Source organism: Lacrimispora sp. BS-2 (assembly GCF_040207125.1).
Taxonomy (GTDB): Bacteria; Bacillota; Clostridia; order Lachnospirales; family Lachnospiraceae; genus Lacrimispora.
The window spans coordinates 1,957,014-2,418,386 of record NZ_CP157940.1; the positions used below are offsets into that span (position 1 = coordinate 1,957,014).

The following is a 461,373-nucleotide window of genomic DNA, read 5'->3' on the forward strand; positions in this document are numbered from 1 at the left end:
CGAAATGAATCTCATTGTCAAGCACTAGTATACCAGTACATGGTTCTCTGGAACCCACGGCCTTCCGACAATTCTAATACCTCATGGGAATGATTTCCAGATATTCCTTGACCGTGGCACCTGCCAGAAACATATCTATGATCTGCTTTCCTAAGGGATTTAAATCATCGGTATAATATTTCATCAGCTCCTGTTTAAAGAAGTCTGTCAGGATCTTTGCTCCGTCGTCATAGCCCTGAATACCTACCTCCTGCTGGGTTTCCGGTCTTAAAAATGCTCTTCTGATGTACTGGCCGTCAATTTTCAAGGAATCAAGGCCAAAGCCAAGAAGCGGACAGCGCGCTTCCACAAGATGCTCCGGTTTAAACTTGGCACTGCCTCGGCGGGCAATGTATTCCCTGGCAACCCACTGGGGCATAAAGCTTACCTCATATGCGCCGATATGCTGGTTGGGGATCAGGACATACCGGGTATTGGTTGAACTTAAAATCTGGTCAAGCAAAAGATTTGCCTGAGTTACCATTTTACCGGTTGCAAAAGGCCAGTAAGAGCCGACTCCTTCACTGGTCATTTCAAGAGAATCGATAATGCTTGGATTGTTGAATCCTCTCGGGGCCACAAGACGCCATAACCAGGCCAGTGCCGGAGGCAGTATGTGGAGAATGCCAAGAATTCCATATGTCGGGTTTTCCTTTGTACATGCCGGAGTCCGTACGCCAAAGCTTCTCACGTCCACTTCCACGGGAGTATCAATGGCTTTGGGAACCAGTCTTCTTGGTAAAACAACGCGGGGGTTGGGACAGGGCTTTCCGTTTTCATCCAGGGTATGTTCCCAAACCAGACAGGTGGCACCAGGTACTGCCTGCATGTTTAAGAAAATAAGAGGCTCTTCCGGCTGGATCAGTATTTTTTCATATTGGGGAGAGGAACCATAGCATTTGATGTTGTCCAGGCGTAAAAACCACGCGGATTCTGCATCCTTTACCACCAGCTTTTTGCTGTCATTCTGCATCTTGGGATGGCATAATGCCATGTCATCTGTCACCGGTATCAATTCACAGGTTTCACTTAATACCAGATAATTCTTTTCACCTGTAACCGTATTTCTTCCTAATATGGCTCTGCCATCCATTTCCTTGTGAATGTCTTCGATCATTTCACTTTTTCCGCCTCCGGAGGCGCCTTCGTGCATGATGACGATCTCATTGTCATAAGGAGTGATTACTTTTACCGTTGATGCGTGTGCTGTAACCCAGCCTTCCTCTTCTCCTATATTAAGAAGAACTCCGTAAATGCCCTTTTTGGCACTTGGACCGGGATATAAATTATAGGAATAAACTTCATGAATTCCATCCAGACGGTTATGAACCACGATCTGCTTTCTGTCAAAATGAGTATGTCTGAATGGAGGAGCCAGAAATACAACTGCTCTTGGCTTAAAGTCGGAAGAAATCTGGTCAATATTTAAAAATCCCTGTAAATCTGCAAGTCCGGCAGCGAAAAATCCGGCGTTTAAGGGAGCGATCAGGATTGAATCATATCCATATTCAAGTCCGCCTGACTTAAATGGAAAGAAAATCAGCTCCTGCTGTTTCAGCCAGTCTAAGGTTTCCGTTCTCAGGGTCTTAAAATCGGAATGATAAATCTCCTCATATCTGGGTTTATCCGTTGGTTTATGATCTGCAATTAACAGACAGTCAGGATCACGCCTTCTCATGTAATCGTCCGTATAATTGACTACAACTCCATTTTTACACTTTACAGCGGTGGCCTCCAATACCTTGCCTTTGCCTTCCACTTCATATTCAATATCAAACTCGGTATTCTCAGAATTTCCCATTGCAAGCGTCAGCAAATCTTCCCTTGTCTTAGGAATAACAACACCTTTTGACTGAACCAATATATCCATTACATACTCGGGTAAATTCATATCACGTAAACATTCCAGCATATTTTCCTCCGTTCCTGCGCACGCCATGATGCACATCTGATGTTTGCACCAAATATGGGTCCGGCGCAAACCATGTAGTTAAAATGGTTTTCTTCAACCTTCATTTCCCAATTTTATTAAGTATTACATAGTTTCTATTTTAATATTCCATGCATGAGATCCTTCTGCTATTTTCCCCAAAGCCTTTTCAGACTCATGCCGAATACCTTCTGCACATAACTGAAAAACTCTTATGATTTCCATTGTTTCGGTGTTTTCCTGTTCACCTATCGCCTCCTTCCTTATATATATAAAGCCGATATCCATAAAATGGATATCGGCTTACTTACAACTTAGAATGATAATTCTACTTTGCGACGTCTTCCGGTGTTATTTAACTGTGTAAAACTCCTCTAAATTCCTATCAACAGTTATGACAATGATCTTTTCACCTGTTTTGGTGCTGATATCGGAATGAGTGCTGATAACGGTCACATCCATGACTTCTGTTAATAATTTCTCAAGGTATTCTCTTCCGCCCTCAAACAGGGAAGTCCGGACTTTTTTAAGCAATTCAATACCCTGGGCACTTTCCGTAAGCTTTTTCTCAGAAGGGCTTAAAAATCCTAATAACCTGACAATGATCATGTCATTTAATACATAGGTACGGACCATCTTTGGACCCCTGCCCATATATTCAACTTCAAATTTACTGACGACTTCACTGATTTTAGCTTCCAATTGACCTTTTGTCATATTGCATCACCTGTGAGATACAATATCATGAAAACCGGGCCATGTCAATATTTTTTTAATCGAATCAAACAGCTTCACCATAATCATCAATCTGCCAGGAAAGGCCACGGCCTGCTCCACGTTCCTAAAGGTTTTATGGTACAGCTCCTCGGAATCTGCATATTTGCTGTGGTTTTCCGGTTTTATTTATGGTAAGATAGAATAAACTGGTCTTTCAGTAACTTTAACTTTAAACGAAAACCAGGGTTATAAAAGGAGAATAGAAATGCAGCTCTGCATTGGCATTGCTCCGTGCAGGGACATGTCTATTCAGCAAGAAATACGCTGCAATTTTTCACCATTCCCTTAGGATATCTATGGGGCGGTATTTTGGCTGACCGGGTGTTTGAACCATTCATGGCAGAGCCGCCGGCGGGCAGAAATATCTGGAGACTGGAAAAATAAATTGTCCTTTTATCCAATTGGCTCAGTAATGTGCTCTTACAGCTTCTATGTACCTGTTAAGCTGGTGCGGGCAGCAAATGAAAACAGGAGGTGTTTTGTAAATGAATAAACCCAAAATAGCGTTTGTATGCGTCCATAATTCCTGCCGAAGCCAGATAGCTGAAGCACTTGGCAAGCACCTTGCCTCAGATACCTTTGAAAGCTATTCTGCCGGGACAGAAGCCACGCCACAGATCAACCAGGATGCAGTACGGCTTATGAAACGGCTTTACGGAATTGATATGGAGCAGACCCAGCATAGCAAGTTCCTGTCTGAGATTCCTTCGGCAGATATTGTTATAACGATGGGCTGCAATGAGAAGTGTCCGTCCCTGCCCTGCAAATATCGGGAAGATTGGGGACTTAACGATCCCAGCGGTATGGATGATACCGTTTTTTTAGAAACCATAACTCTCATCCGGGATAAAATTTTAGGCCTCAGAGATCGTATCCAAAACGGAACTTTATAAAAAGGGCTGGCAGGTGTTATGCACTTGCCAGCTATTTTGTTGCATTACCGGAATCAAACAGTTCATGCTTGGAGGAAGTTTTCTGCAATGCATGGTATGATGACCAGCCAATCGGTTATTCGCAATCCGCGCCCCTACTTGATTCGGTAAAAATGCTTACTCACTATTTATAACAGGAACTTAAGCAGAAATTCTAAGGCGGTGAAATCATGACCAATGATAAAGTAGATCGTAAATATGATAATTTAATAACAAAGTTGAAAATTGATTGCAAGAAATGCAGCGGATTATGCTGTGTTGCTTTATACTGCGCAAAAATAGATGGTTTTCCTGGAAATAAAGAGGCTGGAACACCATGTAAATATCTGGATTCAGATTTTCGCTGCAAAATTCACTCCAAACTGGCCGACAAAAATTACAAAGGCTGTTTAGCCTATGACTGTTTCGGAGCGGGACAAAGAACAACCCAGCTTTATCTGCCAGATGGAACATGGAACATGAATCCGGAACAAGAGGATAAACTTTTTAATATATTTATGATTGTATATCAGTTACATCAGATGCTATGGTATCTGGTTGAGGCATTTGCTTTGACATCAGACCAACTTCTAAAATCAACAATTGATTTGCTTATCACAGAGAATGAACAAATGGTACAGCAGCCCATGGATAATCTTTCTACGCTGGATCTCTCAAAATACAGATCAAAAGTGAATAAAGTATTAAAACAAATAAGCGTCGTGATTTCGGAAAATGCTTCGTCAAATCAAATTCACGGTGCAAATTATTTGGGGAAAGATTTTAAGAAAGCAAATCTTGACAGAAAAAATTTCAGTATGTCATTAATGATCGCGGCAAGTTTTTCAGGATGCAGTTTAAGAAAGACTAATTTTTTAGGTGCTGACCTCCGTGACGCGAACTTCAAAAATACTGATTTGAGTGAGAGCATCTTTTTAACACAAATGCAGATTAATTCCGCAAAAGGAAATTCGGATACAAAAATCCCCATAAACTTATCCCGTCCAGCCACATGGGAAAAATGAGCTGGATTCCGGAATGATTACGCGGTAAACTTATACCAGATTAGCAAAAATAATCGAGAAATTTCTCCTACTGGAGATGTAAGATAAGAAACGTAAGGAGGTGATAAGATGGAAGAAAAAATCGAAGCTGTCCAGCGGATGCAGGATTATATTGCAGAACACCTGTCTGAGAATATCACATTGACTGCTTTATCAAGCGTTTCATATTTTTCACCGTGGTACTCCTATCGTCTGTTTTTGCAGCACACCAGCATGACGCCAGCCGATTATATTCGGCGCTTTCGGCTCTCTAAGTCAGCAATCAAACTGCGGGATGAATCCTGCAAAATTATAGATGCAGCTTTGGAACTTGGATTTGGCAGTGTAGACGGCTATCAGCGGGCATTCTTCCGTGAGTTCGGGTGCAATCCCAAGGAGTATGCGAAAAGCCCTGTTCCGCTCTATCTTTTCACACCTTATGGAGTCAAATATCGAATACCCGGAAAGGAGAAACAGATGGAAACTGTAAAAAGTGTATTTGTGCAGGTTATGGAAAAGCCGGAACGAAAGGTACTGATCAAGAGAGGGGTAAAAGCTGCCGACTATTTCGCTTATTGCCAGGAGGTTGGCTGTGATGTGTGGGGGCTTTTGCAAAGCATCAAATCCATTGGCGGTGAACCGGTCTGCCTGTGGCTGCCCGCAAAGCATATTGCCCCCGGCACCTCGGAGTATGTGCAGGGCGTTGAAGTGCCGGTGACTTATGATGGGATTGTTCCCGATGGATTTGATGTTATTGAGCTTCCTGCCGCAAAATACCTGATGTTTCAGGGAGAACCCTTTGCTGAAGAGGATTACTGTAAGGCCATCGAAGATGTGCAGACAGCTATCGGGAAGTACGATCCTGCTGTCATTGATGCACAGTGGGATTCATCAAACCCCCGAATCCAGCTTGAGCCTATAGGCTCAAGAGGCTACATCGAACTTCTGCCAATCAAATAATTCAAAAGCACAAGGTGGCTTTAATAAGCCGTCTTGTGCTTTTTTGTTTTATAAGCCGGGAATCATCCGGATATACAGGAGAGCTGTTAGCGCTCAGACACGCTTATCTCCCCGCCTCTTCTTCAGACTACTCAATCCCTTTGCCAATATCCTGCCTCATATACTTATTCTCAAAAGAAACCCATTCCGCCGCCTGATAGGCATTTGCTCTGGCTTCCTTTAAATCTCTTCCGATTGCCGTCACTCCCAGCACTCTTCCGCCATTGGTCACCACTGTTCCGCTGCCGTCCAGTTTACTTCCTGCATGAAAGGCAAAATATCTGTCCTGCCCCTGAAATGCTTCCAGCCCTGTAATGGGATACCCCTTTTCATACTTTTCCGGATAACCATCCGATGCCAGTACCACACAGACCGCCGCATTATCTTCAAACTGCAGGTCTACCTGATCCAGCGTCCCGTCAATGCAGGCCTCAAAAACCTCTACAATGTCATTTTTCATCCTGGGAAGCACCACCTGTGTTTCAGGGTCGCCGAACCTGGCATTATATTCCAATACTCTGGGGCCCTTTTCCGTCAGCATCAGACCAAAGAATATAATCCCCTTAAATTCCCGGCCCTCTGCTTTCATGGCATCCACAGTGGCCTGATAAATATATTGCTTACAAAACCTGTCCACTTCTTCCGTATAAAAGGGGCTTGGAGAAAAGGTCCCCATTCCTCCCGTATTAAGGCCCTGGTCTCCATCCTTTGCCCGCTTATGATCCTGGGCGGATGTCATAATTTTAACAGTCTTTCCATCTACAAAGGAAAGCACCGATACCTCCCGGCCAGTCATAAACTCTTCCACCACGATCCGGTCCCCTGCGGAGCCAAACCGCTTATCAAGCATCAAGTCCTTTACCCCGTTTTCAGCTTCTTCCTTTGTGCTGCATATTAAAACGCCCTTTCCCAAAGCCAGGCCGTCAGCCTTTAATACAATGGGCATTGGGGCTGTTTTCACATAGCTTAATGCCTCCCCCGGAGAATCGAAGATTTCATATGCCGCTGTGGGAATTTCATACTTTTTCATCAAATCCTTGGAAAATGACTTGGAGCCTTCCAGCAATGCAGCACGTTTTCGGGGGCCGAACACCCTTAGCCCTGCTGCTTCAAATGCATCCACCGCTCCGGCCACCAGGGGATCATCCGGTCCTATGATGGTTAAATCGATCTCCTTTTCCCTGGCAAATGCCACCTGCCTGTCAAAATCCATTACCCCCAAATCCACGCATTCCGCAAGCTCTGCGATTCCTGCGTTTCCGGGAGCACAATATATTTTATCAACCTTAGGGCTTTTGGAGATTTTCCATACAATGGCATGCTCCCGCCCGCCTCCGCCTATGACCAAAATCTTCATTACGATTCCTCCTGTCCGTTTGCAATCAGCTGTATGGCTTTGGGAAGGATCTGCCATTCCGCCTCTTCCATGACACGCCGCTGTAAAATCTCCGGCGTATCTCCTTCCCGGACCTCTACTGCCTTCTGCAAAAGAATTGGTCCCGTATCCATCCCCTCATCTACATAGTGGACCGTGGCTCCCGTAACCTGCACTCCCCGTGCCAGGGCAGCCTCATGAACCTTAAGCCCATAATACCCTTTTCCGCAAAAAGACGGGATAAGGGACGGGTGAACGTTAATGATCCGGTTTCTGTACTTTTGTATCATGGTTGCCGGAACAGCAACCAGATATCCGGCCAGAACGATCAGATCAAGGCAGTACTGGTCTATCTTCGAAAGAAGCGCTTCATAAAACTCTTCTCTTTCCTGAAAATCCCCGGGAGAAACGCAGAAAGCCTCAATTCCATGGTTTCTGGCTCTTTCCAGGGCATAAGCGTTCCGGTTATTGCTGATGACCACCTTTACCTCTGCATTTGTGATCCTTCCACAGTCTATGGCGTCCAAAACTGCCTGAAGATTGGTTCCCCCGCCGGAAACCAATATACCGATTTTCAGCATAAAGTCACGCCCTTCTCTCCTCTTTCCGTATGACCGATTACATAGGGAACCTCTCCCGCCTTATGAATCGCTTCCATAGCCTTATCCACATCTGCCGGCTTCACTGCTAAAATCATTCCGATTCCCATGTTATAGGTATTGTACATGATTTCTTCTTCAATACCGCCCTTATCCGCCAGCAGGCCAAAAATGGCAGGCACCTGATAGCTGTTCTTTTCGACCACCGCCCGAATGCCCTCGGGAAGCATACGGGGGATATTTTCATAAAAACCGCCTCCGGTGATATGGCTGCAGGCTTTGATCACTGCCCCGCTGTCTTTTACGCTTTTTAGTGTATTTACATAAATTTTGGTAGGAGTGATCAGCGCTTCGCCAAGAGTCTTACCCAGCTCCTCATAATAGGTATCCAGGCTTTCTTTTGTCATGTCAAAGACTTTGCGCACCAGTGAGAAGCCATTGCTGTGAATGCCGGAAGAGGCAATTCCTATGAGAACATCTCCCTCTGCCACATCAGCCCCGGTAATAAGATTCTTCTCATCCACCACGCCAACTGCAAAACCGGCAAGATCGTATTCGTCCTCAGGATAAAACCCCGGCATCTCCGCTGTTTCACCGCCGATCAAAGCAGCATTGGCCTGCTTGCAGCCGTTTGCAACCCCTTTGACGATCTCCGCGATCTTTTCCGGGTAATTCCTGCCGCAGGCAATATAATCCAGAAAAAACAAAGGTTCTCCGCCTGCGCAGGCAATATCATTGACACACATTGCCACACAGTCGATTCCAACGGTATCGTGCCTGTCCATTAAAAATGCAAGCTTCAGCTTTGTGCCCACCCCATCGGTTCCTGATACCAGCGTCGGCTTTTCCATGTTTTTAAAAGCTGACATGGAAAATGCTCCTGAAAATCCCCCGATTCCTCCAAGAACCTCGGGTCTCATGGTTTCCTGCACATGCTTTTTCATTAATTCAACCGACTTATACCCGGCCTCAATGTCAACTCCTGCATTCTTATAATCCATTTTTCTCCTCGCCTCCGATTTTCTCACTTCTTCATCTGGGATAAATATTCCTGATAGCCGATCTGATCCAGTTTCTCCGCTTTTTCTGCTACCTCATTTTTTAAGTTTTCCGAGTATTCCTTCAGCCTTCCTAAAAGCTCCCCGTCATTGACTGCTAAAATCCTGGCTGCAAGGATTCCTGCATTGGTTCCTCCGCCTATAGCAACGGTTGCAACCGGAACTCCGGAAGGCATCTGTACGATAGAATAAAGAGAATCCACTCCGCCAAGGTCCGAAGTCTTCATAGGAATGCCGATTACGGGCATTGGGAACAGAGCCGCGCACATTCCAGGAAGATGGGCTGCCTTGCCTGCACCGGCAATGATGACCTTTATGCCTCTTGCTTCCCCCGTTTTGGCATATTCAAAAAATATATCCGGTTCCCTGTGGGCGGAGATCACCGTCATCTCAAACTCCACTCCCAGTTTTTTCAAAACATCTGCTGCCTGAGCCATAACAGGCATATCAGAATCACTTCCCATAACAATCGATACATTTGCCATAGTAAATTCTCCTTTTTTTGTTTGATGTGAAGATTCATTATTTGCAGTAATACATTTTATTAGTTTAATTAATAATTATCGCTTATTAATTAACTTTTACTTATTAATTATAATACAAGTTTTTTTCTGCTTCGTCAATGGTTTTCTTAAAAATTTGGCCACACCCCCATGAGGGATACAAAAAAGCGGGAGAACCGGAAAGATATCTTACTCTCTCCGGCCTCCCGCCTGACTATGTATGGTTAATACTTTCCGCCTCCAAATGAGGATGGCTCCTCAAAATAAATTGGATCAATGGTAAGAGCCGGGACCTCCTGGTCTTCTGCATAAACCGGCGTTTCCGATGGGGATTCCATGGACCTGGATTCCGTCTCTTCCTTCTTGCCACCCTCATAAAGGTCAAAGCCCTCAACAAGTCCCTTCATGATCTGGGCCTGACCTGACAGTTCTTCGCTTGCCGCAGCACTTTGCTCCGCTGTAGCCGAATTAGTCTGAACTACGCAGGATATCTGATCAATTCCCTGTGCAACCTGATCAACTGCCACCGCCTGCTTGTCAGAAGCCAATGCAATCTCTTCAATAATCGTATTAATGCGTCTGCTTCCTTCCACAACCGCCTGCATAGCCTTCGCTGTCTCAGCAGTAATTCTGGTTCCATTATCCACGGCGTGCATGCTTTCCTCAATAAGCAGCGTGGTGTTCTTTGCTGCTTCTCCGGACTTGCTTGCAAGGTTACGCACTTCATCCGCCACAACTGCAAAGCCTTTTCCGGCTTCTCCTGCACGGGCGGCTTCAACGGCCGCATTAAGCGCCAGGATATTCGTCTGGAATGCAATATCCTCAATGGCCTTTATGATCTTTCCAATTTCATTGGACTTATCACTGATCTCCATCATGGCCTGGTTCATTTCTGACATTTTTTCACTGCTCTTTGCCACATTCCTGGTTGATTCCTCTGATGTGGAACGTGCCTCTTTTGCATTCTGGGCATTGACGTTTATCTGGTTTGATATATCACTTATGGCAGCTGCAAGCTCCTGAATGGAAGAAGCCTGCTCCGTAGCTCCCTGGGACAATGCCTGGGCGCCGGAGGATACCTGTTCCGAACCATTGGCTACCAGATCCGCTGACTGGTTAATGCGGAAAAGGGCTTCGCTTAAATTATTTCTGATTCCGCACATGGCCATAAGAATCGGCTCATAATCCTGAACATACTGTTCCTGATGCTGGGATTCAATCCGAAAATCACCCATTGCCAATGATGTCAGCAAGTTGCTGATATCGTCAATCATGTTTCCAATATTGGAAATGGTGGTCCGCATGCTGTCAGCCAGAACTCCCAGCTCATCCTTTGACTGGTAGTTTAACTGGATATGAAGGCTTCCCTTTGACATTTCCACTGCCGCCTTCTCGATTTCTTTAATAGGCGCCACGATGCTCTTGGTCGTGAAAATCGAAAAGCCCAATGTAGCTAATACAGCAAGGAACTGCAAAGCGACCACTGCTATCTGGGTTATTCCTGCCGCCTTCTGAGCGTTTATATAATTGTCATTGGCTCCTTTACTGGCATCGTCACTGATTTTCACCAGATCATCCTGAACCTTGGTGAAATAAGGATCTAATGATTCAAAGAATATATCTGCTGCCTGTCTGGTCTTATTTTCCCTTGCCAGTTTAAACACCTGATCCTTAAAAGGCTGAGCCTCATTTAAGGTATTCTCGATGCTGTCCACCATGGATTGGTCTCCCTGATAGTTTTCCCTTAAAAACTGTATCTTGTTACGGAATTCTTCAAGGTCCGCCTCTGCAGCATCAATATATTCACCGGTAGTCTGTAAGTCCAGGCTCATGGTTGCATATCCTACATTTTTAGCCGCGGACTGAATATCACGTCTCATCTCAAGAGTCTGCATATCGATCTGGTGTCCGTTGTTAAAGAAATCTACAAATTTACCGTTGTTTTGCCTTAAGCTTACCATGGAAATTGTGGAAACTATTAAAAACAGCACAAGGATAGCCCCAAAAGCAAGTCCAATTCTATTACCAATCTTTAAATTCTTCACCTTTGTCCTCCAATCACTTTATCTATCCTATTTTTGTATAACTACTAAATCCATATATATCTTATCGGCAAGTCTTGCTTTTTTATAAGCATTTTAATATAATTTGTTAAATTTTTGGATATTTCTCGTTTTTTTAATTATTTTTTGCAATTAAAGTCCTGCTAAGGGAATATTTAATTCCTCCGTGCCCTCTAATACAAATCTGCCGTCATCAATAATTAAAACCCTTTCTCCGGAAACCGTGACAGCCTCTATCTTATCCAACTCCGCATAAGGTATAGTTATATCCGTATGACAGCTGAAATACGCCTTAGATACATCTTCTTTTCTGAGAATGGAAACTTCATTATCCCTGGCAATGATCTCCTTGCCATTGGGATTGTAAACAGGGCTTTCCTCCGCCCAGCTGTAACAGGTGTCGCCCACTGCAAAATGGGGTCCCATCTTTTCCACAATGAGGATTGGCAGTTTATCGATAATTCCGAACTTACGGGCCATAGCATAAGCCGTGGTATTGGTACCTATGGCAAACTCTCCCATGGGAAGGGTATCGTGGTTCTTTAAGATCACCTGTTTCACAAGGGCCTTTCCTTCCGACGGATCCTCAAAATTGCTGCAGGAATAGTCCTTTATCATACCATTTTCAAAGGTCATAACAAGATCTTTAAACTGGAAATCCGTAATATACACCGAACTGACTGCCAAAGTTCCTTCCGTTCCCGCAAGCCTTGGGGACGTAAACACTTCTCCAAGAGGAATGTTCACATCAGCCACACAGTTTTCAAACTTTGTTTCCTTATTCTTGTCTGTCAGCGGACGAAGGGCCACTTTAAGGCGGGTCCTGTTATTTCCTTTTCCCGTTACCTCCACATAATCTGCCTCATCCAGAACATCGATAACCGCCTGCTGGATTGCCTTATATTTCTCATAATCAAGGGTGTTGATTGCAATGGTCTCTTCAAATATCTTTTCAAAATCCTCCCCGATTTCCGGTACCGGAAAAGCAATGATGGTGAAGCTGGTCTCATCTCCTGGTACGTATTGATTGAGAATTCTTGAGGTTTCATTGGACATTTCCGCTGAAAGCTTTTCCTGTTTGGCATCCAGACGGTTGGCTTCCGGCTTATTCACCGGATCAAAGCCTTCTTTTCCAAAGGTTTCAAGCACTGCAGGCCCGGCAAAGGCTGCCGCCTGTTCCTTGTAGGTTTCATAAGCCACCTTTAAAACTGCCGCCTTCCGGTCTTTAAAGGCTTTATTCAGATAAAGTGCATCGTCGTAACGATGATCGTAATCATACTGTCTGTTAGGAGATGTACTGTAGTAACCGGACTTCCGGCCGGCATTGGTATTGACTGTCCAGACAGCCGCACGGCAAAGGATCACCTTAAGACCAAGCTTTTCGAAGTTCTCCATGGCATATTTCACCATGCGCTCAAAGCCCAGCTCATAACGGATCTGTACTGCTCCCTTTTTCTTTAAATCCCTTCCCATTACCTCAAATCCTTTGCGGTATCCTTCGGTATAGGTATCCGCCATAAGGCGTACCCTTTCCTCTGGCAGGGAATTTAAGAATTCTGCGGTTTTTAATTCTGAATCGGAAATATATTCGCCAAAATAATATAAATACCGAAGATCCCCTAAGTCATTCTCCCGGATGATATCCGCTGCAAAGGAAAGCGTCGGATCAAGCCCTTCCCTGACCCGGAAGGTAACCGTATGATCCGTATAATCGCTGACAAACCAGTAGATTACTTCCTTAATTTTGGAAACCTCAGGGATTTCCTCCTCAAATATGTTGTAAATTTCAATCAGCGTTTCATTTAAAATGGTAAGATCCGTAAGTCTCCACTCATGGACAAAAACAATATCCCCGCGGATCTCCTTATACAGATACGAAAGAAGCTGGCCATAGCCCTCTCCCAGCTTTGATACCGCATATGCCGGGTTCGCATAGCTCTCCTCATAATGGCCGGGTAAAATATCCTGATAAAGCTTCTGGTTCCATTCCCTTAAAGCCTCCACAGAAGCCTTTTTCTGGTCCCCGGACTGAGTAAACCGGAGATATTCCCCCATCATGGTGATGAAGGACGCTGTCCTGGCAAAATAATCACGGTAAGGTTCCGGCACCGTTTGTTCCGTTGCCATCTGCCCGATCCGCTCCATTGACAGCTCAAAGCGCTCCTTAATATCCTCATTTTCCTGTTTGAACAATACTTGATAATCCATAATCTTTACCCCTTTATTCCTATAATGATAAGCACTGTCCAAAGAATGATAAGGCCCAGACTGATCCCCATTCCTATTTTAGACAGTATGTATTTTTTTTCCTTTTCAAAGAAAGAAAGAACACCATAAACCAGTGAAAAAAGTGAAATCAACAGGCTGCAGAAGCAGACAGCTGCCACATTAAGCTGCGCCTGCCCTTCAGCCATTACGGAGCTGACGATTCCAATGATTCCAAGTATAAGTGCCCCGATCGCAAGTCCCAGGGACAGAAAGCTTCTTTTTGCAAAGGGCTTTCTAATGTAGGACACTCTTTTCTGCTTTTGCACGCCTTTTCCTCCTCATTCTCACTCTTGTATGCTGAATGATTTTATACAGGATGTATCCAAGGATACCTCCCAGTGTATTCAATAACATGTCATCTACATCAAAGCATCCCACCTTGAAAATAAGCTGGGTGGTTTCAATGCTTAAGCTGAACAGAAAGCTTAAAAGCATTGTATTAAACCAGTGGCGGCTCCTGCGGCTGATGACCGGAAGAAAGAAGCCGCAGGGCATAAAGCCAACAATATTTCCCACAATATTCAGCAGAAAGGATTCCAGGCCGACCACATGGCGGTATATAATAAAACGCCGTATTTCCTTAAACGGGGTTAAGTTGTATGCATATTCCTGCTGGACCCGGCTCCCCCTGCCGAAATAATCGGAAAAAAATAAAAAGTATGCCAAAAAGATCAGGTAAACTATAAAGATTACCCAACCCATCTTCTGCCGTTTTGTCGCATTTCTAATCATAACAGCTCCATCTATATGCGGTGCTATGGAAAACAGGTTTTCCTTAGCTGCCGCGGTATTCGCCCAATGAATATGCAAGCATATTCATTCCGCTCATTACTCGCGCCAAAAAGAGAGAGGCTGCTTATAAGCCACACCTTTCCACCAGCATCCTCTCCTATAATATCAGTTAAAATGTAATTTCAGATTTTCTCTTCAGCAAAAACGCTCCATTTATAATTGATATGGTCCCGGCGGCAATTCCTATAACGGTCATTACAATTCCAACACCAATACTTAAAGCGCCTATATTTCTCATAGTTTTATAAACTCTCTCCATACCAAGCTCTCCTTTCCTCTTTCAGCCCATGCTTCTTGGACATTAAGGTATACCCGCAGGGTGTTTCCTTATTCCTGCCCATGCTTCTTGGGCATAAAGGGATACCCGCAGGGTATTTCCTTATTCCCGCCCACGCGTTTCGGGCATAAAGGTGTCCCTGAAAGGGATTATTTTACGCCATAGATTTCGTAATAAGCGTCAATGGCCTCTTTTATACCATCATCAATAATAACTTTTCCATTATACTCCCTGTTATGCAGATATTCAATGACTTCTGCCATGGAAACGATGGCTGCTGCTTTAAATCCATACTTCTCCTGGATTTCATCCAAAGCTCCCTTGTCCCCTTTTCCCTTTTCCATGCGGTTTAAGGAAACCATAAGGCCTAAAATCTCCACATCTCCCTGGGCCTTGATAATGGGGAAAGTCTCTTCAATGGATTTTCCGGAGGTCGTTACATCCTCTATAATCACCACCCGGTCTCCATCCTTTATGGGGCTTCCGAGGAGGATACCTGCATCACCGCCATGATCCTTCTCCTCTTTTCTGTTTGAACAGTACTTGATTTCCTTTCCGTACAGCTCATGAAAAGCGATGGCAGTTGCTACGCTTAAGGGGATACCCTTATAAGCCGGCCCAAACAGAACATCAAAATCATCCCCAAAATTATCGTGGATGGCCTTTGCATAGTATTCTCCCAGTTTTTTTAGCTGCGCTCCTGTCACATAGGAACCTGCATTCATAAAAAATGGGGACTTTCTTCCACTTTTCAGTGTGAAGTCGCCAAATTTAAGGACATTGCTGTCTACCATAAATTCAATAAATTCCTGCTTATACTGTTCCATTTTTTTATCCTCTCTATCCAAAATAGTGCCTCTTACCGTACAGCTCCAATCAGTTCCCTGATATCCTCTACATGATATTTCTTCATATAATCCTCTATGCCCTTAACTACCTCTTCCGCAGCATAAGGATTCCGGAAATTGGCTGTTCCCACGGAAACAGCCGTAGCCCCTGCAAGAATAAATTCCATGGCATCCTCAGCATTCATGATTCCGCCCATGCCGATTATAGGAAGCTTCACCGCATTGGCAGCCTGATATACCATGCGCACTGCAATGGGCTTAATAGCAGGGCCTGACAATCCTCCCGTTTTATTGGCGACAGCAAAGGTGCGGCGGTTAATATCGATTTTCATACCGGTCAAGGTGTTAATGAGGGAGAGCACATCTGCGCCTCCGGCCTCAGCCGCCTTTGCCATTACCCCAATATCCGTCACGTTGGGGCTCAGCTTCATGATGACCGGCTGCTTTGCATACCTTTTAACTTCCCTTGTTATGGCTTCAACCGCTTTGGGATCCTGCCCAAAGGCGATTCCTCCCTCTTTTACATTGGGGCAGGAAATGTTGATCTCCAGCATATCCACCGGCTCATCTGCCAGCCGCTCCACAACTTCAATATAATCTTCTGTGGTCTTTCCGCACACATTGACAATGATTTTCGTATCATACTTCTTTAAAAACGGAATATCTCTCTTAATAAAAACTTCCATTCCAGGATTCTGAAGGCCGATGGCATTGATCATGCCTCCGTAGGTTTCCGCGATTCTGGGTGTCGGGTTACCGGGCCACGGCACATTAGCCACACCTTTTGTAACCACCGCGCCCAAATGATTTAAATCAATCATCTCGCTGTATTCCTCACCGGAACCAAAGGTGCCGGAAGCAGTCATAACCGGATTCTTAAGCTCCACTCCGGCCAGATTTACTTTCGTATTCATCTAAAATTCTACCTCCTCAGCCTTAAATACCGGACCATCCTTGCAGATACGCTTATTGTGAACCATGGAATGCTCGTCCACTGACTTGCTTTTGCATACGCAGGCAAGACAGGCTCCAATGCCGCAGGCCATCTTTTCCTCCAGGGAAAGATAACATTCCATTTCATTTTCAAAGGCATAGGCCTTAAGAGCCTTTAGCATGGGAGTAGGACCGCAGGCAAAAATCACATCGCCCTTTAAGCCGTTTTCCCGGATGGCATCTAAAACATTACCCTTAGTTCCGGTGCTTCCGTCCTCTGTGGCAATATAAGTATCTCCATATGGGTGAAATTCTTCATTTAAAAACAGGGCATCCCGGTATCCAAGCACCACCTGTTTCTCGCAGGGCAAATGCTTTGCCAGCTCCAGCATGGGAGGAATTCCAATTCCGCCGCCGATCAAAAATGCCTTTTTCCCTTTTCCGCCGGCTTCAAGGGGAAATCCATTGCCAAGAGGTCCCATGACCTCAACGGAATCACCTTCCCTGTAATGGGAGAACTCTTCCGTTCCTTCCCCCACAACCCGGTACACCAGCCGTAAAAGCCCCTTCTTCTTATCAGTCTCACAAATACTGATGGGGCGGGGCAAAAGCTTTGCCCCATCCTTTGTATATAGGTCAACAAACTGTCCCGGTTCTGCCTGGGCAGCGATTTCCTCTGTCTTAATCCACATGCTGTATACATCATCTCCGAGCCGTGTCTGGCTGGCAACCACTGCAATTTCCTTTACCTTTGCCATGCGATCCCCCTATAATACCCTGTTGATATCGGAAACCATATCAATAACCGCCTGTCTGGAGGCTTCACCGAAATGCTCTCCGCCAAACCGGGCGTAGCTTTCAGATTTATAGGCTGCAATAATTCCCCTGGAGGAATTTACAATAGCTCCCAGGCCGTCCTCGTTAAAGCAGGGCTTTAAATCCTCTGCCGTTCCTCCCTGGGCGCCGTATCCTGGCACCAGGAAATAGGTGTTTGGCATCAGCCTGCGGAGAATCCTGCTCATCTCCGGGTAGGTGGCCCCCACAACAGCTCCCACATTGCTGTAAGTGCCATCCATGCATTCTGCTCCCCATTCCACGACCTTTTCTGCAACCAGTTCATACAGCGGCCTTCCGTCAATCAGCTGATCCTGGAATTCACCGCTGGAAGGATTGGAGGTTTTCACAAGAACGAAAAGGCCCTTGTCTTCTTCCCTGCATACATCCACAAAGGGCTTCACGCCATCGGTCCCCAAATATGGATTGACCGTAAGGAAATCTGTACCGAAAGCAGAAAAGCTTTGGTTTCCAATCTTCACCTTACCGATGTGCGCAGTAGCATAAGCGGCTGATGTGGAACCAATATCTCCTCTCTTAGCATCTCCAATGACGAAAAGCCCCTTTTCCTGGCAATAGTTCACAGTCTTTGTATACGCTTTCAGGCCTTCGATGCCAAACTGTTCGTACATGGCAATCTGAGGCTTAACGGATGGAATCAGATCATATACATGATCAATAATTTCTTTATTGAACTGCCAAATAGCTTCCGCAGCACCTTCTAAGGTTTCACCGAATTCTTCAAATGCCTTCTTTGTAACATGCTCTGGTATATAGTTTAACATGGGGTCCAAACCTACACAGATTGGGGCCTTTGTTTTTTGAATTTTGTTTATTAACTGCCTGATCATAGCTTCCTCCTTGGATCTCTTCGCCCTTATTTTTCTCTATTCTTACCAATTCTATCATAAGAAAGAACTGGCTTCAAGCCTTTTGCCAAACTGATCGAAAAAATCCTGGTCCCTGTCATAGGGCGTAAGATAAAACTGCTTTAAAACATACATGCTGATCTTATTTGCCAACGCCTGATCCCCATCTTCTTCCATTTTCCTTTCCAGCCGTTTTAAAAAGAAATGCCAGTCTGACACGTATTTCTCATACCGCTTTGCATCAGGGGTATCAATCCATTTACGCACCTTGACCTTTGCCCTGTTTTCCCTTCTGCACTCATGCACCTGGAGAAAATATTGAAACCCCTGTTCATCATAGATCCGCCCCAATGGGAACAGACGGCAGATTCCAGGGCGGAAGCTATGAATCCCGCATCGCCCTTCCTGGTTTAAAAAACCGCACCTTTCCTCTTTTCCTCCCATTTTTAAGTTAGGCAGTACGATTCCATCCACCACATTTAGTTCCAGCTTATCTGCAAGCAGTGCCTCCAGGGTACAACGGAGATTTTCCGTCAGCCGGAAACAGTCAAGGGGATCCAGGATAACCGACTGCCCCATCCCCTGACAGCAGGCAAAACAGCCCTTGCAATCGCCGCAATCAGCCTTTACCATATCGTTTAAGCCGTATAATTTTCCATCTGAGATCTCTTTCCAATCGATTTCCCGTTTCATGAATAATATTCCTCAACTTTCTTTTTAACAAACATGGATATTCTACCATTTCCGGCCAATACATTCAATGACAGATTAATTTGTTTGTAAAAGTCAACACTTGTTTATGTGAAACCGTAAATTCAGGACTTCACAGAATTTTTACAAACTAATTAGCACTCACCTCTTGACAGTGCTGATAACGTGTGTTATATTACATGTATAACAAATAGAAATGCACCGGGTAGCCGGTGACAAATATATTACCAAAAAGGAGGAATCTTTTATGTTATTAACCAAAAGAAATAACTTATTTGATGAATTTTTCAATGATCCATTTTTTACGGATGCATATCATGACAGGCAGTCCCTGATGAAAACCGACATTGAAGACAAGGGAAACGACTATGTCATTGAAATCGAGCTTCCTGGCTATAAAAAAGAAGAAGTGCGAGCCGAATTAAAAGAAGGATATCTGACTATTTACGCGGAAACTGTTTCCGAAAATGAAGTAAAAAATCAGAAAAACTTTATCCGCAGAGAGCGTTACAGCGGTGCTGTAAAAAGAAGCTTTTATGTGGGTTCCGGCCTGAAACAGGAAGATGTCAGGGCATCCTTTGAAAACGGCATCCTGAAGCTGGTTGTTCCAAAAGAAACTCCTAAGCAGATCGAGGAAAATCACTATATTACCATTGAGTAAAATACCTTGAAAAATACGGAATAAATAAAAAGGGAAGACCCCCATTTTCAGGGTCTTCCCTTTCTTTCTGTACCAGCAGATCGATCTTATCAGCCTTTATACTCTTTCAAAAATGCCGTAGTTACATATGCCCCACTTTTATAAGACTTTTTCTCCATGGTTTCCTCTGCTTCCAGCTTAACATTCATCCACATTTCTTCTGCAGCAATAGTCAAATGAGCAAGCATGATCCCCATGCAGATTCCCCGCATGGACACAAAAGAAGATGACGGCAGGAATTCCCTGCAGGAAAATACATAGATTTTATCACGATAAACAATAAAACGCCAGGGCTGGGTATTCATGGCCGACGGAGCAAGGCGGACAGCCTTTAATATATTCTTTAAGGATTCTCCTGCTTCTTCCTTAAACACGCATAATTCCTTTAAAGGAAGCCGTTTCGCCGTTGCAGGATCACGGTAAAGCAGGGTTTTGGGATATCCAAAGGCAACTACGATTACCTGCTTTAACCCTGGCGGAGCGGACTCCGGAACCTTGGTGTTCCCCAGATAACAGGTACCAAGCCCTTTTCCTGTCATATATAAAAGAACATGCTCCAGCACATATCCTGCGTTTGCCAGATATCCCTCCTTCTCCTCGGAGTAAAACACCAGATAATAAGGAGCCTCCACCTTCCACAGTCCCTTAACAGGCAAATGCTCTTCCATATTTTCACTTATTCCCAGCTTAATCTGAATATCCCCGTACAGCCTTGGTATATTTTCCCCAAAATAAAGAATGTCCTTTAACAGCTGTTCCGGGACTTCTTCTTTCTTAAATTTTCTGATCGATCTTCTTTTAAATATCATCTGATACAGATTCATACCTGCTCCCCTCTCCTCTATCCGGCAACCGGACTTAAATAAGCCGGCTCATTTCTTCCAAAAGCCCGGCAAATACCTGGAGTGCGTCCTTTACCGGTTCAGCCGTCCCCATGTCAACGCCGCACAGCTTTAATAAGCCTATGGGAGTCATGGAATTTCCGCCGCTTAAAAATTCATAATATCCCTTGAGCGCATTCTCATCCCCCTCAAGAATCCTGCTGCTGATGGCGATGGCAGCCGAAAACCCTGTGGCATACTGGTATACGTAAAACGGTGTATAAAAATGCGGGATTCTGGACCATTCGTAATCGATTTCCTGATCAACCACCATGTCCGGGCCAAAATACTCCTCATTCAGCCTGTGATATATTTTACAAAGGACCGACCCAGTGAGCACCTCTCCTTCCCCTGCCAGACGATGAGTCTCTGCTTCAAACTCCGCAAACATTGCCTGCCGGAAAAGCGTCCCACGGAAACTGTCCATAAAATGATTCACAAGGTAAGCCCGTTCCTTTTTATCTGACGTGGTTTCCAATAGATGACGGATAAGCAGCGCTTCATTGCAGGTAGAAGCTACCTCCGCCACAAAAATCTTATATCCTGCGTCAACATAGGTCTGGTTTTTATCGGAAAACCAGCTATGGAGGGCATGCCCCATCTCATGGGCCAGAGTAAATACGCTGTCAAGAGTTCCATTAAAGTTTAAGAGCACATAGGGATGGCTTCCGTAAACTCCCCAGGAATAAGCGCCGCTCCGCTTTCCTTCATTTTCATACACATCAATCCACCGGTTGCTGAAGCCTTCTCTTAAAAGAGACAAGTATTCCTCTCCCAGGGGCTTAAGGCCCTCCAGCACCATGACCTTGGCTTCCTCAAAGGTGATTTTACGTTCTTCCCTTGAAACCATTGGTACATAAAGGTCATACATATGCAGTTCATCTACCCCAAGAGCCTTCTTTCTGATGGATACATATCCATGAAGGTTTGGCAGCCCCTCATGAACCGCTTTTATAAGATTATCATACACTTCCTCCGGAATCTCATTCTCCCCAAGAGAATGGGCTCTGGCAGAGGAATAATTTCTTGCCTTGGCGTAAAAGGCCGCCTGCTTCACATTGGAAGAAAAAGTAGCAGCCAGGGTATTGTTAAACTGGCCATAGACGCTGTACAAAGCCTCAAACGCGGACTTTCTCACCCTTCTGTCCTGTTTTTCCATAAGGGCAACATAATTTCCATGGGTTATCCTGACCGGCTGATTTTTTTCATCCATTATTTCAGGAAATTTTACATCCGCATTGTTAAACATATTAAAGATCTCGGAAGGGGCGGATGTGGCTTCCATGGATTTTGCCAGCAGGGCTTCCATAGGGGCTGATAACGTATGGGCCTTCTTCTTTAAAATAATCTCAAAGGTCCTGTCATAACGTTTAAGCTCCGGCGTGTATTTCCGGTAGCTGTCAAGGGTTTCCTCCGGTATTTCCAGGATTTCCGGTATCAAAAATGATGACAGCTCAGCCGCCTCATAGGAAAGGGACCTTGCCCTGGAGGCAAATTCCTGATATCTGGCATTGCCCGTATCTTCGTCGGATTTCTGCTTTCCGTATACGAATAATGTTTCTATCTTCAGGGATACCTCTTCATCAAACTTCAGACAGGAAAAAAGCACCTCGCCAGAATCTGCCAGATGTCCTTCATAACTTTTATAACCTGAAAGCGAGCGTTCTGTTTCACGGAACAGATCCTCCCATGCACTCTCAGACGGCAGGATGTCCGCCAGGTTCCAGGTATCGCAAACCGGTATTTCTTCTCTCTTTTTCAAATAAATCCCTCCAACTCCTTCACTTGTGTTTATTCTATCACCCAAATTTCAAAGAGACAATCAGCAATATGGAAAATATTTTATTGAATTTTGACATTTTTTTATTGTATTATATTATCGGAAGCCAAAAACGCTTCCGATAATCGGATGGGCGGTCTAAAAGACAGCCCTTTATCTTCACTTGCCTTGCAGGCTCAGATAACCTATATTATGAAAACAAAAAGATGTTTTCATAATCGGATGGACGGGGCACAGAACGCCCCTTTTATCTTCACTTGCGCTGCAGGTTCAGATAACCTATACTATACGAAAACGAACCAGGAGTCCAGCCATGAATATAATACGAACGAAAACCCCCAGCAAAACGCAAATCAGCGACTTACACCGCCTGCAGGAAACCTGCAGAAAACATGACCATATTTCTCTCACCTTTCCGATGGATGAGGACTGTATCTTTTACTTATTATACGACGAAGCCAGCCTCTTATCCGCCCTTTCCACTTTTTTTAATGATAACGGGGACTATGAATGCTGCGCTTTTACCCTTCCGCCAAACAGGCAGAAAGGTTATTTCATGATGCTTCTGGAAGAACTGCTGAAGAAAACGGACGACAGTGATCTGGTCTTCCCTGTGGAGGAGATCTGTGAGGATACTGTCCAAACCCTTCATGCCATAGGAGCCTCCCTTTGGTATCAGGAGCATTTAATGGCACTTTCTGCTTCCTCTTCTTTGAAAACCGGTCTGGTTAAAGACAACCGTTTTTCTCCGTCTCTTACGCTATCTATGGCTTCTGATGAAGAAGGACCTTCCCTGTGTACGTTTCTGATAAAGGACAACCCCGTGGGCTCCTGTTATCTGGATTTCAGGGGACAGAGCGTCTATTTTTACGGGTTTGAAATTACGGAAAATTTACGGAACCAGGGGCTTGGCAGCGCCTGCCTTTATCTGCTTTTGGAAACCTGCTTTTCCCGGCCTGGCTCTGAAAAACTGAAAAAGCTTTCTCTTCAGGTATCCGGCCAAAATGCCCCAGCCATGGCATTATACAAAAAAGCAGGCTTTCAAATTACGGAAAGCCTGTCCTATTATATATACTAAGCATTATTTTATTTCCCGGACCATGCAGTATTGTTTTAAATGAAAACGCTTTTCCACAATACTGAAGACCTTGAAGCCGAAATGTTCATAAAACTGTACATTACTTTCATTGTGTGTTTCCAGGGAAATCATGAGCTTATTCTTGTCTGCGTAGTCAATGGCTTCCCTTAACAGGAGAGAGGATATTCCATGATGCTGCACAGCAGGACGCACAGCCAGATAAATGATGTGCAGCCGTTTCTCCTGGTCAAGCCGTTCCGTCCAGCTTGAATTCAAATAATCCCTTCCCTGGAGAAAATTCCAGAATGTTTTTAAAGAAGGATTTTCCTTGATCAGATAGCCGTCCGTCTTTAAAAGGGCGGCTGCTTCTGCCAGATAGTAATGAAAGGCATTGTAAGGCTGGGATTCATCATCCACCACAAGGATCCCGTTAATTTCCGGGCTGTCGGCATATATTTCACAAGTTTCTAAAAATTCCTCAATATCACATTCAAATAATTCCGGGAGCAGACGGCTCCTTGTGTTTCCGTCAGGGATCAGGCTGCAATAAAGCGGATCTCCGGCAAAGCATTCTGTCAGCAGTTCCTTTAATTTTTCCACATCTTCTTTTTTTACCCGGTACAATCGGTCGCTATCCATAATCTTAATCCTCTTCCATTTCCTTTTAACACCGTACCACTTTTATGGCGTACATTCATTTCTTTTCATCTTTTGCTCCATTACTTGCTTGTAATTCCCTCTCCAATATTATATAATATTATATATAAAAGTTGTATAGCACTTTACTACAGAAAGGGCGGCAAAAAGAGTATGATTGACATCAAAAAATTCATTGATCTAAATGCTTTGCAAAAAATTCAGAATCAATTTTCCGACTCCACCGGCCTGGCAGCCATTGTGATAGACGCAGAAGGCAATTACATAACAAAGGGGAGTAATTATTCTGATTTTTGTATGAAGTACACCAGAGGGAGCCAGGAAGGTCTCCAACGGTGCCAAAAGTGCGATGCGGAAGGAAGCGGGGCCTATTTCTGCCATGCAGGGCTTATGGACTTTTCCACCGACATCATCATTAACGGTGAAAAAGTAGGCGCTGTCATAGGTGGACAAGTACTCCCCAAAGAACCTGAGGAAGAAAAATTCCGAAGCATTGCAAGAGAGATCGGCGTAAACGAAGATTCTTACGTGAATGCGCTTAAAAAGATTCCGGTCCGGTCCGAGCACATGATCCAGGCTTCCGCCCAAATGCTGGGAAACATTGTAAACCAGCTGGTCAATCTTGAATATATTAAAGCCCTTACACAAAAAAGAAACAACGTTCTTGATTCCGAAATAGGAAATATCCAAAGATCCTTAAGCGAAGTGACAAATAAAACCCGTGATCTCCAAAATGTTGCCTCCATGGAAAATATCCTCTCCATCAACGCCTCCATTGAAGCCGCCAGGGCTGGAGAAGCAGGGGTAGGCTTTGCCGTGGTTGCCAGAGAGTTTGGAGATATATCAAAAAGCTCCGGAGCTGTCTATCATAGGATCCATGAGCTTGTTGGAGAAATCGAAAAATCCGTAAGGAATTTAACGGAAATCGACTAAAATATAAAAAGTGAGGAAAGCCTGCTAAAAGCTTTTCCTCACTTTTTTATTATTGTGTATAAACTTTATTCTTCCCAGTTATGGTAAGTGGCCTGTACGTCATCTTCCACATCCAGAAGATCCAAAATCCGGTTCATCTTCTTAATGGACTCTTCATCCGTCAGTTCCACCCATGTCTGAGGAATCATGGTAACATCTGCTTCCACCATGGGAACGCCTGCCGCCTCCAATGCCTCACGCACTCCGCTGAATTCCTCTGGTCCGGTAATTACTTCAAAACTGTCCTCTTCCTCAGAAAAATCTTCGGCACCTGCTTCCAGGGAAATCAGCATCAGCTCATCAGGATCCATTTCACATTCTTCTTTATCAATGATGATCTGGCCTTTTCTATCAAACATAAAGGACACACAGCCGGGAGTTCCCACATTGCCGCCGCCTTTGGTAAATGCGTTTCTTACGTTTGCTGCAGTCCGGTTCTTATTGTCTGTCAGCGTATCTACGATGATTGCAACCCCGTTAGGGCCGTATCCTTCGTATGTAATGGTTTCATAATTAACAGAACCTGCATCGCCGGCTGCTTTTTTAATACCGCGGTCAATGGTATCGTTGGGCATATTATTGGCCTTCGCCTTTGCGATAATATCACGGAGCTTGCTATTGTTTGCAGGGTCTGGTCCGCCTTCTTTCACCGCTACCGCCAATTCTCTTCCAATGACAGTGAAAACCTTGCCTTTTGCAGCATCGTTTTTCTCTTTTTTGTGTTTAATATTCGCGAACTTTGAATGTCCTGACATTGTTTCCAACACTCCTTTTCTTTCTCTATTTCGTCCTTATAATTTGTCAAGCGGATATTCGCAATCCGCTTCGCTACTTGCTCATAACCGAATAGCAGCTGTCGCTGCTTGTCAGTTAAAAAGTCAACATCTTTTTTATTTTAGCACTATTTTTATTATCTTGCAAGAAAATAATGCACAGCCGCCGATTCCCCTTTTTACCTGGGAACAAATAGCAGCTGTGCAGGTTTTACATTTTTTACTCCGGAGCTTCCTCATAGACCTCCATTTTCTTAAGGCCCGTATCCTCCTGCTTCTCTTCCGGTTCCTCTTTCCGGACCCGGATGGTATGAATGATCTTATTTTCCACACGAAGGATTTTGAAACAATATCCCAGAATGGATACCTCCGTCTCTTCCCCTTCCTGGGGAATCCGGTCCAGCCTGGAAATCAGCAGACCGTTTATGGTATCATAGGAGTCATAATCCTCCTCGTCAAATTCAATGTTCAAGGCCCTTTCCACTTCTTCCAGGGGAGTCATGCCGCTCACTACATAGGAACCGTCGTCCGAGGGAACAATGTATTCTTCATCCACATCATATTCATCCATGATATTGCCCACGATTTCTTCCAGAATATCTTCCATTGTCACAATACCCGCCGTCTGCCCATATTCATCCACTACGATTACCATATGGATCTTTCTGGACTGCATTTCCTTAAACAGGGTATCAATGTTCCTGGTTTCCGGAATGAAATGAGCCTCTCTGAGAAGTCCCTCGATCTCCCACAACTGACGGGACGCATTCCTTTTATTTTCTACGGCTATAAGAGCATCCTTCATATGAAGGATCCCGATAATATCATCCACATCCTTTTTATAAATCGGATAACGGGAATTAAATCCCTCTTTCAATATAAAATTCACAGCCTCCCGAAGAGTGATCTCGCCATCCAAAGCGACAAGATTCTTTCGGTGGGTCATAATATCCCCGGCTTCCTTATCATTCAGTTCAAAGATGTTTGTAATCATCTCTGCTTCTCTGGCCTCTAAAACGCCTTGTTCATGGCCTTCATTCACCATGGACATGATGTCCTCTTCCGTAACGTTTTCATTATCTGATGCCATATCAATACCCAGCAGCTTTAAGACAAAGTAAGCCACCACATTTGCCAGCCAGGTAAAAGGGATAACAGGTATCATAATGATGGATACTGCAGGCAGCATCCGATACCCCCATTTTTCAGGGTTTTTTGCCGCACATCGTTTTGGAATAATGATGCCAAAGCTGATCAAAAGTACGACCAGCAGGACGGAAACCAGCAGCAGGCTGATAAGGGATATCCATTGGCTGGCATAAGCCCCGTCTCTTGTCAGGACAGTCTCTAACCTTGCTCCCAGCTGCTCCAAAACAAAAGCCCCGGTTACCATACCGATTAAATTTGTGGTGATCTGGATAGTATTTACAAACCTTGTCGGCCTGTTTACAATATGTAACAGCTGACCGGCCTTTTTACTACCCTCCTCCATCTGATGCTCCAGTTCGCCTGTATTCACGTTTTGGATTGCTGCTCCAAATCCATAGAATATTGCGTCCAGCACGATAAAAGCAATAAAAATAATCACGCGTATAAGCGGATTGCCATCGTCCATTCTAAAAATCTACTCCTTTTGTCCATTATCATTCGTATTTTTTCTTGTAACTAATTAGAAATATATCATTTTCTCAGTAATCCGTCAAGGAAGTTCGATTCCGGTGAACTATGTATCCAGTTCCAGGCTCACCCTTAATGCACAGTCCACTTCCTGCTGTAGCTCTTCGTCAATATGACAGATTTTTTCCTTCAGTCTCTGTTTATCAATGGTGCGAAGCTGTTCTAAAAGAATTACCGAATCCTTAATCATATCGCACTTTTTGGTATCCAGCTCCACATGGGTGGGAAGCTTCGCCTTATTCATTCTTGATGTAATTGCTGCACAGATTACGGTAGGGCTGTGCTTATTGCCTATGTCGTTCTGTATAATAAGAACCGGACGGATCCCGCCCTGCTCAGAGCCGACCACCGGTCTTAGGTCTGCATAATAAATGTCTCCACGTCTGATTATCACACTCTCACACTCCGTCAATTATTTAGGAATCTTACCTAAGTCTAGTATTGACCTTCTTTGACTCGAGTATTCACTTAAGTTTTTCCGCCGCATACCTTATCATATGTTTTGGACATGGAGTATGTTATCAGCCCTTGCAAAACCCTTCGTAACAATCACCAAAATAATCTTTCATACCAATGACCCGGCCGTTTTCCATATAGACCCGGGGGACCCGTTTGCCCATATGGCAGACAATTTCATAATGAAAGCCCCCACCGGCCCTGGCAAGGTCTTCTACCGTAATCTCTTCCGTTCCCTGCCTGCCGATCAAAACCACCTCATCCTCTTCTTCTGCGGCCTTTATTCCAGTCACATCCACCATGAACTGGTCCATGCACACACGCCCTAATATCCTGGCACGCTGTCCCCTTATAAGCACTTCCCCTTTTCCGGAAAGATTCCTTGGATAGCCGTCCCCATATCCTACGGGAATCGTGGCGATTGTCATCTCCCGGTCAGAGGTAAAGGTCCCCCCATAGCTTACGGAAGTTCCAGGCTCAATTTTTTTCACGTAAGAAATAAAGCTTTTCAATTCCATTGCCGGTTTAAGTCTTACCGTGTCCCTGTCAACCTCTCCTGACGGATAAATGCCGTAAATGGATATCCCGGCCCGCACCGCATGAAAGTTGGCATGCTGTATATCCAGGATTCCGGCACTGTTAGAGCAGTGAAGGACAGGGATCTCCACCCCCCGGTCAGAAAGCATGGTCACGAATTTCTGATACCTTTCCATCTGTTTATCTGTGGCTGTCTTATCCCTTTCATCTGCCTTTGCAAAATGAGTGAACAGCCCTTCCACTTCAATTCCAGGAAGGCCGCAGATTTTTACTGCTTCCTCTGCAGCTTCCTCTGTGACAGGATATCCGATCCTGCTCATACCCGTATCCAGCGCCAGATGTACCACTGCCTTTTTCCCCGCTTTTTCCGCCAAAGCAGAAAGACGCTCTGCCCGTTTAAGCTGAAATATGGAGGAGCTGATTCCATATTCCACTAAAAGGCCGTATCCATCATATGGCACAACTCCCAGAACCAGAATAGGCTTTCTGATCCCGTGTTTTCTTAAAATCACACCTTCTTCCACGGTGGCCACCGCATATCCCCACACATAGGAATCTATGGCCCAGGCTACCGGAACCGCTCCGTGGCCGTATCCGTCAGATTTTACTACGCCGATCATCCTGGTCCCTTCCTTAAGATTCGCCTTCATGGCCTCCATATTGTGCCGGATAGCATCTAAATCAATTGTTTCATAAACTCTGCTGTATAATTTCATCATTTTGACCTCTACCGTATCGAATGTATTTCTTCCGCCAGTTCCCTGGCAAGAAGGCTGTGATCTCCCTGTTTCTCTTTTACCGTATCTCCTGCACGGCCATGAAGCCATACGCCGTAAGCCGCTGCATCCGACTCTTCCAGACCCAGAGCTAAAAGCCCGGCTATGATCCCGGTCAGCACATCTCCTGCCCCGGCTTTTGCCATGGCGCTGTTGCCGCTTCCATTGATATAGGTCCTCTGGTCTTTTAATGCCCCAATGGTCACCGCATCCTTTAACACGCAGGTGATGCCGAACCGGTCCGCGTATTCCCTGGCCGCAGCAATCAGTTGTTTTTGTATTGTTTTTAAGTCGCTTCCCGTAAGCCTTGCCATCTCTCCCAAATGAGGAGTTACAATAATATTTTCCGTAAAATAGCTTGTCAGCTCCGGGTTTGAAGCTATCGTATTCAGCCCGTCTGCATCCAGAACAATTGGAACATAGGCATTGGCAAGGACTTCTTCCACCAGATTCCTTACATAGCCTTCCTGCCCAAGCCCCGGTCCCAGAACAATGGCGGTAGCCCACTCACACTGTTTTACCAGCAGCTTTTTAAATTCATCTGTCCCTGCTTCTGCTTCCCCTACATCATAGGTGGTAATGATTGCTTCCGGAAGTCCTGCTTGAAGGATGGTCCGGTTTTCCTCCACAGTAAAAATTTTCACCAGGCCGGCCCCTGTCCTGTAAGCGGCCAGAGCGCTTAAATAAGCCGCCCCGCTCATGTTTTTAGCCCCTGCCACCACAAGAACTTTTCCAAAGCTGCCTTTATTGGAATAGGCCGGGCGCTTTGGAAGCTGTTCCTCATCTCCCGGATCCAGAGTGAAATATTCTGTATTAAGGCGTTCTAAGCTCTCCCCCGGAAAACCGATGTCAGCAACAAGCACCCTTCCGCCGTATTCCTTTCCCGGATACAGCATGGTCCCCAGCTTTTCATAGCCAAATGTAACGGTTACGTCCGCCTTTAAAGCAATCCCCATGATCTGTCCCGTATCGGAATGAATACCCGAAGGAATATCCACTGCCACCGTAAACTTCGGCCTGCATTGGAGTACTGTCTCCATGATTTCCCGATACCTGCCAAGAATCTCCCGGTCCAGCCCCACGCCGAAAAATGCGTCAATGAGAATATCGCAGGTACCTGGTATGAGATCAGATATTTCTGCCAGATTGACGCCTGTATGGTTTGCTATAGAAACCTGGGTCAAATATTCGCTGCTTCCCTTTTCCCCTCCGGCCGCCAATAGAGCAGATACCGTATATCCTTTTAAATGCAGCATTCTGGCCGCCGCGACTCCATCCGCTCCGTTATTCCCGTTTCCGCATAAGACCAATATCCGGTCCGTCTTCTGTCCAAGCTTTATCACTTCTTCTGTAACCGCCAGGGCAGCCCGTTCCATAAGCACCAGAGAGGGAATCCCTATATTCTCTATGGTGTAGCGGTCCACCTGCTTCATCTGTCCTCCTGTTACCAGATATCTCATATATTCCCTCCTTGAACTCTGTCTATAGAAAAACTACCGGCAGCGAAGAGATTTCCCTTCGCCTGCCGGCAGGTATGTTACTCCAGTTCTTCAGATTGTCTGTTTCTTTCTTCCTCGGTTTTATCCTGCATATTGCAGACCCGGTAGGATAACCGCATCAGGCTTTCCGATAGGTGGACATTTTCTACAACCACATCCTCCGGTACGCTTAAATCCGTATGGGCAAAATTCCAGATCGCTTTGATCCCTGCCTTCACAAGGCGGTCTGCTATCTCCGGCGCCTTTGTCTTTGGAATGGTCAGCGCCGCAATCTGGACATCATTATCTTTCACGAACTGCTCCAGATCATCTACGCTGCGGATTTCTATCCCACGGACCACAAGGCCGATCAGGCGTGGATTGATATCAAACATACCTTTGATGAGAAAACCCCGTTTTTCAAAATTCGCATAATTAGCAATTGCCTGTCCTAAATTTCCAGCGCCTATGATAACGATATTATGCTGCCTGTCTATTCCCAGTATCTTCCCGATCTCTGCATATAAGTATTTTACATTATAGCCATAGCCCTGCTGGCCGAATCCGCCGAAATTATTCAAATCCTGACGGATTTGAGAAGCGGTCACTTTCATTCGTACACTTAGGTCATTAGAGGAAATACGTTCCACTCCATCCTCCATTAATTCACCCAGATACCGATAATATCTCGGAAGCCTGGTAATCACTGCTTTGGAAATTTCTTTCTCTGACACTTCTTCACCTTCTTTAACTTAGAATCAAACTAACATTATTATAACTGCATGACAAAATAATGTCAAACGGGTTTTATCATTGTATCCTTGAAAAAAGAAAGGACCTATATTATACTATTTCTATTGCCCTACATTCATATAGTAGGATAATACCCTACGGGTATATTTATACACGCTGAAAAACAAGCAGGAAAGAGGAAACACCCTATGGGTATCCCTTTATGCCATAAAACAAGCAGGAAAGAGGAAATGAAACATGATTCTGTCATGCAATAACATAAGCAAAGCATTTGGAAGCAACCAGGTGATCAAACATGCTTCCTTTCACATAGAAGACCATGAAAAAGCCGCCATTGTGGGGATCAACGGAGCCGGGAAATCCACTCTTTTAAAGATCATCATCGGAGAGCTTCCTACCGACGAAGGAGATGTGATCGTTTCCAAGGGTAAATCCATCGGCTACCTGGCACAGCACCAGGATTTATCCGGAGACCGTACCGTTTATGAGGAAGTCCTGGAAACCAAGCGTCCTGTCATGGAAATGGAAGCAAGGATCCGACAGCTGGAAGTGGATATGAAGCACGCCACAGGAGAAGAACTGGAAGCCATGCTCACCGCCTACAGCCGCCTCAACCACGAATTTGAGCTGTTAAATGGCTACGCCTATCAAAGTGAAGTAACAGGAGTACTAAAAGGACTTGGTTTTACGGAAGAGGAGTTTCATAAGCCTGTCATGGCATTATCCGGCGGCCAGAAAACCAGGGTATCCTTAGGCCGGCTCCTTCTCACCAGGCCGGACATCATTCTCCTTGACGAGCCTACCAACCACCTGGATATGGAATCCATTGCATGGCTGGAAGGATATCTGATCAATTACGACGGCAGCGTTATCATCGTTGCCCATGACCGCTATTTTCTTGACCGTGTGGTCACAAAGATCATGGAACTGGATAACGGCCTTATGACCGTATATCAGGGAAATTACACCGATTACAGCGGAAAGCGGGCCATGATCCGGGATGCCCAGATGAAAGCGTATTTAAACCAGCAGCAGGAAATCAGACATCAGGAAGAAGTCATTGCCAAATTAAAGTCTTTTAACCGGGAAAAATCCATTAAACGGGCGGAAAGCCGGGAAAAGATGCTGGATAAAATCGAAGTTCTGGAAAGACCATCAGAAATAAACGACGAGATGAAGATCCGTCTGGAACCCAATATCATCAGCGGAAACGACGTTCTCACCGTTCGCGGCCTAGGAAAAGCCTTCCCTCAGAACCAGCTTTTTGATAACGTCAGCTTTGAAATCAAACGAGGGGAACGGGTAGCAATCATCGGCGGCAACGGAACCGGAAAAACTACCATTCTTAAAATATTAAACGGTATTTTAGAACCGGATGAAGGGGAGATTTCCTTAGGCTCCAAGGTACATATCGGCTATTATGACCAGGAACATCAGGTGCTGAATATGGAAAAGACCTTATTCGATGAACTGCAGGATACTTACCCTTCCATGAACAATACCCAGATCCGGAACATCCTGGCTGCTTTTCTGTTTACCGGAGACGATGTGTTCAAGCGGGTAAAAGACTTAAGCGGCGGCGAACGGGGCCGGGTATCCCTGGCAAAGCTGATGCTTTCCGAAGCCAACTTTCTCATTCTGGACGAGCCTACCAACCATTTGGATATTACCTCAAAAGAAATTTTAGAGGATGCCCTGGTAGGTTATACGGGAACCATTCTGTACGTGTCTCACGACCGTTATTTCATCAATAAAACCGCTACCAGGATCCTGGATTTAACCAATCAGACCCTGGTCAATTACATCGGCAATTATGACTACTATCTGGAAAAGAAAGAAATCATGACCAGCCTCTATGCTGCCCCTCTTTCTGCAAAGGCTGTTCCCCAGGAAGAGGTCTCCGAGACCAAGCTGGACTGGAAGGCGCAAAAGGAAGAACAGGCCCGCCTTCGCAAACGCCAGAATGATTTAAAGAAAACCGAGGATGAGATCCATCAATTAGAAACCAGAGACGGAGAAATTGACGAGCTGCTTGGTAAGGAAGAAATTTTTACCGATGTATCAAAGCTGATGGAGCTTAATAACGAGAAGGAAACCATCCGGCAGCGGCTGGAAGAGCTGTATGAGCTGTGGGAAGAACTGGCAGAATAAATAACATTTAATAAAACCGATCTACAAGGCCTCCAATAAAGGTATTTACAAAAATCATAGTTGTTTCGCACGAAGCCAAACGATGATTGATAAATGTATGTAATCTTTATTGGAGGCCATATTATATGCTCATCTTAAAATACAAGCTGTACCATCAGCATATAGACAATGGTTCCTCCGGCAATGGAAAGCAGCATTTTCCTTTTCCAAAAGTGAAGTCCTGTTACGATTGCTATGGCGATCAGTTCAGGGATCCCGTTATCTCCGGAAAGGATATTTATATCCTTTAAGCAATAGATGACCAGCATCCCGAGAACTGCCGGTGGAAGTACCTTTCCAAGATACTGAATAAATTCTGGTGCCGGCTTATCCGATGGAAAAAGAAGAAATGGTAAAAATCTCGTGATAACTGTTCCCAATACCACAATAGCGATGGTAATAATCTGTTGACCCAGTGTCATAGTCATTGAAATCCACCTGCTTTCTCCAAAGGCCTTCTCAGTAAAGTAAGAGCGCCAAATATAGTACACATTGACGGAATGATAAAATTTGTGCCTCTAATTAAGAGCAGGCAAAGAAGTGATAAACCTAATCCTAAAAGTGAACTGTAATGAGTTTTTTCCTTCATCCATTGTTCAAGAAAAATCACCACAAACAGTGCGGTCATCACAAAATTAAGTCCTGTGGTATCGAAATGAATCAATGAGCCGAACAAGCCGCCGATTGTTGCACCTACGACCCAATATATATGATTTAACAGCGTAACAAAGATCATAAACCAGCCTCTGTCTACATCCGCAGGAATGTCCGCCGTGCAGTTAATGGAAAAGGATTCGTCACACAATCCAAAAATCAGATATATCTTTTTCAGCCCCGGCAAGTTGTAATTATCCAGCATGGACAATCCGTAAAACAGATGTCTGGCATTTATCATCAGTGTAAGCGCAAGTGCCTTAAAAGGTGAAAAACCACCCAGGAGCCATCCCACTGTCAAAAATTCTACGGAGCCGGCGTAAATGGTCAGGCTCATGATCATCGGGTATATAAAATTAAACCCCGAAACATTCATATAAATTCCATAAGCAAGTCCTAAAAACAAAAAACCTGCCATAATCGGTATTGTCATGGGAAAAGCTGTTTTAAAAGCCTTTCCTATGACTTTTTCTTTTGCATTCATGTTGATCCTCCACTATTGATGTCTAATTGTTTTATATTTATAACATTTTAGCCTATACAATCCATACATTCAATTGTATAATTGTATGCATTACAATATTATGAAAACCAAACGATGTTTACAAGTTCGGATAACTATATGATTGGAGGTGACAGGGCTATGCCTGTCAATTCTTTTTTGGATTACCACATGAGTTGGAAGCCGGAAAAACACCAGCTAAAACGTCCAATTTATCTTTCTCTTGCGGAGAAGCTGGAACAGGATATTAAAAGCGGCTTGCTTGCCCCAGGCACAAAACTGCCCCCACAGAGAGAATTAGCAGACTTTCTGGACATTAATTTTACCACGATCACAAGGGCCTACAGTCTATGTGAGCGGAAAGGCCTGATCTATGCAATAACCGGCAGCGGTACCTTTGTATCACCTAATGCCAAGCTGCCTATCACGATCTCAATGGACAACACGCCAAAAAATTTAATTGAGCTTGGATTCATCGCATCCTTTGAGCAATGTAACAGCATGGTCGTGGAAACCGTTCAGGAGGTATCCAGAAAAAAGTATGTTGAACAGCTATTTGGCTACGATGATCCTACTGGAATGCAGCATCAGAAAATGGCGGGAATTAACTGGATGAAGCCATTTGGCATTGAAGCCGGACCGGAGAACATGGCCATTGTTTCCGGGGCACTAAACGCTTTGGCAATCACCTTATATGCCTTATTTGAACCAGGAGATAAAATCGCAGTGGACACGTTCACTTATTCAAACTTTATAGAACTGGCAAGAACGTTCCAAATACAGCTTATTCCAATATCCGGTGATGAGGAAGGAATGCTGCCGGCAGAGCTTTATAACCAGTGTATTTTAAGTGGAATTGACGGAGTGTTCTTAATGCCTTCCTGCAGTAACCCTACTACCGTTATGATTTCGCAGCAGCGTAAAAAAGAGCTTGCCAAAGTTATACAGAAACAAAACCTGATCCTGATTGAAGATGATGTATATGCATTCCTCTCTGCCGGGCTTATAAAGGATTATGAAGGGTCTATGTACCAGTTTATTCCCGATCAGACCATTTACATCTGCGGCACTTCCAAATCCATTTGTTCCGGCCTGCGAATCGCTTATATGGTATTTGGTGAACAATTCCGTGAAAAGATTTTAAAGGGTATTTTTAATATTAATGTGAAAACCTCTTCCTTTGACGCTGAAATCATAACAGAATTGATTTTAAACGGTACAGCTCACCAGATCGTAAATGAAAAAAAGCGGTTAGCTGAATGCGCAGACAAATTGTACCAGGATCGCTTTTCCAGCCATGGATTAAATGAGCATCCATATAGCTTTCATCGCTGGCTGCCTATCAGCTCAAAGCTGAGCAGCGAGCATCTGGAAGACCGCTTTAAAGAACATGGAATACAGGTCTTTCACTCCGACCGCTTTTTATGCAACACAAGCGAACATAAAACCTTTCTGCGGGTAGCATTATCATCATGCAGCACTCTGGAAGAATTGGAAAATGGTCTGCATATACTAAAAAATGCATTAGAATTTCTATAAATAACCCAAGAAAAAAGAGGGTATCCCAAAAGTCATGAAATGACTTGAGGGATGCCCTCTTTTTCTCTAAGCACATTGTAAGAGAACCCTATTAAGCTGATTTCCTTTTTCTTACACCGGCTTTTATGTATACAATATCCTTTTTAATATTTCCGTCACCCGGGGCGCCTCCTCTTCCATCTCTCCTTTTGTATAGGAGCTACTCACATAAGCCGCAACCAGCTTTCCAAAATAAAACCTCATATCATCAGAAAAATAGTCCGGGATGTACACGAATTCCTCCACCGAATCCCTGCTCATGAGCAGATCCATCCCATCCTGGCTGGCACTGCCATAGCAGCCGGAAGCATAACCGATGTACTCCCCAAAAGCTGCCGTTAAGTCTTCCGGCTGGCATATTTTGATTTTTTTATAATTAGTATCAAGTTTATGGCAAACATAATAAAGGCCGCTTTCTGTCATAGGCGCAGAAAAATACCTTTTTCCGGGATAGTAGATAATCTCCCAGCCCTGAGCATTAAACTTCCTGATCCAATCTCTGGGAATGTTCTTTGTGGCCTCTGTAAAAGCATCCTTCACCTCAGAAGAAACCGATGAGGAGGTTTTCTTTCCATCTATGCTGATATCAAATTCCTTGTTTCTCTGGCCGTTTTCGTCCATGTAGAAAAGGCCTACATACTGGTTGGCGGCCAACTGTCCATTATCAAAGAAATAATACCGCTTTCCCCCCACGTTTTTATAGCCGGAGGAAGCCATCTCCCCCCTTGCGGAAAACCAGTACCAGCTTCCGTCTGCCTCCTGATACCAGCCCTTCTGAGCTATGCCGTCTTCATTAAAATAATGCCATTTCTCTTCCTCGTCGTTGTAACACCAGCCAAGCTGCAGCTCCCCTGTCTCGGAAAAATAGTAGTTCATTCCGCCGATCCTTGTCCAGTCAGAAACCATATATCCTTCATTGTCAAAGTAATACCAATATCCGTTTATCTCTTCCCAACGGGTTTTTCTGAATTCTCCCGCTGCATTGACATATTTCCAGCCGCCCGAATCCTCCTGCCATTGCCAGTCCGATACTGCCGCCTGCTGGCTTTCGGCCTCTCCCTGTACCATCTCTCCCTGTACCATCTCTTCCGCTGCCGCGGAAGTCATCATGCTTCCCAGGGCGAGGATGATACTTGCCGCCGCTATCCATCGTTTCCTCAAGAGTTTTACACTCCTTCCAGGGTCTTCCATATTATAAATAAAATATTACTATATTTCCAGAAAAAAGTACAGGTTTCAAAATTAAAGTTTTTATTAACAATGAAAAGCCCTTCTTTCTATTTTCTCTTTTATAGGCTATAATAATAAAAAACAATGGTTCAGAAAGGGAGGTGATACTTGTGAAATGGAAACGTCCTTTGGCTATGGCCGGAGTGGTGCTCATTCTCTCCATATATGTCATAGCTATAATATCCGCCTTTTCCCATAATCCGGAAGCAAAAAACTGGCTGACGGCCGCTATTTTTTCTTCTGTCGTCCTCCCCATCTTTCTCTATGCCGCCCAACTGGCCGCCCGGGTGATCAGACAGAATAAAAAGGAACCGGACTCGTCCGAAAAAAGCAGAGAACATTAAAATAATAAGAATAGAAAACGCATGCACTCTTTCAGTAATTCTCCAATATGGATGTTTACAAAAATCAGGATTGTTCATCATGGCAGCCAAATGATTCCAGGTAATTTGTAAATAATCTTTATTGGAGATTTTTTTCATAATAATTTCATTCTTCCGTGATATCAAACGTGGAGAATTGCTTCAAAGAATAAAATCGGTAGCCTTTATCATTTACATATTCTGGTTTTAAAATGCCAATGTTATCATAATGAAACAGCGTATATTTGGAGACTCCGCAGGCTTTTGCAAATTCACTGGTTGTAAGATACGGATTATCTGACACTTTTTATTCCTCCTCTTGACTATCGGGTTACCCTATACCTTATAATGTCATGATGCAGGGAAATTGTCAATTATATTCATATCACTGAAATCACTTATATGAACGCACTGTATGCCGTGGGTTTGTGACCGGAAATATTATAATTAACAGAAATGGAACAACAGCCGGTTCACCGGCCGGAATGTTCGGGCCCAGGTAAACTGACAGAGTGCCATGCTACGTTTTATGCAAAATAGAAATTATCATGAAAGGAAACGGTTTTATATGGAAACGAACAAAATAAAAGTAAAAAATGAATTTGCTCCTTTAAAAAAAGTTGTTTTAACGCAATCAGAGTTCATCTATCCCTCCCGGACGGAAGGCTTTCACGATGATGCATTTCTTTCAAAGGAAAGCTTAAGTTTGCTTGAGGGCGTTGATTATGCAGGAAAAAACTACAAAGAGGTCTTCCCGGAGCGTCAGAGAAAATGGGAAAAAGAACGGGAAACTTTAAAAGAAGTCCTAGAAAAGTATGGTGTTGAGGTTGTGCGTCCACGGCTGCTCACTGACTATGAGAAGACAGCCGGCAGAGAGTTTGGTTCCAGTAACTTCTTTGCACGCGATCCTTTCTTTACTGTTGGTCCTTCCATTATTGAAGGATCATTACGTTTCTTCCATCGGAGAAATGAAATTCTGCCAATCAGGAATATCCTTGTTAAAGAAGCCTACAACACAGGGGCTTTCTATGTCTCTGTACCCAGACCAGATATTTCAGAAGGCATTGATGCCCAACAGGGTCCCTTTTTAGAAGGCGGAGATGTTCTGGTTTTAGACAAAACGGTTTTTGTGGGTAATTCCGGATTAGCTTCCAATCATAACGGTTACTTGTGGCTTCAATCATTTTTATCCCATTTTGGCTATGAAGTAGTTGAGGTTCCGCTAAAACAGGATGTACTGCATTTGGATTGCGCATTAAGTCTTGTAAGAGACGGGCTGATGATTGTTTGTGAAGAAGCCTTCCTAAATGGGATTCCAGAATCATTAAAGAATTGGGATAAAATTTCTGTTCCTTATAAAGATATAGCCTATTTGGCGGTAAATGGACTTCCAATCAATGAGTCTACGTATATTTTAGATCCCCAATTTGAATATATTGCAGAAGATCTGAAGAAAAGAGGTATAACAGTGGAGTACATTGATTTCCAGATCTCAAGGAGTTTAGGAGGTTCCTTCCGGTGCAGCACCCAGCCGCTGATAAGAGCATAGCTGCGATTTGCCCATTGCACTAAATTGCAGGGAAGGCGCAAATAAAAGGCCGCAGGATTTTAAAATTTCAAAATCCTGCGGCTTTTCTCAAAAATCCCAAATTCCAATATAGGAAAATCCCATTCATTGTTCTCTGTATTTTCTATTTATTCCTGCCTGCTCATTTACGGAAGATAATTTCGTCTCTACCCGGTCCATTGGAAACCATGGTAATGGGCGTTTCAAGTTCTTTCTCAATGAATTCAATATATTTCCTGCAGTTTTCCGGCAGGTCTTCGTAATTCTTAATTCCCCGTATCTCACATTTCCATCCCGGAAGTGTGGTGTATATTGGTTTTGCCTTGTTCAGCTCTACCGTTGTTGGAAAATCCTTTGTAACCTTTCCGTCGATTTCATAACCAACACAGATGTGAAGTTCATCAAGATATCCAAGCACATCAAGAACCGTAAGGGCAACCTCTGTAGTACCCTGGATCCGGCATCCATATCTGGATGCAACGGCATCAAACCAGCCCATACGTCTTGGCCTTCCTGTGGTTGCGCCGAATTCTCCGCCGTCGCCACCGCGCCGTCTCAGCTCATCAGCCTCATCTCCGAATATCTCGCTGACAAACGCACCCGCTCCTACTGCACTGGAATAAGCTTTTACCACAGTGGTAATATTCTTAATCTCATAAGGCGGAATGCCTGCGCCAATGGCGCCATAAGCTGCAAGAGTTGAGGAAGATGTAACCATAGGATAAATTCCATGGTCAGGATCCTTTAAAGATCCCAGCTGACCTTCCAAAAGGATGTTCTTGCCTGCTTTGATGGCCTCATGAAGGTATTTGGATACATCACATACATAAGGCTTCACCATCTCCCGGTATTCCAGAAGAGTATTAAAAAGCTCCTGAGGGTCCATGGCCGGCTTGTGATATAGATGCTCCATTAAAACATTCTTTGTCTCACAAACCCGGTCAACCTTTTCCTTTAAGGATTCTTCGTCAAAAAGCTCGCTGACCTGGAATCCGATCTTTGCATATTTATCTGAATAAAATGGAGCAATCCCTGATTTTGTGGAACCAAAGGACTTTTTGCCAAGACGTTCCTCCTCATACTGGTCAAACAGAATGTGGTATGGCATCAGGATCTGGGCACGGTCTGAAACCAGGATATCAGGCTTTGGAACGCCCTTGCTTACCAGCTCCTCAATTTCCTTTACCAGGAACGGGATATTTAACGCCACACCATTGCCGATGACGCTGGTAGTATGATTATAAAATACGCCTGAGGGCAGAAGGTGCAGGGCGAATTTACCATAGTTGTTGATGATCGTGTGTCCGGCATTGCTGCCGCCCTGATACCGGATGATGATATCTGATTCCTTTGCCAGCATATCCGTGATCTTGCCTTTTCCTTCGTCGCCCCAGTTGGCGCCTACGATTGCTCTTACCATTCGATTGTTCCTCCTTCGAGTGAAAAATACCTTTTACTTACTTATGATAACGCAAGGTTGCGCATAAGTAAAATTAATATTATTTATGTTCAACATAATTCTAAATTATGTCTCCTGTCATCAGTTGTAAAAGGCGCTTTCCTGCCGGAGATACGGGGGTTTTGCTGTCAGTGACAATGGTAAAATGACGTTTTGGCATTTCATCACGGAACTTCAGCTCCACAAGATTTCCCTTTTCCAGCTCCATCTGTGCAAATCCTGACATCACGCAGCCTATCCCAAGATTCCGCATGGCAAACTGTACGATCATATCACTGGTGGAAAGCTCAAACTCCGGTTCTACCACTATCCCATGGCCTGCCAGATATTCATCCATAAACGTTCTTGTGCTTGTATTTTTTTCGAGAAAAATACAGGGCAGCTCCTTCAGAATATTATAATCCAGTTCCTGGTCCTTTAAATAACGGAACTTATCCCCTGCCACAAACACATTCCTGATTTCCTTTACATCGGTCCGCATAACCTCGTTCTTTGCTTCAAAGGGAGTGCTGACCACCCCGAAATCAATCTTGCCATCGTATAAATGCCGGAGCGTCTCAGGCGTAGGCCCATTGGAAACACTTACCTTGATACCAGGATACAGCTCATGAAATTTCTCAAGATAGGGCAATAAATAAAACTGAAGCGTCATATCACTGGCTCCGATCCGCACTTCGCCCGTATCCAGATCTTTTAGCCTGTTTAACATACTTTCTCCATGCCAGATGGTTTCTAAACCGGTTTTTACATATCCGTAAAAAAATTCTCCCTCCCGGGTCAGACGAACACCTTTGGAAGTCCGCAGAAAAAGCTGGCTGTCCAGGGCTTTTTCCAGCTGCCGTACCGCCTGGCTCACGGCAGGCTGGGATATACACAGCTTTTCCGCCGCCAGGGTAATGCTATTTAGCTGGGCCACATAATAAAACACCTTGTAATATTCCAAATTGCTGCTCATGACTTCCTCCTGATATGAAAATCCAGAAAAACAGGCAGACTTCCCATAATACCTGTCGTCTGCCTGCAAGCTTCTATACGTTAATCTCTGCTTTCATCCCCAGAAATCCCCTGTTTTCTTCAAGAAGGGGCTTAACCACCTCTTCCAGATAAGCAGTCACCTGAGCCGGAGCGCAGCCTACATATCTTTTGGGATCCATGCTTTTCTTTAAATCCTCCAAAGAAAGATTGAAGGAAGGATCTGCTGCAATCAGCTCCAGCAAATTGTTATCAAGTCCATTGACCTTCACATTCCGGCCTGCTTCCATAGACAGTTCCCTGATCCGCTCGTGAAGCTCCTGTCTGTCCCCGCCGGCCTTTACCGCCTCCATCATGATGTTTTCCGTAGCCATAAAGGGAAGCTCTGCCATCATGTGCTTTTCGATTACTTTGGGATATACCACCAGCCCATCCACAACATTTAAGTAAAGATCCAGAATTCCGTCAACCGCCAAAAATCCTTCCGGAATGCTTAATCTTTTATTTGCGGAATCATCAAGAGTTCTCTCAAACCACTGGGTAGAAGAAACCAGCATCGGGTTCATCACATCTGCCATTACATAATTGGACAGAGAGGCCATCCGCTCGCTTCTCATGGGATTGCGCTTATAGGCCATGGCGGAAGAACCGATCTGACTCTTTTCAAAAGGCTCTTCCACTTCCTTTAAATGCTGCAAAAGGCGGATATCATTGGAAAATTTATGGGCGCTCTGGGCAATGCCCCCTAAAACATTGACCACGCGGCTGTCCACCTTTCTGGAATAGGTTTGGCCGGAAACAGGATAGCAGCCTGCAAATCCCAGCTTCTCTGCGATCATGGAATCCGCCCTTCTCACCTTGTCCATATTGCCGTCAAACAGCTCTAAAAAGCTGGCCTGCGTCCCTGTGGTGCCCTTAGAGCCAAGAAGCCGTATAGAACCGATGATATAGTCCAGATCTTCTAAGTCCATGGTCAGGTCGTGAAGCCAGAGTGTGGCTCTTTTGCCTACGGTCGTAGGCTGAGCCGGCTGGAAATGAGTGAAAGCCAGGGTAGGCAGGTCCTTATATGAGTCGGCAAAACGGGCCAGTTCATCAATAACATTGATCAGTTTCCTGCGGACCAGCTTTAACGCTTCTGTCATAATTATTAAATCAGTATTGTCCCCCACATAACAGGAGGTGGCTCCCAGATGAATGATTCCTTTTGCCTTTGGGCACTGGACGCCATATGCATACACATGAGACATTACATCATGACGGACCTCTTTTTCCCTCTGTATTGCCACATCGTAATTGATATCACCCTGATGGGCCTTTAATTCTTCTATCTGCTCTGAACTGATGGGAAGTCCCAGTTCCTTTTCTACCTCTGCCAGGGCAACCCACAGCTTTCTCCATGTCTTAAATTTCCTGTCCGGCGAAAAGATATACTGCATCTCCTTACTTGCATAGCGCTCAGACAACGGGCTTTGGTATCTGTCTGTCATGGTTCTTATATTCCTCCTTGGGCTTCATTTACATTCATAGTAACATATTTTTTATTTGATGTGAAGAGGAACCGGGGACCCTCCGGCTAGATAAACACGATCAGCCCGGCGGTCCCCGTCTCTAATAATATCCATTTTTACTCCGTGTATTCTCCCCGAATGTCCTCTTTGGGCGGTTCCATGGGATAATCTCCGCTAAAGCATGCGGTACAGATCGGAAGTCCCTCTGCCATTTCATTTAACCGGTCAGTATTTAAGTAAGACAGGGAATCCGCTCCCAGAAGATCCCGGATTTCATCAATGGTCCTGTTATGTGCGATCAGCTGCTCTTCATTGGGTATATCGGTTCCAAAATAACAGGGATGGAGAAATGGCGGGGAACTGATCCGGACATGGACCTCCTTTGCCCCTGACTCCCGAAGCATGTTGACAATGAGGGCACTGGTGGTTCCACGGACAATGGAATCGTCGATCATGATGACCCGTTTCCCCATCACCGCTTCCTTTAACACGTTCAGCTTGATCCTGACCGCGGATTCCCGGTTGCTCTGCTTTGGCTTTATAAATGTCCTTCCAACATAAGAATTCTTTACAAAAGCGGTTCCATAAGGGATTCCGGACTGAAGGGAATATCCCAGGGCAGCGGCGTTGCCTGATTCCGGAACTCCGACCACAATATCCGCTTCCACCGGAGAATCCATGGCTAAAGCACGGCCGGCGCACATCCTGGAATGATAGACGCTGACACCGTCAAACACGCTGTCAGGCCTTGCAAAATAAATATATTCAAAAATACATCTGGCTTCCTTTGACTTATCCACAAGGCAGAGGCTTGTATCAGAAGTGATGCCTTCCTTTGTAATGGTCACCACTTCCCCGGGGCAGACGTCCCGGACAAACTCTGCACCAAGGGTATCAAGGGCGCAGCTTTCCGATACCAGAATATAGGAGTTATCGCGTTTTCCAATACACAAAGGCTTAAATCCATAAGGATCTCTGGCTCCGATCATTTTACGGGGACTCATGATGACAAGGGAATAAGCGCCTTTAAGCTTTTTCATGGCATTTGCTACCGCAGCCTCGACAGTAGCGGCTTTTACCCTCTCCCTGGCAATGTGGTAAGCGATTACCTCTGAATCAATCGTCGTCTGGAAAATGGCCCCGTTATACTCAAGCTCACGTCTCAGCTCCGGTGCATTGACCAAGTTGCCGTTATGAGCCATTGCCAGAGTTCCTTTCAGATAATTGAGCACAAGCGGCTGGGCATTCTCCCGTGTGCTGCTGCCTGCAGTCGAATAACGAACATGACCCACGCCGATATCGCCGCGAAGACCTTCTAAAATTTCCGGTGTGAAGACCTCATTGCATAATCCCATCCCCTTATGGGCGCTTACCTTTACCTTAAAGCCACAGGTATCGCTGACCGCAATTCCGCAGCTCTCCTGGCCTCTGTGCTGCAATGCAAGCAATCCATAATAAATGGTGGAAGCAACGTCGCCGCCGTCAAAATCGTAAATTCCGAATACGCCGCATTCCTCATGCAGCTCATCCTCAAAATTGAAATTCAATTCGTTATTCATTTGATGCCTTTCCTCTCTGTGCTGTTTAACGGATGCCAAGACGGCGGAACACTTCCTCGTATGCGTCCTCCACGCCTCCTAAATCCCTGCGGAAACGATCCTTATCCAGTTTTTCATGGGTATCCTTATCCCACAGCCTGCATGTGTCAGGAGAAATCTCGTCAGCCAGAATGACCTGTCCATGATAACGGCCGAACTCAATCTTAAAGTCGATCAAATCAATATTTAAACTGTCAAAATATTCTTTCAGCACTTCATTTACCTTAAAGGCATATTCCGTAATCTTATCGATCTCTTCCTGAGTGGCCAGATTAAGGGCCAATGCATAGTAGCTGTTGATGAACGGGTCGCCCAGATCATCATTTTTATAACTGAATTCAAAAGTCGGACAGGAAAACTTCACGCCTTCTTCCATCCCCATCTTCTTGGCGAAGCTTCCTGCGGAATAGTTCCTGATGATCACTTCAAGGGGAATGATCTCCACTTTTTTCACTGCAGTCTCACGGTCACTCAGTTCTTCCACCAGATGAGTGGGAACACCTTTGGCCTCCAGCTTTTTAAAAATAAAGTTGGTCATTCGGTTGTTGACCGCACCTTTTCCAACAATGGTGCCTTTTTTAAGACCATTAAATGCTGTGGCATCGTCTTTGTATGAAACAACCAATACATCCGGATCTCCCGTTGTATAAACCTTTTTCGCTTTTCCCTCATACAGCAATTCTCTCTTTTCCACGGTATCCACCTGTCCTTTTCTGAATTAATTTATAAGTTTTTCAAATAAAACCACGGTGTTTCAGTAGAAATTATAATACAGTAAAAATAGGATTGCAACTGGTTTTGTTATTATAAATACTAATGACCTTTCTACGATTTTGTTTCTCAATCAGGCCCCTGAAGAATTACACGCTCTATCTTTTGCCAGAATTTGACCCTGCCTTCCTTCCAGTCAACAGAAAGCCCCTGTTCTTTGGTTTCCCCGGTTTTCCGGCCCCAAAAGGCATCAGCCAGCCATTCCTTTTCTGCTTCCGCTTCTCTGCTGACAGGCAGGAATTCACCAGTACTTCCTGCAATTGTTTCTCCATAGGTCAGGAAAAATACTGCCGCCTCCAAAAGAATAAGAAGCTGCAAGCCTTTTCTCAGACGGAATCCGGAGCATTTCTTAAGAGGAATCACTTTCTTAAGACTTCTCCATGGCTTTTTCCTTTTATCATTATACCGCTGATATTTAAAATAATCAATTTTCCTTTTCATGAACACTTTGCCTCTCTGCCGGGAAGACTCTTGTTATTATGACATTGCCTCTGGATATTTGGCCTGAACCTGGTCTTTTGATAAATAAAATAGAACCGTTTACATAATACGGTAAGATATATGTCGATACCATTATATCTTATAATAAAAAAAGCTTCAAGCATAGATTCCATGCCTGAAGCTTTTTTATTACAAATCGCTTTCTATTATGGTGCTTTTGTCGCTCCTGAAGTTGGCTCGCCATTGCTTTCCCCTGTAATTTTGTCAACCCCTTTTTCTACATCATTAACAACACCATCAACCACACCGGTGCTCTCATTGGCGCCTGTTGTGTCAGTCACAGCAGTGGTTTCATTAGTTTTGGTCGTTGACGCCGCAGTCGTCTGGGTTGTTGCACCTGTGGTACCTGCTGTGGTTCCATTGTTTCCTTTTGTGGTCCCGCAAGCAGTCAGACACATTACTGTCATAATGACAATAAGGGTAATTGCATAAGGTTTTATCCTTTTCATAATACATTCTCCTTTCATTTTCTACGATTAGTATGTGTAAAGGAAGAACGAATTATGGTGGAAGATATTGGAAAATTTATGATTTTATTACATCTTTCATGGTATATAATCCCGGAGCTTTTCCCGCCAGGAATTTTGCCGCAGAAACCGCGCCTTTTGCAAAAATCGCCTTTGAATATGCGGTGTGATGAAAGGTGACGATCTCATCCTTTCCGGCAAAAATCACATCATGTTCTCCGACAATCGTTCCCCCACGGACAGACTGGATCCCGATCTCTTTTTTATCTCTGGCTTTTCTGACCTGGCTTCTGTCATAAACATAATGATATTCCTGCTCCATGGCCTCATTGATAGAATCCGCCAGGGCAAGAGCCGTTCCGCTTGGGGAATCCAGCTTCTTATTGTGATGCTTTTCCAGTATTTCAATATCAAATCCTGCTCCTGCCAGTACCTGCGCCGCCTCCTTTACCAGCTTCATGAGCAGGTTGACACCAAGAGACATATTGGCGGACTTAAGGACCGCAACGTGATTGGAGGCCTCCTCAAGCTTTTTCATCTGCTCGTCTGAAAGTCCGGTAGTACATACTACCACAGGTATTTTTTTCTTTACGCTGTAATCAAGAAGTCCATCCACTGCTTTAGAGGAGGTAAAATCCACGATCACATCCGCCTCTTCACTACAGGCTTCCAGTGACGGAAATACGGGATACGGATTCTGTCCGGTATCATGGGGATCGATTCCCGCAACAATGGTTATATTTGTTTCCTCTGCAGCAATTTGGGATACCACCTGGCCCATGGCCCCGTTACAGCCGTGCATTATCATCCTAATCATGTTTTCCTCTTTCCCGCCCATGCTTTTTGGGCATAAAGGTATACCCGCAGGGTGTTTCCTCATAGGCATATCGTTTACTGATTATAAAATTCCATACTCTTTCATGGCTTGTTTTAAACGTTCCTGATTCTTAGGTTCCATCTCAGTAAGAGGCAGACGCATAGGGCCTGCAGCCTTTCCCATAAGATTTAATGCAGCCTTAACCGGAATCGGATTGACCTCACAGAACAAGGCATTGATAAGAGGAATGGCAGCCAGCTGAAGTGCGGCGCTCCGTTTTACATCTCCCTTAAAATAAGCCTCACAGATTTCGTGAGTCTGGGCGGGCGCAATGTTGGAAAGAACGGAAATAACACCTTTTCCTCCCAGGGACAGCATGGGGACGATCTGATCGTCATTGCCGGAATATAGATCAACACGGCCATCCGTAAGGTTCATTAAGTCCGCAATGGCTGAAAAATTGCCGCTGGCTTCCTTTACCCCTACAATGTTGGAGGTATGTAAACATAAATCCGCTATGGTCTCAGCTGCAATGTTTACTCCGGTTCTTGACGGAATATTATACAGAAGAATAGGAATCCTCACCGCATCAGCAACTGTCTTAAAGTGAGCCTTCAGCCCATTCTGAGTTGCCTTGTTATAGTAGGGAGATACAAGAAGAAGCCCGTCCGCGCCGTGCTTTTGCGCCTCTTTAGACAGGTAAACCGCCGTATCCGTACAATTAGAACCGGTTCCTGCAATAACCGGGATCCGCTTTTTCGTTATCTGGCATACGTATTTGATCACGTCCAAATGCTCCTCATGGGTCATGGTGGACGCCTCGCCCGTTGTACCGCATACAATGATAGAGTCCGTTCCAAAAGCGATCTGTTCTTCTACCAGTTCCTCCAGCTTTTCATAGTTTACATCTCTGCTTTCCTTAAATGGTGTGACAAGCGCCACACCTGCTCCCTCAAAAATTGCCATGATATCATCCTCCTGATTCTTTTTCGTCATACACAGTAAACTTTCATCCGGCCCGCAGTTTTCATGCATTCGTGGGTCATGTACATCCATATTGGAGTATTTTTTAATTCATAAGCCATAATCTCCTATAAATTAAAAAGAGAGCTGACAACAGGGTCAGCTCTTAAAGTTCAGAATCTGGTAATCTCATCTTTCTTTAAGTAGCTCCCCATCCAAAAGGATGACAGTCATATGGCTCTTAACCATATGCCCAGAACAAGTATGCTCAGGCCATACCCTTCTTCGGCGTCTCTTCCTTCCCCCTGCCCTCATCTGTACCTGATACATCGGACAGAGTACTTATAAGCAACGCAACCTCTACTCTAATATGTATGTTACCATACTATCATTATTATTTTATATTGTCAACTTTAACATGATTGATTTCCAGAATACTATCTACATAAGGTTCTATTTCCTTTTGAAATACCTTACCGGTTAATATGACCTCCATATCATCAACTTTGGACTGAAGCAGCTTTGCAAGTTCCTCTGCCTCTATGATGTTCTGGTCCAGAAGTCCAAGGATTTCATCCAGGATCAGCATATCGCATTCCCCTGTTGATACGACCTTTCTGGCAAAATTCAGGCCGTTTCTGATGTTCATCCGCTCCTCTTCCTGCTGTTCTTTGGAAAGACTTTCAAAAAAAACATCAGATTTTTCAAACCGGAATATTTTCATCTCAGGCTCCATGCGTTTCATAATATCAAAAGAATCCCGGCCGGAGCAGCCCTTTAAGAACTGTATCATGATCACAGTTCTGTTCTTGGCCAAAGCTCCGATTCCCATACCCATGGCGGCCGCAGTTTTTCCTTTTCCTTCCCCGCATATAACCTGTATCGCACCTCTATTCATCCTTCAGCACCTCATAACAGCTAAAAAGCAATTATTTACATATTATGTTAGAACCTGATTATAGTATCATAATTTTAATTTTTTTGCAAGTTTTCTTACCTTTTCCTTAATTATTGCCCATAGTTTCCGGGCGTTCTTTACATTTATAAATAACAGCTTTTATTCCGCACACTCCAGTTTGCTGACTGATACCTCATAAGCCACTCTTTTTTCACACTCTGTTTCACTTAATTTTTTGGTGTATTCCCTGCTCTGAACCCTTCCCCATACTTTTACTCTTGTTCCTACTGTGAATCCTGAAGCATATCTGGCATTTCTCCCCCATGCGATGCAGGGTATGTAATCCGATTTTCCATATGGGCGGTTAACCGCAAGGAGCAGGTCCGCAATTTCCCTTCCTAAAGGCGTTTTTCTGTAAATGGGAGCTTTGCATATGTATCCATCCAGAAAAATTTGATTGGTCTTCGTATAATCCGTAAACTCTTCTATAAAATGAACTTCTCTCACAAATACAGAAAGTACCAGCCGGTTTTTTGTTCCTTCATGACGGTTATAGGAACGGAACTGGCCAATGGCTTCTACCGTTAAGCCTGAGTAATCTCCTTCCACATCAATAAGACGTTCTGAAATCATGAGCGGTATGATATCTGCCTGTTCGCTAAGACGATTTACCGCAACATCCACCATATAGAATCCTTCTCCAAATACTTCATGGCTGAAGGTGAAGCCGGAGACGATCTCTCCGATGACGCTCACTTTGTTGTTTTCAATCATTTTTTCTGACATTGTATTTCCCCTCTTCTTTCACTTATTTGCTAATATGCTTCACAGCTAATATTAAATTTATGTGATAGAATCCTGTAAAATGATAGAAAACAATCCAAAAATATCGACAGTTCCAGGCAGAATACGCCGGAAAACAAAAGAGAATGCCGCCTCTTTGCCGAATTTTCGGTTTATGAAGGCAGCATCCTCCTTTATATTACAAATTATGCCAATGATTTTTTATTAAGAGAAGACCTTTTTCTCATGGTAGGGTCTAAAATTTTCTTTCTGATCCGAAGATTTGAAGGGGTGATTTCCAGCAATTCATCGGTATCAATAAAGTCAAGGCACTGCTCTAAGCTCATCTCTCTTGGAGGAGTCAGCTTAAGAGACTCATCCGCACTGGAGGAACGGGTGTTGGTCAGCTTTTTCGTCTTGCACACATTGATTTCGATATCCTCTGCCTTTGGATTCTGTCCTATAACCATGCCGGAATAAACCTTTACTCCAGGTCCAATGAACAGGCTTCCTCTTTCCTGGGCGCCAAACAAGCCGTAGGTAATGGATTCTCCTGACTCATAAGCAATCAGGGATCCTGTCTTACGGTATGATAACTCTCCCTTAAAGGTCGCATAGCCGTCAAATGACGTATTCATGATTCCGTTTCCTTTTGTATCCGTCATAAACTCTCCGCGATAACCGATCAGGCCTCTGGAAGGAATGGCAAATTCCAGCCTTGTATAGCCTCCATTGGCAGGACTCATGCCCTGAAGTTCTCCCTTACGGCTTGTAAGCTTCTGGATAACTGCACCGGTAAATTCTTCCGGTACGTCAACATAGGCGATCTCCATAGGCTCAAGCTTGTGGTTTCTCTCATCAAATTGGTACAAAACCTCTGCCTTGCTGACTGCGAATTCAAAGCCTTCTCTTCTCATGTTCTCGATCAAAACAGACAGATGAAGCTCCCCGCGGCCGGAAACCTTAAAACAGTCCGGAGAATCGGTCTCCTCTACCCGAAGGCTCACATCCGTATTCAATTCCTTGAATAAACGTTCCCTGATATGGCGGGAGGTAATGTATTTTCCTTCCTGTCCGGCAAGAGGGCTGTCATTTACCATGAAATTCATGGCAATCGTAGGCTCTGAAATCTTCTGGAACGGAATTGCCTCCGGACTGTCCGGAGAGCAAAGGGTGTCACCAATGTGGATATCCGCAATTCCGGAAATAGCAACAATGGCGCCGATGGTGGCTTCCTGCACCTCTACCTTGTTAAGACCTTCGTATTCATACAGTTTCCCCACCTTTACCTTACGGAATTTATCCGGTTCATGGTGGTTTACGATCACACATTCCTGGTTCACTCTGATACGTCCGTTATCCACCTTGCCTACGCCGATACGTCCAACGTACTCATTGTAGTCAATGGTACTGATAAGGAGCTGGGTAGATGCATCCGGGTCTCCTTCCGGAGCCGGTATATGATCGATGATGGTCGTAAACAAGGGGGCCATGTCAGTTTCCGGATCATCAAGCCCTTTTTTGGCAAATCCGGTTTTTGCAGACGCATAGACAAAGGGACAGTCAAGCTGCTCTTCACTGGCATCAAGGTCCATGAGAAGCTCCAATACTTCTTCCTCTACCTCTTCTGGTCTTGCCTCAGGACGGTCAATCTTATTGATACAGGTTACCACAGACAGCCCCAGTTCAAGTGCCTTACGAAGCACGAACTTTGTCTGAGGCATAACTCCTTCATAAGCATCCACAACCAGGATTACGCCGTTTACCATCTTTAAAACACGCTCCACCTCGCCGCCAAAATCCGCATGGCCAGGGGTGTCAATGATGTTGATCTTGGTTTCGTTGTAATGGACGGCTGTATTCTTGGATAAAATGGTAATTCCACGCTCTCTCTCAATATCATTGGAATCCATTACCCGTTCCATGACTTCCTGATTTTCACGGAAAATACCGCTTTGCTTAAGCAAAGCGTCCACCAGCGTTGTTTTACCGTGATCGACGTGGGCAATAATCGCCACATTTCTTACGTCTTCTCTTTTCATTTTCATAAACTGTACTCTTCTTTCTCTTCTTTAAACAAAGCATAAAAAACTAAGGACCAGATCGCCCTTAGTCTCATTTACATTATCACAATTATTCAGTATATCATCCTATATTTCATATTGCAAGATTTTTTCCTATATTTCGACAGTTTCCAGATCTGCACAGGATCGCCATCCAGTTATCAGCCCGGAAACAGGACTACTTCTTTATTAAAAATGCCGTAATAGACCTCTCCCGACGGAAGGAGGCCTGCTCTCCCGCCTGTCACCTCTGTGATGTCAGCCCGAAGCTTATCCATGGCCTCATCAGGAACCAGGGCAGTAAGCTCCACCCGGTCCGTATATTCGACGCCAAGAGTCGTGATTTCCCGCTGTCCCAGAAGATACTGGATCTTCCCAATGCCGTTATAATCCGTAGTAACGGAAAGCTTTACTGCCGGTTCCACGGTTAATGCCGTACAGGACTTCAGCCCTTCCTGCACTGCCTTTGAATAAGCTCGTACAAGGCCTCCTGTCCCAAGAAGAGTCCCTCCAAAGTACCGGGTCACCACTGCACAGAGGTTCACAAGCTTTTCTCCTTCCAGAACATCCATCATGGGTTTTCCTGCAGTCTGGCTGGGCTCCCCGTCATCACTTAAGCGCTTCTCTTCTCCGCCTCTCCCCAGAATCCAGGCATAGCAGTTATGTCTTGCATCCCAATATTTTTTTCTTGTTTCCTCTATAAATGCCAGAGCCTCAGCCTCTGTTTCCACCGGCTTTAAATTAGCAATGAACCGGGACTTTTTCTCTGTAATTTCCCCTGTGCCGCCCTGATACAAAATTCTATAAGCCTTTCTCATAAACTTCCTCATTTCTTATTTTTAACCGACCACCCCCATTATAACCAAAAGTACAGACCCAGGCAAGCTTTCATGTATATTTTGCCTGATTATCTCCAAAAATGGTAGGTGTTGAATTGTACGACAATTTTTGGTATAATGTACCGGTAATGCCTTACAGGCATTCCTTTACGCCCAAAAAGCGGGGCAGGCTCTGCCCAAAAAGCATGGGCAATAAAGTGGAAAGGAGGCTTCCTATGAATTACGGCAAACAAGCGACAGAGAAAAAGATCAGATCTGCCAATTCAAAGACAAGAAAATATACCACAAAGGTATTTCTTGCCTTTTTAAAGAGTCTATTTGTGCTATGCTTGTTTGGCAGCATTGTTGCTGCCAGCATCTGTTTTGGCATGGTAAAAGGAATCATAGACAATGCTCCTGACGTAGATATCGCAACCATTGTTCCAAACGAATATGCAACAACGGTCTATGACAGCGCCGGAAACGTCACTGAAACCCTGGTAACCGCAGGTTCCAACCGGGAGGAAGCCAGTTATGAGGAACTTCCGAAGAATCTGGTCAATGCTTTTGTTTCCTATGAGGATTCCCGGTTCTGGGAGCACAATGGAATCGATTTGCGATCCATTCTCCGTGCCGTTAAGGGCGTTCTGACAGGGGATTCCACCGCAGGCGGAGGAAGTACCATTACCCAGCAGTTAATTAAAAACAGCGTCTTTGGAGGCGGCATGGAAAAGAGCTTCGGAGAACGGCTGGAACGAAAGCTGCAGGAATGGTTTTTAGCCGTCAAGCTGGATAAGGCTATGGCCAAGGAGCAGATCATAACCAACTATTTAAATACCATTAACCTGGGCAACAATTCCCTGGGAGTCAAGGTGGCTGCCAGAAGATATTTCAATAAGGACGTTTCGGACTTGACATTATCAGAATGTGCAGTCCTTGCGGGAATCACCCAGAACCCCTCAAAGTTTAACCCGATCACAGGAGAAAAAGCCAATTCGGACAAGCAAAAGGTAATTCTTCAATATATGAATGACCAGGGATATATCACAAAGCAGGAAGAAGATCAGGCCCTGTCCGATGACGTCTATTCCAGGATCCAGAACGTAGATACCGCTACCAAGGAGACCTCCACCCCATACAGCTATTTTACGGATGAGCTGGTGGAGCAGGTAAAAAAAGCCATGAAGGACCAGTTAGGATACACGGACACTCAGGCCCACAACATGCTTTACAGCGGCGGACTGTCGATTTATACCACCCAGGATCCTAAGATCCAGTCCATTGTAGACGAGGAAATCAACAATCCTGAAAACTATTCCGCCGCCAGATATTCCATCGAATACAGGCTGTCCGTCACCCATGAGGATGGAACCACAACCCATTACTCTGAGGAAAATATAAAACGTTATCACAAGGAAAATGGAGATACGGGATTTGACGGCTTATATAATACCGAAGAGGCGATCCAGAACGATATAAACGGATACAAGGCTTATCTTTTAAAAGAAGGGGATACCATTCTTGGAGAAAGCCTTCATAAAATGCTGCAGCCCCAGGCTTCCTTTGTCCTTATGGACCAGAAGACCGGGGAAGTAAAAGCCATAAGCGGCGGACGGGGGCAAAAAACAGCCAGTTTAACCTTGAACCGGGCCAGCAACACATACCGTCAGCCAGGATCCACCGCTAAGATCTTAACAGCCTTTGCGCCTGCCCTTGATACCTGTGGGGCCACCCTGGGATCTGTTTATTATGATTCTGTTTACACGGTGGGCACTAAGACCTTTTCCAACTGGTACAGCTCCGGCTATCAAGGCTATTCCAGCATACGTGACGGAATTATCTACTCCATGAACATCGTGGCTGTCCGCTGCCTGATGGAAACCGTAACGCCTCAGCTTGGTGTGGAATACGCCAAGAATTTCGGAATTTCCTCCTTAACCGATACCGATTATAATGCGGCCCTGGCCCTTGGAGGAATCACCACCGGCGTTTCCAACTTAGAGCTGACCGGCGCCTTTGCTACCATCGCAAACGGAGGCGTTTACAAAAAGCCTATATTCTTTACCAGAATTCTGGATCATGACGGCAAGGTGCTGATTGACAATACACCGGAAACCCACCGGGTATTAAAGGATTCCACCGCATTTCTTTTAACCGATGCCATGGCCGATTCCATGGAAAGCAGCAGAAAGTTCTCAAGCTCGGGGCCAAGCTCCACCAGCGCCTCTGCTCACATTCCCGGTATGTCAGGGGCAGGAAAAAGCGGTACCACCTCCGCAAACAATGATATCTGGTTCGTAGGTTATACCCCCTATTATACTGCCGGTATCTGGGCCGGCTGCGACGACAACCAGAAACTTACGAAGCAAAATGGGGGAGCCTCCTTCCACAAGCCCATCTGGCGGAAGATCATGACCAGAGTCCATGAAGGAATGCCCGATCCTGGTTTTCCAGTGCCTGACAGCATAGAAACCGCTCAGATCTGCCGCAAATCCGGCAAACTGGCAGTCTCCGGTGTCTGCAACAACGACCCCAGAGGCAATGCGGTATACACTGAGTATTTTGCAAAGGGCACAGTTCCAACCGACGTATGCAACAATCATGTACGCGCAACGGTCTGCTCTGTATCCCACCGTCTGCCTACGCCTTACTGTCCGGAACGGACCACCGCCATATTTATGGCAATTCCTTCGGGAGAAGAAGGGGCAACAGATGACTCCAAATACGCAATGCCAGGGTATTGCACCATCCATTCTGCCAATTCCATCATCCTTCCTCCGGGAGATAATTCAGATTCACCCGGCGGAATTCCACAGCAGTACGGACCTGGGCATGGACCCCAGAATCCTGGCGGGGCAACACAGATTCCTCCCTGGGGAGGTTATTAAAAAACACCTGCGGTTGTGATGCTGCTCCGGTAAGCGGGGCGGGGCTATGATATAGGTAAATGGAAACAATAATAAAGAGAAACATAAGTGTGCCTCAAAAACCAGACTGGTTTTTGAGGCACACTTTTTGCATTATATTTTCTTATATTTTCGTTTCTTGCGAATCGTATCAGTTCTTCATCTTAGGCTTAAATAGAATGGATCCCAGATATCCGAAGATCAATGCTCCGGAGATTCCTACTGCACTTGCAGTAAATCCTCCTTTAAAAATCCCTAAAAATCCATCCTCTCCCATGCTCTTTGATACGCCTTTCCATAAGGTGTTTCCAAAGCCCAGAAGCGGAACCGTTGCCCCGGCTCCGGCCCAGTCGGCAAAGGGCTGGTAAATACCAATAGCGCCCAGAATGCTTCCGGTTACTACCAGAAGAACCATGATGCGGCCGGGCATCAGTTTTGTATTGTCCATTAATATCTGCACCAGGGCACAGATCACTCCTCCGACTAAAAATGCTTTCACGTAATCCATGGCTGTCTCCTTTCTTTTTACTGGCTATGTGTCCGCCATGCCATTCATAATTTGGCGAAATACGTCGCCAAATTATGAATGCGGGCTGCGCCCTATAGAAATATTTGTACCGTTTGTGCTTAGTGAGCAAGCTCCCACGCACAAACAATACAAATATTTCTGCATGGCTATAGGTTTCCCATATTTTCAATGACAACTCCATGGGCAATTCCTGGAATCGTCTCACCTTCGTTAAAGCTCACAGTGGAAAGGAGGGCGCCGGTGGGCACGAACAAGACCCTTTTCCATGTGCCGTCTTGTACTTTAGGAAGTATATAGGAGCAAAGGGTGGAAGCCGCACATCCGCAGCCGCTGCCTCCTGCATGAGTATCCTGATTATCACTGTTAAATATCTCCAGCCCGCAATCCGTATGCACCTTTTCCAGGTCATGTCCTTTATTCTTCATAAAATCAAGCAGGATCGTCCGGCCGACCTGGCCAAGATCTCCTGTAATGATTTTGTCATAATAGGATTCATCCACCTGAAAATCGTCAAAATTCTGCTGAATGGTGTGGAAAGCAGCTGGCGCCATGGCTGCCCCCATGTTCATGGAATCCTTGATGCCCATGTCCACCATGCGTCCTGTGGTGATTCCGGTGATGGCCGCGATTCCTTCTTTCCTGTTTTTGGTGAGTATCACTGCACCGCAGCCGGTAACAGTCCATGAGGAAGAAAACGGCCTCTGGCTTCCATATGCCAGGGGATAACGGAATTGCTTTTCAGCCGTTGCAAAATGGCTGGAAGCCATGGCCATTACCTTATCCGCATAGCCCCCTGCCACAGTCATGGCTCCTAAATTAAGAGCTTCTCCCATGGTGGAGCATGCTCCGAACAGGCCGAATAAGGGAATTTCTAAATCTACCGTTCCAAAGGATGTGGCGATCAGCTGTCCCAGTAAATCTCCTGCAAACAAATAACGGATGTCCTTTTTCCGGATATCCCCCTTTTCAATGGCCAGATCAGCCGTCTGCTTCTGAAGGGCGCTTTCCGCCTTTTCCCATGTGTCCGCTCCAAACATATCGTCCTGCTCTACCACATCGAACAAATTTCCCAGGGGACCCTGGCCTTCTTTTTTACCGACTATGGAAGCCATGCTTTCAATAATCGGAGGTTCATCAAATCTAACACTTGCTTTTCCTATCTGCATTTTTTCTCTCCATTTCTCTGACCGGTTCATTCCTACAGTATTTGAAAGGCCTTTAATACATAGGCGATGATTCCCAGGAGCCAGGAGCTTAATATCCCATATAATATGACAGGACCGGCAATGGTAAAGATTTTACAGCCGATTCCGAACACCTGGCCTTCCGCCTTAAATTCCACAGCCGGAGCGACAACGGAATTGGCAAATCCCGTGATCGGCACCAGGGCTCCTGCTCCGCCAAATTTTGTGATCTTGGGGTAAATGTTGAATCCGGTCAGGATGACAGTGGCTGCAATCAGAACCAGAGTAGTCCAGGCAGAGGCTGCTTCCTTTTCCATGCCTGCATTCATAAATAAAGTTGTAGTAAGCTGTCCAAGGGTACATATGATTCCCCCTACTAAAAAAGCCTTTACAAGCCCCGGCCACCTTTTGTGCACCGGTGTCACCTGTTTTACATAAGCCTCATATGCTTTTTTGTTTATTTCCATTATTTTCCTCCTTTGCTCCCATTCTTTTCAGGCATATAACATGCCCTTTGGGCGTTCCTACATTCTATAAATCCTTTTCCTGATGCTACTGCCCAAAATTCCCTGTAAAATAGATCAGGGACCCGATCAATTTGCCAAGACCCAGGGAAAGGATCAAATATTGCAGGCCAACGGCCAGATGAATTCTACGGCTGATTACGGGCAGGGCTTTTAAAGTCTCTGCAAGGGACATGACAAGGATGCCTACAAATATTCCTACGGAAAGCCCGTATATTCCAAGAACCAGATTTCCGCCGAACCCTATGGGAATTTTATAAATATCACATATATTCCCAAGAACACCGCCAAGAATGATAACCGACTCAAAAAGCAGAATATGCTTCTTTGTATGGGTTGCTCCGATCAGTCTTGGAAACACACCAATAATTGCCAAAAAAGCAAAAACGCCGGCTGCTATAATGCCGCCAGCGCTGAGCCCAATAAAAACAAGAAATACTTCTTTAAGAAACATCAATATCCGACTCCTTTCTTCCATCGTTCTGGATCAGAGTCTTACTGATACTGTCTTCGTAAAGCCGCATTTCCACCTCCAGCGGAGTTGGATCGGTATTGATCTTGTATTTTGCGAAATGATTAAAGAATCCCACAATTCCAAGAGCCAGTCCAACAGAATAACTGACCTCCAAAATCGTGAATCCGCTGGACTCCTGCTTCATGATGATCCGGTAAATTTCCTTGAAAACATCCGTAACGTTGGCATCATTATTAAAGGTCATAATGGCAAAGGATGCACCGCAGAAACATACGATACAGACAAAAATGGTTTTGGCCCACTGCCAGGCCCATACGGGAGGTTTGGGCTTATGGTAGTCTATGATAAAATCTACCTCTCCCACATTATTGATCTGAAGATTCGGATCCATTTCTATCAGTTTCTTGATTACATCCAGAGTTTTTTCTATATACCGCTTGTTGCGGTCCAAATGGATGGTTTTGATCCGAAGGGCTTTACACTTATTCATGATGGCCGTATCGTCGCAATAAACATCCGCCACATCCTTTAACTGGATTTCCTTGTGCCGCACCTCAGTAATCTGACTGATATTCAAATAAACAGTCTTGCTCACGAGACCATCATCTCCCATCCCGGAATGGCTTCAACAAGCGTCCCTTCTTTCTGTGTCCCGTCCGGCATAGCAGCAATCATATACCAGATAGCAGCGGCAACTGCAATTAGGCATAATACAAGAAGCGCCATGACAAACTTATGTTTTACGGATTCCATACGTGCTCACATCCTTTTTTCTGGTTTTCAAAGCTAGTATGAGCCGTATAAAATTATTTTATTCTACAATTTTTCCCGCATCTGTTTTAAAATCTTTTTTTCCAGTCGGGAAACCTGGACCTGGGATATTCCAAGCTTTGCCGCAATTTGACTTTGAGTCTCATTATAATAATAACGTCTGATAATGATTTCCCTATCCTTGTCGGAAAGCGCCGTTAAAAGTTCCCGAAGCACCATGCGGTTTAAAAGATCTTCCTGGGCGGAACTTTCCTCTTCAATTTTATCAATGAGTAAAATGCTGTTTTCGTCATTTTTGTTGACAGACCTGTATAAGGATTCCACTTCCGCTCCCGCTTCAATGGAAGCTGCCACTTCTTCTTTGCTGGCCCCTATTTCTCCGGCGATTTCTTCCACCGTAGGCTCTCTCCCAAGACGATATACCAATTCTTCCCTGACGTTTTTCACCTTAAGCCCCATTTCCTTTATGGAGCGGCTGACCTTGATCATTCCATCGTCTCTTAAAAAACGTTTGATCTCTCCTGTTATCATGGGCACCGCATAAGTGGAAAATTTCACCTCATAGGATAAGTCGAATTTATCAATGGCTTTCATTAAGCCAATGCTGCCGATTTGAAACAAATCCTCAGGTTCATAACCACGCCCTGTAAATCTGCGTACAATGCTCCAAACCAGCCCGAAATTGTCGGTCACAAGCTGGTCTCTTGCCGCTTTATCTCCTTCGTGAGCCATTTCTATCAATCTCATGGTCTCATCCATAAGGCTCACCTGTTAATCTTCTTTTTCATGGTTACGGCAGTTCCCGCTCCGGCCGCCGACTCTACTTCCACCTGATCCATAAACGCTTCCATAAAGGAAAATCCCATGCCTGACCGTTCTCCATCCGGATCTGTGGTATACATAGGCTCCATGGCCAGCTTGATATCGGGGATTCCGATACCCGTATCCCGTACGGTTACTGAAATTTCCTGGCCATCTATCCCCACTTCCAGGTAAATGATTCCTCCTTTCCCCTGATATCCATGGATGACCGCATTTGTGACAGCCTCCGACACGGCTGTTTTCACATCATCCACCTCTTCCAGGGTGGGATTCAATCTTGCCATAAAAACTGCCACTGCCACTCTGGCAAATTCCTCATTCTTTGACAGGGCTTCCAATTCCATTTTCAGAATTTCTGGTTTATTCTGTTCTGACATACGTTCCTCCTCAACCTGTGACTGCTGCTTCCTTAGAGTCATATAATTTCATTAATTTTAAAATCCCCCCTATTTTAAGAATGCGGAGAGCCTGGGGTCCTGCACCGTAGATGGCTATGGTACCCCCGCTTAAAGCCATCTGCTTATACCTGTTCAGCAAGATACCGATTCCCGAGGAATCCATGAACCTGGTCTTTGAAAAATCGAAAACAATGCGCCTGATATAGTTCTCGGAAAGGATTAAATCGGTTTCGCATTTAAGCCCTGAACAGTTATGATGATCCAACTCCTCCGGCAGATGGACAATCAGCGTCTGCCCCTCTGCTTCATATGTAAAGTGTGGTTGATTCATATGCAATACTCCTCCATTCCTTATTGTCTGTCCGTAATGCCAAAAAGAGCGTCACCCGGCCGCCGGAAACGGCCCGGGAAAATGAAAAAAGACACCACAAAAAAATTAGTCTTCTGTAGTGTCTTTTATTAGCTAAAATTAAGGAAATCATGTCAAAAACCACGTTCTGATTTTGCCTTAGCAGATAGCTCTTCATCTTTGCTGTTATTTATGATGTCAGAGAACAGCCCGTTGGCCTGCTCTTTCTGGTCCATTCCCTTATAAATGACTGCTGTCTTGTATTTTGCCTGCCAGCTGTCCGGCTTTAAATCAAGGCATTTTAAGTAGTAAGCAAGTGCAGTCTGGGCATCCCCTGCCTCCATGGCCTTGTCCCCAAGCCCTTCCAGAATCGGACAGCCATTCTCCACCATATCTTTTCTTATCTCACCTACGATTGCCTGGACATCGGAGGAAGTGATAAGATCCGGATTCAGCCCGGCATAAATTTTCACCGAGGACGGAAAGTCATCTTTTTTGTAGGCCTGAAGGATTCCAATCACGGCCTGATACTGGGCCAGAACACTGTCTGAATCACTGGTAATGGAGGCTAGAGAGGCCTCTGCAGTCTTTTTTTCTGTTTCCAGGGATTCCAGCTGTGCCGTCAGGCTGTCAGATTTTTGATTGGCCTGGCTTAACTGTTCGCTGTATTTTATTATTTCCCGATTATGTAGTTCATTAATTGATTTTGTCTTGGCAGGCATTACCAGAAAAAAGATTACCGCCGCTCCCAGCAAAAGCCCGGCAAGAATGTTCCCCACCGCCTGATCCTTGGTATTTTCCCGATAGCTTGGGGGTATGATCACATCATCATCTTCCATCTGCCTATGGGAAAGCACATTTTTCAGTTTCCGTTTTTCCGGCTCCCGCTCACTTTTTCCATTTCCGGCCGTATCTTTGACCAGGGACTTGTAATAGAGTGCTTTTGGATGGTTGCGGTCGATCTGTAACACCTTATAAACGGCTTTACCAGCCTTCTGATAATCTTCTCTGGCTATGCAAAGGAGCGCCAGCAAAAGCTGAGCCTTCACATAGTTGGGCTTGCTTTCCACCACTTTAATAAGCTGCAGGATCGCCAGATCCTCACTGCCGCTCTGAGCGTAGATCAGGGCCTGGTTGAATCTTCTCACTGCCCGCCGCTCCGTCTCCATGGTGCCTGATTTTCTCTGTATCTCACCGAGGTATTCATCTGCGCGGTTTCCTTCTGGTTGTAAGTTCATGCTGATTACCCATTGCACAAGAGCTTCGCCCACTTCTCCGACCTCATAATAAATCAGCCCCAAAAGGTTCCTTGCATCTGTCATATACTTGTTAAAATGGAGGCTTTTTTTCAGACATTCGGAAGCTCCTGATAAGTCCCTGAGCTTTGCCCGTTCCAGCCCCATGTTGTAATAGCTGTTTGCGATTACCCGGGTTTTTCTTTCATAATCCATATTTTAACCGCCTATTCCTTGTTGATTTCTTTTATAAGATCCATCATCAGGTCATTCATATCCGTCAAATCACTTCTTACAATGGCATCTTCAATGGCATCAACCTCCAGGCTTGGCCTGTAACTGTCAATCTCAGCTTCAAAATCAATCATATCCGTTCCTCCTTAATACCGCCTTTATCTCCCCCATCAGGTAAAGAGAACCCACACAAAACAGCAGATGCCCTTCTTCCTTTTTATGAAGCATGTATAAAACAGCCTCTTCCACTGTCTGAAATCCTTCCACACCGCAGCCGCAGGCATTTTGAAACTCTTTTAGCAGAACCTCAGTTTCAAGCCCTCTTTCCGAATGAATATGAGCCACCGCCACTTGATCAAGTGGCAGTACACCTGCAATTTCCTTTATCATTTTATGGTGATCCTTATCAGATACTGACGAAAACAAAAGCTTGGCCCGTTTCTTCCTTGCTTTGCACAAACCGGCTGCTGCCCGGACAAAAGCCTGGATGCCGTCCGGATTATGGGCTCCGTCCAGATATACGCCAGGAAGCACCTCTTCCATTCTTCCCGGCCAGTACATGCTGGCAATTCCTTCTTTTACCTGCTCTTCAGATATCTCTAAGTCCATGACTTCCTTAAGCCCTGCTGCCTCAAGAGCCTTAAACGAAAGAAAGGCATTCATCACCTGATACTCCGCAACGGTGGGAACGGTAACTTCAACGAAACCTCCTCCTGCTTTAAAAAATCTGGCCTTACAGCCCTTTTCTTCACATCCGGTTATCTCATATCCCAGCCTGTCCACTTGACAGAAAGGGGAGTCAAGCTCCTTTGCCCTGCAGCGGATAACCCGGGAAGCCTGTCCGTCGTTTCCGTCAAAGACTACGGGCACCCCTTTTTTTATAATTCCAGCCTTTTCCCATGCGATTTTTTCAATGGTATCTCCCAGATATTCCGTATGATCCAGGCTGATGGAGGTAATCACCGACACCAGAGGGGACTTAATGACATTAGTCGTGTCCAACCTTCCTCCAAGACCTGTCTCCAGAATTACAATATCCACTTCTGCCTTACGGAACATGTCCATTGCCATATAAAACAGAAACTCAAAATAAGACGGATGGCAATATCCTTTCTCCATCATATTCTCAGAAAGCATTCGGACGGTCTGATAGCTTTCTTCAAAAATCTTTGACCGTATCATCTCTCCATTTATACAGAAACGTTCTCTGGTTTCACTCAGATGAGGGGAGGTAAAAGTTCCCACCCTGCAGCCTGCTTTCCTTAAAACAGACTGTAAAAATGCGCATACCGACCCTTTTCCGTTGGTACCTGCCACATGAAAAATTTTCATCCCTTCATCCGGTTCCCCCATCTTACAAAGGAATTCCCGGATATCTTCCAGAGAGTTTTTCTTTCTGGTCCACATAGGAATCCGGCCCAGATATTCTTCTGCCGTTTCGTTAATCTTCATCGTTAGAGTACCAGCTTTCCTATGTAATTTCAAGCCTGATTTCCCATGAGCCAAAAAAAATCGGACTTTCTAATTTATTATAATATAAGTCCGTCAATATGCAACCCATTTCTTTCGCAAAAAGCCCTTTATTTCTACAACTGCCCTTGAAATACGCCTTGTTTTTACAGAAACACAAAAAGAGAGCAAAGCCCTCTGAAACACTGTCAAGCATCTCAAAGTGCTGTACTCCCTGCTTTCGTTTCCTTAAATCAAACTCTCTGAAACTGATCTGACGATTATTCACGCGGAGACAACGAGCCAGGCGGATATGCTTGCATATCCATTTGGCGACTGCCCACGGGGTAAAATACCTGCAGCTTGTTGTAGGTGTTTTACTTACCGCAATATGCGATGGCCTCGATTTCAACCAGAGCGTTCTTTGGAAGAGCTGCCACTTCAAATGCGGCTCTTGCCGGGCATTCTCCTACAAAGAAGGATGCATAAACTTCGTTCATTGCTCCAAACTCACTGATATTCTTTAATAAAACGGTTGTCTTAACCACGTTAGCCATGGATAAGCCTTCGCTTTCCAGAATGGCTTTGATGTTTGTCAACGACTGCTTTGTCTGGGATACGATATCCTCACCTGCAAATTCACCAGTAGCAGGGTCAATGGGAAGCTGTCCTGATATAAATACGTAATCGCCTCCACGAACGCCCTGAGAATATGGGCCGATTGCTGCAGGCGCTTTTTCTGTTGCTAATACTTTTTTCATAATGATGTGTCTCCTTTCGCTCATTTCTCTGATAATTCTAGATTAGCACACATTCCGCAAAAGTCAAGAATCTTTTTTAGGTGTTCTTAAAAAAATTCAGTCCATTATACCTTTTTACCCCTTGTCATCTGGTATTGAATACTATATAATATGATATAATAAAGGGGATCAACCCTTATGTACAGCAGCCGCCATGCAGAAGGCCGGCGCCCCGCGGGCATACTTTTACGTCCAAAAGGCATGGGCAGGAAAGAGGAAAACATATGAAGACCAACGACGAAAGAATGCAGGACATCCTGAAGCATCTGGAATCCTTAGACCATATCACGCCGGAAACCATTCCAAATATTGATCTGTACATGGATCAGGTCACTACCTTCATGGATGAACACTTAAAGGACACCAAACGCTATCCTGAGGACAAGGTCCTGACAAAGACCATGATCAATAATTATGCCAAGAACAATCTTCTTCCGGCTCCTAATAAAAAGAAATACTCCAGAGAACACATTCTGCTGCTGATATTTATATATTATTTTAAAAATCTGCTCTCTTTTCATGATATTGAGCAGCTTTTCCGCCCCATTACGGAAAAGCATTTTAATTCTTCGGATGGGATTCCTTTGGAGGACATCTACCGGGAAGTTTTCTCCCAGGTAGAAGGCGGAATCGACCGTATCAAGGAGGATATCCTGCAAAAATACGAGCACGCCAGCAAGACCTTTGAGGATAAGGGGCTGCCAAAAGATGATCTGGAATATCTCCGTCTCTTTTCCTGGATCTGTGAGCTTTCCTTTGATGTATATTTAAAGAAGCAGATCATTGAGCAGATTATTGATGATTTAAGAGAAACCGAACCAATAAACATAAAAAAGAAAAAATGATACATGAAAAACAGGGACAAGTACCGGCTCCCGGCTTGTCCCCTGTTTTAATCAGTCTTCTCTTTTTTCTTCCTCTAAACGCTTGAACACCATATCATATCCATCGTTTCCATAATTTAAGGAGCGGTTCACACGGCTGATGGTCGCAGTGGACGCCCCCGTTTTTTCTGCAATCTCCAGATAAGTACGGCCCTCTCGCAGCATCTTTGCCACCTCATACCTTTGGGATAAGCTTAACAGTTCATTGACTGTGCATACATCCTCAAAAAAAGTATAGCACTCCTCTGAAGATTTTAAGGTCAAAATGGCTTCAAACAGATGGTCTACCGCATCTGTTTTAATCTTTTTATTCATAGTATCGATCAATCCCCTTTTTCTTGTTTTTACCCTTAGGTGCATTTTAACATACTAAAGTTGTAAAGTCCACCCTTCGGAGACATCATGAAAGCATAAATTTTTCTATAACATGAGCCACTCCGTCATCGTTATTGGAAAGGGTCACATAATCAGCGGCCAGCCTCACTGGGAGAACTGCATTTTCCATAGCAACGCCAAGGCCTGCATACTGGATCATGGACAAATCGTTGTAGCCGTCTCCGCAGGCAATCATCTCCTCCCTGCTCATGCCAAGCTTCATAAGCAGACGCTCCAGACTTGCCGCCTTGTCAACTCCTTTAGGAAGTATCTCCAGAAAATAGGGTTCTGAACGGTAAACGCTGTAATCACGCCCCAAGGCCGCCTTTACCTTTGGTTCCACCATGGCAAGGTAGTCACCTTCATCAAGCATCAGGAATTTTACAACCGGAAACTGTACATAAGCCTCCATATCCTGGATTTCTTTTACTTCCAGTTTGTTGATGGTTGATTCCTTTTCCACATATTCATCCCCGGCATTGGGAGTGATGATCAGATCATCCTCGTAGGTAAGGATGTTCACTCCATGTTCCTTTGCCATGCGGATGATTCTGGAATTTGAGGACACAGGCAATTCTCTTGCAAAAACCGTTTCACTGGTTCTGCAGTCAATGATGCGCCCTCCGTTAAAGGACAGGATGTATCCTCCTGACTCATGAAGCTCCAATTCTCTGGCAAGGGGCATCACCCCGTAAGTCGGCCGTCCGGAAGCCAGTACAATGATTCCGCCCTGTCGTTTTAATTCAAAAAGTGCCTCTTTGGTCCTGGGTGTGATCTTCTTATTCCTGTCGGTCAGCGTCCCATCCAAATCCAGCACAATCATCCGATAGTCCATTGAATTTCTCCTGTTTTGTAAATTTTACTATAGCAGTATAACACAGTTTCTCTTCTTATTCCATCCTAAAATACAGAAATATATAAATGGACGGAACTGCAGCCTGACCCCTCTCATACAATGCCACTAGGAGAGAATAGGAAAGGGAGAATCATATGAAAAAGACAATCGCCTTATTCCTGGTTGCATTCATGCTGGCTGTCTCCCTGACAAGCTGCAGAACCACGGCCAGGAAGCATATAAGACCTCTTTTTTATCATGTATCTGTCAGAGCTACAGTATTATGACTCAAGCGTCTATTATCGTGTCGGATTCGCCAAATGCTGCTTTGCGCCCGGCTCATTGCTTTCATGGTATTATAAAATTTTGTAAGACAAAGTACCTTCCCATATTCTCATAATAAAATGTAGTATTAAGATTTCTCAAAGGAGGATTTTATGAGAAAAGCCTATCACTTACTTCTGGCGGCCATACTCACCGGAGCATCTATACTTAGCCTGACTGCCTGCGGCCCAAAAGCAAAGGCATCTGAATTAACTCCGGTCACACTAAATGAAGTTGCCCATTCCATCTTCTACGCTCCCCAGTATTCAGCCATTGAACTGGGATATTTTGAAGATGAAGGCATTAACTTAACCTTGGTCAACGGAGCCGGCGCCGACAAGGTCATGACTGCTCTGATATCAGGCGATGCTGATATCGGATTTATGGGTTCTGAGGCCAGCATCTATACTTACGCAAACGGTTCTAAAGACTACGCCGTCAATTTCGCCCAGCTGACCCAGAGAGCCGGAAACTTTCTTGTAGGAAGAGACTCTCAGCCTGGCTTTAAATGGACAGATCTAAAAGGCAAAAAGGTACTGGGCGGAAGAGCCGGAGGAATGCCCCAGATGGTATTTGAGTATATCCTGAAAAAAAATGGCATTGACCCTGTCACAGACTTATCCATTGACCAGAGCATAAACTTTGGCCTGACTGCTGCGGCATTTACCAGCAATGACGCAGACTATACCGTGGAGTTCGAACCATTTGCCACAGGGCTTGAAAAAGAAGGCAACGGCCACGTAGTGGCTTCTCTTGGCGTTGATTCCGGTTATGTTCCTTACACTGCTTACAGCGCAAAGAAGAGCTATCTGGAGAAAAATCCGGAAACCATTCAGAAATTCACCAATGCCATTCAAAAAGGTCTGGAATACGTGAATTCCCATTCATCGGAAGAAATCGCAAAAGTGATCCAGCCTCAATTTAAGGAAACCGACGTAGCCACCATTGCAGCCATTGTTGAACGCTACAAGGCACAGGATACCTGGAAAAAGGATACCGTGTTTGAAAAAGAGAGTTTTGAGCTTCTGGAAAATATTCTGGAGGAATCCGGACAACTAAAGGAACGGGTTCCCTATGAAACCCTTGTGACCACAGTTTATTCCGAAAAGGCCGCAAAATAAATCCCATCTTTTTTATTCAACAATCAATATATAATATAAATAAATTGTACCCTGATAGTAAGACACAGAAAAAGAGGCTGTGTCTAACCGTCAGGGTACAATTTACTTCTTTTCCTCCACAACCAGGTTCTTTCCTATCATGAAGAGAACCTGATTCTGCTCATCAATGGCACAATACATCAAATAAGGAAGACAATATGCTCGCGCAACATAGGAAGATATGATATATTTTTACGTAGAAGCAAAATCAAAATAGGAAGATGGAAAGGACTTGATAGAATGGACTTAATGGAAACAATCCTCACAAGAAAAAGTTATCGTAAAACATTCAAACCGGATCATGTACCTGATGCCGATTTAAAAGAGATTCTGGAAGCTGGCGTAGCTGCTCCTTCCGGCTGTAATCAGCAGACAACCTGCTTTATTGCAGTAAACGATCAGAAAACGGCGCATAATCTGGCTGCTATTTATGGTGCTTCATGGGCACTTACCGCTCCTGCAGCAATCATTTTGTTGTCAAAAGAGACGATTTCCTATAAGGGTAATTCCTACCACATACATGATTACTCCGCCGCAACCGAGAATATTCTTTTGGCTATAAATGCAAAGGGATATGCAACTACCTGGGTCGAGGGACAAATCGAGGGAGAAAAGGCAAAAAAAATGGGGGATCTTCTTGGCGTACCGGAAGATTTAACGGTAGTTATCTATATGCCTTTGGGAATTCCAGATGAAGTAAATCCTGGTGTAACAAAAAAACCATTTGAAGATAGAGCATGGTTAAACGGATACGGAAAAGAATTTTAGTTTACATAGGATATAAAAAGAACCAAACCTGACAAAGTAAATCTTGTTAGATTTGGTCCTTTTTCTTATAGTAATCATTGTCAGGAAACGCTCCTGGCATGGTTCTGGTTATCTACCTGATAATAGGCAGTATTCCAGATGGGAAGGTCCCTCCATTATTATAACCCATTCCAGGAACCATCCGCTCCCACTCTGTATCCATCAGGAGTCACGGTATCCGTAAGCAGGGCACCTCTGACTCCATCTGAAACCGCATTAAAATAGTACCATTTTCCGTCCAGCAGTTTCCAGCCTTCGGCCATCTGTCCCTGAACAGCCGCTCCCGGCCGGTCAAGATAATATTTTCTTCCATTATCTTCTATCCAGCCGATCAGCATATAACCTTCTTTGTTAAAATAATACCAACCAGAAACACCATTCCAGGTAACATATTCCCAACCCAAGGCACTGGTCCGGTCGGCTGTATAGTTAAACTTCCAACCCTTCCCATCCATTGCCCAGGAACCTGCCGCCGGAGATTTTCCATCAGAACGTGTGGTGCTAGGTCCGCCGGTCACGTTAACAGGGAGGCTTGCATTTGCTCCTGTTCTTGAAATTATGTCTTCAGAAGATGACTTTTCAGAGGATGTATTTTTAGAAGGCATATTTCCAGAAGGCGTATCACCAGGATTCGTCCCGTTTTCATTATCTTTAGGATTGGAAGGATTTTGGTTATCATCTTTACCGCCCGAATCCTGACCCTGGGTAACAACATAGTTGAATTTAGGGCTTATGGTCGCTGTATACTTGAAAATACCGCCTCCTCCTGCACACCCACAGTTCGCCGTAGCAGCAGATGCACTTCTGGTCTTTGTGCCGTCGGATTCATTTGTGTAACTCATGACCTCATTGTAGAGATCCTCCGTTTTATCTGCCTCTGGAGTTGTAATGGTTGTAATATCTGTATTAACTGTAAATCCGTTTTTCGTAGAAATGGTAGTGTCTGCCGGAATGTATAAGCCATAGTTTGTGCCTTCATCCCACTCTCCATATCCAAAATAACTGTTTAAATTAATTGCAAAGCAATCAAAAACGGACCTTTGTAAATTTTTATTTTTATACTCCACTTTTTTCAGACTTTCACAGTATGACAGGGAGCAAGGCTCCGTCCTGGCAATGCTGGCCGGTAAGGTAAGGCCGGCAAGATTTGTACAGTAGAAAAATGTGTCAGAAGGAAGATTTTTTAACTTCATATTATCCGGGAAGATTACTTTTTCCAGATCCCGGCACCATTCAAAAGTGCAGGTACCCATGGTCTCCAGCGATGCCGGCAGTTTTATATACTCTAAGAAACTGTTGCGGAAAACACCGGTTCCCATATACCGGATGCTATCTGTCAATTCCATGGTTCGGATGCCGCTTCCTGAAAAAGCAAAATCTCCCAGTGTGGTTACCGTAGATGGAATTCCCACATATTCCAGAGAATCGCAGCTGCTGAAACAGCCGTTATCTATGACTTCTACCCCGTAAGGCAGCGTTATGGTTTCCAGCTCTGAACAGGAGTTGAACGTAAATGCCCCTGTATTCTTTAAAGCAGAACCCTCTTCAAATACCACATCTTTAAGGTTTTTATTCAGATAAAATGCACGGTCTCCAATGGTCTTTACGGTTTTTGGAATCTTTATGCCGGTCAGTTTGCTGCATTCAAATGCCTCCACTCCAATTTCTTCCAGGCCAGCCGGCAGTTCAATGCTCTCCAACGGGAACCTGTCAAAGGCTCTGTTTCCAATCCGCTTTAAAGATGCGGGAAGGGTAAGCTCCTGAAATCCGGTTGCACCATAGAAAAAGTTATCTGGGATTTCTGTTACGCCTTCAGCAATTTCAATGGTCTTTACCTTACAGTTGTCAAGCACATAGGTTCCCCATTCTATATTTGGCGTAATAGTCATGCTGTCTAATGTCCTCTGGGCAAATGCTCCGTTTCCAACCTTCTTAAGGGTGGCAGGAAATACGATCGTATTCAGATTGTCGCCTTTGGTGGAATCCCAGTTGTCAGGTCTCTGTCCTGCTGGAACCTTAAATGCGTATCCGCTGATTTCCTCTGCGCCCTCCAGGATTTTATATATAGTATCTTCCCTTCCATTGGGATAATAAAGCAATGTTTTCTTATCCTTGGTGTAAAGCACGCCATCTACATCCGCATAGGACGGATTATCTTCACTTACATTTATTTCTTTAAGTCCATCACACCAGAATGCCTCGGCAGCAAATTCTTTATCCCCAATCAACCCTACACCTGCCGGGATCTCCACCTTTGTCAAATGGGCATACTGGAATGCTCCCTGGCCAATTCTCTTAAGGCTCTGGGGCAGAGTGATCTCTGTAATAGCATTACATTTGAAGAAAGCGTACTGTTCAATTGTCTCCAGACCTTCCGGCAGTACCACCTCCGATAAAACTTGGCAGCTTTCAAATGTATTTTGAGCTATGACCATTATTTCCGTCTGACTTAAGTCGGCACGTTCAAGAGCAAGACACTGATAGAAAGCATTACTTCCGATCGCTTTCAGACTTCCAGGGAAAGTTACACCGGTTAGATTCTGACAGTTATAAAAAGCCTTACTGCCGATACCGGATAGCGTGTCGGGGAATGTTACATCTTTTAGTTTCTTACAGTTATAAAATGCTTCATTACCGATACTTGTCAGCGTGTCAGGGAATGTGATTGTCTCCAGACTGCTGCAGCCGTTAAACGTCCCATCTCCAATGGAGGTTATTCCTGCTTCTATGGTTACCGTTTTAATTTTTGTATTATTCTTAAATGCTCCGGCTTTAATCTGCGTAACATTTTTTCCATTGAGGGTTTCTGGAATCGTGATAGAAGTTTCCTTGCTTCCGGATTTTAACCCTTTGATAATCACTCCGCCGGATGATGAATCTTCCACTGCATCCAGATAATCCTCTGGTTGTGGAACGGAAGGTGTATCGCCTTCATATAGGTCAAGGTCACCTTCAAGTGCATTATTACCGTTCTCGTCATATAGCCACTCTGCTAATGCCTCAAAATATTCACTCTCTAAGTTGCTTGGACAATGGAACGTTAGGCCGTCGGTTCCCTCACCACATTGATAAAACGCGTTATTACCAATGGAAGGTACATTGCCATAAAAAGAAACCGATTCCAGAGAAAAACTGCATGAAAAAGCATCATCTCCTATTGTTTTAATCGTATCAGGTATGGATACTCTTTCAATGTCAGAATATTCAAAAACACCATCTCCAATCCCTATCACGATTACGTCATTAATTTCTGACGGTATATCCACAACCATATCATTTCCATTGTACTCGGTGATCACACCTTTTCCGTTGATCACAAAATCATCGCTTGATACAGCAACCCGTACCATTTTAGTCGATACAGCCTGGTCCAACGGCTTATTCTGCTCTCCATCCACATTTCCTGTCAGAGCGTCATCTGTCACTGGGCTTTCATTTTCCGGCTTTGTTTCATTCTCATTTTGCTGATTTTCGTCCGCTTTCTCTTTTTCTGTCTGGTTTTCTTCCGTCTGACTTTCTTCCGGCTGACCTTTATCCGTCTGGCCCTCTTCCGGCTGATTTTCTTCCGCCCGACTTTCTTCCGGCTTGTCATCCTCCGGCTCGCTATGGTCTTTCTCGTCCGTTTCCTTACTCTCTTCCGTGCTGTCGTTCTCTGAATCAGCAACCGTTTCTTCGGATTCTTGAGTTTCCTTTTCCTCTACCAGCTCCCCTTCATTACTTTCGTCACCTGTATCAGTAACCCCTTCGTCAGGCTCCTGACTTTCCTGTTCCTTTACCAGTTCCTCCCCATAAACAGGCAGATTTAAAGGGATCGCTGTTGTAAGGACTACTGCCGCCATTATGGAGGCTGCTGCTCTCCATACTCCCTTGCCTCTCACATGTTTTCTTTTCATTTTTCTCTACCTCTCCTTTACTTATAATATTTGGATCCAAACATAACATCCGGTTATGTTTTTCCATTTGTACCTGGGCTGCAATAAGAGGATTATCAGCCTTCCTTCTTATTTCAGCGTTCGTTTTAGCAGGTTAGACCACTAATTGCCAGAGCGTTCACATTACCAGACAAATTAAATCAGCAATGAGCAAACGATAACTCCCCACTACCTGTCATCACTGATTAGAGGATTACTTATAAACACCTCTGGTATTGATGTCTCCAAAAGCAAACCCATAATCGCCATCATGGGACTTCTGGGTAAAGTCGTGGAAAAACCTTTTTTAATCCGCCGCACCGCAAGAGAACTAAAAGAGCTGGCCTGCTCTTTCAAAAGCTTATACGATAAGACTTGAATCATTGTGGAGTACACCGGCAAATACTATCCCCCTTAGCACGGTATCTCCCGCTGATTCCGGTTCTTATGTCAGCGCAGTCCATGGGATTATCCATGGCTGCGATAACAACTCTGTCCGTAAGGTTAAGACCGGCAAAGTGGATGCGGTCAGAATTGCTGACTACGGACTTTCTAATTGGGTACATTTAAAGCCTTATGCCCCGCAGGAGGATACCCGGCTCCTTTTAAAAGCTAAATAGACGCCAGTACACCCAGTACTCGAACCTCATATCAGCTTTCAAAAAACAATTCCTATTCTTAATCAGGCCTTAGCAGGCGCCGATACCTATTTCCTTGAACTACGCCCCCATATAATAAAGTAAGGGTAACGCCATCAGCGAAGGCGGAGGCTTCCATGATTTTCTCTCTCCCATAGAACCAGGAAAAAAACACTTCTCGCCTTCACAGCAGGCTCTTCACCCTTTGTAAATTTTAAGTTTAGAAATATCTAAATTTATGTAGATAAAAATGTTTTAAAAATGGCAATTCGCTATTCTCAAACGAGAATAACGATGGTATAATAAAAGTTAGGTACAATTTTTTTTAGGTCACCTAACTTTTTTTGTTTATTTTCACTATAACAGCATTATATTTAAAAATCAACCCTATTTTTTTAATAAGGAGCACTTTGCATGAATTTTCAATTTTTATCTTTCCTGCCCATTTTAGCTTCCCTGATTATAATGGCCCCAATCGCCGAATCCCCAGCCGTAACCCAGGAAATTCCCAGCCTGATTTCCCAATGGGAAGATACTTTCCCTTCTCCGGTTGCTGTGATACAGCTGCCCAAAGGATTGTCTGATGATTCCATTTTTGATCTCATTGACAACTACGAGATAAACTGCGCTTCCTTTCCCTGTGAAGCCTCTGACCTAAGTTTTACCTCCCTGTCGGAGAAGGGGGATTTCGGCACCTATGAAATCCGGTTATCCATGCAGGCCTCTGAAGATTCGCTTAATACAGCGGCAGACAGCCTTTCTTTTGCAATGATCCAAATGGCGGAAGACGTACGCCGTACTGCCCCATCGAGCCTGCCTCAGGATCTTCTTAACACAGCTTTCCAGAAGGTATCCGGCAATGCTTCCTACGATTACGCCCTTGCCTCCCTTTCCGGTACCGGCCGCATGGCGGAATTTATGCACTTTGACCGTACTGCTTATGGCGCCCTGGTTACCAAAAATACTGTCTGCACCGGCTACTCCAGAGCGCTGAAAGGAATATGTGACCAGCTGGGAATCCCCTGTTGGGTCATAATCGGTACAAAAAAAGGAATCGCACACAGTTGGAATGCCGTTAAACTGGGCGACCAGACTTCCTATATAGACTGTACCGCTGCCGCCGTGGGAGAACTGGAATTCGATCCTTTCCTGTTTGACAAGGCACTGGCTGACCGATATCAATACTCTCCCGCCTTATATTCCATCCCGCCGTGGGAGTCGGGGAGCCGATGAAACGTACTCTTATCATAATGCTGCCCTGTTTCAAGGTAACCGACGCTGCCACCATTGCAGCCATTATTGAACGCTGCAAGGCACAGGATACCCAGAAAAAAGGATACCGTGTTTGAAAAAGAGGGCTTTGAGCTTCTGGAAAATATTCTGAAAGAATTCGGACAATTGAGGGAACTGGTTCTCTATGAAAACTTTGTGGCCACAGTTTACTCTTGAATGAAAGACATGCCTTATAGGATTTACATATATTTCCCGGTGTAACGAAGCGTCTGGTAGTAATCTCCACTAATTCTATCTATTATCTCCTCAGAAAAGTTACGCCACAGAAAGAAGACGGATATTTCGTAGAGGAGGATGGCGAACCCGGAGTACAGCGGGCATCTGTGCCATCGGATTTATGATCTGTCCGCCCTGCGGGAGGCGGGAGTACGTCTGCCGGATACTCCCCTTGAGACGGGATTGAAAGTACACTTAAAATCACTGGGATATCTTTAAGATCATTTTGAACCCATAATTAAATCTCATCTTTTTTAATCTTTCAATCAGTGCTATAATAAGAATTGCAGGGTCGTGCTTGCTGCGGTCCTGTAATTTTATGCAATGATTGGAGTGAAACTTATGAACATCGTACTATTAGAATCCCTGGGCATCCCGGACTGCCTTTTAAATGAATACGCAAAGCCTCTGACGGATGCCGGTCACTGCTTCACCTCCTATCCGAAGGATACGGATCCAGAAGTCCAGATTCAACGGGCCAAACAGGCAGATGTCATCATGATTGCCAACATGCCTCTGCCCGGGCAGGTAATATCCGCCTGTGAGCATTTAAAATTCATAGATGTTGCATTTACAGGTGTTGACCACGTAGACCTGGAAGCAGCAAGAAAAAGAGGAATCAAGGTCAGCAATGCAGCCGGATACTCCACCGAAGCCGTGGCAGAGCTTACGATCTGCATGATGCTCTCTCTTCTTCGCAATGTGCCCCAGGTGGAAGCCCGGTGCAGGGAAGGGAAAACAAAGGACGGCCTGATAGGCTGCGAGATTATGGGAAAAACAGTGGGCATCATAGGCGCCGGCGCGATTGGTACAAGGACTGCCGAACTCTGTTCCGCCTTTGGCTGTAAGGTTCTTGGATACAAACGGCGTCTGACCGGGAGCGAGCCTTCATTTATTGAATTCGTATCCCTTGACGAGCTGTTATCCCGTTCTGACATTGTAAGCCTTCATTGTCCTTTAAACGATGATTCCCGCCATTTAATAAACCGGGACACCATTGCCAAAATGAAAAAGGGCGCATACTTAATCAACGCTGCAAGAGGGCCTGTTGTGGATTCCAATGCCTTGGCTGAAGCGTTAAATAACGGCTATCTTTCCGGTGCCGGAATCGATGTCTTTGAGACAGAACCTCCCCTTGATCCGGAACATCCCCTTCTTAAAAGCAAGAATACCATCGTTACCCCTCACGTGGCCTTTGCCTCGGTGCAATCCATGGAGGCCCGGGCAAAAATCGTTTTTGACAACATTAAAAATTGGATGGAAGGCTGTCAGTCAAACATCATTCTTTAAAATATTTGCCGGGTAAAAAGCAAGAGATTTTTTGTCTCATTTGCATAAAAAATACTTGTAATTCAGAATCTTCGTGCTATAATTTAGACATGGGGATATAGCTCAGATGGGAGAGCGATGCGTTCGCAACGCATAGGTCACGAGTTCGAGTCTCGCTATCTCCATGTAATGGAAGTATAGCTCAGCTGGGATGAGCGTTCGCCTCACACGCGAAAGGTCATGGGTTCGAGCCCCATTACTTCCAGTATCCCATAAACTAAGAAAACACCGGAATTCCTGCAATATAAGGAATCCCGGTGTTTTTGTTTTTCATAGAATATGGTTATTTTTCAGATTTTGATACCCAAGCGACACTTATCCACAATAATGTGGAAATAATTGTGGATTGATTGTTAATGTCTGAACATTCGACACAAAGCCGCAAATTATTACAGGTTTACTGTCATTAATTATACACAATCACAAAGTAAGGCAAGCTTGAAGGCATGTTACCAGCATCATGCTGATAGTTAGAAATTGTTTCATTTACAAAATAAAAAATCTCCTAATATGCATCGATCATTTTTACCTTTTCGTCCCGCCCCATCAGCTCATAATAATTACGCCATTCTTCAAGGGAATGTAAAGGAATTCCAATACCATTTACTTCTGTATAATCATTGATTTCTTTCTTTTTCAAAGGAAAATAATATTCCTTATCATTATTAACAATAGTAAAACCTGCCATTACATCAATATCAACTCCGTCAACGATGAACTCCATAAAACTTTTGGATTTGTATTTAGCATTTGGATTCGGCTTCTGAAGATTTCCAAGAGATAACAAAACATCTTTAATTATTTCCGCATCTTCTTCAACCGCTATAATATCTATATCATGAAATTCAGATGTGATTCCTTTGAAGTATAACAACAAAGAGGCTCCAATGGCCCATGTAACATTTTTCTGATTTAATTCTTTCGCAATTTGTGATAATACTGTCAGCTTATTTTCTATACTTTCCATATCAACACCCCCTGAATTACTATTTATATATGACTTTATCCCAAAAACAACCAGCTATCAATATTTAGTTTCCAATGTACTATTCTTACTTTCACAAACTCTTCACAGTTTTATCAAATTCCCGTCACAAATTTCCGGTATATTAAAGACTGTAAAGAGGCCAATAACCTTAAAAGTAGTACTTTTTTTCATAACAGCCGGCAGGATCGCCCCGATCTCGCCGGCTCCCTCCCTTTTTATCACACAAATCTTTAATCACTTTACTTATTACTTATTGCACTAAAAAACTGTCAACTAAATATTGATCGTTGGCTGCTTTCTCCGTAATATCTGTCTGCTGTCTGAATAGTACCTCAAAAAACTTCCGTTATCCCTCCATTATCATCGCTGTTTCAATTTTCCCTATGCACTCCACCAGCTTTAGCCAAACAACCTGATGCACTCTTTTACCCATGTACAGCAAAAACACCGGGAATCCCTGCTTCCGCCAGGATTCCGGTGTTTCTATTTTTTGAAAGATATGGAACTATTTTTTACCCTGGTACTCTTTTCTGCAATTAATATTTTCCCAGTTTCATATGTCCTGCAAGTTCTGTTTTTGATCTTTGTTTAATTACCCATGCTTCATCCTTTGCCTGGGTAAAAGCGGATACACATTTAGGATCTAAATTATCCTCAATACCTTCCTTACTTAATGCAATGATTTTTTCTGCCAATGTGATGATTTCCATATGAATGGCATTGGTCCGGTCAGAGCGATAGATTCTCTCAGCATCTTCGTCACTGAGCTCCTCAAATTTCTCTGCACCCATTTTACATTTTGGACATTTTTCCGGTGGGGTCTCTCCTTCATAAACATAGCCACATACTGTACATCGAAACAGCTTCATAACAATACGCCTCCTTGGTTAAAGAATATTTTTTAACTCCTGATAATTATTATATTACCTGCTATGCCGTATTTGTCAATCCATTAAAGGCATATTAACCTATTCCCTTAAGATTTTAGGGAATTAAGGGGCTTTGGCAAACAAGCTCCTCTTCCAGCTCCGTCCCATGTACCTGCAGGGATTCCGGTGTTTTTGTCACAGCGGAATGCCGTGCAAATTCCTGCCATCAGCAATCAGCAGTATCAGACAGCCGCAGTGTCAAAATCTTTTACAGATCTAAATTAAAACAAACCTCTATGCTGCTCATAATAGTACTCCTGCTGCATAATATAAAACAAATGCTCCTTTTGAATCAGACCTGGAGGCTGAAATTTGGAAAAAATTCTGGACAATAACTACTATGACCTTATTATTAATAACGTTTCAATCCCAATGTATGCTTCCGAGGATAACATTACTACGCTGAATTTCAGGCACTCTCTGCTTCATGTCCTTAAGGAAAGCTCGGATCCCTGCAACCTGGGCCTGTATCCTTATCACAGTTTTCCGACTCTCTATGTGATAACCTCTACTGTCAGCATTGAAAAATCAGGGATCGGCACCGTACAGAGAAATCCTTTTTTAGGCCTGTTTGGGCGGGGAATCATCGTTGGAGTTATAGATACCGGAATTGATTACCAGCACCAGGCCTTTCTTTATAATGACAACACCACCAGAATTCTCTCTATCTGGGACCAAACTATCCAGACCGGCCCCATTCCCGAGGGATTCACATTTGGTACAGAATATAAAAGAGAGGTTATCAATCTGGCCTTGAGATCAGATAACCCCTTATCCATTGTACCTTCCGTTGACACCAACGGCCATGGCACATCGATCGCAAGCGTAATCGCCGGTAAGCCAAATGCGGATGGCACCTTTTCCGGCATTGTTCCGGAATCCGAACTGGTGGTTGTAAAGCTGAAAGAGGCAAAGCAGAATCTAAAGGAGATCTTTTTTGTACCGGAAGACGCTCTTTGTTTTCAGGAATCTGATATTATCCTTGGAATACGCTATTTAAATTCTTATGCGCAAAGCATCAGCCGCCCCGTGGTCATATGCATTGCTTTGGGAAGCAGCCAGGAAGGGCATGACGGCAGCGGCGCCCTCAGCAATTACCTGAACTATCTGGGAAGGCTTCCCGGAATCGGCCTTTCCGTTTCAGCAGGAAATGAAGGAAATAATCGGAGGCATTACTTTAATAACACCACGGAGCCTCCATTTTACAATGACTTTGAATTAAGAGTCGGGGAACAGGATAAATTATTTTCTATGGAAATATGGCCTTATGCCCTTGGACGGTTCGCCGTTGATATTTCAACTCCAAACAGGGAATCCACCCAGTTAATCTATCCCACCATTGGCTCCTGCAGAATGTTCAACTTTATTTTTACCCCAAGCGTGCTCTGGGTGAATAACTTTATCTTTGAGGAAGAAACCGGGGACCAGCTCATATTGCTTCGTTTTAGGGATGCCCTGCCGGGAGTCTGGAGCATCCGGGTCCAAAGTGTTGAAAATGAGCCGATATCCTTTCACTCCTGGCTTCCTTCCGGTAATCTTATTTCAAATGATACCTTTTTTCTTAACCCAAATCCAGATACCACCATAACCTCTCCCGGCAACGGCCTTCACCAGCTGACAGTGACTGCCTATAACCAGTTTAATGACAGCATACTCATAGAATCAAGCAGAGGTTATACAAGGACCGGACTGGTCAAACCAGATATTGCAGCTCCAGGCTACCAGCTGCCCTGTGCCGTCCTGAGGAATCAGTACGGCACAATTACCGGAACAGGGGCAGCCGCCGCTCATACGACCGGCGCTATTGCCATGATCTTAGAATGGGGAATTGCAAGAGGGAATTATACATCCATGACAGGATACGATGTGAACCGCCTTCTTATAAGGGGCGCCAGGAGGGAAGGGGCCAATGTTTTCCCAAACAACATATGGGGATATGGCCAATTGGATGTAAACAATCTGTTCCGAAGGCTTACCAATGTATAATCTGTCTGCCGGGACCGGCGTAGATCCCTGGATCCAGGGTCACAGAATGAATGGGCAGACAAGGCTTGGCAGCCGGGTACGCGTAAGGGTGTCCCCCTCTATGAATATCATAGTTCGGGGACGCCCTTTAAAATTTGGATTTTTACGTCGTTTAATTCATTAAGGAAATGTGATATTTAAACTTCCGATAAATCTTCCATATAATAACTGCCGGCATACTGAAAAACAGATACAGAGTGGACACTCCACCTATGATTGCATAAACAACAATCAATAAAATAATAATGGCATTCATATATCACGCCTCCTTTTCTGCCTTTATTTTAGTAAAAATTACCATAAAAAGGAATAGAAAAAAGGCGATCTTAACACCATCTTAACAAAGCGCTGCCGTGACAATCCACATGGATCTCCTTTATAATGGAATTCGCTTGTATTTCCAATATAAGCGAACTGTTGATGAGTTACTATACAAAGGGAATGATAAATATGGCAGAAGTGACAATGTGCCAAAGCTGTGGTTTACCTTTTAACAAAGAACACTCTCATTTCATTACAATAGAGCCTGACGGAAGCTTGTGCCCATTATTTTTTCCTGAGTCTTGAATAGTAGGTATCTTCCATGGGAAGCTTTGGCCTTAATACATGGTCACGGGCATAGTAAGCTCCCTGGACAGCAGGTGCTGTGGGTATGGTAGTGATCTCCCCAATTCCCTTTGCACCATATGCCACTCCAAGCAAATCTTTCTTTTCCACGTAAATGGCATGAATATCGGGAATCTGGTCAGCTCTCATCAAGCCAAGGGTTCCGTATTTTACCTGGGGAACACAATCCTTTAAGGGCCAGTCTTCTGTCAGTGCATAGCCAAGGCCCATCAGAACTCCCCCTTCGATCTGCCCCTGTATTGCAATGGGATTGACCACCTTTCCAGAATCATGGGCAGCGTAAACTTCCTTTACACGTCCTTCATCATCTATAATGACCACATGGGTCGCGAACCCGTAGGCAACATGGCTTTTCGGATTAGGCTTATCCGCCCCCAGCTTATCTGTAGGCTCAAAATATTCTGAGAAAAATACCTTTCCTTCAAGGGCGGCTAAATCTCCGTCTGCCTCCTGCAATGCCTGACTTAAGTCTAAAGCAGCCATGCGGACCGCTTCTCCTGTAATCAGGGTTTGGCGGGAACCTGATGTTGTTCCTGAATCAGGAGCCACTTCCGAATTAGAGCCCATGTTTTTAATACACTTTCTTGGCAGCCCCGTTGTCTCTGCAACCATCTGTACAAATACCGTGGCGCAGCCCTGGCCGATATCGGAAGCCGCCGCATAAATTTCCACGATTCCGTTTTGAACCGCCAGCTTTGCCCGCCCTTTATCAGGCAGGCCAACGCCTACACCTGCATTTTTCATAGCACAGGCAATGCCCGCCCGTCCTGGATTTTGTTCATAGGCTTCCCGTACCGCCTCCAGGGTCTCTTTCAAAGCTGTAGAGCAGTCCGCAATCTGACCGTTTGGTAAAACCTTGCCCGGCTCAATGGCATTGCGGTAACGGATCTCCCAGGGGGATATCCCCACCATCTCTGCCAGTATATTGATATTGGATTCCAGGGCAAATTCACTTTGACATACACCGAAGCCTCTGAATGCTCCTGCCGGCGGATTATTGGTATAATATCCAAAGCCCCGTATATCCGTATTCTGATAGCAGTACGGTCCCACCGAATGGGTGCAGGCGCGCTCTAATACCGGCCCGCATAAAGACGCATAGGCACCTGTATCAAAGTAAATCTCACAGTCCAATCCGGTGAAAATACCATTTTCATCACAGCCAAGTGTAAAGGTTCCCTCCATGGGGTGGCGTTTTGGATGGAAATTCAACGATTCCTGGCGGGAAAATTTCACCTTTACCGGACGTTTTACCTTCAGGGCAGCCAATGCAGCAATATGCTGGACCGACACATCTTCCTTTCCGCCGAATCCGCCGCCTACCAGCTTATTTTCAACCACAATGCGGTCCTGCTGGTCTTCCCAGTTTAACATCATGGATATTTCATGTCTGGTATCATACACCCCTTGATCTGTAGAATACACTTTTACTCCATCTTTATAAGGAAATGCAACGGCGCATTCCGGTTCCAGAAACGCATGCTCTGTAAAAGGCGTTTTATAGCTTCTTGTTACTACGTATTTGGAATTTTCCAGAGCTGTTTTTGCATCCCCACGGGTCACATGGCGTGACTGGCATAGATTTCCATTTGGATGAATGGCCGGGGCTCCTTCCGCCTTGGCTTCATGAACATTTCTGACCGGCTCCAGTTCTTCATAGTCAATCTGGACCAGCTTTTTGGCTTTTTCCAGTATCTCTTCTGTTTCAGCAACAACCAGACAGATTGCATCGCCCACACAGCGGGTGATATCTCCTTTTGTGATCATTACATCCCAATCATGCTGGATATGTCCGACCTTGTTGTTTGGAACATCCGCAGCAGTTAAAACTGCCAGCACTCCCTGCAGAGCCAGAGCCTTTTCCATATGAATATCAAGTACCCTTGCCCTGGGATATTTGGAGCGCACCGCCGAGGCATATACCATTCCATCAAGAACCACATCATCCGGATATTCGCCATACCCCAGGACCTTTTCCCTGACATCGATACGAAACGCCCGCTTTCCTACGCCAAAATCGTCACCTGTTTCCAAATCCTTTTCTATGGTCTGTTCCCCACGGAAAATTGCAGCCGCAAGCTGGATTCCTTCAATGATTTTTTTGTATCCTGTACACCGGCAGATATTCCCCTTGATTGCCACCTTGATTTCCTCTTCCGACGGATCAGGATTTTTATCGATCAGGGCTTTTCCCGCCATAACCATACCGGGAATACAAAATCCGCATTGAACCGCACCTTTGGATCCAAATGCATAAACAAATGTCTCTTTTTCTTCACTGCTCATCCCTTCTATTGTTATAATATTGCGTCCCACTGCCCTTTTAGTGGTCAGAACACAGGCCTTTACCGCCTTGCCGTCTACAATGATGGTGCAAGTCCCGCAGGCTCCCTCGCTGCAACCATCTTTCACTGAAAAAAGCCGGAGATCATCACGCAGATACCGGAGCAGTGATTTATCCTGTGATGTTTCACATGTTCTTCCATTTACAGTAAAACTATATATTTTATCTTCCATTTCCTCACAAATCCTTCTCTACCGCATATTTATTGTTTTTCTCACTGTCCATGCTGTTTAAAGCACCGTAAAAATCCCATCCCTGTCAACGATGGTGCCCCGTGGACATTTTACCGCGCACATTCCACAGCTGATGCATAGATCTTCGTCAATGACCGCGCAATGACCCGTCACATGGATTGCCCCCACCGGACAGTTTTTCTCACAGAGCCGGCAGGAAATACAGCTCACCTCACATACTCCTTTTGCATCTGCTCCCCTGTCATGGTTGGAACAGCGGGGCATGATTGCCAAATCCGGCGGGATCAGGCGAATCAGATTTTTCGGACAGGCCTTCACACATAGACCGCAGCCCACACATGCTTTCGGATCTACCTCTGCCGTTCCATGGGAATTAATATGAATGGCCTTCAGCCGGCAGGCAGAAACGCAGCTGCCAAATCCAAGGCATCCGGAGGAACATTTAAGGATTCCCTCCGGATATTTCTCCATAACACTGACACAATTACCTTCTATCGCAGTTCTATCTGTTATTTCCGCTGCCCGCCTGCCCCCGCTGCAATAGACCAAAGCAACCTTTTTCTTCTTTTTCTGTTTCACAAGAAACTCATCCTTTCCATCCTTTTTCATAAAGACACGTAAATCGTCTTTTTACAGAATTCTAAATACAGAATCCTATTTTCAATATCATATAATTTTTTTACTTCCCTCCTATCCTCTCTCACAAGCTTTCCATGCTTTTTTCATCCTTGTCTTTTTGTAATTAACAAAATTTTTTAGATAAAAATAGAACAAATCTTGAAAAACTTGTTCAAACTGTCTAAAAAGCAGGAGGAATTTTCTCTTTTTTACCGATATAATTATATTAATATATCGGATTTAAAAAATCAAGCTAACAAAAATTTTGATTTTTTTATTTACGTTCCCCTTGCCACACACCTAAAAACTTTGTATAGTAAATTTGAGGTGATGAACGATGCGCGTAATTGCAAGAGTAAGGATCGGAAAAGATAAAATTTTCATGGGTAAAGGCGTAAAAGAAATGTTAGATGCCATTGAAATGTATAAATCCATTAAAAAAGCAACGGAACACACGGGGATTTCCTATCCAAAGGCCATCCGGATGATCCGGACCCTGGAAGAAGAACTGGGTTTTCCTGTTGTTATTTCTGAAAAGGGCGGAAATGAACGGGGAGGAACCCGTTTAACAGATAAAGGAAAAGAAGTCCTTGAAACCTATCGCAGGATTGAGAAATCCGTGGACGAATATGCAAAAAAGCTTGTTGAGGAAGAATTTCATTTTTAATATCCCAATGAGCAGGAAAGGATTTTCCATATTTTACAGAGCACTTTTCAAAAACGCATATTTTTTCCAGCCACTGTGCATACTCAACTCGTGAGGTGATGATATGAAGCTTTTGAGTCTCTGCGAGATCATATTTCAGTGTGCTTTATTTGCGTTAATAATTTTTCATGTTTTCAAACGGGAATTTAAGTTAATGAAGTCCGTTATCTTAGTATTTGTATTGTCATTCTTACCGGAATTATTAAATGCCTTATTTCGAATAAGAGTTGATGCTTTCAGCATCTTCGTGTATTTTATCATCATATTTATGGCATTGTACCTTGGAAGCTCTTTCCTTTTTTATGATAAATATAAATGGTGGGACCGGGCAATACATTTTCTGTCCGGCATCGGGTTTGCGGGCTTTGGAATTGCAATTGCAGGCACAAACTCCGGCATTATGAAACTGGTAGTTCTGTTATTGGGCTTTACCTTTCCCATAACTCTTCATGTAATTTGGGAAGTACTTGAATATTTAAGCGATTGCATCACTCATGGAAATGCACAGCGGTGGCAGAAAATCAATGCTTCTAATAACCATGTATCTGAAAAAGCAATTCAGCCCGCAGGTCTTGTGGATACAATGAATGATGCGATCTGCTGCATTGCCGGCTCCGGGCTTGCAGTTCTTATCTGGTGGTTTGTTATATAGCCACGAACCGATAACTCATGAATATATTCCTATATGCTTCTGAATATTTTTTCTTAAAAACTTTATAATATCTTATAAAACGAATTGAGGTGATTCTATATGCCAAAAGGAAATATTATTCCGGAAGCAAAGGCGGCCCTTGACCGGTTTAAGTATGAAATTGCAGAAGAGACTGGCTTCCCTATAAATAGCAATGATTATGGTAAGATGACATCTTATCAATATGGTTATATGGTTAAAAGAATGATTGAAGAGCAGGAAAAGCAGATAATGGATCAATCTTTATGACCATTTTAAGCGTTGACAGTCAAATAGCATTACCATATAAAAATCATATGATCAGAGAGGTCTAACCATGGGAAAATATAACAGCGGTGCGGAATTACCGGTGGGTTTTGGTTTGGCACTTGAAGAATATAAAGCAATGGATTACTTTTTCTCCTTACCCACTCAGACACAGCAGCAAATTATCGATCAAACTCTTATGATACAGTCGAGAGAAGAAATGCTTGCTTATGTTCAGTCTTTAGTGGCACCGAAATAAATAACAATCTCCAATTAAAAAACAGCCACACTTGCAAAAAGGCAGATACCTTTCACAAGTGTGACTGTTTTTTAATGAATCTCAATGATAAAAATAATCAGCTCTGGCAAAAGCCGTGTGCTACCGGAGTTCGTCCCTCCAGAACGCCACCCTCTTCTCATTTATCTCCTTTATCTTCTCCGGATCCACCTTGAAATTTCTCCTGATATCCATTAATCCATTGATTTCCTGCTGCACATCCGTGACCTGGGTATAGCAATAGCCGAGACATAGGGAATCCAAACATTATCTCCTGTTATGCTGTCAATCCCGGCTGCCGGTCTTTTACGTCTTAAAACATTCCATGGATTACCGAATTGCTGCTGTTAGGAAATTGTTATAATTTCCAGGATTATTTCCAAAACAGAAAAATCTTGCTGAATTATGTCTAATCTTATGATAAAATGAAAAAAGTTTTTTCATTAATAAATATGGCCATAATAATATAAAATCCTGCTATATGGCACTTATTTTCATTCGTGATGAAAGAATAATAAAAAAGGAATCTTATGGAAGAATAGGACTGGTTAAATTATGGAACCGAAATTAGAAAAGAAATATGGTCTTTTTACAGCCATTGCAATGGTTGTAGGTATCGTCATCGGAAGCGGTGTGTTTTTTAAGGCGGAAAAGATTCTTACGGCAACCGGAGGCAATTTAAAAGACGGCATCCTGGCATGGGTGATCGGAGGCATCATTATGATTTCCTGTGCTTACACCTTTTCTGTCATGGCTACCAAATATCAGTATATCAATGGTGTGGTGGATTACGCGGAAGCAACAATGGGAAAAAAATATGCCTATTATGTCGGCTGGTTTATGGCTGCAATTTATTATCCCACAATCACCTCGGTGCTTGCATGGGTCTCCGCCCGTTACACCTGTGTAATCTTTGGCTTTTCCATTACAGGCGGAGAATGTATGACCATCGCCTGCCTTTACCTTGTTTCAAGCTTTACAATGAATGCTTTGTCTCCTGTTCTGGCAGGGAAATTTCAGGTAAGCACCACGGTCATTAAGCTGATCCCACTCTTTTTAATGGCAGTTGTCGGAACGTTCACAGGGCTTCGAAATGGTATGACCATGTATAATTTCACCCATTACGTATCCCAAAGCACTTCCAACGGTTTGTTTACGGCTGTTGTGGCCGCCAGTTTTGCCTACGAAGGCTGGATCATTGCAACCTGCATCAATGCAGAATTAAACAATGCAAAGAGAAATCTTCCCCTGGCTTTGATAGCAGGTACATTTATTACCATGTCTGTTTATATCCTGTATTATATTGGTTTGGCCGGAACGATTAAAAATGAAGTGATGATGGCTGGCGGCGAAACCGGCGCCAAGCTGGCATTCCAGACGGTTTTCACCTCTGCAGGCGGTTCCCTTTTGTTTGTGTTCGTCATCATATCATGCCTTGGAACCTTAAACGGGCTGATGCTTGGCTGCACACGTGGGATCTATTCCATTGCTGCAAGAGGTCTTGGCCCAAAACCCCGGGTTTTCAGCCAGGTTGACCCGGCAACTAATATGCCTGTTAATTCCGCAATTATGGGGTTGTTTCTTTGCGGCATCTGGTTATTTTATTTTTACGGGGCAAACCTGACCGCCAGTTGGTTCGGGTTTTTCAGCTTTGATTCTTCGGAATTGCCCATTATCACAATTTATGCCCTGTACATCCCTATTTTTATTATGTTCATGGCAAAAGGGAAAGGGCTTAATTTTTTCAACCGGATACTTATGCCCTCCATTTCCCTTGCTGGCTGTGTATTTATGATTGCTGCCGCCTGGTTTGCCCACGGAATTGCTGCGGTTGCTTATCTGATTGTATTTTTTGCTATCATGGCATTTGGCGCTGTGCTTTTGCAGAAAGCAAAACTGCCGTTAAATGAGGTACCACATAAATAAAGAATGAATGTGAAATTTAAAAGTACTGCAAATCCGGATCTTTATACGGCAGGCATGGACAGGAATGGAACAAAGTATAAAAATATTGTGCCGCTTCATAGCTAAGCCTTAGCTATGAAGCGGCACCTCTTTATTAAACACCGTCATGTTTATTTCCCATTTTGTAATCATCTCTAGCCCAGTTTGGAGCATTGACTGTGCCAGCTTTCTCATGCCCATTTTTCGCAGCGCCCTGGATTTCCGGCACCTTGGCCTGCTCATTCTTCGGACGATGCATTTTCTCATGATTTTCCGTTCCATGATTGTTTGAATCATAAGGACTCGGTCTTCTCATACCTGCTTTTGCCATAATGATACCTCCTATCTGTCAATAGTTTTTGTATTTCTACAGAAACTATACAGAGAAAATCAGGAGATGGACGGCAAATATTTTTTATTATAATTATTGCAGCCTGTCAATATCTTCTAACAGCCTGTATCCCACTCCCATCTCTGTTATAATGTATTGAGGATTTGACGTATCTTTTTCAATTTTCCTCCGCAGGTTTGCAACATTAACCCGAAGGGCTTTGCTTTTGTTTACATAAGGCCCCCAAAGTTCACGGCATAAAAATTCATGGGTCAATACAGTACCTGCATTAATAGAGAGCAGGACGATAATCCGGTATTCAATAGGGGTTAAATGTACGGTTTCTCCGGCCACCGTTACTATTCTCCTATCATAATCAATATATAAATCCCCAAAACGAAAAGGATGATTCACTTTGCTGTTCTTTATTTTCGATATATGTCCTCTCCGCAAGGCAGTTCTGATTCTTGCTACCAGAATCGCATTGTTAAAAGGTTTTGTAATATAGTCATCTGCACCACTGTCAAGAGCCGTTACAATGAACTTGTCTTCATGCCTGGCCGAAATAATAATAACAGGAACCATACTCCAGCTCCTAATAGACTTCAGTACTTCCATGCCATCCATATCCGGCAGCCCCAAATCCAGTAAAATTAAATCCGGGCAATGAGAAGAGGCAAAGGAAATGGCTTCTTTTCCATTGACGGCTTTCAGTATCCTATAGCCTTGCAATTCTAATTTTACAGAAATGAATTCGATGATTGCGTCCTCATCCTCTACTATCATAATAACGTGTTTATTTTCCATAGCAACACCTTTCTGGTAAACTGTATCCCCTGAACCGCAGGCGCAAATAATCTTTAAAAATTATTTCTCACTGCCAAGCGGTATTGTAAACATGAATTGTGCCCCGCCTTCTGGACGATTAGCTGCATATATTTCTCCTCCATGAGCTCTGATTATGGTTTTACAAATGGAAAGCCCTATCCCCAGATTTCTCGTTGAATCTTTATATGGGTTCTCCTGCGTAACCGTAAAATCAAATAGCTTGGGAAGAATCTTTGGATCTATTCCCGGACCGGTATCTGTTATTAAAAAACTTACAAAATCATCCTCTTCTTTTACTTCTATTACCACATCCGACCTCTGGCCTCCAGCATGTCTTTGAGTATTTTCCAAAATATTAATAATGACCTGAGAAATCAACATAATATCTATGGGAATTAAAATCACATATTCAGGCTGATTTATGGTGATTCTGGTATTAGGAAAGCGCTTGCGAAAAGTTGAGACAGCCTCTTCTATAACCTCTTCAACGATTTCTTCTGATTTATCAATCACCATGCCATTGTTCTGAACCTTTGTAATGGACAAAATGTTTTCAATCATATTCAAAAGCCATTGGGCATCATTTTGTATCCCCTCTGTCAGTCTGGCCTGTACCTCATAAGGAATCTTATTCCCTTCTTCCAGTAAAGTAGAACTTGCACCTATAATACCAGTAAGCGGAGTTCTCAAATCGTGAGATATACTTCTTAAAAAGCTGTTCTTTACTTTTTCCGTTTCCATCATCACCTTAATTTCCTGCTGTTCCGCCATAAGACGGTACATCCTAAGTGCCTGAGCCGTTTGCTCCGCTATTAATTCTAAAAACATCTTTTGCTTTTTGTCCAAATCCTTTTCATTAAAAGAAAAAGCAAATACTCCATATGTTATGTTCTGAGTCATTATGGGCAAAAAGTAGCCATAGTCTTTATCATCCAAAGCTTCCTGCTTATCCGCAGCAAGCCTTACTAAATGAAATATTTCCTCTTTCGTAAAATATTCAATACCCACATCATCTTTTACATATGTAAAATAAGGATTCAACTTTCCCTCTGGTTTGATATCTTCAAAAAAAGCTACAGAATGAATTAGTTCATCCTTTAAGTAATCCATTGAATATCTTACAATCGTATGCAGATCCCTGGTAGAAAGAAGCTTCCGGTTAATACTGTATAGCAATTCAGCCTGCTGGCATTTCTGCCTGGCATGTTCCGCCTGTGCCTTAATGCTGGTAGTAATAATGCTGCTGGTGAAAACTACAAGCAGAAGGATAATAAGAGTTAATGGAAAATTCACAGTAAAACTAAAACCAAATCTTGGTGAAGTTATTAAAAAATCATAAGTAAATACTCCTATAACTGCTGATAACAATCCATATATATACTCTTCTGTAACAGCTGTAATAATAAATATTGCCATAGCCATTACAATGTTTATATTCTGGTATCCAAAATTATTACGGTAAAGAACTTCGCAGATAAGTAATGTACCGCAAAGAATACAGAAAGAGAAAATAATATTTTTAGCCTTTTTCTTATTCAAATCAACTCACCCTACACTTTTTCATATATTATTGACTAGATGTCCGGAATCATCTTTCATCTCCATACATTTACTATTATACATTATATCATTGTTTAACTGTACCAGCTATAAATAATTTATTATCCGAACATGGAAATAAAAATTCCTGCTATTATTGCTGAACCTATGGTGCTTGCAACAATCGGCCCCATTGCATGCATTAAAAGATGGTTTGAAGGATTGTATTTATGGCCTAGCTTTTGTGATATTCTTGCAGCCATTGGCATCGCAGATACTCCTGCATTTCCAATGAGGGGATTTACTTTTCCTCCTGTTAATTTGCATAAAACTTTTGCTACCAGTACTCCTCCGGCTGTTCCCATTATAAATGCAAAAAGGCCTAAGATAATAATAAAAAGTGTTTTAATATTTAATACCCTCTCAGCCGTTGCACTTCCTCCAATGGATAAACCAATTAACAGGGTAAGCAGATTCAGCAAATCCCCCTGCAGCATTCTGACTAACCTTTCTGCCACGCCGCTCTCTCTGATAAGATTACCAAGCATCAGCATTGCTATTAACGTTGCAGCAGAAGGAACGAAGATTAAAACCAGCAAAGTAGTTACAATAGGAAAAAGAATTTTCTTTCTCCTGGACACCTTTTTAGGAATAGGCATAATTATCATTCTTTCCTCTTGGGTGGTAAGTGCTCTCATGATAGGCGGCTGAATAAGAGGAACTAAAGCCATATAGGAATACGCTGCAATAGTAATCGTCGGAAGCAGATGACCTGCCAGCTGCTTTGTGATATAAATGGAAGTCGGACCGTCTGAACTTCCTATTATTCCGATAGCTGCCGCTTCCTGTATGGTAAAGTTTTCAAAGCCGGGGATAAAATGAGAAATTACAGACCCTATGCCTAATGCTCCAAACATCGCCGCAAATATACCAACCTGACCTCCAAGACCAATTAACGCTGTTTTTGGCGATGATATTAATGGACTAAAATCTGTCATTGCACCAATACAGATAAAAATCATGGGAGGATAAATTCCAAGCTCAATGCCCTTATACAAATAATAAATCAATCCGCCTTCATCATAAGAGGACAGACCCGCAATTGATATATTGGCAATAATCATTCCAAATGCCAATGGAAGAAGCAGCAGGGGCTCATACCTTTTTTCTATAGCCATATATGCAAGGGCAAGGGCCAAAATTATCATTATTATTTCCGGCAGTGTTAAATTATTAATTATATTTGTTATATAATTAATCACAATCATCTCCTGGTTATTTGTGTAGTTACGTTATTGTGGTTAACAATTATATCTAGCATTGGGTTTTCTTTCCATATTTTATATTCAATAGTTTTGATATGTCAAAAATGGTCATTTTTCTTTGAGAATTGATTGCAAAGGTGTAGTTTCCCAACCTATTTTCCTCCTTTTTTATTAATAATTTATTCATTTGTATTAATTATAAAAGAAATATGCATAAAGAAGCTGTTAAGAAAATCGGAAGACTTTAAAAAATTCCCCCTGTTTCCCACAGCACCTATGTGAATTTTGACAAACAATTACAAAAAAAGTCAGTACAGTGCCATAGGCAAAATACTGACTTTTAGGATCATTGAATATGAAGTTGTATTGGTGTAAAGGATATGTACGGCAGAATCGTAAGCTTTGTATTAGAAGCTTAAAAGGAATTTAAACGAACCGGACAATTTCCTCCAGTGGTTTGCGGGATTTCTTTCGTACCGTCTGATCTGCCGGATATCCGGCTGCAATTAATCCGCATATATGCTTTTCCTTTGGAGTGTTCAGCAGTGAAGCAATTTTCTCTCTATCATACATTCCAAAAATGCAAGTACCGATTCCCTGTGATTCAGCTTCCAGGCAAAGATAGGCAATTGCCGCTCCAATATCGCCGGGAGCGAAATACTGGCTGTCTACAAGGCTCCTAACATGGGGCATTAAATTTGCATGTTCTTCAACCACAACAAAAAATGCCCGTGCTTTGGAAGCAAACCCATTTGATCCCAACTGCTGTGCAGCTTCCGCTACCTTTTCTATAAGTTCTGGATTTTCGACTACCACAAAACTCCAGGGCTGACCATTACAGCCGGAAGGTGCCAGGCGGGCCGCCTCAACACATTTGACCAGCTTTTCATGTTCTACCGGTTGATCTTTAAAATTTCTGCTGCTTTGCCTGCGAAGGCATAAATCCATAAAATCATTCATTTTAATTGCTCCTTTATGTGTGAAACTTGCAAATAAACGTGTTCCAATTGATCTTCCCACCGCTTTCGGATGATGCTTTACTGTTGGTACTGCCTCAGTTAGAAAGATTGACTCTAAGTTTTTCTATTTCATCATCAGTTAAACCGATTGACTTGATATAACCCTCTGCTGCTTTGGTCAAATCTACCCCTTTAAGACTGCTTCCTTTGGAAATACCAGCCATCTGTCTCATACTCTCCAGGATGTTGTTGTTCCCAATCCGGTCATATTGACCAGGTGCGACAGGCACATGGTAGAAATTAACGAAACTGTCCATATAGTCAGTCTTAATCTCCCAATATTTCGCGCCCATCAGGGATTCAAGCAATGCGACAACAAAACCAGTCCTGTCTTTTCCCTCTACGCAATGGATAAGGTATGGACCTTTCTTTTCGCCCATTTCCCGTAAAACAACAGCAAGCTTCTGCTTGAAATCTTCCGATTGTAAGTCAAGTCCCATGCCCAGTGCATACACATTACCGATATCATTCAGTCCCTTATAATATGCAAGTTCGCCGTTAGCATCGGTTCTTAAATGACCCGCAACCTCCTCGGCTGTTTCGGAAAGATTAAATATAACATTAACTCCCGCATCCTTTGTAAGCCTCATAGCGTATTTGTTTCTTCCGATTTCCGGATTGATCGGGTTGGAAGACCTGTATAGCCTGCCCGGAGCTATACTGCCAAAAGCCGCTTCACGGAAATTGGCAAACACCTCATCACTGCTATAATCATCTCTGTTGTTAGTACGTTTCAGTTGGCGTACTTCGTATTCATCCAGGTATCCTCCCTTTTTTGAAAGGGTGATGGTTACCTGATCATTAACAGCCGTCCCGTATGTATCGGCAAAGCTGCCGAGATTTATTGCCAATATAATGTCCTCATTGGATTTTTCCTCGGCTGACGATGCAACTATAACGACCTTCTTACTGTCCACATCACTATATGAGGAACATACCGGAACCTCTAATAACTGCCCGCCAATTGCCACATTCACGATGTCGCCATATTGGAATAACTTTAGAAAATCAGGGTTTTTAATATTAATATATACATTGCCATATTTTTCATGCACTTTTGAAACACTAACGGATAACTGGTTCTGCGACTCTTGAATTACACTTGCATTTTCATAAGCCATGGTGTAAACAGGCTTAGCACCACTTAAGAACACAGCAATAAATAAGCCAATCGAAATACATTTTCTCCTTTTCATTAAAACGCCTCCAAATATAATATTTTGTAAACCTCACATATCAAGAATACCACAAAATAAGCAGGATGTTAAGATTAATTACGCATCAGTTTTCCCCTTTTTACAGGCATTTTTTTAAGTCTTTTATTTCTTACATCAAATGAGCTCTATTTCTTTTTCCCCTTCTATTAAAGCCTTTTATAAGGCTGATTGGCTGACCAAACATTTTCATTAACTTACTTTATAGACTAACTATGTCAAGTAGTTATTTTATATTAGTTTTCCTGTTATATAATTGTACTTTGAAAATCGCATGACAAATAAAGCACCCTTAAAGCTGCCTTGTAAAATTGATATGAGAGATAAGAACTACTTTATGTAAGCTTCATGTTTCATTTCCATACAGTAAAGAACTCTGACCAGTTTTTTCGCAACGTGGGAAACTGCAACATTATAAGGTTTTCCTTCTGCCTGTTTTTTCTGCAAGAATAAACTGAAATTAGTGTCCCAGTTACCAACATTTTTAGCAGCTGTATAAAGTGCGAAACGCAGGTATTTTGAGCCTCGCTTAACCATTTTGGCATGGGTAAACGTATACTTCCCAGATTGATAGATAGATGGCTCCATTCCAGCAAATGCAAGTATTTTTTCGGCATTAGAAAAATCAGAAAAGTCACCTATCTCAGCATGGATGATAGCTGCAGTTATATAAGAAATACCGGGAATTGTTATAAAAGGAGAATCTATATTTTTAACAATCTCTTTTATTCTTTTTTCAATCACTTCGGTTTGTTCCTGTAGCAGAAAAATGCGAGCTAAGGTTTGCTGTAGTTCAATGGTCTGTATGCCATCGCAGGTTCCGATCGATTGTTTGGCGGCTTTTTTGATGTCAATTGCTTTTTGGCGACCATAGTGACCTTTTGAATGTTTTGATAAAAGGTTAGTCAAACGAGTCAGATGAGCCTTTGAAATGGCGTTAGTATCTGTGTATTCACTCATAAGGTGATAAACCGAATTAACCTGTAGCTCATGAACTATTTTCTCTAATTCGGGGAAAATGATATTCATCAACCTGGCAAACGATACTTTGAGCCTGGAGCAATCTTTTACAAGGTTAAAACGATATCTTGTTAGTGACTTTAGTTCTTTTTCATGGTATGATGCAGGTGCATAGGGCGTTAGCTTCTGTGTCATCAGCATTGATACGATTGATTGGGCGTCAGCCTTGTCCGTTTTAGTCTTTCTAAAGCTTAGACTTTTTTTGTATAGACTAGTGTGAAGCGGATTGATAATAAAAATGTGGTAGTTTTTATTAACGAGGAAATCAGCGATATTGTTGCTATAATGACCAGTTGCTTCCAGCCCTAATTTTATTGTTTCCGGGTTATTGGTACAGGATTGCATACGCTGAAGTAAAAGAGAAAATCCAATAAGATCATTAGAAATGGTGAAGACAGGGAAAAGAATTTCACCGTCCGAATTGGTGATAAGACAATCGTGCTTATCTTTTGCGACATCAATACCTACGTAGATCATAATAAAAGCTCCTTATGGTAAATTGACACTGTTATCAGTTCCACAGAACTGCCTGCTATGTAGCCTCGTGCTAATTAAAACGTCATGCGTTATCTAACTGATCAACATTTAAGCAGGCAGCTGTGGTTATAGCCTATAAACAAACGTCTAAGCGTTAGGAAAGTTCGACTAATTCACAGTGCCTATAAACAGTATACACTTACTCAAGAAAGAGTAAGGAACTAATATTAATTTAACATACGAGGAAAATAAATATCAATTTCAGAATCAGGATTATCAGGACCTGAAAAATTTTCTGTATAACATTCAAAATCATCATGTCCGGCGATTTCATATCCGCTATTCGGAAACCATACCCCCATATATACCGGTATGTTTTAAGTAAAGATCCAGCAGTTCCAGTATGAGTAAATTTTGCATATTTATTAGAGACTAACCTTTTTATCAGCATTTCCTCCGGTATATTATTATTTTGGTGTACTTCAATGCCTATAAAGACAGTTGCTTCACTGTCTGCATTAAATTTATCTACCGAACATGACTCTGTTGATTCAAATATGCTATATCGTTTGCATGCACATACATCATAGTCCAGCCTGGACACCAACTCATTGAAAATACTCCACATTTCAACAATATTGCTTGTATCAATATCCGTTTTAAATCTTATACCCATAATATATTTTGGAATAGTATTTACTATCCGAGCTTCCAAACTACATTGATTTTCCAGTTTAAACATCTTATTATCAGTATGTACTAAACTCCATGCTGCCTGTGTCAGCCGTCTGCCTCTGATATAACTTCTAATAGTTTCTCCCATAATAACATAAAAATAACGATGAAAATGATAATAGGAGTAGCCTGCCGCCTTGGCAACATCACAAGCTGAAATAGAATTATACAAATTGTTTTCAATAAATATAATTGCCTTCCCAATAACTTCTTCCTTACCCAGGATAGCCCCTCCTTTCATATATTTCAGTATGTTATTTTATAAAAGTCCTTCCCTGCTTTTTCTTGAGGAAGCATTACTTTAATCTCTTTTTCATTTAACGCTCCAACCAGAAATGTATTCCACTTATTTATTTTAGGAGAACCAAACGTTATTTCTATGTTTTTTTCAGTTACATCAAATATCATAGAACGCAGTGTTCCAAAAAACTCATCATAATAATGACAACAGAGACCGTCTGGATAAGGTGTGGATAAACCGATTGGAGCTTCCATTGTCCAATCTATTGCTTCTTTAACTGTACGGCAATTTTCCAAGATACTGCGAACAACAATCCAAAACCCGTTACACCTGCTTTTTGCCCTCCTTCAAAATTACCGACCGGTAAGCCATTACTGGCTTTACAAACAGCTAAACCATATTCATTCATACCATCACATCTGCCAAATAGATTTAGAGTTGAACCAATATACTTATATTTGCCTGTAATATTTGTATAAGCAAAACACATTTCTTCCATTTCATCATTAATACCACTGCAATATTTGTCCAGTAAATCTGTGATTTGGATTAATTTATTCTCCGGATATACTTTTGGCGGCAACAATACTTTCTGCAGTAAATCCGGTTGTAATAAAACCCATTCACCAATTTTCTTTCCAACCTCGTAATTCGTTCCTTCAAAATTTTTAAGATGTGCTTTAATCTCTTTCATATCTACTCTCCTTTTCTGTAAAGTATAAAATGAAATGGAACAGGAAACTTGATATTTTTTGCTGCTTATTGTTATGTCTATAGACCTCACTATTGCTACAATGATACACCAGATATTTTTGCCCCGCTGCCAGCCGGTTCAATCCGGAGGGCGGCGGGGCTTTTTTCGTTCACCGCTCGTTCATAACGCTCACCTTGACTTTTACCACCTACGGGGGTAATATACGAATATTACAAATGTAAGATTAGTTTGGGGCAAGACGGATCAGGATATAGGAGGTGGTTCGATGAAAAGAGGAATAAAGTTTTCGCTATGTACATTGGGAAGCGGAATCGGTCTTGCTGTTGTGGGATGGGGTTTGGTCTGTATTCTACAGCATTACGGTTTGATGCTTCGAGCATGGGTCGGAATCACGTTCTTTGTTATCATAGCGCTTCTCGGGTTTGCTTTATCAGGCGGCATTATATACACGCTGACTAAGGTATATTCAAGACCGAAAGAAGGCATTTTGCGAAAAATTGTGTCCGCAACCGGAATTGTCATTATCCTGTTAGGAACCGGTGCGTTTGTAATCCTCGCATTATTCGGGGCGGCTTTTGGATATAACCCTGAGCATGTGGTGGAAAAATACGGTCAAAAGATGGTCTCTTATGATAGGAGCTATTTGGATACGAATATCGAGTATTACGAATACATAAATTTCCTTGTTTGCGGAAATAAAGTTATTGGAAATGAAGGGCCTAAGCAAAACTACTGGTTTCAGGATTTTCAAGGTAATCTGATTGCGAGTTATGAAGAAGACTTTGCTCTGTTGGAGATCACAGATAAAATAGCAATCTCTTTCCCGCCCGAAGAAATGAAATGCACATTTGATGGCTCGGATACGAGATCACGGAGCGTGATGTCATATTCAGTAGACGGAGAAAATTGGGAGGAAAGAGACACCGGCTACCATTATCAATTTTTCTTTGGAGATATAGGTTATTTGGTTGTTTCATACGACTGGGCAATGCAGCACGAAGCGGCCGCTGTTTATAGATCCGTAGACAGAGGCGAACACTGGTCATTCATATCAGCTACCCCATCGGACACGTTGCTGCAAAACGTGATGTTCTTCGATGAAGACACAGGTGTTTTTGAATATGGCGAAGTCGGAACTGACAGCTATGCCTTGTATACCACAATGGATGGGGGAAGCACATTTATGAAAGTGAATTTACCAGCAGAAACGCAGGTCTTTGTATGGTGGAGAAAACGGGAATCGAACCCGTAACCTCTTAAATATCATTTAAGCGCACACCCGGCAAATCAGGTGTGCGCCCTCATAAATCTCTTTGTAATATCAGTTTCTTCAGCAATAAGAACCGATATATCATGTTTTCCATATCTGGATTTTTATAATCAATTACCTGCGTGGCAGTACATGAATCGCCCCGCCAATACAGTCCTCAAGCGCCTCCGCCACAGATTCATTATAGGTAGGATGAGCCCGCATAGCCTTTAAAAGCTGCTCTGCAGTAAGTTTATTGGAAATGGCGGTTCCCATTTCACCAATCATGTCCGTAGCTCTGGCGCACATCATCTGTACTCCCAGCAGTACGCCTGTTTCCTTATCTGTTACAACTTTAACAAAGCCTCTCTCTTCCTTAGTTATAAATGATTTACTGTTGGCATGAGTTAAGAATTTCCCGGTAACGGTCTCGATTCCTTTTTCTTTTGCTTCCTCTTCCGTTATTCCCACACATGCAATCTCAGGATCCGTATAAACACATGACGGAACTACCGATAAATCAATGGACGGCTCTTTCCCATTCATTCCTTCCACCGCACAGATGCCCTGGGAGCTTGCGGCATGGGCAAGCTGAATACCTCCGATGACATCTCCGATAGCAAACACGCCCGGCATACTTGTCTCAAAGTTTTCCTTCACCACAATCCTGCCACGGTCCATTTTAAGTATTGTCCCTTCCTCCAGCAGTCCATCCGTATTAGGGATACGTCCGGTGGCTGAAAGCAGGTATGGCGTCTTTAAGACCTCAATCTTTTCTTTATCTTTTACTTTCTCTCCATAGGTACAGATAAAATCCAGGCCCTCCTTTTCTATCTTCCGGACAAATGCCTTGGTATGAATGTCAACGCCTCTCTTTTTCAAAAGCAGCTTTACACTCTGGGAAATCTCTTTATCCAGACCTGGCAGAAGCCTTTCTTCCGCCTCCAGCAATGTGACCTTGGAACCAAAGGAAGAGAATACGGTGGCAAACTCCACCCCTATGACCCCGCCCCCTATAATAATCAGGTTTTCCGGTACATGATCAAGCTGAAACATCTCATCGCTGGTCATAATTCCGGGAAGGCGGATTCCTTCAATAGGCAAAAGAGCCGGCTTGGATCCTGTTGCCAGCAGGATATGTTTTGCCTGAAGGATTTCTTCTCCTTCCGTTGTCTTGACCCTGACCCTTCCATCCATGGTCAGCGACCCTGTCCCACTGATCCGTTCCACTTTATTTCCTTTAAGGAGCTGTTCCACACCAAGTCTGAGACTTTCGGAAGTTTCATTTTTATAGGACATTACTTTTCCGTAATCATAGCTCACCTCTTTTGAGATGATTCCAAATCGCTCTCCGGAAAGAACCTCCTGATATAATTTGGCAGCATGAAGCATGGCCTTTGCCGGAACGCAGCCCCTGTTTAAGCAGGTGCCGCCGACTTCCCGGTTTTCTATCACCGCTGTCTTCATTCCCAGCTTTGCAGCCTTGATCGCTGCTACATATCCTCCGGGTCCTGCACCAATAACAATCAGATCATATTGTTCCTCCATCCTATCCCTCCCTGGTCTTTATAATTCTGCAGCAGCAAAAAATTCTTTTAAGTCTTTTATCATGGCCGACTGGGCCTGGGTTTCTGCAGGCACCTGATCCAGCTTATTATAAATATCCTCATTTTCATATTTGCTTCCCTTTATATATCCGGGGATTCGGTCCATAAGATCCGGCTCCATGGAATCGGAAAACAATTGGAGATCCTTTATGATCCCGCTGTTCACCTGAAACTGCCAGATTACATTTCCCCATACAAACCGTTTTGACAATTCGTACTGAAAATCCATGTTACGTCCATACAGCCAATCCCAGGAAGAAAATTTCTTTCTTCCCTCAGCCAATGCTTCCTGGTCTAAATCCTCCTGCCTGCAGAAAACCGCCTTACATCCATAAGTTTCCTCAAATGCCTCCAGAAGCTTTTCTTTTAACATATCGATAGTCAGGTCATCCCGATATTCAGAAAGATTGGTCACCCTGGATTTAACGGAGTCCACTCCTTTTAATGCCAGCTTATCCTTTGAGACCTGGAGATATTTGGACAGCTTCTCCATATCTGCACGAACCAGCAGGGTCCCATGATGATAGCATTTCTCCCCTCTTGTATAAAAGGCATTACCGGAAAACTTCCTGTCTGACACGGTAATATCGTTCCGTCCGGATTTCTCTGCATAAATTCCCAGCTTTTTGACCCCGCTTAAAATGACCTCAAGCTGTTTATCCAGATCATAATGTTTCTTGTTTACAAGGAACGTAAAATTCAAATTGCCCAGGTCATGGAATACGGCGCCTCCTCCTGAAAGCCGTCTCACCAGGTGCCCGCCATCCTGCTCTAACTCCCGGATTCTGCATTCCTTCCATGGATTCTGGTTTTTACCGATTACAACGGTATTTTCATTCTGCCAAAGATATAGGATACAGGTATCCCGCCCTGCTGTTTCTAATAAATACTCCTCAATGGCAAGATTCAGATATGGGTCATGACTGCTTCCATTTATATATTTAATTTGCTGTATCATCTTTATCTGTTTCCTTATCTAAGAAGTCATACTTTAACTTTGGATTTCTGGCTGCCCTTACTTCATCAAGTCTGGTGACCGGCGTATGGATGGGGGCCTGATGCAGGGTTTCCGGCTGAGACCTTGCAGTTTCATAGAGGCTGCGCAATACAGAAATCACTTCATCCAGGGTTTCTTTTGACTCCGTTTCCGTAGGCTCCGCCATTAAAGCTTCCGGTACGATCAGTGGAAAATACATGGTCGGCGGATGGATTCCGTGGTCCAAAAGCCCTTTTGCTATGTCCATAGCTGATACACCGGTTTCTTTTTTAAGTCTTGCCAGGCTCATGACAAATTCGTGCATACAGGGTCCCTGGTATGCCATATCATATACATCCTTTAATTGGGCCATCATATAATTGGCGTTTAAAACGGCATGCTTTGAGGCCTCCGGGATTCCTTCCTTTCCAAGCATGAATAAATACGTCATGGCCCTGACCACGATCAAAAAGTTGCCATAAAAGCTTTTCACCTGTCCCATGGTCTGGGCAGGACGATGAAACATATATCCCTTATCTTCCTCCACCATGTTACCCGGTAAAAATTCAGCCAGGAGATTCTTGCAGCCTACTGGTCCGCTGCCCGGGCCTCCTCCTCCGTGGGGAGTAGAAAAGGTTTTGTGAAGATTTAAATGAACCACATCAAACCCCATATCCCCAGGTCTTATCATACCCATAACAGCATTTAAATTTGCTCCGTCATAGTAATTCAGGCCACCCCCATCATGAACGATTTTTGTAATTTCCAGTATGTTTTTATCAAAAAGCCCTAATGTATTGGGATTGGTCAGCATCAGTCCGGCCGTATCTTCCCCGACTGCTTTTTTTAATTCCTCCAAATCCACTCCGCCGTCATCAGCAGATGGGATACTGATTACTGAAAAGCCTACCATTGCCGCACTTGCAGGATTGGTTCCATGTGCGGAATCCGGTACAATGATCTTAGTTCTTTTTTTGTCACCGCGGCTTTCATGGTATGCTTTTATCAGCAAAAGCCCGGTAAATTCACCATGAGCTCCTGCTGCCGGCTGGAAGGTCATGCGATCCATTCCGGTGATCTCACATAAGTATTGCTCTGCTGTTTTCAGTACCTCCATGCAGCCCTGCACCGTATGCTCCGGCTGCAGCGGATGAATCTGCTTAAATCCAGGAAGGGCCGCCACGTCTTCATTGATCTTGGGATTATATTTCATGGTACAGGAACCCAGAGGATAAAAGCCGTCATTGACACCATATGCCTTTTTCGCTGCTTCTGTATAATGCCTGCTTATATCATTTTCAGACACATGCGGAAGGTGCAGGCTCTTTTTTCTTAAGCTGCCTTCTTCCGGCAGACTTACCGGCACATCACATTCCGGCAGGATGCTCATCTTTCTTCCTTGCTGTCCCTTTTCAAATATCAGCATAACATTACACCTCCTTCAGAATGCCAATGACACGGTCAATGTCATCCTTTGCATTCATTTCCGTACAGCACCATAAGATCTGTCCGGCTCTTTCACCGGTCAAAGGATAACCGCCAAGAATTCCATGTTCTTCCAGTACACTCATCACCTGTTCTGCCGGAAGCTTTGAAATGGTCACAAATTCGTGGAAGAATTCCCCGCGGTTTACAACCGGATATCCGATTGCTTCCAACTGGTCTGCCATATAATGGGCCTTTGACATACATTGTATGGCTGCCTGCCTCAGTCCTTCTGCTCCCATCGCCGCTAAATAGACTGACACTGCCAATGCGCAAAGCGCCTGATTTGAGCAGATGTTGCTTAACGCTTTTTCTCTGCGGATATGCTGTTCCCTTGCCTGAAGGGTCAGGACATATCCTGTTTTTCCGTTGGAATCAACAGTTTCTCCCACGATCCTTCCCGGAAGCTTTCTGGTCAGTTCTTTCGTACATGCCATGAAGCCGATATATGGTCCGCCAAATGACAGAGGCAGTCCAAGGGGCTGTCCCTCCCCCACTGCAATATCAGCACCGTATTCTGCCGGCGTCTTTATTACCCCTAAGGAAATGGGATTCACACCCATGATATACCGCGCACCGGCTTCCTTTGCTATGGTTCCAATTTCAGCCGCCGGTTCCAGGCTGCCGTAATAATTGGGATTCTGAATATAGACACATGCGGCCTGACTATCCAGATGCTCTTTCAGAAAATCCAGATCCGTAACACCGTCTTTCTCAGGAATAACAGTCAGTTCTATCCCGTTTCCAAAACAATAAGTCTTTATAGTCTCCATTACCTGAGGATGAACTGCCGCGGAAACAAAGGCCCTGTTTTTCTTTCTGTCCCTGCACATTGCAACTGCTTCTGCAGCTGCAGCCGCACCGTCATACACGGAAGCATTGGCTGTATCCATTCCTGTAAGCTCACAGATCATTGTCTGGTATTCATATATGGATTGTAAGATTCCCTGGCTGATTTCCGCCTGATACGGGGTATAAGCAGTGTACAGGGTTTCCTTTGATAATACGCTTTTCACAATGGACGGAATGTAGTGGCTGTAAGCGCCTGCCCCTCTGAATATGACCGGAAATACCTTATTTTTTGCCGCAATACCTTCCATCCTCTTACATACTTCCATTTCAGACATTCCACTGGGAAGATTCAATCCATCCTTTAACAGAACTTCCTGGGGGAGCTGCCCGAAAAGGTCTTCTATGCTCTCAATTCCGATCGCTGACATCATTTCTTTTCTGTCATGATCGGTTACCGGTACAAATGAACCCATATGCAGATCTCCTTTATTCCATTTCTTTTTTTACAAATTCTCCATATTCCTCGGGACTTAAGAATTCTTCTTTATCCGTAATATCAGTTATCTTTACAAACCAGGCTTCATAAGGAGCCTCATTGATCTTTTCCGGTGCTTCCAGAAGTTCTTCATTGACTTCTGATACGACTCCGGTCACCGGACAATACACATCCGAAACGGCTTTTACGGATTCCACATCGGCAAATGATTCACCGGCTGTGGTCTCATCACCTTCTTCCGGAAGATTGACGAAAACAAGCTCTCCCAATGACTGCTGGGCGTGATCCGTAAGTCCGACCAAAGCTGTTGTTTCATCTTCAAACCTCACCCATTCATGTGTTTTTGTGTAAACCAGATTTTCTAATACCTTCATGTTTCCTTCTCCTTTTCCTTGTTATTGCCCACATTTTCCAGGCATGTAAGTACACCCGCAGGGTGTTTCCTTGATGGATTATTTTGATTTTTTATAAAATGGCAGGGCTACTACTTCTGCTTCTACTTCTCTTCCCCGCACGATTACCGTTACTTTTGTTCCTGTTTTCGCATATTCCTTATCCAAAATAGCCATGGCTGCCGGGTAACCCAGATAGGGACAATGGGTTCCCGATGTTGTAAAGCCCACTTTTTCCCCGTTTACAAGTACATCTTCCTGTTCCCTTATGATTCCCCGTCCTGTGACTCTTAAGCCTGCACGTTTTCTAATGAGGGAATCCTTATCCGGCAAATGGCTTTTTCCGATAAAATCCTCCTTCTGCATCTTGACAGCAAACCCAAGACCGGTTTCTACAGGATTGATATTATCGTTCATTTCATGTCCGTACAGCGGCATGCCGGCCTCCAGCCTCAGAGTGTCTCTGGCTCCCAGCCCGCATGGGATCAGTCCGTATTCCCTGCCTGCCTCCATGAGGGTTTCCCACATTGTCTCCGCATATGCATTGTCTAAATAAAGCTCAAAACCATCTTCCCCTGTATAACCGGTTCTGGATACCATGCATGTGATTCCTGCCACTTTTCCATCAAAAACTGCATGATAGTATTTTTCAGGAATATTTGCGGTCAGTTTCATAAGTATTTCCTGTGATCTGGGACCCTGCAGGGCGATTTGTGTGATTTTATCAGAAATGTCTTCAAACACCACTTCTCCTAATTTATGTTCCAGCATCCATTGGTAATCCTTTTCTTTATTGGAAGCATTTACAACGATAAAGTACTCCTCATCTTTTTTCTTATAAACAATCAGATCATCCACCGTTCCACCGTGCTCATTGCACATGGGGCTGTATCTTGCCTGTCCGACCTCCATATCGGTAAAATCATTGGTCAGCAGCCGCTGCAGATTATTAAGTGCGTCTTTTCCCTTACAGATTATTTCTCCCATATGGGAAACATCAAAAAGCCCTGCCCTTGTTCTTACTGCCATATGCTCCTTTATGATCCCCTCTTCATATTGGATGGGAAGCAGATACCCGGCAAATGGTACCATTTTGCCGTGATGCTTTAAATGCATCTCATAAAGCGGTGTTTTTAGTTCCATGTCTTAATCCTCCTTAGATAATTTATATGATAATATAGGAACATCATCCGTTTATATGCACAAAAAAAGGCAGAAAGAAATATTCGTATCAAATATTCCTGTCTGCCTCTGTCCTTTTACCTGAAAGATTGACTTCGTCGGTACATAAATGTTCTCCAGAGTTACGTCCGAATCCGATCCTTTTGCCTGAGAGTTTCTGCCTTCCCCTTCGGCGGCACAGATATGTGCTCTCTCTCCGATCCATCATCCGTCATTTATTATTTATAATTGATATTATCAGACTACTTAAGCACTGTCAATCATTTTTTCCTTAACTTTTTATAGAGAATCTTTTATCTGTCAATAGGTTTCTGACCGCAGTCCTAATGATTACTGGATAAGGAAGACGGCACGTTCCGGCGTCTGCCGGACATTCTCCTGCTTCCTGTCAAATTAATGGTGGTTGCCTTTGGACTTTTCTAATTCTTCACCAAATTTTCTGCAATTATGATATTGTTAAATACATCCATTATTTATAACCTATTAATTTTATCCCCTATTAGTATCACGGAACAGATGATTAAAGATAACCATGATGAAAGCCGCAAGCAGCGAATTGAGAAAGCCGCCCATGCTTATATCTGTTACAAAATGATCTGCAATCATAATCGTCCAGGCATTCACAATAAAACTGAATAATCCTAGGGTCAGCAGGCTGACCGGTAATGTAACCAACAGCAGAATCGGCTTTAATATAAAGTTTACTAAAAGCAGCACCAATCCCATGATAAGAAGTGCCGGGATACTGCCAATATAAACCGTTTGTGATACAAATGACAGCAGATATATGGTCAATATGATAGATATATATTTTATGAACAGTTTCGACATTTTACCTCCAATAAACATGCTTTACCTGATTTTAATTAGTACTTTGACTTTGTCAGTTGTAACATCAACAAGATCATAGGGTGCATCCACCGCTAAAGAATCCAGAAGTTTCATGGCCATGATAACGAGCTCTTTCACTGAATCAATGGTGATTCGGGAGGATAACCCCGGATCAGGCACTTTCGGTACGAAAAAACATGCAGCAGTCACTAAGTCCTGAAAACAGTCCAATAATTCCCGAAAAATATACAAAGGAATTGGAAAGGGAATATTCATGAACCTTCTGTTATCAATCCATAGCCTGATCCACAAAAAACGACAACTCCTAATCCACATATACTCTCACCTTTACCATCGCATTATGGCTTTCATCCCATGCTTCCACATCAACGATATTCGGTTCATCCAAGGTGCCGTTTATGATCTCCCCGATTATTTTTGCAAAATCAATGCTGGAAATATCAATACCTTTCGCTTCCATCTCCCTTCTGGCATCCACAGGAACCATAGTAGTCATCTTATCCGCGATCTCACTGATCGTGGTCAGCAGGCGTATCGGTATATTTACGTTAACGTTAACGGAATTGTTATCCGACGTAACCTTAACTTTAAGGAATTTATAGTTTCGCCTTGCAGTCGTTACGGATTCGACCTTCTGAATCGTTCCTGCTTCCTTAGTCATATTCAGGGCTTCCAAAAGCTCCATACCTTCGGCAGCGGTAATCTGACCTTTTTCTATCATTTCTAATATTTTTTGTTGTTCACTCACAAACTGACCCTCCTATTTATTATAGATTTTTTATCCGTTCTGTTGCTTCTTTCGATGAGATTTCACCCTTTGATAATTGGTCAAGAATTTCATTCCTGGCGGTTGCTTTGTCTTCATTTTCCTTAATCGATTCTTTTGATGACACTTCATATCCAAGACTTCTTATGACTGAATCCAGTTTACCGCGGACCGTAGGATAAGAAATACCCAGTTCTTTCTCAACATCCTTGATATTACCGCGGCATCTTATGAATACCTTGACAAACTCAAGATCTTCTGCTGGAAGACGGCAGAATTCACAAGGCTGGAAATCTCCTTCAATAACTGTTGAACACTTGGGACAGCCTAGCTTGGTTATGGAAAGTTTTTCACCGCATACGGGGCATTTACCCGGAGCTTTGTATTTCATTGATTTCACCTTCCTAATGTATTATTTGATTATAGTATATGACCACCAATTAAATATGTCAATATTAAAATCAATAATATTAATTATAGTATTAAAATAATTAATATTTAATTCAAATATATGAAAACAACCTTTTAATAATATTAATCTTGCATTTATCTGTTTTGCTCCAGCGCCGTCATAGGGCTTGTTCTCCGTTTCATGATTTTTGCAATCGGAAAATAAAGAATAAGCAAAGGGAACGACAGCCTGCGTCGTGTTTCTTGGACAAACAAAAAGGCCGTAAACTGCCACAGACAATTTACAGACCTCTTTGCTTTAATATTCTTGTTTTTTATATGCCAAAAAATGCACTGCCCATGTGGGACATCTTTATTTCCTCTTTATTGATTATTTTTATGTCTTGCCAGAACCAGACTGGCTAATAAGCTAAGTACAGATACCAAAGCACAGGTCAGCCAACCGGCAGTCCAATGTCCATTGCTTCCAAGTAATACGCCTACGACCATAGGCGCGATTGGATTTGGAATATTAGCCGCCCCGGAGCAGAATGCCGTTCCCGGAATATTATCGTCTTCAGTATACACTTCAACGGGAAGGGCCCAGAAAACTCCGGCAGCCCAGGATACTCCGAACATCATTGTGCAGGAGACCAGAGCCAATGGCAGAAAACCCATGGCAGATGCATTGGGAAGCAAAACAGCAGCCATAGCACTTAATGCATAGCCAGCCGCCATGATCATGCTTCTGCTTCGTACTTTGTTCTTTGCTCTCATTGCAAACCAGTCTGAAACCCCGCCGGCCATAATTGATGAGACTACGGTCACAAAGCTGATTGCCAGCATTAGATTACCGGTTTGACCATAGCTGTATCCTATTATATTTGCATAGACAGACATATCTACGGTGACAGATTGGCATACCCATGTATTGGCGATTAAGGCCAATATCAAAAGCCAGGTAACAGGCTGCCTGATGACGTTTCCATATACGTTTTTTGAGAGTACGTTAAGCTGGCTTTTCTGAGGAACCTCCATAATTTTTTCTTTCGTCAGCAGCCATGCCGGAATTGCAAAAAACAGGCAGATTCCCCCCACGGCATAGAACGAAGCCTGCCAGCCCAGTACCGGTACAATTCTTCCTGAAATCCATGCTCCAACTCCGCTTCCGGCTACAAAGCTGCCGTTAAATAAAGCTGTTGCCAATGCAGTATAGCGTTTGTCCATCCATAAAGTTATGGTTGAAATATAAAGCGGAAAAGCCATTGCATTAAAGCCCTGCATTCCTTTAAAAAGAAATAATAACAGTATGTATTTTCCGTTTACAGCCATAGGTATAAGAAACTGGGGCAGTATTTGAAACATCAGTCCCAAAGCCATTGTTTTTTTCAGTCCAAAACGTTTGTAGACATAACTGGATAAAAACATGGCCGTGACAAGGCATACGGCCCGGGTAGTATCAGCCAGCAAAATCACCTGGCTGTCAACAGCAAGTGCTTCCGACAGGCTGTTGACTACCATACTGAACTGAGTGACCGATGCCGGAAAAAATATTCCCAGTAATGAATAACATGCTACCAGCAGCCACGGGTAACTTTTATATTTTGTAATTTTCACATTTTACTCCTGTTTTGAGAAGAACCGTTCAAAATATTCCTCATAAGAATTTAAAAGGTACATCATATGCTCCTTCATATAAAAATAAGCAAATTCCGAATCATGGTTCTCTATTGCCTTAAATATTTTTTTATGCTGACTATTGAGTTCAGCGGAAATCCTTTTTTGATGCTCAGGAGTAACAAGGCTCAGGACAGCGTGATTGCGGCTTTCATTCTGGCTTTCAAGTTCTAAAAGCTCTTTCATAAAATCTATAAGTACTGCATTGCCCGCAGTTTTGGCAATCGCATAATGAAAATTGTCAAACTGGTTCTCAGCCGCCGGTACAGACTGTTTTACAAAAAGTGTATTCTTGATTTCCTGAATATCTGCTTCTGTTGCCCTTGCAGCAGCAACACGGGCAAGTTCTGGCTCTAATATCAGCCTTGCCCTGCTGGAATTCAAGAAATTTTTTTGATAATCTGCCTGCTGCTCTACCGCAGTCTCATCAGGAGTCAGAGTTTTTGCATCCACCAGGACAAAGCTGCCTTTTCCTTTTTTTGTTTCAATAATTCCAACCTCTGCCAGAGATTTCAAAGCCTCTCGGACGGTAATCCGGCTGACTCCAGTCATCTGTATCAGATCTTTTTCACTTGGAAGCATATCCCCTTTCTGATATACCCCCTGAGCTATCATAATTTTTATCTGTTCTACCACCTGCTCGTATAACGTGGTTGTGCTTTGTACTTTTTTCAGCATACTATTTCTCCTGTCATGCAATATTGGTTTATCTTATTATATCACATAACATGTAAAAAGTAACTTTTATTCTCCTGACCTGGCGGAAGAATAATGAATAACTTTCTTTTCTCTTATAAATGCATATATGATGACAATGATGCTGTATATTGCCATTATCTTCCATGCACTTTCAATATCGCTGAAATTTAATACAGCAGCTAATGCATATCCAGCCAATGCAACGGTTGTCAGTATGGCAAGGACCGGTTTGCTGATTCTAAATGAAGTTTTTTTCATTGCATCCGGATTTTTCTTATAAATCAGATATCCGGTAAAAATTGGAAACATAACATAAATGAGAGATACTCCATTGCCCAGCATTGCGATTGTCGCAATATCAATTCCGGTTAATACCGGTACGGTACCGACAATATAGAATACCGTGAGCAATACCCATGGGGTTCCTCTTTTTGTAAGAGATGCTGCCTGCTTTGGAAGCCAGCCTTCTTCTGCCGCGATCAATAACCCTTTTGTACACCAGGTAAAGGTTGCATTTAATGTGGAAGCAACTGCAAACATACCTCCGCCAATGATAAAGAACACATACAATGGTTTTGGCAGAACTGCACTTGCTACGAGCACCAGGCTTTGTCCTGCCACCTGATCAACTGGTAAAACACCAACAGCTACAATTCCGATCAGCGCATAAATAACAGCTACAAATATGGTGCTTCCGATCATAGCCCGCGGTAAGTCGTGCCCCGGATTTTTCATTTCTCCGCCTAATTCGCTTAAAAATTCGGCTCCGCCGGTGGCAAAGGTCAGGAGACTTGATGCGGTTAAAAAATTAATCAATCCATTTGGCATAAATGCTTTCTCAGCCCGAAATACAGACCAATCTACCTTTGGAAGACCTAATAGGATAAACAATGCCAAAGCTGCAATCAGTACGGCTACAAGGATGTTCTGCAGCTTTGCAGCCATATCAACTCCCACCAGATTCATAACATAGCATAAGGTCAGGATCCCGAATGCAACAAAGGTCTGATTCATGCCGGGCATCAGGCTGCAGGCATAAGTTGCAAAGGTAATCGCAAACATAGAAAGAACCAGTTGTCCTGCAACCAATAATGCAAGATAAAAGAAACTTGTTTTTTTACCAATGTAGTCTCTGACATAGGTATACATGCCGCCAGTTGCCGGCACCGCACTCCCCAAAACAGCGAGTACCAAATTGGGGCATATAACCAGAACTGCAGCCATTAAAAACGCCAGCGGAGTACCTGCTCCCGTCAGTGCAATGCAAATCCCTGTCAATGCCATAATACCGGATCCAATAATCTGTCCGACCCCAATTCCCAATAAATCACCGAATCCAAGAACCTTTTTTAAGCCATCCTGTTTATTTTCTTCTGACATAACGCTACCTCCTCATTGTAAAATCACCCAATATCATTCAGTGCCAGCTTGATACACTCAAGTCCCGCCATTAACTGCTTTCTTGGACAAGCAATGTTCATGCGGACAAATCCATCGTATTTTTCCCCATAATGATGGCCGTTGTTCAAGCCGGCTCCAGCTTTTGCAATCCGTTTTACCAGTTCCTCACTGCTAAGCTGGTATGCCCGCATATCAAACCACAATAAATAGGTTCCTTCCGGTTTTGTAACCCTTACCTTTGGAAGAAAATCTTTCATGAATTTACAGACAGCCTCCGCATTTTGAGTCAGGTATTCCCGTTCTTCATCTACCCACTCATCGCCGTCTGCATAAGCAGCTCTGGTTGCTTCAAGACCTAAGGTATTAGGGCAGAAAAGATATCTCGCATATAACCAGTGCTGATATTTTTCCCTTAATTCCTTACCGGGAATAATGAGGTTTGAAGTCTCAAGCCCTGCTATGTTGAAGGTTTTACTGCAGCTGGTACATACAATAAGCCTGTCTTGGATTTCTTCGAATTTTCCCATGGTCGTATGTACATGATCACCTAAAATCAGGTCCCAGTGAATTTCGTCGCTAATGATAATAACCCCGTACTTTTTACTGATGTCCACAAGGCGCTTAAGCTCTTCTTTCTTCCAGACCCTGCAAACCGGATTATGAGGACTGCATAAGATTATGACCTTACCGCCAGCCTTACAGGCGGCTTCCAAACCATCATAATCCATACGATAACCATTTTCATCCAGGATTAAATCATTCTTTATTAACTGCCTTCCGGATGCCTGAATGATGGAATAAAACGGATCGTAAATCGGTGGTTGTATTATGACTTTCGCATCTTTTTCCGTCAAAGCTTCCAATGCATTACAGATTGCCGGAACAATTCCGCCAGTGGGTACGATCCAGCTGTGTTTTATCTTCCAGTCATGACGCCGCTGGCACCACCCTGAAACGGCAGAATAATATTCTTCATTCAAATCCGTATAGCCAATTACCCCATTGTCTATGCGCTTTTTTAATGCATAAAGTATCGGTGTATAGGTTGGATAATCTCCATCGGCAATGGAAAACGGCAGTAAACCGCTCATGCCATAATCAGTTTCCTGAAAGTCCCATTTAATGCAGGCCGTTCCATGACGATCCACTCCTTCATCAAATGAATTTCTCATAGTCTTCTCCTTTTATCATGTTATGAAATAGTATATATTACACAAGTCAACTTGTTATATTATATAATAAGGTGGTATTCGACAAATTTCAACAATTAAATTTGATTTTTATAAATTTCAACCTTTTCAACAAAAAAACGTTTAATTTTTGTGTATTATTACAAAATAAAAGCAAGCTGAAAAACGCGAAAAAAACGCCCTGGGCCAGACCTGGCCGCAGGGCGTTGAAACAATAACTGGATCAATTATATTTTGTTTATTTGCAAATGCTGTTTATGCGCTCCGAAGTTATTTCATCATAATATTTTTCTATAATCTGGCATTCCTTGATCCAGACCATACAGGGAGCTTTCTCAACATGAAGCCGTTTTGCAATTCCATCTGACTTATAAATATCGATACAGGATACCCGGATGCCGCAATGATTCTGTTCAAACTCTTTGAAAACCGGCAGCAGTTCTCTTGCATGGGGATCGATTGCATTATAGATATACACCAGGGAAGGCTTTCCTTCGTTCATGATCTGCTTTTCAAATATTTCGCTTTCCGAAACATACTTTTCTGCACCATATCCGGCAACAGCCCCATCTCCTACCGCTGTTGCAACCTGCTTTAAGTATTTGTCCCGCACATCTCCCACTGCAAATACTCCGGGTATGTTTGTTTCCATGCGTTCATTTGTTATCAGATAACCTCCCCGGTTCATCTCCAGAATATCACGGAATAATTCTGTATTTGGCAGGTAACCGATAAACAGGAAACAGCTGTCCACAGGAACAGGGATCTTTTCTTCTGTTTTCACATTTTTTAATACAACTGTGTGCAGTCTTTCCTCTCCTTCAAAACTGTCAACGACCGTATTCCAGATAAATTCCATTTTCGGATTAGCAAGAGCCTGTGCTTTGGCAATCTCGTTGCAGTCCATTTTACCATCTTCATGCATAACAGATACCATAACCTTGTCTGCAAATTTGGTTAAAAATATCCCCTCTTCAATGGCTGCATCTCCGCTTCCGATTACCATAACGGTCTTTCCCGTATTTGCCGCTGCATCACAGGTAGCACAGAAAGAAATCCCTTTGTCATAAAGGTATAAATCCTCATTTTGGGCTCCTGTCAAACGGGGTTTGCCGCCGCTTCCGATTATCACAACCTTTGCCTGGTAAATGGTACGGAAGGTCTCTACCTGCTTCATATCCCCTTCCAGGGATACGGATTTTACATCAGTTAATTTAAATTCCACACCGAATTTTTTAGCCTGTTTATGGAATAATTCCATCAGTCCAAGCCCTGTTGCTCCATCTGGAAAACCAGGATAGTTTTCTATTTCATTGGTATATGTAGCAAGCCCGCCTACCAGAGTTTTTTCTATGATCAATGTTTTAAGCTTGGCTCTGCCGCAATATATTCCCGCAGTTAAGCCGGCTGCTCCGCCGCCTATAATTACAACGTCATATGATTCTGTCTTTTTAGTCATTACATGTTCCTTTCTGAATACTCTTATTCAGCCTCCACAGCCGTTTTTTCTTTTCTCATGACCGGGTATTGATATTTTTTAGGGGCAATCAAATATGATCGCCCCATGATTACAAATCACATAAAATATTTGGCTAATAATTTGCTTCCCAGGAAAGCACCTACAAGCAAAAATGCCCCGAATACCCAGCCGGATAAGGAAAAAGCTGAAATTGCTGTAAATAACGCTCCTATATTACAGCCATTTGCAAGTCTTGCTCCATAGCCCATTAACAAACCGCCAAGAATTGCCGCCACTACCTGCCGTAATGACTTGATCTTCTTGATCTTAAACTGTGATGCAAATAACGTTGCCGCTAAGGCTCCCAATACAATGCCCAGATTGCGGATGGAAGCGCCGTCTGCCAGAAAGCTGGTATTCAGCTCCTTTTGCATCTTTTCAGAAGCATAATACACCCAGCCGCTTGCGTCACCGCCAAGAGCTTTATAAATCCAGGTGCCCCAGTTGGCAAATGCGCTTGTAACTCCCCAGCCGCTGCCCAGGACTGTGAAATGGGCAATTTGAAAAACTGCAAGCAAAACTGCACCAGCCACGTATGTTAAGGGCTCTTTTAACAGTTTTTTGTAAATCGGATGATCGCCAAGCTTAATAAAAAATTGCTTCAAATTTATTCACCTGCTTTCACAGAAGTTATCTACTTCGTCTTTTCAATGACAATTTCCCACTCACCATCATCCACTTCTTCAATTTCTACGTTATGTCCCTGTTTTCTTGCCCACTCAGGAATATTCTTCATTGCACAGCTATGATCGATGGATACGGCTAAAACGTCTCCTACGGATAACTCATTTATTTTCTTCTCAGTTTTCATAAGCGGGACCGGACAAGCCTCTCCCAGACAATCTAATGTAAATTCAGCCATTTTTATATCTCCTTTATTTTAAAATTTTATTCTGCACTTCCCATTTTCTTTTCCTGCCATTTGACGGCTGCTATGTATAAAAGGACAATGATAAGTCCCTGTACAACGATTGCTCCAAACCAGCCAAACACATTCGGTAAAAAGATTTTCGGAGCATTTTCATTAAATCTGCTCCAGAAGTTCATGTCGTGTGCACCCCAGAAAGAACCTGCAATGAAAAATACCAAAGACAGCATTTGCATGGTAAAGCCCTCTCCAACGCGCATCAAGGTTCCGGATGCACAGCCACCGGCAATTACCATTCCGATACCAAACAGAACCGCGCCGACCATCAAGGGCAAACCGATGGGCGCTACGCCGGTCATGCTGAAATTGGATTCTGCACTTGCCATTACACTGGCATACTTGATTGCCCAGAAACCAACGCTTGCAACTGCAACTGCCACCAATACGGCTCTTGTTACGGATGTGCTTCCGGTAATACATGGATCACGGAATGCCGCCGTAAAGCAAAAACGAGAACGCTGCAGGATATACCCGAATGCAATTCCGAATCCCCAATAAACGGGCAGCTTATTGTTCCCTCCTGCCAAATAAAATCCAAATGCAATAATCAGGATTGTAAGCAAAATTGCATATGGAATCTGGCTCTTTTTTGGTTTTCTTGGTTTACGCACTCTTCCCCCACTTATGCTTGTGTTTACCTCTGACACGTAAATCCCCCTTTCTTAAAATAGTATTTGTTAATATTATAACAAAATCACAATTCAAATTATACCACACTTATGAATATTCAGTTAATCAAGAATCCGATATGTCATAAGATTTACTTATGACCCATTATTTTATCACACTAGCCACACCCAATTATATTTGCTATAATAAAAGAACAAAAAAGAACTGTTAAGTTTTTAACAGTTCAGTCAACTGGTTTGGAATTAAATGTCAGAAAGGCGGGGTAACATGAACATTCATAACCTGAAAATGTTTATAAAGATAGTGGAATCCGGCAGCATCTCAAAAACTGCGGAACTGATGAATATCAGCCAGTCCGCACTAAGCCAGCAGCTGCGGGTCATGGAGCAGGAATTAAATACACGGCTTTTTGAACGGAACTATCAGGGCGTGATTCCGACTAATATTGGTATGATTGTTTATAACCGTGCTCTTGAAATATTATCGTCCTATGACAGAATGCTGGTTGATATATCCAATGCACAGAACCAAAATAAAACCATACATATCCTTGCTTCTCCCTGTGTATATTCTTATGCCCTGCCATGCACCTTTTACCATGTAAAAAACAAGTACCCGGAATTTACACTTAATATGGAGATGATGTCCAGCAAAATCATAGAAGAAAAAGTATCAAAAGGCTTTGCTGATATGGGAATTATCATAGGCAGACCCAAGGATAAAAATCTAAGGGCCAAAAAAGTATTTTCCGACCGTGTTTTTCTGGTTGCAGGAGAAAAAATGAAGGTTCCTTCCCAGTTAGACTGCCAGGATCTTTATCATTATCCTCTGCTGATGCTGATGAAAGCCCAAAAGACAAGACAGGTGCTGGATAAAATGCTGAACAAAAACGGAATCCTCATCAATCAGCTTCATATTCCTTATACTCTTGAATCCACGGAATCCATTAAATTATCTGCTATTAATGGCTTCGGACTTGCTTTTCTTCCTTATATGGCAATTAAGAAGGAAATCTACAATAAACAGCTCCGCATTATTGAATGTCCATGGCTGGAATTTGATAATGAATATTATTCCATAAAAAATGCTGTCAGTGTTCCTCTCAATCATGAATCGTCAAAACTCATTAAGTACATTGAAGCAATATTAAAGGAGACTATTTGTTAGCAAAAACAGTAACTTCCCATACACCGTTAATGACTTCTTCTGTAGTATAACTTAAATTATTTGCCTTACAAAAAGCTTCAATATTAGAACTTGTACAGCTGTGATCCGTAACCAGCATACATTCCTCGCCTTTTTTTATGGAATCAATGACAGTTTTTAATCTCATAACAGGCACAGGGCACATATCGCCCAGACAATCGATTTTAACCATAAATACTCCTTACGCACATTCCTATGCTTTCGCAAGCTGCTGCGCTTTATTTTGAACAAAAAACATAGTTTTCCGTTTCATTTTATATCTTCCAGCTTATACCCCATGGGTCATCCGGTCATCCTCGTCACTGGATAATACATACGATATATTATCGCTCTTTATTACACTGATTGCAATATGCTGGGGAACTTCTTCTGTATTATACGGATCTTAAAAAGCTCAAACAACGGTTCTCCTGTATGGCACTGTATTTACCTGGATAATGCCTTTGTGGCTCTTCGTGCCTTTAATACTTAATGATACACCTTCAAATTAACGCTGTAATTATTCTCCAGGATCCGGAACATGGAAAAATCCTCTGTCATTCGAGCAGCGATACCAGGGAAAGGCTTAACGGAAGGTAGCACATATTCACCATCATAGGAATATCAACTGCATCACCGGTTTTAGCTTCTTTCACAGATAGTTGATTTTTCTACCAGGAAAGGATTAGGCCTTTTCAAAACTATCGTACATGTGATAGCAGCTTCTCCTTCTGCTCGAACCGGATCCTCCGCCAAAACAGAAGGTCTGATGAAATCAGAATTTATTGTTATATATTAAGCAATTTACGCTTAAGAAGAAAAACGCTACGCAAATTGCAAAAACATTATATTAGGGTGATATTATGGTAAATTTATAATAGCAACAATAATAAAGTAGACACGGAAACTTATTTACTTTTGCTTTCAAAGTGAAGATTTCCAATCTACAAGTGTAAGCATGCAGTAAGTAATAAAAGTAATTGAAGGCGGAGTGGTGCCAATAATTTCTTGAAAGCGGTTTAGCAATATGTAATATTAGCAATGTAACTATCTTTAGTTAGAAGGAGGTATTTGTATGGTAAAAAAAGTAGTTCGGGTTTTAGCCAGCATTATGGTGTTTACAATGATGTCAAGTGTTGTTGCTTTTGCAGCAGAAAGTAAGAACGTTGCATCTGAGGCAGTGATTTTAGATGGCGATATGTCGATTGAAGAAGGTGCAGAACCTGGAATTCCAGCCGCAGATGAAGCAGCAAATGCTAAAAAATTGGCTGAAATGCAAACCAGGCTTTCAATGCGACTGAGTGGACCGACCTATATGAGCTTGAATGTACCTACGTGTGAGCAAATTAATGGTTATTATTGTGGGCCTGCAACTGTTCAACAAACAATTAAATTTTACAAAGGATCGGCTCCAAGCCAGGATACCTTAGCTTCTCAGTTGGGAACAACAACTGATGGAACAGATATGACAAGAATCGCTGGTGTAGTCAATAACAATTTAGGATATAGTCAGTATTCCATGATTGCGATCGGAACTCAAACGGATTGGGCTAACAAAGTTACATACGCACTGTCAATAAATAAACCAGTTATTATTGACATTAAGGCTGCATCAGGAAGTGGTTGGCCATATACAACAAATGGACATTTTATGAATGTATCCGGACATGACCGTTCTTCCTCTGTTTCCAAAGCAAAAGTTACTGATCCTTGGAAATTAGGTTTAGGTAGCCATTGGTATAATGAATCGCTTGTCTATAAAGTAAATAATGCACATTTCCGCCAAGCAATGATATGGTAATTGAACATTCTTTTAGATAAATGTCTGGAGCTGTCGTAGGGATAAATATACGTAATGTAGCTATATATTAGATCTACGGCAGCTCCTCAATATTAATGGAGAACCATTTATTATGCAAAAAAAAATAAGTAAAGCTGTTGTAATAGGCATATGTATGGCAGCATTTGTATTAATCGCATTGAGCTACATTAGGAAAAGTGAGGTTAAGCACTTGCGACCAGGTACTGTTAAGTACAACATAAATAATATGGCAGTAAACAAAACTTTAAAAAATAATTTTGATGATTTTGCACTTGTTGGATATGATAATGAGTTAATTTATACATTTCAATCCAAGGATGATGGAATTGAATATTATGTTAACAATGGAAATTTTTCCAATATGGTTTATAAATCGAATGCTTCTGCCGTTTTTTGTAATCAGTTGTATAGCAGAGATATGATTATTGGAGAGTTTTACGCGGAAGAACCAATGTCATATGCAATTCGGCGTGTTAATAAAGATACTGAAGAAATATTAATGCAGGGAGAGTGTAAAGGAATTCCGATTGTGAATGTAATAGGTGAAAATTTAGTGGTTAATTCACACGCTTACAAAGGCGGAAAAGTAGAACAAACTCTTCAATTATATAACTTCATAAATAATGAGATAATGACGATAGGAAACTATGTTTATGAAATAGATATGGAAGGAAAGTGCACGGGGGAACTTCTTCAAGCAGTGGATGGTTTTGATAATAGTATTGTTTTTGAATTGATTTATTTTGATAATGAAAATATGGATCTTGATGAAACAGGGAAGCCAACTTTATTTCGTTATGATTTAAAAGAGAATAATCTAATAAAATTACCAATAACTCCTCCAAGAAAACTTTTATATGTTGCAGGGGATGAGCAATGTATAATTACTTCTGACTATGCCTCTGCAAGACCATTAAGCGATGTGGGAACTATATATGTGCTTAGAAATGGTGAGTATATCAGTATGGGAATTCCTGAAATCGAATCGGGTAATGATATAGTGGATGCGGGACGAATTACCGAATCAACAATTATAATTCAAACGTTAAATAATGTTTACATGATAGATTATGAAAAAGGAATATACGAAAAAATTAATAATAGCAATCCAATAAAAATAAATGAAGAATCGTTTGGATTTATTGATAAAAACAACTCTTTGAATATCTATGAATTTAACAATTAGAAACAGTGGAAAAGCTGGGGATGACGTATAATTAATGCCGCCCACTAGGGCGGCTGCTAAATTTATTTCTTCAGTTTTCTACAGCATTCCGGGATCTTGTCTGACCATGGTACCGGATCTCCGATATAACCCATCGGTTCATCATCAAGATAAATTAACATTTATTCCAATAGAAGAAAAATAATAATTAAAAAACAACTAATTATTATTGTCGTCACTATCCCCCAGATTGTTATCATTTCTTTCCTCCTTGGAAGCTCGTTGCAACTCAGCTTTTCTAGCTGCGATCATTCCTTCTAATTTATTAATTGTTTCCAATTCATTCTCTTCCTTTTCAAGTTTAAGTAAAGTGGATACCAGACGGAGAAATTGCGGCTTTTCATTTTGGGGAAAACTATGCGAAAATTGTATAGTTGCATAAGCATTAGCTGTTATTAAAGGACTATAATTTCTGGCTGTTGTTTTTAACACACGAGAATACGATGATACCTCAATTGCACCCTTCGATAATAAAGATTCTAAAATAACACCCTCAAAGATTTCGACTTCCGCACTTATGTTCCAAATTGATGCAGGCAGCACGAAACCTTCCTCTTCATTGCCGTAAGAATAAGCTTTTACCTGTTTCGTCGGTGACACCACCCGTTTAAAGTCAAATTTCAATTCTATTCTTTTCGGAATGAAATATCTGGTTTCCATTTCCCTGAAGCTGTTTTTATTGATAAATTCAAGGACGATGCCTTTACCGGAAAATATCAGTGTACCCTGGGCGCACCGCAAAAAGCCGCTTGCTCTTAATGAAAGAACAAACGGCTTCAATCTCTATATATTCTCCTATGTTATAATTGTCCCAGACGATACAGGGCCAGTGCATAGATCTTTGCATTGGCTATTAAGTCTTCCACGCTCATCCACTCATTGGGATTATGGCTGATGCCTTTCTGGCCCGGGAAACTTGGACCAAAGGGAACAATTCCCGGCATGGCCTTGGCATAAGTGCCGCCAGTGGTGGTCACAGGGGCACCATCCAGCCCTGTGACCAGTTCATAGCTCTCCTGCATGGCCTTAACCATGGGTGTGTCCTTTGGAAATACCACCGGATCAAAATTCTGCATAAGCCCTGCAGTAAGCCCCTCTGCCCCGGCCTTACTGCAGATGCGCTTCATGATTTTATCGATAGTGACGCCTCCCGGATAGCTTAACGTCACATCAAAGGCCGCCTGCCTTTTTCCACAGAGACTGTCCGGATCCACACTCAGCTTATATCCACGCATCTCCATCATCCCGTATTCCTCGTGGCTAAAATCAATCTCCAGCCGGTCGCCTGTATTCCTGGCTCCGATAAAATATTTATTTACAAAGTCAAAAAATATCTCCAACTGGTCGATACTGCCTGTGATCCGCACCACAGCCCTGCCCCGTTCGCTGTACACCACCGGATACTTGCAGTCCGGTGTGAAACCATAGAGAGGCGGTCTCTCCTTTGAAAGATAATACTTCAGATCCTCAAATCCTGATTCTTCATCACATCCAAAGATAATTCGTACCGGATTCTTAAGGCTAAGTCCGGCCTCCTTAATGGCTGCCAGGCCATAGAGACATGCCATGACTGGCCCTTTGTTGTCCAGCACTCCCCTGCTGTAGATGATTCCGTTCTCCATATAGCCGCTGAAAGGCTGCTGCCTCCAGCCTTCTCCTGCCGGAACTACATCCACATGACCGATGGCACAGACATAGCCCTCTTCTTTGCCATACTGGGCATATCCGATATAATTATCCAGGTTCACGGTGTCAAATCCCAGTTGCCTGCTGATACCCAGGGCATATTCCAGTGCATTCTTTACTCCAGTGCCAAAGGGAGCACCTTCGCAGGCCTCCCTTTCCACACTGTCAATGCGCACCAGCTCCAGGACACTGTTTATAAACTGGTCCTTTAACCGGTCCACACAGTCCAGTATCTTCTTATCTGATTCATTTTCGATCTGTCTATATCCCATATTCTATTCCTCTATGGGCGCCATGCGCGTCTTCATGTAATTTTCCATCCATTCTTCAGATGCTTTCTCGTAAGTGCAGCGGCCGTCCTCCCTGCGGGTCACCAGGTAAACCGTGGGGTCCTGCTCCTCAGTAACCACTGCGAAAGAGAACCCTTCTATATTTGTGGCAGCCCCCCACTCTCCCTTAGGGTTCATGGCAATGAGGGATATGTCACCGGCTTCGCCCCGACGTTCCCGAAGCTCCCCATCAAGCCGGTTCACCGCTGCCTCACAGGCTTCCTGAGGATGTATCCCCTCTCCCATAAGGCGGACGATCTCATAAGAAATACAGCCTTTCATCAGGTCCTCTCCCAGGCCGGTGGCGCTGGCAGCCCCTTTTTTGCTGTCAGCGTAAAAGCCGGAACCGGATATAGGGGAATCACCTACTCTGCCCTTTTTCTTCATGAACAGGCCGCTGGTTGAAGTAGCTGCCGTCATCTTGCCCTTTCCATCCAGACAGGCCATGCCCACGGTATCATGACCGGAATAGGGCTTAAGCTCCTTAGAGGCCGCCTGGGCGGCCATCTCCTTTACCCGCTTCCTGTAATGTGCCTTAGCCCGGTCTGTCAGCATGTTCTTGCGTTCAAAGCCTTCCTTGTGGGCAAATTTCTCAGCGCCCTCAGCCACCAGCATGCTATTGACTTTCTCCGCACTCAGACGCCTGGCAATAGACACCGGATTGGCAAAGTCCCTGATGGCAGCCACAGCTCCTATATCCAGAGTATTGCCGTCCATATAGGCCGCGTCCATTTCCACTTCCATTTCCTCATTAGGCAGTCCGCCATAGCCCACGGATTTATAATAAGGGAAGTCCTCCACCTGTCGGATGGCTGCCTCGATGGCATCCCCTGCGTCTCCGCTTTCCTTAAGCATCTCAGCTCCCTTTGTAATCCCTTCTACGGCCATACGCCATGTTGCTATCATTCCCCACATTGCAAAGGCCTCCTTTTATTTAAAACAGAATTCATGGATCAGCTCGGAAGTGTCCGCATCGTCAGCCAGCGCTCTGGCCAGGGCACACATGTTCTTAAGGGCGTCATTAAGGCCCAGACCACCCTTTTTCGGCGTTTCCACAATCGCTACTTTATCCTTATAGGCCGCAATGGTATCTGCATTCTCCACAGACATGGCTGCAAATGCCTTGGCCCCGGTGGTGGCGTTGATATCACAAGCCACTTTGGCGCACATCTGCGCGTAATCCGCGTAATTAAAGGCTGGCCCGCACATTACCACATCCGGTTGTAACTTGTTCATCATGGCACAAAGCTTGCGGCTGACCTCCTCGGGATCAGCGAGGTATGTGCCGTTTCCGCAGCACAGGCAGGCCATTACGTGTCCATCCACCTGCTTTAAGAAAGGTTCCATCATGATTGCCGGTCCGATGGGCTCCTTTTTCCCTGTAAGGGGAACCATGGTGTCATCCTTGGTTCCAAGTCCTGATTGAATCTGATCGTATATCATAATAAGCTTCATCACTGTTTACCTCATTTTATAAGTCATCAAAGGAAAGGTCGTTAAGATCAATATCGTCGTCATCGGATTTCTCAACCGTCCTGGACTCCTCTTCCAGGTACTGTTTATCCATCATCTTGATGAACGGCATATAGATGAATACGCCCAGTACAAGAAGAAGCATTTGAAGAACAGCTCCCTGCCAGCCGGTTGCCAGGAACCCGGAAAGGATAACAGGCATGGTCCATGGAATTGCTACACCGGAGCACAGCGGAACCAGGCCGATGCTCATACAGAAGTAGGAAATCACAATGTTGATGGTTGGCACCAGCATGAAGGGAATAAGCATCATTGGGTTCAGCAAAATGGGCAGGCCAAACACGATGGGCTCATTGATACCGAACAAACCAGGAATAAATGCCAGCTTTCCTAACTCCTTGATACGCTTGGAACGGCAGAAAAAGAGCATTGCTATTAACAGGGACAGGGTGGAGCCGCATCCGCCGAAGGTGGCGAACAGATCCTGGAACTGCTGGGATATAATATTGGGCAGCGGCTGGCCTGCCTGGAATGCAGCCAGGTTTTCGGCAGACAAAGTCTGAAGAATGGGATTGAACACCGCACCCACCACGGAACCGCCGTTTACTCCAAAGAACCAGAAGATATGGAGAAAGATATAAGCGATTACCATAGCCGGAAGGGTATTGCCCAGCTTAAGAAGCGGAGTCTGCAGGATGGTGAATATAAAGTTGAAGGCGTTCTCATATGGTGTCATGGCAAAGACAATGTTCAGAATAAAGAACACCAGCACGGAAATTCCAGCAGGAATCAGGGCTGAGAAAGACTTTGCAACCGTTGGAGGAACACCGTCGGGCATCTTGATGATCCAGCCCTTTTTATTGACCCACGCATAGATATGCACGGATAAGAAAGCCACAAGGATTCCTACAAAGATACCCCTGGAACCGACCCAGCCCAGCGGAATGCCGGACACGGCAGTATCATTTACCAGGATCTCATAAGGCATGATTAAGAACCAGCATACCAGTGATACGGCAGCTCCGAACAGCTTATCTACCTTCATCTGCTCTGAAAAGGAATAGCCGATTCCAATCACTGCCAGCACTGCCATGATTGAGAAAGTGGCGTCAGTGGGCTTGGAGAAATAGGAGTCCCAGTGTTCCCCGAAGAACCTTGCCCAGAAATCAGTCCACCCCGGAATCGGGAAGTTGGCAATGAGCAGGAAAAAGGAACCCACGATTAACAGCGGCATGGACAGCAGGAAGCCGTCACGAATTGCAATGAGATACTTGTTCTTTCCAATTTTCTCTGCCAAAGGCATGAGCATTGACTCTAATTTACTTAACATATTGTTGTTCCCCCGTTTTAATTTATTTTTGCTATTAATAGAAGTTCTGTTTTTGCCTTATTTGGCTGCTTTCAAAAGCTTGATCGCAGATTTAAGGACCTTCTCACCATTCATCATACCGTAATCAGTCTGGTCAATGACCTGAATCGGGATGCCTTTACTTCCGAACTTTTCCACAATCTCACCGTAACGGTATTTGACCTGGGGCCCTAAAAGTATCACATCCGGATGCTTCTCATCGATGATCTGGCCGATCTTTCCATCAGGGAAAGCTTCCACTTCAATGGGAAGGTTATGCTCGTTGGCTACCGTCTGCATCTTGCTTGCCAGCATGCTGGTTGACATTCCTGCGCTGCAAAATAAATACACTCGCTTCATTGTAAAATCCTCCTTGCTATTTGCATTTTTTTATTTCCATTATTTACTGCTCAACTTCTCCTCCAGCTTAACTATTCTCTCATAGCTGGCGATCATCTCCTCTGCAATGATCTTGAATGCTTCCGCGCTCATAAGCTGGTCTTCCGCATGAATCAGAATCAGGGAACCGCCCACCATCTCACCCTGAGCTTCTTTCTGAATTAGTTCAAAGTGGGCCTCATGTCCTGTGAGGAACATTTCCTGACCGGCTTTCATACATTCCCCGGCACCGTCAAAATCCCCATGCTTTGCTTTCTGGATCGCCTCAATGTAGCTGGACCGTGCACCGCCTACATTGGATATGATTTTAAAACAAATCGTCTCTAAGCCCTCTAACATATTACTGCCTCCTGTATGTGTTAATGAAAACAAGATGCAGCAAAACCGTTCTGTTTGCTGCATCTTAAATTAAGCTGCCTTAATTAATTATAATTATAAGGCACTTATTCAATTTTTTCCTTAAAGGTATTTCCTAGCTCTTAGGAAATTCACTCCATGATCCGGTCGATAAATTCATCATATTCGCAGGGAGCCGCCAATTTTGCCAGCTCCTCAGGCTGATTCACTATGTTGGATATCCAGTCAAAGAAGATTTTAATCATCCTGGCATCTCCTTTATTGATAGCGAACAGCATTACCAGCCGTACCTCAAAGACGCCCCATTTCACAGGATTTTTAAGCTGGGCCACCGCAATGGTGGAATTCCTGGCAAAGGCCCCAAAGGCATGGGGAATAGCAAATGTATTCACAAAGGAGGTTGGGGACATCTGCTCTCTCTTTAATACCACATCTGTAAATTCCGGGTCCACAACGCCCGCCTTTATGAGACTTAAGCACAGCAGGGTGATAATTTCCTCCGGACTGGTACAGTTCACCTCAGTATGGTAGTGCTCCCGGGGGATTAAGTTGCCGATATGGGAGGAAAACTCCAGCCGGAATCCTTTCTTATCCAGCCGGTTGATGGCCTGGAGAATCCTGGACTCTGTTTCAGAATCCACAAATAAGTTAATGGGGACTGTTTCCACATTAAGCCCGTGCTCCAGGGGAAATGTACTGAGCAGCAGGTCCGGATCCAGGGAAGATACTGCCTCCTCTTCAAAATAACCAAAGACCTTTACCACTTCCATCCTCTCACGAAACATATCGGAGATTTTCTTCACACACATATCGGAAAAGGACTGGTTGTGAGGCAGGATCATTACGGCACAGTACTTCCTTTCCGCTTTCATGCGCTCACTGGCAGCTCCCAGATGAAGGGCGATATAACAGCTCTCCGCATCGGATATAGGAGTCTTAAGCCTTTCTTCCAGAAATTGCAGCACGTAGATGCCCATCTCAAAGACCAGAGGGTATTTGCGCTTGATCTCTTCCACAAATATATCCTCCATCCGAACCTGGTTCCTGACGCGCTCGACCAGTCCGTGGATATGCATCTTAAGACCGGCGATAAGGTCCCCATCCTGTCGGAAATCCAGCCCGAACAGAGTGTATATCTGCTCCAGGGCCTCACCTACCAGCTTTCTGGTACTCAGCCACCTGCCGGCGAAATTCACGTAATCATCAGTATAATTGGAAGACTTTCTCCCCATGACCACCAGGGCGAACATACTGACTTCGCCGTCCTGGATCTTTATGTGCAGGCGTTTGGAAATTCGGTCATAGAAGTCCCGTGAAATCTGGTACTCAATGGTATCCTCAAGTTCCGGCATCTCCTCATCCATGCTGATGTAGTTGGCGCAGTTCATCCTCTCAATGCTGGTACCGGCGTGCAGGATAAGCATGGGAAACATGGATTCATGAATGGAATAATCGTATTCCTTCAGCACAGCCACGAATATGTCCTTTACTTCGATCAAATTAAAGCTTTTGTACAAATTAGCCAGCAGGTTTAAGTTGAGAAAATTCTCCTGCACTTCGGCCATCAGAAGATCCTTGTAAAACCGCCGTTTTCCAGCCTCATCCCCCTTTAAGGAAATGCATTCCCTATTGCGGACCAGCTTTAAGCCGGGATAGGGCTCCAGCATCTTCCGTATACGCTTTAAGTCATTGTCAATGGAGGCTCCGCTGACATAGATCTGGCTCTGGAGAAGGGTGAGGTTCAGTTCCTTCACCTCGAATAACAGCTTCTGTATAATGTATGCACAGCGGGCACCTGGAGTCTGGGGAATATCCCCTCCCCTGGATTCTTTCAGCGGCAGAGGAGATATTCTGGCCTTTTCGCAGATCCGGTAGCCCTTCCGAACATTAGATTCTATGGGAGGCGGGATCATTTGTCTGTTGATGGATTCCACATCGGAGCGTATGGTACGGTCCGACACCTGCAGAAGTACAGCCAGGCGCCGGCTGGTTATCCAGTCTCTCCGCTCAGATAATATGGTAAGCAGCTGCTCCTGTCTTTCATTCTGCATGTCTAAATACTCCTTTTTTTGCTGTATTCTTCTGCAATAGCCTCTGTTCAGAGAATGCTGAATGCAAACACCGTCCATGGCTTTGCATAATCCAGCAGAACGTGCTCATACTCAGGTAGATGACCGATAACATTTTTGCGGCCGTCATTTGGCATGTCTTTGGTGACGATTTGCAGTTCCCCCTTATATTTGGGATAACCATCATTTAAGATGACCACATCACCAGGTTTTAATTCCCTGGTATTGGCAGCAGGAATGGAGTGGTCTGCAAATGTGACTCTGGGACCGGAGGAACGGATCATATAGTCGCTTACATCACCTCTTACCACATGATGGGACTTATAATCCAGGATCTGGTGCTCGGTCTGAGTCAGTTCTTTCTCCAGCTGGATACGAAAGGTCAGAATGCTGGAATTAAGACCGGCACAAGCCTTAAGTTCCTCATCAGTGGCATAGGCATTAGCAATGAGCACATCATCTACCATGCCGGTGGCAAACAGATGACGCACCTGAAAATCAATGGGAAGACCGCGGTGCATCTCCAGAGTACACAGTCCTTCATTTACGGGCCACGGGCCATATGCAAAAGGCGCGTTGCTGGACACAAAGGCCGCCACCTTAAGCCCCAGTGATTTTATCTTTTCATTACAGGTATTAAAATGTTTAAGGCTCAATCCCGTGTACTTCTGCGGATAAAAATTGTGGCAGGTAATTAGCTTTTCACGATCCGGATGATGATCTATGATATTCTCCACATATGCCAGCTTGGCGCTGGAATTGAGCTCTATTTTAAGCCCCTGGGGATTGTAAGTCATAAGGCTTTCTTTCATGCCGTCAAAGCCTTCATCCAGACGGATGCCATCCACATGCATTTCCTGAAATATGGATAAGTCTTCGTAGGAGATTCCCAGCCGGGAGAATACGGCAGGGCTTACATCCGGTATGATCTCCATACCGCAGGCGTGGGCTTCATCCGCCAGTCTCCGAAAACGGCCGATTACCTCTTCCCTGCTCTCCTCCACGCTTAAGAGACAGGTAAAGATTCTCTTATACCCCAATCTCCCTGCCTTTCTGATATATTCCATGTCCTTTTCTTCAGTAGAATGTTCCGGATAAACGGAAATGCCCAATCTTGCCATATAAATTACCCCTCTCTTATATTTAACCAGCCGGTCCTGATCTGCCGGATGGTCCTTTGACATTAACTATAATCCGTCAAGAAAGAGTTTGGAGATAAATCTGTTTCCTAATTACTAGGAAATAATCTTGTTTCTGCTATAAATTGGCCGGAAGAAATTCCTTAAGGAAACTCAATGCCTTGTTCTCATCCGTCCCCTCCACTATAAACTCCAGTAATTCTCCCTGGCGTGCTCCCAGACCTATGAGCGAAAGCACATTCTTGCAATCCGCTGTACCTTTCCTGCTCTTAAGGGTTATACGGCTCTCATATTCCGATGCCGTCCTGCTCAGCCTCATAGCATTGATAGCGTGGAGCCCCTGTTTGTCCGATACTATGTATTCATAACTTATCATCTCATCATCACCTTTTTACGATTCATGGGAAAACGACAAGCCAATGTCAGAAGAGCCTGACACCAGCAGCTGGGCACACAAAAAGGCACATCCTCTTAGGAAAATGTGCCTTTCATACTCTGTCTCTGATTTTTATCAATTGTCCCGCCCCCCCTAAAAATCATAATCGAAGCCACAAGCTGTCATGCCTGCGGCTTATCACCAGAATAGAGATAGCAGGATTCGAACCCATGACCCTGCTTAACTCCTTTTGTCTCACTATTTGCAAGTTTAACAGCTTTGCCGTTGGTTGTCAAGACCAGACAAAAGTACTCTCAAAGCCCTAAATTCAGGACTTTGATGGTTTCAAAATTGAAGTTCATTGTTTACAAACAGATGAAAATCTTCTTTCTATTTATTGAATTTGCAAATTCAACAAAATAGAAAAGGAGATATTATTATGGCAGATTATGATAACTCAAGATATACCTATGCCCAGGTGCTTGCAGGCACTGGCTATTACATGAAGGATGACAAGCTTCGTTACAGTGCAGGTGTAAAAACCATGCAGACGAAATTAAATACAGCAGGGCACAAATGCGGCACTCCTGATGGAAAATTCGGCAATAATAGTGATACCGCAGTAAGAAGCTTTCAGAGAGCCAAAGGTCTTACTGTAGATGGTAAAGCCGGAAAAAACACCCTTATTGCACTTGATAAGGCAGCAGCCGGCGGCGATTCTGGCGGTGGCTCCGGCGCCAGTACGGCAGCTAAAAACTTAAAGAAGAAATTCGGATCTATTATTTCTTCATTTGCATCGAAATATTCCATTGATGAGGACGTTTTAGGCGGATTTATCCTGACAGAATCGTCTGGATCAGGCTTTACCGACGGAAAGTTATTAATCCGGTTTGAAAACCATATTTTCTTAAAAAATGTTTCCAACGCTTCCTCAACCTTTAAGGTGGAAAATAAGGTACATTATTACTACAAAAACGGCAAATGGAATCAGACTCATACCGGAAAGCAGGCCAGTGAATATGAAGCCTTTAACCTGGCAAAAAACATCAGTGAGTATTATGCATATTATTCTATCAGTATGGGACTCCCCCAGATTATGGGCTTTAACTATAAAGTTACCGGTTATGACTCTCCAGCAGCCATGTTTAAGGATTTCAGCATCAGTGAGGACAAGCAGATGACAGGATTTTGCACCTTTGTTGCAAAATACGACAATGGCTCATTATTAAAAGCTTGCCAGTCACGTGATTTTACTAACATGGGGAAAATTTACAATGGAGACGGTGACACCTATGGTCCTAAGTTAAAGAAAAATGCAGCCGATTACGCAAAAGCATAATCATCTTAAAGTATAACAAAAGCGGCCCCAGGTGATTTTAACATGCACCTGGAGCCGTTTTTACAAATTAATCAAAAGTAATGAATGATTATTTATTTTCCAGATATTTACATATGTTATCAATGTTTATATCTTTTTCATCCATATTTTCGGTTATGTCATCTATTAAATCCTTTGCCAGATGAAATTCCTTTTTATCCGCCAGGAAAATTCTGGCTCTGGGGCGAGGAACCATGCCTTGAGGACCAGCACCTGTAATATAGTTAATAATGACGATTATATCCTTTAAATTGTCATGATTCACATCGCGGAATCCTACAGACTCCACACCATCAAAAAGACCTGCATAAGTATCAGTTCTGTTATTTTCGCCATAATAAGGGAATGAATATACAACCTTATTGTCTTTCATCAGATAAAATGAAACATCTTCAAAATCAGCACCAGCTTCCGGAGCATATGAAATAAACCTTACATTTCCCCATTCATTCAATTCAACATCAAAGGATTGATCTGGTATGATTCGTTTTTCATCCAGGGATATCTCTGATTGAGAAACTCCGGTATCAGAGGCAGAAGATGAATTTATCTTCACGCTTTTTGTCTCACTTTCTTTTTCCTCATTATTTTCATTGGATGATTCAACTTTTATCTGTCCTTCTTCTGAAGTTACAGTGTTCGGATTCAACTGGTCACCTTTTGTTTTCTGGCAGCCTGCCAATAAGCATCCACACAGCAATGCCGCCGCTAATAAAATCACCTTTTTTTTCATGTTACAACCCCCTAATATTTTTTTATATGTTTGCATTCATTGGGTAATACAAATTCACTATTTTCTTTTTAAATTCTTCCATATATCGGATACCGTTTTAGGACATTGTTTAACACATGCCTTTCATATCCGCTTCTCCAAATTCCCCGGCATTCGGTTTTGTCTTGTGCCGAAAAAGCGTTTCTTCAAAAGGGATATCAAAATAATAAGCATGGATCTGATTGGCGAATTCATCTTTTATGACTTCAAATAGTCTTTGATACCAATCTGCATATAAGATACCCTCTAATATTACAGTTGCACAATTTTCCTTTCCATATCTAACAAGATTAATCATTAAATCAATCGCTTGTGTTTCTCAACCATCATTTACGTACAACATTTCCCGCCGAACTACATCTTGTGAAATAAGTAACGTACCTCTTCCATAATGTCTTTGTAGTTTTCTTGCAATGGTTGTTTTTCCACTTCCAGAATTACCCCTTAATATGATAATCTTTGGATTTATATTCATATGACTTTCACCTCTGGATTCCGATTTCTTAATTATACCAAAAATTGGAATAAAAATATATCATAATTTCTGTAAGAAGTTCTGCCATGTGACGATCTTGCACATTGCCCGCTCTTTTTTACCTGATGCCTAAATAACACTCACTCCTGTTTTAATTTATATTATTTTTTTATTCATAAATACAAGGTTTGGATCCGTTTCATATCCATTTTTATTGTAGAATCCTTCAGTCCTTGGATCTTTCAAAGTGAGTAAGTTAATACTTTCTACCCCTCTTCTTTTCACATCCTGTTGAACCAAAGACAGCATTTGAGTCCCCAGTCCCATTCTGCTAAAATCTACAGAAATCACAAAATCCTGTATATGAAATTCTTTAACGCCTAAATAGGAGGTTATGTATCCCATTAAAAACCCAACTATATTTCCATCTTGACGGGCTTCATATCCCAGGGCCATGGGATTTTGAAGATAATCATTGATCCTCATACCAGCCATGCCAAGTGTCCACGTTTCATTCCAGGGGTTCATACGAAAAGACTTTACATATAGTTCCAAGATTTCTTCTGAAACATTTCCTTGAATAATTTTTAATTCCATAATCAATCTCCTCTCATTGTAAAATCAATATAAATTATAACCGAAAGGTATGAAGAACACCTTCCAACTTCTTAATCCGGCAATTAACAGCTTTTTAGCCGTTTGACTATCTTGCTTTTAAAATCACAAATATTTTTTTCCTATACTAAATCCTCTGCCTCTTACCTCATTAACATGGCTGATAATCACAAAGGCCTCGTCGTCTATTTCATGAATCAGCTTTTCAAATTTAGATAAATCATTATTAGAAATAACCGTTAGTAAGACATCCATCTCTCGTTCCAGATATCCTGATTTACTATGTAAAAGTGTGACTCCTCTGTCAAATCTCGAAATTATTGCATCTTTTATCTCCGAAGATTTGACACTTATTACTTTTATCTGTATTTTATTTGTACCAAGTAATAGAAGTTTATCTAAGACGATGGAATAAATCATAACTAAAATGATGCCATAAAGGATTTTATTTTTATCACTAAACGTTACCTGCAGTGCAAGTATGATACAGTCTCCTACGTATAAACTGACAGATACCGGAATATGCGTATACTTATGTAAAATTAAAGGTGGTATACTCATGCCTCCAGTACTTGCCCCAACTCTGATAACAAGAGCAATCGCACTTCCTATACAAACACCTCCGAATATTGTACATAAAAAAATATCATCTGTAATTACAAAATTTACGAACAATGTCTGCAATACTTCCAAAGATAATGGAAAGAATAATGTACTAATCAGTGTAGTTAATGCGAACTTTTTTCCCAAAACGAACAATCCAATTAAAAACATAATTACATTAAAAACTAATACAATACTTGAAATAGGTAGTTTTGTATAGTGATTAACAGCAATTGCAATCCCCGTTGTTCCTCCGGTAATTAAGCCAGAAGGCATAATAAAAAACACAATTCCTACTGCATAAATAAAATTCCCTAACATGATCGTTAAAATTTCCAGTGCTAATCTTCCTTTTTTCATATCATAACCTCCAAAAAAAACACGTTTGCTAAGATTTTCCCTAGCAAACGTGGATCAAGGCTTACGCCTAATATCTAAAAATATATTTTTTATTATGATAACATATGCACTTTAAAAACTCAATACCAATCGTATATAAACTGGAGTAATTTTGTCTTCACTTATACTCCCTCGCTCTCTTCTATGCAAATTGGATCATTTACCAGCCAAACTTTTCCGCCATATCATTAAATATTTTTTCACCTCTCATCATCCCATAGTCTTTCATATTAATAACCTCAACAGGAACATCCGGATATTTTTTTACTATGGTATCCTTCATATATCCTACCTGAGGTCCAAGCAAAATCACGTCACTACCCGGAGCTGCCGACTGCAAGCTATGAACAGAATAGGCATCGCACTCTGTTCCTTCATAGCCTTTCTTTTCTGATGCTGCGATAATTTTCCTGCACAACATACTGCTTGACATACCGCCAGCACAGGCAAGTGTTATTTTAAGCTTTTTCATATTTCTTCTCCCTTAAATTTACTCTGCCAAAGCCTTAATCTCCTGATACTTCTTATGATCCGTATATAATTCTCCGGTATATGGATTTCTCTTTGTCTTATACATTCTGTGAATCATATAGACAAATACTCCGATATTTACAAGAAGAGCCAGTAAACTCATAACGAATAATAAAGTAGTATCCGGTGATACACCTGCCACCGGCTGGATTCCTGTTCCGGTCAATACCGTATACCCGTCAGGGGAAAGGATTCTTTCCCGTATTGCTGCTTCTGCAATTGCCTTACTGGATCCGGAATGCACCAGAAAACGACTGGCATCCTGAAATGCAGGAAACGTCTGGGCAAACATACACCACAGAGCCAGTGTCTGGGCACGATGCTGCAGCCATGCTCCCTTACCAATTGTAAATGCACAGATCGTAGGAGCCAGTAAAAGTGCAAATCCGCAATACCATGCGTGAGTGGGAAGGCAGTTATAGGTATAAGCAAAATTCCACAAATCATAGGCAATAATCCAGAACCACATCATATCAGGCCAAAGCATATCCTGGCTTTTATCCTTACTGGTCTTCTTTCGAATACAAATTCCAAACCAGCCTGTAATGGTCACAATATTTAAAAGACCTGCAATCCCATTCATGACATTCCATGGACCGCCGATATAGTACTGAACCTGATTGTTCATATACTCCATAACCGGTGTCACATACCGGCTTACTTCAAAATCCCGGAAACAGGCTTCCAGGATATTTACAGCCAGAATTAACGGCGGGAAACACAACGCAATTTTATTATGCTGCAGCTTTTTGATATGACGGATACACCAAAAACCAATACAGCCCGCCGTAGAAGAATAAACCTTTGCCAGATGAAACCAGTCCATATAAGAAGTATCCTTTAACCTTGTCATCCATAAAACTGTTAAAACTACCGGAAGCACAACAAAGCAGCCAAACCCCACCCATTTAAAACGGCGGCTCAATTCATTTGCAGCAAACAACGATAAGAACACCCCAAGCCATACCAGTAACACCAATATTGTTGGAACACTTTCTGAAAATACAAACATACCCATTCCTCCTATTTAACACGGTTCCATTTTCTTGATATTAATTCAGCCCCCGCTGCCAGATAAGTGGATTCTCTCCCGCAATGGGGGCAAATCTTTTTATATTCCAGTGTGAAATAAATCTCCGCGTGCTGCAGCAACGGCCACATTTCCTCCGCCTATAACCACCGTACGTCCAGATAATGTTATAACTTCATCGTTAGATTACTTTAGTTGCACACGATTTCTTTAATTATCATGTCATCCCCCTCCAGGATTTCCATATCCTTGCTGCCGCAGTCAGGGCAGTTTAAATCACTGTAAACAGCATTAAATACCCTGCCGCAGCCTTTACATTTAACAATACCGGGAATAACGATAAGCTCCAGCTCTGTTTTTTCCATAAAAGTCTTATAGGAGGCAGCGGGCCAGCTTTGCTCCAAGTATCTGGGCACGATACCGGAAAGCTCGCCAACTTCGATGACAAGCTTGTAGACCTCTGTTACGTTCTGCTCCTTTACGATACGCTCAATGGTGTGGACCATAGAGTTTAATACACCAAGCTCATGCATTGTTCCCTCTCCTTTTTTCGTTAGCTTCTTTTGCCAACGCTTTCTTTGAGAGCAGTTACGGCAATCTTTCCGGTACGCACAACTGCGTTGGTGGCAATCTTGACAGGAAGTTTTTCATAGGTATTGGGAACCGTGTCATAGGTGCGCTCCAGATGAATTGCATCAAATTTACATTTGGTCGTACACATGCCGCAGCCAATACACATATAACTGTCGATTTCTACCGCACCGCAGCCAAGGCAGCGTTCCGTCTCTTTCTTTAACTGTTCCTCGGTGAAGGTCAACCGTTCATCATAGAAGCTGCCTTTTTTCTCAGGAGAGTGTCCTGCTCTCTGGCGGGGAGTCGTATCAAAATCCTGTACACCGAAAGCAACGTTATTCTTATCTAAAGCATGGTATTCACGGCGGTCACGGCCAAATACAAGGGACTGTCCCGGCTGTACATAACGGTGAATAGAGATTGCACCTTCTTTTCCGGCTGCAATGGCATGGATGGCAAATTGGGGTCCGGTAAAACAGTCACCGCCCACAAAAATGTCCGGTTCCGAAGTCTGTAAGGTCAGACTGTCCGCTTTGGCAGTACCGCCGCGTCCAAGCTCAACCTTGCTTTCTGAGAGAAGTCCGCCCCACTCGATGGACTGGCCAATGGAAAGCAGTACGGTATCGGCTTCCACAATGATCGTATCATTTTCTTCATACTTTGGAGCAAAACGTTGGTTCTCATCGAATACACTGATGCAGCGCTTAAATTCTACACCGGTCACCTTTCCGTCTTCTGTCAGAATGCGCTTAGGACCCCAGCCATTATGAAAGGAAACTTTATCTTCCTCAGCCTCTGTAATTTCATCCGGTAATGCCGGCATTTCACCGGGACTTTCCAGACAGTAAAGATTAACAGCAGCAGCCCCCTGTCTTACCCCTGTACGGGCTACATCAATTGCTACATTTCCGCCGCCGATCACAACTACATTACCGGAAAGTTCCGCCTTTCTTCCAAGGTTTACGTTGCGAAGGAAATCAACGCCCGAGACAACACCCTTAGCTTCTTCCCCCTCAATTCCAAGACTTCTTCCACCCTGTGCGCCTATTGCCAGATAGAAGGCTTCGTAACCTTCTTTCCGAAGTTCATTAAGAGTAATATCTTTTCCGACTTCAATTCCGGTTTTAAAGGCAACACCCATTTCACGCAAAACGTCTATTTCAGCATTAAGAACCTCCTTTTCCAGGCGGAAGGAGGGAATGCCAAGGGTAAGCATACCACCAAGTTTTTCTTCCTTTTCAAATACTGTTACCTGATAACCATCAATTGCCAGGTAATATGCACAGGAAAGACCGGAAGGACCGGAACCGATCACTGCGATTTTATTTCCAAGGTGGTAACGCATGGGCGGGATATAACGGATAGAACCATCCAGCTCTTTATCCGCAATAAATTTTTTGATTTCGTCAATGGAAACCGGTTCATCAATATCTCCGCGGGTACATTCGCTTTCACAGCCGTGAGGACAGATCCGTCCGCAGACAGCAGGGAAAGGATTTTCTTTCTTTATGAGCTCTAATGCTTCATGGTAGCGGCCGGAAGCAGCAAGCTTTATGTAACCCTGTACGGAAATATGAGCCGGACAGGCAGTTTTACAAGGAGATGTGCCTTCTTCTGTAACATCTTTTCGGTTCTCACGGTAATCCACATTCCAGTTGCTTTCTTTCCAGACATGGTCACGTGCGGTAGGTTCTGCCTTTATGGTAACAGGTGTTTTGGAACAGAGTTTTTGACCAAGCTTTAAAGCATTAACAGGACAATTTTCCACACACTGTCCGCAGGCTACACAGTTTTCCTTATTTACCTTGGCAGTGAAGTTGGAACGTATGGAATCAGGAGTATTAAAAAGTGTCGCAAGGCGCAGGGAGAAGCAGGAGCAGCCACAGCAGTTGCAGATTGCCGCTGATTCACCAAGTCCGTCGGTATGGGGCATTTCATGCATCAGGCCGTTATTTTCTGCAAATTTAATAATTTCTTTTGCTTCTTCCCGGGATATCTGGCGGCCTCTGCCTGTTCTTATATAATATTCGGCACCTTCACCCATCTGGATACAGATATCTTTTTCCAAATGGCCGCAGCCCTCATCCAGTACACGGCGTGACTGGCGGCAGGAGCAGTCAGATACCGTGAACGTATCATATTTATCCAGATAATAGGAGAGACGTTCCCAGGGTTTTGTACCGGGAATATCTTTGATGGACTCTTCTACAGGAATGACACGCATCATTGCCATGCCCTGAGGGAATTTTGCTGCCATTGGCGCAAGACGCAGTCTGGTATATTCTTCAAAGGCTTTACCGATTTCAGGATGTGCGTTAAGCTGTTCACGGTTATTTACCATCATTTCTAACATACCAGGGGCAAATATATTCACAAAAAACCGTTCTTTATGATCCTCCTTATCCTCCCATACTTTAGCGACACCTGTGTAGGTCAGCTGATCTAAGAGGGCCCTTGTCTCTTCTTCACTCTTTCCGGAGCGCTTAGCGACATACTCGAAGGTACGGGGTTTACGCAGCCCCATAATCATAGCAATATCAGCCATGTCATCTGTTACAACACAGTTTAGAGCGTAGTATTCGGGAGAATTTTCATCGATTTTGTTCATGGCTCCGGCAATACCGCCTACCATTTTTGCCAGTTTTACAATTTTAGGTCTTAATTCACTCATAATTTCCTTTCCTGCGCCTGTTTGCGCATTTGAAGTTTATGAATACCTTTTTATGATAGTTATACGTTTATTATTCACACCAGGATTTTACTGCATTGCTTAACCAGTCGGTCCATTCCCTAATTCCTTCATCTTTTAAAGCACTGATGGGAATGATAATAGCGTTGGGATTACGAAGTCTGATATTAGCTTTGCATTTTTCCATATCAAAATCAAAATACGGCATTACATCCATCTTGTTTATCAGTATTACATCGCAAATAGAGAACATCAGCGGATATTTAAGAGGTTTATCGTCTCCTTCCGGTACGGAGAGGATCATAGCATTTTTTACTGCGCCGGTATCAAATTCTGCAGGACAGACCAGGTTGCCCACATTTTCTAATATTACAAGGTCAAGACCGTCTGTATCAAGACCCTCTAATCCCTGGCGGGTCATTTCCGCATCCAGATGGCACATACCACCGGTATGCAGCTGGATAGCCTTTGCACCAGTCTGCTGAATGGTACGGGCATCCACGTCAGAATCAATATCCGCTTCCATAACACCAATATTAAGGTCGTTCTTTAGTGCATGAATCGTACGGATCAGGGTAGTGGTCTTACCTGCACCGGGACTGGACATTAGATTAAGAAGAAAGACCTTCTTATCCTTTAATTCCTCCCGAAGCTTTCCGGCTTGTATGTTGTTGTCAGCAAAAACACTTGTTTTTATCTCAAGAACTTTAAAATCTTCCATGTGTCGCGCTCCTTTCTTTCCATTCGCCTTTTTTGTCATCCGTTGGCTTGAAACTCACTTTTTGGCATTTTCCTTTTCTTCAACAGTCTTTTAACCGTCAAGATCCAGGTATATTTTTCATAAGTGTTCTGGTTCAGCCAGATGAACAGTTTGGTTTATTTTTTAACAATATCATTATAAGATATTCTATGAAAACTGGCAATATTGCAAAAAATAATTGTCATTATCACATATTTATTTGTTGATTTTTTGTAAGAATGTGTGATAAAATAGTATTGATTTCTGGTATGGCCAGAGCCAGAACAAGGGGGAAAAAATGGAATTTCAGAAACTTAACGCTTTGAGCTTAAAAGAAATGTTTATTTGTCAGATTCGTGACATGATTTTATCAGGGCATATCCCGGTTGGAAGCAAATTACCTCCTGAAAGGGAAATTGCGAGACAGATGCAGGTCAGCCGTGCAGTGGTTAACAGTGGGTTTGCAGAACTTGAAAAACAGGGTTTTTTGGAAGTACATCCAAGGCAGGGGGTGTTTGTAGCAGATTACGGCAGAAACGGAAATATCAACACCTTAAATGCCATTATGGAATATCACGGAGATACACTTGGACAAACAGAAATTTACTCAATACTTGAAGTCCGCCGGGCATTGGAACATCTGGCAACGGATTCGATTATAAAGAATTCATCCAATGAGGATATTCTTGCATTGGAAGGCTTATTAGAGGAAGTTGCAGATGCAACTTCGATTGAAGAGACGGTCTCAGCCACCTTTTCTTTTCATCACAGACTTTCCGTTATTAGTGGAAACAGCATTATACCTTTAATTTACATATCTTTTAAACCTGTTGTAACACAGCTTTGGAAGCGTTTTTGCCTGCGTTACGGGAAAGAGGCACTATACGACAGCGTACTTAGTTTATATAAATGCCTCAAAGCGCGTGATGCAGAGGCGGCAAGAAGATGTACCGATAAACAGCTGGATGAGGCTTTGGAAGGTGGGCGGCAGATTTTTTAAGTGATGATAAAATAAAGGGGCCGGCTGTATCCTTCCCACAGCCGGACGGATTGGAGATTTGCACTCGTTAGAACGTGTGCCCACTGGACACACCAAAAAGATGGACAATCACATAATTCTCCACCTTCCTATCTAGTTATTTTAATCCGTTTTTCCAATGGTTTGTTTCACCTGATTTTTTTACGATGTTTTTCTGCTATCTCTAATAATTCCTTCTCGTTTACATAACGTGTTAAACATCTAATCCTTTCTATACATAATCCGCCGATAATGTTGCCAAACAATATGGCATTTTTAATGTCATAGTCATGATATAAACCATAATCGCATTTCCTCGCCATTATGCTTCAGGGTGGCTCTCTGCCAGCTTCACCGAGCTTATAACTCTCTGTATTATGCATTTACATAACGTCATTCAGAGTATCAAAGGGGGCGTTCCCCTGTTATTCCACCTCTCGGAAAATAAGTAAATACTCTTTTATGTGGAAATGTATTTATTCTATATAATTGTCTAATTTCATAGAGCCTCCTCGTATTATAGAGCTCTTCTCTTTCTGGAGTAATTGTTATTTACAAAGAATAGCGGAAAGCATCTATATTTCTTGTTCATGCTATGACTTGGTAGTTTTCGTCATATGGACAACGGTAGACTTCAGGGATACCTCTAAAACAAAAGACGCATTACACTGTAGTGGAATGCACAGGATAATTCATTAATCCTCAATTGAATTTCCATAATAAAACGGATATAATAAGAGAAGAAATGATGCCCAAAATAAGTATGTTTATGGTGAATTTTATAGAGAGAAAAGGAGGATTCTACATGGCACAATTATTGACTAAGAAAATGATACGTGAAGTGTTTGTTCAGATGTTGAGCGAACGCCCATTACATAAAATCACAGTGACAGATGTTGTTACTGCTTGTAAAATCAATCGTAATACATTTTATTACTATTATGCGGATCTTTATGGTATTATCTCTGAAATATTTCAAACAGAATTACAAAAAGTAATCGATGATTATTATGATACAAATTCTTGGGAAGAGAGCTTGCTTCAAGCATTGAAATTTGCCATAGAGAATAAAAAGGCTGTTTACCATATCTATAATTCCATACAGAAAGAGAAATTGGAAAAATACTTGTTTGATGTTTCAGGTAATGCCATGAAACGCTATGTGGAAAAGATAATGATTAACCTTGATATTCGTGCTTCCCATACAGATATAAATATTATCATTTTGTTTTATCAATATGCCCTCACAGAAATGTTGATTAATTGGGTTTCTTCCGGGATGAGCATGGAACAAGAAAACATTATTCGAAGATGCGGGCAACTGTTTAACGGAAATATAGAACGTTCTTTACGAAAAAGTGTTGAGCTAAATAATAATTGGTAAATTTGCCTCTGTAAGGTAAATTTGTATATATTCAGAAATTCAGCAAATGATCGAGATTGTTCGAATATCGAACAATTTCGATCATTTGACTGTATTAACTATAACCTCTTGTTGATAGAATTAATTCAGAAGTTCAAGGGCACCTATAAAGACAAAATACATTTAAAAATCTTGAACTTACTATTTATATAGGAGGATTAATGATATGTATTACAGCAGTGGTAATTATGAAGCTTTTGCCCGTCCTTTGAAGCCGGAAGGTGTGGATAATAAATCCGCTTACCTGATTGGATCCGGCCTTGCAGCTTTATCAGCTGCTTGTTTTCTTGTCCGTGATGGACATATGAAGGGAGAACGAATCCATATTTTGGAGAAAGACAGACTCCCGGGTGGTGCCTGCGATGGCTATAAATACAATGAACTTGGATATGTAATACGCGGCGGACGCGAGATGGAAAGTAATTTTGAGTGTATGTGGGATTTGATGCGGTCCATCCCATCCATTGAAACAGAAGGTGTCAGTGTTTTAGATGAATATTATTGGCTCAACAAACGTGATCCTAACTATTCTCTTATGCGTGCGACGATCAATCAGGGAGAAGATGCCCATACCGATGGAAAATTTGGGCTGTCCGATAAGGGATCTATGCAGATTATGAAGCTGTTTTTTATGCAGGATGAAGACCTGTATGATAAACGGATCGATGAAATATTTGACAATGAAGTGCTGAATTCTAATTTCTGGTTATATTGGCGTACTATGTTTGCCTTTGAGAATTGGCATAGCGCTTTAGAAATGAAACGCTACCTTCACCGCTTTATTCACCTCATCGGGGGAATGCCCGATTTCAAAGCACTTAAATTTACTAAGTATAATCAATATGAATCTTTAATTCTTCCAATGGTAAAATATCTGGAGAATCATAACGTTCAATTCCACTACGAAACGAGAGTGGTAAATATCGAGTTTGATATCCAAACGGATAAGAAACAGGCAAAGAGCATTTTGTATGTTCATGGCGATGTTGAAGATACTATCAGCCTGACAGAAAACGACCTTGTTTTCATTACAAATGGAGGTTGCGTTGAAAACTCATCATTGGGTGACCAAAATCATCCGGCAGAGTTCCGCTATAATATCAGTGCTGGCGGAGGTTGGGATATGTGGCGAAAAATCGCAGAGCAGGATAAATCGTTTGGAAATCCCGACAAATTCTGTAGCAATCCTGAGCTGAGTAATTGGATGTCCGCTACTGTTACCACTTTAGATGAGCGCATTCCGCCGTATATTCAAAATATTTGTAAACGTGATCCATTTGACGGCAAAGTCGTAACAGGAGGAATAGTAACAGCGAAAGACTCTAACTGGCTTCTTAGCTGGACATTCAATCGTCAGCCGCATTTCAGCAGTCAGCCAAAGAATCAACTGGTTGGTTGGATTTATGGACTGTTTAGCGACAAACCAGGTAACTTCGTAAAGAAATCTATGCGAGAGTGCACAGGTAAGGAAATCTGTATGGAATGGCTGTATCATATGGGTGTACCTACAGATAAAATTGATGACTTAGCAGAACATAGTGCAAATACTGTACCTTGTATGATGCCCTATGTTACTGCATTTTTCCTGCCTCGCCGTTTAGGTGATCGTCCCAATATTGTACCTGATGGCAGTGTCAATTTTGCTTTCATTGGACAGTTTGCTGAGACCAAGCGTGATACGATCTTTACTTCAGAATATTCTGTAAGAACCGGAATGGAGTCCGTTTATACATTACTGAACATTGATCGTGGTGTGCCTGAGGTTTGGGGAAGTACATACGATATTCGTAGTCTTCTAAATGCTACTGTACAATTACAGGATGGAAAAAGCTTAATGGGGCTTGATTTAGAACCTGGCCGGAAAAAGGAACTTGTTGAGGTAATTAAGAAAGTACAGAACACAGAAATTGAAAAGCTACTGATGGAATACCATTTAATAGGTTAAAAAGGGAGGTATCTTACTGGAAAGATAGTAAGTGGTAAACCACTGGTAGTGTAATAAATTTTGTGTCTCTGGAAATAAATGGCTCCTTTCTGGGTATGAATTAGATAAATAATTCATTTTTAGAAGGGAGCTTTTTCTATGGCAATCGCTAAAGAACAGTTACAGCAAATCATTGCAGACAATGACATAAAAAGTGTCGGTGATATTTACTCCTTATTTAAGGACAGCTTTAAAGACATGTTGCAGGAATTATTGGAAGCAGAAATAAATGCAACACTTGGTTATGAAAAAAATAAAAAAGAGGTTACTGATACTGATAACAAGCGTAATGGATACTCCCCCAAACGGGGAAGAGTCAGTTTGGGCAATTAGCCCTGGATATTCCCAGAGATAGAAATGGAGAGTTTGAACCCCAAATCGTCCCCAAATATCAACGAGATATTTCTGGCATTGAAGAACAGGTCATTTCTCTTTATGCAAGAGGAATGTCTACCAGAGATATTCATGACCAGCTTCATGATTTGTACGGAATTGAACTGTCTGCGGATATGGTCAGTAAAATTACAGACAAGATTTTACCGGAAATAAAGGAATGGCAATCTCGTCCTCTTGAACCAGTTTACCCCTTTGTTTTTATGGATGCGATTCATTACAAGATTCGTGAAGATGGCCGGATCCTTAACCGCGCCGCCTATGTGGTTCTTGGCGTATCACTTGATGGGAACAAAGATATTCTAAGCATTAACATAGGTGCAAATGAATCCTCAAAGTTCTGGCTTGGCATGCTTAATGATTTAAAGAATCGCGGGGTGCAGGAAGTTCTGTTTTTTTGTGTAGATGGGCTTGCTGGTTTTAAAGAGGCAATTCATGCCGTTTATCCCCAGGCAGAAGTACAACGGTGTATTATTCATATGCTGCGTAATTCTTTTAAATATGTATCCTATAAAGATATCAAAAAATTCGCAGCGGATTTCAAGGCAGTTTATAAGGCACCAACAGAAGAATTGGCCCTTTCTGAACTGGACAGCGTGAAAGAAATCTGGGGCAAGAAATATCCTTATGCAATATCCAACTGGGAACAAAACTGGGAAGTGGTACGCCCGTTTTTCGAATTCAGTGATGATATCCGAAGGATTATGTATACCACAAATATTATTGAAGGAGTCAACCGCCAATTCCGTAAAGTCACAAAAACCAAGAATAGCTTTCCCAGTGACAATTCTTTGGAGAAGATGCTGTATTTGGCAAGTCAGAATGTTAAAAAGAAATGGACGCAGCGTTACCGGAATTGGGATTTGGTACTCAGCCAGTTGATGCTGTTGTATCCGGAACGATTGAATGAATATCTATAAAGGAAAACCGGTCAGACAGTTTGCTACAACTGTCTGACCAGCCCATTAATTTCCTTATTCCGTCGGTACTTATAGTATGCCCGATTTTTTCCTAATAATTCCAGAGGTCGGGTGTGGGCAGAGCCCACAAAAAGAAAGCTACAGGTAACGACTATTTTTGATGTCCGAAAGTATATAAATATAGAATGAGGGGAAACTACTAACAGAAACTTGTGTTCGACATAGCAAAACAGTTGCGAATCAGAGGAATCTACTACATATCTAATTCAATTTCAGAAAGTTGTTGGATTTCTGGACACAAGAAAATTTACACTCTCCCTCCATTTGGTGAATACTATTGTCAAAATCTTTTATTTCAATTATTCTTCCGCTGTCATTGTACTGATATCTACGTTTGTTACCAGCTGCATTCATTATTTCTTCCAGCTTACCAGCTTTATTATAAGAATACAAAGTCTGATTCCCGTTCCATCAATGTATTTTTCCTGCTGACCTAATTCATTGTAAAAAAACCTTCTGCAATTTTAATTTAACGTTGCACCCTATTCCTCTATTTCTATATCAAATTCCGAACTTGGTTTATCACTAATTAAATTTTCATAATACCAAAAATATCTCTTCTCCCCATAAAGTGTATATTCAATAATTTCAGTTGGACTCTGACCTTCTATTTTCAGCCTTTTTACATATTCTCCATCAAGGCCTCCAAATACAAATCGGTTCCCTTCGACGATACTCAAATCTCTTAAATTTGATATGTCAGACACTTGAATCGCCTGGCAGAATAGGCTAAATTCTCTTTCTGGGGTTATCTTAGTTTTTCCTGGATCTCCATGTCCTTGAATGATTGCAGTAAGCAGTGCATATTGCTTTTTATTCTCTACTGTTCTTATTTTAAATTTAGCAAAAACAAGTGCCCCTTCTTTTGGATCCATTTTGGAAAAGTAAACCATTGTTGCATATTCATCATTTTCGAAGATTTTCATGATATCACTTACTTTACTTGCATATAAATAATCTTCTGCAAAATAAATCTTCTGATTTACAGCAACAAGAGCTTCTTCTTTCGTAACTGCATAAACTAGTTGCGGCTCTTCAAAAGTCGGCATTTCCCTCGCACCAAACTCAAATATTATATGTTGAGAATTATGTGCTGTACTTCTCTCACTTTTTGATTTTAATGCAAGAAATACTATCAAAACAGCCAACACCATGAATAATACAATTATTGCAAGTATAAAAAGTCCTATGTATTTTAATATTCTTTTCATTATCATCTCGCTCTGGCTATTATGCAATGCTATACTCCACATAATAGACCTAAGGATGCTACAGCCGTTAATGGAACTAATGCTACAGCAATGGAAACTAACGCCAACACACTCTACCACAATATCCCATGACGCCATTCTTTTATCTTTTGAAACTGACCATTCGGAAGTTTTAAGTATAACAATAAATACTCTTCATTATAGATCCTATATGCTTTCTGCCCCAAAGAATTGAGTATTTACATTAAATCCGCACAGTTATAGTAAAAACACCTTATTAAATTTCTTCTTTTATCTGTGTAACAATCCTTAAATTATCGTCATTTTACTATTCTTCCATTTCTATGTGAAGTTCTGTACTAGGTTTATCACTGATTAAGTTTTCGTAATACCAGAAATACTCTTTTTTACCATTGCTAATATATTCAATTACCTCTGTGGGCATTTGTCCTTCGATTTTCAATGTTTTTACCTTATCTGATTGAATGCTTCCAAATATGAAACGACTTTCATTGCTAATTCCAAACTCTCCAAAATAATCAAAGAATACAGCCATATCACGAATTGCTTCTAATTCGTTTGACACCTGTTTTCCTCCACTTTCAACAGGTAACACCAAAATCACTGCATATTGTTTTTTTCCGTCAAATACTCTTATTTTAAACTTACTGGCCACAAATCCATCTGTTTTAGAGTTTTTAACAGAATGATAAAACAATGCTGCATATTCATCACTCTCAAAAGTTTTTATGATATCATTCACTTTACTCATGTATGGATATTCTTTAAAGTAATAATTCTCTACAGCAATAAGCGCCTCTTCCATGGTATCCTTAAAAATTGGTTCCTGTTCCTCAAAGGTAGGAATTTTTCCTTTCCCCTCATACTCCAGTATTATGCTTCCTGAATTATTTCCGATGCTTCCCTTATTCTCCGAACTTAATCCAGAAAATATAATCAGAACAACCAACACCATGAATAATCCAAGTATTGCAAGTATAAAAAGTCCTATGTGTTTTATTATTCTCTTCACTAATATTCTCTCTTTCTGGCTAATTATCTAATACTATATCGTAAGCGCCTAAATGGTTCTTTCCAGAGTTGGTTGTATTTACATTGTTAAAGGTGTATAATTACTCCATAGGACGGTGATTACATGGAGACTAAAATTATAAAACTATTAGATTCTTCTTTAGAATGTATTGATTGTAAAATTAAAGATGATAAGATAATTCTACATATTTATTCCACAAAGCAAAAACTGATCTGCCCTTATTGTGGTAATGCATCTTCAAAAATACATTCTGTTTATCAAAGGGAACTTCAGGATATCCCTTTACATGAGAAACAAACAATTCTACTATTGGATACAAGAAAAGTATACTGTGATAATCCGGAGTGCAGTCACAAAACTTTTTCGGAACGCTTTGATTTTGTTGTACCTAACGGAAAGAAAACGAAACGTCTTGTTGAAAAGATATTAGTGACATCTGTTAAATTAAGTTCAGTAAGTGCATCATCTTTACTTAAAGCGGATTATGTCAAAACCAGTAAAAGCAGCATCTGTGACCTGATTAAAAAAAATGCCTTCCCTTGTGGATAAATCTGCTGTTACAAAAGTTTGTGTGGACGATTTTGCTTTTCGAAAAAGATATACTTATGGCACAGTTATGGTCGATTTAGAAACACACAGAATTATTGATATTATCGACTCAAGAGAAACGAAACAGGTTGAGGAGTGGCTAAAATCCTATCCTAACTTAGTGGTTATTTCGCGTGATGGAGCCCAAACATATTCATCTGCTTCAACGAATTCTCATCCAGATGCACTTCAAATCAGTGACAGATTTCATCTGTTGAAAAATCTATCGGATGCAGTACAAAAATATATGTACCGTCTATTTCCTTCCAGATTGGTGATATCTGCTACTTCACAGAATGCAGAAATGCAGGCGCTATATGATACAAAAAACCGTACAGAAAGAATCCATTTTGCACATAAAAAGCGTCAGGAAGGATATATGACGGATGATATTGCTTTGCTTTTGCACTCATCATCCTCTACAATAAGAAAATATCTTGCTATTCCAAAAGATAAAATCCCTGAAGCGAAGGAAAATGCCCGGAAACGTCAGCATATCAGGCAAATGCAAAATAAACAGCAAGCAATTGAAGAGGTCAGAACTTTATATGCACAGGGGAATGCAATTGACAAAATCACATATTTAACTGGTCATACTACCTTAACGGTAAAAAACTATCTGAAAAAAGACTGCCCACTGAGTAATGGACACTACGATTGCAGGAGGCCAGGCAAATTGGCATCTTACGAGCAAACAGTCATTGAAATGCGTTCAAATGGAATAACTTATGACAAAATTCATGAGCATATTTGTAAAAATGGGTACACAGGCACGGTTGCTTCTTTAAGAATGTTTATGCAGAAAGAAAGAACACATTTAAAGAACGTATCAAAAAATGAAAACGAGCCTGTTGAATATATTCCACGCAAGTTCTTTTGTCAGCTTATTTATAGGGAATTAGAACGTGTAAAAGGGTTAACACTTAAACAATATGAAGCTGCAATTAAAAGATATCCTGTCTTAGGAAAAATCTATTCGCTGCTTAGGGAATTTCATCGTATTATATTTTCCCGTCAAAGTAAGGAATTGGATTCATGGATTACAAAAGCAAAACAATTAGAAATTGATGAGGTGGATACATATATTAATGGTTTGAAACATGATATTACAGCAGTAAAAAATGGTATAGATTTTGAATATAATAATGGGTTGGCTGAAGGAAGTGTGAATAAAATCAAGCTGATCAAACGAATTATGTATGGGAGAAACAGCTTTTTACTATTAAAAGCAAAGCTGCTTCTCAATGAATATTATTATCAAATCAACTAACTCTGGAAAGAACCATTTAGGCGCTTACTTTTCAACTAATCTTAGTATGCCGCCTGACAACTACCAAATACCTGCGAGAATAATTGTGCTGCTTTTGCAAAAAGTGCCACAGCAACGCCATTATCGAATCCTCCAACACCAGTAATATCATCTGCAATCAAAACACCCCTGCTATCACCGCTACGACTCCTACCACCACTAGACCTGCATTCTTCGCCCATTCCAATGCATCTTTTGGTACTGCTACCATTTCCTCCTGCGGCTGTTTTTTCCTATTCTCATATGACCAGAAGATCATTCCGGGATATTCTGCATCAGTATGGTAATGAATGACTTTATTTGGATATCTTTGGCTTGGGATATCGCAGTTAAATATAGCATTTAAGGAGTCCCCCGGTATTGCAGTCCTTCCCTTATACCTTTTATCAGTTTCATTCTCCCTTATCGCTTTTACATAAGCATTTAACTGTACTTGTCCTCTGGCTTTACTATAAGCAGTATCATGCTTTAATTCATACAAGCCTGGATTTACATTTGCTTCCCTGAGGAATAACTCTGTTACACTTATATTTTCTACTATTGAATATCTAATATTCGAAAAATCACAGTTAACTGCTATTTACTAAAGAATTACATGCATTTTTATTACATTGGCGGTACTTTCCATTTCGCATAACCGGATGTTGGTTGCCAATCTTCCCCATGCGATTTTCTACACGCTCTTACCCATTTAATAATTTTATTACAATTATTATAATAATCATTTATTATTAATTCAGCGTCTTCCCTTTGCCATATCCGTACCAAATCCTTTAATATATCACACTGACGTAATAAAGTTATATCCACACTAGTAATTCCATTTAAAACACGATGATCCCATCGTCCACCCACCTTTTTTATAAACATATTTCCATATACAGAAGCAAGCTCTATTAATTTATCCTGCACTGCTTTATACGGCTCTCCTTTGACCTTCTCTAACTCTTTTTTTATTAGCAGAAGCATGTTCTCTTCTGACAATTTATATGCATTATGTTGTTCTATAAACTTTTTTGTCAATACGGTATTCTCTTCATATAACTTTTTATACATTTCAGAAGTTGGATAAAGCCATTCTTCCATCTCTTTTTTCGTCTCTTTTGCCTCTTCTGCTTTTTCTTCCAGTTTATTCAACCCATATTGTTCAACCAAATCTAACAATCGATTCAGAACAGCAATTTGTTCTTCCTCGTTATGAAAGGGCAGAAAGTCTAACCTACAGTTTGGATCATCGGTTATTTCCCTTGATCTACCAAACCAATAACCATTGTCCATTTCCAAAGTATAATCATTTCCATGATAACTTTTCTGAATCACTACGCTTTGAATCAATCCATCTACCTCTCTGCTAAATCTCCACCGATATCCTTCATAATCCGCATATTGAAAACCGTAGGGAGCCAACCTCTTTTTCATCACTTCAATTACGATACTCTTCTTTCCCATATTCGTTCCTTTCTCAAACACTGTGCTTGATTCATCTGTTTACTCTGATATATTAATTTACTGCCGGGCAGCTGCCAAATACTTGTGTAAATATTTGTACTGCTTTGGCTAAAAGTACCGCAGCAACGCCATCATCTGCAAATCCAATACCAGATAAATTATCTATAAGCAAAACACCCCCTACTACCGTCAAACCTGCACCTGCTACTACCAGACCCGCATTCTTCGCCCATTCCAATGCATCTTTTGGTACTGCTACCATTTCCTCTTGCGGCTGCTTTTTCCTATTCTCATATGACCAGAAGATCATTCCGGGATATTCTGCATCAGTATGGTAATGAATGACTTTATTTGGATATCTTTGGCTTGGGACATCGCAGTTAAATATAGCATTTAAGGATTCCCCCGGTATTGCAGTCCTTCCCTTATACCTTTTATCAGTTTCATTCTCCCTTATCGCTTTTACATAAGCATTTAACTGTACTTGTCCTCTGGCTTTACTATAAGCCGTATCATGCTTTAATTCATACACTTCTATCTGTCCAGCCGCATTATAATACAAGTAATCCACTCTCCCTTTTCCTGTCGGTGTAGAATACCCTGATCCATTCCCTCTTTCTAACCCACTCGGTATAGTCTGCTCTGGTAATAACCCAGGACACCCAAATACATGAGCCCTTAACGTCGTATGCGCATCATTCCCCTTCTCAATCAGATCGCGCCACCATTCTATTGCCTCCCCCAGTAAATCCACAAAGTTTAATGGGGAATTTAAGCAGTATATATAACTGTTTAAAGAGAAAGGACTATCCAGATATCCCTTTTGAATATCCTCTCCCGCAAATCTTCCAAGCTCCGGGACATACTCTCTGGCCTGAGCATAATAAGTTCCAATTACTTCATCTGCTAAGTATCCGGTATAAGAGAAGGGCTGTCTCTTCCCCGCATTTCCATATTCGTCACAGCCAAATTCATCATACCCATAACGTTCCAATTCTTTTCCGGTATACCAAAGAAAACGAACCGGACTTCCCATTTCATCTAAAAGGGCAAAGCTGTCTACCCCGTTTTCTCTCATGCCTTCCAGAGAATTCCCCCACAAATAGGTTTGACGTTTTCCTCCCCTTTCTAACGCCAGAAGGTCATGATGATCCTTTGTCATGTCAAGAAGATATTCTGTGTCAACAGGATTTGCTCCGCCTTTTTTTTCTGACGTTCTGACTCTTTGTCCCAGACCATTATATTCATGCCTGCTGCTTTTCCCGTCTCTGGTTTCTGCTCTTTCAAGCCTTCCCATGGCATTATAACTGTATTTCTGCCAAAGGACATCATTCTCCCAGACCTCTGTCAGATTCCCTCTTAAGTCATACCGATATGCGTACTTGGACGTTCCGTTTTTTTGAACTATCTGATCTGCGGCATTATAGATATAATCGGTTCGGTCTTCTCCTTCCACCATAACTGTACGATTATAAAACCTATCATACCCATATTCACGCAGCACTTGTCCATTCTGTTCCACAGCGGTTAGCCGTCCACTCCGGTCATAGTGATACCGGTAGTCTCCGCTTTCCTTAGGGATTCCTCTGCGGTATTTCTGGATTTGTGTTTTATTCTCCATGAGATCATACGCATATTGGTAGTCTTCCAATACCGTTTCACCGCTTTTATGAATCAGCTTCTTAAGCCTTCCCACATGATCATAAGTCCAACACGTAGTAAGATTGTCATTGCAGATTCTTTCTGCCAGCCTTCCAGCCGAATCATACCGGTAATTCACACGGGATTTACCATTTTTCACCTGGGTAAGGCGCAAAAGTTGGTCATAGGTATATTCGGTACGGTTCCCCTCTGGATCGATCACAGCTTTTCTTTCATCCATATCTCCGAATTCATACGCTATGCTCTGGCCCCGGTGGTTGGTTACCTTTTGGATTCTTCCATAACTGTCATACTCAGCGGCTGTGGTTCCCAACCAGTCTTCTATCTCCTTTAACTGCCGAAGATGATCGTAGGTATATTTTACCACGTCCCCATTATCATATGCAATGCTCTCAAGCAGTCCATCTATGGTGTACGAAAAGGAAGTGCTCCGTCCATCACGGTCTGTTCTTCGCAATACGTTTCCGGCTGCATCGTGTTCATACTGTTCTTTATTTCCAAGCGGATTTATTACAGACACTACCCTGCCATCCAAATCCCTCTCATATAGCGTTAAGTGCAGGTTATGTTTGTCCTGATTAATCCGCATGGCCTCTTCTAACTCCAGATTCCTCTCGGTGATATTTCCCGTGCGGAATACTGCCGTTACATTTCCCAATGGGTCATAACCATACTTTGTTACATTCCCTTCTCCATCCTCTACGCTTACGAGTTTTCCCGACGGGGAATATCGGTACGTCATTTTATTTTTGTTGGCATCAATCACAGCAGTTATGTGGCCAACTGCGTCATAATCATATGTTTTTTCCTGCCCATCACTGCTTTTTATAAATATCATGCGGTTTTCATTATCATAAGTGTAATGAATACGGTATCCCCCAGCATCCCACTTTTCTATTATGTTCCGATTTGCATCATAAGTATAATTCTCACTTTTACCATCTGGAAAAATAACCTTTTTTAAAAGCCCCCCCGGAAAATATTCATAAGAAGTTGTCCTTCCAATTGCGTCCTTAACAGATATCGGTTTTCCCATTGAATTGTAACAAAAGGTAGTTATGTTTCCACGAATATCAGTTTCTTTAATTTTTCTCCCGCATGCATCATACTCCATCTGTTTCCAGTTTCCGGCCGGATCTGTGATCCTTGCTAAGTTTCCAGCAGCATCATATTCATATTGAGTTACCATGCCAAGAGAATCCGTTTCTTCTATTACTCTGTTTAATACATCGTAATGGTAACTGGTAGTTTTACCTCTTACATCTTTTATCTCCACCTGGTTTCCACAGGCATCATAAGCAAATTTCGTTTGCCCCCCTACTGCATCCTCATGTTGAATCAGTCGGTTGGATTTATCATAGGCAAGGTGTATTTCTCCTCCATTTGGCAGTTTTACACTAATCGGATTTCCCATTTCATCATACTGGAATTCCGTTGTATTCCCTTCCTGATCCTCGTATCTTTCCGGACGGTTGCAGGAATTGTACCACATCTTTTGTGTTGACCCATCATAATCCATGATGGCAATTACTTTTCCACTTGGATTATATTTGTACTCTTTTTCATATCCCATAGAATTAATGGTTTTAACGATATCATTCTTCTCGTTATAAAAAAATCTGGTTACATTACCATTTCCATCTGTGGTCGAAGAAACCCTGTTTAATATGTCATATTCGTACCGGATCATATTTCCCATTGGATCGATCATACAGGTTACGTTGCCAGAGGAATCATAGTGTAGCTTTGTCTTCGAACTGTCCGAATATAAAATACTTTCCAATTGTTTTTTATCGTCGTAGTTGAAGTATGTAATATTTCCATTTGGATTCTCTACTTCCATAAGATTCCCTGATTTATCGTAACGTCTTTTAGAACAGGCACCATCCTGTTGCTTTATACAAATCAATTTTCCGTTAATGTCATAGGTCATATTCGTCTTCTGCCCCAAAGCATTGACTACTTGTGTTAAATTTCCCTGGTTATCATATGCATACCGGGTCGTATTCCCGTTTTTATCCGTATAACGAATCTTCTGATTCCTGTCATTATATTCAAATATCTCTTCCCCATCCTCATAAATGGTACGGACATTGCGCATTAGTTTATCACATTCATAAATAACCAGATTCCCATTCTGCTCCAGCATGTAGGTGCGGTTATTTTCATCATCATACCGGAACTCTGTCACACCCCCATCGGGCATGATCTGCTTTCTTACCCGGTCCACTCCGTCATATTCATTCTTCACTCCCAGTATATCCCGAGGAGTAATAATTCCATTTACCTTTCCATTCTCATTGTATTCATAGGTATAGGTGTATCCCATGGAATTGGTAAACCAATGCAACTTCCCATACTGGTATCTCAGACTGATCTTTCTCCCGGTATGATCCTCTACATAGATCAGTTTCCTTTCCTTGTTATAGGTATAATTCAGCCTTCCTCCGGTTCCATTATCCACACATTCTAAAAGTCCATCACTGTTGTAAGTGAATTTCCGGTTATTTCCATTCCTGTCTTTCTGTCCGTACAGCTTTCCCTCCTGGTCAAACTCATAAACAGTACCATCTTCCCGCTCAAACTGGTAGCCGTTTTCTGATTTGCGGAGTATTCCTCCGTCTCCCATAACCGGAGCATAACTATCCCCCAGCTTCCGGCAGTAAGGCAGTTCCCGGCCGTCTTCCAGGACGATTCCTAACAGTTCTTCCTCTTTAATTTTTATCAAACGGACTCCGTAATTATGGTTCCAGCCCTCTCCAAGTACTTGCTGGTCGCCGCAATCCATGGCATTATAGAACAGTTGAAAACTTAAAGGCAGATTCCCATTTATCACTAGGTCCTCTTTTTCATAAATATAATTCCCTGTGTTCATATTGATGGGATCTTTGCCATAGACCTGGCAGAGCATGTTCTTTCCTGCTACCCAGCGGAATACATTTTGGTAACGCTTTAAAAATGCAGCCCAGTTTATCTTCCCGTCATACCCTTGGCCTGATGTCACGGGAATAATGACTCCTCCCTTTTTGCAGAGCAGGACAGAGCTCATGCTGATAGCCTCTTCTCCTCCTACGGTTTCCGCCTTTCCGGTTCCTACTGCCGTGTTTTCCCATTTATCAACCAGATCCATGAAACCTTCGCACTTGTGGTCCTTTTCATTCTTTCGGCACTCTCCAAAGTATGGGATATTCTCACAAGCCTTGCAATCCTTACAGTTCACCTTTTTCTTTCCACCGCTGGTATATCCATGACCAGTTGGAAGTTTAAGCTGTGTAATATTGCTTCCGTTGACACAGAATAGCTTTGCTCCCTCCACCAGATACTCCTTACTGTCTGCTGCTTTCTGTGCCTGATTAAGCAGCATTCCAGGTCCCTGACCTAAATTCATTTTACCTGCCTCACTCATTGCTTCTTCTCCTCTCTTTCCCCTATTTCAACCGTTTATTTCAAGATGCTGCTGCCAGATAAACTTACCTCCTTAAGTTCCAGACCGGTGGCCTCCCGTTCCAGCAGACTTTCCGCTAAATCCATACGAATTACTACTGCACTTTCTGTTCCTGTCCTGACACGGAATAGAGGAACTCCACTTATTTTTTCTCTGTCAAGGATTACCTCTCTCTGTCCGGGGACGGGCTGCGTTGCCAGACACTCCTCTTCTTCCAGCACAGGACAATAATAGGAGGCACATTCCCCTTTTTCCGTGTCAAATAATACAAAGAACAAAAATGGAATATCTGAATCATATAAAGCCGTCACCTCCATGGCTGGCCTGGAAAGCAAAAGAAATGGCTTAACAATGACATCCGGAAATATCCCGTCCATTCCAAGTTTTGCATTAAGCTGAATGAAAGGCGGCATCTTCTGGTACTCGTCCCGTGTCAGCTTCCTCACATCAATGGTCTCGCTCCAGTTTATGATCTGTGGAAAAGGATTTTTATCTCCATTGGTCAATATAAAATATTTCATCTTTCCTTCATACGCCAAAGGATCTCCCCCTCTCCCTGATATCTTCCGAAAAAGGCAGTAAAACTTTCTGCCTTTACTGCCTTTTGAAAAGCTTCCGTTTCCATGATCTCTCCTGCCAGGTCAAAGCACAGCTGACTGACAGCCGCATAGTAATATTCCACACATATCCTGCGGACAGCCTCTTCCTCATACCTCCAGATCCTGGGGTACTTTCTCCGTAAGCCTGTCATCACGGATTCCATGTCTTCCTCAAAGCATTCAAAAAAGCAGGGAGGACGCCAGTAAAGTTCTTCCGGAGCCGGATCAAAATAGAATTCTTCGTCATACAGGGATAATAGGAGTTCATGGCTTCCGGTCTGAAGGCTGGTGTGGAGATAGCAGATTCCCAGCCATGATACTTCTTTCTGCTCATCTAATGCCTGACTGAATAACCGTACAAAGGCATCCACTGCTTCATTTCTGCATTCCGTTTTCCGGTAATCCCTCTCCAGCCTGCGGCACTGGGAAGCAAATAACTCTTCCTCTGCATTTTGGGCGTCTCTCTCCAATTCTTTTATCCTGTCCATCATGACCCCTCCTGCTTATTGTACTTTCAGTTCTCCTCCGGTAAATGAGATTCCCTGATCAAGGTCGATGCTGGTTGTCTTTTGTTTCAGATTTACAGAGGCCGTCCCGGCTGCTATGAGAGAGCCGGTCTCGCTGGAAATAGTCAAGTCATCCTTTGCCTTTATCACGATGTCATGCTGGCTGACAATCTGCACCCCTTTTGCATCATTTAATTCGATTTTTGTCCCCTGGTTATTGGTAATTACAATGGACTCCGGGGTAAAACGGACTTCCTTCTGGTATTTATTCTTCATGATCTTGTACTCCGGATTTTTCCGGTCCGGGCTTTCCGTATCCAAATGAACGGAGCTGACCACATAAGCCTCTTCTTCCCTTTGTTCCGGTATATGCAGCCGGACCACATCGCCGATTTCCGGCATACAGTACCAGCCGGTCCCGTCAGGAGTAGAATAAACCGTAGAGTATGGATACCACAGATTGATATTCTGCTCCTGGTTTTCATCCTTTAAGACCTTTACCATCACTTTATCCTCTTTCACTTGCAGGACCTCTGCCTGGAAGGAACAACCGGATCTGTCTTCCTGGAATGTTTCTGGAAAGTCCATGCCGGACCTGGATTTTAAATGGCATGTATGAAGCATTTCTCCTCTTTCATACCTGCTGTCCATTTTCCAGACAAAGAGCTGTAGTCCATTTACTATCATCTGATCCCCGATCTGATAATCCTCCCGGCTCTGTAAGATGTATTCCAGACAGGCCCCTTCCTGCATTTCCTGAAGCCCCTGGTTCCGTTTTCTGCGGTAACCTCCCAGATCTTTTTTCACTGTATATTTGATGGAATCTGGAAATTCATAACGTTCACCCTCCGGTAGATCATAAAAATATTTAACACCGCATGTCCTGGTACTTGGCACCAGGAAGCTGTGAAATCTTGCTGCTATCCGCTTTAAAAATTCCCAATCGGATTCTCTGTGCTGCAGCACCAGTTTTCCTGTTGTGTCCGTGAGTGGCCGGGTTTTGATGAGCCCTGGGTTCTCATAAGTACCGGTGATCTGTTCAAAGATCTTTTCATATGTGACTGTACTGTCCTGAAAGGTCCTGAAATGCGGTTTTAAATCCATAAAGCACGTACCCGTAGTTATCTCCAGGGTCATCCTTTTCTGGTCTTTCATGCTTTCAACCGAGAAACCGGTAACAATTCCCCAGAAAAGGATCTGTGCTTCGCCATCTTTTCCTACTTCTTCTATTTTTTCCCATACGTCTCCGGTCAGCTGCTTTATATAAATTTCTTCATCCTTATCTGCTATGTATCCGCTTATTACAGCTGTACCATGTTCATTAATTTCTCTGCTGACTTTAAGTTCTCTGATCTCTATAAACTGTAACGGTTCTGTTTTAAGATTGTATTCTTTCATGCTCTTCCTCCTCTGTCTGTATCGTCCCAAGCATGGTAAGGATTTTCGGCTTCCATCTGTCGTAGTCCTTAAATATGCAGTAAAAAGTTCCTATGATTAATTTTCCCTCCGCAAGGAACAGGAACATCATGTTATAGACCCGTTCATCGGCGGCAAAGCTTTTGTAGTCAAACCACAGGGCAGGGATAGTTCCAGATACATTTCCCTGATCATAGAAAACGTTTTTTCCGTCTGCCTGTTTTAGTATCCGGCGGATTCGTTCCCTCTCAGCTTCCAGATCGATAATGGTTTTCCCATTTTCCAGCCTTGCAGTCTGGAAAGTGAGTCCTGCGTGTTCATGAGAATTGACAAGAATCATTTCCGGCCTGTTTTTGGAAAAGAAGACAGACGCTGCCTTTTCCTTTCCGATCTCTTCAAAACCACCAGGAATCTTCAGCGCAAAACCCGGACCATAAAACTCAGACCAGCCAGACGGTTCTTCTCCCCGCCTCTTCACTTCCGGTTTTATCCTCTGCAGCTCCTTCTGTATTTGAAGGAATACTTTATCAATATCATCATCATGAACCTCTTCCATCCAGTTCACCTCCCAACATATCCTGGTACACTAAGTTGTTTCATGCAGCGTATGAAAGAACTGCTTCAACAGAACCTCCCATTTCATGCGATCCTGCTCTGGATAGGTAGCTGTAGCAAGGAACATTTGGTTACGAACTGACAGGACCGCCTTTGTATGTTGCTGCTTTTCTCCGAATTCTTCCAGTTCCATGGTAAACCAGCCGGCCGGATACTGCCCGGCCACATACAAATGGACCGGTGACAGTTCACTCCTTGGATGTCTGCTGCTGATATATTCTCTGACCGCCTCTGCTGCTTTTCTCGTTTCTTCCGGCCTTAGCTTTTTATCAATCCGTTGGAATGTCATCTGATTTTTTCCATCCGCATCTGCCAAGATCATTTCCGGGCGTTTATCATATGGGTAAAACATCTCTTTCATGATCTCCGGCATCTGCTTAAGCTCTGCCGGAATCTCTGCCGATAATATGCCATCGGCCAACACAATCCATTCCAGGGCTACCCGTTCCTGGAGACACCCTTCCGTATCCTGATCATACAATATGTTCATCCTACATACACCTTACTCATTCTTTTCCTGAAAGCTGATGGCAAAGTCATTTATGATCTGCTTCCTATTCTTCAAGCGTTGCTGTGCCTTGTCCTGCTCCGAGCGGAATACCTTTTGTTCAAGCATGGCTGCGGCATCCAACTGACTGCTGATTGCATTCAACCGGTTGATTTTTTCAATTGCGGGACTTTTCCCCACGCCGCCGCTTTTTATGGTTTTACTCATCTTTCAGCTCCACCTCCCTTGGTTTTTCCCTATCTGGTCTTCACCATATCCACCTTTGTACCTGTTATCTGCTGTTCCAGCCCGGCAGAGCCGGCTGCACATGGAGTAGAAGCCAGCAACGCATTCTCCGCTCCGCTGATATCATATTTTTCAGAATCTGAAGAATCGAACACGGGAAATCCAGCCGCTTTGCTTCCTTCCATTTTTACTTTTCCGAATTTTCCAATGGAATCAAATCCATTGCACATATTGATAACTGTTGGTGACAGAATATTCCTTCTTACAATCGAAATCTCCTGAGGAGCCTGAAAAGATACCCTGCTCCCTTTCAGCCATACTCCCTTCTTGGCTAAGATTGTCACTTCCCCACTGCTCTCGATGTTCGCTCCAACCCTGTCATGAATTTCTACTTTTAACGGGACTTTCTGTTTCATATCTACAAATCCCAGGCTGTCCGGCAATAGATACATACGTTTATCCTTTGCCGTTGTAAAATACCGCTTTGAAGGATCTGCCATCTCTTCATTGCCGGTTCCATTTTTTCTGATACAGCTGTTGGCCCTGGCATTTCCTTCACTGCCTTCAAAGGTTATCGTGATACGCTCTCCGATTTCCGGCATACAATACATTAGATTACCGGTTTCCGGCATCCAAGGATACCAATACCCTTCACCGGAAGACTTCTCCCCGTCAATATCCAGTTTAACCCGTACAGCTTCCTGTTTCGTTTCCAGTACCGTGCCGCCCAGGGCAACCCCGGCTATTTTGGGATTGTCGTATCCGGCCGTTCCGAATGCTTCGGGAGAACCTGCTATATAATGGTAAACCAGCAGACCATTTTCAAGACTGCACCTTTTTGATAAAACCACTGTCTCCCTGCCATCAAACATAGATATGTGGTCTCCTGCCTTCCAGCTTTCATAACTGCTTATCTCATAACAGATAAACTGACGTTTTTCAAAATGGTACTGATCCCGGTCATAGGTATAGTAAGTCTTATCAAACCAGATTCTCTCCGGCCGAATTCCTTTCCCTCCTGCCGAGTCCCCAAGGGGCAGGCCAAAATACAGTTTCGGTTTTAAGGAACCCCCTCCCGGAAGCAGGGAAGTTCCTAATTGCCCTGCAATCCGTTTTAAAAATTCCCAGTCCGTTTCTCTGTATTGATAAATCGGTTTTTCGATCTTCCGGTCTTCGATATGAAAGACTACATCAGCATTTTCTGTATCGGATAACACACCTCTCACCAGTTCCTTATAAGTCATATCAATCTTTTGAAATGATCTGCTTTTCTCTTCTAAGTCTAGCAATTCCGTAGGCGATATCGCCTCAATCCTTGCTTTATACTCATTCCCTTCCTGCCATATCTCAACATTTTTTATGTAACCGCAAAATATAGGCGGAACAGTTTCATTTCCATTCTCATCTGCCGCTGAAACCGTCACACTACTTCCCTCCAGTTTCTGAAAAACAGGAGACTCTCCTGTTTCAGCCGGTACAAATCCTGTTATCCTGGCGACGGTATGGCAGTTTTTTTTAATATCCATATCAAATTCTTTAATTTCATTGATGTTTAACTGGCTGCTGATTATTAGACTTCCTGATGTAACTGCATTCATAAAATAACACCTCCCCATCTGGTTGAATTCCCTTTATAACGTCCAATAAATTCCTGCTATTATAAAATTACATTATACACCAAGAAACGCCAAAGATACCTTGCATGTAATAAATAACCAGTTAGATGTAATTTTAGGTAACACTTTATTTTTTCATTGTTATTTAACACTAATTTAAAACATAATTAATTTTAAATAGGTGGTGTTAGTATATAAGTGTGGACACGAAAAGTATAATATATATGTATTAATTCACATTTTCGGCATACATTTGTTATAACAATATATAAGGGCATAATTATGGATCAAATAAAAAAATATAGAAGTATTCTAAAAAATATAATATTGGTCATTACTTTCTGCCTATTATCTATTTCCATCATTAAAAGTATATATAAAATCCATACAGTCACTTCCGCACAACCGACTGATGGGATTTTAGTTCCGATCATAATGTATCATCAAGTAAAAAATAGTGGTTTTGGCAATGATGTCATTAGTCCTGATGAATTTGAAAGTGATTTAAAGTATTTAAAAGAAAATAATTACAATACAATAACAATGACACAATTAATAGATTATGTTCATGATAAAAAGGAATTACCCCAGAATCCAGTCATTCTTACTTTTGATGATGGGTATCTTAGTACCTATCTAAATGTTTATCCTCTGGTAAAAGAGTATAATATGAAAATAGTTTTATCTGTAATTGGAAAAAGCGTCGATGAATTTTCGAAAGTATGCGATGAAAATATTAATTACTCTCACGTAACATGGGATGAAATAAAAGAAATGCAGCAATCTGGACTGGTTGAAATACAAAGCCATTCCTATAATTTGCATAAAATTTCTAAAGGACGCTATGGATGCTGCCAAATGTCTAATGAATCCCTGGAGCACTATGAAGAACTTTTATCGAATGATATAAATAAGCTGCAGGAGAAAATTATGTCTGTGACAGGTAATAGTCCAAATACGTTTACCTATCCATACGGAAAATATAACGATGAAATAGAAACTATCGTTAAAAAACTAGGTTTTAAAGCGACCTTAACTTGCAAATTCGGGGTAAATGTGATCAATAATGATCCCGATACTTTATATAGTCTAAAGAGAATACGCAGAGCCCATAATCAGAGCATTAAAAAAATGATAAAAGAAGGGATGGACACTGTGAAATAATTCACAGTGTCCATCCCAAAGATTGTGCAAACCTCCAAACTAATGTAAGATGGAATTATCAGTTTGGAGGTATTTTATTTCACCTGACTTTTTTACGATGTTTTTCTGCTATCTCTAATAATTCCTTCTCATTTACATAACGTGTTAAACATCCAATCCCTTCAACACATAATCCACCGGTAATGTTACCAAACAATATGGCATTTTTAATGTCATAGTCATGATATAAACCATAAATAAAACCGCTTAAAAATGCACTTCTGCTCCTGTAGCATCTACCGCTTTAATATTCTCTAAGGGCGGAATGATATGTGTAGTATCACCTTCTACAAGCATACAACCGTTCTTGTCAAGTTTGATGATAACCTGATCAAAATATTCTTTCAGTTTATCCGCGGCATCCTGCAAATTCTTAGTTTTCGTAATCTCTAAGGCTTCTTTCTGATTTGGCGTAAAATAATCTGCAAGCTTAAGATACTCTGAATATTTTTCTAAAGACAGCCCGTCTTCCCAGCCCACATCAAAAACCAGTATTGTTCCATCTTCTTTTAACCGCTTATATCAAAAACCACATCATCATACTGTAACTTGCTGATAGTTATCTCCTTTTCAACACCACTTTTATTTGGTGCAACCATCATTTCTTCAGATATATCTTCCTCTTTCAACATTCTCCTCAATTCTCTTCGTTTAGTTTTCTGAACCAAATAAGAAAATCGTAGAGCCAACACTTCACTAAAATGGCTTACTTCTTTTATCATAATACAACTAAAGCGCATTCTATCAATACCATTTTGACATAGTTGTTTTCTTTTCATAGCCTTGTGCTTTTCTTTTTTCCTGCCCTTTCATTACTGCCGAGAATTAATCCAGTCCACAACAAATTAACACAATTTATTTGAAATAATAATTCACCTAATGGTATAATAATGCTTGGGAAAATGTGGAATCACATAAAGGAATTGGTTAGAGGAAATGAATGCGGTGGTTCTATGCGAGGAGATTATGTTCAATTATATCTTGAAAAGAAAACAGGAAAAATTATTCCAGGCACTCAGGGATTTTATGGCGGATTTGGTGGTTATTCATCTGTTTATAAGATTTACCAGAATTATGATAAAGATTCCTATATATATTTGCAATGGATTGGACAGGGCAGTGGAAATTTCACATACAATGACGACTTTTTATTGAAAAGCGCTCACCTGTTCTACGATGGAAACGATGTCTTGGCAAAAGATCATATTTTAGAAACCGAATATATGGCTGCATATTATATAAACGATGTGTTAGCTTCTGCAGAAGATTTTAACAAGGAGTTAGAAAAATATACGTTTGTTCCAATGAAACTAAAATAATAGGGAGAGGCAAAGGTGTTTATGAAAAAATCTATAATTATATTTTTGCTTTTATTGATATTGACTTCTTATCAGAATTTACATGAGCAAGGTGATAAGAAAAAAGAATTAATTCAACAAAGTGACATAATTGATACGAAAGAAATAATTGACGTGTCTCAAAATTCTACATTCGAATTTCATGATGAAGCTATAAAAAACACCATTGAGAATTACTTTGAAAAAGATATTACATCATTAACGGCTGAAGATTATGAAGAATTATCAAAGTTTGATTATTTAGTCGTTGAAGACATTGTAAACTCGATTGATGATATTGAAAGATTGTTTCCAAATATTAAGTATCTATATATAAATGTAGACATATTATCGGCAGAGTTGTACGATGATATAAAAAAATTAAGTCACTTAAAGGCCCTAACATTATATTGCAATTCCATAACAATTACAGATTTCAAAAACGATTATCAATACTTTGAAGTCGCTTACACTGACGACAAAAAACCATCTTCAAACAATATTTTATCACGATTCTCTATTAACCATGAAACCCTTTTAAACAAACATCTGGAAGGGAATATCCAAAAAATAGTTCGGCTTAATGATAATGGTAATATTTATGAATTAATCAGTACTGATCATTACACAGAAGGGGAGCTGTGGGAAAAGCAAGAACGTTTTGTATTTGTCTATGAAAATGGCAGCCAAAATTTAAAAACTATTTTAGATGCTGGTTCAGAAATAGGTTCATATACTCGAAACAGCTTACAACTCATTGATATTAACTTTGATGGCATCCCAGATATTTTAATAGATAACGGACATTTTGGCACACAGGGCGCGGTTACATACACATGTTTTTTTAATAACAAAGATAATTATATCAGGTGCGATAGCTTTTCAAGTATAGCCAACCCGGCAATTGATATAAAAAACAAAAAAATATTAAGTACATGGCGTAATTGGGCAGCATCTCATAGTTTTGCAATGTTTACGCTTCAAAATAATGAATTTATAATGACAGATTGTTTGACAGAAGAGGCTGATAGATCAGGTGATGACGTCTGGATATTCACAATTGAAAAACTTGTAGATGGCGATTTACAAAAAACCGAAACCTTTACAAGCAACGATTATTCTGATGAAGAAATTTATGATATGATTTATCATGAAGATAGTTACTGGGGGCTTTTATCAGACAAATGGAACACTTTGTACAACCAAGGAAAGATGGTTGGTTTTAGTATTTATGGAGATAGTAAAATTAATTCGACAATTCAGCGTATTATATCAACTTCAGAAGAATTGACACAATGACAGGAGTAAATTCTTTCAAAATAAGTGATCCTGAGAACCATAAAGATCTTTTGACGAAAAATCATATGATACATTACATTTTGATGAAAGCTGCTCCAGAAAAGCGGAACATTTCAGAACGACGGATACAAAAATTGTGCGAGGAAAGTTGCATGGATGGCACTTTGAAATTCGGGCGTGCATGGATGATCCCCAAATCTGCAGAAAAGCTCATTGATGGACGGTATACTCGTAGAAAAATAAAGGACGGCGAAAAAAATGAAGCATATTTTCTTTGTTGAAGATGATTTGAGTTTAATTAGTGGCTTATCTTTTGCCATAAAAAAACAAGGATATGAAATAGATATTGCCCGAACATGCCTTGAAGCAGAAACATTATGGATAAATGGAAAATACGATTTGGTAATTTTGGACGTGTCGCTTCCCGACGGCTCCGGCTACGATATATGCAAAAAAATTCGTAAAACATCAAAGATACCCATTATGTTTCTTACTGCGGCTGATGAAGAAACAGAAATTATAATGGGCTTGGATATAGGCGGCGACGACTACATTACAAAACCTTTCAAACTGGCAGTGCTTCTTTCAAGAATAAATGCACTGCTTCGCAGAAGTGATAATTTTAATCAACCTGACGCAGAATTAAATTCCAATGGAATAAAAGTTCAACGGTTAAAAAGAGAAGTCCATAAAAATGAAGAGCAGCTCGACTTAACCGCAAGTGAGTATAAACTGTTATGCCTGTTTATGGAGAATCCCGATTTAGTCCTTTCGCCGGAACAGATTTTAAGCAAACTATGGGATTGCAACGAAAACTATATAGATCACAACACTCTTACCGTTTATATACGCAGGCTGCGTACAAAAATTGAGGACAATCCCAGCCAACCTCAAAAAATCATAACGGTTCGACGCATGGGCTATAAGTGGAATACTGTTGATTGAGGTGCTTGATGAAAATACTGACAAACAGAAAAATTAAAATGCTTTTTTGTTGGGCACTGATGTTCATAATGATATTTTCGTTGCTTTCCGTTGCTATTGTAGCCTTAAAGCTTGAAAATGCAATTCTATATACACTGATATGTTCATTTGGCATGGGGGCTTCAATATTGGCTGTCGGATACTGGTACTTCAAGGAACAGAATAAAATTATGGAAAATGCCGTAATGCAAATCAAAGATTATATTTCTGGAAATCAAGGCGCTCGTATCGAATGTGATGATGAGGGCGAGCTATACAGGCTATTCCATGAAGTAAATGCCTTGGTTTCTATTTTGAACGCCCACGCCGAAAATGAGGGAAAAGCGAAAAGGTTCTTGAAAGATACCATATCGGATATTTCCCATCAGTTAAAAACTCCTCTTGCTGCTCTTAATGTTTATAACGGTATCATGCAGGAGGAAGCAAAGAATTTACCGACAATTATGGAGTTTACTGTTCTTTCAGAGCAGGAACTTGACAGAATAGAAATGCTTGTACAAAACCTCTTGAAAATCACAAAGCTTGATGCAGGAACAATTATAATAGAAAAATCTATAGAAAACATATCTGAAATGATGAATTGTATTGAAAAACACTTTTACTATCGTGCCGAGCAGGAGGAAAAGAAATTACATTTGTCTGGAGATGATACCATTTCGTTATTATGTGACCGTAGTTGGCTGATTGAAGCAATGAGTAATATCGTTAAAAACGCTTTTGACCATACCAAACAAGGAAATGCTATCTATATTGAATGGAAACAATTTGGGTCAGTTGTTCAAATCCTCATAAAAGATAGCGGAAGCGGTATCCACTCGGAAGATTTACACCACATTTTCAAAAGATTTTATCGCAGTCGTTTTTCAAAAGATACGCAAGGTATTGGACTTGGCTTGCCTCTTGCAAAATCTATTATTGAAGCACATAGTGGTACGATTGAAGTTGACAGCGATTTAGGTATCGGCACAACTTTTACAATCAATTTCTTAATTCCTACAAAATTGTAGGCTGCGTGTCATCTGACAGTAAGATCGACGTGATAATCTATGAATATCCACAGAAAAAGAGGTGTTTCATCTATGAACTTATTAGAAGTTAAATCAATTTCTAAAACTTATGGCTGCGGTGAAGCCGCAGTACACGCATTAAAAGACGCCAGCTTTTCCGTTCCGAAAGGCGAGTTTGTCGCAATCGTTGGTGAATCCGGCTCTGGTAAAAGTACACTTCTTAATATGATAGGTGCACTTGATACGCCCACTTCCGGCAATGTATTTATTGACGGTAAAGATATTTTTGCAATGAAAGACAGTAGCTTAACAATCTTTCGGCGCAGGAATATTGGATTTATTTTTCAGAGCTTTAATCTGATTCCAGAATTGACCGTTGAACAAAATATCATATTCCCTGTATTACTTGATTACCAAAAGCCCAACAAAAAATATCTGGAAGAATTACTTACGGTGCTTAATTTAAAAGAACGCCGCCACCATTTACCAAATCAATTATCTGGTGGACAGCAACAGCGTGTGGCGATTGGACGTGCCTTAATTACCCGCCCGGCACTCATCCTTGCCGACGAGCCAACGGGTAATCTGGATACACAAAACAGCAGCGAAGTAATCGCTCTGCTAAAAGAAGCTGCAAGAAAGTATGAGCAAACTATTGTTATGATTACCCACAGCCGAAGTATCTCCCAAACTGCAGACCGAATACTGCAAGTATCCGACGGTGTACTGACCGATTTCGGGAGGTGCAGCGAATGAAAAGCTATCTTAGCCTTATCCCGATTTCCGCAAAAGTACATAAACGGCAGAACCGCATGACACTCTTATGTATTATCTTTGCTGTGTTTTTGGTAACGGCTGTTTTCAGTATGGCAGACATGGGCGTCAGAATGGAAAAAGCCAGACTATTAAAAAAGCATGGTGACATAGTACTTCAAGGAATGAGCAGTAGTCCGGCGGCACAGACATTATATGGGATTGCTGCGGTGCTGTTTTTTCTGATACTGATTGCAGGCGTGCTGATGATTTCAAGCAGCATAAACAGCAATGTCGCCCAAAGGACAAAATTTTTCGGAATGATGCGTTGTATCGGAATGAGCAGGCAGCAAATAATCCGTTTTGTAAGACTGGAAGCTCTCAACTGGTGCAAAACTGCGGTTCCAATAGGTCTTATACTTGGAATCGTAATCACTTGGGGCTTGTGTGCTGCGTTAAGGTTTCTGGTAGGTGGAGAATTTGCTGATATTTCTCTTTTTGGAATTAGCCCAACAGGAATTATCAGCGGGATTGTTGTAGGTGTTGTTACGGTTCTCATTGCTGCCAGTTCTCCGGCAAAACGAGCTGCAAAGGTGTCACCTGTAGCGGCGGTATCGGGCAATTCTGAAAATGGAAATAATATTCATAATCCAGTCAGTTGTGGTTTTTTTAAGATTGAAACCGCTCTTGGTATTCATCACGCAATATCCGTCAAGAAAAACTTGATACTTATGACAGGTTCCTTTGCACTTAGCATTATCCTTTTTTTGAGTTTTACAGTTTTCATAGACTTTATCGGTTACCTTATGCCCCAAACATCGAATGCTTCTGACATTAACATTTCAAGTAGTGACGGTTCTAATTCGGTAGACAGTGTGTTGCTTGATACGCTTAGAAATATGGATGGCGTAAAATGTGTTTTTGGTCGTAGAAGTTGTTTCGATATTTCGGCAGAAACAAATAAAGACGGCACGCAGCCCAATACGGTTGATTTGATTTCCTATGATGATTTTGATTTAGATTGCCTTATTAAAGATAAAGAGCTTAGAAAAGGCAGTGAAATTTCAAAAGTATATGGTGGCAGCCATTACGTCCTTGCAACTTGGGATAAAGACAGTCTCTTAGAGATAGGCGATAAAATACAGGTAGGCGAGGAAGAACTTGAAATTGCAGGTATGCTGAAATATGACCCTTTCAATAGTGATGGCAGTACAAACGGAAAAATCACGCTCATTACTTCGGGAGAAACCTTTGCACGTCTAACGGGTATAAGCGATTATTCGCTTGTTATGATACAAACAGCGAAAAACGCAACGGACGAAGATATAGAAGCAATTCGGAACATCGCAGATGACAATTATACATTTGGTGACAGGCGTGACCAGCGTACTACAAGTACCTATATTGCTTTTCTTCTGTTTGTTTATGGCTTTTTGGCAATTATTACTTTGGTTACGGTATTAAATATTATGAACAGCATTTCCATGAGTGTATCTGCAAGAATAAAACAATACGGAGCAATGCGGGCAGTTGGTATGGCTGAACGGCAGATAACAAAAATGATAGCTGCCGAAGCATTTACCTATGCTTCATCTGGCTGTATTGTTGGTTGTGTTGTCGGGCTGTTAATTAGTAAATTCTTATATGACACGCTTATTACTGCCCATTTTAGCTACGCCATTTGGAGTGTACCTATTGTTCCTCTAACGATAATACTTCTGTTTGTAGTGGCTGCTGCTATTGTTGCTGTTTATGCTCCTTCAAGAAGGATTCGGAATATATCAGTAACGGAAACAATCAATGAGTTATAAAGAATCATCTGCCGCACGACGGTAAAAGAAAAAACGTCGTGTAGCAGACATATTTTCACGCACTTAAATTTTTACGGCGGTTTTGAAATAACAATCAAAGCCGCTGTTTTTCTTTTTTAAGCAAAATTTCCTTTATCGTAAGCAATCCGCGATCCGATGGCCTGCGCCAACTAACCACACTTTTCCTTCCATCATCTAATCTCACCTCTTAAGCGTAATGCTAATTGTTCCTCAACTATTTCTGCTCTTTCCTTGCGGTCTATAATTTGGGCAAGTGTCGTTACTTTTAACATAACACAGCACCTATATTGATACAAATAATAATCTTCTAAGATAATCATAAGATTTACCTATATCACTACAATAAATGATCGAAGATTTCTGCATACTTATATTTTTTAACCAGATCAATAAATTCTTCCATTTGCTTTGATATAAATTTGTTTTTATGATATACAATACTAAAGGAGCGGTTCCATGTAGTATCTCTATTCTTAATTACAACGATCCTGCCATTTTCAATCTGCTCTTTTGCAAGTCTAATTGAAAGTACAGCCAGGCAATGATTATCAATCACAGATCGGATTATTGCTGTTGGACAATTTGCAACCATGCTGATATTTATGGATACACCCTGTTCTTTTAAATAGTTTTCAAATAGCTCTCGTGTCCCACTGCCTTCTTCTCGCATTACAAATTTTTCTCCGGCCAGATCCTTAGATGTAAAGCTCTTTTTCTTTGCAAATGGGTGATTAGCACTACATACTAAAACCAAGTAATCATCTACAGCAGGTATCGTCACTAAATCCGGACTCTTCACTCTGCCCTCTACGAGACCAATATCTAACTCAGAATTCAATATCTTCTCTTCAATATGATGTGTATTGTTTATGTAGGAATAGATTTCAACTTTGTCATTTAATTCTTGGTATGAATTCAATATATCACTTGTAAGACAGCTTCCTACTGTAATCGTTGAACCAACTTTAAGCTTTTGATACCCTGTTGTTTCAAACATTTTACTTTCCAAATAATCAAATTGTTCTACCACCTGCTTAGAATATGAAAGCAACTGTCTTCCCTTTTCTGTTATATATAGTTTCTTCGATAACCGTTCAAACAATAGCGTCCCATAATGATCTTCTAACTCCTTAATTGCTTGACTTACGGTTGGCTGGGATACATAAAACTTAGCTGCAGCAATGCTCATCTTTCCACTTTGTGCTACTTCGTTAAATATTCTTAAATGGCGTATCGTCATGGAATCACCTCTATTTTATTTTCTATCATAGGTTTTACCTATGACTTGGATAAGATATTATCACTTTTATTATATTAAAACAAGTGCTATATTAAACATATGTTAAAAAATAAACAAAGGGGTGTAGCTGTGAAGATTTTAATTATTGGCGGTGTTGCCGCAGGTACTAAAGTTGCAGCAAAGTTAAAACGTGAAAATCGCGACTATGACGTAACGATTTTAACCAAAAGCAAGGATATCTCCTACGCTGGTTGTGGGTTGCCTTACTATGTTGGTAACGTAATCGAGCAACGGGAGCAATTAATAGTCAACACACCAGCTAGTTTTTCAGCGTTAACTGGTGTCACAGTATTGACTGAGACTGAAGTTATCAAAATGAACCGGGATCAAAAAACTGTAGAAGCAAAGAACCTGGCAACGAACGAAATTTCTACATATTCCTATGACAAGTTAGTGATCGCTTCCGGAGCAAGCCCAATGAAACCAACGATCGAGGGGGTTACATTAGATGGCGTATATTTCATGAGAACTCCTGAAGATGCCATTGGTCTTCGCGAAGCAGTAGAAGCAGGAAAGATCAAACGTGCAGTCGTTGTAGGCGGTGGTTTTATTGGCCTTGAAGTTGCTGAGAACTTAAGCCTCCAAGGTGTACGCGTAACTGTACTGGATATGGCTGATCACATCTTACCTGGTTTTGACCCTGAATTTGCAGAGTATATTGAAAATCATTTGGCTGACCATAGTATTATGGCAATGACTAATACCAGATTAGAAGCAATTCTAGGTGAAGAGAAAGTTGAGAAAGTTCAAACCGGAAAACGTGCTATCAAATGTGATGCAGTAATTCTTGCAATGGGTATTCGTGCTAACACATCCTTTGCTGTAAACACTGGTCTGGAATTAATGAAAAATCAGACAATCAAGGTAAATGAATTTCTTATGACAAACGATCCTGATATCTATGCAGTCGGTGACTGTGCTTGCGTATCCAATGCATTGACCAAAGAAAGCGCCTGGTCCCCTATGGGTTCATCCGCTAATATTGAAGGACGTATTGCTGCAAGAAACATAGCCGGAAGCCGCACATCCTATCGCGGTGTACTTGGCACCGGTGTTTGCAAATTACCTGAACTTAATGTCGGAAGAACTGGTTTAACAGAAGCAGGGGCTATTGCGGCCGGTTATGATGCTGTTAGTGTTGTTACTGTTGTGGATGATAAAGCACACTACTACCCACAGGCATCTTATTTTATAGTAAAAATGATTGCTGATAAAACTAAAAAGAGATTATTAGGTCTTCAAGTAATAGGTAAAGGCAGCATCGATAAAATGATTGATATCGCAGTTACAGCTCTTACGATGAAGGCAACTTTAGAAGATATCGAGAACATGGATTTAGCGTATGCACCTCCATTCTCCACAGCAATTCATCCATTATCCCATACGGTGAATGTTCTTTTAAATAAAATAAGTGGTGCATTTAATAGTATCACTCCAACAGATTACAAAGCTGGTAAGGCTGAAGGTTACAAATTAATTGATGCCTCTATTTCCCCATCCATTACAGGTGCTCCTTATATGGATTTAACAAAGGTTACCGGCAAAGTCGCGGACTATTCATTGGATGATAAACTATTACTGGTCTGTTCCAAAGGTAAAAGAGCCTATTTATTACAAAATCGCCTGAAACACTTCGGATATACAAATACTTTAGTTCTTGAAGGTGGATCTATATTTAATTCAATTGAGTTATAGATAGCAGTCAACTAATTTTATGGAGGGAAAAACATGACACAATTAAAAGTAACTGCAGAAGATGAAAAAAGAGTAAAGGCCCTTGGTTTTCTTAGAAACAGGGGAACTGATAACTTTTCAGCAAGAATTATTACTGTCAATGGTAAAATTACTGCAGCCCAGAACAAATGCTTATCTGAGGCATCTGAAATTTATGGTAACGGTATCGTTACTATGACAACAAGATTAACACTTGAATGCCAAGGCGTTCATTACGATAACATAGAGATGTTCCGTGAATATATTGCAAAGGAAGGACTTGTTACCGGTGGTACCGGTTCAAAAGTACGCCCGGTTGTATCTTGCAAAGGAACCACTTGCCAATATGGTCTTATTGATACATTTGCACTTTCAGAAGAAATTCACGAACGTTTCTATAATGGCTATGCAAACGTAAAATTACCTCATAAATTTAAAATTGCAGTAGGTGGCTGTCCTAATAACTGTGTAAAACCAAATTTAAATGACTTAGGCATTATCGGTCAATTAATTCCTAACTATGATGAAGATAATTGTAATGCATGTAAAAAATGTTCTGTTGTAGAATCCTGTCCTATGGCTGCTGCAACGTTAGAAGATGGGGTTCCTACGATTGATAAAGATGTCTGTAACAACTGTGGCCGTTGTGTCGGTAAATGTCATTTTGATTGCATCGAAGATGGCATAAACGGATACAAGATTTACATAGGTGGCAGATGGGGCAAAAAAGTAGCACACGGAATTTCTCTAGATCGTGTAATCACCAGCAAAGAGGAAGCACTAGCAATCATTGAAAAAACAATTCTTCTCTATAGAGAACAAGGACAGACCGGAGAGCGTTTATCCGATACAATTTCTCGTATTGGTTTCGAAAATGTTCAGGCTCAGTTATACACGAATAATTTACTAGACCGCAAACAGGAAATCTTAGACGCTAAGCTCCACTTAGCAGGCGGCGCAACTTGTTAATATAAGCTTTATAATAACCGAATAGAGTAAACGCTCTATCGGTTATTATTTCGGGCTGTATTGTTAAAAATTTAACTACATTTGAGGGGACATTACAAATGATGAAGAAAAAATCTTACCTAGCGTAGACAAAAACTAAAAAAAAGGTACAACTTTTGCAGGTAAAAAGTGTTTAAACTTAGGTATCCTCCTAGCAGGTGGAACACTTAATTTTGCTCAAATCTTAGGATTTGGTGCGAAGGCGCTTCCTTTAATCATTATAAATATGTGCTTATCCTTTACAGTAGTATCGGGAATATTGTCCATTCTCACTGCAGCAAATATTCTGTCAGGCATGCCTTCCCCTATTGTATAACGTTATCCGCTAAAACTTCCTTTTGCCGTTTCTGCCATTGCAGCATATTTTATACGTTTTTCCATGCGTTTCAAAAAAGCCCTCCGAAGGCCATTCATTCTCACCTTCAAAAAGAGCTTTTCTTTTACGCATTCTATCTTTTATTTACTTCATAAATCTCTCTGGTCAAGATTCTTAGACACCTCATTGAGATAAGCCTGCCATAAATCAGGGCTGAACTCCAGTACTTTTATCGTACTGTCTTCTATCTCCTTGCTCAGATTTTTTTGAAACAGATCCGATTCAAAGAAATGGATTTTTTCATCCTTATAATCATGATCAATGGTGTAGACCAGATTCATCCCCTGCAGACAGATAACTGTAGCTTTCGGTTGTTCACCATTTAAGGCTTTGATTTTATCAGTACTTTTGTTGTTCATTAAGGCATTAAATCTTTGCAGGTATTGGATGCGTTCTTTTGGCGAAAAATCGATGGTACCGAAGAAGGGTACAATGGCTTTTCCTACCGCACAAAACTCAAACATTGCATTGACTGCCATGAAAAAAAGAGGATCCCTGTCCAGGACTCTATGAAAAAACTCCAAAATGGCCCTTTTTGAGATATCTCTGCCTTTTATAGGTTCCAAATCCTTTTTCCCGATTAAATACCCTATGGGGATAAAGTTATAGACAGCCTCCACATGCCGTTCCATAAGCCGGGTTAGAAGAGAAGGATCTTCCTCTAAAAGCGCTGCTGCTTCTCTCCCGCTATAGCTTATTTTTTTCGCCTCCTTCTTTGCAAGTGAATCTGAAAACAGGTTCAAATAGCCTTTATCGGTGACAAAGGTCATAAGGGGCAGCCGATCTAACGGCAGGCTGAAAAGCAGAAGAAATTGCCCCTTTAAAAATAAAAAGGAGCAATTCATGTTCTCTGTGATTTCCCATAAATTCAAATCCATATAATCCTGTGCCTTGGCGATGGAGGAAAGGAGGACTGTATTAGGATCACCGGAAGATGCTTCAATTTCGGGCATATAAAAAAAGTGGTTAAATGCAGCTCTTTCCCCCCTCCGCAATCTTGATAGCTTTATTCTTGGGAAAATATCAGAATAAGCCTGGTCAAATAAAGGAATGGTACTGCAAAATTCCAGAGGAATGTCAGGATTGTCCATGATATAACCAGAAATAAACACGCATAGCATGTTTAAGATGGTCTTATTTCCCATAAAACTTGATTTCCTGTTACGAAAACTAAGATTTCCATTGCTCTCCTCGTCAAAATCTTCATCAAGAGCATATTCTATGGCATAGGACAGGAACCTTTCCAGTTCATATCTGGAGTTGAAGTCGTATATGACCGGATAAATATGAATGAGTTTTAAATAACAGCTATGATCATATAAGGCATCGGCAAAATAAGCAGCAGCCTTCTTGCAGAATTCCCTTTTTTCCTTTAACAAAGGCAGCCTGCCACCTTTCAGGATCTTACTTAATCCGCTTGGAGTCATGTTCATGCTGATTGCAAAATCTGTTTTCGGCATCTGCGCGATATCAATCAATTCCTCTAGTAATTTACCGGTTTTCATTTCCTTCTCTCCACTGTCTCATATTGGGAAAATAAAAGGGAATCCAAAAACCAGTCAATCTAAGTTTTAGAGATTCCGAGAGCAGAACCGCCAAAATTTCTGGACATCTCATCAAGATAAGCCAGCCATAAGTCAGAGCTGAAATCCAGTAGCTTCATCGTGCGTTCTGATGTTTCCCTTCTTAAAATATCATTAAATAAATCCGTTTCAAAGCAATGGATTTTTTCAGTCTTGTAATCATGATCAATCGTATAGATCAGATTTAGACCCTGCAGACAGAATACTGCCGCTTTCGGCTGTTCACTGTTTACAATCATGACTTTGTCAGAACTTTTTTCGTTTATAAAGGAGTGAAACCTTTGCAAATATGGCATTCGCTCCTCAGGTAGATAATCGATGGATCAGCCTCTAAGGCCGCTGCTGCTTCTCTTCCGCTATAGCTTATTCTCTTGGCATCTTTTTTTACAAGTGAGTTAAAGAATGCATTCAGATAACCTTCTCTTGTGCCCTGACGATGGCGGAAAGAAGATCGATTTTATCATTGCTGGCCGACACCTCCATCGAGGGCATATCAAAAAAGTGATTAAAAGCAGCTCTCTCCGTCTTTCATGCGTTTGATATTTTTATTCTTTGGAAAATATCAGAGTATGAATGGTCAAAAAAAGGAATAGTACTGTAAAACTACAGGGGATTCTCATGATTGTTCTTCATGTGGTCAGAAACAAGAACACAGAACATGTATTTCCAGTTCATATCTGGAGCTGAAATTATATAGGACCGGAAAGATTTGTATAAATTTCAAATAACAGCCTGGGCCATACAGAACTTCGGCAAAAAAGGCAGCCTTCTTCCTTTTAAAATCTTACTTAGTCCGCTCGGAGTCATATTCATGCTGATAGCAAAGTCTGTTTTCGGAGACTGTGCAATTTCGATCAGCTCTTCCAGCAATTTACCGGTTTTCATCTCTTGCTTCCCCACTATTCCATATTCTGAACTAGCATTGTAACATGGTTTTTCTTTTTTGTCTATTTCAGTGTAACCTTTTATCTCATCTTTTCCTGTTTTGGAAAATAATGTTACCCATTTTTTCTTTTTTGTCTAATTTCCTGTAACTTTTTATAAAAACTTTCAAGCATCAGGTAACGCAACTTTATATAATCTTCATAGGATTCTTTACGCTAAAGTCGGATCAGCGGATGAATTACTACAAATAGAAAGCCGTAATTCTCAGGCAAATGCCTGAAATTAGATGAAAGGCAGTAACAAAAGGAGGAATGAGATTGAAAATAAGAAAACAAAGACGGCTGGTAAGCTGGCTGTTGGTACTAATGATGGTGCTGAACGTGTTTTTGCCGCTCAACACCGTATGGGCTGAAGATCTGATTTCCGCAGGGGAACACATAATCAGCCAAAACACAGGTACACCTTCCAATGCAGACCGGGATCCGATGGATGCCGATCATGAGAAAACCCAAGACCCCACAGGAACTCCTTCCAATGCAGGCAGGGATCCAGCGGGTTCCGGTAATGGATCATCCGGTGCGCCAAAAGCCACACCTTCCAGCGTGAGTCTTCTGCCGGCCACCGCGCCTGGTAACGCGGGACCTCAGACGATTGACCCAACAATACTGGAACCTGAAATTGAAGCGAAGAAGAACAATACCCTGCTCAAGGATGGCGACACAATCTTAAATACTGACATTATTAATATTAAGTTTAAGATAAAAGTACCGGTAATAAATGATAATCCTGTACCGCCTTTCTATGTCAGCAAGAACGATACTGCAACCATAGAACTGGGCAGCGGATTTACAGTAACTCCGGCAGAATCGGCGCTGAAAGCATCTGATGGTACTGTTATCGGACATGTGAAAATGATGACCAATGCGGAAGGCAAAGTAATTGCACAGATTCTCTTTGACTGGGATGACAGCATTGACGATGAGGAGAATCCTGTATTTAACATTGAAGCCGGCTTCGATGCGAAAATTACATACGACGAAAGCAATGCCGAAACCGAAAATGGCAAAAAAGTAATCAAAATCTTAGACAAGACCTTTTTTGTCACAGTCCCTGCCGCAAAAATTCTTTATCATGTAAGCAAAAAAGGGACTGTGAACTGGAACGAACAGGCTGTGGAGTGGAAGGTTGTAATTACTGCATCACAGGACGGAAATCCCATCGATCTAGAGGGCTATAAGTTCAGTGACAATTTAGCCAATGTGGGGGCCTATGTATCAGGTTCCTTAAATGTAAGCAATGAATTTAAGGCACCCACGGATTTATCTCCCCTGACTTATCTATTCCCAAGCGGCTCTATATCACCGCAGACCGTAACCTTCAAGACATCAATCTTACCGTCCGACCTTTTCTCCAATAGTGAGCCTTCCATCAGGAATAAGGCCCAACTATTAGATTCCTCCGGCAAATCCGTAGATGAAGGTTCTGATATTGTCAAACTTGAAAAAAAGTGGATCACCAAAAGACATGTTAAGACAAATGATAGTAACGAAGATCGTTATAATCCCACTGGCCGCACCATTGAATGGGAGATCCTTGCCAACCAACGGGAAGCAGATTTAAAAAATGTTGTAATTACTGATATTACAGATAACGGCCAGACCCTTCATTCGGTAGAATGGTTCATTCCCGATGGATCGGGCGGCTGGGAAACGCAAGGTTTTCTCACTCCTGATGCAGAAGGAACGATCACCATTGGCGATATTCACACTGCGATCAGGCTGATGGTTAAAACTAAGGTACCGGATGATACCAGCGGTGCCGTTTCAAATGTAAAAGAGTATAATAATAAAGCCACGATCACATGGACAGGCGTACCAGGCGGCACAGAGATTGGTACCGGTAACGTGAAGGTAGGTGTTGGTTATAACCCCATTACGAAAGCAGGCACCTTAGACAGCGACAGTTCCTACTGCAAAGTTACATGGACCGTAACGGTTGACCCAAGGGGACAAGACCTTGACTCCATGAATGAAGGACTAAAGGTATACGATCTGCTGGTTTATGGAGAGGACAAATCTGGTTTGAGCGGGAGTTCTGGCTGGCCGAACGGCTTAGGTCCAGAAAACTTTACACCGCAATTCAATCAGAAATATATTGATGGAAGCCTCTCACCGGAATCGGCTCTGGTCACGGTCTATAAGATCAGGGACAGCAGTAACACCCCTATTGCCGACCTGCTGGAGGTATCCGTCCATAAAAGTGCAAAGAGCAGCTTCACTTTTAATTCACAGGTGATTAACCCGGCTATCTTTGCCAGCAACGGAACAAAAAATGTACAAAATACCGCCTCGCTATTTCGTAATACAAATCAATTAAACTCTGCTGCTGCAACAGTGGATATTAAAAGTAATATTCTCAAAAAGAACCTTCTTAAGCGCGGTTTGGATGGAAACAGTGCTGACAGCGTCAATGGCGGAAACATTGGCGATACAGACTCAGGTTTTGATCACAAGACAAAAACAGCAATTTTCCGTCTGAGCGTCAACGCCGATGGCCTGGATTTTACCGATGTCAACGGATTTGACAGCGGTGCTGTTACGATTACAGATACTCTGCCCAATGGTTGGGTATTTGATAAGACCTTCTACAAGATTTTTGAGGGTAAGACGGTGGAGGGACAGGTGGAGGCAGTAAAAGACGTGACCGACACAATCGGAATCACACCGAACTTTACAGATTCCAATGATGCTGCTGGCGCTAATGCTTCCTTTGTTTTTACTGAGCTTAAAAAGCCTTATGTCATCCTTGTAAAGGCCTCTCTCACCGACAAAGCCTATGAAGAATATTTACAGTTGAATCATCCATCTAAGATAGACCGTAATACGGTAACACTGAGCGCCGCAAAGTGGACGCATACTGTAACTGACACGCAGGATATCAAAATTGTTACCAGAGTTCTGGACAAAACATTTGATTTTGACAGTACAAAAGCAGCCTTGACATGGACTGTGGATTACAATCCTTTTGACTTAAGTCTTACTGATGTGAAAATTGAAGACACGATGTCCGAGGGATTAGAACTGCCTATTGATTCTGCAGGCACCCCCGTGTGGGACAAGATACATATTATCAAAATGGAGGTTGGAGCCGGTGGAAACTTGACAGAAACTGCTGAAACAGTTAATCCTGTCAGCTATATCTCTTACAGTGCCGCAGCCCGTACTCTTACCTTTACAGTTCCTGATGTGAAACAAGCGTATCGCCTTACCTATGTGACCGACATCACCCTTGAATCAAGCGGTAAGGTCAACAATTCCGTAAAGCTTGTAGGCAGCGAAGCAGGTGGAGCAAGCACCGGACAAGAGCGCAATGTCTCTTATCAGAGCGGCTGGGCGACCCTTGAACGGGGAGGGAGCTTAACCATAACCAAAGTGGATGGCACTAACTCTGCGATTCATCTCAAAGACGCGCAATTTACCCTGTATGCACAGGACAGTACAACTGTGATCCGCCAGGGTGTGACGGCTGCCGACGGTACACTCAAGTTGAAGGCAATACCCGTTGGAACCTATACATTAAAAGAAACGGCGGCTCCAGCTAACTATGATCCTGATGAAAATACGTACGCAGTAATCGTCTCTAAGGGATCAGATAATAAAATCATCACCTCTATCGGCGGTAAAACCGGTGATAATTCCAATACACTTACAGTGAAAAATTATCCGAACGGCACTGGCGGAAATGTGGGCAGCCTGACCATCACGAAAAAAGTTGTGGGAAATGCCGATGACAGGACCAGGACCTTCGAATTCAAATTGGATCTGGGTGGTGACAGCAACGATTATTTCTGTATCGGGAATGGAGTTCCAAACAGATTTATTAAGAGCGGGGATCTGATCTATCTCACTGACGGACAGAGCATCACTGTAACCGGACTTCCAGAGAACACGGTCTATACTGTTACTGAAGCAGACTATACCGCTGATGGATATCTAACTTCCTATACAGACGCATCCGGCACTATCGTAACCGGCGCAATACAGGTAGCTGCCTTTACCAATACAAAATTCAAACCTGGAAGTCTGGTCATCAAAAAAACGGTTGCAGGAAACAGCAAGGAAACCGGTCCATTTGAGTTCCTTGTTACCTTCACAGCACCGAACGGCGCACTTGATGACAGCTCCTACAACTACACCATTACAGGAAATACTCTGACGAAACAAATCAAGAGCGGTGGTACGATTTCTCTCTCTGATGGGCAAAGCGCCACCATAACCGGACTTCCCAGGGACACAGACTATACTGTAACCGAAAAAGATTATTCCGCAAACGGATTTTCTACTGCCTCTACAAGTTCGTCCGGCACTATTAAGACAGATGAGGAGCAGATAGCAGCCTTCGTCAACACAAAGATCTTACCTGGAAGCCTGACCATCAGTAAGACGGTTGCAGGCAGCGGAGCTGATATCAAAAAGAAGTTTGACTTTACAGTGACCTTTAAAGCAAGTGGTATCTATTCCTATACAGGAAAAGGTGTTCCAGATGGAACGATCAAGAGCGGGGATAAGATTTCTCTGGCCGACGGGGAAAGCATCACCATCAGCGGACTGCCTGACAAAACTGAATATCAGGTGACAGAGGCTAGCGATTCCTCTCAAAGATACACTGCCACCCAAACGGGTGACACCGGCACAATCCGAACACTGGAAACATCAACTGCTGCATTTACCAATACGTACCGTAGACCCACCAGTTCTGGCGGCAGCGGTGGCAGCGGCGGAAAAACACCTTCCGTAAAGCCCAGACAACCAGATCCTGCACAGCCAGACCCCGCAAATCCTGCCGAACCAGGGACACCAACGGGCAATGCAAAGCCCAGGGAAGAACTGACCCCCCAGGAGCTGTATGATATTTTTGGCGAAGTACCTCTTGGCTATATGGTAGGTTCGAATGGAATGCTTCATCCGATGGGCCTCCCAAAGACCGGCGATGACATGTCCGATGATATCATAATTTACGGTTTTCTTATCATTTCGGCGCTTTTAGGCCTGACCTCTTCGAGCATATTGTGGAGAAAACATTTTAATAAGTAACTGCTGAAGATGCTGCGCTGCAGGAACAGTCAAGACCACCGGCTATGAAGTGCACCCCTTAACAGGATTATTGTTTTGTGCCGATTGCGGCGCAAAGCTGTACAACCACAGAATACCCTACCCCACAAGCCATGTAAACAAAAAAGGCTATGTATGCAACAAACCGCCGAAAGATGTTTACACCTGTTCCACCTATAACCTTACGGGCAGGAAATACAACCGCCAATGTACAGGACACCAAATCCGTACCGTTGTTGTGCGGGAATTGGCTCTTGAAGCCATCAAATCCGTAAGCGGCTTTGTGAAGTCCAACGAAGCCAAGTTTGTAAAGCAAGTCCGTGAAACTTCCGCAATCAAGCAGGAAGAAAAAGCAAAGAAAAAGAAAACCGCATAATGCAATTTGACCGCAGAAAGCGGCTTACTCACGAAAACGGGTAAGCCGCTTTTTGCGGTCAAAATCCTTATCTATCAATCTTATCCTATCCATTCCTACAGAGCCTATCATGTTAAAAAAAGCATGACGGTTTTTATGTTGGCATAAATTCATACTCCGTAATGAATTATAAATTTATTTTCGTTTTTTGCCTTTTGAATCAAATCCAAAAGACACGAAATTTGACTGGTAAATTCTTTCTTCGTGTTATTTGCAACAATATCGTAAAACAAATCTAATGATTCGGGAGGGATAAGTGTTATCCCATAACGAGTAAGCGCCGTTTCAGGGCGGCTATAACAATGAAAATAGGTTTTCATTGTTAGTAGTCTATCCCACCAATCGCTAACAACCTCATCATCAATGGCAACACAATTATATTTTTGTGGTGTATATTCATCGCCATAGTCTTTATTTTTATCAAATGTGTCGATTATTCCAAATTCAGCATTACAAGGCATATATTTACTCCATTCAAAATTGTAAATGCTCATTACCTTGTTTAATTATATCATACGCACAATTCACAAACCACAAAAATCGAAAGGAGCATTTTCACATGGCAAAGACGAGAACCGAGAAATTGAAGTAACAAATCAGCGGTTACGGCAGTTAAAGGCACGTATCTCTAAACTGCAAAATTGGCTTAAAGAGGAAATGCAGAACAACGCCCCACCCACCCTTGCAGATGTGATACAGGGTATTCTTGCAAGGCGGGAGCAATCGGGAAAATCTGACCGTTATCAAGCTATCGGCAATCTGAAAGCCGCCGCAAAAATGCTGAACTTTTTACAGCAAAATCAGATTAGGGGATATGGCGGGACTTGATGAAAAATTCTGCTCTATAATTGACGAACAGATGAATATTCGTGAGGAATTGAAACCTGTTGAACGGCGCATGACCGTTTTGAAAAAACATATTGAACAGGTTGACACCTACCTAAAGTACAAGGGCAAAAAAACATTGACGGAAAGTGAGCAGATTTTATTCACAGCGGCAAATACCTACCTGAAAGATGTGATGAACGGCAGAACTGCCTGCCGACAAAGGCATGGAAAGCGGAATATGCCGACCTGACCGCCAAGCGGCAAATCCTCAACCAGCGGTATGTTTCTCTCAAAGACGAGGTAAAAGAAGCCGAGCAAATCCGCAAGAATGTTTGCACTATTTTGCGGCAGGAGCAGCGGGATAGGTTTTGACCAATCCCGCCGCCGCTATTGTAGTGCGATTATTCCATCTATTCAAAATCGTCTAAGCGTTTAGAACGACGATATTCCAGCGGTGTCACCCCAAACTGTTTCTTGAATACTACCGCAAATTTACTGGGATTTTCGTACCCTACCTGTATCGAAATATCCGCAATGGGTGTGTCCGTTGTTTGCAGAAGCTCCGCGGCTTGCTTCATGCGTTTTTTCCGAACATAGGCAGATATATTTTCCCCATATACACATCGGAAATAATTTTTTAGCGTTGTTTCACTTACTTGAAAACGTAAGGCTAATTCTTTAGCGGTATAGTTGGCTTTTAAGTCGGAGCAAAGAATCGCACAGGTTTCTTTTGCAATACGTACTTGCGAGGGGGCAAGATAGCGGATATTTCCGTTCTTCTGATATTCCGGTTTAGAAACAGCTAACAGAAGTTTTGCCACCAATAATTTCATGCCGTTAATGTCTTGGCTGTTCCGTAATGCCCACAATTCAAAAACGATTGCATGTAAATCAAATGATTCCTCAGCAAAATATAAATTATCTTTTAGCTTCAGACTTTCGTACAAGCTTTTCAGGTCTATTCCTAACTCCTGAAAAAGCGGGTAAGGCTCAATATCCAACATATCAAGATGAAATATCAATTCAATTCCCTCATAATGTTCAGTCGGGTATTTGTAATCGCTTCGTGCCTGTTGCGTTCCAATGAAAAGATTGCCGGGCGCAACAAAGCAAAACTTCCCGCTGTCTAAATACATTTCACAGCGTCCATCAATGCAATAGTTGAGCAGTAATGTTCGGGTAGGAAAGCCGTTGCTTACAGGCCATAGAGATGTGAAGATTCGATTAAATGAAAGAATCACACTGGGGAAAAATTGAAACATGGTAAGGCTGCCACTCTCTTTATTTCTCAAAATCATTACGGCTTGATTCGGACCGATATATTCAATTTGAGTTTTTGGATTATTCGATTTGATAACGGAAAACATAGGGAAACCTCGCTTCTATTCTGTTTTTCTAAATTCATGTGTTATTCCCCCCCATATATTATGGATTATTTCAATTTTATATTTGAAATCTTCATTCGTCAACTCAAAAAATACGGAAAATTATTTTCAAAAATAAAATATGCTGTTTGGATTATTTGTGTGTATATGGAGTGGAACGAAAAAATAAGCTATGGTAAACTGTTTTGAGTTAGTCAAGGCTAATCACAGGACGGTAGAATCGCCTGCAAGATTATCGGAAAATACCTTTGAAGGAGAGAAATCAAGTGGAAATCCTAACAAAATTACGGAAAGGCTCCGTTGGAAAAATAAAATCCATCGGGGGCAATGTGCATTTTCAAAGCCGCATTACCTCTATCGGACTGACCCCCGGAAGTGTGATAGAAGTGATTCAAAATGAAAAAAAGCACCCGCTGTTGATTTATAGCCGCGATACAATGCTTGCAATCAACCGAAAGGACGCGGAGCAAATAGGATTGGAGGAAATAAGCCGATGAACACAACAACTATCGCGTTATTGGGACAACCCAATTCGGGAAAGTCAACGCTGTTTAATTCACTGACCGGCTCTAAACAGCACGTTGGGAACTGGCCGGGTAAAACGGTTGAGAAAAAAGAGGGGTATTTTACCCACAACAATACTTCCTACACAGTCGTGGATTTGCCCGGTACATACAGCCTATCCGCCAATTCAGAAGAAGAAGTCATTACAAGAAACTACATTGCGAGCGGCAAGGCGGATATGGTTTGTATTTTGGCGGACGCTTCGCAATTAGAGCGCAGCCTTTACATGATGGCGGACTATGCGGGAATACGAGTACCTGTTTTTTTAGTGCTGAATATGATGGATATTGCCGCTTCACAGGGTAGAGAAATCAACTGCAAGGCGCTTGCAAAAGAACTGCAAATTCCTGTTGTTCCGATGGTAGCCGCAGACAGAAAAAAATATGCTGATTTTTATGCGGTCTTAGAACAAATGGGAAAAGGGACTCCCGCCGAACTGAATACTCAAAATCTTATCTCCTGCTATGAGAAAGTAATCGGACAGAATTACACACAGCTCGTTCAGCTATTGCCCGAAGAAGGTATGAGGATTTACACTTCACAATGGCTGGCGGCAAAGCTGATTGAGGGCGATTCTTTGGCAATGGAATCCGTCCAGTCAGCCGCAAAAGGAAAATGGAGTGAGATTCAAAAAATCATTTCAAGTGTCAACGCAGGAAGTTTGCTCACCGGCGATTCTAAATTCAGGTGGATTGAGGGTCTTCTAAAAAATCATGTTACAAATCCCAGAAAGCGAAAAGAGCGAGGACGCTTTGATAAAATCGCCACCTCTAAAACGTGGGGAAAACCTCTGGCGATTCTGATTATCCTTTTTGGGCTATTGTTATCCATGATGATTGCTATGCCGTTTATGGGGTTATTCAGCTATATTCCCGCGCTATCTGCACCGTTATCCAACGTGATTTTAGGTGTGGGTATCCCTGCTTTTCTTGTTTCCCTGTTGTGTGACGCTGTGCTGGCGGGCATATCCTTTGCCCTGATGATGGCAAGTTTCGTGTTCGGTGTTAGTTTGGTATTTGGCTTTATGGAAGAAGTCGGCTACATGGCGCGTATCTCCTATGTTTTCGACAATACCATGTCAAAGTTCGGCTTGCAGGGGAAAGCTGTTATGCCATTTTTGGTAAGCCTTGGTTGTAATATTGGTGGTGTCGGCAGTACCCGCGTCATTGATTCATGGGGGCAGCGCGTGACCACAATCGCCTTATCATGGGTAGTACCTTGTGCTTCAACATGGGGTGTGGTAGGACTAATTAGCAGCCTGTTCTTTGAGAACATGGCACCAGTCGTTATTTTATCTATGTTTGTTGTTGCATTTCTGCACATCTTCATTACATCAAAAGTTTTCGGGAAACGCTTGATTAAAGAATCTGAACGTACAGGCTTGATTATGGAATTGCCGCCCTACCACAAGCCGCGCTACAAAAACCTGTTCCGCTTTGTTTTAGACCGCATTGGTGATGTGTTAAAAAGAGCATTGAAGATTATCATTTTGGTATCAGTTGTATTTTGGGCATTAGCCTACACCTCAAGCGGTAATATTGAGAACAGTTTGATTTATAAAATCGGAACAGCGATTGAGCCGGTCACCATGATATTCGGTCTTAGATGGCAGATGTTCATGGCATGGATGGCATCCGCTATCGGCAAGGAATCCTCTCTCGGAGTGTTGGCATCTTTGTTCAACTCACAAGGGGTTTGGTCTGCCATTGCCGGGCAAAAGTTGATTGAAACAAATACGGCTGTTGTCGGGACGAATCTGCTTGCCACCATTTCCAAGCCGGAAGCATTAGCTTTTCTGTATGCCTTTTTCTTCAACATGCCTTGCCTTATGACATTAAGTGCTACCGCGCAGGAATCCCACTCCATGAAATGGACATTGCGCATTACGGCATACTATTTGGCTACTGCCCTGCTTTTGTCAACGATTGCGTACCACATTGGGCTATTGATTTTTTAAGAAAGGACGGGCAATGTGCTAACTCAATTACTGGAATACCTGAAAAGCGGAAACACATATAGCATACAGGATTTAGCTGAATTGCTCCACCAAGATGAAGCTGGTGTTCGGATAGAACTTGAATATTTGGAACGGCAGGGCTATATCCGAAAAGTGATTCAACAAAACGATTGCGGTCATAGCTGTAATGGCTGTCATGGTTGCGAACAGCTGCTATCTGGTTTGTCTATGTGGGAAGTTGTCAATCGCACTTAATGAGGATAGAGGGTGATAGCCTTGAAAGAAAAACAATGGGTCTATTGCCCTATCTGCAACAACAAAACACGAATGCAAATTAGGGAAGATACGGTTCTTAAAAACTTCCCCTTGTTTTGCCCCAAGTGCAAGCATGAGATTGTGATTGATGTGTGGCAGTTTAATATCAAGATTGTCAATGAGCAAGACGCAGAGCCGACAACCATGAGAAATCATATTTGTTCTGGGAAACATGAGCTTAAAACAAACATTTTGCCTGATAAACTTTTATTATGACAATCATTTTTATGATTGAGCAATAAACAGCAGCACCGGAAAACCAAAACACATCGCTAATGACGGAGTATCGATGTTGTATAAACATGTGGCACAGAATACACTTTAACATGTAGAGCATGACCAATAAGAAACTATAAAAAATTTTAATTAGGACCGAATTTACAGTGAGGTAACCATTATGTTTGCAGACAGGTTTTAAAATACTATTAGCAGGGACTTTATGAAGATGATGCTTCACAAAGCCTCTGCACAATTTTATTTTTCACTTATGGTCAATGCCCATTTTTCGAGAAATGCACTTAAAAAGTCTTCCTGCTTCCCCTGGCAATTTTTCAGTGGTATCATATTTTTTGATGGAAGTTTCCAATTATAGAAAACTGTTTACACTTCCAAACAACCTACGATACCAAGAAGCCTATTAATGTACTCCACTTAGAAGCATTGGCTTTACGCTTATTTATTACTGTGTTTGATTGATCTGCTGGCTGTTCATAGCATTTAAGAAAACATTCTGCCAATGCATTGGTTGAATAGTTCCATTTAGTGCTTTTTTTACCATTTTTTCTCCTGGTATGTCATACATCAGGTTTCCCTGATTTACTGTTGCTACCACACTGCCCGCAGCAGAGCTTCTAACATTTGAACCACCAGAATTGTGTGAATCTCAAAAACAATTTTTTCCATACTAAATTTAAGAAAACTTCCGAAGACCTTGGAGCTCCTCCAGAAACTTATAGGTTCAGATATCTAAAGCTGTAAAGCCGGCAGGTAGAATGTGCCTTGATAATCACGCTCCAGTGTAACGGTATACCAGTAATCGTATGGCGCATCTTCCATAACGTACCCTTGCCCTCCTTTAAAATGGCAAAAAAATAAAAGATAGATTTTCATAACTGAAAACGTACCTTTCTTTATTTGCCCTTGATTTACCAAGTATCTTGTCCCTATAAGTTATAATTTAAGCCGCAAGCTTTCATGCCTGCGGCTTATTGTTTAAATGGAGATAGTGGGATTCGAACCCATGACCTCTTGAATGCCATTCAAGCGCTCTCCCAGCTGAGCTATACCCCCATGTCCGATATTATAGCAAAGCATTAAAAAAATTGCAACACCATATTGCATTTATTTTTTAAAATGTTATAATAATTCAAGAACATTTGAATATAGTTGTCTTCAGGGCAGGGTGAAATTCCCGACCGGCGGTAAAGTCCGCGAGCGCAAATTGTGCAGAATTGGTGTAATTCCAATACCGACAGTATAGTCTGGATGAAAGAAGATGTGTTAAATAGTGATAATACACCTGTTTATTTTTAACACCTGAAAGGCATACTTTCAGGTGTTACTTATTTTTCAGGAGGCTTTAACATGAATATGACAAAACAAACAAGTAAACTCACCCTCATGGCCATGCTTTGTGCGCTGGCCTTTGTAGCCGTTGTGGCAATCCGGATCCCTCTGATCCCCATGCTGCCTTTCCTGGAGTATGAGCCCAAAGATGTTATTATCATTACCGGCGGCTTCTTATTCGGGCCAATGTCATCTGCACTGATCTCCGTTATCGTATCATTTGTGGAGATGTTTACCATCAGCAGCACCGGAATCATCGGACTGATCATGAACGTTCTTTCTACGGTCGCATTTGTCTGTCCGGCAGCTTACTTCTATAAGAAGCACCATTCCCTTTTGGGTGCATTCCTTGGCATGGTGGCAGGTACCTTACTCATGACCCTGGTCATGGTTTTGTGGAACTACCTTATTACCCCAATTTACATGGGATATCCAAGGGATGCCGTGGTAAAGCTTCTACTCCCTGCATTCGTCCCCTTTAACCTTTTAAAGGGAGGAATCAACACGGCCCTGACTCTTCTTATCTATAAACCATTAGTCAACACGTTGAGAAAATCCAATCTCATGATTCCGACTTCAACGGATGCACCAAAAAAGCAGTCGTTCAATCTTGGCATGACCCTTGCTGCAGGGATCATCTTAATAACCTGTATTTTGGCCGTCCTGGTTATGAAGGGAATTATCTAAGTCAAGCGGATATTCGCAATCCGTTTCGCCACTTGCTCACAGCGTGCCCCGCTTCACCGGGCATAACCGAATAGCAGCTATTGCTGCTTGTCAGGTGGAGTTCTTGTTTCTTGTCGCAAAGCGGCAAGATGATGACACTCCACCTGACACAAGCAAGTCCCCACCTACTACTTAATGATTTTCATATTTGAAGTGGGGGACTTACTTGATTCGGTTAAAAACACGGAAAAGAAGGAGGGCTTCCCGTAAGGCACTCCCACAATAATAAAATATTTGTACAGCACACGGCATAGTCAGTTTGACTATGCCGTTTTGCCGTTTATTTCTTTCATGTCCGGCAATTCAATCACACCCACACACTTGTAATGGATTCCCACCTGCTGTACCCGCCCTCCCGAACATCCACAAGGTTAAAAAACGGGCTAAAAACGAAAAATTTCCACGCTTGCGGAAAGATATGGTATAATAGGGACAAAATGAAAACCGAAACATGGAAAGGTGCATTACAGCTATGAATGCGGCCTTGACAATACAGGAGAAGTGAAAGAATTTGCGGATAGCAACTTTGAAATGGTAAAAAGCAAACATTAAGTAATAAAAATTAAAGACGCTAAAATTTAATGTATACTTCAAAATATGAGGTGAAGAAATCGTGACAAACAAAAAAATCATAGTACAATTTACGGTACTGACATTTTCCATAGCCTATCTTGTGTCAGGTGCTTTAATTGCCCTTGGGCAATTCGGATATTCGGTTCACAATTGGGTTTACTCCTTACAACAATTTGTAATGAATATTCCTTTTGCAATCTATATTTTGTCGCCCGCTATTGCTTCATATATCGTTCTGAAGAAAAATAATAAAATAACAGATTTTAAGGAATGGTTGAAAACTGTTTTTTACGCCAAAAATAACATCTCTCTCTATTTGTTCGTTGCCGCAGGGCTTGCACTGTATTTTTTGATACATATTGCAGTTTCAGGCCCCACGGAAATGGTACTTCCATTTTATACGTTCTTCCTTTCCCTGCCTGGTAATCTTATTATCGGTGGCTTGGAGGAAGCTGGCTGGATGTACATATTACAGCCTGAGCTTGACAAAAAATATGGCTTTGTTTTGTCTTCTGTTTTTGTTGGAAGCATTTGGATTTTATGGCATATCCCTCTCTTCTTCATTCCGGGGACAAATCACGGAGAGGGACTCATTAACTTTTGGATGTTTGCAGTTCAACTCATGGCGTTTCGGTTTTTCAATGGGGCAATCTACAAAATATCCGGAAAAGGCGGTGTGTTTATGTGCGTATTATTCCACACCATGTTCAATGCGGCATCTCCCATCTTTGGCACCATGACTATGACTTGGGCGGGAACAATTGCCGCAAACGCTATGATTGTTCTTATTTCAATTGTAACCGTTATGATATACGACAAAAAGAGTAGACGAATCGTATAAACATTTAGAGTACCTCTTGGGAACCTCCGTTACGCGCAAGAAGGGTTTCTGAAATCTCAGGGCCGAAGTTCCCTAAATAAACTACCAGTGCATCGCAGCCGGCTTTCTTCACATCTTCCAAAGCCTGAACCATATGGATTTCACTTTCTACAATGCATACAGGACATTCGTAAATATTTGTGGCATCATACTTTGCACGATATGCCTCCACCAGAGCTTTTCTTCTGTTCACTGATAAGGATTCCGGGAAACAGTCCCTGCTTACCGCTACGATTCCTACTTTTATTTCCGGGATATTATTCATTCTATCACTCCTCCTGTTATTGTCCAGGCATTTTCATTCGGGCTATATGCCTGTAATTTTATTGTTAAGCATTTGTCAAATAGACGGATTTTCTCCTGAAATGCCAATATAAGCCTGTTTTGGAAGTCCGCCCTCTTTATGTCCAATAAGCCATTTATTCCTTGCAAACAACAGTCTGTCTTCCTCATTCACCGCTTCCCCGGCAGGCTCCAGTTCCGTATTGGTATCCTTTGGCAGGATCACCACACATCGGAAGCCCCCCTCCTCTACATGGCATGGCGCATAATGAAGGGTCGTTGCATAAACCTCGATCACGGTCCCTGCCGGAACCAGGAATGCTTCCATTTTACTCGAATCGTATGTATAATCCGGGGTAATGTCCTGCTGCCTTCCTAAAATCAGGACCAGATCCGTCACAGCAATATTAATCTCTGAATTTCTGTGGTATTCCACTGCGTTCAGCTTCTTATTGTGGCCGTTGCAGTAGCCTACCTGAATGGACAGCTGACCGTACAGCTTCTTTTCCATTTCCCTACAAACTGTCAGCTCCTCTAATTCCGCTACGGAAGGGACATAAATCACCTCCTCCGGAAGAGGCGTCTCCTTCATTTTTTCCAACAGTTCCCCTGCATCATATCCTGTAACCACTTTCCCATATGTGCCAAATGCAGGATCTGTCACTGGTTTCATTGATAATCCCATAGTTTTACCTCTCCTTTTTTATTCTCCAAACACAGCCAGATAGTCCTTTTTAAATTTTTCAATTCCCTGGTCTGTAAGAGGGTGCTGGTCATCTGAACCAGCACCTTATACGGCACCGTTGCAATATCTGCCCCTGCTATTGCACAGTCGATCACCTGGTTAAAATCACGCCCTTCCTTTGCAATCAGGGAAGGATTTGTAGTAACCCCGCAGATAATTCCCATTTCATTGGCCATTCTGATTTCTTCTACATTTGCCGTATCAATAAAAAACGCATATCTTCACCTTCCTGTTTTTCCTTTGTGATTATTTACAAAGCTGCAAGCTTCTTATAGCTGCCCTTTAAATCCTCATACAGTTCCTTATATAACTGATGGTATTTCTTATAAAGACCGGCCTGTTTTTCCTCTGGTCCCGTAGACTTATCCTGGGAGATCAGAGCGTCACAGGCAGCTTCCGCGCTCTCAAAGATTTTGCACCCCACTCCGGCTAAAATAGCGGCTCCAAGGGCCGGTCCTTCTGTCTGGGCCACGGTTTTTACATGGCAGTCATACATATCCGCCAGCATCTGGCGCCATACCTGGCTCTTTCCGCCGCCGCCGCATGCCATCATCTCTCCTACCCTGATTCCCATTTCATTAAGGATATCGTTGCAGTCGCTGAGGGAATAAGAAACTCCTTCCATTACGGCCCGCAGCATATGTTTTCTCGTATGGATGGCAGAAAGTCCAAAAAACACGCCCCTGCAGTCCGGGTCCAGATGAGGAGTTCTTTCCCCCATCAAATACGGAAGATAAATAAGCTTATCACTTCCTGCTTCCACCTGATTCACATCCCGGTTGATGAGATCGTAAAGATCAATTCCCTGTCTGTTTGCTTCTTCCACATAATCCTGGCAGAAATTATCCTTAAACCATTTTAAGGACAGCCCAGCCCCCTGGGTCACTCCCATGACATGCCATGCTCCCGGAACCGCACAGCAGCAGGTATGGACTCTTCCTTTCGGGTCAATGGTAACCTGGCTGCTGTGAGCAAACACAACCCCAGAAGTCCCTATGGTGGTAAAGGCCATTCCATCCTTCACAACTCCTGTTCCGACTGCAGCCGCTGCATTGTCTCCAGCGCCTCCCACGACCTTTGTTCCCACAGAAAGCCCGGTTCTCTCAGCGATCTCAGGAAGCAGGCTTCCCGTCACCTCACAGGATTCAAACACTTCCCCCAAAAGCTTTGGATCAATATCCAGCTTATTTAAAACCTCCTCAGACCAGCACCTGCCGGGCACATCCAAAAGCTGCATTCCGCTGGCATCGGAAACCTCAGTGGCAAAGACTCCGGTTAATACGTAACGGATATAATCCTTAGGAAGAAGGATGTGCCTGCACCTTCCGTAATTCTCCGGCTCATTCTTCCTTACCCATAAAATCTTAGCCGCCGTCCAGCCCGTAAGAGGCGGATTGGCAGTGATTTCGATCCAGCGCTCTTTTGGCATAAGGGTAAGCATGTCTTCCACTTCGGATGCGGTCCTCTGGTCACACCAGATAATAGAGGGACGTATCACCTCATTCTTTTTATCAAGCATCACAAGTCCGTGCATCTGACCTGAAATACCGATTCCTTTTACATCTTCTTTTAAAACCCCTGACTTTGTTATAACTTGGGAAAGGGTATCAAGAACCGCCTCTCTCCAGTCTTCCGGCTTCTGCTCTGCCCAGCCGTTCTTAGGCTGATAAAGGGGATATTCCCTGGAAGCGGAAGCAATCACACCGCCCTTTTCATCAAACAGGACGGTTTTTGTTGCCGATGTCCCCACATCAATTCCAATCAGATAATTCATCCTGATACCTCCTCGAAAGATCTCTTATTCTGATTATAATATACATGCCTGAAAAAAGCGTGCGCTTATTTGTCCAAGTAATAGCACTTTCTTGCACTCTTGCAATGAGCAGTGCGAAATAGGCCGAATGTCCGTGAGCAAGTGAAACCGCAGGTTTCGCGAGCTGCACTGCGGACTTATGGCCCAATTAACCCAACAGCCATATATACCGTTGCCTGCCGCAAATCATTTGATCACATAGACATTTAAACATAGACAAGGTATAATTGAAGAAAAAAGAGGCTGTCTGCCCGACAGCCCCCCGTTACCAAGGAGGTTTACATGGATTTAAAAGAAAAAATGAGAAGCGGAAAGCTTTATGACTGTGTTGATGATGCCCTGATCGCAGAGCAGACCAGCTGTCTGGAAATCCTATATGACTTCAACCAGACCCGCCCGTCCGAAGGCGAAAAGCGGCAGAAAATCTTAAAAAATCTTTTTGCTGAGATCGGAAAAAACTGCTACATCGAACCCCCGCTCCACGCCAACTGGGGATGTCACATTCATATGGGCAATGACGTATATGTAAACTTTAATTTAACTCTGGTGGATGACGCCGATATCTACATAGGAAATCACGTCATGTTCGGCCCTAACGTGGTGGTGGACACGGCCGCTCATCCCATCCGCCCCGATATCCGTAAAAGGCAGATTCAGTTTAACGTGCCCATTACCATTGAAGACAACGTATGGGTCGGAGCCGGGACCATCATCCTCCCAGGCGTCCGGATCGGTGAAAACAGCGTAATCGGAGCCGGAAGCGTTGTGACCAGAGATATCCCTGCCAACGTAGTCGCCTATGGAAGCCCATGCAGAGTCATAAGGGAAATCGGCGAGCGGGATATGAAATACTATTTCAGGGACTGGGAAATTGATCCAGAAATAATTGATCCGGAAATATAAGCTCACACCTATGCCTTCCTGCTTTCAAAGTAAACGAACTGATCAATGGCATCTAAAATATCGCTAAAATCTTCCCGGGGAGCCAGATCAATGTATTGTTTCAGCAGCTCCCCTTCCTGCTTTTTATATGGCCCGTAAAAAATATCATACAGGTTATGTCCCCGCATATAAATCTTAAATTCCTCCATATGAGCCTTTAAATCTTCGGGAGATTCCATATCCTTCCCAACCATCTCCACAAACTGCTTCCCGCTCTTTAACCGGTAAAGGTATTCCTTCCATTTGCCAAACAGTGTCCGGTAGAATGCATCTTCATTTTCCACCACTCCAAGCTTTGCCATGATTTTTGGATTGAGGAAATAATTTTCAAAGGAATAGTACTTTAGTATAAGTACATTTCTTCTGGTCACCTTTGGAAGCTTGTCGACCTCCTCCAGACTGCGGTCATCATAATACCGGCAAAGCTGGCCTGCCAGTTCCTCAGGGTTCTTTCCGTCCCCATCCCGGATCATCAGGAACTGATCCCTTAAATACACCTGGTTCATGTACTTTAAATTGGCATACGTCTTTATATTGGTACAGCTATTGGTGGTAATAATGGAGATTCTTGATAAATTCCCCTCCTTATCATAAATTTCCGAATAATACTTTTCCAACAGCAGGGGCAGGCGGCTTTTATCCTGTTTGCCCTCCACAATGAACACAAAGCTGACCCCCAAAAGATCGTTGGCTCCATAACCCAGATCATCGAGAATTGCATCAATATCGGTTCTGACCCTGACAAAGGAATAGCCGTCCCGGTCAAGCACCACCTGCCTGATCTGGCGTCTGGTGAAATTAAACAGCATTCCAGGAGAATGAGTGGTGAAAATCACTTGATTCTTCTTCGATAACCGGTAAAGGATCTCACTGGATATTTTCTGAAGCTGTGGGTGAAGGAAAATCTCAGGGTCTTCCACAATGACAATGCTGGGAATCCGCTTTTCATCCTCTGTGTAGGTCTCCAAAAGAGACAGCATATAAAGGCTTTTCATGCCATTGCTCAAGTTATTTATGGGGCTTAGCTTTCCCCTTTCCACATGATAGGTCTCAGCTGTTACTTTAAACAATTCACAGGGATTGCAGTTTAAGGAAAAACGGATTTCCTCATAGCCGCCGTTTTTTCTGTAATTGTCATTGACCTTTTCGGCAAAACTATTTAAGTTTAACTGATACATCTTATATTCCAGCAGCTTTACCGTCTCATAAATCTGCAGCTCCTCCGGCTTCTTTTGGTTGATCAGTCCGATGCATTTAAAGCACTGGTTACATTCCCTGGCGCCGTCAAACATGCACACATGGGTCCTTAGCTTTGACAGCTGGTCATCCTCCTGAAAAAGCAGCAGATCATTCTGAAACTGGTTTAAATCCCGTTCTGAGTCAATGTAATAGAGCCTGGGGAAGATATCCCTGATATAACGGTTATTCTTCCGGTATCCATCCTTAAACCTGACCACCCCATTCCAGTTGATCTGATAAGTAAAGGTCAGACTTCCCTCCTTGTACGAAGGTAGCTTTGTTTCAAAATCATGGAGCCATGCATCAAACCGCTTATACTGGCTCACCACCCCTCCCCTGTGAAAGGAAGCCAGATCCTCCGGTGTAATGGCCAGGGTCATGGTGATCTCTATATTCTGCTTCTTTTCGTTAAAATCCTCTTCCGTAACCTCATAGGCGCCTGCAGCTGCCCGTATGGCATCTAAGACACCTGTTTTTCCCGTATTGTTCTTCCCCACCAGTATCAGGGCATTTTCCACATTCTGAATTTCCATATCCTGTATGGATTTAAAATTTTTAATATGTACGGATGTTATCTGCATAGGCCTCTCCTTTATAAACTTCAGTATAAAAGGCGGACAGGAAAATTTCAAGTTCTGCCAGAAAAAAAATCACACTGTCCTTTCTCTTTTATCATAGTATAGAATATATTCTTTTCACAGGAGTGGTTCCTATGTTTGATCCTTATCTGGTGCTCACACCTCTGCACTATATTTATCTCATTGGCGTCATTGTAATCCTGACTGTCATGATTCTCCGGAAGGATACGCCCCTGGTCTGTGTCCTTTTTCTCTTCCTCCTTGGCATTGCGGGCCTCAAGTCTCTGACCGGAGGCATCATGACCGTATTCAACGCCATCTTGTATGCTTCCAGGGAGTTTATGGAAATCATCGCCACCATTGCCCTTATTACAGCCCTGTCCAAATGCTTAAAAGAGTTGGGAAGCGACTATCTTATGATGATTCCCATGTCAAAGGTCATGAAATCCCCTTCCCTTACCTGGTGGATTCTGGGTGGCACCATGCTGTTATTTTCCCTCTTTCTCTGGCCTTCCCCATCCGTGGCTTTGGTAGGCGCGATCATGCTGCCCTTTGCAGTCAGGGCCGGTCTGGATCCTCTGGCAGCTGCCATGGCCATGAACTTATTCGGCCATGGAATTGCTTTAAGTTATGATTTTGTCATCCAGGGCGCTCCGGCCATTTCCGCAGGTGCGGCTTCCATCTCAGCCTCTGACATCCTGACCAAGGGGCGGCCTTTGTTTTTGGTAATGGGTATTGTTACAGTGGTTTCCGCATATCTGTTAAACAGGAACGGAATCGCAGCCTGCTGTCAGGAAGTCCATATCCAGAATGCGGAAGAACACCACGATACCGGGATTGCCGCGGTTGTAATGGCGATCCTGACCCCTCTTCTTTTCCTGGCCGACATCCTTCTTATGGTGGCTTTTGACTTAAAAGGGGGAGACGCCACCAGTATGGTTTCAGGAACAGCCGTCCTGATCATGTGCATTGGGGCAGTTTTAGGCTTTGGCAAACATTCTCTGGAAAAGGTGACATCTTATGTTACTGAAGGCTTTCTCTTTGCCATACGGATTTTTGCTCCCGTCATCATCATCGGGGCCTTTTTCTTTTTAGGAGGAGAAGGGATTTCTTCCATCATGGGAGATCAGTTCCAAAGAGGAATTATGAATGACTGGGCCATCTGGCTGGCTCACAACATTCCTCTCAATAAATATATGGCCGCCTTTTTCCAGCTGTTGATCGGAGGATTAACGGGTCTGGACGGCTCAGGTTTTTCCGGGCTTCCCCTTACCGGTTCCCTGGCCCGCACCTTTGGTACGGCAGTAGGGGCTTCGGTCCCTATTCTGGCTTCCCTTGGACAGATTGCCGCAATTTTCGTCGGCGGCGGTACCATCGTCCCCTGGGGGCTCATACCTGTTGCAGCCATCTGCAACGTAAATCCTCTGGAACTTGCCAGAAAAAATCTTCCTCCGGTCATGATCGGTTTTCTTGCTACTTTTATTGCTGCCTGTTTCCTTTTATAGATGATCCAGCTTTAAGGAGGGATTTCCATGTGCGGAATTGCTGGTTTTTACAATCCTTTTTATGATTACCAGAAAGATAAAGCCTATTATGAGAGCATTCTGGAACAAATGTCAGAAACCCAGAAGCACCGGGGGCCTGATGATTCAGGAATATGGCTTTTTAAACAGGGAGGCATGTCTCACGCCCGTTTATCCATTATCGACTTGACCACCGGCCGCCAGCCCATAACAAAAACTGAGGCAGGCAAAACCTTTGGAATTGTGTACAATGGAGAAATTTACAATACAAAGGAGCTTCGACAGGACCTAAAGGAGCGGGGCCATTCCTTTTCCACCACCTCTGACACAGAAGTGATTTTAACCGGATATATGGAATACGGGCCTGATTTTGTTAAACGGTTAAACGGCATTTTTGCCATTGCCATCATGGACCCATTCCGGGAACGGTTATGCCTCTGCCGGGACCGTTCCGGCATAAAGCCTCTTTATTACACCGTAAGGGATGGAGAAATCATCTTTGCTTCGGAACTGAAAGGAATTTTTGCATATCCCGGCATCCGTCCTGTTTTAGACCGGAAGGGCTTAAACGAGGTTTTCTCCCTGGGACCGGCCCACACCTACGGCTGCGGAGTCTTTAAGGGAATCAATGAAATACTCCCGGGCCACATGCTTTTCTGCTCCAGGGACGGCTTCCATTTGAAATCCTACTGGAAGCTGGAAAGCAGGCCCCACGAGGACAGCTATGAGGAAACCATTGAGAAGACCTCATTCCTGGTTCAGGATTCCATCCGCCGGCAGATGGTTTCCGACGTTCCCATCTGCACCTTTTTGTCAGGAGGGGTGGATTCCAGCCTGGTCTCGGCAGTCTGTGCCGCAGAGTTAAAAAAACAGGGCAAACAGCTCACTACCTTTTCCTTTGATTTTGTCAACAATGATAAATTCTTTAAAGCCAGCCCCTTCCAGCCCTCACAGGACCGCCCCTTTGTGGACCAGATGGTAAAATTCTTAGACTCTGACCACCATTATCTGGAATGCGACAACGTGACCCAGGCGGACCGGCTTTATGACTCTGTTCTTGCCCATGACCTGCCGGCTATGGGGGACATTGACTCCTCCCTGCTCCATTTCTGCTCCATGGTCAAAAAGTTTAATAAGGTTGCTCTGACCGGGGAGTGTGCAGATGAAATATTCGGAGGATATCCCTGGTTTCATAAGGAAGAATGCTTTAAAGCCCAGGCCTTCCCCTGGACCATGGATTTAGGGCCCCGCAAGGCCGTCCTAAAGGATGAATTCCTGGATTATCTTAAAATGGATGAGTATGTTATGGAAGCCTATGAAAAATCTGTGGCAGAAACGCCTGTTCTTTCCGATGATAATCCAACAGAAGCCAGAAGAAGAGAGATTTCCTATCTGAATCTCCGCTGGTTTATGCAGACCTTATTAAACCGGATGGACCGTGCCAGCATGTATTCCGGCCTTGAGGCCAGGGTTCCCTTTGCAGACCACCGGATCATCGAATACGTTTGGAATGTCCCATGGGATATGAAAACAAGGGATGGGATCGTTAAGAATCTCCTTCGCCAGGCCGGAAGGGGGCTTCTGCCTGATGAGATCCTGTTCCGCAGGAAATCTCCGTATCCCAAAACCTATGATACCAATTATGAGGCTCTTTTGATCAAACGGGTAGAAGAAATGATAGCCGGCGGTCCCGCTCCTGTCATGGAGTTTATTGATGGGAAGAAGCTGGAAAGACTCCTGACCAGTCCTTCGGATTACGGAAAGCCCTGGTACGGTCAGCTTATGGCTGGTCCACAGATGCTTGCCTATATCCTTCAGATCAACTACTGGCTGGAAAAATACCATATATCAGTGGAATAAAACAAAGAGGTGCAAACGTCCTTCCAAAGACCTTTGCACCTCTTTATTGACCTTTTATTCAATTTCTTCCAGGATTCTTCCCATATCCGACGTATCGCCAATGAGTATTGCGCCTGTCAGCTTGCCTTCCTCATAATAATACACCTTGTAAATCTTCTTCTCTCTATCCTCTTCCCGGCGTACCTCATAGGTTTTTCCAGGATCCTTTCCTGAGTCACCCACCGCAAACAGGGACGTATCCATGCCATTAAATGTGAGTGCCGCTGTCACAGTTTTATAGGAAACTCTCTCTCCGGCGGCATTGGCTCCTGCTGCCTTTCCCATCTCCACAGCCTGTGGCCAGATGGCATAATTGATCCCTTCATATTCCGCACAGTCTCCGCACGCATAAATGCCGGGTACCGTGGTTTCCATATGCTCATTAACGATTACCGCCCGGCCGGTCTCGGCCCCGGCAGCTTCTGCCAGGGATACATTGGCCCGGACTCCTGCGGATATGACCACAAGATCTGCCGGCAGTACCGTACCATCCTCTAAGCGGACACCGGTCACCTTGTCTTTGCCTTCTATTTCCTGGGTGGCTGCCTGGAATTTCACATCAATGCCCTTTTCCAGAATAATGGACTTTAAGAACTCACCGGCCTCCTGATCGAGCTGACGCTTCATAAGCTGGTCGCCATGCTCCAATACCGTCACAAAAAGGCCTGCCCTTTTCAGTTCCCAGGCCGCCTCCAGTCCCAGCACTCCGCCGCCAATGACCACGGCCCGCTTTGATTCCGAAAGGAGGGAATTAAGCTTCTCAATGTCGGAAAGCCGACGTATGGCGACTACCTCATTTTTTTCATTTCCAGGTATTGGAGGAATGAAGCATTCCGATCCCAATGCATAGATGCATTTGTCATATTTTAGCCGGATCCCATCGTCAAAAGTGACTTCCTTTTCCCTGGTATTGATCTTCTCCGCCTGTTTTCCCGTAAGGTTTAAGATACGTTTTTCTTCGTACCATGCCGGGTCATGAAGAAGGAGTTCCTCCCTTTCATCCTTTCCCATGACGGATTTTGTCAGCATGGGCCTTGAATAAGGCAGACAGTCCTCTTTCGTCACCATAACAATAGAACAGGTAGAATTTCTTTCCCGAATCGCCTCTGCCGCACTGACACCGGCCGCGCCATTACCAAGTATGAGGTATAATTCCTCCGTGTCTTTATGGAAATTCCTTACTTCCTCCTCATAAGGGACAAAATTTTCCGGTCCCACTCCGCATACCGGACAGACCTCACTTCCCTCCTCAAATACAGCGCCGCACACCAGGCATTTAACCATTTTCTTCTTGCCTTTTCCCATGTAAAATACCCCCTTCTCAAGTCTCTTAAGTAAGAACAAGCTTTCTTTCTGATACTATCATAACATAGTTTTTTACGATTTCAAGCTTCTTTTCGTTAATAATTCGTAAGCATAGAAAGAAAACCGTAAAGCCGAATAGCAATGATTTTGTGGTAAAATATTCACGAAAGCAATGAGCAGTGCGAAACAGGCCAGGAAAAGATTTTTCGTTGTGCTCGCACATAAGAAAATCTTCTCCTGGCCTGTTTCATAGGGCGAATGCCCGTGAGCCAGTGAATCCTGCGGATTCACTGGCTACACTGCGGACTGAAAAGAGGAATCATAATGAAAAAATACAGCATTGGAGAAGTTTCCGATCGTTTAGGCTTAAGCCGTGATACCCTGCGCTTTTATGAAAAAAAGGGAATCATACAACCGGAAAAGCAAAAAAACGGCTACCGAACCTATACCTATGAAGATATCAAAAAGCTCTCAAGCATCATGTTTTACAGAAGGCTTAACTTCAGCATCGAGGATATCGGCCGTATCCTGTATAAAAGCTCCTTTCCTTCCTACTGTTCCATGATTCAGGAAAAAATCGCCGAAGAAAAACAGCAGGTGGAAAAGCACTGTCAATCCCTCATCCATCTGACCCATTTACATAAACACTACCAGAACGTAGAAAAATACTTAAACCGTTATGACTTAAGACCCATGCTCCCCCATTACCAGATGCCGGACAACCGTTTCATCAATCAGGCAGGCATCTCCGATTTATGTTATATCTGCCAGGAATACCAGCTAAATGAAAATCATGCGAACCAGATAAACGAATTTTTCATGATCGCAGAACATACTGCCTCCATCATGAAAATGAAACAGGCATTAAACGGCTACCCCATACTAAAGCAGGAACGCTGTGTCTACACCGTAGTTGCCTCAGACAGCCCTGTATTAGAAACACAAGCCGTATTAGACGCAGCAGACTGGGCAAGGCAACATGGATATTCTCCTACAGGAATTGCCTACAGCGGCCATTTACTAAGCTGCGCCTTCAAGGTTACCGCAAAGGAAGACCAGGAAAACAAAGCAGATACACCCATCAATTACATAGAAGTGTATCTGCCTCTCCAGCCATAGAAAAAGCCTTATTCCCTGTCATTCATGCCCTGCCTTTATCCGCTTTTCCGTCTATCTGCTTCGGCACAGGCTTAAACGCCGTACTGTAAATATATGGAACCAGAACCGCAGAAACATTTCTATGCTTTCTTAACTAGGATAATTTGCGATGATCAAACTCTGCTCACTGGAAATATTTCACACCGGATTCAAAAATCTTCATATCCTGTTCCCCATAAATATTCATGGCCACCGACTCACCGCGGCGCTCAGAATGGGCCATCTTGCCCAGGATCCGCCCGTCAGGGCTTGTAATTCCCTCAATTGCCATGTAGGAGCCGTTGGGGTTCCAGCATTCATCCATCGTAGGGCAGCCCTTGTCATCCACATACTGGGTAGCAACCTGACCGCTGTCAAACAGCCCCTTTATCCAATCCCCTCCTGCGACAAACCGTCCTTCCCCGTGAGAAGCCGGATTGCAGTAAATACCTCCCAGCTCTGCGCCTGAAAGCCATGGCGACTTATTGGTCACCACCTTCGTATAAACCATCTTGGAAATATGGCGGCCAATGGTATTCATCGCCAGTGTGGGGGAATCCTCCCGCTGCTCTGTGATCATTCCTTCGGGCACAAGCCCCAGCTTAATCAGGGCCTGGAAACCATTGCAGATTCCAAGCATCAGGCCATCTCTTTCATTTAACAGCTTCCCGATTTCCTCCTTGATCACCTGGTTCCTGAATAGATTGGCAAAGAACTTGGCAGAGCCATCCGGTTCGTCGCCGGCTGAAAATCCTCCGGGAAACATGACGATCTGGGCTTTGGATATTTCCCTGCGGTATACTTCCACAGATTCCCTGATATCCTGGGCCGTTAAATTCCGAAAGACCTTTGTCACCACATTGGCCCCTGCCCTTTCAAAAGCCCTTTCGCTGTCATATTCACAGTTTGTACCAGGGAACACCGGTATGAATACATTGGGTTTTGCTACCTTGTTTCTGCAGATGTAAATATCCTTTGTATCATAAAGCCGCTCCGAAACAAGAGCCTTTTCTATCCCTGATTCCACAGGGAACACATCTTCCAGGGGCTTTGACCACACTTTAAGTGCCTCATCTATGGCAATGGCTGTGCTGCCGTATTCAAACACACCCCTATCCGTGACTTCACCGATGACGGTATAGGAAACAGCCAGTTCCCCAAGCTTTCCTTCCGGAACTTCACATACCACATCTCCCCAGCCGGCCTTAAAGAAATCTCCTGGATCTACATTGTGCCCGATTCTTATGCCCATCCGGTTTCCAAAAGCCATTTTGCTGACTGCCTCGCAGATCCCATGGCCCTCTGCCGCATAAGCGGATATGATCCGGCCTGCGCAGATATCCTCAAACAAAGCTTCATACCCCTTCATGATCTGACCGTATACCGGAAGATCATAGGAATCCTTCTCAATCCGGAATACCACGATCTTACTTCCCGCCTTTTTTAATTCCGGCGTAATGATATGCCGGCCTTCTGCAACATCCACGGCAAAGGAAACAAGGGTCGGCGGCACATCAATGTCATGAAAGGTGCCTGACATGCTGTCCTTTCCTCCGATAGAAGGAAGTCCGAATCCGATCTGGGCGCTGTAAGCCCCAAGAAGGGCGGAAAAAGGCTGGCTCCAACGTGCCGGATCCTCTGTCATCCTGCGGAAATACTCCTGGAAGGTAAAACGGATCTTTCTGTAATCACCGCCTGATGCCACAATTTTAGCAACAGAGGACAATACTGCATAAACTGCGCCGTGGTACGGGCTCCAGCTTGACAGATAAGGATCAAAGCCGTAGCTCATCATGGTTACGGCATCGGTCCTTCCATGAACCACCGGAAGCTTTGCCACCATGGTCTGAGTCTCTGTCATCTGGTACTTTCCTCCATAGGGCATGAGCACACTTCCTGCCCCTATGGAACTGTCAAACATTTCCACAAGCCCTTTCTGAGAGCATACGTTTAAGTCAGATAGCAGCTTCATCCAGGCTTCCCTGATATCAGGGATCTCCTGTCTCATAAAGGCACTTTTTTCTCTGTCAGGAATTTCCACAACAACCGAAGCCTCCTGATGGGCCCCGTTGGTATCCAGAAAGGTGCGGCTGATGTCCACAATGGTCTTTCCTCTCCAGCTCATCACAAGCCTTGGTTCTTCTGTTACCACTGCCACTGCCACTGCTTCTAAGTTTTCTTCTGCCGCATAGGCCAGGAACCGGTCTGCATCCCCGGGATCAACCACAACCGCCATGCGTTCCTGGGACTCAGAAATGGCAATTTCCGTGCCGTCCAGTCCTGCGTACTTCTTCGGCACCTTATCCAGGTCGATCCGCAGGCCGTCCGCCAGTTCTCCTATGGCAACTGACACACCTCCTGCGCCAAAGTCATTGCATTTCTTGATGAGCCTGCTCACTTCTTCTCTTCGGAACAGACGCTGTATCTTTCGTTCCGTGGGCGCATTCCCCTTCTGGACCTCTGCTCCGCAGGTCTCAATGGAAGCTTCCGTATGGATCTTGGAGGAGCCGGTAGCTCCGCCGCAGCCATCCCGTCCGGTACGGCCTCCAAGGAGAATGACCATATCTCCTGGATCCGAGGTCTCCCGGATGACATTCTTTCTTGGGGCGGCACCTATGACAGCCCCTATTTCCATTCTCTTTGCAACATAATCCGGATGGTAAATCTCCTTTACATATCCGGTTGCCAGACCGATCTGGTTTCCGTAGGAGCTGTAGCCGTCTGCAGCACCTGTCACGATCTTTCTCTGGGGAAGCTTTCCCTTTAATGTTTCGCTTAAAGGTCTTCTTGGGTCAGCCGCTCCGGTTACCCGCATGGCCTGATATACGTAGGTACGGCCGGAAAGCGGGTCACGGATCGCTCCTCCAAGGCAGGTGGCCGCACCGCCAAAGGGTTCGATTTCCGTAGGGTGATTGTGAGTTTCATTTTTGAAATTCACCAGCCATTCCTCTTTGACACCGTCAATCAGGACGGGAACCACAATGCTGCAGGCGTTGATCTCATCGGATACCTCCAAATCCTCCACCTTTCCCTCCATGCGAAGCTTTTTCATCGCCAGGAGAGCAAGATCCATAAGGCATACAAACTTGCCGCTCTTTCCCTTTAAGACCACTTCCCTGTCTGCCAGGTACTGCCTGTAGGTTTCCTCAATGGGCTTGCGGTAATCCCCATCTAAAAATGTCACATCCTTTAATTCCGTCTGGAATGTGGTATGGCGGCAGTGATCAGACCAATAAGTATCAAGAACCCTTATCTCTGTCATGGACGGGTCTCTCTGCTCTTCATCTTTAAAATAATTCCGGATATGGAGAAAATCCTTAAATGTCATTGCCAGATTTAAGGACTCATACAATTCCTTTAAATCATATTCTGCAAGACCTGTAAAACCATTAAAAACAATCACATCTTCAGGAGTCTCAAATATTGCGGCAAGAGTCTCCGGCTTTCTTTCATCTGCTTCCCTGGAATCCACCGGGTTTATGCAGTAGGATTTGATGTCGGCAATCTGAGTTTCTGTAAGAGTGCCGGAGATCACGTAAGTGGTTGCGGATCTGATCACAGGCTCTTCGTCCTCTTTTAGCAGCTTCACGCACTGCTCCGCGGAATCAGCCCGCTGGTCAAACTGGCCCGGCAGATATTCTACGGTAAAAACCACATCCCCTTCCTTTTTCGGGAAAGCCTCTTCATAAATCTCATCCACGGGAGGCTCTGAGAAAACAGCGGTAAGAGCCAGCCCATAGACTTCATCGGACAGCGCCTCCATATCATAGCGGATCAGCACTCTCACACCGGTTACTGTATTGATGCCAAGATAGCCTGCGATTTCCTCTCTTAATTCATTCGCCTTTACGGCATAGGCCGCTTTTTTCTCAACATACACTCTTCTTACACTCATGATTTCCTCCTTCTTGCCCATGCTTTTTGGGCATACTGGGATACCCGCAAGGTGTTTTGTTTATCCGAACAGGAACTTCCCTGTTATTCTCGTGTATTAATCATACCACAGGATACATAGATTAGAAAAATTAATATATCTTATGTTATTAATCAGTACAGTTAATATTATTGATGTAGGCGGCAGAAGGAAATCACCAGCCTGCCTTATGTTTCATCTGGTTCCTATGGTTTTCGACGCATTTCGACAAAATTCGTTATTTTTTATTAAAATACTTGAAAATTGAAAAAATTTGCACTATAGTAATAAAAGATTTTTTTATAAAGGAGTGCTACATTTTATGGATCTTCATCAGCAATTAAAGGACTTATCCCAAAAATACTCATTTGAAAACGCCCGCTTAAAGAAAGAGGAACAAAGTCCCTATCTGGAAGTATGCCTGCAGCTTCAAGAGGAACACATTGAAAAGTTTATTGAAAAGGCCGGGCAGATTAACTCCATTGTGGAATCCTGCGCCAATATGGTCAGTATTTTCGACGATTCCGCTTCAAAGGAAGTACTTATGCAGACTGCGCTGCGCTGCGCCGGGAGGGATACGCTGTATATCCGTACCACCTCTTCCATGGTGAAAATCCTTATAGAAACACTGTTTGATTAAGTGTCGGTTCAATAGAAGCAAGGCAGCCGTTTGGCTTCCTTGCTTCTTTTTCTTTATTCTTCCATATGGGATGTATCATTCATTTCCAGAAGCATGAAATCTTCCGTCAGCGGACTGTAATTGACCGTTGTAATGCTTGCATTTTCCACAATAATGCTTTCTACCTCCGGATGATTGCGCATCATATAAGAAACCAGATAAGCGATGGTTGCGCCGTGGGATACGATGGCAGCATCCTCTCTGCCGCCGGTGATTCTTAGTATCTCCCTGACTGCCTGGACGCAGCGGCTTATGACCTGGTCCCTGTTTTCCCCGCCTGGAGGGGCTGCCTCGTCAGGACTTAAGGCCCACAGTCTGTATTCCTCCGGATACGCTTCCATGATCTCCTCCCATGTCATGCCTTCCCATTTGCCAAATTCTACCTCAATAAGCTGGGGCATAAAGCAGATTTCCACCTTTTGTCTGCTGCTGATCCTTTCGGCTGTTTCCATGGCACGGGTCAAGGTGCTGGAAAAAATCCTGGAAACCGGGCGGGAATCCATACCTTTTGCCAGCAGTTCTGCCTGCCTGCGGCCCGTTTCATTAAGGGGAATATCATGGCTTCCCTGGATCTTCCCCTGAATATTCCAGTCCGTTTGTCCATGGCGTATCAGATATATCTTCATTTCATCTCTCCCAGTCTCTTATTCTTCGTAATCGTAATCTTCAGCCTCTTCATCCTTAGTGATTTCAATGCCCTCCACTCCTGCCAGGGCTTCTAAGTCCATGGTTTCGGCATTCATGCTCATGGCATCCATTGCAATTTTCATGATTCCCTTTATTTCTTCCACAGTCATCTTCATCTTGTCTGCCAGTTCTTCTACCGTAGCCTCCCGTCCCAGTTCCTTAGCAAGAAGCTGGGAAATCTGCTGGAGCACATTCACACGGGCAGCCAGTTCTTCTCCTGTCTGCTTTGCAAACTGCTGATCCTCCACCGCTGCATCAAGGGCTATCTTTATTCTCTGACTTGCAAAGCTCACAAACTCCGGTCTGTCTTCTGCCTGGATATACTCTTCCACAGCCATCATGAGAGCCATATTGGCTTCCTGGACCAGATCCGTCAGAAGCACGCCTCTGCCGTCATATTCCCTTGCATGCTCCAGGGCAGCCCGTAAATTTCCTTCCACAAGCCTTTTTTTTGCTTCCTTCTTACCCTCTGCGGCTTCCTTTAAAAGCCTTTCCTGCTCTTCCCTGGTACAGGGAGGGATATGTTCCATCTCTTCCAGATACATCTGGTAAAAATCATCATGCATACTCTTATTTTGCTCCTTCTCTTTTTCATATCCTGGCTCTTTTGCCCGTACTATACTGCACCCCAGGAAATTTGTCAAACGCCTTTACAAACCAATCAGATCCATGATAGAATATCCATATGTTTATAAGGAGGACTAATAATGGATATTAATTATGAACTTTATAAAGTCTTTTACCACGTTGCCGCCACCTTAAGCTTCTCGGAGGCATCCAAACAGCTTTTCATCTCCCAGTCGGCAGTCAGCCAGTCCATCAAGGTGCTGGAGAAGAAGCTGAACCAGACCCTTTTTGTCCGGAGCACGAAAAAGGTCCAGCTTACCCCGGAAGGGGACATCCTCCTAAAGCACATAGAACCGGCTATTAATCTGATCCAAAAGGGAGAAAACCAGCTGCTGGAGGCCAATACCTTAAACGGCGGCCAGTTACGGATCGGCGCCAGCGACACCATCTGCCGCTACTACCTGGTTCCATATTTAAATAAATTTCATAAAACTTACCCTAATGTACACATTAAGGTCACCAACCAGACTTCCATTGAATGCGCTCATCTTCTGGAAAGCGGCCAGGTAGATTTTATCATTACAAATTACCCCAACTCAGGACTTTCAAGCTCCCAGAACATCCGGGTCATCAATGAATTTTCCGATGTATTCGTGGCCAACCAGGAATATTTTCCTTTGAAAGGACAGACCGTAAGCCTTGGGACTCTCCAGACCTATCCCATACTGATGCTGGAAAGAAAAAGTACCACCAGCGAATTCCTTCATCACATGTTCCAAAAGGAACAGCTTGATCTGGTTCCTGAAATTGAGCTGAGCAGCAACGACCTTTTAATCGACCTGGCCCGCATTGGGTTAGGAATCGCATTTGTCCCTGATTACTGCATTCCTGAAAATGACAGGGACTTATTCCAGGTAAAGCTTTCAGAAAAGCTTCCCACTCGCCAGATGGTCGTGGCTTATAATGAAAACATACCCGTTTCCCAGGCTTCCAAACAATTCATGGACATGCTTTAACCAGTATGAAAGACTTTTCACTGCCGCCCCCTTTTGGGCGGCGGCTTTTACTTTCGTCCGGTCCAAAAGTTCCGGACCACTTCGTCCACATTTTTCAACTGCACTTCATAATACCCGTCCCATTCTCTTGGAAACAGAGCCTGGTAGTCGGGTTTTAAAAAACGCTCATCAAGCAATGCGATGACTCCCTCATCCCGGACCGTGCGGATCACCCTTCCTGCTGCCTGCATGACCTTGTTCATCCCCGGATACTGGTAGGCATAATCAAACCCGTTCTGCTCCCTGGAATCGAAATACCCTTTTAAAATCTCCTGCTCCGTACAGACCATAGGAAGGCCGGTGCCAACGATAATGGCTCCGATCAGACGTCCCTCCTTTAAATCAATGCCTTCTGAAAATACGCCTCCCATAACGCAAAGGGCCACAAAGGAATCCTTCCGCTCCTCTGAAAATTCCTTAAGGAACTCCTCCCTCTCCTGTTCGCTCATGTGGGATGCCTGGGACATATAAGTAAACTCCTGTTTTACTTCTTCCGTTTCCTCAAGTATCGCCTCTACTGACTTTAAATACTGGTAAGACGGCAGAAACACCATGTAGTTCCCTTTATGGGCTGACACGATCTTACGCATATAATCCACTATCTTCTGGTATTCGCGGCGGTTTCTTCTGGTATAGCGGCTGCTGACATCAGAAGCGACCATGAGAAGGCGCTTCTCCTGATCAAAAGGAGACTGGGCATACACCGCATATTCTTCCTGGTCACCGCTTAGCAGCTCCTTATAATACCGGACCGGAAGCAGTGTGGCAGAAAAGAACACAGTGCTGTTCCCCTTGTCCAGGCACTCTTTTAAGTTTTTTGCAGGATTTACACAGAAAAGCCTAAGCATAAAACGTCCGTCTGACAAAAGCTCCGTATAAATCCGGTAATTCTCATCCAGGCGGTCATAGATATTCAGCAGATCCCGCAGTTTAAAATAGAAATCCAGAATCAGGTCCCGGTCCGGGGATTCCTCACCGGCTTCCATAAACTTTTCCATTTCCCCGAAAAGGGTCATGATACCGTTCATAAAAAACCGGATGTCATCCAGTATCTGAAAATCCTCGCATTCCCGTTTCATTTCCAGAAGTTCTTTGTTGCACCGCTCCAGCATCCTGACAAGTTTCGGGCTCATAGGCTTCAAAATCTTTTTAATAAGAAGAAAGTCCTCCTTATAGATCGTTGCGCTGTACATTTCCCTGGCTCTTGGAACAAGGTTATGGGCCTCGTCTGTCAAAAACAGATATTCTCCGGAAATGCCTTCGGAAAAATACCGTTTCAGGCGGATGTTTGGATCAAATACATAATTATAATCACAGATAATGGAATCCACCCAGTTGCTGATATCCAGACAGAATTCAAATGGACACACCTGGTATTCCTCTGCATAGCGGAGCACCGTTTCCCTGGTGATCCCGGTCTCCTTGTGTATGATATCGTAGACCGCATCTCCCACCCGGTCAAAATGCCCTTTGGCATAGGGACAGGCATCTGGGTTGCATTCCGGTTTTTCAAGGAAGCACAGCTTTTCCTTTGCCGTTATGGTCACTGAGTTCAGATACAGACCATGGTCCCGCAAGATGTCAAAGGCTTCTTCCGCCACGCCTCTGGTTATGGTCTTTGCCGTCAGATAAAACAATTTGTCTCCAAGTCCTTCCCCAATGGCTTTTATAGCCGGATAAACAGTGGAAAGGGTCTTTCCGATTCCCGTAGGAGCCTGGATAAAAAGGTTCCTTCTTCTGGCAATGCTCCGGTATACAGCCACCACAAGCTCCCGCTGCCCTTTTCGGTAAGGATAGGGAAAGGAAAGCTCTTTTATGGACTCATCTCTTCTTATTCCATGGTTGTATAAATATCTTGCCCATTTAATGTACTCATGAATCAGACCCTGAAACCAGTTCTCCAGCTCTTCAAAGGATTTTTCCACCTGAAAACGCCGTATTTCCTCTGTTTCAATGTTGCAGTAGGTCATCTGCATGACAGCCCCATTCAGCTGTTGGTCAAAACAGTAAAAATACCCATAGCACATGGCCTGGGCTAAATGCACTTCAATCGGCTCTGACAAATAGGATAAATCCATATACATGCCTTTGATTTCATCAATGGTCACCCCTTCCGGCTTCTCAATGATGCCATCGGCCCGCCCCTCCACCAGAATTTGAAACTGATCCACTTCCACCTCATGCTTTAACACCACTTCCGCCCGGTAATCCGCTCCCATGCGGCGCTGGATCTTCCTGTGTATCCGGCTCCCTTCCTGCATGGCAGTTTTCTCAGCTCCTCCGGTCCGCCGGTTATCCAGATCGCCGGAGCGCAGTACAAGCTCAACCAGATTCCTGACAGATATTTTCAGGATTTTTTTCTCTGCCTCCTCCACTCCGGCGTTCCCTCCTTCCTTTTCCTTCCCGTTCTTTCCCTTTTCTCTTTCCTGCCCTGGTTTTTGGGCATAAAAGTATCTCTGAAAGGAGTTATCTCCTAAAAACAAAGAGTGTGCAACCATGGCGGGGCATTTACCTCTGAATTAAAAAAGGGAACTGCAGGCCGTGCGGCATACAATTCCCTTTTTCCTTTGCGTCTGTTTATGCTGCTGAACATTTACCTGGAGCCTTCGCTGCCAGAAATGCCTCAAACTCTGCATCTTCCCCGTTAAACTCAACGGTCAAAACCTGTGTCAAATCTAAACTCAATACTCCTAATATAGACTTTGCGTCAATGGTTACTCTATTGTAATACACGTCTATGTCGAAATCACATTTAGCAGCAGCAGCAACAAACTTCTTTGCCTCATCAACAGTTGGCACCATAATCTTTAACTGTTTCATAATCACAACTCCTTTTTATAATGAAGAAAAAGTTATAAATTATATATATCATGTTTGACATGATTTGTCAAATTATGTTTCATAAACGATTATATGGCCCTTTTTTGTGCACATCCTGTAATTATTTCAGAGGGAAAGCTTTGTAGATAAGCATATTTTTGATGAGACAAGTTTTATTTTGGGAATCATTATCAATGTTACTTTTCATTCTAATTCAATTTCACAGTTTTAACATTTGATTTTCATATAAAATGCCAAACCAAGCCCATAAAATATGACTTCTGTCCATGGACTTCCTTTTCCATACTATTTTACCACAAACAGGGATTCAATAACAGCAGAATAAATTTTTTATTTTTTTCTAAAAACTGTTGCAATTTAAAAACTTCTATGCTATACTCTCTAGGTGCTCAGGCAAAGATATAATGCCTACTCATAGGGGAATAGTTCAATGGTAGAGCAACGGTCTCCAAAACCGTAAATGGGGGTTCGAGCCCCTCTTCCCCTGCTTTTATGTTACTCTGATTCCTTTATTTATAAGGGTTTCAGAGTTTTTTTTATTCTTGTGCCCAACTGTGCCCGAAGTCACTTTTAAAAAGCATTCTGTATCATTGCCAAGGTTTCTTCTTTTGGAAGTGGATTATAAATATATCCTAAAGTTGTTTGAGCATCAGTATGTCCCAACAAAGTCCTTATTTCATCAGTTAGAAATATCTGCTTTCTTACAAGCCCATCTTAGAGTGTTACTTAATATTGTTTGGATTGTCAACACTTTTGTAGACAACATTTTTAAGGGTATTCATCCGATACTCAGCAGGTGTTAAGTAGCCAAGTGAGGAATGAATTCGATGATGATTGAACCAGTTTACATAATCAGTCAGTTGGCATTGTAGACCAGCCAGGCATTTGTGAGCATTCGCTTTTATCACATTTACTTTCGTCCCATGATCAGCGCCGCTTGCTTTAAAATATCGTTCTCCATGAGTAAACGTTGGTTTTCTTTTCGCAGTTTGAGTAGTTCTTCCTGTTCTGGCGAACGATTATCCTTTTCTTTAAAGGAACCGGAGTTATCGGCTCGTGCAATCCATTTATCAAGTAAAGAACTGGCAATGTCGTACTCACGGAGGATATCACATTTACGTTTTCCGCTGCGATATAAATCGACGATCTGTTGTTTAAATTCCGTTGTGTAAGTACGTCTTGGTCTTGACTGTTTTTTCTGAGGCATAGCAATCTCCTTTTCTCTATCTGGTTTTATTGTATATGCCCTCAAAAAATCTGTCCAGTTAATTGCAGCCTACCCAGGTAAAGAAATAGCTTGACATTAGGGAATGGACTCTTTGCACAACTACATAATAAAATTGAAATTGATATCAATAGATATAAAATACCTAATTTTTTCATCATTTACATCATTAGAAGTTGCCATCTAAAATATAACGCCAAATTGAATTATTTTCTTTCATAGAACTTTTTAAGTCTTCATAGCTTGCGGCGAATTGATAATAACCATCAATGGGTAAAATTACTATAAAGCTATCATCAGTAAAATAAAAGTTATCATCACTCATTGTAAAGTTATTCTTAAAACGATCAAATATTTCATTAATCGTAGTTTCATCAGAATTTTTTGTATCCACATCAATGCCATTAAAATAGTGATGATTTAGTTTATCTTTAAATGAATCATCAAATAGTTCATCTATAGTTATTTTTTTACCAGTAGCTAAATTGATATTTATTGAATATACCCAGTTGGTACCGTGAGCACTTCCTTGTGCGTAAATATACCCTTCAAATTTAATACTTAAAACATGATTATTTGCATACATTATTGTGTAGCCTACAGGCCATTCAGTACCATTAGCAATACCGCCATTAGAATTTACAATGTACGAATAAGGGCTTATTGCTGCCTCCTTACGGTATCTGTAAAAGTATTCGGACAATCTTTTTCTACAGCCATTTGTACTTTTTGAGCCTCTGCTGCAGTATCCGGATTTTCCATACTGTAACAGCCGCCAAAGCAAATGATATTTTCAGGTTTACAGTCGTTAATCGTCATCAGTGCCCTATCCTTTAGAAAAACCCCGTGGCTTTTTTCCAATACAACTCTGCTTTTTCTCATACCACAGGTACACGTAGTCCACGCTCCATGAACAACATAAGTGTCTTTTAAATCTGCCATGTTATATTCTACCTATCTGTTTTAAGATAGTCTTATTATAATATAATAAATTGCCTATGTCATGTTCATGTAATAATCAACGTTTAAGATGTAAGTTTTGGCAAAACCTTCCAGAATAACGGACATCAGTCCCATCTTTAATTTTATTACCGCTTTTCAAATAAGAATTCATAAATTCACCCATAACAGCCTTTTGTGGTATATCCTTTCTTCTCTCCATAATAATACCTCCAAACTGATTAATTCTATCTTACATCAATTTGAAGGTCTACACAATCTTTGGAGTACTCCTATTTAGCCGAGCGAGGCACGAACCATTGAATCGACTTATGTGTCGTCTTCTTTAATATTACATTCTTCAGGAAGCTTGTTTTCCCTCACACTTTTGAACGCTGGTTGACGTATGGTATGCAGTTCCAAGACGCAATTCAGACGATAAAAAGCTTATATTTGGGGCCAAAAATGAGAATGAACAGCAGAATCCTTTTCATCCAAAGATAAGCCAGTATACCGTTTACGATATAAATAGGCCTGATATCGCAGATCGAAACACAGACACACAACTGGCTTCTGGATTCTACTGCTGCATTTCAAAATTATTGTTCCACGATAGTTCAATGTGTTTAGCCTTGACGATAACCCCATCACCATCTCTCCTTATCGTTTTTCGGGCACATAATCAGCCGTTGATTTATATCTCCAATTCTTATCGAAATATCAGACCACATTAGAGAACAAAAATCGCCGCCTCGTAGTCCAATATTCATAGCACAAATAAACATTGTAAGATTTCATCCCGTAATCATTTCCTTAGATAAGGAGGCAGCATTTTCAATTCTGTCTTGGAATAGCTTGTATATTACAATGATATCATCACGCCCATATAAGCAATTCATTTTTGTTGATTCTCCTGTACCAGACTTTTACTTAGATCCATAACGTAGATCTGTCGTTCCATCGGCTTTGAAACGTGGCATGTTAATAATTTCAGCACGATTAATTGGGGTTTCAGATTGGACTTTCTCTAAACTGCTTCTTTCCTCTGAAACTGACATATTGACTCCTCCCATTATTTATTTGATTTATACGCACTATAAAAGGCACTGGATTATTCCAAGGCCTTTTAACTAATTACAATATTCTTCTCTTTTTATTCTTCTTTCTTTTCCGGTTCACCTTTAATAGTTGGTAACTTGCTAATCTGTTTAAACAAGTAGGTTTCTCCACCCATCATAACTGTGAATGTCCGCTTTTTTCCATTATATACTATCTTAGTATTATGAAATTTAGAACTATTGATAAAATGTTCATTACCGGATCCTTTGGAATAAGTCCCTTTATCCGTTTCATTATAATTATAGTAATAAAATGTATAATTATTATCCAAATCAAATTCCATAGATGTGAAGGGAAGTTTATCACATGTGTAACTCCCTTGCAAAATTGGAGATTCCTTCATTGATTTCTTATAATCAAGAAAAATACCAACTACACATACAAATAAAAAAGCAAGCAGCCCAACCAATATTTTTTTATGTGTTTTCATTTTTACTTTACTTTCACCACATCTAAATAATCCATCGCAGGCATTTTTAGGTATTCATCGCCAACATATTCCCATATTATAATAAAATCCAAAGCATTTCCATCCATTCCCATGATATCAGAATCACGCCATAATGATCCGTAATACAAAAAAACCACGGAAAAATGTGAGAACCATAAGGATTTACAGATTTCTTACGATTTTAAGATTTCCACTGCCAAATATTTACAAATACTTTACTCATCCTTACGAAAGCCTAAATTTCATTGACTCCAACTTGCTCCCAGGTATATACTCTAGCCAAATTTAAAATAACCAATGAAATTATAAGGAGGTCAAAATCTATGAAAAAAAAGTATTTAATGGTTATAGTATTATCTATGGTTTTAGCCATAGGAGGTGCTATGTCATCATTTGCTGCGGGATTTGTGAGCACTCCCCAGGGGATGAAGTACCAGTGGGGATCTGGTGATTACTGTACGAATAACTGGGTCAACTACAAAAGTCATTGGTTCTTTTTCGGAGACGACCAGCTTATGCGTACCGGTTGGATTCAAAGAGATAACACTTGGTATTACACAGCTGACACCGGTGAGCTTCAGGGGGGTATTATGAAAATCAATGGTAATGTCTACTACTTTGACACCAATTCCCTGAAAATGGTAACTGGTTCCTACACCTACAATGGTGTCACACATAACTTTACTGAAAATGGAACTACTGACGGTGGCCCATACGTGTACACAGAATGGAACAGTGATGGCACCATCAGGCGAGGCACAAAATTGGGTGTCCGTTAAATCTGAATATTTAAGAAAGGGTCAATTTTGACCGTCCCCAGCAGAGCCTTCTACTATAAGGCCTGCAGGGGTATAAGAGCCAGGGGCAGATCAAGTAATTTCCACTCGTTATCAGAATTTGTTAATCCAAAAGTCATTGTTCAGAAGATATAATTGCAAAACATGTTGCTTCTCTGCTGGTTTCAGCGACCATTTTTTCATTTATAGTTGTTACATGCGGTTCCCAACATATAACACGCTGGCACTCTGCATTTTTAATTCTATCTAATTTTAATAAATTCACTCCCGCCACAAGTAATTGTCAGATGTTGTGTATTCACATAAACCTGGCACCTACACCCCTCAGGCGCATCCAATCCTCCAATGTGTACACTTGAAGAAAATCTAACTATTCCCTTACATTTATCATTTCTACTTAGTATTGCTAAATGTACCACTCTAACAAAAAAAGCATATACGGGCAAGCAATCAGAAAGTGTCTGATTGCTTGCCCTGCATTCCTGAACCCGTTTAATCCAAAGGCTGAGTTTCTGGGAATCAGTTGCTACGGTTAAGCGATCCATAGATAAATCTCCAATCCCTTAAGGTACTTAAGTTCCTTAAGGCTTTTAGAATTAGAGACATTATCTCACAATTAAAAATCAAAAAATATACACCGACATATTTTGACGCTTACAATTAAAAAATTATTACTGCCGGAGAACTTGAAAATATCATCATATCGGTTTCCAGCCCCACTTTAATATTTACTATCACCATACACCAAATTTTACTAAAAAAACACCCATCGACTATATTTCGACAGGTGTTGATGTACACATCTCTTAATAGGCCATACCATAAAATTCTCAATGCAATTAAACCGATTCTTCCTTCAGCCATTTTACCCACTGGGCATAATATTTTCCCAGTACATGGGAACCGTCTGTCGTGTATGCGTGATTCAGGCTGCCTCCTTCATCGTCAAATATTTCATTAACATCAATATAATAGCAGCTGTTTTCTTCTGCTATCTTCTGTATTTCCTGATTCAAACTATTAATTTTATTGTTGCTGTAAACAGGACTTTTTTTTGATTTTTCACTGGTAATATGAAGATTTGCTTCCAGGACTATTATTGCTTCTGGCTGCATTTTTTTGATTTTATCTAAAACCACTTTATATTGTTTTATAGTCTGGGACATATCATAACCCAGTTCGTTGATGCCCAGCATCAGGTAAATCATCTGGTAATGATCCCTTGAAAGAACCTCATCCAGAGTCAGTTTCTCACCTCCTGATGAAATACGGGCAGTTAATACATTGAAAACGCTCATGCCGGAGTTGGCAAATACTGAGGCACTCCCCAAGTCTCCATATTCGGAAAGTCCCATGGTTCTGGAATCTCCAACAAACAGTACGCCTTCAAAATTTTCCGGTGGCTTTGGCCTTTCTCCTGGCTGCAGGAACGCAGGAGACGACACAAAATCTGTTGTTTGCCCTGCATTTACGTCCAGACGAGCTTTTTCTCCGTCTGAAGCGTCTACTGCATTCATATCATTTGTCCCGTTCGAACTGTCCGTTGCATCTGCACCACTTGCTTCGCTTGCACTATTTGTTGCACTCTCATCAGCAGTTTTGTCTGAACTGTCAGTTTCATCTATACTATCAGTTGCATCTATACTGTCAGTCTCGTTCATACTGTCAGTTTTGTTCATACTGTCAGTTTCGTCTATACTGTCAGTTTCGTCCACTCTATCAGTTTCGTCCACTCTATCAGTTTCGTCCACTCTATCAGTTTCGTCTATACTGTCCTCATGCAGCCATTTGCCCCCTGCCATGTTCAGCCCCAGGGAGGTTAACTGATCTATGCTTCCAGCTGATACATGCAAAACGGCAGTCAATACCAGACTAACGGTCAAAAGAAAGGTAAACCAGTATTTTCTCATCGTTTTTTCCTCACAATCTAAAAATTGAAATACATAAACGGATCGTTTGCCCCCATTTTCATACAATAGGCACTCAGCCAGAATATGATCAGAAGGGCAATTGCTGTACACAGGTTTTTCCGTTTTCGGTCATACAGTCTTCGTGGAAGACCGGTCATGAAAAGGAAACCGGCACTTAAGGACATTCCGTAGACCCTTCCGTATTTCAGGAAATCTCCAGCAAAATATGTATATTTACCGGCAGGTGCCAGAAAGGGGAACAGCCGCTGAACATATATTCCCAACTGTGAAAAATCCGTTATTGCAAATAACATCCATGTAAGAGGAATTGCAAACAGCATATACACATGCCCCAAAGTTCTCCAGCGTTCCAGCAGTTTTCCCAGTCCCAGCTTTTCTAATGAAATCAGTGCAAACAGCGCAATTCCCCATAAGAGAAAATTGAGGCCTGTTCCGTGCCATAGTCCGGTCAGGAGCCATACTGCAAGCATATTCCGAAAGGTTTTTAAGGAGCCCTCGCGGTTTCCGCCCAGCGGAATATATACATAATTCCGGAACCAGCCGCCCAGAGTCATGTGCCATCTGCGCCAAAAATCTGTCATGGTCAGAGCCATATAAGGATGGTGGAAGTTATCCGGAAGGGAGAATCCCAACATCCTTCCCAGTCCCTTTGCCATCAGGGAATAGCCATAGAAATCAAAATACAGCCGCAGGCTGAAAGCTGCCAGTCCCATCCATGCAAGAGGCGTTGAAATACTTTCATATCCTACTGCTCCAATCTGGCTCCACAGTCCGCCTATCTGGTTTGAAAGCAGCACCTTTAAGCCCAGTCCGATTGTAAATTCCCGAAGTCCTGCTTCCACTTGTTCCAGGGTGTGGACCCGCTTTTTAATTGACTCCCTGAGAGAAGCATAGGTTACGATCGGTCCGGAAATAAGCTGAGGAAACATGGTCATATACAGGGCAAAGTCCAGAAATGATTTTTCCGGGTCCGCATCCTTCCGATACACATCGACCAGATAAGAAATGGCCTGAAAGGTATAAAAGCTGATTCCCAGCGGAAGAGCCGGCTGAAGAACAGGAAGGGCAGCTTTCTCCAGTCCTCCATTTTGAAGCAATAAACTGATCTGTTCAATCAGGAAACCAGAATATTTAAACAGAATCAGCCAAAACAGGTTGTAGGCAATTCCCAGGCGAAGCCATTTCCCGCGTCTTAAGCGAGATTTGTATCGTTTCATTTTCCTGCCAATGCAGTAATTGACGCAGACAGAAAACAGCAAAAGCACCATATAGGCCGGATGGTCCGCAACTCCATAAAAATAAAAAAGCAGGCTTCCTGCAAGCAGGCAGATATTTTTTGTTCTGTCCGGACACACATAATAAAGAACCAGAAACACCGGCAGAAATTGAAATATAAACTCCAGGCTACTAAAAATCATTTGACATTTATTCCTAACATATGTATTTATTATATTAGACGAAACAGGAGACCGGAAAGTTGCAGATTTCTGTAAAATTTTGTGTTTTTTTGTCTGCCAAGCAATGTTTTAAAGTATCAGATGGTTATAGTTGGAGCAGACGTTATCATTTTACCAGCAGGGAGATGGGGCGTATATAATGCTGTTGCAAACAGATTGATTTTTCTTGTTTCGATAATTTGTAAAATCACAATTTACAAACAAAAAACAGGCAGGTCCCAAAATATGAAATACCCGCCCTCTTTCTTTAATGCTAATTCTAAATACTGTAATGCTTCATTCTTATCCAATGAAAGCATATCAGCTTTGCACCCATTTTACACTCTGATCCAGATAATACCATTTACCACTAACCGTTTCCAAATCTGTGTCCATAGCACTATCAGTCCCTGATTAAAACCAGATTACTCTTTTATTCTCTATTTTTATATCTATAATCAAGAGTATCCTTTACTCACCTCAATATAACTCAAAAACACATACTCAATAACAGTCAAAAAATTAACAAACGAATTGTGATACAAATGTTCCCCAATCTTAACCGGACTACTAACCGCATACAAACTATAATCACTCATACCCGCCAGCAAATTACTTTGAAGATTTGTGATAGATACTATTTTTACCTTCTTCAGATGAAGCAGTTGCAGGGTATCCTTTATCTTCTGCACATTCCCGGATAAAGAAATTACAATCACCAGATCATCAGGTCCCAGATTCTTTGACAACATGCAAAGCTCATCACTGGCGCCTACACAATAGATATATTTATTCATCTGCATAAACAAACGCTGCATTTCCATTGCACAATGGCTCTGGGCCTGTCCCGTTCCATAAACAACAACATTTTGTGACTTATGAATTTCCTTTGCTATGACGGACAGATTCGCAGATGATTCTGTCTGCTGGCACGTATTCAGAAAATCACTTCTTACGCTTGATTTGATATCCTTATCATTGCTTTTCACTTGTTCTTTATTTTCCCATTTCAAATAATTCTTAAATTCACTGTATCCGGAAAACCCCAGCTTTTGGGTCAATCTTAAAATAGTGCTCTTCGATGTATTGCATTCATTTGCCAGGTCTTCAATACTCATTTCAGAAATCTTATATACAATTGCCATGATAATAGAAAGGCTTTGAATGTCTGATTCATTTAATTTATCATAATTTTTATTAATCGCTTCAATCAGCATGATGCCACCTCATTTTAATATTTCTTTCATAGTATCATATCCCGGGCAAAAAATATACTATCGATATCCGGCTCTAATATTAAGAAAAATGACAGAAAAAAGCTCTGTCATTTTTCAATAAAATATATAAACTATCCCCTCTTTTACAATTTCACCTTATTTCAGTTCCGGCCAATATTCCTTATTTACTTCATATAAGTCATCCAAAATCTGTTTTGCAACCGTAACGCTTGGAACCGTTTTGGACAGCGCAACCGCCTGCCATAATTTTTGATAAGAACCTTCTATCCAGGCATCTACGACCAGTTTCTCAACAGCTACCTGCTCTTCCATCAGACCTTTCTGGAAGGTGGGTATGGTACCAACTGACAAAGGCTGAGGTCCGGAAGAGGTCACCAGACATGGAACTTCAACCATTGCTGTATTATCAAAGTTTTCAATAATTCCATTGTTTTCAACAATCAGAAGCATTCTTGCATAAGTATTGAATTTTAATGCCGTTGCCAGATCCACAATATAGGAAGCATGTTCATCCAAAGATAATTCGCTGCCTTCAAACGCCTTGTTCCCGGCAATCATGCGGCATGCTGTGAAAACTTCCTTTTCTCTTGTATCCATAACCTGGTTTGCTCTTGTACAATTGATATCCGAATGCTTTACAACCGTATCCGGTAAAAGATAATACTTCAAATACGTATTTGGCAGGGTATCCGGATCAATTGCATAAATGTCTTTTGCCATACGGTAGGTTTCATTCCAGCTGGAATCCCCATGCTGCTTCGCCTCATCTGCGTCTGAAGGTATAAAATATCCCATTTCTTTTACATGCTTTTTCAGCTCAGGCATCAGGTCTTTTCCGTCTTTGCTTCTTACACCATACCACCAGCCAAAATGATTTAGTCCATAATATTGGGTAATAATATCACTTCGTTTTTCATATCCTAATATCTTTAACATATTATTTTCGATGCTGATGGGCATATCACAAATATTAAGGATCTTTGCTTTAGGCCGTAATCTTCTGGTGGCTTCTGCTACAATGGCAGCCGGATTGGAATAGTTAAGCAGCCATGCATCCGGGGAATATTTTTCCATGTAATCAACCAATTCTAAAACACCCTGAATCGAGCGCATTCCATATGCAATTCCGCCTGGACCGCATGTTTCCTGGCCGACAACTCCATATTTCAGAGGAATCTTTTCATCCAGCTCCCGCATTTTGTATTTACCAACACGAATGTGTGCCATAACAAAGTCAACATCCGTGAAAGCTTCCTCAGGATCACAGGTTGCCAGAAATTCAATTTCCGGATGTTTCTTATGAATGATGATCTCACATGCATCAGCAATTACTTTCTGCCTCTGCGGGTCATTGTCATAAAACTTAATTTTCCTCAGCGGAAAGCGGTCTAAATGTTCCAATAACATAAGTATGATTCCCGGGGTATAGGTACTTCCGCCGCCAGCAATAACAACTGAACTTTTTTCTAATTCTGTATTTAACATTTTATCCACCTCATTTATTCATTTATAACAGCTTTTCAAATTCATTTTTTACATTTTCTACATCAAAACCAATGATTACCTGTATTGCTTTCCCTTTGCGGACAACGCCTTTTGCATTATATTTCTTAAAATCCTCATCTGCTGCAACAAGGCTTTCCTCTTTCACACTGAGACGTAATCTTGTCATACAATTTGTAACGCTTTCGATATTTTCCCTGCCTCCTAAAGCCTGTAAAAAGCCAACCGCTTCGTCATGGAAAACACTGGATGCAGATCCGGTCTGCTTTGCCGGCTCAACTTCATTGCTCATATCTTTCTCTCTGCCGGGAGTCATAATATTGAATTTCTTTATGGCCCAGTAAAATACCACAAAATAGATTACAGAGAAGATCAAACCGATCACAATATGAGTAATGACTTCTCCCATATGATTCTTCATCATCGGCATCCAATTGTAGGTGATATAATCCATGAGCCCTCCGCCTTGATAACCTACGACACCAAACATGTACAAAACAGTCGAAAGCAAAGCAGCAAGAACTGCACCTACCGCAAACAGCATGGGGGATATAAATAAGAATGTAAACTCAATTGGCTCAGTAATACCGCATAATACAGCAGGTATCGCAGCAGAAATCAGCATCGCTGCAACTTTCTTTCTATTTTCCGGACGGGCCGTTTTATACATGGCCAGCGCTATGGCAGGCATTCCCCAGACGGCACAGTTTCCATATAATGCAAATCCACCGGTAGGAAACAATTCCTTTAAGGGAGCTGTGGAAGCAGCGTATTCATTTACATGGGCCATCCAGTGTGTCCAGTTACCGTCTGCTATGACTGCTGGACCTAAATCAAACGGCGTCCATAAAAAATGATGCAAGCCGGTAGGAAGGGTAATGCGCTCTAAAAAGGTAAACAGGAATACACCAAGATTACCGGATTTTGATAAGAACTCCTGCAATCCTAAAATAGCGGATTGGACACCGGGCCATATAAAGCATACTGCAAAGGACATTGGAATCATGAAAACAAAACCAATAATAACGATTAAAGCGGAACCTTGAAAAGAGCTTACTACGCTTGGAAGTTTCTTATCATACCAGCAGTTGTGAATCCATACGGCAATTGCAGCAATCATAATGGCCCCAATAACGCTCATATCCATTGTTTTAATTCCTGCGACCATTGCAAGTCCGCTTGTTCCGCCTATTTCCTGAGCGAAATCTACATGGAACATTGTATCGCCAAAGAATGTAAGCAGAGACTGAATAAAGTAATTAAAGATAATATAAATTACAAAAGATTCCATCGCCGCACGGCCTGCTGCCTTTTTTGCCAGGCCAATGGGCAATGAAATTACAAATAACAATGGAAGCTGATTAAAAATTGCATATCCCCCATCATACATCATGGACCAGAATCTATACCAGGTCGTAGTGTCTGCTGCTAAAGCCCCCATAATATCTGCATTCATGAAAATGGTCGAGAATCCGATGATAATACCGGCAAATGGCATAAGCATTACGGGTGCCATCATCGCTCCTCCAAACCTCTGCAGTTTCTCCATCATAATAATATCCTCCTATAGGTAAGTGTGAATTTTCGCGAAAATCTTCATCCGTAAATAACATAGCATACCGGCATATAAAAAAACAGCCCTGTAAGGGCTTTCGGCACAAGGTAAGAATATCTGTTATTTTTCCCATTTATGCGGGAAATTTCTCAATTACTTATAGAGTAACTAATATTACCAAATAAAATAAGGGTGAAGCCCTCAAAATGGCTTCACCCCATAACCCTTACAATAGCCTCTCTTACATTCCCGACTCCAATCAGGCGCATCCCTTCCACCTTCCCCATCTTTCCCAGGGAAATTTCCGGCATTACGCAGGTATTAAATCCCAGCTTCTTCGCCTCATTCACTCTCTGCTGAGCCATGGACACGGCCCGCACCTCTCCTGCCAATCCCACTTCCCCGAAAATAATGGTTTTCGGATCCACGGCCTTGTCCTTCATGCTGGATACAATCGCCATAATAATGGCTAAGTCTAAAGCAGGCTCATTCATACGTAAGCCGCCAGTAATATTCACATAAGCATCAAAATGAGACAGGTCATAATGGCACCGTTTTTCCAAAACAGCCATCAAAAGGTTTACCCTGTTATAATCCGTACCTGCCGCAGTACGCCTGGGCATACCAAAGGCTGTTGGAGTAACAAGGGCCTGAACCTCCAAAAGCATGGGTCTGGTGCCTTCCATGGAACAGGCAACCACTGCACCGGAGGCATCCTCCGGCCTTCCGCTGAGCATGTATTCCGAAGGGTTCTTCACCTCGGAAAGCCCGCTCTCAACCATTTCAAAAACGCCGATCTCATTGGTGGACCCAAAACGGTTCTTCACTCCCCGGATGATCCGGTAAGAAGCGCTTCTGTCTCCTTCAAAATATAAAACTGTATCAACCATATGCTCTAAGACTCTGGGACCGGCCACCACACCTTCTTTTGTTACATGGCCGACGATGAATATGGCAATTCCCGCACCCTTGGCGATCTGAAGCAGGATATTGGTAGATTCCCTTACCTGGCTGACACTTCCCGGGGCGGAAGAAATTTCTTCCCGGAACATGGTCTGTATGGAATCAATGATCACCACATCCGGCTTTTCTTCCTCAATAGCACTTTCAATCAGCTCCAGTCCTGTTTCACAAAGGAATAATAAATCCCCCTTCACTTCCCCGATCCGGTTTGCCCGCAGCTTAATCTGTTTTAAGGATTCCTCTCCTGATATGTAAAGCACCTTTCTGCTGTCGGCTGCCAGGTTGCGGCATACCTGCAAAAGCAGCGTGGATTTGCCAATGCCCGGATCACCGCCAACCAACACGAGAGAGCCTTTGACAACACCCCCGCCAAGAACCCGGTCCAGTTCCTCATATCCGGTTTTCATCCGGTCCTGCTCGTCTAATTGGATTTCAGACAACCGGGAAGGCCTGGCATTCATGAAATGATTTCCTGCAGTCGCTTTTCCACTGATTCCCCGCTTAGCCGCAGGTTCTTTTTTTCCGGCAGGCTCCTCCACAAACGTATTCCATTCCTTACAGGCCGGGCACTGCCCCAGCCATTTTGCCGATTCATATCCGCATTCCTTACAGAAGAATGCTGTTGTTTTCCCCTTTGCCATGGAATTCCCTCCTAACGAAAAAATCTGGGCCCGGCTCTTCATAAAAGAGCCGAACCCAGCTTTACATCCTGTTATCTTCGCTTGATCTTCACTGCTACAGGTGTTTCTTCATTCAGTTCTACGCTGATGGACAGCTTTCCGCTCATATTGGTTCTCATGCCTCCAACGGCAGCATCAGCCACAAACACCTCATATTCCGTATCCTCTGCCAGCTGAATGGTCAGCTGTGCATCCTTGTCACCTTCTACTAAAAATTCCACTCCGTCATTGGATACGGTGAAATTCATGGCAGCGGTTCCCGGTACGGATTCATATACGAACATGCCGTTTCGTTCCAGCTTGGTTATTTCATAAAAGGTCTTTACTTTATATAAATCACCATCGTGCTCAAAATCCTGTAATTTTGACTTTGTCTTTAATTTGTAATTACCAAAACTGATCGTTCCGTCTTGTTCTGTACGGATTAATTCTTCAATTACCGGCATTGGTTTGCCCTCCTAGTATTTTGTTTACTTATCCTTTTTAAGGCGATGAACAAATGATTTCGCTTGTAGCTATTATACACGAATTGATATGAAAAGGCTAGTTATTTCACCAGTTCCTTAACAGAAAATTTTAATCCGTCCTCACCTGCAGTCACAGCAACGTTATCCCCTGTTTTTACCGTTCCATTTAAAATTTCTTCTGCCAGCTTATCCTCCAGGCAGTTCTGAATGGTACGCCTTAAGGGTCTTGCACCGTATTTCTCATCATATCCCTTATTGATCAGGTAATCCTTTGCATCCTCTTCGATTTCCAGGGTGATGCTCATCTGTTCTGATGTCCGCTTCATGATATCCTTTACCATGATCGTCACAATATCCTTCATGTGCGTCTTATTTAACGTATGGAATACGATGATCTCATCGATCCTGTTAATGAATTCAGGCTTGAACAAACGCTTTACTTCTTCCATTACCCGGTCCTTCATGATTTTATAATCAGCCTTTTCATCTGAAACCGCACCAAAGCCCAGACGTTTTGGAGATATGATGTTCTCCGCTCCTGCATTGGAGGTCATGATGATAATGGTATTCTTAAAATCAATCTTCCGGCCCTGGGCATCTGTAATATGACCGTCATCAAGCACCTGGAGCAGAATATTGAACACATCAGGATGGGCCTTTTCAATCTCATCAAACAATATGACAGAATAGGGATTCCTGCGGACCTTTTCACTTAGCTGTCCGCCCTCGTCATAACCTACGTATCCTGGCGGTGAGCCAATCATCTTGGAAACGCTGTGCTTTTCCATATACTCAGACATGTCTACCCGGATCAGGGCGTTTTCCGTACCGAACATGGCTTCTGAGAGGGCCTTGGATAACTCGGTTTTTCCCACGCCCGTAGGCCCTAAAAACAGGAAGGAGCCAATGGGGCGCTTAGGATCCTTAAGTCCCACTCTTCCCCGCCGTATGGCCTTTGAAACAGCGGTAACCGCTTCCTCCTGGCCGATTACCCTCTCATGAAGGATATTTTCCAGATTGCAGAGGCGTTCGCTCTCTCCCTCTTCCAGCTTTCTTACAGGGATCTTAGTCCAGCTTGATACCACATCAGCGATCTCTCCCTCATCGACTATAAGGTTTTTTGAGGTTTTTTCCTTCTGCCAGCGCTCCCGGATCTTTTCTATCTTTTCCCGCTTCTTTTCCTGTTTTTTCTTAATGGTTCCAGCCTTTTCATAGGCTTCGGCCTTAATGGCTGCTTCCTTCTGATCCTCCAGCAGTTCGATCTCAGCTTCCAGTTCCTTAATTTCTGCCGGTTCCACAAATGTGGTCAGGCGTACCTTGGAAGAAGCCTCATCAATGACATCAATGGCCTTATCCGGAAGGAAACGGTCATTGATATACCTGGAAGACAGCTTTACCGCAGCCTTTATGGCATCTTCTGTAATGGTCACCTTGTGATGATCCTCATACCGTCCCTTAAGCCCTCTTAATATGCCGATAGCAGCTTCTTCGGAAGGCTCCTCCACCGTAACCGGCTGGAAACGCCGTTCCAGGGCAGAGTCCTTTTCAATATATTTACGGTATTCTTCAATGGTGGTGGCACCGATCAGCTGCAGTTCTCCTCTTGCCAGGGAAGGTTTTAATATATTGGAGGCGTCAATGGCTCCCTCCGCTCCGCCGGCACCGATAATCGTATGGATCTCATCGATGAACAAAAGGACTTCCCCATCATCGATCACCTCGGCAATCACCTTTTTAATTCTCTCTTCAAATTCTCCCCTGTATTTGGAACCGGCCACCATGCCGGATAAATCCAGGGTCAGAAGCCTTTTATCTGCAATGGTTTCAGGTACATCACCTCCTGCTATCATCTGCGCCAGGCCTTCCACAACTGCTGTCTTACCCACTCCAGGCTCTCCGATGAGACATGGATTGTTCTTGGTTCTCCGGCTCAGTATCTGGATCAGCCGCTTGATCTCCGACTCTCTTCCAATGACCGGATCAAGCTTTCCCTGTACCGCAAGCTCCGTCAAATCCCTGCTGTAGCTGTCAAGAGTCGGTGTGCTCCCCTTTGCCTTTGGTGATTTCAATAACTCTTCTTTATTGGCAGGAGCATCCTCTCCCATAGCGGAAAGCACATCAATATAAAGCTTTTGAATGCTGATCCCAATGGTATTTAAAAGCCTGGAAGCGACGCAGTCATTGTCACGGATTATGGAAATGAGCAAATGTTCTGTACCGATTAAGTTTGCTTTAAACCGCACGGCTTCCCGGTAGCTGTTCTCAAGGACCCTTCTGGCACCAGGAGTATACCCTCCGTCTTCTTTCAGACGGACTGCCTGATCGGGAGCGATAAGCTGGCTGATCAGGTTTAAAACCTTATCCTCTTTTACCCCGTTCTCTTCCAGGACCCTGGCAGCCACTCCGCTGCCCTCTTCTAAAAGCCCCAGTAATAAGTGCTCCGTTCCCACATAGCTGTGGCCAAGACGTTCCGCTGCCTGCACAGCCAGATTAATGGCTGTCTTGGCCTTTGTCGTAAATCTGTCTATCATAAATGCAATCCTCCTGTCATTTTAATTTACGCGGGCAGCAAGCCGGACGAACATGGCTGCATGTTCATTCGGCGGCTGCCCCGATAGCAGTAAAAAACCCTTAAACCGTGTTTCTTACAGCTCCGGTAATTCCTTCCGGATAAATTCCGCCCTGGCTCCATCCAGTTCTTCCTTGTTTAATGGACGGTCTGAAAGCTTCTGTAAATTCGCCGGCTGGATTCCAAGCATCAGGCGGTAGACGGAAAAATCTTCCTCCGTATGGATCAGGCCGTCTGCCAGTCCTGCCATGATCTGTGATAGGAAAATCATGGCGTCCCGGGAAGTCAGCCTTCTGGAGTATTTTAATACCCCATAGGATTTGTATACCTCATCTTCTCTCTCACCTCTGTGCCTCTGGAGAGAAAGCTTTCTTACCTGAAGCTCCTGGTTGGTCAGCTGAATGGCTGCCTTTGTAACCGTATCTAAGATCTCCCGCTCCGTCTGGCCCAAAGTCTTCTGGTTTGATATCTCATAAAGGGAGCCAAAGTTCTCATCCCTTTCCCCATGAACACCCCGGATGGAAGCCCCGAACCGGCCCATATCACTGATAAGGCCCTGGAACTTTCTTCCCTGGGACAGCATGGGAAGGTGCACCACCACCGATGCCCTTAAACCGGTCCCCATATTGGTGGGAAAGGAGGTGAGATAACCGTAACGGTCATCAAATGCATATGCAAACCGTTCATTGATATAATCATCAATTCTGTCCGCCCTTTCCCAAAGTTCTTCCAGATGAAGTCCCATCTGGAGAAGCTGGATCCGGATGTGGTCATCGCAGTTAAGTACAATGCCTGTATCTTCATTCTCGGAAATAAGAATGCCGGCAGGCTTCTTATTGGAAACGGCTGCCGAATTAAGGACCCTCCGCTCTTTAAGAGCCGTCCGGTCCAGTTCTTCCAACTCCCCAAGCATGGCAAACTCAAAATTCTTTCCTTCTGCCTTGCCTAAATCCTTTAAGCCAAACTCCAGTCTGTGGACCATCTCGCTGCTTTCCTTTTCATCAAGGGCTGCTGGAAACCGGTAATCCTGCCAGTTCCTGACCAGGCGGATCCGGCTGCTTATTACTCCAGGCCGACCAGTGTCCTTCTGTTCAAACCATCTAAGCATCTGTCTCATTTCCTTTCTTCAGCTCTCTTATCTTATCGCGGCATACGGCTGCCATCTCGTAATCCTCAAAGCGCAGGGCTTCCTTTAATTTGGCATCCCACTGAAAGATTTCCTCACGGTTGCCCACGCTTTTGGGGTGCAACGGCATGCCCTCAGAATGGCCGTCCTGAAAGCCGGAAGCAGTGTCTCCTTCTTCCCCTGTTCCCAGTCTTATGTTCATGTAGTCCTGCCTCTGGTAAACCGGTGTTTTTCCCGTATGGATGAGATTTCCATGAAGCTGCTTTAAGCTCTCTTCCATCAGAGGGCCGAACACACTGTAACAATCTGCACAGCCGAATCTGCTGTCTCTGACAAATTCATCGTACCCGGTTCCGCAGGTCGGGCACATGATCTGATGGAGCTTATCCGGCTCCTGATCTGTATCTTCTATTCCCAAAAGACCGGAAAGCAGTTTTCCTAAGGGAAACTCTCCGTCAAAAATAGCTGCGTACACGCCAAAATCCATCTCTTTTGCGCACTGGGCACAAAAATGATGCTCTTTCCTTGTCCCATTTACAACTTCTGTATATTGTATATTTGCTTCGCGAATTTTACATCTTTCACATAACATAATGAACCTCCAATCCAGTGAATCACTCTTCCCTCTGGCCCCTTAAAAATGACTGGAATATTTCATCAACCAGCTGGTGAACCTCTTCACATGATACATTTTTACAGACTCCTCTGGCAAGCACAACTCCTAAATCTTTGCGCATTTCATCAAGGACCTGGATTTTATCCACGTCCAGGGACACTACGGCCCCTTTACGGCGGTCCAGCTTGACGAACCCTTCCTGTTTCAGCACAGAGTACGCCTTATTTACCGTATGCATATTAATACCTATGTTGTCGGCCATCTGGCGCACGGAAGGCAGGGGGTCACCTTCTCTTATACTTTCAGTGGCGATTCCTATGATTATCTGGTTCCGAAGCTGGATATATATGGCTTCATCACTGTTAAAATCAATTTGTAAAAACATATTTTCACCATCTTTCGTTATATCTGTTATACACATAATAGCACAACCCATTGCCTTTTTCAACATAAAAAATCAATTGGCATCATTCCCCTTTTTAAACGTTGCATGGGATCCGTCCTGCTGGTCATTATATGGTCAGATTTCTTAAAATATAAATTGATTTTTTCTACCGGTTCCTTATGATAAAAGCCTATAACGAAAGCACCTTCATTCAGGTGCTTTCATCACTGTCATTCTAATTGTTTACAATTCTTTAATCATCCAGATCCAGGAACTCAAAGTCGTCTTCATCCTTGGCAGGCTCTTCTGCTTCCTTAAAGCCTTCCGGCTCCCTATAGCCCGGCCTTTGTCCGCCTTTTCCCTTTGGTTTCCCGGAATGGCCTTCCACAGAAGATGTCAGGTCCCGTTCTAATTCTTCCAAACTGGCTTCCTCGATGAAATCATCCTCGTCACGGATTTCTGATTCTGCCTCATCATCGTAATCAGGCTCGTCCACATATTCTTCCTGGTATTCCGGATCCAGTCCGGTTCTTAAGTTTTGTCTGTCAAATTCTTCCCTGCTGTATCTTTTGATCTTGCTTGTAGGGATTTCTTCCTCCGGCTCATCCCACAGTCTGTCATCTGCCGGTTTTGGTTCCTTTCCTTTACCGGAGCTGTCCCTGCCTGGCCGGATCGGGCCTGATCCGTTTCCTTTTCTTACAAGGACGATCACAGCAACCAGCAGGCCAAGGGCCGCGACGCTCACTGCAATTAAAATGTAGAACTGCCTGTAGTAATCCCTGGTCAGCCGGTCGTATGTGTTTGCCATTTCCACATACTTACTATTGGAAACCCCGGAAGCATAGTATTTTTGAATGGTCTTTTCAGTAAGATCATAACGGTAGAAACTCTTTTCTCCGTTCCAGTTCATTGCATAGAACAGGCAATATTGAGGCTCAGCCTCTGAGTCTTCCACCCAGCCGGTCACCCGCGCGCCGTCAATATCGGCCTGCCGTTCACGGAAGCCTTCCGGCACAACCGTATCCTTGTCAAGAGGAATGATGACAATGGCCTTTGCAATGGTCTCTACCTGTACGAACTGGGCCCAGGAATCAGAGCCCTCATTATAAATGTAGAATCCGCCATTTCCTCCTGAATCCTTTAAATAAAGGAGAAGCAGGTCTTTTTCCAGTCCTTTTCCAGCCATGACTTCTGTTCCTTTATAGGAATAAGTCTGAGACTCAAAGCCTTCCGGAAGCGCTGCTTCATCAAAGGATGAAGCAATGCTGTATTCCGTTCCGTTTATGGTCACCGCTGCCTCGCCGAATTCGGCCTCAGAAGTTTCTGTACTTCCTCCTGTGGCAGGGACTGTTTCTCCACCCTCTGCCTTTTTAACCTGAATGGTATAATTCTTAACGGTCTGCCCATCCTCTGCAGTTACCTTGACAACCACCTGGTTTTCTCCGGCCTTTAAGCCCTTTTCTCCCTGAAGAGTTACATGGGCGCCGGCATTGGCTGCCACCGCATTGACTACCAGGTCCACTGTGTTTGCGTCAACCTCTGCCGTATAGCTGTCAACAGCCGCAGAAAATGCCGGAGTCAGGGTCCCTGGAGAAATTTTTAATGATTTCAGTGTTGCATCTTTTGAATATGTGGCAGGAGAGGTGACCTTAACCGATGAGCTCCCCTGCTTGCTGAGTGAAACCGCCTGGGAATCCACATCATAGATTTCCTGGGAAGTTATGCTGATCTGGGTATTTCCCGCCTGCAGAGCCTTAAACTTCAAGGTAAAACTAAAGGCCTTCTGATTGGCGGAATCCATGGTTCCTAAAACCTTAATAGCCCCTGCGCCGCCATTTGCATTGGTTCCCCCGACAAACTCCAAAATATTCGGATCATAAGCCAGCATGATCTCCGCCGTACCCAGGGCGCTGTCACTGGTCACTTTCATGTTTACGGTTACTTCGTTCCCCACCATGACCGATGGGTCAGAAAACGCGATCTTGGCATCTGCGGCCCAGGATACCAGCCGTCCGGCAGGACAGGATATGGCAATCACACAGACCAGCATAATACCAGCCGTCAGTTTTTTTAGTTTCCTATTCATATTGTCTCCTATTTCTGTTGGACTTTAAAGTCCGAGGATTTTTTTCTGCAAAAGCAGAAGATCCTGTGAATTCACCTTGCCGTCTCCATTTAAATCAGCTGCCAGCTTGCCCTTCTCAGATATGGTTTCCAAATTCAGAAGGTAACGCTGAAGCTTCAGAACATCCAGGCTGTTTATTTTTCCGTCCCCATTAATATCTCCTTTTGCACTGGAGGAGGACTGGCCGTCGGCAGGAGCCTGGGTCTGCTGCGGACTGCCTGTGACAGCTTCGGTCACCTTAATGTCCGTTCCAGGTCCCTGGGCTATGACTCCTGTAGAAGTCTGAACGGAAATGCTCGTGGAACCATTGGGAGCTATGGTCACATTGCTCCCACCCGGTGTTCCTGCATTATCCGTACCGGAAGGCTTGGATACTCCCGGGCCGATGCTGCCGCCAGGGCCGGAAGAGGCATTGCCTCCGGAACCGGAAGAAGGATTGCCACCGGAGCCTGTTCCTGTACCAACGCCTGAGGTATAAGTAGGACCGTTGTTCTGGCGCACTACATGAAGGACGTATTCCCTGACACTTCCATTTTGGGCAGTAACTGCCACCTTGATATCATTATTACCGCTTGAAAGCGATATAGTCCCTGTTCCTTTGACAGAAGCCAAAGAACTGAGGGCAGTTGCATACACGTTAATGCTTGATACTGCGGGATCCACAATTAAGTTGTATTCAAGGGTATCACGGCTAAAGGTAGGAGTCATGGAAAATCCCTCCACACTTAAGCCAGACAGCTTATTGTTTGGATTGCCGTCGCCCGTAGGCTGGCTGCAGGCGTTGTCAGGCATGTTATTATAAACCGGTATCTTAAACTCAAGCTCTGTCTGTTTCATATCACTGTTATAGGCCTTTGAATAAACAGCACCCTCTGATGCAGCTCCCTGCACATTGGTCATATACTGGTGTTTATATAAATTAGACCCCTGTACATTAAACTTCTTCAGATAAAAGGTATCCTGCCCAACTTTTACATAGTTATTACCATAATAGAACGCTCCGCCTAAAATTGATTTTTCAGGAGAATTCCATGGCCTTTCATAATTGCCTGACTGGGACGCCCACCATAAGCCTCTTTGCACCGCGGTCATATTTCCGGATTGATATGCTTCTATATTAAAAAAATTATAATATCCTTCATAACCGGATTCTTTACCTGAAATGCTTTTGCCTGATCCGGAAGATCCCTGCTCCTGAATGATCATGGCAGCAAGGACATAAGGGTTTACTCCTGACTGGGAAGCCGCATTCATGATCATGTTCACATAGGCACTGTTGCCTGTTACCGATCCAGTGATATTAGTATTGGATGAGGATGGTCCTGTCAGGCTGGCACCTGGCCCGTATTCCATGACAACGGGAAGGTTTTTAGGGGTTATGGAAGCCTGCGGCCCTTCCAGGCTGGCCTTTCCTGAATCGGTTTCCGATGCTGCCCCTGTACCGGGGTTAATAGCCGCACCCGGCCCAATGACAGCTCCTGGCCCTGTGACGGTGCCGCCGGAAGAACTGTCCGTATTTCCCGGGTTACTGCTTCCGCCGGAAGATTCTCCGGATAAAAACGTACCCTTTACCATGGTCTTTAAGCCTTCTGCCGTATGCTTATTACTGTCATAGGTGTGGGTCATAAATTGGAATACATTGGTCTCATCAAGGAAATTTCTGGGATCCATATAATATCTTACAATATCCCCTGAAGCTGTGACCCAACTGCTTCCGTCATATCCGATCCATGTACTGGTGTCCCAGTTATAAGCGCCATCTACCGTAGATTTCCAGGATGACAGACTGTTGGTGTGGACCAAGGTCTTTCCTACCTGGCTTTCTTCCTTAACGGCTGTGTTCCAGTCCAGGTTTGTATGCTGGGCGCGGAATACCCACTTGGGATACTGGGCATGCAGCGTACGAAGCTTTACCTTATAGCTTTCCGGAAACCCTTCCGCAGTAAGCCGGGACTCAAAATCCGCATTATTGGTATAGGTGGCTGGAAACTTAAGATAGCTTTTGGAAACATATCCGGTAACTGCCTGGCCGCCGGAACCGGATACCCGGATCTGATACCAGAGCGCTCCATCCGAAGCGTTTTTTTCATCGATCACTGTTACCGATGCTCCATTTGTTAATTTTGTAACGACTGAATAGGTCGTACCCGGGCCGCTTCTCACATTCAATGTGGTGGCATTTACCGTTGCAGCCTTTTCCGTATAAGCATAAGCATTTATGTATGGCGAAACCGCTCCCATATAAGAGTCCATCACCAGGACGCTGGCCAGAATGACGGCCATCTTACGAGCTTTTTTATACTTTTTCATCTGTTTCTCCCAATAAGTCCTCTTGAATTTTATAAATTTCCAATTATATGTAAATGATACATTTATTTATTATAATGACAAATGATACCATGTGTCAACTGAATCAGCTAAAGTTCAGACAAATGGAAATATTTGTAAGAAAATCTTTAGACTTATGAAAAAAAGGCCTCCCAAAATCGGGAAACCTTTTTGATGAATATTATACGGGATAAGCCTTATTTTCCTTATCTGCCAGAGCAGAATCCACGCCGGTCTGCTGTGCGGCCCGGTACTGGAAGAATTCCTTGGCAACCGTCGGAAACAGTGCGTAGGAAAGTACATCTTCATCCTGCTGCTTCCACTGTGCGCATTCTTTCTCAAACTGAGGAAGCTGGGGCGGAATCAAATCAGCCGGGCGGCAGGTGATCGGCGTCTCATCGCCGATGATCTTCTTCTGGACTTCCGCGTTAAATGGTTTCACCGTCTGTCCGAACTCGCCCATGAAAATCTTCTTTGTCTCTTTTGTTACCATCTTATACCGTTCACCGCTAATGACATTTAAAACAGCCTGGGTACCCACGATCTGGGAAGACGGAGTAACAAGAGGCGGTTCTCCAAAGTCTTTCCGTACCTTTGGAATTTCCCGCAGTACTTCCATATACTTGTCTTCCTGACCGGCTTCCTTTAACTGGCTCACCAGGTTGGAAAGCATGCCGCCGGGCACCTGATACTGAAGAGTCTTGATGTCCACGCCAAGTACTTTTGGATTTAAGCGGCCGCTCTTTAATGCTTCCTCTCTGATGGGCTGGAAGTATGCGCAGATTTCCGCCAACAGGTTCTGATCGTAACCCGTATCATAGGCCGTGCCGCGGAAGGTCTCAACCATGACCTCAGTAGCCGGCTGGCTGGTTCCAAGGGCAAGAGGTGACATAGCGGTATCAATGATATCACAGCCTGCTTCAACCGCCTTTAAATAGGTCATGGAAGCAACGCCGGAAGTGTAGTGGGTGTGTAAATCTATAGGAAGCTTTGTAGATTCCTTTAACGCCCTTACCAGCTCATCAGCCTTGTACGGTGTTAAAAGGCCTGCCATGTCCTTGATGCAGATGGAATCAGCCCCCATATCCTCGATCCTCTTTGCAATGTCCTTCCAGTAATCCAGGGTATAAGCTTCTCCCAGGGTATAGCTTAAAGCAACCTGTGCATGGCCTTTTTCTTTATTGCACGCAGTTACCGCAGTCTGTAAGTTGCGCAGATCGTTAAAGCAATCAAAAATCCGGATAATATCAATGCCGTTGGCCAGGGATTTCTGGACAAAATACTCTACCACATCATCGGAATAATGGTTATAGCCCAGGATATTCTGTCCCCGGAACAACATCTGCAGCTTTGTATTCTTAAATCCATCCCTTAATTTTCTCAGCCTCATCCAGGGATCTTCCTTTAAGAAACGCAGGCATGCGTCAAAGGTTGCACCGCCCCAGCATTCTACTGCATGATAACCAACCTGATCCATCTTCCCGATGACGGGAAGCATCTGCTCGGTTGTCATTCTCGTAGCAAACAAAGACTGATGAGCGTCACGAAGGACTGTCTCTACAATCTTAACCGGCTTTTTCTCTATTTCTGCCATTGTCTTACCTCCATGTTTGTCAATTCTTCTGATTGCAGGAAAGGCTTAAAGCCTTTCCATGTGAAAGTTATCTTACTCCGAATATTGCCATAAATGTACCGGCCGCAACTGCTGTGCCGATAACACCTGCCACGTTTGGTCCCATGGCATGCATCAGCAGGAAGTTGGTAGGATCTGCCTCAGCGCCCACCTTCTGGGATACACGGGCTGACATAGGAACCGCAGATACACCTGCGGAGCCGATGAGGGGATTTACCTTGCCGCCTGTAACCTTGCACATCAGCTTGCCAAACAATACACCGGCAGCCGTTCCTACTGCAAAAGCCACCAGGCCTAAAACAACGATCTTAATGGTACTTAAGTTTAAGAATGCTTCCGCACTAGTCGTAGCACCTACGGAAGTACCTAGCAGAATTACCACGATATACATCATGGCATTGCCTGCAGTTTCCGTCAGCTGCTTCACCACGCCGGATTCTTTAAATAAGTTTCCAAGCATCAGCATGCCCACCAGGGGAGCTGTTGTAGGAAGAATGAAACATACCACCGTTGTTACGATGATCGGGAATAAGATCCTCTCAAGCCTTGATACAGGACGAAGCTGCTCCATCCGGATCTTTCTCTCTTTTTCCGTGGTCAGAAGCTTCATGATGGGCGGCTGGATAATGGGAACCAGCGCCATATAGGAATAAGCCGCAACCGCAATGGGGCCCATGAGGGAAGTCATTCCCAGCTTTCCTGCAAGGAATATGGAAGTCGGTCCGTCAGCCCCTCCGATGATGGAGATGGCAGCAGCAGCCTTATCGTTAAAGCCCATGAAGATGGCAAGAAAATACGCAGTATAGATACCAAACTGGGCTGCCGCTCCAAGAAGAAAGCTCTTTGGATTGGCAATCAGGGGCCCAAAATCCGTCATGGCTCCCACGCCCATGAAAATCAGGGGTGGCAGGATGCCCCATTCATCCAGCTTAAAGAAATAATTCAGCAGTCCGCCTCCGGAGCCATCCGCTCCAGCTTCCTTCATAATATCCGGGTAGATATTAACCAACAGCATACCAAAGGAAATCGGCACCAAAAGCAGGGGTTCAAAACCTTTCCTTATAGCCAGATATAAAAATATAAAGGCTACAAGGATCATGATCATATTTCCTGCGGTCAGGTTAAAAAATGCGGTCTGCTGAAGAAGATTTGTAAATGTATTACTAATATAATCCATGTTAATCCCTCCATATTGGATCCGCCCTGTTTGTCTTTACAGCGGATCCTTCCGTACTAGTTTAATGTAGCCAAGGTTGCTCCTGCTTCTACTGAATCGCCGATCGCTACATTAACACTGGCAACGGTTCCATCGGAAGGTGCTACGATCTCATTCTCCATCTTCATTGCTTCAAGAAGAATCAGCACATCCCCCTGTTTCACCGCCTGTCCCTGGTTTACCTTAACGCCAAGGATCTTGCCTGGCATAGGAGCTGCTATCTTTAGACCGCCTTCTGAACCGGTGCTTGCTGCCTTCACCGAAGCTGCCGGTGCTGGGGCTGGCGCAGCGGGAACAGGGACAGGGGCTGATGGCTTATTTGCAGCTGCCAGTACACCTGTGGAAGGGCCTTCTTCTACGGTTACGTCATAAACATTTCCATTAACTGTAATTGTATAGTTCTTCATGATGTTAATCCTCCTGATTGTTTAAGCTTTTTTCCATTTACCGGCCGGAGCCCGTCTGATTGAGCGGACCACAAGGCCACTTGGTGAACTTCCTTCAGATGCTGCAATAGCCGCAGTAATCACTGCTACCAGTTCTAAATCATCTACAAGTTCTTCTTCCTCTTCTGCTGCAGGGGCAGAAACCACAGGAAGGGACGCAGGGACAGGCTTCTGTGCCTGTGCCTTGCCATTTATCTTATCTTCAAGCTTACCGATATACCGGAAGCAGCCGATGAGCAGGCTGATAAAAATCAGCACAATAAATACAGTTCCCATTCCCATCAGGGTATTGAACACGGCCTTTTCCATCCGTTCGCCCAGGGAATATTCCGGTATAAATGCTACACCGGTGATCTTAGTGAGCTTTGAATCCGTTGTAATGGAAAATTCCATATTTCTCTTTTCAAATTCTGCTTTAATTGTAGCGCTGTACCCATGATCAATGGCCTCTACCTTCACCGTATCACCGATTGATACCAGGGCGCCAAGTTCATTTTTTACATTCTTCCAGGAATCCACGCCCTCAGCCAGAGCAGCATACTCATCCTGAGACTGCATGTTTTTCTTAAACTCAGGAACCTGACTGTCCTCAAGGCCGGTATACAGTTCCAGGAAGGAACCGGGAAGCTGCTCCATCTGCATCTGGATCCTGGCATCAATTTCTTCGGCTGTGGTATCGGCTTTGCTGCACGCAGATAATGAAAAGAGGCAGGCTGCCATAATAAGTCCCAATGCTACTCGTTTCATATTCAGTTTCATATACCTGTCACCTCATTCTAAATCGTGCCATGTTTTTTTGCCGGACGATCCTCTCTCTTTGTGAACAGCATCTCAAATGCCGCAATGACCCGTGCTCTTGTTTCGCCGGCATCTATGATATCATCAATATATCCTCTCTTAGCCGCAGAAAGGGCACTGGACTGAAGCTGCCTGTAATTTTCCGTCTGCTTGCTGATCAGTGCATTTCCATCCTCTGCCTTTTCAATCTCATCCGCATACATGATCTTTACCGCTTCCGCCGGTTCCATCATACCGATGCTGGCCGACGGCCAGGCATAAACAATATCCGCTCCAATGGACTTGCTGTTCATGGTCAGATATGCTGTTCCAAGGGCCTGTAAAAGAATAACCGTCACTTTGGGAACTGTGGCATTGGCAAAGGCATAGGTAAGCCTTGCAGCTGCTCTGGCAATCTTTTTCTCAGAGCATTTAGATGTTTCATACCCTTTTACATTTACAAGGGTAAGTACCGGAATACTGAATGCATCACAGAAATTAATGAATCTTGCAGCTTTTTCACAGCCATGACCACTTAGGAGTGCATCATATTCCCCTGTCTTAATGCCGCTTTCATTATAAGACTCCGTTCTGTTTGCAACACAGCCAACGGTCATGCCATTTAAACGGATAAAACCGGTTACCATGGAAGCAGCATATTCCTTCCTGGTCTCCAGAAAGAACTGATTATCGGAAATCTGAGTCAATGCAATCGCCGTATCCCCAACATAATTCTCCAGATCAGAGCATATACGGTTTAAATCGTCATTGCATTCCTCATAAGACATGTCATCCTCACTGTTTGCAGGAAGAATGGAAATGAGAGTCCTGATATTATTTAAAATGTCATCTTCTTCTCCCGTAAAATCCACCATGCCGGTTTCCCTGCTCTGGTAGTCCGCGGAAGCAGTATTGCATTTATCTGTATAATTTCCCTGAATGGCATTGGGAGAATTGACAAACAGTCTGCCACCCTTTGTTTCCATAAAGGTGAAGTCTGCCATTGCTGCGGAAACAGCCATGCCGCCGCCGCAAGTTCCGAATATCGCTGTTATCTGAGGGATTACTCCGGATGCCAGGGTCTGGCTCATATAAATCTCACCAAATCCGTTTAAGGAGTCGGTTGCTTCCTGAAGCCTTAAGCCGGCACAGTCGACCAGACCGATGACCGGTGCGCCGGTCTTCATAGCCATGGTGTAGAGTTTCGTAATCTTCCTTGCGTGCATCTCACCTATTGAGCCGCCCAGAACCGATGCGTCCTGGCTGTACACATAAACAAGGCATCCCTTAATGGTACCATAGCCAGTAACAACACCGTCAGCAGGAGTTTCCTTCGCTGTCATGTTGAAGTCTGTGTTCCTTGCGGTAACATAGCCGCCAACTTCAACAAAACTGTTCTCATCAAGCAAGGCATGAATCCGGCCGCTTGCCGAGTTTTTCGTTGAATTACTCATTTTGCAATCCTCCATTTTGTAATTTTCTACAGTCATTTGTTATATATTTAACAAAGTACTATGCAATAACACCAATTTCTGCCAATTATAATTGTATAACGAATTTAGGTAAATTTCAAGTAGCGGATCGAGTCTTTTTCACATTATATCGGAAAAATCGACTTTAAATATAACACAATTTGTACAATACAAGATAAAAAATCCTGGTAAAGCAAATCAAACAATCTTTAAGACAGTATTTTACCCATTATTTAAGTTTTTCCTCTATCATTAGCCCATGTGATAAAAAAGGAGGCAGATTATGATTAAGGAATTTTGGATCATCTCCTGACCCACACATAGGAAAGAAAGATGCCGGAATCTGATTCCGGCGTCTTTCCCATTTGGATTTTATTTTAGGATTCTATTAAATAGTTAGTACACCAAGTAAAAGGCCAGCCACCAGGCAAACCAGGCTCACTCCCCATATCCACAGGAAGCAGGTCTTAATATGGTCTTTAATCTCTACTCCAGCCAAACCGATTCCCAGGAATGTAGCCGGAACAACAGGGCTTATGAACGTTGCGCAGTTTCGGCAGACCACCATAGTGATGGCAATATGGGAAGGATCTACGCCAAATTTGTTTCCGATACCGATCAAAACCGGAAGCAGACCATAGAAATAGGAATCCGTACAGAACAATAAGGTCAGCGGTACGGACAGCACTCCGATGATTAACGGCAGGAAACGGCCCATGGACTGAGGTATAAATGAAGCCAGTGCATTGGCCATGTGGTTCATGATCTCACTGTCTTCCAATACTCCAAGGAATACACCAGCCGCCAGAATGGTTGATGCCATCATAAGACCAGGACCGGCGTGGGATTTAATGATCTTATTCTGAAGCTTAGCACCAGGATAGTTGACTAAAAGTGCTGCGACGCATCCAATCATGAAAATATAATAGGAAGGTACCGGCATGAAAACAAGAGCTACTATAACAACTAATGTCAGAATAATGTTGAAACCAAACAGCTTTGGCCTTGCCAGTTCCCCGATATCAGCGGCAGAAGCACTTTCTTCCAGGGCTTCGTTATCTTCTATGACCAGAGTGCTGTTGATTCCAGCCCCTCTCTTCTTTTCAATAACTCCCCAGAAAAATGCAGTAAACAGAGCAACAACGATGCCCACAGCCTGCATGGGCAGAAGCTTCATCCAAAGGACATTGGCTTCTACCTCCAATACGGAGGCAGCACGCATGGTGGGGCCGCCCCATGGAAGCAGGTTCATAACGCCCATGGAGGTGACGCATATTAAAAGCAGCGTTGTCGGACGCATTTTCAGTTTCTTATAAACCGGAAGCATGGCTGGAATGGTAATTAAGAATGTAGAAGCACCGCCTCCATCCAGATGGCCGATTATGGCGATAATGCTGGTCATGAAAGCCACGCCTACTACATTGTTCCCCACTTTTTTCATAAGCGCATCTATGATGCGGTCAAACATTCCTGCATCGGTCATAATTCCGAAAAACAGCACGGAAAATATGAACAGCGCAGCAGTAGAATGTACTCCGGATACCCCCTTTGAAATAAATTTCCCCACTTCACTGACTGTGAAGGTTCCGGTCAAAACCAGGATCAGCGCACTTACGGTAGATACCCCGATAAACGCCAGCGCCGGAACAGTAACATTTCTCAGCAGTAAAACAATGATCATGATAATGGTTGCAAAACCTAATAATGCAAGCATTGTCTCATTCATGTTTTCTTCCTCCTCTATACTTTTTATTTATGGGAACAGTATAAAAGCCCAACCTTACACCCTTCCTCCTTCTCTCTTTCATTTCTTTAAGAGAAAAATTAAAAGTTGTTAAGATTAGGCTTTTTTTACAATCTTTCCTCACAGTTCTTTACTGCTTTTAATATGGCGGAGTCTGAAACCGGTTTGTCGATGTATTCATCAATTATTTTCCGTTTCTTGGCCTCTATGATTTCCCTCGTCACCCGGTCCGTCATAATGATCCGGATAATATCCGGATACTGCCCCTGAAGGGACATACAGAAATCCGTGCCGCTTTTCCCGTCAATATAATGCTCCGTCACAATGGCATATACTTCCTGCTCCTTCAAAACTCTCCTGGCCTCTTCAAAATCCATGCAGACCGTCAAAGGCACATGAAGCCTGCTGAAATTCTTTTCCAGAAGCCGCAATACCTTTGGATTATCGTCAATGATCAGAAGCCTTAGCAGGTCCCCATTTTCCTCCTCTGCCTCCTGCTGACCTTCCTGCTCCTTCCGTTCATTCACAGGAAGGAAGATATGAAAGACGCTGCCTTCTCCCAGCCTGCTTTCAGCAAAGACATGTCCTTTGTGGGAATGAACAATCTGCTCAACCAGAGAAAGGCCAAGGCCCGTTCCTGCACCACTTTTCTTTGTCGTAAAAAACGGATCAAAAATCTGCTTTAATACCTCTTCGCTCATGCCTTCCCCGTCGTCTGCAATGTCAATCCGCAGGTAATACTTCCACTCTTCTGAAACAGAGGAAAGCTTGTATTGTTTTAATTCCTCCGATCTTACTCTGCTCCCTCTTATGGTTATGGTCCCTCCCTTGTGGCCGATTGCATGGATTGCATTCACACAGATATTTAATATCACCTGATTCATCTGGGTTTCGTTTCCCAGAAAGCATTCATCGGATAAGGCAATTTCTTTCTTCAGATGCACGTGGGTCGGACACACCGAGCTTACCATTTTTATGGCACGGCCCAGTACCTTTGCGGCATTTATGTTTTTAAAGGCAGTCTCCATATTTTTCCGGCTTAATGATGAAATCTGCTGGATGATCTCTTTTGCCTTTCTGGAAGCTTCATAAATCTCTGCTGCACTGTCATAGGATTCCGCCCCCTCCGGAAATTCAAGCATCAGCAATTCCGCATATCCCATGATCGGAGTCAGTAAGTTATTAAACTCATGGGCAATGCCGCCGGTCATAGTCCCCATGATCTGAAGTCTCTGCTGGTGGGCAATGGTTTCTTCACTTTGATGCAGTTCTTCTAAAATTTTATTAAGCTCCCAGAGATAGGCGATCTCTTCTGTATCCTTCCTCTTCTGGACCCGCAGAACTTCGATATAAAACACCATTCCCAGAACCACGGATACAATTCCTAAAAAGACCAGGCCCAGCTTGAAAAATCCGGCTGCGACCGGGATATAAATATCATTATAATCAATCACCGCACTGACTACCAAAAAACCGCTTCCTATGATAGCCGGGGAGTAAGCGCTGACCTTTTTCACCTCAGGGACCCCCGGGTCCAGCCACCAGTAGGAGTAATACTCAGAAACCCCTGATTCACCTCTGTTCTGATTTTCTATCATCTGCTGTAAGCTGGTTAAATCCTTATCAGGAAACATCTCCTGCCGGCCTGAAATCACATTGATCCCCCACTGACTTTCCTGAGGGTGAATGAGGATGATCCCTTTTGAATCCTTGATCACCACATACCCATTGGTTCCCAGACGAATATTGGAAACAAGAAAATTGTAATAATTCTTTTCATCTAAAACAACGGAAAGAGATCTGCCGTCAGGAAGAATTTTCTTTACAATCAAATACATTTTCCCATTTTCCAGTTTGCACTGCCGAAAGCTCATATCCTGACTGATCTCTGTGACGGAATACGTCGACGTCACTCCATATCCATTCACACTTTTTAATAATCTTCCGTTTTCATCCTCCAAAATAACATCAAAAACAAACCGGCTGTGATTCGTCACATAACTCTGGAGTATGCTCCAATCCTCCCTGCCGGCCTTTTTGCTGTTCTCGTCTTCTACAGCGCAAAGGGTATTTAAATCTGCCTGATATCCTTCAATGAAAATCTTTAAATTTTCTCCCATACTCTGAGTTGTCAAAAGCATCTGTTTCTTTTGATTGTCTATAATCGTTTCTTTATATTCATTCCAGATGCTGAATACAAGACAGCAGAAAATAAGCAGCACGGATACCATGGCACAAAACATGAATACCGTCCCAAATCTCTTGTTTTCCTCTATTTTGCTCATGAATCTATCCTCTATTTGCCTGTTCCTCATTGACTTGTCTCCGGGTTAATATTATAATAATTTAAGAAAGTTTCGATTTATTTCTACAAAAATTTCACTTAGGGGGAAGCTATGTCTGATAAAGTATTAATTGTGGATGACGATCCGGCGATCTGTAAATTACTGGAGAAAGTCATGCACAGCAACGATCTGGAAACCAACGTTGCGGACAGCGGACTTTCCGCACTGAATCATCTTAAAAACCACACTTACGATATGATCCTCATGGATGTGATGCTGGGCGATATGGAAGGCTTTGAAGTCATCAAACGGCTGCGCAGCCAGGGCATCCAGACTCCCATTATGATCATAAGCGGAAGAAGCGAGGATTACGATTCCCTTTATGGCCTTTCTGTAGGTGCGGATGATTACATAACCAAGCCATTCCGTCCCCTGGTGCTGGGTGCCAAGGTAAAGGCTTTGATCCGCCGCAACAAAAATCAGGTGTACAGTTCGGATGTTCTGGAATGCGGATCTTTCACTTACAATACTTCCACCATGCGGTTTTATAAAAACGGAGAAGAAATTGTTCTCTCTTCCAAAGAGAGCAGCCTGATGCTGCTGTTTTTAAAGCATCCGGGCCAGGTATTTACAAAAGACATGATTTACGATCATGTGTGGGGAAACAGCGTTGCCGTAGATGATAATGCCATCATGGTGTATATCAACCGCCTGCGTGGTAAAATCGAAGAAGACCGGCAAAAGCCGGTCCATATCTTAACAGTCAGAGGCCTTGGATACCGGTTTAACCCGTAGGCCTTCTGCCTCTTTTTTCTTTTCAAGGTATTGCAGTGTCGTTTCCGGCACCAGGCCCTTTATCCCTTCAAGGTCTCCGTTTTCATACCTTTTCCGGACCTCAGATGCACTGATTGCCTCTCCCTCAAAACCCTTCCTCTCGATTTCCATTACAGAAATTCCATAACGGGGCAGAATCTTTTTCATTTCCTCATTGTAATGACCGGTTACAGCGCATACCGGTTCTGTTCCCACGAAGCGCTTTGTTATCCCAAGAACCGGGGCAATGCGCCTGCCGAAAAGCTCTAAGTCCAAATGGCAGCAAGCCCTTTCCCTGCGGACCTTTTCCTTCATGAAATAGGTGGGAAAGGTGGCTGCTGATATGACAAAATCAGCTGCCTGGTGAACGATGGCACGTGGCAGATCCTTAATTCCTTCCTGTACCATAAAAAAGCGTTCGTCCGCCCCAAAACTGCTTCTGTTATCGGCAAGAACCAGTACATGGACATAGTCACAGCAGTTAAGGGCCTGTTCAACCAGATACCGGTGGCCATAAGTAAATGGATTGCAGTTGGCAACGATGGAGCCCACAGCCACCCCTGGTTTCAATGCCTCCGCCGGAGACTCTGAGATCAGGCGGTCCACAAACTCTTCAAATCCTTTCTTCCTGTTTTCCATAAAAAGGACATCATCAGTCATAAGAACCGTATAAAATCCAAGATCCTCAAACATTTCCCTGTTTTCCGGCTTTGTGTACATAAGAATATGGGATCTGCCATTCTCAAATTCATACTGGGTAAGACATGAGATGACAGACCCGGATAAACCAAGCCCCCGTGCGTTTTTATCAACCGCAATGCATTTTAAGACATTCTGCTCCGCTGATCCGGTGGCAAGGATCCGGTAATTCTCATCAAGGAGACATACGCTGTATTCGATCCCCTGGTCATAATCCAGATCATTCCGTTTTAAAAAATCCTTTAACAGTTCCAGTTCTTTTCCTTTAAACGGCCTTCCTTCCAGCTTTACGAATTCCATAGAATCTCCCCCTCACCGGTTCTTTTATCAGTTCATTTATGAAGATTGCCACAGCCAGAAGGTCCGCACAGCCCCCAGCACTTATATTTTTCTTTATAAAGTCCGCGTCCATTTGTTTCAGGGCCATCATGCTTTTGTCTCCGTAAGCCCCGCCGGAAAGCAGGAAATCCCCTGCCATGCACTGAACCTTTAAAAGGACGGACGAATCATGTCTTGCAATGATGTTTGAATCCTCTACCTGGCTCATGAGCATAAACAGGGTTTCCAGTTTGATCCGGTTCCAGTCCCGGCCTTCCCTAAGGCCTTTTGCCATGGTGGGAAGGGCGATTTTTCGCACGGAGGCATAGCCGGTCATGGCCTCTCCTCTTGCGCCGGCAATCCCGTGTTTATTTAAGGACTGCATATTCCCCAATTCCAATTCCTTTACCAGGGTCTCCCTGACCATGGCCTGTTCCATTTTAATCAGACAGTCTATTGTCACAGTTCCATAAACCTCCATGCATGCCCCGGCGGCTGCACTTAAGATTCCCATGTGAAAGATCAGCCCTTTATGGGTATTCACTCCTGCCGTAGCCTTGTACATGGCTGCCTCTGCGGCCATACCGATCCGGCGGATTCGCTCAAACAGCAGCCCTGGCATATGAGGAAGCCTCATGCCTTCCAAGGCCATGGAGGCAAAATACGGTTCTAAAGCCGCCGCACTCCTTTCAAAGGAGGTAACGTCCATGTCTTTATGGGCACCTGGGGAATACAGATCCACCAGGCCGGGCTTGGGAGTCGTATAAACCTCCTCAAGCATGGCCCGGTAAGCCATGTTCCCGATATAGAAAGCCGTCTTTTCAAATGTCTCTTTGGGTTTCACACCAGAACTGACATCCATCGTTTATTCTCCTGTAAACTGAAACTCCTTGATTTTACGCACCACATCCATGATGGTACCATCCCGGCTTTCGATAATCCCTACGATCTTATCATCAAACTGCACCTTTTCCGGTTCCCCTACGATGGAGTATGCGATATCCCGCAATTCCTCAATGGTCTTAAATGGCAGATCCACGTCTTTCATACACTGGATCAGATCCTGCCTTCTCGGATTGATCGCAATACCGTAATCCGTGATCACCACATCAATGGATTCGCCGGGAGTGGTGACCGTTGTGACCTCCGAGCAGACAGCCGGAATCCTTCCCTGCAGGAGCGGAGAAATTACTATGGTGCATTTTGCTCCGGCTGCAGTGTCCGGATGCCCTCCCTGAGCGCCGGTAATCATGCCGTCTGAGCCTACCACTACATTGCAGTTATAATTCACATCCACTTCCAGAGCTGCCAGGATCACAAAATCCAGCTTATTTACGACAGCTCCCTTATTAAAGGGATCCGCATATTCTCCCGCACTGATTCGAAAATGCTTGGGATTGATAACGGATTCTACTGCATCCAGATCGAAATCCTGGGTATCTAAGAGGGCGTCAACCTGATTGTTCTCCAATAAGTCGCACATGGGCTTTGTAAGCCCTCCTACCCCGAAGCGCATACGCACATTTCTCTCCTTCATGATCTTTGCAAGAGAAATGGTGGAGGCAATGGAAGCTCCGCCTACCCCTGTCTGGTATGAAAATCCGTCCTTAAAATACGGGGTATTGACCACAAACTGGGTACAGTAATCTGCCATCATAAGCTTACGCATATCTGCAGTTGGTTTTGCAGCTCCGGTTGCAATCTTATCCGGATTTCCAATCTCATCAACAACTACCACATAATCTACTTTTGTCATGGAGATATGGGCGGGGAAGTTGGGGAACGGAACCAGACAGTCAGTGATTGCCACCACCTTATCGGCATAGTCGGCATCTGCCATAGAGTAAGAAAGAACGCCGCAATCCGATTTTCCGCCGATGCCCCGGCAGTTTCCATAGTCATCGCAGGTAGGTGCGCCGATAAATGCGATATCGATCCTCACCTCTCCGGTTTCAATGGCACGGACTCTGCCGCCATGGGAACGCATAACGGCCAGACCCCTTAATTTTCCTTCAGATATGGCCCTGCCGATCTTCCCCCTGACACCGGAGGACTGTATCCCGGTAATCGTTCCATCCTCTATGTAATCCACCAGTTTATCGTGGGCTTTCCCTAATGAACTGGCACAGATGGTAATATTCTTGATTCCCATGTTGTGGATCTCCTCCATCACCATGTTTACCACATAATCGCCTTCCCGGAAATGATGATGAAAGCCCAGGGTCATTCCATCCTTTATCCCGCATTTTACCAGACAGTCGTGAATGCTTTCCACCAGCTTACTTTTATCCGAATTGATCACGCACTTCGTGACCGGACCGTCTTTTTTATATTCAAATCCATCAAAGTGATGAACACCCATAAAAGGTTTTTTTCCTGTCAGTTTTAAGATTTCTTCCGGAATCTCTCTCCCTACTGCATTAATCATCTTACAAATCTCCTTTATATACACCGGAGGCCTTGGCAAGCTCTATGGTTCTCTTGGCTCCGTCATAGAACGCAATGTCGATCATCTTTCCGTCTACGGTAAATACTCCGATTCCCTCTGCCTTTTTCTCCTCGATTTCCTTAACGACCTTTTCTGCAAACGTGATATCCTTCTGCGCAGGCGTAAAAATCTCATGGACAACCGGAATCTGGCGGGGATTGACAATGGATTTTCCGTCAAATCCCATCAGATGAATGGTTTCCACATCCTTCCGGAAGCCTTCCATATCATCAAGGTTTGTATAAACCGTATCAAAGCACTGGACCTTTGCTGCCCTGGCCGCAATGATTAAATTCTGTCTGGCTCCCATTAACTCAATACCGGTTCCAGTAATATGGGTCTGAAGGTCTTTGGTATAGTCTCCGCCGGAAAGTGCAATTCCAAACAGCCTTTCGGAAGCCTCGCAGATATCCAGCGCCTTTACCACTCCTCTTGCGGATTCTATGGCAGCCATAATAAGGGTCCTTCCTTCCGGAATGCCGAAATCTTCTTCTGCTGTCCGGATCTCCGCTTCCACTGCCTTTATCTCCTCAGGCCGTTCTGTTTTCGGGATCCGGATGGCATCACAGCCGCCTGCAACCGCACAGCGGATATCCTCCTTCCAATAAGGAGTATCCAGGCCGTTGATCCGGACCACCCGCTCGCAGCCCCTGTAATCGATCTCCTTAAGTGCATGATATAGGGAAAATCTGGCTGCATCCTTCTGGTTTTCTGCCACCGCATCCTCTAAATCCAGCATAAGGGAATCTGGTTTATAAATATACGGATCCTTAATGAGGCCCGGTTTCTGGGCATTTAAAAACATCATGGTTCTTCTGAGCCGTTTCTTATTCGGATTCATCGTTTCTTTTTGCCTCCCCAGAGAATATTTTCAAACTGGTCTATGGAACGGGATACCGCTCCTTCCACGCGCGCCTTAATGGTGCAGTCCAGTGCTCCCTTATCAACAACCGTGATTCTCACATTGTCAATACTGAGATTTCCAAGGGTCTCCATGATTACCTTCCTGATCCTGTTGCCATACTGGTTCATTACTGCGCTTTCCAGCACAAAATCGATTTTACCATCACCTGGCTCAACAGTTACCTGACAGTCGCTGGACTCCAATGTACCGGCCATGGCTGGTTTTTTTATCTCCATTTTGCTTAAAGCCTCCCTTTTATCTTTGATAATTTCATTTTATAGGGAGAATCTTAACCAGGGGAAAAAGGAATCTTAAAATTTATTAAGAAAGAGGCAGATTCTCATCTGCCCCTTTCTATTAACCAGGAATCTATGATACTCTCAACACGTCCGTAAAGCTCCTTAACGGTATGGCTCCTGCTGCGGCCGCACAGCTTTGCATCCGTTTCACAAATCAGGCATTTCCGCACAGGGGAGCCTAATTCTTCCCTGCTGATCCCCTTTCCTGCCTCATCGTATACGTCGATATCAAACAACCTTCCAAGGGGATGGGTTTCTTCCATTTGAATCGTTATCTTTTTCACAAAATGGGGATCAGGACTTTTCACTGCATAGAGCTTAAAATAACCGGCCTTCTCTCCCACCGCGGTCTCCTCCATCACAGTCAGCCCATGTTCCGTAAACAGACGGTTAAGCTCTTCTCCTCCTGCGGAAAATGCCAGAAGAATGCCGGGTGAGGTTTTCCTTGGACCGGGAATGTTCATCCCGAGAGCCACGATAGTGGCTCCATCATGATCTTTTTGAAGTGTTTCCTGCATTCTTACTTTCTTTTCACGGAAAGAAAGCATCTCATCTAAAGTAACATTCTCTTCCATCTTATTCCCTTATTTCTGTTATCCCAAAGCTTCCATCGGTTTTTTCCTGAAAGGTGATCTTTGATTCTCCTTCTCCCATGGTCACGCCTTTGTCCGTCATTTTCAGTGAAACCGTGTCCACATTGGCAACCGCTACCATAAGATCATCTCCAAACACCATGTCAGGGTTCTGCTTAAATAAATCTTCCCGGCTGTTAAGGGTGATGGTCTCCTTATCACCTGTTATGAAAACACAGGGATAAATAAGAAGATCCCCAAATGCCTGTAAATCCCGGTCCCCTACCGCTTCCTGGATTTTTTCGGCAAATGCCTCCACCTTTTTTTCCGTCCCAGCGCTTTCTTCACTCTCCACGGCCTCTATTCCCGGCCCTGACTGGTCCATATCCTCTTCCTGAACAATCTCATCAGCCTCATTTTCTTGTGTTCCGGATCTCTCCATCCTGACGGCCGCAGTCTCTGTTTTTGCCGCTTCCGAAGGAGCGCCGCCCAAATCTTCAGCTTGCTTCCTGCCGCAGCCAGCTGCGAGCAATACAGCAAAAGCAACGGCCAAACAAAATAAACTGATTTTCTTTTTCAGCATTTCCTGATTCCTCCCTGCGTCCATTTTTTATCTCCAAGGGTCAAATGGGTTTTCTTTCACCCTTTAATCAGGGCACAGTATAGCACCTGTCAGGATAATAAGTCAATAGGGTTTCAAAAACTGTAAACCTTAGTCATCTTTCTGTAAGATTCTCCCCGGTTCTTTATCCATTATTTATATTCTTAATGGAGGGTAAATCCCCTTCCCCGCACCTCATTGACCTGGTTGATGATCATGGTGGTAAATGCAAACTGCCTTCCCAAAAACAAGGCTCCCGCCACAAACATTATAATATTAAAAACTGCCACAAAGGCAGCTACTGGAATCCCAAACTGGTGATAGGCCACCAAAGCAAGTCCGGTCGTTCCGCCTGTGCTCAGTCCACACGGCAGAATGAACAGGGATACGGCCAGGGCATAAATGGTATTGCCCACAGGCACTGTTGCGATTTTCTTCATATTCATACTGATGCAGTTCCCTTTCCTTGGATAAACAAACACTTTTAATATACCATGGGCAAATCTTTTATACAATTAATTTTCTGCTGTTTCTTCCAAATATATAACAGTAATCTGCTGGCCATTATATAGTTTTGAATGGCAAAATCACGATATTTTAATTGACACTGCCAAAGTGCATAAAAATAATAATCCCATGTGTATTATGCCATTACGCCATACACATGGGATTTGTTTATATCCTGGTTTTAAATTCTTATGAAGCCTGCTGTATCCATTCTCCCTTTGCACCTACTCTATAGCCGTCCGGAGTAACCACATCCTGAGCAAGCTTTCCTACTGTCTCCTTGTAGCCTGGCCCGGATGGATAGAAATAATACCATATTCCATCAATCATGTTCCAGCCTGTATACATTGCTCCGAAAGAAGCATCGTTTTGATTATGTAAGAAGTAAGTATTTCCATCAGCATCAGTAAACCAGCCGCTTCTCATATATCCCTGCTGGTCAAAGAGATACCATGTTAAAGTGCCGTTTAAATCAGCCCGATACCATTCATTTTTTGGATAAGTGCCATCTGGTTTTACGATCCACCAGCCTGTTTCATCTCGTTTCCATGTACCGCCTGTTTGAACAGAATTATTCTTTGAAGATGATGCGCCTTTGTCTGTAATACTGCTGCCGCCTGATGAGCTGTCTCCGTGGCTGCTGCCATTGCCGGTGCTGCCGCCTTCTTCCACAGTGCTGTTGTCTTTTTCATCCGCTTTAAATCTCACTTCTCCGGTTTTTTCATCATATTCAAACTGGCGAAGGGCAACTTCCTCTATGCCGGCAAATCCGATTTTTTCCAAAATGGCTTTTGCTCTGCCCATCATTTCTGCATTAGACTGATTGCTGTTAAGCAATTTTGCAAATTCAGCACTGTTATACTCAGAAGCATTTCTGCCTTCCATATTTGTCACAGTACCTTTGCCATATTCTTGCCCTGTAACGATCGTTCCTGCACCCTTTTTAGAAGCAATCTCTTCCAAACCGCTAATCTGAGGCGCATCTGTATTGAAATAGGCATTCTCTACATAGCCGATACCAGCTACACGGCCTGCGATGCCGCCTATATCTACAGTCGTGGCAGCCGTCTCTAATGCCATATTTGCAAAACTGTTGATGACAATGCCTGCATTCATGCCTGCGATACCGCCTATGGTCATTCTGGCCCCGTTGCCTTTGGCATAGATTTTTCCTTTGGCATAGTTGTTGATAAGAAGTGATTTGTTCGGTATCGCGCTGATGCCTCCACCATAAGCCCAACGTTCTTTGCTTTCACTTTTTATGCTTACATCAGTATATGAGTTTGCGATAATACCCCAGTTTATATTGCCAACCAGGCCTGCGGTGTCATTTTGCTTTGATGACCAGCTCTCGATCACGCCTTTTGCATAACAATGATCTATATATCCGCCTATGTTTGACGGATTTTCAAAATATCCGGAAAGCAAACCCGTATAGGATATGTTGCCGTCTCCCATATATTTGTTATAGACAGCCGCATTTTCAATGCCAAGATTCACCACATAGGCTGACTGCAGATTTGCAAACAAGCCTGCAGATACGCAGTATGTTTCCGGACTTTCCTTTGTTCCAATGGTCATGTCACTGATAACGTGACCATTTCCGTCAAATGTGCCTCTGAATCCATATGCACCTGAACCGCCTGCCGGTATCCACTGGATTCCTGACAGAGAAATATCTCCATCAAGTCTTACATATTTTCCTTTATAATGCTCGTCTTCATTTATTGATGCCGCAAATGCCACCAGCTGCCCGGCAGTTTTGATCATGTATGGATTTTCTTTTGTACCGTCTCCTGCTTCGAAAATTGAAGGATCTGCATTTCCGTATCCTGTTAAATCACGGATGGATGCTTTCTTGGCCGCTGCCGCTATAGCAGATTTAAGCAGCTTTGCCAAATCGCTGTCGCCTGCTAATTGTGAATAATCTTGTGTGGAAATAACATATGCGATTACATCATCTGCTATGGCCTCTAAAGCCTGTCCCACGTCATTTCCAGTCATTTTTATGCCGGCAATCTTCCCATCTTTTACAGTCATTTCTACATAAACATACTTTCCTGCATCCGTCTTTGCTCTGCCATAGTATGTGCCGTCTGCTTTTTCTAAAGTGTTTGGCTCAAATATAGGTGTCATATCTGCATACGTTGTTTCTGCTTGTTCACCAGTAGGACGTACTGTGCCGTCTGTAAGCTCCCAGGTTCTTAATTTCATGAAAGAAGGAAGCCCCATGGCATTCTGGTTGCCAATGTTTACACTGGTGCCATTGTTTAAATCCATAGGGAATGCAGTGAAATTCTTATTCAGCAATGCAGCAAAATCTTTCTCCTGCATCTGTGTTAATGTCTTTGAATCAATACCCACATGGTATACGCCGTCATATGGCTCGCCCTCATCATTTATGCCCGCACTGACCATATAACCTACTGGGATAACCGGATTGCTGATGACACCATTGCTGTTTTGGCGCGCATCTGCGTTATAGTAGGATAAAAATTGTCTTGCAATACCTGTTGACCATCCTGCAAATGAACCTACATAGGTAGAAAATGACTCTGCTTTCATGTTGCCTGTAGAGTAGCAGTTTGCCACCTTACCTCCATTTACACCAATAAAGGAACCGATAGATGGCATGCCTTCATTACCATCTTCACGGCTGGCTTTGCCTGCGACATCGCCTGCAGCATAGCAGTTTGCAATTACGCTTCTGTTGACCATGCCCACGAAGCCGCCGCCCTGTGACAGGCCGCCTATGGCTTTGCAGTATACGTCTGCTTCTGACCAGGAGTTGATGATACCGCCTCTGATCGTCTGGCCTGCCAGTCCGCCTGTCCAAACATTGGCTTTCTTGTGTTTTGTTTCTGCATATATGCTTCCCTCTGTATGGCAGCCGTCAATAAATGCTTTTTCTGTAAGACCTGCTAAAAGACCCGCATAAGCGCTGGACGGATGGACTACTGCTATTTCTCCATCCACGATACTTAAATTTTTCACTACTGCATTTTCGCCTAATACACCGAAAAATCCATAGAACGTGGTCATTTTGGCAGTATCATTCGTATCTGCCTTATCTTCTATATGGGGATTTTCAGCCGATCCAATGTTCATGCCTGTGATCACATGGCCGCGTCCATCAAAATTACCCATAAAGTCATAATGTCCCTGTCCGATAGGCATCCATGTCTCACCGGATACGTCCACATCTTCATCTAAAGCGATATAAATTCCTGCATATTTCACATCGTCTGTAAGTGAAACGGCAAACTTACGAAGCTGTGCTTCGGTTTTAAGAATATAAGGTGATTCTTCTGTTCCGTTACCGCTGTCAAATATGGTTGCATCTATGCTGTCGTCTACGAAAATATTGTTAGTTATAACTAACTCCTGATCAAAACTCCAGGCATAGAAATCCCCTATGGTGCGTACTGCCGCTGACAAATCGCCCATATTTGCCTGCTTTGCCGCCGCAATGGTCTCAGACGCTTTTGCAATCTCAGACCTTGTAAGACCATTATTTAATGTATCTGCCATAGTCTCACCATATAACTCCTCATCGGTAAGAGCTTTCACATTATTGGTGACATAGCCTGTTATTGTGTCACTTGCCAGCATAAATGGTTTTTCAGTTTTATTGCTGTAATATCCATTTACTATTGCTGTAACCGCGCTGCCCATACCGCCGATACCGCCAACTAATTCTTTGGCATCTGCAGCACTTTCAGCCGTAATCATTGCGCCGGAAAACACATTGTAATATGTACCTGCTGCAATACCTGCAATACCGCCTGCAACTGCAAATAACTGTCCGCCGGTTTCTGCCGATACGCTTCCAAATGTTGCCGCATTGGCAATGATGCATTTATTATTTGATGCACCAACGATACCGCCTGCATATGTCACGCCTGACTGGGACACGGCTGATACATCAGCATTAACAGATACATTGGCAATGATAGATTCTCCTCCCAAAATTCCGGTAACAGCACCAGCGTAGCTTTTGGCAGAATGGCTTTCTATTTTGCCTGTAATAACTACATTATCAATCAATACGTTTTTTTCTGTTTTTCCTGCAACTGCGCCTGCACATGCTTCAGCGCCAGAAGAAGTAATACTGATGTCCACATCTTCCAATTTGATATTTCTGACTTTGGCACCTGTTTTCATGCAGCCGAAAAGACCTGCGTATGCAAAACTGTCACTTGCGATCGTAAGTCCGTTAATGGTATGGTTCCGGCCATTAAATGAACCTGCAAAACCATTGGCTCCAATACCGATCGGTGTCCACTGATCTTCCAATTCGATGTCAGCAGAAAGTTCAATATATTTGCCGCTATAGTCATTTCCTGCATTTACCTTATCAGCAAATCTCGTTAACTGTATACTGGTTGCCACGATAAATGGATCTGACTTACTGCCATTGCCATCCTGGAATACCTGGTTTTCTTTGATGACAGCTTTGGAAAGAGCGTCATTAACTGCTTCTTTGATACCGTTTGAACTCTTGGTAGCACCGGATACCCCATCTACATCCGTAGAATTAGCATCTATAATAGTTGCAAATAATGCTTTTGCTTTCTCCCAATTATCCGGTGTGTCTCCTTGTGATACTTCTTCTATGTCTACAATAGCGTTATCTTTTATAGTGACCATTAGCGTTATCGTGCTTTTAAACCCCTTACCGGTCCCTGTGTACTCTCCATCTGCATAATCACCTGCAAGCCCTATAGTTCTCTCAAGGCTGAAATCGGGAAGCATCTCATTTACGATTTTCCCTGCCTGTGACGGCGTGGACTTGTCAGCCTGTGATGGTGTGGACTTGCCGGACTTTGATGGTACAGGCTTCTCAGCCTGTGATGGTGCGGACTTGCCGTAATGTGATGATGTGGACTTATCGGCCTGTGATGGTGCGGGCTTGTCAGCCTGTGATGATGCAGACTTGCCGGCCTGTGATGGTGTGGCCACGTTTGATGAAACTAACTGATCATTACTAAAATCTGACAGATCAGCAGGCTCTGCATATGCCGGCATAGCTGAGGACATAAGCATAATCAGAGCTAACGCGGCGCTTGCCTTTCGTTTCATACTTTGTCTGATTCGTGTAAAATTCAAAATACTCTCCTCCTAAAAGTGTTATTTTGAGCTAACTTGACGATTGTAATTATGCTATATTTTTCCATATGATTAAAATTACATATGAATAAACAATTATGAAATCACACTGCCTTATTAAGCTAGCACGATGTTGAATTTTATCATATTCAGACAAATCTATCAATTATATAGATAATAAAATAATTCAATAGGGAATTATTGAGAAATTTTATTTGTTAAGCATGGCTGATTGTTATATATGGTGCGTTCTGATATAGATTTCCCCCGCCTGGCAGATACCGCTGTTGCCATCGGATTAAGCTCCTTACTCTGTAATGCAGCATTGCCATCAGAAATAACTGGGCTTTCATACTTAAAAGCCCAGTTCCGTCAGTTTTCTTTGATCAGACAGGAATGATTCCCACAAGTCCCGGCATGGAGAGATATTTGCTAAAGATATTTTTTAAGCACCAGATTGTTGTCAGACGGTCTGCACCTTCGTTCAGACAAACCGGATATTCCTTAATAACCTCTCCGTTTAAGCGGTAAATGACAGTTCCCACCGTCTGCCCCTTACGCACCGGAGCATTTAATTCCTTTGGAATATCTGTCTGTACCGTGACTTCCTCCTCGTCTGACAGAAGAAGGGTTAAGGTCTTCTCTTCCTCCCCGCCTATGCCGCAGGATATCATGACCGGTTCATCCAGGTGGCCTGAGGAAGGAATCCCCTCCTTTACCGGAATATCAGGAAAACTGATGTCCTTATACACGTTCCTGAAATGAAAGCGTTCCATCCCGTATTGGAACAGCTTTCTTGCATCCGACCATTTATAGGCCTTATGGGGAGGCCAGCCGCACCCTAAAAGGGCGATGGTATAGGTCCTTCCGCCATCCTGTACCGCTCCCACATAGGAATATCCGGCTCCTCCGGTGAAACCTGTTTTTCCTGAAAACGCCCCGTCCATCATAGCCAGAAGGGTATTGTGGTTATTGCAGGAAAAGGAACGTTTCCCTTCCAGATCAGCAAAGGAATAGCTTCTCGTTGCCGTAATCTTCAGGAACTCATCCTTCTTTGACGACTGGCCGATGCAGTAATTCATGATCCTGGCTAAATCCGCTGCCGTTGTGGAATGTATCTTCACCTGTCCATCCTTTTCTTCTTTGGCATCCAGTCCATTGGGTGTGATAAAATATGTATCTTCGCAGCCTAAATCCCTGGCTTTTTCATTCATGAGCCTGGCAAACCCCTCCTGGCTCCCTCCAACGTGCTCTGCGATCATCATGGCGGCATCATTATGGGATTCCAGCATCAGGCTGTAAAGCAGATCCTTAAGCAGGAACTTCTCTCCCTTATAGACCCCTAGATGGACCTTAGGCTGGGAAGCCGCATTCTGGCTGGCAGTTACTGTGTCAGACAGATTTCCATACTCCAAGGCAAGGATGCAGGTCATGATTTTTGTGGTGCTGGCCATGGGACGGGCCAGATTCTCATTTTTTGCGTATAAAATGCGGCCGGTAGAGGCATCCATCAAAACGGCTGACTGGGCATAAAGATTTAGCTCATCTTTTGTCTGAACCGGCGCGTTTTTTTCTCCTTTCTCCTCTGTTACTGTTGTGTTCTCATTAACGGCCTCTTTTTCTGAAAGCTTAACCGCAGCAGTACCTGTCCCTATGAGAAAGACAATCACTGCTGCCAGCAGTATTCCTCTGGCATGCCTCATGAAAGAGCCTCCGACGTGGATTTATTTTATCCTATTCCGCAGTTTTTTTAATTATTCCCTTTACTTCCCGAACATATTTTCGGTATAATAAGAGAGAAGGAAGTTTGAATCTCTAAGTGCCCCTAAGGGTAAAAGTCAAACTGCCAAAAGACCTGCCTTTATTAAGTAAATTATATCAAAGGAGAGACGGATATGGTACCAGAACCCTTAGTTTTTCACATAGACGTAAATTCCGCATATTTAAGCTGGGAATCTGTCAGCCGGCTGGAAGCTGACCCAGAAGCCCTGGATTTACGGACCATTCCATCAGCAGTAGGCGGTGACGCCTCTTTAAGACATGGAATTGTTCTGGCTAAATCCACGCCCGCAAAAGCATTTGGGATCACAACCGGGGAACCCATCAGCCAGGCCCTGCGCAAGTGCCCTGCCCTGACCGTTGTTCCGGCCCGGTTTGACGTGTACCTTGAAAAATCCCGGGAATTGATGGAGCTTTTGTCCGATTACACCCCTGACATTGAAAAATTCAGCATTGACGAGGCCTTTCTCGACATGACCTCCACCATCCACCTTTTTGGCTCTCCGATTGAGGTGGCAAACCAGATACGGGAAAGGATCCGGCAGAATCTGGGGTTTACGGTGAATATCGGTATCGCTCCCAACAAGCTCTTAGCCAAGATGGCCTCGGATTTTAAAAAGCCTGATCTCTGCCACACTCTGTTTTCCCATGAGATACCTTCCAAAATGTGGCCTCTCCCCATTCGGGAACTGTTTTTTGTGGGCCATTCCGCCCAGAAAAAGCTGGAAGGCATCGGCATACACACCATAGGGGAGCTTGCAGCCTGCAATGTAAACCACTTAAAGCCCCTTCTGGGGGGAAAGTATGCCCTGCTGATACATGATTATGCCTTGGGCATTGATACCTCTCCCGTGGCAGAACGGGAGCCTTTAAACAAGGGCTACGGTAACAGCACCACCCTTTCCCATGATATAGACGACTTTGACATGGCCTGCCAGGTCCTCCTGTCTTTAAGCGAAACCGTGGGCGCCCGCCTTCGTGCAGATCATGTTATGAGCGACTGCGTCTGTGTGGAGACCAAGGACTGGAATTTTCAAACCAAGTCCCATCAGATGACCTTAAACAATCCTACGGATTCCACCACAGTAATTTATGAAAATGCCTGCAAGCTGCTTAAGGAGCTTTGGGACCGCACTCCCCTGCGCTTAATCGGCGTGCGTACCACCAAGATTTCAGAGGAAGGCTTTTGCCAGCTTAATCTTTTTGAGTCTGAGCAGTCCCGCAAGATGAAGGAAATGGAAAAGGCGGTGGATCATATCCGCAGCAAATTCGGGACCGACAGCGTCAAAAGAGCCAGCTTTTTAAAAAAGGATGCCATTGTGGATCACACTTCCGGCCATGGAAAATCCGGCATAAAATAAGGGTGTATCTGAAAACTGTCATGTTTTCAGATACACCCTCAGCCTAAAACTGCCCTCCAATGGCTTTAAACCCTTCACCATAAACCTCATTGGAATCCGTGATAATAAGAAACGCTTCCTTGTCTGTTTCGTGGACAGCGTGGCGGATTGGCACCACCTGGCTGTTGTTGCAGGCGCACATGACCACCTTCTTTTCATCCAGGGAATAGGAGCCCTGTCCGTGAAGGAAGGTACTGCCCCGCCCGGTGTTTTCCTCGATTCTCTGAGCCACCTCTTCTGCATGAGAGGTGACCACAAAAACCAGCTTTCCGGCTCCCAGGCCAATCATGATCTTATCGATTACCATGGTGGTCACAATGGTAGAGAGCATGCCAAGGATAACTGCATCCAGATTACGGAACACGAAACCTCCGGCAATGATTACTATGGCATCCACCACAAGGGATATTTGTCCAATAGTCAGGTGAGGAAAAAGCTTCCGGATCGCCATGACCAGAAAGTCCGTGCCTCCTGTGGAACAGTTTCTTAAATAGACGATGGTCAGCCCCAGACCTGAAAAAATTCCGGTGCAGGCAGCAGCATACAGGGGATTTCCCTGGTAAACCGGCAGATAAGGGACTACATAGTCCAGCACAAGGGCAAAGATGACCATACTCTTCATGGAACGGAGCAAAAAACGCCTTCCCAAAAGCTTGTAACTGACTAACACGATGGGAATGTTAAGGACCATGCTGGTAATGCCCATGGGCAGACCGAATAAATGGCGCAGGATCAATGCGATACCGGATACTCCTACAGGAGCGAATTCCGCGCTTACCGCAAAATTATAGATTCCAATATTGAATAAAAATGCTCCCGCCAGATCGCTCAAAAGATCGATCCCCAGCTCCTTTGGCGAATATTTCTGTTTGATTGTTATCATGAGTATGCTGCCTCCATTTCTTTCGCCCTGCTTTCACCTTATAGGAAATAATCATTGATTTCAAATTCTTTTTTACCGATCCGCACCTGTTTAATGAGAACGTTTGCTTCCCCCTCTTCTTCGGAGCAGACTCCTGTCACCTGAATCTGTACCTTACCATAGGATTCCGTCAAAATCAGTTCTTTATCCATAATTCCCCTGTCTGCGATTGCTTCTGCCAAATCTAGCAGAACCTCGTCCACATCTTCCATTATGTTGTTTCTTTCAAATTCAATTTCCAATTCCTCATAAATATCTTGGTCAAACATCATTAACCCCCCTTTTTTCATTTTCTACCAGCTAATTATAACCCATAGATTCTCCTTGTCAATCACTACCCGCCATGATAGAATCGGTTTATGAAAATGACTATGACTTATACCATAAAACAACCCTTTGAAGGGGTGACCGTGAAACAATATCTCTTAAACCTGGGATATTCCCAGAGCCTGATCCGGCAGCTCCGGAATACTAAAAACGGAATAACGGTGGAAGGAGAGCCTGTCTATACGACCCACGTCCTGAAGACGGGAGAGTTTTTATCTGTCTTCATCTGTGAGGATGAAAGTTCTAAGAATATTGTCCCCACTCCCATGCCAATTCAAATCCAGTACGAGGATGAACATATCCTGGTCATTAACAAGGCAGCCGGCGTCCCCATCCATCCGTCCCAGGGTAACTTTGATCATACCCTTGCCAACGGGATGGCATATTACTTTAAAGAAAAGAACGAAGCCTTTATCTACCGGGCCATTAACCGTCTGGACCGGGATACCACCGGACTTTTAGTGCTGGCAAAAAACCCTTTAAGCGCCTGCATTCTTTCGGACATGGTGAAAAAAAGAGAGCTTCACCGCCGTTATCTTGCGGTTGTCCAGGGAAAGCTTCCCTTAAGCGGAACCATTGATGCTCCCATTGCCCGGGTAGACGGCTCTACCATTGAACGGTGTGTGGACCGGATAAATGGAGAAGAGGCACGCACTCATTATAAACGGCTTTACTATGATCCTGTGACAGGACATTCCCTTGCAGGCCTGACTCTGGAAACCGGCCGTACCCATCAGATCCGGGTCCATTTAAAATCCATGGGCCATCCCCTGCCGGGAGATTTTCTTTATCATCCGGACTACCGTTACATCACCCGCCAGGCCCTTCATTCCTTCCGGCTGGATTTCCTCCACCCAATCAAAAAGGAGCCCCTTTCTTTTGAGGCGCCCCTTCCCGAGGACATGCAGTTCATTGGAATCACATCCACCGAAGGCCTTTGGGATAATGATTTTTAAGAATTCCCCCGGCAAGCTTGGCAAATCCAATGGAATATCCGCCGGTATTGACAAGCACCCAGCCTTTATGATTGTCGCCGGAAAGATATGCCTCCCCGGTCAGGGTTTCTCCCTTTAAATACTTTATAACTTCCCCTCCGTCAGCCGGCAGGTCGATGAAACGGCTCACCTCTTCCTTTTTAAGGAAAAGAGCAAAGCCATGGGATGGCTCAAACCGGTTCTTTTTCACAGTTCCCAGGTGAAGTCCCGGACGGAGAATTTTGATGCCCTTAAAATCAATCATTTCCGGCGGGATCAGATACAGCTGGTCCCCAAAGAGAATATATTCCTTTCGAAGAAGCAGAGGAGCAGGATTTACCAGAAAATCCTTTAAAAACGTTTCTAATTCTTTTAATACGGATTTGTCCCTGGTGTACTCCGGAGTGGTCTGCTTTTTTTCAGAAATCCCATCTCCGCTCTTTTTTAATACCGCCAGGTAATGGCCTTCCCCTTCTGATCTGTCAGGCCAGATGCGAAAGGTCTTTTCTAAGTCTGCCATGCTGGATTTACTCCATGACCGGCGGCCCGGATAAAGTCCAGGACGTTTTCCTGCATCCGCAATGGAAAAATCGGGGTGAGAGAAAAGGAAACCTTCAATGACCTGTTCATTTTCCTCCGGGGAAAAGGTACAGGTGGAGTAAACCATGGTTCCACCGGGCTTTAGCATTGCCGCGGCATTGGATAGAAGCTCTTCCTGGCGAGCTGCACAGGCTCTTACGTGCCCGGGTGACCATTCCAGCCTTGCCGTCTCATCCTTACGGAACATTCCTTCTCCGGAACAGGGGGCATCCACCACGATCCGGTCAAAAAAGCCGGGGAAGCGAAGGGACAGGCTCCCTGAATCCTCGTTGGATACAACCGCATTCCCAATCCCCATACGTTCTACGTTTTGGGAGAGGATCTTTGCCCTGGCCGGATGGATCTCATTGCTTAGAAGAAAGCCTTTGCCCTGCATCCGTCCTGCAATATGGGTTGTTTTCCCTCCAGGCGCAGCACACAGGTCAAGAATCTTCTCTCCCGGCCTGGGGTCCAGCAGTTCCACAACAGCCATGGCGCTTGGCTCCTGGATATAATAAAGGCCTGCCTCATGGTATGGATGCTTTCCAGGCCGTTCTCCTGCCTGGTAGTAATACCCTTCCGCTGCCCATGGAATCTTTTTTAGCTGAAACGGGCAGATCTCATCAAATTTCTCCAGGGAAATTTTTAAAGGATTTACCCTTAAGCCCTGAACCCGTTCCTTATCATAGCTTTCTATAAAAGAATCATACTCTGCTCCTAAAAGCCCTTTCATCTTTTCTCTGAACTCATCCGGTAATTGAATCATTATTTTTCCTCTGAATTTAAATTTTATAAAAATTACATATATCTGTCATTATTTTTCGAAGTAAGAGCCAAAATAGGAAGAGACCAATGACTGGAGGTGTCTTATGTCTTTAATAACCATTACCGCTTACTTCATTATACCCATATATACCATTTTGTTTGCCTGGGGAACCGACTGGTTCACAATGAATTTTTCCGTATTAGGGAATCTGTCTTCCAGAAAAAACCTGTTTCTTTTATGGGGTATTATTGTAGGAACGTATTTTTATTACGTTTTAAAACGGATCATAGGCGGACTTCCCCGGAACAGAAAAGAAACCGTGATCAGCACCACTGCCCTATTGCTTCTGGCTCTGGCAGTCATCACGCCTTATCTGCCGGACTCTCAGCCTATTCATGCGGTCCTCCATGTTATTTTATCCTTTTTGGCATCAATTTCTCTTCTTATCTGCCTTTATATGATCATCTGGAAGCTTTATTGCATGAATCAGGCGGTTTACCGGCCCTATCTGCATGGCTTACTGGTGATAACGGTTTTGTCTGCCTTTCTCTTTTTCCTGACAGGAATCGTGAGCACGGTGCTGGAAATATTTTTCACCCTGTCCTGTACCATACTGCTTGAAAGGCTTTACCGCAGAATCCAGGTTCCAAAGATCACGTGGAGGTCATTGGGCTAAAAAAAGGAAAGTACCCGGAAGAAAAAAACTTCTTACGGGCACTGACCTTTTGCCGGGCAAAAGCCCCGGATATAAAAACATACCGGGGCAGTGTCAGCATAAATACTACAATATAATCTTATACTGGTCGGAGCCTTCTCCGTCCACAGCATAATAAGCAGTATCTTCTTCCGGTTTTATGTATATCTCAAGGGTTTTCACTGCAGCGTCTTCATGCTTTGATAAATAATCCTTTTTAACTGCTTCAAGCACTTCTCCTGCGGCAATTTGTTTTCCTGAATATTCCAGAAAGAAGGATACCTCCGGATCTTTTTTCTTTGCAGCTGTTCTCTTTGGCGCACTGCTTTTTTTCACAGGCGCCTTCCTGACATCATCAGCCGCCGCTGCTTTTTCAACTGCCATTTCCTCTGGGGCTTTCGCTGTTTTTTTTCCTGCACTTTTATTGTTTTCCATAATTCTCCTCCTCAAACAAATAAAACGGTGACAACCATTGCAACTCAGCCATATCATTCATAATTTGGCGGATAGAACGTTTCTATAAAAGACATATGCGTTTGCCGTCAAATTATTCAAATGTTTTAACATGGCTTACCTGTAACTACAAATCAAGCCTGCCAGTGATGTTTAAAATTAGCTGAGTGAATTATAGAACGAAACCCCTGTTTTGTCAATAAAAACCATCCTCTTCCCATAAAACCGGGTATTTTTAAGGTCTGATCACCAGGCGGGCGCCAGCCATTTTTTCCACAATTTCATACATATTGGTTACGGAACCAACCTGCAGCTTGTCTGTTAATTCATAATGATTCAGGCAGGTTCCGCAGGTGAGGATTTCCACTCCCTGGGCCTCTAAGCTCTTTAAGTCCTCCAGGGACTGAGAGCCTTCCACAGATAACCTGGCTCCCCCATTATAAAGAAGAACCGTCTCAGGAAGCTCTTCCTGCTTGGTAAGGGCATAAACAAATCCCTTCATCAGAATGCGTCCAAGTTCTTCATTGCCTCCTCCCATCTGATCCGATGAAAGCACTGCTACAAGGCCTTTTTTTCTGGCATCCGGGAAGCATTCTTCCTCTTTGGCCGTTTCTTCCAGATTGCCGGGTTTCCTGTTTACGTGGAACAGGATTTCATATTCCCCTTCGGCTTTTTTCTCAGAAACAGGAGCAAATCCCTCATAACTCCCCAGTTTCATTACATTCTGAACTGCAATTTCATTGTCCACAAGGACCTTTAATGTACCCTCACCCATATCCTTTAATGCCTCTTTTGCTTTAATAACCGGCTGTGGACATGTCAGGCCTCTGGCATCAACAATTTTTTCCATGTTACCGTTCTCCTTTTCTTCTATTTTCTCTTTCCAGTTCTTCCATTACAATGATCATGGAACGCAAAAGCCGCCTGTTATTCTTAGACAGCATCGCTGCCTTCTGTACCATCTCAATGACTTCATAATCATTCTGCCGGGATTGCCCGTCTTCTGCCTCTTGTTCCAGCAAAGAAAAGAAATCCGACATTTTAAGACCAAACGCATTGCAGATCCTGCCGAGTTTTGGCAGGCTGATATTGGCTCTCCTTCCAAACAAGCTGGACAATGTGGACTGAGCAATCCCGCTTTCCTTTGATAACCTGTACATAGACCACTCTTTGCTTCTGTTGATTTCCTCGATTTTCTTAAGTACCGCCTCGTTGTCCATACAGATATTCCTCACTTCCCATAGATACAATTATAGTAGTATATAGTACGCAGGTTTTATAGATTGCAATACTTGCTGTATATACTTCTATTATCAGTAGTATCCTATGTTTTGTAAGGCTTTATAAGCACATGTTCATATAAACCTTAAAACCGGGACCAGTCCTTTTTAGGACCTGCCCCGGCTTTTCCTCTGTCTACTCTTCGTCTTCGTCTTCGCCTACCAGTTCATCATATTCCGCATCATCCAGTAATTCGTCAAAGGCATCCGCAACGATCTCATATTCCTCGTCATCTTCAATATTTTCAAGATTCGGCTGCCCGTCCTCCTTCTCAGAATAACGGTACAGATAAACTTCTCCCTCTTCCGCCTCAGGGCCGTTCATCGGAAGCAGTGCAATATAATCTCTTTCGCCTGCTGTGAAAATGGTAAGTACTACGCACTCCAGCTCTGATCCATCATCCAGGGTCAGTGTAACTGTCATTTCCTCCTGCGGTTCCATATCATCCCGCTCTAAATTAGGATCCTGTGCCATTCCGATACCTCTCTTTTTTCTTAATCTAGTTGTATGGCGCTTTCTTACGCCTATTTCCACTCTATCAAACAATCCGGCAAAAATCAAGGGATTTTATCTTTAATATTCAATTCCCTTTCTTGCTGAAATTCCCCTGTCGTATGGATGCTTTACTTTTCTGATTTCCGACACATAATCCGCCATTTCTACAAGTTTTTCAGAGGGCTCCCTTCCTGTAAAAACCACCTCAAGCCCCTCAGGACGGGCAGAAAGAAACTCCAAAACCCTTTTTTCCTCCACCAGGCCAAAATTGCATACAGCCATGATCTCATCTAAAACAAGCAGGTCAAAATTCTCCGTTACCGCCTTGTTTAAGGTCCTTTCCAGCAATTGAGAATAATAAACGCCCGCCTCTTTTTTCTGCTCAGGGGACATTCTGGAAAAAAAGCCAAAGCTTTGCTCACAGGGCGTGACCGTGATTCCTGAGAGCCCGCTTAATGTCTTTACTTCACCGGAATGATCAGTTTTTAAAAACCTGGTAATAAGCACCCGCTTCCCGCTGCCGCAGGCCCGCACAGACAGTCCTATGGCTGCCGTTGTCTTTCCCTTTCCATCCCCGCAGTATATGTGTACACAGGACTTCATCTCTCTTTCTCCTCTCCCTATTCCTGATCATTCCCGTTCCAGGTATTCCCGGACAAAACGGGAAACCTCCTGCTTTTTGCTGTATCTCTCCCGCACATAATTGACGTGAAGCCGCTCTTTTGACCTTGTCATTGCCACGTAAAACATCCGCCGCTCTTCCTCCAAATCTGCGGGAAGCACTGCCTTATGGTGAGGTGTCACGCCTTCATTGGCGTCCAGAATATAGACGATCCTGTATTCCAGTCCCTTGGAGCTGTGCATGGTCATAAGAGAGACTCCATTTAAATTTCCTCCCCCTGACTGGGCCTGGGCTTTTAATTCTTCTCCATATTCTTTCATATGACGGAACCATTCCACTGCAGTGGGATAACCGGCTGCGCTCTCCTGAAGCTGGTCCAAAACCTCCAAAAGCTCCTCCGGCTTCATTCTCCGGTACTGGGCGTATTCCCGGATGTAATCGTCATAGCCCACCGCTTTCCTGATATAGTTTACAGCGGCCACAGGCGCCATATTCCTTATCATCTTTAAATCATATTCCAGCTGCTCGACCCGCTCCACCATCCAGCCCCTGTCCTGATAAAAGGATTTTATGGATTCCCAGTTCACCGGATTGTTTTCCACCGCGTCCCGGCTTATGTAGCGGTTGGGACGGTTGATGATCTGAAGCACATTGGCCCTGGATAAATCACCGGCCGCTGCATGGATATAAGAAACAATGTTTTTTGCAATCCAATGATCGTACAGGTTGGGCACTGAATCCTTCATGGAGAAGGGGATATTATATTCCATAAACTTTTCGATCAACAGCCTTGGCCCCAGGTTTGTCCGGTAAAGGACCGCCATCTCCTGCCAGTCAAACCCGGCCTTTGCATAAGCCATGATTTCCTGGACGATTTCCTGGGTTTCCTCCTGGGGATCCTGCCAGACTCTTGTAACAACCGGCTTTCCATGCCCCTTTTTCGTGATGATCCTTTTCAGAAAACGCATCTCATTGTGGGCGATCAGCTTTCCGGCAGCCTCCACAATTTCTTTGGTGCTTCTAAAATTAATATTTAAAAGAACTTTTTTAGCTTCTTTATAATCCTTTTCAAAGCCCAGCATGATTTCCGGCTTTGCTCCCCGGAAACGATAGATGGACTGGTCATCATCCCCTACGATAAACAGATTATTTTCCGGCGCTGCCAGCATCCGGACAATTTCATACTGCACCCGGTTAATATCCTGAAACTCATCCACCAGAATATACTGATATTTTTTCTGCCATGCATTCAGGATGTCCTTTCTCTGGACAAATAATTCATAGCACATCACCATCATGTCATCAAAGTCAATGAGATTGGCCCTGCGAAGCCGGTCCTCATACGCGAGATAAAGCTGTTTGAATATTTCTTCAGAGCAGTTTTTGGAATAATAATGATCCAGGTCAATCATCTCTCCTTTTACAGAGCTGATTTCCGATAAGACGGAGGTTACGAATTCCGCCTCATCCTCCACCTCTACCTGATTCTTATCCATGGCTTCCTTTATGTACTGGATCTTCTGCTCCTCCCTCACAATGCTGCGGGCATCGTAACGGTAGGCAAACTTAAGTATCCGGAAAAATATGGCATGAAAAGTTCCAAAGCTGACCCCAGACGGCCTGCCGCCCACAAGGCTTTCAAAACGTTCCTTCATTTCCCTGGCAGCTGCTTTTGTAAATGTGATGACCAGGATATTTGACGGATCCACACCATATGTCCCAATCAAATGACATATCCTGTGGGTGATGGTAAAGGTCTTCCCGGAACCTGGCCCGGCAAGGACCAGCATGGGACCTTTGTGGTGAAGGACCGCCTCCTTCTGGGCTCCTTCATATATGACCTGTTCCTTCATGATCTCCTCCATTTGAAAATCTGCCTTAAGCCGCAGATCCCATCAAAAAAAGCAGAGGTCCGGTCACAGCCGGAGCCTCTGCTTCTGCAATTATAATTTACAACGCTCCATTGCTTAAAAGTTCGATTCCCTTTCTGATTCTCATAAGGGTCTCTTCTTTTCCAAGGACCTCCATAATCTCGGTAGCGCCTGCGGGAGTCATCTGCTTTCCTGAAACCGCGGTGCGGATGGGCCACATAACAAAACCGGTTTTACACTCCTTTTCGGAAACATACTTTGAAAGCGTTTCATACAGCGCATCATTGCTGTAATCCTCCTGAGCTTCCAGGATTGGAAGCACATCCTTTAACAGGGCAAGGGAGGTTTCGCTGCCTGTCTTCATTTTCTTATTGGTGTACATGGCAGTATCGTATTCCGGCAAAGTCTCAAAAAAGTCAATGTGTTCTGCAATGTCCGGAAAAACTTCGATTCTTGTTTTTACCATGGCAGCGATCTTTCTTAAGTCCAGATCCTTCTTAATAACATCCTTCAGATAAGGCTCTGCCAATTGGTAGAACCGGTCAAAGTCCATGGATTTCATATATTCGCTGTTCATCCAACGCAGTTTGGCCATGTCGAAAACTGCCGGGGATTTGCTCATATTGTGGAAGTCAAATTCCTTTATTAAATCCTCTAGGGAGAAAATCTCCTGGTTGCCCACCGGGGACCAGCCTAAAAGCGCAACATAATTTACAACAGCCTCTGATATGAAGCCCTGCATGATCAGATCTTCATAAGAGGAATGGCCGCTTCTCTTACTAAGCTTTTTGTGCTCCTCATTGGTAATCAGAGGACAGTGCACATATACCGGAACTTCCCAGCCAAATGCGGCATAAAGACGGTTATATTTGGGGGAAGAGGACAGATATTCGTTTCCTCTCACTACATGGGTAATTCCCATGAGATGATCATCTACCACGTTTGCAAAATTATAAGTGGGGAATCCGTCGGATTTGATCAGGACCATATCATCAAGTTCTGAGTTGTCCACGGAAATATCGCCGTATATCTCATCATGGAAAGCGGTTGTTCCTTCTGTAGGATTGTTCTGGCGGATAACATACGTCATACCTGCTGCCAGATTTGCTTCTACCTCTTCTTTGGAAAGATGGAGGCAGTGCTTGTCATAAGTCATGATCTCCTGGCCTTCCACAGTCTTTTTAAGGGAATCCAGCCTTTCCTGGGTACAGAAGCAGTAATAAGCTTCCCCTTTTTCTACAAGCTTTTTCGCGTATTCCAGGTAAATACCGGAGGCCTGGCGCTCACTCTGTACATAAGGGCCTACGCCGCCATCCTTGTCCGGGCCTTCGTCATGGTTTAACCCTGTCTCTTTTAAGGTTCTATAAATAATCTCGACAGCACCTTCCACATAACGCTCCTGATCCGTATCTTCAATGCGGAGAAGGAAATCGCCGCCCTCATGCTTTGCAATCAGATAAGCATACAATGCAGTTCTTAAATTCCCTACGTGCATACGGCCCGTAGGACTTGGTGCGTATCTTGTTCTTATTTTACTCATTGTGAACACACTCCTATATCTTCTTTCTCGTAATGGGCCGGTTAAAGGAATCCACGCCAGAGCCACGTAGTTCATTATATAACGAACCACTGGAAAAAACAATGATTTAGCGGAATTTTCCAAAGCAATTATAATTCCAGAAGCCTGCAGGCCAGCTGGAAATATATGATCAGGCTGACCGCATCCACGATTGTGGTAATTAAAGGGGCCGCCATGATTGCCGGATCCATGTGGAACACCTTGGCAGCAATGGGGAGAACTCCTCCAATGGTTTTTGCCACAATAACTGTGACCAAAAGGCTGAGCATCACCGTCAGGCAAAGCATCTCCTGCCCGGGATAAAGGATGATCAGACGGACATAATTCACAAGCCCCAGAATCAGTCCCACAAGGATAGCTACCTTTAATTCTTTAAAGAGCACACGGAAAACATCTCTTGTTCCGATCTCTCCCACAGCCATTCCTCTGATGATCATGGTGCTGCTCTGGCTTCCTGCGTTGCCGCCTGTATCCGTAAGCATGGGGATAAAGGTCACAAGCAAAGGAATCACTGCAAAGGCCGATTCATATCTGGCCAGAATCCCGCCGGTCACCATGCTGCTGATCATCAGTACAAGAAGCCACATGATCCTGTTTTTTGCCAGCTGGAATACACTGGTTTTCAGATACGGCTTTTCACTGGGGATCATGGCAGCCATTTTTTCGAAATCCTCTGTGGCCTCCTGTTCCATCACATCCACTACGTCATCAACCGTGACGATCCCCACCAGGCGTTCTTCGTGATCCACAACCGGAAGGCTTAAAAGGCCGTATTTCCGAAAGCTGTCCGCCACTTCTTCCTGGTCCTCAGTTGTGACCGCCTTTATCACATGGGTATCCATGATGTCGCCGATGGCCATCTCGTAGGGATTCATTAATAAGTCCTTGACCGTGACCACACCCTCCAGCCTTCTTGTGGCGTCCATCACGTAACAGGTGTAAATGGTTTCCTTATCCACTCCATGCTTTCTGATATAGTCAAAGGCCTGAGCCACTGTCATGGTCTTCTTAAGCCCCACATACTCAGCCGTCATAATGCTTCCGGCACTGTTTTCCGGATAGTTTAAAAACTGGTTGATCAGCTTTCTGGTATCAGGGGTCGCATTCCGCAGGACCCTTTTTACCACGCTGGCAGGCAGTTCTTCCAACATATCCACCGCATCATCCACAAACAGATCTTCTACTATTGTTCCCAGTTCGTGATCAGTCATGCTGTTTATAATATGCTCCTGCTTCTCCACATCCAGACATGCGAACACATCGCTGGCCATTTCCTTGGGAAGCATCCGGAACACCACCACTGTTTTTTCTGAATCCAATGCCTCAATGAAAGCTGCGATATCCACTTCATTGAATTCCATCAGCACAGCCTTAAGCTTTCGGAACTGACGGCTGTCAGCAAACTCCATCAGCTCTTCCATATTGTAACTCTCCTGCATTCCACTCTTCCTCCACATGAACTTATTTTTCTGTCGCGGCTATATGGAAGCAAAACAAATACTGCATTGCAGGCAGTTTCCTGCAACGCAAAATAGCCATAATTACAGAACCAGCCTGTAATTCATGGCTATCATAAACGCAGAGAACCGTACTCTTTTAACGGCAGCGAGACCAGAGCAGACCCGAAGTACAGGATTCTGCTCTCACTGCCATACGCCTATGATAATTGTCTGCTTCCATCTTCTGACTTCGACCTTCCACTCTGATTCACTTCCTTTCCTGAATGATATTCTTAATTAAGGATAACAGCTGCCATCATAAAAAGCAACCCCTAACCCTTATTTCTCTGTTAATACATACCTGGCCCTACCGCTTCCACACCGGAATCAGGGCCTCCCGGACCAAAGAAAGGACCATCTTCATCCTCAAAATCTGTGTCTCCCGGGAAAATAGGCGGAGCCGTCTCCTTTGGTTTCGTGACCCCCGGGCCGATCTCCTGGGGTTTTCCTGAAGAATCGTCCTGCTTTGGCAGGGATGATGCGTGATTTGCAGCCTCATCTAACTGCGTCTTTAATCCATCATAATATTCGGTGCCGGAAAGCTGGTCTAAAAGGCTGTAAGCGGAACTTATCTTTTCCTCTGTGAAACTGTCCCGGTGTCCCAGGGCAGATAGTTCCCCGATCAGGGACTGGAGAGAAGAAACCGTCTGCTCCACCGCCTGCCTGGCTTGCTGGGAAGCCTCTAAGTTTTTCTGGGCCTGGGCCTCCTGCTTCTTACGTTCTTCCTCTGCCTTCCATTTCCCTCCATTGGCTCTTGCTGCTGACTCTAATACAGAAGAAAACAAATCCTTTCTTCCTGTTTCACCATCGGTCTTTTCCCCTGCGGAAGTCACATTACAAAAGGAAACCGTTGCAGGCATATCCCAGTCCAGAACCGGAAGTCCTTCGTTTATTCCGGCCATGAAGTCATGCCAGATCTTTCCTGAATAGGTTTTTCCATAAACTCCGGGCATGGCCTTAGGCGTGTCATATCCTACCCAGACAGCCGTGGTATAATGCTTTGTATATCCGCAGAACCAGGTGTCCTTATTGCTGTTGGTGGTTCCTGTCTTTCCGGCAGCCGGAACGGAAAGCCCCAGACCATAGCCGGTTCCGTAAGGTTTATCCAGGGTACCCTTTAATATATCGGTGATCATGTAAGCAGTATCTTCCGTAAATACCCTCTCATCCGCCTGGTTTCCATTGTATACCTCACCGTCATACTGGCTTACCATGCTGACGATACAGGTCTTATTGCTGTACATCCCTTTGTTTGCCAGAACCGAATATCCCTTTGCCATATCCACCACTCTGGCACCTTCCGTAAAGCCTCCGATGCTCATGCTGCTGTTTCCGTTATCCATATAGCTGATGCCTGCAAAATGCATCTTGCCCAGATAGGCAATGCCTTTGTCAACGCCGATGTCTCCCAACACCTGCCAGGCCACTGTATTAAGGCTTCGGTTTAATGCCTCCCTTACAGAAACATTGCCATAATATTTTCCGCTGCTGTTTTTGGGCCCTTTATCAAACAAATGGTCATTCATCAGCCTGGAGGGATAATAATATCCGGTTTCAAAGGCAGGAGCATAGTCAATCAGCGGTTTTATGGTAGACCCTGGCTGACGCCTGCTTAAGAATCCCCGGTTGTACTCATCATCCGTACCGCGCCCCCCCACAATGGCTACCACGTATCCTGTCTGGTTGTCAACACATACTGCAGCGCCCTGTAAGGCGAATTTTCCATTTTCCTGCAGATCCTTAAAGCCCTTCAGCCGGTTGTCAATGTTTTCCTGCAAGGAGTTCTGGATCGGTGTTTCCAGGCTGGTATGTATTTCAAAGCCTCCGTTTCGGATCATATCGCTCTTTGCCTGATAAAGCTCCTGATACTGTTCTTTATAAGAATCATAAGCAGCCTGATTGCCAAACACATACTGGAAAATAAAGCCTTCGTTCTTCATGAGTTCCAGGGCAGCGCAGTGTATGGCATAGCTTGTCAGATAGTTCTCTTTTGTCCCCGGCTCATAAATCTTAGCAACTGTCAGGGGCTGAGCCTTGGCATTCTCTTTTTCCTCTTCCGTAATATACTTACAGAGAGCCATATTGTCGATGATCTGGTTCCTCTTCCACTTTGAGGTTTCCGGATGGGCCACCGGATCATATCTTGACGGATTATTGCTGATGCCCGCCAGGGTAGCTGCTTCCCAGACAGTTAAATCCTTTGCTTCCTTATCAAAATAATAGCGGCTGGCCTCAGATACACCATAGCACCGGTTGGCAAAGAAATTGGTGTTGCAGTAAAATTCCAGGATATCGGATTTGGAATATTTATCTTCCATGCGGGGGGCTGCAAAAAATTCGGTCAGCTTTCTCTGGATGGTCCTCTCCTGGGTCAGATAGGTATTCTTAATGACCTGCTGGGTGATGGTGCTTCCTCCCTGGGTGGCTACCCCTTTGTTTTTTAAGTATACGATACCTGCACGCAATAGCCCCCTGTAGTCGATGCCATGATGCTTATAAAACCTTCTGTCCTCCTGGGCAACATAGGCATTCTGAAGGTTCTCGCTGATTCCCGAAATCGGGACGTATTCATAGTGACCGGAATTAATGGTTCCGATCAAAGTTCCGGCAGAGTCATAAATTCTCGTATCCGTAGGCTGGGAAAAATCTGTCTTGACCGTCTTGCTCATGATGGCATCTGCCTTTTCTTTGCAGGCTATAATCTCTTTCTGATACTTTAAGAATACAACGCCGCCGGCCAGACACCCCAAAACCATCATTCCCAGAAATACGAAAAGAATGACTTTAATGGGCCGAAAAAATATGGACCATGGAGTTTTGTGTTTCTTTTTATGTTTCGCCATATCAATGTGACTCCTTTTCATCATTTTTGTGTACAATTGAATCAAGGGATATGACTGCATATCCGGTTGATTCACAAGCTGGAGGGCGAAAGATATCTATCTTTCAATCTCAGCATATGACAAAAACGGGAAGCCTCTTTATTAAGACTTCCCGTTTGTTTTCAGAGCTGATGACGGGACTCGGACCCGTGACCTCCTCACTACCAATGAGGTGCGCTACCACCTGTGCCACATCAGCATCTTTTCTGGTTCATCGCTGAACCTCGTATATCATAGCATGGGAAAATCTGTTTGTCAACGCTTTTTTTACTTTTTTACTTAAATACATAAAATAGCAAAAACTTCAGATTTTTACCAAAAAAACCATTCTTTAATCAGGGTCCATGAACCCGGAAGAGAACAGAAAACCGGTCCCGTTTCCTGCTCTCTTTCATGGTTTTTTTATAAAATACCTTCAAAGCTTTCCCTTAGGGTATCACATGAATTATGAAACTGTTTCATCTCTTCTTCCGTCAATGACAGGGAAATGATCCTCTGAATTCCGTTTTTATTGATAATACAGGGAACTCCCGCGTACACCTCCGACTGCCCGTATTCTCCCCGCAGCATAGCAGATACTGTAAAAACGCTGTTTTCATCTCCAAGGATGGCCCTGGTGATTCTGGTGAGTGCCATGCCGATCCCATAGTAGGTGGCCTGCTTGGCCTCAATGATCTGGTAAGCCGCTCCCCGAACCTCGTCTTCGATCCGTTTCAGTTCTTCCCTGCATGCCATGCCCTCCTCTTCGCAAAGGGACAGAATAGGCTTTGTGGCGATCATTGCCTGGCTCCAGGGCACAAACTCACTGTCCCCGTGTTCACCCATGACATAGGCATGGACATTTCTTGGATCCACCCGCAGGGATTCTCCTAACAGATACCGGAGCCTTGCCGTATCCAGAGCAGTGCCGCTTCCAAGCACCCGCTTGGGATTAAAGCCTGACAAAGAATAGGTGATTCTTGTCATAATATCCACAGGATTGGTAGCAACCAGGAAAATTCCGTTAAAGCCTGATTCCGTTACCGGCTCCACAATGGACTGGAATACGGACGCATTGCGCTTTAGCAGATCAAGCCTTGTTTCCCCGGGCTTCTGGGCTACTCCCGCACAGATCGCAACAATATCCGCATCCGAGCAATCCTTATATTCTCCTGCATAAATCTTCATATGGGCTGTGGAAAAAGCAAGTCCGTGGTTTAAATCCATTGCCTCGCCTTCTGCTCTTTTCCGGTTGATGTCAATCAAAACCAATTCATCACAAACGCCCTGGTTTAAAAGGGAATAGGCATAGCTCATTCCAACCATGCCTGTTCCCACTAATGCAATCTTTCTTTTATCTGTTCTCATAATCCAGCCACTCTCCTCTCATTATTATGGATAGTGTATCAGCCTGGTACCCAAACTATGCGCTCTTACAGCGCCCTGTCGATTTTTTTTGCCATTAATTCGCTGTTGCTGCTGTAAATGACGGCGTTTTCCCTGGTAATTTTTCCTTCTTTATATAAATTCAAAAGACTGGTATCCATGGAAATCATTCCTTCTCCCTGACCGGTGGCGATCACAGAATCGATCTGATGGGTTTTGGCCTCGCGGATCATATTCCGTATGGCATTGTTGAAAAACATAATTTCAAACGCCGGATAAACACTGCCATCCACAGCAGGGATCAGCTGCTGGGAGACCACGGCCTGAACCACCATGGAAAGCTGCATCCGGATCTGCTGCTGCTGGTTTGACGGAAAATTATCAATGATGCGGTCAATGGTATTGGCTGCCCCCACCGTATGCAGGGTTGAAATCACCAAATGACCGGTTTCCGCAGCCGTCATGGCAATGCGTATGGTCTCGTAATCCCTCATTTCTCCCAAAAGGATCACGTCCGGAGCCTGGCGCAAAGCCGCCCGGAGGCCGGTCACATAGCTGTCCGTGTCCGTGGTGACCTCTCTCTGGGTCACCACGCTCTTTTTATGGCGGTGAAGGTATTCAAGAGGGTCTTCCAAGGTGATTACATGAGCGTTGCGGGTATTATTAATCTTGTCAATGATGCAGGCCAGGGTGGTCGTCTTGCCGCTTCCGGCCGGTCCTGTGACCAGGACAAATCCCTTTGTCATCCTGGCAATATCCATGACAGACTCAGGAATATTAAGCGTCCTGTAATCAGGCAGTTCAAAGGTTACCACCCTGATCACCGCTGCAAGGGAACCTCTCTGGCGGAACACGCTGGAACGGAACCTGGAAACCCCGGGAAGAGCAAAGGAAAAATCATCATCCCCATGCTCCCGGACCTTTTCCATGGCCCTGTTTCCTGCCAGCTCATATAGCTCTGTGATCAGTATCTCCATTTGAGCCGGAGATAGCTTTTCTTCATTCTGATTTATGATCCTGCTTCCTATTTTATATGAAAACGGCATGCCTGGCACCAGAAAAATATCTGATGCATTCTGTGCCACAGCAGCACTTAACAATTCAATTGCCTTCATCTTCCAGTCTCCTGATTCTTAAGTCTCCCGCCTGTCCACACCGGCATGGAATGATCAATTTCGTAATCCTCCGTCTGAATTACTTTCCACTTTGATATCCGGATATCTTCCTGCCCCTCCGGATCCAAGACCAGCTCTATGGAAAGAGCCTGGGACCGTTCCATGGGGATATTTACCGTTATGGTTCCCTTATCCGGTTCATAGGCATCTGAAAGCTCCCGGACCAGGAACTCCTTACGCTCCTGGGGATCCAGGCTCTTTTCCCGGATTTCTGCCGTCTTTTTTAAAACCATCTGGTAAAAAGCCTCGCCCTCTCCATCTGCCCGGTAGTACTCTGTCACCGCAAAAGCATTGCGCTTTGCCAGATTCCACTCACTTTTGGCAGTGCTGAGGGAAAGCATCCCAAAGGTTATCAGGCACATGACAATGAAAATGAGAATAAGGGAAGGACTGCCTATATTGGCCTTATAGGCCTTCTCCTGCTTTGCCATGGTTCCACCTCCATCAATGCCTGGTCTCATGTCTGTTCACCGTAAGGGAATAGACACTTTTCCCGTTTCTGCTTACAGTCACTTCCGCCCGTCCGGGTCCGGTCATTTCTGCCCTTACACCAAAAACAGCCTTTTCTTCTTCACAGGGATCACCGGCCTTGTCAAATCCCATTGCATAGCTTTCAGAGCCGTCCTCCGCCTCATAAGCCTGAAACCTTTTTTCAAGTCCCTCCGGGCCATTATCCTTCCAGACCTCCGCTACGCTTTGGGCGATCAGCACGCCCTGGTTTAAATCCGCCGCCTCCCTGCTCATGAAATCTGCTTTTACAAATGTTTTTATGCAGATTCCCGCGCAAAGGATAAAGAAAAAAACAACGGCAATCATCTCCATCATAAATACGCCTGAGGGGTGTTTTCTATGCATCATCCATCCCTCCGCTTCTTAGGGAAAGCCAGAGACTGCCTCCGCCTTCCGTTTTTATATGCAAAAGCCTGCCATCCATTTCCAGTGTAACGGGACTGCATTCCAGAATTTCATTTCCGTCTCCTACCCCCAGGCCGCTTTCTTCATCAGTAAATAATTCCCACAGCCTGCCATCCTGATAATAAATGAGAGTAACATAAACCGAATCCTGTATCTCCTGTTCCAGCTTAAGGACAGGGAGCCCATTCATCTCTGTCAGGGAAACCATGCCGGCTTCATCACCCTGCCTCACCTTATTGGCTATATAGCTTAAGGCCACATCCTTTTGGTAGGTATCCTCTGCCCTGGCATTGATATTCTCATAGACTTTGCCTCCAATAAGCACCGAGAATAAAGCGCAGAGCACAAATACAAGAAACAGCAGTATAGTAAACAGAGCATTAGCCATCTGGCCTCTTTGGTTTTCTTTTCCGCTCAAATGCCCACCTCCTGGTTATTGTTCATGGGGATTGACTGTAATATCCGGCATAAAATTGGAAGCAAAGCCGCTGTAAAACACAGCGTACCGGTTTCTGTCAATCTGTATTCCATAATTTTCTTCCAGATATTCCACGTTTGGCGGATATCTTCCCTCAATGGCATAGCACTGCACCGAAGCCCTGCGTATGGCATCCCGAAGAGTCTCTGCTCCCTTTGCATCGGTTTTCTTTGAAAAAACCAGCATGACCGACACAAAAAGAGCCACCCCGCATGCAAAGCCTGTCAGTGAGATCAGTTGACCAAGAGCCTCTTTAGAGGATTGTCCCCACTTTTTCATCAAAACTCCCCCTATCCGATGGCAGACAAGACACTGACCAGAGGAAGCATGACAGATAAAAGCACCAGTCCCACTGCAACGGCAAGCACAGCCACCACAGTAGGTTCAAACCGGCTGACCATGTGTTCCATGACCGTATCCGCCTCATCTTCATAGCTCCTGGAGATTTCCTCCATGACCCGGTCCAGCCGCCCGCTTCTGGTGCCTACCTTTATCATCTGCGCATAGAAACCTTTAAACAGCCCGGTATTCTTCATAGCGGTATAATAGTCTGTTCCAGCCTCAAGCTCTTTTGCACACTGTCTGATCTTTTCTTCCACTGCCTGATTTTCAACCAGCTGCCCTGCAAGCTCCATACCCTTTTCCAGTTCCAGTCCGCTGTGAAGGGTCAGTGCCAGGACCGCGGTAAAGCGCCGGTTGGATATTGCAAGAGCCATGGGGCTTCTTCTTTTCAGCCACTGGATCAGCCGTTTTGCAATCAGGAGCTTTTTCCCCTTCCTGCCAAGAAGCCACACCAGGGCAGCCGCAAGGGCCAGAATAACCGACAGAGCCAGAGAAACCCCGCAAAATACACCTCCAAGCCTTGTTGCAGCAAGAGAAACCGGCGACATCTCTGCCCCCAGCTGTTGGTATACATTTTCAAATATGGGCATAACCCTGGTAAATAAAACCAGAAGAACCACCAGAAGCATGAAAATCATGATAATGGGATATGTAACAGCATTCCTTATACTTTTCATAAGAATATGCTCTTTTTCATAATAACCGGCTAATGATTCCATGATCTGATCCAGGGTTCCTGTCTCCTCCCCCAGCTTTGCCATATGGATCACATAGGCTGGAAAAACACCTGTATTTTCAAGTACTTTTGAGAAAGGAACACCAAGCTCAGCCTCTTCTGCCATCTGCATAAGAATTTGTTTCTCTTCCTCCCATATGGAATCCTCCGCCATAACAGACAATCCCTCATCAAGAGGGATTGCCGCATGGAGAAGAATTGATATCTGAAGGCAGAAAGCGGAAAGTTCCCTTGCGGAATATCTCTTTTTCGCTTTCGTTTTCATCTGCCGCATCTCCTTTGAAATGAAGTTCTTTAGTATGTATATTTCGCTTTATAATTGGAACTGTTTGTGATGTATGATTGTATGGACGGGTCGCTGCCTCCTGAGGATGCAAAGGTCGGGTCCATAAGCTTCCAGTCGTATCCGTCAAAATAGATGATATTATCCACCCAGCCCTGGCCGTCAATATAAACATTGACCCATGCATGATAAAGGCTTCCTGTATATCCCACCACAAGCTTTGTGGGGATATCCTGGGACCGCAGCATGGCAGTCATAACTGCCGCGTAGTCAAAGCAGATTCCCGTTTTCTTAGACAGCACCTGATCTACATTGGGCAGATAGCCGGACTGAACGGAATTTGCCAATGCTGTATCATAAGTAAAATTGTTTACCACATAATTATAAACATTGGTCACGACACCAATATCATCAGACGCAGAAGCCGCAAGTTCCTCACCCTTTTTCACTACCGCACTTCCAGCGGAAAAATTTACGTACTGATTGGGGTAAAGGAAGGGATCAAACTGATCCGCAAGTGTTACATTGATATCACTGCTGGATTTTATGGCGTACTGGGTGCCCTGTACCTGTTCTAAGACCCGGACCGTGTATTTTCCGTTTCCTTCCGTAAGAGGAAATACCTCATAGGCAGATCTGGCATTCAGATCATAGGAATAGGTCTCTCCTCCGCTTTTTATTACCTGTACTTTTATCTTGGAAGAATTTCCGCTATACTGGACCATTACATAGCCATGACTGGCATTGGAAGCGTCTATCAGTGCAGAACCGTTTCCATATGTGACCGTTCCCGAAGCCTGAGGAGTTTTTACACTGCTCCCGGAAGGCTTTGAATAAAGAGGTACTGCTTCATCCTCAATGGTCACTACGGTCTTCCACTCAATACTTCCTTTTGTGCTGTCCGCCACAGCAATATTACTGCCTGATATGAAGCCGCTGAAAGAAAACAGTATCACTGCGCAAGCAGCCGCCATAGCCGTACCATTCTTTTTCATATTCATCACTCCTCATTATTATCCCAAACGTTGTCTTACTATCTCATAAGCCATCACTCCTGCTGCCACAGAAGCATTCAGGGAATCAATATCCCCCTTCATGGGTATGGAAGCCACCATATCACAGGTTTCCTTAACCAGCTTTCCCACGCCGCTTCCCTCGCTGCCGATCACAAGGCCGATGGGTCCCTTTAAATCAAGGCGGTACATCACTTCTCCGTCCATATCTGCGCAGACAAACCACATTCCCTTTTTCTTTAATTCTTCCATGGTCGCTGTGAGATTGGTCACCTTAGCCACAGGCGTATAATTAAGCGCCCCTGCCGAGGTCTTTGCGACCGTTGCCGTAAGTCCCACGGCCCGGCGCTTGGGGATTATGACTCCATGGGCTCCTGCCAGATTGGCCGTACGGATGATTGCCCCCAGATTGTGAGGGTCTTCGATCCCGTCTAACAGGAAGAGGAAAGGAGGTTCCCCCTTTTCTTCCGCTGCCTTTAACAGGTCTTCCACCTCTGCATATTCATAGGCCGCAGCATGGGCAATGACGCCCTGATGATGTCCTTCCTCGGACATCTGGTCCAAGCGCTCTCTCTCCACAAAATTAATGATGGTATCTTTCTTTTTTGCTTCCCTGACAATGGACTGGATAGGGCCATCCTGGACTCCCTTTTGTACATACAGCTTATCAATGGTCTTTCCGGAACGGAATGCTTCCAATACCGCATTCCTTCCTTCTATGGTAAATTCCTCTATCATTCCAGTTCTCCTATTCGTTCAAGTCCTCTGCCTACCAGGGTGATCAGACGTTCTAAATTGCCGGTTAAATAAAGATAGCCGCATAAAGCTTCAAATCCGGTTGCAGTTCTGTAATCAGCAACCGTTGCGTGTTTTGCGGTTGTCACAGCCTTGGCATTGCGGCCCCGCTTATATGCTGCCACCTCTTCCGGAGTTAAATCCTCCTCTTCAAGAAGCCGGCGGATGATCTCAGCCTGGGCTCCTGCATTCACCAGCGCAGCACTCTTCTTATGCATATTATGCACTTGGGTGCTTCCATGGTTCATCACCTTCGTCCGCACGATCAATTCATAAACCCCATCTCCGATATACGCAAGCGCCAGCGGGGAATAGGTTTTTACATCAATTTCTTTTAACTTTAATGTTTCCTTAAAAAATTCAGAAAACGCTGCCACTGATGTTATACTCTCTTCCATTTTACACCTTCCCTGGTGTCCTCAAGAACAATGCCCTTTTCTAAAAGTTTTCCGCGGATCTCATCGGCAAGAGCAAAATTCTTGTCTTTTCTGGCCTGCTGCCTGCCTGCGATCATGGCTTCAATTTCGTCATCCAGGATTTCTTCTTCTTTTTCCGTAATGATTCCAAGAACTTCGCACAGCCTCTCAATGGTTTTCTTTAAATAAATCACATATTCTTTAGAGCTGTCTTCATTTGTGGTGGAGTTGCTTAATTTCACCAGTTCAAATATAGTGGAAATGGCATCTGCCGTATTGAAGTCGTCATCCATTGCGGCTTCATATTTGGAAACCAGCTCCTGTGCGGCATTTTTATCCTCATAATCAAGAAGTTTTTCTGTCTTCACAGATGCTTCTAAGTCCTTTAACTTTTCAACTGCAGTTAAAATTCTCTCTAACCCGTTTTTTGATGATTCCATCAAATCAGCGCTGAAATTAATAGGACTTCTGTAGTGAGCACTCAGCATAAAGAAACGCAGCACCTGTAAATCATAGTTTTCCCCGATGTCCCTGACAGTGAAAAAATTACCCAGAGATTTGGACATCTTTTTATTATCAATATTTAAGAATCCATTGTGCATCCAGTATTTTGCGAATTCTTTTCCATTTGCCGCCTCACTCTGGGCGATCTCGTTCTCATGATGAGGGAAGATCAAATCTTCTCCGCCTGCGTGAATGTCGATCTGCTCCCCAAGATATTTCCTGGACATCACGGAACACTCAATATGCCAGCCAGGCCGTCCTTCACACCATGGGGACTCCCAGTAAGGCTCTCCTTCCTTTTTCGGCTTCCAGAGCACGAAATCGGTTGGATCCTCTTTTCCATCTACACCAGTTACCTTGATCTCACGGAAACCGGATTGTAAATCTTCCAGGTTCTTATGGGACAGCTTTCCATATTCCTCAAAGGAACTGGTGCGGAAATAAACCGTTCCATCTTCCGCCGCATAGGCATGGCCTGAGTCAATAAGATTCTGGATCATATCCAGCATACCGCAAATTTCCTCGGTTGCCAGGGGGCTTCTGGTTGCAGGCTTTACATTTAACGCCTCCATATCCTTTTTACATTCCTCAATATAACGCTTGGAAATGGTATTCGCATCCACGCCCTCTTCAATTGCCTTTTTAATGATCTTATCATCTATATCGGTAAAGTTTGAAACAAAGTTTACCTCATAGCCCTTATATTCAAAATATCTTCTGACCGTATCAAATACGATGATGGGCCTTGCATTTCCAATGTGTATGAAATTATAAACCGTTGGTCCGCAAACGTACATCTTGACCTTCCCAGGTTCTAAAGAAACGAATTCTTCCTTCTGTCTGGTTAATGTATTATAAATTTTCATAGTCTCTTCCTTTCTGCTTTACTGCCAATGCTTTCTGGCATAAAGGTATACCCGAAGGGTGTTTCCTCTTTACTGCTCATGCTTTCCGGACATACATATATACCTGAAGGGTGTTCCATTAATTCTGTTTTATTTTCCGCAGCCTTTGCAACAGCCTCCGCAGCCCTCCGCCATGATCCTGTCATCATAACAGTAATCTTCCATGGAGGTCAGGAGGACTATGGCCTGGGAGGATATCCCCTCTCCCTTTCCGGTAAAACCAAGGCCTTCCTCTGTAGTTGCTTTTACATTGACCTTTCCGTCGGGAAGCTTTAAAGCCTCCCCAATGTTTTTTGCCATCGACCGGCGGTAGGTCAGAAGCTTTGGCTTTTGTGCAATGACAGTGGCATCGATATTTTCAATCACATACCCCTTTTCTTCCAAAAGTTCTCCTACACGCTTTAAAAGTTCAATGCTGGATACTCCTTTATATATGGGATCCGTATCCGGAAAATGTTCACCAATATCTCCAAGAGCCGCCGCACCTAAAAGGGCATCCATGACTGCATGGACCAGCACATCTGCGTCAGAATGCCCCAAAAGTCCCTTTTCATAGGGAATCTTCACGCCACCCAGGATCAAATCTCTTCCTTCTGCCAATTTATGCACATCGTATCCCTGTCCAATCCTCATAATTCTTCCTTTCTTCTTTATTGCCCATGTCTTTTGGGCATAGTGGTATACCCGTAGGGTGTTTCTTCTTTATTGCCCATGTCTTTTGGGCATAATGGTATACCCGTAGGGTGTTTCTTCTATATAAAATGTCCATTTCTATACAATCATACGCAGCTTTCTGCCAATGCATCGAAGCTGCACATCGTTTTGGCAAAAACAGCTCTCTCCATCTACATGAACTGCCATTGGATGGTCCATATGGATTGTCACTTCTTCACAGGAATAATACCTGAAACCGTTATTTAAGGACTTCCTTCCCATAAGGGAACGAAGGAGTACAGGAATCAGCTTTCTTTTTTTCCTGTTGTTCATAACACAGACAGACAACTGCCCGTCCTCAAAATTTGCATCCGGGGCAAATTTAAACCCGCCGCCCTCGTAAGGGTGAATGTGGACGGATATAAAATAAGCGTTGCTAAATTCAATCTTTTGAACCCCGTTAAGGAGAATATAGCCTTTTGAGGGCTTAGCAAGAATAAGCTGCCTGATTCCCACCATGAGATAGGTAAGCCTCCCAAGGTACAGCTTATGAAACAGTCCCTTTGACTTAGAACAAAGAATGCTATGACAAACCGCCGCGTCCATTCCGATCCCCGCACTGACCAAAAAACGGCGATGGGATATTTCTCCATCTCCATAGGACAGAACTCCATAATCCATAAGCTTATAGTATTTTGGATGCAGTATCTTCTTCAGGCACCGGATCGGATTCTTTGGAAGCCTTAAGCTTCTTGCCAGATCATTACCGGATCCTGCCGGAATATACCCCATAGTAATTGAGCCGCAGAAGGAAATCCCATCCAGAATTTCATTTACAGTTCCGTCTCCGCCTACCCCGATGATAACGCTTGATTCCCTGCAGCCTTCCGTCAGCTCTCTGGCAAATCTCCTGGCATCTCCCGGCTTCTCCGTAAGAAAGGCCTGATACTCCGCATTACAGGCTTTTAACACACTTTCTACCTTTTTCCAAATGTTTCTTCCCCGTCCGCGGCGTGAGTTCGGGTTTACAATAAAATAGTACATGGAATCCCTCCACTTTTTGCTATTTGTTAGTATAACATAAAACAGGAGAAATGAATATAAAAATTATGGAAAAACCCATTGGCACTTATGCCGAAACGAAAAAAGAGCGGCTCTGCCCTGGCTGATCAATCAGCCCGGACAGCGGCGCCTTTCCTGCATTCCTGTATAAGTCCCGATTTTTTATAATATCTCATGCTTAAATGATTCCACATCATCAATCAAAGTCGCCTTTGCCAGCTCCAAATCTCCGGACTCAATGGCAGCTACCAGATGGACATGGTTGCTTCCATCGGAAACCTTACTTTCATTCCATAGCTTTGTAAAATATTGGTTGGAGATTCTGGTACAGATATTCATGGCATCTGCCAGTGATTTCTGTATGTAGCCGTTCCCACAGTAGCTGCACAATGTTCTGTGAAAAAGATTATTGGCTTCCCAGTGTAACTTCGAGTCCCTGGTATCAATAAGCCCTGCCGCCTCTTCGTTTTGACGCTTTAATTCATCAATCTGTTCTTTGGTAAGGCGGAAAAAACATAACTCCAGAGCGCCCAATTCAATCACTTTCCTGTATTCTATAATCTCTATAATCTGGCTTGGAAGTATGGCAGTAAGCTGGTAGCCGAATCTTGGAATATTATTAAGCACCTCTTCACTGCACAGCTGTACCAGGGCCTCTCTCACCGGAGTCTTGCTGACCCCGTATTTTTCTATGATTGTTCTTTCATTGATAATATCATTTGCCTGATATACGCCATCCAATATATCTTTCATTATGCCCTCGTATACCTGGTTTTTAATCGATTGGCCCTGCATCATGTTTCCCCTTTTTCTTTTCGTTATTAGCCTTTTACAGCCCCTGCCATCATTCCAGCTTTCTGAAATGTCTGCAATATTAAATATAACACAATTATTGGAATAATTACAAGCGTTGTACCTGAAAGAATTACAGGCCAGGGCGTTGAAAGACCCTCACTGACAGGCAGCAGAGAAATGGTTACCATCAGTGTATATTTGACCTGTTTTCTTAAGAACAGCAAAGGCCAGAAAAAGTCATTCCATCTTGCAATCAGGGTTACGGAGGCCCAGGAAGCCAGAGCCGGTTTAATAACCGGCAGGATAATCCGGCGGAAGATCCCAAAATCCCTGCATCCGTCTATTTTAGCCGCCTCAATCAGTTCATCCGGCACGTCGCTTATATACTGGTGCATATAGAAAATGCCTACAGCTGTAGCAATCCTCGGAATCACCAGGGACCACAGACTGTTAATCAGATTCAGCTTCTTCATGATCACGAACAAGGGAACAGCCCCCACCTCCGGCGGAACCAGCATGGTTGCAATAACAAAGTAAAACAGGAAATTTCTCCCCGGAAACTTGTACTTTGCAAAGGCAAATCCTGCCAGGGAACAGAAGAACAGAGAAGTCACCGTTCCCATAACTGTAGTAAACACACTGTTAAAAAAGTTGGCAGCAACAGGTATCATGGAAAACAGCTTGTTAAAGTTGCTTAACGTAGGATTTTCAATCAAAATGGACTGAAACCCACTGATGCTTTCTGAAGTTGGCTTAATGGAAATCAGGCACATCCATAAAATAGGAAGAATGCAGATGAATGAGATCATGATTAATGTCCCATGAACTGCAAAGGATGCCAGATTTTTCTTATTCTTATATCCCATAATCTTTCCTCCTATAATTCTCCCTGTCTTTTTTTCACTGTCATCTGTACCATTGAAATGACAGCCAGTATCACAATCAGGATTACGCCGATGGCGGACGCATAACCCATATTGAAAATATTAAATCCTGATTCATACATATACTGAAACAAGGATGTGTTAGACGTACCCGGCCCAGGCAAAATGTAGGATTCATTAAAAATCTTCCAGCTGTCCACGGTAAGGGTAATGGAGCAGAAAAACAGAATATTGCTCAGGGAAGGCAGAGTAATATAAAAAAACTGCTTCCATTTATTGGCACCATCCACAGTGGCTGCTTCATAGTAATCCCTGGGTATGTTTAACAGTCCGGAAAAAACGATCATGGTAAACCAGGGGGTATTTCTCCACACGTTCAGCATAATAACCGGAATCCTGGAATACTTAGTACTGGTGAGCCAGGGGACTTTTTCCAATCCAAGGAAAACCAGCAGTTCATTAAACAGCCCTACATTCTCATCAAAAAGCATTCGGAAAATCAATCCCATGGCAATGGCCGCACAGATATTTGGCAGGAACGTAACTGTCCTGAAAAATGCTTTTCCTTTGAGCAGATCGGAATTTAACAGGCTTGCAATGAGTACAGACAACACCAGTATGAATAGAAGGCCTGTAATCCAGTATTCTACGGTATTCCCCAGAGCATCCCAGAACATGTTGTCAATCAGCAGCTTCTTATAATTGCCAAACCCGCAAAACTTGGGCGTCCCGATCCCCTTCCAGTTGGTAAGGCTGATGTAAAAAGTCCAGATGGCGGGGATCAGCTGGAATACAAGAAACAACAGAAAAAACGGCAGTATGAACAGATAGGGAGCTTTATATTTATTCAATGTCTTAAGCATATGATTTCTCCTCACATTTTTATTCCTTCGCTCATTGCTGGCGTAAATACAAGGGGAAGGCAGTTCCTTCCCCTTATAAAGTTTCCTGCTACTTGATGATTTCCGCCTGACCGATTTTAGCCTTTAAGTTCTTATCCATATTGGCGATGGCCTGATCCATGGTCTGGTTGCCTGCCACGTAATTCTCAAGTTCTGCCGAAATAATGCCATCCGCCTCTGCATCCTGAGGTGTAACAACCAGATTGACCGCACCGTTCTCCAGACATTTTCCCTCTGTCTCCCTAAAGGACATACCGCCATAGAAACTGGAAGGCTCTTTCCAGAAGTTATCCTGAAGCATTTCTAAGGAAATAGGGTTGGCATATGGAGCATTCTGGGATTCCATGGATTTTACCCATGTATTCCTGGACTGGGTATCAAAGGTAAAATCCTTCCAAAGCTGTTCCAGAAGACCGGCATATACGTTATCACCCTTGTTTACAATACAGAAATAGGAGGATACAGGAGCCCCTGCTTTGCCAACGCCTTCAAACACAGGGGAAGACATGACCCCCCACTGTCCTGTAGTCGCCTGGCAGTTCTTTCTCATGAATTCATCCCAGAAAGCTCCGATATAGAAGGTGGCCACTTTCTGCCCGTTGATTGCATCATATAATGCAGGTTCCATGATTTCGGATTTTAACAGGAGTCCCTCTGAATATAAAGTATCCAGAGTTCCCAAAGCCAGCTTTGTTCCTTCATCCTCTCCTATTACAATGCTGCCGTTTTCATCCCAGATTCTTGCATTGGCCTGAGGCATAAGGCCTCTTCTTCCCCAGTACCTCCAGGTCTTGCTGCTGGGGCTTATATAGGACAAATACACCTCACCATTGCTCTTTTCCTTTAACTGGCGCCCTGCTTCCACATAACCGTCAAAGGTTTCCATCATAGCCGGATCCACACCGTATTTTTCAAAAATGTCCTTGTTATAGAATAACACATTAGGGCGCACAGATTCCGGAAGTCCGTAAATCCTGCCGTTTAATGTTGCATCATTGGCAGCGCCTTCCACCATCTGATCCAGGTAGGGCTTTAGGAAGTCTGTCTCATCCTTTAGTATCCCTGCCTGAGAAAGATCCATGATATTCACCGGGTCTAGATATGTAGCATCAGGAAGGTCGTCATCTGCTCCTGCCAGTGCAGTCATGGTGATTTTTTCACGGCTCTGGGCATGTCCCTCTGTCTGTACGATCTCAATCTTTACATCCGGAGCAATATCTTTGTGGTCAGCCAGCCAGGCATCATAGTACTCCTGAAGATACTGGGGCTGGCCCGTGCCGTAAATAGTGATGGTACCTGCCGGATAAACGGTTTTATCCTCAGCCGTACTTTTTTCCTTGTCTGCTGTCTGGGTGCTGTCACCAGCCGCTGCCGTTGTACTGTCCGTACCAGCGCCGTTCCCTCCGCAGCCTGCAATCATGCCTGCTGTCATCACTGCTGCCAAAAGGCTTGCTACTGTTCTTTTCATTTTTTCTCCTCCTTTTACATCTCTCTTGCCGCTTCTGCAATTGCACGGATCCTGTCATAAGGAATCTCTGTAGGAAGTGTGCAGTCAGCGCCAAGGATGAATGATGTTTTTCCATAATCACGAATCACCTTTTTTGCTTCTGCTTTTAGTTCATCTATGGTCCCTTCTACCATGACTCCGCTTCTGTTGGCAAGTCCGCCCATGACGGTTATGCCGTTGAAAAGCCGTTTCCCCTCTTCAAGGCTGAAATCTGTCTCATAAGTGCCCCAGTTTACCACATCAGCCAAGCCGTTGTAGGATTCGTATCTCTTCATATTTAAATTATTTTTGCACATATGAAGGAAATTGATACATCCTGCTTCTTTGGAAGCTTTTAATATCTCCTTGTCAAAAGGTTCTATCATTTCCGAAAACTCTTCATCCGTAAAGTAATGCTTCTCTCCCCCTAATGCTGCGTAATAAATTCCATCCAGTCCCAGTTCCTTATATTTTACTGCCAGCTGGCACATGCCGTCTGCAATTCTCTTAAATGCTTCCAGAACCGGCTGCTTATTCTCCCTGATATGGGTACAGAACAATTCTCTTACGCTCTCATAACCATAGCGCGCTTCAATGGGATGAATGGCGGATGCACAAATGCCGTGAAGCGTGCCCAGGGAGAATGCATCAGGATCTGCCTTATCCAGGATTCTCTTTACCATTTCAATCTGGCTTTTCATAAAGGCATCATTTAAGGAATAGTGAGGTATTTTATTCCAGTCCTCAGGAGTCCTGATTTCCCCTGCATCAGGAACCAGGTTCTCATTCATGATCTTGATAATATCCGTATCGGTCTGCCGGAAAAATTCAAGATGAGATTCCACTCCCTTCTCCCCTTTTGCCTCGCTTTCCGGAAAGTGTAATGAAAATCCGGTGGGCACATAATCCACCTCTTTTCCCTGGATGGCTGCTAAAACCCGCTCTCTCTTTGTCATAACCCTATCTCCTTTGCTCTTCTGTTTATATTACTGATATTATCACTGTTATTATCACTTGTCAATATGGATATCGTCATTTTTTATACTTTTCCTGATATTTCTTTTTTATTTTGTGCACTTTGTCTTTGCATTCAGTTTTCCGTCTGCAGGAAGCTGCACCTTTCTTTACAATGTTACGCCTCATTACAATCCTGTAATTGTGGCAGTTCCATAAATTTTCTTGTCAAGCGGATATTCGCAATGACCAATGGGTCGTCCCTCCGCACCCCCACTTACTGCTTTTCCCATTTGAAGCGGGGGACTTACCTGGCTCGGTTAAACTCCATGGAACAACTCTGGTTTTATATGGGGATGAAAAAAAGACATCTGCTATATAACAGATGTCTTAAAAAGTAGCGGAAGGGAGATTCGAACTCTCGACACCACGGGTATGAACCGTGTGCTCTGGCCAACTGAGCTATTCCGCCATATTTAATTGGTGATAAGCAATTTACTTATCAATGGGACCTACAGGGCTCGAACCTGTGACCCTCTGCTTGTAAGGCAGATGCTCTCCCAGCTGAGCTAAGATCCCAGTGCTTGTCTTGGTCAGGAGCTCTTTATTTTCTCCCGTTCCCGACTGCTTCATTAGTATAATATTAATTGTATTAATTGTCAACACTTTTTTGTCAATTTTTTTCATTTTTTCCTGCCTCTTTATAAAACCTAGATTTTACGGGGAATTTTGTCATTTTTTATGCTGATGAACCGAAAAGACATACCTGTATATCCAGTTGATTTGTAAACGGGAGGATTGACAGATGTCTTTTCCCGGCCTTCATTCCCCATGCAGGATGTCAAACAGCTCCTTATAATAGGATTTATAAATACTTCCTTTCCTCCAGATAAATGTAAAATCATGGGTCAATTGAAAATCCTCCAATTCAATTTTTTTCAAAATGCCCCTGTTTAATTCCTCCTTTACCGCAGCCTCATAAAGAAATGTGATTCCCTGCCCTTTAGCCACCATTTGTTTTATAGCGCTAATATTGCTGATTTCCATTATATTAGGGAAATCATGAAGCAATAAATTCTTCCCTTCCAGATAGCGCTCAAAGACATACCTGGTTCCGGAACCAGGTTCCCGGATAAAAAGCCTTTCCCTGAGAAGATCCTCCACTTTTGCGATCTCCCGTTGAAACTCATAGTCAGGCGCACAGACAGCTGCAAACGGCTCCGAGGCAAAAACCAGAAAATCATATTCCTTTTTCAGGAAAAACCCCTCCACCAAAGCGAATTCAATCTCCCCTTCATTCAGTTTCCCAAGCAGCTCCTTAGTATCCCCGACCACCATCTGAACCGCTGTCTCCGGATACACATGAAGAAATCTTGTGAGCGCTTCCGGCATCACGTACTCTCCTATGGTCATGGTAGCGCCAAATACCAGCCTCCCGCCTTTTCCCGATTGCTGCTCCATGATCTTTTTTAAATGCAGCTCATCATCCTTCATGGTTATGGCGGCAGATAAAAAGACTTTTCCCGCCTCCGTCAAATTCACCTTTTTTCCGTTGTATTCAAACAGTCTGGTTCCATACTTGTTTTCTAAATAATGAATATGATGGGACACCGCAGGCTGGGTGATATGAAGTTCACTGGCTGCCTTTGTAAAGTTCATGCAGCGGCATACCGCAAGAAACGTATCAATCCGAAAATCCAGCATGAATTATATTCTCCTTTTGATTGCTCCATTAACCATAACATATTTTTATAGTTTAATAAATATAAATCATTTTATTTTATTGTTATGATCCAATATAATAAAACCAGATCAAGAAGGAGGATTAATTCATGAAAAAATACGCCCCAGGCATTCTTCTCTGCCTTTTCATATCCGCTCCCGCATGGTTTTTAGGAAAAACCTTCCCGGTTATCGGCGGCCCTGTTTTTGCCATTCTCATCGGCATGGCAATGGCACCCTTTGTAAAAAGGAAGGAATCTTTCCGGCCGGGAGTGGCTTTTACTTCAAAAAAAATCCTGCAATATGCCGTGATTCTCCTGGGCTTCTCCATGAACCTGTCCACAGTTCTTCAAAAGGGCAGGGAAGCCCTGCCCATCATCCTGGCGACCATCTCCACTTCCCTGTTGATTGCATTCATCCTTTCTAAAACACTGCGGCTCCCAGGTAAGACCGCCATTTTAATCGGCGTTGGCTCGTCCATCTGCGGAGGTTCCGCCATTGCCGCCACAGCTCCGGTTATTGACGCCAATGACAGTGAGATCGCCCAGTCCATATCTGTCATCTTTTTTTTCAACATCATTGCTGCTCTGCTTTTTCCAGCTTTAGGCTCGGCTTTGGGACTTTCTAATGAGGGCTTTGGCCTGTTTGCCGGAACTGCCATTAACGATACCTCTTCCGTGACGGCTGCCGCTTCCGCCTGGGATGGCATGTACGGCAGCAACACCTTGGAATCGGCTACCATAGTAAAACTGACCAGAACCCTGGCCATCATCCCTATTACGCTGTTTTTGGCATGTTACAAAACCGGAAAAGAGAAGAAAACTTCGGAACGCTCCATCTCCATTGGAAAAGTTTTTCCCTCCTTTGTACTCTTTTTTCTGCTGGCTTCCATAATCACTACGGCATTTCCCATACCAGCAGGTGTTACCGGTTCATTAAAAGGCTTAAGCAAACTTTTTATCATCATGGCTATGGGAGCCATTGGAACCAATACCGATTTAATTAAGCTGATACGGACAGGCAAAAAGCCCCTTTTATTAGGCTTTTGCTGTTGGCTTGGGATATCTGTAGTAAGCCTGGCCCTTCAAGTGATTCTAGGAATCTGGTAAAATCGGATGCAGGAATGCAAGCATTTTTTGCACCTTGCTCATTGCATATATAAATAAGGCAGGCCGGGAAACATGGATTTCATGTTCCCGGCCTGCCTTATTTATTCTTCTTTTTTCAGATACACCGTCTTATTATTATTTTTATTCTCCCGGACCTCTAACTGATTAATGCTGTGGACAAATTTAGAGAAGGTGGAATATCCGTAATCCTTTACCTTGAAATCAGCAAATTTCCGGTGTATGCCATTCCCTAAAGCCGCCAGCTCCATACCGTTCTTTCCACTGCCCTTTACCAGTCCCACTGCAAAATCATCCAGCTCCTGCTTTTTAGTACGGTTATCCTTCATCCGCACAGTTACCACATTATTGGATTTTTTAAGCTCAAAGCCGCCCATTTCCTCCAAAAATTTGGACAGGGAGCTATAACCGTAGTTTCTTACATCAAAATCAGAGTATTTTTTCACAAGGCGGTTGCCGATCTCTCCAAGACCTGTTGCCTTATTCTTATCTTCATTCTCTAAAAGAATCGAAGTGATATCCTGCTCGATCACCTCTTTTCCTATGGCGCCTCCTCCTGTGCCTTCCTCTTCCTGGTCAAGGAGAACCTCCAGATTGGTAAAAACCGTACAGGCCGCCCGGAAGGATTTGGGAGTCTTATCCTCCCCCATTCCGATGACTTCCTTACCCGATTCCCGAAGCCTGCTGGCCAGGCGGGTGAAATCGCTGTCACTGGATACGATGCAGAATCCATCCACATTGTCCGTATAGAGCAAGTCCATGGCATCAATGATAAGGGCGGAATCGGTTGCATTCTTTCCTACGGTATTGGAGAATTGCTGGATGGGAGTGATTGAGTTCTCTAAGAGCTCCATTTTCCATTTTCCCATCTGGGAGCTTGTCCAATCCCCATAAATTCTTTTGTAAGTAATGACGCCGTAGCGGGTCATTTCATCCAGAATACTCGTAATATACTTTGCGGAAATATTATCCGAATCAATCAATACTGCAAATTTCTTATCGCTCAATACTCTGCTCTCCCGTCTTAATTATTTTCTTTTTCTGTCAATTCGATCCTGCTTTACCATTATATTTCATTTTTCTATTTATTACAATATCATTACTGTGGATAAAATGGGAGAATTTTTGCAACGTATTTTTATTTATTTCAACCATACTAAAGAAGAAAGCTAAATGAACAGCTAAAACACCTTAAAGTTGTACTTTTACGCCCAAAAACAGGAACAGAAAGCAGGAAAGAAGAAAGGAGTGTTATTATGAATTCAACTAATTCATGTGGATGTGACCCATCAAATGTCAATTCTGCTACACCTTCAAAAACGGTTCAACTGGCTATTGCCACAGTTCCCATGCAGCCCTGGGAACAGCCTTATGATCCACAGACAGCCTTAAAGCATGGGACCATTTTTCCCTCCCTTAATATGCCTTTTTATGTTACAGGAGGTGATCAATAATGGCTGATCAAAAAACTCTTTTAAAGCAGATCACAGAAGTGAGCTTTACTGTTAATGATTTAACATTGTATTTAGATACTCATCCACTGGATGAAAATGCATTAACAGCCTTTAAGCAGGCTATGGAACAAAGAAAACAGCTTTTAAAAACCTACGCGGAAAACTTTGAGCCTCTTACCATAAACTGTGTCTGCCCTGATACCAACAACAAAACAGGAACCAATACAAAATATCCGGGACAAAAACATTTTACCTGGACAGACGGCCCGCTGCCCTGGGAAGGAGGAAACGTATAATGTGGAATTATGAAAAAAGACTGCAGTTCCCTGTAAATATCAAAGAAACATGCCCAAAAACAGCCTCTCTCATTATCAGCCAATTTGGCGGACCTGATGGAGAGCTGGCAGCATCCATGCGTTATCTTTCCCAAAGATATTCTATGCCATGCAAGGAAGTAGGGGGACTTTTAACAGACATTGGTACGGAAGAGCTTGGACATCTGGAGATGATCTGCTCTATCATTTACCAGCTGACGAAAAATCTGACTGTGGAACAGGCAAAGACAGCAGGGTTTGATGCTTATTATATTGATCATACAACAGCCCTTTGGCCCACTGCTGCGGCCGGAGTTCCGTTCAATGCCTGTGAATTCCAGTCCAAGGGCGATGCCATTACCGATTTGATCGAGGACCTGGCAGCTGAGCAGAAGGCAAGGACAACCTATGACAACCTCATCCGGATCATACCAAATCCTGATGTAAGAGAACCGTTAAAATTCCTTCGGGAAAGGGAAATCGTACACTTCCAGCGGTTTGGTGAAGCCATTGAAAAAATCAAATCCAATTTGAATCCTAAAAACTTTTATTATTATAACCCGGAATTTGACAAACAATTTGTTAAGACCCCTATGCAGTAAGCAAAAAAAGCTGGAACAGGTTTATCTCCTGTTCCAGCTTTTTTTATTTCTTTTCAAGCGAATATTCGCAATGACCAATGGATCAGCCCCTCTGCGGCCCTACTTGATCCGGTTAAATCCGGGCAATATCAACCAGGGTCAGTTCTTTGGCTTTATTCTCCATACTGGTCACTAAGGCTGCCGCCGTATCCAGGGAGGTCAAAACCGTCACACCGGTCTCTATTGCATTTCTGCGGATCACAAATCCGTCCCTGCTTCTGTCCGCTCCCTGAGTCGGCGTATCAATGATAAGATCGATCTCATGGCCCAGGATCAGGTCCAGAAGGTTTGGGGATTCCTGTTCCAGCTTACGGACCATAAAAGCCTTTATCCCATGGCTGTCAAGCGCCCTGGCCGTTCCTGATGTGGAAAATATCTTATAGCCCTGGGCCTGGAACCTTTTTGCAATGTCAATGATCTCTTCCTTATCGGAATCCTTCACGGTTATGATCATGTTTTTATGCCTTGGAAGCTTGATTCCTGCCCCTGCAAACGCTTTGTAAAGAGCCTCATTAAAGGTCTTTGCTATCCCCAGGCACTCTCCGGTGGATTTCATCTCCGGTCCAAGGCTTACATCGGCGCCCCGGATCTTTTCAAAGGAGAATACCGGCATTTTTACAGCGATATAGTCTGCCGGCCGCGCAAGTCCGGGTTCATACCCCAGCTCCCTGATGGTGTGCCCGCATATGACCTGGGTTGCTAAAGGAACAATGGGGATTCCTGTCACTTTGCTGATATAAGGCACAGTACGGGAAGACCGGGGATTTACCTCAATAACATATACTTCCTCCCCGCTCACAATGAATTGAATGTTGATCATGCCCTTAACATGTAAGGCTTTCGAAAGCCTTCTTGTATATTCCACCAGCTTTTCCTTTACGGTTTCACTTATGCTCTGGGCCGGATATATGGAAATGCTGTCACCGGAGTGCACACCCGCTCTTTCCATATGCTCCATGATACCGGGAATCAGAATATTCTCACCGTCGCAAACCGCGTCCACTTCAATTTCCTTGCCCGGGATATATTTATCCACCAAAATGGGGTGTTCCTGTGCAATCTGGTTGATGATCCCGATAAATTCATCAATATCCTGGTCAGAGATGGCAATCTGCATGCCCTGGCCGCCCAGCACATAAGAGGGTCTTACCAGTACCGGATATCCAAGTTCTCCTGCCGCTCTCTTGGCTTCTTCTGCCGTAAATACCGTCTGGCCTGCCGGTCTTGGAATCCTGCATTCTTCCAGAATCTTATCAAACAGTTCCCGGTCCTCTGCCGCATCCACGTCCTCTGCAGCCGTTCCCAGAATGGGGACCCCCATATTGATCAGGGCTTCCGTCAGCTTAATGGCCGTCTGGCCGCCAAACTGGACCACCGCTCCATCAGGCTTTTCAATGTCAACGATGCTCTCCACATCTTCCGGGGTAAGGGGTTCAAAATACAGCTTATCAGCAATATCAAAGTCAGTGCTTACGGTCTCCGGATTGTTATTGACTATAATCGTCTCATAGCCTTCCCTGCTAAAACTCCATGTGCTGTGAACCGAACAGAAGTCAAATTCAATTCCCTGTCCAATGCGGATGGGGCCGGAGCCAAGAACCAGCACCTTCTTTTTTCCAGAGGTTTTTACCGCCTCATTCTCACTTCCAAAGCAGGAATAATAGTAAGGAGTTTCCGCGGCAAATTCGGCGGCGCAGGTATCCACCATTTTAAACGCTGCCGCAATTCCGTTATCCTTTCTCATCCGGCGGATTTCCTGCCAGGGTATTCCTGTAAGCTTTGAAATGACCGTATCCGGAAATTCAATCCTCTTTGCTTCCTTTAATAAATCCAGGGTAAAAGGCCCTTTCTTAAGGGCATCTTCCATTTCCACAAGAATTGCCAGCTTATCAATAAACCATATATCAATTTTTGTAATATCATGGATCCTTTCATAGGAAAAGCCTCTTCTTAATGCTTCGGCAATGACCCATATCCTTCTGTCATCTACAAGAGAAAGAGTCTCTGCCAGTTCCTCATCCGTAAGCCCTGTAAAATCATAGGACATCAGGCTGTCCACATGCTGCTCCAGGGAACGGATGGCTTTCATGAGACCGCCCTCAAAATTCGTGCAAATGCTCATGACCTCTCCGGTGGCCTTCATCTGGGTCCCCAGACTCCTCTTGGCGCTTAGGAATTTGTCAAAGGGAAGGCGGGGCATCTTGACCACGCAGTAATCCAGCATCGGCTCAAAGCTGGCACAGGTCTTCTTAGTTACCGCATTCTTTATTTCATCCAGGTTATAGCCCAGAGCGATCTTGGCCGCAACCTTTGCTATTGGGTAACCGGTTGCCTTGGAGGCCAGGGCCGAGGAACGGCTGACCCTGGGATTTACCTCGATAACGCAGTACTCAAAGCTTTCCGGGTGAAGGGCATACTGCACATTACAGCCTCCTGTGATTCCCAGCTCGCTGATGATCCTTAGGGCAGAGGTGCGGAGCATCTGGTATTCCTTATCCCCTAAGGTCTGGGAAGGAGCCACCACAATGCTGTCGCCGGTATGAACACCTACCGGGTCAATGTTTTCCATATTACATACGGTGATCACATTGCCTGCTCCGTCACGCATCACCTCGTATTCAATCTCCTTCCAGCCTGCGATGCAGCGTTCCACAAGAACCTGTCCCACGCGGGATAAACGGAGACCATTTTCCAGGATCTCCCGGCACTGCCCCGGGGTTTCAGCAATGCCTCCCCCGGAACCTCCCAAGGTATAGGCCGGCCGAAGCACCACAGGATATCCGATTTTTTCCGCCACCTTAAGGCCGTCTTCCACATGTTCTACTATATCAGAGGGTGCCACCGGTTCCCCGATCTTTTCCATGGTCTCTTTAAACAGTTCCCGGTCCTCTGCCTTCTTAATGGTAAGGGCCGTGGTTCCGATCAGGCGTACCTTATGCTCTTTAAAAAATCCTTTATCATCCAGCTCCATGGCAAGGTTTAAGCCTGCCTGGCCTCCAAGGGTGGGAAGGACACTGTCCGGTCTTTCCTTTAAGATAAGCTGTTCCACCACCTCTGCGGTCAGGGGCTCAATGTAGACCTTATCCGCAATGTCCTTATCCGTCATGATGGTGGCCGGGTTGGAATTTAGCAGGACTACTTCGATTCCCTCTTCTTTTAAGGAACGGCAGGCCTGGGTTCCGGCGTAATCAAATTCTGCTGCCTGGCCGATGACAATAGGGCCGGAGCCAAGAACGAGCACTTTTTTAATATCCAGATTCTTTGGCATTATTTTCCTACCTCCATCATTTTAATAAACCGGTCAAATAAGTAGCTGGAATCCTGGGGCCCCGGGCATGCCTCCGGATGGTACTGTACGGTAAATATATTTTTATCCGTATATTTCAGACCCTCATTGGTCCCGTCGTTTACGTTGACAAAAGCAGGAACAGCCACCGCCGGATCAATGGTATCCACATCAACCACATAGCCATGATTCTGGGAGGATATGTATACCCGCCCGGTTTCCAAATCCTTTACTGGATGATTTCCGCCCCTGTGGCCGTATTTCAGCTTATGGGTATCCGCTCCGGCAGCAAGGGCCATGAGCTGGTGTCCCAGGCAGATGGCAAAAACAGGTACATTGGATTCGTATATTTTCTTTATCTCTTCAATGATTTCCACGCATTCTTTGGGATCACCAGGCCCATTGGACAGCATGATTCCATCAGGGCGGCCTGAGAGAATCTCTTCTGCTTTTGCAGATGCAGGGTAAACCGTCACTTCACAGCCTCTCTCCTGTAAGGAGCGGGCAATATTTTTCTTTGCCCCAAGGTCCAGAAGGGCTACTTTTTTTCCGCCGCCGGGAAGAACATATTTTTCCCTGCAGGTGGTTTTCTCCACCACACCGGTCACAGAATATGTTTTCATACGCAAAATGACTTCGTCAAGGTCAAAACCTTCATCGGTCGTGATCATGCCGTTCATAGTACCTTTTTCTCTTAGAATTTTTGTTAGGGCTCTTGTATCGATACCACTGATACCTGGAATGTTGTGTTCTTTTAAGAAATGCTGAAGGGTATCCCCGCTTCTAAAGTTGCTGGGAATTCTAGATAATTCTCTGACAATGTAGCCATCCGGCCATGGTTTTAATGATTCCATATCTTCATGACATATCCCGTAATTACCAATGAGGGGGTAAGTCATCACAACCGCCTGCCCCGCATAGGAGGGGTCGGTGAGGACTTCTAAATAACCTGTCATGGAAGTATTGAATACGATCTCACTGATCACTTCCCGGGTTGAACCAATGCTCGATCCTGTAAACACAGTACCGTCTTCCAGTATTAAAAAAGCTTTCATACGCAAAGTCCTGTCCTTTCTCTGTTATTACCCATGGTTGCCGGGCATAAAGGGATACCCGTAGGGTATTTCTCTGTTATTGCCCATGGTTTCTTGATGCTATGGCTTTGAGACTTCTGATATCAGCCCAAATTGTATAGATTATACATGATTACGCGACATTTTTCAACTGTTTTTTTCACGCTTTAAGTCGCTTTTAAAAAGTCACAAAATTTAATAAAAAGCGTATAGCCTATTTCTTAGACTTTACGCTTTATATATAATACAATTCAACTGGTTCTAATACTTGTTGTGTTTTTATTATAAATCCTCATAAAAATGTGGTGTCATATAATTGTTATGGCCAATGCTTATGCGTAACCGCTACGCTTGTTTGGGCAAAATATTTTTCACTTCCAAAACTGTTATTAACGTTTCTATTTGATCGTTAATCTTTGTAAACTCCTTTTTGCTATAATGCTCCAAACTGGCGACACGATACGTAAGATCTTCGATTTTACGTGATGTAACATCCTGCTTGATTTCCAGAACTTCTATTCTGTCGGACAGTTTATTGATATCAGATTTCATATTAATGATATCTGTCTTCATATCATTAATATTTGTCTTCATATCATTAATATCCGTCTTCATATCATTAATATCTGCCTTCATATCTCGTATATCAGCTCTTATCGGATTAACTTTTTCGTCCATTAATGCTGCTATAGCCTGTAAATCTTCATTGGTCAATGCCATGGTATCACACTCCTTTATAATTATTTTATTACACACCAAGTTTATATTTTTCCAATAATAATGCTGTCTTTATTATATCACATTTGATAACGCAAAGTCTATTCAATTTCACGAAGCTGTCGAAACTTCTTTGGTGGAATAAAGGAATATCTGACTAAATCAAATTTTTAAAGATCAACAATCCTTTTAAAATTCTTTTTATCCGTTTTCCTACCCCTAATGGCTTTGACATATTCAGGTTGTATCAAACACACATCAATATCATGTTGGAAATGAGCAGAAAAATTCCCTGCTGCATGGAATCAGGCCCCGGATAGACGTCAAGCGGATATTCGCAATCTGCGACCCTACTTGCTCACAGCGTGCCCCGCTCCGCCGACCATAGCCTCATAGCTGCTATCCCAGCTTGTCAGAAGGGGCAAGCCCCTTCTGACATAAGTAAATCCCGACCACCACTTATGCCTCCCTGACATTGAAGCGGGAACTTACTTGATGAGGTTAAAATGGATTATAAAATCTCCCTTTGTTTATGTAAGATAATAAAATGGTCATTCCCAAAATCAGAAATGCAGAAATAACGGTTAAATAGTCCAACTTTGAAAAAGGTTTTTCACTGTAAAACGTGCGTTTTTCCTTTTCACCAAAGCGGCGAAGTTCCATAGCAGTAGAAATTGTCTCTATTCTGTCCAGGCTGGATAAAATCAAAGGCAAAACAATATTTGCCGCGCCTTTGATTCTTTCTCTCAGCTTTCCTTTTTCAGATATTTCATATCCTCTTGCCATCTGGGATGAGGATATGCTGAAATACTCTTCCTGTATGTCCGGAATATATCTTAATGCCAGAGATACGGCATAACTTATCTTATAGCTTACTCCGATTTTCGATAAACTTCCTGCAAATTCTGACGGATCAGTGGTCAATAAAAATACTACCACCAGCGGAATCGTTGCAAAATACTTTAAACACAGATTTATCAGATAAAATAATTCCTCAAACGTAAGATAAAATCTTCCGAAACCTTCAATTATTACAGTCTTGCTTCCGTATAAAATCTCCCCATAGGAAGGCTGAAAAACATATACTGCCAAAATATTCAACACAGAAAAAAACAGGATAAATTTAATAACAAAGGATATATCCTCCCAGTGTATATTGGAAATTTTAATTAAAGCAAGAGAACATATGCTTATAAAAATAATAAGCCTTGTATCATATGTAAGCATTGAGGAGACTGAAACAATCAAAAAGAACAACATTTTTGATGTTCCGCTTAAATGATGTATGATTGTGTTACCCGGATGATAGCCTAATGTTTTATTACCTGTCACTGCGCATCCTCCTGTCATAGCTGATAAATTTCCGGACAAACTCCACAGGATCTTTCAAATTCATTTTTTCTCCCAATGTAAATAAGCTTGTCTCTTTCAGACTAGCCGTCTTAATTAAATCTCTGTCCGTCAGAACGGAAATCGGATCAGTATCTGCAATCACCTTAGAATTTGCCATAACTATGGTTCTGTCAGTATATTCTATCATTAAATGCATATCATGTGTAATCATTATAATCGTCTTACCCATGGCATTTAATTCTTCTAAAAATGCCATGATATCCGAGTAATTTTTGTAATCCTGACCCGCTGTCGGCTCATCCAGAATGAGAAAATCCGGCTCTAAAACCAGAATGGAAGCTATGGTTACCCTCTTTTTTTGTCCATAACTCAAAGCAGCAATGGGCCATTTGCGAAAGCTGTACAGTCCGCATACCTGTAATACACTGTTAACTTTTTCTTCTATTGTATCTTCATCTGCTCCCCGAAGGCGCAGCCCTAATGCCACCTCATCAAAGATCATCTTTTTACTTATCATCTGATTGGGATTCTGCATGACAAAGCCAACTTTATCTGCCCGTTCTTTTATGGAATCAGAGCTTATATCATTGGATTCAAGCAAAATTCTCCCGGAATCCGGAGTTATAAATTTACATATCGCCTTTGCCAGAGTAGTTTTACCTGCCCCATTTTCTCCCACAATGCTTATCATTTCTCCTTTCTTAAATGATAAGCTGATATTATCTAAATTAATCTTTTCCTTATTATAGCTGAAGTTTATATTTTCCAAAACAAAAGAAGCTTTATATTTATTCTCTTCCGGCTTTTTTTCAACGCTTTCCGCAAACTGCTCCAGCCTGCCTGCTATATTTAAATCCAGTGCAGCATGATCCATGCGCACCCTTTCCATGGACTTTATATCTACCCCTGCATACTTCATCGCTGTAATATACAAAGGTTCCCTTAATCCGTGTTTTTTTAAGATATCCGATTTCAGTAATTCCTCTTCTGCCATATTGGCAATTATTTCTCCATCATAAAACACTACAATTCTGTCAACAGGTCTGTACAGAACATCTTCCAGCCTGTGTTCGACTATAATGATCGTTGAACCGCCTTTTTTATGAATGGTATCTATTATTTCTATTGCCTCCTGTCCGCTTTGCGGATCAAGAGCTGCCAACGGTTCGTCAAAAAGAAGAACAGGGCTTTCGTCGATTAATATCCCGGCCATTGTAACTCTCTGCTTTTGACCTCCTGAAAGATCCTGGGGACGTGACGACAGAAAATCATCAATATTAACCTCTTTTGCCCAATGCCGGACCCTGTCTTTCATTTCCGGCTGCGCCACATTGTCATTTTCCAGTGAAAAAGCGATATCCTCGCCTACTGTTAATCCTATAAACTGTGAATCAGTATCCTGAAGAACTGTTCCTGTAAGAAATGACAGGTCAAAAAGGGAATAGTCTGGCAGACTTTTCCCTTTTATAAGCACTTCACCAGTTAATGTGCCTTCCTCCTTATTTGGAATAAGACCATTGATGCATTTGATGATCGTCGATTTTCCACTTCCCGACGGACCTATTACAAGCACCTTTTCCCCTTCATATATGTCCAGGTTTATATTTTTCAATGTAGGTTCTGCCTGAGATAAGTATTTAAATGTAAAATCCCTGAATGAAATGATAGGTTCTTTCATGTGTACTCCTCATTTTTCTTTGTAAATCCTTTGCTTATTAATCTTTTTTAAGACTTCCTTCCTTTGTTTTTGTGGAAGCGTAGGCTTTCATCAGGATTCCGCCAACCACTGCCGTGACCACAGTATTAACGACACCTGAAATAATCCCCTGCAGATATACCTTGTTTGCAGGCTCAGAATATACTAAAATATCCAGGGTCGGAGCAACGATTCCCCATACTGCCATATTAGTTATGGCCTCACATATTACAAAAAAGATAAGTTCCTTTTTACCAAAAATCCCGTGCTCAATGTCAATCTTTTTACCGATCAGGCCATAAATCACACCCATGATACCGGAACACACAACCCAGGACCACCATGCCGATCCATATGTAGTAAAATCCTTTAATGCGTGTCCGATGAGTGCAATGAGTCCTCCTGCTAAAGGTCCGAATATGGCAGCCATAAGTGCCACAAAGGGATGGGTCAGCTCCATGTTTGTATTGGGAATCCCCGTAGGAATCACCATAAATCTTCCCAGGATCACAAAAACAGCCGCTCCTATTCCAATGGCCACAACGGTTCTTACTGAAAATTTATTTTTCATTTTACTCTCCATTCCGCCGCTAATGTCTGCAGCATTTGCCGGTTTTTATCAGTCCTCTTCATATATAACTCTCGGAGCCTTTCTGATCTCTATAGTCCAGTCTTCCCCTGTTCCTATGTGGTATAGATTTGAAAAAGAGTCCTGGTTTACTGCCACGCCTATATTTACAAGAGAATTGATGTAAACCAATGGTTCGCCAACTTTAACATCCGCAAAACTTTTTGCAAATAAAATTATATTCTGGTACACTTTTTTATCTTTATGGAATATCTTAACTTCAAGATTATCACCATGCTTTATACCGATATCTTTTATATACTCATTCGGAATATTCGTCCAGATCGATCCAAATCTGACATCTAGAACATCGATACTTCCAAAGGCCGACTTACCGTCTTTTCTTGCATCCACCAGCTTTAATCTTTCTATACTTTCTATAGGAATTATTCTACCAAGATCTTCAAAAGCAACCTCCCCTCCTGCAAGCCGGGCTCCGTTATAGGCATAGATATCTCTTCCATGGAATGTGTGGCTCTCCTCTGAATATGGTAACCTGCTTTTCACCTCATCAATGGCTCTGACTTCCGTAATTCCATCATAATGCATAATGTGAGTCAACGTTCCATTGTCAGGAGTGATAATATAGTGATTTGATTTTGTCTTAACTGCAATTGACCTTCTGTCCGAACCTACTCCAGGATCTACAACAGATACAAACACCGTATTCTCCGGCCAGTATTTAACAGTCTGATACAGTCTGTAGCTTGCCACCCAAATATCGTATGGCGGGATCTCATGGGTTAAATCCGATACAACTATTTTGTCATTTACAGAATACGCTACTCCATACATCGTAGATACAGCGCCATCTCCCTGTCCAAAATCTGTTTGCAATACCAAATTATTTACCATAACGTCACCTCTTGTTTTGTAATAGATCCTCCGGATTTTTACATGATGTACATAAAAAGCGATACCTTTAGATATATTATACATTCTTTTTCAGTATAGTAAAGAATTATCACAACTAAAAAAACACAAAATACATGGCTGTTTTTTCAAAAGTATACTTTCGGGACAAACCGCACAGACTAAGGCTGAGGTGATAAAATATGATTGATAACAGCGAACTGCCCATTGGCTTTACCATGGAGTTAGCGCAGCACTCGGATATTCTGACACGGTTTGCCGGCCTTACGGAACATGAGAGAGACAGGATTGTAGACGGGGCAAGAACCATTGAAAGCCGGGTTGAAATGCGAAACTATGTGGAGTCCATGTTTCAAGAACCAAAATCATCCTTTTTTTAAAAAGCTTCCCGCAGGATTAAATTTTATATTTAACCTGCGGGAGCTTTTGTAATTATTCCCTTTCCCCCTTAATATATTTAATAATAATCAATTCATTAAGGGGCATTCTATGAAAAAATACATGACAGCTGTGGCACAGGAAACCGCTGCTTCCGGCATTCTTCAGGTAGATGTGGTTTCCCAGGAAAATAACTTTCCCATCCGGGATGCAGAGGTTTCCATTGCCTACAAAGGAGATCCTGAAAGTACAGTGGAACATCTTACCACCAATTCATCCGGCCAGACAGAGCAGGTCAACCTTGCCGCTCCTCCCATTGACTTAAGCTTATCCCCGGGCCTTGCCCAGCCTTACTCGGAATACACAATCAACATCCGGGCCCAGGGCTTTGAGCCCGTCGCCATCTCCGGCACGGAAATCCTTCCGGATACCACGGCCATACAGCCGGTGCGCATGATTCCCATCGAGGACGAAGTATCTCCGGACGTTCCCATTGTTATCCCGGACCACACCCTATATGGGGAATATCCTCCTAAAATTGCGGAGGCTGAAGTAAAACCTACGGCAGAGACGGGAGAAATTGTTTTAAGCCGTGTGGTTGTGCCTCAGACAATCGTGGTCCACGATGGGGTTCCTACCGACCCCACAGCTAAAAATTATTACGTTCCCTATCTTGACTATATTAAAAACGTGGCTTCCAGCGAAATTTACGCCACCTGGCCCCGCGCCTCCATAACCGCCAATGTACTGGCAATTATGAGCTTTACCTTAAACCGCGTTTATACGGAATGGTACAGGAACCAGGGTTATGATTTTACCATAACATCTTCCACAGCCTTTGACCATAAGTGGATCTATGGACGAAACATTTATGAAAGTATTTCCCAGATTGTCGATGAAATCTTCAACAGTTACTTGTCCCGCCCCGGCATCAGGCAGCCCATACTTACCCAGTACTGTGACGGCCACAGGGTCCAGTGCCCGAACTGGATGTCCCAGTGGGGGAGCTGCACCCTTGGAGAACAGGGCTATTCCGCTATTGAGATACTGCGGCACTATTATGGAAGCAATATGTATATCAACACCGCCGAGCAGGTATCCGGGATCCCCTCATCCTTCCCCGGTTATAACTTAACCATCGGTGCCAGCGGAGATAAGGTCCAACAGGTCCAGGAACAGCTTGATACAATCGCTACCGTCTATACCGCGATTCCCCGTATCACAGCCGATGGAATCTATGGTCCTGCCACCGCTGAAGCAGTCCGGCAGTTCCAGTCCATTTTCGGGCTTCCGGTAACCGGCATCATTGATTTTGCCACATGGTACAGAATTTCCCACATTTATGTAGGGATCACACGAATCGCAGAGTATTCATAAAAAAGGAGAAAGGTCTTATTTCATTTAAAAGACCTTTCTCCTTTTATTTTCCTGTCCTATGTTATCCTTCTCCCCCCAGCAGCTCAGCCGCCACATATCCAAGCAAAGCCAGAGCAATTCCTCCCAAAAGCTCATACAGCTTCACTCTTTCCCACGGCATATCCCACAAGATGACAAAAGGAGAGGAAAATACCAGGCCTATAATAACCCGGTACATTTGACGTTCATGGCGGGTGAGCAGACGTTCCACCACCTTGGCAAATAGAAAAACGCCTATGAAAAGGCCAGTTATGTAAGGTGCCAGCACCACTCCATTGGACAAAAGGCTTTGGACATCAAGGGTAGAAAGGGCTCTTATGCAGGCATTATTTGTTTGCAGTATGGGTTCGTAAAAACCCAGCATCATCATAATCATGGACCCGCTCACCCCCGGAACCACCATGGTGGCCGCAGCTACCAGGCCCACGAAAAACAGCGTGAATACCCAGAATTTTTCAGAGGAAAGATAAGCCGCGCCGGAAGCCATATTCATTCCCTCCCCGCTGCTGCCGGAGGTAATGGTTGTTTCAGCGATAAAGGTGATGAGAATGACCACACCGCAGGTAAGGGCAGCCGTTAATATTCCTTTCCTTCTGTCTGCCCGGTCTTTTGAAAATGACTTTTGAAACAAGGAAGGGAGCCCGCCGCCGATCATGCCCAAAAATGCCATTTTGGTCTGGAGCGGATATGTATGAAAAAGATATTCAAATGCCAGAGAAAGAAAAACAATGCCTGCCACCGCTCCCACCCCATAGGGAAAGAGAACCCGAAGGCTTTTTAAAGGCTCCTTAAACAGCTGCGTTACCGCATGAATAATCTTATCATACACTCCCATGGTAATGGCCAGCATTCCCCCGCTTATGCCGGGAAGTATGTTCGCCACACCAATGATAACACCCTTTAAAAGTTCACTGATATACTTCAAACAATTCCTCCTGAATTTTATATATATGGTATATCCTATGCCTTTTTAACCGCTTCTAATACATATTTCCCCTTGTTCCAGCCATTACTGACAGCGCTTTAAGCGGATGTCAAAAAGCCGCAGAGCGCTGCTTTTTTTAAGCCTGCGTCCCTGCGGCCAGATCTCAAGACACAGCCGGTCTTTTTACCATGAACGTATTATATCCGAGCCGCCTGAGAGTCTGCTCCATGCGCACCGCATTGTCAATATTGCGGAATGCTCCTACACGAACCTTATAAAGTCCATCCTCATAGACTACAAATGCCGGGAACCCCTGGGCCTTTAAAGTATTAACCTCATCTTCAGCCAGAGTGTGAACCCGGAATGCTCCTGTCTGCACCTGATAATATTCAGGACGTGTATCTTCCTGTTCCGTTATGGAATTCAGGATGCCATCTGCAATGGCCTGGGCAATATCCTGAAAATTCTGATCAAACAAATCATTATCCATTTCGTTATCAATAAATCCAACTTCCACCATAACGGTTGGAAGCTTTGTCCGCCTGAGAATAACCAGACCCGGACGTTCCACTGTGCCTAAATTGGCGAATCCCGTCTTATTTAAGGCTTCGCCTATGTTTTTTGCCAGCATGCCCGATGTCCCATTATCTTCAAATACAAGAACCTCTATTCCGGAACCGGTACCTGGAACCGGCATTGCATTTCGGTGAATGGAAACAAAGAAATCTGCTTCCGTGTCGTTGGCCATGGTGACCTTCTCAAGGGGCGTATTATAGGTATCGTCAGTTCTGGTATATCTGACATCAATTCCGTTGTCTGCAAGAATTCTTCCCACAGCCATCGCAAGCCTTAAGTTATCATCTTTTTCCTGCCGTCCGCCATAGGACGCACCTGGGTCCGTGCCGCCGTGACCGGCATCTATTACTACGATCATTCTCTCAGCCAAAAGAAAAACTCCCTTCACATACTTCTATTATATAAAGTATGTAAAAGCAGCCTTCTCGGTACCACTTTTTTGTACCACATTTATTCTTTTTCTCCTAATTCCGCCATTACATCCATGTCTCTTGGCCCTACCGGAGTTGAAAATACGATCTGAGTGCTGGTCTTTCCATATTTCTGGAGCTGCCCAATAAAAATGTCCAGCTCCATGGTACTTGGAAAGGCCATCTTGATCAGCATGGAGTATTCTCCTGTGACACAGTTGCACTCCAGTACATTGGAAATGGACTCCATTTCCCCATAAAACCGGATTTTATCCGCCGGAGAAACATCAAGACTTACAAATGCGGTAATATGATATCCCAGCTTCCTTGAATCCACCGCAGCATGATATCCGGTGATGATTTTTTCCCGCTCCAGCTTTTCAATTCTGGCGGAAACTGCGGGAGAAGACAGAAAGGTGGTTTCCGCTATATTCTTTAGGGATGCCCGGGCATTCTTTTGTAATGTCTTCACTATTTTCTTATCGATGTCATCCATTTCTTCCTCCTAAAAAGAAGAAAAGCGTCAGTACCGCCAGGGCACCGAACGCTTTTGTTCTTTTAAATAAAACTCCATTTTTATGGATCTTTCTTAAATTTATCATAACCAATCATCAAAAACTTGTCAATGCTTATTTTTTAAGGGATGGCATTTTCTTGATCCGGTCAATGGCTTCCAGGGTGTTCTCATAGGTGCCAAATGCGGTCAAACGGAAGTATCCTTCGCCGCTTGGCCCAAATCCGCTTCCAGGAGTTCCCACCACGCCGGCCTCTTCAAGGAGACGGTCAAAAAATTCCCAGGAGGTCATTCCCGCCGGTACCTTTAACCAGATATATGGAGCGTTGACGCCGCCATAAACCTGGCAGCCGGCTTCCTTTAGCCCCATGTAAATGACTTTTGCATTTCTCATGTAATAGGCCACCTGTTCCTTTAGCTGTGCTTTTCCCCCGGCCGAATAGACCGCTGCCCCTGCCTTCTGAACGATGTAGGGGGCACCGTTAAATTTGGTTCCATGGCGTCTAGCCCATAGGGAATGAAGGGAAACCCCTCCCCTTACCAAGGCCTTTGGAATGACGGTAAAGCCCAGGCGGACCCCGGTAAAGCCTGCATTTTTGGAAAAGGAACGAAATTCGATGGCACAGGTTTTCGCACCTTCGATCTCAAAGATGGAATGGGGCACGTCATCCTGAGCGATATAAGCTTCATAGGCAGCATCATAAAGGATCACCGCGCCATTGTTATTGGCATAATCCACCCATACCTTTAACTGGTCCCTTGTCAGGGTCGTACCGGTGGGATTGCCTGGAACGCATAAGTAAATGAGATCCGGTGTCTCTTTTGGAAGCTCCGGTACAAAATGGTTTTCAGCTGTACAGGGCATATAGATCACATTGCTCCACTTACCTGCCTCTTCCTCATATACCCCCGTTCTTCCTGCCATGGCATTGGAATCCACATAAACCGGATAAACCGGATCACAGACAGCGATACGGCAGCTTTCATCAAAAATCTCCTGGATATTTCCGCAATCGCTCTTTGCCCCATCCGAGACAAAGATCTCATCAGGGGATATGTCACAGCCTCTGGAAACGTAATCTTCCTTTGCAATGATTTCCCTTAAAAATCCATAGCCCAGATCCGGTGCATAGCCATGAAAGGTCTCCTTATGCCCCATCTCATCCACTGCTTCATGAAGAGCGTTTATAATGGCCGGCGCAATGGGCTGGGTCACATCGCCGATTCCCAGACGGATGATCTTCTTATGGGGATTTGCCTCAGTAAAGGCATTTACCTTTTTTGCAATGGTGGAAAAAAGATAGCTTCCCGGAAGCTTTAAGTAGTTTTCATTGATTTTTACCATAGGTTCCTCCTGTTACCTTAAAGATTATTTATGTCAAATGTTCCCTCAAATACTTCTACTGCCGGCCCGGTCATGAACACATGGCCGCTTCCTTCCCGGTCCCAGTGGATGGTCAGATTGCCGCCCTTTAATTCCACCTCAACCGTTTGGGAGGTGCGGCCGCTTAAGGCTGAGGCAACCGCACTGGCGGTGGCTCCTGTCCCGCAGGCCCAGGTTTCCCCGCTGCCCCGCTCCCACACCCGCATGCGGATGTAATTCCGGTTCACCACCTGGATAAACTCCGAATTCGTCCGTTCCGGGAAACGCTCATGGTTTTCAAAGGCAGGCCCAATGGTCTCTAAATCCAGGCCGTCAATGTGGTCCATATAGTAAATGGCATGGGGATTTCCCATGGAAATGCCGATGAACTCATAGTCCTTTCCTTCAATGCAGATCGTCTCCGGCACCTGGCTGGTGATCTTTGGCACTCCCATGTCCACCGTGATCTGAACAGCCCGGCCATTCTCAGGCTTAACCTTTAAGTGCTTGATCCCTGCCCCTGTCTCCACATCGAATTCCGTCTTTTTCACCAGATGATGATCGTAAACATATTTTCCTACACAGCGGATGCCGTTGCCGCACATCTGGCTCTCCGTGCCGTCGGCGTTGAACATCCTCATGCGGCAGTCCGCTGTTTTGGACGGGCAGATAAGGATCAGCCCATCGGATCCAATGCCAAAATGACGGTCGCTGACCTTTTTCGCAAGCGCCTCCGGAGCTTCCACGGATTCCTCAAAACAGTTGATATATACGTAATCGTTACCGATTCCCTGCATCTTTGTAAATTTCATCATTCTCTCCCATAACTATCGATTGATCAGGCTCATGATCATCTGGGCGGTTTCCACCATATTGGTTCCGCTGTCCATGCTGCATTTCTGGATGTACCGGTAGGCATCCGTTTCAGACATATGGTTCCGTTCCATCAAAAGCTCCTTTGCCTCTCTGATCAATTCCTTCTCCTCGCTGTTCCGCTCTTTTGGCTGGCTTTTTAACTTCTTCCGCCTTTTGGCAAGGGATTCCACCATCATTTCCAGGGTGCTTACCAGGTCCTGTACCTTTAATGGATGGCCCAGGCAGACCACACCTTCAGGCGCTCTGCCGCTCCACTGGCTGGGGGACACCAAAAGAAGCATCTGCATGCCTTTTGGAAGACATTCGTAAAGCTCGTAAAATACCATATCTGCAAACCTGCAGCCGCATACAACGATTCCACTGCCCAGCTCGTCGGCGCTGTTTACCGCCTGGGCACCGGAGGTGCAGACCGCTGCTACCGTAAAGCCGTTCCTCACAAGAATATTTTTAATATTTTTTGCATCCTCTTCTCTGGAAAATGCCACTATCACATTGGTCAAACACTCTCACCTCCAGATAATCGTACCAGAAAACATTAATATTTATACAGGTATTCTTCCACTTCCCAATCTGTTACCTGGGCCCGGAACAGATGCCATTCGGTTTCCTTGGCTTCCAGGTATTTGGTAAAGATGTGTTCGCCCAGCACTTTTTTCATAAAATCGTCCTTACGGAAAGCTTCGATGGCTTCTCCCAGAGTCTCCGGCAGATGCTCAATTCCCTTTTCCACAATCTCCTCCGGCAGCATGGCGAAAATGTTCCTGTCAACGCTCTCCGGCGGAGTCATCTCTTTTTCTATTCCATCAAGACCGGCAGCCAGGCAGGCGGCTAAAGCCAGGTATGGGTTGACGGCAGGATCCGGGCAGCGAAGCTCGATCCTTGTTCCTGCCCCTCTGGAAGCAGGGATACGGATCAAAGGGCTTCTGTTTGCCTTGGCTGACCATGCAATATATACCGGGGCATCGTATCCGGGAACAAGGCGTTTATAGGAATTGACCAGTGGATTGGTGAGTATGGTCATCCCTTTCATATGATAAAGGATTCCGGCTATAAACTGGTAGGCAGTCCTGCTTAAGCCAAGCTCATCGGATGGGTCCTCAAACATATTGTTGCCCTTTAAATCAGACAGGGACATGTTGATGTGCATTCCGGAGCCATTGACGCCTGCCTTGGGCTTTGGCATAAAGGTAGCGTGAAGTCCGTGGCGCTTGGCAATGGACTTTACCGCCATTTTAAAGGTCATGATGTTATCCGCTGTCACCATGCCTTCTGCATACTGAAAATCGATTTCGTGCTGCCCCGGCGAAATTTCATGGTGGGAAGCCTCGATCATGAATCCCATTTCTTCCAGATTCAGCACCATATCCCGGCGGACGTTCTCAGCCAGGTCAATGGGTGCCACATCAAAATAGCTTGCCGTTTCATGGGTGTCCGTTGTGGGACGTCCCTCTTCATCCGTATGGAAAAGAAAGAATTCACATTCTGGTCCCGCATGGAATTCAAATCCCATATCTTTTGCTTTCTTTAACACCTTTTTGAGCACAAATCTGGGATCACCTTCAAAAGGCGTCCTGTCCGGACTATATACATCGCACATCAGGCGGGCAACCTTCCCCTGCTGGGGGCGCCACGGAAAAATCTCAAAAGTATCAAGATCCGGGTAAAGATACATATCGGATTCTTCTATTCTTACAAAGCCTTCAATGGAAGAACCGTCAAACATGCAGCGGTTATCAAGAGCCTTCCCAAGCATGCTTTTTGTAATGGCAACATTCTTAAGCATACCGAAAATATCAGTGAACTGAAGACGGATAAATTCCACATCCTCTTCTTCTACTATCCGGAATATATCTTCTTTGCTGTACTTGCTCATAATGCTATCTCCCTTCTTAAAAACCATAAAAACCCTGCTTTCCTGTAACAGGAAAAAGGGTAGGCGAATACAGTCTCACATCAATGGACCATCTTCGCACCACCCCGTCATATGTGTAAAATATAACAGCTTGAAAAAAATTTGTCAATATTTTTATTTATTACTTTGATATGCTAACGCCCGGATTGCATTTAAAATAGCAAGTACCGAGACGCCTACGTCTCCAAATACGGCTGCCCACATGGTGGCAATTCCTGCCGCCGACAACAGAAGAATGAGCACTTTCACTCCAATGGCAAAAATGATATTCTGCCTGACAATTCTTGCGGTTTTTCTTGCGATTGCAATGGCATCTATAATCTTTGACGGTTCATCTGTCATGATCACCACATCCGCGGCTTCTACCGCCGCATCGGAGCCGATTCCTCCCATGGCAATTCCCACATCTGCCCGGGCAAGGACCGGAGCGTCATTGATGCCGTCGCCCACAAAGGCCAGGTTAAGCCCTTCCTGTTTTCTTGATAACAGCTCTTCTACTTTTCCTACCTTATCACCGGGAAGCAATCCGCCGTGAACCTCGTCAAGACCCAGCTTTTCGCCAACCGCCTGACCTACCTCCGGCTTATCACCAGTCAGCATCACCAGCTTCTTTACTCCGGCTGCCTTTAATCCTTTTAAGGCCATGGGCACATCTTCACGAATGGTGTCGGAAATGGTAATGGAGCCAAGATAGCGCCCTCCATCCGCCACATAAAGGGACGTTCCTGTTACAGTGCCCTGATCAGTGATTGCTATTCCCTGCTGCTCCATAAGCCTTGCATTGCCGATATAAAGTTCATGCTCTCTGTCATCCTCTTTAATCTCTGCTCTGATGCCATATCCTGCAATTTCTTCCACACTTTCGATAAAACTCTCATCAATAGGCTTTCCATAGGCTTCCTTCACCGATAAGGCGATGGGATGGTTGGAATGAAACTCCCCATAAGCCGCCAGCCTTAAAAGCTCTTCCTTTGTTCCTTCTAAAGGATCTACATCTGTAACCTTAAATTTCCCTGTTGTAAGGGTTCCTGTCTTGTCAAAGACAACGGTTTCCAAAGAAGCCATGGCTTCCAGGTAATTGCTTCCCTTCATGAGAATCCCATGTCTGGAGGCAGCGCCCAGCCCTCCAAAAAAGCTTAGAGGCACGGATATCACCAGCGCACAAGGACAAGAGACAACCAGGAAGCTGCAGGCACGGTAAATCCAGGTTCCCCATTCACCGCCAAACACCAGGGGAGGAATCACTGCCAGGATAAGCGCCAGGCCTACCACCACCGGCGTATAGATTTTTGCGAACCTGGTAATGAAGTTTTCGGCCTTTGCCTTTCGAAAACTGGCATTTTCCACCAGCTCCAGAATCTTTGCAACCGTAGAGTCATCAAAGATCTTTGTTACTTCAACCTCTAAAACACCGTTTAAGTTGATGGAACCGCTGAATATTGCATCCGTTTCCTTCACTTCCACAGGCATGGATTCTCCGGTCAGGGCCTTGGTATCCAATCCTCCGTTCCCCTTTACGACGATGCCGTCAAGAGGCACCTTTTCTCCCGGCTTTATTACGATCCTGTCTCCAACAGACACTTCATAAGGGTCTACTTTCTCTTCTTTCCCATTCCGGAGCAGGTTTGCATATTCCGGATTAATATCCATAAGCTCGGTGATGGACTTTCTGGACTTGTTTACCGCGTAGTCATTAAAGAGTTCACCCACCTGGTAAAACAGCATAACTCCTACCGCTTCTTCCATAGCCCCGATGCCGATAGCACCGAAGGTTGCCACTGTCATGAGAAAGTTTTCATCGAAAATCTGGCCGTTTTTAATATTCCGGAGTGCTTTTAAGGGAATATCATATCCTGCTGCCAGATAGGAGATCAAAAAAAGCATCCAGTACCAGACTGTTTTTTCTTCCACAATCATTCCTGCCGCAAAAAACAAGGCGCTGGCCACAAGTCTTATTGCCATCTGTTTCTGTTTCTTCGTCATAGCCGCTCCTTTTCTCTTACCGCAATACCTTAAATTCTGCTTCCGGCTCGATTTTATTTGATATCTTTCTTGCCGCTTCCATAATTTCATCTGATCTGTTTTCTTCGACTTCCATGGTCATCCTCTGGGTCATAAAGCTTAAGGATGCGCTTTCCACACCATCTAATTTTTTTACCTCTTCTTCAATCTTGGCTGCACAGTTGGCACAGCATAAACCTTCCAGCTTAACAATCTTTTTCATAACCTATACTCTCCTTTTTCATTCTTTTATTATTATCTTAATCACTCATTGATATGCTCCATCCCCTGGGCCAGAATCGATTCAATATGGCCGTCGGCAAGGGAGTAAAATACGGTCTTTCCTTCTCTGCGGAACTTCACCAGACGCATCTGCTTCAATATCCGAAGCTGATGGGAAATGGCTGACTGCCCCATTTTCAGAAGGTTGGCAATATCACACACGCACATCTCCGACTGACTGAGTACGTAGAGGATTTTTATTCTGGTAGCATCACCAAACACTTTGAAAAAATCCGCCAGATCAAGAAGCTCCTGATCCTGGGGCATGGCTTTTAACACCTGATTTACCACGTTTTCATGAACGCAGATAAAATCGCATTGGTCGATTTCATAATCCTGAATGTTTTTTTTGCTATCCTGCTCCATTTGGTACCTCCTTAATCCTAATATTATTATATGAATAACTGTTCATATGTTTATATTATCACCTTTTCATAATTTGTCAAGCATTTTTTTCTGCGCACTTGACAGCCTTTATTGGCAATGGTAGACTAAAGGTCCTTTTCCAATCTAATTTCACATCTGATATTCAGGAAAAGAGAATATTGATACCACGGTAGAGTCCCCGGAAATGGATATTTTTAATTCCGGAGAGCAGCGTTTCCATTGGCTGACCCAATGGCGCTCACCGCTTGGCAAGATATTGGGATCCTCTGACTGGTCATGACAGGTTTCTTATTTAACATTAAGAACTGCCCGCTGCCGGAAAGGACGGATTCACAAATATTACTACCAGGAGGAACCTATATGATTCAAGTGGAACACATGAACAAGACCTTTAAGGTCGCAAGAAGAAGTGCCGGCTTTTCAGAAGCTGTGAAGGCCCTTTTTCACAGAGAGATGGAAATCATCCACGCTCTTTACGATATTTCCTTTACCATAGGAGACGGAGAAATGGTAGGCTATATCGGACCTAACGGAGCAGGTAAAAGCTCCACCATCAAAATTCTAAGCGGAATACTCACACCGGATAACGGCACCTGCCTGATCAATGGCCGTATCCCCTGGAAGGAACGCAAGAAGCATGTAAAGGACATTGGCGTTGTGTTCGGCCAGCGCAGCCAGCTTTGGTGGGATGTCCCCATCCTTGATTCCTTTGAACTGCTCCGCGACATCTACGAAATCCCCACAAACCAATACCAGGAAACCCTTGATGAGCTGACCGGGCTTTTATCCTTAGGCAAGCTTTTGCGCACTCCGGCCAGGCAGCTGTCATTGGGCCAGCGGATGCGCTGTGAGATCGCAGCCTCCCTTCTCCACAGACCTAAAATCCTGTTTCTGGATGAGCCCACCATTGGTCTGGATGCAGTATCCAAGCTTGCGGTCCGGGACTTCATCAGAAAGCAGAACCGGGAACACAAGACAACGGTCCTTCTTACAACCCATGATATGCAGGACATTGACGCTCTGGCAGACAGGGTCCTCTTAATTGGAAGAGGACGGCTGCTTTTGGACGGTACCCTTTCCGATTTAAAATCACACCGTCCCAATGAAGAAGCCACACTGGATGAGATCATTGCCGCCCTTTACCGGGATTACCGGATATAGGAGGAAGAAACCATGAAAAAATACTTATCTTTTTTCCGCATCCGTTTTATCCACGGGCTTCAATACCGGGCTGCCGCTCTTTCCGGCATGGTTACCCAGTTCGTATGGGGAATTATGGAGATTCTCTTATTCCGGGCCTTTTATGAGGCTGCACCGGAAAGCTTTCCCATGGAATTCCAGGCACTTTCCACCTACATATGGCTCCAACAGGCATTTCTGGCCCTTTACATGACCTGGTTCTGGGAACCTGAGCTGTTTCATTCCATTACCACCGGAAATGTGGCCTACGAACTATGCCGCCCTGTCCGCCTTTACCATATGTGGTTTACCAGGAGCCTGGCTGTCCGCCTTTCCAAGGCAGTCCTGCGGTGCATGCCCATCCTTTTGTTTGCCTGGCTGCTGCCGGCTCCTCATGGCCTCACACTTCCCGGAACCATCCATACATGGTTTTTCACCCTTTTGTCCATGACCCTGGGACTTCTTTTTGTAGTTGCCTTTGGCATGGTGGTATACATGTCCGTTTTTTACACCATTTCCTCCCAGGGAATCAAACTGATCGTCACCTCCCTTTCCGAGTTTTTAAGCGGTGCGGTCATCCCTCTTCCTTTCCTGCCGGACGGGATCAGGGAATTTGTGAACTTTTTGCCTTTTGCATCGGCCCAGAATGTTCCTTTCCGGATATTCGGCGGAGACTTGAAAGGATATAATATGTATGCAAGCCTTTTGGGACAGGTATTCTGGCTGGCAGTGTTCCTTGTTATGGGTCAGATCATGGAACGGGGTGCCTTAAAGCGCCTTGTGATCCAGGGCGGTTGAAAGGAGGGATACCATGAATTCAATCCGGTTATATGAAAAATATCTTCTCATACACTTAAAAAGCATGATGCAGCATAAGGCTTCTTTCCTTTTAACCACCATAGGGCAGTTTTTAATATCCTTTAATATATTTCTTGGAGTGCGCTTTATGATGGACCGTTTTAAAGAAGTAAAGGGCTTTTCCTACGGAGAGGTTCTGCTCTGTTTTTCCATTACGCTTATGGCCTATACGATTGCCGAGACCATCTTCCGAAGCCTGGACACCTTTGAAACCATCATCGGAAACGGAGAATTTGACCGTATCCTTCTCCGGCCGAGAGGCAGCCTGTTCCTGGTCCTATGCAGCAAAATAGAGCTGACCAGAATCGGCCGGCTTTTGCAGGCTGCCGTTATGCTTGCCTACGGCCTGAATTTCAGCTCCATCACCTGGAACCCTGTCAGGATTGTGACCGTTGTCCTCATGATCACAGGAGGGGTGGCGGTGTTCGCAGCCATTTATCTGATTTTTGCCTCCATATGCTTTTTTACCCTGGAGGGACTGGAATTTATGAATGTATTCACTGACGGAGCCAGAGAATATGGGAAATATCCCATCGGCATCTATGGGAAAACTCTTCTGACCATCTGTACTTACCTGGTTCCCTTTGCCCTGTTTCAGTATTACCCTTTTTTGTATCTTACGGGAAAGACTCCTGATCCCCGGTACAGCCTTCTTCCTCTGGCCGCCTGTCTCTTTTTGGTTCCTGCCGGACTTTTGTGGAATTTCGGACTGTCCCATTACCAGTCAACCGGTTCTTAATCCAAAATGAAAAGACCGCAGAGCAGGCGGAATCTTCTGATTCCGTTTGCTTCGCGGTCTTTCTTTATGGTTTAGTATCCGTCTTTTCCATGATGGCTGCAGCACGCTTCCAGGATCCATTGGTTCCTGCCATGTGTCAACAGTTTTCCGTCTCTTTTTTTCTAATGACCCGTTCAAATACCAGTAAAGTCACGGCCAGCGACACGGCTACGCTGATAAAATCCGAGACAGGTTCTATATAAAATATTTTTTCTATTCCAAACCAGACCGGAATAAGGGCAGCACCGCCTAAAAATATCACCTTACGGAACATGGAAAGGGAAATAGCGACTTTTGCGGCTCCCATTCCCACAAATCCGTCTACGACCGCATACTGCAGGGCCAGAGGTATGATGCCCATGGTATAAATCTTAATCGCCCATACCGTTAAGTTCACGTAAGCCTCATTCTTAGTAAAGATGAGTACAAAATACTCAGGAACCGTATGAGCCAGGATAAACATTATGGTGGTAAATCCAAGGGCCAGACCTGAAATGTGAAGGCTTGCCTTTTTAATCCGGTCGGGCCTTCCCGCTCCATAATTATACCCTAATATGGTCTGGGTCCCGCCGGTGATCCCTCCAAGAGGCATGGTAACCATCAGCATAAAGCTCTGTACAATGGTCATGCAGGTGAGAAGCATGTCTCCCTGGCCCTCTCCGCCGTAATGCTGGATCATCATGTTTAAGAATATGATTAAAATATTATCAAATGCAATGATGAGAAAAGGACTTAAGCCCAGCAGCAGAACCCGTTTCATGATCTGCCAGTCATAACCGCCAAAGGTGATCCGGATAGGGGGCTTATTTCCAAACAGGAACCGGAGCACATAGATGCAGGAAGCCATCTGAGAAAGAACCGTGGCGATTGCAGCTCCCCGTACCTCCAGGCCAAACACAAACATAAACACCGGGTCCAGAATGATATTGCATACGGCCCCTAAAAGAACCGACTTCATACCAGTCTTTGCAAAGCCCTGACAGATGATGAACTGGTTCATCCCTGTTGACAAAAGAGCAAAAATAGTGCCCAGCAGGCATATGCTAAGGTAATCATTGGCATAAGAAAAAGTCGCTTCGCTGGCTCCAAACCACATCAAAAGCCTTTCCTTTGCCATAAAGGCAGAAACGGTGATCACCACCGACAGAACCGTTAAAAGCAAAAAACAGTTTGCCAGGATCTGACTGGCCGCCCGCTGGTTTTTCTCCCCCATGCGGATGCTCATTAAAGGAGAGCCTCCTACGCCTACTAAAAAAGCAACAGAGGAGATCATGGTCACAATGGGGCCGCAGATTCCTACCCCTGCCAATGAAATCTCACCTGTTCCGGCGATATTCCCTATGTACATTCGGTCTACAATGCTGTAAAAAACACTTACAAACTGGGCCAGCATGGAGGGAATTGCCAGCCTCCACACCAGTCCTCTTATTTCATCTGTATCTAAATTATTTTCTGTCTTCACGTCAAAACTCCATTAATCAGGTCATTGTACCATGGCTCCGTCAGAGCCAAAGGTATAGGTAATTCCGTCTATATCCATGGTGGTATCATGAATCATGATGCCATTGGAATCAAGATAATACCAGATGCCTCCCACCTGGATCCAACCGGTCTGTTTTACATAATTTTTGGTATAATACCGGTTTCCGTCAATACTTTTCCAGCCTTCCGAAGGAATCAGGGCGTTGTAATCCGCAAAGGAGAACTCAATGGTCACATCTCCATCGATCCCTTCCACTCTTCCCTGGTCCGTGCACTGCCAGATGGTACGGTTCTTGTAGTTGTTTACAGTGCCATATCTGGCGTACCAGACATCATAGGGTATCTGTTTCATATCAATGTAATTGGTCAGCCATTTGTTGTTGGCATAAACCACCGGCCGGTATCCTGCATCCGAAATGGTCTTGCAGAATGCATTGATATTGTCCGTAATCTGCTGCTTTGATAAACGATTATCAAGAAGGTGCTGGGATTCCACATCATATGCAATGGGATAGGAAATCTGGTAATCCTTTACCATCCGAAGGACATATCTGGCTTCCTCTATTGCAGTGTGGGTATCAAGAGCCTGGGTGTAGAAAAATACACCGGTCTTAAGCCCGCCTTCCGCTGCGCCTTTCATATTTATGGAATAATAGGGATCCACGTCATTGAGATAACCGATCCGCACCATGGCAAAGGAAATTCCATCCTGTGCCACCTTCTTCCAATCGATCCCGCCGTTTGACTCATTCTGGCGGTTCTGATACTTTGATACGGTAATTCCCTTTTCCAGGGCGCCTTCAATCGGGATACCGGAGGCATCCACATATTGTCCGTTCTCCAGCTTCCATGCCTCCGAAGAAAATCCGTCCTTGGGTACTGCCGTTGCTTTTAAAGTCATAAGGCCGGCTGCAAGGCATAAGGCTATTCTCAGCTTTGTATTCTTTTTCATCGTTTCCTCTTTCCTGCTCATGCTTTCCAGGGATACAGGGATACCCCCATGATGTTTCCTACATCAATGATAAAATTTAATCCGGTCCCCTGCGGAACGCATTAATATCATGGATCAGTGTTTTCACGCTGCCAATAAAAGAATTAAAGGCCCCGAACTCATACAGATTTAAAAACAGCATGCCAATAGGTACTGCCAGAATCATCCCGGCAATCCCGCTTATCTTAAATCCCAGATATAAAAACAACAGCGTCATAAGAGGGTCAAGCCCCATGGTATCGCCTACGATCTTAGGCTGAATGACCTGCCTTAAGACCAGGGTCAAAACATAAATAACCAGCAGGCCCATACCAAAGGCATACTCACCTGCAACAAGTTGGATCAATGCCCATGGAATCAGAACGGTACCGGTTCCTAAAATCGGCAGAAAATCAAGGATGGCGATAATAACTGCAAGAAGCAGAGCATAATTCACTCCCAGTACCAGAAATCCTGCCGCTAATACGGAGGCAATGACAAACATGATCTTAAACTGGGCAAGAAAATAACCGCCCACAAGTCGCCTGGCATCTTTCTTCAGATACTGATAATATTTGGCCCCTCCAGCCGGTATATACCGGCGAAGCACTTCCATAATCCGATCCCGATCCACAATGAACAGATAGGAGGAAAAAATCGTCACAATGGTATAAACCAGTGCTGCCGGAATGCTCTTTACCACATTTCCCGCCACCGTCACCGTGGGAGAGGCGATTTTCTGAACCATCACATTTAAATATTCGCCCATATGGGTAAAAAACTGGTTCACAGAGTCCTGAATATTCTGGGGCAGGAACTGCAAAAGCCCCTCCACTTCCAAAAGCAGCTTCTGAATCTCGATCCAGGCAGATTCATAATACTTGGGAATATCTCTTGCAAATCCGGCCGTTTCGGAAATAAGCTTGGAGACCAGGAAATAAAGCACCGTTATAATAAGCGCAAGCACCGCAACCACGATCAGCACGGAGCTGTGCTTCCTTACGATCTTTAAACGTTTCTCTAAGAAACGCACCAACGGATTGGCAATTACCGCAATGACCCAGCCAATGACAAAGGGAAGGAAGAAATTTAAAAGCTTCGGTCCCCACACGCAAATTAAGTATATAAATAAAATCGGTATCACAATATTAAGAATCAGTCTGCAATATTTTCTAATTTGTTCCATATTTAATCACCCGCTTATATGATACTCCCCAAAAGCCTTCCTGACAAATGAATAAATTCTAAAGATATTCTTTCAAAAAACTGTACAGCGCCTCCATCTCTTCATCCGTTCCTACGGAAATACGCAGGTGATTGTCAAGCCGTGGCTGCTTAAAATACCGGACAAAAATATTATTTTCCCGGAGAGCCTTGTATATCTCCTCTGCCCTGCGTTCTCTATGAGTGGCAAATATAAAGTTTGCCATGGAATCCGGGAAAGAAAAACCCAGTTCCCCAAGTCTTTTCTTGGCCTGCTCTCTCGTGTTTATGATCTTTTCCAGGGTTTCCTTAAAATACGCTTCATCTTCAAGGGCTTTTGCACCCAGAACCAGGGAAGGAATATTCATGGTATAGGAATTATAGGAATACTTCACATCGTTTAATGCGCAGATCAGGTCCGGATGCCCGTAAGCACAGCCGATTCTCATTCCTGCCATGGAACGGGATTTACTGAAGGTCTGCACCACAAGAAGATTTTCATATTTTTCAGTCAGTCTTAATGCGCTTTCTCCGCCGAAATCAATATAGGCTTCATCTACAATTATCACTGATTCCTGGTTATGGGCTATGATATCCTCCACTTCAGAAAGAGGCATAAAAAGACCGGTAGGCGCATTGGGGTTTGGAAATATGATTCCCCCATTTTCCCTGTAATAATCTTCCTTCCGGATACAAAATTCCTCGTCAAGGTCAGGTGTTTCATATGGAATCCGGAATAAATCCGCCCAGACCTTATAAAAGGAATAGCTCACATCAGGAAACAGGATAGGCTTTTTGGAATTAAAAAAGGTCATAAAAGCGACTGCGAGTACATCATCAGAACCTACTCCTACGAAAATCCGGTCCTCTTCCACCTCGTAAGCTTTTGAAAGGGCTTTAATAAGAACTGTGGCTGCCGGATCCGGATATTTGCGAAACCAGGCGCAGTCCATCCCGGCCAAAGCCTGGCTGACGTCTTTCGACGGCGGATATGGATTTTCGTTGGTATTTAGCTTAATTAACTTTTCTCCCTTTGGCTGCTCTCCCGGCACATAGGGAGCAACCCTGCGGATGTTTGCTTCCCATGGTCTCATTATGCTTCCTCCCCTTTTTCCATCAGGCCATATGCTTCTGCGATTTTCTTAAACGCCGGCAGAGAACGTTCGATCTGCTCGTAGGACACACAATAAGCGATCCTTACATAGCCCGGACACGCAAAGGAAGTTCCAGGCACCAAAAGCACCCTGTGCTCTTTGCAGAACTGACAAAATTCTTTATCATCCACCGGTGTCTTTACAAATAAGTAAAAGGCTCCCTCCGGCTTGATGCAGTCAAATCCATATTCTTTTAAGCTGTTATAGAGAAGCTCCCGATTCCTGTTATAGGCTTCCAGATTCACCTGTTCATCCACGCAGCGGACGATTACCCGCTGCATAAGGGAAGGCGCGTTAACACAGCCCAGCACACGGTTAGCAACGGCTGCAGCAGCTATGACCTTTGGAGAATCCTCCACTTCGTCGGGAATTACCAGATATCCGATCCGTTCCCCAGGCAGGGACAAAGACTTACTGTAAGAATAGCAGACTATTGTATTATGAAAAAACGGTGTCACATAGGGAACCTCCACCCCATCATAGGCCAGCTCCCGGTAAGGCTCATCAGAAATCAACACGATCTGGGTGCCAAACTCTGTTTCCTTCTTCTTAAGGATGCCTGCGATCTGGCTGAGAGTCTCTGCAGAATAAACTACGCCTGTAGGATTATTGGGAGTGTTGATGATCACTGCCTTTGTCCTGGGGGTGATCCGCATCTCAAACTCCTTTAAATCAGGCTGAAAGCTGGACTTATCCGGAGATATCACTACAAGTACGCCGTCATAATTGCGGACATAGGAACCATATTCCATAAAATACGGTGCAAACACCACCACCTCATCGCCAGGATCCAATATGGTTTTTAATATCACGTTCATGCCGCTGGCCGCCCCAACGGTCATAAGAATATTTTCCAGACGAAAATGAGTCCCAAACCGCCTGTTTAAGGACTGGGCAACTGCAGCTCTTGTCTCCTCGAATCCTGCATTGCTCATATATCCATGGATTAAAGTGGTTTCCTCTTCCCTGATAATGTCAAGAATGGCCTGGTTTACCGCCGGCGGAGCCGGCACATTGGGATTTCCAAGGCTGAAATCATAGACATTCTCTCTGCCATACACGGCAGCCATCTTCTTTCCTTCTTCAAACATGGCACGGATGGCGGAATTGTTTTCTACAAGGGGTCTCATCTTGTCTGCTATCATAATCCTATTCCTTTCCCTGAAGTGATTTTATCTTCGCTCTCTTGCGCTCCTATATCATGAACCTACGGTTCATGATCAACATTCGCCGTTCGCGCCGATGAGCAAGCTCATCTTCGCTCTCTTGCGCTCATTATATCACAGGTACCGGAAGCGGTCTATTCCTATTTCACGCTTCCCTGTCTGCAAGCTTCCTGGACTGTATAAGAGCTGATCTTGCCTTATCACAGCAATCTCCAAAATCCTTATCCTGTGCCTCTATGATAGCAAACGCAGAATTGATCGAGAACAAATGCTCTGTTTCATTTCCCGAAAGTTCCTGGGTCAAGGCTTTCTCCACCCGCTTAAGCTTATGTTCCATATCACTGTTCCGGATATTTTTGCACAGTACCATTGCTTCATATACGCCATTTAAGCAGATGATATCATCTTCCCGGAAAAAGCGTTTCAGGCATTCCACATAAGGGGCAAAAAGGGGCTTTACCGCTTTCCCCCCTCCGCAGCCTTCTCCCGGTCCCAAAATCTCAAATAAAACCAGGGCCGAAGGCTGAAAGCGGCGGCGCATCACATAGGTCTCCATCATGGAAACAGCAGCATGACGGTCAGGAAGCTTCTCAAAGGAAATATCCCTTCCGGAAAGCTTTAGCATATCTCCCAGAATTTTCTGGGAGTCCTCCAGCTTCTGACGCTGCTCCATCTGTTCCGTGGCATCTCTCACCGCTCCATAGTACAGACGGTGTTCATCCTGTTCTCTTAAAAAGAATACGCGCAAATGTACCCACATCAGTTTCCCGCTTAGGCGGTACTGCCGGAAAATGCCTTCGCCTCCCCGGATTGGATTGTTGTATGCCTTTTCAAAAATGCTCAAAACCCAGTCCCTGTCATCTTTATAAACTCTGTTTAACAAAAACCATCTGTGTTCTTCCATGTCAATGGGATTATCCCCTGTAATGTGGTAATATTCCTGATTCACCCGAAGAACCTCGCACCGGTCCTCATACACTTCATACAGGGCGATCGCCCCCAGCATATTATTTAGCATCGCCTCGCTGGTGATGTTTTCATTAAACAGGTCCTCCAGTTTCAGCTGCCCTAACTGGCGGGCCTGGATTCCCCCGTAATCCACCTGATCCTCCTGCATTAAGAGCTGCTCCGCCTCTTTCACAGGAAGGGGCTTATAATAATAGTATCCCTGTCCGTAAATACAGCCGATATTTCTTAAAAAGTCCACCTGATCCTTTCTTTCAACCCCTTCGGCGATGATCTTCATCTGCATGACCCTTGCCATTCTCACAATGGTCTCTAAAATCCCCATTCCCCGGCTCTGGCTGTTTTCATTCATATCCAGGAATTTGGTGTCGATCTTAATGACATCAACATTGACATCTTTTAGCATGTTAAGAGAAGAATAGCCGCTTCCAAAGTCATCCATAAACACCGGAAAGCCCGCCCTGCGAAGATCCTCAAGAACCCTTTGCATCTTATCATCATCCTCTGCATAGGCGCTTTCCGTAATCTCGATCTCCAGGTATCTTGGATCAATCTCGTACCTGCTTACCAGTTCCTTGAATTTTTCCACAACATCAATGGCATAGATGTCCATGCGGGACATATTGATGGAAATGGGGATCAGTCTTTTCCCGGCCTTTGCCCAGCTGTTTAACTGCCTGCAGACCATCTCCCAGATATAAATGTCCAGATAGGTGATAAACCCGTTCTGCTCTAAAAGCGGTATGAACTCTGCAGGTGAGATAAGCCCCCGGAGCGGATGCCGCCATCTGACCAGGGATTCCAGGCCGATGATCTTACCTGTAAGCATGTTGCACTGGGGCTGGACATAAAAAATAAATTCTCTCTTTTCCAGGGCGCTCTGAATTTCTGAGAGAAGGATCTGGTCCTTTTCCATTTTCTGTTTCATGCCAGGATCGTACCAGCCTATTCTCTTGGCATAATTTCCCTTTACGGAGTTTAAGGCGATTGCCGCCCTGTCATACATCATGCTGACCGAAAGCCTCCGGTCCTCAATCCGGTAGACGCCAAAAGCCGGAAGAAATCCTGCATTACCGCCGTACTGTCTGGCATAATGATTAATCTCACCTTCCAGGTTTTTTAGTATGGAAATGTCTTCCGGAAGGATAATGATAAAGTCATCTCCGCCCATATACCCTGCCAGGGAACCATACAGCAGCTCCAGGGATTTTAAATATTTTCCGATCTTAATCAGGAATCGGTCTCCTTCCTCTTCCCCATACCATTCATTAAACAGCTTAAAATGCTCAATATCAATGGCCACCATAAAATACCTTGCATCGGATTGTTTTTTCAAAAGCTGGTCCGCCTTCTCAAAGAAAGGGCCGTAACGGAAAAGCCCTGTCAGGGAATCCGTTTCTTCCCGCTTCTCCTGAAGCTTTTTCTGTGCTTCCACTTCCTGCTTCTTTCTGCTGTCAATATCCTGGACATAACTCATGATGATTGGGTCCGCACAATCCCCGCACCGGAACAAAACGGCAATCATACTGATCCAGCAGTAGTTCCCGCCCACCAGCTGCCTGCGGAATTCGCCCTTAATGATCCTTCCGCCTGCATGAAGGCGGTCTAACAGGGTGGACCTGTCCCAGAATGCCAAAAATTCCTCCCTGTCTTCCGGGTGAATTATAAAATTCGCCGCCTCCTGAAACATAGAGTCTAACTGTCCTTCCAGCTTTGGAATCCTGAATTTATCTTTTTGATGAAACAGGATCCTATAAGCGTTCGCGGCAATGTTCAATTCAAAAAGCTCATCATAAACGGTGTTGTCCGTCAGATGATAAAAAAGATTCTTATTCTTCTCATCCACCGGCTTGAACATGATGAGCTTACAGCCTTTGTGTCCGGGCCAGTCAATTATACCAGAGGATACATCCATCCAAAGCTCTGAGGCAGAATTATAGAATATCACATGCCCGGACTTTTCCCCTGTACCCGGACAGTCTTTACAGGGTCCCATTCCTTTCCCAACCCCCTGATAACAGTACATTCCCTCTCTTAAATCCGGATAATATGACTTAGCCGCTTCATTAAGATAAATGATCCTGTAATCCTGGTCAACTATGTAAATACCGGCATCACCAGTTTCAGCCGACGTAAGATTCATAAGCCCCCGCCTCTCCTGCATCACATTATCTGCGCACCATATAAATTATTGTAATATTATAGTATGAAAACGCTGTTTCCGTCAACAGGTTCAGACCCACATTATGAAAACAGGAAAATGCAAAAGGCACAACAACCTTCCGCTTATCTCAGACAAAGCGGTTCCCACCTGCTTTGAAATAACGGTTGATTGCCGTGCCCATTTTGCCAGTCTGTTATATTTTATTACTGGAGTGCGCGCAGCTGCTCCGTCATCTCATGAGAAAGGGTGAATCTCCCTACGTAACCGACTTCCCCTGTCATCAGTACGCTGCCATCCTTTTCAATTTCCACCTCAAGCACGCCTCCCGGCATGTGTACATACATCTTAGGGTCCGTAAGCCCCATACGGTACGCCGCACCTGCGGCCGCACAGCCGCTGGTTCCCGAAGCCAGGGTATATCCGGCTCCCCGTTCGTAAATCTCAATTTCAATATTGGTCCTGTCCACAACCTTCAAAAGCTCCGTATTTATCTTTTCCGGGAAATAATCGGCTGTTTCCGAATGCTTTCCGATCCGGCAGGCCAGTTCCTTTGATATATCGTTCAGCCAGATGACGCAGTGAGGATTGCCTATGGAAACACAGGTAACCCGGTAAGGGATGCTTCCAAACATCATGGTTTCATTCAGCACCTCTCTCCTTGGCCCTGTTACAGGGATCTCGTCACTGTAAAAGCTTAATTTTCCCATGGATACCTTTATTTTGGTTCCGGTCTCGTTTAAGTACTGGATCGTCTGCTGCCCGCTTAATGTATTGACAATAAAGCGGTTTTTCTGCACATATCCGGCATCCTTTAAGTATTTCCCAAAGATCCGCACGCCGTTGCCGCTTAACTCCGCTTCGCTTCCGTCGGGATTTAAAATCTTAAGCTCCAGCTTATCCTGCCCAAAAACAGGCCCTACTAAAAGCCCGTCAGACCCTACTCCGAAATTCCGGTTGCAGATCAGGCGGACACTTTCCTCTGTCAGCTCCAATTCATTTTTATTAGGGTCAAAAATCAGATAATCGTTGCCCAGCCCATGATATTTTTCCAACGTGATATTCATGATAAAACTCCTTTCCCGTGCCTTTTAATATCCTCATATAATTCATAATATGAAATTCCGACAGAATAAGACTTCTCTTTCCGGGCTGAAACCGCCCGCTAATACTACTATTTTCATTCCTGTCTTCCTTCTATCCATACGTATTTGTTTTATAGATTTAATTATATACAGCACTATTTATCATTTCCATCAATATAATGCTTTTTTTATTGCAAATTATGTTATATTATAAAAAGCAGCGCAATAGAAGGGATAAGATTAAATGGATAACTACGAAAAGCGGGGATATTTAAACAGTGATTTCCGGCTGTTTCATCTGACCGATACAAAAAAACAGGATTTTGAATACCATTATCATGATTTCGATAAAATCATCATTTTCATCCGGGGATCCGTTACCTACCGGATCGAAGGCTGTGCTTATAAACTGAATCCCTATGATATCATACTGGTACGCCATAACGATATTCACAAGCCTGACATTGACCCGTCAGTGCCTTATGAAAGGATCATCGTCTATCTTTCCCCAGGATTTTTACTGGCTTACCGGTCCGACAGCTATGACTTGAGCACCTGTTTCCAAAAATCAAAAGAGCTGCATTCCCACGTCCTGAGGATTCATTCCATGGAAAAAAGCGGCCTGTACCGCACATTATCGAACCTGGAGTATGCCTGCACCCATGACGGCTACGCCAGGGATCTGTACTGTCAGGTGGTATTTCTGGAATTCATGATCCAGTTGAACAGGGCTTCTTTAGCTAACCGGGTACAGTATCTTCCTCCTTCCACCGGTGACCGGCGCATTTTAGGAATTATGGACTATATAAACAGTCATTTGATGGAAGATATAACCGTGGACGCCATTGCAGAGGCATGTTATATCAGCCGTTACCACCTGATGCACTTATTTAAAGGGGAAACCGGCTATACTTTGTTTGACTATATTACGGAAAAACGCCTTCTTTTGGCAAGGGACCTTTTAAAAACCGGAATGCCGGTTACGGAAGCCTGTTTTAACAGCGGCTTTAAAAACTACTCAACGTTTTTCAGGGCCTATAAAAAACACTTTCACCTTTCCCCTTCAGAAGCCGTAAAAGAGCATGGAAATATATAAGTTTTTCTTAAGCTTCTCTGCCTTTGTTGAAATGGTCCAGGCACCATGCTATTCTAAGAATATCACTTGATTCATAGAAATATGATGATAAAAGGAGGGGTTCAATGAGAAAAAGAAAATGGGGATTCGTCCCGTCTCTTCTGGTAATTCTCTGCTTAAGCGCATGCTCCAATAAATCCGCAGCAGTGGATCAGAACACTGTATCAGATTATGGGCCTGCTATGACTGCAGAGACAAATGTCCCGGTCAGCCCAGACAGCCAATATGAAAAGGGGGAAGAAGAAAAAGCTGTTACATCACTGGCAGGGGAAAACGGAAGTGGCCAGGTGCTTCCAGCCGGACGAAAACTCATACGGAACATATCCATGAACGTGGAAACAGATGGGTTTGAAACACTGCTTCATAACCTGCAGACCAGGATCACCCAGCTTGGCGGATATGTGGAACAATCCGATATGTCAGGCAGCCGCCTGGACAGCCTTGGAAAACCGGTGCCAAGGTATGCCAATATGACCATCCGGATTCCCGTGAACCAGATCGACAGCTTTATAAGCACAGTGGAAACCAATGGTAATATCACCGATAAATCGGAATTCACCCAGGATGTTACGCTGCAGTACAGCGATCTGGAAAGCAGAAAAAAGTCCCTGGAGGTGGAGCAGGAAAAGCTGTGGGAATTCCTCCAAAAAGCGGAGTCAATTGATACGGTCATCACCCTCCAGCAGCGGCTTTCCGAGATACGCTACCAGTTGGAATCCATGGAATCCCAGCTTAAGCTATACGACAATCAGGTGGATTACGGCACGGTTTCCCTAAGCATCAGGGAAGTCACCACCTTTACTCCCACTGCCCCGGAATCAGCCGGTACCCGCATAAGAAATGGATTCGCAGACAATCTTAAGATTTTTAAGTCCGGCTTGTTAAACCTTACGATCATCGCCATTACAACCAGTCCATTCTGGATCCCAATTGCCGCAGCCGCCTCTGCCATTTTCTATTACCGGCGGCGCAAAAAGAAAAGGCGCCTTGCCATCTCCCCTCCCACAGAGGACAATGAGCCTTCCGGCACACCAGGGGCCTGATTTCAATTCATACATAACAAAAAAGCTCGCGGAAAAATATGACGTGCTGCCGTCAGGCAGGACACCAGTTTCTCCAGGAGCTTTTTATATCGTCATCCATGTCTTCCATTATTGTTCCACGAACAGAAAGCAAACAAAACTCCCGTCATTCCAAAGTAAAACCAGGTGGAAGGATTACTGAACCAGGTCGTGAAAAAAGACAGTATCATATACATGGCAAACTGGGCATAGAACAGATAGCCAATGGGATTACGGATACGTTTTACCATCCGCATCAGGAAAAACCCAACTCCACCCAGAATACATCCAAATAACAGGACGCCCACAATCCCAAAATCATAAAAAGAATCATAAAACAGGGTGACCGTGGTCAATTCCTCTTTTGTCACATAGATGGGGAAATCCACAAGAGCCGGGACAAGGAATTTAAGCCCTGTAAGCGCCCATAAGGGAAAGAGCATCCGAAGACCAAACGTATGGGACGGAAGCCACTCCACCAGGCAGTTAAAATTGTCATAATTGTTTGCAATGTACATATAAGGCTGAGTGATGAATATAGGCATCTGGCTGTTTTTCATCTGAAAAATGCCGTTTAAATAGGAGACATCATGGCCTCTTGCAATGGTGAGGATCACATAAATGGGAATCATACCAATCATCAGGCCTACCCCATATGTAATCTTCAGCCTGTGCTCCATGGCAATATAGGTGAGAACCGCCAAACCAACAGACAGGATCAGTTGGAAACGGGACACGCATAAAATCGGAATCACGCATGCAATGACGTCCATGAGCACGGCCAGAATAAGCCTTAACCCGTTTCTCCCCTGTTCTATGCAAAAATAAAGGACCGACAACGCAGGCACCAATACACAGGATACGGTAAAATAGTGAATTCCTGTTATGTGAAACGCAGAGTAAGCATGAGGCACTCCTTTCACAAAGAAGGGGATGAACCCCAGCACCACCGCCTCAACGATAAAACCGGCAAGGGATACGAAGGTGACAAAAACCATGGACAGAAAAAGAGGTCTCTCATAGCCTTTAAAACTGAACCAGCTGGAACGCTGTCCTCCTGATTCCCCCTGCAGCTTTGCGAAAAATTCAAAGGTGACCCAAAATCCCAGGAATGCTACCAGAAAACAGAGCCACGTAATAATATTCCAGTCAAATGAAAGCTCTGAGAGCTTTAAACAGGCAATGCCTTCCCCTCCTACCCAGAACAGGGAAAACAACCCCCTTAAATGAATGATATTCTCGGTCCGGCTGTAATCCCGCCAGTACAGGAAAAGAGCTGCCAGTATTAAAATAATACCGGACAGCCAGTAAAAGCCTGCTCTTGCAAATAAATAAGACGCTCCATAGCTGATCAGATAAACACTCATCGTAAAATATCCCCTTTGGCAAATAATCGAAACGCCGCCTTATATGGAAAAAGCAGCCGCCGCCCTGGCGACAGCCGCACTTCCCTTTTTAAGTTCACTATATACGGCTAATGAACTCTCTCATATAATCTTCTACCTCTTTTGCAGTGGAATAGGACATGGCCTGTTCTGCCACTGCCTGCAGTTCTTTTGTGCTGTAACCGGTGATCAGCTTTCTGGCGTTTAAGATAGCTGACGCACTCATGCTGAACTCATTTAAGCCAAATGCCAGAAGAAGGGGAATGAGCATGGGATCGCTTGCAGCCTCCCCGCACATACCGACCATAATCCCTTCTTTCCGCCCGCATTCAATGACATGGCGGATGCTTCTTAAAACCGCAGGATTTAACGGGGAATACAGATAGGATACCTTATCGTTTCCTCTGTCCACAGACATGGTGTACTGGGTTAAGTCATTGGTTCCGATGCTGAAGAAATCAACTTCCTTTGCAAACACATCCGCCATTAAAGAGGCAGCAGCCGTTTCCACCATGATTCCCACTTGAATATCCTTTTTATAGGCAATTCCCTTTTCATCAAATTCCTTTTTAAGCGCTTCAACAAGCGCCTTTGCTTCTCTGAACTCCTCTAAGCAGGTCACCATAGGAACCATGATGCGGATGTTGCCGAAAGCACTGGCTCTTAAAAGAGCCCGCAGCTGAGGCTTGTACACATCTTCCTTCCGGTCCAGGCAGAAACGGATCGCCCTGTATCCCAAAAATGGATTTTCGTCCTTTTCAAGGCCCATATATGGAATTTCCTTATCTCCTCCGATATCCAGAGTGCGGATGATTACAGGCTTGCCGTTCATAGCTGCCGCAACCTTCCGATAGGCTTCAAACTGCTCGTCCTCTGTGGGCATTGAAGTACGGTCCATAAACAAAAATTCTGTTCTGAACAATCCGATCCCTTCCCCGTCATAATGAAGGACCTTTTCCACATCCTCAGGCTTTCCGATATTGCCCACCAATTCAATGGCAACGCCATCCTTTGTTACGGTTGGCTTACCGATGTATTGCTCCAGTTCCTTCTTTTCCTTTAAAAAGGTTTCCCTCTTTGCAGTATACTCTGCCTTTAATGAATCATCCGGATTCACAATGACAATTCCCTTAGATCCATCTAATATCACATCATCCCCATCGGACACCTGGCTTAAAAATCCCTCAAGGGCAACCACTGCAGGAATCTCCAAAGCTCTGGCAAGAATCGCGCTGTGGGATGTCTTTCCTCCCAGTTCCGTAACAATACCGGTCACCTTGTCCGGATCGATCCCGGCTGTCATGGAAGGCGTTAAATCTCTTGCAATGATCACGCTTCCCTCCGGAAGATCGGAAATATTCACAGAGTTTACCCCCATAAGTATCTTCTGCATGCGAGTCTTGATATCGTGCATGTCCGTGGCTCTCTGCTGCATGAGCTCATCTCCCATGGATGCGAACATGTTGGCATAGGAATTGCATACATTTTCAATGGCATATTCGCTGTTGACATTCTCCCCCGTGATAGAATTCTCAATCTCACCTGTCAACATTGGATCAGAAAGGAGCAGCAGATGACCGTTTAAAATCTCCGCTTCCTTTTCTCCCACTTTTGTTGCAAGATCCTGTGCCAGAAGGCCGGTCTCTTCCATAGCCTGCCTGACTGCCGCCTGAAAGCGGGCCTTTTCAGCCTCCGGATCTGTTACTTCCTCTCTCATGATCTTAAGCTCTGCTTCTTCCACGTTAACGGCCTTCCCAATACCGATTCCCGCAGATGCACTTGTTCCTTTAAACATAATTAGCCTCCTTATTAATTATTAGATAATTAATCTATTCGCCAAGACCGTCTTCAACAGCCTTGACCATGGTCGCCAGAGCCTCCTCTTCATCTGCTCCCTCACAGACAAAAGTAATCTCATCCCCGCTTTTTACGCAGGCACCCAATACGCTAAGCACACTTTTCGCATTGGCAGTGGTGTTCTTAAATCGAAAACTCACCGAAGAATTAAAGTTCATGGCTTCCTTACAAAGAATCCCTGCCGGCCTTAAGTGCAGGCCGGTAGGATTCTTTATAACAACTTTAGCACTGACCATACTGAATTCCCTCCCTCCATTCTTTCATCATTTTCCCTTTTAGGGAAATGAAAGACTTTCTCATTGTGACTCAGGAACTTCCGCAGAAGTGGCTGTGGTGCTGCTTTCAACCGTTGCGGGGCCCGGATCCTTATGGGCAACTATCACATTGAAAGGCGTATAACCAACCACCTCAAACCCTGCCGAAACCTCAAATGTCACCATTCCGGGATGGGGGCCAGCCTCCTGGTCCGATACGTCGAGAACTGCATTCAAGTTCTTTTCCGTCAGGGCATCTAAATCTTCCTTCAGCCCTTTTACCGTAACATCAGTAGTTTCTTTATCAAAACTGTAATCGTAATCAGCTTCTGCACCCTTCTTATCCAGATTCTTCAGATTCAAAGCGAATACTCTGGTAGTCAGTGGTTCTACCTTCAGCTTCACGGTTACATTCTTATATTCATCCCCGGCAACAGAGGTGCTTGGCGGCAGATACTGGCTTAAATCCAGCTGAACCACCTTATCAGAGGTGGCACCGTCAATATTCAGCTTATCCGAGGAAACAGACAAGCTGGTCAGGGAGGCAAGAACCGACTTGGTGCCTACTACCGGTACGGATTTGACGCTGCATTCCAGTCCCGTATACCGGTATCCTTTTGCCACTTCTCCTGAAACCTCAAAGTTAATGGAAAGATTCTTGGCCTTTAGCACGGATACATGATATTCGATCTCGTGCCTGTTGACAGTCACTTTATTTGCCATGTCCGGCATCTCGTTGCCGTTGGCATCGTAAAAGACCGGAGAGGCCACTGCATTGATATCCGCATTGGCATTATCCACATCAATCTCTATTCCCATATGGTTGATCTGGCCGATCTGGGACTCAGGGCCTTCCACAGTCACAGAATCCGGCAGCAGTGTGACCATGCCCAGGGCATACCCTTCTTCCGGTGTTCCTTTTATCCGGAACTGAAGATCAAACTTCTTGCGCTGAAGCTCTTCCGTATCGATCCGGATCACCATTGGCTTAGCCGTAATGGTGTCACTCTTGACCAGGTTTTCCTTATCTCTATTAATCTCCACAGTGATGGGAATTGCTCCTGTCACGTTGTAATCCTTTAAATCAACATAGGCATGAAAGTCCGAGGCCTTCACCAGGGAACGGTCTCTTGTTCTCACCTGGTAGCTGACTGTCACCGTATCCTTTCCCACAATTTCATAGGTTAAATTGGCAGCCTCCAGCACGTCCTCATTGCGCACATCTATCCCAACCACCTGGGAATCATCAATAATGGGATTGGAAATGTTGACAACAGCCATCCATACTGCAAAGGCAAGCACCAGGGACGCAACCTTCAGTCCAAGATTATTTAACAGCTTTTCCTTCATTCTTACGCCTTCCCTTCAAAATCCTGAATCTGCTTCCTTCCTCTGCCTCCCGTTTTACACCTGCAAGGACCGACCGGAGCATATCCGCATCCGCGATCCGTTTAAGGCCGCCTTCCAAAGCCACAGTCACACGCCCGGTTTCTTCCGATACCACAATGGTAATGCTGTCGCTGACTTCGCTGACGCCTACTGCAGCCCTGTGCCTTGTACCCAGGTCCTTGCTGATAGACATATTATCCGATAGAGGCAGGTAGCAGGTTGCCGCCGCCACACGATTTCCCCGAATTACCACCGCTCCGTCGTGCAGCGGCGTATTATGTTCAAAAATATTAATAAGAAGCTGGCTGCTGACAACTCCTCCCACTTCTATTCCGGTACGCTCGATCTCTTTTAAAGAGTCTCCCCGTTCAATTACCATGAGCGCTCCGGTCTTGACCCTTGCCATCTCAAAAGTAGCCTTCACCAGCTCGTTAATCGTTTTATCCGTAAAACTGGAATTGTCCCTGCCATCATCAAAGGTCAGGATCCCTGTAAAGGGATTCTTGCTTCCCAGCTGCTCTAAAGCCTTTCGAAGTTCAGGCTGGAAGATCACTATCGCCATGGTCACTGCCGGCGTAGCGATTTTATTGAGAATCCAAAAAATATTATCCAGCCGGAATACATATGCAAAGACATAGAAAACAAGGATCACGATGATTCCCTTTAAAAGCGTCCATGCCCTTGTATTCATGATCCAGGTCAGCAGTTCATACAGCAGAACGGCTATAATAATAATTTCAACTAAGTTTGTTTTCGATATCCTGGGCAGGAACGACACCCAGGAGTACATTCCGTCTAAAAAATCTGCTATTGTCTCCACCTCCCTTTTATCTCTTCCTTATTATTGCCTATGCGATCCGGGCAGGGCCCACCCCGTTTTAGAGCCTGCCCCGCTTTACCGGGCACCGGGTGCAAAGGTATGCCCGCAGGTCGCTTTCTACCTCTGCGGTCTTTGGAGCTTTCTGGCATTAATTTTCTGAACTTTCACATCAGGCGCGCTGACTGTCAGCTTTGGAACCGCCTTGACGTAGTAATAATAATCATCATCTTCAAATTGTACGTATTCTGTCCTGGAATAATCCACTGCAAAGACAAAAAATATATAAATTCCTGCAATCACAATGGAAATCAGGATTCCTACCAGAAGCCCGATAACCGACACCGATACATCTGCAGCAATATCTCCGATAAAAATTACGCCCAGTTGGGCAATGGTGCCTGCCACAATGGCAATGATCCAGGAATAATCCATGGATAAGCTCCGGGTGACCGCCACCACCACAAGAGAAAGGGCAAACGCCGTAACCATCACAAGCATCAGCTTATTGGACATCAGGCTCTTCATGAGCTGCATGAATTTCACCACCTCGTCCACCGACATATCGTTGGTCAGGACCCCTGCATTCTGCTTTACATATAAAAGCGCATAATAAATAAATACACCGCAGCTTACCGGTATCACAGATACAACGCTCCCTGACAGTCCTACGATCAGCGGGATCGCATAAGGAATTTTTAAAAGGAAAAATACAGGGGTCAACACCAACAGATAGCTGTCCCCCGGCTGGAATCCATAATAAAGAAGTCCTACCACCAAAATAAAAACAGCCATGACCAGAGTGATTTCAATGGAAATTCCCGACAGATGGGCAAGCATAAAGCCTGCCGCCAGAAAAGAGATGGCTCCATATGGCAAAAAGGAGCACACCAGAGCCAGCACCAGTGGGATATAGCCTGCCGTCAGCTTTGACATAAAGCCGATATTTTTATTCATCAGGGCAAATGCCAGAAGGCTGAATATAAACTTGATCACAGGCGTTATATAAATCTCAAACCTGGCATAAAACTCTTTCAATCGTTCTTTAAATACAAGAAGGCCCATCATGATGTCCGTCCTCCCTTTGTTCTTTTTAAAGGTCTGGTATTTCCCTCGTACCGCTTGTCCAGCCGCTTTAGTTTGGCCAAATATACTTTTGTTCCACGGCTGGCATATTCGTACTTCTTCATATATATAGCAGCGCTGATTCCCAGGTAAATTACCAGTCCGATGAGATAAATTATTCCAATCCACAATCCGGCTGCCGTCAGGCCCTTTAACTCCATGGTATTCATCCATCGTTCCATATCATATAATCCCCATAAAGCCAGACTTAAAACAAAGCTCAGTGTATAGCTGAAAAAAGAGCGGAGCAGCTTACTGCTGATGTAATCGCTTTTAAAGTACCGGTTAATGGGAAATATCCTTTTTCCTTCGTGTTTTTCAAACATCGCAAGGCTGGTCATGATCTTTATTTTCTCTTCACTAAGCATATAGTTTCCTCACTAAACCATAAGATATCACCCTATTATAGCATAGAACCTTTTACTTGGCGAGTATAATACGGAATTTTTATTTTTTTATAGTATTCCCGGATAAAAAGTCGGCAGAACCCAATTTCCTGTAAAGGAAAGAGCGCAGCGGGTCTGCTGCGCTCTTTTATTCATACCTCAGGGCGTCAATAGGATCTGCCTTTGCCGCCTTGGAGGCTGGATAAATGCCAAAAAACAAGCCTACCAAAGCCGAAAATCCTACCGCCACCAGGATGACCGCCGGCTTTATGACCACCTTCATGCCAAACAGCGCTCCTCCTGCCAGCACCAGTCCTCCGCCGGCCGCAACGCCCAGGATTCCTCCCAAGGCGGAAAGAATGGCTGATTCCGTTAAAAACTGGATTAAGACATCCCTTGTTTTAGCGCCTAATGCCTTACGGATACCGATTTCCCTGGTCCGCTCCGTAACGGATACCAGCATAATGTTCATGATTCCGATTCCGCCAACTAAAAGAGAGATAGCTGCGATTCCTCCCACAGCAGCAGATAAGCCGCCCATGATTGCGTCCGCACTTCCCATTTCACTGGATACAGAATAGAAGGTGACATCTTCCTTGTTCCGTTTCTTGGTCTTTGCAAGGTAAGAAGTAATCATGTCAGAAAATGCTTTCATATCAGTTCCTTCTTTTGCATAGAGACGAATACCGTAAATGTTGTCATTGGGCCAGGTCAATAAGGAATCCGGCACATATCCGGCCCTGGTAGCGCTGGTTCCCGCCATCATCGCCTCAAAAGGATTCTGGTCCGCCCTGTAGACTCCGACTACATTGTAATCGTCCGTATTGCCATAAATGGTGGTGCGGAACGACTTTCCCACGCAGTTTTCCGTGCCGAAAAGATCCTTTGCCCCCTTTGCCTCCAGTACAACATTGTTCTTTCTTCCTTTTACATCGGCTTCGTTTAAATTACGGCCGTAGATCACATTGATCTTCTGGACCTGAGGATAATTGGAAAGGATTCCTTCAAACTGGTATTTGACCTTATTGCGTCCAAAAACGGCTTCTGCATTTGTAGAGGCATTGCTGTCAATGTAGCTGATTTCATCTCCGAACACCTCTTTCAGCCGATCCAGTTCATCAAGAGTAAAGTAATCACTTTCCCTCATATCTTCGCCGTCTTTTGGCCAGACGTAGACATAGGCCAGGGTCACTCCCGCATTTTTATAGAGGTCGGATACCATAAACCGCATGGTATCACCAATGGACACGATGGCAATGACAGACCCAATGCCTATGATGATCCCAAGCATGGTCAGAAAGGACCGCATCTTATTTGCCTTAATGGCGTGAATTGCCATATTCATATTTTCAAGCAGCATGATGTTTTCCCCTCCTATTCATACCTTAAAGCTTCAATAGGGTCTTTTTTCGCTGCCTTGGAAGCCGGATAAAGACCAAAGAAAATACCAACAAGAGCCGAGAAACCAACTGCCAGGATCACCACAGAGGGTCTGATGACCACGGTCATCTGAAAGGCAGCTCCCCCTGCTTTCACAAGGGTCACTCCAAGAACGATGCCGATAATCCCTCCACAGGCCGACATAAAAGCGGATTCCGTTAAAAACTGGACCATGATGTCTCTTGTCCTTGCACCCAGGGCCTTCCGGATTCCGATCTCCCTGGTCCGCTCCGTGACAGAGACCATCATAATATTCATGATTCCGATTCCGCCTACCAGCAAAGAGATGGCAGCAATACCGCCCACGGCTGCCGCCATGGCGGAAAGGCTGGTATCCACGGTACCCATTTGCTCTACCACTGACATGGTCCGGATCTCTGATTCCGGACGCCCCTTTGATTTTGCCACGTACCGGGTGAATTCTGCTAAGAATGCTTTCACATCCACTCCGTCCCTGACGTAAAAATTAAGGCCTGAAAAGTAATCATTGGATTTTGTAAGGACCGTATATGGCAGAAATCCTGACTGAGTCTGCCCGTTTCCCATAAGCATGGCCATCATGGGTGAGATATCCTTATGATAGACTCCTACAACCATGTATTCCTGGGTATCCTTATTTATGGTCATTCGAAAGGTCCTGCCCACGCAGTCAGCCGTACCAAACAGCTGTATTGCCCCTTTATCCTCCAGAACTACGTGATTTGCCGCTCCTTTTACATCCGCCGTATTGAGGGCCCTGCCGTAAATAATATCTAACGGCTGCACTTCCGTATAATTGGAATCAATTCCCTGAAACTGATACTTTACCTTTTTGCGCCCATTGACGGCCTCTGCATCGGCACTGGCATCGCTGTCAATATACTGGATTTTATCCTGGTACACTTCCCTGACCCGGTCCATTTCATCTCTGGTAAAATAATCCGACATGCGGAAATCTGTTACTTCCCAGGATACCATGATAAGGGCCCGGTTATAGCCCACATCCTTATAGGCATCGGTAAATAAGTTTCTCATGCTGTCTCCCACAGATACAATCGCGATCACAGCTCCAATGCCAATGATGATTCCCAGCATGGTCAAAAAGGATCTCATTTTATTAGACCGTATGGCGTGAAGCGCCATACTCATATTTTCTATCAGCATGGCGCCTCCTCTTTCTCCATTGTTATGTCTTCTTCCTGTACCTGATTTGGGGGAACATTAGGCAGATCGCTGACCAGCTCTCCATCCCGGAACCGCATGATCCGTCCTGCAAATGCTGCAATATTCTCTTCATGGGTTACCAGCACCACAGTGGCGCCTTCCCTGTGAAGCTGGGAGAACAGCTCCATGATCTCTACCGAAGATGCGGTATCTAAGTTACCCGTGGGCTCATCGGCCATGATCAGAGGAGGCTCATTGGCCAGTGCCCTGGCAATGGCCACTCTCTGCCGCTGTCCGCCGGATAGTTCATTAGGCATATGTTCATACCGTTTTCCAAGCCCCACCCGTTCCAAAAGACTTAAGGCACGCTCTTCCCTTGTTTTTCTGGAAATATGGGCATAGGTCATGGGAAGCTCCACATTCTTTAATGCAGAAGTCCTGGAGATCAGGTTAAAGGACTGGAATACAAATCCTATCTTGCGGTTCCTGATTGCCGATAAGTCATCAGCAGAAAGCTCTGCCGTATCAATGCCGTCAAGATAATAATGCCCCATGGTGGGCCGGTCCAGGCAGCCCAAGATGTTCATAAGCGTTGATTTTCCCGAGCCTGACTGACCCATGATGGCTACAAATTCTCCGCGTTTAATGGTTAAGTTTATCCGCTTTAACCCCAGCACCTTAATGGAGCCTGTATCGTAAACCTTCACCACATCCACCAGTTTTATCAAATCTTCCCTGACATTCTCTGTCACACAGGCGGGAAGCTTCTCTTTCTTTTTCCACATACTGCCTCCCCCTTACTGAACCGAAGGAATCACGGTTACTGCCATTCCTTCTGTAAGCATGGAGGACGGAGCGCCGATCACCTGCAGCCCTTCTGTTAAGGCCTCTTCTTCCTCTGGAATGATTTCCGCCTGAATGTCACTTTCCACCCCGGTCTTCACCGGAATGAATGTTACGATATTATCCTTTACACAGGCAATGGCCGTGCCGCCATCCGGCTGCTGGATCACAGCGGAAATCGGAACAACCCATACATTCTCCACCTTTTGAAGTTCAATCTTTGCCTTGGCGGTAATGCCTGCAATCAGTCTGGTGTTCTGGTCTATAATCCGTATGGTGGTAGGAATGACTCTTTCCGTGGAACCATTTCCCTTCTCCTCTCCGGTCGGAGAAATGGCGGTCACCTCGCCTCTTGCGGTTTCACCGCTTAAAATATCGGCACTGATTTCCACCGGCTGTCCAATGGCAACCTTTCCGATGGAATACTCGCTTACATTGATCCTCATCTCCAGCACATCTAAATTATTGATGATAAACATGGGTTTGTCATCATCGGTTTTATCCGCAAAACGGCCCACCTTGCAGCTGACTCTTACAACGGTTCCTGCAATAGGGCTGATAACCTTTGTATTATTAAGCGCTTCCTTTTTCTGTTCCAGTTCAAAAGCCTCTTTTTCGATCTGCAGGGCATAGGACTCATTTGCCACTGGTCTTCCGTTCTTTAACGTGTATGTACTTATTTCCCTCTGTGCGTCATTCATAGTGTTAGAAGCAGTTTCAAGCTCCACCTGGGAAGCACTTCCGCCCTGGAAAAGAGCCAGTGTCCGGTTATAATTGGCCTTTGCTGTATCAAAATCCTGCTTTGCCTTTGCATATCCGTTCTCTGCCTCCAGCTGCTTATCCTGATAAGTGCTGACAGCCAGATCATAGGCATTTTGGGCAATGTCCACTTCTTTTTTTGCGTCCTTGTCATCAAGCACTGCCAAAACCTGTCCTTTTTCCACCTTATCCCCTTCCTTTACGGGAAGCTCCAGGATCTCCGCATGAAGGTTGGATACCACTTCCACGCTGTCTGTTCCCTGGACAGGACCGCTGACTGAAAGCATTTCAACCACCTCTCCCTTTGCCAGCGGGGAAACAGTTACCGGCAAAGCTGCGCTGCCGCCTCCTGCCAGAACTTTAATGGCAATAAAAAAGGCCCCAATGGCCGATGCTCCAATGGTTATGATCTTCCTCTTCCTGCTCCATTTTTTCCGAGGGCCTTTTTTCTTCTTTTTTCCGCCCTTTTCCTCCTTCATCAGGCTTTGCAGCTCTTTGTCAAACGTTTCATCAGACATTGGCTCCATTGCCTCCATTTCCGACGCTCCGCCTGTTTCTTCCACATTGCGCTTAAATCTATTCATGCACGTGTCCCTCCTGTACTTGGTGCCACTTCTTTTTTCTTTATATTATAACGGGCTCATATAACTTTTTTAAGTATAAAATTCTTATAAATTTCTAAACTTTTCTATTTTATGGTGTTTTTTATGACAATGGCGCCATAAATAAAGCCTTTTGGGTAATTTTCGGTACAATCCCCGGCTGCTGCATAGATGAAATAAACGGATATTTTTTAGACAAACATGGAAATTAAAAACGAAAAGTGGCTTTTATTCCTCACGAGCCCATATTTTCTGAATATATTTATACAAATGAACAAAAAAGGGAATTATCAATGAATGAGCATTATCCATTTGTAAATCCGCCCCTTCCTTATGCTTACGATGCCCTGGAGCCGTGCATCGACGCATTGACAATGTGCCTCCATCATAACAGGCACTTACAAACCTATGTGAATAACCTTAACGCAACGCTCAAAGACTGTCCGGACCTGCAGGACTGGCCACTGGAAAAGCTGATCTGTAAGGCGGACTGCCTGAAAAAGGATGTTCAAAAGTCCATCAGAAATAACGGAGGCGGCGTTTACAATCATATCTTCTATTTTAATGGCATGTCAGACTCTGAAACGCGTTGTCAGGCAGGCATGCTTTATGACGCTCTTGTGGAAGAGTTTGGATGTGTGGAAGCTTTTTACCATGAATTTGAGGAAGAGGCCCTGTCTGTTTTTGGTTCCGGATATGCGTGGCTGACTGTGGATCAAAACGGCAGGCTTAAAATCATAACCACGGCAAATCAGGATACCCCTATTGTAAAGAATCTTTGTCCGGTACTTACCATCGATGTTTGGGAACACGCCTATTATTTAAAGCATTATAATGAAAGGATCGCATACATTTATAACTGGTTCCAGGTGGTAGACTGGGAATGCGCCAATATGCATTACCTGGAATGTATGAAATGCCGGAGCTGAATCCCGGTCCTCCTTCTTTTCCAGCGGGAAACGGAGCCTGTTTATAATGAAACGCACCACTTTGCGCATGTCTGGCCGAATATAAGCCAGGCATGCGCAAAGTGGTGCATTTCTTATGTCAACTATTATTCCCGATAAAAATTAATTAATAAATGGAAGATCAGCCAGCATTAGCCTTACTCTGGTCTTTAATTTCCTACCTTCATCATCTTGACCGGGGATTTATTAACTGACAAATAAAAAGGGACCGCCTGCGGTGATATCCAAGCAAATCCCTTTCCTTTTCTCTATTCAACCCTGTTTTCTCTGCACCGTTAACTTAGCCAGCGCTTCCACAATATAAACTGCCGGTATCTGAGAGGTTATATCCACCTTCATCTTTTTATAATCCATCCGTTCCCCCTGGATATAATAAGAGATATTGTAATCAGAAATCCTGGCCAGAGTACTGTTTTTACGGTTGGTAATGGACACCACCGTACTATTGCACTGTCTGATGATCTCTGAATTCTCAATAAGTATGTCCGTTTCTCCCTCCACAGAAAGAATGATAATAATACTTTCTTCCGGAAATTCCAGACTGATCGGAAACATGGGATTATTGATCCCTGTGGCAAAAATCCCGATATTACAGAAATACCGGCTTGCATACTCGGCAATAATTCCCGAATTGCCTATTCCAAGAAAAATAATCTGTTTCTTTTCTGCTATAATATTGGCGATAGATTTAAGCTGTTCATGAAAGGACTCTGTCTCGATCTTTTGAAAAAAATCCAGGATTGAGCTGGAATCAAACCCCTGCCGGATTGTTTTTGTACTCTCCTGCTCCATCTTAAACCTGATCTTAAACTCGGAAAATCCATTGCAGTTTACTTTCCTGCAGAACCGGGCTATGGTCGTTGTGGAAACATGGGCCTCATTGGCAAATTCCCGAATGGTCATATAAGGAATCTTTTCACTGTTTTTCAATATAAAATTATAAACCTCATAATCAAGTTCACTAAACTGGTTCAATACCTGATTGGAAAACATCATCATATTCCGCTACCGCCTTTTATATTTATTAATCAAGATCTGATATTCCAATTTACCGCTGCAGGTTGTCTTTTTTATTTTAACATAAAAGGGGGGCATTTTCAATGAACAGGAATTCCTTAACCAACAAAAAAGAGCCATTGAAGCTGACTTTTATATCAGCATACAACGGCTCCTTTCCCAGCAGAAAAGTAATAAAAATATGATAATTTAGCTGTTCTTAGCTTCCAAACCATCAATCGTCTCTTTAAACTGTGGTAAATGTTCCTTATGAGCGATTAGCAATTCATCCAGCACCGTCTTAGCAATTTTGCCGCTGGGAACCAGAGGATTTATGGTAAATGCCTGCTGGGCAGTTCCGTAATCTCCGGTTACCGCTGCTTTAATGGTAGTTAACTCCATGTCTTTCATTAACTGCAGCAGACCTCTGCTGGAAGGTTCAAAGGATCCCCAGGAAATCGGAACCGGACCGCCTGATGTTATGATGCTGCTTACTTCCACTACCACATCATCGGGCAAATCTGAGATGGCTCCATTATTTCTCGTGCTGACTACCATATGGGTACGCTTGTCATTATAAATGGAATTAATTAACTCGCAGGCTGCATCAGAATAGAAAGCTCCGCCCCGCTTTTCTAATTGAGGCGGTTTAACGCTCAGATGAGGATCTTTATACAGTTCAAATAATTCGGCTTCTGTACGTTTTACCAGTTCGGCACGGGTCTCGCCTTTTGCAAAGGCTTCCAATTCTTCCTGAAGCATGTCATCTGTAATATAATAATATCTGTGGTACATGCAGGGGATAATTCCCAGATTTAAAATCTGTTCCGGCAAAAACGAGATATTGGGGATATTTTGCACACCTGAATTTGCGCTTGTAAAGCTTTTCAGCGCATTTTTCATATTTTCAACACTGGTATAAGCTGTTTCAAGTACGTCTTTGGTCTTTTCTCCGCCGGTTTTGTCCCATACCCTGTGCCAGTGAAAATGATTCAGGCCTCCAAAACGAAAGAACAGATCCTCCTCGTTCTCCTTTAAAGCTCCTGCTGCAATCTTTCTGCAAAGAATGGGAACATTACACAGACCTACTACCTTATTCCAGTTGCCATAGCGCATAACAGCTTCCGTTACCATGCCGGATGGATTGGTAAAATTAACAAGCCACGCATCAGGACACAGCTCTTTCATGTCCTTTACAATATCTAAAATAACCGGAATGGTACGAAATGCCTTGAACATGCCTCCGGCACCATTGGTTTCCTGGCCCAGAATTCCGTGGGACAATGGGATTCTTTCATCCTTAATTCGTGCGTCCAACAGGCCGACGCGGAACTGAGTAGTGACAAAATCAGCATCTTTAAGAGCTTCCCGCCGGTCTAATGTCAGATGGACCTCCCAGTCAAGTCCTGCTGCCTTCACCATTCGCTTTGCCAAATTGCCGACGATCTCAAGTTTTTCTTTTCCTGCTTCAATATCTACCAGCCAAATTTCTTTTATGGGAAGGTGGTCTTTTCTCTTAATAAACCCTTCCATTAATTCAGGAGTGTAACTGGAACCTCCTCCAATGGTTACAATTTTAATTTTTTTGTTCATATAAAGCCCTCCTTTTTACAAGAAAATTATAATACAAAAAAGAGGGCAAGAAAACAGAGACGGCTCATCCAGTAACATCACAAACCGTTTAGGTACATGTTTCTCATAAAAGACACCTTGTATTTTTTACTGGAATTACTTCATATGCGGTAACATCATACTTATCGTAAATATGGTAAGCTGGTTTTATCTTATTATTTCATTTAATTAGCTTGACAAATTGCTTAAAAATCTTGCATAATCGATATACCAGTCTTTAACATTACCAAATGTGCCTACTATGTCCATATGATCTGTATTTATGATTCTGGGCATTGCATTCCATTGCCCTATTTTAACTCCGCCATTGTATTGTTCAATAACATCATTGGACCCCAGCTTAGGTCCATCTTGACTAATACAATTTACAATCCCATCATTTGGGAACCACCTTTTGTCAATGATAGGAAGACCTTTTTGATTGCGTGAATACTTTCCCATTAAGTTTGCTGTTGGGTAAAATACAGGATTCATTGGGCCAATTTGTGCTATAGAATGACCTGTAAGAATAGATTCTGTAGTTGCCTGGGTTGTCCAAGAAAAATAATATACATCTGGTTGAGCTTTTACCCATGTATTAAGCTCTTGTGCACCTTCTGTGGATAAATCATAAGTTGATATATCCTTTGTACCATTCCAGATATTGCTTTCTAAAACCTTTTTAATATAATCACGTTGAGATTCTCCATTTTGCTTTTTTAATCCCCATTGATCTAATTTTAAATCGTATGTTGCGCTAAATAAGTTGTTTTTACCAGTTATTGTTCCTAATACACCAAATGTATAACTTATTAAATCTTTTGATGGCATTAGATCTGATAAAGTTGTACCATCATTAGGTGTTGATATGGTACTAACACTATGAATCCAATGCTTTCCGCCTTCAAATAATGGTGAAATATTTTCTTGTCCGCAATTTATTTCCTCTTCGCTTCCTTCACTTAACAACTGTGTAAGTGTACGTATGGTTTGCCCTCCCATACTATGACCTATTAAATGTATTTTATTTTCATCGCTTATATTTTTATATATACCTGGAAATGTCCTTCCATATCTATTATGTTTAAATTTTTTTGCATGAGCTTCTCCATAATCTACAGTTCCACCTGCTATATAAGCGTAAAGTTCACAAGCTCTATCCCAGTTACTGGATACCGGACCTACTGTTGCTGTATAAGTCTCATATCCTGAGGCATTTAATTTTTCTTGAAGATCAACTACTCCGCCCCAATATTTATATCCTAATAATTCATCCCTTCCAAAGCCCATAAAGCCATGAACTAAAATAATTGGATAATCATTTCCCCCTATAAAACTCCTGGTGGTAACTTCTGGAAATTCTACCGGAAACTTCAATGGAGGCAATTTATTTATATCTTCTTCACTTTTAACTTCTTCTGCCGAATCTATTAAACTGTCTATGTCTTCTAATGTAGGTATTTTTATTGTCTCATCTGTGCCTTCTACTTCGTTAACAGTAGATTCTTTCACCTTCTGTATTTCTTGTGCCTTTGGTTCATCCGCTCTTACAATCATTGAAAAATTTGTTAGTATCACGGAAAATACCAATAAAATAATAGTTGCAGTTTTTTTTAGGCCTTTTTTCATTTCACATTTCCCCCTGATTCGTTTTTTAGGTAATTATTACTATTGAATAAATCGTTTTTCCTTGAACCCCTTTCATTTTATTGTAATACTTTATAATTACATGCAGATTATACATTAATTTATTGTAATTTTCAACAATTTTTTTAATTTTCTTTTCGTTATAAATTTGTTAGGAATTATTATAATAAAATATATGAACATTAGCAATATTCAAGCATCTCGAAATATATTGATTATTATAACAACCAAAGAATACAGAGAAAACTATCCGTAATGTCACCAATGGAGTATCATCAGAAATATTTATTAACGGCATAAAAGTACCGCCAGTCAAAATGACTGACGGTACAAAAATCATTTAATTATTTACTGTCCTCTTGACAGGGAGTACACCAGTCTTAATGTTCCCGTTTTGACGGCTCCTTTTTACCAACTATGGCTATTTCCTTACTTATTGACAAAAGGATGTTCTAATGATACCCTTTATGCATTGCATAAATAAAGGGTTACATGACACAATGAAGTTTTAAAATTGTTCACAAACTGATTTTCCCTGCCGTAATTAACAAATTGAAAGGATTTTATGGATAAGCATGAATACTACAAGAGATCTGATCAACGGCAATGAAACAAAGGCCATGATAAATTTCGCCATTCCTATGATCATAGGAAACGTATTTCAGCAATTATATAATGTTGCAGATACAGTGATTGTGGGAAAATTTATTGGCTCCAATGCTCTTGCTGCAGTAGGAAGTTCGTTTTCCGTTATGGTTTTATTGACCTCTATCATCATTGGATTCTGCATGGGCAGCAGCGTGGTATTTTCTCTGATTTTTGGTGCAAAGGAAATTGATAAATTAAAAAACTGTTTTTTTACAGCTTTTATTTTCATTGGAATCGTGACCGTTGTTATCAATGTTTGCTCCATCATTTTTATTGATGAAATTTTGGCTTTTATCAATATTCCCGCGGAAATTTTCTTGGACGCAAAAACTTACCTGAAGATTGTTTTTTATGGGATCAGCTTTACATATATTTATAATTACTTTAGTGCTGCTATGCGGAGCATAGGTAATTCAGTAGTGCCGCTTATCTTTCTTATCCTATCTGCTGTTATTAATATTGTGCTGGATATTATATTTGTTGTTCCTCTCCAGATGGGGATCGCCGGTGCTGCCTATGCTACAATTATTGCACAGGGGTTTTCAGCCATTGGCATTGCTCTTTTTTGTATGCTGCGTATTCCTCTGATCCGTCTTAAACGGGAGCATTTATATTTTAATAAAAATATTATAAAGAAAATATCCAATTTCTCCATACTCTCCAGCATCCAGTATTCAGTTATGAATTTTGGAATTTTGATGATACAGGGCTTGGTGAACAGCTTCGGTGTTTCTGCAATGGCAGCTTTTGCAGCAGTCGTTAAAATTGAAAGCTTTGCTTATATGCCGGTTCAGGATTTTGGCAATGCCTTTTCTACCTTTATCGCACAAAATATGGGGGCAGGAAAGCAAAAGCGTATTTACACCGGAATACACTCCGCAGTTAAAATTATAACTATTTACTGCGTTATGATTTCCGTCTTAATATTATTGTCAACAAAGCCTTTGATGTATATCTTTATTAATAAAAATGAAACAGAAATATTGAGGATTGGTGTACAATACCTTTCTATTGTAGCTGGCTTTTATTGCCTGATCGGGTATTTGTTCATGTTTTATGGACTGTTCCGGGGGATCGGAAAGCCGGGGGTATCCATTATACTTACCGTTGTAAGCCTTGGCACCAGAGTTATCCTGGCTTATATGCTATCCGCTGTAAACTGGATCGGAATTGTTGGGATATGGTGGGCAATTCCTATTGGGTGGGCTCTGGCAGATGTGATCGGTGTTATTTTAATCAGGCATTATTATGTAAATAATCGCTGATCAGATGAAAGAAGCATCCTGGGATTTCTTCTTTTAAATTTTTTCATATACATGGGTACAGTCCAAATTTTAAATGACTACATATGCCTGCAATGAGATATATGTAGTCATTCTTTATTCATTATTATTTGTTGCCTTTATTTTACGGATTGAAGCTGTTATTAGCTCTTCTGCATCAGGATTATGTATATTTAGTTATTACTATGAATGAGAGGGAATCATCGTTTTGCAGTATTTGTTATATTCCTTTTCCTGAATGACACTGCAATTTTTAGTATCAATCTGCGGATTTTGTTCTTGAAGCATTTCTAAAAGTGCTTTGCCAGCTTATCAGCAATGCAAACTCAAGAGTCATTAAGTAATAACTACTATCGCAGCTATCAAATTATCAAGGAATCCAGCCTATCCACACCCTTTTTCCATGCAAAGTGAATCTCTTTAGTTACAAATAATGATTGTGTTATTTTAGATTCAATTTCAAGTGTGCAAACAGCATGAGTCTTAAAATCATCCATTACCCACTTACATGGATAGGTTGTTCTTACCACACCTCCATAAAATGCCGCTAATTCTAAAAAAAGCTCCCGGCAATTTTCAAATGGTTTTGCCCGTTTCTCTGACACCATATCTTTCATTAACTTTACCGCATCTTCTATTGTGATACATTTTATATCTATCCGTTGTGCTGTTATAAACTTTTGAGCTAAAAACTCATATCCATGAAATAACTTATAATAATCTTCCTATCTGAAATAATCACTTCGCTTTGGCTCTGCTATTTCCTTTAAAAAATCCAAACCATTTTTTTTAATATATCTGCATAAGTTTCAACTGCATGCTTGAATTCTTCATCTGTAGAGTATTTAATTCCACCGTATTGGTCCCCTAGCACAAGCCACTTAAGTCCATAGCTATAAACCCCTCCTGAAAAACAGTTAATGACTAAGAGTAATATTTTTTCAAATCTGCTGATAGAAAATACAACTGTTTGTCTTGCTATCTCTCCTTTACTATTTTTAAACTCTTTTATAAACCCCAAGTCTTTTATCTCTTTATCGTACACAAATCCATCTGATTCCAATACTTTCCCAATAATTTATTTAATTATTTTTCCTTTCCGCACAATAATCTTCCTTTAAAACGGACAGGCCAACGCAGGAATACCTGTAGAGAATGTTACTCCAGCCTTAACTAACCACCGTATTCCATATGCCACCCCGCCAATAATTGCTGCTGCCGCTACATCTTCTCCTTTGACATCAGGAAATTGTATCACGTTATCATTCTTCTTATCATTACTGCCAGAATTAGAATTACTGTTTTGGTTTGGAATCCAGATATATCTGTGCTTATCTTTCTCTTCATCTTTTTTACGTAATTCCAATAAATGAAACTTGCATAAGTATTAACCTCTTTTCCATTTTATGATCTATTGCACCAGGTCTTGCACCATCCGGATCAATTAACCATGTCTTTACTGCAATGGTATTTAGTTCCGATGGTGTATATGTTACCATCTTCAGGAATTGGATTAAGAAATAGTTCATTATACCAATTGGTTAACTTGAACTTTTTACGTATTAGTGGAATTAGTATTTGGTCACCTTCTATTATATTTTTTGTTGCTATCATTGAATTTTTACTATTTTCACTTCTTTCTATGAGGTCTTATTGTAAACATGAAGTTATATAATCAGAAAATATTTATAATGAAAGGGAATATTAATTTGATTGCCCAAATTTGAAAAACAAGTGGTTCGAATATTAAAACGAAGCTGCTGTCAACATTTCTCCAAGAAATTCTTAGATGTTGACAGCAGCTTCAAATATAGAAATCCACCTCCTCGATTTTGGTTTAGTTGATAGGGAGTTCAAAGGAAACAAGATCATTTCCCCGAGTGGTAATTAAGATCAAAGGCTTGTCTTTCGCAATTTCCCGTGAGATCTCCAGGTATATCATACCTTCTGCCGACTTACCTGCTTTCAGATCCATAGTGTACAGGTCTTTCATCTCCCCAAAACCATAGGTGGTAAAGCGATAAAGGTTTGCGTCTTCGTCGGCTACAAAGGCAGACAATTCATTTTCAGAGCCTGTTGCAAACCATTTAGCCAGATAGACATCCGAATTGCCGGTGTTATTAATCCGCAGACTAACAATCACCCAGGTGTTTCCTTCCTTAGCATTTATGGTGTAGGAATCAATAATTAACTGTTCACTAAGCTGGGTACCCAGGCAAGTGATTTCCAGTCCACCCATGGTGGTGAGCTGGCCGGTTTTTACCTTATCTGCAAATGCAGCCTGTATGATAGGCAGTCGCTTCTGACGTTCAGCTTCTGCTTGTTCGGCAATTTTTTCAGGCGTGGAATAGGTGAATTTTTTGCCGGTCATATAGGGGATAAGGGATTGCGGATCTTCATATTCTGAAGTATCAGAACCTTCTTCATTTTCCAGGAAATTGACGGCGACAAGGACCCCGTCCTTAGTAAAGTCTCTGGTAAATTGTACAGTTACACCATTTCCGGAGGCAGTAAAACAGTCTGCAGATGTTTCTGTTACCATTCCTTCTGCATTGAGTATCTGATAGATAGAACCAAAAGAAAGCTGGTTATTGGCGGAGTCAACCCATTCGTAGATGGTGACATTGCCATCGTTTGCTGTTCCCATGGCGCCAGTGCAGATGCTGCTTAACAGTTCTAAATCGGAGGCGGAAAAAGAATGGATGTCTTCTGTTATCGAATAATTAAGGGCACTGTAAATATGGTATTGTTTTAGTTTGACCTTAAGTTCACCAGGGTTCAAACATGATGACGTTACTGTAAACAGAGTATCCTTGCCATAGTTCCATCGGGTAGGAATCCTTATTTCATAAGCTGGAAATAAAGAATTCATCTCATATTCCGGTTTGATCTTCAGCAGGCAGTCAGCGCTTAATTCATTAAAAGCATGGCTGTTTTCACAATCAAGAACCAATGTCTCTATTTCATCAGCAATTTCATCAAGGGACTCGTAGTCCGGATAAGTAATAACCATGTCGTATCCTTCGTTTCCTTTTTCATAAGCGAGACCCAGTTGATCGGCATGTGTATAAAGCATCTGGGAAGCAAAGTCATCATGATACTTGCGTCCATTAATTTCTTCTGATGAGCCCTCTTCGATGGTAAAGGGAAAATCCGGATATGCGTTGGATATAGCTTTATAATAGACCGTATCACCGTTTTTCACTTTCTCAATTTTAAAATCTTTGGAATCGAATCGTGATTCCAGATACTTGTTAAGCTCAAATTTTTCCTCACCAGAAATGCCGCATCCTGTCATCAGCAGGAGACTGGCAATCATCAGCAAGCCAGTTTGTCTGTAGTATCTCATGTAGTCTGCTCCTTCTATCGTTTGTAGATACTATTTTAAACGATTATGCTAGTAAAGGCAAGAAAACACAAGAATACTTCTGCTCCATTTAAAGCAAGTCCTGATTGTTTTTTTTCTAATAGTAAATAACTATACTTTATGAGAGAATAAATTGATGAATTAGATAATTTGATAACACATGGACTTGTTTCAATAATGTAAACACAAGTCCATTTGATTATTTTACAAATTCTCCTCAAATAAATTTTCTATATACTTATTCTTTTTTGTCTCTTTTAGGTAGTTCAGTACTTTAGTTAGAATAGTTTTTTCATTTTTAGTACAGTTTTTAATATAAACTTGAAACACTTCCTCATTTTTCTCAATGAGTTGTATAATACTATCTACATAAATATTGGTATTTTCCGGAAAGAAAAAAATTCTTCCCAAATTCTTTCGTATTTCCGTACGAAACGTATAAAATTCCTCTTCATTCATTGAGTATTATTCCTCCATAAATTCCTTAGCTATTTCAATATCCCATTCCATCTGTAAGTTTGGAAATTTTGTATTTAGCTCATACAAAGTATTGATAAAATCTTGGCTTTTTAGATTATGTGAAATATCTTCAATAATTTCACTTATATAAAATATCTGTTCCTCTGTACAGTCATTCAAGAAATTTATAGTTTCATTAGAATTTTGGCTTAATAATACAGTCATTTCATCCCATATTCTATTAATCACAGGGTCATTTTCATCCACCAATACTCGCTCACATAATAAATTTATTACTTTTTCTTTTTCCATGTTGTTTTACCTCACTAATTTTCAGGTTGTATTGCATTAGGAAATATTGTTGCCGGTTTTCCATCTGTATAAATCACACCTACCTTTGCCATTGGCATCATTGGTATATTTTGCCTACTTACTTCCAGTCGACCCGATTCCCCGTTCCAGGCAAAAACGGAGATGGTTTTAACCAGTCTCCGTTTTTACCTTTATACCAATATGTATTTTTTCTCCTATATTTTCCCCAGCCACATAAGAATTTGTACTACAAAAATGCCTATACCAATTATTGCTGCAATTCCTCCTACAATCTTTGCTGCCATTGGTGATGGCATTTTAGGAAACTGCTGTACCAACTGATTTACTGGCGTGATTACCAGTTTTCCTCCAAATAAAATCATTACAATTGCCATTATAAAATTTAACATTTCTTTTCCTCTCTTCATTCTTTTCTTAAAATTATTTTCCGACATTCTGTAAATAAATGATACTGCAAAAAATCATTGAGTGATAATTCAATTTACACGAATAAAAATTCAGCCTCCAAAAGTGGTTAAAAACTTTAATATTCTATAATTCTATTATACTCTAGTATTCAAATAAATTACCAAAATACATATCATGAATAACTCTATTTTCTGAAGAACTTCCCTTTAAAGCAAACGCCATACCACAGCCATCTGAAGCAAATGGAACCAAATTTTGTAAACGTTTACTATCTTACTCCCAAAATATATATTGTATATACTTATTTATTCTTTCTTCAGCAATTTCTATATTTTCTAAATTGCCATTATGCAATACAAACAATAAATCTGCATCTATAATTTCCAGCTCATGTTGTAATGCCATATCATTATTTACTTGTTCTTGAATTTCCTGATTTTTACCAATCCCAACATATTTATTATGTGGATATGAATCAATTAAATTACATGGCGTTGATAAAAAACGGCCCATTTGCTTACACTTATCATTGTCCATTTGTAATGACAATAATCCAATAAAATAATACTATTCTTTAACTAAAGAATATGCTATACCCATGATATCTTCATCTTGCTTATTAATATAATCTGAATAATCATATTCTTCTAAAATAGGTATTAATGAGTTGCATACTTCTATACCACGATTCACCTCCCTTTCAATTTCTAAATCATTATATAATACCTTTCTCATTCCCCAAAAATAAAAGTTTCAAAATATAATAAATTTTTAAATTTTTTTATAAAAACCGATCCCTATTCCCAGTTAGCCCTATGTCGCGAAATATCGCTCCTGTGTGACCTTTGAAACCAATGGTGGAGCATGTATGCCATTCAGGCAATAAAAAGCCTTGTTGGGCAAGTTTGAAAAAGATAGCTTTTCCCTTTTTATCTGATAAATGTTTGGATTGCTATTATCTCCTGTTCGTCTTCCCGTTACTTTATCAGAAAAATGTCGCATATATGTCAGTTTTTCCAATGTTCTAGGTCACGCATTTGCAACCAATTTTAAAATCCTGTAACAGAAAATCTCCGCTATTTCTAGCCCTAAAGCAAAGGTGAACCATGGGGTAAAAGCCGGGGGCAAAAACTTCCCCGGCTTGGATTACATCAGCCCGTAATACGGACTGAGAGGACTTTTTCATCAGGGTCAGCTTCCTAGCATTGAGGTCATGACCGAGATCGCGCTTGTACGGAATGCTCATTTATGCAAAAGAGTTACGGGGTTATGAACGACTCCAGTACATGCTGAGATTTTCACCGAAAATTTGCCAAGAAAAAAGTATTAATTGAAAATTACATTAACTCTCTTATAAGCCGACTTGCTTTATATTTCTTATATGGTTAGAGAAGTCTAAAATTTGTTATCAATTTCATAAATCAGATTAGATAATTCATCTTCTGTATAGTTAAAAGGACTGAAATAATTATAAATTAAATCAACTTTTTGCTGGCAATCTGAAGTTCTCCATTGGCTAAAATGAATAATATTATCAATTGCTCTTTCTTTATAAAAATTCTGATTTTTTATTTTTCTCCATTCTGTCCAGTTTTCTTTACCTTTTTTTTTCGCTTCGCATTCTGCTAGTCTATCTAATAATTCATTATATAGTTTCGCAACGATAGGACTACCCGAAACATATACATTATCTGGACTTTCATGAAATTTTGCCTCTAAAAGAGCTTTATGCAAATTTAGCATATCATAATAATCATGTATAACAAATTGAATATCACCCATTAGAAATCATTCTCCTTTACATTTAATGTTGCATTTCTTCCACTTCGAATTGCACCTTGATATATCAGCTCATTTGGTTGTGTAGCCCCATCTGTGGCTAATTTAAAATCATTTTGATCCTTTAATGTTATTTCCACAACATGTGTACCAACATTCGGCTTCTGTCCCATCAAAAGTTCATTATTGACATCACCAGCACTGATTTGATCAGTTGTTACAAATACCCTACCTCTATCATCTGGCCTAATAACACCACTGGCTTGAATTGCTTCAGCACCTTCTTTAGTAGTATAATGATATAAATCTGGTTGCCCCGAACCCTCAGGTGGAGTACTGAGATATCCGACAAACGGTAAAAATCTTTATTCTATTAAAAAAATTATAGCACGTCTTTGTGCTGTTTTTAAATAGAAAAATTACTGTTCTTTTTCTGGCAGTGGTTCCCGGTATTCCGTCTTATTTTTCATCATTCCATACACTATGTTCACCAATCGACGCATGATGCAGACCAGTGCCTGAGACTTTGTCTTTCCTTCACCGATTTTTCGCATATAATAGCCATAAAATACCGGATGATTGGGTATTCCGTTCTTTGGCTTGGACACCATAGTTACCGCCAGGAAATAAAACAGCCCATGCAACTGGCGGTTTCCCTGTCTGGAGCTTTGTTCCTTGCCTTTTCCAGCAGAACTGAACTTTACAGGAGCCACTCCAGCGAATCTTGCCAGCTTATCTGCACTGGAAAATCTTCGGATATCTCCGATTTCTGCGATCAGCTTACTGGCAATAGAAGTTCCGATTCCAGGCATACTGGTCAGTTTATAATCAAAACTAAGCAGGATTTTTTCGATTTCTTTATCAAGCCCTGCCAATTCTTCTTTCTGATGTTCCAAGTCTCTTACCAGACTTGTTGTAATGAAATCTCTGGATTCCTGATATTCCCGAAAGGTATTTCCATCATTCTGAACACAATCCAGAATCAACTCTGCTTTATCTTTTTTGGTAATACGAGATATTTCTTTAAATTCCATTGTTAGTTCTTCTGCTGTTTTTTCCTGCAAATGGACAGGGGACGGGTAGGTCTTCCAGAAATACATGGCACATTTCCCGTCTATCTCGCTGAAAAACTTACTGTAACTGGGATATGCCATGGATATCTGCTCATGAAGTCCATTCTTAAAACGGATGCCATCTTTCACCAATAAATCTCTTCGATTCACCAGTTGAGCCAGTGTCCATTCGTTATCTTTCGGCTTTGCATCCGGCAAAGCATGTAACTGATTAATCAGAACCGTTGCCACACAATACGCATCATACTCATCATTTTTTCGGTACATGGGTGCGCTTTTTCTCTGATCATAAGCCAGAGCAGGATTTATGTCTTTTACGATATAACCATTTTCAATCAGCCAGACAGCTAAACTTCTGCCATAGCCGTAAGCGTTTTCCAATCCATAAATGGGTTCAAGTCCAAGAATACTGGACTTTCTGTTCACCTTTTCCGCCAGTTTCTTAAATTCACTGGGCTTGTTTTCAATCACAACAACCTCTAACTTTTCATTCCAGCAGTTTACCATCACTGCGGTATGAGTTTCCTTATGCAGGTCAATCCCTACATAAAGCAGATTTTCTCTTCTCTGCAATTCTCTCCCTCCTGATCTTGTTTCCAACCAATCAGTTCCCGTACCGGCAACCTCAGATGACAGCGTTAACTCTTTTTGAGTCCGCAAGGGTTCGACAGCCTATCTACAACAAACCAATGGGTGAAAGGACAAGTTATTTCTTTTATTGGTTGTTGATGTTAACTCTGTATCAAATGGATTGCAAGTCATTTCTGGTTTTATTTTCAGAAGAAAAAACAGCAGAAAAAAGAATGGAAAAGGGAGCTACAAAAAGGGCAATTTTTACCCCCTGTAACCCCCGGCAGCCCCATTTTACCATAGAACCAATTTCCTGTAAATCCCATGGTTCATCATGAACCATGGGGTAGGCAGGTATCACAAACCAATGGCAACGCAGATTTGATGTCCCATTCCCTGTTAGCCCTGTGTCGCAAAATATCACCCCTGTATGACCTTTGAAACTGATGGCAGAACATGTATGCCATTCAAGCATTACTAAGCCTTGTTGGGCATATTTGAAAACGATCGTTTTTTATCTGATAAATGTTTAGATTAATGCTACAGACTGTTCATCTTCCTGTTGCTTTATCAGAAAAAGGGCGCAAATATGCCAAATTTCGCAATGCTCCAGGTCGCACATCTGCAACCATTTTTATAATCTGGTAATGAATAATCTCAGCCAATTTTTTGCCTTAAAACAAGGGTGAACCATGGGGTCGAAAATGATGCAGGATAAAGGAAGGTGCCCTAAAAGGGCCCCTTCCGCCCACAAACACCCGCAGTGCGGGCGTTTTAGAGAAGCGTGTACGGTGCTGTAAATCGGCTTTTGTGCTGTCAAGGGTGCTGTCGGCACCAATAAATCACGTTATTAAGAGGTTTTAAAGGTGCTCTTGAACATCCACCTATCATGCCTATTGTTCATTTCTTCTATTTTCGAGACTTATTATTAGTGATTTCTGGTATCGACTTCCTGAAACAATTCCGGTATCGTATGTTCTCAAAGGAGGGAAACATTATGACCGAACAGGAATTACTGGATATGTTTATCCAAGAACGTATCGCTATGCTAATTGAAATATTCCATCAAAAACAGCCGAACAAATCCGAGGAAGAATATAAGCAAATTCTTCATGCTGAAATCTTCATTGAAAATTTGCCAAGCAAGGAAAAAGAACTGGTTCAAAATCACATCGATTTCCTAATAAGGCAATTCGCTTTGGAAGAAACCTTTCTCTATCAGCAGGGTTTTATGGATGGTGTGAAACTGTTAAAATATATTGATAAATTATAATATATTGTTCTTTACTGAAATCTAAAGAGTACGTCAGTAAACCTCTTCTAAAATAAATTGTTAACTCTCACTCAAAAAGCTGGAACACAACAGCAAAAATGGCTGTGTTCCAGTTTTTCATATTTTTTTATAACTCTATTATACTCTAGTATTTAAATATATTACCAGAATACATATCATGAATAAACTTATCAAAGTTATTACTGCATTCTTTAGAATATTTATATTCCAGAGAATCCATAGGAATAACTCTAATTTCTGAAGAATCTTTCTTCAAAGCAAACGCCATACCACAACCATCTGAAGCAAATGGAACCAAATTATTCTCTTCAGCTTCCATATTTTCTTGATAAAAATCCACAATATCTTCCAAACTCCATAAATCTAAATAACAATCTCCAATTTCTCCACTTCCGCCATTATATAACAACAAAATCCTTCTTAATTCTTCTGGGAACTTGATTCCCATATCTAACTCAGCCTTGCATATTTGACTTTCTGTATTTTGCTCTTCTTTTTGGAAGTTAAAATCTTTGAAAATATCTCTATCAAAAAAATCCATAACTATTTATTCAACCCTTTCTTAGCTTCATCTCGTATTTTATTCCACCATGGTGTAACATATTTCCTATGAGCCTGTCCTTGTATTGCTGTTTTATTAGTTAAATCTATTGGACTACCTCCAAATTTAACAGGCTCGACCTCATGAATTTCCAATCTATTATCACTATAATGACTATCTCCCTTTCTTATATTTCTATTAACCTCATTTGCTTGTTTTCTCGCAATATCATATTCATCACCCTCCAATAGTACCCACTCTTTATTTTTATCTGGCAAGGGAACATAATCATCTGGATATTCACTCCAATCCTTTATTTTGAAAGTGCCTGCATCAGGATCAATAATCTCAATACGGCTAGCCCCCGAACCCTCTTTTACTTTTTGAGAGTCTTGTTCTTCACCCTCTCCGATACATTTTTCATTATATCCACTCGGATCATAATACACCACCGGATTATTCGCACAATAAGCATACAGATTCAGCCCGTCTCCACGGTACACATCTTCCTGTGTAAAACGTCCGATTGCAGGATTATAATATCTCGCCCTCAGATAGTATTGACCCATTTCTTGATCATATTGCTGCCCTGTGTACAGAATTCTGTTTCGTAATTCTCCTGACTCTCTTCTCAGGTTTCCAAAGGAATCATAAGCATAGGCATTTTCTACCTGACCGTGGCTTCCTGTGATGTATGCAGTACTGTTTTGTTCATCCAGATGATAGGCATGGTAGCCGGACTGTTCTTCCACCTCATTAGCTGCCACTCCATATCCCAAAATATATCGGTTTCTGAATGTTTCTCCGCTTCTAGATTCCGTCAGTAGTTCTCCATTGTAGAATACAAAATGGGTACTGTCTTCCCTGGCCGTTATTCCTGCCCTCAGCCCTTCCCCATCATAGCGGTGTTCCTGGACATATCCGTAACGGTCTTCAATCTTTATCTGCTGATTGAATGAATTATAGGAATATCTTCTATTCCCTGCTCCTGTCTCTTCTATCAGATTCCCCTGAAGATCATAGACGAAAAACATTCTATCTTTTGAAGTGGTATGTTCTGTAAGCTGGTTTCTTTTATTATAATGGTATGTTTCCTGTTCGGCAAGACCTTCCTTCTTCAACCGGTTTCCGCATAAATCATATCGGTAGCAAATTGCTTCCCCATCATATTCCTCTTCCAGCAGACGGTTCATGCTGTCATAACGATAATGGATTGCTGTATCCTTAATGCTGTCCTCTCCTGGGAACAGGCAGGCTCCTGCTTTTGCAGTACGGTTTCCATTTAAGTCGTATTCATACCGGAAATCGCATAAGGTCTGACCAGAGTCTAATAGCGTAGCCAGGCGGCTGATGTTTCCGTCTGTATCATATTTATAAGAGGTTCTCACTCCATTAGAATGCACGATCTCTTTCAGCTTCCCATCCGGATCATGGAGATACCGGACAATCGTTGTTCCTGCTTCATCCGTAATGGACGCCAGTTTCCCCCTCCAGTCATATCCGTAACTTACCGTCTTCCCACTTTCATCCGTTAAGGTCTTTAAACTGCCATCTTCATGGTAGGTACAGGAAACAAGAATCCGTCCCGATGACGTTTTCTTAAGCAGCTTCCCATCCGGCCTGTATTCGTAAGCATAGCAGAATCCTCCTGCCGCTGATTTTTCCAACTGGCCAAAGGTATCGTATTCCCAGCTTCTGCTTTCCCGGTTCTTTCCTTCCTTATCGCAGCCGATCTCCAGAACACGGTTGGAGTCCATATTGTAGGCAGTCTTTACCTGGTTTCCGTTGCGGTCAGTGTGCAGGATCATCCGGCCTTCCTTATCGTAACGGAACGTTTCACTGTTTCCTTCCTGGTCGATGATCTCGCAGACTTTCCCCTGGCTATTATAACGGTAGGTGATGACTCCGCCATTGGCATCAGTCGTACTGGTAATATTTCCGGCATAGTCATAGGTGCAGCCTTCTTTTCCTCCGTCTGCTCCCTGTATCTGGCATATTCTTCCCCAGTGGTCTACATCGTAACCAGTCAGGTTCTGGTTTCCATCAGCCAGTCCGGTGATTCTTCCTCTGGAATCATAGGTGTATGTTTGTAACGCCCGTCCCTTTTCCCTGCTTCTTAAGGTATGGATTTCTGTCTCCTGTCCATTGGCACCGTATGTGAAATTCAGCTCATTTCCATCTGCTGTGATTCGTCTTGATAGATTCCCATCTGGAAGGTATTCGTTTTTCTCTAATACGGTTCCTGCCATATCAGCTTTTTCCAACAGATTTCCGGTAAAATCGTAACGGTAAAGGTAACCCCTTGTCCGCTCATGCTTCTCTCCCGCCTGTGGCTGGATTTCTTTCCGGGTCCGGTCATTTTTATCATATTCATATTGGAATACCGGACCAAGGCAGTCCTTCACATGGGTAATCCGATCTTTTAGATCATAGGAATAGCCGATCTCCCATGCTTCCTTTCCTTTTCCCTGACGGGCAGCCTTTGTGATATTTCCTGCCTTGTCATAAAAGATATGGACGGTTCTGTCAATTCCATTTGCCTTGTCTACGCTTCTCTCTGATATCAATCGGTCACAAGAATCATACTCCCGCAGAATATGATATCCTTCCGGTGTTATAATCTCTATCCGGTTTCCGTTCTCATCATAACGGTAGTGGGTGACGGCAAACCGTTCCTCTCCAGGTATCGGTGCCAAAACACTGCTTAATTCTTCCTTCTGCTCAACCAGCCGTCCAGCTTTGTCATATTTATAGGAGATGACCTGCTTAACCTCATCACTGATCTGCCTCTCCTCATAAACGCGGTTTCCTCTTGCATCATAACAGTAATGGACCACAGCACCCAAGCCATCTTTTACATCGATCAAGCGGTTCCGGCTGTCATAAGCAAAGGATAGGCACAAATCCGAACCTTCTTGGGAAACCAGTTTCCCTTCTTGATCCCAGTATCCTCCATGTCGGACTTCTTTCTTTTTGTTTCCGTTTTCATCGTAGGAAAAAGTTATGCGCTGATAAAGGATTCGAGTTTCTTCTTCCTTTGCAGGTTGGAGCATCTGAATCAAGTGGTTCTGGAAGTCGTACTGGTAAAAGACAGTGCGGCCCATGGCATTCTGATGAGAAAGCACGTTTCCGCACAGATCATAGGTATATTCCTCTTCTGTATTCCCTTCTGGGGCCACGATTTTTGCCAGGTTTCCAGCAGTATCATATTCATAGCAATAACCAGTTCCATCATCTGTCTCTTCCTGATATGCTTCCGGCAGGACATGCTTAATCCGTTTTCCGTTAGCATCATAGAAAAACCGTTCACACCCTCCATCAGGATAACGAATGCGGATCTGGTTTCCGTCACTGTCATACTCATAACGGATTCCTTCCCCATCATCGATTTCCTTTTCATAGGCATTAGGGTGCACTTTCTTAAGGATGTGCCCTTCCCCATCCCGCATCTGCCTCTCATGGCTTCCATCCGGACGAATGGTATCAATCAGGCGGTCCAGAAAATCATACTGGTAGCTGTACTCTCCTTTTTGTTCCTTCCATGCCTTGGGAGGATACATGGCTAAGAGCCTTCCCATGCCGTCATATAAGTAACGGGATTCATTTCCTTCTCCATCCCGCACCATGGTCCGGAAGTTTTTCGCATTATAGCCGTACTCCATCCGGCCGCAGTCATCCTCTTTGGCCATCATCCTGCCCATGATATCGTATTCGAAACGGACCTCTTCCCCATCCGGGTAGGTAATAACAGCAGGTTTTCCGGAAGCCTCTTCATAATGATAAAGGGTCGTATTTCCTAATGCATCCCTTTCCTCCAGGAGTCTTCCTTTCCGGTCATAGATATAGGAGCTGGTAAGCCATTCCCCCTCTTCTTTCGCCTTTTCCTTTGCTTCGATCAGGTTATGGCTTCCATCGTATTCATAGAGGAACTTCCTGCCGGTATTGTCTGTCTTTTCGACCAGATCATCGGCTTCGTCGTAACAAAAGCTCGTCTTAAGCCATCCCGCTCTGCCTTCCTCTATGATCCGCCCCGCTTTGTCATAGGACCATTCTTTCCCATATCCCAGACGGTCTGTTTCCCGTATCCGATAACCTTCTTCATTATAATCATATCGAGTCGCGCTTCCATCCTCATAAAGGACCGACAAGATCTCCATCTTCTTTCCATACTCATAGACAATCGTCTGATCCCCTACGCTGCTATGTACCCTGACCTTCCTTTCCTCATCCAGATATTCCGCTTCATAGGTATCTCCGTTGGCAAGAGTTTGAAACACCATTCTTCCTGTTCCATCATACCGGTTTTCCAGATAGGTAATCTTTGCCTGGTCAACCGCTTTGGTTAAATATCCCTTTTCATCGTACTCATAATGTGTGATTCCCTGATCCATGTGAATTACATCGGTTAAATATCCGTTTTCATACCGGTACTGCATGGTTCGTCCCATGTTGTCCTTCATCTGGACCAGACGCCCATTTCTCATGGTCAGGCTTAAATGATAACCGAGAGCGGTGGTGATTCCCTCTAATCCTTCCCCGTGGTAAGTAAACCGAACAGCCTGTCCGTTCCTGTCCGCAATGGACTGGAGCACTCCATGGGAATTATAGCAATAAGTCCTGTGCTCTTTCCGATCCTTAATGAGCCAGCCTTCCTTGTCCTTTATAAGCTGGAACCAGCCGCATCCATGAGTCACATTGCAGGCCTTTTCCCCATCCCATTCAAATATCACATGGTATCCGGAATCAAGTACCGTATGAAGCTTTTTGCCATCCTGATAAAGCTTTCCTTCGTATGGGAAGCTCCAGCCGGTTCCCAGTATCCCTTCCTGAGTGTTGGTGGAGTTGTACTTCCTCTGAATCCGGATTGCTTCCCGGATATCTGACAGGGCGAAATCCGCAGCAGTGATCAAAAACGCGCCGGAAGCCACATCCACCGGTTCGGCAAAAAGCTGGCCAAGCCCGCTTGTAATCAGGTTATTCTGGAATGACTGTTTTAAATTAACCTCTCTGCCAGGGAGAAATGCATCTGCTGTAACATCAACAGCCGTACCAAATACGGTTCCTACCGCAGTTCCCACCAGCTTATTTACAATCTTGGAATCGCTTCCCAGCAATTTTTGTGTCTTTCCTATCAGGTTTGATCCTGCTGAACCTTTAAACATACCAAGTGCCATATTGGTTACCATGTTCTGCACATTGACGGAGCCTGTTGTCTGGTATTCTGTGATTGCCCCAAATATGACAGAGCCTCCCGTCTGTATGACAAAATTAGCCACCTGGGATTTGGGACACATGAACTTGCTGAACTTTCCTGCGGCAGCGACATTTTTTAATGCCTTTCCGGTAACAACATCAAACACAATATCAGTTACCATGGACGCGATATTATAGGCATCTTCATTTCCCCTAAAAACCGTATCCCTTAAAAAGTTTGCCGGCCTGGATGCATCCAGTGCATTCACCTTACTGTATCCGTCAAGCCCTTCCGCCATATCCGCCACGGCAAAAGTTGCCTTCACTCCTGCTGCAACCAGCAGGGGAGCAGTTGCGCCTCCGGTACATACAGTCAGTGCTGTCAGACCTACTACCGTGGCAATACTTATTACCCCGTTCAAAAACTTCTGCTTGCTCTGTTGTTTTCTTGCCACAAGCGCCGAGGTCAGGGCACTGTTATTGGCCTCACGGTCAGCCGCATCGTTTTTTGTTAATTCCGCTTCCATCTCCGCTGCCGATGGCACTGCTTCCGGACAGGAATCCGCTTTATGGGTTACAAGGCCTGATTTGATATCCGTCTTTTCCTCTAGAGTGACCACATCGTCGCCGCCATCTCCAACCTGAAGCACAACCTTATTCTCTCCGCAGATCATCAGATTCCGTACCGGGGTTTCTCCTCCGGCCATCATCCCTTTCTGGGCTTTTATATTGATGTTCTTTCCGGTCAGGGATAGGAATCCTCCCTTATTTAGGTTCAGCAGAATGGAACCGCTGGAATCCGGAGCATAGCTTAACGTATCGGAAGTCATGTTCATGGCGCTTCCGCTTGGGTCGGAAAAGCTTTTATTTTCAGGATTTTTACTTTTTCCCCCGCCGCTTCCGCTTCCAATAGCATGAACGGCGACTGCACTTTGTTCGTCATGCTCTGGAAAATAAATATGTACCCTGCTTCCTTCTACCGGCATGCAGTAAAAACTGCTGCTCTCAATGGCATAGGTAAAATACTTCAGCCCAGCCCCAGCCTCATAAACCGGATCAATATCAAAATGCACCCGGATCTGGTTTCCGTTCCGCTCTTTTACAGTTGCCGGAATGCTCATACCATAGATTCTGGGATTCTTCTCCTTTTCTCTCCTAAGCCCTTCCCGTCTGGAAAGTGAATACCAATAAACCAGTTCCCCATTTGTGGTGAAGATTTTCATTCCAGTGATCCAAGTCAGTATTTTATTAAAAGAAACTGCTTCTCCCATCTGTAGATACCGGCGTGTCTGAATATTCCACTTAGATGCCTCCTGGGACAAAACTCCCAATGGCTCCAGAATCCTTGAATAATGAAACAGATCCTTTTCCAGGACATAGTCTTCTTTGTGAAGCTCTGTTCCATAGTTAATATCCGGGATTCCAAAATACACCTTTCCGCAGTCGGCAGAAGGCTCAACAAGAAGGCTGGTTCCAAAATGGCTGGCAAGCCTCCGCAGGAAAACCCAGTCGCTTTCCTCGTACTGCAAAAGCATTTCAGGGATCAGAGCGTTCCCTGTGATCTCATCCTTAATATCAAACCGTCCATAATCAGCAAGCACCTTTCGTGCCACCTCCATATAGGTCATGGACCCATTCAAAAAGCTTCTGCTCTTTTCCGTACGCTCCCAATCTTTCGTATAGGAATAAGCTTCCAAATACAAAAATGGCAGCCCTTTCTCCACTTTTGTATAGACAGTTTCCATCTTTCCCTGGAAAATCACCCTGCCCCCGGTACATTTGGTTTCCCGGATTATCACTGGAAGAATAGAAGCCATGTTTACAAAATCCTCCGCTTGCTCTCCATCTACCAGCAGTTTCATGGTAAGGAATGCATGGCTGTTAAGTTCCTGTGTAAGCCGGAAGGTTTCCACTTGAATCACGCCTTCCAGTGCCAGCTCAATTTCCAGTTCTTTATACTCCAATATCATATTTCATTGCCTCCTTTATCATGAAATAGAAGGTCATTCTCATCATTTGGCAGCTATATCACTCTTTTTCTTAAATATTTTCAGTTGTTCTTATTCCTCAACTTTATTCATTGTCTTATTTTGGTATCAGTATACTTCGAACCACCTTCACTTCACACGAACCTAATTCCATTTCCACCCACCCTGCTGCTGTGCTTGCCTATTTATAGGGCCTATTTCTGTTCTCTCATCGCGAGTAAAACATCACCCTCTCCTTTCCTTTCCACGATTCCGACTTTACTCAGGGAAAGTAAATGTATGATCAATAAATGTACAATTTTTCATTTTCTCTCGTTCTTTTTCTTTGTTTTTTCCTTGTGCATCTGACCAGGTATTGACCACCACGTCAAATAACATATATTCCTGATACTCTTTGATATTCTGCTCAGTGACTTCATATTTTTTTAGAAGTTCGTATATAGTTTGTGAATCATGATAATGAGTGCCTAATTCTTCTCCCGGCTGGTAGTAAATATCAAGCGGTTCTAATGTCATGACCCTGTTTTTGTGATCATAGCTCATATACATAATAATAATCATAGTTTCATTAGCTATGTTTACATTTCCACGTATCTTTATCGTATGTCCTTTTGAAGGAAAAAATAAATCAACTTCAAAATTTTCTTTTAAATATTCTTGCTTGTATGGAATGGAAAGTCCGCCAAAATTTTCAAAATCGTATAAATCTTCATGATTTACCCATTTTAATTCTGGCACTTTATGAAATAATTCAAACGCATTCTTTTTGGTTGCCGCCTCATAAATTTGGTCCATAACATTCATACCATTCACCCTCCATAAAAAATATTGGAATAACCCTATTATCAACAAGCTTAACAATATAAGTACAATTTTGCGCTTCGAAAAATCTCCATTTTTCTTTTTTAACATGCTTTCTCCCTTTATTTTTTGCTTAAATTTTTCAACTTTATGAGAAAATCGTATGTTCCCTTATATGTTTCATTGTCTTTTAAATCCTCCACGTTTTTCTTACCATCATGATTTTTATCCTCTGACGTAATACGTTCAAAAACAGCTTTCTCTATATCCTCATACGAATTATTTTCAAGAAATTCCTTTGTTCTTAATTCATCTTGATTTCCCGATGAAATATCGCCGTAATACTGTTCCATACAATCCAACAATCCGGTATCATCAGCCGTCCTATATGCAATGTTATCCGCATCTAAGTCTGCGATATAATCATCCATTCCAAAAGAAATTTTATTATTATCCCCAGTGTATACTGCATCCCCAAGCCAACCAGTTACATCCTTGCGTTCCTCCGCATTCTTCCAGGAAAGAGACTTTGCTCCCATATTGTTCCATTTATTATCCACTTTATGGCGATTGTCATTTAAGTTTGCAGCGATTGTATACATCATATGGGAATAATCACCTTTTCCTCCAAAGTTTTGATAAAGTTCTTTATAATAATCTAAATATTCCTGGTCAGAGAACGTTTTTCCAGTAGCATTCTCCATATTGCTTTTCCATGTATTGAAATCATCTGTCTTTTTTTTATGTTTTTGCTCTAATGCATCATAGCTGTATTTCAAAGGATCACTGCTCATAAAGTGCTGCAGGCGGACCATCTGTCTTAAATATTGATAATCTTCTTTTTTTATTTCTAAACTTTCAATAAAAAACTTTTCTTCCTTATCATATTCGTATGCCCACCCTGCTCCTTTCCTCCAGGCATGAGTTTCTATTTTAAGAAATAATACATTAACTGTCTTATTATTATAATCACCAAGCTGACTAATCGCTCTTGCAAACAGCCAGTTCCGTTCCATTTGAGACAATTCTTTGTATTTCTCCTGAATTTTATCATAAACCGCTTCCATGGTTTTAGAAGATTTCTCATCAAATCCAAATTGTCCCTGCATAAAATTAGCATTGCCCATTGCCGGATTATCCTGAGGCGTGGTCGATGTCCCGCTTCCTGCCTCAGGCTGTCCCGGATCAACGATTTCAATCTCTCCCCCATATATGCAATGCAGCTTGGCTCCGCCCATCAAAGGACGTTTCTCTTCCGTCTCCACCCCGTCCTTACCATAGTCCCATTCCGAAGCTATAATACGGAGCGTACATTCTCCCAATACCTGAGGAACTCCTTCTTCCGCGGATGCAGCCTCTTCCTTCTTTTTCTTCCCACTAGTGAAAGCCCCCATCACTTTATCCAGAAAAGTATTCGGGCAGGCTTCCTCTACATCCTTACGCACCTTTTCCGCCGCCTCCTGTGTTTTTGGATTTTCCATGCTGTAGCATCCTCCAAAGCAGATCACATGATTATTTGCCTTACAGTCCTCCACGGTCATCTGAGCCTGCTCTTTTAAGAAAACTCCGTGTGTTTTTTGAAGAACAATCTGGCTTGGTCTCATTCCCATACTACAGGTCGTACATGCTCCATGGACAACAAACGTATCCTTTAACTCCGCCATTCTACTTGAACCTCCTTCCAGATAATTCCGATCACATCCCTGCGCAGCAGGCTCTCCACAACCTCCAAACTTACATAAGGATTAGAAAATCGTTTATCATTTAACAGAAACACCTTATGTTCCCCGATCTTTTTCGAATCCAAAACCAGCTTTTTTATGCTTCCATTAGAGTAAAACTCCGTCTGACCGGAAAACATGTCCATGCGGTCTAACAGAAGATGATGGTAAACCATAATTGTTTCCCGTTCTTTACTTGCAATGGTCACTGTCTTGAACACCATCTCATCCTCATACATATCAAGTACCTTTTTCACCTTATCTGAAACTAAATACACCGGACTCTGTATGAAATCAGGTAACCCTTCCCCGCAGTCTGGTGTCAGGTACATCATATTGGAATCGTCGATTTCCGCTGCATCTTCTTTATAGAAGATATGTCTGGGACCGCAGATATCAAAATCCCGGAATTGGATCATATCCTGCAGGGTTTTATCCTGCTCCATGGTAAAAAACCTCATTCCTCAGCCCTCCTGTCGATCAAAATGGTTTGAAGCTGCTCCGGATCCAGGTGAAGAAAAGGTACATCCTTCTCCATAAAGATGGAATACTCCAGGTCTGCTCCTTTAAAATCATTATCCTCCCACCGGCAGTTCACGAAATCAGCCTGGCGGATCACTGCATTCTGAAAGCTGCACCCCTTTATGGTACAGTTTTTAAATTGTGCCCCGGACAATACGGCTTCCTCAAAGCATAGATTGGTTAAGGAGCAATTTTCAAACTGGCTGAAAAGAAACGCCTTTCCCCTGCAGTCTGAATCCTTTAAATCAGCTTCATACCAGAACTTGGAAACCATAGCCCCTTCCTGTTCCTCTGTCAGGTGCAAAGCTCTGTCCCAATCTTTCTGGTCCTTCTTCTCCCGGTCCACATTGGCGATGAGTTCATTGGCATCCCGGTATTCCCCCCAGTAGATTCCCCAGGTATCAAGCTTGGGAATATCTGCAAAATCCCTGTTCTCTTCTATGTCCCGGAATAGAAACCGAAGTTGTCCTGCCAATATCTGATTCCATTCCATAAGAATCTCCTGCAGAAAATTGGATATGTCGTACTTGTTGATCTTTCCCATATATTTTCTTCGGTCCAGATCCAACCGTTCTTTTATCTCATCCATCATGGTAAAGAGAAACCCGATGGAACATGTCACCTCTGCTGGTTCTGTGTCCAAATACCACCTGGCATCCAATGCCTGGACCAGAACATTATAATCTCCGTTCAATGCATCAATCCGAAGAAGGGAAAAATAGAAAAACATGATTTTTTCTTTCCCTTCAGCCTTTTCCCGAAGAGTGGAGAATGCCTGCTGGATTACCTTTGACAATTCCAAGGCCTTATCCTGTATTTCCAGAAAGAACTGTCCTTTTTTCTCTTCCAGATATTCCCGTTCTTCTTCTCTGAATCGTTCTAATGCTTCCTGTCTTGTCATGCGGACCTCCTAATTCACTTTTACTTCAGTTCCCTGGATATACAGATTTCCATCAGCAGGCATATTAACGGTACCTCCTTTTACGCAGGATATAACCGCCGCCTCAATCGCCTGAAGAGAAACAGCCTCCTCCGCTTCAATTTTTAAATCTTCTTCAGCAGCAATATTGATTGTACCCATGGCACTTAAGGAAATGTCACCTCCATTACTGATCTTCACACTGGCTGCCCCTCCGCTGCATGCAAGAGTAATCCCATCTTCCGCCAGCTTCATTTCCTGCCCGTAAGGATTGCTTAAATATTTTGTGGAGGGACTTCCCATCCGGTCGGGTACTCCCCCGTTCTTTCCGTCATATGAACTTACAGCACTGACTCCTATGACATCTTTTGTATATTTAGAAGGAAAATAGACCCGGACATTATCCCCTTTCTCCGGCATATAATACCAGCCGCTCCCGTCCGGGGATTCGGACAGGGTGGAGAACGGGAACCAGTACACATCTTTACCCCCGGCTGCATGATCTATATCCAGATGAATCTTGATCTTACTTCCTGCTATTTCAAGAACGGTTCCACAAAGAGCGGTTCCGATTAAATGCATGGGATACTCAGCTTTAGCCAGTATTCCTTCTTTCTTCTGCATTTCCATGCGGCAGTGAAGCAGCCCCCGTTCCAATTCATAAGACAAACGGCGGAGAACAAATTGCCTGCCTTCATCCGCTACCTGTTCAAAGAGTTCCGGTACATGCCCGGTTTCGATTTTCATGATAAGAAAGTCATTATCATTGACCGATGCACCCTGCATAAGCCAATAGCTGTACTCTCCCATTTCTTTTTGGAACCCTGTCTTTTTGTAATTCCACTCCCCTGATGGTATATCCGGAACTCCTCCGTACAACTTAATGGATTCTTCACCAGGACGGCACGCTAAAACCGCATTTAGCATAGAGAGCATGCGCTTTAGAAATTCCCAGTCCGTTTCCTTATACTGAACTGCAATTTCTCCTAAAGGCCTGTCCGGTATGGACAGCTTAATATCGCTTCCCGGGTATTCGGACAGGATGGCCTGAAACAGACTGCCGTAAGTCATGGTCACATCCTGAAAAGACCGGGACTTCTTTTTTTGGTCCATCAATATGCTTCTGCTTTTGGCCTCCGCCGATATTTTCACCGTGTCCCCCTCTCCTTCTACACTGACCTTAGTCAGTATTCCGGAAAATATGGGTTTTCCTTCTCCTACATATACAGATATTGAGTCATTCTCCGAAAAACCAAATAATGTCTCTTCTCCATTTTCTGCTGCCAGATAACCGCAAAGCTTCAGGCTTCCATGATCACCTGGTAAGCAGTCTATTTTAAGTTCTGTCAGATTTTCTACCGGAATTCCTTTTATTATGATCTGTTCCAAGCCATATGCCATAAAACCGCCTCCTAATTCTCATGAATCTCGCTTCCATGAAGTCCCACTGTTCCCTTTTTCACCTCAATATCAGCACCTGACCCGCAGGAAACCTGGATGGAAGTCTGTGACTTAACTGTAAGATCTTTTTTAGCCGTAATGTTTAAATTCTCTGCAGCTAATATGGTGATATCTTTCTGTGCGTCCAAAACCACTTCTCCGCTTTTTTTCAAAAAGATGCTGCCCTGGCCATTCCCTGCTTTAATAAGAACGCCTTCCCCCGTCATCTGAACCTGATTCCCCTGGGCTGTCTGGATATTCCTATGGTTCGGATTTCCCATGGAATCCGAGGAATTTCCTGCCTGCGGCTTTTGGCCTTTTACATTGGTAACCACATAGGCTTCCTTTTCATCGTCTATTGGGAAATAAACCCTGACACTTTCCCCATTTTCCGGCATACAATACCAGCCGCTTCCATCTGAAGAGGCTGCCACAGTGGAAAATGGAAACCAGTACTTTTCTCCATCCCCTGCCTCTATCTCCATGTTCACCTGCACCTGGCTTCTCTTTACAGAAGCGATATTACCGTCAATGGATATCCCGGTAATATTCCCGTTATAGTAGGGCAGTACCTTAAGACTCTCCTTCTGCCTGAGGCAGTAGCAATTTTTTAACAGGCCATCCCTCAGCCTTCTCTCCGCTGATTCAATATACCAGGGAGTACCTTTATATGTAATCTGGCTTCCAATGGAAACAATGTCATAGGATTCTATCTGATACACTGTGTTTTGAGATCTTGTAAGCTCATGAATTCCATTTTCTTTCATGGATTCAAGCCGGATAAAATCCTGTGAAAGCTTATATGGAAGCTTGTCCCAGTTCTGATTCTCAGGCTTTGGGGACAGCCCTGCCTCAAACCGAATATCAGGAAAGGCCGGATCCGGATAAAGATTTTCCTTGTATTTTGATAAGAAACGTCTTAAAAATTCCCAATCTGTTTCCTCATACTGAACCAGAAGCTGTCCGACCGGTTCAGCCGGCAGATGTACCATGTGGTCAGACCCGGAATAGCTATCCATGACCTTGGAGATTAGCTGGCGGACACTCATCTGAGGGTTTTGAAAGATCCGCTTTCTTCGTTCCACATCCATCTGGCAGGTTCCATCCCTGGCTTCCAGCCTGATCAGCCATTCTCCGCCATCCTTATTCATGAATACCTTATCCACCACGCCATAAAAAAGCACATGTTCTTTCCCTTCTTTCCGGTACATCAGGGAAACCGAATCCTTAATTTCATGAAGATCATTTTCGTTCGTATCACTGTCTAAGACGGCTTCTACGTACAGGGAAGCATGTTCTCCCGCCTTTTCCGTAATTTTAATCCTGCGAAAATAAACCACTCCAACTGACCCCAGAAACATATCCTTGTAAGTAATTGCACTTTTATCATTCTGATGATTGTTCCTTGTTATACTCTCCACTTAAGTCTCCCCTTTCCCTATCAGCCAGCCAGTTATTAAACGTTATAACCATTGCTTCCAGAAAGATTCCATAAGTATCCTGTTCTGCCTTCATACAATTATAATTTCCCATAAGCTGCCCTCCTCTGACCCGGAACACAATGTTATAAAGCCAGCCATTTCCTGTTGGTACGTCAAAACAGATGTATTCCACATGATCAAGCTGTTCTTTCTTCCCGATTTTTACATGCATCCCATTGGCTGCCATACCGTTCACAAGCATGTTGGCCCATTGATTCAAAGCCATGGGCTTTACCCGCTCTTTGGGCCAGGATATGATTTGGCTGACTTCATGGGCACGATTTAAATAGATAACGCCCTCGTCGTTTTCCTGGGTTGCCTGATAAAAGTTTTTAAATAATACAAGAGACATATTTTTGTCCGAATATTTCCGCGTTTCAAACTCAAACAACTCTCCATTCTCAAGCCTCATTTCCCCTGCCTTAATTCCATTAAGAGCATCGCTTAAGGTCAATATTTTCGCCTCTTCTTTCCGTTGCTCTGCCTGTTCCTTTTCTTCTCTTACCTTTTGTCTTCTGGCACGCTCCAACAGTGCAATCTTTTCATCCAGATTCATTCGTTTCCCTCCCGTCTATAACAACATAACGCTTCTCTTCCCCCGGCTGACTTCACCTTTTCTCACTTCCCCATTCCTCTGATTTTTTAAAATTTCCTTAAGTCCTCTATAGAGTCCTGCATTTCCCCTGTCTCCATAATCTTCTCCCAATCCGGCAAACAGATATTCCCGGATACAGTCAACTGTCACAGCTCCATGAACGGCCAGGGCTGTCATGGAAAAGCTGGCATCAAGGGGATCTAAAGGTCTGCTTCTCATGATCTCCTTTGAAAACTGCCTGATGATCCTGGGATTTAATGTACTCCCTCCTTCTGCCGCGTAGGGCTGATGAATTAAGTTCACTGTGTCATACTCCGTGGAATAATCCTGGAAATTCTCATAAGAGCTGCGAAGCCTTGCTCCTTCCTGAAGCCGGAACCTGCACAGCTCCATTTCACAGGCTGGGTCCGGTTTCTTATCCTCCAGAAATATCCTGGTATTTCCCATGATCCTTCCAGCCTCCCTGATTTCGGTGAGAAACTGCACCTTTAAATACCGGATCTTATCCTGGGCACTGCACTCCAGCATATAGGGCTGCTCCATAAAATAAAGCTTTCCCTTCCAATAAATCATGCCGGGGGAAATGGTCAGCTGTCCGTCATCCCAAACAATGTCACATCCATTTATAATTCCATCACCAAATCCCTGAAACTGCAGATCCAGAAAAACCTTAGGATAGTCTCTAAGCTTGTCCAGCATCTCGGCCCTTAAAAGGCGTTTTTTTTCAAATTGGGGATAATCATACTGAAACATTTCATTTCCTCCATCAGCACAAGATAATTTCATCTATTTCCATGGTTTCTGCCATTTCGATGATTCCAAAATGGTATTCATAATAAATATCCACATGATAAGGCAGCTCCAAAAACATATTGGTTAAAAAATCCATTTTCTTTACAATTTCTTTCTCCTTTTTCTGTCCGATATAAATCAGGATCTCATAGGAGTTTTGGTTGCTGTGATATACAATGTTACCCGGAATCAGCGCCTCCATCATGTCTTTAAACATATCCAGGGAACTGCCGGTTTCATACTGCTTTAGCAGGCCGCTTAAAAGGATTTCCTGCTCTTCCCGGCAAAAGAGAGCCATGGTCTCTTTCGCCTGAGTTCCAAAAGCATGGTCTTCCAGATCCTGGTAAAGCAGCTTCTTATAATACTCTTCCCTTGACATTCCGGAAACTGCATCATTTTGCATCAACTGATGAAAGATCAAATGAAACAGGTTTTCTTTAAGCTTGGGAAATTCCTTTTGATCCGGCCGGAAGAAATCCTTAAATATGTTGTAAAACCGATAGTAGGGATTAATTTCAATAATCTCTCCCTCCTCTATCTCCTTTTGATTCAGATAGGAACCAGACAGTTCCATATAGGCACTGAATTCACGGGGCATTTCAAACCGAATGCTCTTTTCCGACACCCCACACTTCTTTAACGCCAACATAACTTCCCACAAATAATTCATACAAGCTTTCCTCCGCATTCGTACTCAGGAAAATATTCCTGAACCTCAGAGGAGATAAAGCTTGCTAAATCCCGCAAAAGCCATGTTTCCTTTCCTTTTGGCTTAAAATAGAGGATCAGCTGCTTTTTTCCTTCCCTGTCCCGGATCTCATCTTCTATAAAAAAGTTCATGGAGTAGGTTTCTAAGAATTCCAGTCCATTTTCCTTCAAGGCACAATCCTGGTACTCAATAAAATCCTCCAGGCCAAATCCGCGGATAAAACGTTCCAGTTCTCCTTTTGTTTTTACCGCCTGCCCCATTTTCCTCTGAAAACGCTCTGCAAACCCATCTTTTCTTAAGTTCTCCATAAGCGGATAAGTATAGCGGTCTATTTTATGATCCCCGCCGCTTCGTATCATATGAATGTCCCACTTTTTTGCATTTTCAACCTGTCCGGTGACCAAAAGCTTATCTCCACTCTGCCTGACGCTTCTGATACCGGCCTTTTCTTCTACAAGATAAGCGTGTTCCGTTCCATAATCCCGAATGGATATAACATGTTCAAAATTTTCATGATCACTGCAGGCAATGGGAAAGCCTACGCTTTCCAGCTTCAAATGACGTACATTCCATATGGGGATCATGTCGTAATGGACAAACCGGTTATACTTCCCAAAATCGGCTCCGAAATTTGTCACAAACTCCTCATCCCCCGCCTCATCCGGGAGACCGGTAATACAAATGTCCACCATTTTAAAAAGATAGGGAGCATTGATGGTTTTCCATGGGATTCCATTTTTCATGAACAGGTGATAGAGATGCTCTATTTCTTTCCCATAGCGTTCACTCCGTTCTAAGCGGATATTAACCGGATACTCTTTGCCAGCCCGTAAAATTCCTGTGAAGTCTTCCTGGTTCTTTAATATCTCTTCAACCGTCAAAGCATCACATTCCAAAAACACGGTAGCCAGGCAAAACTTCCCCTCAGTCTTAAGCTTCTCCCTCACATCGAAAATCTTATAAGAGACCATTTCTAAATCTTCTTCACATATGGGAGACATTAGATGATGGGACTTATCCAGATAGGTACGTTCCATCAGTCCCGTACGGATTAAATAACGGTTGATGTCATACGCAAGGTCATTCATCACCCGCTCCTCTAACATCCGGTACATCTTTACGTTTGTTTCATACAGTTCTAAAAACACGCCTTCCATTAAGCTTTTAAATGCGATCCGCTCCTCTAAATTGCTGATTGACTGGATCTCATCCCTGATCATTGCTTTCATTTCTTCTATCTGATCCATCTTTCCTTCACCTCCTTATTTTGAGGATAGCTTATTTATTGAACCGGTTCGCACGAGCTTACGATTTCGTCTAACGTTGATTTATTTTTCTCAAAATTACTTGGAACGCAAGCTTGTAATATAACTGCAAATTCCCCAAACTCCTTAAATTCTACTAAAGAGAAAGTATAATAATATTTCACAGAGTCCCGTTCACCGGAATACACAACAGTTTTTATCCTCTTATCTCCAATCTCTGCATCTTTTGTTTCCTCAATAAATTTGAAATTTTTCCTTAGAGATTGTAAGTCATCAATATGATAAGATAAAAGATCTTCAGGACTTGCGTTTTCTGAAAGATCTGTTTTTTCATAAACAAAAACTCCTGTTGATAAGTCTTCAAAACGTGAAACGCACTGCAAATCATAAGGATTTTCCTCTTCATATAATTTCCAATCATCAGGGAAATTAAATACTAAATCATTTGCTGTAAAAGATTTAGACTCCACCGTCTGTGAAAAAATTTCCTTCTCTCCTGTGGGATAAAGTACAATTCCAGCTATAACCGCAATGGCAAGAGAAACAATAATCAGTATGGTAACAAAAATGCTTAAAACGCTTGTACCTCCGCGCTTGCTTATGTACTGTTCTGCCTCTCCCGCTGTCATTCCTGAGGTTTGGACAATGATTTTCATTCCTTTTTTGCGGTAATAAGAGTTTGCAAATATTCCCACAAGTATACGAAGAATCAGTCCGCTCCCCGGAATGATCACCGAAAAAAGAGAGATCACCCCATATAAAAAAGCCTCTAAATACATTTTTCTGTATGCCAGCCAGTAAACCGGAAAAAGGAAAGCAGGCCAGTTCCAGCTTGAAAAGTTTTGGCGTTCCGGTTTGTCACGCCACTTATTTTTGTAATATTCGTAATTATTCCCCACGAATAATTCAATACTCCAATCATCTAATATCTTGTGTTCTTCTGTCATTGATAATCCTCCTGTTATATTAAGAATTTTCTTATTTTCTACCGTCAAAAAAGTTCTCTTCCCATGTGTCATCCTCAAAATCAAAGAAGGTTTCCTTCCCCTTATAAAGCACTTCATTTTCCCGCAATACCGGAAGCACCACAAATCCCCAGCGCTTTCTTGATACCCATACAAAGAACTTCATTTCCCCTTCCAGTATGGTATCCGTTTCCTCCTGAATCACGCTTCCTTCATATTGTTTGTCAATCTCCTCCTGTGTCGTCCGCTCAAATGTTTCGGTGTCATACTCAAAGTAATAGGGTTTCAGGCGTTTTCCTTTGTCATCATTTAAGTAAAGGTCCAGCTGCTTTCCGATCATGAAGCGGGAAATGCATCCGATATGTTCCTCCGGGTCCAGACTGCGGATCAATATCTTTTCCTGATTCTCATGAGTATGTGCCACAATCTCATAAGGAAGGGTCCGCACCTGGTAGTCCTGATTTACCTTCATATAGCCTCGTTTGCAGTTCATAAAATAAGCAAGAGCACCCTTTAAGCAGCACATCTTAAGCTCCGACTCATCCTCTCCCTTTTTTGCACTTTGGATCAGCTTACCAGGAACATACTGCTTCAAGGCCTCCATAAACAAGCTGGATCTGCAGGACTGTCCGGTCAGCTTGATCATTTCATATTCCTGTAATTCTCCCTGTTCAAATTTCTGATCCAGAAAACGCTCCATCAGATGATAAATATCCGGTCTTAAAATCGTCTCAATCTCATTTAAATACAGGGGAAAGCGTATTTCCCGGTCAATATGGGTAAAGCAGCCCTCGTCAAGCACTGACAGCTTCCATTTATCCAAAAACATTCCCCTGCTTTCCCCTTCCCTGCTGGTTTCAATCCAAAGCTCATACTGAAACCTGGACCCAAAAAAGGATTTTTTCACCTCTTCTGCAAGCTGAAACAGATAATAATAGTTGTTCTTCACATGAAAATACTGCTCCCTGCTTTTGTCCTCATAATCCTTAAACCGGGTCGGAAGGAATCCCTCTGCCCTGTAATAATCCTCATCCAGTCTCTGCCCGTAATTTCCGTCAGACGAGTCAGAGGAATCCCCCTGTTCCAAATATCCCAATGCCCGTGAAATCTTTATTTTTAACATCTGCAGGATGCGGAATGTTAAATTATTTCCACCAAAATTCGTATCTCCGTTTTCATACCTGGTCTCTAAATCAATGGTATAAGACACCCGGCTGTTATCAATACGGAACCGCCCGGAAGTCAAATCTGTAGTTCCTCCTCCGCAGTCAATGATCAATGCATGATACCAGCGCCCTTTCTCATAGCGATTCTCACTTACCAGCCCGTAAATGCTGTTAAAAAGTACAGCCATCCCTTCATCCAGCTCACAGTTTACATGAAATTCCGGAAGCAGCTCCTCAAACAATTCCCGGAACTTCTCCTTTTGGCGAATAGGGGCCAGAAACTGAATATTCTTAAACTGGCATTTAAACTGCTGTTTCGCCAGGTCGATTAAGTATTCTAAGTATGCTTTCAGCATGTCCCGGCGAGGGATCTGATATTTAAACCCGCTTTTTAAAATGACACTTTCCATCCGTTCTGCATCACTGATCCATCGCTTAATATCAAAAAACACGGGGACATCTTCATCTAAGTACCCCTGGCCACCCATGGCAAGCGCCTCGTTTCCAAATTTGAATCCGTGTCCGCCTTCCCGGCATTCCTCTACCCCTATGACACTAGGGATGACAGAATGTTTTCCATCTCTGGCAATTTTCACACTTCCATCAGGGAGGCATATCCCCATTGTCGTATTGGAGCTTCCAAAGTCAATGACCAAAGGAAGATCTGTCTCCGCCACTTCCCTTACCTCAATATCCAGAAGAGGAATCCGGATTCCATCCATATGGCCAGGAATGGATGAATAATCTCCCTGATAGCAGTCATAAAGAAATTCCGAATCTCGTTCATTGGGAAAATATAAAATAAAATACTGGTGTTTCCCAAGAGGCAGGACCCGCATATCTTTCCCCTGAAACAGATAGAAGGTATTTTCCACCTCTTTTATGTAAAAACAGGTATAAATCCGGAAATTCTCGTCTATGAGCAACAGGTTTCCTTCATATAAGATCATGTCCGATTCTACCTTGTAATGATCCAGTTCATTTAATCCGGTTCCACGGTAAATTACCATGGTTCCCGGTATTCTCACCTGCTGGTTGGAACGGATATCTATGAGATTCCGGTCAAAAAACTCCTGAAGACGTTCCAGCCCGCCTTTGCATTCCGCATCAATATGCCGATAATCCTTCTGCCCCCTAAACCGCAGGATCAGCCGAAGGAGTACTTCCCGATCCATGCAGCTTCCGGACGGCATGACCAGCTTCTCCTTTCGGCAAATTTCCTTAAGCTGAAAGGTGGTCATCGTTTCCAATTTGCTTCTTTTATAAGTATTTTTTTCCGGTTCTGTCTTTCCCGGGTGTAAGGTATAGGTATATCGGCTCATTTGTATTCCTCACTTTGTCATGTATTTCCCGTAAATGGTTTCCGGCAGCTTAACGGCCCACTCCCGGACCGTTTTTTCCAGCATCTCCATTCCCGGTTCCCGTCCCGCTGCCTGATTCGGACGTTTTCTGATCCCTTGTCTTTATTCCGGCCTTTGCTGCCCCGATCTTATCATTGATCCCATCTGCCAGCTCGTACATCTCCAAACGGATATAGATCGTTTTGGCCGTCTGATAATAGGTAATGGCGCTTTCATACTTTTCCTCCGCCAGAAGTTCATTTCCCTTATTCTCCAGATCAATGGCATTTTTCTGATCATTCAGCTTCTGCTGGTTTTCCAGCTCCCGCTTTTCCTCTTCCTCTTTCTTTGCCTTTTCTTCTTCTGCCTGCTTCGATTCTTCTTCCGTTTTTTTAGCCGCCTGGGATTCTTCCTTGGCCGCCGCCGCTGCGGCTTCCTGCTTCTGGCTGTTCTTTTCCATCTTTTCCTCAGCCGCCGCCTGCTTTGCCAAAGCCTCCTCTTTTCCAGATGAAAAATAAAGGGCTGCTGCTTTATCTCTCGCCTGGCCGTAAGATTTCACGGCTCCTTCCATGTCACCGTATCCTTCTTTTTGCTGCCCTATTTCAATCAGGTCAAATACATCGATATAATCTTTTGTTTGCTTTAATCCGGCATCAATATATCCTTTTCCCGTATTTCCTGCCTTTATGGACAGTTCCCTGGCCTTTAAGTAAAGGTTTTGGGCCTTTTGATATTCTCCTCCCATCATGGCCTCATCCCCTAAAAGGATCTGTTCCGCCAGCTTTTTATACTGGTCTGCCTCCTTTGATTCCTCTTTTTTCTTCAAGCCATCCGCCAACTTCTTTGCCTCTCCATAATCCTCGGAAGCTTTCAGGTAATTATCATATTTTAAATATTCCTGGCCGCTGTTTAAGTATTTTTCCAGATTGTATTCCTTGTTTTTTACGCTTCTATGATGCAGATAAAGCCCAAGACTGATTCCGCCCACCACCAAAACAATGGGTATTGCAGCCATTAAAATCTTTTTTAAGGACAACTTCTTCGGAGGCTGGTAAACCTTTTCAATAAAGGTCACCGCAAGGCTGTAATTATCCACCTCCCCGGTCTCCTGCTGCCCTAAGATCACATCCTCGGCCTGATCCAGAATCTCCTTAGGCTCCTTGGCTTCCTTTGCAGCCTCCAGAAACTCTTCCTCACCAAAGCTCTCCCAAGCCCCTCTTGTAAAAAGGGCGAAGATATCACCAGCTTCCAGCCCGATCTTTTTTGACACAAGGATTTCCGGCTGTCCCCGCTCTCCCAAAAAGGAATAAAGATTATTTCTTTCCTCATGGGCCGCCGCCTGATCCAGGGTGATTCTTTCTTCCTTCAGAAGATTCTCAGTCAGGGACTGGTCCCTTGTCCTGACCAGGACCCTGCCGTTCCGGAGCAGATAAAACCGGCTGTTTCCCACATGGCAGCAGATAAGCTTTCTGTAATCCGTGACCACCATGGTGACAGAGGCCTTTAAGTGCATTCCTCCCCGTTGTTTTAATAGCTCCCTATGAGCCTGATTCATATTGCGCTTCAGTCTCCCTGCATTCATGGATGGTCCCTCTACAAAACTGCGGATCAGGCTTTCCACAACAAATTTTGCGCTGTTGGTCTCCAGTTCTCCATCCAGGCTGTCTGCCAGAACATAGCAGGCATAGTCATCCATTTCTACAAATCCAAAATAATCCCGGTTAGTGAGCTTCTGCCCTTCTTCTGAGATATACTGCGTCCGAAAATCAGAATTCATTCTTCTCATAAGCCACCTCCGCTCTCAGAAGCAGAACGCTCCCGTTTTCTTTCTCCATCCCATTTTTCTTTTCCGACTCCATAACAATACCGTCTGCTTTTTCCTTTAAAGTAAGGTCCTTTAACAGGATATCTTCCATCTCCGCCCAGGATACTGCTTCAAAGATTCCCTTTGTAGCAAGCAGTACCACATCACCAGATTTTAACCGGATAGGCCTTTCTCCAATCTCAATTTCATGAAAACCATCTATTCCCAGATAGTTCCATACCCGTTTTTCTTCCATGGTCCAGATGGTTTCAGGCCTTGATAAGATTCCTTCCTGATAAGCGTTTAAGGCAAGCACATTAAGAGTCTGGCCTTTGCTGATGGGGATCAATTCCTGATTCCGGAACAAAGCAATCCGGATATCTCCCGCCAGACCGTAATGCATAGACCCTTCATTGACAAATACCGCTGCCAGACATGTACCTCCCCGCCGTTCCCCTATGGTCCTCTGAATCCTCTGACTTGCTTCACGAAAAGAAGTCTTAAAGAAATATTCAGGGTTATTTAACACATGGCAGGGCTGGTATCGGTCCAGTAAAGTATCCACTGCAATCTGGGCACACACTTTTCCTGTGTTCGCTTTTCCAATCCCATCGGACAAAATTGCCAGGGTCCCCGCGCTGCTTGTTTGGATTCCCGCTATATCCGCCTGGATTTCTTTGCCGCCAGTGGTCTGGCTGACGGCAGTTTCATCTGAAGGTTCTCTTTTTTTATTTTCTTCTGTCCTTATATCTGCGGCCGCCAGAACCAGCCGGCCTAACGCAGAGGCCGACAGCATGATCCCCAGACCTCCCATGATCATCACAGTCATTTTTTATCATTCCATTCAAAATTTTCTCCGCATAAAGGGGCAAATAAAAACCGGCTTTTCCCCAGCTCAATCACATCGTAAGGCTTTAATTCCGTGGGTACATAAACAGCTTCGTCATTCAAATAGGCAAGCCCTGCTGCATCTCCAGGCAGGATGACCGTATTCCTCTTTTTTTCGTCATAGACAATGATGGTATGATTTTTCCGGTTGATCTCGTTATCTCCCAAGATCTGTATATCCATATCATCTCCACGGCCCACAAAGTTCTTTCCGCTGTGTATCTTATAATCCATTCCGACTCTTGCGCCAGAGATACACACGATCCATCCGCAGACGGGCCGGATCTCTTCCTGTAAAACTTCCATAGCAGGCTCAAATCCCACAGGTTTCTGATCCTCTGTCTCTTCTTTTAACTTCATCTGACAATAGGGGCAGATCTTTCCATAACGTCTTGCATTAAAAACATGTCCATTGGGGCATCTTACTAAGCTCATATTCCAATCTCCTATCTATGTATTTATGTGTTTATGTCAATAAAAAGCGAGTGCTGGCAATGTAAATCACATCTCCCGCCAAAATCCTGCATGGCCTTCCAGTCACCTGATAACAGATGCCATCCTCTGCCTTCCTGATTCTTACACCGTTTTGTGAACCTAAATCTTCCAAATACCAGGAATCCAGGCAGTAATTCAGTACTGCATGCTGATTGTCAATGAATGCACTGTACTCGCAGTCCTCCAAATCCACATCCACATCTTCTTCTTCGTTTTTCTTACCTATGATAAGGGCTGTTTTTTCTGCTATATCCCAAGATTTTAAGGGTTTATCATGCTCGTCCAAAAGCATGAGCTGAGTGGCCCTGACCTCTTCCGAGTATCCAACCGAATTCTCCTTTGGCCTGACCCCTTTTTCCCTTATCTGGCCCAGCAGGTCAACGACCGCCGCCAGTCCTGCAAAAACCAGCACCCCGATCCATAACTGGTCATTTCCCTTAGAAAAAAGGCCAAAAATTAAAAGTATTGCACAAATCAGGATGGAGATATCCAATCCTATTTTTATCTTTCTTCTGCTCTCCATGCTTTACCTGGTTTCCTCCTCATTTTCTCATATCTGGTTCTCTCAATGATCTTCTGTATTTCAAGCATCGCACGAAACCCACTCTCATTCTGTTTTCCCTTTATACGTCCAAGTTGCATGAGATGCCGCACTGCAGTTTGTCATATCCACAATATTCAATTCAGGGACATAATATCCTATATGAAGAGTGTCCTTCTCAATTTCCTCTTGTTCTCCTTCTGTATTGACATATACCGTATTATGAAAAATAACCGCATAAAATGTATCCCTGCATATCTGATACCGGGGCCGTGTATCGGTCATATCCGGGTTTGTCGCATACATATAATCTATGGGCCTGTTTCCCCCAGGTATATATCCGTTCATATTCGCAGACAGCATTTGCTCCAGTTCTTCTTTCTCAAGACCATATTCTGTCATGGTTGCCACTTGATCAAATGCCGGCTGACCGTAAAAAGTTTCATAAGTTCCTGCCAGATATTGGGTTTCATGTTCTTCTTCCTTTTCGTAATAGGCAAATGTCCCATCTTCATGCAGACATAGTTCAGAACCGTCGTCATATAAATATGTATTACCGCTTACATAATCAGCATTTCCCATTTCAAACATAAGGCTTTCCCTTAATTTTGTTACATTCATTTTAATAGTCGATTCCGTATCCTTATCTATATCAATATAAGAAGTCTGCCCCATAAAAGTAAGAACAAGATTTTTTTGTGGTGCAATAACAACCTCTGTATAAGTGTAACCACCTTCCATCTCTCCAGTAATCGCTCCTAAGTAGCAAAGTACTCCTTCTTCGGAATACCATTGTGTAAGGGATTCATTTTGATCCAACAATTTAAAATAATCCTCCTCCTGATAATATTCAACCAGAACGGAAAAACACTCCTCTGGTGTAAAAGAACCAAGCGGAGAACTGGCATTCAAGCCATAAACTTTGGTCCTCTCTTTATCTAAAAAGCATTCTGAATCCTCAATTTTACTCCAGCCCAAGTAAATCTCAAATGATACCTCACCTGTCGAATGTCTCATTGCCGATTCACCCCCGCCATTCTCATCGGCAATCGATTCCAGCACTTCTTGCATCGCCGGGTTCTGATTCCGGTTCGTTTCTCTATCCAAATTCTTACAAGAGCTTAAAAAAACTGTTGCAAATACAAAAATTGTTGCCACAGCAATATCCAGACACAGCCTTTTTTTTAATTTATTTCTCATTAAATACCCCTTCAGCCTTTCGTATCGTTTCAGTCATAGCAGCAATACTGTTTTTCCAAAATGCATAACTTTCTTCTCTCATATTAAAATCAAAGATAACTGTTTTATTATCTAAACAAAATCAAAAAATATAGTTAACCTGATTTTGATCCGGCATGGAATGAATTGCAGTAAAATAATAGATTTCTATTCCATCCACCATCCTATTTCCGGTTAAATCAAACCGGAGTTGTTGTTTCAACAAAATCATCGGCTCCTGTTAATTTTTTTCACAAGTTTTAGATCCATAGGCTTCTTACAATCCACAGCCTTGATCACCAATGTCAGGTGTTCGGGCTGTGAACGCAATTATAGCTTCCTCCTCATTTTTTCACCCCAAAAAAAGCAGAAAACAGCTCATTGGTATTGACTGGTCCATCCTGTTTCTTCGCCCCGTCCCCACGGTATGTCTCCAACCCTTTTCCCGGCTGAAATCCAAAGAAGCGTTCAAACTGGCTCATATCCGGAGCTGCATTTCCCGGCCTCTCTCTTTGTTCCCGGGAGTCTTCCCTTTTGGACGTGCCTCTTTCCTTTTTCTCTTTACGGAAAGAATCATATTGTTTCCTTTTCTCTGCATCACCCAGAACCCCATAGGCTTCCTGGATCTCATACATCTTTTTATTTCCATCCGGGTCATCCTGTACCACATCCGGATGATATTCCTTAGCCAGCTTACGGTAAGCGGCCTTAATATCTTTTTCTGTTGCCTGGGGAGGGACCCCAAGGATTTTATAGTAATCAAGCATCTTTTCTTTCCTTATCTAAAAAGGGGCTGCCATTTCGGCAGCCCCTGCATGTTTACACGCTGTATCCGCCTTCCACAGCGATCTGCGCCATCTTGTCTTTTTTCTGTTTGATGATGAGCCGGAACGTTCCTACACCTTCCGTATCTCCGTAGTTTTCTTTATAATCCACAACAAATGCATTGGGATATGTATATTTTCTCACTACCTGAGAAGCTGCAATCACCTCAACAGTTACCTTCCGGTAACAGTCAGACTTTTCTGCGGGTACTAAGGACCAGAGTCCCAACTGTCTTGTAGAATCAAAAGGATCTCCATCTACTGCAGTTAAAATCTTTCCTGAAATTTCCACAGTGCTCCCCAGATCGGTGGAACGTGCGTTGGAATCAAGGGGAATATCTGTCTTAAACTTTACTCCTGTAATACTGATGGTCCCTAAGTCAATGGTAGACGGGCCTTCTACTTTTAATGTAAATCCCATAATCTGTTCCTTCCTTTCTTTTATTCTTCCTGATTATTCTCCGCTGAATCCGCCTTCAAATTTAAGGGAAGTCATCTTGTCCTTCTTCTGCTTAATGAGAAGCTTGAATACTCCGGTTCCTGTTTCATCAGTAAAATCTTCTCTGTAATCAACCACAAATGCATTGGGTACCGTTATCTGACGAACCACCTGGGATGCATTTACCACGTCGATCTGTACATTCCGGTAGCAGTCTGAATTTTCTGCCGGAACTAAAGACCATCTGGCCAGCTTGCTTGTATCATCAGCGGCCTCACCGCCTACTGCCGCCAGTATCTTCCCCTCAATTAACACGGTTGAACCAAGATCTGTTGATCTGGCATTGGAATCATGGGGAATGTCTGCTCCAAATACTACACTGGTAATGCTTGTCTCACGCAGCTCTACGGTTTCGCTGCCTGTGATTTTCATTCTAAGTCCCATATTACGTCCTCCATTCTTATTAAATAATTTTTATAATCCATAAAGCCGTTTTATTACCGGCCTTCGGATATCTGGTTTTTAAGATAAAGCTTTTATTTATTTTTCTTTTTGATTCCTTTATAAATCGTATAACCTGCAATTAAAAAGAATATAACCGTCACGATTGTGCTGACGTTTCCATACATGATCGTTCCCACCTTCCATATGATTGTGAGTGGACAATACCTGGTATTATTTACGCAGTCTGTCCTTTTCTTGTCAGTTCTACCTTAAGATTTCTGGTTGTGTTGCTGAACGTCAGCTGTATGTTGCAGATGCCGTTTTTCTCATCGATGCTGAAATCCAGCTCATCTCCATCCTGGAGCAGGGAATTAACATACTGGCGGTTTGCATCCCATTTGCTCTTCTGGCTGCTGGGGTTATTGCTGAAAAACTGTAAAATCTTATCCTGTTTGAAGTCTCCGCTGTAAAATCTGAGCATTCTCTCAATGTATGTAACCAGAAGGGTTTTATAAATGGGTTCAAATTCCGTCCCATTGCTCAATAAATTTCTGGCTTTGTAGACCATGACATTCTTAATTTCCCTGCCCTTGTGCTGAGCATTGTCCGAGGTGAATACAAATCCAAAGCCTGTGTTGTTAATGGAATTTTTAATGGCATTGGTAAATCCGGATATCTCTTTTGTCATGCTGGTCGTGACTAAAAGAGCATTGTCTCCTGCTTCTATGTCATAACGCACTCCCGGGTATTCCATGGTGGTATTAGGAAACCTCTGCTTTAAGTATTCCGGGCACTGCCATGCTGCGGCAATACCGGCAGCTCCGTATGCAGCTCCCACATATACTCCCTCGATCCACATCTTCATAATGTCCTCTTTTTCCTGGGAAAGAGTCACATTTCCATCGTCATCAATGACCATCCGCTTATCCAGGATAAGTCCTGACTTATCCTTTGGAATAATGGTTATATTGGGAATGCAGGGAACTACAAATTCGCTGTAATCCCTCTTCATGAGAGGAGTGCATTTGTCCTTAAAAATACCAATTCCCTCAGTAGCCACATAATTAAACGTGCTCTCTTCTCCGGTGGCGAAGCTGAAAAATGTTGTAATCTTGTAAGGGTTAATGGCATTCATCAAAATAGCAAGATTTTCCATGGTATTGGTTCCCGGTTTCTTTACCTTCTGATTTCCGGCAAACCGCATTCTCTGAAGCTTGCCATCTCCTGACTGATTTAGTTCTACATCCGGAACAATTCCAAACCAAAGTGTATTCTCAAATTCATTCTTATCATTTGTCGTATTTAAATAAGTTAAAAGTCTTGGCAGATTGCTGGATTTTATCATCATTTCCAAAGGAGTGTTCGTAATCAGAAGCCTTGGCTGCATTCCCTTTTCTTTTACCTGGTACTGATCAAAAAACGCCTTTACACCCAGGATTTTCTCGATCAATGGTTTTACCGCTTTAATAAAATCATCTTTGCTCTTTTTATAAAATTCAAGATAGGTATTGTAATTTTGTACTTCTACCTCCCGGTCTACGGAGCTTTCCATGGTGGAAGAAAGGGGGCAGAAGGTCCTGACCACCAGCTCTCTGACATAGTCAGACTTGCTCTCATTAAGGGCATCGTAATCATCCCGGAATGTCTGAATCAAACTGGTATTGATTTGGTCATCCACAATCGCAAGCTGGGTTCCTTCTTCCTGCTTCATTTCCAGGATTTTCAGTTCTCCATCATCTCCCATACTTAAAAGCCCAGCCTTAAATTCCTGGCCTCTTTGAGCAGTTTCCCCATTTCCCAGAAGCAGGCGGGTCTTGATATCTTCAATCGCAAGAGGGAGCATGGCCAGCACATTATTGTAATTGTGGCTTGCCTGTTCAAACTGGTAATTCAGCTTATCCCCTAAATCAAGGCGCTTGGGATCTTCCTCATCCAACTCCATGTAATTCCCATAAGTATATTGGATCTCTCTCCGTACCTGACGGATATCCTCCATAATCTTTTTAGGGGAGATCATCTCTAAAACATTGCTGAATTTAAAATCCACATTTGCCACTCCCAAGGAGCCTCTTGCATCCTGCAATGTAATGAGCATATTGAGTAAATCATTCATTTCATTAAGCGGTATTTCTGTAATGCAGTTATCCGGTATATTTTCCGGTTTGATCAGACTGTACTGAATACTGCCGGTATTCGCATCGCACCAGGAATAAACAACTGGGGCAAACTTCTCCAAAAAATCCTCAAAACTTTCTACCAGAAGCGTTTCATTGATTTCCTTAATCTTGTCATCATCAAGGCTTGTCTTCCCTCTTACATCCCCAATCAGGGTCAGTAGATTCAGCTTTTCAGGATTCATTTCGGAAAACAGAATGGTCCGGTTGGTTTGTGTAATAGTGTCCATACGCTTTTGCTCCCTCTTTCTCACTTTTATTCAATCGTTTCCATCAGCTGTCACTGACGGAAAACGTGAACATCACAGTTCTTATTTCAGGCTGTTTCAGCCTCATTTATTGAATCATAGAAATATAGTGAACCTCCAGATCATAAGCTCCATCCGGAGATGTAATGGATATGATATCACCAAAGCTTACGCTGTACTGTATCTTTCTGCACACAATGGAATTTCCGATCATAAGGGAAGACTCTGATGAATGATATAAAATCATCCGCCTGTCCTCATCCGCTATGAGAAATATGTGGTCCAGTCCCAGGGATTCAGAAGCACCTGGATATTCTTTCATTAAGTCTCCAAGGCTTACCCTGTTATCCTTAATCTTATACATAGGGAATGTAAGGGGTGGGATCTCATCTTCTCCCTCCGGCTGCTCCATAAAATAGGCATCCATCTTTCCCTGGAATCGGTTCTGGGCTTTCTTTTCCGTAATCACTTCCAGCTCAGGCTTTGGTTTATGGAACAGTCTCCAAAGGACAGCGCCTGCGGCTGCCAGAATGAGAACAATAACCCACCAGTATGCCTTCCACAATGGGATTATCTCTAAGGAATAGGTATAGGATATTGCCGCCTCTCCATCGGATATCTTCAGTATCAGATTTCGGCTTCCTGCTTTTAACGGTTTAACAGTAAGGATTCCATTATTCAGACTGACCTCTGCCAAATCACCGGCATCCTGTTCCAAAGTATAAAGAATGCTGTCTCCATCAGAATCGGTAAAATAATCGTTAAGTACCAGCTGTTTTTCCCCGGTTAAAGGATTATAATGAACGTTCTTTGGAAGTTCTCCTGCAGGAGGTGTGTTAATTACCTGGATTCTTGCCGTATTAAAAATGCAAGACTCCATCCTGTCATCCAAACGGGCTTCTATGTAATAAGTCCCTGACTGGGGGAAAACCATTTCTCCTGTAAGAACCCCTTCCTTGACGGCAGTTTCAATATCCCTTCTGCCGCTGTCCGACTGCCCGTCCGGGTAAATGACCACCTTGGGAGTGAAGTTGGCATAAAAGGCTTCGTCCTTGATGACTGACCCGCTTTTATCCTTGAAATAAATTTTATAAGACAATGGATTGTTTCTCGCAACCGCTGTTTCTATTTCCATAACAGGAGTCAAATCCCTGTAGCTGATCAAATAAATCTTCAGTTCCTGATTCTTTCTTGTGCTGGTCTGTATGGTCATTTCACTGATATCTCTTTTTATGTCCGATACCTTTGCCACAGAATAGTGAACCAGATTAACCGGTTTTATCTGCTGCTCTCCGTAAACAACCGTAGTATCTCCAATTTGCTGAGGAGATATCATCAGAACATCCATCTCATCTAAATGGGAATCATCAAGCTTAATGCGCAGGCTCTGGCTGCCTTCCCCATAAATACCGCCCGCGATTTCCTGAATGCGGTAAGCCATGTTGTCATGAAAGATCCCATACAGTACATCAATTAAGGTTTCCGGCTTTTCAACCGTATAATTTTGTCCGCCTGTCTGGCTGGAAATTTCCTTCAGAATCTCCTTGCTGCCGTCGTATTTGCCGAAAGCCACCGTATAAAGCGGTATATTCCGGGAACGGCTGGCCTCTACCGTATTTCTCAAGTCCTGATCAGAGATTTCTCTGGTCCTTCCGGCCCGGGAACCTTTTAAATCCGTTTCTCCATCCGATATTAAAACGATCATGCACTTTCTTCCGTTTTCCTGTCCGGTCAGGCCATATGCATAATTTAATCCTAATCCAATGTCCGTATTACCCGAATACCCGGCGGAATCCATCAGGGCTTTTAATGAGTCCCTCTCTTCCTGAGTCCTCACGGAAACCGGAGCAGCAGATGACACAATTTGGTCATTATATGCTACAAACCCGATCCGGATATCAGCACTGTGCACTGTATCAATAAACGCTTTTACCATACCGATTGCCGTGTGATCCGGATCATTGGCAGACATGGAACCGCTATAGTCCATGACAAACATGACATCCAGACCATTTTTCCCACTTGCTATTTCCTCCCCGAATGCACAAAACGAGGCAGAAATAAAAACAAGAAAACTTACTAAAAATGAAACTGCCTTTAATTTTTTCATGACCCCAAAAAACCGCCTCCCATTTGTTTTATTACAATATACTACAGATTTCGCCATTTTTATCCATTATGTAATTATTAACGGTTTATATGTAATAATTAGACATGCCGTTTAAAAATAACAATGAAAAAAAGCCTTTTGCAGTATCCCCATGTACCAAATTAAAAAAGACAAGATAACATCCGGCTTATGCTCCAATGTCATCTTGTCTTTCATACAATCGTTTTTTTATTAATTTAAACTATATATCATCATATAATATGGTTTCCAGTGAAAATATATCTCCTTCCCAGTCCAGTTCCATGCGCCCATGATATTTTTTTGCAATCTTCTCCATCGAATATATCCCCCAGCCATGAAAAGCCTCTTCTTTCCGGCTTACCAGTCTGTGTCCCTTATTATGCTCTATTTTTCCCTGATAGCGGTTTCTGACAAAAATATACAAATATCCTTTTTCATGGGTTATCTCTATCCAGATTTCTCCCTTACCCTGTTTCACATATTCAGAGGCCTCTACCGCATTATCGAAAGCATTTCCCAGCAATACTCCCAAATCTTCATCTTTTATCTTCATAACCCGAGGCACTTGAAGGTTTGTATGTAAAAGAATCCCTTTATTACAGGTTCTTTCCCACACATGGTTCACCATAGCATCGATTATCAAACTTCCGGTTTTTGACTCCAATCGCCCAATGCTCCCTGATTTGCCTATCAGATTTTCTAAAGTTGCTAATAGTTTTTCTTTTTGTCCGGATTTCACAAGCTCTTGCAAATAAATCAGCCGCTGTTTCATATCGTGCTTCATTTCCTGTATTTCTGCCGATGCTGCTTTCTCCAAATCATGCTGCCTTCCATAGTATTCCAATTGCTTCACATACATATGGGCATTTTTCTTCACCTGAATCGTTTCAACTAATCTTAAATAAATTGGATAGATGGATAGATTCATAATTGTTAATATCAATCCTGCCATCAGCAGCCAGCCAAAGGAATCCGTTCCTTTTCTATCCGATGTTTCTACTAACATGTAAAATACAGGATACAGGACCAATCCTGATAGAAGAAATAAGGTTAAATAGGCACCTCCGCTATAGGGCATCCTTCCGCCTCCATGGCGGTTCATGAACCAGCGGATTCCCATTACCGATAAAAACAGCAAAAATTTTGCCAAAATAGAATTAAACATAAATGGCGGACTTTGCCCATTATTCAGAAACACATAGCCAGCTTCTCCCATTCCCTCCAAAAGCATCCACATCATTACGAATATAATAGGGAATATACACCGCTTCCACAATATCCCTTCATAAGAAATAATACCAATTATCAAAATTGTCGTTAATGATATCATCAGGTTTATTACCGGATGGAAAAACACCATTTTCGTATTAATGCTTAACTGCCACAGGAAAAAAAGAGACCAGCCGACCAGCCTCACAGATCGGCTCTTCTTTACAAGAAAAATATCCAGATACACTTTCAGTAAAAGTGTAGAAAACAACGACAAGCTTAAACTTGTAAACATCATTTTAACCGTATTCATTTTTCACCTCTTTTTGAACTGCCTCAATTTATCATCCACCGTCTTTTTATACGCCCTGCTTAACGGTAAAATGATTCCATTCGGCATTTCAACCTCTTCATACCCCATCCGGATAACATGCTGGTAATTTACCAGATAAGACTTATGTATCCGTAAAAATCTCCCCTTGCCTTGATCCAGACTTTTTTCTATCTTATTCAAGGCTTTATATTCTTTTAAGCGGAAATTCTGCATAACAATTTCCGCTACTCGAAGCTTGCTTTCAAAATACAGAATATCACGTATTGCTACTTTATAATCCGACTTCATATATCGGAAACGGTAATACGAATCCTGCTCTTGTACAATTCTTAAAACATGATAAAAAGTTTCTTCAAATTCTTTCTTTTTTATAGGCTTTGTAAGAAATCCAATTGGAGCTACCCGGAAGGTTTCTTTCATATAGCCATCATGGGAGGTCACATACACCATCTGTACCAAACGGTCAATTTCACGTATTTTATACGCCGCTTCCAGACCATCCATATATTTCATCCGTACATCCAGATAGATTATATCATACCGCTTTCCTCCGGTTACCGCATTAACCAAATCACCTCCATCTTCATAAGATTCCACTTCTACTTGAATTCCGGCATCCTTCCCAAGTTCAAGTAAGCATTCTTCCAACTCTTTCAGCAAGTAAAGCTCATCATCACAAATAGCTATCTCAATCACAATCATTTTTCCCCTGTAAAAAAACTTTTCTGCCCTGCCAGCCTGCAGGACATCTTTTCCGTCAAGCTGCAAATAACTTTATGGCAGTCATTTCTTAACATATCATAGATTAGAACAAATCACAGACAAGAACAACACGCAAATCATAACAAAACGCATTTATCTAAAATTAATTCAGCATTTCTTGCTAATTTAAATATCGGCACAACTGCCGGTTTCCATAAATTCCCATATGCTGAATTAATGGTACCATTATAAATTCAGCAAAATTCCATGTCAATACATATTCCGTTTTAGCCGTATTAGTTTTCCCCATAACGGTCCACTATTGTGCGGTATATAAGGCGCTTTTATCCCATATACAATATTCTTTTAAAGCAAAAAAGGATACTTCATATTAGGTATCCTCTTAATTATATCTTCAAGGCGTAAAAACATTGTCTATTATGTATTGATTTATATCGTCAGTTAACGGATAGCCATTTATATAACCAGAACCTGACCCCTCTACGGCATATACCTGCCCATCAATTAAAACAAGATAAATATGTCTGAACGCCATTTTATCTTTACTATAAGCATAAAGTTCTCGTTCACCATACTTTTGAGGAATATTAACGCGCGCAAGCCTTTGTTCATCATCAAACATCTGGCGTAGTTTTTCAAAAGTCCCAGAGTTTAACGTGACTGTTTTATCAATATTGATATATGGGGAGTCGTGCCGTTCGCCTGACCATTCCTCTCCATTAGTGTAGACGGCATATTTGTACACAATGTTTTGTGTATCGTAATTAGCTATGTCTGCATAATAGCCTTTTACAGAATCGATTTCACTCTCAGAGCAATAAGTCCCGCCTGCCATAGTTATTTCCGTCCATCTCAAACCAATTTGTTGTCGGCTCATATTGGCCCATCGGCCAATACAAGCCCGATTCTACATCGTCAGGATCAGGCTTATTTGCGCTGTTAGCATGGCGCAAAAATCCTATATAACCTGCCGGCACAAAGGCCACAATGACATTGATAACAAGTAAGACCATTGATACCACAAGCCACCATTTTTTGGTGTTTTTCCCTTGTGTTTTTTCACCTTCCAGACGATTATAAGTATCGTACTTAAAATCACAAAAAACAGAGCAACCAAAAACAGAATCGCTAAAAATACGAAAAAGAATACCGCACCCATTTATATCTCCCTGCCAAATTTATTTCTCTAATTCTGTTTTAATTAAGATTACACTTCTGATATTTCATCCTGCATGTCATTCGGCTCGTTGCCGCGCAAATAATTACTGACAATCCTCCATTGGCCCTTACCGCACCGAGAAATCGTTTCCCGATGGAAGCCGTTGAAATAATTCCATAATTTATTTTCATAGTAAGCCTTTCTACATTCATTCATTTCTTCAACCTTCCTTTATTATAGTACAATAATGACCTTTTGCCTATTTCCGGATGTTGTTTGTCAAAAATGTTTTATACAGCAGCCTTACAATCAAATCAGCCTCGTTTTCTCCTGAATGAAATTAATGATTCAACTTATTATAAGAGACTCAATGAAGGTATCAGAATTTCACATATTCTGCATTTTTTTCAGAAATTGTCTGACCGCCTTTCTTTCATCTTCCGGAACGCTTCCGCCCCTTCCGATCCTGTCACAAAGCCCCAGCAGTGCAACTTCACCGATATCTGTCTCCCGCTTCATACCAGCGATATCGCCGAAAGGAAGCCCGCCTGTCACATACAGAATATGCATATGATACCGGACCAATTTTGCCACTGTCCCGATCCACTTCGCGTCGTCGGAAAAACAGGACAAAAAATCCTCCGTGAGATGTTCTCCTTCAGCATCATGATCATATGCGGTAATTTTCTCTTTTCGGATTTTTGTCACCGCCGGTTTGCCGATATCATGAAGCAAAGCCGCCCACATCAAGGTCCGGGCATCCTTACTTTTTTCCTTCTGTTCCGCCGCCTGATCTACTACCATCATCGTATGATTCCATACGCTTCCTTCCGGATGATATCGTTTTGACTGCGGGGTTTCCTTCATCCTGCCTAACATGGAAAACGGGTAATCCAAAAACCACGGTTCCCTGCTGATCTGTTCTAAATATTCCGATGGATGTTGGTCATGAAGCAAATGATAATCCATCTGCCGGAATAGTTCATCCTTATTATTATTTTCCTCTGCCATAACATCTGCCTTTCTGTTTATTGAATACTGCTATACTGTCTAGTTTACGCTAGTATCTATTATTTCAAATATTTACTGAAATAAACAACATTCTCACTTTCGGCAGATACAGATGAGATCCTTTCATATGCAGACCGTAAAATGGACTGCTGACAATAACGAGGAAGCGAAAGCTCTTTGAAGCGTATCCAAAATGCGAGAAGCCTGCTTACAGGCTTGAAAGAAAACAAAAAAATTTAATTATAATTCTTCTTTTTCAATGCCGAAAAAGCAACAATTGTGCTTGTTACCAATAATAAGAAGAAAATCAGAAGCACAATCCATGCCCCGGAGGCAGTGCCAGAAATAAAACCATATTTATTTTGAAAAAAAGAAAATATAGCAGCGACTAGCGCTGTAGCAACAGCGCCTATAAACTGCTGAAAAGTATTTACAAAGGCATTCCCATCTGAAATTTGACTGGACGGCAATGCGCTTAAACTACAGGTCATTAGGTTGCTATAAGAAAGGCCAAGACCTGTCATTAGAATAAGGTGAGCGCCTATGAGGAGCACCAATGAATTGGTATGCAACAGCACAATAAGCATAGTTATCCCAACGATGGTTGTAAAAAGACCAATCAAAATAGGCTTGTTTGCACCAATTCTATCTAATAGCCTCCCTGAAAGAGGAGCAAGTAAAGCCCCCATCAAAGCACCCGGAAACATGAAGGCCCCTGCGGCAGATGAACGAAAGCCGGCAGAAATTTGCAGATAGTTTGGCAAAACGAAAGACAACCCCAATAGCAAAGCCTGATATATAAGAAGGCTGAATAAAAATGCGGAAAATCTACTGTTTTTTAACACCGATATTTGCAGTAAGGGAGTTTTGCGGTTAGACAACAAAAACAAAAGTGCGCTTGCAAGCCCAATAACAAAAAACAATGCAAAAGTAATTCCTGATCCGGCACTTAAAGCCATTATAAAGGAAGTAAAGGTAATGGCCAAAAAGAAAACGCAGCGAAAATGTAGATGCTGTTTTTCTCTTGAAGCCTCACTTGGAATAGAGTGCAGACCGAGAGTAAGAGAAAGAATCATAAGAGGAATCAAAAAAATGTAAATATATCTCCAGTCCATCAGGTTGGAAATAAGTCCACCGTAAGTGGGGCCAATGGCGGGAGCAATTGAAGTTGTCAACGTTCCTATTCCCATCATCATTCCTCGCTTTTCAACTGGAGCTTTTGTGAGAATGATGTGGAACATAAGAGGAAGACCTATGCCTGTACCCACCCCTTGCAACAAACGCCCCAGCAAAAGCAGGGAAAATGATGACGAAAAGCAGTTTATCAAAACTCCCAGTAAAAAGAATAGATTTGCTGTGATAAATAAATTCCGTGCTGAAAAATTCTGGTTCAGATAAGAGGAAATTGGAACAATGACAGAAATCATAAGCAGATAAATGGTAGTTACCCATTGAATTCCTGACGTAGTCACACGAAACTCCTGTATAAGCAATGGGAATGTTACATTCATCGCCGTTTCAATTAAGACTCCAGAAAAAGCTAAAATGCCTGCGGCAATTATCGCCCCAAACAAGTGAAAAGTTTTGTTTTTATCCATATTGTAACTTGCCTCCTTAAATATAAATAGAGGCGGGATTATTATTTTAAAATAATAATTCCGCCTCTATATCAACACCATAGCGTGTTCTCTGTACGAAAACTATAACTGTCTAATTATAGCTATTAAGTCGTAAAAAGTCAAGTATTGAAGTCATTTGAAGAAATATGTAGAAGAAGTATATTAATGTATTATTTATGGAACGGATTTTTCGCACAGTTCTCCAACGGCAAGGGGAAGCCTTGGGTAAAAATTAATTGGTATGATGGAGATCAAAGGGGCGGCCCCTTTGTGAAAGAGCCGCCGCTATTTTATAAGTTTATTAAACCATATTCAGATAAATTTCATTCATTTTCTTTCTCATCTTCAGGAACTCCTGATTATTCCGGCTGGGATGGATCCGGTTCGTCAGCAGAATAAAACCTTTTCTGCCCTTCAAATCCATCAAAACAGAAGTCCCTGTAAATCCGGTATGATAAAGCGTATCCCTTCCATACTCCTTGCTCCAGCCCAGAGTTCGTTCAAATCTTATAATACTGCAAAGTTTTTCAAACGTCTCCTCACAAAACAAAAGCCGGGAATGTTCCAGATAAGCCTTAACAAATTTCGCCACATCTTCCAAGGTGGAAAACAATCCGGCGCTGCCGCACTGCCCTAGCAAATATGCCTTTTTGTCATGAACCTCTCCGCAGATGCAGCCCCTTTGCTCCGTACACTCCGTTGGAATGCAGCGCTCCCCGCTGCCCTGAATCAAATAAGAGGTATCCATCATCTCAAGAGGGCGGAAAATATTCTCCTGGAATGTTTCCTCAAGAGTTGTTTTGTCCAATTTCTCAATGATTTTTCCCAACAGGATAAAACCCACATCTGAATACAGGAATCCTTCTCCTGCCTCCCTTTCCCTTGGTGTGGTGTAGAGATATTGGGGAAGATTTTCCCTGCTCCAGCTTTCTTTGTTCCGTATTTCGGCAGGAAGGCCGCTTGTATGAAGCAGCAGGTGTTCCACCGTAACATCCCCATAGGAAAACCTGCCCAGGATCTCTTTCACCGGAGTAGTAAGGCTTATGAGTCCTTTTTCTGCCAGCTGAAGGATCCGGGTGGTGGTCCCAATTACCTTGGTCATGGAAGCAAGATCATAATACATACCCGCTTCCACCTTCCTGTCACAATAGGGAACCATTGCTCCCTGCTTTCCGTAGTACTTTAAGCGGCTTCCCTGATCACTGACAAAGCCAAGGCTGGCTCCCCAGATCACCTGATCCCCAATCAGCTGTTCTGCCATTTCTGCCAAAACCGTCTCGTTTTCATCATTCCAGGCTCTTATCATATGCCTAAACTCCGTTTTTCACAGCCTCAATGGCTTTTCTCACCTGACCGCCGGACTCTGAAAGGGCTTCCCTGGCCTGATCTTTTCTGCAGCCGCATTCGATCATCACGATAGCGGCAGCCACATCCTTATCTGCCTCGTAAAGTACCTTGAGAGCCAGCTCCTCTTTCGCACCTGTTAAATCCACGATCATCTTAACAGCCCGTTTCATTAGCTTTTCATTGGTGGGCTGTACATGAACCATATAATTCCGGTATACCTTTCCAAGTCTTATCATAGCTCCTGTGGAAAGCATATTGACCACCATTTTCTGAGCGGTCCCTGCCTTCATCCTGGTTGAGCCGTTGATTACCTCAGGCCCTACTACCGGGGCAATGGATATATCCGCGATCTTCGCCATAACGCTGGACTGATTGCAGGTAACGGAAATGGTAAAGGCACCTGTTTGTTTTCCGAATTCCAGGGCCGCCTTTGTATAGGGAGTTCTTCCGCTGGCAGCGATGCCGATCACACAATCATCGGCCGTAAGCTTTACCCGTTTTAAGTCCTCCACTGCCAGTTCTTCTGAATCTTCTGCCCCTTCCACTGCTGTATACATGGCCTCATCACCGCCTGCAAGAAGGCCAAAGGCCCGGGATGGCAGTACGCTGTAAGTAGGAGTCAGTTCCACCGCATCAAGTGTACCCATCCGGCCGGATGATCCTGCACCGCAGTAAATGATCCGTCCGCCCTTTTTGAAACGCTCCACAATGGCATCCACTGCTTCTGCGATCTGGGGAAGCACCTTTTCTATGGCTTCCGCTACTTTTTTATCTTCATTATTTATTAAGGTAACGATTTCAAGTGATTCCAGCCTGTCAATGTTCCGGGTGGATTCATTGATTGATTCCGTTGTAAGCTTTTCTATATTGCACATAAAACTCCTCTATTTTTTTATTTTCAGCCCTTCCACCATTTTTCTGGTTTTGATCAGCTCCACTTCATAGTGCTCTAAGTTCTCCTGGATCACTCCCATGTACAGAAGATCTGCCATCATGATAGAGGTATGAAGAGAGGTAAACGCACCGATCCGCATGACCTTTTCGTTGTCCGGTACATGGAGGCATATATCTGCAATATCCTGAAGGGGAGAATCTCTTCTGCGGGTAACCGCAATGATCGATGCTTCCTGTTTTTCTGCAATCCCGCAGGCATAAAGGACTTCCTGAGACTGCCCGCTGTAGGAAAATGCGATCACTACATCCCGTTTATCAATGTAGTTAAAAAATTCCACCATCATATTGATATCCTGGTAAAAATTCGCATTGAAGTCGGCCCGTTTCAGTTTATGGAACAGATCATAAGCAGGCAGCGAGGAACTTCCGATGCCCACCAGATAAATACGCCGGGCTTTCTTTATTTTGTTGATTGCTTCCTTTAATGCATCTTTATTCAGCTGATAGAAAAAATCCTGAAATGCCGCATCCACCAGGGCATCCATTTTCCGGCACAGCGTATCTAAATCATCTTCTTTGGAAATAATGGGATCTACCATATCTTCCTTATCATTTTGGGCATCGGCTGCAGCTAGTGCCAGCTTAAAACCTTCCAACCCATCAAAGCCAAGTTTTTGAACATAACGGATCACAGAGGCGGAGGATACCCCGCTTTTTCCTGCAATATCCACTGCCGTCATTTCAAGACAGTTTTTGGCATCTGACAATACAAAATCTGAAATTTTCTTCTCTGCCTTACTCATTTCATTGTATTGTCCTCTTATTTTTAACCGAACAGATTCCATTCCGCCTCCTCCTGCATCCGTTTATTTTACAGCATATTTACTATGGACTGGTCCGATTCATTGGGCAGCATCTGAGCCGTTACACTTACTCCAAGCTGTATCATTTCCCGGATATCCTTTTCATCATCTTCCGTCAGATTCACTGACTTTTTAATGGGTCTGCTTCCTTCTCTTTTTGCCACATTTCCCACATTAAAAGCCTTGATCGGAACTTCGGAACGGATCAGCGCTGCCATATCCGCCACGTTTTTTGTTATTAGAAATACCTTATCCTCTTCGTAGGCCTTTTCTGCAAATTTTTCAGCAGCCCGTTTAATAGACAGAATGGAAAGCTTTACTCCTGCCGGTTTTGCCATCTTAAGGCCTGCAATGATCAGTTCATCCTTTACTGCTTCATCGTTTGCCACAATGATGCGGGACGCTCCTACGGTATTGGTCCAAACCATAGCCACCTGACCATGGATCAGTCTTTCATCTACTCTTGCATGCACAATTGCCATGGATCTTCCTCCTTTTTTCTCCCTATTCTTCCAGTTCACATGCTTCATCTGATGTTTGAAAATACATCATATGCTGTTTTCCCATCTCCAGGGAGGCATCCAAAAGCTCCCGGATATCCGAAATCATCGCTCTGGACATGTAGGCATGAAGGACCAGTGGAAGGCTGATGCCTCCGACCACCTCCATATTTTCATGGATACCGGACATTTTCAGTCTGGAAGCCATATTAAAGGGGGAGCCTCCCGTCAGATCTGCAAGCACTGCCACAGCTTCACAGTCCTTAAGTCTCATGATCGCTTCCTTCAGATTTTCTGTCAGAAGTTCCGTGGAATCCTCCGCTTTAAAATCAACAGCTTCATAACATTCCGTCTCTCCGGCCAGCAGCTTTAACCCGCTGGTCAAACCGGAGGCAAATTCACCATGACCGGTTACTATGATTCCAATCATACCACTATTTCCTTTCCTGTTTCAACTTCCATTTTTTCAAACGGGTATTCACAATCCGCTTTGCTGCTTGATCACAGCGTGCCTTGATTCGGTTAAAATATACCAACCACAAAGGTAAGCATGGACTGCAGATTACCAAGTATCATGCCCAAACCGATGAGAACAAAAATTAATTTTGTAGAATCCACCTTTTTCTTTCCCAGAAGCCAGTAGGAAAACCCTACGATGGCAAGGGGAAGCAGGGATGGCATGATTTTGTCCAGCATATCCTGAAGGGCAAAGGTCACTTCTCCCATGGTAAACTGCAGATCCGTACGGTATTTGATTACAGAAGGGATCAGTGCCCCTACCACAGTCAGTCCCAGGATGCTGGCCGCCTCTGTAATAGGAGAAATTTTATCTGCAAACCCGGTTGCAAGCTTTCGCCCGGACTGATAACCAATGCAGGTGAATTTATACCTTATCCATAATACTCCGGCACAAGCAATGAGGGGGATAATAAGCCCCACAGGATTTCCCTGCATGGCGATATAAGACGCAATGGAGAACACGATAGCCCGGTAGATGGCGATGAACAACGTATCACCGACTCCTGCAAAGGGTCCCATAAGTCCGGTCTTTAAACCGGTAATGGCCTCCTCCGCCTCAATTCCCAGTTCTTCCTCCAGCGCCATATCGGCACCCACGATCAGATGAGACATTGCCGGCGTTGTGTTAAAATAGCCCAGGTGCATCTTCAGTGCCCGTTTCATCTTCTCCGGATCTCCGGAATACAGCCGCTTTAAAACCGGCATGATGACATAGGCATATCCAAGCCCCTGCATCTTTTCATAATTCCAGCCAAACTGTATAGTAAACAGATTACGCAGATATACTTTTTTGATATCGCTTTTTTCTAATTTCCCGATTCCTGTCTGGTTTTTGTCAGCCATCGATTTCTACCTCCTCTTCATCCATAGTCGCCACTGCTACCCGGTCCCTTACTCTTGTAAGATGAAGAGCAGCCAGTGCAAAGCCGATCAATGCGGCAGCCATAACAGTAAAAGTAGCGCCTCCAAAGGCAATCAGCACGAATCCGATGATAAAATATGGATAATATTTTTTAATGGGCAGATAACGCATCAGTATGGCCATACCCATTGCAGGAAGAATGGCGCCTGCGGTTTTAAGACCTGTCATGAACCAGGCCGGGATAATAGCATTTACCCCATTTACCACAGCTTCTCCAAAACACAGTCCCAATGCAACCGGAATCACTCTTGAAAGGACCCAGGGCAGCAATCCCAGCAGATTTGCACGCTCCACTCCTTTGTAATCCCCATTCTCTGCACAGCGGTCTGCGTAATGCTGGAAGAATGAGTTGGTCATCCTTCCCAGAATGTCCATCTGGGTCAGCAGCAATCCGATGGGAATAGCCAGACCGATTCCGTATTCTGCTCCCTGACCCGAAATAATGGCATAAGCGGTACCCATAATCGCTCCTGATAAATAGTCCGGAACCGTGGCGCCTCCATAAGTAGCAACTCCCAATGTCATGAGCTGCAATGTCGCACCAACGATCAGGCCTGTTGGCAAATCCCCCAATAATGCCCCGGTAATCACAGCTGCGAACAACGGGGTATACAATCCGCATTGAATAGAAATCTGATCAACCACAGCAATCACGGTATACAGAATCAATCCAATAACAACCAGCAAAGAAACTCCCTGCATGTTTTACCTCCTTTTTCCTGCCTTATGCTTTTTCACTCCATAGGCAATGTGTATGGTTTTTTATAGTATAAGCACTTATATTTAGTATTATAGCATATATGTAATCATTTTACAATATATTTTAAAAATTAGTTTTAAATGTAATAGTATTACATTATTAATTAAAGTAATTTGTTCATTAAAGGAATAAAAGGGCTTATTCAGGGGGCCTTTTATGGACACACCGTGTAAGAAGTATTAAAAACAAGGTATCGCCCTGCTGGACCGATACCTTGTTTAACTGTCATATTGAAATGAAATGATTTTTTATTGTATCTAACCGGTCAAGAATCAGGTTTTTCAAGCTGGCCGGCCTGATCGAGAAAATCATTTCACCGTAAATAGTGAAATAATTGGCGATAAACTGTTCTTCCCCTTTGTTATAAAAACCTCTTACATAATATTTCCCGTCTTCCTGATACAGCTCCATTGATGGATAATGCTCTTTATAGAATACATCCACGCCTTTGACAGAAATACCCACCTCAAAGTCAATGGAGTCATTATCCCGAAACATCTCTTTAGGGGAAATGAGAAATTCAGAAAGCGGCTTTGCTATATACTTATCGCAAGGCTGTACAACATGAATTTTATCACAGCGGAACACTTGCGGCTTTTTTGTTTTAAAATTATACGCCGTTGCATACCACTGTCCATAAGCAGAGGTAATATCAAAGAACTGAACGTAATACTGCTTCTCCAGTTCTCCCTTTGTATAGTGGACTTCACACACGTTTTCATCCACTGCCATGTGCAGAATATCCTGCAGGCAGTTACATTCACTCTTGTTTTTGTAACTCCCCAGGCTAAAAATCAATTCCATTTTCCGCAGCTTTTTTATTCGTTCTTCTGATATACACCCTTCAAATTTTTGCTTTAGCTTTTGGACATTCAAATGAAAAGGTGTCGATTGATAGGCGTTAAGCGTTTGCATGGAAAAATACAACGCGTGGACCTCGTCAATCGTAAAGACAATAGGGGATAATAGCCGATTGGGAAGTATACCATAGCATCCGTTCCGTCCAGACTTAGAGTAAATCGGCATGCCGATTTCTTCTAAGGACTGAATATCCCGAAGTGCTGTACTTTTGGAGATAGAATATCTGTCCATTATGCTTTTGAGACTGAAAAACTTTTTATCATTTAAATATATCATCATATCATTTAGCCGCTCTGATTTTTTCATGATTTTTTCCTCTTTCTGATTAAATGGTTCCACTAAATGACACCATTATGTATTATACTGCAAACATAGTAATAAATAAAGCAAAGGAGAATTTAACCATGAATACAAAACGAGAATTTAACCGACTGATCAACGCACAAACCGAAATTGCTTTGGCTACTTGTACTGACGGCCAGCCCAATGTGAGGATTGTAAATTTCTGCTTTGACGAAGCCGCCAAAGTGATGCTCTTTACCACTTTTGGGGATAATGAGAAAGTCAAGGAATTGGAAGCCAATAACAAGGTAGCATTTACAACCATTCCCCACGCAGGCAATGAGCATATTAAGGCGAAAGGTACGGTAAAAAAAAGCAGCAGCACTGTATTTGACGCAGCAGAGCATTTCATAAAAAAAATTCCCGGCTACAAAGATATGATAGAACAAGCTGGAGATTACTTAATTCTCTATGAAATTGCTTTTGAATCAGCTATTGTCACCTTAGATTTTGAGAACATAGAAACATACGATTTAGCTGACTGATCATGAACATAAATATAGAAAGAATGGCCCAGCCTTCCCGCTGCGCCATTCTTTCTATATTTATTCTATACTGTCTTTCAGGACCTTCTTTTTTTAAGTCCTAAGTAAGCCGCTTTTAATATCTTAAGCATAGCCTGATACATTTCCTTTATCTTACAGCTCTTCCCCATTGGTTTCTATGACCTTCTTATACCAGTGGAAGGAATCCTTTCTGGACCGGTTTAACGTACCATTTCCCTCATCATCCTGATCCACATAGATGAAACCATACCGTTTTGTCATTTCCGATGTGCCGCAGCTGATCAGATCGATGCAGCCCCACGTAGTATAACCCATCAAATCTACGCCGTCTGTTACCGCCTCCTTCATCTGCTTTATGTGCTCACGGATGTAGTCAATCCGGTAATCATCATGAATGCTTCCATCTGCCTCCACCTTGTCCCTGGCTCCCAGTCCATTTTCAACCAGGAAAAGAGGCTTTTTATAACGGTCATACATTTTATTCAGTGTAATGCGAAGTCCAATGGGGTCAATGGGCCACCCCCACTCTGTCAGCTTTAAATAAGGATTCTTGATCGGACTGTCCAGTTTTCCGGCCAGTTCATTTGCATCCGGTCTGTCTTCCGTAACATGGGTCATGTAATAGCTGAATGCGATGAAATCCACCGTATAATCCCTGATGATCTGAAAATCTTCCGGTTCTGTTTCCAGCTTTATGTTCTTTTCTTTGAAATACCGTAACATGTAGGAAGGATATTCTCCTCTTGCCTGTACCTCTGGATAAAAGAGGTTGATCTGATCAGCCTTTAATGCCTGTAACTGATCCTCCGGCTTGCAGGTCTTTGCATAGGACTCAATCCGGTTGATCATGCAGCCGATTTTTGCATCAGTCATGATTTCCTTTCCAGCCTTTACTGCCAGGGAACTGGCCACAAACTGATAATGTGATGCCTGGTAAGCCGCCTCTTCTAAGTGATCCACCTTGTCCGGGAAGCTTCCTGCCCCGGTGTAAAGGCTGTTTAAGTTCATATTCATTTCGTTAAATGTGATCCAGTACTTTACATCATCCTTATAACGGTTAAAGCATGCGGCTGCAAACCGTACAAAACACGGAATCAGCTCCCGGCTCTGCCAGCCGTTGTACTTTTCTGACAGAACTATGGGCATCTCATAATGAGATAATGTAATGAGAGGTTCAATATTATACTTTTTCAGCTCGGCGATCACCTTATCATAAAAAGCAAATCCGGCTTCATTTGGCTCTGTTTCCAGACCTGTTGGAAAAATCCTTACCCAGGAAATAGAGAACCGGAACACCTTAAATCCCATTTCCGCAAACAATGCGATATCCTCTGCATAACGATGGTAAAAATCGATTCCCCATCGCTTTGGAAATTTATATTTTTCCTCGTTAGTCCGGTATTCTTCCAGCTCCTTTGAGGTCACATTAAAGGTGAAATTATTCACTTCTCCCGTTGCATAGGGATCTTTATAAGCGGCATAATCCGATGTGGACATTCCTTTTCCATCTTCCTCATAAGCTCCCTCGATCTGGTTGGCAGCAGTCGCCCCTCCCCATAAAAAGCCCTCTGGAAATCCGTATTTTACTTCCTGGTTCATAATTATTCTCCTTTTTCTGAATATTTTTAATAGTATAAATTGCTTATTTTTATCGAAATATTACTGGAATACAATTAAAACTTCACTGGTTCCCGCCTGTGCCTTGTCCATAGGAAGATCCAGCACATTCACATATTCATCTGAGTTTGTAACAATCATGGGGGTGATGGGATTTAAGTGGTTCTTTTTAATCAGTTCCAGATCCACCTTTATCAAAGGTTCTCCCTGGTCCACCCACTGGTCTTCCTTCACAAGGATTTCAAAACCCTTTCCCTGGAGATTCACGGTATCGATCCCGATATGGATCACCACATTTACCCCTCTGTCGGAAATCAGGCCGATGGCATGCTTTGTAGGTGCAATCATTTTTACCTGTCCCTGAAAGGGTGCTCTCACTGTTCCCTCATCCGGTATGATCGCGATCCCCTTTCCAAGGATGCCCTCCGCAAACATCTTATCAGGAACCTGGGCAAGTCCCACTGCCTTTCCCGTCATTGGAGCGGCAACCAGTATTTTTGCGATGTGCCCTTCCTGGTTCTGGCTGACTGCTTCAGCCTCCTTATCTTTGCTCTTTGTCTTCTCTTTTTCCTCCAGCGGAAGAACAATGGTCATGAGAAATGCAGTTAAAAAGGCAGCAAAAACACCGACACAGGCCAGGATAAAGTTATTTACTTCCCCTTCTTTTAAATAAGTAGGCAGAGCGGTAATTCCCGGAATGCTGAACGCATAGGCCTTAACCTGAAAGATGCCGTAAATGGCTCCTCCCACCGCTCCGCCTGACAATGCGGCATAGAAGGGTTTTTTATATTTTAAGTTCACCCCATATATGGCCGGCTCCGTAATGCCGAACAAAGCGGAAAGCGCACTGGAAAATGCAATGGATTTCATTTTTTTGTCCTTTATTTTGAAGGCCGCTCCCAGTACGGCGCCGCACTGGGCCATATTGCTTACAATGCTCATGGGAAGCAGTAAAATATCGTAGCCAACACCGCCCAGTCCATCAAAGGTGGAAGGAAAAAATGCATAATGCATGCCGGTTATAACGATGACCGACATAAGCCCTCCCATCAGTAAGCCGGCCACAGGTCCCGCAACTCCAAACAGGGAAATGAAAAAGGCCGCCACATATTTGCCGACATAGCTTCCCAAAGGAGCGATGAATACAAGAACCACAGGGGCTGTTATCAGAAGGGAAGCTACAGGCGTCACGATCAGCTTTAAAAAGCCGGGTACAAAACGGTCTATGAATTTGTATACAATACTTAGCAGCAATACTCCCAGAATAATTGGGATCACCGTGGAATTGTAATCCATTACAGGAATATTTAAAAACAGGAATTTCACCGTACTGATCCCCTGCCCGCTTAGATTCACAAATGCAGGATACATGATGATTCCGGCAAGGGTGGCAGACAGATGTTCATTTACCCCGAATTTCTTTCCCGCTGAAAAAGCAACCAGAAAAGGCAGGAAGTAAAAGGTGGCATTGGAGATCATATCTAAAACAAAATAATTATCTGACTCCGGATTCAGCATTTTAAGAAATATCAACAGAGCCAGGATCCCTTTTATAATACCGGCCCCTGTTATTGCAGGTAAAATGGGGTTGAAGATGCCTGAAATCACGCCGAAAACAACGTTGATTGGATTTTCCCTTTTTTTATCCTTCCCGGGCTTTTCTTCCGAAGAAACCACAAGATCTCCCAGCTCTTTCTTAACCCCTTCAAATACCTTTAATACCTCATTTCCAATGATCACCTGAAACTGATCCCCCTGAAACTGGGCCCCTAAGACACCGGTTAAAGCCTGTATGGCCTTCACATCTGCCTTTTCCCTGTCCTTTAAGTGAAAACGCAGTCTGGTAATGCAGTTCCATGCCTGGGTAATATTATCCTTTCCGCCGCAATACCGGATAATTTCCTGAGCTAACTTGAAATGTTCCATACACAAAGTCTCCTATTCATTTAATTTTTAGTGGTCAAGCAGATATTCGCAATCAGCGCACCTACTTGATTTGGTTAAAATAAACCCTGGTTCGCAGACAATGCCTAATTGAATAGTAACACTCTTGTTTTAATCACTTGTTTGTGATATTTGTTATTCTTTCGATGTGAAGCAGTAAATAAATGATTTCATCCTTGGAAACCTCCCAGGAATAGGCGTCAAACAAATATTTTGCAATCTTTATTGCACACTGGTAGCTTTTTTTATAACGGGTCTTTACCGTTTCCAGTAAATCTTCGTCGTTTAATCCGATTGTGTCCTTCATATGAGTTTCCTGACGTATGATAAAATACCGCAGATGTACAATAAACCTGGAGTAGTATAATGAATTTTCATCCAATATTAATTGAAAATGGTAGCTGACAATATCCAGGATCCGGCTGATGATTTCTGTGATCTTTAAGGTATCACTCATATCCTGACTTTCAAATTGTGCATTTACAAAATGAAGGGCAATAAAGGATGCCTCTTGTGGCGGCAGTTTTACCTGAAGACGTTCCTCAATTATGTTCACCCCCTTTACTCCGATTTCATATTCCCTTGGATATAAGTGGGGAACTTCCCATTGCAGCGGATTATTCACATTCTGACCTTTTTTCGCCCGCTCAACAGCAAAATACAGATGATCGGCAAGTATGATCAGGATAGAGGCATGAAGCTGCTTTTCCAATATCCTGGAGCCATATTGAATGATTTCTTCCGTGGCGGAAACAATGTCTTCCGAAAGGTTCTGAACCATGGGAGCCAGACGTTTATTGCTGTCATTGATGAAAAGCTTACTGACAGAAGATTCTGAAACCATATCTCCCTTTCTCCGGTTGAACCCGATTCCGGTTCCAAACAGCACGACTTCGTTATGATTCTCGTCGTAGGCAAGTACAATGTTATTATTCAGTGTTTTAACAAACTCGAACATAAAACACCTCCTTTCTCGTTTAAATTTTTCCTTTTAAATCAGTTTCAGTTAAAAATCATCTAAAAATAGGATAAAAAAAATCACCAAATACTGATATCCCTTATTATGCGGATATTTGTATTTGATGATGCCTGATCGAGTCAGTAACACTCACTATTAACTTGTCTACAATATAGCATTTCTCCGTCATATTGTCAAGATAATGTTTCTAAAATTTAAATGGACCTGACAAAACGTTATCTTTGAAATTATGAGACCTCCAATATTATTGCAGTTTTACCGAAATCTTCCCACTAAACAGCCCTCCTGCAAAATATGCCCCTGCATAGCAGCCAATACATCCCGCTTTCTGGATTTGCCTGGCAGATCCAGCAGACAGTCCAACGCATATACATTGAATTGATAAAGGTGGGACCAGTTGAAAGGCGGTTTCGGCCCGCGGTATCTGTTTTTCCCGTATCCACGTCCCTGTGTTGCCCCGTTCAGCTCTGCAATATAGGGTCCGTGAGGTATGTTTTCGGGGATTATCTCCATGACGGGAATATTCCAGATGACCCAATGGTTATATGCAGGAATGGGGTGTCCCATATCATCCATTATGATAGCAAGGGACTTTGCATTTTCATTTACGGATGACAGATGCAGTTCTGGTGAAATATCTTCTCCACGCCCTGTGTATTGGATCGGTATGACGGCTCCGTTCTCAAAAGCCGGACTGGTTACTGTTAGTTCGTTTTTCATATTATTATCCTTTTCTAATCAGACGGCCAGGAGATCGCCTTATGTGTGTGAAATACGGCATGTTCAGCCGTATTTCACCCCTCCTCATCAAATGCTTCCAGGGCTATTGGCAAGGACTTTACAATTGTATTCCCAACAGCGGGCAATCCTACCAGAATACTGCTTATAATTTCTTCTCTTGTTGCCCCTTTGGATTTTGCCATCTTAACATGGAACGGCAATCCGCTTTCAAGACCCACAGCAGCCATTACCGCAAGATAAGCAAGTTCTTTCGTCTTTTTATCAAGTGCACTTGCACCGTCCAGTTTTTGAACCATTTCCATCCAGGCCTTTTGTACCTCAGGAGCTTCCTTTGCAAAGGCTTGAAACGATGAACTAACCTGCATTGAATCACCTCCCCTGATTAAATACTGAAATATTCCCGCCATGCAGGAAGCTTTTTCATGCTGCTTTCGGCCATTTGGGCCGCAGCCTTTTCATCAAACCCCTGTGTCTTGATGATAAAATTGATCATACCTACCTTCTTTTCTTCAAACGACTGCATGGAGCCGTCAGGGCGGGCGCAGTGTACACAATAGTCTTTCGCTGTGTCACCGCAGGCGAATTCAGAAGCCTCTGCCATCGGCATACCGCAAGCAATACAAACCTTCATTTTATATCCTCCTTTTATTTTTTAATCAACTCTAAAAAAGTTTCTGTAAGTTCGGAACCATACCGCTCTAAGACCGGCGTATCCGGCGAAAACAAATCTTTGTTTAACAAATAATAATGAACCAATCCCATCCACGTATTAAACAACAGGTGAACCGGAAGATTCTTCATTGTATTGTTTTCACGTTCAAATACCTTGTTAAAGTGGTAGGCAACAATGGATTGAATATTTGAAAATGTTAATCTTCCATCCTCCGGCAATAAACTCCTTTCAGCGATCAGCCGGATATAAAATTTCTCATGGCGGGCTAATATATCCAAATGGGCCTTTAACAACTCCTCAATATTATCTTTTGTTTCCGCCAGCCGGTGTATCTCTGATCCCAAGGCATCACCAAAATCCTGAATCAGGCAGCACAGCAATTCATCTAATGATGAAAAGTGGACAAATATTGTGCCGTGAGACACGCCTGCTTCCTTTGCGATAACAGCCGTTGTAGCTGAAAAGCCTTGTTCAGAATAAACCTGATATGCTGTTTCAATTATTTTTTTTCGGGTATTTTCTTTTTGCAGCTGCCTTTTTGATTTCAATTAATGACCTCCAACTCAATGAGTATGCACTCATTATAATTCGTTTTTTATGAAGCGTCAAGGTAAATTTTTAAAAAATCCTGCAAATTGCTTTCTACTTACCTATCCCGATTTCTGATTTTATTTTTTCATACCTTGCTTTCGCTTGCAATCTGCCTGACAATGTATAATAACCAATGATAACAAGAATTCCTTCTTTCGTATTACATACCAGAGTAGAATCATCAAGAACTTAAAGATCCTTTTATAGATTATCATATACTTTTGAGTCTCTTTACTTAAACATGATTTATTATTTATGTATTATTAAAATCGTATAACTAAATAATTATTAAATATCATTTTAAATGACATACGGTTCCATAATAATACTTCTCTGAGTTTACCATTCCGGCTCTTATATCATAGTTTTGCATAATGGCAGCGTTAAACAGTATAGATAGCAATATAAAAAGCAGCAGCCTTTAGAAATTATCATTCAAGACTGCTGCTTCTTGTTAACGCTTCAACTACATAATTGAACATATAACTGGAAACAAAATGCCGTAGGTTAAAAATGATTTTTTCTTTTCCGCCACAGGGCAGATGAAGTTATTCAAAATATTTTTACCGTTTCTCTATGTCAATGACCCTTTGTGCCCAATCCTGATAAAATGCTTCTTCATGTGAAACCAGCAAAACAGTCCCCGGAAATTCCGACAAGGCTGTTTTTAAGGAGTCTTTTGCCTGAACGTCTAAGTGATTTGTCGGTTCGTCCATAATCAGAAAATTGCATGGTCTTAATGTCAACAGGCACATTTTCACTTTTGCCTGTTCTCCGCCGCTTAATGTCCCGATTGGTTGCATGGCGTGCTTGCTTGAAATACCACATCTGGCTAATTTTTTTCTAACATCTTTTACTACCAGATTCGGATAGGCATCTGAAACAATCTGAATGGGGGTTCTTGTTTCATCAGGCCATGACAAATCCTGTTCAAAATATCCAAGAGTTACTTGGTCGGAGTATTTATAGAACCCTTTCATGGACGGAATCTGCCCGACCAGAGTTTTTAGCAGCGTTGACTTTCCAATTCCGTTAAACCCGGTAATCACTACCTTTTGTCCGCCTTTTATACTAAAATCAATATCAGACAACACAGGGTAATGATAGCCAACTGCTAAGTGCTTAACTGCTAAATGCTCTGTATTGGTCAACGGTAATTCCGGAAAATAAAAATATGGCTTTATTTCCTTCTGTTCTAAGGCTTCCATTTTTTCCATGCAGTCAAGCTGTTTCTGGCGGCCTCTTGCCATTTTGGACTTCCGCCCGGCAATATTTTTTCTTATAAACTCCTCTGTTTTTTTGATTTCCTTTTGTTGTGTTGTATATTGCCTGATATAATCTTCCCGCAACAGAGTTTTCTTTCTCAAAAACTCTGAATAGGAGCCATAATATTTTGTAATGGTATCGTTATCAATATCACAAATACGATTTGTGATTTTATCTAAAAAGGCAAAGTCATGTGACACGATCATAAAAGCATTTTCCAACCTGGATAAATAATCGGCAAGCCATGAAACGTGTTCTTTATCCAAAAAGTTTGTTGGTTCATCAAGCAAAAGAACATCTGGTTTTTCCAGAAGTAATTTTGCTAAAATTACTTTTGCACGCTGGCCTCCGCTCATTTGCTCAATTGGACGGGTAAGACCAATAGCAAGCAATCCCAATCCGTTTGCAACTTGTTCAATATGTGTATCAATGGAATAGAAATCATGTCTTTCAAGTTCTTCCTGACTCTTAGCAGCCCGTTCCAAGTATTTCATATCCCCCTTTGCGGCCATCTCATAGAATGCACCCATCTCATTTTCAATCTCATATAGTCTTAAAAAGGCTGTCTTCAAAAATTCTTTCATGGTTAAGCCATGATCTATTTCCGCATATTGATCCAGATAACCAACAGAAATATTGGACTGCCAGATAATTCGTCCAGCATCCGGCATCACCTGCTCGGTGCAAATTTTAATCAAAGTGCTTTTTCCAGTTCCGTTCTGTCCAACGATACCAATATGTTCGCCTTTGTTAAGGGTCAATTCCCCATTTTTGTAAAGCAGATTATCTCCAAAAGAATGGGATAATCCGTTAATTTCCAGTAAGCTCATGTTAATCAAAATCCTTTCTTTTTTGTTGTTAAATAAGCAACCATGTGTAAAAACGCAAAAAGGCAGAAGACAATACACACAAGTGTATTTGCCTTCTGCCTTTCAGTTATATAAAAACTGATATTTTAAAAGCAAAAGGCTACGGACAAAACATTGTCCATAGCCTTTTTATACGCTAAATTTACACACGGAAAGAAGCAATAGCATACCAACAGTATCAGTATGAATATTGCCCTGCTTTCCGATGAAATCTTAATGCGTCATCTATACGCTATACTCTGTACAATGTTTCATCGGCATGAATTGTACAGAGTTGAGTTTCTTTACAAGTTGATTGGTCAAATAGAAGTTCATAGTATTCTCTCCTTTACTGAAACGCAATCATTATAGCACAGCATTTTGAAGCTGTCAATTTTTGGTCTGCCGCTAACAGGAAAGTTTTAACACAAGGCCGCTGCACCCTGGTAATGGCTTACCTGGTCTTGCAGCGGCCTTTGGCAATGATTCCCTGTTTTTACGAATTTCTTATAAAGCTGACGCTGCCGCAAGACTCATGAACAGTAATAAGGCCTGTATGACTACGCACAGAACTGATATGCCCAGGCAAGACGGCATCGGATTTTTGACATTCGGAGAAATCGATCTTTTAATAACAAACACGCCTCCCATGGTACCAACTAATAATCCAAACAGACCGCTTAGGAACCAGCCGATTAGGATAATAGCAGCTGTGGATATATAAGCCCAGCGAGGTATTTCATTAAGGGGAACATATGGTTTTTTTGAGTTTAAGTATACATCATCCACAGCCAGATCCACTTTGGCACCGATTGATGTAAGATGAAGTGTTTTTCCCTCCAGTTCGATCGGCTCATCAAATACCCGGATAAAGATGCTTTTACTCTTTACAGGCGTAGAAACACCATCCACGATCTTTTTTCCGCGAAAGGCACCGGATTTAAACATAATCTCATGCTCTTTCCCTTCAATCATTACATTCCATTTGTTTTTCATACATATAACCTCCAAAACCCATTTAATATTTTTATATACCAGAACCCAGGATCCCGTTACCGGATGCCGGCCGCAACCAGCTGAAGCTTTGAAGCTGTCTGCCTGTCTAAGTCGGCGGTGTAATCAAGTTCACTGGGAGACTGATCGTACAATACCTGATACAAAACACATGCCGCCAGATAAGTCCCTGCCGGCGAAGGGTGATTCTCATCTTCATCCCAGAGTTCAATCTCAGGATAATCGGACGCACACCGCATAAATGCGATACCTGCCGGTGCCAGCAATGCATCCAGCTCATCTGCAATGTTCATGTAATTTTGAGCCATTTGAGTCTGCATTTCTTCTCTTGTATTTTTAAATTCCAGTCCTAATATCGGAAAAGAAAAGCCTTCTTTATAAGCCCATGTCATAAGAAACACAGATTCTCCGTTTGCTTCCCGGATCATACTGTCAAGCGTTCTTGCAGCAGGATACATGTTCTCTTCTGCCTGTATTGTGGAAATGCCGCTTTGTTCCTGCAAAACTACGTAATCCCAATCGTAATTCTTTAGTGCATCACAGGCCTGTGCCCCAACTTCATCGGTTTCATCCGCAAAATATTCAAGACGGTATGAACCTTCCGTCAATTCATATACCTCTGCTTCGAATCCTCCGCTCTGGCTTAAATTCAAAAATACCGTTGGAAGATCATTAAAATAGGTCATGCTGTTTCCCAGAAACAGAATGGCCGGGTCAGTTTTTATCTGTGCCGGTTTTCTTAAATTCAGCTCCTGGTCAAAATCCATCACCTGGATTTTATCACCCTTTAATGCGTTGTAGATAAGAAGATATCCGGCAAAAAAAACAATGACCAAAACTGCTAAAATTCCAATTACTACCTTTACTAATCTTGATCGCTTCATACTCCTGCCTTTCCCTTTGTTATTCATGAAATATATCGGTCAAAGTTGGTAATAAAATAGGTTTTATTGTACTATTTTTTTAATTTCAGTAACTGTATACAAAATTCAACTTTATTTTTGTGCTTTATGGTAAAATCTGGACAAATTACAATTCCAATCTGTATAGTGCCCAATGGAAAGGCGGCTATAGGCAAAAGCATACCAAAACAAAATAGTGTGGCAAAATTGTGGTCAAAAAAAGAGACCTGACATTTTTCAGATCTCTTTCACTGGTATTGCTTTTCCTTCATTTACACCACTTTCAACGCAAGTTCTGACAGCTTGCCAAAATTCCAATCCCCGCACCCTGTCTCCGCCGCATATCCCACGGCCGCCGTCCTCATGCCGCAGGCGAGAGCCGCTTCAATTCCGGCCTCCGAATCTTCCACCACGATACAGTTCTCCGGCAGGACTCCCAGACGCTTTGCCGCCAGCTCAAACACCTCCGGGTCCGGCTTGGAGCGTTTGATATCATTGCCATCCACAATCGTATCAAAAAAAGTGCCGTAGCCGATCCGGTTCAGTATAAACCCTGCATTTTTACTGGAAGAGCCAATGGCTAACAGGAATCCGTTCTTACGGAGACCAGACAAGGCATTTACCGTATCCTCTGTGATGGAAGCGGGACTTAAATTTTCCAGATACTCTTTATAGTAGCCGTTTTTCTTATCTGTCAGCTGTAATTTATCGCTTTCGGGCACATGGCGGCCCTGGAGGGATAATATAATGTTTAAGCTTTCCAAGCGGCTGACCCCCCGCAGGGCGGAATTTATATTTCTGTCAAAATACAGCCCTGTTTCGTCAGCCAAACGTTTCCAGGCAAGGTAGTGGTATTCATCCGTGGAAACGATTACGCCGTCCAGATCAAAGATAACAGCTTTTATCAAATTTAAATTCTCCATTTCACCCTCCAAAATCTTCTTTCATCCACTCATGTCCAAAATGCCAGCGGCACATCGGAAGTCTTTTCACAAGACCTTCCTCATGTGCCGCTGCTGATAATTGTTAATTTTTATACAATCTTACATCGTCAATGTGTACCGTCGTTCCGCCGCTGGAAGAACAATAGAATCCAATGTCAATGGTACCGTTTGTAACCAGAACATTGCCGGCCTCTATTTTGTGCCACCCGCTTCCAGACTTTGGCATATCCACGTAAATCCCATTGCCGCCGTAGTTTGTGATCTCCATGCGTCCCACGCCCGGAGAGGTATTTACCACCTTCACAAAGGCTTCCACCCGATAGCTTCCGTTTTCCACCTTAAGCCCCTGATGAATGCTCTGTTCATAAGCGGATGCATTGTAAAAATACGCCCGCTTTTCGCCTTCTACCGGAGATTCCGGCGGATTTGTGCCGGATCCGGAATCAACACCATAAGCCAGGGCCTGGCCGCCGGGATGCCACTCCGTCCAGTTGGAAGTAAAGGAAGCGGGCCGCTCGAAATCGCCGTTGTCCAAAAGATTTTCCGGATAAGCACCGGAAGCGGCGGCGGCCAGTGTCAATTTGTCAAGGTTGATGTTGCCGGAATTGCCTGCGTCATAGCGAAGAGAAATTCGGTTTCTTCCCTTTGAAAGCGCCAGATCTGTGCTTACGGTCTGCCAGTTGTTCCAGTTTCCGTCTGTACCGGCAAATTGCAGGTTGCCCCCATAGTTTCCATTTACGTATAAGTTTAAATCCTTCGCGCTCTGGTTCCCGTTGCTGTAGCGGAAATCTGCCTTATAGGTTCCGCCCTGCTCTAAATCGACCTCAAAGGCCACTTCCGCATTCTGGGAAACCATGGAATCCACAAAACCGCTGCCGCTGTAGAACCAATGATCCTGGTTTGTCTTTGCAGTCCCGTAAAGAGGGGAGTTTTCCGCTTCTATTACCATGCGTTCCGGCTCAAAGGGAACTGCCAGATAGTCAATATTTACAAAGCCTGTATCCCCTGCATCAGGATCGTATTTGAAGGTAATGCTGTTGCTTCCCGCGGTAAGGGGCAGGAGTACTTTCACATCTCCCCAGGTATCCCAGCTTCCGGTGGACGGGATGTCCGCCTGGCCGCAGTATGTGCCGTTAACGTATGCGGATAAGGTCTTTGCGGTCTTTGCGGCCTTTGCGCCGTTGGAACAGCGCAGGGTCACCTCATAATCCCCTGGATTTGCGGCTTTGGCATAAAATGTTACTGCTGCCTGGGACCTTTCCATACCGTTTACAAAACCAGTACCGGAAAATCCTGTATGATCCTTGCCAACCTTGGGCTGGTCGGCCACTGTTTTCCCGGAAAGGGAAGCGTATTCGGCCTCGTATTTCTGATCGGACAGTGTGACTGGCGTGTTACCGGATAAAACCAGTTTGTCCGCATTTGACATGCCTGCCTGGGTCTTTATATAAGTAACTTCCCCGTAAATGTCCCTGGATTTTGCAAATCCTCCGCCATTTGCGGCAATAAGGGCATTTAAGTCGGCGTATTCCTGTAACTGGGAGGCATTTTTCGTCACCTGTCCGGCAGCGTTGCCATGAACAGCCAGGTAGTAGTAATCCACACCGTTTGTATAGCTTCCGGATTTGGCTGATATGCCGATCTGAATCTGGCCGGAATTTTCCTGGCCGGATATGGTCTGAGAGAAATACTTTCCATTTTCGTAGCCATAGGTAAGGCCGTCGTCGTCATAATACCGGAACTCTGTCTTCTGGGATGAAGGGAATATGTCTACGAAAACCTGTTCTGTTTTCTTCTGCCCCACGTAGTCAACTACATCCTGTGAGGGGATAATAGCCCCTTCCTTCACAAAGAGGGGCAGGTCGGACCAGGACTTGGTATCCAGGCTGTAGGGAATATATTGTCCGCCCTTATATGCGGTTCCCCTGTTGTAGTCGATCCATTTTCCCTCCGGGAGGTAAATCCACTTGCAGGACTGTCCCCGTTCTGTAACCGGAGCCGTAAGGAGCCAGTCTCCCAGCATCCATGCATCGGAGTAATCCTTTACCTTGTCGTCCTGAGGGTAGTCAAACAGCAGCGGGCGCACCAGGCCCAGACCGCTTTCATAAGCCTCTCTTTCATAGGAATAGAAATAAGGAAGCAGGGAGTAGCGTAAATGAATGGCTGATTTTACATTTTCCTCTGCCGTATAGCCGTAATACCAGGGCTGGCGCTGTTGGTTTAGGTTGCCGTGAACCCGGAAAACAGGCACAACGGATTCAAATTGGAGCCAGCGGGTATAAAGCTCTGGACTGGGGTTTTCAATGTTTCCGGAATTTTGATTAAAGCCTCCGCCGTCTGAACCCCATTTCGGCTGTCCGTTGTTTATGGTAGAAAGCAGGGCTGCCTTCTGTTCTTTTAAGCCGGCGGCCCAGGAAACCCGCTCCCCCTTGTAAAACTGGGTGGCAACGTCTCCTGACCATATGCTGGTTGCATAGCGCTGGGTACCCGGATAGTAGTTTCTGCCCGTCTGCCACACGCGGACATTATCCTTGGCATATTCCCGCTGTCCCTCGTAAATAGACTGGGCAAGATGCAGGGTATTATAATTTCCGAACCAGTACTCTGCCCCATTAGAGGAAACCTTATCGGTTTCATCGTTCCACCATCCCACGATCCCTTTGTTAAATGCATCAATGGAATTGTTCCACCACCAGGTCCGTTCAGCGGATTTGTAAGGGTCAATACTGCGTACGGTAACAGGATAAAAATAATCCACGTATTCGTTGTGTCCCGGATAGAAATACCCGTTATTGGCCGCATCCTGGCCCTGGGCGGTAGTTTTGCCGCCGGAAATCTTTGTTACAATCCGCGGCTTGGTAATGCCGATCATTTTCACGCCCTTTGCGTCCATGATTTTTTTTAAGGCACCGCTTCCGGCAGAGGGAAAATTCCCTGTATTCCACTTAAATTCACCATAGTTATCCTGTCCGTAAAGCTTCCAGTCATAGTCAAAAGCATAACTGTCCAGGGGAATGTTTTTTGCACGGTAGGTATCAATCATTTCCATCATTTCCTGTTCATTGATCCCCCACTCAAAATTGGAAAAGCCCTGTGCCCACTTGGGAAGCATGGGAGATGTTCCGGTAATCTTGGAATAGCCTTTCATAATCTCTTTTGGCTCTCCCAGCAAAATGTAATATTCCACATTATCTTTTTCATACCTGCGGCCTTCCACCGGTGTTCCCCCATAGTAAAATTCCATTTTCTTATCTTTGGAATTGGTATAAGGGTAGCCGCCGTCCGAATCTACCAGCAGACCATAGCCTGCTGTGGACCAGAGGAAGGGACCGCCTGAATTGCCCTGCTGGCCTGCCCTGGCTGCCTGTGTGTTGTCATTGCGCAGCAGATTGCCGTTTTCATCAAAACAGTCAAAGCTGTGGATTCCGTATAGGTTGGAAGAATCCTGACGGACAAAGCGAACGCCATCGTGGTATACTCCTCCGCTTTGGGGTTCCCAAAACAGGGTTGTGCCGTCGGCTTTTTTAACAGTCATCCGACAGGGCTTTTTGTTGATTTCAACCTGCATTTCGTCCGTTTTTATGGTTATGGGATCGGAAGCCGTATTAATGACGGCAGCACTTGCGTCCCATTTAAGATCAGGATCGATCATGGGTGTCTGCTCACTGGAAGGGGCTCCGTCAGGCTGGTAGTTTACCCGCAGGATGTCTTCGCCGCAAACCTCCAGCGTCAGTTTATCCGAAGGAGAGGAACCGCTGTCCACGGTAAGGACCAGAGTGGTTCCGTTGACCTGTGTGCCAATTACGTCACCTAAGGCAGATACAGCCGCCCTGGCCGTGGCCGGCTGGGAGGCCGGCCACAGAGCGGTAAACAATAAGGCAAATACTAAACTTAATGATAGAAAACGTTTTTTCTGTTTCATGCTGCTCCCCCTTATTTAACCAGAATACAGTCCAGATTGATACCGGCAAAATCCCCGTTTTCATAGGAGATCCGGACGGTGTTTCTGCCTCTGTTTAAGTTTATGGGAATGTCTGCTGTATTCCAGGCGTTCCAGCCGGAAGTAACGGGAAGGGCCAAAGTGCCGGCGTTTACCCCGTTGACCTTTACGGTACGCTGTCCGGCGGTCACTCCGGCGGAGTAACGGACTGACAGGGAAGCCGTGCGTTTTTCTTTTGAATATACTTCAAATTCCACCCAGTCGCCATTGTCCGCAAACTGGTCCACAAAGCCGTCCCCGTAATAACCGCTTTTATCCGTGTTGGTTGAAACATGGTTCAGGGATGCGTGTTCCGCTTCATAAGGGGCTTTGTTTACGCCCTTTAATTCGATCTTCTTAACAGCACCGGAGGCTGTTTTGATATAGGTAAGCTTTTCATTCTGGTTATAGTAGTATCCGCTCTGGGCCTTTATAAAGCCGTCCAGAGTATTTACTTCCTGTAATGCCTGACCGTTTACATTTACTTTGGCGGGCCTGGTTCCAAAGACCTGGGTGGTAATTGGAATCTGGCTAGCCGGCAGATCAACGGTTACAGTATCTGCTGCAAAATTCTCGGCTGCCCGGACGGTCATGGTACTCCGGTCACTATGAGATAAGGTATAGGTGCTTTCCCCTTCGGGGTAGATACGGAAGGTAAGGTTTTCGTAATTTTCCACATCATTGCCTATGGAACCGCCCATCTCATAGTTTTTGTTTAAGTTAAGAGGCAGGATGCTGCCGGACTTAACGTAAACAGGGATAGAATCCACATCTGCATAATAGTCTTTTGCCATGCCGCCTGGGGTCAGAGCGTTGTGCCAGAAATCGATCCATTCCCCTTCGGGTAAGTATACGCTTTTTACTGTCTGTCCCTCCCAGACAACAGGAGCCACCAAAAGGCTGCGGCCGAACATATACTGTTCTTCTAAATCATAGGTATTGGAATCCTCCGGATTGTCTAAGAACATGGCCCTCATCATAGGCGTTCCAACATGGGCACTGTTTTGCGCCTCACTGAAAATATAGGGCAGTAAGTTCATGCGGGTGTTGGTGTATTTGCGGAACATTGGGACAATACTGTTGTCTCCCGTGCGGCTCTGAACGTTCCAGGGAGAGCGTTCCTCACTGGGAGAAGGGTTGGACTTCTCAGAGTGGAACTGCATGATCGGGGCAAAAGCAGCCATTTGGGTACTGCGCTTATAAAGCTCGGCAGAAGGGAATTTTCCCGTAAACCCGGCCAGATCCCAGCTCCAGAAAGGTACTCCTGAAATTCCGGCACTCAAACCGGCACTGAGAGCGTCCCGGAAAGCGGAAAAGCTGGAGGTCTGATCTCCTGCCCAAAAGGCTCCGGAGGACTGAACCCCTGCGGTCCCTGACCGGCTGAAGGTGATTCCTTCCCCTGTTTTTTTCTTCACAAAGTCGTTATAGCCCTTTATGTAGGCGTTAGGGTATGCGTTTCGCATGGAAAGGTCAGTTCCGCCGTTATGGAAGGAAGTGTCCTTACGCCAAACCATTTCTCCGCCATCTGTTTTTACGCCGTCTATCTTAATATCATCAAAAAGGTAAGCGCGCTTGTTCATCCACCAGTCTACTGCTTCGGGGTTGGTGAAATCCAACAGCAGACTGTTTCCGAACCACCCTGATTCAGGAATGCGGTAGGCCCCGTTATGACCGTCGGAAACCGCATATCCCTTCTGGAGCATATAGGCCTCGTCATTATCTTTCTGCCCGTAGGAGTAAGGCGTGTATTTTAAAACGGGGATCTGCCACAGCACCAGTTTTAAGCCATTTTCATGAAGGGTGTCTGTCATGGCCTTTGGATTCGGCCATTTGGATCCATAGGTGAAATCCGAGTTGCTAAAAGCAGCCGAACCTGAAACAGGCGTATAGGCAGCTTCATTCCAAACGTAAAAGGTGTTTTCATCGCTCCACTGTTCCAGCACTAAAACCGTAGCAGGAATGTCGTTGTTTTTAGACTGGTTCATTGCTTCCAGGGCTTCTGACTGGGTATCCCATTCATTGGCGGACATCCAAAGTCCGAAGGCCCATTTGGGAAGTTCCTGGGGCATACCGGAAATTGTGTTGTATTTCCCCACCACTTTCCCAGGTGTACTTGCGCTGATCAGATAGTAATCCAAAAGGGGCGAATCCACTTGTTCCGTGTCCGCTTCAAACACATACCGGTCCCCATTGGCAGCCGCCATATCGAACCTGGAATAACAGGTGGTATTTAAGTAAATTCCGTATCCTTTGCTGGTCACGAAAAAGGGGACCGATAAATAGGTCTTGCTTCCCTGGTTCTGATACTGGTTGTAAATGTAGGTTTCAACCACCTCTCCCCGTTTCTCCGCACCGTCATAATGCTCTCCGAAACCGTAGAAGCGCTCGTCGGAAGGAGAGAGATACCCATCCCGGAACTGGCCGATCACGTCTTTTCCGTCAGTCAGCCAGGACATCTCCTTGCCCATTCCGCCGTTAGAAGTCAAAACCCTGTTGTGTTCGTAACTGTATACCTCTAAGGCGTATGGATTCTTTGTGACGGTGAGACGCAGCTTGCCGGTCTTTATTTCCACTTTTTCGGCATTTTCCGTCACCGTGTAACCGGATATACCGGAAGCAAATTTCCCGTCTCCCTTTGGTGAAAGCTGGAAACGCACCGTTTCCTCGTCCGTAAAGCTAAGGGCCAGCTTAGGGGAGAAATTTCCCGTATCAGCCTTCACGTCAAAAACCACAGTTCCGTTATTATAGGAATTTAAAGATACGGATTTGACTTTTTCCCAGTCAGTTACGTGAAAGGTAAAGGGACCGATGGTTTTGGTGTTTGTGCCGTTTACGTCTGCATGGACCGTATACTCCACAACGTCCCCTTTTGCAAAGGAGCCTAAATCCGCCTCCCAGTAAGAATTATTCCCGCTGTTATAGGACCAGCCTGCGCCTGCATCTGTCTTTTTGATGCCATTTACGGTGTAGGAAATCCAAACCTTTTGTCCGGATTCCACAGGCCAGGTGGTGCTGTGTATCCGCACAGACTGGCCTGCGACTGGGTTTCTTGGCGAACGCTCAGTAGGTTCTATTTCATAAATATCATTTAATCCATAAGGATCGTGCCACGTTCCTTCCAGCGCAAACGCCGGTGAAACATTAAGTAAAATACAGCATATACTCAGTAAAATGGCCATAAGCTTCTTTCTCATATTTCCCCTCCATTTATCATAAGTGTTATTTCCTTGTGAAATGGTTTCTCTTTCGGTTAAACTAATTCAAACGCCAGACCAGTATTTCTCCTGGCCGGCATTCTTTGTACAAACGGCATGGACCCACCGTTTGTTCTCCTGTCCAATAATCGTTCCAATTTCCTTTTGGCAGATACACCTGCCTTCCTATCACTCCTTCCTCTAAAACCGGTGCCACTAAAAGCCGGGAACCAAGCATATACTCATCGTCCACCGCGCAGGCCTCTTTATCCTCCGGCCAGTCAATCACCAGTGCAGCCATAAGGGGGCGGCCCGTATTGGCACTTACCTTTGCTTCCTTAAGAATATAAGGCAGCAGCCGTTCCCTTTCCTTCGTATACCTGCGGCAAATGTCAAGGACCTCCGGTCTGCCTGTTATCTTTGCCATGTTCCATGGGCTTCTGTCGTTGATCTCTTCTTCCGAAGCCGCCAGAAGCTCAGAAAACTGGCCGGAAGCCGGTTCTGAGTGCCACTGCATGACCGGAGCAAAGCAGGCCAGGCAAAAGGATCGCAGATACAATTCGGCGGAAGGCAATTTTCCTGCAAAGCCCGCAAGGTCAAAGCCCCAGAAGGGCAGACCCGATAAGCCCGCATTTAAGCCTGCCGTCACCACGTGGCGCAGTTCTTCCCAAGTGGACTGCTGGTCTCCGGCCCAGTGCATGGGCGTGGTCTGGGCACCCGTATATCCGGCCCTGGAAAAGAGCATCCTCTCATCCCCTATAAAGTCTGTATAGGCTCTGGTGTAAACCATGGCATAACCATTTTTCATCTGGCTTCCGGTCCGCCCGTCAAAGAAACGGGCGTCATCGTCATATACAAACTCTCCGCCGTCGGTCTTAAAACCGTCCACTCCCATGTCTAACAGGTATTGCCGCTTTCCAAACCACCAGTCACAGGCCGCCGGGTTGGTGAAATCCGGTATCATGGAACCGCCGAACCAGCGCCCTTCCGGAATCAGATAGGGAGAGCCGTCGGCATTGGTGACAACAAAGCCCTTTTGGACCGCTTCGGCGCAGTCTGCCTCGTGCTCCGGGCAGGTGCGCCCCGGCTCCAGCTTTTTCAAAACCGGAACCTGCCAGAGAATCAGGCGGATTCCTTTTTCATGAAGGTCCCGGACCATCCGTTCCGGATCGGGAAAACGCTCTTTGTCAAAGCGGTAAAAGGTTGCTTCATCACTCCAGGCTTCGATTACCACCACAGAGGGCTTCATCCCCTCCCTGACAGCTTCTTCCACCACTTCTTCCACCACCGCCTGACTATCCCAGCGGTTAGCGGACATCCAAAGGCCAAAGGCCCAGTCCGGTGGCAGCCTGGGCCGCCCCGTAAGTTTGGTAAACTCTTTAAGAACCTCTAAGGGTTTCCCCGTAAATGTCCACACATCGTATTGATCCGGAAGCGTAAAGACGATTCCTTCTTCAGTTTTTTCCGTGAAAACAGTAAATTTTTCCTGTGTGTCCACATAAAGCCCTCCGCCCCCGTCCGTCAAGGCAAAGGGAATGGGCAGATAAGTGGAAGCCCCCTGATTGGTAAAGGTTTCATACACGTGGTTTTCCCGGGCAAGGCCCTCCTGATTCAATGCGTCAAACCGTTCTCCAAATCCGTAAACGGCCTGGCCAGCAAGCAAACATTTCATCCTTTTACTCCTCCTACCTGTAATCCTGCTGCAAAATACTTCTGTGCAAAAGCATAAACCACCAGAATCGGAAGCATGGAAACCAGGGCCCCCGCCATGAGTAAGTTGTATTCGCTTTTGTACTGCCCGTTTAAGGAGCTTAAAATAATTGGCAGGGTAAACTTTGTCTTTGTAGTCAGCATGACCAGCGGCAAAAGATAGTCATTCCATGCGTCCATAAAACAGATAATCGCCAATGTGGCCAGGCTGGATTTGCACATGGGGCATACGATCCGCAGAAAGACAGTAAAAATTCCCGCGCCGTCAATGGCAGGTGCTTCCAGATAGACATCAGGAATCGTCATCATGCGCTGGCGCAGCATAAACACCGCAAACACCTTGAACACGCTTGGCAGTACCAAAGCCCCCAGGCTATCCACCAGCTTCAGTTCTCCCATAAGTAAGTAAAGAGGGATGAACAGCACCTGGGAAGGGATCATCATGGTTGCCAGGTAAACCAGAAAAATCACATTTTTCCCCTTAAAATCCAGTTTCGCGAAGGCAAAGGCAGCCATAGCGGAACTGATAATGGTCACGACTACAGAGCTAATGGAAACCACAAGGGAATTAAACATGGAAACGGTCATTCCCTCTTTGCTGAATAAATCCGAGAAATTCTTAAAGGTCGGATTTTTGGGTATCCACTGTATGGGCAGGGCCATGATTGCGCCGTATTCCTTAAAAGAAGTAGACAGCATCCAGAAAAACGGAAGCAAGGTCACGACCGATAGCAAAACAGCCGTCAAATGGTATAAAACTCCAGATACCGCTTTACGACTCATAATACACCCACTTTCTTTGCAGCACGTTTTGCAGTGCGGTAAAGGCAAAAATAATGACAAACAACACCCAGGACCAGGCCGCTGCATAGCCCATACGGCCAAACTTAAAGGCGTATTTGTAAATCCGCTCCACCATAACCATGGTAGCCCCGTTAGGTCCTGCGTCCCCGTTCTTGGTCATGACCATGATCTGCGGGAAAAGCTGAAAGGCATTGATCAGGGACAGCATGATAACGTAGAACAAAATCGGTGACAGCAGGGGCAGGGTAATGCTTTTGAACTTTTGAAAATATCCTGCCCCGTCAATGTCAGCGGCCTCGTAGTACTCCGGATTAATGGCCAAAAGGCCGCTAAGCAGGATCATTCCGTAAAATCCCATGTCCTTCCACACGCTGGCCAGGACGATGGAGGGCATTGCCCATACCTCGCTTTGGAGCCATAAAGGCCCCTTAATGCCCAGGCTCGCCAAGGCATTGTTGATGGGTCCGTACTCCGGACTTAACATCCATTTCCAGATCAGGGCTCCTGCTACCCAGCTGGTCAGCACCGGTATGTAGTAAAGCATCCGGTAAACGGCAGCCATGCGGCTCTTTCGCTGAATGATCAGGGCAACCATTAAGGAAAACAGCAGGACAAGCGGAAGGTACAGCAGAATGAAATAGGCGTTATGCCCCAAAACCGCCCAGAATTCAGAATCTTTGACAAGCTGGGAGTAATTGGAAAACCCCACGAACTTGTCGCCGACAAATTGGAAAAAACCGTGGAACAGCCTTACCCTGCTCATCCCCGACCAATCGGTGAGGCTAAGCAGCAACGAGGCAAAAATCGGAATCAGATTAAACAGCACAAGTCCGGCCATACTTGGCAAAAGAAAGATAAAGGCCTTTATCCCCTGTTTTTTATACATAGCAGTTCCCTCCTGTCAGGCACCATAAACGTCAGTCTAATTTGATCTTCTGTTCCAGTTCCGCCTGACACTCATCCAGTGCGTCTTTAGCGGTAACGTTCCCGGAAATAGAGTTGTTCAAGTGCTTTGTGATGATTTCCTGCATTTCAGACTGCTGTTTTACCACCGGCGGTGTTACCAGATAATCCAGAGATTTAAACACAGCTTCCCGGTTCTCCGGAGGAGTGACCTCTAAATAGGAATCCAGTACGTCCGAATAGGTAACAGGCGGAAGCTCCCAGCTTGCGTCCACGCGGATTTGTGCGGATTCCTTGCTTCCTGCCAGGAAGGCGGCCAAAGCGGCGGCAGCTTCAGGATTGGCGGTCTCTTTGTTTACCACGTAAGCATTTGAGAAGAAGTGAGTGGCTTTTGCGGTATTCCCCGGCTCTAGCGCTACGTCCCAGGCAAAATTGCAGTTATCCGTAAAGTCGCTGAAGGCCCAGATTCCGGTTACGATCATACCAAGACGTCCGGTCTTAAACAAATCCCAATCGCCCATGCCGCCCATTTGTGCGTCTGAGGGCATAACATTGCTGTCCTTCACCCAGCCGGACATAATTTCAAGCGTTTCCACATTTTGCGGTAAATTGACGGTAAATTTCTTGCCATCCTCGCTTAATAAGCTTCCGCCGTTCTGCTTCACCCCTTTGTAAAATTCATGGAAGCTTACGGGGCGGTACAAACCGTAGGTGTCCTGGGAAAGGGCGCGGATTTTCTTTGCGGCCTCTAACATTTCCGCCCAGGTCCAGTCGTCGGTCGGATAGGCGGCTCCTGCCTGGTCAAATAAGTCCTTGTTGTATATGAGCACCACGTTGGAGAAGGAATTTGGAATTCCAAATTGTTTTCCCTCGTACTGGAAGGCGTTCAAAGCCGTCTGATTAAAACCCGAAGCATCTCCCATTAAACCGCCCACATCCAGAAGTACATCTTCCGACGCATAGGCTACGAAATTCTCAAAATTCAGTTCAAATACGTCTGCCGCACTGCCGCCGACGATTTTGGACTGCAGCTGAGTGAAATAATCGTCATAGCCAAAGCTTTGCAGTTCTACCTTGACGTCCGGATACTGCTCGTTGAATTTTGCAATCATCTTTTTCAGTGCTTCCTCAGATACACCGCTGCCGGAAAACTGATCCAGCCGGATTGTAACGTTTTCTCCGGCTGCGGGTTTTTCTGCAGTTTTGGAACTGCATCCGGAAAGTAAAACTGCTGCACATGCCATTGCACTCACGGCCCATTTATATCTTTTTGCTAACTTCATCATAATAAACTGTCTCCTTAATAGAAAGAATGGATGTTGCTTTGTTTTCGTAAAAGGATCAGCGTACCGATCCCCTTTCTACCAAAGTTAATGGAAATACCTTGTTTTGTAGTGTGTGGTTCTCATTTATCAGGAGTTTCACCGCTTCCGTACCTTTTTCCGCCACATCCTGATGTATGGTGGTAAGAGGCGGATCACAGGTTCTGGAAAGCAGTGAATCATCAAAACCTATGACGGAAATATCCGTTGGAACTCTTACGCCCCTCCCGCGCAGTCCCATGCATAAGCCCACCGCCAGAATGTCTGCACAAACAAACACTCCGTCAGGCCGCTCAGCCAGCCCCGCCAGATATTCCCCCATTTTACAGCCGTATTCAAAGGACACCTCTCCCGACAATAGCAGGGATTCCTCTGTATTCAGTCCGTACTCTTCCAGGGCCTTTTCATACCCCTTATACCGCAGGAAATTCACGCCCCTGTCTTTGACATGTCCGGTCACGTGGGCAATTTTTCTAAGTCCCTTTTCCAACAGGTACTTCGTAGCCATGTACCCGCCCTGCATATCGTCCACGCTGACCCTGTGAAAGCCGGGAGCTTCGCAGTAACTGTCCACCAGTACCACAGGGATGTTTAAGTTTTTTAACTGGCGGCATTCCTCATCATCATTCATTCCCACCACGATCACGCCGTCCAGTCCCCGGGTTCTGGCCACTTCCGCGTAAGTCTGGCCGGAATCGGCTCCGGAAATCATAATGTGATAACCGCTTTTGCGGGCCGTATACTCCGCCGCCGACATGAAATCACCGTAAAAGGGATTGGAGAACATTAATTCTTTTCCTGATTCCGTCTGGGGAATCAGCACTCCTAATAAGTTACTTTTGTTGTTTACCAGGGTGCGGGCCGCCAGATTGGGAATGTATCCCAGTTCTTTTATGGCGTCATTCACCCGCTTAATCGTTTCAGTACTTAAGCTTTGGGAGGGCGTATTATTGATTACATAAGACACCGTAGCAATGGAAACCCCCGCCATTTCGGCTACATCCTTTAAACCGGGCCGCTTCATAAAATCACCTTCTTTCTTATGATTTTTTATTTTCTTCCTTTTCTATCCTTCCGCCTTTTTCATCAATCACTGCTAAATACCGCTTTCCTTTTATATAAAAGTGAAAAGATAAACGTTCCCAGTCCTTTGGAAGCCTGGGAGATAACTCCGGCTTGCCGCTCTTTCCCAGTGACAGACCTGCGAAACCAAAAACCACTGCCTGCCAGGTAGCGCCTACTGCTGCCAAATGGATGCCTTCCCGCCCCGTATTCTTCATCCGGTCTTCCAGATCCAGAAACAGGCTTTTATCAAAATATTCACTGGCCTTCTGCTCCAGACCTAAATACGCCGCCGCCCAGGCGTGAATTCCAAAGCTTAGGCTGGAATCATGAAGCGTCAGCGGTTCATAAAAGTCCCATATAGCTTTTTTCTGCCGTTTCGTAAACACTTCCGGCTTTAAGACCATGAGCAGTATCAAATCCGCCTGCTTTATCACCTGATATCTCTGGAGCCAGTCAAAATCGTACTGATGGTATGCTGCGCTTCCGTCCCCGGTCTTTCTCCCTGGAAATGCTTCCAGCCGGAGGAAATTGTCGTCCTGAATGTACAAATCCCTGTCAGAATCGTATTCGACCTGGCTTTTTTCTATAATATCCTGCCATCTTTTCATTTCCGAAGCGCTGGCTTCCGCATCCTTTCTCTGGACCGCCTCCAATGCCAGCCGGAGATTATGACGGGCCAGAAGTACCGTATAGGCGTTGTTTCCAGAGACGCCGCAGTATTCATCGGGTCCCTTAACAAAGAGTAGATTATAAACATCCTTTCTTTGGTCATAGGAAAATCTTCCGGCCCAATACCTGGCGGTTTCCACATACAGCTGCGCTGACTGGCGCTCCAGGGTTCCATCTCCTGAAACCTTTAAGTAATTTTCAACGGCATAGGCCACGTCTGCGGTAATGTGAATCTCACAGCGCCCGATGTCCCAGCTTTGGCATTGTTCTATGCCGCCTATGGAGCACATCCACGGATACCTGGCTCCCGGCAGATTTAGCGCTTTTGCGTTCTTCTTTGCGTCCGGCAGAGTGTTTAAGCGAAACAGGATCAAATCTCTTGCGGCCTGCGGGTCCGTATATAAGTAAAACGGCAGCAGGAAAATATCCGTATCCCAGAAGCAGCAGCCCTTGTACCGTCCATGGGTCAAGCCCCTTGCACCAATGCTGACCATGGGATTGTCATAGGGGCAATTCTGAATAAGCTGAAATAAATTGTACCGCAGGGCGGACTGGATAGAGCTGTCCTTTCCTTTTTGGGTGATCTGTATGTCAGCCTGGTCCCAGCGGGATTTCCAGGCCCCTTCGCTGTCTTTTAACAGTTTTGCAAAGGAATGGTTTATGACGTGAGGGCGTAAGTCCTGCCTGACCTCAGGGAGCGCTTCCGAATCCTTGGAAGCTGCTTCTGAATCCTTAAAAACTGCTTCCGTATATAGAATCTTTTCGATTCTCACCATTTCCCCTTTTACCAGCGGAATGTTCAGTTCTTTCGCTGGGCAGTCAGTCACCGAAGCGTCCTTTGCCGTGCCTTTGCTTTGAAAAATGCGGGCAGTCATGGCTACATGCAGACGTCCGGAAGCTTTGCTGTCAGCCTTTAAAAAACAGTAGTCCTCTCCTGTTTCCGTTTCTGAAACAGATAGCAAGGACACGGTATCCAAGTTTTCCTTTGTCTGGTCGTCATCTACAGGCAGGTTCACGGTTTTCCCGTCTATGCCCATGAAAACTGCTGCGTTTCCGCTGTAGTTTAAGGCCGTCAGTTCCAGAGAAAGAGCCGACACGTGTTTGTTATCCATACTGATAAAGCGGGAAATGTCTATTTGCGTTTCTCTTCCTTCCTTATCTTTCCACACCGACTTCCTCTCAAAAAGGCCGTTACCCATATCCAGGGATTGGGAAAAAGATAAGTAATCCCCTGTCCCCAGGGAAAGCTGAAAGTGAAACAGATCCGACAAATTCACCATGTCCGTAACACCGGGACCGATATACTCAAAGCCGCCTGCCAGATAGTTACAGCGCTCGTGGGCCTTTGCCCCGTCCATGTAAAATGCACAGCGGGACCCCAGATAGCCGTTTGCCTGGCTGAATATGGTTTCCAAAAACTTTGGGTCCTCTCTGCCCTCACAGCGTATCTTCCATGGCTCATATTGAATCATTTTCCACACCTCCCTCATTCAACCCTTCCATTAAGCAATAAGCCAAAAATCCGGCACAGGTCGCAAATGCTGCTCCCGTGGTACATTCGCCTGTCATTTCATCCACACTTTCACAGGCAATTCCATTGTCCATGGAAGCCCTGCGCAGAAAGTCTAAAGACGCTTCCTTCCTGCCGCTGATCAGCCCGTTGGCAACGCTTAAGATCCAGGGATGGGGCGCATGGGGGCAGCCAATATCGGAAAAAGGCTTTCCTGCAAAAGAGTATGCATAATCTGGACTCCGCAGAATCTCAACTGTATTTTGCCAAATGGAATCCTCCCTTGTACAAAAGCCTAAAAAGGGCAAAAGCTCCAGGCTTCCCGGCGGTTCGTCGTACACGTCCCAGTTCCCTTCCTCATCAACGGACCAGACAAAAATCTTTTTCCCCTGATATTCCTTAATACAATGGGTGCAAATGGCACGAAACAAGGTTGAAGCTTCTTCTTCCAGCCACTTAAGCGTTTCAGTAGGCCACAAATTTTGGTACAGTTTTTCCAGATCCCGCAGGCACCGCCAGGTCAGAACATTGTCATATGTGCCATAGGGATAAACCCGCATGTCGTCTGTTGGCTGTAAAAAGGTTTCATACAGATGAAGGGCCTCGCTTCGCTTGGTCTTTAATATAGAAAGGATTTTCTTTACTCCTCTCTCAATATGGCTTTCCTTCAAACAATCAGCCTCTCCCGTAGCATTTACGTAACGGCTAAGGGCCATTAAGGGGGCACACAGTTCATCCAGTTCAAAGCCCGGTTCCAACACTGTCCCGTCTATGTAGCGGCTGTGAATGCCGATTTGTTTGATCTGACGGGTAAATACGTAATCCAGAAGTTCCTTTGCATACTGGGGGTCCGCCTTAAGAATGGAAGGAAAACTCCACAGCAGGCTGTCCCTGTCCCAATAGGCTGCGCTGACGTAATACCTGGGGCTTCTGGAAGTGACCATGACCACTTCCTCCGTATCCATGGTCATTCCCGTGGCATAAAAGAAGTTGAAAAACAAGTTCCTGTTTAACAGGGAATCCACATCCGGTATGCCCACGGTCTTCTGGCGCTTACGCAGCCAGCACAGAGTTTCCTCGTAAACCGCATCAAAGCTCTGCCGCAAAAGTTCCTTTGCTGCCGTAGCCGCAGATACCTCTTCAAAGCCCACGCCCCAGAAAGTGTCCAGTACCACTGATTCGCCGGATTTTAACAGGCGATCATGGGTTCCTATGTATCGTATTTCCTCACCTTGTTCAAATTCCCATTTAACAGGCAAAGCCGCCATGGGTGCAAATGCCATGACCGGCATTCCAATGGACAAATCAAAGATTGGGCCGTCATTCCAGCCGGAATGGTATATCTTTCTCTGTCCCGTAACCGTCTTATCCTCGTTGACGCTGTGAGTCACTTTTCCCCAGGCTCCGCTGAAACCGCAGGAAATCTCCCTTTCTTTGCCGGAATGATTCGTGATGGTCAAACGTATGGCAAAAGCCTTCTGGCCTATGGGAGCCAGAAAAATTCCCTCTGTACAAACGCCGTCCTTCTCCGATTCAAACCTGGGAATCCAGTCACATTCCCGCTTCCATTTCAAATCACAGAGCAGATCCCCTTCCTCCGCCCGCACAAAGGGCCGTATGAGAGGTTCGCTTTCACCGCCCCAAAAAGCCAGCATCCCTTTATAACCCATATGCAGCACCGTAAAACTTTCTATGGACGCTGTAGTCTGGTCCAATGTCGGCAGGCTGACAAATTCATTCCCCGTGGGCATATAGCAATCTTGCATAAAAAACACCTCCCCGAATTTCACTGAAACGTTTAAGTAGTCAGTGCAAAATTATTGATATTGTATAGTAATTATATACTGTATTTTCTTTTTTTGTCAATATGTTTTAATAAAAATATCTTTATTTGTATGGGAGTTTTATGCATAAAGATGATAGTCAAAAGAAACCCCGTTTTTGCAGGTTAAAAATGGGGTTTCTTTGATGTCAAAAATTGAAATATTTCCAGGTCCTCTGTCTGATGCATTTCTCTGTAATTTATTTTTAAACCGGATAGTTCTTCATCCTTATAATTATAGGATGGACGTCTGGAATAACCTCCTTCAAGCCCCTCCATCTCATCATGGCTCCAGGCGATACATTTCATTTATTTAACATGATCGATCTCAGCAATTTTAAGGATCAGATCCTTGTCCATGATTCCTACCTGTTGAATGTTATAAACAATCATCTTGTCCTGTCACTTCTCACTTGATATTTTGATTTTCGGACACTTTTCCCGAATCCACACCTTAAGTTCCTGTTTCTGTCCGTCAGTCAACTGATCTTTAAACACGGGAAGAAACTGCTTTCTTTTAGTCAGCAGGAAAAAATAATCTTTTGTTTCAGCCAAGCGCACAAAATTGGAATAAGCAATCTCGATCTGTCCTCCAGTCAAATGGTTGATCACATATAATCCAGTGAGAGTAAAAAATGTTGTATACTCTTGTTCTCCATTGGGTGATACTTCTCGCATTTTCTCAAAATTCATATTAGTAATGCGGTACACCACCCATAGCTCCACCAAGGGAAGAACAAACAGTATAACGCTCATGGCTGCTATTAATCGACTTTTTAATACAATTCCCACTAAAGCAATGAGCACTGCAAATATATAACTGCCAATTAACCTGCGCCTGGGTGTACTGCTGTAAATCATAATTTTCATTACTTGCTCCAACATGTCCCGGTTTATTATTCCGGTCGTTTCAAAAGATTTCATCTTTTCCTCCTCCTGGGAATTTCTTATACAGTATATGCTAAGTTTCTTATGCTTAATTACTGCCTCAATCCATACACTCTTTTAGGATTGTTCCAGAATATATGAATTGCAAAATTCCCTGAATTCATCTACTGTTCCAACAATAAATCCATTTTTATGTATTCTTAAAACCATATCCTCATTAATAAATAGAAAAAAGTAATTCCGATCTTCTGCCATTTTTATAATTTCAGAATAGGAATATTTATGCGTAGAATTGGCTGCCTCATGGATAATACTATCTGAAAAAGTAATCTTGTTTATCCACAAATTGCTGTTTAATGATTTTAAAATAAGATTATATTGCTGTTTAATGATTTTGTTAGGAAGAAAAAACAGTCTGTTCAATGCAATTATTAAAAACACTGATCCAAACAACACACAAAAAAATTCATGTAATAGAAGTCCAAGCATAATTATTATAATACTACAGGAAGCCATGGTAGTGCGCAAAAAAATACCTTTCTTTCGATTATAAATCGCGCTTTTACCGATAGGCTGGTTTGCCCATTCTTGACACATTTCAAATGTCACATTATATTGATTGATAAATTGGGTTTCCATTTTTAGTCCTCCAAAGCTTTTTATTGTTCTGTTAAATTCCTGGTATAGCTTTGAATTTATCAGCTTTAAGTCAAGTAAAGTTCATTGGGTTTTAAATGCACCTTTTTTGAGACACCTTCTTAATGATAAAAAAACGCCATAATATCTTTTGGCCTGCATTGGCAAAGAGCCAGACAATATGCTTTAGGAATAGAAAAATATCTCCTTTATTAATTCCAAGCATTACCATTTATCAACTTTTAGCTTATCTTGAATTTTGTCGAGTTCAATATAACACTTTGATTCGTCATTAAAAATATTAAGTAAATATAGCCGATTGTTTTGCAAATAAAAAGTAGGTTTATAAATCCAGTTATCTTCATTAAATGGATCAGAACACATGCGTAGCTTTTCTAAAACATCAGCATAGTTTTCGTCACTCAAATGCGGATAATCAACGTTGTACTCTCCTGAATTCCAATCAAATTCTACTTTCGAAATTCCTTCTGTCAAAATCATCTTGGCAAATTCTTCATCAACTTCAATTAAATCATCTAAGTATGCTATATCACCTGTTTTCATATTTATTGTATTACAAATATACATATTCTCTGTACGTCTTCCTGTAAAAGTATATACTATTTGAGAAGAGAAAAACCTATTTGTAGATAAAGTTATATCTAAATATGTCAAATCAGGGTATTTAAATTTTTCAGGTAGCCATCTAACAAAAACATCGGATAATGTAGCATTTATTTTCGTGCCTAACTCAATATCACCAATGTTACTTATTGAAGGTAGCAACATATATTTCTCTGTATTATCTGAATAATTGCCTCTAAATTCAACTCTGTAACCAGGAATTACATTTTCGCTAATATACATTTTTTTTGTGCTAAAAAAAGTAATAGTATTTGTAAATACAAGGCTCGATACTAATAAAAATATTTTCGTTTTTTTATTTAAAAGCATTGATAGCATTATTGTAAGCATCCTTTTTTGCAAAAAAATTCATTACGGTATCTGTAAAAGTATTTGGGCAATCTTTTTCTACATCCATTTGTATCTTTTGAGCCTCTGCTGCAGTGTCCGGATTTTCCATGCTGTAACAGCCTCCAAAGCAAATGATATTTTCAGGTTTACAGTCATCAACCGTCATCAGTGCCCTGTTCTTTAGAAAAACTCCGTGGCCTTTTTCAGTACAATTCTGCTTTTTCTCATACCACAGTTACACGTAGTCCATGCTCCATGAACGACATAAGTATCTTTTAAATCTGCCATTTGTATTCCCCCTATCTCTTAAGATATTTTTATTATAATAAAAACATCTCTTAAATCAAGTGCATATGTAAAACTAACGGTTTATATGTAAGTTTTAGCAGTGGAAAACCTATTTTGAAGGATTATACATATTAAAGCATTTGTTTATAACTTGTAAAAATGAAAAGAACCATTTTCTATGACCATGAACTCAGAAGACTTTCCACACCAAAGACAAAACTAAAGAAAATTGTATTTTAATTCTATACGAAACATCAGCCATACAAAGATCAAAAACAATTGTGCTTAAAAGCATCATTGTTTCCTAGTATTAACTTTAATTTCATTATTAACCTGTACATAGACTGATATGAAGCTCCCCTTACCATCTGCTATTTCCGCTATTTCTGCTATTTTTCTTCTTCCCAATTATCCAGAATCTGCTGAATTTTTTCTCCGCATCGTTTTCCTTTACAGCTGCCATTGCCAGTGTTCGTCATACTCCAGACTTTCTCAACGGTGTCTGCACCTTCTGAAATTGCCTTTTTTATTGTTTGTCTGGAAACTCCTTTGCAGATACATACCTTTGTTAATTTATCAATAATTTCCTGATTGTCCATAGACAGAATTTTCCTTTCTACTACAATATTTATGGTTATGGTACACAACAAACCAGCCGTGTCCGTTTCCAACTTGTTGCTTAAGCTATTAGAATAAGTGTGCAATGGTCAGACGGATCCTTTCTTGGACCTCGCGTCCGTGATTAAGACTGCCAACCAGCCTCTCATTCGCAGCATTCGTTTTATGCAGGTTGAACTGCTGTCCTAGCACGTTCGTATCACACCACAGTAGATAGAACAGGCAATGAGTAAAAACTGGTATTCCATTGCTACTATATTTCTCAAGGAGTGATACTCAAATGAACCCAGTAGGTATTGATGTTTCCAAAGGTAAAAGCATGGTCACAGTTCTCCGTCCATTCGGAGAGATTGTTTCCAGTCCTTTTGTTGTCCAACACACTTCTGACGGCATTGATAAACTGGTTTCCCTGCTAAAAACACTTGAAGGGGATACCAGGATCGTCATGGAGCATACTGGAAGATACTACGAGCCGATGGCACACTGGCTCTCCAATTCCGGGCTTTTTGTCAGTGCAATCAATCCTAAACTCATCAAAGACTTCGGCAGTATAGTCATATGGACGAATTACGCAATCAGTTAAAAACAATGAACCGGCAGTTTGGTTTCTACTGCTATTTTTAATTTATCCCTCTAATGGGAATATCTCTGACAAACATGTATCCTCACATTTCTTTGAAACCTTACCAGTAAAAGGGTCTATGTAATCTGATGATTCATATACATCCTGTATTGTGATTTTAATGGAAGATGTCATAACCGGATGGTCAAATTTAATCATATCTGAATATCCTGTATAAGAAGGATCATTGCCATTCAGTGAATACGTATTCTGGGATCCATCGGAAAATTCCACTAAAATGGAACGAACCTGGGCATTAACACGCAGTGTTTTTTCTGTTTTCGTATATCCATTCTTCAAGCATAAACCATATACCAGCTTTTCTTCCGGGGCACTGATCTTTATCCACTCCCCAACTCCAAAACCATTAACACCTTCGATCCATGCCGTCTGCTCATTCTGGTCCAGTGCCTGATCCGGCCCATAAGTGTTGCCCGCCTGAGAGGCACAAACAGAAGAGGCCTCAGCAGTCTGGAAAGAATGCTGAGTAAATGTCTTGATCGGAGCTGCATTCTGTAATATATACGCCTCAGGGCTGCTGTTGTCTATTATAAAATTAGCCTGGAACCGTTTTATATCAGTGTAGCCAACAAATCTGCTGTCATTTTCACATGCAGCAAATCCATATACTACCGCCTGTTTTCCAGTGACTGTCATGTAGTCATCCCATTTAACCTGAATGTTAGGGGAAACTGCATAAAAATAATTATTTAACTGGTCAGACATCGATGGACTGCTATTATCTGCCAAAAAAACTTCCCTGGGTAATGTAGATTCGCTTTCTTGCTCTTGAACTATTTTCTTCCCCAAATTACTTTCCAGAGTCTCTGCAGTGGTTTCATTGTCCACTTCTTCTATTTCTGGTTCCGTCTCCTTTTTGGAGGTTTTTAATTCTTTTTCAACACTTTTTACTCCTATAGGAAAAATCCCTGCTTTTATGAGTACAAATCCGCTACCTGTTAAAACAGCTGCAAATACAATTAACGCAACTGTCAGGCCAAGCGCTCCTGAACTTTTTTTCTTTTTCTCTGTTCTTTTCGGTTGCGGAGTTATTGATTGCTGCTCCTGTAGATTTGCCCCACATTTTTTGCAAAAATTTCCACCTTGATTTTCTGCTCCACATTTTTTACATGTAGCCATCTTTTGTTTTCTCCCCTTTATTGTGTTTTTTGAAAATGCTGATAATCTTTGGAAGACTTCCAGTTTCCTCCCCATTCAAAGCCATGTTCCATAAATAATTTATAACATAAGTCTTCTTTATCTATTTTGTATTCAAATTCTTTATTACGGTCAGCATAATCTGTTGCATTATCTGGTTCGCATATCTTCTGCCCATTCACGGTGCGGATATAAGGATTATACAAAGGGTTTATGTCAATCGCTCTGCCCATGGCATGTTTCGATAAGTTCTTAGAACCAGAAACCACCCGGAAATTAAAGCAGGAAGTATTATTATCTTCCATAGATAACTTATCATCCGCATTATAATCGTCTATCAGGTACATCTTGCCGATTGGATAGTCTGCTTTATATAGTTCTTTAAATATCTCAATCAAATCCTGAGCTATGGCTCTATTAGATACCAGTTCCCCCACGCAGCTATCACCATCTGGACTTTTATATAAAACCCTGATATATCTAAGGTCTTCTTTGGGCACTGTGCAGTTGTCTTGATAGGATTTTCCTTGCATTCTCTCCATTACTGCATCAGAAATCTCTTCACTGTAAAATAAGTCATCTATATTCAGCTTAGCAAGCTCATCAACAGTCAATTTTGTTCCCGCGGGCATTGAAGAACAATCTGTCATTATACTTTCTACTGTATTTTGGCTTTTATTTATCACCTGAAATCCATTGTTTCCAAACAAACTCATAAAAATCACCACACTAACAACCAGTCCTGCCCTTAACATATCTTTATCCTCTCATTCTTAGGCTGCATTAATATTGCAATTAGAGCACTTTTTTTATTCTAATCTATCCAAATATAGCTATGGCCGCAGGCCTGTTCTTCATAAAACCAAACTTCATTATTACTATCTAATTCGGCTTCATAAACCATCTTTTCACCATCTTCTGTATTTGCAGAAAATGGTTGCGGAAGGCCATCCTTAAATTCATGAACAACCATAGTATTGATACTTCCATAGGTATAGGTTGTCACTGTATGCCCCTGTGCTTTTCCAGCCACCATATTTAACAGCGTGTTTTCGAATGATTCACGGTTCAACTTGCTGTCTTCCGGATAGGTTGTACGTCTATGATACGTTTCCTCCAATAAACCTTCAAAAACTCCATCCACACAGGTCCCTTTGTAGTAATAATCATTTAAACTGGTTCCTGAATATTCTTTTCCATTTCTTGTGGAAGTTATTTTTCCTGAGCCACCTCTCCATGCAATACACTCACCTGTCCATTTTCCATCTTTGACAGTTCCCATAATGGCTCCGTCTTCGCCGAATACAGGCTGGATTGCCAGGCAGATGCCTCCCTCAGGCGCATTATAATCACCAAAGAGCAGTGTTCCATATTTCCTTCTGTATTCTATCTTCTCTGCATCAAATAAAATCTGCTTCGCACTTTCAATATCTCCGTTTTTATAAAACTCAAAGCAATCCTTTAATGCCTTAACTATTTCCTCTTCTTCTCTTCCCTCTAATAACTGCAGAACATCATCTATATGTGCATTTTCTTCCGGTACAGAACATGACCACAAAATCCAGCGAAGATAGTCGGTATTTTCTAAATCATTACGATAAAGGTCATATACCATTTCATAAGCTTTTTTATAATCTGTCACTTTTTTCAAATTATCAACGAAGCGGCTTCCTGACAAGCTTTCTGCATTCGCCGTATTGTTTTTTAACACTCTATAGTAAACTTCTGCAGCACTATTGTAATCTTCTAACCTGCTATAAGTCTCTCCGAGATAGCGGAGGATACTTTCTGTATCCGGATATGCTTCTTCTGCTTTTAAAAGAGTTTCTTTAGCCGCTTCATAGTCTTCCATGGCCAGTTCTGCCCTTGCCTTTCCTATGTAAACAACACGATCTGCTTGAGCATCTTCTAACTGGCTGTCAAAGAACTTAACAGCATCTTCCCATTTTCCTGCATCCAAAAGTTTAAATCCCTCATAATAATCCTGCTGGGGCATCACATATATAACTTTTGAAGAAGAACAGCCAACAAAGAAAACAGCAGTTATCAAAAGTACAGTCCCTAATATCTTTTTCATCTTTACTCCTCCCCACCTTGTTCATCCGACTTTTCCTGTTCTTTTATTTGGCAATCCCAGCAATAAATGTGACTTTCTACACAGGGACAGGTTCCGGATTCATCCATATTATAGTGTTTAAAGGAATACCCTGATTTTTTACTGGCATCTGGTGTACAATGCACTCCATACCAGTCACCATTGGTATAATACAAATTCATCTCTGTAGCAACATGCCCTTTCGATAAGGTACCATATACTAATTTATCAGCCTGAAAAATCGTCACCTCACCTTCCGGATAATCATCTTTCCAATTACACTGAATTCGATAGGTATTGCTGCGGTATGCAGTTCCTGTTCCATTCCGTAAGCCTTTTTCCCAGTTTCCTGCATAGATCCGGCTTGTCTGCTTTAAATCCGGTCCATAAAAGCAGATTCCATAGCCACTTCTAAGCCCATTCGCATCATAACCGCCAATATAATATTCTTCGCCCGGTTTCAGTATAGGCATATCCTTCTCATCTGTATAATAAGTTTCCAGAAGTGCTATGACTCCATCGTGCCCTCCTTCATGGTATGCTGACCACATATCCATGGATAAAACTGCAGTTTCACAGGTTTCTTTTTTATTTAAGACCAAAGACAGCTGCTTCATACCTTCTAAATCTTCACGGTCAATATAGAACTGGATCAAATCTTCCAGATACTCTGGCTTCATTCTATCAAAAAGCTCCATATCATCGATATTTCTGCTTATAGCATCAAAATCACCTTCCTGTCCCTTGATAACAAACAACAGTGATATAAATTCCGGGTTCCCAGTCTGGCTATATGCCATCTGTGCCATGGTTGCAGCTTCCGGCAAATCCGTGATCTGGCGGATCAGGTCACTCAAGCGAGCGATATCTTCCGGCTGTGAATTCTGGTTTGCTGCATATAGCAGAAAGGAAGCTGCTTCTTTTGGTTTCCCTGTATGTTCATAAGCAACTGCCAGATTCTTGTAAGCCTCTGCATTCTTTGGATCGATCTGAATCACTGCGGTAAAGGCCAAAATTGCTTTATCGTAATTCGCCTCTTTTAAGTACTTTACTCCCAAGTCGAAGTTCTCCTGGAAATTTCCAGAAGACACCTTTTTACTGCATCCGGCCATACCTGCTAAAAAGCAGATAATCAGAGCTGATACCAGGATTATTTTTTTCTTTTTCATTTTCTCCTTTTCCTCCCCCTTATCTTCTAAACCAGTCAAACATAAATGGTGTTTTATTTTTGCAATACACAATTATCGCCGACAGGTTATCTGGTGCATCATTTGAATATCCTTCTTCTCTTAATTTATTTAAAGCAGAGCGTATATCCTCTGCATTTTTTGCATTGCTTATATTCTGTATCATTTCTTCTTCTTCACAATACCGGTATAAACCGTCACTGCATAAAAGAAATTTCTGGTTTTTCTTCAAACGATCAGTGCAGCTAAAAATATCAACGCTTTCTTCCGTCCCCACTGCCTGTGTCAATTTTCCATAGTACTTGTGCTTTTTTTGTTCTTCGACCGTGTACCTTCGCTTTGTTTCCTCCAGATTTTCCCATACATGTGCCACGGTCAGCTGGCGTATCTTCCCCGATTCATAACTGTAAATCCGGCTGTCACCAACTGACAAAACCCCATACTTCTCATGGCAAAGGAACAGAATCATCACTGTAGAGCCACAGACCTGGCCCTGATTACACTTCTCCCAAATTTCCCGGTTAATTTCCAGCAATTCCTGATGCAGCGATTCCATATAATCTTCAAATCGTCCTGGATCCCAGCTGTTTTTCTGTTCTTGCCACCATCTGGACATACCATCCCGGATCATTCCACTGGCCACTTCTCCACTGGCATGACCTCCCATTCCATCTGCAACAAAATACAGGCCCACTTCTCCATGGCAGAACATTCCAACCGCATCCTGATTCACTTTTCTCTTTAATCCACTGTCGGTGATCCCATTGTAAAGTATCTCCATGGCCTGCTCTCCTGTTACTTCTTTCTTTTACTTGATTGTAACTTTCATAGATAAACGTCCCAATCCAAGAACCGTGCCTGAATATATCTCTTCTTTGCCAGCGATCAGCCTTCCATCAACTTTGGTTCCGTTAGAAGAGCCTTCATCAATTACATAATATCTTCTGTCCTCATTCACGATACGGCAATGTTTTCCTGATACTGACTTTTCATAACTGATCATAATATTGCAAGCACTGCTTCGTCCAATCAGGATGAAATTTTGCAAATCACCCCGGAATTCCTTGGATGGATCTTCACAATCTGTAAGCAGCAAAATTGTCGGTTTTTCAGAAAACATTAATTCCGTCTTCTCATCATTTTCTTCTGGCTGATGGACAATTCCTGTGTCTTCTATTTCCCGGGGTCTGTTGGCTGTTGGTTCTTGTCCTTTAACCGGTCCTCCCCCATAAGTTTCAAATTCAGGCGTCTTTCTGCCAACTTTCAGGAACAATACCACACCCAGGGCAATAAGCAGTACAGCCACACCCGCAATGACGTACCAGTAAGCCTTTAGCATATCCGGCAATTTATTTGAAGGTTCAGGCTCCTGCAATGTCGCCGGCTCTGGTTCTTCCTCTGCTTCTGTGGCCTCTTCTGCCGTTGTTTTAAGTTCTGTTCCCGGTTCTTCCTGACCAAATGGCATTTTAACGCTGGCATTAGTCTTATATTCCCCGGCAGTAGTCTGAACAGTTAATTGAGAATTATAATTTCCGCCATCTCTCAGTTCTGCAGGAACCGTCGCAGTTACACAAACCAAATTTCTGTCATTTGCAATATCCTGTAAAATGGTACTGGTATCACTGATCTCATCCAAAACATATGGAGTTCCTAACGTTCTTCTGGACAATTCAAACAGATTCTGCAGTTCTTGTGTATGCCCTTTGTTCCTGGAACCTAAGACATAGATCGGATAATTAGTTTTGCCCAGCTGGTCATATAATTCCTCTTTTGTATAGCCAAGAATCTTATTATCCATGCCATCGGATATCAATATGATTCTTTTATAAGCATCGCCAGCCTGGGAATTCAAAAAATTCACTGTTTCATATACATTATCAATGATGTAAGCATCTTTATCTTCATATGCAGTGCTTTCCACCATAGTATGTAAAAATGCATAGTCATCAGTAAAAGCACTCATGAAGGATAGCTCTTCTCCAATACCTACAAAACAGAACTGTTCATATTCCATTGGATCAGTCACCAAACCGACCAGTATATCCTGAATTTTGGTTCTGTTTTCCCTGGATATGGACAGAGAATTATCCCACATTACAAGAGTCTGCATCGGAATTTCCAAATCAGTAAGCCTGCTTGCTTTTATCTCCTCACAGCCTTTGGTTCCTATCTGATAACTGACATTCTGGATATCTCCATCGATTCCCTGGACGTACAGGCATATTTCCTCATCCTTTGTAACTGATTCGACAACTTTCCCGGCATTTGCTGCCTGCACCGGTATCGTCATCAGCAAAACCAGCACAAGGATCAGTCCCCTCATCCTGCGTATCTTATCTTTCCCCATCTCACACCTCAACCCTTTTTAATTGCAGCTGTCTCTAATACTAAAATTGTGGCTGGAAAAGTGTTACTCTCCCAACCACCTTATTTTCTATTAAGAAATCACATCTCCCGACAAACTGGAAACCGCTTCTACATTGGCTTTCTCAGCAGCCTCGTATGCATCTGCCATCGCATTCAAATCGGTTACATGTTCCTGGACCATACGATTCATCTTTTCAATATCATCCTGAAGAGATTTAAATTTATTGATATATGCTGTAGATGCATCGCCCTGCCATGCACTGCTCATTGCTGTTACCTTGCTCATCATCTCTGCTGTCAATGCAGTGATCTGCTTTCCTGCTGTACTAAACTCTCCAGATGTTGATTTTAACTGTTGCGGGGTTACTTTTAATGTTCCTTCAATTGCCATGGGGTTTCTCTCCTTTTTTATCTGATTTTTATTTACCTGCTATTTTTACTATTAATAATTTCTTGTAGTTGCTGTCTCTGCGTTGGTATCTTCTGTCCGGTCATATTTTGCAGCGATTGTTTCAAGAACTGTACAGTACTTTTCGATTTCCTGATAAAACACATTCATCTGTCCTTTATCCTTTGTAAATGCATTGTGGAATGCGGTCTTTGCCTGCCCCTCCCACATGGATGCCAGTGTTCCTTCAGAACTTTCCAGATTTCCGACCTGTGACTTAAAATTGTTATTTAGGCTTCTTAGCTCTGTAGCTGTTGATTTTAACTGTGCTGATGATACTGTAATTAATCCCATTTTTTAATCCTCCTGAAATTTTAGATTTATGTTTTGTAACTTATTGCACTGAGTTATGATCCCGGGTTTTATCAGTTATCCCTTTCTTCTGCAATTCTTAAAGCTTCCATCTCTGCCTCATAAATACGCTTTGCCACCGCACGGATGGTACTTGCCACCTCTCTTAAATTCTTTGATGTCTTTATAATGTCCTCCTGAAGTATCTGTCCCTTATTTAAATACAGGCTTGCACTTTCTCCCTTCCAGCCGGCGGACAAGTTCTGCATAGTATTATTAAATTTATTATTAGAAAGATTTTGCAGATTTTCTGCGATCTCATCCAATTCATTGGCTTTCTGCTTAGCAAGGCGAAAATCGAATTCTATGGTTCTTCTGCTTGACATCTTCTCTTTACCTCCTATTCTATCAAATCACTTGGCAATGAGCTGATGTACTCTTCTATCTCAAGTTCTGCATCTGTATATGTCCGGGCAATGGACACTAAATCTCTCGGATGTTCTTCCAGCCTTCTGATGATTTCATCAATATTAGTTTTCTGGTCTTCATAAGCCTTTCTGTGGGCATCCCCTGCTTCCCCAATCCAGTAGGTCTTTGTTCTGTTAATGGAAGTATTTAAATTATCAAACTCCATCCGGACTTTTTTTATCAGGGAAGATACTTCATTCGCTTTTGCATTCAACACTTCCGGAGTCACTTTAAATGTTACACTTCCAAACAATGATTTTAAGGCATCTATGTCTCTTGGCTGTAAAATTGCCATGCCGCTCTGCCTCCTTCTCTATATTTTAATGGCTGCAACCGTACTGTGTACCTGATTTTCACACTTGTCATACTCTGTTTTAGCAAATCTCAAGCTTTCAACAAGGCTGTCTATGCTCTTACACAACTCTTCCATTGACTCTTTGTCGTTGGTAAACTGAGTTGTAAATGCTGCATTTGCCTTACCATCCCACATGGTATTCAGTTCCGTTATTTCCTGAAACATCTGAGTCATATCAGCCCTAATCGCTTTTACAGTGTTTTCAATATCATCTGTATCTGCCGCCAGTGCACTGGTGTTAACTTCTATTATCTCTGCCATCCCGTTTTTCCTTTCTAATAAAAATGAAACTTTGATATAGTGTTCTGTATATTTCCGATATCACTGTATCCTGGTGTCCCTTTTCTTGTCCAAATTCGGGATTGGGTACATTCATCTGTGATACGTCTTTCATTCTGCCGGTAACAGGCAGCGGCTCTGCTTAATACAAACATCATCTGCCGAAGAGTTTCCTGCTCTTCTTCCAGGTGTGAAATATGCTTTTGCAAAGTGGCATTGACTTCTTCCAGACCAGATAGTGAATGCAATGCCTTCACTACGTCACAGGCTTCTGATATCTGATTATTCAGCTGCCTTATCTGGCTTTGCAGTTCGCTGTAGGTATATTCCATCTGATTGACTACTGCCTTAAACATTTTTCACTCCTTTCTTCCTCCGTTCCATGATCAGATTATAACATGGAGAAGAAATATTCGTTAATTTTCAGATAAATGACACTTTTATGGGGATAAACAGCACTTTCAACTGCTTTTATACCAATATCAACTTATTTCCAGTAGTCATACCCTCATCATGCAATGTCAGACTTCTTGACAAAACCCTTTTTCCATCTACCGCACACAGCATCAGCTCTGATGGATTGCCTGTCAGCTCACACTGTTCCTTCTGACAGATCATAGCTGTGATCTCTTCCATCACTATTTCAATTCTGGAATACTCATCAAGGCTGAAATCATATGTCTGACTTACGCTTGGCACATAAATATCCACTAATATCATCTCTTTACACCCCCAGCAGCTTCATTACTTCTTCAATGGTTTTCTGTTTTGAATAACTCCATATTCTGATCACATCACTTTTCACCATAATCCGGTCTTCAAGTTCCAGGCTCTGTATCCAGACACTTCCTATGGTCTGTTCATTATTGATATCCATAAGTTCATATACGGCCTGGAGACCTTCCAACGGCTCTTCAAATTCTTCTACTGCCTTCTCAATACACGATTCTTCTATAATAACTTCTGCTACACAACTATCTAAAAAGCTTCCTTCTTCATATAAATACTGCTCAAAATGTTCTGTATCGATCAAACTGGCCTTTAAAGCCTTCGCATCCCGGCTGCTCAACTGAGTGACCACACAATGATCTTCTCCCAGATAGCAGCATCTGTCCGAACCATTCCCATCATTCTCACGAATCCACAGAACACGCCCGGCATCTTTGATCACCTGGAACAGGACATTGAACTCCGGTGATAAAACAAAACCGTCATTCACCGCTTTCATATACCCCATCTGTACCATATGATACATGGTTTGATACACTTCATTATCATCTGCCTGTTCCTGATCCTTCATCACAAATCCGTAGACCCGATGCATCCCTTTGCTTGCTGCCAAAGTCATAAATTCCAATTCATTTAATATGTAAGTATCCATCATATTCCTCATACCTTTTCGGGTTACACAACTACTTCAGATTTTTTACTGCTGCCTTGTAGCTTCTGGATAAAGGCACTGAGATATCTTTTTCCAAAAAAATCACATTTTTTGAAAGCTGCACTTCCCGTATTTTACCTTTATGCACTATAAATCCCCGATGGCAGCGTACAAAGATATCCGGAAGCTGCCCATCTAACTGTTCTAATGTACTGTAAAAACCAAACTCCCGGTTTTCCGTACGCAGATATACTTTTTTTTCCCTTGCTTCAAAATAATAAATCTGCTGATACGGAATCCTTGTCTTTCCCTCCCTGGTCTCTACCATAAAAGCCTCTTCGTCTGTCTTCTGGTGCTTCTTCATATAGGCATCTACAAGGTCATATAAAGTCTTACGGATCTGTTCCTCCTGCATTGGCTTAAGAAGCAGAGAAGCAGCCATTATGCTCGGTTTCATATATGCCATAGGTGAAATAGTAATATCTGCCACTAAAAGCAGCAGAGTTTCCTGATATTCTGCCCTGACTTTTTCCATGTAGGCTACTCCTCCCTCTCCTGTAATATCAAAGCAGAGAAAATCCAGCAATGGTTTTGTATCAATATATTCTTTTGTCTCTTCAATGCTCTGAAAACCTTTGATAAGCCATTGCTCATCACTTAATCTTGCTGCCGCATCTCTGGTAATCGATTCCATACACCGCAATTCATGTTTATCTTTCCCATAGATCAACATGGATATCATGTTTATCTACCCCCTAGCTAATGGAATCACAATTCTTTCTGTCTTCTGGTCATCATCCATAACAGGAAGAAGGCCTATGCCGATCTTCTGTGCTTTGCCCTGTTCCATATATGGAAGATAATCAAAATTGAACATTCTCTGTGCAGAGACATTGCCGCCTAGATGGAGGCCTGTCTTAAATCGGACCATCTGGTCAAATACCTTAAGTCCTGTGACATTTCCCCATTCTTCCTGATTAAAGCAGGAAAAGAAGAATACATTATGCAGCCGGCCTTTATCTGTGATATTCTCCAAAAACCCCTTTATATCATGAGTAGGATCTTCCGGCTTGTAGATAGATTTGATAAACGCCGGAAGATCAGCAATGAAAATATAATATTTCTCTGCTTCTTTCTGCATTCTGTCGTAAATTTCCGAATCTTCCAGATCCTCTGCAGCCCAGGCCTTCTTTAATTTGTTCCTTACTACAAAAGCGGGAATCAGTGCTTTAAAGAATCCGAACTGTTCTAACTCATTGCTGACATATTCTGCTTCTAAAGCAGCCGCAACAGGTTTTAATTCACCGGCCGCTGTATCTATGATACATATTTTTCCGCCTTTGGCTTTTGCCCCCATCATCAGCATACGAAGCATATTTGTCTTACCTGTACGTGCCTTGCCGGATATAACGTAAGAATAAATTTTGCTTAGGTCAATTCCATACGGTGCTGCATTGCGCAGATCATAACCAATTGGAAGATGCCTGTCATCTGCCAGCATATCCTGCACTTCATCCAACTGGACATATTCGGACCATACCGGATTCTCAGGAATGACCGGAATCGATTTTGCCGTTTTTCCATGCCATACTCGATTCATCTGTTCACATGCTGCACGGATCTTTTCCAGGCGCTTATAATCATCTTCTGCTTCCAGCGAAAGTGCTGTCTGGAATTCCAGCAGCCGGCCGCCAACTCCGGCAAGGCCGCGTCCCTTCACATCAGCTTCCGGGATAACATCAATATGCGTCGTTCGAAGCACTTCTGCATACTGGAATTTATTGCTCATTTCCAGGCAGACGATCGTCTTTATATTGTCCCCGATCTTGGATTGAATTTCTGTAGTACCAAATCCGGCTGAAGTGACCACCAGGAATATTCCATAGTTTACCCCCTCCCTTGACAGATACACCAGATTTTCCTCATATTTATTATCAGTCTTCTCTTTAAAGTTAGCAAAATTATCAATTGCGATCACGATAGACGGGATTACCAAGCCATGCACCTGTACATACTGGCTATAGTTTCCGCCCTGCAGCAAAGCTTTTCTATCTTCCAGAATGTGATCCATCATGGTAAAGAATTTCTCGATTTTCTCCAGATCATGCTCATACATTACTCCACCTGTATGTGCAAGGCCTTCAAAACAAGACAGCATCCTGCTGCTGAAATCGATGGCATAGATATTAAGATGTTCCGGAGTATAGCAGCTTACCAGTGAATACAGCAATGACTGCAAGAACGTACTCTTTCCTGTTACAACTGTCCCGCAGACCGCATGGTGTCCACTCTCTGAAAAACTGACAACAAGCGGCTTTTGAGACTGGTTGACCGGATCATCATACAAACCTATCACAGCTTCCAATGACCACTTTTCTTTCTTTGATGGCCATCTCTGCCCATCAAAGCTGGCCTGCCCAAAGCCCTCCAGCTGATTCAAATACAAGGTTACAGGCAAAATAGGCAGCCACAGCTGAAGATTATATGTATATCCCTGCCTCTTAGCTACAATACCCAGATATTCTACCACTGCATCCAGCTGAGTTTTCCCTTTCTTCTCAGGCAGCTTGCGGTTTCTCTGTTCTGCTGTCTTTATCACCTCTGCTGCTTTTTCTTTCGGCAGACAATACCTGTATTTCCCGCACACCTCCTCATAGATACAAAGCATATCCTCCAGACGTCTGCTGTTGTAGTCAGATTTGGGATATTCCACTTCTGCTTTTTTAAGTGCACTGTAAATACTGTCAATAAACAGGTTAAGCTCTGCGGCATCCGTTAGGATAGCTTTAAGTTTTCCATTATCCTGATTCAGAAGATCATCAATCAGCTCTACCAACTGTTTAATCCACCGTATTCTGGCCGCTTCTTTCTGTTTTGTCTTCGTCCTGCTGCCTACGATCGCTGCTTTTCCATTGATAGAAAGCATTTTAGCGATTTCTGTCTTTATGGAGCCTTGTTCCTCATCATAAGCTGCACCACTCCAGCCTGACTGGAATAATTCATACAATTCATCATTGCCAACCTGCAGATAGGAACGTCCTGCCTGAGTAATATAAGCAGCATCCGGTTTATGCAGCATATCATTGCTGTCCTGCCTGTCCTGTACACGCAGGCACAGACGGAACTTGGAGTTACTCCAGATATTATCATCTACCGTACCACTTGGTTTCTGCGTAGACAAAATCAGGTGGACACCAAGACTTCGTCCAACCTGGGCAACGCTGATCAGCTCACGCATAAAATCAGGTTCTTCTCTCTTCAATTCTGCAAACTCATCAATAATGATGAACATATGGGGTACCGGAATGGTTGCCTCATTATTTTTATATAACCTGGTGTATAAATTTATATTGTTGACGCCATGTTCATTGAAAATCCTCTGACGTCTCATATTCTCGCTTTTAATAGAAACCATCGCCCGGCTGACCTGGTTACCTGAAAGATTGGAGATCTGTCCAATCATATGCGGCAGCCCCGCAAACAGATTTGCCATTCCCCCGCCTTTATAGTCAATGATAAAAAATCCGATATCATCAGGGCTGAAATTAATAGCCAGAGACAGCATGTAAGTCTGAAGTGTCTCAGATTTGCCAGATCCTGTAGTACCTGCAACCAGTCCATGAGGGCCATGGTATTTTTCGTGAACATCCAAATAACATGGTACCCCTCCCGCTTTCTGTCCCACCAGTGCTTTCATCGTCTCATAATTACGGTTTTTCTTCCATCTGGTTTCAACATTCAACTCACTTAATTTATTGATTCCATACATTTCAAAGAACGTCAGGCTGCCTGGAATCTCACCGCCAGTCTGAAGTTCCTTTACTTCCAGCCCGGACAGCCTTCGTGACATCTTCTCTAAAGATTCCCTGGAAAGTTCATCAAAGTCGATCTCCACTTTTTCGCTGTCCCCACCTGTTACGTTATACATTCCATGGAAATGCCCTGTGTTTTCAATGATATAACCGCAGCTGTTCGGAAGATCCTCATAGTTTTCCGCCAGTAGAACAGTCGTGATCCCATAGTATGGCTCTGCATCATAGATGTATTTTGTGATCAATTCGCCTTCCAGCATCTCCTGGTTTGCTACAAACAGGACATAATACGGTTTAGGCAGCCGTCCCTTATCCTGGTTTGATGTCTCTTCCGCCCTTGCACGCAGGATATTGGCAATTTCATACAGAACGTCATTGGCTTCTGTTTTATTAGTTGCAATAAATCTGGTTCTTTTATCCTCTGACCAGACATGGGGGAGCCATCTGGCAAATTCCCATTCATCCTGGGCAAAAACAGTTCCGTCATATACATATCCGATCTTTACATCTGTGTAACAGTCACAGGCAGTAATCTGGGCTGTCAGTGCCTGTACAATGGAAAGCGCCCCCTTTTTTCCTGTCCCTCCTACAATTCCCAGAAGCTGATGTTCCATCAAGTTCACACAAACGGGTACATCGTAAAGGGTCTTGTAATCATTCTGGATCATGCGTGGTTTTTCTGCCAGGCTGTCATTGACCAAGGTGAATTTTTCCTTTGGTATGATAATATCTGATTGAAAATCCAGCTTTCCAATACCAAGGCGGTGGGTCAGAAAATCTCTGTGAGTAGCATTACGGTTCCATAAAAGGGTTAGATCCTGTTCTATATTACAGCAGTCATTTGCTGAAAGATACATCCCCCGCAACGCCTCTGCATTGTGGTTATATTGGCTGCGGATGGTATCTGTCATACGGATCAGATATTCCCCATAGGCTTCAAAACGATGGTTTTCCTCTTCTTTATTTATCTTTTTGGCATACTTCATATTCTTAAGTGCCCAAAAGGTACCAATAAATGCTGAACCAGCCGCAGTGATGAGCCCCGTGTACATAAAAGCTCCGCCGCTGCCATGATTCTGGCTGCTCATGATAGCAAGGCTGCTTCCTAACAGCATAGGGAGCATCATAGTCATGGCCGGCCCAATTGTCATAAATAACGGCTGATTAGAAGGCGGCTTTGGTGCCGGAGGTGCTTCGATCTCTATAGGGTCAGATTCAATCTTTGGAATATTTCTGGGGGAACGGTGAAAATACTGTTTTGCCGGTTTTTCAACATTGCCTGTCTGTTCATCTCTTACTTCTTCAATGTGACAAAATTTGAGCTTTTGGGAATCAAGCGTTAAATGATTATCTGCATCATGAATAGCAAGTACAGTTCCCAGGTAGATGACCTGCAATCCGAAAACATTGATCGTATCACCAAAATTCAATTTCTGGCTTCCCCGGATCCTTATGTAGTTGACAAAAGTACCATTTCTGCTTTTATCCTCTACAATACATCCATCACGCCTCACATGGATTACAGCATGCTCCCTGGATACAACATCCAAAAACTCAGACCGGATAATATTGGTATCTTTCTTTCCAATGGTAATGATCTGGGAATCGGTAATATCAATTTTCTTAAATACTGCAAAGGAGCTCTGCACCTCACGGACAACCAGGGAAACCTGAACTCCCCACCGGTCTGTCACCGTCAGAAGGTCTTTATCTTTCAGGAACTGATTAAAATAAGCCTCTGTTTTTTTAGTAACCTGATAATTGACATCCAGATTCGTAAGCCTCCACTGGTTGTCCAATACCTCGAGTTCCAGTTCTATCTCATCACGAAGCCCAAATATCTTCTTTGGCAGTACAATGGATGTGTTTGCATTGTTGATTGCAGGAAGCAGATATTCCTTAAATGCACTTTCACTGTATACAGACAATACTACACTCATGAAAACCTCCCTACTCCTCTTCTATAAAGCGAGGATCGTATCTTTTCAATAATTCCTTATTTGTTGTATAAATATACGTCACTTCTTTCGAATGAACCGGAATCTCTCCCCTATTACCATGTTTGATGTAATCCTGGTACAGGATGTACAAAGAAGCCACATCCAGATACCTTTCATCTTTTATATAATATTCATACACATCTTTCATATCGTAGACGACCGGAGTTTTCCCGATCAACCCTATCTGAATCTCCTCACCTGTGACCATTTCAAAAAATGGATGTTTCACCCCTTCTTTTCCTTGTCCTATCATATAGAAATGATAAGTTCTTCCTTCCAGGAGCACTTCATGAAAAGAGTATCCTGAAAAGAATCCTGTTTTTTCTTCTTTTAAGCAAATATGGCCGCAGTTTTCTGCCTGGCTGTTAAAAATCTGGTACAGACGGAACTTTTTATCAGATGTCCTTTTCCCAAAATTAGCCAATCCATTTAATGAATTGCAATGAAGACGATATTTATCAGCCTGGTGCTTCCTGTAATATATCTCCCCCATCATATAATTTTGAGGAATCTCTGCCGATGCAATCTGCTCTCCAAACTCATCTACGACCTGATAGCTTGCTGATAATCCCTGATATGTCTGAATCATTTTTCCTCTCAGCATATGATATTATTCCTCTGTCTGCTTATTCATCTGTTCCTCAATATAATGCCTGAATTTTAATTCTTCTTCATCCTGCATTCCCAGGAAATAGATCATCTCAATGTCTTCATTGTTAAATAAATACATTTTATCTGATCCCATATAGCCTTCTGGAAACAAGCATCCGGAATAATCATACATCTTATTCTCATCTGCCACCTGAATACGTCCAAAGATCATGACCCTCTTTGTTGCTCCTTTTAATAATACAACAGAACCGATTGGTAAATATTTTTTCATGTTTTATTCTCCTCTTCTACCAGAATTTTAAATCTGACCAGGTTGGCAGCTTTGCTCCACTCCAGTCTATCTTAACATCAGCATCAATTCCTAAAAGCACTGAAAGTCCAGCTTTTACCTGAACTCCATCCGTTGTGGCCGCCGCAGATGCCTTGGCTCCCACCGCACCGGCTTTTCCTCCAACTGCTGCATCTACTTTAATACCAAACATCGTGAATCCACTCTTTACTTCACCTCTTGCAAGATAAGCTTCTGCCCCTGCTTCCGCTTTTACCCCATATACACTGGAACCATCTTCATTGGCTATTCTGCCGGCCTGGACACCTGCCGAAGCTTCCGCCCCAAGCAGAGTCCCTTCTGCACTCTGATGAGTGTTAAATACATCATTTCCCTGCTGTGTGCTGACAGAGCCTTTTGCTACAGATGCACTGGCTTTGGCCTTTAACTCCAGACAAGGATCAAACTTGCCATTCTGAGAAACCATCAGACCGCCTGAGATTGCTACTCCCGCATTGAGGAGGCTGGCTTCTGCCTTGGCAGAGAAAGAACCATATTTGGCTTCTACCTCACCTTTCGCAGCATATAAATCCAATCCTGCGTTGGCAGTCACTCCAATATCCCCGGCTTTCTCACCCTTTTTCGGGATATCCCAGTTCATCTTATAGCCAGCTTTTCCTTCCGCTCCAAGCACGCTGCCGTTCCCGGTTACAGAATAATCCTTTCCCGGGAAATCTCCTCCAAGCGTCCCACTGCCGTTTAATACAGATGCAGTGAATCCACCGGATGCTGACGCAACATGGGAACCTGTCAAAGAACTGATCCAGCCAGCATAAGAATTATCCCAGCCTCCTCCACTGTTACTGCCGCCGCCTGAGTCTCCTCCTGGCGTAAATCCTAAACTGATACCCGGCTTTATTCCTGGAGAAGCACTTTTCCCATTGGCATGGTCTAAAATGCTTTTTTCTGCTATTTTATAAAAAGTAACTGCTTTCTCCAGGCCAGACTTCATGGCAATCACGGAATTAAGATGTTCCCGGCTTTCTTCCAAAAGATTATTTAATTTCTGGTCGATCTGGTTTCTTGCCTGGACCTTAAATCTAAGAGTCTGCTTTACCCGGCTGAGTTCATCTGCAGCGCTGGACAAGTCTTTTTTTATTGTTTCCAGTTCCTGGACCTGCAGCAGCACAGATGAACACTTAATGCAAAAATCACCCATATACTTCTCCCCTCCTGATACTATTTACCTTAACTGTTATTACCATAACATATCTTTAAAAAAACCATTGCAAAGACTGACCAATAACCGTTATTTTCGAATGAATGACCAATCCTCACAAAACCTTATCCAAATAATGTGATATCAAATACCATATTTCCTATATAGAGCCGGTCACCGGTCAACAGTTTAATTCCCTGGGAGTTTGCATAAGTTGTATTCTTTTTCCGTCGTATCATGGTTCTGCTGCTGGAAGAAATATCTTTTAAATATACAGCTCCATCTGCGAGAAATATCTCGCACTGGCGTCTGGCTACAGTCGGATCCGTGACTACAATAGAGTTCTGTCCTTTTTCCCGCCCTATTACGATTCCATCTGCCGGATTCAGCATATATCTCTGGTCTGACAGCTCACTATGGGCAGTCAGCTGCACCATCAGCTTCCCCGGCTCTGCCTGCTTTTTCGACTTCCGCGAAGAAATGCTTTTTGAGTAGTCCACTGCATAAGGAACATTAGATACCTTTTTATTTTTTTCTTTTTCTTCATGATCCTGGTTACGGAGGACACGTTCCAATGCTTCTTCACGGTGCTTATTTAAAGCTCGTTCCTGTAGTTCTTTTCTTTTTTTACTGGTTATAGACAAAACAATCAGCAATATAATGAGCAGAACTGCAAAAACTGCGATGATTATAGTCTTCTGCATGCTATATCCCTTCTGCTTTCATAAATTTCCATTTACTCATCCTTATAAATCCTATCCAGTTTCTTTTTTAAACTTTTCCTGGCAATCCCATTGCAAATTGAGAAAATTATTAGAATTATCACCAATAATATCATGGTTCCTATTCCGCCATAGAACATCATCATACCTTTTGTCATTGTTTTCCTTTCTGTGCTGCACTGATATGAGGGTTTAACTTTATTGCCATCCGCCGGCTTTTAATTCACCGATCATATCCTCCAGCATCAGCATCTGGGTATCAGAAACATTGTTATTAACTGGCTGGCTGTACAACTCCCGGGCTTTCTCATAATTTGAAAATACATGCTGATAATTGCGCCGGCTATTTGGCAGTTTTCCCTGGTCTTCTGCATAAAGAAATGCCATCTGCATATATACTCTGTAATCATCCGGGAATTTTTCTTTCATGCTCATCAGCTGACGCTCTGCATTCGGATAGTCCCCCATAGATTGGTACAGCAGTGCAATATTATTCATAATATAAAAACGTGAATATCCATTATCCAGCAATTGCTGAAACGTATCTATCGCTTTGGCATAATAAGTGTTGTCCTGATTTTTCCTGGCTTTTTTTGTATAAGCTTCTCCAAGCATTTCCAAGACAGCCATATTATTAGTCCCTGAAACATCAGAAGATGCTTTATTCAAATAATCAATAAACTTGTCCACATCAATGTCTAGTTTCCGATACATCTGCCCACAGGTCACATAAGATCTTTGTACCAGAAGTTCATCCTTTGATTTCTGTATAACCTCTAAAAAGTCCTTCTCTGCAGTTGGATAATCCTCACGGGACATGGCTATCTCTCCATTTACATATAGGGCATTATCATCAGTGATCCCACTATCTACCGCTTTTCCCAGCATCTTGGCTGCCTTATCATAATTACCGCTTCGTGCCAGGCTGATTGCATAATCGCGATAAAAATCACTGTTATTGTCTACGTAAGTGACAGCTTCCTCAAAGTATCCCAATGCATCGTTATATTTTTCCTTATTAAAATATGTATTTCCCAACAGATAAAGTAGGTTCGCATAAGTTTCTTCATCCCGCCCTTTCTGAATAGAATACTTATTAGAAGTATCCTGTATATACTTCTGACATTGTTCATAATCCCCTGACTGATAATACTGGAATGCCATGGCACAATAGCCATCAATCCGGTCCGGATACGTCTCTATGGCTTCCTTTGCAAGTTCCGCAGCCCCGGTAAAGTCCTGTTCCCCAGCCAGCTCCTTTGAAATCCTTACCATATCGTAAAAATGCTCAACACGTTCCTGCCGCATAGTTTTCCATCCTAATACAGTCGTTGCAGCAGCACCAATAAAGCAAACAGTAAATAAAGTATTGGCTGCCCACTGTCTGTGAACGTGCCTCTTATAAGCACCATCCAATTTACGGATATTCACGACAGCATCATGCATTTCTGCTGCTGATACAAAACGTTTATCCGGGTCCTTTTCCATGGCTTTCTCTATGATATAGGTCAGGCCATCACTGATTTTTAATGGGAATGAGGATAAGGGTTTTACCGGTCCTGTGGAGCGTCCAGGCTTTTCACCTGTAACAAGATGATACAGTGCTGCACCTAATGCATATATATCAGCACGTTCATCCATATTGCATACTGGTACATTCAGTGCACTGCTTGGAGCATTCGAAGAACTGCCTGATGCTGTATTACGATGACTTCCCGGTAACTTCTCTGTCCTGGAGGTATCTTCCTCTTCAGACAGATCAGTTTCCTTAAGAATCTCTGTTTCCTGTAAAACTTCTGTTGCGTTATTAGCATCAGAAGAAGCCTGATCAAGTCCCTCCCAGGTCATCTGATACTGCTCCGGAGCAGCATAACCATGAGTCAGGCCAAGAATCCTGGCTTTTCCTCCTTCAAAAAACTGTGATACGTTAAAATCGATCAGGCAGATATCTCCATTTGGAGTCAGCATGATATTCTCCGGTTTTATATCACTGTGAATGATCGGAGGATGCTGCCCATGGAGATAAGCCAGAGCTTCTGTGAGCTGCGTTGCCCACTTGATGATATCTTTCTGGGAAAAATGTTTTCTGGCCTTTAATTCCTGCAGAAGGTTCTGGCCTGGTATATAATCCATGATGGTATAGATTTCCCCATCGATTTCCAGGAAATCATAAACCTGTGGAAGATAAGTGTGCTTAATATTTTTTAAAGTATCAGCTTCGGCTCGAATATTCAGTTTTTCCTTTGCTTCCCCTTTAATTTCTTTGACTACCACATCTTTATTAAGGCGAAGATGTTTCGCCATAAAGACATTTCCGCCACTTCCGGATCCAAGCTTATCACCTATCTCATAAATTACACTCAGTACATCACCTTTGTTTAACATACCCATACCCCTGCTTTTCATTGAAATTGCCTTTTAATCTCTCATAATCCCAAATAAAGTCTGCTCGCTCATAATCATTAAATATCCTATTCTGAAAATTTTCCGGATCAATGGTTCTCTTATACTAAGCAGCAATCTATCAAAGTTGCTCCGGCCAGTCCGGCCACCAGTTCACTTCCCCGCTAGTTATCCCTACATCACTCGTGAATAAACCCTATAACACCCTCAAGCTCGTTTGGGGTCTTCGTTGACATAACACCTGTATTATTGTCACTGGTGTTTCCGCTCTTGCTCACAATATATCGGGTTTTACCATCGTCATTGTCATTTTTTACTTCAAGTATTACCCAGTGTCCCATCTCAAATTTCACAGGAAATATATGCGTCAGCTCGGAATCGCGTTCAAAAGACCAAATTATATCGCCGTTCCAAAGCCCGTTTACCACACTACCAGTGATAATACGATAAATTACGTTTTCTGCAAGGCCAGAGTTCCATTCCTTGATAGTCATCTCTCCATCTGGCTTATCGTCTTGCCAAGAGCCTTTTGCAAAATAGTTTTGTCCTTCATAATAACCAAACCATAGTCCATTTCCGTTTCGCACATCATCAAGATAGTCTCCATAGTACAGCATATAATTTCCGTAGGTGGTCGAATCTACACCGTATACTCCAATTCTTCCACTCGGAGTTTCGGAGATAAATGGTTCACGAAGGAAGTCTACCAATGCCGTGACTTTGCCGAACTCCTCAGACTGCATCTTCTCAAATACAGCATCATAGCTTTCCGTTGCGCATAGAGCGGCGATTTCTCCTAAAATCGGAACGGCGAGTGCAGTTGATTCTTCTCGTTCTTCCTGATAGATCAACTCATCAAGAAGCTCCTGTAATTTTACCTTTCCGTCAACTGACATATCAGTAACGCCAATCCCTTGATTCAGTAAAGCGATAGCAGAATCAGTATCCGGCTTGTCAATGTAGATATGTGCCAATCGCAGATACCAATCCGAATTTATTTTATCTATGGCTATCAATCGGGTAAGAAAATCCGTTTGCAGCTCAATGTCATCAGGGAACGATTCCAGTCCGATTTTTAACACATTGACAGCCGGCGGAGCATCACTCAAGCCTATATATGCTTCCGAAGCTCCCGTATAGCTACGAGGATTGCGAGGTTCTACCTCAATTAA

Annotated in this window: 427 protein-coding genes, 7 tRNA genes, 5 pseudogenes and 3 riboswitches (1 of these 442 cut by a window edge); of the genes and pseudogenes, 86 read left to right on the plus strand and 353 right to left on the minus strand. The window is 43.4% G+C overall.

The features are described from left to right. Positions 1-73: 73 nt before the first annotated feature. Entirely contained in the window at positions 74-1,951 is a 1,878-nt protein-coding gene (locus tag ABFV83_RS09300; protein WP_349948586.1) for a DUF4914 family protein, read from the minus strand. A gap of 369 nt (positions 1,952-2,320) precedes the next feature. Beyond that, positions 2,321-2,686, minus strand: a complete 366-nt coding sequence (locus ABFV83_RS09305) for a Na-translocating system protein MpsC family protein (protein ID WP_054740131.1) — start codon at positions 2,684-2,686, stop codon at positions 2,321-2,323. A gap of 545 nt (positions 2,687-3,231) precedes the next feature. On the opposite strand from ABFV83_RS09305, the gene ABFV83_RS09310 reads away from it, so the two are divergent. The 3 genes from ABFV83_RS09310 (at position 3,232) to ABFV83_RS09320 (ending at position 5,660) form a co-directional block, all read left to right on the plus strand. Continuing rightward, entirely contained in the window at positions 3,232-3,639 is a 408-nt protein-coding gene (locus tag ABFV83_RS09310) for an arsenate reductase ArsC (RefSeq protein WP_349948587.1), read from the plus strand. Positions 3,640-3,848: 209 nt separating this feature from the next. After that, on the plus strand, positions 3,849-4,682 hold the full coding sequence (locus ABFV83_RS09315; protein WP_349948588.1) for a pentapeptide repeat-containing protein: 834 nt from the start codon (positions 3,849-3,851) through the stop codon (positions 4,680-4,682). A 108-nt stretch (positions 4,683-4,790) separates the two neighbouring features. Continuing rightward, positions 4,791-5,660 carry an AraC family transcriptional regulator gene (locus tag ABFV83_RS09320; RefSeq protein WP_349948589.1) on the plus strand — a complete coding sequence of 290 codons (870 nt, stop codon included), beginning with the start codon at positions 4,791-4,793 and terminating at the stop codon, positions 5,658-5,660. 127 nt (positions 5,661-5,787) lie between these two features. Here the strand turns inward: ABFV83_RS09320 and purD are convergent, their stop codons facing one another. From purD to ABFV83_RS09390, 14 genes are all read right to left on the minus strand, one after another. Then, complete coding sequence (purD, locus tag ABFV83_RS09325; protein WP_349948590.1) at positions 5,788-7,056, minus strand: phosphoribosylamine--glycine ligase; 1,269 nt, start codon at positions 7,054-7,056, stop codon at positions 5,788-5,790. Beyond that, on the minus strand, positions 7,056-7,655 hold the full coding sequence (gene purN, locus ABFV83_RS09330) for a phosphoribosylglycinamide formyltransferase (RefSeq protein WP_349948591.1): 600 nt from the start codon (positions 7,653-7,655) through the stop codon (positions 7,056-7,058). The genes purD and purN overlap by 1 nt, the downstream gene beginning before the upstream one ends. Beyond that, positions 7,649-8,674 carry a phosphoribosylformylglycinamidine cyclo-ligase gene (gene purM, locus ABFV83_RS09335; RefSeq protein WP_349948592.1) on the minus strand — a complete coding sequence of 342 codons (1,026 nt, stop codon included), beginning with the start codon at positions 8,672-8,674 and terminating at the stop codon, positions 7,649-7,651. Before purM ends, purN begins: the two co-directional genes overlap by 7 nt. Positions 8,675-8,697: 23 nt before the next feature. Further along, positions 8,698-9,216: a 5-(carboxyamino)imidazole ribonucleotide mutase gene (gene purE, locus ABFV83_RS09340; protein ID WP_349948593.1), complete on the minus strand. Its 519-nt coding sequence runs from the start codon at positions 9,214-9,216 to the stop codon at positions 8,698-8,700. A 242-nt stretch (positions 9,217-9,458) separates the two neighbouring features. After that, positions 9,459-11,279 (minus strand): methyl-accepting chemotaxis protein, encoded by a 1,821-nt coding sequence (locus tag ABFV83_RS09345; protein ID WP_349948594.1) that lies wholly within the window; start codon positions 11,277-11,279, stop codon positions 9,459-9,461. A gap of 150 nt (positions 11,280-11,429) precedes the next feature. Next, positions 11,430-13,505 (minus strand): aminopeptidase, encoded by a 2,076-nt coding sequence (locus ABFV83_RS09350; protein ID WP_349948595.1) that lies wholly within the window; start codon positions 13,503-13,505, stop codon positions 11,430-11,432. Between the two features lie 5 nt (positions 13,506-13,510). Next, positions 13,511-13,831: a calcium:proton exchanger gene (locus tag ABFV83_RS09355; RefSeq protein WP_349948596.1), complete on the minus strand. Its 321-nt coding sequence runs from the start codon at positions 13,829-13,831 to the stop codon at positions 13,511-13,513. After that, a complete protein-coding gene (locus ABFV83_RS09360; protein WP_349948597.1) occupies positions 13,800-14,297 on the minus strand; it encodes a VanZ family protein in 498 nt (165 codons plus the stop codon). The genes ABFV83_RS09355 and ABFV83_RS09360 overlap by 32 nt, the downstream gene beginning before the upstream one ends. 169 nt (positions 14,298-14,466) lie before the next feature. After that, on the minus strand, positions 14,467-14,616 hold the full coding sequence (locus ABFV83_RS09365) for a hypothetical protein (RefSeq protein WP_054740123.1): 150 nt from the start codon (positions 14,614-14,616) through the stop codon (positions 14,467-14,469). Positions 14,617-14,783: 167 nt separating this feature from the next. Then, on the minus strand, positions 14,784-15,461 hold the full coding sequence (gene pyrE, locus ABFV83_RS09370; protein ID WP_349948598.1) for an orotate phosphoribosyltransferase: 678 nt from the start codon (positions 15,459-15,461) through the stop codon (positions 14,784-14,786). A 32-nt stretch (positions 15,462-15,493) separates the two neighbouring features. Beyond that, positions 15,494-16,396 (minus strand): dihydroorotate dehydrogenase, encoded by a 903-nt coding sequence (locus tag ABFV83_RS09375; RefSeq protein ID WP_349948599.1) that lies wholly within the window; start codon positions 16,394-16,396, stop codon positions 15,494-15,496. After that, complete coding sequence (locus tag ABFV83_RS09380) at positions 16,397-17,173, minus strand: dihydroorotate dehydrogenase electron transfer subunit (protein WP_349948600.1); 777 nt, start codon at positions 17,171-17,173, stop codon at positions 16,397-16,399. Between the two features lie 9 nt (positions 17,174-17,182). Beyond that, positions 17,183-18,100 (minus strand): orotidine-5'-phosphate decarboxylase, encoded by a 918-nt coding sequence (gene pyrF / locus ABFV83_RS09385; RefSeq protein ID WP_349948601.1) that lies wholly within the window; start codon positions 18,098-18,100, stop codon positions 17,183-17,185. 54 nt (positions 18,101-18,154) lie between these two features. Next, positions 18,155-18,811, minus strand: coding sequence for a YkgJ family cysteine cluster protein (locus ABFV83_RS09390; protein ID WP_349948602.1), 657 nt, complete (start codon positions 18,809-18,811; stop codon positions 18,155-18,157). Between the two features lie 265 nt (positions 18,812-19,076). Between ABFV83_RS09390 and ABFV83_RS09395 the strand changes: the two genes are divergently transcribed. Then, a complete protein-coding gene (locus tag ABFV83_RS09395; RefSeq protein WP_349948603.1) occupies positions 19,077-19,490 on the plus strand; it encodes an Hsp20/alpha crystallin family protein in 414 nt (137 codons plus the stop codon). An 89-nt stretch (positions 19,491-19,579) separates the two neighbouring features. Here ABFV83_RS09395 and ABFV83_RS09400 read toward each other — a convergent pair whose 3' ends face one another. Both ABFV83_RS09400 and pepF read right to left on the minus strand, forming a co-directional pair. Further along, positions 19,580-20,353 carry a nitroreductase family protein gene (locus ABFV83_RS09400; protein WP_349948604.1) on the minus strand — a complete coding sequence of 258 codons (774 nt, stop codon included), beginning with the start codon at positions 20,351-20,353 and terminating at the stop codon, positions 19,580-19,582. A gap of 34 nt (positions 20,354-20,387) precedes the next feature. Next, on the minus strand, positions 20,388-22,172 hold the full coding sequence (pepF, locus tag ABFV83_RS09405; protein WP_349948605.1) for an oligoendopeptidase F: 1,785 nt from the start codon (positions 22,170-22,172) through the stop codon (positions 20,388-20,390). Between the two features lie 331 nt (positions 22,173-22,503). Between pepF and ABFV83_RS09410 the strand changes: the two genes are divergently transcribed. After that, on the plus strand, positions 22,504-23,268 hold the full coding sequence (locus ABFV83_RS09410; protein WP_349948606.1) for a GNAT family N-acetyltransferase: 765 nt from the start codon (positions 22,504-22,506) through the stop codon (positions 23,266-23,268). A gap of 3 nt (positions 23,269-23,271) precedes the next feature. On the opposite strand, the gene ABFV83_RS09415 is transcribed toward ABFV83_RS09410, so the two are convergent. Beyond that, positions 23,272-23,907, minus strand: a complete 636-nt coding sequence (locus ABFV83_RS09415; RefSeq protein WP_349948607.1) for a GNAT family N-acetyltransferase — start codon at positions 23,905-23,907, stop codon at positions 23,272-23,274. Positions 23,908-24,078: 171 nt separating this feature from the next. Between ABFV83_RS09415 and ABFV83_RS09420 the strand changes: the two genes are divergently transcribed. After that, positions 24,079-24,858, plus strand: coding sequence for a PocR ligand-binding domain-containing protein (locus tag ABFV83_RS09420; RefSeq protein WP_349948608.1), 780 nt, complete (start codon positions 24,079-24,081; stop codon positions 24,856-24,858). A gap of 65 nt (positions 24,859-24,923) precedes the next feature. Here the strand turns inward: ABFV83_RS09420 and ABFV83_RS09425 are convergent, their stop codons facing one another. From ABFV83_RS09425 to ABFV83_RS09450, 6 genes are all read right to left on the minus strand, one after another. After that, the gene (locus ABFV83_RS09425; protein WP_349948609.1) at positions 24,924-25,652 is read right to left on the minus strand and encodes a YebC/PmpR family DNA-binding transcriptional regulator; all 729 of its coding nucleotides are present in this window, start codon (positions 25,650-25,652) and stop codon (positions 24,924-24,926) included. Positions 25,653-25,890: 238 nt separating this feature from the next. Further along, positions 25,891-27,285 (minus strand): hemolysin family protein, encoded by a 1,395-nt coding sequence (locus ABFV83_RS09430; RefSeq protein WP_349948610.1) that lies wholly within the window; start codon positions 27,283-27,285, stop codon positions 25,891-25,893. Between the two features lie 108 nt (positions 27,286-27,393). Continuing rightward, positions 27,394-27,741: a type II toxin-antitoxin system PemK/MazF family toxin gene (locus ABFV83_RS09435; protein WP_054740115.1), complete on the minus strand. Its 348-nt coding sequence runs from the start codon at positions 27,739-27,741 to the stop codon at positions 27,394-27,396. Positions 27,742-27,868: 127 nt separating this feature from the next. Further along, positions 27,869-29,056, minus strand: a complete 1,188-nt coding sequence (alr, locus tag ABFV83_RS09440) for an alanine racemase (RefSeq protein ID WP_349948905.1) — start codon at positions 29,054-29,056, stop codon at positions 27,869-27,871. Between the two features lie 11 nt (positions 29,057-29,067). Next, positions 29,068-30,576: an NAD(P)H-hydrate dehydratase gene (locus tag ABFV83_RS09445; RefSeq protein ID WP_349948611.1), complete on the minus strand. Its 1,509-nt coding sequence runs from the start codon at positions 30,574-30,576 to the stop codon at positions 29,068-29,070. Between the two features lie 77 nt (positions 30,577-30,653). Further along, positions 30,654-31,328 carry a redox-sensing transcriptional repressor Rex gene (locus tag ABFV83_RS09450; RefSeq protein WP_054740111.1) on the minus strand — a complete coding sequence of 225 codons (675 nt, stop codon included), beginning with the start codon at positions 31,326-31,328 and terminating at the stop codon, positions 30,654-30,656. Between the two features lie 256 nt (positions 31,329-31,584). Between ABFV83_RS09450 and abc-f the strand changes: the two genes are divergently transcribed. Further along, positions 31,585-33,498: a ribosomal protection-like ABC-F family protein gene (gene abc-f, locus ABFV83_RS09455; RefSeq protein ID WP_349948612.1), complete on the plus strand. Its 1,914-nt coding sequence runs from the start codon at positions 31,585-31,587 to the stop codon at positions 33,496-33,498. A 134-nt stretch (positions 33,499-33,632) separates the two neighbouring features. Here abc-f and ABFV83_RS09460 read toward each other — a convergent pair whose 3' ends face one another. Both ABFV83_RS09460 and ABFV83_RS09465 read right to left on the minus strand, forming a co-directional pair. Then, complete coding sequence (locus ABFV83_RS09460; protein ID WP_349948906.1) at positions 33,633-33,959, minus strand: branched-chain amino acid transporter permease; 327 nt, start codon at positions 33,957-33,959, stop codon at positions 33,633-33,635. A 2-nt stretch (positions 33,960-33,961) separates the two neighbouring features. Next, positions 33,962-34,675, minus strand: a complete 714-nt coding sequence (locus ABFV83_RS09465) for an AzlC family ABC transporter permease (protein ID WP_349948613.1) — start codon at positions 34,673-34,675, stop codon at positions 33,962-33,964. Positions 34,676-34,834: 159 nt separating this feature from the next. Here ABFV83_RS09465 and ABFV83_RS09470 point away from each other — a divergent pair, with 159 nt between their 5' ends. Beyond that, complete coding sequence (locus ABFV83_RS09470) at positions 34,835-36,232, plus strand: PLP-dependent aminotransferase family protein (protein WP_349948614.1); 1,398 nt, start codon at positions 34,835-34,837, stop codon at positions 36,230-36,232. A 123-nt stretch (positions 36,233-36,355) separates the two neighbouring features. Here the strand turns inward: ABFV83_RS09470 and ABFV83_RS09475 are convergent, their stop codons facing one another. Next, on the minus strand, positions 36,356-37,432 hold the full coding sequence (locus ABFV83_RS09475) for a cell wall-binding protein (RefSeq protein ID WP_349948615.1): 1,077 nt from the start codon (positions 37,430-37,432) through the stop codon (positions 36,356-36,358). Between the two features lie 179 nt (positions 37,433-37,611). Between ABFV83_RS09475 and ABFV83_RS09480 the strand changes: the two genes are divergently transcribed. Continuing rightward, the gene (locus ABFV83_RS09480) at positions 37,612-37,845 is read left to right on the plus strand and encodes a hypothetical protein (RefSeq protein ID WP_349948616.1); all 234 of its coding nucleotides are present in this window, start codon (positions 37,612-37,614) and stop codon (positions 37,843-37,845) included. Between the two features lie 145 nt (positions 37,846-37,990). Here the strand turns inward: ABFV83_RS09480 and ABFV83_RS09485 are convergent, their stop codons facing one another. Next, a complete protein-coding gene (locus ABFV83_RS09485) occupies positions 37,991-38,167 on the minus strand; it encodes a MerR family DNA-binding transcriptional regulator (protein WP_349948617.1) in 177 nt (58 codons plus the stop codon). A 264-nt stretch (positions 38,168-38,431) separates the two neighbouring features. Here ABFV83_RS09485 and ABFV83_RS09490 point away from each other — a divergent pair, with 264 nt between their 5' ends. Then, complete coding sequence (locus ABFV83_RS09490; protein WP_349948618.1) at positions 38,432-39,412, plus strand: arginine deiminase family protein; 981 nt, start codon at positions 38,432-38,434, stop codon at positions 39,410-39,412. Positions 39,413-39,572: 160 nt separating this feature from the next. On the opposite strand, the gene ABFV83_RS09495 is transcribed toward ABFV83_RS09490, so the two are convergent. The 13 genes from ABFV83_RS09495 to ABFV83_RS09555 all read right to left on the minus strand — a co-directional run bounded on the left by ABFV83_RS09495 (position 39,573) and on the right by ABFV83_RS09555 (position 53,048). Next, the gene (locus ABFV83_RS09495) at positions 39,573-40,850 is read right to left on the minus strand and encodes an adenylosuccinate synthase (protein WP_349948619.1); all 1,278 of its coding nucleotides are present in this window, start codon (positions 40,848-40,850) and stop codon (positions 39,573-39,575) included. 100 nt (positions 40,851-40,950) lie between these two features. Continuing rightward, on the minus strand, positions 40,951-41,844 hold the full coding sequence (locus ABFV83_RS09500) for a LysR family transcriptional regulator (RefSeq protein ID WP_349948620.1): 894 nt from the start codon (positions 41,842-41,844) through the stop codon (positions 40,951-40,953). Between the two features lie 73 nt (positions 41,845-41,917). Continuing rightward, positions 41,918-43,348 carry an adenylosuccinate lyase gene (gene purB / locus ABFV83_RS09505; protein WP_349948621.1) on the minus strand — a complete coding sequence of 477 codons (1,431 nt, stop codon included), beginning with the start codon at positions 43,346-43,348 and terminating at the stop codon, positions 41,918-41,920. A 137-nt stretch (positions 43,349-43,485) separates the two neighbouring features. Then, positions 43,486-44,928, minus strand: coding sequence for an amidophosphoribosyltransferase (gene purF / locus ABFV83_RS09510; protein WP_349948622.1), 1,443 nt, complete (start codon positions 44,926-44,928; stop codon positions 43,486-43,488). A 25-nt stretch (positions 44,929-44,953) separates the two neighbouring features. Further along, entirely contained in the window at positions 44,954-45,661 is a 708-nt protein-coding gene (purC, locus tag ABFV83_RS09515) for a phosphoribosylaminoimidazolesuccinocarboxamide synthase (RefSeq protein ID WP_349948623.1), read from the minus strand. A 146-nt stretch (positions 45,662-45,807) separates the two neighbouring features. Continuing rightward, the gene (locus tag ABFV83_RS09520) at positions 45,808-46,179 is read right to left on the minus strand and encodes a hypothetical protein (protein ID WP_349948624.1); all 372 of its coding nucleotides are present in this window, start codon (positions 46,177-46,179) and stop codon (positions 45,808-45,810) included. 206 nt (positions 46,180-46,385) lie between these two features. Further along, positions 46,386-46,688 (minus strand): hypothetical protein, encoded by a 303-nt coding sequence (locus tag ABFV83_RS09525; RefSeq protein WP_349948625.1) that lies wholly within the window; start codon positions 46,686-46,688, stop codon positions 46,386-46,388. Between the two features lie 76 nt (positions 46,689-46,764). Continuing rightward, positions 46,765-47,523, minus strand: a complete 759-nt coding sequence (gene dapB / locus ABFV83_RS09530; RefSeq protein ID WP_349948626.1) for a 4-hydroxy-tetrahydrodipicolinate reductase — start codon at positions 47,521-47,523, stop codon at positions 46,765-46,767. A gap of 81 nt (positions 47,524-47,604) precedes the next feature. Further along, positions 47,605-48,489, minus strand: coding sequence for a 4-hydroxy-tetrahydrodipicolinate synthase (gene dapA, locus ABFV83_RS09535; RefSeq protein ID WP_349948627.1), 885 nt, complete (start codon positions 48,487-48,489; stop codon positions 47,605-47,607). 193 nt (positions 48,490-48,682) lie between these two features. Further along, positions 48,683-48,857: riboswitch (Lysine riboswitch) on the minus strand. Positions 48,858-48,880: 23 nt separating this feature from the next. Beyond that, complete coding sequence (locus ABFV83_RS09540; protein WP_349948628.1) at positions 48,881-49,384, minus strand: cob(I)yrinic acid a,c-diamide adenosyltransferase; 504 nt, start codon at positions 49,382-49,384, stop codon at positions 48,881-48,883. Between the two features lie 159 nt (positions 49,385-49,543). After that, complete coding sequence (locus ABFV83_RS09545) at positions 49,544-50,170, minus strand: single-stranded DNA-binding protein (RefSeq protein ID WP_349948629.1); 627 nt, start codon at positions 50,168-50,170, stop codon at positions 49,544-49,546. 203 nt (positions 50,171-50,373) lie between these two features. Then, on the minus strand, positions 50,374-52,215 hold the full coding sequence (typA, locus tag ABFV83_RS09550; RefSeq protein WP_349948630.1) for a translational GTPase TypA: 1,842 nt from the start codon (positions 52,213-52,215) through the stop codon (positions 50,374-50,376). Positions 52,216-52,391: 176 nt separating this feature from the next. Further along, positions 52,392-53,048 (minus strand): YigZ family protein, encoded by a 657-nt coding sequence (locus ABFV83_RS09555; RefSeq protein ID WP_349948631.1) that lies wholly within the window; start codon positions 53,046-53,048, stop codon positions 52,392-52,394. A gap of 236 nt (positions 53,049-53,284) precedes the next feature. On the opposite strand from ABFV83_RS09555, the gene ABFV83_RS09560 reads away from it, so the two are divergent. Then, positions 53,285-55,936, plus strand: a complete 2,652-nt coding sequence (locus ABFV83_RS09560; RefSeq protein WP_349948632.1) for a transglycosylase domain-containing protein — start codon at positions 53,285-53,287, stop codon at positions 55,934-55,936. Positions 55,937-56,105: 169 nt separating this feature from the next. Here ABFV83_RS09560 and spoVAE read toward each other — a convergent pair whose 3' ends face one another. The 13 genes from spoVAE to ABFV83_RS09625 form a co-directional block, all read right to left on the minus strand. Continuing rightward, positions 56,106-56,462, minus strand: coding sequence for a stage V sporulation protein AE (gene spoVAE, locus ABFV83_RS09565; RefSeq protein WP_349948633.1), 357 nt, complete (start codon positions 56,460-56,462; stop codon positions 56,106-56,108). A 167-nt stretch (positions 56,463-56,629) separates the two neighbouring features. Further along, positions 56,630-57,649, minus strand: a complete 1,020-nt coding sequence (gene spoVAD / locus ABFV83_RS09570; RefSeq protein WP_349948634.1) for a stage V sporulation protein AD — start codon at positions 57,647-57,649, stop codon at positions 56,630-56,632. Between the two features lie 32 nt (positions 57,650-57,681). Next, a complete protein-coding gene (locus ABFV83_RS09575) occupies positions 57,682-58,134 on the minus strand; it encodes a SpoVA/SpoVAEb family sporulation membrane protein (RefSeq protein ID WP_349948635.1) in 453 nt (150 codons plus the stop codon). 85 nt (positions 58,135-58,219) lie between these two features. Continuing rightward, positions 58,220-58,648: a stage V sporulation protein AB gene (locus tag ABFV83_RS09580; RefSeq protein WP_349948636.1), complete on the minus strand. Its 429-nt coding sequence runs from the start codon at positions 58,646-58,648 to the stop codon at positions 58,220-58,222. Beyond that, positions 58,635-59,261, minus strand: a complete 627-nt coding sequence (locus ABFV83_RS09585) for a stage V sporulation protein AA (protein WP_349948637.1) — start codon at positions 59,259-59,261, stop codon at positions 58,635-58,637. The genes ABFV83_RS09580 and ABFV83_RS09585 overlap by 14 nt, the downstream gene beginning before the upstream one ends. Next, positions 59,258-59,419 (minus strand): hypothetical protein, encoded by a 162-nt coding sequence (locus ABFV83_RS09590; RefSeq protein WP_349948638.1) that lies wholly within the window; start codon positions 59,417-59,419, stop codon positions 59,258-59,260. The genes ABFV83_RS09585 and ABFV83_RS09590 overlap by 4 nt, the downstream gene beginning before the upstream one ends. Before the next feature lie 63 nt (positions 59,420-59,482). Next, the gene (gene sigF, locus ABFV83_RS09595; protein ID WP_349948639.1) at positions 59,483-60,196 is read right to left on the minus strand and encodes an RNA polymerase sporulation sigma factor SigF; all 714 of its coding nucleotides are present in this window, start codon (positions 60,194-60,196) and stop codon (positions 59,483-59,485) included. Between the two features lie 5 nt (positions 60,197-60,201). Continuing rightward, positions 60,202-60,636 (minus strand): anti-sigma F factor, encoded by a 435-nt coding sequence (spoIIAB, locus tag ABFV83_RS09600; RefSeq protein ID WP_349948640.1) that lies wholly within the window; start codon positions 60,634-60,636, stop codon positions 60,202-60,204. Between the two features lie 10 nt (positions 60,637-60,646). Continuing rightward, positions 60,647-60,988 carry an anti-sigma factor antagonist gene (locus ABFV83_RS09605; protein ID WP_349948641.1) on the minus strand — a complete coding sequence of 114 codons (342 nt, stop codon included), beginning with the start codon at positions 60,986-60,988 and terminating at the stop codon, positions 60,647-60,649. 152 nt (positions 60,989-61,140) lie between these two features. Next, positions 61,141-62,457: a tetratricopeptide repeat protein gene (locus ABFV83_RS09610; protein WP_349948642.1), complete on the minus strand. Its 1,317-nt coding sequence runs from the start codon at positions 62,455-62,457 to the stop codon at positions 61,141-61,143. A gap of 11 nt (positions 62,458-62,468) precedes the next feature. Beyond that, positions 62,469-62,609 (minus strand): hypothetical protein, encoded by a 141-nt coding sequence (locus ABFV83_RS09615; protein ID WP_347844299.1) that lies wholly within the window; start codon positions 62,607-62,609, stop codon positions 62,469-62,471. Then, positions 62,602-63,927 (minus strand): folylpolyglutamate synthase/dihydrofolate synthase family protein, encoded by a 1,326-nt coding sequence (locus ABFV83_RS09620; protein WP_349948643.1) that lies wholly within the window; start codon positions 63,925-63,927, stop codon positions 62,602-62,604. Before ABFV83_RS09620 ends, ABFV83_RS09615 begins: the two co-directional genes overlap by 8 nt. Before the next feature lie 374 nt (positions 63,928-64,301). Then, positions 64,302-64,685: a Rid family detoxifying hydrolase gene (locus tag ABFV83_RS09625; RefSeq protein ID WP_054740081.1), complete on the minus strand. Its 384-nt coding sequence runs from the start codon at positions 64,683-64,685 to the stop codon at positions 64,302-64,304. A gap of 263 nt (positions 64,686-64,948) precedes the next feature. Between ABFV83_RS09625 and ABFV83_RS09630 the strand changes: the two genes are divergently transcribed. Beyond that, positions 64,949-65,569, plus strand: coding sequence for a DUF1836 domain-containing protein (locus ABFV83_RS09630; protein WP_349948644.1), 621 nt, complete (start codon positions 64,949-64,951; stop codon positions 65,567-65,569). A 51-nt stretch (positions 65,570-65,620) separates the two neighbouring features. Here ABFV83_RS09630 and ABFV83_RS09635 read toward each other — a convergent pair whose 3' ends face one another. Both ABFV83_RS09635 and ABFV83_RS09640 read right to left on the minus strand, forming a co-directional pair. After that, positions 65,621-65,923, minus strand: a complete 303-nt coding sequence (locus tag ABFV83_RS09635; RefSeq protein WP_025232421.1) for a YerC/YecD family TrpR-related protein — start codon at positions 65,921-65,923, stop codon at positions 65,621-65,623. Positions 65,924-66,008: 85 nt separating this feature from the next. Continuing rightward, positions 66,009-66,818, minus strand: coding sequence for a Cof-type HAD-IIB family hydrolase (locus tag ABFV83_RS09640; protein WP_349948645.1), 810 nt, complete (start codon positions 66,816-66,818; stop codon positions 66,009-66,011). A 155-nt stretch (positions 66,819-66,973) separates the two neighbouring features. Here ABFV83_RS09640 and ABFV83_RS09645 point away from each other — a divergent pair, with 155 nt between their 5' ends. The 3 genes from ABFV83_RS09645 (at position 66,974) to ABFV83_RS09655 (ending at position 69,070) form a co-directional block, all read left to right on the plus strand. Continuing rightward, the gene (locus ABFV83_RS09645; RefSeq protein ID WP_349948646.1) at positions 66,974-67,105 is read left to right on the plus strand and encodes a hypothetical protein; all 132 of its coding nucleotides are present in this window, start codon (positions 66,974-66,976) and stop codon (positions 67,103-67,105) included. Between the two features lie 150 nt (positions 67,106-67,255). Beyond that, positions 67,256-68,263, plus strand: coding sequence for an ABC transporter substrate-binding protein (locus tag ABFV83_RS09650; RefSeq protein ID WP_349948647.1), 1,008 nt, complete (start codon positions 67,256-67,258; stop codon positions 68,261-68,263). 279 nt (positions 68,264-68,542) lie between these two features. Continuing rightward, positions 68,543-69,070 carry a nitroreductase family protein gene (locus ABFV83_RS09655; protein ID WP_349948648.1) on the plus strand — a complete coding sequence of 176 codons (528 nt, stop codon included), beginning with the start codon at positions 68,543-68,545 and terminating at the stop codon, positions 69,068-69,070. A gap of 158 nt (positions 69,071-69,228) precedes the next feature. Here the strand turns inward: ABFV83_RS09655 and ABFV83_RS09660 are convergent, their stop codons facing one another. Together ABFV83_RS09660 and ABFV83_RS09665 are read right to left on the minus strand one after the other, a co-directional pair. Beyond that, positions 69,229-73,002, minus strand: a complete 3,774-nt coding sequence (locus tag ABFV83_RS09660) for a leucine-rich repeat protein (protein WP_349948649.1) — start codon at positions 73,000-73,002, stop codon at positions 69,229-69,231. A gap of 398 nt (positions 73,003-73,400) precedes the next feature. Beyond that, complete coding sequence (locus ABFV83_RS09665; RefSeq protein ID WP_349948650.1) at positions 73,401-73,586, minus strand: hypothetical protein; 186 nt, start codon at positions 73,584-73,586, stop codon at positions 73,401-73,403. 486 nt (positions 73,587-74,072) lie between these two features. On the opposite strand from ABFV83_RS09665, the gene ABFV83_RS09670 reads away from it, so the two are divergent. The 5 genes from ABFV83_RS09670 (at position 74,073) to ABFV83_RS09690 (ending at position 76,701) form a co-directional block, all read left to right on the plus strand. Next, positions 74,073-74,891 carry a transglutaminase domain-containing protein gene (locus ABFV83_RS09670; RefSeq protein ID WP_349948651.1) on the plus strand — a complete coding sequence of 273 codons (819 nt, stop codon included), beginning with the start codon at positions 74,073-74,075 and terminating at the stop codon, positions 74,889-74,891. Positions 74,892-75,245: 354 nt separating this feature from the next. After that, positions 75,246-75,386: a hypothetical protein gene (locus ABFV83_RS09675; protein WP_349948652.1), complete on the plus strand. Its 141-nt coding sequence runs from the start codon at positions 75,246-75,248 to the stop codon at positions 75,384-75,386. Between the two features lie 123 nt (positions 75,387-75,509). After that, complete coding sequence (locus tag ABFV83_RS09680) at positions 75,510-76,457, plus strand: 2-hydroxyacid dehydrogenase (protein ID WP_349948653.1); 948 nt, start codon at positions 75,510-75,512, stop codon at positions 76,455-76,457. Between the two features lie 91 nt (positions 76,458-76,548). Next, positions 76,549-76,621 (plus strand) — tRNA-Ala (locus ABFV83_RS09685). Positions 76,622-76,627: 6 nt separating this feature from the next. Then, a tRNA-Val gene (locus tag ABFV83_RS09690) sits at positions 76,628-76,701 on the plus strand. 300 nt (positions 76,702-77,001) lie between these two features. Here ABFV83_RS09690 and ABFV83_RS09695 read toward each other — a convergent pair. Both ABFV83_RS09695 and ABFV83_RS09700 read right to left on the minus strand, forming a co-directional pair. Continuing rightward, positions 77,002-77,463 (minus strand): hypothetical protein, encoded by a 462-nt coding sequence (locus ABFV83_RS09695; RefSeq protein ID WP_349948654.1) that lies wholly within the window; start codon positions 77,461-77,463, stop codon positions 77,002-77,004. A 557-nt stretch (positions 77,464-78,020) separates the two neighbouring features. Beyond that, entirely contained in the window at positions 78,021-78,353 is a 333-nt protein-coding gene (locus tag ABFV83_RS09700) for a rubredoxin-like domain-containing protein (protein WP_349948655.1), read from the minus strand. Positions 78,354-78,725: 372 nt separating this feature from the next. Between ABFV83_RS09700 and ABFV83_RS09705 the strand changes: the two genes are divergently transcribed. Beyond that, positions 78,726-80,399, plus strand: coding sequence for a S8 family peptidase (locus ABFV83_RS09705; RefSeq protein WP_349948656.1), 1,674 nt, complete (start codon positions 78,726-78,728; stop codon positions 80,397-80,399). 151 nt (positions 80,400-80,550) lie between these two features. Here ABFV83_RS09705 and ABFV83_RS09710 read toward each other — a convergent pair whose 3' ends face one another. The 3 genes from ABFV83_RS09710 to ABFV83_RS09720 all read right to left on the minus strand — a co-directional run bounded on the left by ABFV83_RS09710 (position 80,551) and on the right by ABFV83_RS09720 (position 84,182). Continuing rightward, the gene (locus ABFV83_RS09710) at positions 80,551-80,694 is read right to left on the minus strand and encodes a hypothetical protein (RefSeq protein WP_347844286.1); all 144 of its coding nucleotides are present in this window, start codon (positions 80,692-80,694) and stop codon (positions 80,551-80,553) included. A 290-nt stretch (positions 80,695-80,984) separates the two neighbouring features. After that, a complete protein-coding gene (xdh, locus tag ABFV83_RS09715; protein ID WP_349948657.1) occupies positions 80,985-83,582 on the minus strand; it encodes a selenium-dependent xanthine dehydrogenase in 2,598 nt (865 codons plus the stop codon). 57 nt (positions 83,583-83,639) lie between these two features. Beyond that, positions 83,640-84,182 (minus strand): 4Fe-4S binding protein, encoded by a 543-nt coding sequence (locus ABFV83_RS09720; protein WP_349948658.1) that lies wholly within the window; start codon positions 84,180-84,182, stop codon positions 83,640-83,642. 376 nt (positions 84,183-84,558) lie between these two features. On the opposite strand from ABFV83_RS09720, the gene ABFV83_RS09725 reads away from it, so the two are divergent. From ABFV83_RS09725 to ABFV83_RS09740, 4 genes are all read left to right on the plus strand, one after another. Further along, complete coding sequence (locus tag ABFV83_RS09725) at positions 84,559-84,888, plus strand: LysR family transcriptional regulator (RefSeq protein WP_349948659.1); 330 nt, start codon at positions 84,559-84,561, stop codon at positions 84,886-84,888. A gap of 103 nt (positions 84,889-84,991) precedes the next feature. After that, positions 84,992-85,579, plus strand: a complete 588-nt coding sequence (locus ABFV83_RS09730) for a hypothetical protein (protein WP_349948660.1) — start codon at positions 84,992-84,994, stop codon at positions 85,577-85,579. Positions 85,580-85,678: 99 nt separating this feature from the next. Next, positions 85,679-85,867: an alpha/beta-type small acid-soluble spore protein gene (locus ABFV83_RS09735; RefSeq protein ID WP_349948661.1), complete on the plus strand. Its 189-nt coding sequence runs from the start codon at positions 85,679-85,681 to the stop codon at positions 85,865-85,867. Between the two features lie 67 nt (positions 85,868-85,934). Beyond that, complete coding sequence (locus tag ABFV83_RS09740) at positions 85,935-86,123, plus strand: hypothetical protein (protein ID WP_349948662.1); 189 nt, start codon at positions 85,935-85,937, stop codon at positions 86,121-86,123. 120 nt (positions 86,124-86,243) lie between these two features. Here ABFV83_RS09740 and ABFV83_RS09745 read toward each other — a convergent pair whose 3' ends face one another. Further along, on the minus strand, positions 86,244-86,405 hold the full coding sequence (locus tag ABFV83_RS09745) for a hypothetical protein (RefSeq protein ID WP_349948663.1): 162 nt from the start codon (positions 86,403-86,405) through the stop codon (positions 86,244-86,246). Between the two features lie 291 nt (positions 86,406-86,696). Between ABFV83_RS09745 and ABFV83_RS09750 the strand changes: the two genes are divergently transcribed. Then, positions 86,697-88,067, plus strand: coding sequence for an APC family permease (locus tag ABFV83_RS09750; protein WP_349948664.1), 1,371 nt, complete (start codon positions 86,697-86,699; stop codon positions 88,065-88,067). A 133-nt stretch (positions 88,068-88,200) separates the two neighbouring features. On the opposite strand, the gene ABFV83_RS09755 is transcribed toward ABFV83_RS09750, so the two are convergent. From ABFV83_RS09755 to ABFV83_RS09800, 10 genes are all read right to left on the minus strand, one after another. After that, positions 88,201-88,416, minus strand: coding sequence for a hypothetical protein (locus ABFV83_RS09755; RefSeq protein ID WP_054740019.1), 216 nt, complete (start codon positions 88,414-88,416; stop codon positions 88,201-88,203). Positions 88,417-88,509: 93 nt separating this feature from the next. Next, positions 88,510-89,223 (minus strand): response regulator transcription factor, encoded by a 714-nt coding sequence (locus ABFV83_RS09760; RefSeq protein WP_349948665.1) that lies wholly within the window; start codon positions 89,221-89,223, stop codon positions 88,510-88,512. 60 nt (positions 89,224-89,283) lie between these two features. Then, positions 89,284-90,783: an ATP-binding protein gene (locus ABFV83_RS09765; protein ID WP_349948666.1), complete on the minus strand. Its 1,500-nt coding sequence runs from the start codon at positions 90,781-90,783 to the stop codon at positions 89,284-89,286. A gap of 122 nt (positions 90,784-90,905) precedes the next feature. Further along, complete coding sequence (locus ABFV83_RS09770; RefSeq protein WP_349948667.1) at positions 90,906-92,051, minus strand: sodium ion-translocating decarboxylase subunit beta; 1,146 nt, start codon at positions 92,049-92,051, stop codon at positions 90,906-90,908. Between the two features lie 423 nt (positions 92,052-92,474). Then, entirely contained in the window at positions 92,475-93,008 is a 534-nt protein-coding gene (locus ABFV83_RS09775) for a nitroreductase family protein (RefSeq protein WP_349948668.1), read from the minus strand. A 94-nt stretch (positions 93,009-93,102) separates the two neighbouring features. Then, positions 93,103-94,263, minus strand: coding sequence for a tyrosine-protein phosphatase (locus ABFV83_RS09780; RefSeq protein WP_349948669.1), 1,161 nt, complete (start codon positions 94,261-94,263; stop codon positions 93,103-93,105). 348 nt (positions 94,264-94,611) lie between these two features. Continuing rightward, positions 94,612-95,778, minus strand: coding sequence for an IS110 family transposase (locus ABFV83_RS09785; RefSeq protein ID WP_349948670.1), 1,167 nt, complete (start codon positions 95,776-95,778; stop codon positions 94,612-94,614). Positions 95,779-96,010: 232 nt separating this feature from the next. After that, a complete protein-coding gene (locus tag ABFV83_RS09790) occupies positions 96,011-96,754 on the minus strand; it encodes an AraC family transcriptional regulator (RefSeq protein ID WP_349948671.1) in 744 nt (247 codons plus the stop codon). 5 nt (positions 96,755-96,759) lie between these two features. Then, complete coding sequence (locus tag ABFV83_RS09795; RefSeq protein ID WP_349948672.1) at positions 96,760-97,008, minus strand: hypothetical protein; 249 nt, start codon at positions 97,006-97,008, stop codon at positions 96,760-96,762. An 8-nt stretch (positions 97,009-97,016) separates the two neighbouring features. Next, positions 97,017-97,448, minus strand: coding sequence for a hypothetical protein (locus tag ABFV83_RS09800; RefSeq protein ID WP_349948673.1), 432 nt, complete (start codon positions 97,446-97,448; stop codon positions 97,017-97,019). A 286-nt stretch (positions 97,449-97,734) separates the two neighbouring features. Between ABFV83_RS09800 and ABFV83_RS09805 the strand changes: the two genes are divergently transcribed. Beyond that, entirely contained in the window at positions 97,735-98,721 is a 987-nt protein-coding gene (locus ABFV83_RS09805; RefSeq protein WP_349948674.1) for a hypothetical protein, read from the plus strand. Between the two features lie 132 nt (positions 98,722-98,853). On the opposite strand, the gene lpdA is transcribed toward ABFV83_RS09805, so the two are convergent. The 17 genes from lpdA to ABFV83_RS09890 form a co-directional block, all read right to left on the minus strand. Then, complete coding sequence (lpdA, locus tag ABFV83_RS09810; protein WP_349948675.1) at positions 98,854-100,266, minus strand: dihydrolipoyl dehydrogenase; 1,413 nt, start codon at positions 100,264-100,266, stop codon at positions 98,854-98,856. 18 nt (positions 100,267-100,284) lie between these two features. Then, positions 100,285-101,283 carry a lipoate--protein ligase gene (locus ABFV83_RS09815; protein WP_349948676.1) on the minus strand — a complete coding sequence of 333 codons (999 nt, stop codon included), beginning with the start codon at positions 101,281-101,283 and terminating at the stop codon, positions 100,285-100,287. After that, positions 101,267-102,727, minus strand: a complete 1,461-nt coding sequence (gcvPB, locus tag ABFV83_RS09820) for an aminomethyl-transferring glycine dehydrogenase subunit GcvPB (protein ID WP_349948677.1) — start codon at positions 102,725-102,727, stop codon at positions 101,267-101,269. Before gcvPB ends, ABFV83_RS09815 begins: the two co-directional genes overlap by 17 nt. 4 nt (positions 102,728-102,731) lie before the next feature. Next, positions 102,732-104,051, minus strand: a complete 1,320-nt coding sequence (gene gcvPA / locus ABFV83_RS09825) for an aminomethyl-transferring glycine dehydrogenase subunit GcvPA (RefSeq protein ID WP_349948678.1) — start codon at positions 104,049-104,051, stop codon at positions 102,732-102,734. Positions 104,052-104,064: 13 nt separating this feature from the next. Beyond that, complete coding sequence (gene gcvH / locus ABFV83_RS09830; RefSeq protein WP_349948679.1) at positions 104,065-104,448, minus strand: glycine cleavage system protein GcvH; 384 nt, start codon at positions 104,446-104,448, stop codon at positions 104,065-104,067. A 78-nt stretch (positions 104,449-104,526) separates the two neighbouring features. Continuing rightward, complete coding sequence (gene gcvT / locus ABFV83_RS09835) at positions 104,527-105,609, minus strand: glycine cleavage system aminomethyltransferase GcvT (RefSeq protein WP_349948680.1); 1,083 nt, start codon at positions 105,607-105,609, stop codon at positions 104,527-104,529. Between the two features lie 164 nt (positions 105,610-105,773). Further along, positions 105,774-105,856: riboswitch (glycine riboswitch) on the minus strand. A gap of 281 nt (positions 105,857-106,137) precedes the next feature. Continuing rightward, positions 106,138-106,479 (minus strand): phage holin family protein, encoded by a 342-nt coding sequence (locus tag ABFV83_RS09840; RefSeq protein ID WP_349948681.1) that lies wholly within the window; start codon positions 106,477-106,479, stop codon positions 106,138-106,140. Between the two features lie 325 nt (positions 106,480-106,804). Continuing rightward, positions 106,805-107,248, minus strand: coding sequence for a hypothetical protein (locus ABFV83_RS09845; protein ID WP_349948682.1), 444 nt, complete (start codon positions 107,246-107,248; stop codon positions 106,805-106,807). Between the two features lie 19 nt (positions 107,249-107,267). After that, positions 107,268-107,657 carry a DUF2089 domain-containing protein gene (locus ABFV83_RS09850; protein ID WP_349948683.1) on the minus strand — a complete coding sequence of 130 codons (390 nt, stop codon included), beginning with the start codon at positions 107,655-107,657 and terminating at the stop codon, positions 107,268-107,270. Between the two features lie 383 nt (positions 107,658-108,040). Next, positions 108,041-109,273 carry an MFS transporter gene (locus tag ABFV83_RS09855; protein ID WP_349948684.1) on the minus strand — a complete coding sequence of 411 codons (1,233 nt, stop codon included), beginning with the start codon at positions 109,271-109,273 and terminating at the stop codon, positions 108,041-108,043. A 3-nt stretch (positions 109,274-109,276) separates the two neighbouring features. Further along, the gene (locus ABFV83_RS09860) at positions 109,277-110,011 is read right to left on the minus strand and encodes a FadR/GntR family transcriptional regulator (protein WP_349948685.1); all 735 of its coding nucleotides are present in this window, start codon (positions 110,009-110,011) and stop codon (positions 109,277-109,279) included. 66 nt (positions 110,012-110,077) lie between these two features. Continuing rightward, positions 110,078-111,412, minus strand: a complete 1,335-nt coding sequence (locus ABFV83_RS09865) for an amino acid permease (protein WP_349948686.1) — start codon at positions 111,410-111,412, stop codon at positions 110,078-110,080. 23 nt (positions 111,413-111,435) lie between these two features. Further along, positions 111,436-112,605 carry a MalY/PatB family protein gene (locus tag ABFV83_RS09870; protein ID WP_349948687.1) on the minus strand — a complete coding sequence of 390 codons (1,170 nt, stop codon included), beginning with the start codon at positions 112,603-112,605 and terminating at the stop codon, positions 111,436-111,438. A gap of 256 nt (positions 112,606-112,861) precedes the next feature. After that, positions 112,862-114,082, minus strand: coding sequence for an FAD-dependent oxidoreductase (locus ABFV83_RS09875; RefSeq protein WP_349948688.1), 1,221 nt, complete (start codon positions 114,080-114,082; stop codon positions 112,862-112,864). Between the two features lie 116 nt (positions 114,083-114,198). Continuing rightward, positions 114,199-114,747, minus strand: a complete 549-nt coding sequence (locus ABFV83_RS09880; RefSeq protein WP_349948689.1) for a YeeE/YedE thiosulfate transporter family protein — start codon at positions 114,745-114,747, stop codon at positions 114,199-114,201. A 29-nt stretch (positions 114,748-114,776) separates the two neighbouring features. Beyond that, on the minus strand, positions 114,777-115,004 hold the full coding sequence (locus ABFV83_RS09885) for a sulfurtransferase TusA family protein (protein WP_025232355.1): 228 nt from the start codon (positions 115,002-115,004) through the stop codon (positions 114,777-114,779). 26 nt (positions 115,005-115,030) lie between these two features. Next, positions 115,031-115,717 carry a YeeE/YedE thiosulfate transporter family protein gene (locus tag ABFV83_RS09890; protein ID WP_349948690.1) on the minus strand — a complete coding sequence of 229 codons (687 nt, stop codon included), beginning with the start codon at positions 115,715-115,717 and terminating at the stop codon, positions 115,031-115,033. Positions 115,718-115,967: 250 nt separating this feature from the next. Between ABFV83_RS09890 and ABFV83_RS09895 the strand changes: the two genes are divergently transcribed. Next, positions 115,968-116,867, plus strand: coding sequence for a LysR family transcriptional regulator (locus ABFV83_RS09895; RefSeq protein ID WP_349948691.1), 900 nt, complete (start codon positions 115,968-115,970; stop codon positions 116,865-116,867). On the opposite strand, the gene ABFV83_RS09900 is transcribed toward ABFV83_RS09895, so the two are convergent. After that, complete coding sequence (locus ABFV83_RS09900) at positions 116,857-117,078, minus strand: sulfurtransferase TusA family protein (RefSeq protein WP_349948692.1); 222 nt, start codon at positions 117,076-117,078, stop codon at positions 116,857-116,859. The genes ABFV83_RS09895 and ABFV83_RS09900 overlap by 11 nt on opposite strands. Positions 117,079-117,960: 882 nt before the next feature. Here ABFV83_RS09900 and ABFV83_RS09905 point away from each other — a divergent pair. Together ABFV83_RS09905 and ABFV83_RS09910 are read left to right on the plus strand one after the other, a co-directional pair. Then, entirely contained in the window at positions 117,961-118,686 is a 726-nt protein-coding gene (locus ABFV83_RS09905) for a C39 family peptidase (protein ID WP_349948693.1), read from the plus strand. A 112-nt stretch (positions 118,687-118,798) separates the two neighbouring features. Continuing rightward, positions 118,799-119,893, plus strand: coding sequence for a hypothetical protein (locus ABFV83_RS09910; protein WP_349948694.1), 1,095 nt, complete (start codon positions 118,799-118,801; stop codon positions 119,891-119,893). Between the two features lie 198 nt (positions 119,894-120,091). Here the strand turns inward: ABFV83_RS09910 and ABFV83_RS09915 are convergent, their stop codons facing one another. The 10 genes from ABFV83_RS09915 to ABFV83_RS09960 form a co-directional block, all read right to left on the minus strand. Continuing rightward, the gene (locus ABFV83_RS09915; RefSeq protein WP_349948695.1) at positions 120,092-120,712 is read right to left on the minus strand and encodes a hypothetical protein; all 621 of its coding nucleotides are present in this window, start codon (positions 120,710-120,712) and stop codon (positions 120,092-120,094) included. A gap of 20 nt (positions 120,713-120,732) precedes the next feature. Beyond that, a complete protein-coding gene (locus ABFV83_RS09920) occupies positions 120,733-121,890 on the minus strand; it encodes a Sapep family Mn(2+)-dependent dipeptidase (protein ID WP_349948696.1) in 1,158 nt (385 codons plus the stop codon). Positions 121,891-121,893: 3 nt separating this feature from the next. Continuing rightward, on the minus strand, positions 121,894-122,862 hold the full coding sequence (locus tag ABFV83_RS09925; RefSeq protein WP_349948697.1) for a N(4)-(beta-N-acetylglucosaminyl)-L-asparaginase: 969 nt from the start codon (positions 122,860-122,862) through the stop codon (positions 121,894-121,896). A gap of 15 nt (positions 122,863-122,877) precedes the next feature. Beyond that, complete coding sequence (locus ABFV83_RS09930) at positions 122,878-123,402, minus strand: GrdB-related putative oxidoreductase (RefSeq protein ID WP_349948698.1); 525 nt, start codon at positions 123,400-123,402, stop codon at positions 122,878-122,880. 16 nt (positions 123,403-123,418) lie between these two features. Next, positions 123,419-124,750, minus strand: coding sequence for a PTS cellobiose transporter subunit IIC (celB, locus tag ABFV83_RS09935; protein WP_349948699.1), 1,332 nt, complete (start codon positions 124,748-124,750; stop codon positions 123,419-123,421). A 57-nt stretch (positions 124,751-124,807) separates the two neighbouring features. Beyond that, complete coding sequence (locus ABFV83_RS09940) at positions 124,808-125,128, minus strand: PTS sugar transporter subunit IIB (protein WP_349948700.1); 321 nt, start codon at positions 125,126-125,128, stop codon at positions 124,808-124,810. 39 nt (positions 125,129-125,167) lie between these two features. After that, positions 125,168-125,506, minus strand: coding sequence for a PTS lactose/cellobiose transporter subunit IIA (locus ABFV83_RS09945; protein WP_349948701.1), 339 nt, complete (start codon positions 125,504-125,506; stop codon positions 125,168-125,170). A 149-nt stretch (positions 125,507-125,655) separates the two neighbouring features. Then, on the minus strand, positions 125,656-127,575 hold the full coding sequence (locus ABFV83_RS09950; protein ID WP_349948702.1) for a PRD domain-containing protein: 1,920 nt from the start codon (positions 127,573-127,575) through the stop codon (positions 125,656-125,658). Positions 127,576-127,622: 47 nt separating this feature from the next. Further along, positions 127,623-128,714, minus strand: coding sequence for a MupG family TIM beta-alpha barrel fold protein (locus ABFV83_RS09955; RefSeq protein WP_349948703.1), 1,092 nt, complete (start codon positions 128,712-128,714; stop codon positions 127,623-127,625). Between the two features lie 136 nt (positions 128,715-128,850). Continuing rightward, positions 128,851-129,108: an HPr family phosphocarrier protein gene (locus tag ABFV83_RS09960; protein WP_349948704.1), complete on the minus strand. Its 258-nt coding sequence runs from the start codon at positions 129,106-129,108 to the stop codon at positions 128,851-128,853. Between the two features lie 439 nt (positions 129,109-129,547). Between ABFV83_RS09960 and ABFV83_RS09965 the strand changes: the two genes are divergently transcribed. Further along, complete coding sequence (locus tag ABFV83_RS09965) at positions 129,548-130,447, plus strand: N-acetylmuramidase domain-containing protein (protein ID WP_349948705.1); 900 nt, start codon at positions 129,548-129,550, stop codon at positions 130,445-130,447. Positions 130,448-130,535: 88 nt separating this feature from the next. On the opposite strand, the gene ABFV83_RS09970 is transcribed toward ABFV83_RS09965, so the two are convergent. The 10 genes from ABFV83_RS09970 to hypB form a co-directional block, all read right to left on the minus strand. Further along, positions 130,536-131,219 carry a hypothetical protein gene (locus tag ABFV83_RS09970; RefSeq protein ID WP_349948706.1) on the minus strand — a complete coding sequence of 228 codons (684 nt, stop codon included), beginning with the start codon at positions 131,217-131,219 and terminating at the stop codon, positions 130,536-130,538. Between the two features lie 109 nt (positions 131,220-131,328). Beyond that, positions 131,329-131,556, minus strand: a complete 228-nt coding sequence (locus ABFV83_RS09975) for a hypothetical protein (RefSeq protein ID WP_349948707.1) — start codon at positions 131,554-131,556, stop codon at positions 131,329-131,331. Positions 131,557-131,577: 21 nt separating this feature from the next. After that, positions 131,578-131,733: an AAA family ATPase gene (locus ABFV83_RS09980; RefSeq protein ID WP_349948708.1), complete on the minus strand. Its 156-nt coding sequence runs from the start codon at positions 131,731-131,733 to the stop codon at positions 131,578-131,580. 156 nt (positions 131,734-131,889) lie between these two features. Further along, complete coding sequence (locus tag ABFV83_RS09985) at positions 131,890-132,330, minus strand: GNAT family N-acetyltransferase (protein ID WP_349948709.1); 441 nt, start codon at positions 132,328-132,330, stop codon at positions 131,890-131,892. Between the two features lie 123 nt (positions 132,331-132,453). Beyond that, positions 132,454-133,311 (minus strand): YitT family protein, encoded by an 858-nt coding sequence (locus ABFV83_RS09990; RefSeq protein ID WP_349948710.1) that lies wholly within the window; start codon positions 133,309-133,311, stop codon positions 132,454-132,456. 199 nt (positions 133,312-133,510) lie between these two features. Further along, on the minus strand, positions 133,511-133,822 hold the full coding sequence (locus ABFV83_RS09995; protein WP_349948711.1) for a PTS sugar transporter subunit IIB: 312 nt from the start codon (positions 133,820-133,822) through the stop codon (positions 133,511-133,513). Positions 133,823-133,840: 18 nt separating this feature from the next. After that, positions 133,841-134,893 (minus strand): DUF5692 family protein, encoded by a 1,053-nt coding sequence (locus ABFV83_RS10000; protein WP_349948712.1) that lies wholly within the window; start codon positions 134,891-134,893, stop codon positions 133,841-133,843. Positions 134,894-135,102: 209 nt separating this feature from the next. After that, positions 135,103-135,444: a hydrogenase/urease maturation nickel metallochaperone HypA gene (locus ABFV83_RS10005; protein WP_054738140.1), complete on the minus strand. Its 342-nt coding sequence runs from the start codon at positions 135,442-135,444 to the stop codon at positions 135,103-135,105. 20 nt (positions 135,445-135,464) lie between these two features. After that, positions 135,465-138,155, minus strand: coding sequence for an FAD-dependent oxidoreductase (locus tag ABFV83_RS10010; RefSeq protein ID WP_349948713.1), 2,691 nt, complete (start codon positions 138,153-138,155; stop codon positions 135,465-135,467). Between the two features lie 70 nt (positions 138,156-138,225). After that, a complete protein-coding gene (gene hypB / locus ABFV83_RS10015; protein WP_349948714.1) occupies positions 138,226-138,894 on the minus strand; it encodes a hydrogenase nickel incorporation protein HypB in 669 nt (222 codons plus the stop codon). Positions 138,895-139,210: 316 nt separating this feature from the next. Here hypB and ABFV83_RS10020 point away from each other — a divergent pair, with 316 nt between their 5' ends. The 4 genes and pseudogenes from ABFV83_RS10020 (at position 139,211) to ABFV83_RS10035 (ending at position 144,650) form a co-directional block, all read left to right on the plus strand. Next, complete coding sequence (locus ABFV83_RS10020) at positions 139,211-139,912, plus strand: GntR family transcriptional regulator (protein WP_349948715.1); 702 nt, start codon at positions 139,211-139,213, stop codon at positions 139,910-139,912. A gap of 823 nt (positions 139,913-140,735) precedes the next feature. Continuing rightward, entirely contained in the window at positions 140,736-141,314 is a 579-nt protein-coding gene (locus ABFV83_RS10025) for a TetR-like C-terminal domain-containing protein (protein ID WP_349948716.1), read from the plus strand. Positions 141,315-141,519: 205 nt separating this feature from the next. Beyond that, entirely contained in the window at positions 141,520-143,298 is a 1,779-nt protein-coding gene (locus ABFV83_RS10030) for an oleate hydratase (protein WP_349948717.1), read from the plus strand. 138 nt (positions 143,299-143,436) lie between these two features. Further along, positions 143,437-144,650 (plus strand): annotated as a pseudogene (locus ABFV83_RS10035) (IS256 family transposase). Between the two features lie 261 nt (positions 144,651-144,911). Here the strand turns inward: ABFV83_RS10035 and ABFV83_RS10040 are convergent. The 3 genes from ABFV83_RS10040 to ABFV83_RS10050 all read right to left on the minus strand — a co-directional run bounded on the left by ABFV83_RS10040 (position 144,912) and on the right by ABFV83_RS10050 (position 146,954). After that, positions 144,912-145,103, minus strand: a complete 192-nt coding sequence (locus ABFV83_RS10040; RefSeq protein WP_349948718.1) for an RHS repeat domain-containing protein — start codon at positions 145,101-145,103, stop codon at positions 144,912-144,914. An 89-nt stretch (positions 145,104-145,192) separates the two neighbouring features. Beyond that, the gene (locus ABFV83_RS10045; protein ID WP_349948719.1) at positions 145,193-145,921 is read right to left on the minus strand and encodes a hypothetical protein; all 729 of its coding nucleotides are present in this window, start codon (positions 145,919-145,921) and stop codon (positions 145,193-145,195) included. A gap of 328 nt (positions 145,922-146,249) precedes the next feature. Next, positions 146,250-146,954, minus strand: coding sequence for a hypothetical protein (locus tag ABFV83_RS10050; protein ID WP_349948720.1), 705 nt, complete (start codon positions 146,952-146,954; stop codon positions 146,250-146,252). Between the two features lie 123 nt (positions 146,955-147,077). Between ABFV83_RS10050 and ABFV83_RS10055 the strand changes: the two genes are divergently transcribed. After that, positions 147,078-147,524, plus strand: coding sequence for a transposase family protein (locus tag ABFV83_RS10055; RefSeq protein ID WP_349948567.1), 447 nt, complete (start codon positions 147,078-147,080; stop codon positions 147,522-147,524). Then, the gene (locus ABFV83_RS10060) at positions 147,517-148,833 is read left to right on the plus strand and encodes an ISL3 family transposase (RefSeq protein WP_349948721.1); all 1,317 of its coding nucleotides are present in this window, start codon (positions 147,517-147,519) and stop codon (positions 148,831-148,833) included. The genes ABFV83_RS10055 and ABFV83_RS10060 overlap by 8 nt, the downstream gene beginning before the upstream one ends. A gap of 157 nt (positions 148,834-148,990) precedes the next feature. On the opposite strand, the gene ABFV83_RS10065 is transcribed toward ABFV83_RS10060, so the two are convergent. The 10 genes from ABFV83_RS10065 to ABFV83_RS10110 form a co-directional block, all read right to left on the minus strand. After that, positions 148,991-149,353 (minus strand): hypothetical protein, encoded by a 363-nt coding sequence (locus tag ABFV83_RS10065; RefSeq protein WP_349948722.1) that lies wholly within the window; start codon positions 149,351-149,353, stop codon positions 148,991-148,993. A gap of 125 nt (positions 149,354-149,478) precedes the next feature. Further along, entirely contained in the window at positions 149,479-150,321 is an 843-nt protein-coding gene (locus ABFV83_RS10070) for a hypothetical protein (protein WP_349948723.1), read from the minus strand. A 52-nt stretch (positions 150,322-150,373) separates the two neighbouring features. Then, entirely contained in the window at positions 150,374-155,389 is a 5,016-nt protein-coding gene (locus tag ABFV83_RS10075) for a DUF6531 domain-containing protein (protein WP_349948724.1), read from the minus strand. Between the two features lie 35 nt (positions 155,390-155,424). Further along, the gene (locus tag ABFV83_RS10080; RefSeq protein ID WP_349948725.1) at positions 155,425-155,967 is read right to left on the minus strand and encodes a hypothetical protein; all 543 of its coding nucleotides are present in this window, start codon (positions 155,965-155,967) and stop codon (positions 155,425-155,427) included. Then, positions 155,946-156,518, minus strand: a complete 573-nt coding sequence (locus ABFV83_RS10085) for a hypothetical protein (protein WP_349948726.1) — start codon at positions 156,516-156,518, stop codon at positions 155,946-155,948. Before ABFV83_RS10085 ends, ABFV83_RS10080 begins: the two co-directional genes overlap by 22 nt. A 12-nt stretch (positions 156,519-156,530) precedes the next feature. Next, complete coding sequence (locus tag ABFV83_RS10090; protein WP_349948727.1) at positions 156,531-157,931, minus strand: contractile injection system protein, VgrG/Pvc8 family; 1,401 nt, start codon at positions 157,929-157,931, stop codon at positions 156,531-156,533. Further along, positions 157,912-158,505: a hypothetical protein gene (locus ABFV83_RS10095; RefSeq protein ID WP_349948728.1), complete on the minus strand. Its 594-nt coding sequence runs from the start codon at positions 158,503-158,505 to the stop codon at positions 157,912-157,914. The genes ABFV83_RS10090 and ABFV83_RS10095 overlap by 20 nt, the downstream gene beginning before the upstream one ends. Before the next feature lie 30 nt (positions 158,506-158,535). Next, positions 158,536-159,054 carry a hypothetical protein gene (locus ABFV83_RS10100; RefSeq protein WP_349948729.1) on the minus strand — a complete coding sequence of 173 codons (519 nt, stop codon included), beginning with the start codon at positions 159,052-159,054 and terminating at the stop codon, positions 158,536-158,538. Positions 159,055-159,066: 12 nt separating this feature from the next. After that, positions 159,067-159,279 (minus strand): hypothetical protein, encoded by a 213-nt coding sequence (locus tag ABFV83_RS10105; protein WP_024347830.1) that lies wholly within the window; start codon positions 159,277-159,279, stop codon positions 159,067-159,069. Between the two features lie 29 nt (positions 159,280-159,308). After that, a complete protein-coding gene (locus ABFV83_RS10110; protein WP_349948730.1) occupies positions 159,309-160,895 on the minus strand; it encodes a contractile injection system protein, VgrG/Pvc8 family in 1,587 nt (528 codons plus the stop codon). A gap of 300 nt (positions 160,896-161,195) precedes the next feature. Here ABFV83_RS10110 and ABFV83_RS10115 point away from each other — a divergent pair, with 300 nt between their 5' ends. Then, positions 161,196-162,077, plus strand: coding sequence for a polysaccharide deacetylase family protein (locus ABFV83_RS10115; protein ID WP_349948731.1), 882 nt, complete (start codon positions 161,196-161,198; stop codon positions 162,075-162,077). A 246-nt stretch (positions 162,078-162,323) separates the two neighbouring features. Here ABFV83_RS10115 and ABFV83_RS10120 read toward each other — a convergent pair whose 3' ends face one another. Together ABFV83_RS10120 and ABFV83_RS10125 are read right to left on the minus strand one after the other, a co-directional pair. Next, a complete protein-coding gene (locus ABFV83_RS10120; protein ID WP_349948732.1) occupies positions 162,324-162,596 on the minus strand; it encodes a PfkB family carbohydrate kinase in 273 nt (90 codons plus the stop codon). Positions 162,597-162,625: 29 nt separating this feature from the next. Continuing rightward, the gene (locus ABFV83_RS10125; protein ID WP_349948733.1) at positions 162,626-162,895 is read right to left on the minus strand and encodes a hypothetical protein; all 270 of its coding nucleotides are present in this window, start codon (positions 162,893-162,895) and stop codon (positions 162,626-162,628) included. A gap of 111 nt (positions 162,896-163,006) precedes the next feature. On the opposite strand from ABFV83_RS10125, the gene ABFV83_RS10130 reads away from it, so the two are divergent. The 6 genes from ABFV83_RS10130 (at position 163,007) to ABFV83_RS10155 (ending at position 169,307) form a co-directional block, all read left to right on the plus strand. Further along, positions 163,007-163,435, plus strand: a complete 429-nt coding sequence (locus ABFV83_RS10130) for a hypothetical protein (RefSeq protein WP_349948734.1) — start codon at positions 163,007-163,009, stop codon at positions 163,433-163,435. A 21-nt stretch (positions 163,436-163,456) separates the two neighbouring features. Beyond that, positions 163,457-164,752 carry a hypothetical protein gene (locus tag ABFV83_RS10135; RefSeq protein ID WP_349948735.1) on the plus strand — a complete coding sequence of 432 codons (1,296 nt, stop codon included), beginning with the start codon at positions 163,457-163,459 and terminating at the stop codon, positions 164,750-164,752. 258 nt (positions 164,753-165,010) lie between these two features. Further along, complete coding sequence (locus ABFV83_RS10140) at positions 165,011-165,697, plus strand: response regulator transcription factor (RefSeq protein WP_349948736.1); 687 nt, start codon at positions 165,011-165,013, stop codon at positions 165,695-165,697. Positions 165,698-165,705: 8 nt separating this feature from the next. Further along, positions 165,706-166,743: a HAMP domain-containing sensor histidine kinase gene (locus tag ABFV83_RS10145; RefSeq protein ID WP_349948737.1), complete on the plus strand. Its 1,038-nt coding sequence runs from the start codon at positions 165,706-165,708 to the stop codon at positions 166,741-166,743. A 72-nt stretch (positions 166,744-166,815) separates the two neighbouring features. Further along, positions 166,816-167,499 carry an ABC transporter ATP-binding protein gene (locus ABFV83_RS10150; RefSeq protein WP_349948738.1) on the plus strand — a complete coding sequence of 228 codons (684 nt, stop codon included), beginning with the start codon at positions 166,816-166,818 and terminating at the stop codon, positions 167,497-167,499. After that, positions 167,496-169,307 carry an FtsX-like permease family protein gene (locus tag ABFV83_RS10155; RefSeq protein WP_349948739.1) on the plus strand — a complete coding sequence of 604 codons (1,812 nt, stop codon included), beginning with the start codon at positions 167,496-167,498 and terminating at the stop codon, positions 169,305-169,307. The genes ABFV83_RS10150 and ABFV83_RS10155 overlap by 4 nt, the downstream gene beginning before the upstream one ends. Before the next feature lie 358 nt (positions 169,308-169,665). Here the strand turns inward: ABFV83_RS10155 and ABFV83_RS10160 are convergent, their stop codons facing one another. After that, positions 169,666-170,568, minus strand: a complete 903-nt coding sequence (locus tag ABFV83_RS10160; RefSeq protein ID WP_349948740.1) for a LysR family transcriptional regulator — start codon at positions 170,566-170,568, stop codon at positions 169,666-169,668. A 129-nt stretch (positions 170,569-170,697) separates the two neighbouring features. Here ABFV83_RS10160 and ABFV83_RS10165 point away from each other — a divergent pair, with 129 nt between their 5' ends. From ABFV83_RS10165 to ABFV83_RS10175, 3 genes are all read left to right on the plus strand, one after another. Next, positions 170,698-172,323, plus strand: coding sequence for an FAD-dependent oxidoreductase (locus ABFV83_RS10165; protein ID WP_349948741.1), 1,626 nt, complete (start codon positions 170,698-170,700; stop codon positions 172,321-172,323). Between the two features lie 33 nt (positions 172,324-172,356). Beyond that, the gene (locus ABFV83_RS10170; RefSeq protein ID WP_349948742.1) at positions 172,357-173,310 is read left to right on the plus strand and encodes a (4Fe-4S)-binding protein; all 954 of its coding nucleotides are present in this window, start codon (positions 172,357-172,359) and stop codon (positions 173,308-173,310) included. A gap of 184 nt (positions 173,311-173,494) precedes the next feature. Next, complete coding sequence (locus tag ABFV83_RS10175) at positions 173,495-173,665, plus strand: hypothetical protein (RefSeq protein ID WP_349948907.1); 171 nt, start codon at positions 173,495-173,497, stop codon at positions 173,663-173,665. 149 nt (positions 173,666-173,814) lie between these two features. Here ABFV83_RS10175 and ABFV83_RS10180 read toward each other — a convergent pair whose 3' ends face one another. From ABFV83_RS10180 to ABFV83_RS10190, 3 genes are all read right to left on the minus strand, one after another. Continuing rightward, on the minus strand, positions 173,815-175,230 hold the full coding sequence (locus tag ABFV83_RS10180) for a hypothetical protein (RefSeq protein WP_349948743.1): 1,416 nt from the start codon (positions 175,228-175,230) through the stop codon (positions 173,815-173,817). Positions 175,231-175,289: 59 nt separating this feature from the next. After that, positions 175,290-175,595, minus strand: coding sequence for a hypothetical protein (locus tag ABFV83_RS10185; RefSeq protein WP_349948744.1), 306 nt, complete (start codon positions 175,593-175,595; stop codon positions 175,290-175,292). 433 nt (positions 175,596-176,028) lie between these two features. Then, the gene (locus ABFV83_RS10190; protein WP_349948745.1) at positions 176,029-176,193 is read right to left on the minus strand and encodes a hypothetical protein; all 165 of its coding nucleotides are present in this window, start codon (positions 176,191-176,193) and stop codon (positions 176,029-176,031) included. 317 nt (positions 176,194-176,510) lie between these two features. Between ABFV83_RS10190 and ABFV83_RS10195 the strand changes: the two genes are divergently transcribed. Together ABFV83_RS10195 and ABFV83_RS10200 are read left to right on the plus strand one after the other, a co-directional pair. Then, positions 176,511-181,286, plus strand: a complete 4,776-nt coding sequence (locus tag ABFV83_RS10195) for a DUF5979 domain-containing protein (protein WP_349948746.1) — start codon at positions 176,511-176,513, stop codon at positions 181,284-181,286. A gap of 49 nt (positions 181,287-181,335) precedes the next feature. Beyond that, positions 181,336-181,680, plus strand: a complete 345-nt coding sequence (locus tag ABFV83_RS10200) for a zinc ribbon domain-containing protein (protein WP_349948747.1) — start codon at positions 181,336-181,338, stop codon at positions 181,678-181,680. Positions 181,681-181,829: 149 nt separating this feature from the next. Here ABFV83_RS10200 and ABFV83_RS10205 read toward each other — a convergent pair whose 3' ends face one another. Then, positions 181,830-182,180: a hypothetical protein gene (locus tag ABFV83_RS10205; protein ID WP_349948748.1), complete on the minus strand. Its 351-nt coding sequence runs from the start codon at positions 182,178-182,180 to the stop codon at positions 181,830-181,832. A gap of 25 nt (positions 182,181-182,205) precedes the next feature. Here ABFV83_RS10205 and ABFV83_RS10210 point away from each other — a divergent pair, with 25 nt between their 5' ends. Continuing rightward, complete coding sequence (locus ABFV83_RS10210; protein WP_349948749.1) at positions 182,206-182,547, plus strand: hypothetical protein; 342 nt, start codon at positions 182,206-182,208, stop codon at positions 182,545-182,547. After that, on the plus strand, positions 182,534-182,797 hold the full coding sequence (locus ABFV83_RS10215) for a hypothetical protein (protein WP_349948750.1): 264 nt from the start codon (positions 182,534-182,536) through the stop codon (positions 182,795-182,797). Before ABFV83_RS10210 ends, ABFV83_RS10215 begins: the two co-directional genes overlap by 14 nt. A 160-nt stretch (positions 182,798-182,957) precedes the next feature. On the opposite strand, the gene ABFV83_RS10220 is transcribed toward ABFV83_RS10215, so the two are convergent. Further along, positions 182,958-183,914 (minus strand): AraC family transcriptional regulator, encoded by a 957-nt coding sequence (locus ABFV83_RS10220; protein ID WP_349948751.1) that lies wholly within the window; start codon positions 183,912-183,914, stop codon positions 182,958-182,960. A 284-nt stretch (positions 183,915-184,198) separates the two neighbouring features. Here ABFV83_RS10220 and ABFV83_RS10225 point away from each other — a divergent pair, with 284 nt between their 5' ends. The 4 genes from ABFV83_RS10225 to ABFV83_RS10240 are packed head-to-tail and all read left to right on the plus strand — an operon-like array spanning position 184,199 to position 186,984. Further along, positions 184,199-184,429 carry a FeoA family protein gene (locus ABFV83_RS10225; protein WP_349948752.1) on the plus strand — a complete coding sequence of 77 codons (231 nt, stop codon included), beginning with the start codon at positions 184,199-184,201 and terminating at the stop codon, positions 184,427-184,429. Next, positions 184,426-186,453, plus strand: a complete 2,028-nt coding sequence (gene feoB, locus ABFV83_RS10230; RefSeq protein WP_349948753.1) for a ferrous iron transport protein B — start codon at positions 184,426-184,428, stop codon at positions 186,451-186,453. Before ABFV83_RS10225 ends, feoB begins: the two co-directional genes overlap by 4 nt. 15 nt (positions 186,454-186,468) lie before the next feature. Continuing rightward, positions 186,469-186,708 (plus strand): FeoC-like transcriptional regulator, encoded by a 240-nt coding sequence (locus ABFV83_RS10235; protein ID WP_349948754.1) that lies wholly within the window; start codon positions 186,469-186,471, stop codon positions 186,706-186,708. Between the two features lie 21 nt (positions 186,709-186,729). Next, entirely contained in the window at positions 186,730-186,984 is a 255-nt protein-coding gene (locus ABFV83_RS10240) for a cysteine-rich KTR domain-containing protein (RefSeq protein WP_349948755.1), read from the plus strand. A gap of 1,001 nt (positions 186,985-187,985) precedes the next feature. Here ABFV83_RS10240 and ABFV83_RS10245 read toward each other — a convergent pair. Continuing rightward, a tRNA-Ala gene (locus ABFV83_RS10245) sits at positions 187,986-188,058 on the minus strand. Between the two features lie 94 nt (positions 188,059-188,152). Then, a riboswitch (FMN riboswitch) is annotated at positions 188,153-188,269 on the plus strand. Positions 188,270-188,352: 83 nt separating this feature from the next. Here ABFV83_RS10245 and ABFV83_RS10250 point away from each other — a divergent pair. Both ABFV83_RS10250 and ABFV83_RS10255 read left to right on the plus strand, forming a co-directional pair. Continuing rightward, positions 188,353-189,021 carry an ECF transporter S component gene (locus ABFV83_RS10250; RefSeq protein ID WP_349948756.1) on the plus strand — a complete coding sequence of 223 codons (669 nt, stop codon included), beginning with the start codon at positions 188,353-188,355 and terminating at the stop codon, positions 189,019-189,021. 652 nt (positions 189,022-189,673) lie between these two features. Then, positions 189,674-190,474 carry a CPBP family intramembrane glutamic endopeptidase gene (locus ABFV83_RS10255; RefSeq protein WP_349948757.1) on the plus strand — a complete coding sequence of 267 codons (801 nt, stop codon included), beginning with the start codon at positions 189,674-189,676 and terminating at the stop codon, positions 190,472-190,474. A 28-nt stretch (positions 190,475-190,502) separates the two neighbouring features. Here ABFV83_RS10255 and ABFV83_RS10260 read toward each other — a convergent pair. From ABFV83_RS10260 to xylB, 4 genes and pseudogenes are all read right to left on the minus strand, one after another. Beyond that, positions 190,503-190,778 (minus strand): annotated as a pseudogene (locus ABFV83_RS10260) (fucose isomerase); the annotation flags it as partial. Positions 190,779-190,853: 75 nt separating this feature from the next. Next, positions 190,854-191,480, minus strand: coding sequence for a DUF4867 family protein (locus ABFV83_RS10265; protein WP_349948758.1), 627 nt, complete (start codon positions 191,478-191,480; stop codon positions 190,854-190,856). A gap of 18 nt (positions 191,481-191,498) precedes the next feature. After that, positions 191,499-191,716 (minus strand): annotated as a pseudogene (locus tag ABFV83_RS10270) (hypothetical protein). A 74-nt stretch (positions 191,717-191,790) separates the two neighbouring features. Beyond that, entirely contained in the window at positions 191,791-193,314 is a 1,524-nt protein-coding gene (xylB, locus tag ABFV83_RS10275) for a xylulokinase (protein WP_349948759.1), read from the minus strand. Between the two features lie 321 nt (positions 193,315-193,635). Between xylB and ABFV83_RS10280 the strand changes: the two genes are divergently transcribed. Next, complete coding sequence (locus ABFV83_RS10280) at positions 193,636-194,256, plus strand: sugar O-acetyltransferase (RefSeq protein WP_349948760.1); 621 nt, start codon at positions 193,636-193,638, stop codon at positions 194,254-194,256. Positions 194,257-194,264: 8 nt separating this feature from the next. On the opposite strand, the gene ABFV83_RS10285 is transcribed toward ABFV83_RS10280, so the two are convergent. Continuing rightward, positions 194,265-196,115 (minus strand): AAA family ATPase, encoded by a 1,851-nt coding sequence (locus ABFV83_RS10285; protein WP_349948761.1) that lies wholly within the window; start codon positions 196,113-196,115, stop codon positions 194,265-194,267. Positions 196,116-196,246: 131 nt separating this feature from the next. Here ABFV83_RS10285 and ABFV83_RS10290 point away from each other — a divergent pair, with 131 nt between their 5' ends. Together ABFV83_RS10290 and asnB are read left to right on the plus strand one after the other, a co-directional pair. Then, entirely contained in the window at positions 196,247-197,617 is a 1,371-nt protein-coding gene (locus tag ABFV83_RS10290) for a citrate transporter (RefSeq protein WP_349948762.1), read from the plus strand. 27 nt (positions 197,618-197,644) lie between these two features. Then, positions 197,645-199,495, plus strand: coding sequence for an asparagine synthase (glutamine-hydrolyzing) (asnB, locus tag ABFV83_RS10295; RefSeq protein WP_349948763.1), 1,851 nt, complete (start codon positions 197,645-197,647; stop codon positions 199,493-199,495). Between the two features lie 54 nt (positions 199,496-199,549). Here the strand turns inward: asnB and ABFV83_RS10300 are convergent, their stop codons facing one another. Next, positions 199,550-200,839 carry an FAD-dependent oxidoreductase gene (locus tag ABFV83_RS10300; RefSeq protein ID WP_349948764.1) on the minus strand — a complete coding sequence of 430 codons (1,290 nt, stop codon included), beginning with the start codon at positions 200,837-200,839 and terminating at the stop codon, positions 199,550-199,552. A 324-nt stretch (positions 200,840-201,163) separates the two neighbouring features. On the opposite strand from ABFV83_RS10300, the gene ABFV83_RS10305 reads away from it, so the two are divergent. Beyond that, positions 201,164-201,958, plus strand: coding sequence for a MerR family transcriptional regulator (locus tag ABFV83_RS10305; RefSeq protein WP_349948765.1), 795 nt, complete (start codon positions 201,164-201,166; stop codon positions 201,956-201,958). 163 nt (positions 201,959-202,121) lie between these two features. Here ABFV83_RS10305 and ABFV83_RS10310 read toward each other — a convergent pair whose 3' ends face one another. Then, positions 202,122-205,871, minus strand: a complete 3,750-nt coding sequence (locus ABFV83_RS10310; RefSeq protein WP_349948766.1) for a phosphoribosylformylglycinamidine synthase — start codon at positions 205,869-205,871, stop codon at positions 202,122-202,124. Between the two features lie 340 nt (positions 205,872-206,211). Here ABFV83_RS10310 and ABFV83_RS10315 point away from each other — a divergent pair, with 340 nt between their 5' ends. Further along, on the plus strand, positions 206,212-206,529 hold the full coding sequence (locus ABFV83_RS10315; RefSeq protein WP_349948767.1) for a hypothetical protein: 318 nt from the start codon (positions 206,212-206,214) through the stop codon (positions 206,527-206,529). Between the two features lie 53 nt (positions 206,530-206,582). Here ABFV83_RS10315 and ABFV83_RS10320 read toward each other — a convergent pair whose 3' ends face one another. Together ABFV83_RS10320 and ABFV83_RS10325 are read right to left on the minus strand one after the other, a co-directional pair. Continuing rightward, positions 206,583-207,194, minus strand: coding sequence for a histidine phosphatase family protein (locus tag ABFV83_RS10320; protein ID WP_349948768.1), 612 nt, complete (start codon positions 207,192-207,194; stop codon positions 206,583-206,585). Positions 207,195-207,212: 18 nt separating this feature from the next. Continuing rightward, on the minus strand, positions 207,213-207,821 hold the full coding sequence (locus ABFV83_RS10325; RefSeq protein WP_349948769.1) for a sigma-70 domain-containing protein: 609 nt from the start codon (positions 207,819-207,821) through the stop codon (positions 207,213-207,215). Between the two features lie 141 nt (positions 207,822-207,962). Here ABFV83_RS10325 and ABFV83_RS10330 point away from each other — a divergent pair, with 141 nt between their 5' ends. Beyond that, positions 207,963-208,838, plus strand: coding sequence for a LysR family transcriptional regulator (locus tag ABFV83_RS10330; RefSeq protein WP_349948770.1), 876 nt, complete (start codon positions 207,963-207,965; stop codon positions 208,836-208,838). A gap of 47 nt (positions 208,839-208,885) precedes the next feature. On the opposite strand, the gene ABFV83_RS10335 is transcribed toward ABFV83_RS10330, so the two are convergent. Next, positions 208,886-211,252: an ATP-dependent DNA helicase gene (locus ABFV83_RS10335; RefSeq protein ID WP_349948771.1), complete on the minus strand. Its 2,367-nt coding sequence runs from the start codon at positions 211,250-211,252 to the stop codon at positions 208,886-208,888. A 202-nt stretch (positions 211,253-211,454) separates the two neighbouring features. After that, positions 211,455-211,697, minus strand: a complete 243-nt coding sequence (locus tag ABFV83_RS10340; RefSeq protein ID WP_349948772.1) for an HPr family phosphocarrier protein — start codon at positions 211,695-211,697, stop codon at positions 211,455-211,457. A gap of 437 nt (positions 211,698-212,134) precedes the next feature. On the opposite strand from ABFV83_RS10340, the gene ABFV83_RS10345 reads away from it, so the two are divergent. Then, positions 212,135-212,205: transfer RNA gene (locus tag ABFV83_RS10345), tRNA-Trp, on the plus strand. Between the two features lie 235 nt (positions 212,206-212,440). On the opposite strand, the gene ABFV83_RS10350 is transcribed toward ABFV83_RS10345, so the two are convergent. The 7 genes and pseudogenes from ABFV83_RS10350 to ABFV83_RS10380 form a co-directional block, all read right to left on the minus strand. After that, on the minus strand, positions 212,441-212,626 hold the full coding sequence (locus tag ABFV83_RS10350) for an IS3 family transposase (RefSeq protein ID WP_349948908.1): 186 nt from the start codon (positions 212,624-212,626) through the stop codon (positions 212,441-212,443). Then, positions 212,603-212,925, minus strand: a pseudogene (locus ABFV83_RS10355) (transposase); the annotation flags it as partial. The pseudogene ABFV83_RS10355 and the gene ABFV83_RS10350, both read right to left, overlap by 24 nt. 187 nt (positions 212,926-213,112) lie before the next feature. Beyond that, positions 213,113-213,529 carry a hypothetical protein gene (locus ABFV83_RS10360; RefSeq protein ID WP_349948773.1) on the minus strand — a complete coding sequence of 139 codons (417 nt, stop codon included), beginning with the start codon at positions 213,527-213,529 and terminating at the stop codon, positions 213,113-213,115. A 74-nt stretch (positions 213,530-213,603) separates the two neighbouring features. Beyond that, a complete protein-coding gene (locus ABFV83_RS10365; RefSeq protein ID WP_349948774.1) occupies positions 213,604-213,885 on the minus strand; it encodes a PAAR-like protein in 282 nt (93 codons plus the stop codon). A 76-nt stretch (positions 213,886-213,961) separates the two neighbouring features. Beyond that, complete coding sequence (locus tag ABFV83_RS10370) at positions 213,962-214,105, minus strand: hypothetical protein (RefSeq protein WP_349948775.1); 144 nt, start codon at positions 214,103-214,105, stop codon at positions 213,962-213,964. 703 nt (positions 214,106-214,808) lie between these two features. Continuing rightward, positions 214,809-214,940 carry a hypothetical protein gene (locus ABFV83_RS10375; protein ID WP_349948776.1) on the minus strand — a complete coding sequence of 44 codons (132 nt, stop codon included), beginning with the start codon at positions 214,938-214,940 and terminating at the stop codon, positions 214,809-214,811. Between the two features lie 95 nt (positions 214,941-215,035). After that, complete coding sequence (locus tag ABFV83_RS10380) at positions 215,036-215,431, minus strand: hypothetical protein (RefSeq protein ID WP_349948777.1); 396 nt, start codon at positions 215,429-215,431, stop codon at positions 215,036-215,038. A gap of 344 nt (positions 215,432-215,775) precedes the next feature. On the opposite strand from ABFV83_RS10380, the gene ABFV83_RS10385 reads away from it, so the two are divergent. Continuing rightward, positions 215,776-216,231, plus strand: a complete 456-nt coding sequence (locus tag ABFV83_RS10385) for a hypothetical protein (protein ID WP_349948778.1) — start codon at positions 215,776-215,778, stop codon at positions 216,229-216,231. A gap of 857 nt (positions 216,232-217,088) precedes the next feature. Here ABFV83_RS10385 and ABFV83_RS10390 read toward each other — a convergent pair. The 20 genes from ABFV83_RS10390 to ABFV83_RS10485 all read right to left on the minus strand — a co-directional run bounded on the left by ABFV83_RS10390 (position 217,089) and on the right by ABFV83_RS10485 (position 244,744). After that, positions 217,089-218,159: a GDSL-type esterase/lipase family protein gene (locus ABFV83_RS10390; RefSeq protein ID WP_349948779.1), complete on the minus strand. Its 1,071-nt coding sequence runs from the start codon at positions 218,157-218,159 to the stop codon at positions 217,089-217,091. A 17-nt stretch (positions 218,160-218,176) separates the two neighbouring features. Further along, positions 218,177-219,598, minus strand: a complete 1,422-nt coding sequence (locus ABFV83_RS10395) for an MBOAT family O-acyltransferase (RefSeq protein WP_349948780.1) — start codon at positions 219,596-219,598, stop codon at positions 218,177-218,179. Between the two features lie 476 nt (positions 219,599-220,074). Next, positions 220,075-220,833: a MurR/RpiR family transcriptional regulator gene (locus tag ABFV83_RS10400; protein WP_349948781.1), complete on the minus strand. Its 759-nt coding sequence runs from the start codon at positions 220,831-220,833 to the stop codon at positions 220,075-220,077. A 156-nt stretch (positions 220,834-220,989) separates the two neighbouring features. Continuing rightward, complete coding sequence (locus ABFV83_RS10405; protein ID WP_349948782.1) at positions 220,990-222,339, minus strand: 6-phospho-alpha-glucosidase; 1,350 nt, start codon at positions 222,337-222,339, stop codon at positions 220,990-220,992. 22 nt (positions 222,340-222,361) lie between these two features. Beyond that, positions 222,362-223,909, minus strand: coding sequence for an alpha-glucoside-specific PTS transporter subunit IIBC (locus tag ABFV83_RS10410; protein ID WP_349948783.1), 1,548 nt, complete (start codon positions 223,907-223,909; stop codon positions 222,362-222,364). 215 nt (positions 223,910-224,124) lie between these two features. Continuing rightward, positions 224,125-225,516, minus strand: a complete 1,392-nt coding sequence (radA, locus tag ABFV83_RS10415) for a DNA repair protein RadA (protein ID WP_349948784.1) — start codon at positions 225,514-225,516, stop codon at positions 224,125-224,127. A gap of 71 nt (positions 225,517-225,587) precedes the next feature. Beyond that, positions 225,588-226,001, minus strand: coding sequence for a hypothetical protein (locus tag ABFV83_RS10420; RefSeq protein ID WP_054738109.1), 414 nt, complete (start codon positions 225,999-226,001; stop codon positions 225,588-225,590). Between the two features lie 101 nt (positions 226,002-226,102). Then, positions 226,103-228,553 (minus strand): ATP-dependent Clp protease ATP-binding subunit, encoded by a 2,451-nt coding sequence (locus ABFV83_RS10425; RefSeq protein ID WP_349948785.1) that lies wholly within the window; start codon positions 228,551-228,553, stop codon positions 226,103-226,105. A gap of 114 nt (positions 228,554-228,667) precedes the next feature. Next, positions 228,668-229,699, minus strand: coding sequence for an ATP--guanido phosphotransferase (locus tag ABFV83_RS10430; RefSeq protein WP_349948786.1), 1,032 nt, complete (start codon positions 229,697-229,699; stop codon positions 228,668-228,670). Continuing rightward, positions 229,692-230,309: an excinuclease ABC subunit B gene (locus ABFV83_RS10435; RefSeq protein ID WP_349948787.1), complete on the minus strand. Its 618-nt coding sequence runs from the start codon at positions 230,307-230,309 to the stop codon at positions 229,692-229,694. The genes ABFV83_RS10430 and ABFV83_RS10435 overlap by 8 nt, the downstream gene beginning before the upstream one ends. 22 nt (positions 230,310-230,331) lie before the next feature. Further along, the gene (locus ABFV83_RS10440; protein WP_054738108.1) at positions 230,332-230,718 is read right to left on the minus strand and encodes a GntR family transcriptional regulator; all 387 of its coding nucleotides are present in this window, start codon (positions 230,716-230,718) and stop codon (positions 230,332-230,334) included. A gap of 253 nt (positions 230,719-230,971) precedes the next feature. Continuing rightward, on the minus strand, positions 230,972-232,804 hold the full coding sequence (locus ABFV83_RS10445) for a cadherin-like beta sandwich domain-containing protein (RefSeq protein WP_349948788.1): 1,833 nt from the start codon (positions 232,802-232,804) through the stop codon (positions 230,972-230,974). Positions 232,805-232,828: 24 nt separating this feature from the next. After that, the gene (locus tag ABFV83_RS10450; RefSeq protein WP_349948789.1) at positions 232,829-235,153 is read right to left on the minus strand and encodes a dockerin type I domain-containing protein; all 2,325 of its coding nucleotides are present in this window, start codon (positions 235,151-235,153) and stop codon (positions 232,829-232,831) included. Between the two features lie 199 nt (positions 235,154-235,352). After that, complete coding sequence (locus ABFV83_RS10455; protein ID WP_349948790.1) at positions 235,353-236,765, minus strand: oxaloacetate decarboxylase subunit alpha; 1,413 nt, start codon at positions 236,763-236,765, stop codon at positions 235,353-235,355. Positions 236,766-236,832: 67 nt separating this feature from the next. Then, positions 236,833-237,981, minus strand: a complete 1,149-nt coding sequence (locus tag ABFV83_RS10460; protein ID WP_349948791.1) for a sodium ion-translocating decarboxylase subunit beta — start codon at positions 237,979-237,981, stop codon at positions 236,833-236,835. Between the two features lie 56 nt (positions 237,982-238,037). After that, positions 238,038-238,427, minus strand: coding sequence for a biotin/lipoyl-containing protein (locus ABFV83_RS10465; protein WP_349948792.1), 390 nt, complete (start codon positions 238,425-238,427; stop codon positions 238,038-238,040). A gap of 21 nt (positions 238,428-238,448) precedes the next feature. Further along, positions 238,449-239,225: an OadG family transporter subunit gene (locus ABFV83_RS10470; protein WP_349948793.1), complete on the minus strand. Its 777-nt coding sequence runs from the start codon at positions 239,223-239,225 to the stop codon at positions 238,449-238,451. A gap of 17 nt (positions 239,226-239,242) precedes the next feature. Next, on the minus strand, positions 239,243-240,697 hold the full coding sequence (locus ABFV83_RS10475) for a carboxyl transferase domain-containing protein (RefSeq protein WP_349948794.1): 1,455 nt from the start codon (positions 240,695-240,697) through the stop codon (positions 239,243-239,245). Positions 240,698-241,103: 406 nt separating this feature from the next. Further along, positions 241,104-242,441: a citrate:proton symporter gene (locus tag ABFV83_RS10480; protein WP_349948795.1), complete on the minus strand. Its 1,338-nt coding sequence runs from the start codon at positions 242,439-242,441 to the stop codon at positions 241,104-241,106. Between the two features lie 125 nt (positions 242,442-242,566). Next, positions 242,567-244,744 (minus strand): ATP-binding protein, encoded by a 2,178-nt coding sequence (locus ABFV83_RS10485; RefSeq protein ID WP_349948796.1) that lies wholly within the window; start codon positions 244,742-244,744, stop codon positions 242,567-242,569. Positions 244,745-244,855: 111 nt separating this feature from the next. Here ABFV83_RS10485 and ABFV83_RS10490 point away from each other — a divergent pair, with 111 nt between their 5' ends. Further along, positions 244,856-245,539 carry a response regulator transcription factor gene (locus ABFV83_RS10490; RefSeq protein ID WP_349948797.1) on the plus strand — a complete coding sequence of 228 codons (684 nt, stop codon included), beginning with the start codon at positions 244,856-244,858 and terminating at the stop codon, positions 245,537-245,539. Here ABFV83_RS10490 and citC read toward each other — a convergent pair. The 10 genes from citC to ABFV83_RS10540 all read right to left on the minus strand — a co-directional run bounded on the left by citC (position 245,501) and on the right by ABFV83_RS10540 (position 258,757). Further along, positions 245,501-246,556 carry a [citrate (pro-3S)-lyase] ligase gene (gene citC, locus ABFV83_RS10495; RefSeq protein WP_349948798.1) on the minus strand — a complete coding sequence of 352 codons (1,056 nt, stop codon included), beginning with the start codon at positions 246,554-246,556 and terminating at the stop codon, positions 245,501-245,503. The genes ABFV83_RS10490 and citC overlap by 39 nt on opposite strands. Then, positions 246,522-247,436, minus strand: a complete 915-nt coding sequence (locus ABFV83_RS10500) for a triphosphoribosyl-dephospho-CoA synthase (RefSeq protein WP_349948799.1) — start codon at positions 247,434-247,436, stop codon at positions 246,522-246,524. Before ABFV83_RS10500 ends, citC begins: the two co-directional genes overlap by 35 nt. Positions 247,437-247,439: 3 nt before the next feature. Next, a complete protein-coding gene (gene citF / locus ABFV83_RS10505; protein WP_349948800.1) occupies positions 247,440-249,002 on the minus strand; it encodes a citrate lyase subunit alpha in 1,563 nt (520 codons plus the stop codon). A gap of 1 nt (position 249,003) precedes the next feature. Next, on the minus strand, positions 249,004-249,903 hold the full coding sequence (locus ABFV83_RS10510; RefSeq protein ID WP_349948801.1) for an aldolase/citrate lyase family protein: 900 nt from the start codon (positions 249,901-249,903) through the stop codon (positions 249,004-249,006). After that, complete coding sequence (citD, locus tag ABFV83_RS10515) at positions 249,900-250,202, minus strand: citrate lyase acyl carrier protein (RefSeq protein WP_349948802.1); 303 nt, start codon at positions 250,200-250,202, stop codon at positions 249,900-249,902. The genes ABFV83_RS10510 and citD overlap by 4 nt, the downstream gene beginning before the upstream one ends. 104 nt (positions 250,203-250,306) lie before the next feature. Next, positions 250,307-250,840, minus strand: coding sequence for a citrate lyase holo-[acyl-carrier protein] synthase (gene citX / locus ABFV83_RS10520; RefSeq protein ID WP_349948803.1), 534 nt, complete (start codon positions 250,838-250,840; stop codon positions 250,307-250,309). A gap of 1 nt (position 250,841) precedes the next feature. Continuing rightward, the gene (locus ABFV83_RS10525) at positions 250,842-251,420 is read right to left on the minus strand and encodes a hypothetical protein (RefSeq protein WP_349948804.1); all 579 of its coding nucleotides are present in this window, start codon (positions 251,418-251,420) and stop codon (positions 250,842-250,844) included. Positions 251,421-251,602: 182 nt separating this feature from the next. Continuing rightward, on the minus strand, positions 251,603-251,884 hold the full coding sequence (locus ABFV83_RS10530; RefSeq protein WP_349948805.1) for a YitT family protein: 282 nt from the start codon (positions 251,882-251,884) through the stop codon (positions 251,603-251,605). Between the two features lie 250 nt (positions 251,885-252,134). Further along, positions 252,135-257,054: an FMN-binding protein gene (locus ABFV83_RS10535; protein WP_349948806.1), complete on the minus strand. Its 4,920-nt coding sequence runs from the start codon at positions 257,052-257,054 to the stop codon at positions 252,135-252,137. Positions 257,055-257,440: 386 nt separating this feature from the next. Next, complete coding sequence (locus ABFV83_RS10540) at positions 257,441-258,757, minus strand: D-alanyl-D-alanine carboxypeptidase family protein (RefSeq protein ID WP_349948807.1); 1,317 nt, start codon at positions 258,755-258,757, stop codon at positions 257,441-257,443. Between the two features lie 192 nt (positions 258,758-258,949). On the opposite strand from ABFV83_RS10540, the gene ABFV83_RS10545 reads away from it, so the two are divergent. After that, positions 258,950-260,194 (plus strand): DNA polymerase IV, encoded by a 1,245-nt coding sequence (locus ABFV83_RS10545; protein WP_349948808.1) that lies wholly within the window; start codon positions 258,950-258,952, stop codon positions 260,192-260,194. A 43-nt stretch (positions 260,195-260,237) separates the two neighbouring features. Here the strand turns inward: ABFV83_RS10545 and ABFV83_RS10550 are convergent, their stop codons facing one another. Together ABFV83_RS10550 and ABFV83_RS10555 are read right to left on the minus strand one after the other, a co-directional pair. Beyond that, the gene (locus tag ABFV83_RS10550) at positions 260,238-261,116 is read right to left on the minus strand and encodes a YitT family protein (RefSeq protein ID WP_349948809.1); all 879 of its coding nucleotides are present in this window, start codon (positions 261,114-261,116) and stop codon (positions 260,238-260,240) included. 38 nt (positions 261,117-261,154) lie between these two features. Next, positions 261,155-261,427, minus strand: coding sequence for a U-box domain-containing protein 56 (locus ABFV83_RS10555; protein ID WP_349948810.1), 273 nt, complete (start codon positions 261,425-261,427; stop codon positions 261,155-261,157). A gap of 87 nt (positions 261,428-261,514) precedes the next feature. Between ABFV83_RS10555 and ABFV83_RS10560 the strand changes: the two genes are divergently transcribed. Continuing rightward, on the plus strand, positions 261,515-262,438 hold the full coding sequence (locus ABFV83_RS10560; protein ID WP_349948811.1) for an RluA family pseudouridine synthase: 924 nt from the start codon (positions 261,515-261,517) through the stop codon (positions 262,436-262,438). Here the strand turns inward: ABFV83_RS10560 and ABFV83_RS10565 are convergent. Beyond that, positions 262,401-263,801, minus strand: coding sequence for an RsmF rRNA methyltransferase first C-terminal domain-containing protein (locus ABFV83_RS10565; RefSeq protein WP_349948812.1), 1,401 nt, complete (start codon positions 263,799-263,801; stop codon positions 262,401-262,403). The two genes, ABFV83_RS10560 and ABFV83_RS10565, sit on opposite strands and share 38 nt — an antisense overlap. Positions 263,802-263,904: 103 nt before the next feature. Between ABFV83_RS10565 and ABFV83_RS10570 the strand changes: the two genes are divergently transcribed. Continuing rightward, on the plus strand, positions 263,905-264,477 hold the full coding sequence (locus ABFV83_RS10570) for a hypothetical protein (RefSeq protein WP_349948813.1): 573 nt from the start codon (positions 263,905-263,907) through the stop codon (positions 264,475-264,477). Between the two features lie 105 nt (positions 264,478-264,582). Here the strand turns inward: ABFV83_RS10570 and ABFV83_RS10575 are convergent, their stop codons facing one another. The 31 genes from ABFV83_RS10575 to ABFV83_RS10725 form a co-directional block, all read right to left on the minus strand. After that, on the minus strand, positions 264,583-264,930 hold the full coding sequence (locus ABFV83_RS10575; RefSeq protein WP_349948814.1) for a DUF6465 family protein: 348 nt from the start codon (positions 264,928-264,930) through the stop codon (positions 264,583-264,585). A gap of 253 nt (positions 264,931-265,183) precedes the next feature. Beyond that, positions 265,184-265,798: a sulfurtransferase-like selenium metabolism protein YedF gene (yedF, locus tag ABFV83_RS10580; RefSeq protein WP_349948815.1), complete on the minus strand. Its 615-nt coding sequence runs from the start codon at positions 265,796-265,798 to the stop codon at positions 265,184-265,186. A 1-nt stretch (position 265,799) separates the two neighbouring features. Further along, positions 265,800-266,168, minus strand: a complete 369-nt coding sequence (locus ABFV83_RS10585) for a helix-turn-helix transcriptional regulator (RefSeq protein WP_349948816.1) — start codon at positions 266,166-266,168, stop codon at positions 265,800-265,802. 196 nt (positions 266,169-266,364) lie between these two features. After that, on the minus strand, positions 266,365-266,703 hold the full coding sequence (locus tag ABFV83_RS10590; RefSeq protein WP_349948817.1) for a DUF1292 domain-containing protein: 339 nt from the start codon (positions 266,701-266,703) through the stop codon (positions 266,365-266,367). 99 nt (positions 266,704-266,802) lie between these two features. Next, the gene (locus tag ABFV83_RS10595) at positions 266,803-267,327 is read right to left on the minus strand and encodes a cob(I)yrinic acid a,c-diamide adenosyltransferase (protein WP_349948818.1); all 525 of its coding nucleotides are present in this window, start codon (positions 267,325-267,327) and stop codon (positions 266,803-266,805) included. A 27-nt stretch (positions 267,328-267,354) separates the two neighbouring features. Beyond that, on the minus strand, positions 267,355-269,199 hold the full coding sequence (locus ABFV83_RS10600; protein WP_349948819.1) for an ATP-dependent helicase: 1,845 nt from the start codon (positions 269,197-269,199) through the stop codon (positions 267,355-267,357). A 97-nt stretch (positions 269,200-269,296) separates the two neighbouring features. Continuing rightward, the gene (gene gltX, locus ABFV83_RS10605; protein ID WP_349948820.1) at positions 269,297-270,757 is read right to left on the minus strand and encodes a glutamate--tRNA ligase; all 1,461 of its coding nucleotides are present in this window, start codon (positions 270,755-270,757) and stop codon (positions 269,297-269,299) included. A gap of 128 nt (positions 270,758-270,885) precedes the next feature. After that, the gene (mgtE, locus tag ABFV83_RS10610) at positions 270,886-272,235 is read right to left on the minus strand and encodes a magnesium transporter (protein WP_349948821.1); all 1,350 of its coding nucleotides are present in this window, start codon (positions 272,233-272,235) and stop codon (positions 270,886-270,888) included. A gap of 350 nt (positions 272,236-272,585) precedes the next feature. After that, positions 272,586-275,138: a transglycosylase domain-containing protein gene (locus ABFV83_RS10615; protein WP_349948822.1), complete on the minus strand. Its 2,553-nt coding sequence runs from the start codon at positions 275,136-275,138 to the stop codon at positions 272,586-272,588. Positions 275,139-275,303: 165 nt separating this feature from the next. Further along, a tRNA-Thr gene (locus ABFV83_RS10620) sits at positions 275,304-275,376 on the minus strand. Positions 275,377-275,579: 203 nt separating this feature from the next. After that, positions 275,580-276,524 (minus strand): L-lactate dehydrogenase, encoded by a 945-nt coding sequence (locus ABFV83_RS10625; RefSeq protein ID WP_349948823.1) that lies wholly within the window; start codon positions 276,522-276,524, stop codon positions 275,580-275,582. A gap of 65 nt (positions 276,525-276,589) precedes the next feature. Beyond that, positions 276,590-277,657 carry a PilT/PilU family type 4a pilus ATPase gene (locus ABFV83_RS10630; RefSeq protein WP_349948824.1) on the minus strand — a complete coding sequence of 356 codons (1,068 nt, stop codon included), beginning with the start codon at positions 277,655-277,657 and terminating at the stop codon, positions 276,590-276,592. Beyond that, positions 277,654-278,148: a short-chain dehydrogenase gene (locus tag ABFV83_RS10635; RefSeq protein ID WP_349948825.1), complete on the minus strand. Its 495-nt coding sequence runs from the start codon at positions 278,146-278,148 to the stop codon at positions 277,654-277,656. Before ABFV83_RS10635 ends, ABFV83_RS10630 begins: the two co-directional genes overlap by 4 nt. 13 nt (positions 278,149-278,161) lie before the next feature. Continuing rightward, on the minus strand, positions 278,162-278,575 hold the full coding sequence (locus tag ABFV83_RS10640; RefSeq protein WP_349948826.1) for a hypothetical protein: 414 nt from the start codon (positions 278,573-278,575) through the stop codon (positions 278,162-278,164). Then, the gene (locus ABFV83_RS10645; RefSeq protein WP_349948827.1) at positions 278,565-279,050 is read right to left on the minus strand and encodes a DUF4860 domain-containing protein; all 486 of its coding nucleotides are present in this window, start codon (positions 279,048-279,050) and stop codon (positions 278,565-278,567) included. The genes ABFV83_RS10640 and ABFV83_RS10645 overlap by 11 nt, the downstream gene beginning before the upstream one ends. Before the next feature lie 15 nt (positions 279,051-279,065). Then, a complete protein-coding gene (locus ABFV83_RS10650; protein WP_349948828.1) occupies positions 279,066-279,389 on the minus strand; it encodes a hypothetical protein in 324 nt (107 codons plus the stop codon). 11 nt (positions 279,390-279,400) lie between these two features. After that, positions 279,401-280,453 carry a type II secretion system F family protein gene (locus tag ABFV83_RS10655; RefSeq protein WP_349948829.1) on the minus strand — a complete coding sequence of 351 codons (1,053 nt, stop codon included), beginning with the start codon at positions 280,451-280,453 and terminating at the stop codon, positions 279,401-279,403. Positions 280,454-280,482: 29 nt separating this feature from the next. Then, complete coding sequence (locus tag ABFV83_RS10660) at positions 280,483-281,466, minus strand: transglutaminase domain-containing protein (protein WP_349948830.1); 984 nt, start codon at positions 281,464-281,466, stop codon at positions 280,483-280,485. An 18-nt stretch (positions 281,467-281,484) separates the two neighbouring features. After that, positions 281,485-282,222, minus strand: coding sequence for a 23S rRNA (guanosine(2251)-2'-O)-methyltransferase RlmB (gene rlmB / locus ABFV83_RS10665; RefSeq protein WP_349948831.1), 738 nt, complete (start codon positions 282,220-282,222; stop codon positions 281,485-281,487). After that, entirely contained in the window at positions 282,219-282,677 is a 459-nt protein-coding gene (locus ABFV83_RS10670; RefSeq protein ID WP_349948832.1) for a ribonuclease III domain-containing protein, read from the minus strand. Before ABFV83_RS10670 ends, rlmB begins: the two co-directional genes overlap by 4 nt. Continuing rightward, positions 282,662-284,065 carry a cysteine--tRNA ligase gene (gene cysS / locus ABFV83_RS10675; protein WP_349948833.1) on the minus strand — a complete coding sequence of 468 codons (1,404 nt, stop codon included), beginning with the start codon at positions 284,063-284,065 and terminating at the stop codon, positions 282,662-282,664. Before cysS ends, ABFV83_RS10670 begins: the two co-directional genes overlap by 16 nt. 129 nt (positions 284,066-284,194) lie before the next feature. Continuing rightward, entirely contained in the window at positions 284,195-284,737 is a 543-nt protein-coding gene (gene ispF / locus ABFV83_RS10680; protein WP_349948834.1) for a 2-C-methyl-D-erythritol 2,4-cyclodiphosphate synthase, read from the minus strand. A 138-nt stretch (positions 284,738-284,875) separates the two neighbouring features. After that, entirely contained in the window at positions 284,876-285,802 is a 927-nt protein-coding gene (locus tag ABFV83_RS10685) for a diacylglycerol kinase family protein (RefSeq protein ID WP_349948835.1), read from the minus strand. A 180-nt stretch (positions 285,803-285,982) separates the two neighbouring features. After that, entirely contained in the window at positions 285,983-286,618 is a 636-nt protein-coding gene (locus tag ABFV83_RS10690) for a GntR family transcriptional regulator (protein WP_349948836.1), read from the minus strand. Positions 286,619-286,641: 23 nt separating this feature from the next. Beyond that, positions 286,642-287,481: a carbohydrate ABC transporter permease gene (locus tag ABFV83_RS10695; protein ID WP_349948837.1), complete on the minus strand. Its 840-nt coding sequence runs from the start codon at positions 287,479-287,481 to the stop codon at positions 286,642-286,644. Between the two features lie 11 nt (positions 287,482-287,492). Next, on the minus strand, positions 287,493-288,362 hold the full coding sequence (locus tag ABFV83_RS10700; RefSeq protein ID WP_349948838.1) for a sugar ABC transporter permease: 870 nt from the start codon (positions 288,360-288,362) through the stop codon (positions 287,493-287,495). Positions 288,363-288,450: 88 nt separating this feature from the next. Continuing rightward, positions 288,451-289,869 carry an extracellular solute-binding protein gene (locus ABFV83_RS10705; RefSeq protein ID WP_349943722.1) on the minus strand — a complete coding sequence of 473 codons (1,419 nt, stop codon included), beginning with the start codon at positions 289,867-289,869 and terminating at the stop codon, positions 288,451-288,453. 14 nt (positions 289,870-289,883) lie between these two features. Continuing rightward, the gene (locus tag ABFV83_RS10710; RefSeq protein WP_349943724.1) at positions 289,884-290,843 is read right to left on the minus strand and encodes a uroporphyrinogen decarboxylase family protein; all 960 of its coding nucleotides are present in this window, start codon (positions 290,841-290,843) and stop codon (positions 289,884-289,886) included. A 396-nt stretch (positions 290,844-291,239) separates the two neighbouring features. After that, positions 291,240-291,313: transfer RNA gene (locus tag ABFV83_RS10715), tRNA-Met, on the minus strand. A 34-nt stretch (positions 291,314-291,347) separates the two neighbouring features. Further along, a tRNA-Val gene (locus tag ABFV83_RS10720) sits at positions 291,348-291,420 on the minus strand. A 243-nt stretch (positions 291,421-291,663) separates the two neighbouring features. Then, on the minus strand, positions 291,664-292,545 hold the full coding sequence (locus ABFV83_RS10725; RefSeq protein ID WP_349943726.1) for a LysR family transcriptional regulator: 882 nt from the start codon (positions 292,543-292,545) through the stop codon (positions 291,664-291,666). A gap of 128 nt (positions 292,546-292,673) precedes the next feature. Here ABFV83_RS10725 and ABFV83_RS10730 point away from each other — a divergent pair, with 128 nt between their 5' ends. Continuing rightward, positions 292,674-293,672 (plus strand): YeiH family protein, encoded by a 999-nt coding sequence (locus ABFV83_RS10730; RefSeq protein ID WP_349943727.1) that lies wholly within the window; start codon positions 292,674-292,676, stop codon positions 293,670-293,672. Between the two features lie 101 nt (positions 293,673-293,773). Here ABFV83_RS10730 and ABFV83_RS10735 read toward each other — a convergent pair whose 3' ends face one another. Beyond that, on the minus strand, positions 293,774-294,697 hold the full coding sequence (locus tag ABFV83_RS10735) for an NYN domain-containing protein (RefSeq protein WP_349943728.1): 924 nt from the start codon (positions 294,695-294,697) through the stop codon (positions 293,774-293,776). Positions 294,698-294,946: 249 nt separating this feature from the next. Between ABFV83_RS10735 and ABFV83_RS10740 the strand changes: the two genes are divergently transcribed. The 3 genes from ABFV83_RS10740 to ABFV83_RS10750 are packed head-to-tail and all read left to right on the plus strand — an operon-like array spanning position 294,947 to position 296,060. Continuing rightward, the gene (locus ABFV83_RS10740; RefSeq protein WP_349943730.1) at positions 294,947-295,144 is read left to right on the plus strand and encodes a spore coat associated protein CotJA; all 198 of its coding nucleotides are present in this window, start codon (positions 294,947-294,949) and stop codon (positions 295,142-295,144) included. After that, a complete protein-coding gene (locus ABFV83_RS10745; protein ID WP_349943732.1) occupies positions 295,144-295,440 on the plus strand; it encodes a spore coat protein CotJB in 297 nt (98 codons plus the stop codon). Before ABFV83_RS10740 ends, ABFV83_RS10745 begins: the two co-directional genes overlap by 1 nt. After that, positions 295,440-296,060, plus strand: a complete 621-nt coding sequence (locus ABFV83_RS10750; RefSeq protein ID WP_349943734.1) for a manganese catalase family protein — start codon at positions 295,440-295,442, stop codon at positions 296,058-296,060. The genes ABFV83_RS10745 and ABFV83_RS10750 overlap by 1 nt, the downstream gene beginning before the upstream one ends. A gap of 112 nt (positions 296,061-296,172) precedes the next feature. On the opposite strand, the gene carB is transcribed toward ABFV83_RS10750, so the two are convergent. The 7 genes from carB to ABFV83_RS10785 form a co-directional block, all read right to left on the minus strand. After that, complete coding sequence (gene carB / locus ABFV83_RS10755; RefSeq protein WP_349943736.1) at positions 296,173-299,367, minus strand: carbamoyl-phosphate synthase large subunit; 3,195 nt, start codon at positions 299,365-299,367, stop codon at positions 296,173-296,175. Further along, positions 299,367-300,440 (minus strand): carbamoyl phosphate synthase small subunit, encoded by a 1,074-nt coding sequence (locus ABFV83_RS10760; RefSeq protein WP_349943738.1) that lies wholly within the window; start codon positions 300,438-300,440, stop codon positions 299,367-299,369. The genes carB and ABFV83_RS10760 overlap by 1 nt, the downstream gene beginning before the upstream one ends. Positions 300,441-300,803: 363 nt before the next feature. Continuing rightward, entirely contained in the window at positions 300,804-301,178 is a 375-nt protein-coding gene (locus tag ABFV83_RS10765; RefSeq protein ID WP_349943739.1) for a hypothetical protein, read from the minus strand. Between the two features lie 498 nt (positions 301,179-301,676). Next, positions 301,677-302,507 (minus strand): energy-coupling factor transporter transmembrane component T, encoded by an 831-nt coding sequence (locus ABFV83_RS10770; protein ID WP_349943741.1) that lies wholly within the window; start codon positions 302,505-302,507, stop codon positions 301,677-301,679. Further along, on the minus strand, positions 302,497-304,206 hold the full coding sequence (locus ABFV83_RS10775; protein WP_349943742.1) for an ABC transporter ATP-binding protein: 1,710 nt from the start codon (positions 304,204-304,206) through the stop codon (positions 302,497-302,499). Before ABFV83_RS10775 ends, ABFV83_RS10770 begins: the two co-directional genes overlap by 11 nt. 37 nt (positions 304,207-304,243) lie before the next feature. Further along, the gene (locus ABFV83_RS10780) at positions 304,244-304,795 is read right to left on the minus strand and encodes an ECF-type riboflavin transporter substrate-binding protein (protein ID WP_349943744.1); all 552 of its coding nucleotides are present in this window, start codon (positions 304,793-304,795) and stop codon (positions 304,244-304,246) included. A gap of 48 nt (positions 304,796-304,843) precedes the next feature. Next, complete coding sequence (locus ABFV83_RS10785) at positions 304,844-305,707, minus strand: S-adenosyl-l-methionine hydroxide adenosyltransferase family protein (protein WP_349943746.1); 864 nt, start codon at positions 305,705-305,707, stop codon at positions 304,844-304,846. A 200-nt stretch (positions 305,708-305,907) separates the two neighbouring features. Here ABFV83_RS10785 and ABFV83_RS10790 point away from each other — a divergent pair, with 200 nt between their 5' ends. Together ABFV83_RS10790 and ABFV83_RS10795 are read left to right on the plus strand one after the other, a co-directional pair. Then, positions 305,908-306,105 carry a hypothetical protein gene (locus ABFV83_RS10790; protein ID WP_349943748.1) on the plus strand — a complete coding sequence of 66 codons (198 nt, stop codon included), beginning with the start codon at positions 305,908-305,910 and terminating at the stop codon, positions 306,103-306,105. A 109-nt stretch (positions 306,106-306,214) separates the two neighbouring features. Continuing rightward, positions 306,215-307,480, plus strand: coding sequence for a peptidoglycan-binding protein (locus ABFV83_RS10795; protein ID WP_349943749.1), 1,266 nt, complete (start codon positions 306,215-306,217; stop codon positions 307,478-307,480). Positions 307,481-307,541: 61 nt separating this feature from the next. Here ABFV83_RS10795 and ABFV83_RS10800 read toward each other — a convergent pair whose 3' ends face one another. From ABFV83_RS10800 to ABFV83_RS10845, 10 genes are all read right to left on the minus strand, one after another. Next, positions 307,542-308,444: a DUF368 domain-containing protein gene (locus ABFV83_RS10800; protein ID WP_349943750.1), complete on the minus strand. Its 903-nt coding sequence runs from the start codon at positions 308,442-308,444 to the stop codon at positions 307,542-307,544. Positions 308,445-308,607: 163 nt separating this feature from the next. Then, positions 308,608-309,378, minus strand: coding sequence for an N-acetylmuramoyl-L-alanine amidase (locus ABFV83_RS10805; RefSeq protein WP_349948909.1), 771 nt, complete (start codon positions 309,376-309,378; stop codon positions 308,608-308,610). Positions 309,379-309,470: 92 nt separating this feature from the next. After that, a complete protein-coding gene (locus ABFV83_RS10810) occupies positions 309,471-309,926 on the minus strand; it encodes an Lrp/AsnC family transcriptional regulator (protein ID WP_349943752.1) in 456 nt (151 codons plus the stop codon). Between the two features lie 133 nt (positions 309,927-310,059). Further along, a complete protein-coding gene (locus ABFV83_RS10815) occupies positions 310,060-311,289 on the minus strand; it encodes an LL-diaminopimelate aminotransferase (RefSeq protein WP_349943753.1) in 1,230 nt (409 codons plus the stop codon). Between the two features lie 17 nt (positions 311,290-311,306). After that, positions 311,307-312,119, minus strand: a complete 813-nt coding sequence (gene dapF, locus ABFV83_RS10820) for a diaminopimelate epimerase (RefSeq protein WP_349948910.1) — start codon at positions 312,117-312,119, stop codon at positions 311,307-311,309. Positions 312,120-312,134: 15 nt separating this feature from the next. Then, the gene (locus ABFV83_RS10825) at positions 312,135-312,683 is read right to left on the minus strand and encodes an ANTAR domain-containing protein (RefSeq protein ID WP_349943754.1); all 549 of its coding nucleotides are present in this window, start codon (positions 312,681-312,683) and stop codon (positions 312,135-312,137) included. 35 nt (positions 312,684-312,718) lie between these two features. Further along, entirely contained in the window at positions 312,719-314,056 is a 1,338-nt protein-coding gene (gene glnA / locus ABFV83_RS10830; protein WP_349943756.1) for a type I glutamate--ammonia ligase, read from the minus strand. 153 nt (positions 314,057-314,209) lie between these two features. Then, a complete protein-coding gene (locus tag ABFV83_RS10835; RefSeq protein WP_349943758.1) occupies positions 314,210-316,078 on the minus strand; it encodes a heavy metal translocating P-type ATPase in 1,869 nt (622 codons plus the stop codon). 16 nt (positions 316,079-316,094) lie between these two features. Then, positions 316,095-316,319, minus strand: a complete 225-nt coding sequence (locus ABFV83_RS10840; protein ID WP_054738068.1) for a cation transporter — start codon at positions 316,317-316,319, stop codon at positions 316,095-316,097. Positions 316,320-316,360: 41 nt separating this feature from the next. After that, complete coding sequence (locus ABFV83_RS10845) at positions 316,361-316,720, minus strand: metalloregulator ArsR/SmtB family transcription factor (RefSeq protein WP_349948911.1); 360 nt, start codon at positions 316,718-316,720, stop codon at positions 316,361-316,363. Between the two features lie 405 nt (positions 316,721-317,125). Between ABFV83_RS10845 and ABFV83_RS10850 the strand changes: the two genes are divergently transcribed. The 3 genes from ABFV83_RS10850 to ABFV83_RS10860 are packed head-to-tail and all read left to right on the plus strand — an operon-like array spanning position 317,126 to position 319,541. Beyond that, positions 317,126-317,926, plus strand: a complete 801-nt coding sequence (locus ABFV83_RS10850) for an ATP-binding cassette domain-containing protein (RefSeq protein WP_349943760.1) — start codon at positions 317,126-317,128, stop codon at positions 317,924-317,926. A gap of 12 nt (positions 317,927-317,938) precedes the next feature. Continuing rightward, a complete protein-coding gene (locus ABFV83_RS10855; RefSeq protein ID WP_349943761.1) occupies positions 317,939-318,742 on the plus strand; it encodes an ABC transporter permease in 804 nt (267 codons plus the stop codon). Positions 318,743-318,755: 13 nt separating this feature from the next. Further along, the gene (locus tag ABFV83_RS10860) at positions 318,756-319,541 is read left to right on the plus strand and encodes an ABC-2 family transporter protein (RefSeq protein ID WP_349943762.1); all 786 of its coding nucleotides are present in this window, start codon (positions 318,756-318,758) and stop codon (positions 319,539-319,541) included. A gap of 136 nt (positions 319,542-319,677) precedes the next feature. Here ABFV83_RS10860 and ABFV83_RS10865 read toward each other — a convergent pair whose 3' ends face one another. From ABFV83_RS10865 to dapF (ABFV83_RS10895), 7 genes are all read right to left on the minus strand, one after another. Then, positions 319,678-321,042: an MATE family efflux transporter gene (locus ABFV83_RS10865; protein ID WP_349943763.1), complete on the minus strand. Its 1,365-nt coding sequence runs from the start codon at positions 321,040-321,042 to the stop codon at positions 319,678-319,680. A 21-nt stretch (positions 321,043-321,063) separates the two neighbouring features. After that, complete coding sequence (locus tag ABFV83_RS10870) at positions 321,064-322,014, minus strand: GH25 family lysozyme (protein WP_349943764.1); 951 nt, start codon at positions 322,012-322,014, stop codon at positions 321,064-321,066. Between the two features lie 76 nt (positions 322,015-322,090). Continuing rightward, positions 322,091-323,218, minus strand: coding sequence for a sporulation integral membrane protein YtvI (gene ytvI / locus ABFV83_RS10875; protein ID WP_349943766.1), 1,128 nt, complete (start codon positions 323,216-323,218; stop codon positions 322,091-322,093). Between the two features lie 58 nt (positions 323,219-323,276). Further along, positions 323,277-324,329: a histidinol-phosphate transaminase gene (hisC, locus tag ABFV83_RS10880; RefSeq protein ID WP_349943768.1), complete on the minus strand. Its 1,053-nt coding sequence runs from the start codon at positions 324,327-324,329 to the stop codon at positions 323,277-323,279. Then, positions 324,329-325,534 (minus strand): pyridoxal phosphate-dependent aminotransferase, encoded by a 1,206-nt coding sequence (locus ABFV83_RS10885; protein ID WP_349943770.1) that lies wholly within the window; start codon positions 325,532-325,534, stop codon positions 324,329-324,331. The genes hisC and ABFV83_RS10885 overlap by 1 nt, the downstream gene beginning before the upstream one ends. 166 nt (positions 325,535-325,700) lie before the next feature. Next, on the minus strand, positions 325,701-328,664 hold the full coding sequence (locus tag ABFV83_RS10890; protein ID WP_349943772.1) for an EAL domain-containing protein: 2,964 nt from the start codon (positions 328,662-328,664) through the stop codon (positions 325,701-325,703). Between the two features lie 224 nt (positions 328,665-328,888). Beyond that, complete coding sequence (gene dapF, locus ABFV83_RS10895; protein ID WP_349943774.1) at positions 328,889-329,749, minus strand: diaminopimelate epimerase; 861 nt, start codon at positions 329,747-329,749, stop codon at positions 328,889-328,891. Positions 329,750-330,011: 262 nt separating this feature from the next. Here dapF (ABFV83_RS10895) and ABFV83_RS10900 point away from each other — a divergent pair, with 262 nt between their 5' ends. Together ABFV83_RS10900 and ABFV83_RS10905 are read left to right on the plus strand one after the other, a co-directional pair. Then, the gene (locus ABFV83_RS10900) at positions 330,012-330,863 is read left to right on the plus strand and encodes an AraC family transcriptional regulator (protein WP_349943776.1); all 852 of its coding nucleotides are present in this window, start codon (positions 330,012-330,014) and stop codon (positions 330,861-330,863) included. A 104-nt stretch (positions 330,864-330,967) separates the two neighbouring features. Further along, positions 330,968-331,945 (plus strand): DUF4349 domain-containing protein, encoded by a 978-nt coding sequence (locus ABFV83_RS10905; RefSeq protein WP_349943777.1) that lies wholly within the window; start codon positions 330,968-330,970, stop codon positions 331,943-331,945. A 92-nt stretch (positions 331,946-332,037) separates the two neighbouring features. Here the strand turns inward: ABFV83_RS10905 and ABFV83_RS10910 are convergent, their stop codons facing one another. From ABFV83_RS10910 to ABFV83_RS10960, 11 genes are all read right to left on the minus strand, one after another. Next, positions 332,038-333,330: an O-antigen polymerase gene (locus tag ABFV83_RS10910; RefSeq protein WP_349943778.1), complete on the minus strand. Its 1,293-nt coding sequence runs from the start codon at positions 333,328-333,330 to the stop codon at positions 332,038-332,040. Positions 333,331-333,427: 97 nt separating this feature from the next. After that, a complete protein-coding gene (gene ptsP, locus ABFV83_RS10915; RefSeq protein ID WP_349943779.1) occupies positions 333,428-335,143 on the minus strand; it encodes a phosphoenolpyruvate--protein phosphotransferase in 1,716 nt (571 codons plus the stop codon). Positions 335,144-335,177: 34 nt separating this feature from the next. Beyond that, a complete protein-coding gene (locus ABFV83_RS10920; RefSeq protein ID WP_349943780.1) occupies positions 335,178-335,441 on the minus strand; it encodes an HPr family phosphocarrier protein in 264 nt (87 codons plus the stop codon). Between the two features lie 60 nt (positions 335,442-335,501). Beyond that, positions 335,502-336,809 (minus strand): CdaR family protein, encoded by a 1,308-nt coding sequence (locus tag ABFV83_RS10925; protein WP_349943781.1) that lies wholly within the window; start codon positions 336,807-336,809, stop codon positions 335,502-335,504. Then, positions 336,787-337,659 carry a diadenylate cyclase CdaA gene (gene cdaA, locus ABFV83_RS10930; protein ID WP_054738190.1) on the minus strand — a complete coding sequence of 291 codons (873 nt, stop codon included), beginning with the start codon at positions 337,657-337,659 and terminating at the stop codon, positions 336,787-336,789. The genes ABFV83_RS10925 and cdaA overlap by 23 nt, the downstream gene beginning before the upstream one ends. Before the next feature lie 126 nt (positions 337,660-337,785). Further along, positions 337,786-338,733, minus strand: coding sequence for an ABC transporter permease (locus ABFV83_RS10935; RefSeq protein WP_349943783.1), 948 nt, complete (start codon positions 338,731-338,733; stop codon positions 337,786-337,788). Continuing rightward, positions 338,730-339,158 (minus strand): hypothetical protein, encoded by a 429-nt coding sequence (locus tag ABFV83_RS10940; protein ID WP_349943785.1) that lies wholly within the window; start codon positions 339,156-339,158, stop codon positions 338,730-338,732. Before ABFV83_RS10940 ends, ABFV83_RS10935 begins: the two co-directional genes overlap by 4 nt. A 166-nt stretch (positions 339,159-339,324) precedes the next feature. Then, positions 339,325-340,536 carry an ABC transporter permease gene (locus ABFV83_RS10945; protein ID WP_349943786.1) on the minus strand — a complete coding sequence of 404 codons (1,212 nt, stop codon included), beginning with the start codon at positions 340,534-340,536 and terminating at the stop codon, positions 339,325-339,327. A gap of 14 nt (positions 340,537-340,550) precedes the next feature. Next, positions 340,551-341,759, minus strand: a complete 1,209-nt coding sequence (locus tag ABFV83_RS10950; RefSeq protein ID WP_349943787.1) for an ABC transporter permease — start codon at positions 341,757-341,759, stop codon at positions 340,551-340,553. Further along, positions 341,753-342,544 (minus strand): ABC transporter ATP-binding protein, encoded by a 792-nt coding sequence (locus tag ABFV83_RS10955; protein ID WP_349943789.1) that lies wholly within the window; start codon positions 342,542-342,544, stop codon positions 341,753-341,755. The genes ABFV83_RS10950 and ABFV83_RS10955 overlap by 7 nt, the downstream gene beginning before the upstream one ends. Before the next feature lie 12 nt (positions 342,545-342,556). Further along, positions 342,557-343,945, minus strand: a complete 1,389-nt coding sequence (locus ABFV83_RS10960; protein WP_349943790.1) for an HlyD family efflux transporter periplasmic adaptor subunit — start codon at positions 343,943-343,945, stop codon at positions 342,557-342,559. 311 nt (positions 343,946-344,256) lie between these two features. Here ABFV83_RS10960 and ABFV83_RS10965 point away from each other — a divergent pair, with 311 nt between their 5' ends. Then, entirely contained in the window at positions 344,257-344,892 is a 636-nt protein-coding gene (locus ABFV83_RS10965) for a superoxide dismutase (RefSeq protein ID WP_349943792.1), read from the plus strand. Positions 344,893-345,183: 291 nt separating this feature from the next. On the opposite strand, the gene ABFV83_RS10970 is transcribed toward ABFV83_RS10965, so the two are convergent. From ABFV83_RS10970 to ABFV83_RS10980, 3 genes are all read right to left on the minus strand, one after another. Then, positions 345,184-345,930: a MurR/RpiR family transcriptional regulator gene (locus tag ABFV83_RS10970; RefSeq protein WP_349943793.1), complete on the minus strand. Its 747-nt coding sequence runs from the start codon at positions 345,928-345,930 to the stop codon at positions 345,184-345,186. A gap of 207 nt (positions 345,931-346,137) precedes the next feature. After that, the gene (locus ABFV83_RS10975) at positions 346,138-347,520 is read right to left on the minus strand and encodes a 6-phospho-beta-glucosidase (protein ID WP_349943795.1); all 1,383 of its coding nucleotides are present in this window, start codon (positions 347,518-347,520) and stop codon (positions 346,138-346,140) included. Positions 347,521-347,727: 207 nt separating this feature from the next. Next, positions 347,728-349,167: a lipase gene (locus ABFV83_RS10980; RefSeq protein WP_349943797.1), complete on the minus strand. Its 1,440-nt coding sequence runs from the start codon at positions 349,165-349,167 to the stop codon at positions 347,728-347,730. Between the two features lie 216 nt (positions 349,168-349,383). Here ABFV83_RS10980 and ABFV83_RS10985 point away from each other — a divergent pair, with 216 nt between their 5' ends. Both ABFV83_RS10985 and ABFV83_RS10990 read left to right on the plus strand, forming a co-directional pair. Continuing rightward, on the plus strand, positions 349,384-349,485 hold the full coding sequence (locus ABFV83_RS10985; protein ID WP_349948912.1) for an IS3 family transposase: 102 nt from the start codon (positions 349,384-349,386) through the stop codon (positions 349,483-349,485). 275 nt (positions 349,486-349,760) lie between these two features. Next, on the plus strand, positions 349,761-351,098 hold the full coding sequence (locus ABFV83_RS10990; protein WP_349943799.1) for an MATE family efflux transporter: 1,338 nt from the start codon (positions 349,761-349,763) through the stop codon (positions 351,096-351,098). 380 nt (positions 351,099-351,478) lie between these two features. Here the strand turns inward: ABFV83_RS10990 and ABFV83_RS10995 are convergent, their stop codons facing one another. The 12 genes from ABFV83_RS10995 to ABFV83_RS11050 form a co-directional block, all read right to left on the minus strand. Beyond that, positions 351,479-351,733: a hypothetical protein gene (locus ABFV83_RS10995; RefSeq protein ID WP_349943800.1), complete on the minus strand. Its 255-nt coding sequence runs from the start codon at positions 351,731-351,733 to the stop codon at positions 351,479-351,481. Positions 351,734-351,882: 149 nt separating this feature from the next. Beyond that, positions 351,883-352,161, minus strand: a complete 279-nt coding sequence (locus ABFV83_RS11000) for a hypothetical protein (protein ID WP_349943802.1) — start codon at positions 352,159-352,161, stop codon at positions 351,883-351,885. Positions 352,162-352,233: 72 nt separating this feature from the next. After that, the gene (locus ABFV83_RS11005) at positions 352,234-352,482 is read right to left on the minus strand and encodes a hypothetical protein (protein WP_349943804.1); all 249 of its coding nucleotides are present in this window, start codon (positions 352,480-352,482) and stop codon (positions 352,234-352,236) included. Positions 352,483-352,953: 471 nt separating this feature from the next. Further along, positions 352,954-354,465: a hypothetical protein gene (locus ABFV83_RS11010; protein WP_349943806.1), complete on the minus strand. Its 1,512-nt coding sequence runs from the start codon at positions 354,463-354,465 to the stop codon at positions 352,954-352,956. Between the two features lie 222 nt (positions 354,466-354,687). After that, positions 354,688-354,942, minus strand: coding sequence for a hypothetical protein (locus ABFV83_RS11015; RefSeq protein WP_349943808.1), 255 nt, complete (start codon positions 354,940-354,942; stop codon positions 354,688-354,690). A gap of 6 nt (positions 354,943-354,948) precedes the next feature. After that, positions 354,949-355,254, minus strand: coding sequence for a hypothetical protein (locus ABFV83_RS11020; protein ID WP_349943809.1), 306 nt, complete (start codon positions 355,252-355,254; stop codon positions 354,949-354,951). Between the two features lie 215 nt (positions 355,255-355,469). Further along, positions 355,470-355,664 carry a hypothetical protein gene (locus ABFV83_RS11025; RefSeq protein ID WP_349943811.1) on the minus strand — a complete coding sequence of 65 codons (195 nt, stop codon included), beginning with the start codon at positions 355,662-355,664 and terminating at the stop codon, positions 355,470-355,472. 292 nt (positions 355,665-355,956) lie between these two features. Continuing rightward, entirely contained in the window at positions 355,957-356,220 is a 264-nt protein-coding gene (locus ABFV83_RS11030; RefSeq protein ID WP_349943813.1) for a hypothetical protein, read from the minus strand. A gap of 30 nt (positions 356,221-356,250) precedes the next feature. Further along, positions 356,251-356,418: a hypothetical protein gene (locus ABFV83_RS11035; RefSeq protein WP_349943815.1), complete on the minus strand. Its 168-nt coding sequence runs from the start codon at positions 356,416-356,418 to the stop codon at positions 356,251-356,253. Between the two features lie 660 nt (positions 356,419-357,078). Next, a complete protein-coding gene (locus tag ABFV83_RS11040) occupies positions 357,079-357,465 on the minus strand; it encodes a hypothetical protein (RefSeq protein WP_349943816.1) in 387 nt (128 codons plus the stop codon). Continuing rightward, positions 357,465-357,635, minus strand: coding sequence for a hypothetical protein (locus tag ABFV83_RS11045; RefSeq protein WP_349943818.1), 171 nt, complete (start codon positions 357,633-357,635; stop codon positions 357,465-357,467). Before ABFV83_RS11045 ends, ABFV83_RS11040 begins: the two co-directional genes overlap by 1 nt. Positions 357,636-357,881: 246 nt before the next feature. Continuing rightward, positions 357,882-359,108 carry an IS110 family transposase gene (locus ABFV83_RS11050; protein WP_349943819.1) on the minus strand — a complete coding sequence of 409 codons (1,227 nt, stop codon included), beginning with the start codon at positions 359,106-359,108 and terminating at the stop codon, positions 357,882-357,884. A 994-nt stretch (positions 359,109-360,102) separates the two neighbouring features. Here ABFV83_RS11050 and ABFV83_RS11055 point away from each other — a divergent pair. Next, positions 360,103-360,378 (plus strand): hypothetical protein, encoded by a 276-nt coding sequence (locus ABFV83_RS11055; RefSeq protein ID WP_349943820.1) that lies wholly within the window; start codon positions 360,103-360,105, stop codon positions 360,376-360,378. 145 nt (positions 360,379-360,523) lie between these two features. On the opposite strand, the gene ABFV83_RS11060 is transcribed toward ABFV83_RS11055, so the two are convergent. From ABFV83_RS11060 to ABFV83_RS11245, 38 genes are all read right to left on the minus strand, one after another. Continuing rightward, the gene (locus tag ABFV83_RS11060) at positions 360,524-360,940 is read right to left on the minus strand and encodes an SMI1/KNR4 family protein (protein WP_349943821.1); all 417 of its coding nucleotides are present in this window, start codon (positions 360,938-360,940) and stop codon (positions 360,524-360,526) included. Between the two features lie 2 nt (positions 360,941-360,942). Then, positions 360,943-368,103, minus strand: a complete 7,161-nt coding sequence (locus tag ABFV83_RS11065) for an RHS repeat-associated core domain-containing protein (protein ID WP_349943823.1) — start codon at positions 368,101-368,103, stop codon at positions 360,943-360,945. A 276-nt stretch (positions 368,104-368,379) separates the two neighbouring features. After that, positions 368,380-369,033, minus strand: coding sequence for a TipC family immunity protein (locus ABFV83_RS11070; RefSeq protein WP_349943824.1), 654 nt, complete (start codon positions 369,031-369,033; stop codon positions 368,380-368,382). 11 nt (positions 369,034-369,044) lie between these two features. Next, entirely contained in the window at positions 369,045-370,586 is a 1,542-nt protein-coding gene (locus ABFV83_RS11075) for a DUF4280 domain-containing protein (RefSeq protein ID WP_349943826.1), read from the minus strand. Next, positions 370,574-371,104 carry a hypothetical protein gene (locus tag ABFV83_RS11080; RefSeq protein ID WP_349943827.1) on the minus strand — a complete coding sequence of 177 codons (531 nt, stop codon included), beginning with the start codon at positions 371,102-371,104 and terminating at the stop codon, positions 370,574-370,576. Before ABFV83_RS11080 ends, ABFV83_RS11075 begins: the two co-directional genes overlap by 13 nt. Next, a complete protein-coding gene (locus ABFV83_RS11085) occupies positions 371,101-372,066 on the minus strand; it encodes a pentapeptide repeat-containing protein (RefSeq protein WP_349943828.1) in 966 nt (321 codons plus the stop codon). The genes ABFV83_RS11080 and ABFV83_RS11085 overlap by 4 nt, the downstream gene beginning before the upstream one ends. Before the next feature lie 9 nt (positions 372,067-372,075). Further along, positions 372,076-373,485, minus strand: a complete 1,410-nt coding sequence (locus ABFV83_RS11090) for a contractile injection system protein, VgrG/Pvc8 family (protein ID WP_349943830.1) — start codon at positions 373,483-373,485, stop codon at positions 372,076-372,078. Positions 373,486-373,496: 11 nt separating this feature from the next. Continuing rightward, entirely contained in the window at positions 373,497-374,945 is a 1,449-nt protein-coding gene (locus ABFV83_RS11095) for a contractile injection system protein, VgrG/Pvc8 family (RefSeq protein WP_349943831.1), read from the minus strand. Next, entirely contained in the window at positions 374,911-375,561 is a 651-nt protein-coding gene (locus ABFV83_RS11100) for a hypothetical protein (protein WP_349943833.1), read from the minus strand. The genes ABFV83_RS11095 and ABFV83_RS11100 overlap by 35 nt, the downstream gene beginning before the upstream one ends. 15 nt (positions 375,562-375,576) lie before the next feature. Then, entirely contained in the window at positions 375,577-376,353 is a 777-nt protein-coding gene (locus ABFV83_RS11105; RefSeq protein ID WP_349943835.1) for a hypothetical protein, read from the minus strand. Between the two features lie 13 nt (positions 376,354-376,366). Next, entirely contained in the window at positions 376,367-377,062 is a 696-nt protein-coding gene (locus ABFV83_RS11110; protein ID WP_349943837.1) for a hypothetical protein, read from the minus strand. Further along, positions 377,059-378,348: a hypothetical protein gene (locus tag ABFV83_RS11115; RefSeq protein WP_349943838.1), complete on the minus strand. Its 1,290-nt coding sequence runs from the start codon at positions 378,346-378,348 to the stop codon at positions 377,059-377,061. The genes ABFV83_RS11110 and ABFV83_RS11115 overlap by 4 nt, the downstream gene beginning before the upstream one ends. Positions 378,349-378,383: 35 nt before the next feature. After that, entirely contained in the window at positions 378,384-379,313 is a 930-nt protein-coding gene (locus tag ABFV83_RS11120) for a DUF2628 domain-containing protein (RefSeq protein WP_349943840.1), read from the minus strand. A gap of 31 nt (positions 379,314-379,344) precedes the next feature. Beyond that, positions 379,345-381,819: a hypothetical protein gene (locus ABFV83_RS11125; protein ID WP_349943841.1), complete on the minus strand. Its 2,475-nt coding sequence runs from the start codon at positions 381,817-381,819 to the stop codon at positions 379,345-379,347. A 49-nt stretch (positions 381,820-381,868) separates the two neighbouring features. Then, positions 381,869-383,623 (minus strand): hypothetical protein, encoded by a 1,755-nt coding sequence (locus ABFV83_RS11130; protein ID WP_349943842.1) that lies wholly within the window; start codon positions 383,621-383,623, stop codon positions 381,869-381,871. After that, entirely contained in the window at positions 383,604-384,470 is an 867-nt protein-coding gene (locus tag ABFV83_RS11135; protein WP_349943844.1) for a protein phosphatase 2C domain-containing protein, read from the minus strand. Before ABFV83_RS11135 ends, ABFV83_RS11130 begins: the two co-directional genes overlap by 20 nt. Then, the gene (locus ABFV83_RS11140; RefSeq protein WP_349943846.1) at positions 384,467-384,964 is read right to left on the minus strand and encodes an FHA domain-containing protein; all 498 of its coding nucleotides are present in this window, start codon (positions 384,962-384,964) and stop codon (positions 384,467-384,469) included. Before ABFV83_RS11140 ends, ABFV83_RS11135 begins: the two co-directional genes overlap by 4 nt. A gap of 31 nt (positions 384,965-384,995) precedes the next feature. Then, positions 384,996-385,547: an FHA domain-containing protein gene (locus ABFV83_RS11145; protein WP_349943847.1), complete on the minus strand. Its 552-nt coding sequence runs from the start codon at positions 385,545-385,547 to the stop codon at positions 384,996-384,998. Between the two features lie 84 nt (positions 385,548-385,631). Further along, the gene (locus tag ABFV83_RS11150; RefSeq protein WP_349943848.1) at positions 385,632-386,765 is read right to left on the minus strand and encodes a hypothetical protein; all 1,134 of its coding nucleotides are present in this window, start codon (positions 386,763-386,765) and stop codon (positions 385,632-385,634) included. Between the two features lie 362 nt (positions 386,766-387,127). Further along, on the minus strand, positions 387,128-387,550 hold the full coding sequence (locus ABFV83_RS11155) for a DnaJ domain-containing protein (RefSeq protein ID WP_349943850.1): 423 nt from the start codon (positions 387,548-387,550) through the stop codon (positions 387,128-387,130). Between the two features lie 52 nt (positions 387,551-387,602). Then, a complete protein-coding gene (locus ABFV83_RS11160) occupies positions 387,603-388,028 on the minus strand; it encodes a hypothetical protein (RefSeq protein ID WP_024291088.1) in 426 nt (141 codons plus the stop codon). A 33-nt stretch (positions 388,029-388,061) separates the two neighbouring features. After that, a complete protein-coding gene (locus tag ABFV83_RS11165) occupies positions 388,062-388,490 on the minus strand; it encodes a membrane-associated protease 1 (protein WP_349943851.1) in 429 nt (142 codons plus the stop codon). A gap of 235 nt (positions 388,491-388,725) precedes the next feature. Further along, positions 388,726-390,894 carry a transcriptional regulator gene (locus tag ABFV83_RS11170; RefSeq protein WP_349943852.1) on the minus strand — a complete coding sequence of 723 codons (2,169 nt, stop codon included), beginning with the start codon at positions 390,892-390,894 and terminating at the stop codon, positions 388,726-388,728. Positions 390,895-391,000: 106 nt separating this feature from the next. Then, positions 391,001-393,022 carry a vWA domain-containing protein gene (locus ABFV83_RS11175; RefSeq protein ID WP_349943854.1) on the minus strand — a complete coding sequence of 674 codons (2,022 nt, stop codon included), beginning with the start codon at positions 393,020-393,022 and terminating at the stop codon, positions 391,001-391,003. A 241-nt stretch (positions 393,023-393,263) separates the two neighbouring features. After that, positions 393,264-394,565: a GHKL domain-containing protein gene (locus ABFV83_RS11180; RefSeq protein ID WP_349943856.1), complete on the minus strand. Its 1,302-nt coding sequence runs from the start codon at positions 394,563-394,565 to the stop codon at positions 393,264-393,266. Positions 394,566-394,568: 3 nt separating this feature from the next. Next, entirely contained in the window at positions 394,569-395,282 is a 714-nt protein-coding gene (locus ABFV83_RS11185) for a LytTR family DNA-binding domain-containing protein (protein WP_349943857.1), read from the minus strand. A 421-nt stretch (positions 395,283-395,703) separates the two neighbouring features. After that, positions 395,704-396,186, minus strand: coding sequence for a hypothetical protein (locus tag ABFV83_RS11190; RefSeq protein WP_349943858.1), 483 nt, complete (start codon positions 396,184-396,186; stop codon positions 395,704-395,706). Between the two features lie 330 nt (positions 396,187-396,516). Next, the gene (locus ABFV83_RS11195) at positions 396,517-396,684 is read right to left on the minus strand and encodes a hypothetical protein (protein WP_349943860.1); all 168 of its coding nucleotides are present in this window, start codon (positions 396,682-396,684) and stop codon (positions 396,517-396,519) included. Positions 396,685-396,855: 171 nt separating this feature from the next. Further along, positions 396,856-397,479: an HD domain-containing protein gene (locus ABFV83_RS11200; protein ID WP_349943861.1), complete on the minus strand. Its 624-nt coding sequence runs from the start codon at positions 397,477-397,479 to the stop codon at positions 396,856-396,858. A gap of 236 nt (positions 397,480-397,715) precedes the next feature. Then, positions 397,716-399,077, minus strand: a complete 1,362-nt coding sequence (locus tag ABFV83_RS11205; RefSeq protein ID WP_349943863.1) for an MFS transporter — start codon at positions 399,075-399,077, stop codon at positions 397,716-397,718. 322 nt (positions 399,078-399,399) lie between these two features. After that, positions 399,400-400,404, minus strand: coding sequence for a serine hydrolase domain-containing protein (locus ABFV83_RS11210; RefSeq protein WP_349943864.1), 1,005 nt, complete (start codon positions 400,402-400,404; stop codon positions 399,400-399,402). Between the two features lie 4 nt (positions 400,405-400,408). Further along, a complete protein-coding gene (murQ, locus tag ABFV83_RS11215; protein ID WP_349943866.1) occupies positions 400,409-401,320 on the minus strand; it encodes an N-acetylmuramic acid 6-phosphate etherase in 912 nt (303 codons plus the stop codon). A gap of 9 nt (positions 401,321-401,329) precedes the next feature. Then, the gene (locus ABFV83_RS11220; protein ID WP_349943868.1) at positions 401,330-402,184 is read right to left on the minus strand and encodes a MurR/RpiR family transcriptional regulator; all 855 of its coding nucleotides are present in this window, start codon (positions 402,182-402,184) and stop codon (positions 401,330-401,332) included. Between the two features lie 26 nt (positions 402,185-402,210). Continuing rightward, complete coding sequence (locus ABFV83_RS11225; RefSeq protein ID WP_349943870.1) at positions 402,211-402,684, minus strand: PTS sugar transporter subunit IIB; 474 nt, start codon at positions 402,682-402,684, stop codon at positions 402,211-402,213. Between the two features lie 22 nt (positions 402,685-402,706). Then, on the minus strand, positions 402,707-403,132 hold the full coding sequence (locus ABFV83_RS11230) for a PTS sugar transporter subunit IIA (RefSeq protein WP_349943871.1): 426 nt from the start codon (positions 403,130-403,132) through the stop codon (positions 402,707-402,709). A gap of 92 nt (positions 403,133-403,224) precedes the next feature. Then, on the minus strand, positions 403,225-404,064 hold the full coding sequence (locus tag ABFV83_RS11235) for a PTS system mannose/fructose/sorbose family transporter subunit IID (protein WP_349943872.1): 840 nt from the start codon (positions 404,062-404,064) through the stop codon (positions 403,225-403,227). Beyond that, positions 404,057-404,845 carry a PTS sugar transporter subunit IIC gene (locus ABFV83_RS11240; protein WP_349943874.1) on the minus strand — a complete coding sequence of 263 codons (789 nt, stop codon included), beginning with the start codon at positions 404,843-404,845 and terminating at the stop codon, positions 404,057-404,059. Before ABFV83_RS11240 ends, ABFV83_RS11235 begins: the two co-directional genes overlap by 8 nt. A 283-nt stretch (positions 404,846-405,128) precedes the next feature. Next, on the minus strand, positions 405,129-406,070 hold the full coding sequence (locus ABFV83_RS11245) for a YafY family protein (protein WP_349943875.1): 942 nt from the start codon (positions 406,068-406,070) through the stop codon (positions 405,129-405,131). 98 nt (positions 406,071-406,168) lie between these two features. Here ABFV83_RS11245 and ABFV83_RS11250 point away from each other — a divergent pair, with 98 nt between their 5' ends. Next, the gene (locus tag ABFV83_RS11250; RefSeq protein ID WP_349943877.1) at positions 406,169-406,591 is read left to right on the plus strand and encodes a pyridoxamine 5'-phosphate oxidase family protein; all 423 of its coding nucleotides are present in this window, start codon (positions 406,169-406,171) and stop codon (positions 406,589-406,591) included. 153 nt (positions 406,592-406,744) lie between these two features. Here ABFV83_RS11250 and ABFV83_RS11255 read toward each other — a convergent pair whose 3' ends face one another. From ABFV83_RS11255 to ABFV83_RS11375, 25 genes are all read right to left on the minus strand, one after another. After that, positions 406,745-408,211, minus strand: coding sequence for a family 1 glycosylhydrolase (locus ABFV83_RS11255; RefSeq protein WP_349943879.1), 1,467 nt, complete (start codon positions 408,209-408,211; stop codon positions 406,745-406,747). Positions 408,212-408,271: 60 nt separating this feature from the next. Then, on the minus strand, positions 408,272-410,155 hold the full coding sequence (locus ABFV83_RS11260) for a beta-glucoside-specific PTS transporter subunit IIABC (RefSeq protein WP_349943880.1): 1,884 nt from the start codon (positions 410,153-410,155) through the stop codon (positions 408,272-408,274). A gap of 133 nt (positions 410,156-410,288) precedes the next feature. Next, entirely contained in the window at positions 410,289-411,131 is an 843-nt protein-coding gene (gene licT / locus ABFV83_RS11265; protein WP_349943881.1) for a BglG family transcription antiterminator LicT, read from the minus strand. A gap of 276 nt (positions 411,132-411,407) precedes the next feature. Then, a complete protein-coding gene (locus tag ABFV83_RS11270; RefSeq protein ID WP_349943883.1) occupies positions 411,408-411,872 on the minus strand; it encodes a YbhB/YbcL family Raf kinase inhibitor-like protein in 465 nt (154 codons plus the stop codon). A gap of 74 nt (positions 411,873-411,946) precedes the next feature. Further along, positions 411,947-412,258 carry a carboxymuconolactone decarboxylase family protein gene (locus ABFV83_RS11275; protein ID WP_349943884.1) on the minus strand — a complete coding sequence of 104 codons (312 nt, stop codon included), beginning with the start codon at positions 412,256-412,258 and terminating at the stop codon, positions 411,947-411,949. A 17-nt stretch (positions 412,259-412,275) separates the two neighbouring features. Further along, a complete protein-coding gene (locus ABFV83_RS11280) occupies positions 412,276-412,524 on the minus strand; it encodes a zinc ribbon domain-containing protein (protein ID WP_349943886.1) in 249 nt (82 codons plus the stop codon). A 14-nt stretch (positions 412,525-412,538) separates the two neighbouring features. Next, entirely contained in the window at positions 412,539-413,114 is a 576-nt protein-coding gene (locus ABFV83_RS11285; protein WP_349943887.1) for a TetR/AcrR family transcriptional regulator, read from the minus strand. A gap of 606 nt (positions 413,115-413,720) precedes the next feature. Beyond that, positions 413,721-415,253 (minus strand): ABC-F family ATP-binding cassette domain-containing protein, encoded by a 1,533-nt coding sequence (locus ABFV83_RS11290; RefSeq protein WP_349943889.1) that lies wholly within the window; start codon positions 415,251-415,253, stop codon positions 413,721-413,723. A 525-nt stretch (positions 415,254-415,778) separates the two neighbouring features. Next, positions 415,779-416,267, minus strand: coding sequence for a hypothetical protein (locus ABFV83_RS11295; RefSeq protein ID WP_349943890.1), 489 nt, complete (start codon positions 416,265-416,267; stop codon positions 415,779-415,781). A 56-nt stretch (positions 416,268-416,323) separates the two neighbouring features. Beyond that, positions 416,324-417,169: a DUF4886 domain-containing protein gene (locus ABFV83_RS11300; RefSeq protein ID WP_349943891.1), complete on the minus strand. Its 846-nt coding sequence runs from the start codon at positions 417,167-417,169 to the stop codon at positions 416,324-416,326. Between the two features lie 290 nt (positions 417,170-417,459). After that, a complete protein-coding gene (gene pgmB / locus ABFV83_RS11305) occupies positions 417,460-418,110 on the minus strand; it encodes a beta-phosphoglucomutase (protein WP_349943893.1) in 651 nt (216 codons plus the stop codon). Between the two features lie 103 nt (positions 418,111-418,213). Next, positions 418,214-422,053 carry a TIM-barrel domain-containing protein gene (locus ABFV83_RS11310; RefSeq protein WP_349943894.1) on the minus strand — a complete coding sequence of 1,280 codons (3,840 nt, stop codon included), beginning with the start codon at positions 422,051-422,053 and terminating at the stop codon, positions 418,214-418,216. An 11-nt stretch (positions 422,054-422,064) separates the two neighbouring features. Beyond that, complete coding sequence (locus tag ABFV83_RS11315; RefSeq protein ID WP_349943896.1) at positions 422,065-425,304, minus strand: TIM-barrel domain-containing protein; 3,240 nt, start codon at positions 425,302-425,304, stop codon at positions 422,065-422,067. A gap of 61 nt (positions 425,305-425,365) precedes the next feature. Next, a complete protein-coding gene (locus ABFV83_RS11320) occupies positions 425,366-426,976 on the minus strand; it encodes a TIM-barrel domain-containing protein (RefSeq protein ID WP_349943898.1) in 1,611 nt (536 codons plus the stop codon). Then, complete coding sequence (locus ABFV83_RS11325; RefSeq protein ID WP_349943899.1) at positions 426,973-427,797, minus strand: carbohydrate ABC transporter permease; 825 nt, start codon at positions 427,795-427,797, stop codon at positions 426,973-426,975. Before ABFV83_RS11325 ends, ABFV83_RS11320 begins: the two co-directional genes overlap by 4 nt. Then, positions 427,787-428,704, minus strand: coding sequence for a sugar ABC transporter permease (locus ABFV83_RS11330; RefSeq protein WP_349943901.1), 918 nt, complete (start codon positions 428,702-428,704; stop codon positions 427,787-427,789). The genes ABFV83_RS11325 and ABFV83_RS11330 overlap by 11 nt, the downstream gene beginning before the upstream one ends. A 31-nt stretch (positions 428,705-428,735) precedes the next feature. Next, on the minus strand, positions 428,736-430,007 hold the full coding sequence (locus ABFV83_RS11335; RefSeq protein WP_349943903.1) for a sugar ABC transporter substrate-binding protein: 1,272 nt from the start codon (positions 430,005-430,007) through the stop codon (positions 428,736-428,738). Positions 430,008-430,062: 55 nt separating this feature from the next. Next, entirely contained in the window at positions 430,063-431,067 is a 1,005-nt protein-coding gene (locus tag ABFV83_RS11340; protein ID WP_349943905.1) for a LacI family DNA-binding transcriptional regulator, read from the minus strand. A 16-nt stretch (positions 431,068-431,083) separates the two neighbouring features. Continuing rightward, a complete protein-coding gene (locus tag ABFV83_RS11345; RefSeq protein ID WP_349943907.1) occupies positions 431,084-433,249 on the minus strand; it encodes a glycosyl hydrolase family 65 protein in 2,166 nt (721 codons plus the stop codon). Further along, the gene (locus ABFV83_RS11350; RefSeq protein ID WP_349943908.1) at positions 433,236-435,053 is read right to left on the minus strand and encodes a glycoside hydrolase family 125 protein; all 1,818 of its coding nucleotides are present in this window, start codon (positions 435,051-435,053) and stop codon (positions 433,236-433,238) included. Before ABFV83_RS11350 ends, ABFV83_RS11345 begins: the two co-directional genes overlap by 14 nt. A 458-nt stretch (positions 435,054-435,511) precedes the next feature. Continuing rightward, positions 435,512-436,033: a YcxB family protein gene (locus ABFV83_RS11355; protein ID WP_349943909.1), complete on the minus strand. Its 522-nt coding sequence runs from the start codon at positions 436,031-436,033 to the stop codon at positions 435,512-435,514. A gap of 81 nt (positions 436,034-436,114) precedes the next feature. Then, entirely contained in the window at positions 436,115-436,636 is a 522-nt protein-coding gene (locus tag ABFV83_RS11360) for a YcxB family protein (protein WP_349943911.1), read from the minus strand. 222 nt (positions 436,637-436,858) lie between these two features. After that, positions 436,859-437,596 carry a hypothetical protein gene (locus tag ABFV83_RS11365; protein ID WP_349943912.1) on the minus strand — a complete coding sequence of 246 codons (738 nt, stop codon included), beginning with the start codon at positions 437,594-437,596 and terminating at the stop codon, positions 436,859-436,861. Then, positions 437,574-437,717, minus strand: a complete 144-nt coding sequence (locus ABFV83_RS11370; RefSeq protein WP_349943914.1) for a hypothetical protein — start codon at positions 437,715-437,717, stop codon at positions 437,574-437,576. The genes ABFV83_RS11365 and ABFV83_RS11370 overlap by 23 nt, the downstream gene beginning before the upstream one ends. Positions 437,718-438,285: 568 nt before the next feature. Next, positions 438,286-438,495, minus strand: coding sequence for a (2Fe-2S)-binding protein (locus ABFV83_RS11375; protein WP_349943916.1), 210 nt, complete (start codon positions 438,493-438,495; stop codon positions 438,286-438,288). A gap of 299 nt (positions 438,496-438,794) precedes the next feature. Between ABFV83_RS11375 and ABFV83_RS11380 the strand changes: the two are divergent. Next, positions 438,795-439,135 (plus strand): annotated as a pseudogene (locus ABFV83_RS11380) (transposase); the annotation flags it as partial. Positions 439,136-439,139: 4 nt separating this feature from the next. On the opposite strand, the gene ABFV83_RS11385 reads toward ABFV83_RS11380, so the two are convergent. The 22 genes from ABFV83_RS11385 to ABFV83_RS11490 all read right to left on the minus strand — a co-directional run. Next, positions 439,140-440,351, minus strand: a complete 1,212-nt coding sequence (locus ABFV83_RS11385) for a discoidin domain-containing protein (RefSeq protein WP_349943917.1) — start codon at positions 440,349-440,351, stop codon at positions 439,140-439,142. Further along, the gene (locus ABFV83_RS11390) at positions 440,294-441,049 is read right to left on the minus strand and encodes a M15 family metallopeptidase (protein ID WP_349943919.1); all 756 of its coding nucleotides are present in this window, start codon (positions 441,047-441,049) and stop codon (positions 440,294-440,296) included. Before ABFV83_RS11390 ends, ABFV83_RS11385 begins: the two co-directional genes overlap by 58 nt. A gap of 59 nt (positions 441,050-441,108) precedes the next feature. Then, the gene (locus ABFV83_RS11395; protein ID WP_349943921.1) at positions 441,109-442,371 is read right to left on the minus strand and encodes a tetratricopeptide repeat protein; all 1,263 of its coding nucleotides are present in this window, start codon (positions 442,369-442,371) and stop codon (positions 441,109-441,111) included. A gap of 2 nt (positions 442,372-442,373) precedes the next feature. Then, a complete protein-coding gene (locus ABFV83_RS11400; RefSeq protein WP_349943922.1) occupies positions 442,374-443,558 on the minus strand; it encodes a tetratricopeptide repeat protein in 1,185 nt (394 codons plus the stop codon). A gap of 19 nt (positions 443,559-443,577) precedes the next feature. After that, positions 443,578-444,357 (minus strand): PP2C family serine/threonine-protein phosphatase, encoded by a 780-nt coding sequence (locus tag ABFV83_RS11405; protein ID WP_349943924.1) that lies wholly within the window; start codon positions 444,355-444,357, stop codon positions 443,578-443,580. Between the two features lie 27 nt (positions 444,358-444,384). After that, on the minus strand, positions 444,385-445,923 hold the full coding sequence (locus tag ABFV83_RS11410; RefSeq protein WP_349943926.1) for an FHA domain-containing protein: 1,539 nt from the start codon (positions 445,921-445,923) through the stop codon (positions 444,385-444,387). Between the two features lie 90 nt (positions 445,924-446,013). After that, positions 446,014-446,334, minus strand: coding sequence for a WXG100 family type VII secretion target (locus tag ABFV83_RS11415; RefSeq protein WP_349943928.1), 321 nt, complete (start codon positions 446,332-446,334; stop codon positions 446,014-446,016). A gap of 51 nt (positions 446,335-446,385) precedes the next feature. Beyond that, the gene (locus ABFV83_RS11420) at positions 446,386-446,685 is read right to left on the minus strand and encodes a WXG100 family type VII secretion target (protein ID WP_349943929.1); all 300 of its coding nucleotides are present in this window, start codon (positions 446,683-446,685) and stop codon (positions 446,386-446,388) included. A gap of 71 nt (positions 446,686-446,756) precedes the next feature. Further along, positions 446,757-447,068 carry a WXG100 family type VII secretion target gene (locus tag ABFV83_RS11425; protein WP_349943930.1) on the minus strand — a complete coding sequence of 104 codons (312 nt, stop codon included), beginning with the start codon at positions 447,066-447,068 and terminating at the stop codon, positions 446,757-446,759. A 14-nt stretch (positions 447,069-447,082) separates the two neighbouring features. Next, positions 447,083-447,445 carry a WXG100 family type VII secretion target gene (locus ABFV83_RS11430; protein ID WP_349943932.1) on the minus strand — a complete coding sequence of 121 codons (363 nt, stop codon included), beginning with the start codon at positions 447,443-447,445 and terminating at the stop codon, positions 447,083-447,085. Between the two features lie 18 nt (positions 447,446-447,463). After that, on the minus strand, positions 447,464-447,766 hold the full coding sequence (locus tag ABFV83_RS11435; protein ID WP_349943933.1) for a WXG100 family type VII secretion target: 303 nt from the start codon (positions 447,764-447,766) through the stop codon (positions 447,464-447,466). A 14-nt stretch (positions 447,767-447,780) separates the two neighbouring features. Beyond that, entirely contained in the window at positions 447,781-448,140 is a 360-nt protein-coding gene (locus ABFV83_RS11440; RefSeq protein ID WP_349943934.1) for a hypothetical protein, read from the minus strand. 115 nt (positions 448,141-448,255) lie between these two features. Beyond that, positions 448,256-448,504: an EsaB/YukD family protein gene (locus ABFV83_RS11445; RefSeq protein ID WP_349943936.1), complete on the minus strand. Its 249-nt coding sequence runs from the start codon at positions 448,502-448,504 to the stop codon at positions 448,256-448,258. A gap of 4 nt (positions 448,505-448,508) precedes the next feature. Then, the gene (locus tag ABFV83_RS11450; protein WP_349943937.1) at positions 448,509-449,168 is read right to left on the minus strand and encodes a hypothetical protein; all 660 of its coding nucleotides are present in this window, start codon (positions 449,166-449,168) and stop codon (positions 448,509-448,511) included. A gap of 28 nt (positions 449,169-449,196) precedes the next feature. Continuing rightward, positions 449,197-449,907: a LytTR family DNA-binding domain-containing protein gene (locus ABFV83_RS11455; protein ID WP_349943938.1), complete on the minus strand. Its 711-nt coding sequence runs from the start codon at positions 449,905-449,907 to the stop codon at positions 449,197-449,199. 6 nt (positions 449,908-449,913) lie between these two features. Continuing rightward, complete coding sequence (gene essC, locus ABFV83_RS11460) at positions 449,914-454,917, minus strand: type VII secretion protein EssC (RefSeq protein ID WP_349943940.1); 5,004 nt, start codon at positions 454,915-454,917, stop codon at positions 449,914-449,916. A 10-nt stretch (positions 454,918-454,927) separates the two neighbouring features. Next, positions 454,928-455,581, minus strand: coding sequence for a hypothetical protein (locus ABFV83_RS11465; protein ID WP_349943942.1), 654 nt, complete (start codon positions 455,579-455,581; stop codon positions 454,928-454,930). A gap of 6 nt (positions 455,582-455,587) precedes the next feature. Further along, positions 455,588-455,860 carry a DUF4176 domain-containing protein gene (locus ABFV83_RS11470; RefSeq protein WP_349943944.1) on the minus strand — a complete coding sequence of 91 codons (273 nt, stop codon included), beginning with the start codon at positions 455,858-455,860 and terminating at the stop codon, positions 455,588-455,590. A 16-nt stretch (positions 455,861-455,876) separates the two neighbouring features. Beyond that, complete coding sequence (locus ABFV83_RS11475) at positions 455,877-457,076, minus strand: hypothetical protein (protein ID WP_349943946.1); 1,200 nt, start codon at positions 457,074-457,076, stop codon at positions 455,877-455,879. A 125-nt stretch (positions 457,077-457,201) separates the two neighbouring features. Continuing rightward, complete coding sequence (locus ABFV83_RS11480; protein WP_349943948.1) at positions 457,202-457,780, minus strand: FHA domain-containing protein; 579 nt, start codon at positions 457,778-457,780, stop codon at positions 457,202-457,204. Between the two features lie 216 nt (positions 457,781-457,996). Then, a complete protein-coding gene (locus ABFV83_RS11485; protein WP_349943950.1) occupies positions 457,997-460,183 on the minus strand; it encodes a protein kinase in 2,187 nt (728 codons plus the stop codon). Positions 460,184-460,380: 197 nt separating this feature from the next. Further along, positions 460,381-461,373 carry the 3' portion of a hypothetical protein gene (locus tag ABFV83_RS11490; protein ID WP_349943952.1) on the minus strand. It continues 165 nt past the right edge of the window, so only the last 993 of its 1,158 coding nucleotides appear in the window; the start codon falls outside the window, past its right edge; its stop codon occupies positions 460,381-460,383.

Bases quoted from the DNA above. Each gene is read 5' to 3' on its own strand.
- ABFV83_RS09300 (WP_349948586.1), bottom strand. From the start codon at position 1,951: ATGCTGGAATGTTTACGTGATATGAATTTACCCGAGTATGTAATGGAT.
- ABFV83_RS09305 (WP_054740131.1), bottom strand. From the start codon at position 2,686: ATGACAAAAGGTCAATTGGAAGCTAAAATCAGTGAAGTCGTCAGTAAA.
- ABFV83_RS09310 (WP_349948587.1), top strand. From the start codon at position 3,232: ATGAATAAACCCAAAATAGCGTTTGTATGCGTCCATAATTCCTGCCGA.
- ABFV83_RS09315 (WP_349948588.1), top strand. From the start codon at position 3,849: ATGACCAATGATAAAGTAGATCGTAAATATGATAATTTAATAACAAAG.
- ABFV83_RS09320 (WP_349948589.1), top strand. From the start codon at position 4,791: ATGGAAGAAAAAATCGAAGCTGTCCAGCGGATGCAGGATTATATTGCA.
- purD (WP_349948590.1), bottom strand. From the start codon at position 7,056: ATGAAGATTTTGGTCATAGGCGGAGGCGGGCGGGAGCATGCCATTGTA.
- purN (WP_349948591.1), bottom strand. From the start codon at position 7,655: ATGCTGAAAATCGGTATATTGGTTTCCGGCGGGGGAACCAATCTTCAG.
- purM (WP_349948592.1), bottom strand. From the start codon at position 8,674: ATGGATTATAAGAATGCAGGAGTTGACATTGAGGCCGGGTATAAGTCG.
- purE (WP_349948593.1), bottom strand. From the start codon at position 9,216: ATGGCAAATGTATCGATTGTTATGGGAAGTGATTCTGATATGCCTGTT.
- ABFV83_RS09350 (WP_349948595.1), bottom strand. From the start codon at position 13,505: ATGGATTATCAAGTATTGTTCAAACAGGAAAATGAGGATATTAAGGAG.
- ABFV83_RS09360 (WP_349948597.1), bottom strand. From the start codon at position 14,297: ATGATTAGAAATGCGACAAAACGGCAGAAGATGGGTTGGGTAATCTTT.
- ABFV83_RS09365 (WP_054740123.1), bottom strand. From the start codon at position 14,616: ATGGAGAGAGTTTATAAAACTATGAGAAATATAGGCGCTTTAAGTATT.
- pyrE (WP_349948598.1), bottom strand. From the start codon at position 15,461: ATGGAACAGTATAAGCAGGAATTTATTGAATTTATGGTAGACAGCAAT.
- ABFV83_RS09375 (WP_349948599.1), bottom strand. From the start codon at position 16,396: ATGAATACGAAAGTAAATCTGGCCGGAGTGGAGCTTAAGAATCCGGTT.
- ABFV83_RS09380 (WP_349948600.1), bottom strand. From the start codon at position 17,173: ATGGCAAAGGTAAAGGAAATTGCAGTGGTTGCCAGCCAGACACGGCTC.
- pyrF (WP_349948601.1), bottom strand. From the start codon at position 18,100: ATGATCAGGCAGTTAATAAACAAAATTCAAAAAACAAAGGCCCCAATC.
- ABFV83_RS09390 (WP_349948602.1), bottom strand. From the start codon at position 18,811: ATGAAACGGGAAATCGATTGGAAAGAGATCTCAGATGGAAAATTATAC.
- ABFV83_RS09395 (WP_349948603.1), top strand. From the start codon at position 19,077: ATGTTATTAACCAAAAGAAATAACTTATTTGATGAATTTTTCAATGAT.
- ABFV83_RS09400 (WP_349948604.1), bottom strand. From the start codon at position 20,353: ATGAATCTGTATCAGATGATATTTAAAAGAAGATCGATCAGAAAATTT.
- ABFV83_RS09410 (WP_349948606.1), top strand. From the start codon at position 22,504: ATGAATATAATACGAACGAAAACCCCCAGCAAAACGCAAATCAGCGAC.
- ABFV83_RS09415 (WP_349948607.1), bottom strand. From the start codon at position 23,907: ATGGATAGCGACCGATTGTACCGGGTAAAAAAAGAAGATGTGGAAAAA.
- ABFV83_RS09420 (WP_349948608.1), top strand. From the start codon at position 24,079: ATGATTGACATCAAAAAATTCATTGATCTAAATGCTTTGCAAAAAATT.
- ABFV83_RS09425 (WP_349948609.1), bottom strand. From the start codon at position 25,652: ATGTCAGGACATTCAAAGTTCGCGAATATTAAACACAAAAAAGAGAAA.
- ABFV83_RS09430 (WP_349948610.1), bottom strand. From the start codon at position 27,285: ATGGACGATGGCAATCCGCTTATACGCGTGATTATTTTTATTGCTTTT.
- alr (WP_349948905.1), bottom strand. From the start codon at position 29,056: ATGAAATTATACAGCAGAGTTTATGAAACAATTGATTTAGATGCTATC.
- ABFV83_RS09445 (WP_349948611.1), bottom strand. From the start codon at position 30,576: ATGAGATATCTGGTAACAGGAGGACAGATGAAGCAGGTGGACCGCTAC.
- abc-f (WP_349948612.1), top strand. From the start codon at position 31,585: ATGATTCTGTCATGCAATAACATAAGCAAAGCATTTGGAAGCAACCAG.
- ABFV83_RS09460 (WP_349948906.1), bottom strand. From the start codon at position 33,959: ATGACACTGGGTCAACAGATTATTACCATCGCTATTGTGGTATTGGGA.
- ABFV83_RS09465 (WP_349948613.1), bottom strand. From the start codon at position 34,675: ATGAATGCAAAAGAAAAAGTCATAGGAAAGGCTTTTAAAACAGCTTTT.
- ABFV83_RS09470 (WP_349948614.1), top strand. From the start codon at position 34,835: ATGCCTGTCAATTCTTTTTTGGATTACCACATGAGTTGGAAGCCGGAA.
- ABFV83_RS09490 (WP_349948618.1), top strand. From the start codon at position 38,432: ATGGAAACGAACAAAATAAAAGTAAAAAATGAATTTGCTCCTTTAAAA.
- ABFV83_RS09495 (WP_349948619.1), bottom strand. From the start codon at position 40,850: ATGGTAAGAGCAATCGTAGGCGCCAACTGGGGCGACGAAGGAAAAGGC.
- ABFV83_RS09500 (WP_349948620.1), bottom strand. From the start codon at position 41,844: ATGAGCAGCAATTTGGAATATTACAAGGTGTTTTATTATGTGGCCCAG.
- purB (WP_349948621.1), bottom strand. From the start codon at position 43,348: ATGACAGACAGATACCAAAGCCCGTTGTCTGAGCGCTATGCAAGTAAG.
- purF (WP_349948622.1), bottom strand. From the start codon at position 44,928: ATGAATAACGAATTGAATTTCAATTTTGAGGATGAGCTGCATGAGGAA.
- ABFV83_RS09520 (WP_349948624.1), bottom strand. From the start codon at position 46,179: ATGAAAAGGAAAATTGATTATTTTAAATATCAGCGGTATAATGATAAA.
- ABFV83_RS09525 (WP_349948625.1), bottom strand. From the start codon at position 46,688: ATGAAAAGGATAAAACCTTATGCAATTACCCTTATTGTCATTATGACA.
- dapB (WP_349948626.1), bottom strand. From the start codon at position 47,523: ATGATTAGGATGATAATGCACGGCTGTAACGGGGCCATGGGCCAGGTG.
- dapA (WP_349948627.1), bottom strand. From the start codon at position 48,489: ATGGCAATTTTTGAGGGAGCAGGTGTGGCGCTTGTCACACCATTTAAG.
- ABFV83_RS09540 (WP_349948628.1), bottom strand. From the start codon at position 49,384: ATGAATAGAGGTGCGATACAGGTTATATGCGGGGAAGGAAAAGGAAAA.
- ABFV83_RS09545 (WP_349948629.1), bottom strand. From the start codon at position 50,170: ATGTCAGAAAAAATGATTGAAAACAACAAAGTGAGCGTCATCGGAGAG.
- typA (WP_349948630.1), bottom strand. From the start codon at position 52,215: ATGAAAATGAAAAGAGAAGACGTAAGAAATGTGGCGATTATTGCCCAC.
- ABFV83_RS09555 (WP_349948631.1), bottom strand. From the start codon at position 53,048: ATGAGAAAGGCTTATAGAATTTTGTATCAGGGCGGCACAGGGGAAATT.
- ABFV83_RS09560 (WP_349948632.1), top strand. From the start codon at position 53,285: ATGAATTACGGCAAACAAGCGACAGAGAAAAAGATCAGATCTGCCAAT.
- spoVAE (WP_349948633.1), bottom strand. From the start codon at position 56,462: ATGGATTACGTGAAAGCATTTTTAGTCGGAGGAGTGATCTGTGCCCTG.
- spoVAD (WP_349948634.1), bottom strand. From the start codon at position 57,649: ATGCAGATAGGAAAAGCAAGTGTTAGATTTGATGAACCTCCGATTATT.
- ABFV83_RS09575 (WP_349948635.1), bottom strand. From the start codon at position 58,134: ATGGAAATAAACAAAAAAGCATATGAGGCTTATGTAAAACAGGTGACA.
- ABFV83_RS09590 (WP_349948638.1), bottom strand. From the start codon at position 59,419: ATGGAATCCGTAAAACATAAGTTTGTCATGGCGCTTCTTGTATTATGC.
- sigF (WP_349948639.1), bottom strand. From the start codon at position 60,196: ATGGATGAGACCATGAGATTGATAGAAATGGCTCACGAAGGAGATAAA.
- spoIIAB (WP_349948640.1), bottom strand. From the start codon at position 60,636: ATGTCAGAACAGAATAAACCAGAAATTCTGAAAATGGAATTGGAAGCC.
- ABFV83_RS09605 (WP_349948641.1), bottom strand. From the start codon at position 60,988: ATGAATCAACCACACTTTACATATGAAGCAGAGGGGCAGACGCTGATT.
- ABFV83_RS09610 (WP_349948642.1), bottom strand. From the start codon at position 62,457: ATGGATTATGAAAGAAAAACCCGGGTAATCGCAAACAGCTATTACAAC.
- ABFV83_RS09615 (WP_347844299.1), bottom strand. From the start codon at position 62,609: ATGATTGATTTTGAAGCTGAGATTGACAGTTACAGGCCAAGCCTGGAG.
- ABFV83_RS09620 (WP_349948643.1), bottom strand. From the start codon at position 63,927: ATGAAGATTAACGAAACGGCAGAAGAATATCTGGGCCGGATTCCTATG.
- ABFV83_RS09625 (WP_054740081.1), bottom strand. From the start codon at position 64,685: ATGAAAAAAGTATTAGCAACAGAAAAAGCGCCTGCAGCAATCGGCCCA.
- ABFV83_RS09630 (WP_349948644.1), top strand. From the start codon at position 64,949: ATGAAGACCAACGACGAAAGAATGCAGGACATCCTGAAGCATCTGGAA.
- ABFV83_RS09635 (WP_025232421.1), bottom strand. From the start codon at position 65,923: ATGAATAAAAAGATTAAAACAGATGCGGTAGACCATCTGTTTGAAGCC.
- ABFV83_RS09640 (WP_349948645.1), bottom strand. From the start codon at position 66,818: ATGGACTATCGGATGATTGTGCTGGATTTGGATGGGACGCTGACCGAC.
- ABFV83_RS09645 (WP_349948646.1), top strand. From the start codon at position 66,974: ATGAAAAAGACAATCGCCTTATTCCTGGTTGCATTCATGCTGGCTGTC.
- ABFV83_RS09650 (WP_349948647.1), top strand. From the start codon at position 67,256: ATGAGAAAAGCCTATCACTTACTTCTGGCGGCCATACTCACCGGAGCA.
- ABFV83_RS09655 (WP_349948648.1), top strand. From the start codon at position 68,543: ATGGACTTAATGGAAACAATCCTCACAAGAAAAAGTTATCGTAAAACA.
- ABFV83_RS09660 (WP_349948649.1), bottom strand. From the start codon at position 73,002: ATGAAAAGAAAACATGTGAGAGGCAAGGGAGTATGGAGAGCAGCAGCC.
- ABFV83_RS09665 (WP_349948650.1), bottom strand. From the start codon at position 73,586: ATGTACCCAATTAGAAAGTCCGTAGTCAGCAATTCTGACCGCATCCAC.
- ABFV83_RS09670 (WP_349948651.1), top strand. From the start codon at position 74,073: ATGAATTTTCAATTTTTATCTTTCCTGCCCATTTTAGCTTCCCTGATT.
- ABFV83_RS09675 (WP_349948652.1), top strand. From the start codon at position 75,246: ATGGCGAACCCGGAGTACAGCGGGCATCTGTGCCATCGGATTTATGAT.
- ABFV83_RS09680 (WP_349948653.1), top strand. From the start codon at position 75,510: ATGAACATCGTACTATTAGAATCCCTGGGCATCCCGGACTGCCTTTTA.
- ABFV83_RS09695 (WP_349948654.1), bottom strand. From the start codon at position 77,463: ATGGAAAGTATAGAAAATAAGCTGACAGTATTATCACAAATTGCGAAA.
- ABFV83_RS09700 (WP_349948655.1), bottom strand. From the start codon at position 78,353: ATGAAGCTGTTTCGATGTACAGTATGTGGCTATGTTTATGAAGGAGAG.
- ABFV83_RS09710 (WP_347844286.1), bottom strand. From the start codon at position 80,694: ATGAATGCCATTATTATTTTATTGATTGTTGTTTATGCAATCATAGGT.
- xdh (WP_349948657.1), bottom strand. From the start codon at position 83,582: ATGGAAGATAAAATATATAGTTTTACTGTAAATGGAAGAACATGTGAA.
- ABFV83_RS09725 (WP_349948659.1), top strand. From the start codon at position 84,559: ATGCGCGTAATTGCAAGAGTAAGGATCGGAAAAGATAAAATTTTCATG.
- ABFV83_RS09730 (WP_349948660.1), top strand. From the start codon at position 84,992: ATGAAGCTTTTGAGTCTCTGCGAGATCATATTTCAGTGTGCTTTATTT.
- ABFV83_RS09735 (WP_349948661.1), top strand. From the start codon at position 85,679: ATGCCAAAAGGAAATATTATTCCGGAAGCAAAGGCGGCCCTTGACCGG.
- ABFV83_RS09740 (WP_349948662.1), top strand. From the start codon at position 85,935: ATGGGAAAATATAACAGCGGTGCGGAATTACCGGTGGGTTTTGGTTTG.
- ABFV83_RS09750 (WP_349948664.1), top strand. From the start codon at position 86,697: ATGGAACCGAAATTAGAAAAGAAATATGGTCTTTTTACAGCCATTGCA.
- ABFV83_RS09755 (WP_054740019.1), bottom strand. From the start codon at position 88,416: ATGGCAAAAGCAGGTATGAGAAGACCGAGTCCTTATGATTCAAACAAT.
- ABFV83_RS09760 (WP_349948665.1), bottom strand. From the start codon at position 89,223: ATGGAAAATAAACACGTTATTATGATAGTAGAGGATGAGGACGCAATC.
- ABFV83_RS09770 (WP_349948667.1), bottom strand. From the start codon at position 92,051: ATGATTGTGATTAATTATATAACAAATATAATTAATAATTTAACACTG.
- ABFV83_RS09775 (WP_349948668.1), bottom strand. From the start codon at position 93,008: ATGAATGATTTTATGGATTTATGCCTTCGCAGGCAAAGCAGCAGAAAT.
- ABFV83_RS09780 (WP_349948669.1), bottom strand. From the start codon at position 94,263: ATGAAAAGGAGAAAATGTATTTCGATTGGCTTATTTATTGCTGTGTTC.
- ABFV83_RS09785 (WP_349948670.1), bottom strand. From the start codon at position 95,778: ATGATCTACGTAGGTATTGATGTCGCAAAAGATAAGCACGATTGTCTT.
- ABFV83_RS09790 (WP_349948671.1), bottom strand. From the start codon at position 96,754: ATGAAAGGAGGGGCTATCCTGGGTAAGGAAGAAGTTATTGGGAAGGCA.
- ABFV83_RS09795 (WP_349948672.1), bottom strand. From the start codon at position 97,008: ATGGAAGCTCCAATCGGTTTATCCACACCTTATCCAGACGGTCTCTGT.
- ABFV83_RS09800 (WP_349948673.1), bottom strand. From the start codon at position 97,448: ATGAAAGAGATTAAAGCACATCTTAAAAATTTTGAAGGAACGAATTAC.
- ABFV83_RS09805 (WP_349948674.1), top strand. From the start codon at position 97,735: ATGAAAAGAGGAATAAAGTTTTCGCTATGTACATTGGGAAGCGGAATC.
- lpdA (WP_349948675.1), bottom strand. From the start codon at position 100,266: ATGGAGGAACAATATGATCTGATTGTTATTGGTGCAGGACCCGGAGGA.
- ABFV83_RS09815 (WP_349948676.1), bottom strand. From the start codon at position 101,283: ATGATACAGCAAATTAAATATATAAATGGAAGCAGTCATGACCCATAT.
- gcvPB (WP_349948677.1), bottom strand. From the start codon at position 102,727: ATGCTGATATTTGAAAAGGGACAGCAAGGAAGAAAGATGAGCATCCTG.
- gcvPA (WP_349948678.1), bottom strand. From the start codon at position 104,051: ATGGGTTCATTTGTACCGGTAACCGATCATGACAGAAAAGAAATGATG.
- gcvH (WP_349948679.1), bottom strand. From the start codon at position 104,448: ATGAAGGTATTAGAAAATCTGGTTTACACAAAAACACATGAATGGGTG.
- gcvT (WP_349948680.1), bottom strand. From the start codon at position 105,609: ATGGAACTAAAAACACCGCTTTATGAGATGCATTTAAAGCATCACGGC.
- ABFV83_RS09840 (WP_349948681.1), bottom strand. From the start codon at position 106,479: ATGTCGAAACTGTTCATAAAATATATATCTATCATATTGACCATATAT.
- ABFV83_RS09850 (WP_349948683.1), bottom strand. From the start codon at position 107,657: ATGAAATACAAAGCTCCGGGTAAATGCCCCGTATGCGGTGAAAAACTT.
- ABFV83_RS09860 (WP_349948685.1), bottom strand. From the start codon at position 110,011: ATGCTGAAAAAAGTACAAAGCACAACCACGTTATACGAGCAGGTGGTA.
- ABFV83_RS09865 (WP_349948686.1), bottom strand. From the start codon at position 111,412: ATGTCAGAAGAAAATAAACAGGATGGCTTAAAAAAGGTTCTTGGATTC.
- ABFV83_RS09870 (WP_349948687.1), bottom strand. From the start codon at position 112,605: ATGAGAAATTCATTTGATGAAGGAGTGGATCGTCATGGAACGGCCTGC.
- ABFV83_RS09875 (WP_349948688.1), bottom strand. From the start codon at position 114,082: ATGACTAAAAAGACAGAATCATATGACGTTGTAATTATAGGCGGCGGA.
- ABFV83_RS09885 (WP_025232355.1), bottom strand. From the start codon at position 115,004: ATGGCTGAATTTACATTAGATTGTCTGGGAGAGGCTTGTCCGGTCCCG.
- ABFV83_RS09895 (WP_349948691.1), top strand. From the start codon at position 115,968: ATGAACATTCATAACCTGAAAATGTTTATAAAGATAGTGGAATCCGGC.
- ABFV83_RS09900 (WP_349948692.1), bottom strand. From the start codon at position 117,078: ATGGTTAAAATCGATTGTCTGGGCGATATGTGCCCTGTGCCTGTTATG.
- ABFV83_RS09905 (WP_349948693.1), top strand. From the start codon at position 117,961: ATGGTAAAAAAAGTAGTTCGGGTTTTAGCCAGCATTATGGTGTTTACA.
- ABFV83_RS09910 (WP_349948694.1), top strand. From the start codon at position 118,799: ATGCAAAAAAAAATAAGTAAAGCTGTTGTAATAGGCATATGTATGGCA.
- ABFV83_RS09920 (WP_349948696.1), bottom strand. From the start codon at position 121,890: ATGGGATATAGACAGATCGAAAATGAATCAGATAAGAAGATACTGGAC.
- ABFV83_RS09925 (WP_349948697.1), bottom strand. From the start codon at position 122,862: ATGTGGGGAATGATAGCAACATGGCGTATGGCCGTAGAAGGGATTACA.
- ABFV83_RS09930 (WP_349948698.1), bottom strand. From the start codon at position 123,402: ATGAAGCTTATTATGATATACGATCAGATTCAATCAGGACTTGGAACC.
- celB (WP_349948699.1), bottom strand. From the start codon at position 124,750: ATGTTAAGTAAATTAGAGTCAATGCTCATGCCTTTGGCAGAGAAAATT.
- ABFV83_RS09940 (WP_349948700.1), bottom strand. From the start codon at position 125,128: ATGAAGCGAGTGTATTTATTTTGCAGCGCAGGAATGTCAACCAGCATG.
- ABFV83_RS09945 (WP_349948701.1), bottom strand. From the start codon at position 125,506: ATGTTAGAGGGCTTAGAGACGATTTGTTTTAAAATCATATCCAATGTA.
- ABFV83_RS09950 (WP_349948702.1), bottom strand. From the start codon at position 127,575: ATGCAGAATGAAAGACAGGAGCAGCTGCTTACCATATTATCTGAGCGG.
- ABFV83_RS09955 (WP_349948703.1), bottom strand. From the start codon at position 128,714: ATGGCAAGATTGGGCATTTCCGTTTATCCGGAACATTCTACTGAAGAA.
- ABFV83_RS09960 (WP_349948704.1), bottom strand. From the start codon at position 129,108: ATGATAAGTTATGAATACATAGTATCGGACAAACAGGGGCTCCACGCT.
- ABFV83_RS09965 (WP_349948705.1), top strand. From the start codon at position 129,548: ATGGCAGATTATGATAACTCAAGATATACCTATGCCCAGGTGCTTGCA.
- ABFV83_RS09970 (WP_349948706.1), bottom strand. From the start codon at position 131,219: ATGAAAAAAAAGGTGATTTTATTAGCGGCGGCATTGCTGTGTGGATGC.
- ABFV83_RS09975 (WP_349948707.1), bottom strand. From the start codon at position 131,556: ATGATTAATCTTGTTAGATATGGAAAGGAAAATTGTGCAACTGTAATA.
- ABFV83_RS09980 (WP_349948708.1), bottom strand. From the start codon at position 131,733: ATGAATATAAATCCAAAGATTATCATATTAAGGGGTAATTCTGGAAGT.
- ABFV83_RS09985 (WP_349948709.1), bottom strand. From the start codon at position 132,330: ATGGAATTAAAAATTATTCAAGGAAATGTTTCAGAAGAAATCTTGGAA.
- ABFV83_RS09990 (WP_349948710.1), bottom strand. From the start codon at position 133,311: ATGAAAAAAGGAAGATTAGCACTGGAAATTTTAACGATCATGTTAGGG.
- ABFV83_RS09995 (WP_349948711.1), bottom strand. From the start codon at position 133,822: ATGAAAAAGCTTAAAATAACACTTGCCTGTGCTGGCGGTATGTCAAGC.
- ABFV83_RS10000 (WP_349948712.1), bottom strand. From the start codon at position 134,893: ATGTTTGTATTTTCAGAAAGTGTTCCAACAATATTGGTGTTACTGGTA.
- ABFV83_RS10005 (WP_054738140.1), bottom strand. From the start codon at position 135,444: ATGCATGAGCTTGGTGTATTAAACTCTATGGTCCACACCATTGAGCGT.
- ABFV83_RS10010 (WP_349948713.1), bottom strand. From the start codon at position 138,155: ATGAGTGAATTAAGACCTAAAATTGTAAAACTGGCAAAAATGGTAGGC.
- hypB (WP_349948714.1), bottom strand. From the start codon at position 138,894: ATGGAAGATTTTAAAGTTCTTGAGATAAAAACAAGTGTTTTTGCTGAC.
- ABFV83_RS10020 (WP_349948715.1), top strand. From the start codon at position 139,211: ATGGAATTTCAGAAACTTAACGCTTTGAGCTTAAAAGAAATGTTTATT.
- ABFV83_RS10025 (WP_349948716.1), top strand. From the start codon at position 140,736: ATGGCACAATTATTGACTAAGAAAATGATACGTGAAGTGTTTGTTCAG.
- ABFV83_RS10030 (WP_349948717.1), top strand. From the start codon at position 141,520: ATGTATTACAGCAGTGGTAATTATGAAGCTTTTGCCCGTCCTTTGAAG.
- ABFV83_RS10045 (WP_349948719.1), bottom strand. From the start codon at position 145,921: ATGAAAAGAATATTAAAATACATAGGACTTTTTATACTTGCAATAATT.
- ABFV83_RS10055 (WP_349948567.1), top strand. From the start codon at position 147,078: ATGGAGACTAAAATTATAAAACTATTAGATTCTTCTTTAGAATGTATT.
- ABFV83_RS10070 (WP_349948723.1), bottom strand. From the start codon at position 150,321: ATGGGAAAGAAGAGTATCGTAATTGAAGTGATGAAAAAGAGGTTGGCT.
- ABFV83_RS10075 (WP_349948724.1), bottom strand. From the start codon at position 155,389: ATGAGTGAGGCAGGTAAAATGAATTTAGGTCAGGGACCTGGAATGCTG.
- ABFV83_RS10085 (WP_349948726.1), bottom strand. From the start codon at position 156,518: ATGATGGACAGGATAAAAGAATTGGAGAGAGACGCCCAAAATGCAGAG.
- ABFV83_RS10090 (WP_349948727.1), bottom strand. From the start codon at position 157,931: ATGAAAGAATACAATCTTAAAACAGAACCGTTACAGTTTATAGAGATC.
- ABFV83_RS10095 (WP_349948728.1), bottom strand. From the start codon at position 158,505: ATGGAAGAGGTTCATGATGATGATATTGATAAAGTATTCCTTCAAATA.
- ABFV83_RS10100 (WP_349948729.1), bottom strand. From the start codon at position 159,054: ATGAACATATTGTATGATCAGGATACGGAAGGGTGTCTCCAGGAACGG.
- ABFV83_RS10105 (WP_024347830.1), bottom strand. From the start codon at position 159,279: ATGAGTAAAACCATAAAAAGCGGCGGCGTGGGGAAAAGTCCCGCAATT.
- ABFV83_RS10110 (WP_349948730.1), bottom strand. From the start codon at position 160,895: ATGAATGCAGTTACATCAGGAAGTCTAATAATCAGCAGCCAGTTAAAC.
- ABFV83_RS10115 (WP_349948731.1), top strand. From the start codon at position 161,196: ATGGATCAAATAAAAAAATATAGAAGTATTCTAAAAAATATAATATTG.
- ABFV83_RS10125 (WP_349948733.1), bottom strand. From the start codon at position 162,895: ATGAAAAGAAAACAACTATGTCAAAATGGTATTGATAGAATGCGCTTT.
- ABFV83_RS10130 (WP_349948734.1), top strand. From the start codon at position 163,007: ATGCTTGGGAAAATGTGGAATCACATAAAGGAATTGGTTAGAGGAAAT.
- ABFV83_RS10135 (WP_349948735.1), top strand. From the start codon at position 163,457: ATGAAAAAATCTATAATTATATTTTTGCTTTTATTGATATTGACTTCT.
- ABFV83_RS10140 (WP_349948736.1), top strand. From the start codon at position 165,011: ATGAAGCATATTTTCTTTGTTGAAGATGATTTGAGTTTAATTAGTGGC.
- ABFV83_RS10145 (WP_349948737.1), top strand. From the start codon at position 165,706: ATGAAAATACTGACAAACAGAAAAATTAAAATGCTTTTTTGTTGGGCA.
- ABFV83_RS10150 (WP_349948738.1), top strand. From the start codon at position 166,816: ATGAACTTATTAGAAGTTAAATCAATTTCTAAAACTTATGGCTGCGGT.
- ABFV83_RS10155 (WP_349948739.1), top strand. From the start codon at position 167,496: ATGAAAAGCTATCTTAGCCTTATCCCGATTTCCGCAAAAGTACATAAA.
- ABFV83_RS10160 (WP_349948740.1), bottom strand. From the start codon at position 170,568: ATGACGATACGCCATTTAAGAATATTTAACGAAGTAGCACAAAGTGGA.
- ABFV83_RS10170 (WP_349948742.1), top strand. From the start codon at position 172,357: ATGACACAATTAAAAGTAACTGCAGAAGATGAAAAAAGAGTAAAGGCC.
- ABFV83_RS10180 (WP_349948743.1), bottom strand. From the start codon at position 175,230: ATGAAAACCGGTAAATTACTAGAGGAATTGATTGATATCGCGCAGATG.
- ABFV83_RS10190 (WP_349948745.1), bottom strand. From the start codon at position 176,193: ATGAAAACCGGTAAATTGCTGGAAGAGCTGATCGAAATTGCACAGTCT.
- ABFV83_RS10205 (WP_349948748.1), bottom strand. From the start codon at position 182,180: ATGCCTTGTAATGCTGAATTTGGAATAATCGACACATTTGATAAAAAT.
- ABFV83_RS10210 (WP_349948749.1), top strand. From the start codon at position 182,206: ATGCTCATTACCTTGTTTAATTATATCATACGCACAATTCACAAACCA.
- ABFV83_RS10215 (WP_349948750.1), top strand. From the start codon at position 182,534: ATGGCGGGACTTGATGAAAAATTCTGCTCTATAATTGACGAACAGATG.
- ABFV83_RS10220 (WP_349948751.1), bottom strand. From the start codon at position 183,914: ATGTTTTCCGTTATCAAATCGAATAATCCAAAAACTCAAATTGAATAT.
- feoB (WP_349948753.1), top strand. From the start codon at position 184,426: ATGAACACAACAACTATCGCGTTATTGGGACAACCCAATTCGGGAAAG.
- ABFV83_RS10250 (WP_349948756.1), top strand. From the start codon at position 188,353: ATGAATATGACAAAACAAACAAGTAAACTCACCCTCATGGCCATGCTT.
- ABFV83_RS10265 (WP_349948758.1), bottom strand. From the start codon at position 191,480: ATGGGATTATCAATGAAACCAGTGACAGATCCTGCATTTGGCACATAT.
- xylB (WP_349948759.1), bottom strand. From the start codon at position 193,314: ATGAATTATCTGATTGGAATTGATGTGGGGACATCGGCAACAAAAACC.
- ABFV83_RS10280 (WP_349948760.1), top strand. From the start codon at position 193,636: ATGGATTTAAAAGAAAAAATGAGAAGCGGAAAGCTTTATGACTGTGTT.
- ABFV83_RS10285 (WP_349948761.1), bottom strand. From the start codon at position 196,115: ATGCAGATAACATCCGTACATATTAAAAATTTTAAATCCATACAGGAT.
- ABFV83_RS10290 (WP_349948762.1), top strand. From the start codon at position 196,247: ATGTTTGATCCTTATCTGGTGCTCACACCTCTGCACTATATTTATCTC.
- asnB (WP_349948763.1), top strand. From the start codon at position 197,645: ATGTGCGGAATTGCTGGTTTTTACAATCCTTTTTATGATTACCAGAAA.
- ABFV83_RS10300 (WP_349948764.1), bottom strand. From the start codon at position 200,839: ATGGGAAAAGGCAAGAAGAAAATGGTTAAATGCCTGGTGTGCGGCGCT.
- ABFV83_RS10305 (WP_349948765.1), top strand. From the start codon at position 201,164: ATGAAAAAATACAGCATTGGAGAAGTTTCCGATCGTTTAGGCTTAAGC.
- ABFV83_RS10310 (WP_349948766.1), bottom strand. From the start codon at position 205,871: ATGAGTGTAAGAAGAGTGTATGTTGAGAAAAAAGCGGCCTATGCCGTA.
- ABFV83_RS10315 (WP_349948767.1), top strand. From the start codon at position 206,212: ATGGATCTTCATCAGCAATTAAAGGACTTATCCCAAAAATACTCATTT.
- ABFV83_RS10320 (WP_349948768.1), bottom strand. From the start codon at position 207,194: ATGAAGATATATCTGATACGCCATGGACAAACGGACTGGAATATTCAG.
- ABFV83_RS10325 (WP_349948769.1), bottom strand. From the start codon at position 207,821: ATGCATGATGATTTTTACCAGATGTATCTGGAAGAGATGGAACATATC.
- ABFV83_RS10330 (WP_349948770.1), top strand. From the start codon at position 207,963: ATGGATATTAATTATGAACTTTATAAAGTCTTTTACCACGTTGCCGCC.
- ABFV83_RS10340 (WP_349948772.1), bottom strand. From the start codon at position 211,697: ATGAAACAGTTAAAGATTATGGTGCCAACTGTTGATGAGGCAAAGAAG.
- ABFV83_RS10360 (WP_349948773.1), bottom strand. From the start codon at position 213,529: ATGTATGCAAATAATCATGTTTTAAGTATTAAATTTGAAGGGTATATT.
- ABFV83_RS10365 (WP_349948774.1), bottom strand. From the start codon at position 213,885: ATGGCAGATTTAAAAGACACTTATGTTGTTCATGGAGCGTGGACTACG.
- ABFV83_RS10370 (WP_349948775.1), bottom strand. From the start codon at position 214,105: ATGGAGAGAAGAAAGGATATACCACAAAAGGCTGTTATGGGTGAATTT.
- ABFV83_RS10375 (WP_349948776.1), bottom strand. From the start codon at position 214,940: ATGTCAGTTTCAGAGGAAAGAAGCAGTTTAGAGAAAGTCCAATCTGAA.
- ABFV83_RS10380 (WP_349948777.1), bottom strand. From the start codon at position 215,431: ATGAAAACACATAAAAAAATATTGGTTGGGCTGCTTGCTTTTTTATTT.
- ABFV83_RS10385 (WP_349948778.1), top strand. From the start codon at position 215,776: ATGAAAAAAAAGTATTTAATGGTTATAGTATTATCTATGGTTTTAGCC.
- ABFV83_RS10390 (WP_349948779.1), bottom strand. From the start codon at position 218,159: ATGAGAAAATACTGGTTTACCTTTCTTTTGACCGTTAGTCTGGTATTG.
- ABFV83_RS10395 (WP_349948780.1), bottom strand. From the start codon at position 219,598: ATGATTTTTAGTAGCCTGGAGTTTATATTTCAATTTCTGCCGGTGTTT.
- ABFV83_RS10400 (WP_349948781.1), bottom strand. From the start codon at position 220,833: ATGCTGATTGAAGCGATTAATAAAAATTATGATAAATTAAATGAATCA.
- ABFV83_RS10405 (WP_349948782.1), bottom strand. From the start codon at position 222,339: ATGTTAAATACAGAATTAGAAAAAAGTTCAGTTGTTATTGCTGGCGGC.
- ABFV83_RS10410 (WP_349948783.1), bottom strand. From the start codon at position 223,909: ATGATGGAGAAACTGCAGAGGTTTGGAGGAGCGATGATGGCACCCGTA.
- radA (WP_349948784.1), bottom strand. From the start codon at position 225,516: ATGGCAAAGGGGAAAACAACAGCATTCTTCTGTAAGGAATGCGGATAT.
- ABFV83_RS10420 (WP_054738109.1), bottom strand. From the start codon at position 226,001: ATGCCGGTAATTGAAGAATTAATCCGTACAGAACAAGACGGAACGATC.
- ABFV83_RS10425 (WP_349948785.1), bottom strand. From the start codon at position 228,553: ATGATAGACAGATTTACGACAAAGGCCAAGACAGCCATTAATCTGGCT.
- ABFV83_RS10430 (WP_349948786.1), bottom strand. From the start codon at position 229,699: ATGCTTAGATGGTTTGAACAGAAGGACACTGGTCGGCCTGGAGTAATA.
- ABFV83_RS10435 (WP_349948787.1), bottom strand. From the start codon at position 230,309: ATGTTATGTGAAAGATGTAAAATTCGCGAAGCAAATATACAATATACA.
- ABFV83_RS10440 (WP_054738108.1), bottom strand. From the start codon at position 230,718: ATGTTTTTACAAATTGATTTTAACAGTGATGAAGCCATATATATCCAG.
- ABFV83_RS10445 (WP_349948788.1), bottom strand. From the start codon at position 232,804: ATGAATAGGAAACTAAAAAAACTGACGGCTGGTATTATGCTGGTCTGT.
- ABFV83_RS10450 (WP_349948789.1), bottom strand. From the start codon at position 235,153: ATGAAAAAGTATAAAAAAGCTCGTAAGATGGCCGTCATTCTGGCCAGC.
- ABFV83_RS10455 (WP_349948790.1), bottom strand. From the start codon at position 236,765: ATGGCAGAAATAGAGAAAAAGCCGGTTAAGATTGTAGAGACAGTCCTT.
- ABFV83_RS10460 (WP_349948791.1), bottom strand. From the start codon at position 237,981: ATGGATTATATTAGTAATACATTTACAAATCTTCTTCAGCAGACCGCA.
- ABFV83_RS10465 (WP_349948792.1), bottom strand. From the start codon at position 238,427: ATGAAGAACTATACAATTACAGTTAATGGAAATGTTTATGACGTAACC.
- ABFV83_RS10470 (WP_349948793.1), bottom strand. From the start codon at position 239,225: ATGAAACTGAATATGAAACGAGTAGCATTGGGACTTATTATGGCAGCC.
- ABFV83_RS10475 (WP_349948794.1), bottom strand. From the start codon at position 240,697: ATGAGTAATTCAACGAAAAACTCGGCAAGCGGCCGGATTCATGCCTTG.
- ABFV83_RS10480 (WP_349948795.1), bottom strand. From the start codon at position 242,441: ATGAATGAGACAATGCTTGCATTATTAGGTTTTGCAACCATTATCATG.
- ABFV83_RS10485 (WP_349948796.1), bottom strand. From the start codon at position 244,744: ATGAGCAAAATAGAGGAAAACAAGAGATTTGGGACGGTATTCATGTTT.
- ABFV83_RS10490 (WP_349948797.1), top strand. From the start codon at position 244,856: ATGTCTGATAAAGTATTAATTGTGGATGACGATCCGGCGATCTGTAAA.
- citC (WP_349948798.1), bottom strand. From the start codon at position 246,556: ATGGAATTCGTAAAGCTGGAAGGAAGGCCGTTTAAAGGAAAAGAACTG.
- ABFV83_RS10500 (WP_349948799.1), bottom strand. From the start codon at position 247,436: ATGGATGTCAGTTCTGGTGTGAAACCCAAAGAGACATTTGAAAAGACG.
- citF (WP_349948800.1), bottom strand. From the start codon at position 249,002: ATGATTAATGCAGTAGGGAGAGAGATTCCGGAAGAAATCTTAAAACTG.
- ABFV83_RS10510 (WP_349948801.1), bottom strand. From the start codon at position 249,903: ATGAATCCGAATAAGAAACGGCTCAGAAGAACCATGATGTTTTTAAAT.
- citD (WP_349948802.1), bottom strand. From the start codon at position 250,202: ATGGAGATAAAAAAACCAGCCATGGCCGGTACATTGGAGTCCAGCGAC.
- citX (WP_349948803.1), bottom strand. From the start codon at position 250,840: ATGGAAGAGAATGTTACTTTAGATGAGATGCTTTCTTTCCGTGAAAAG.
- ABFV83_RS10525 (WP_349948804.1), bottom strand. From the start codon at position 251,420: ATGCTGAAAAAGAAAATCAGTTTATTTTGTTTGGCCGTTGCTTTTGCT.
- ABFV83_RS10530 (WP_349948805.1), bottom strand. From the start codon at position 251,884: ATGAATATGAAGAAAATCGCAACAGTGCCTGTGGGCAATACCATTTAT.
- ABFV83_RS10540 (WP_349948807.1), bottom strand. From the start codon at position 258,757: ATGAGGCATGCCAGAGGAATACTGCTGGCAGCAGTGATTGTCTTTCTC.
- ABFV83_RS10545 (WP_349948808.1), top strand. From the start codon at position 258,950: ATGGTACCAGAACCCTTAGTTTTTCACATAGACGTAAATTCCGCATAT.
- ABFV83_RS10550 (WP_349948809.1), bottom strand. From the start codon at position 261,116: ATGATAACAATCAAACAGAAATATTCGCCAAAGGAGCTGGGGATCGAT.
- ABFV83_RS10555 (WP_349948810.1), bottom strand. From the start codon at position 261,427: ATGATGTTTGACCAAGATATTTATGAGGAATTGGAAATTGAATTTGAA.
- ABFV83_RS10560 (WP_349948811.1), top strand. From the start codon at position 261,515: ATGAAAATGACTATGACTTATACCATAAAACAACCCTTTGAAGGGGTG.
- ABFV83_RS10565 (WP_349948812.1), bottom strand. From the start codon at position 263,801: ATGATTCAATTACCGGATGAGTTCAGAGAAAAGATGAAAGGGCTTTTA.
- ABFV83_RS10570 (WP_349948813.1), top strand. From the start codon at position 263,905: ATGTCTTTAATAACCATTACCGCTTACTTCATTATACCCATATATACC.
- ABFV83_RS10575 (WP_349948814.1), bottom strand. From the start codon at position 264,930: ATGGAAAACAATAAAAGTGCAGGAAAAAAAACAGCGAAAGCCCCAGAG.
- yedF (WP_349948815.1), bottom strand. From the start codon at position 265,798: ATGGAAAAAATTGTTGATGCCAGAGGCCTGACATGTCCACAGCCGGTT.
- ABFV83_RS10585 (WP_349948816.1), bottom strand. From the start codon at position 266,168: ATGGACAACGAGGCGGTACTTAAGAAAATCGAGGAAATCAACAGAAGC.
- ABFV83_RS10590 (WP_349948817.1), bottom strand. From the start codon at position 266,703: ATGGCACAGGATCCTAATTTAGAGCGGGATGATATGGAACCGCAGGAG.
- ABFV83_RS10595 (WP_349948818.1), bottom strand. From the start codon at position 267,327: ATGAAGTCCTGTGTACACATATACTGCGGGGATGGAAAGGGAAAGACA.
- ABFV83_RS10600 (WP_349948819.1), bottom strand. From the start codon at position 269,199: ATGAAGGAACAGGTCATATATGAAGGAGCCCAGAAGGAGGCGGTCCTT.
- gltX (WP_349948820.1), bottom strand. From the start codon at position 270,757: ATGAGTAAAATAAGAACAAGATACGCACCAAGTCCTACGGGCCGTATG.
- mgtE (WP_349948821.1), bottom strand. From the start codon at position 272,235: ATGCAGGAGAGTTACAATATGGAAGAGCTGATGGAGTTTGCTGACAGC.
- ABFV83_RS10615 (WP_349948822.1), bottom strand. From the start codon at position 275,138: ATGGCGAAACATAAAAAGAAACACAAAACTCCATGGTCCATATTTTTT.
- ABFV83_RS10625 (WP_349948823.1), bottom strand. From the start codon at position 276,524: ATGAGAACAGATAAAAGAAAGATTGCATTAGTGGGAACAGGCATGGTT.
- ABFV83_RS10630 (WP_349948824.1), bottom strand. From the start codon at position 277,657: ATGAAGGCAATTGAATTGTTAAGTGCTGCTGTGGCACAGAATGCATCA.
- ABFV83_RS10635 (WP_349948825.1), bottom strand. From the start codon at position 278,148: ATGGCAAAGCAGGAGAAGGCCTATAAGGCCAATATAGGCAGTCCTTCC.
- ABFV83_RS10640 (WP_349948826.1), bottom strand. From the start codon at position 278,575: ATGATGCATAGAAAACACCCCTCAGGCGTATTTATGATGGAGATGATT.
- ABFV83_RS10650 (WP_349948828.1), bottom strand. From the start codon at position 279,389: ATGAAAAAGTGGGGACAATCCTCTAAAGAGGCTCTTGGTCAACTGATC.
- ABFV83_RS10655 (WP_349948829.1), bottom strand. From the start codon at position 280,453: ATGAAAACGAAAGCGAAAAAGAGATATTCCGCAAGGGAACTTTCCGCT.
- ABFV83_RS10660 (WP_349948830.1), bottom strand. From the start codon at position 281,466: ATGAAAAAGAATGGTACGGCTATGGCGGCTGCTTGCGCAGTGATACTG.
- rlmB (WP_349948831.1), bottom strand. From the start codon at position 282,222: ATGATAGAGGAATTTACCATAGAAGGAAGGAATGCGGTATTGGAAGCA.
- ABFV83_RS10670 (WP_349948832.1), bottom strand. From the start codon at position 282,677: ATGGAAGAGAGTATAACATCAGTGGCAGCGTTTTCTGAATTTTTTAAG.
- cysS (WP_349948833.1), bottom strand. From the start codon at position 284,065: ATGAAAATTTATAATACATTAACCAGACAGAAGGAAGAATTCGTTTCT.
- ispF (WP_349948834.1), bottom strand. From the start codon at position 284,737: ATGAGGATTGGACAGGGATACGATGTGCATAAATTGGCAGAAGGAAGA.
- ABFV83_RS10685 (WP_349948835.1), bottom strand. From the start codon at position 285,802: ATGTACTATTTTATTGTAAACCCGAACTCACGCCGCGGACGGGGAAGA.
- ABFV83_RS10690 (WP_349948836.1), bottom strand. From the start codon at position 286,618: ATGATGCAGGGCCAATCGATTAAAAACCAGGTATACGAGGGCATAATG.
- ABFV83_RS10695 (WP_349948837.1), bottom strand. From the start codon at position 287,481: ATGGGATATAAGAATAAGAAAAATCTGGCATCCTTTGCAGTTCATGGG.
- ABFV83_RS10700 (WP_349948838.1), bottom strand. From the start codon at position 288,362: ATGCTTAAGACATTGAATAAATATAAAGCTCCCTATCTGTTCATACTG.
- ABFV83_RS10705 (WP_349943722.1), bottom strand. From the start codon at position 289,869: ATGAAAAGAACAGTAGCAAGCCTTTTGGCAGCAGTGATGACAGCAGGC.
- ABFV83_RS10710 (WP_349943724.1), bottom strand. From the start codon at position 290,843: ATGACAAAGAGAGAGCGGGTTTTAGCAGCCATCCAGGGAAAAGAGGTG.
- ABFV83_RS10725 (WP_349943726.1), bottom strand. From the start codon at position 292,545: ATGCTGGATTTTCGGATTGATACGTTTCTTGCGGTATGCCGCTGCATG.
- ABFV83_RS10730 (WP_349943727.1), top strand. From the start codon at position 292,674: ATGAAAAAATACGCCCCAGGCATTCTTCTCTGCCTTTTCATATCCGCT.
- ABFV83_RS10740 (WP_349943730.1), top strand. From the start codon at position 294,947: ATGAATTCAACTAATTCATGTGGATGTGACCCATCAAATGTCAATTCT.
- ABFV83_RS10745 (WP_349943732.1), top strand. From the start codon at position 295,144: ATGGCTGATCAAAAAACTCTTTTAAAGCAGATCACAGAAGTGAGCTTT.
- ABFV83_RS10750 (WP_349943734.1), top strand. From the start codon at position 295,440: ATGTGGAATTATGAAAAAAGACTGCAGTTCCCTGTAAATATCAAAGAA.
- carB (WP_349943736.1), bottom strand. From the start codon at position 299,367: ATGCCAAAGAATCTGGATATTAAAAAAGTGCTCGTTCTTGGCTCCGGC.
- ABFV83_RS10760 (WP_349943738.1), bottom strand. From the start codon at position 300,440: ATGAAAGCTTTTTTAATACTGGAAGACGGTACTGTGTTTACAGGATCG.
- ABFV83_RS10765 (WP_349943739.1), bottom strand. From the start codon at position 301,178: ATGGCATTGACCAATGAAGATTTACAGGCTATAGCAGCATTAATGGAC.
- ABFV83_RS10775 (WP_349943742.1), bottom strand. From the start codon at position 304,206: ATGAAAGAACCTATCATTTCATTCAGGGATTTTACATTTAAATACTTA.
- ABFV83_RS10780 (WP_349943744.1), bottom strand. From the start codon at position 304,795: ATGAAAAATAAATTTTCAGTAAGAACCGTTGTGGCCATTGGAATAGGA.
- ABFV83_RS10785 (WP_349943746.1), bottom strand. From the start codon at position 305,707: ATGGTAAATAATTTGGTATTGCAAACAGATTTTGGACAGGGAGATGGC.
- ABFV83_RS10790 (WP_349943748.1), top strand. From the start codon at position 305,908: ATGATTGATAACAGCGAACTGCCCATTGGCTTTACCATGGAGTTAGCG.
- ABFV83_RS10795 (WP_349943749.1), top strand. From the start codon at position 306,215: ATGAAAAAATACATGACAGCTGTGGCACAGGAAACCGCTGCTTCCGGC.
- ABFV83_RS10805 (WP_349948909.1), bottom strand. From the start codon at position 309,378: ATGATCGTAGTAATAGATGCCGGTCACGGCGGCACGGACCCAGGTGCG.
- ABFV83_RS10810 (WP_349943752.1), bottom strand. From the start codon at position 309,926: ATGGATGACATCGATAAGAAAATAGTGAAGACATTACAAAAGAATGCC.
- ABFV83_RS10815 (WP_349943753.1), bottom strand. From the start codon at position 311,289: ATGGTAAAAATCAATGAAAACTACTTAAAGCTTCCGGGAAGCTATCTT.
- dapF (WP_349948910.1), bottom strand. From the start codon at position 312,119: ATGAAATTTACAAAGATGCAGGGAATCGGTAACGATTACGTATATATC.
- glnA (WP_349943756.1), bottom strand. From the start codon at position 314,056: ATGAGCAAGTACAGCAAAGAAGATATATTCCGGATAGTAGAAGAAGAG.
- ABFV83_RS10835 (WP_349943758.1), bottom strand. From the start codon at position 316,078: ATGACGAAGAAACAGAAACAGATGGCAATAAGACTTGTGGCCAGCGCC.
- ABFV83_RS10840 (WP_054738068.1), bottom strand. From the start codon at position 316,319: ATGAAAAAGATTGTTAAGCTGGAAGGTTTATGCTGTGCCAACTGTGCA.
- ABFV83_RS10850 (WP_349943760.1), top strand. From the start codon at position 317,126: ATGATTCAAGTGGAACACATGAACAAGACCTTTAAGGTCGCAAGAAGA.
- ABFV83_RS10855 (WP_349943761.1), top strand. From the start codon at position 317,939: ATGAAAAAATACTTATCTTTTTTCCGCATCCGTTTTATCCACGGGCTT.
- ABFV83_RS10860 (WP_349943762.1), top strand. From the start codon at position 318,756: ATGAATTCAATCCGGTTATATGAAAAATATCTTCTCATACACTTAAAA.
- ABFV83_RS10870 (WP_349943764.1), bottom strand. From the start codon at position 322,014: ATGAAAAAGAATACAAAGCTGAGAATAGCCTTATGCCTTGCAGCCGGC.
- ytvI (WP_349943766.1), bottom strand. From the start codon at position 323,218: ATGGAACAAATTAGAAAATATTGCAGACTGATTCTTAATATTGTGATA.
- hisC (WP_349943768.1), bottom strand. From the start codon at position 324,329: ATGAGACCATGGGAAGCAAACATCCGCAGGGTTGCTCCCTATGTGCCG.
- ABFV83_RS10885 (WP_349943770.1), bottom strand. From the start codon at position 325,534: ATGATAGCAGACAAGATGAGACCCCTTGTAGAAAACAATTCCGCCATC.
- ABFV83_RS10890 (WP_349943772.1), bottom strand. From the start codon at position 328,664: ATGAATCTTACGTCGGCTGAAACTGGTGATGCCGGTATTTACATAGTT.
- dapF (WP_349943774.1), bottom strand. From the start codon at position 329,749: ATGAATATCACGTTGGAAAAATATCATGGGCTGGGCAACGATTATCTG.
- ABFV83_RS10900 (WP_349943776.1), top strand. From the start codon at position 330,012: ATGGATAACTACGAAAAGCGGGGATATTTAAACAGTGATTTCCGGCTG.
- ABFV83_RS10905 (WP_349943777.1), top strand. From the start codon at position 330,968: ATGAGAAAAAGAAAATGGGGATTCGTCCCGTCTCTTCTGGTAATTCTC.
- ABFV83_RS10910 (WP_349943778.1), bottom strand. From the start codon at position 333,330: ATGAGTGTTTATCTGATCAGCTATGGAGCGTCTTATTTATTTGCAAGA.
- ptsP (WP_349943779.1), bottom strand. From the start codon at position 335,143: ATGTTTAAAGGAACAAGTGCATCTGCGGGAATCGGTATTGGGAAGGCC.
- ABFV83_RS10920 (WP_349943780.1), bottom strand. From the start codon at position 335,441: ATGGTCAGTGCTAAAGTTGTTATAAAGAATCCTACCGGCCTGCACTTA.
- ABFV83_RS10925 (WP_349943781.1), bottom strand. From the start codon at position 336,809: ATGAAGGAAAAGCTGTTAAATAATCTTGGACTGAAGGTTGCGTCCCTG.
- ABFV83_RS10935 (WP_349943783.1), bottom strand. From the start codon at position 338,733: ATGATGGGCCTTCTTGTATTTAAAGAACGATTGAAAGAGTTTTATGCC.
- ABFV83_RS10940 (WP_349943785.1), bottom strand. From the start codon at position 339,158: ATGCTTAGTGAAGAGAAAATAAAGATCATGACCAGCCTTGCGATGTTT.
- ABFV83_RS10945 (WP_349943786.1), bottom strand. From the start codon at position 340,536: ATGCTGCTTGAAAATATGAATATGGCAATTCACGCCATTAAGGCAAAT.
- ABFV83_RS10950 (WP_349943787.1), bottom strand. From the start codon at position 341,759: ATGCTGATAGAAAATATGAGTATGGCGCTTCACGCCATACGGTCTAAT.
- ABFV83_RS10955 (WP_349943789.1), bottom strand. From the start codon at position 342,544: ATGTGGAAAAAGAAAGAGAAGCTTCCCGCCTGTGTGACAGAGAATGTC.
- ABFV83_RS10960 (WP_349943790.1), bottom strand. From the start codon at position 343,945: ATGAATAGATTTAAGCGCAATGTGGAAGAAACAGGCGGAGCGTCGGAA.
- ABFV83_RS10965 (WP_349943792.1), top strand. From the start codon at position 344,257: ATGAATGAGCATTATCCATTTGTAAATCCGCCCCTTCCTTATGCTTAC.
- ABFV83_RS10970 (WP_349943793.1), bottom strand. From the start codon at position 345,930: ATGATGATGTTTTCCAATCAGGTATTGAACCAGTTTAGTGAACTTGAT.
- ABFV83_RS10975 (WP_349943795.1), bottom strand. From the start codon at position 347,520: ATGAACAAAAAAATTAAAATTGTAACCATTGGAGGAGGTTCCAGTTAC.
- ABFV83_RS10980 (WP_349943797.1), bottom strand. From the start codon at position 349,167: ATGAAAAAAGGCCTAAAAAAAACTGCAACTATTATTTTATTGGTATTT.
- ABFV83_RS10990 (WP_349943799.1), top strand. From the start codon at position 349,761: ATGAATACTACAAGAGATCTGATCAACGGCAATGAAACAAAGGCCATG.
- ABFV83_RS10995 (WP_349943800.1), bottom strand. From the start codon at position 351,733: ATGAAAGATATGGTGTCAGAGAAACGGGCAAAACCATTTGAAAATTGC.
- ABFV83_RS11010 (WP_349943806.1), bottom strand. From the start codon at position 354,465: ATGAGATACTACAGACAAACTGGCTTGCTGATGATTGCCAGTCTCCTG.
- ABFV83_RS11015 (WP_349943808.1), bottom strand. From the start codon at position 354,942: ATGAATGAAGAGGAATTTTATACGTTTCGTACGGAAATACGAAAGAAT.
- ABFV83_RS11020 (WP_349943809.1), bottom strand. From the start codon at position 355,254: ATGGAAAAAGAAAAAGTAATAAATTTATTATGTGAGCGAGTATTGGTG.
- ABFV83_RS11025 (WP_349943811.1), bottom strand. From the start codon at position 355,664: ATGTTAAATTTTATAATGGCAATTGTAATGATTTTATTTGGAGGAAAA.
- ABFV83_RS11030 (WP_349943813.1), bottom strand. From the start codon at position 356,220: ATGGACAATGATAAGTGTAAGCAAATGGGCCGTTTTTTATCAACGCCA.
- ABFV83_RS11035 (WP_349943815.1), bottom strand. From the start codon at position 356,418: ATGAGAAAGGTATTATATAATGATTTAGAAATTGAAAGGGAGGTGAAT.
- ABFV83_RS11040 (WP_349943816.1), bottom strand. From the start codon at position 357,465: ATGGGTGATATTCAATTTGTTATACATGATTATTATGATATGCTAAAT.
- ABFV83_RS11045 (WP_349943818.1), bottom strand. From the start codon at position 357,635: ATGGGACAGAAGCCGAATGTTGGTACACATGTTGTGGAAATAACATTA.
- ABFV83_RS11055 (WP_349943820.1), top strand. From the start codon at position 360,103: ATGACCGAACAGGAATTACTGGATATGTTTATCCAAGAACGTATCGCT.
- ABFV83_RS11060 (WP_349943821.1), bottom strand. From the start codon at position 360,940: ATGGATTTTTTTGATAGAGATATTTTCAAAGATTTTAACTTCCAAAAA.
- ABFV83_RS11065 (WP_349943823.1), bottom strand. From the start codon at position 368,103: ATGATATTGGAGTATAAAGAACTGGAAATTGAGCTGGCACTGGAAGGC.
- ABFV83_RS11070 (WP_349943824.1), bottom strand. From the start codon at position 369,033: ATGTTAAAAAAGAAAAATGGAGATTTTTCGAAGCGCAAAATTGTACTT.
- ABFV83_RS11075 (WP_349943826.1), bottom strand. From the start codon at position 370,586: ATGGCGGAGTTAAAGGATACGTTTGTTGTCCATGGAGCATGTACGACC.
- ABFV83_RS11080 (WP_349943827.1), bottom strand. From the start codon at position 371,104: ATGAGGTTTTTTACCATGGAGCAGGATAAAACCCTGCAGGATATGATC.
- ABFV83_RS11085 (WP_349943828.1), bottom strand. From the start codon at position 372,066: ATGACAAGACAGGAAGCATTAGAACGATTCAGAGAAGAAGAACGGGAA.
- ABFV83_RS11090 (WP_349943830.1), bottom strand. From the start codon at position 373,485: ATGGCATATGGCTTGGAACAGATCATAATAAAAGGAATTCCGGTAGAA.
- ABFV83_RS11100 (WP_349943833.1), bottom strand. From the start codon at position 375,561: ATGAATCTGGATGAAAAGATTGCACTGTTGGAGCGTGCCAGAAGACAA.
- ABFV83_RS11105 (WP_349943835.1), bottom strand. From the start codon at position 376,353: ATGTTTCAGTATGATTATCCCCAATTTGAAAAAAAACGCCTTTTAAGG.
- ABFV83_RS11110 (WP_349943837.1), bottom strand. From the start codon at position 377,062: ATGAATTATTTGTGGGAAGTTATGTTGGCGTTAAAGAAGTGTGGGGTG.
- ABFV83_RS11115 (WP_349943838.1), bottom strand. From the start codon at position 378,348: ATGGATCAGATAGAAGAAATGAAAGCAATGATCAGGGATGAGATCCAG.
- ABFV83_RS11120 (WP_349943840.1), bottom strand. From the start codon at position 379,313: ATGACAGAAGAACACAAGATATTAGATGATTGGAGTATTGAATTATTC.
- ABFV83_RS11125 (WP_349943841.1), bottom strand. From the start codon at position 381,819: ATGAGCCGATATACCTATACCTTACACCCGGGAAAGACAGAACCGGAA.
- ABFV83_RS11130 (WP_349943842.1), bottom strand. From the start codon at position 383,623: ATGAGAAGAATGAATTCTGATTTTCGGACGCAGTATATCTCAGAAGAA.
- ABFV83_RS11135 (WP_349943844.1), bottom strand. From the start codon at position 384,470: ATGACTGTGATGATCATGGGAGGTCTGGGGATCATGCTGTCGGCCTCT.
- ABFV83_RS11140 (WP_349943846.1), bottom strand. From the start codon at position 384,964: ATGAGCTTAGTAAGATGCCCCAATGGACATGTTTTTAATGCAAGACGT.
- ABFV83_RS11145 (WP_349943847.1), bottom strand. From the start codon at position 385,547: ATGGAGAGCAGAAGAAAGATAAAAATAGGATTGGATATCTCCATCCTG.
- ABFV83_RS11150 (WP_349943848.1), bottom strand. From the start codon at position 386,765: ATGAGAAATAAATTAAAAAAAAGGCTGTGTCTGGATATTGCTGTGGCA.
- ABFV83_RS11155 (WP_349943850.1), bottom strand. From the start codon at position 387,550: ATGCTTGATTACTATAAAATCCTTGGGGTCCCTCCCCAGGCAACAGAA.
- ABFV83_RS11160 (WP_024291088.1), bottom strand. From the start codon at position 388,028: ATGGGATTTACATTAAAAGTAGAAGGCCCGTCTACCATTGACTTAGGG.
- ABFV83_RS11165 (WP_349943851.1), bottom strand. From the start codon at position 388,490: ATGGGACTTAGAATGAAAATCACAGGCAGCGAAACCGTAGAGCTGCGT.
- ABFV83_RS11170 (WP_349943852.1), bottom strand. From the start codon at position 390,894: ATGGACACTATTACACAAACCAACCGGACCATTCTGTTTTCCGAAATG.
- ABFV83_RS11175 (WP_349943854.1), bottom strand. From the start codon at position 393,022: ATGAAAAAATTAAAGGCAGTTTCATTTTTAGTAAGTTTTCTTGTTTTT.
- ABFV83_RS11180 (WP_349943856.1), bottom strand. From the start codon at position 394,565: ATGAATACGGTTAAAATGATGTTTACAAGTTTAAGCTTGTCGTTGTTT.
- ABFV83_RS11190 (WP_349943858.1), bottom strand. From the start codon at position 396,186: ATGAGCCGACAACAAATTGGTTTGAGATGGACGGAAATAACTATGGCA.
- ABFV83_RS11195 (WP_349943860.1), bottom strand. From the start codon at position 396,684: ATGAATGAATGTAGAAAGGCTTACTATGAAAATAAATTATGGAATTAT.
- ABFV83_RS11200 (WP_349943861.1), bottom strand. From the start codon at position 397,479: ATGGCAGAGGAAAATAATAATAAGGATGAACTATTCCGGCAGATGGAT.
- ABFV83_RS11205 (WP_349943863.1), bottom strand. From the start codon at position 399,077: ATGGATAAAAACAAAACTTTTCACTTGTTTGGGGCGATAATTGCCGCA.
- ABFV83_RS11210 (WP_349943864.1), bottom strand. From the start codon at position 400,404: ATGATAAGAGCCTGGAATGATGAAAACGAGACGGTTTTGGCAGAAATG.
- murQ (WP_349943866.1), bottom strand. From the start codon at position 401,320: ATGTGCAATATAGAAAAGCTTACAACGGAATCAATCAATGAATCCACC.
- ABFV83_RS11220 (WP_349943868.1), bottom strand. From the start codon at position 402,184: ATGGAATCTGTTCGGTTAAAAATAAGAGGACAATACAATGAAATGAGT.
- ABFV83_RS11225 (WP_349943870.1), bottom strand. From the start codon at position 402,684: ATGGCAATTGTGCATGCAAGAGTAGATGAAAGACTGATCCATGGTCAG.
- ABFV83_RS11230 (WP_349943871.1), bottom strand. From the start codon at position 403,132: ATGATTGGAATCATAGTAACCGGTCATGGTGAATTTGCCTCCGGTTTG.
- ABFV83_RS11235 (WP_349943872.1), bottom strand. From the start codon at position 404,064: ATGGCTGACAAAAACCAGACAGGAATCGGGAAATTAGAAAAAAGCGAT.
- ABFV83_RS11240 (WP_349943874.1), bottom strand. From the start codon at position 404,845: ATGCAGGGAGTTTCTTTGCTGGTTGTTATTGGATTGATTCTGTATACC.
- ABFV83_RS11245 (WP_349943875.1), bottom strand. From the start codon at position 406,070: ATGAAAAAATCAGAGCGGCTAAATGATATGATGATATATTTAAATGAT.
- ABFV83_RS11250 (WP_349943877.1), top strand. From the start codon at position 406,169: ATGAATACAAAACGAGAATTTAACCGACTGATCAACGCACAAACCGAA.
- ABFV83_RS11255 (WP_349943879.1), bottom strand. From the start codon at position 408,211: ATGAACCAGGAAGTAAAATACGGATTTCCAGAGGGCTTTTTATGGGGA.
- ABFV83_RS11260 (WP_349943880.1), bottom strand. From the start codon at position 410,155: ATGGAACATTTCAAGTTAGCTCAGGAAATTATCCGGTATTGCGGCGGA.
- licT (WP_349943881.1), bottom strand. From the start codon at position 411,131: ATGTTCGAGTTTGTTAAAACACTGAATAATAACATTGTACTTGCCTAC.
- ABFV83_RS11270 (WP_349943883.1), bottom strand. From the start codon at position 411,872: ATGAAAAACGAACTAACAGTAACCAGTCCGGCTTTTGAGAACGGAGCC.
- ABFV83_RS11275 (WP_349943884.1), bottom strand. From the start codon at position 412,258: ATGCAGGTTAGTTCATCGTTTCAAGCCTTTGCAAAGGAAGCTCCTGAG.
- ABFV83_RS11280 (WP_349943886.1), bottom strand. From the start codon at position 412,524: ATGAAGGTTTGTATTGCTTGCGGTATGCCGATGGCAGAGGCTTCTGAA.
- ABFV83_RS11290 (WP_349943889.1), bottom strand. From the start codon at position 415,253: ATGAGCTTACTGGAAATTAACGGATTATCCCATTCTTTTGGAGATAAT.
- ABFV83_RS11295 (WP_349943890.1), bottom strand. From the start codon at position 416,267: ATGAAAAACAAATGGAATGTAATGATTGAAGGGAAAGAGCATGAGATT.
- ABFV83_RS11300 (WP_349943891.1), bottom strand. From the start codon at position 417,169: ATGAAGCGATCAAGATTAGTAAAGGTAGTAATTGGAATTTTAGCAGTT.
- pgmB (WP_349943893.1), bottom strand. From the start codon at position 418,110: ATGGAGAATTTAAATTTGATAAAAGCTGTTATCTTTGATCTGGACGGC.
- ABFV83_RS11310 (WP_349943894.1), bottom strand. From the start codon at position 422,053: ATGAAACAGAAAAAACGTTTTCTATCATTAAGTTTAGTATTTGCCTTA.
- ABFV83_RS11315 (WP_349943896.1), bottom strand. From the start codon at position 425,304: ATGAGAAAGAAGCTTATGGCCATTTTACTGAGTATATGCTGTATTTTA.
- ABFV83_RS11320 (WP_349943898.1), bottom strand. From the start codon at position 426,976: ATGAAATGTTTGCTTGCTGGCCAGGCCGTTTACGGATTTGGAGAACGG.
- ABFV83_RS11325 (WP_349943899.1), bottom strand. From the start codon at position 427,797: ATGAGTCGTAAAGCGGTATCTGGAGTTTTATACCATTTGACGGCTGTT.
- ABFV83_RS11330 (WP_349943901.1), bottom strand. From the start codon at position 428,704: ATGTATAAAAAACAGGGGATAAAGGCCTTTATCTTTCTTTTGCCAAGT.
- ABFV83_RS11335 (WP_349943903.1), bottom strand. From the start codon at position 430,007: ATGATGAAGTTAGCAAAAAGATATAAATGGGCCGTGAGTGCAATGGCA.
- ABFV83_RS11340 (WP_349943905.1), bottom strand. From the start codon at position 431,067: ATGAAGCGGCCCGGTTTAAAGGATGTAGCCGAAATGGCGGGGGTTTCC.
- ABFV83_RS11345 (WP_349943907.1), bottom strand. From the start codon at position 433,249: ATGATTCAATATGAGCCATGGAAGATACGCTGTGAGGGCAGAGAGGAC.
- ABFV83_RS11350 (WP_349943908.1), bottom strand. From the start codon at position 435,053: ATGCAAGATTGCTATATGCCCACGGGGAATGAATTTGTCAGCCTGCCG.
- ABFV83_RS11355 (WP_349943909.1), bottom strand. From the start codon at position 436,033: ATGAAATCTTTTGAAACGACCGGAATAATAAACCGGGACATGTTGGAG.
- ABFV83_RS11360 (WP_349943911.1), bottom strand. From the start codon at position 436,636: ATGGAAACCCAATTTATCAATCAATATAATGTGACATTTGAAATGTGT.
- ABFV83_RS11365 (WP_349943912.1), bottom strand. From the start codon at position 437,596: ATGCTATCAATGCTTTTAAATAAAAAAACGAAAATATTTTTATTAGTA.
- ABFV83_RS11370 (WP_349943914.1), bottom strand. From the start codon at position 437,717: ATGGAAAATCCGGACACTGCAGCAGAGGCTCAAAAGATACAAATGGAT.
- ABFV83_RS11375 (WP_349943916.1), bottom strand. From the start codon at position 438,495: ATGGACAATCAGGAAATTATTGATAAATTAACAAAGGTATGTATCTGC.
- ABFV83_RS11385 (WP_349943917.1), bottom strand. From the start codon at position 440,351: ATGGGGAGGAAACTGGAAGTCTTCCAAAGATTATCAGCATTTTCAAAA.
- ABFV83_RS11390 (WP_349943919.1), bottom strand. From the start codon at position 441,049: ATGTTAAGGGCAGGACTGGTTGTTAGTGTGGTGATTTTTATGAGTTTG.
- ABFV83_RS11395 (WP_349943921.1), bottom strand. From the start codon at position 442,371: ATGAAAAAGATATTAGGGACTGTACTTTTGATAACTGCTGTTTTCTTT.
- ABFV83_RS11400 (WP_349943922.1), bottom strand. From the start codon at position 443,558: ATGAAAAAGAAAAAAATAATCCTGGTATCAGCTCTGATTATCTGCTTT.
- ABFV83_RS11405 (WP_349943924.1), bottom strand. From the start codon at position 444,357: ATGGAGATACTTTACAATGGGATCACCGACAGTGGATTAAAGAGAAAA.
- ABFV83_RS11410 (WP_349943926.1), bottom strand. From the start codon at position 445,923: ATGGGGAAAGATAAGATACGCAGGATGAGGGGACTGATCCTTGTGCTG.
- ABFV83_RS11415 (WP_349943928.1), bottom strand. From the start codon at position 446,334: ATGGCAATTGAAGGAACATTAAAAGTAACCCCGCAACAGTTAAAATCA.
- ABFV83_RS11420 (WP_349943929.1), bottom strand. From the start codon at position 446,685: ATGGGATTAATTACAGTATCATCAGCACAGTTAAAATCAACAGCTACA.
- ABFV83_RS11425 (WP_349943930.1), bottom strand. From the start codon at position 447,068: ATGTCAAGCAGAAGAACCATAGAATTCGATTTTCGCCTTGCTAAGCAG.
- ABFV83_RS11430 (WP_349943932.1), bottom strand. From the start codon at position 447,445: ATGGCAATTTTACAGCCAAGAGACATAGATGCCTTAAAATCATTGTTT.
- ABFV83_RS11435 (WP_349943933.1), bottom strand. From the start codon at position 447,766: ATGGCAGAGATAATAGAAGTTAACACCAGTGCACTGGCGGCAGATACA.
- ABFV83_RS11440 (WP_349943934.1), bottom strand. From the start codon at position 448,140: ATGTTTAAGGCAGTAGTCAATCAGATGGAATATACCTACAGCGAACTG.
- ABFV83_RS11445 (WP_349943936.1), bottom strand. From the start codon at position 448,504: ATGATATTAGTGGATATTTATGTGCCAAGCGTAAGTCAGACATATGAT.
- ABFV83_RS11450 (WP_349943937.1), bottom strand. From the start codon at position 449,168: ATGATGGATACTTACATATTAAATGAATTGGAATTTATGACTTTGGCA.
- ABFV83_RS11455 (WP_349943938.1), bottom strand. From the start codon at position 449,907: ATGATATCCATGTTGATCTATGGGAAAGATAAACATGAATTGCGGTGT.
- essC (WP_349943940.1), bottom strand. From the start codon at position 454,917: ATGAGTGTAGTATTGTCTGTATACAGTGAAAGTGCATTTAAGGAATAT.
- ABFV83_RS11465 (WP_349943942.1), bottom strand. From the start codon at position 455,581: ATGCTGAGAGGAAAAATGATTCAGACATATCAGGGATTATCAGCAAGC.
- ABFV83_RS11470 (WP_349943944.1), bottom strand. From the start codon at position 455,860: ATGAAAAAATATTTACCAATCGGTTCTGTTGTATTATTAAAAGGAGCA.
- ABFV83_RS11475 (WP_349943946.1), bottom strand. From the start codon at position 457,076: ATGGGTGATTTTTGCATTAAGTGTTCATCTGTGCTGCTGCAGGTCCAG.
- ABFV83_RS11480 (WP_349943948.1), bottom strand. From the start codon at position 457,780: ATGCAGAAGACTATAATCATCGCAGTTTTTGCAGTTCTGCTCATTATA.
- ABFV83_RS11485 (WP_349943950.1), bottom strand. From the start codon at position 460,183: ATGTTAAACAAAGGTGATGTACTGAGTGTAATTTATGAGATAGGTGAT.